Source organism: Cytobacillus oceanisediminis 2691, from assembly GCF_000294775.2.
Lineage (GTDB): Bacteria > Bacillota > Bacilli > Bacillales > Cytobacillaceae > Cytobacillus > Cytobacillus pseudoceanisediminis.
This window is the reverse complement of record NZ_CP015506.1, coordinates 4,358,106-4,819,478: the sequence shown is the minus strand read 5'-3', so window position 1 is coordinate 4,819,478 and position 461,373 is coordinate 4,358,106. Positions and strand designations below refer to the sequence as shown.

Annotated in this window: 435 protein-coding genes, 21 tRNA genes, 3 rRNA genes, 1 other RNA gene, 3 pseudogenes, 6 riboswitches and 3 other annotated features (2 of these 472 running past the window's edge); of the genes and pseudogenes, 351 read left to right on the top strand and 112 right to left on the bottom strand. The window is 41.3% G+C overall.

Annotated features, from left to right (window positions below; genetic code table 11):
- The 9 genes from secG to A361_RS24150 all read left to right on the top strand — a co-directional run.
- Window positions 1–36 carry the 3' end of a preprotein translocase subunit SecG gene (gene secG, locus A361_RS24190; protein ID WP_009331810.1) on the top strand. 198 nt of this gene lie to the left of the window's left edge, so 36 of the gene's 234 nt are visible here — the last part of the coding sequence; its start codon lies off the left edge, out of view; its stop codon occupies window positions 34–36.
- A 210-nt stretch (window positions 37–246) separates the two neighbouring features.
- Entirely contained in the window at window positions 247–993 is a 747-nt protein-coding gene (locus A361_RS24185) for an alpha/beta hydrolase (protein ID WP_009331809.1), read from the top strand.
- A 36-nt stretch (window positions 994–1,029) separates the two neighbouring features.
- Window positions 1,030–3,354 carry a ribonuclease R gene (gene rnr, locus A361_RS24180; RefSeq protein ID WP_019383294.1) on the top strand — a complete coding sequence of 775 codons (2,325 nt, stop codon included), beginning with the start codon at window positions 1,030–1,032 and terminating at the stop codon, window positions 3,352–3,354.
- A gap of 154 nt (window positions 3,355–3,508) precedes the next feature.
- On the top strand, window positions 3,509–3,976 hold the full coding sequence (gene smpB, locus A361_RS24175; protein WP_009331807.1) for an SsrA-binding protein SmpB: 468 nt from the start codon (window positions 3,509–3,511) through the stop codon (window positions 3,974–3,976).
- A 143-nt stretch (window positions 3,977–4,119) separates the two neighbouring features.
- Window positions 4,120–4,479: a transfer-messenger RNA gene (ssrA, locus tag A361_RS24170) on the top strand.
- Window positions 4,480–5,030: 551 nt separating this feature from the next.
- Complete coding sequence (locus A361_RS24165; RefSeq protein ID WP_019383293.1) at window positions 5,031–5,747, top strand: MOSC domain-containing protein; 717 nt, start codon at window positions 5,031–5,033, stop codon at window positions 5,745–5,747.
- 228 nt (window positions 5,748–5,975) lie between these two features.
- Window positions 5,976–6,036: riboswitch (Fluoride riboswitch) on the top strand.
- A 61-nt stretch (window positions 6,037–6,097) separates the two neighbouring features.
- Window positions 6,098–6,475, top strand: coding sequence for a fluoride efflux transporter FluC (locus A361_RS24160; protein WP_236887934.1), 378 nt, complete (start codon window positions 6,098–6,100; stop codon window positions 6,473–6,475).
- Window positions 6,472–6,840: a fluoride efflux transporter CrcB gene (gene crcB / locus A361_RS24155; RefSeq protein ID WP_019383291.1), complete on the top strand. Its 369-nt coding sequence runs from the start codon at window positions 6,472–6,474 to the stop codon at window positions 6,838–6,840. The genes A361_RS24160 and crcB overlap by 4 nt, the downstream gene beginning before the upstream one ends.
- A gap of 99 nt (window positions 6,841–6,939) precedes the next feature.
- Window positions 6,940–8,040, top strand: a complete 1,101-nt coding sequence (locus tag A361_RS24150) for a mechanosensitive ion channel family protein (RefSeq protein WP_019383290.1) — start codon at window positions 6,940–6,942, stop codon at window positions 8,038–8,040.
- 34 nt (window positions 8,041–8,074) lie between these two features.
- Here A361_RS24150 and A361_RS24145 read toward each other — a convergent pair whose 3' ends face one another.
- Complete coding sequence (locus A361_RS24145; protein WP_019383289.1) at window positions 8,075–8,614, bottom strand: flavodoxin family protein; 540 nt, start codon at window positions 8,612–8,614, stop codon at window positions 8,075–8,077.
- A 179-nt stretch (window positions 8,615–8,793) separates the two neighbouring features.
- On the opposite strand from A361_RS24145, the gene A361_RS24140 reads away from it, so the two are divergent.
- The 4 genes from A361_RS24140 to A361_RS24125 all read left to right on the top strand — a co-directional run bounded on the left by A361_RS24140 (window position 8,794) and on the right by A361_RS24125 (window position 14,829).
- Window positions 8,794–10,170, top strand: a complete 1,377-nt coding sequence (locus tag A361_RS24140; protein WP_019383288.1) for an alkaline phosphatase — start codon at window positions 8,794–8,796, stop codon at window positions 10,168–10,170.
- Between the two features lie 66 nt (window positions 10,171–10,236).
- The gene (locus A361_RS24135) at window positions 10,237–10,872 is read left to right on the top strand and encodes a DUF4352 domain-containing protein (protein WP_019383287.1); all 636 of its coding nucleotides are present in this window, start codon (window positions 10,237–10,239) and stop codon (window positions 10,870–10,872) included.
- A gap of 222 nt (window positions 10,873–11,094) precedes the next feature.
- A complete protein-coding gene (locus A361_RS24130) occupies window positions 11,095–11,544 on the top strand; it encodes a MarR family winged helix-turn-helix transcriptional regulator (RefSeq protein WP_019383285.1) in 450 nt (149 codons plus the stop codon).
- Between the two features lie 156 nt (window positions 11,545–11,700).
- Complete coding sequence (locus A361_RS24125) at window positions 11,701–14,829, top strand: MMPL family transporter (RefSeq protein WP_019383284.1); 3,129 nt, start codon at window positions 11,701–11,703, stop codon at window positions 14,827–14,829.
- A gap of 111 nt (window positions 14,830–14,940) precedes the next feature.
- Here the strand turns inward: A361_RS24125 and A361_RS24120 are convergent, their stop codons facing one another.
- Entirely contained in the window at window positions 14,941–15,657 is a 717-nt protein-coding gene (locus A361_RS24120) for a 3-ketoacyl-ACP reductase (protein ID WP_009331790.1), read from the bottom strand.
- Window positions 15,658–15,798: 141 nt separating this feature from the next.
- Here A361_RS24120 and A361_RS24115 point away from each other — a divergent pair, with 141 nt between their 5' ends.
- Entirely contained in the window at window positions 15,799–16,806 is a 1,008-nt protein-coding gene (locus tag A361_RS24115) for an LLM class flavin-dependent oxidoreductase (protein WP_019383283.1), read from the top strand.
- A gap of 229 nt (window positions 16,807–17,035) precedes the next feature.
- Here the strand turns inward: A361_RS24115 and A361_RS24110 are convergent, their stop codons facing one another.
- Both A361_RS24110 and A361_RS24105 read right to left on the bottom strand, forming a co-directional pair.
- Window positions 17,036–17,728, bottom strand: coding sequence for a C39 family peptidase (locus tag A361_RS24110; protein ID WP_019383282.1), 693 nt, complete (start codon window positions 17,726–17,728; stop codon window positions 17,036–17,038).
- 127 nt (window positions 17,729–17,855) lie between these two features.
- Window positions 17,856–18,710, bottom strand: a complete 855-nt coding sequence (locus A361_RS24105) for a DUF4097 family beta strand repeat-containing protein (protein ID WP_019383281.1) — start codon at window positions 18,708–18,710, stop codon at window positions 17,856–17,858.
- Window positions 18,711–18,980: 270 nt separating this feature from the next.
- On the opposite strand from A361_RS24105, the gene A361_RS24100 reads away from it, so the two are divergent.
- The 5 genes from A361_RS24100 (at window position 18,981) to A361_RS24080 (ending at window position 22,828) form a co-directional block, all read left to right on the top strand.
- Window positions 18,981–19,457, top strand: coding sequence for a GNAT family N-acetyltransferase (locus A361_RS24100; RefSeq protein WP_019383280.1), 477 nt, complete (start codon window positions 18,981–18,983; stop codon window positions 19,455–19,457).
- A 567-nt stretch (window positions 19,458–20,024) separates the two neighbouring features.
- Entirely contained in the window at window positions 20,025–21,515 is a 1,491-nt protein-coding gene (locus tag A361_RS24095) for a potassium/proton antiporter (protein WP_009331776.1), read from the top strand.
- 234 nt (window positions 21,516–21,749) lie between these two features.
- A complete protein-coding gene (locus A361_RS24090) occupies window positions 21,750–21,941 on the top strand; it encodes a helix-turn-helix transcriptional regulator (protein WP_009331775.1) in 192 nt (63 codons plus the stop codon).
- A complete protein-coding gene (gene def / locus A361_RS24085; protein WP_019383279.1) occupies window positions 21,934–22,512 on the top strand; it encodes a peptide deformylase in 579 nt (192 codons plus the stop codon). The genes A361_RS24090 and def overlap by 8 nt, the downstream gene beginning before the upstream one ends.
- 103 nt (window positions 22,513–22,615) lie before the next feature.
- A complete protein-coding gene (locus A361_RS24080; protein WP_009331773.1) occupies window positions 22,616–22,828 on the top strand; it encodes a hypothetical protein in 213 nt (70 codons plus the stop codon).
- 252 nt (window positions 22,829–23,080) lie between these two features.
- Here A361_RS24080 and A361_RS31315 read toward each other — a convergent pair whose 3' ends face one another.
- The gene (locus tag A361_RS31315; protein ID WP_019383278.1) at window positions 23,081–23,212 is read right to left on the bottom strand and encodes a hypothetical protein; all 132 of its coding nucleotides are present in this window, start codon (window positions 23,210–23,212) and stop codon (window positions 23,081–23,083) included.
- A gap of 128 nt (window positions 23,213–23,340) precedes the next feature.
- Here A361_RS31315 and A361_RS24075 point away from each other — a divergent pair, with 128 nt between their 5' ends.
- From A361_RS24075 to A361_RS24055, 5 genes are all read left to right on the top strand, one after another.
- On the top strand, window positions 23,341–24,168 hold the full coding sequence (locus A361_RS24075) for a DUF2935 domain-containing protein (protein WP_009331772.1): 828 nt from the start codon (window positions 23,341–23,343) through the stop codon (window positions 24,166–24,168).
- Between the two features lie 106 nt (window positions 24,169–24,274).
- On the top strand, window positions 24,275–25,096 hold the full coding sequence (locus tag A361_RS24070) for an amino acid ABC transporter substrate-binding protein (protein ID WP_009331771.1): 822 nt from the start codon (window positions 24,275–24,277) through the stop codon (window positions 25,094–25,096).
- On the top strand, window positions 25,083–25,784 hold the full coding sequence (locus tag A361_RS24065) for an amino acid ABC transporter permease (protein ID WP_009331770.1): 702 nt from the start codon (window positions 25,083–25,085) through the stop codon (window positions 25,782–25,784). The genes A361_RS24070 and A361_RS24065 overlap by 14 nt, the downstream gene beginning before the upstream one ends.
- An 18-nt stretch (window positions 25,785–25,802) precedes the next feature.
- Window positions 25,803–26,537: an amino acid ABC transporter ATP-binding protein gene (locus tag A361_RS24060; protein ID WP_019383276.1), complete on the top strand. Its 735-nt coding sequence runs from the start codon at window positions 25,803–25,805 to the stop codon at window positions 26,535–26,537.
- A 244-nt stretch (window positions 26,538–26,781) separates the two neighbouring features.
- Window positions 26,782–27,417 carry a histidine kinase gene (locus tag A361_RS24055; RefSeq protein WP_009331766.1) on the top strand — a complete coding sequence of 212 codons (636 nt, stop codon included), beginning with the start codon at window positions 26,782–26,784 and terminating at the stop codon, window positions 27,415–27,417.
- A 31-nt stretch (window positions 27,418–27,448) separates the two neighbouring features.
- Here A361_RS24055 and A361_RS24050 read toward each other — a convergent pair whose 3' ends face one another.
- Genes A361_RS24050 through spoIIP form a run of 3 tightly spaced genes read right to left on the bottom strand, consistent with a single transcriptional unit; the run spans window position 27,449 to window position 29,565 of the window.
- The gene (locus A361_RS24050) at window positions 27,449–28,222 is read right to left on the bottom strand and encodes a (S)-benzoin forming benzil reductase (RefSeq protein WP_236887933.1); all 774 of its coding nucleotides are present in this window, start codon (window positions 28,220–28,222) and stop codon (window positions 27,449–27,451) included.
- A gap of 40 nt (window positions 28,223–28,262) precedes the next feature.
- Window positions 28,263–28,445 carry a hypothetical protein gene (locus A361_RS24045; protein WP_019383274.1) on the bottom strand — a complete coding sequence of 61 codons (183 nt, stop codon included), beginning with the start codon at window positions 28,443–28,445 and terminating at the stop codon, window positions 28,263–28,265.
- Window positions 28,432–29,565 (bottom strand): stage II sporulation protein P, encoded by a 1,134-nt coding sequence (spoIIP, locus tag A361_RS24040; protein WP_019383273.1) that lies wholly within the window; start codon window positions 29,563–29,565, stop codon window positions 28,432–28,434. Before spoIIP ends, A361_RS24045 begins: the two co-directional genes overlap by 14 nt.
- 301 nt (window positions 29,566–29,866) lie before the next feature.
- Between spoIIP and A361_RS24035 the strand changes: the two genes are divergently transcribed.
- The 3 genes from A361_RS24035 to rodA all read left to right on the top strand — a co-directional run bounded on the left by A361_RS24035 (window position 29,867) and on the right by rodA (window position 33,561).
- Window positions 29,867–30,631 carry a FixH family protein gene (locus A361_RS24035; RefSeq protein WP_019383272.1) on the top strand — a complete coding sequence of 255 codons (765 nt, stop codon included), beginning with the start codon at window positions 29,867–29,869 and terminating at the stop codon, window positions 30,629–30,631.
- 575 nt (window positions 30,632–31,206) lie between these two features.
- Window positions 31,207–31,989, top strand: a complete 783-nt coding sequence (locus A361_RS24025; RefSeq protein WP_019383270.1) for a DUF4931 domain-containing protein — start codon at window positions 31,207–31,209, stop codon at window positions 31,987–31,989.
- Window positions 31,990–32,388: 399 nt separating this feature from the next.
- Window positions 32,389–33,561 carry a rod shape-determining protein RodA gene (gene rodA, locus A361_RS24020; protein WP_009331760.1) on the top strand — a complete coding sequence of 391 codons (1,173 nt, stop codon included), beginning with the start codon at window positions 32,389–32,391 and terminating at the stop codon, window positions 33,559–33,561.
- A 33-nt stretch (window positions 33,562–33,594) separates the two neighbouring features.
- Here the strand turns inward: rodA and A361_RS24015 are convergent, their stop codons facing one another.
- The 4 genes from A361_RS24015 to A361_RS24000 all read right to left on the bottom strand — a co-directional run bounded on the left by A361_RS24015 (window position 33,595) and on the right by A361_RS24000 (window position 38,473).
- Window positions 33,595–34,653 (bottom strand): Ger(x)C family spore germination protein, encoded by a 1,059-nt coding sequence (locus A361_RS24015; protein WP_009331759.1) that lies wholly within the window; start codon window positions 34,651–34,653, stop codon window positions 33,595–33,597.
- Window positions 34,650–35,750, bottom strand: coding sequence for a GerAB/ArcD/ProY family transporter (locus A361_RS24010; RefSeq protein ID WP_009331758.1), 1,101 nt, complete (start codon window positions 35,748–35,750; stop codon window positions 34,650–34,652). Before A361_RS24010 ends, A361_RS24015 begins: the two co-directional genes overlap by 4 nt.
- A 35-nt stretch (window positions 35,751–35,785) precedes the next feature.
- Window positions 35,786–37,279, bottom strand: a complete 1,494-nt coding sequence (locus tag A361_RS24005) for a spore germination protein (RefSeq protein ID WP_009331757.1) — start codon at window positions 37,277–37,279, stop codon at window positions 35,786–35,788.
- A 225-nt stretch (window positions 37,280–37,504) separates the two neighbouring features.
- Window positions 37,505–38,473: an ABC transporter substrate-binding protein gene (locus A361_RS24000; RefSeq protein ID WP_019383269.1), complete on the bottom strand. Its 969-nt coding sequence runs from the start codon at window positions 38,471–38,473 to the stop codon at window positions 37,505–37,507.
- Window positions 38,474–38,697: 224 nt separating this feature from the next.
- Between A361_RS24000 and A361_RS23995 the strand changes: the two genes are divergently transcribed.
- The 5 genes from A361_RS23995 to A361_RS23975 all read left to right on the top strand — a co-directional run bounded on the left by A361_RS23995 (window position 38,698) and on the right by A361_RS23975 (window position 42,708).
- Window positions 38,698–39,699, top strand: coding sequence for a FecCD family ABC transporter permease (locus A361_RS23995; RefSeq protein ID WP_019383267.1), 1,002 nt, complete (start codon window positions 38,698–38,700; stop codon window positions 39,697–39,699).
- On the top strand, window positions 39,699–40,754 hold the full coding sequence (locus A361_RS23990) for a FecCD family ABC transporter permease (protein WP_019383266.1): 1,056 nt from the start codon (window positions 39,699–39,701) through the stop codon (window positions 40,752–40,754). Before A361_RS23995 ends, A361_RS23990 begins: the two co-directional genes overlap by 1 nt.
- Window positions 40,755–40,836: 82 nt before the next feature.
- A complete protein-coding gene (locus tag A361_RS23985; protein ID WP_009331753.1) occupies window positions 40,837–41,661 on the top strand; it encodes an ABC transporter ATP-binding protein in 825 nt (274 codons plus the stop codon).
- Entirely contained in the window at window positions 41,658–42,407 is a 750-nt protein-coding gene (locus A361_RS23980) for an IucA/IucC family C-terminal-domain containing protein (protein WP_157888559.1), read from the top strand. The genes A361_RS23985 and A361_RS23980 overlap by 4 nt, the downstream gene beginning before the upstream one ends.
- A 55-nt stretch (window positions 42,408–42,462) precedes the next feature.
- Complete coding sequence (locus tag A361_RS23975; RefSeq protein ID WP_019383264.1) at window positions 42,463–42,708, top strand: DUF2573 family protein; 246 nt, start codon at window positions 42,463–42,465, stop codon at window positions 42,706–42,708.
- A 64-nt stretch (window positions 42,709–42,772) separates the two neighbouring features.
- Here the strand turns inward: A361_RS23975 and A361_RS23970 are convergent, their stop codons facing one another.
- From A361_RS23970 to A361_RS29565, 3 genes are all read right to left on the bottom strand, one after another.
- Entirely contained in the window at window positions 42,773–43,120 is a 348-nt protein-coding gene (locus tag A361_RS23970; protein WP_019383263.1) for a spore coat protein, read from the bottom strand.
- A gap of 15 nt (window positions 43,121–43,135) precedes the next feature.
- The gene (locus tag A361_RS23965) at window positions 43,136–43,408 is read right to left on the bottom strand and encodes a hypothetical protein (protein ID WP_009331749.1); all 273 of its coding nucleotides are present in this window, start codon (window positions 43,406–43,408) and stop codon (window positions 43,136–43,138) included.
- 157 nt (window positions 43,409–43,565) lie between these two features.
- On the bottom strand, window positions 43,566–43,697 hold the full coding sequence (locus A361_RS29565; RefSeq protein ID WP_019383262.1) for a YuzL family protein: 132 nt from the start codon (window positions 43,695–43,697) through the stop codon (window positions 43,566–43,568).
- Window positions 43,698–43,963: 266 nt separating this feature from the next.
- Here A361_RS29565 and A361_RS23960 point away from each other — a divergent pair, with 266 nt between their 5' ends.
- The 26 genes from A361_RS23960 to A361_RS23840 all read left to right on the top strand — a co-directional run bounded on the left by A361_RS23960 (window position 43,964) and on the right by A361_RS23840 (window position 71,282).
- Window positions 43,964–46,345 carry a 3-hydroxyacyl-CoA dehydrogenase/enoyl-CoA hydratase family protein gene (locus A361_RS23960; protein ID WP_026041836.1) on the top strand — a complete coding sequence of 794 codons (2,382 nt, stop codon included), beginning with the start codon at window positions 43,964–43,966 and terminating at the stop codon, window positions 46,343–46,345.
- A gap of 40 nt (window positions 46,346–46,385) precedes the next feature.
- Window positions 46,386–47,561 (top strand): acetyl-CoA C-acetyltransferase, encoded by a 1,176-nt coding sequence (locus tag A361_RS23955; RefSeq protein WP_009331747.1) that lies wholly within the window; start codon window positions 46,386–46,388, stop codon window positions 47,559–47,561.
- Between the two features lie 65 nt (window positions 47,562–47,626).
- The gene (locus tag A361_RS23950; protein ID WP_019383260.1) at window positions 47,627–49,411 is read left to right on the top strand and encodes an acyl-CoA dehydrogenase family protein; all 1,785 of its coding nucleotides are present in this window, start codon (window positions 47,627–47,629) and stop codon (window positions 49,409–49,411) included.
- Window positions 49,412–49,624: 213 nt separating this feature from the next.
- Window positions 49,625–49,984 (top strand): arsenate reductase family protein, encoded by a 360-nt coding sequence (locus tag A361_RS23945; RefSeq protein ID WP_026041835.1) that lies wholly within the window; start codon window positions 49,625–49,627, stop codon window positions 49,982–49,984.
- A gap of 88 nt (window positions 49,985–50,072) precedes the next feature.
- Entirely contained in the window at window positions 50,073–50,456 is a 384-nt protein-coding gene (gene gcvH / locus A361_RS23940) for a glycine cleavage system protein GcvH (RefSeq protein ID WP_009331744.1), read from the top strand.
- A gap of 556 nt (window positions 50,457–51,012) precedes the next feature.
- Window positions 51,013–51,252, top strand: a complete 240-nt coding sequence (locus A361_RS23935; protein ID WP_009331743.1) for a YusG family protein — start codon at window positions 51,013–51,015, stop codon at window positions 51,250–51,252.
- Window positions 51,253–51,770: 518 nt separating this feature from the next.
- Window positions 51,771–52,124, top strand: coding sequence for a toprim domain-containing protein (locus tag A361_RS23930; RefSeq protein WP_019382732.1), 354 nt, complete (start codon window positions 51,771–51,773; stop codon window positions 52,122–52,124).
- A 15-nt stretch (window positions 52,125–52,139) separates the two neighbouring features.
- Window positions 52,140–52,448 carry a thioredoxin family protein gene (locus A361_RS23925; RefSeq protein ID WP_009331741.1) on the top strand — a complete coding sequence of 103 codons (309 nt, stop codon included), beginning with the start codon at window positions 52,140–52,142 and terminating at the stop codon, window positions 52,446–52,448.
- 152 nt (window positions 52,449–52,600) lie between these two features.
- Window positions 52,601–53,872 carry an MFS transporter gene (locus A361_RS23920; RefSeq protein ID WP_019382731.1) on the top strand — a complete coding sequence of 424 codons (1,272 nt, stop codon included), beginning with the start codon at window positions 52,601–52,603 and terminating at the stop codon, window positions 53,870–53,872.
- A gap of 201 nt (window positions 53,873–54,073) precedes the next feature.
- Window positions 54,074–54,412, top strand: a complete 339-nt coding sequence (locus A361_RS31310; RefSeq protein ID WP_009331739.1) for an SCP2 sterol-binding domain-containing protein — start codon at window positions 54,074–54,076, stop codon at window positions 54,410–54,412.
- 51 nt (window positions 54,413–54,463) lie between these two features.
- A riboswitch (SAM riboswitch) is annotated at window positions 54,464–54,565 on the top strand.
- Window positions 54,566–54,717: 152 nt separating this feature from the next.
- Window positions 54,718–56,034: an O-acetylhomoserine aminocarboxypropyltransferase/cysteine synthase family protein gene (locus tag A361_RS23910; protein ID WP_019382730.1), complete on the top strand. Its 1,317-nt coding sequence runs from the start codon at window positions 54,718–54,720 to the stop codon at window positions 56,032–56,034.
- A 139-nt stretch (window positions 56,035–56,173) separates the two neighbouring features.
- Window positions 56,174–56,277: riboswitch (SAM riboswitch) on the top strand.
- Between the two features lie 153 nt (window positions 56,278–56,430).
- Window positions 56,431–57,456 (top strand): methionine ABC transporter ATP-binding protein, encoded by a 1,026-nt coding sequence (locus tag A361_RS23905; RefSeq protein WP_009331737.1) that lies wholly within the window; start codon window positions 56,431–56,433, stop codon window positions 57,454–57,456.
- Window positions 57,449–58,117 carry a methionine ABC transporter permease gene (locus A361_RS23900; RefSeq protein WP_009331736.1) on the top strand — a complete coding sequence of 223 codons (669 nt, stop codon included), beginning with the start codon at window positions 57,449–57,451 and terminating at the stop codon, window positions 58,115–58,117. Before A361_RS23905 ends, A361_RS23900 begins: the two co-directional genes overlap by 8 nt.
- 12 nt (window positions 58,118–58,129) lie before the next feature.
- Window positions 58,130–58,975 (top strand): MetQ/NlpA family ABC transporter substrate-binding protein, encoded by an 846-nt coding sequence (locus A361_RS23895; protein WP_009331735.1) that lies wholly within the window; start codon window positions 58,130–58,132, stop codon window positions 58,973–58,975.
- A gap of 221 nt (window positions 58,976–59,196) precedes the next feature.
- A complete protein-coding gene (locus tag A361_RS23890; RefSeq protein WP_019382729.1) occupies window positions 59,197–59,568 on the top strand; it encodes a carboxymuconolactone decarboxylase family protein in 372 nt (123 codons plus the stop codon).
- A gap of 290 nt (window positions 59,569–59,858) precedes the next feature.
- A complete protein-coding gene (locus tag A361_RS30640; protein WP_009331733.1) occupies window positions 59,859–60,011 on the top strand; it encodes a hypothetical protein in 153 nt (50 codons plus the stop codon).
- A 335-nt stretch (window positions 60,012–60,346) separates the two neighbouring features.
- The gene (sufC, locus tag A361_RS23885; RefSeq protein ID WP_009331732.1) at window positions 60,347–61,132 is read left to right on the top strand and encodes a Fe-S cluster assembly ATPase SufC; all 786 of its coding nucleotides are present in this window, start codon (window positions 60,347–60,349) and stop codon (window positions 61,130–61,132) included.
- 17 nt (window positions 61,133–61,149) lie between these two features.
- The gene (gene sufD, locus A361_RS23880) at window positions 61,150–62,460 is read left to right on the top strand and encodes a Fe-S cluster assembly protein SufD (protein ID WP_019382727.1); all 1,311 of its coding nucleotides are present in this window, start codon (window positions 61,150–61,152) and stop codon (window positions 62,458–62,460) included.
- Window positions 62,460–63,689, top strand: a complete 1,230-nt coding sequence (locus A361_RS23875; protein WP_019382726.1) for a cysteine desulfurase — start codon at window positions 62,460–62,462, stop codon at window positions 63,687–63,689. Before sufD ends, A361_RS23875 begins: the two co-directional genes overlap by 1 nt.
- Window positions 63,679–64,128 (top strand): Fe-S cluster assembly sulfur transfer protein SufU, encoded by a 450-nt coding sequence (gene sufU, locus A361_RS23870; protein ID WP_009331729.1) that lies wholly within the window; start codon window positions 63,679–63,681, stop codon window positions 64,126–64,128. The genes A361_RS23875 and sufU overlap by 11 nt, the downstream gene beginning before the upstream one ends.
- A 108-nt stretch (window positions 64,129–64,236) precedes the next feature.
- Window positions 64,237–65,634 carry a Fe-S cluster assembly protein SufB gene (gene sufB / locus A361_RS23865; RefSeq protein ID WP_009331728.1) on the top strand — a complete coding sequence of 466 codons (1,398 nt, stop codon included), beginning with the start codon at window positions 64,237–64,239 and terminating at the stop codon, window positions 65,632–65,634.
- Window positions 65,635–65,831: 197 nt separating this feature from the next.
- Window positions 65,832–66,677: a DUF72 domain-containing protein gene (locus tag A361_RS23860; RefSeq protein WP_019382725.1), complete on the top strand. Its 846-nt coding sequence runs from the start codon at window positions 65,832–65,834 to the stop codon at window positions 66,675–66,677.
- A 77-nt stretch (window positions 66,678–66,754) separates the two neighbouring features.
- Window positions 66,755–67,057, top strand: coding sequence for a YunC family protein (locus A361_RS23855; RefSeq protein WP_009331726.1), 303 nt, complete (start codon window positions 66,755–66,757; stop codon window positions 67,055–67,057).
- A 290-nt stretch (window positions 67,058–67,347) separates the two neighbouring features.
- Window positions 67,348–68,442, top strand: a complete 1,095-nt coding sequence (locus A361_RS23850) for an HD-GYP domain-containing protein (RefSeq protein ID WP_019382724.1) — start codon at window positions 67,348–67,350, stop codon at window positions 68,440–68,442.
- Between the two features lie 71 nt (window positions 68,443–68,513).
- Complete coding sequence (yunB, locus tag A361_RS23845) at window positions 68,514–69,260, top strand: sporulation protein YunB (protein WP_009331724.1); 747 nt, start codon at window positions 68,514–68,516, stop codon at window positions 69,258–69,260.
- A gap of 65 nt (window positions 69,261–69,325) precedes the next feature.
- Window positions 69,326–69,532, top strand: a riboswitch (Lysine riboswitch).
- Between the two features lie 172 nt (window positions 69,533–69,704).
- Window positions 69,705–71,282, top strand: coding sequence for a Na+/H+ antiporter NhaC family protein (locus A361_RS23840; RefSeq protein ID WP_019382722.1), 1,578 nt, complete (start codon window positions 69,705–69,707; stop codon window positions 71,280–71,282).
- 89 nt (window positions 71,283–71,371) lie between these two features.
- Here A361_RS23840 and A361_RS23835 read toward each other — a convergent pair whose 3' ends face one another.
- Window positions 71,372–72,256 carry a YsnF/AvaK domain-containing protein gene (locus tag A361_RS23835; RefSeq protein ID WP_019382721.1) on the bottom strand — a complete coding sequence of 295 codons (885 nt, stop codon included), beginning with the start codon at window positions 72,254–72,256 and terminating at the stop codon, window positions 71,372–71,374.
- Window positions 72,257–72,721: 465 nt separating this feature from the next.
- Here A361_RS23835 and A361_RS23830 point away from each other — a divergent pair, with 465 nt between their 5' ends.
- Both A361_RS23830 and A361_RS29560 read left to right on the top strand, forming a co-directional pair.
- Entirely contained in the window at window positions 72,722–74,239 is a 1,518-nt protein-coding gene (locus tag A361_RS23830) for a sodium-dependent transporter (protein WP_019382720.1), read from the top strand.
- Complete coding sequence (locus A361_RS29560; protein ID WP_019382719.1) at window positions 74,239–74,346, top strand: methionine/alanine import family NSS transporter small subunit; 108 nt, start codon at window positions 74,239–74,241, stop codon at window positions 74,344–74,346. The genes A361_RS23830 and A361_RS29560 overlap by 1 nt, the downstream gene beginning before the upstream one ends.
- Window positions 74,347–74,394: 48 nt before the next feature.
- Here A361_RS29560 and A361_RS23825 read toward each other — a convergent pair whose 3' ends face one another.
- Window positions 74,395–75,387, bottom strand: coding sequence for a M23 family metallopeptidase (locus tag A361_RS23825; protein ID WP_019382718.1), 993 nt, complete (start codon window positions 75,385–75,387; stop codon window positions 74,395–74,397).
- Between the two features lie 313 nt (window positions 75,388–75,700).
- On the opposite strand from A361_RS23825, the gene lipA reads away from it, so the two are divergent.
- Window positions 75,701–76,618, top strand: coding sequence for a lipoyl synthase (gene lipA, locus A361_RS23820; protein WP_009331718.1), 918 nt, complete (start codon window positions 75,701–75,703; stop codon window positions 76,616–76,618).
- Between the two features lie 60 nt (window positions 76,619–76,678).
- Here lipA and A361_RS23815 read toward each other — a convergent pair.
- Together A361_RS23815 and A361_RS23805 are read right to left on the bottom strand one after the other, a co-directional pair.
- Window positions 76,679–77,841 (bottom strand): IS3 family transposase gene (locus A361_RS23815; RefSeq protein ID WP_099049166.1). Its coding sequence is split into 2 segments (ribosomal slippage): window positions 76,679–77,583 and window positions 77,583–77,841, totalling 1,164 coding nucleotides; the frame shifts between segments, so codons are not numbered across the junction.
- A 123-nt stretch (window positions 77,842–77,964) separates the two neighbouring features.
- Window positions 77,965–78,651: a YhcN/YlaJ family sporulation lipoprotein gene (locus A361_RS23805; protein ID WP_009331717.1), complete on the bottom strand. Its 687-nt coding sequence runs from the start codon at window positions 78,649–78,651 to the stop codon at window positions 77,965–77,967.
- Window positions 78,652–78,818: 167 nt separating this feature from the next.
- Between A361_RS23805 and A361_RS23800 the strand changes: the two genes are divergently transcribed.
- Complete coding sequence (locus A361_RS23800; protein WP_009331716.1) at window positions 78,819–79,094, top strand: YutD family protein; 276 nt, start codon at window positions 78,819–78,821, stop codon at window positions 79,092–79,094.
- Window positions 79,095–79,159: 65 nt separating this feature from the next.
- On the opposite strand, the gene A361_RS23795 is transcribed toward A361_RS23800, so the two are convergent.
- Window positions 79,160–79,447, bottom strand: a complete 288-nt coding sequence (locus A361_RS23795) for a hypothetical protein (protein ID WP_009331715.1) — start codon at window positions 79,445–79,447, stop codon at window positions 79,160–79,162.
- A gap of 100 nt (window positions 79,448–79,547) precedes the next feature.
- Window positions 79,548–79,814 (bottom strand): DUF3055 domain-containing protein, encoded by a 267-nt coding sequence (locus tag A361_RS23790; RefSeq protein ID WP_009331714.1) that lies wholly within the window; start codon window positions 79,812–79,814, stop codon window positions 79,548–79,550.
- 234 nt (window positions 79,815–80,048) lie between these two features.
- Between A361_RS23790 and A361_RS23785 the strand changes: the two genes are divergently transcribed.
- From A361_RS23785 to A361_RS23770, 4 genes are all read left to right on the top strand, one after another.
- Window positions 80,049–81,365, top strand: a complete 1,317-nt coding sequence (locus tag A361_RS23785; protein WP_157888558.1) for an EAL domain-containing protein — start codon at window positions 80,049–80,051, stop codon at window positions 81,363–81,365.
- Between the two features lie 15 nt (window positions 81,366–81,380).
- Window positions 81,381–81,821 (top strand): DUF86 domain-containing protein, encoded by a 441-nt coding sequence (locus A361_RS23780; RefSeq protein ID WP_019380022.1) that lies wholly within the window; start codon window positions 81,381–81,383, stop codon window positions 81,819–81,821.
- Between the two features lie 365 nt (window positions 81,822–82,186).
- A complete protein-coding gene (locus A361_RS23775; protein WP_019380023.1) occupies window positions 82,187–82,813 on the top strand; it encodes a helix-turn-helix transcriptional regulator in 627 nt (208 codons plus the stop codon).
- Window positions 82,814–82,987: 174 nt separating this feature from the next.
- Window positions 82,988–83,755 carry a TIGR01457 family HAD-type hydrolase gene (locus A361_RS23770; RefSeq protein WP_019380024.1) on the top strand — a complete coding sequence of 256 codons (768 nt, stop codon included), beginning with the start codon at window positions 82,988–82,990 and terminating at the stop codon, window positions 83,753–83,755.
- A gap of 31 nt (window positions 83,756–83,786) precedes the next feature.
- Here the strand turns inward: A361_RS23770 and A361_RS23765 are convergent, their stop codons facing one another.
- Window positions 83,787–84,290 carry a phosphatidylglycerophosphatase A gene (locus tag A361_RS23765; RefSeq protein WP_009331709.1) on the bottom strand — a complete coding sequence of 168 codons (504 nt, stop codon included), beginning with the start codon at window positions 84,288–84,290 and terminating at the stop codon, window positions 83,787–83,789.
- A 256-nt stretch (window positions 84,291–84,546) separates the two neighbouring features.
- Between A361_RS23765 and yutH the strand changes: the two genes are divergently transcribed.
- The 5 genes from yutH (at window position 84,547) to thrB (ending at window position 90,084) form a co-directional block, all read left to right on the top strand.
- Window positions 84,547–85,554 (top strand): spore coat putative kinase YutH, encoded by a 1,008-nt coding sequence (gene yutH / locus A361_RS23760; RefSeq protein WP_009331708.1) that lies wholly within the window; start codon window positions 84,547–84,549, stop codon window positions 85,552–85,554.
- 72 nt (window positions 85,555–85,626) lie between these two features.
- Window positions 85,627–86,589: a 2-hydroxyacid dehydrogenase gene (locus A361_RS23755; protein ID WP_019380025.1), complete on the top strand. Its 963-nt coding sequence runs from the start codon at window positions 85,627–85,629 to the stop codon at window positions 86,587–86,589.
- Window positions 86,590–86,795: 206 nt separating this feature from the next.
- Entirely contained in the window at window positions 86,796–88,094 is a 1,299-nt protein-coding gene (locus tag A361_RS23750; protein ID WP_019380026.1) for a homoserine dehydrogenase, read from the top strand.
- Window positions 88,091–89,152: a threonine synthase gene (gene thrC / locus A361_RS23745; RefSeq protein ID WP_019380027.1), complete on the top strand. Its 1,062-nt coding sequence runs from the start codon at window positions 88,091–88,093 to the stop codon at window positions 89,150–89,152. Before A361_RS23750 ends, thrC begins: the two co-directional genes overlap by 4 nt.
- A complete protein-coding gene (gene thrB / locus A361_RS23740) occupies window positions 89,149–90,084 on the top strand; it encodes a homoserine kinase (RefSeq protein ID WP_019380028.1) in 936 nt (311 codons plus the stop codon). Before thrC ends, thrB begins: the two co-directional genes overlap by 4 nt.
- 46 nt (window positions 90,085–90,130) lie before the next feature.
- Here thrB and A361_RS23735 read toward each other — a convergent pair.
- Window positions 90,131–90,352, bottom strand: a pseudogene (locus tag A361_RS23735) (NifU family protein); the annotation flags it as partial.
- A 182-nt stretch (window positions 90,353–90,534) separates the two neighbouring features.
- On the opposite strand from A361_RS23735, the gene A361_RS23730 reads away from it, so the two are divergent.
- A complete protein-coding gene (locus A361_RS23730; RefSeq protein WP_009331693.1) occupies window positions 90,535–90,858 on the top strand; it encodes a YuzD family protein in 324 nt (107 codons plus the stop codon).
- 253 nt (window positions 90,859–91,111) lie between these two features.
- Here A361_RS23730 and A361_RS23725 read toward each other — a convergent pair whose 3' ends face one another.
- Window positions 91,112–92,179, bottom strand: coding sequence for an NAD(P)/FAD-dependent oxidoreductase (locus A361_RS23725; RefSeq protein ID WP_009331691.1), 1,068 nt, complete (start codon window positions 92,177–92,179; stop codon window positions 91,112–91,114).
- Window positions 92,180–92,455: 276 nt separating this feature from the next.
- On the opposite strand from A361_RS23725, the gene A361_RS23720 reads away from it, so the two are divergent.
- A complete protein-coding gene (locus tag A361_RS23720) occupies window positions 92,456–92,695 on the top strand; it encodes a YuzB family protein (RefSeq protein ID WP_019380029.1) in 240 nt (79 codons plus the stop codon).
- A 131-nt stretch (window positions 92,696–92,826) separates the two neighbouring features.
- Here the strand turns inward: A361_RS23720 and A361_RS23715 are convergent, their stop codons facing one another.
- Window positions 92,827–93,522 (bottom strand): DUF2225 domain-containing protein, encoded by a 696-nt coding sequence (locus A361_RS23715; RefSeq protein WP_019380030.1) that lies wholly within the window; start codon window positions 93,520–93,522, stop codon window positions 92,827–92,829.
- Window positions 93,523–93,716: 194 nt separating this feature from the next.
- On the opposite strand from A361_RS23715, the gene A361_RS23710 reads away from it, so the two are divergent.
- The gene (locus A361_RS23710; RefSeq protein ID WP_019380031.1) at window positions 93,717–94,079 is read left to right on the top strand and encodes a HesB/IscA family protein; all 363 of its coding nucleotides are present in this window, start codon (window positions 93,717–93,719) and stop codon (window positions 94,077–94,079) included.
- Between the two features lie 180 nt (window positions 94,080–94,259).
- On the opposite strand, the gene A361_RS23705 is transcribed toward A361_RS23710, so the two are convergent.
- Window positions 94,260–95,258, bottom strand: a complete 999-nt coding sequence (locus tag A361_RS23705; RefSeq protein ID WP_009331686.1) for an NAD(P)/FAD-dependent oxidoreductase — start codon at window positions 95,256–95,258, stop codon at window positions 94,260–94,262.
- A gap of 401 nt (window positions 95,259–95,659) precedes the next feature.
- Between A361_RS23705 and A361_RS23700 the strand changes: the two genes are divergently transcribed.
- From A361_RS23700 to A361_RS23685, 5 genes are all read left to right on the top strand, one after another.
- Window positions 95,660–96,877 (top strand): NAD(P)/FAD-dependent oxidoreductase, encoded by a 1,218-nt coding sequence (locus tag A361_RS23700; RefSeq protein WP_009331685.1) that lies wholly within the window; start codon window positions 95,660–95,662, stop codon window positions 96,875–96,877.
- A gap of 102 nt (window positions 96,878–96,979) precedes the next feature.
- Window positions 96,980–97,471 carry an NUDIX domain-containing protein gene (locus A361_RS23695; RefSeq protein WP_009331684.1) on the top strand — a complete coding sequence of 164 codons (492 nt, stop codon included), beginning with the start codon at window positions 96,980–96,982 and terminating at the stop codon, window positions 97,469–97,471.
- A 160-nt stretch (window positions 97,472–97,631) separates the two neighbouring features.
- On the top strand, window positions 97,632–97,757 hold the full coding sequence (locus A361_RS30060; RefSeq protein ID WP_019380032.1) for a YuiA family protein: 126 nt from the start codon (window positions 97,632–97,634) through the stop codon (window positions 97,755–97,757).
- Between the two features lie 235 nt (window positions 97,758–97,992).
- Window positions 97,993–98,316 carry a YuiB family protein gene (locus tag A361_RS23690; protein ID WP_009331683.1) on the top strand — a complete coding sequence of 108 codons (324 nt, stop codon included), beginning with the start codon at window positions 97,993–97,995 and terminating at the stop codon, window positions 98,314–98,316.
- A gap of 192 nt (window positions 98,317–98,508) precedes the next feature.
- On the top strand, window positions 98,509–99,225 hold the full coding sequence (locus A361_RS23685) for a 3D domain-containing protein (RefSeq protein WP_009331682.1): 717 nt from the start codon (window positions 98,509–98,511) through the stop codon (window positions 99,223–99,225).
- Window positions 99,226–99,276: 51 nt separating this feature from the next.
- Here A361_RS23685 and A361_RS23680 read toward each other — a convergent pair whose 3' ends face one another.
- The 3 genes from A361_RS23680 to A361_RS23670 form a co-directional block, all read right to left on the bottom strand.
- On the bottom strand, window positions 99,277–100,062 hold the full coding sequence (locus tag A361_RS23680; RefSeq protein ID WP_019380033.1) for a cobalamin-binding protein: 786 nt from the start codon (window positions 100,060–100,062) through the stop codon (window positions 99,277–99,279).
- A gap of 14 nt (window positions 100,063–100,076) precedes the next feature.
- A complete protein-coding gene (locus A361_RS23675) occupies window positions 100,077–100,553 on the bottom strand; it encodes a divergent PAP2 family protein (protein ID WP_009331680.1) in 477 nt (158 codons plus the stop codon).
- Between the two features lie 128 nt (window positions 100,554–100,681).
- Window positions 100,682–101,347: a hypothetical protein gene (locus A361_RS23670; protein WP_019380034.1), complete on the bottom strand. Its 666-nt coding sequence runs from the start codon at window positions 101,345–101,347 to the stop codon at window positions 100,682–100,684.
- A 134-nt stretch (window positions 101,348–101,481) separates the two neighbouring features.
- On the opposite strand from A361_RS23670, the gene A361_RS23665 reads away from it, so the two are divergent.
- The 4 genes from A361_RS23665 to A361_RS23650 all read left to right on the top strand — a co-directional run bounded on the left by A361_RS23665 (window position 101,482) and on the right by A361_RS23650 (window position 105,748).
- Window positions 101,482–101,859 carry a DUF309 domain-containing protein gene (locus A361_RS23665; RefSeq protein WP_009331678.1) on the top strand — a complete coding sequence of 126 codons (378 nt, stop codon included), beginning with the start codon at window positions 101,482–101,484 and terminating at the stop codon, window positions 101,857–101,859.
- Between the two features lie 91 nt (window positions 101,860–101,950).
- Window positions 101,951–103,453, top strand: a complete 1,503-nt coding sequence (locus A361_RS23660) for a leucyl aminopeptidase (RefSeq protein WP_019380035.1) — start codon at window positions 101,951–101,953, stop codon at window positions 103,451–103,453.
- A gap of 292 nt (window positions 103,454–103,745) precedes the next feature.
- Window positions 103,746–105,056, top strand: a complete 1,311-nt coding sequence (locus A361_RS23655; protein WP_019380036.1) for a Na+/H+ antiporter family protein — start codon at window positions 103,746–103,748, stop codon at window positions 105,054–105,056.
- A gap of 95 nt (window positions 105,057–105,151) precedes the next feature.
- Window positions 105,152–105,748: a sulfite oxidase-like oxidoreductase gene (locus A361_RS23650; RefSeq protein ID WP_026041571.1), complete on the top strand. Its 597-nt coding sequence runs from the start codon at window positions 105,152–105,154 to the stop codon at window positions 105,746–105,748.
- Between the two features lie 41 nt (window positions 105,749–105,789).
- On the opposite strand, the gene A361_RS23645 is transcribed toward A361_RS23650, so the two are convergent.
- The 5 genes from A361_RS23645 to A361_RS23625 form a co-directional block, all read right to left on the bottom strand.
- Window positions 105,790–106,311, bottom strand: a complete 522-nt coding sequence (locus A361_RS23645) for a MerR family transcriptional regulator (protein WP_019380038.1) — start codon at window positions 106,309–106,311, stop codon at window positions 105,790–105,792.
- A 101-nt stretch (window positions 106,312–106,412) separates the two neighbouring features.
- Entirely contained in the window at window positions 106,413–106,943 is a 531-nt protein-coding gene (locus A361_RS23640) for a phosphatase PAP2 family protein (RefSeq protein ID WP_019380039.1), read from the bottom strand.
- Between the two features lie 331 nt (window positions 106,944–107,274).
- On the bottom strand, window positions 107,275–108,300 hold the full coding sequence (locus A361_RS23635; RefSeq protein WP_019380041.1) for an alpha/beta fold hydrolase: 1,026 nt from the start codon (window positions 108,298–108,300) through the stop codon (window positions 107,275–107,277).
- Complete coding sequence (locus tag A361_RS23630) at window positions 108,301–108,702, bottom strand: hypothetical protein (protein WP_019380042.1); 402 nt, start codon at window positions 108,700–108,702, stop codon at window positions 108,301–108,303.
- Between the two features lie 39 nt (window positions 108,703–108,741).
- Window positions 108,742–109,515 (bottom strand): SDR family oxidoreductase, encoded by a 774-nt coding sequence (locus A361_RS23625; RefSeq protein WP_019380043.1) that lies wholly within the window; start codon window positions 109,513–109,515, stop codon window positions 108,742–108,744.
- 179 nt (window positions 109,516–109,694) lie between these two features.
- On the opposite strand from A361_RS23625, the gene A361_RS23620 reads away from it, so the two are divergent.
- Window positions 109,695–109,946 (top strand): hypothetical protein, encoded by a 252-nt coding sequence (locus A361_RS23620; RefSeq protein ID WP_019380044.1) that lies wholly within the window; start codon window positions 109,695–109,697, stop codon window positions 109,944–109,946.
- Window positions 109,947–110,004: 58 nt separating this feature from the next.
- Here the strand turns inward: A361_RS23620 and A361_RS23615 are convergent, their stop codons facing one another.
- The gene (locus tag A361_RS23615; protein ID WP_019380045.1) at window positions 110,005–111,414 is read right to left on the bottom strand and encodes an alanine/glycine:cation symporter family protein; all 1,410 of its coding nucleotides are present in this window, start codon (window positions 111,412–111,414) and stop codon (window positions 110,005–110,007) included.
- 279 nt (window positions 111,415–111,693) lie between these two features.
- On the opposite strand from A361_RS23615, the gene A361_RS23610 reads away from it, so the two are divergent.
- The 3 genes from A361_RS23610 (at window position 111,694) to A361_RS23595 (ending at window position 115,020) form a co-directional block, all read left to right on the top strand.
- On the top strand, window positions 111,694–112,950 hold the full coding sequence (locus A361_RS23610) for a PucR family transcriptional regulator (RefSeq protein ID WP_019380046.1): 1,257 nt from the start codon (window positions 111,694–111,696) through the stop codon (window positions 112,948–112,950).
- Window positions 112,951–113,066: 116 nt separating this feature from the next.
- Window positions 113,067–114,197: an alanine dehydrogenase gene (gene ald / locus A361_RS23605; protein ID WP_019380047.1), complete on the top strand. Its 1,131-nt coding sequence runs from the start codon at window positions 113,067–113,069 to the stop codon at window positions 114,195–114,197.
- A gap of 580 nt (window positions 114,198–114,777) precedes the next feature.
- Complete coding sequence (locus A361_RS23595; RefSeq protein WP_019380049.1) at window positions 114,778–115,020, top strand: hypothetical protein; 243 nt, start codon at window positions 114,778–114,780, stop codon at window positions 115,018–115,020.
- Between the two features lie 46 nt (window positions 115,021–115,066).
- Here the strand turns inward: A361_RS23595 and A361_RS23590 are convergent, their stop codons facing one another.
- On the bottom strand, window positions 115,067–115,522 hold the full coding sequence (locus tag A361_RS23590; RefSeq protein ID WP_236887931.1) for a hypothetical protein: 456 nt from the start codon (window positions 115,520–115,522) through the stop codon (window positions 115,067–115,069).
- A gap of 234 nt (window positions 115,523–115,756) precedes the next feature.
- Here A361_RS23590 and A361_RS23585 point away from each other — a divergent pair, with 234 nt between their 5' ends.
- The gene (locus tag A361_RS23585; RefSeq protein WP_009331662.1) at window positions 115,757–116,380 is read left to right on the top strand and encodes a DedA family protein; all 624 of its coding nucleotides are present in this window, start codon (window positions 115,757–115,759) and stop codon (window positions 116,378–116,380) included.
- 37 nt (window positions 116,381–116,417) lie between these two features.
- On the opposite strand, the gene A361_RS23580 is transcribed toward A361_RS23585, so the two are convergent.
- Complete coding sequence (locus A361_RS23580; protein WP_009331661.1) at window positions 116,418–116,600, bottom strand: hypothetical protein; 183 nt, start codon at window positions 116,598–116,600, stop codon at window positions 116,418–116,420.
- Between the two features lie 107 nt (window positions 116,601–116,707).
- On the opposite strand from A361_RS23580, the gene A361_RS23575 reads away from it, so the two are divergent.
- Window positions 116,708–117,091: a hotdog fold thioesterase gene (locus A361_RS23575; protein ID WP_019380050.1), complete on the top strand. Its 384-nt coding sequence runs from the start codon at window positions 116,708–116,710 to the stop codon at window positions 117,089–117,091.
- A gap of 41 nt (window positions 117,092–117,132) precedes the next feature.
- Here the strand turns inward: A361_RS23575 and mnhG are convergent, their stop codons facing one another.
- The 7 genes from mnhG to A361_RS23540 are packed head-to-tail and all read right to left on the bottom strand — an operon-like array spanning window position 117,133 to window position 122,883.
- Entirely contained in the window at window positions 117,133–117,501 is a 369-nt protein-coding gene (gene mnhG, locus A361_RS23570; RefSeq protein ID WP_009331659.1) for a monovalent cation/H(+) antiporter subunit G, read from the bottom strand.
- The gene (locus A361_RS23565; RefSeq protein ID WP_009331658.1) at window positions 117,485–117,769 is read right to left on the bottom strand and encodes a Na(+)/H(+) antiporter subunit F1; all 285 of its coding nucleotides are present in this window, start codon (window positions 117,767–117,769) and stop codon (window positions 117,485–117,487) included. The genes mnhG and A361_RS23565 overlap by 17 nt, the downstream gene beginning before the upstream one ends.
- The gene (locus tag A361_RS23560) at window positions 117,769–118,245 is read right to left on the bottom strand and encodes a Na+/H+ antiporter subunit E (protein WP_009331657.1); all 477 of its coding nucleotides are present in this window, start codon (window positions 118,243–118,245) and stop codon (window positions 117,769–117,771) included. Before A361_RS23560 ends, A361_RS23565 begins: the two co-directional genes overlap by 1 nt.
- Window positions 118,246–118,247: 2 nt before the next feature.
- Entirely contained in the window at window positions 118,248–119,741 is a 1,494-nt protein-coding gene (locus A361_RS23555) for a Na+/H+ antiporter subunit D (protein ID WP_019380051.1), read from the bottom strand.
- Window positions 119,734–120,072, bottom strand: a complete 339-nt coding sequence (locus A361_RS23550) for a Na(+)/H(+) antiporter subunit C (RefSeq protein ID WP_009331655.1) — start codon at window positions 120,070–120,072, stop codon at window positions 119,734–119,736. Before A361_RS23550 ends, A361_RS23555 begins: the two co-directional genes overlap by 8 nt.
- Window positions 120,072–120,494 (bottom strand): Na(+)/H(+) antiporter subunit B, encoded by a 423-nt coding sequence (locus A361_RS23545; RefSeq protein WP_009331654.1) that lies wholly within the window; start codon window positions 120,492–120,494, stop codon window positions 120,072–120,074. Before A361_RS23545 ends, A361_RS23550 begins: the two co-directional genes overlap by 1 nt.
- Window positions 120,481–122,883, bottom strand: coding sequence for a Na+/H+ antiporter subunit A (locus tag A361_RS23540; RefSeq protein WP_019380052.1), 2,403 nt, complete (start codon window positions 122,881–122,883; stop codon window positions 120,481–120,483). The genes A361_RS23545 and A361_RS23540 overlap by 14 nt, the downstream gene beginning before the upstream one ends.
- 450 nt (window positions 122,884–123,333) lie before the next feature.
- Here A361_RS23540 and A361_RS23535 point away from each other — a divergent pair, with 450 nt between their 5' ends.
- Window positions 123,334–123,555, top strand: a complete 222-nt coding sequence (locus tag A361_RS23535) for a hypothetical protein (protein WP_019380053.1) — start codon at window positions 123,334–123,336, stop codon at window positions 123,553–123,555.
- Window positions 123,556–123,701: 146 nt separating this feature from the next.
- Here A361_RS23535 and A361_RS23530 read toward each other — a convergent pair whose 3' ends face one another.
- Window positions 123,702–124,244, bottom strand: a complete 543-nt coding sequence (locus A361_RS23530; RefSeq protein WP_019380054.1) for a hypothetical protein — start codon at window positions 124,242–124,244, stop codon at window positions 123,702–123,704.
- A gap of 166 nt (window positions 124,245–124,410) precedes the next feature.
- Between A361_RS23530 and A361_RS23525 the strand changes: the two genes are divergently transcribed.
- Entirely contained in the window at window positions 124,411–124,968 is a 558-nt protein-coding gene (locus A361_RS23525; protein ID WP_009331650.1) for a DUF5366 family protein, read from the top strand.
- A gap of 48 nt (window positions 124,969–125,016) precedes the next feature.
- Here the strand turns inward: A361_RS23525 and A361_RS23520 are convergent, their stop codons facing one another.
- Window positions 125,017–126,852 (bottom strand): transglycosylase domain-containing protein, encoded by a 1,836-nt coding sequence (locus A361_RS23520; RefSeq protein WP_236887930.1) that lies wholly within the window; start codon window positions 126,850–126,852, stop codon window positions 125,017–125,019.
- Between the two features lie 216 nt (window positions 126,853–127,068).
- On the opposite strand from A361_RS23520, the gene kapD reads away from it, so the two are divergent.
- Complete coding sequence (kapD, locus tag A361_RS23515) at window positions 127,069–127,689, top strand: 3'-5' exonuclease KapD (protein WP_009331648.1); 621 nt, start codon at window positions 127,069–127,071, stop codon at window positions 127,687–127,689.
- Window positions 127,690–127,728: 39 nt separating this feature from the next.
- Here kapD and A361_RS23510 read toward each other — a convergent pair whose 3' ends face one another.
- Window positions 127,729–128,109, bottom strand: a complete 381-nt coding sequence (locus tag A361_RS23510) for a kinase-associated lipoprotein B (protein WP_009331647.1) — start codon at window positions 128,107–128,109, stop codon at window positions 127,729–127,731.
- Between the two features lie 121 nt (window positions 128,110–128,230).
- Between A361_RS23510 and A361_RS23505 the strand changes: the two genes are divergently transcribed.
- The 5 genes from A361_RS23505 (at window position 128,231) to A361_RS23485 (ending at window position 131,724) form a co-directional block, all read left to right on the top strand.
- Window positions 128,231–128,965, top strand: a complete 735-nt coding sequence (locus A361_RS23505; RefSeq protein WP_019380056.1) for a peptidylprolyl isomerase — start codon at window positions 128,231–128,233, stop codon at window positions 128,963–128,965.
- Between the two features lie 82 nt (window positions 128,966–129,047).
- Window positions 129,048–129,257 carry a hypothetical protein gene (locus A361_RS23500; RefSeq protein WP_009331645.1) on the top strand — a complete coding sequence of 70 codons (210 nt, stop codon included), beginning with the start codon at window positions 129,048–129,050 and terminating at the stop codon, window positions 129,255–129,257.
- Window positions 129,258–129,646: 389 nt separating this feature from the next.
- On the top strand, window positions 129,647–130,210 hold the full coding sequence (locus tag A361_RS23495; protein ID WP_009331644.1) for a superoxide dismutase family protein: 564 nt from the start codon (window positions 129,647–129,649) through the stop codon (window positions 130,208–130,210).
- Window positions 130,211–130,308: 98 nt separating this feature from the next.
- Entirely contained in the window at window positions 130,309–130,683 is a 375-nt protein-coding gene (locus A361_RS23490; RefSeq protein WP_009331643.1) for a PH domain-containing protein, read from the top strand.
- Window positions 130,684–130,773: 90 nt separating this feature from the next.
- Window positions 130,774–131,724 (top strand): nuclease-related domain-containing protein, encoded by a 951-nt coding sequence (locus tag A361_RS23485; protein ID WP_019380057.1) that lies wholly within the window; start codon window positions 130,774–130,776, stop codon window positions 131,722–131,724.
- Window positions 131,725–132,380: 656 nt separating this feature from the next.
- Here A361_RS23485 and A361_RS23480 read toward each other — a convergent pair.
- A complete protein-coding gene (locus A361_RS23480; RefSeq protein WP_019380058.1) occupies window positions 132,381–133,550 on the bottom strand; it encodes a MalY/PatB family protein in 1,170 nt (389 codons plus the stop codon).
- 113 nt (window positions 133,551–133,663) lie between these two features.
- Here A361_RS23480 and A361_RS23475 point away from each other — a divergent pair, with 113 nt between their 5' ends.
- Window positions 133,664–133,924, top strand: coding sequence for a DUF1871 family protein (locus tag A361_RS23475; protein ID WP_009331640.1), 261 nt, complete (start codon window positions 133,664–133,666; stop codon window positions 133,922–133,924).
- 51 nt (window positions 133,925–133,975) lie between these two features.
- On the opposite strand, the gene A361_RS23470 is transcribed toward A361_RS23475, so the two are convergent.
- Window positions 133,976–134,824: an alpha/beta fold hydrolase gene (locus A361_RS23470; RefSeq protein ID WP_009331639.1), complete on the bottom strand. Its 849-nt coding sequence runs from the start codon at window positions 134,822–134,824 to the stop codon at window positions 133,976–133,978.
- 174 nt (window positions 134,825–134,998) lie between these two features.
- Here A361_RS23470 and A361_RS23465 point away from each other — a divergent pair, with 174 nt between their 5' ends.
- Both A361_RS23465 and A361_RS23460 read left to right on the top strand, forming a co-directional pair.
- On the top strand, window positions 134,999–135,502 hold the full coding sequence (locus A361_RS23465) for an Lrp/AsnC family transcriptional regulator (RefSeq protein ID WP_019380059.1): 504 nt from the start codon (window positions 134,999–135,001) through the stop codon (window positions 135,500–135,502).
- Complete coding sequence (locus tag A361_RS23460; protein ID WP_009331637.1) at window positions 135,502–136,677, top strand: aminotransferase; 1,176 nt, start codon at window positions 135,502–135,504, stop codon at window positions 136,675–136,677. Before A361_RS23465 ends, A361_RS23460 begins: the two co-directional genes overlap by 1 nt.
- Window positions 136,678–136,780: 103 nt before the next feature.
- Here A361_RS23460 and A361_RS23455 read toward each other — a convergent pair whose 3' ends face one another.
- The gene (locus A361_RS23455) at window positions 136,781–137,149 is read right to left on the bottom strand and encodes a helix-turn-helix domain-containing protein (RefSeq protein ID WP_009331636.1); all 369 of its coding nucleotides are present in this window, start codon (window positions 137,147–137,149) and stop codon (window positions 136,781–136,783) included.
- Window positions 137,150–137,426: 277 nt separating this feature from the next.
- On the opposite strand from A361_RS23455, the gene yugI reads away from it, so the two are divergent.
- The 3 genes from yugI to A361_RS23440 all read left to right on the top strand — a co-directional run bounded on the left by yugI (window position 137,427) and on the right by A361_RS23440 (window position 139,994).
- Window positions 137,427–137,825: a S1 domain-containing post-transcriptional regulator GSP13 gene (yugI, locus tag A361_RS23450; protein ID WP_009331635.1), complete on the top strand. Its 399-nt coding sequence runs from the start codon at window positions 137,427–137,429 to the stop codon at window positions 137,823–137,825.
- A gap of 239 nt (window positions 137,826–138,064) precedes the next feature.
- On the top strand, window positions 138,065–139,489 hold the full coding sequence (gene nhaC, locus A361_RS23445) for a Na+/H+ antiporter NhaC (protein WP_009331634.1): 1,425 nt from the start codon (window positions 138,065–138,067) through the stop codon (window positions 139,487–139,489).
- A gap of 139 nt (window positions 139,490–139,628) precedes the next feature.
- Window positions 139,629–139,994, top strand: a complete 366-nt coding sequence (locus A361_RS23440) for a group I truncated hemoglobin (RefSeq protein WP_019380060.1) — start codon at window positions 139,629–139,631, stop codon at window positions 139,992–139,994.
- Window positions 139,995–140,154: 160 nt separating this feature from the next.
- On the opposite strand, the gene A361_RS23435 is transcribed toward A361_RS23440, so the two are convergent.
- Entirely contained in the window at window positions 140,155–141,579 is a 1,425-nt protein-coding gene (locus A361_RS23435; protein WP_009331632.1) for a sigma-54 interaction domain-containing protein, read from the bottom strand.
- A 218-nt stretch (window positions 141,580–141,797) separates the two neighbouring features.
- Here A361_RS23435 and pruA point away from each other — a divergent pair, with 218 nt between their 5' ends.
- The 3 genes from pruA (at window position 141,798) to A361_RS23420 (ending at window position 146,061) form a co-directional block, all read left to right on the top strand.
- Window positions 141,798–143,345, top strand: coding sequence for an L-glutamate gamma-semialdehyde dehydrogenase (gene pruA, locus A361_RS23430; protein WP_064328225.1), 1,548 nt, complete (start codon window positions 141,798–141,800; stop codon window positions 143,343–143,345).
- 121 nt (window positions 143,346–143,466) lie between these two features.
- Complete coding sequence (locus tag A361_RS23425) at window positions 143,467–144,666, top strand: ornithine--oxo-acid transaminase (RefSeq protein WP_009331629.1); 1,200 nt, start codon at window positions 143,467–143,469, stop codon at window positions 144,664–144,666.
- Window positions 144,667–144,816: 150 nt separating this feature from the next.
- Complete coding sequence (locus A361_RS23420; protein ID WP_033196627.1) at window positions 144,817–146,061, top strand: Glu/Leu/Phe/Val family dehydrogenase; 1,245 nt, start codon at window positions 144,817–144,819, stop codon at window positions 146,059–146,061.
- A gap of 65 nt (window positions 146,062–146,126) precedes the next feature.
- Here A361_RS23420 and A361_RS23415 read toward each other — a convergent pair whose 3' ends face one another.
- Complete coding sequence (locus A361_RS23415; RefSeq protein ID WP_009331627.1) at window positions 146,127–146,360, bottom strand: DUF378 domain-containing protein; 234 nt, start codon at window positions 146,358–146,360, stop codon at window positions 146,127–146,129.
- A gap of 197 nt (window positions 146,361–146,557) precedes the next feature.
- Here A361_RS23415 and A361_RS23405 point away from each other — a divergent pair, with 197 nt between their 5' ends.
- A complete protein-coding gene (locus A361_RS23405; RefSeq protein WP_019383169.1) occupies window positions 146,558–147,721 on the top strand; it encodes an iron-containing alcohol dehydrogenase in 1,164 nt (387 codons plus the stop codon).
- A gap of 214 nt (window positions 147,722–147,935) precedes the next feature.
- Window positions 147,936–149,285, top strand: coding sequence for a glucose-6-phosphate isomerase (locus A361_RS23400; protein WP_019383170.1), 1,350 nt, complete (start codon window positions 147,936–147,938; stop codon window positions 149,283–149,285).
- Window positions 149,286–149,448: 163 nt separating this feature from the next.
- Here the strand turns inward: A361_RS23400 and A361_RS23395 are convergent, their stop codons facing one another.
- On the bottom strand, window positions 149,449–150,267 hold the full coding sequence (locus tag A361_RS23395) for a nuclease-related domain-containing protein (protein WP_019383171.1): 819 nt from the start codon (window positions 150,265–150,267) through the stop codon (window positions 149,449–149,451).
- A gap of 287 nt (window positions 150,268–150,554) precedes the next feature.
- On the opposite strand from A361_RS23395, the gene A361_RS23390 reads away from it, so the two are divergent.
- Window positions 150,555–150,962 carry a YugN-like family protein gene (locus A361_RS23390; RefSeq protein ID WP_009331624.1) on the top strand — a complete coding sequence of 136 codons (408 nt, stop codon included), beginning with the start codon at window positions 150,555–150,557 and terminating at the stop codon, window positions 150,960–150,962.
- Here the strand turns inward: A361_RS23390 and A361_RS23385 are convergent.
- From A361_RS23385 to A361_RS23380, 3 genes are all read right to left on the bottom strand, one after another.
- The gene (locus A361_RS23385; RefSeq protein ID WP_019383172.1) at window positions 150,959–151,951 is read right to left on the bottom strand and encodes a potassium channel family protein; all 993 of its coding nucleotides are present in this window, start codon (window positions 151,949–151,951) and stop codon (window positions 150,959–150,961) included. The genes A361_RS23390 and A361_RS23385 overlap by 4 nt on opposite strands.
- 95 nt (window positions 151,952–152,046) lie before the next feature.
- Window positions 152,047–152,196 carry a hypothetical protein gene (locus A361_RS30635; protein WP_009331622.1) on the bottom strand — a complete coding sequence of 50 codons (150 nt, stop codon included), beginning with the start codon at window positions 152,194–152,196 and terminating at the stop codon, window positions 152,047–152,049.
- Window positions 152,197–152,450: 254 nt separating this feature from the next.
- Entirely contained in the window at window positions 152,451–153,809 is a 1,359-nt protein-coding gene (locus tag A361_RS23380; RefSeq protein ID WP_019383173.1) for a DUF4910 domain-containing protein, read from the bottom strand.
- 329 nt (window positions 153,810–154,138) lie between these two features.
- Here A361_RS23380 and A361_RS23375 point away from each other — a divergent pair, with 329 nt between their 5' ends.
- From A361_RS23375 to A361_RS23325, 12 genes are all read left to right on the top strand, one after another.
- Window positions 154,139–155,956, top strand: a complete 1,818-nt coding sequence (locus A361_RS23375; RefSeq protein ID WP_019383174.1) for a Xaa-Pro dipeptidyl-peptidase — start codon at window positions 154,139–154,141, stop codon at window positions 155,954–155,956.
- Window positions 155,957–156,090: 134 nt separating this feature from the next.
- Window positions 156,091–158,466, top strand: coding sequence for a M14 family zinc carboxypeptidase (locus A361_RS23370; protein ID WP_019383175.1), 2,376 nt, complete (start codon window positions 156,091–156,093; stop codon window positions 158,464–158,466).
- A gap of 298 nt (window positions 158,467–158,764) precedes the next feature.
- A complete protein-coding gene (locus tag A361_RS23365) occupies window positions 158,765–159,379 on the top strand; it encodes a serine/threonine protein kinase (RefSeq protein ID WP_009331618.1) in 615 nt (204 codons plus the stop codon).
- 72 nt (window positions 159,380–159,451) lie between these two features.
- Window positions 159,452–160,096, top strand: coding sequence for an SDR family oxidoreductase (locus A361_RS23360; RefSeq protein ID WP_009331617.1), 645 nt, complete (start codon window positions 159,452–159,454; stop codon window positions 160,094–160,096).
- A gap of 462 nt (window positions 160,097–160,558) precedes the next feature.
- Window positions 160,559–161,905, top strand: coding sequence for a cytochrome ubiquinol oxidase subunit I (locus tag A361_RS23355; RefSeq protein ID WP_009331616.1), 1,347 nt, complete (start codon window positions 160,559–160,561; stop codon window positions 161,903–161,905).
- Window positions 161,902–162,927 carry a cytochrome d ubiquinol oxidase subunit II gene (locus A361_RS23350; protein WP_019383177.1) on the top strand — a complete coding sequence of 342 codons (1,026 nt, stop codon included), beginning with the start codon at window positions 161,902–161,904 and terminating at the stop codon, window positions 162,925–162,927. The genes A361_RS23355 and A361_RS23350 overlap by 4 nt, the downstream gene beginning before the upstream one ends.
- A 12-nt stretch (window positions 162,928–162,939) precedes the next feature.
- Window positions 162,940–163,041, top strand: coding sequence for a cytochrome bd oxidase small subunit CydS (gene cydS, locus A361_RS31555; RefSeq protein WP_019383178.1), 102 nt, complete (start codon window positions 162,940–162,942; stop codon window positions 163,039–163,041).
- Window positions 163,042–163,449: 408 nt separating this feature from the next.
- Window positions 163,450–164,361: a GGDEF domain-containing protein gene (locus A361_RS23345; protein WP_019383179.1), complete on the top strand. Its 912-nt coding sequence runs from the start codon at window positions 163,450–163,452 to the stop codon at window positions 164,359–164,361.
- Window positions 164,351–165,256, top strand: a complete 906-nt coding sequence (locus A361_RS23340; protein ID WP_019383180.1) for a response regulator — start codon at window positions 164,351–164,353, stop codon at window positions 165,254–165,256. The genes A361_RS23345 and A361_RS23340 overlap by 11 nt, the downstream gene beginning before the upstream one ends.
- A 26-nt stretch (window positions 165,257–165,282) precedes the next feature.
- Complete coding sequence (locus tag A361_RS23335) at window positions 165,283–166,293, top strand: HEAT repeat domain-containing protein (RefSeq protein ID WP_019383181.1); 1,011 nt, start codon at window positions 165,283–165,285, stop codon at window positions 166,291–166,293.
- Window positions 166,294–166,301: 8 nt separating this feature from the next.
- The gene (locus A361_RS23330) at window positions 166,302–167,726 is read left to right on the top strand and encodes a glycosyltransferase family 2 protein (RefSeq protein WP_019383182.1); all 1,425 of its coding nucleotides are present in this window, start codon (window positions 166,302–166,304) and stop codon (window positions 167,724–167,726) included.
- A complete protein-coding gene (locus A361_RS23325; protein ID WP_019383183.1) occupies window positions 167,675–170,902 on the top strand; it encodes a hypothetical protein in 3,228 nt (1,075 codons plus the stop codon). The genes A361_RS23330 and A361_RS23325 overlap by 52 nt, the downstream gene beginning before the upstream one ends.
- Window positions 170,903–170,934: 32 nt before the next feature.
- On the opposite strand, the gene A361_RS23320 is transcribed toward A361_RS23325, so the two are convergent.
- A complete protein-coding gene (locus A361_RS23320; protein WP_019383184.1) occupies window positions 170,935–172,050 on the bottom strand; it encodes a response regulator in 1,116 nt (371 codons plus the stop codon).
- 112 nt (window positions 172,051–172,162) lie between these two features.
- On the opposite strand from A361_RS23320, the gene A361_RS23315 reads away from it, so the two are divergent.
- From A361_RS23315 to A361_RS23180, 30 genes are all read left to right on the top strand, one after another.
- Window positions 172,163–175,180: an ATP-binding protein gene (locus A361_RS23315; protein ID WP_019383185.1), complete on the top strand. Its 3,018-nt coding sequence runs from the start codon at window positions 172,163–172,165 to the stop codon at window positions 175,178–175,180.
- Window positions 175,181–175,829: 649 nt separating this feature from the next.
- Window positions 175,830–177,773 (top strand): asparagine synthase-related protein, encoded by a 1,944-nt coding sequence (locus A361_RS23310; protein ID WP_019383187.1) that lies wholly within the window; start codon window positions 175,830–175,832, stop codon window positions 177,771–177,773.
- Between the two features lie 14 nt (window positions 177,774–177,787).
- Complete coding sequence (locus tag A361_RS30055; RefSeq protein WP_019383188.1) at window positions 177,788–177,913, top strand: paeninodin family lasso peptide; 126 nt, start codon at window positions 177,788–177,790, stop codon at window positions 177,911–177,913.
- Between the two features lie 962 nt (window positions 177,914–178,875).
- Window positions 178,876–179,058, top strand: a complete 183-nt coding sequence (locus A361_RS23305; RefSeq protein WP_019383189.1) for a hypothetical protein — start codon at window positions 178,876–178,878, stop codon at window positions 179,056–179,058.
- A gap of 271 nt (window positions 179,059–179,329) precedes the next feature.
- Window positions 179,330–180,253: a hypothetical protein gene (locus A361_RS23300; protein WP_019383190.1), complete on the top strand. Its 924-nt coding sequence runs from the start codon at window positions 179,330–179,332 to the stop codon at window positions 180,251–180,253.
- Between the two features lie 7 nt (window positions 180,254–180,260).
- Window positions 180,261–180,554, top strand: a complete 294-nt coding sequence (locus A361_RS23295; protein ID WP_019383191.1) for a lasso peptide biosynthesis PqqD family chaperone — start codon at window positions 180,261–180,263, stop codon at window positions 180,552–180,554.
- A 36-nt stretch (window positions 180,555–180,590) separates the two neighbouring features.
- Window positions 180,591–181,043, top strand: coding sequence for a lasso peptide biosynthesis B2 protein (locus tag A361_RS23290; protein WP_019383192.1), 453 nt, complete (start codon window positions 180,591–180,593; stop codon window positions 181,041–181,043).
- A 13-nt stretch (window positions 181,044–181,056) separates the two neighbouring features.
- Window positions 181,057–182,235 carry a nucleotidyltransferase family protein gene (locus A361_RS23285; protein ID WP_019383193.1) on the top strand — a complete coding sequence of 393 codons (1,179 nt, stop codon included), beginning with the start codon at window positions 181,057–181,059 and terminating at the stop codon, window positions 182,233–182,235.
- Window positions 182,236–182,246: 11 nt separating this feature from the next.
- The gene (locus A361_RS23280; RefSeq protein WP_019383194.1) at window positions 182,247–184,040 is read left to right on the top strand and encodes an ABC transporter ATP-binding protein; all 1,794 of its coding nucleotides are present in this window, start codon (window positions 182,247–182,249) and stop codon (window positions 184,038–184,040) included.
- Between the two features lie 180 nt (window positions 184,041–184,220).
- Window positions 184,221–184,946, top strand: coding sequence for a YveK family protein (locus A361_RS23275; protein ID WP_019383195.1), 726 nt, complete (start codon window positions 184,221–184,223; stop codon window positions 184,944–184,946).
- Complete coding sequence (locus tag A361_RS23270; RefSeq protein ID WP_019383196.1) at window positions 184,933–185,595, top strand: CpsD/CapB family tyrosine-protein kinase; 663 nt, start codon at window positions 184,933–184,935, stop codon at window positions 185,593–185,595. Before A361_RS23275 ends, A361_RS23270 begins: the two co-directional genes overlap by 14 nt.
- A 449-nt stretch (window positions 185,596–186,044) precedes the next feature.
- Window positions 186,045–187,874, top strand: a complete 1,830-nt coding sequence (locus A361_RS23265; RefSeq protein ID WP_019383199.1) for a polysaccharide biosynthesis protein — start codon at window positions 186,045–186,047, stop codon at window positions 187,872–187,874.
- A 16-nt stretch (window positions 187,875–187,890) separates the two neighbouring features.
- Window positions 187,891–188,772: a UTP--glucose-1-phosphate uridylyltransferase GalU gene (gene galU, locus A361_RS23260; protein WP_019383200.1), complete on the top strand. Its 882-nt coding sequence runs from the start codon at window positions 187,891–187,893 to the stop codon at window positions 188,770–188,772.
- Between the two features lie 10 nt (window positions 188,773–188,782).
- Window positions 188,783–189,934 (top strand): glycosyltransferase family 4 protein, encoded by a 1,152-nt coding sequence (locus A361_RS23255; RefSeq protein ID WP_026041829.1) that lies wholly within the window; start codon window positions 188,783–188,785, stop codon window positions 189,932–189,934.
- Window positions 189,919–191,028: a glycosyltransferase family 1 protein gene (locus A361_RS23250; protein ID WP_019383202.1), complete on the top strand. Its 1,110-nt coding sequence runs from the start codon at window positions 189,919–189,921 to the stop codon at window positions 191,026–191,028. The genes A361_RS23255 and A361_RS23250 overlap by 16 nt, the downstream gene beginning before the upstream one ends.
- Before the next feature lie 5 nt (window positions 191,029–191,033).
- Window positions 191,034–191,924 carry a glycosyltransferase family 2 protein gene (locus tag A361_RS23245; protein ID WP_019383203.1) on the top strand — a complete coding sequence of 297 codons (891 nt, stop codon included), beginning with the start codon at window positions 191,034–191,036 and terminating at the stop codon, window positions 191,922–191,924.
- 43 nt (window positions 191,925–191,967) lie between these two features.
- A complete protein-coding gene (locus A361_RS23240; protein ID WP_019383204.1) occupies window positions 191,968–193,047 on the top strand; it encodes an EpsG family protein in 1,080 nt (359 codons plus the stop codon).
- Between the two features lie 19 nt (window positions 193,048–193,066).
- Complete coding sequence (locus A361_RS23235; protein WP_019383205.1) at window positions 193,067–194,233, top strand: glycosyltransferase family 1 protein; 1,167 nt, start codon at window positions 193,067–193,069, stop codon at window positions 194,231–194,233.
- Window positions 194,230–195,429, top strand: a complete 1,200-nt coding sequence (locus A361_RS23230) for a glycosyltransferase (RefSeq protein ID WP_026041830.1) — start codon at window positions 194,230–194,232, stop codon at window positions 195,427–195,429. Before A361_RS23235 ends, A361_RS23230 begins: the two co-directional genes overlap by 4 nt.
- A 17-nt stretch (window positions 195,430–195,446) precedes the next feature.
- On the top strand, window positions 195,447–196,538 hold the full coding sequence (galE, locus tag A361_RS23225; RefSeq protein ID WP_019383207.1) for a UDP-glucose 4-epimerase GalE: 1,092 nt from the start codon (window positions 195,447–195,449) through the stop codon (window positions 196,536–196,538).
- A 9-nt stretch (window positions 196,539–196,547) separates the two neighbouring features.
- Window positions 196,548–196,715 carry a hypothetical protein gene (locus A361_RS30050; RefSeq protein ID WP_019383208.1) on the top strand — a complete coding sequence of 56 codons (168 nt, stop codon included), beginning with the start codon at window positions 196,548–196,550 and terminating at the stop codon, window positions 196,713–196,715.
- Window positions 196,716–196,718: 3 nt separating this feature from the next.
- The gene (locus A361_RS23220) at window positions 196,719–197,333 is read left to right on the top strand and encodes a sugar transferase (RefSeq protein ID WP_019383209.1); all 615 of its coding nucleotides are present in this window, start codon (window positions 196,719–196,721) and stop codon (window positions 197,331–197,333) included.
- A complete protein-coding gene (locus A361_RS23215) occupies window positions 197,330–197,974 on the top strand; it encodes an acetyltransferase (RefSeq protein WP_019383210.1) in 645 nt (214 codons plus the stop codon). The genes A361_RS23220 and A361_RS23215 overlap by 4 nt, the downstream gene beginning before the upstream one ends.
- Window positions 197,975–199,138 carry a DegT/DnrJ/EryC1/StrS family aminotransferase gene (locus A361_RS23210; RefSeq protein ID WP_019383211.1) on the top strand — a complete coding sequence of 388 codons (1,164 nt, stop codon included), beginning with the start codon at window positions 197,975–197,977 and terminating at the stop codon, window positions 199,136–199,138.
- A gap of 103 nt (window positions 199,139–199,241) precedes the next feature.
- The gene (locus A361_RS23205) at window positions 199,242–199,595 is read left to right on the top strand and encodes an XRE family transcriptional regulator (RefSeq protein WP_019383212.1); all 354 of its coding nucleotides are present in this window, start codon (window positions 199,242–199,244) and stop codon (window positions 199,593–199,595) included.
- A 27-nt stretch (window positions 199,596–199,622) separates the two neighbouring features.
- A complete protein-coding gene (locus A361_RS23200; RefSeq protein ID WP_019383213.1) occupies window positions 199,623–200,687 on the top strand; it encodes a glycosyltransferase family 2 protein in 1,065 nt (354 codons plus the stop codon).
- Window positions 200,672–202,084: a hypothetical protein gene (locus tag A361_RS23195; protein ID WP_019383214.1), complete on the top strand. Its 1,413-nt coding sequence runs from the start codon at window positions 200,672–200,674 to the stop codon at window positions 202,082–202,084. Before A361_RS23200 ends, A361_RS23195 begins: the two co-directional genes overlap by 16 nt.
- Window positions 202,085–202,087: 3 nt before the next feature.
- Entirely contained in the window at window positions 202,088–203,281 is a 1,194-nt protein-coding gene (locus A361_RS23190) for a glycosyltransferase (RefSeq protein ID WP_019383215.1), read from the top strand.
- A gap of 17 nt (window positions 203,282–203,298) precedes the next feature.
- Window positions 203,299–204,477, top strand: coding sequence for a glycosyltransferase (locus A361_RS23185; protein WP_019383216.1), 1,179 nt, complete (start codon window positions 203,299–203,301; stop codon window positions 204,475–204,477).
- A gap of 694 nt (window positions 204,478–205,171) precedes the next feature.
- Window positions 205,172–206,707, top strand: a complete 1,536-nt coding sequence (locus tag A361_RS23180) for an oligosaccharide flippase family protein (RefSeq protein ID WP_019383217.1) — start codon at window positions 205,172–205,174, stop codon at window positions 206,705–206,707.
- 107 nt (window positions 206,708–206,814) lie between these two features.
- Here A361_RS23180 and A361_RS23175 read toward each other — a convergent pair whose 3' ends face one another.
- Window positions 206,815–208,872, bottom strand: a complete 2,058-nt coding sequence (locus tag A361_RS23175) for a right-handed parallel beta-helix repeat-containing protein (protein WP_019383218.1) — start codon at window positions 208,870–208,872, stop codon at window positions 206,815–206,817.
- A 666-nt stretch (window positions 208,873–209,538) separates the two neighbouring features.
- Between A361_RS23175 and A361_RS23170 the strand changes: the two genes are divergently transcribed.
- From A361_RS23170 to A361_RS23075, 22 genes and pseudogenes are all read left to right on the top strand, one after another.
- The gene (locus tag A361_RS23170) at window positions 209,539–211,701 is read left to right on the top strand and encodes a right-handed parallel beta-helix repeat-containing protein (protein ID WP_236887929.1); all 2,163 of its coding nucleotides are present in this window, start codon (window positions 209,539–209,541) and stop codon (window positions 211,699–211,701) included.
- A gap of 753 nt (window positions 211,702–212,454) precedes the next feature.
- Window positions 212,455–212,874: a VanZ family protein gene (locus A361_RS23160; protein WP_236887927.1), complete on the top strand. Its 420-nt coding sequence runs from the start codon at window positions 212,455–212,457 to the stop codon at window positions 212,872–212,874.
- A gap of 211 nt (window positions 212,875–213,085) precedes the next feature.
- Window positions 213,086–213,328 (top strand): hypothetical protein, encoded by a 243-nt coding sequence (locus A361_RS23155; RefSeq protein ID WP_019383221.1) that lies wholly within the window; start codon window positions 213,086–213,088, stop codon window positions 213,326–213,328.
- Window positions 213,329–213,392: 64 nt separating this feature from the next.
- Window positions 213,393–214,178, top strand: a complete 786-nt coding sequence (locus A361_RS23150; protein WP_019383222.1) for a hypothetical protein — start codon at window positions 213,393–213,395, stop codon at window positions 214,176–214,178.
- Window positions 214,178–214,441, top strand: a complete 264-nt coding sequence (locus tag A361_RS23145; protein ID WP_019383223.1) for a PqqD family protein — start codon at window positions 214,178–214,180, stop codon at window positions 214,439–214,441. Before A361_RS23150 ends, A361_RS23145 begins: the two co-directional genes overlap by 1 nt.
- Window positions 214,431–214,886 carry a S24/S26 family peptidase gene (locus A361_RS23140; RefSeq protein WP_019383224.1) on the top strand — a complete coding sequence of 152 codons (456 nt, stop codon included), beginning with the start codon at window positions 214,431–214,433 and terminating at the stop codon, window positions 214,884–214,886. Before A361_RS23145 ends, A361_RS23140 begins: the two co-directional genes overlap by 11 nt.
- Window positions 214,887–214,906: 20 nt before the next feature.
- The gene (locus A361_RS23135; RefSeq protein ID WP_019383225.1) at window positions 214,907–216,718 is read left to right on the top strand and encodes an ABC transporter ATP-binding protein; all 1,812 of its coding nucleotides are present in this window, start codon (window positions 214,907–214,909) and stop codon (window positions 216,716–216,718) included.
- Window positions 216,719–216,742: 24 nt separating this feature from the next.
- On the top strand, window positions 216,743–217,756 hold the full coding sequence (locus tag A361_RS23130; protein ID WP_019383226.1) for a nucleotidyltransferase family protein: 1,014 nt from the start codon (window positions 216,743–216,745) through the stop codon (window positions 217,754–217,756).
- 449 nt (window positions 217,757–218,205) lie between these two features.
- Window positions 218,206–219,414, top strand: coding sequence for an acyltransferase family protein (locus tag A361_RS23125; protein ID WP_162272018.1), 1,209 nt, complete (start codon window positions 218,206–218,208; stop codon window positions 219,412–219,414).
- A 263-nt stretch (window positions 219,415–219,677) separates the two neighbouring features.
- Window positions 219,678–219,938, top strand: coding sequence for a hypothetical protein (locus A361_RS23120; RefSeq protein WP_019383228.1), 261 nt, complete (start codon window positions 219,678–219,680; stop codon window positions 219,936–219,938).
- Window positions 219,939–220,162: 224 nt separating this feature from the next.
- Window positions 220,163–220,576: a hypothetical protein gene (locus A361_RS23115; protein ID WP_019383229.1), complete on the top strand. Its 414-nt coding sequence runs from the start codon at window positions 220,163–220,165 to the stop codon at window positions 220,574–220,576.
- A gap of 1 nt (window position 220,577) precedes the next feature.
- Window positions 220,578–220,640, top strand: a pseudogene (locus A361_RS31550) (hypothetical protein); the annotation flags it as partial.
- A 24-nt stretch (window positions 220,641–220,664) separates the two neighbouring features.
- Entirely contained in the window at window positions 220,665–220,793 is a 129-nt protein-coding gene (locus A361_RS31305) for a hypothetical protein (RefSeq protein WP_019383230.1), read from the top strand.
- A 526-nt stretch (window positions 220,794–221,319) separates the two neighbouring features.
- The gene (locus tag A361_RS23110; protein WP_019383231.1) at window positions 221,320–221,817 is read left to right on the top strand and encodes a protease inhibitor I9 family protein; all 498 of its coding nucleotides are present in this window, start codon (window positions 221,320–221,322) and stop codon (window positions 221,815–221,817) included.
- A 444-nt stretch (window positions 221,818–222,261) separates the two neighbouring features.
- Window positions 222,262–222,650: pseudogene (locus A361_RS31010) on the top strand (S8 family serine peptidase); the annotation flags it as partial.
- A gap of 218 nt (window positions 222,651–222,868) precedes the next feature.
- Window positions 222,869–223,225: a hypothetical protein gene (locus A361_RS23105; protein WP_019383232.1), complete on the top strand. Its 357-nt coding sequence runs from the start codon at window positions 222,869–222,871 to the stop codon at window positions 223,223–223,225.
- 30 nt (window positions 223,226–223,255) lie between these two features.
- On the top strand, window positions 223,256–223,654 hold the full coding sequence (locus A361_RS23100) for a DUF350 domain-containing protein (protein WP_019383233.1): 399 nt from the start codon (window positions 223,256–223,258) through the stop codon (window positions 223,652–223,654).
- Window positions 223,655–223,670: 16 nt separating this feature from the next.
- Window positions 223,671–224,129, top strand: a complete 459-nt coding sequence (locus tag A361_RS23095; protein WP_019383234.1) for a hypothetical protein — start codon at window positions 223,671–223,673, stop codon at window positions 224,127–224,129.
- Complete coding sequence (locus A361_RS23090; protein ID WP_019383235.1) at window positions 224,129–225,373, top strand: glutathionylspermidine synthase family protein; 1,245 nt, start codon at window positions 224,129–224,131, stop codon at window positions 225,371–225,373. The genes A361_RS23095 and A361_RS23090 overlap by 1 nt, the downstream gene beginning before the upstream one ends.
- A 6-nt stretch (window positions 225,374–225,379) precedes the next feature.
- Complete coding sequence (locus tag A361_RS23085) at window positions 225,380–226,408, top strand: potassium channel family protein (protein WP_019383236.1); 1,029 nt, start codon at window positions 225,380–225,382, stop codon at window positions 226,406–226,408.
- 138 nt (window positions 226,409–226,546) lie between these two features.
- Window positions 226,547–226,969 (top strand): FosM family fosfomycin resistance protein, encoded by a 423-nt coding sequence (gene fosM, locus A361_RS23080; protein WP_019383237.1) that lies wholly within the window; start codon window positions 226,547–226,549, stop codon window positions 226,967–226,969.
- Between the two features lie 157 nt (window positions 226,970–227,126).
- Window positions 227,127–227,645 (top strand): DinB family protein, encoded by a 519-nt coding sequence (locus A361_RS23075; protein ID WP_019383238.1) that lies wholly within the window; start codon window positions 227,127–227,129, stop codon window positions 227,643–227,645.
- A 473-nt stretch (window positions 227,646–228,118) separates the two neighbouring features.
- On the opposite strand, the gene A361_RS23070 is transcribed toward A361_RS23075, so the two are convergent.
- Window positions 228,119–228,191: transfer RNA gene (locus A361_RS23070), tRNA-Ala, on the bottom strand.
- A gap of 67 nt (window positions 228,192–228,258) precedes the next feature.
- The gene (locus A361_RS23065; RefSeq protein ID WP_009331578.1) at window positions 228,259–228,957 is read right to left on the bottom strand and encodes an MgtC/SapB family protein; all 699 of its coding nucleotides are present in this window, start codon (window positions 228,955–228,957) and stop codon (window positions 228,259–228,261) included.
- A gap of 146 nt (window positions 228,958–229,103) precedes the next feature.
- Here A361_RS23065 and A361_RS23060 point away from each other — a divergent pair, with 146 nt between their 5' ends.
- Entirely contained in the window at window positions 229,104–230,018 is a 915-nt protein-coding gene (locus A361_RS23060; protein ID WP_009331577.1) for a DMT family transporter, read from the top strand.
- Between the two features lie 60 nt (window positions 230,019–230,078).
- On the opposite strand, the gene A361_RS23055 is transcribed toward A361_RS23060, so the two are convergent.
- Complete coding sequence (locus A361_RS23055) at window positions 230,079–230,258, bottom strand: hypothetical protein (protein WP_009331576.1); 180 nt, start codon at window positions 230,256–230,258, stop codon at window positions 230,079–230,081.
- 757 nt (window positions 230,259–231,015) lie between these two features.
- Between A361_RS23055 and A361_RS23050 the strand changes: the two genes are divergently transcribed.
- From A361_RS23050 to A361_RS22940, 23 genes are all read left to right on the top strand, one after another.
- Window positions 231,016–232,565 (top strand): 16S ribosomal RNA (locus A361_RS23050).
- A gap of 301 nt (window positions 232,566–232,866) precedes the next feature.
- A 23S ribosomal RNA gene (locus A361_RS23045) occupies window positions 232,867–235,802 on the top strand.
- Window positions 235,803–236,054: 252 nt separating this feature from the next.
- Window positions 236,055–236,171: ribosomal RNA gene (gene rrf / locus A361_RS23040) — 5S ribosomal RNA — on the top strand.
- The 16S, 23S and 5S rRNA genes sit together here with 20 tRNA genes alongside, the layout of an rRNA operon.
- Window positions 236,172–236,180: 9 nt before the next feature.
- Window positions 236,181–236,256, top strand: a tRNA-Val gene (locus tag A361_RS23035).
- Window positions 236,257–236,276: 20 nt separating this feature from the next.
- A tRNA-Thr gene (locus A361_RS23030) sits at window positions 236,277–236,352 on the top strand.
- Window positions 236,353–236,495: 143 nt separating this feature from the next.
- Window positions 236,496–236,571 (top strand) — tRNA-Lys (locus A361_RS23025).
- Window positions 236,572–236,586: 15 nt separating this feature from the next.
- Window positions 236,587–236,671 (top strand) — tRNA-Leu (locus tag A361_RS23020).
- A gap of 8 nt (window positions 236,672–236,679) precedes the next feature.
- Window positions 236,680–236,754, top strand: a tRNA-Gly gene (locus A361_RS23015).
- Window positions 236,755–236,760: 6 nt separating this feature from the next.
- Window positions 236,761–236,849: transfer RNA gene (locus A361_RS23010), tRNA-Leu, on the top strand.
- A gap of 15 nt (window positions 236,850–236,864) precedes the next feature.
- Window positions 236,865–236,941, top strand: a tRNA-Arg gene (locus A361_RS23005).
- Window positions 236,942–236,948: 7 nt separating this feature from the next.
- A tRNA-Pro gene (locus A361_RS23000) sits at window positions 236,949–237,025 on the top strand.
- Between the two features lie 10 nt (window positions 237,026–237,035).
- Window positions 237,036–237,111 (top strand) — tRNA-Ala (locus A361_RS22995).
- Window positions 237,112–237,129: 18 nt separating this feature from the next.
- Window positions 237,130–237,206, top strand: a tRNA-Met gene (locus A361_RS22990).
- A 17-nt stretch (window positions 237,207–237,223) separates the two neighbouring features.
- Window positions 237,224–237,300: transfer RNA gene (locus tag A361_RS22985), tRNA-Ile, on the top strand.
- A 13-nt stretch (window positions 237,301–237,313) separates the two neighbouring features.
- Window positions 237,314–237,406: transfer RNA gene (locus tag A361_RS22980), tRNA-Ser, on the top strand.
- Window positions 237,407–237,424: 18 nt separating this feature from the next.
- A tRNA-Met gene (locus tag A361_RS22975) sits at window positions 237,425–237,498 on the top strand.
- Window positions 237,499–237,501: 3 nt separating this feature from the next.
- Window positions 237,502–237,578: transfer RNA gene (locus tag A361_RS22970), tRNA-Asp, on the top strand.
- A 25-nt stretch (window positions 237,579–237,603) separates the two neighbouring features.
- Window positions 237,604–237,679, top strand: a tRNA-Phe gene (locus A361_RS22965).
- 14 nt (window positions 237,680–237,693) lie between these two features.
- Window positions 237,694–237,767: transfer RNA gene (locus A361_RS22960), tRNA-Gly, on the top strand.
- Between the two features lie 4 nt (window positions 237,768–237,771).
- A tRNA-Ile gene (locus A361_RS22955) sits at window positions 237,772–237,848 on the top strand.
- 14 nt (window positions 237,849–237,862) lie between these two features.
- Window positions 237,863–237,937 (top strand) — tRNA-Asn (locus A361_RS22950).
- Window positions 237,938–237,942: 5 nt separating this feature from the next.
- A tRNA-Ser gene (locus tag A361_RS22945) sits at window positions 237,943–238,033 on the top strand.
- A gap of 4 nt (window positions 238,034–238,037) precedes the next feature.
- A tRNA-Glu gene (locus A361_RS22940) sits at window positions 238,038–238,109 on the top strand.
- An 87-nt stretch (window positions 238,110–238,196) separates the two neighbouring features.
- On the opposite strand, the gene A361_RS22935 is transcribed toward A361_RS22940, so the two are convergent.
- On the bottom strand, window positions 238,197–238,394 hold the full coding sequence (locus tag A361_RS22935; protein ID WP_019382983.1) for a hypothetical protein: 198 nt from the start codon (window positions 238,392–238,394) through the stop codon (window positions 238,197–238,199).
- Window positions 238,395–238,617: 223 nt separating this feature from the next.
- Here A361_RS22935 and glgB point away from each other — a divergent pair, with 223 nt between their 5' ends.
- Genes glgB through A361_RS22910 form a run of 5 tightly spaced genes read left to right on the top strand, consistent with a single transcriptional unit; the run spans window position 238,618 to window position 246,586 of the window.
- Window positions 238,618–240,564 carry a 1,4-alpha-glucan branching enzyme gene (gene glgB / locus A361_RS22930; RefSeq protein ID WP_019382984.1) on the top strand — a complete coding sequence of 649 codons (1,947 nt, stop codon included), beginning with the start codon at window positions 238,618–238,620 and terminating at the stop codon, window positions 240,562–240,564.
- Window positions 240,506–241,651, top strand: a complete 1,146-nt coding sequence (locus A361_RS22925; RefSeq protein ID WP_019382985.1) for a glucose-1-phosphate adenylyltransferase — start codon at window positions 240,506–240,508, stop codon at window positions 241,649–241,651. Before glgB ends, A361_RS22925 begins: the two co-directional genes overlap by 59 nt.
- A 54-nt stretch (window positions 241,652–241,705) precedes the next feature.
- Complete coding sequence (locus tag A361_RS22920) at window positions 241,706–242,734, top strand: sugar phosphate nucleotidyltransferase (protein ID WP_019382986.1); 1,029 nt, start codon at window positions 241,706–241,708, stop codon at window positions 242,732–242,734.
- Complete coding sequence (gene glgA, locus A361_RS22915; protein WP_019382987.1) at window positions 242,731–244,182, top strand: glycogen synthase GlgA; 1,452 nt, start codon at window positions 242,731–242,733, stop codon at window positions 244,180–244,182. The genes A361_RS22920 and glgA overlap by 4 nt, the downstream gene beginning before the upstream one ends.
- Window positions 244,172–246,586 (top strand): glycogen/starch/alpha-glucan phosphorylase, encoded by a 2,415-nt coding sequence (locus tag A361_RS22910; RefSeq protein WP_019382988.1) that lies wholly within the window; start codon window positions 244,172–244,174, stop codon window positions 246,584–246,586. The genes glgA and A361_RS22910 overlap by 11 nt, the downstream gene beginning before the upstream one ends.
- 369 nt (window positions 246,587–246,955) lie before the next feature.
- Here the strand turns inward: A361_RS22910 and A361_RS22905 are convergent, their stop codons facing one another.
- Window positions 246,956–247,804 (bottom strand): dimethylarginine dimethylaminohydrolase family protein, encoded by an 849-nt coding sequence (locus A361_RS22905; RefSeq protein ID WP_019382990.1) that lies wholly within the window; start codon window positions 247,802–247,804, stop codon window positions 246,956–246,958.
- Between the two features lie 154 nt (window positions 247,805–247,958).
- On the opposite strand from A361_RS22905, the gene A361_RS22900 reads away from it, so the two are divergent.
- On the top strand, window positions 247,959–248,171 hold the full coding sequence (locus tag A361_RS22900) for a hypothetical protein (protein ID WP_009333415.1): 213 nt from the start codon (window positions 247,959–247,961) through the stop codon (window positions 248,169–248,171).
- A gap of 67 nt (window positions 248,172–248,238) precedes the next feature.
- Here A361_RS22900 and A361_RS22895 read toward each other — a convergent pair whose 3' ends face one another.
- The 3 genes from A361_RS22895 to A361_RS22885 are packed head-to-tail and all read right to left on the bottom strand — an operon-like array spanning window position 248,239 to window position 250,224.
- Window positions 248,239–248,994, bottom strand: a complete 756-nt coding sequence (locus A361_RS22895) for a TraR/DksA C4-type zinc finger protein (RefSeq protein WP_009333414.1) — start codon at window positions 248,992–248,994, stop codon at window positions 248,239–248,241.
- A gap of 45 nt (window positions 248,995–249,039) precedes the next feature.
- Entirely contained in the window at window positions 249,040–249,252 is a 213-nt protein-coding gene (locus A361_RS22890; protein ID WP_019382991.1) for a hypothetical protein, read from the bottom strand.
- A gap of 39 nt (window positions 249,253–249,291) precedes the next feature.
- Complete coding sequence (locus A361_RS22885) at window positions 249,292–250,224, bottom strand: 1,4-dihydroxy-2-naphthoate polyprenyltransferase (protein ID WP_009333413.1); 933 nt, start codon at window positions 250,222–250,224, stop codon at window positions 249,292–249,294.
- Between the two features lie 410 nt (window positions 250,225–250,634).
- Between A361_RS22885 and A361_RS22880 the strand changes: the two genes are divergently transcribed.
- The 6 genes from A361_RS22880 (at window position 250,635) to menC (ending at window position 258,193) form a co-directional block, all read left to right on the top strand.
- Complete coding sequence (locus tag A361_RS22880; protein WP_019382992.1) at window positions 250,635–252,041, top strand: isochorismate synthase; 1,407 nt, start codon at window positions 250,635–250,637, stop codon at window positions 252,039–252,041.
- Window positions 252,038–253,783 carry a 2-succinyl-5-enolpyruvyl-6-hydroxy-3-cyclohexene-1-carboxylic-acid synthase gene (gene menD, locus A361_RS22875; protein ID WP_019382993.1) on the top strand — a complete coding sequence of 582 codons (1,746 nt, stop codon included), beginning with the start codon at window positions 252,038–252,040 and terminating at the stop codon, window positions 253,781–253,783. Before A361_RS22880 ends, menD begins: the two co-directional genes overlap by 4 nt.
- 6 nt (window positions 253,784–253,789) lie before the next feature.
- Complete coding sequence (menH, locus tag A361_RS22870) at window positions 253,790–254,629, top strand: 2-succinyl-6-hydroxy-2,4-cyclohexadiene-1-carboxylate synthase (protein ID WP_026041814.1); 840 nt, start codon at window positions 253,790–253,792, stop codon at window positions 254,627–254,629.
- Window positions 254,630–254,694: 65 nt separating this feature from the next.
- Window positions 254,695–255,516, top strand: coding sequence for a 1,4-dihydroxy-2-naphthoyl-CoA synthase (gene menB, locus A361_RS22865; RefSeq protein ID WP_009333409.1), 822 nt, complete (start codon window positions 254,695–254,697; stop codon window positions 255,514–255,516).
- Window positions 255,517–255,597: 81 nt separating this feature from the next.
- On the top strand, window positions 255,598–257,085 hold the full coding sequence (locus A361_RS22860) for an o-succinylbenzoate--CoA ligase (protein WP_009333408.1): 1,488 nt from the start codon (window positions 255,598–255,600) through the stop codon (window positions 257,083–257,085).
- Between the two features lies 1 nt (window position 257,086).
- Entirely contained in the window at window positions 257,087–258,193 is a 1,107-nt protein-coding gene (gene menC, locus A361_RS22855; protein WP_019382995.1) for an o-succinylbenzoate synthase, read from the top strand.
- Between the two features lie 380 nt (window positions 258,194–258,573).
- Here menC and A361_RS29175 read toward each other — a convergent pair whose 3' ends face one another.
- The 4 genes from A361_RS29175 to A361_RS22840 form a co-directional block, all read right to left on the bottom strand.
- A complete protein-coding gene (locus A361_RS29175; protein WP_009333406.1) occupies window positions 258,574–258,732 on the bottom strand; it encodes a DUF1540 domain-containing protein in 159 nt (52 codons plus the stop codon).
- A 118-nt stretch (window positions 258,733–258,850) separates the two neighbouring features.
- Complete coding sequence (locus A361_RS22850) at window positions 258,851–259,900, bottom strand: cytochrome d ubiquinol oxidase subunit II (protein ID WP_019382997.1); 1,050 nt, start codon at window positions 259,898–259,900, stop codon at window positions 258,851–258,853.
- Between the two features lie 13 nt (window positions 259,901–259,913).
- The gene (locus tag A361_RS22845) at window positions 259,914–261,275 is read right to left on the bottom strand and encodes a cytochrome ubiquinol oxidase subunit I (RefSeq protein WP_019382998.1); all 1,362 of its coding nucleotides are present in this window, start codon (window positions 261,273–261,275) and stop codon (window positions 259,914–259,916) included.
- Between the two features lie 131 nt (window positions 261,276–261,406).
- Complete coding sequence (locus A361_RS22840; RefSeq protein WP_019382999.1) at window positions 261,407–262,474, bottom strand: metal ABC transporter solute-binding protein, Zn/Mn family; 1,068 nt, start codon at window positions 262,472–262,474, stop codon at window positions 261,407–261,409.
- Window positions 262,475–262,803: 329 nt separating this feature from the next.
- Here A361_RS22840 and A361_RS22835 point away from each other — a divergent pair, with 329 nt between their 5' ends.
- Window positions 262,804–263,367: a beta-class carbonic anhydrase gene (locus A361_RS22835; RefSeq protein WP_026041815.1), complete on the top strand. Its 564-nt coding sequence runs from the start codon at window positions 262,804–262,806 to the stop codon at window positions 263,365–263,367.
- Here the strand turns inward: A361_RS22835 and yidD are convergent.
- A complete protein-coding gene (gene yidD / locus A361_RS22830; protein ID WP_019383001.1) occupies window positions 263,364–263,603 on the bottom strand; it encodes a membrane protein insertion efficiency factor YidD in 240 nt (79 codons plus the stop codon). The two genes, A361_RS22835 and yidD, sit on opposite strands and share 4 nt — an antisense overlap.
- 141 nt (window positions 263,604–263,744) lie before the next feature.
- On the opposite strand from yidD, the gene A361_RS22825 reads away from it, so the two are divergent.
- A complete protein-coding gene (locus A361_RS22825) occupies window positions 263,745–264,218 on the top strand; it encodes an S-ribosylhomocysteine lyase (RefSeq protein WP_009333400.1) in 474 nt (157 codons plus the stop codon).
- 76 nt (window positions 264,219–264,294) lie between these two features.
- Here the strand turns inward: A361_RS22825 and cls are convergent, their stop codons facing one another.
- Together cls and ytzI are read right to left on the bottom strand one after the other, a co-directional pair.
- Complete coding sequence (gene cls, locus A361_RS22820) at window positions 264,295–265,743, bottom strand: cardiolipin synthase (protein WP_019383002.1); 1,449 nt, start codon at window positions 265,741–265,743, stop codon at window positions 264,295–264,297.
- 92 nt (window positions 265,744–265,835) lie between these two features.
- The gene (gene ytzI, locus A361_RS22815; protein WP_019383003.1) at window positions 265,836–266,018 is read right to left on the bottom strand and encodes a YtzI protein; all 183 of its coding nucleotides are present in this window, start codon (window positions 266,016–266,018) and stop codon (window positions 265,836–265,838) included.
- 127 nt (window positions 266,019–266,145) lie between these two features.
- Between ytzI and A361_RS22810 the strand changes: the two genes are divergently transcribed.
- Window positions 266,146–266,583, top strand: a complete 438-nt coding sequence (locus A361_RS22810; RefSeq protein ID WP_019383004.1) for a Dps family protein — start codon at window positions 266,146–266,148, stop codon at window positions 266,581–266,583.
- Window positions 266,584–266,776: 193 nt separating this feature from the next.
- On the opposite strand, the gene A361_RS22805 is transcribed toward A361_RS22810, so the two are convergent.
- The gene (locus A361_RS22805; RefSeq protein WP_009333396.1) at window positions 266,777–267,034 is read right to left on the bottom strand and encodes a DUF6154 family protein; all 258 of its coding nucleotides are present in this window, start codon (window positions 267,032–267,034) and stop codon (window positions 266,777–266,779) included.
- Window positions 267,035–267,309: 275 nt separating this feature from the next.
- Here A361_RS22805 and A361_RS22800 point away from each other — a divergent pair, with 275 nt between their 5' ends.
- Window positions 267,310–267,639 (top strand): hypothetical protein, encoded by a 330-nt coding sequence (locus A361_RS22800; RefSeq protein WP_009333395.1) that lies wholly within the window; start codon window positions 267,310–267,312, stop codon window positions 267,637–267,639.
- Window positions 267,640–267,755: 116 nt separating this feature from the next.
- Here A361_RS22800 and A361_RS22795 read toward each other — a convergent pair whose 3' ends face one another.
- Window positions 267,756–268,634, bottom strand: a complete 879-nt coding sequence (locus A361_RS22795; RefSeq protein WP_051005574.1) for a DUF6612 family protein — start codon at window positions 268,632–268,634, stop codon at window positions 267,756–267,758.
- 155 nt (window positions 268,635–268,789) lie between these two features.
- On the opposite strand from A361_RS22795, the gene ytkD reads away from it, so the two are divergent.
- Window positions 268,790–269,257 carry an RNA deprotection pyrophosphohydrolase gene (gene ytkD, locus A361_RS22790; RefSeq protein WP_019383006.1) on the top strand — a complete coding sequence of 156 codons (468 nt, stop codon included), beginning with the start codon at window positions 268,790–268,792 and terminating at the stop codon, window positions 269,255–269,257.
- Window positions 269,258–269,284: 27 nt separating this feature from the next.
- On the opposite strand, the gene A361_RS22785 is transcribed toward ytkD, so the two are convergent.
- Genes A361_RS22785 through A361_RS22775 form a run of 3 tightly spaced genes read right to left on the bottom strand, consistent with a single transcriptional unit; the run spans window position 269,285 to window position 271,868 of the window.
- On the bottom strand, window positions 269,285–270,145 hold the full coding sequence (locus tag A361_RS22785) for an ABC transporter permease (RefSeq protein WP_372675488.1): 861 nt from the start codon (window positions 270,143–270,145) through the stop codon (window positions 269,285–269,287).
- Window positions 270,072–270,851, bottom strand: coding sequence for an ABC transporter ATP-binding protein (locus tag A361_RS22780; protein WP_009333391.1), 780 nt, complete (start codon window positions 270,849–270,851; stop codon window positions 270,072–270,074). Before A361_RS22780 ends, A361_RS22785 begins: the two co-directional genes overlap by 74 nt.
- A gap of 21 nt (window positions 270,852–270,872) precedes the next feature.
- The gene (locus A361_RS22775) at window positions 270,873–271,868 is read right to left on the bottom strand and encodes an ABC transporter substrate-binding protein (RefSeq protein ID WP_009333390.1); all 996 of its coding nucleotides are present in this window, start codon (window positions 271,866–271,868) and stop codon (window positions 270,873–270,875) included.
- Between the two features lie 165 nt (window positions 271,869–272,033).
- Here A361_RS22775 and A361_RS22770 point away from each other — a divergent pair, with 165 nt between their 5' ends.
- The gene (locus tag A361_RS22770; protein ID WP_009333389.1) at window positions 272,034–272,819 is read left to right on the top strand and encodes an alpha/beta hydrolase family protein; all 786 of its coding nucleotides are present in this window, start codon (window positions 272,034–272,036) and stop codon (window positions 272,817–272,819) included.
- Between the two features lie 79 nt (window positions 272,820–272,898).
- Complete coding sequence (locus tag A361_RS22765; RefSeq protein WP_019383007.1) at window positions 272,899–273,141, top strand: DUF2584 domain-containing protein; 243 nt, start codon at window positions 272,899–272,901, stop codon at window positions 273,139–273,141.
- Between the two features lie 331 nt (window positions 273,142–273,472).
- On the opposite strand, the gene pckA is transcribed toward A361_RS22765, so the two are convergent.
- Window positions 273,473–275,059: a phosphoenolpyruvate carboxykinase (ATP) gene (gene pckA / locus A361_RS22760; protein ID WP_009333387.1), complete on the bottom strand. Its 1,587-nt coding sequence runs from the start codon at window positions 275,057–275,059 to the stop codon at window positions 273,473–273,475.
- 219 nt (window positions 275,060–275,278) lie between these two features.
- On the opposite strand from pckA, the gene A361_RS22755 reads away from it, so the two are divergent.
- The 3 genes from A361_RS22755 (at window position 275,279) to asnB (ending at window position 279,647) form a co-directional block, all read left to right on the top strand.
- Entirely contained in the window at window positions 275,279–275,653 is a 375-nt protein-coding gene (locus A361_RS22755) for a thiol-disulfide oxidoreductase DCC family protein (protein WP_009333386.1), read from the top strand.
- Between the two features lie 105 nt (window positions 275,654–275,758).
- Window positions 275,759–275,875: riboswitch (SAM riboswitch) on the top strand.
- Window positions 275,876–276,200: 325 nt separating this feature from the next.
- Window positions 276,201–277,394, top strand: coding sequence for a methionine adenosyltransferase (metK, locus tag A361_RS22750; protein WP_009333385.1), 1,194 nt, complete (start codon window positions 276,201–276,203; stop codon window positions 277,392–277,394).
- A gap of 348 nt (window positions 277,395–277,742) precedes the next feature.
- Window positions 277,743–279,647: an asparagine synthase (glutamine-hydrolyzing) gene (gene asnB / locus A361_RS22745; RefSeq protein WP_019383008.1), complete on the top strand. Its 1,905-nt coding sequence runs from the start codon at window positions 277,743–277,745 to the stop codon at window positions 279,645–279,647.
- 332 nt (window positions 279,648–279,979) lie between these two features.
- Here the strand turns inward: asnB and A361_RS22740 are convergent, their stop codons facing one another.
- Together A361_RS22740 and A361_RS22735 are read right to left on the bottom strand one after the other, a co-directional pair.
- Window positions 279,980–280,828 carry a C39 family peptidase gene (locus A361_RS22740; RefSeq protein WP_019383009.1) on the bottom strand — a complete coding sequence of 283 codons (849 nt, stop codon included), beginning with the start codon at window positions 280,826–280,828 and terminating at the stop codon, window positions 279,980–279,982.
- Window positions 280,829–280,905: 77 nt separating this feature from the next.
- A complete protein-coding gene (locus tag A361_RS22735) occupies window positions 280,906–281,427 on the bottom strand; it encodes a gamma carbonic anhydrase family protein (RefSeq protein ID WP_009333380.1) in 522 nt (173 codons plus the stop codon).
- A 177-nt stretch (window positions 281,428–281,604) separates the two neighbouring features.
- Between A361_RS22735 and A361_RS22730 the strand changes: the two genes are divergently transcribed.
- Window positions 281,605–282,408 (top strand): alpha/beta hydrolase, encoded by an 804-nt coding sequence (locus tag A361_RS22730; RefSeq protein ID WP_009333379.1) that lies wholly within the window; start codon window positions 281,605–281,607, stop codon window positions 282,406–282,408.
- 84 nt (window positions 282,409–282,492) lie between these two features.
- Window positions 282,493–283,587 (top strand): tetraprenyl-beta-curcumene synthase family protein, encoded by a 1,095-nt coding sequence (locus A361_RS22725; RefSeq protein WP_019383010.1) that lies wholly within the window; start codon window positions 282,493–282,495, stop codon window positions 283,585–283,587.
- Window positions 283,588–283,614: 27 nt separating this feature from the next.
- On the opposite strand, the gene A361_RS22720 is transcribed toward A361_RS22725, so the two are convergent.
- Together A361_RS22720 and A361_RS22715 are read right to left on the bottom strand one after the other, a co-directional pair.
- Window positions 283,615–284,187, bottom strand: coding sequence for a class I SAM-dependent methyltransferase (locus A361_RS22720; RefSeq protein WP_019383011.1), 573 nt, complete (start codon window positions 284,185–284,187; stop codon window positions 283,615–283,617).
- Entirely contained in the window at window positions 284,184–285,152 is a 969-nt protein-coding gene (locus A361_RS22715; protein WP_009333376.1) for a TIGR01212 family radical SAM protein, read from the bottom strand. The genes A361_RS22720 and A361_RS22715 overlap by 4 nt, the downstream gene beginning before the upstream one ends.
- A 203-nt stretch (window positions 285,153–285,355) precedes the next feature.
- On the opposite strand from A361_RS22715, the gene A361_RS22710 reads away from it, so the two are divergent.
- The 3 genes from A361_RS22710 to A361_RS22695 all read left to right on the top strand — a co-directional run bounded on the left by A361_RS22710 (window position 285,356) and on the right by A361_RS22695 (window position 287,260).
- The gene (locus A361_RS22710) at window positions 285,356–285,619 is read left to right on the top strand and encodes a YtzC family protein (protein WP_009333375.1); all 264 of its coding nucleotides are present in this window, start codon (window positions 285,356–285,358) and stop codon (window positions 285,617–285,619) included.
- Window positions 285,620–285,633: 14 nt separating this feature from the next.
- On the top strand, window positions 285,634–285,816 hold the full coding sequence (locus A361_RS22705; RefSeq protein ID WP_009333374.1) for a hypothetical protein: 183 nt from the start codon (window positions 285,634–285,636) through the stop codon (window positions 285,814–285,816).
- 262 nt (window positions 285,817–286,078) lie between these two features.
- Window positions 286,079–287,260, top strand: coding sequence for an MDR family MFS transporter (locus A361_RS22695; protein WP_019383013.1), 1,182 nt, complete (start codon window positions 286,079–286,081; stop codon window positions 287,258–287,260).
- A gap of 49 nt (window positions 287,261–287,309) precedes the next feature.
- On the opposite strand, the gene A361_RS22690 is transcribed toward A361_RS22695, so the two are convergent.
- Window positions 287,310–287,660: a hypothetical protein gene (locus A361_RS22690; protein ID WP_009333372.1), complete on the bottom strand. Its 351-nt coding sequence runs from the start codon at window positions 287,658–287,660 to the stop codon at window positions 287,310–287,312.
- Window positions 287,661–287,803: 143 nt separating this feature from the next.
- On the opposite strand from A361_RS22690, the gene A361_RS22685 reads away from it, so the two are divergent.
- From A361_RS22685 to A361_RS22660, 6 genes are all read left to right on the top strand, one after another.
- Entirely contained in the window at window positions 287,804–289,165 is a 1,362-nt protein-coding gene (locus A361_RS22685; RefSeq protein WP_019383014.1) for a sigma-54 interaction domain-containing protein, read from the top strand.
- Between the two features lie 328 nt (window positions 289,166–289,493).
- On the top strand, window positions 289,494–290,813 hold the full coding sequence (locus A361_RS22680) for a GntP family permease (protein WP_019383015.1): 1,320 nt from the start codon (window positions 289,494–289,496) through the stop codon (window positions 290,811–290,813).
- Between the two features lie 57 nt (window positions 290,814–290,870).
- The gene (locus tag A361_RS22675) at window positions 290,871–291,647 is read left to right on the top strand and encodes a 3-hydroxybutyrate dehydrogenase (protein WP_009333369.1); all 777 of its coding nucleotides are present in this window, start codon (window positions 290,871–290,873) and stop codon (window positions 291,645–291,647) included.
- A 109-nt stretch (window positions 291,648–291,756) separates the two neighbouring features.
- Window positions 291,757–291,980, top strand: a binding site (T-box leader).
- A gap of 308 nt (window positions 291,981–292,288) precedes the next feature.
- On the top strand, window positions 292,289–294,706 hold the full coding sequence (gene leuS, locus A361_RS22670) for a leucine--tRNA ligase (RefSeq protein ID WP_019383016.1): 2,418 nt from the start codon (window positions 292,289–292,291) through the stop codon (window positions 294,704–294,706).
- A gap of 164 nt (window positions 294,707–294,870) precedes the next feature.
- Window positions 294,871–295,176: a rhodanese-like domain-containing protein gene (locus A361_RS22665; RefSeq protein WP_026041816.1), complete on the top strand. Its 306-nt coding sequence runs from the start codon at window positions 294,871–294,873 to the stop codon at window positions 295,174–295,176.
- A 101-nt stretch (window positions 295,177–295,277) separates the two neighbouring features.
- On the top strand, window positions 295,278–295,460 hold the full coding sequence (locus A361_RS22660; RefSeq protein WP_019383018.1) for a sporulation protein Cse60: 183 nt from the start codon (window positions 295,278–295,280) through the stop codon (window positions 295,458–295,460).
- A gap of 29 nt (window positions 295,461–295,489) precedes the next feature.
- Here A361_RS22660 and A361_RS22655 read toward each other — a convergent pair whose 3' ends face one another.
- A complete protein-coding gene (locus A361_RS22655) occupies window positions 295,490–296,758 on the bottom strand; it encodes an NAD(P)/FAD-dependent oxidoreductase (RefSeq protein WP_019383019.1) in 1,269 nt (422 codons plus the stop codon).
- A 382-nt stretch (window positions 296,759–297,140) separates the two neighbouring features.
- Between A361_RS22655 and A361_RS22650 the strand changes: the two genes are divergently transcribed.
- Both A361_RS22650 and A361_RS22640 read left to right on the top strand, forming a co-directional pair.
- Window positions 297,141–298,757 carry a putative polysaccharide biosynthesis protein gene (locus tag A361_RS22650; protein WP_019383020.1) on the top strand — a complete coding sequence of 539 codons (1,617 nt, stop codon included), beginning with the start codon at window positions 297,141–297,143 and terminating at the stop codon, window positions 298,755–298,757.
- A gap of 383 nt (window positions 298,758–299,140) precedes the next feature.
- Window positions 299,141–299,860, top strand: coding sequence for a pseudouridine synthase (locus A361_RS22640; RefSeq protein WP_019383022.1), 720 nt, complete (start codon window positions 299,141–299,143; stop codon window positions 299,858–299,860).
- A gap of 64 nt (window positions 299,861–299,924) precedes the next feature.
- On the opposite strand, the gene A361_RS22635 is transcribed toward A361_RS22640, so the two are convergent.
- Window positions 299,925–300,146: a DeoR family transcriptional regulator gene (locus tag A361_RS22635; RefSeq protein ID WP_026041817.1), complete on the bottom strand. Its 222-nt coding sequence runs from the start codon at window positions 300,144–300,146 to the stop codon at window positions 299,925–299,927.
- Between the two features lie 457 nt (window positions 300,147–300,603).
- Between A361_RS22635 and A361_RS22630 the strand changes: the two genes are divergently transcribed.
- From A361_RS22630 to dat, 5 genes are all read left to right on the top strand, one after another.
- Window positions 300,604–301,878, top strand: coding sequence for a M48 family metallopeptidase (locus A361_RS22630; RefSeq protein WP_019383023.1), 1,275 nt, complete (start codon window positions 300,604–300,606; stop codon window positions 301,876–301,878).
- A 108-nt stretch (window positions 301,879–301,986) separates the two neighbouring features.
- Window positions 301,987–302,703: an ABC transporter ATP-binding protein gene (locus A361_RS22625; RefSeq protein ID WP_019383024.1), complete on the top strand. Its 717-nt coding sequence runs from the start codon at window positions 301,987–301,989 to the stop codon at window positions 302,701–302,703.
- Window positions 302,693–303,871, top strand: a complete 1,179-nt coding sequence (locus A361_RS22620; protein ID WP_019383025.1) for an ABC transporter permease — start codon at window positions 302,693–302,695, stop codon at window positions 303,869–303,871. Before A361_RS22625 ends, A361_RS22620 begins: the two co-directional genes overlap by 11 nt.
- A gap of 104 nt (window positions 303,872–303,975) precedes the next feature.
- On the top strand, window positions 303,976–305,394 hold the full coding sequence (gene pepV / locus A361_RS22615) for a dipeptidase PepV (protein WP_019383026.1): 1,419 nt from the start codon (window positions 303,976–303,978) through the stop codon (window positions 305,392–305,394).
- An 88-nt stretch (window positions 305,395–305,482) separates the two neighbouring features.
- Window positions 305,483–306,352 carry a D-amino-acid transaminase gene (gene dat, locus A361_RS22610; RefSeq protein ID WP_019383027.1) on the top strand — a complete coding sequence of 290 codons (870 nt, stop codon included), beginning with the start codon at window positions 305,483–305,485 and terminating at the stop codon, window positions 306,350–306,352.
- A gap of 54 nt (window positions 306,353–306,406) precedes the next feature.
- On the opposite strand, the gene cysK is transcribed toward dat, so the two are convergent.
- Window positions 306,407–307,339: a cysteine synthase A gene (gene cysK / locus A361_RS22605; RefSeq protein ID WP_019383028.1), complete on the bottom strand. Its 933-nt coding sequence runs from the start codon at window positions 307,337–307,339 to the stop codon at window positions 306,407–306,409.
- Window positions 307,340–307,593: 254 nt separating this feature from the next.
- On the opposite strand from cysK, the gene thpR reads away from it, so the two are divergent.
- The 5 genes from thpR to A361_RS22580 all read left to right on the top strand — a co-directional run bounded on the left by thpR (window position 307,594) and on the right by A361_RS22580 (window position 314,044).
- A complete protein-coding gene (gene thpR, locus A361_RS22600) occupies window positions 307,594–308,172 on the top strand; it encodes an RNA 2',3'-cyclic phosphodiesterase (protein WP_019383029.1) in 579 nt (192 codons plus the stop codon).
- A 274-nt stretch (window positions 308,173–308,446) separates the two neighbouring features.
- Window positions 308,447–309,424, top strand: coding sequence for an NERD domain-containing protein (locus tag A361_RS22595; RefSeq protein ID WP_019383031.1), 978 nt, complete (start codon window positions 308,447–308,449; stop codon window positions 309,422–309,424).
- Complete coding sequence (locus A361_RS22590) at window positions 309,414–310,403, top strand: diacylglycerol/lipid kinase family protein (RefSeq protein ID WP_019383032.1); 990 nt, start codon at window positions 309,414–309,416, stop codon at window positions 310,401–310,403. Before A361_RS22595 ends, A361_RS22590 begins: the two co-directional genes overlap by 11 nt.
- 59 nt (window positions 310,404–310,462) lie before the next feature.
- Window positions 310,463–312,613, top strand: coding sequence for a type I pullulanase (gene pulA, locus A361_RS22585; protein ID WP_019383033.1), 2,151 nt, complete (start codon window positions 310,463–310,465; stop codon window positions 312,611–312,613).
- 657 nt (window positions 312,614–313,270) lie between these two features.
- Window positions 313,271–314,044: a phosphotransferase family protein gene (locus A361_RS22580; protein ID WP_019383034.1), complete on the top strand. Its 774-nt coding sequence runs from the start codon at window positions 313,271–313,273 to the stop codon at window positions 314,042–314,044.
- A 3-nt stretch (window positions 314,045–314,047) separates the two neighbouring features.
- On the opposite strand, the gene A361_RS22575 is transcribed toward A361_RS22580, so the two are convergent.
- The gene (locus A361_RS22575; protein ID WP_009333350.1) at window positions 314,048–314,326 is read right to left on the bottom strand and encodes a YtzH-like family protein; all 279 of its coding nucleotides are present in this window, start codon (window positions 314,324–314,326) and stop codon (window positions 314,048–314,050) included.
- A 234-nt stretch (window positions 314,327–314,560) separates the two neighbouring features.
- Between A361_RS22575 and trmB the strand changes: the two genes are divergently transcribed.
- Both trmB and A361_RS22565 read left to right on the top strand, forming a co-directional pair.
- The gene (trmB, locus tag A361_RS22570) at window positions 314,561–315,199 is read left to right on the top strand and encodes a tRNA (guanosine(46)-N7)-methyltransferase TrmB (RefSeq protein ID WP_019383036.1); all 639 of its coding nucleotides are present in this window, start codon (window positions 314,561–314,563) and stop codon (window positions 315,197–315,199) included.
- A gap of 166 nt (window positions 315,200–315,365) precedes the next feature.
- Window positions 315,366–316,208 (top strand): YtnP family quorum-quenching lactonase, encoded by an 843-nt coding sequence (locus A361_RS22565; protein WP_019383037.1) that lies wholly within the window; start codon window positions 315,366–315,368, stop codon window positions 316,206–316,208.
- A 290-nt stretch (window positions 316,209–316,498) separates the two neighbouring features.
- Here the strand turns inward: A361_RS22565 and A361_RS22560 are convergent, their stop codons facing one another.
- On the bottom strand, window positions 316,499–316,813 hold the full coding sequence (locus A361_RS22560; protein WP_019383038.1) for a PepSY domain-containing protein: 315 nt from the start codon (window positions 316,811–316,813) through the stop codon (window positions 316,499–316,501).
- Between the two features lie 229 nt (window positions 316,814–317,042).
- On the opposite strand from A361_RS22560, the gene A361_RS22555 reads away from it, so the two are divergent.
- Window positions 317,043–318,116 carry a M42 family metallopeptidase gene (locus A361_RS22555; RefSeq protein ID WP_019383039.1) on the top strand — a complete coding sequence of 358 codons (1,074 nt, stop codon included), beginning with the start codon at window positions 317,043–317,045 and terminating at the stop codon, window positions 318,114–318,116.
- A 54-nt stretch (window positions 318,117–318,170) separates the two neighbouring features.
- Window positions 318,171–318,683: a DUF84 family protein gene (locus tag A361_RS22550; RefSeq protein ID WP_009333345.1), complete on the top strand. Its 513-nt coding sequence runs from the start codon at window positions 318,171–318,173 to the stop codon at window positions 318,681–318,683.
- Window positions 318,684–318,703: 20 nt separating this feature from the next.
- Here the strand turns inward: A361_RS22550 and A361_RS22545 are convergent, their stop codons facing one another.
- Complete coding sequence (locus A361_RS22545) at window positions 318,704–319,150, bottom strand: YtoQ family protein (RefSeq protein ID WP_009333344.1); 447 nt, start codon at window positions 319,148–319,150, stop codon at window positions 318,704–318,706.
- A 162-nt stretch (window positions 319,151–319,312) separates the two neighbouring features.
- Between A361_RS22545 and A361_RS22540 the strand changes: the two genes are divergently transcribed.
- The 8 genes from A361_RS22540 to murC all read left to right on the top strand — a co-directional run bounded on the left by A361_RS22540 (window position 319,313) and on the right by murC (window position 329,214).
- Window positions 319,313–319,825, top strand: coding sequence for a hypothetical protein (locus A361_RS22540; RefSeq protein ID WP_009333343.1), 513 nt, complete (start codon window positions 319,313–319,315; stop codon window positions 319,823–319,825).
- A 176-nt stretch (window positions 319,826–320,001) separates the two neighbouring features.
- Window positions 320,002–321,024 carry a PTS transporter subunit IIC gene (locus A361_RS22535; protein WP_019383040.1) on the top strand — a complete coding sequence of 341 codons (1,023 nt, stop codon included), beginning with the start codon at window positions 320,002–320,004 and terminating at the stop codon, window positions 321,022–321,024.
- The gene (locus tag A361_RS22530; RefSeq protein ID WP_019383041.1) at window positions 321,021–321,338 is read left to right on the top strand and encodes a thioredoxin family protein; all 318 of its coding nucleotides are present in this window, start codon (window positions 321,021–321,023) and stop codon (window positions 321,336–321,338) included. Before A361_RS22535 ends, A361_RS22530 begins: the two co-directional genes overlap by 4 nt.
- 188 nt (window positions 321,339–321,526) lie before the next feature.
- Entirely contained in the window at window positions 321,527–322,327 is an 801-nt protein-coding gene (locus tag A361_RS22525; protein WP_019383042.1) for a DUF1444 domain-containing protein, read from the top strand.
- 348 nt (window positions 322,328–322,675) lie between these two features.
- Entirely contained in the window at window positions 322,676–325,762 is a 3,087-nt protein-coding gene (locus tag A361_RS22520) for a DNA translocase FtsK (RefSeq protein ID WP_019383043.1), read from the top strand.
- A 166-nt stretch (window positions 325,763–325,928) separates the two neighbouring features.
- Window positions 325,929–327,026 carry a nicotinate phosphoribosyltransferase gene (locus tag A361_RS22515; protein ID WP_009333337.1) on the top strand — a complete coding sequence of 366 codons (1,098 nt, stop codon included), beginning with the start codon at window positions 325,929–325,931 and terminating at the stop codon, window positions 327,024–327,026.
- A gap of 37 nt (window positions 327,027–327,063) precedes the next feature.
- A complete protein-coding gene (locus A361_RS22510) occupies window positions 327,064–327,717 on the top strand; it encodes a hypothetical protein (protein WP_019383044.1) in 654 nt (217 codons plus the stop codon).
- Window positions 327,718–327,918: 201 nt separating this feature from the next.
- Window positions 327,919–329,214 (top strand): UDP-N-acetylmuramate--L-alanine ligase, encoded by a 1,296-nt coding sequence (gene murC, locus A361_RS22505; protein WP_009333335.1) that lies wholly within the window; start codon window positions 327,919–327,921, stop codon window positions 329,212–329,214.
- A gap of 94 nt (window positions 329,215–329,308) precedes the next feature.
- Here the strand turns inward: murC and A361_RS22500 are convergent, their stop codons facing one another.
- On the bottom strand, window positions 329,309–330,424 hold the full coding sequence (locus A361_RS22500) for an aminopeptidase (RefSeq protein ID WP_019383045.1): 1,116 nt from the start codon (window positions 330,422–330,424) through the stop codon (window positions 329,309–329,311).
- Between the two features lie 227 nt (window positions 330,425–330,651).
- On the opposite strand from A361_RS22500, the gene A361_RS22495 reads away from it, so the two are divergent.
- From A361_RS22495 to ytxJ, 3 genes are all read left to right on the top strand, one after another.
- On the top strand, window positions 330,652–331,137 hold the full coding sequence (locus A361_RS22495) for a DUF948 domain-containing protein (RefSeq protein ID WP_009333331.1): 486 nt from the start codon (window positions 330,652–330,654) through the stop codon (window positions 331,135–331,137).
- A 22-nt stretch (window positions 331,138–331,159) separates the two neighbouring features.
- Complete coding sequence (locus tag A361_RS22490; RefSeq protein WP_019383046.1) at window positions 331,160–331,663, top strand: YtxH domain-containing protein; 504 nt, start codon at window positions 331,160–331,162, stop codon at window positions 331,661–331,663.
- A gap of 98 nt (window positions 331,664–331,761) precedes the next feature.
- Window positions 331,762–332,091 (top strand): bacillithiol system redox-active protein YtxJ, encoded by a 330-nt coding sequence (gene ytxJ, locus A361_RS22485; RefSeq protein ID WP_009333329.1) that lies wholly within the window; start codon window positions 331,762–331,764, stop codon window positions 332,089–332,091.
- Between the two features lie 99 nt (window positions 332,092–332,190).
- On the opposite strand, the gene pilM is transcribed toward ytxJ, so the two are convergent.
- Window positions 332,191–334,368: a cell division protein FtsA gene (gene pilM, locus A361_RS22480; RefSeq protein ID WP_019383047.1), complete on the bottom strand. Its 2,178-nt coding sequence runs from the start codon at window positions 334,366–334,368 to the stop codon at window positions 332,191–332,193.
- 277 nt (window positions 334,369–334,645) lie between these two features.
- On the opposite strand from pilM, the gene A361_RS22475 reads away from it, so the two are divergent.
- From A361_RS22475 to motS, 5 genes are all read left to right on the top strand, one after another.
- Window positions 334,646–335,722 (top strand): bifunctional 3-deoxy-7-phosphoheptulonate synthase/chorismate mutase, encoded by a 1,077-nt coding sequence (locus A361_RS22475; protein ID WP_009333327.1) that lies wholly within the window; start codon window positions 334,646–334,648, stop codon window positions 335,720–335,722.
- A 252-nt stretch (window positions 335,723–335,974) separates the two neighbouring features.
- A complete protein-coding gene (gene ccpA / locus A361_RS22470; RefSeq protein WP_009333326.1) occupies window positions 335,975–336,973 on the top strand; it encodes a catabolite control protein A in 999 nt (332 codons plus the stop codon).
- The gene (locus A361_RS30330) at window positions 336,948–337,199 is read left to right on the top strand and encodes a hypothetical protein (protein ID WP_162272016.1); all 252 of its coding nucleotides are present in this window, start codon (window positions 336,948–336,950) and stop codon (window positions 337,197–337,199) included. The genes ccpA and A361_RS30330 overlap by 26 nt, the downstream gene beginning before the upstream one ends.
- Window positions 337,200–337,246: 47 nt before the next feature.
- Window positions 337,247–338,065, top strand: a complete 819-nt coding sequence (gene motP, locus A361_RS22465; protein WP_019383048.1) for a flagellar motor protein MotP — start codon at window positions 337,247–337,249, stop codon at window positions 338,063–338,065.
- The gene (gene motS / locus A361_RS22460; RefSeq protein WP_019383049.1) at window positions 338,055–338,792 is read left to right on the top strand and encodes a flagellar motor protein MotS; all 738 of its coding nucleotides are present in this window, start codon (window positions 338,055–338,057) and stop codon (window positions 338,790–338,792) included. The genes motP and motS overlap by 11 nt, the downstream gene beginning before the upstream one ends.
- Before the next feature lie 84 nt (window positions 338,793–338,876).
- Here the strand turns inward: motS and A361_RS22455 are convergent, their stop codons facing one another.
- The 3 genes from A361_RS22455 to A361_RS22445 all read right to left on the bottom strand — a co-directional run bounded on the left by A361_RS22455 (window position 338,877) and on the right by A361_RS22445 (window position 341,422).
- Complete coding sequence (locus tag A361_RS22455) at window positions 338,877–340,049, bottom strand: acetoin utilization protein AcuC (RefSeq protein WP_019383050.1); 1,173 nt, start codon at window positions 340,047–340,049, stop codon at window positions 338,877–338,879.
- Window positions 340,046–340,693, bottom strand: a complete 648-nt coding sequence (locus tag A361_RS22450) for an acetoin utilization AcuB family protein (RefSeq protein WP_009333322.1) — start codon at window positions 340,691–340,693, stop codon at window positions 340,046–340,048. The genes A361_RS22455 and A361_RS22450 overlap by 4 nt, the downstream gene beginning before the upstream one ends.
- A gap of 96 nt (window positions 340,694–340,789) precedes the next feature.
- Entirely contained in the window at window positions 340,790–341,422 is a 633-nt protein-coding gene (locus A361_RS22445; protein ID WP_019383051.1) for a GNAT family N-acetyltransferase, read from the bottom strand.
- Window positions 341,423–341,643: 221 nt separating this feature from the next.
- On the opposite strand from A361_RS22445, the gene acsA reads away from it, so the two are divergent.
- A complete protein-coding gene (gene acsA, locus A361_RS22440) occupies window positions 341,644–343,362 on the top strand; it encodes an acetate--CoA ligase (RefSeq protein WP_009333320.1) in 1,719 nt (572 codons plus the stop codon).
- 138 nt (window positions 343,363–343,500) lie between these two features.
- On the opposite strand, the gene A361_RS22435 is transcribed toward acsA, so the two are convergent.
- Window positions 343,501–346,416, bottom strand: a complete 2,916-nt coding sequence (locus A361_RS22435; RefSeq protein ID WP_019383052.1) for a transglycosylase domain-containing protein — start codon at window positions 346,414–346,416, stop codon at window positions 343,501–343,503.
- Window positions 346,417–346,571: 155 nt separating this feature from the next.
- Window positions 346,572–346,797 (top strand) — a binding site (T-box leader).
- A gap of 78 nt (window positions 346,798–346,875) precedes the next feature.
- Here A361_RS22435 and tyrS point away from each other — a divergent pair.
- Window positions 346,876–348,135, top strand: coding sequence for a tyrosine--tRNA ligase (tyrS, locus tag A361_RS22430; RefSeq protein ID WP_019383053.1), 1,260 nt, complete (start codon window positions 346,876–346,878; stop codon window positions 348,133–348,135).
- A 96-nt stretch (window positions 348,136–348,231) separates the two neighbouring features.
- On the opposite strand, the gene rpsD is transcribed toward tyrS, so the two are convergent.
- A complete protein-coding gene (gene rpsD / locus A361_RS22425) occupies window positions 348,232–348,834 on the bottom strand; it encodes a 30S ribosomal protein S4 (RefSeq protein WP_009333317.1) in 603 nt (200 codons plus the stop codon).
- A 585-nt stretch (window positions 348,835–349,419) separates the two neighbouring features.
- On the opposite strand from rpsD, the gene A361_RS22420 reads away from it, so the two are divergent.
- Both A361_RS22420 and megL read left to right on the top strand, forming a co-directional pair.
- Window positions 349,420–351,288: a diguanylate cyclase domain-containing protein gene (locus A361_RS22420; RefSeq protein WP_019383054.1), complete on the top strand. Its 1,869-nt coding sequence runs from the start codon at window positions 349,420–349,422 to the stop codon at window positions 351,286–351,288.
- A 140-nt stretch (window positions 351,289–351,428) separates the two neighbouring features.
- Entirely contained in the window at window positions 351,429–352,616 is a 1,188-nt protein-coding gene (gene megL / locus A361_RS22415) for a methionine gamma-lyase (RefSeq protein WP_009333315.1), read from the top strand.
- A 50-nt stretch (window positions 352,617–352,666) separates the two neighbouring features.
- On the opposite strand, the gene A361_RS22410 is transcribed toward megL, so the two are convergent.
- Window positions 352,667–353,146 (bottom strand): GAF domain-containing protein, encoded by a 480-nt coding sequence (locus A361_RS22410; RefSeq protein ID WP_009333314.1) that lies wholly within the window; start codon window positions 353,144–353,146, stop codon window positions 352,667–352,669.
- Window positions 353,147–353,360: 214 nt separating this feature from the next.
- Between A361_RS22410 and refZ the strand changes: the two genes are divergently transcribed.
- Window positions 353,361–353,990 carry a forespore capture DNA-binding protein RefZ gene (gene refZ, locus A361_RS22405; RefSeq protein ID WP_019383055.1) on the top strand — a complete coding sequence of 210 codons (630 nt, stop codon included), beginning with the start codon at window positions 353,361–353,363 and terminating at the stop codon, window positions 353,988–353,990.
- 6 nt (window positions 353,991–353,996) lie between these two features.
- Here the strand turns inward: refZ and hisJ are convergent, their stop codons facing one another.
- Window positions 353,997–354,791: a histidinol-phosphatase HisJ gene (hisJ, locus tag A361_RS22400; RefSeq protein WP_019383056.1), complete on the bottom strand. Its 795-nt coding sequence runs from the start codon at window positions 354,789–354,791 to the stop codon at window positions 353,997–353,999.
- A gap of 603 nt (window positions 354,792–355,394) precedes the next feature.
- On the opposite strand from hisJ, the gene ezrA reads away from it, so the two are divergent.
- Window positions 355,395–357,083, top strand: coding sequence for a septation ring formation regulator EzrA (gene ezrA, locus A361_RS22395; protein WP_009333308.1), 1,689 nt, complete (start codon window positions 355,395–355,397; stop codon window positions 357,081–357,083).
- Window positions 357,084–357,408: 325 nt separating this feature from the next.
- On the opposite strand, the gene brnQ is transcribed toward ezrA, so the two are convergent.
- Window positions 357,409–358,752, bottom strand: coding sequence for a branched-chain amino acid transport system II carrier protein (gene brnQ / locus A361_RS22390; protein ID WP_019383057.1), 1,344 nt, complete (start codon window positions 358,750–358,752; stop codon window positions 357,409–357,411).
- 333 nt (window positions 358,753–359,085) lie between these two features.
- On the opposite strand from brnQ, the gene A361_RS22385 reads away from it, so the two are divergent.
- The 6 genes from A361_RS22385 to rarD all read left to right on the top strand — a co-directional run bounded on the left by A361_RS22385 (window position 359,086) and on the right by rarD (window position 366,740).
- Complete coding sequence (locus A361_RS22385) at window positions 359,086–360,231, top strand: cysteine desulfurase family protein (protein WP_019383058.1); 1,146 nt, start codon at window positions 359,086–359,088, stop codon at window positions 360,229–360,231.
- A complete protein-coding gene (gene thiI, locus A361_RS22380; RefSeq protein WP_175502144.1) occupies window positions 360,231–361,436 on the top strand; it encodes a tRNA uracil 4-sulfurtransferase ThiI in 1,206 nt (401 codons plus the stop codon). Before A361_RS22385 ends, thiI begins: the two co-directional genes overlap by 1 nt.
- A gap of 320 nt (window positions 361,437–361,756) precedes the next feature.
- Window positions 361,757–361,960, top strand: coding sequence for an alpha/beta-type small acid-soluble spore protein (locus A361_RS22375; RefSeq protein ID WP_009333300.1), 204 nt, complete (start codon window positions 361,757–361,759; stop codon window positions 361,958–361,960).
- Between the two features lie 174 nt (window positions 361,961–362,134).
- Entirely contained in the window at window positions 362,135–363,724 is a 1,590-nt protein-coding gene (mbcS, locus tag A361_RS22370) for an acyl-CoA synthetase MbcS (protein WP_019383059.1), read from the top strand.
- A gap of 358 nt (window positions 363,725–364,082) precedes the next feature.
- Window positions 364,083–365,678: an amidohydrolase gene (locus tag A361_RS22365; protein ID WP_009333296.1), complete on the top strand. Its 1,596-nt coding sequence runs from the start codon at window positions 364,083–364,085 to the stop codon at window positions 365,676–365,678.
- 129 nt (window positions 365,679–365,807) lie between these two features.
- On the top strand, window positions 365,808–366,740 hold the full coding sequence (gene rarD / locus A361_RS22360; protein ID WP_026041818.1) for an EamA family transporter RarD: 933 nt from the start codon (window positions 365,808–365,810) through the stop codon (window positions 366,738–366,740).
- Window positions 366,741–366,880: 140 nt separating this feature from the next.
- Here the strand turns inward: rarD and A361_RS22355 are convergent, their stop codons facing one another.
- Window positions 366,881–367,681 (bottom strand): NAD kinase, encoded by an 801-nt coding sequence (locus A361_RS22355; RefSeq protein ID WP_019383061.1) that lies wholly within the window; start codon window positions 367,679–367,681, stop codon window positions 366,881–366,883.
- Window positions 367,682–367,939: 258 nt separating this feature from the next.
- Here A361_RS22355 and sppA point away from each other — a divergent pair, with 258 nt between their 5' ends.
- The 9 genes from sppA to A361_RS22310 all read left to right on the top strand — a co-directional run bounded on the left by sppA (window position 367,940) and on the right by A361_RS22310 (window position 375,805).
- Window positions 367,940–368,950, top strand: coding sequence for a signal peptide peptidase SppA (sppA, locus tag A361_RS22350; protein ID WP_019383062.1), 1,011 nt, complete (start codon window positions 367,940–367,942; stop codon window positions 368,948–368,950).
- Window positions 368,951–368,965: 15 nt separating this feature from the next.
- Window positions 368,966–369,553: an RDD family protein gene (locus A361_RS22345; protein ID WP_019383063.1), complete on the top strand. Its 588-nt coding sequence runs from the start codon at window positions 368,966–368,968 to the stop codon at window positions 369,551–369,553.
- Between the two features lie 84 nt (window positions 369,554–369,637).
- A complete protein-coding gene (locus A361_RS22340; protein WP_009333286.1) occupies window positions 369,638–370,333 on the top strand; it encodes a DUF2953 domain-containing protein in 696 nt (231 codons plus the stop codon).
- Between the two features lie 17 nt (window positions 370,334–370,350).
- The gene (gene ytfJ, locus A361_RS22335; RefSeq protein ID WP_009333284.1) at window positions 370,351–370,815 is read left to right on the top strand and encodes a GerW family sporulation protein; all 465 of its coding nucleotides are present in this window, start codon (window positions 370,351–370,353) and stop codon (window positions 370,813–370,815) included.
- A 127-nt stretch (window positions 370,816–370,942) separates the two neighbouring features.
- Complete coding sequence (gene tpx, locus A361_RS22330) at window positions 370,943–371,443, top strand: thiol peroxidase (protein ID WP_009333282.1); 501 nt, start codon at window positions 370,943–370,945, stop codon at window positions 371,441–371,443.
- A gap of 129 nt (window positions 371,444–371,572) precedes the next feature.
- Entirely contained in the window at window positions 371,573–372,556 is a 984-nt protein-coding gene (locus A361_RS22325; RefSeq protein WP_009333280.1) for a class I SAM-dependent methyltransferase, read from the top strand.
- Window positions 372,557–373,085: 529 nt separating this feature from the next.
- Window positions 373,086–374,273, top strand: coding sequence for an acetate kinase (locus A361_RS22320; RefSeq protein ID WP_009333278.1), 1,188 nt, complete (start codon window positions 373,086–373,088; stop codon window positions 374,271–374,273).
- 138 nt (window positions 374,274–374,411) lie between these two features.
- The gene (locus A361_RS22315; RefSeq protein WP_009333276.1) at window positions 374,412–375,251 is read left to right on the top strand and encodes an EcsC family protein; all 840 of its coding nucleotides are present in this window, start codon (window positions 374,412–374,414) and stop codon (window positions 375,249–375,251) included.
- Window positions 375,252–375,292: 41 nt separating this feature from the next.
- A complete protein-coding gene (locus tag A361_RS22310) occupies window positions 375,293–375,805 on the top strand; it encodes a MogA/MoaB family molybdenum cofactor biosynthesis protein (protein ID WP_019383064.1) in 513 nt (170 codons plus the stop codon).
- A 237-nt stretch (window positions 375,806–376,042) separates the two neighbouring features.
- Here the strand turns inward: A361_RS22310 and A361_RS22305 are convergent, their stop codons facing one another.
- Window positions 376,043–376,357: a hypothetical protein gene (locus tag A361_RS22305; RefSeq protein ID WP_009333272.1), complete on the bottom strand. Its 315-nt coding sequence runs from the start codon at window positions 376,355–376,357 to the stop codon at window positions 376,043–376,045.
- 241 nt (window positions 376,358–376,598) lie between these two features.
- On the opposite strand from A361_RS22305, the gene pbp4b reads away from it, so the two are divergent.
- From pbp4b to argH, 3 genes are all read left to right on the top strand, one after another.
- A complete protein-coding gene (gene pbp4b / locus A361_RS22300; protein WP_019383065.1) occupies window positions 376,599–377,990 on the top strand; it encodes a penicillin binding protein PBP4B in 1,392 nt (463 codons plus the stop codon).
- Between the two features lie 189 nt (window positions 377,991–378,179).
- Entirely contained in the window at window positions 378,180–379,388 is a 1,209-nt protein-coding gene (locus A361_RS22295) for an argininosuccinate synthase (RefSeq protein ID WP_009333268.1), read from the top strand.
- The gene (argH, locus tag A361_RS22290) at window positions 379,385–380,779 is read left to right on the top strand and encodes an argininosuccinate lyase (protein WP_019383066.1); all 1,395 of its coding nucleotides are present in this window, start codon (window positions 379,385–379,387) and stop codon (window positions 380,777–380,779) included. The genes A361_RS22295 and argH overlap by 4 nt, the downstream gene beginning before the upstream one ends.
- A 38-nt stretch (window positions 380,780–380,817) precedes the next feature.
- Here the strand turns inward: argH and A361_RS22285 are convergent, their stop codons facing one another.
- A complete protein-coding gene (locus A361_RS22285) occupies window positions 380,818–381,273 on the bottom strand; it encodes a universal stress protein (RefSeq protein WP_009333264.1) in 456 nt (151 codons plus the stop codon).
- Window positions 381,274–381,382: 109 nt separating this feature from the next.
- On the opposite strand from A361_RS22285, the gene A361_RS30630 reads away from it, so the two are divergent.
- Entirely contained in the window at window positions 381,383–381,550 is a 168-nt protein-coding gene (locus A361_RS30630; RefSeq protein ID WP_009333262.1) for a hypothetical protein, read from the top strand.
- Window positions 381,551–381,707: 157 nt separating this feature from the next.
- Window positions 381,708–382,829, top strand: a complete 1,122-nt coding sequence (ald, locus tag A361_RS22280; protein WP_019383067.1) for an alanine dehydrogenase — start codon at window positions 381,708–381,710, stop codon at window positions 382,827–382,829.
- Window positions 382,830–382,961: 132 nt separating this feature from the next.
- On the opposite strand, the gene A361_RS22275 is transcribed toward ald (A361_RS22280), so the two are convergent.
- Window positions 382,962–384,059 carry a M24 family metallopeptidase gene (locus A361_RS22275; RefSeq protein ID WP_019383068.1) on the bottom strand — a complete coding sequence of 366 codons (1,098 nt, stop codon included), beginning with the start codon at window positions 384,057–384,059 and terminating at the stop codon, window positions 382,962–382,964.
- A gap of 161 nt (window positions 384,060–384,220) precedes the next feature.
- Between A361_RS22275 and A361_RS22270 the strand changes: the two genes are divergently transcribed.
- The 3 genes from A361_RS22270 to A361_RS22260 all read left to right on the top strand — a co-directional run bounded on the left by A361_RS22270 (window position 384,221) and on the right by A361_RS22260 (window position 387,170).
- The gene (locus A361_RS22270; RefSeq protein ID WP_009333256.1) at window positions 384,221–384,901 is read left to right on the top strand and encodes a metal-dependent hydrolase; all 681 of its coding nucleotides are present in this window, start codon (window positions 384,221–384,223) and stop codon (window positions 384,899–384,901) included.
- 387 nt (window positions 384,902–385,288) lie between these two features.
- The gene (locus A361_RS22265; protein ID WP_019383069.1) at window positions 385,289–385,537 is read left to right on the top strand and encodes a hypothetical protein; all 249 of its coding nucleotides are present in this window, start codon (window positions 385,289–385,291) and stop codon (window positions 385,535–385,537) included.
- Window positions 385,538–385,850: 313 nt separating this feature from the next.
- Window positions 385,851–387,170 carry a CBS domain-containing protein gene (locus tag A361_RS22260; RefSeq protein ID WP_009333252.1) on the top strand — a complete coding sequence of 440 codons (1,320 nt, stop codon included), beginning with the start codon at window positions 385,851–385,853 and terminating at the stop codon, window positions 387,168–387,170.
- 260 nt (window positions 387,171–387,430) lie between these two features.
- Here the strand turns inward: A361_RS22260 and A361_RS22255 are convergent, their stop codons facing one another.
- A complete protein-coding gene (locus A361_RS22255; protein ID WP_019383070.1) occupies window positions 387,431–387,736 on the bottom strand; it encodes a YtpI family protein in 306 nt (101 codons plus the stop codon).
- Between the two features lie 140 nt (window positions 387,737–387,876).
- Between A361_RS22255 and A361_RS22250 the strand changes: the two genes are divergently transcribed.
- Entirely contained in the window at window positions 387,877–388,815 is a 939-nt protein-coding gene (locus tag A361_RS22250) for a DHH family phosphoesterase (RefSeq protein WP_019383071.1), read from the top strand.
- 27 nt (window positions 388,816–388,842) lie between these two features.
- On the opposite strand, the gene ytrI is transcribed toward A361_RS22250, so the two are convergent.
- Window positions 388,843–389,343, bottom strand: a complete 501-nt coding sequence (ytrI, locus tag A361_RS22245) for a sporulation membrane protein YtrI (RefSeq protein ID WP_009333249.1) — start codon at window positions 389,341–389,343, stop codon at window positions 388,843–388,845.
- Window positions 389,340–389,735: a YtrH family sporulation protein gene (locus A361_RS22240; RefSeq protein WP_019383072.1), complete on the bottom strand. Its 396-nt coding sequence runs from the start codon at window positions 389,733–389,735 to the stop codon at window positions 389,340–389,342. Before A361_RS22240 ends, ytrI begins: the two co-directional genes overlap by 4 nt.
- A gap of 115 nt (window positions 389,736–389,850) precedes the next feature.
- On the opposite strand from A361_RS22240, the gene dnaE reads away from it, so the two are divergent.
- From dnaE to A361_RS22200, 8 genes are all read left to right on the top strand, one after another.
- Window positions 389,851–393,210, top strand: a complete 3,360-nt coding sequence (gene dnaE, locus A361_RS22235) for a DNA polymerase III subunit alpha (RefSeq protein ID WP_019383073.1) — start codon at window positions 389,851–389,853, stop codon at window positions 393,208–393,210.
- A gap of 180 nt (window positions 393,211–393,390) precedes the next feature.
- A complete protein-coding gene (locus A361_RS22230) occupies window positions 393,391–394,629 on the top strand; it encodes an NAD(P)-dependent malic enzyme (protein WP_019383074.1) in 1,239 nt (412 codons plus the stop codon).
- A gap of 68 nt (window positions 394,630–394,697) precedes the next feature.
- Window positions 394,698–395,261: a FadR/GntR family transcriptional regulator gene (locus A361_RS22225; RefSeq protein ID WP_050807810.1), complete on the top strand. Its 564-nt coding sequence runs from the start codon at window positions 394,698–394,700 to the stop codon at window positions 395,259–395,261.
- Between the two features lie 162 nt (window positions 395,262–395,423).
- Window positions 395,424–396,302: an acetyl-CoA carboxylase, carboxyltransferase subunit beta gene (accD, locus tag A361_RS22220; protein WP_019383075.1), complete on the top strand. Its 879-nt coding sequence runs from the start codon at window positions 395,424–395,426 to the stop codon at window positions 396,300–396,302.
- Entirely contained in the window at window positions 396,287–397,264 is a 978-nt protein-coding gene (gene accA / locus A361_RS22215) for an acetyl-CoA carboxylase carboxyl transferase subunit alpha (protein WP_009333242.1), read from the top strand. Before accD ends, accA begins: the two co-directional genes overlap by 16 nt.
- Before the next feature lie 391 nt (window positions 397,265–397,655).
- The gene (pfkA, locus tag A361_RS22210) at window positions 397,656–398,615 is read left to right on the top strand and encodes a 6-phosphofructokinase (RefSeq protein WP_009333241.1); all 960 of its coding nucleotides are present in this window, start codon (window positions 397,656–397,658) and stop codon (window positions 398,613–398,615) included.
- An 84-nt stretch (window positions 398,616–398,699) separates the two neighbouring features.
- Window positions 398,700–400,460: a pyruvate kinase gene (gene pyk / locus A361_RS22205; protein WP_009333240.1), complete on the top strand. Its 1,761-nt coding sequence runs from the start codon at window positions 398,700–398,702 to the stop codon at window positions 400,458–400,460.
- A 126-nt stretch (window positions 400,461–400,586) separates the two neighbouring features.
- On the top strand, window positions 400,587–400,973 hold the full coding sequence (locus A361_RS22200) for an FxsA family protein (RefSeq protein WP_009333239.1): 387 nt from the start codon (window positions 400,587–400,589) through the stop codon (window positions 400,971–400,973).
- A gap of 166 nt (window positions 400,974–401,139) precedes the next feature.
- Here A361_RS22200 and ytvI read toward each other — a convergent pair whose 3' ends face one another.
- Complete coding sequence (ytvI, locus tag A361_RS22195; protein ID WP_009333238.1) at window positions 401,140–402,261, bottom strand: sporulation integral membrane protein YtvI; 1,122 nt, start codon at window positions 402,259–402,261, stop codon at window positions 401,140–401,142.
- A gap of 226 nt (window positions 402,262–402,487) precedes the next feature.
- On the opposite strand from ytvI, the gene A361_RS22190 reads away from it, so the two are divergent.
- The 26 genes from A361_RS22190 to A361_RS22060 all read left to right on the top strand — a co-directional run bounded on the left by A361_RS22190 (window position 402,488) and on the right by A361_RS22060 (window position 430,608).
- Complete coding sequence (locus tag A361_RS22190; RefSeq protein ID WP_009333237.1) at window positions 402,488–402,949, top strand: DUF441 domain-containing protein; 462 nt, start codon at window positions 402,488–402,490, stop codon at window positions 402,947–402,949.
- Window positions 402,950–403,503: 554 nt separating this feature from the next.
- Window positions 403,504–404,625 carry a citrate synthase gene (gene citZ / locus A361_RS22180; protein ID WP_019383077.1) on the top strand — a complete coding sequence of 374 codons (1,122 nt, stop codon included), beginning with the start codon at window positions 403,504–403,506 and terminating at the stop codon, window positions 404,623–404,625.
- A gap of 205 nt (window positions 404,626–404,830) precedes the next feature.
- Window positions 404,831–406,099: an NADP-dependent isocitrate dehydrogenase gene (gene icd, locus A361_RS22175; protein WP_009333235.1), complete on the top strand. Its 1,269-nt coding sequence runs from the start codon at window positions 404,831–404,833 to the stop codon at window positions 406,097–406,099.
- A 220-nt stretch (window positions 406,100–406,319) separates the two neighbouring features.
- Window positions 406,320–407,261 carry a malate dehydrogenase gene (gene mdh, locus A361_RS22170; protein WP_019383078.1) on the top strand — a complete coding sequence of 314 codons (942 nt, stop codon included), beginning with the start codon at window positions 406,320–406,322 and terminating at the stop codon, window positions 407,259–407,261.
- A 431-nt stretch (window positions 407,262–407,692) separates the two neighbouring features.
- Entirely contained in the window at window positions 407,693–408,169 is a 477-nt protein-coding gene (locus A361_RS22165) for a MaoC/PaaZ C-terminal domain-containing protein (protein WP_009333233.1), read from the top strand.
- Between the two features lie 226 nt (window positions 408,170–408,395).
- A complete protein-coding gene (locus A361_RS22160) occupies window positions 408,396–409,112 on the top strand; it encodes a response regulator transcription factor (protein WP_019383080.1) in 717 nt (238 codons plus the stop codon).
- Window positions 409,109–410,884, top strand: a complete 1,776-nt coding sequence (gene pnpS / locus A361_RS22155) for a two-component system histidine kinase PnpS (RefSeq protein WP_019383081.1) — start codon at window positions 409,109–409,111, stop codon at window positions 410,882–410,884. The genes A361_RS22160 and pnpS overlap by 4 nt, the downstream gene beginning before the upstream one ends.
- A gap of 252 nt (window positions 410,885–411,136) precedes the next feature.
- On the top strand, window positions 411,137–412,102 hold the full coding sequence (gene hflK, locus A361_RS22150; RefSeq protein ID WP_009333230.1) for an FtsH protease activity modulator HflK: 966 nt from the start codon (window positions 411,137–411,139) through the stop codon (window positions 412,100–412,102).
- A complete protein-coding gene (hflC, locus tag A361_RS22145; protein WP_009333229.1) occupies window positions 412,095–413,027 on the top strand; it encodes a protease modulator HflC in 933 nt (310 codons plus the stop codon). The genes hflK and hflC overlap by 8 nt, the downstream gene beginning before the upstream one ends.
- Before the next feature lie 377 nt (window positions 413,028–413,404).
- Complete coding sequence (gene polA, locus A361_RS22140) at window positions 413,405–416,038, top strand: DNA polymerase I (protein ID WP_019383083.1); 2,634 nt, start codon at window positions 413,405–413,407, stop codon at window positions 416,036–416,038.
- 294 nt (window positions 416,039–416,332) lie between these two features.
- A complete protein-coding gene (gene mutM, locus A361_RS22135) occupies window positions 416,333–417,160 on the top strand; it encodes a DNA-formamidopyrimidine glycosylase (protein ID WP_009333227.1) in 828 nt (275 codons plus the stop codon).
- Between the two features lie 94 nt (window positions 417,161–417,254).
- Window positions 417,255–417,890, top strand: coding sequence for a sporulation membrane protein YtaF (gene ytaF, locus A361_RS22130; RefSeq protein ID WP_019383085.1), 636 nt, complete (start codon window positions 417,255–417,257; stop codon window positions 417,888–417,890).
- Between the two features lie 24 nt (window positions 417,891–417,914).
- Entirely contained in the window at window positions 417,915–418,514 is a 600-nt protein-coding gene (gene coaE / locus A361_RS22125; RefSeq protein WP_009333225.1) for a dephospho-CoA kinase, read from the top strand.
- A 245-nt stretch (window positions 418,515–418,759) separates the two neighbouring features.
- Complete coding sequence (locus tag A361_RS22120) at window positions 418,760–419,791, top strand: glyceraldehyde-3-phosphate dehydrogenase (RefSeq protein WP_009333224.1); 1,032 nt, start codon at window positions 418,760–418,762, stop codon at window positions 419,789–419,791.
- 324 nt (window positions 419,792–420,115) lie between these two features.
- Window positions 420,116–420,490: an adenosylmethionine decarboxylase gene (gene speD / locus A361_RS22115; RefSeq protein ID WP_009333223.1), complete on the top strand. Its 375-nt coding sequence runs from the start codon at window positions 420,116–420,118 to the stop codon at window positions 420,488–420,490.
- Between the two features lie 138 nt (window positions 420,491–420,628).
- Window positions 420,629–421,033 (top strand): hypothetical protein, encoded by a 405-nt coding sequence (locus A361_RS22110; RefSeq protein ID WP_009333222.1) that lies wholly within the window; start codon window positions 420,629–420,631, stop codon window positions 421,031–421,033.
- A gap of 114 nt (window positions 421,034–421,147) precedes the next feature.
- Entirely contained in the window at window positions 421,148–421,609 is a 462-nt protein-coding gene (gene nrdR, locus A361_RS22105) for a transcriptional regulator NrdR (RefSeq protein WP_009333221.1), read from the top strand.
- A gap of 141 nt (window positions 421,610–421,750) precedes the next feature.
- On the top strand, window positions 421,751–423,187 hold the full coding sequence (locus A361_RS22100; protein ID WP_009333220.1) for a replication initiation and membrane attachment family protein: 1,437 nt from the start codon (window positions 421,751–421,753) through the stop codon (window positions 423,185–423,187).
- A complete protein-coding gene (dnaI, locus tag A361_RS22095; RefSeq protein ID WP_019383087.1) occupies window positions 423,187–424,116 on the top strand; it encodes a primosomal protein DnaI in 930 nt (309 codons plus the stop codon). The genes A361_RS22100 and dnaI overlap by 1 nt, the downstream gene beginning before the upstream one ends.
- Window positions 424,117–424,392: 276 nt before the next feature.
- Entirely contained in the window at window positions 424,393–425,277 is an 885-nt protein-coding gene (ytxC, locus tag A361_RS22090; protein ID WP_019383088.1) for a putative sporulation protein YtxC, read from the top strand.
- A 712-nt stretch (window positions 425,278–425,989) separates the two neighbouring features.
- Window positions 425,990–427,921: a threonine--tRNA ligase gene (gene thrS, locus A361_RS22085; protein ID WP_009333217.1), complete on the top strand. Its 1,932-nt coding sequence runs from the start codon at window positions 425,990–425,992 to the stop codon at window positions 427,919–427,921.
- A gap of 250 nt (window positions 427,922–428,171) precedes the next feature.
- Window positions 428,172–428,295: a sequence feature (ribosomal protein L20 leader region), on the top strand.
- Window positions 428,296–428,472: 177 nt separating this feature from the next.
- Window positions 428,473–428,976: a translation initiation factor IF-3 gene (gene infC / locus A361_RS22080; RefSeq protein WP_009333216.1), complete on the top strand. Its 504-nt coding sequence runs from the start codon at window positions 428,473–428,475 to the stop codon at window positions 428,974–428,976.
- A 15-nt stretch (window positions 428,977–428,991) separates the two neighbouring features.
- Complete coding sequence (gene rpmI, locus A361_RS22075) at window positions 428,992–429,192, top strand: 50S ribosomal protein L35 (RefSeq protein ID WP_009333215.1); 201 nt, start codon at window positions 428,992–428,994, stop codon at window positions 429,190–429,192.
- A 26-nt stretch (window positions 429,193–429,218) separates the two neighbouring features.
- Window positions 429,219–429,578: a 50S ribosomal protein L20 gene (rplT, locus tag A361_RS22070; RefSeq protein ID WP_009333214.1), complete on the top strand. Its 360-nt coding sequence runs from the start codon at window positions 429,219–429,221 to the stop codon at window positions 429,576–429,578.
- A gap of 124 nt (window positions 429,579–429,702) precedes the next feature.
- A complete protein-coding gene (locus A361_RS22065; protein WP_019383089.1) occupies window positions 429,703–429,975 on the top strand; it encodes a DUF1294 domain-containing protein in 273 nt (90 codons plus the stop codon).
- Window positions 429,976–430,038: 63 nt separating this feature from the next.
- Window positions 430,039–430,608 carry a TVP38/TMEM64 family protein gene (locus A361_RS22060; protein WP_019383090.1) on the top strand — a complete coding sequence of 190 codons (570 nt, stop codon included), beginning with the start codon at window positions 430,039–430,041 and terminating at the stop codon, window positions 430,606–430,608.
- Window positions 430,609–430,639: 31 nt separating this feature from the next.
- On the opposite strand, the gene A361_RS22055 is transcribed toward A361_RS22060, so the two are convergent.
- Window positions 430,640–431,053: a hypothetical protein gene (locus A361_RS22055; protein WP_019383091.1), complete on the bottom strand. Its 414-nt coding sequence runs from the start codon at window positions 431,051–431,053 to the stop codon at window positions 430,640–430,642.
- A 141-nt stretch (window positions 431,054–431,194) separates the two neighbouring features.
- On the opposite strand from A361_RS22055, the gene A361_RS22050 reads away from it, so the two are divergent.
- Both A361_RS22050 and A361_RS22045 read left to right on the top strand, forming a co-directional pair.
- Window positions 431,195–431,686 (top strand): dUTP diphosphatase, encoded by a 492-nt coding sequence (locus A361_RS22050; protein ID WP_009333210.1) that lies wholly within the window; start codon window positions 431,195–431,197, stop codon window positions 431,684–431,686.
- A 108-nt stretch (window positions 431,687–431,794) separates the two neighbouring features.
- Window positions 431,795–432,880 (top strand): M42 family metallopeptidase, encoded by a 1,086-nt coding sequence (locus A361_RS22045; RefSeq protein ID WP_019383092.1) that lies wholly within the window; start codon window positions 431,795–431,797, stop codon window positions 432,878–432,880.
- Window positions 432,881–433,003: 123 nt separating this feature from the next.
- Here A361_RS22045 and sspI read toward each other — a convergent pair whose 3' ends face one another.
- On the bottom strand, window positions 433,004–433,210 hold the full coding sequence (gene sspI / locus A361_RS22040) for a small acid-soluble spore protein SspI (RefSeq protein WP_009333207.1): 207 nt from the start codon (window positions 433,208–433,210) through the stop codon (window positions 433,004–433,006).
- Between the two features lie 141 nt (window positions 433,211–433,351).
- Between sspI and A361_RS22035 the strand changes: the two genes are divergently transcribed.
- The 3 genes from A361_RS22035 to pheT all read left to right on the top strand — a co-directional run bounded on the left by A361_RS22035 (window position 433,352) and on the right by pheT (window position 438,206).
- The gene (locus A361_RS22035) at window positions 433,352–434,101 is read left to right on the top strand and encodes a TrmH family RNA methyltransferase (RefSeq protein ID WP_019383093.1); all 750 of its coding nucleotides are present in this window, start codon (window positions 433,352–433,354) and stop codon (window positions 434,099–434,101) included.
- A 508-nt stretch (window positions 434,102–434,609) separates the two neighbouring features.
- The gene (gene pheS / locus A361_RS22030) at window positions 434,610–435,647 is read left to right on the top strand and encodes a phenylalanine--tRNA ligase subunit alpha (RefSeq protein ID WP_009333205.1); all 1,038 of its coding nucleotides are present in this window, start codon (window positions 434,610–434,612) and stop codon (window positions 435,645–435,647) included.
- A gap of 144 nt (window positions 435,648–435,791) precedes the next feature.
- On the top strand, window positions 435,792–438,206 hold the full coding sequence (gene pheT, locus A361_RS22025; RefSeq protein ID WP_019383095.1) for a phenylalanine--tRNA ligase subunit beta: 2,415 nt from the start codon (window positions 435,792–435,794) through the stop codon (window positions 438,204–438,206).
- Window positions 438,207–438,375: 169 nt separating this feature from the next.
- Here pheT and rnhC read toward each other — a convergent pair whose 3' ends face one another.
- Entirely contained in the window at window positions 438,376–439,314 is a 939-nt protein-coding gene (rnhC, locus tag A361_RS22020; protein WP_009333203.1) for a ribonuclease HIII, read from the bottom strand.
- A 159-nt stretch (window positions 439,315–439,473) separates the two neighbouring features.
- Here rnhC and zapA point away from each other — a divergent pair, with 159 nt between their 5' ends.
- The 14 genes from zapA to A361_RS21950 all read left to right on the top strand — a co-directional run bounded on the left by zapA (window position 439,474) and on the right by A361_RS21950 (window position 455,738).
- A complete protein-coding gene (gene zapA, locus A361_RS22015; protein WP_009333202.1) occupies window positions 439,474–439,740 on the top strand; it encodes a cell division protein ZapA in 267 nt (88 codons plus the stop codon).
- Between the two features lie 2 nt (window positions 439,741–439,742).
- A complete protein-coding gene (locus tag A361_RS22010) occupies window positions 439,743–440,285 on the top strand; it encodes a CvpA family protein (RefSeq protein WP_009333201.1) in 543 nt (180 codons plus the stop codon).
- A 396-nt stretch (window positions 440,286–440,681) separates the two neighbouring features.
- Window positions 440,682–442,400 (top strand): DNA polymerase/3'-5' exonuclease PolX, encoded by a 1,719-nt coding sequence (gene polX / locus A361_RS22005; protein WP_019383097.1) that lies wholly within the window; start codon window positions 440,682–440,684, stop codon window positions 442,398–442,400.
- Between the two features lie 29 nt (window positions 442,401–442,429).
- Window positions 442,430–444,787 (top strand): endonuclease MutS2, encoded by a 2,358-nt coding sequence (locus A361_RS22000; RefSeq protein ID WP_019383098.1) that lies wholly within the window; start codon window positions 442,430–442,432, stop codon window positions 444,785–444,787.
- 72 nt (window positions 444,788–444,859) lie between these two features.
- Window positions 444,860–445,267 carry a DUF350 domain-containing protein gene (locus A361_RS21995; RefSeq protein ID WP_009333198.1) on the top strand — a complete coding sequence of 136 codons (408 nt, stop codon included), beginning with the start codon at window positions 444,860–444,862 and terminating at the stop codon, window positions 445,265–445,267.
- A 752-nt stretch (window positions 445,268–446,019) separates the two neighbouring features.
- Entirely contained in the window at window positions 446,020–447,723 is a 1,704-nt protein-coding gene (locus A361_RS21990; RefSeq protein WP_019383258.1) for a long-chain-fatty-acid--CoA ligase, read from the top strand.
- Between the two features lie 137 nt (window positions 447,724–447,860).
- On the top strand, window positions 447,861–448,031 hold the full coding sequence (locus A361_RS30325) for a hypothetical protein (protein WP_162272015.1): 171 nt from the start codon (window positions 447,861–447,863) through the stop codon (window positions 448,029–448,031).
- Window positions 448,012–448,596 carry a TetR/AcrR family transcriptional regulator gene (locus A361_RS21980; protein WP_009333196.1) on the top strand — a complete coding sequence of 195 codons (585 nt, stop codon included), beginning with the start codon at window positions 448,012–448,014 and terminating at the stop codon, window positions 448,594–448,596. The genes A361_RS30325 and A361_RS21980 overlap by 20 nt, the downstream gene beginning before the upstream one ends.
- A 40-nt stretch (window positions 448,597–448,636) precedes the next feature.
- Window positions 448,637–449,410 carry an enoyl-CoA hydratase gene (locus A361_RS21975; RefSeq protein WP_009333195.1) on the top strand — a complete coding sequence of 258 codons (774 nt, stop codon included), beginning with the start codon at window positions 448,637–448,639 and terminating at the stop codon, window positions 449,408–449,410.
- A 263-nt stretch (window positions 449,411–449,673) separates the two neighbouring features.
- Complete coding sequence (locus A361_RS21970; protein ID WP_009333194.1) at window positions 449,674–450,447, top strand: electron transfer flavoprotein subunit beta/FixA family protein; 774 nt, start codon at window positions 449,674–449,676, stop codon at window positions 450,445–450,447.
- A 40-nt stretch (window positions 450,448–450,487) separates the two neighbouring features.
- Entirely contained in the window at window positions 450,488–451,465 is a 978-nt protein-coding gene (locus A361_RS21965; protein WP_009333193.1) for an electron transfer flavoprotein subunit alpha/FixB family protein, read from the top strand.
- Window positions 451,466–451,643: 178 nt separating this feature from the next.
- On the top strand, window positions 451,644–451,958 hold the full coding sequence (trxA, locus tag A361_RS21960; RefSeq protein ID WP_009333192.1) for a thioredoxin: 315 nt from the start codon (window positions 451,644–451,646) through the stop codon (window positions 451,956–451,958).
- Between the two features lie 258 nt (window positions 451,959–452,216).
- Complete coding sequence (uvrC, locus tag A361_RS21955; protein ID WP_009333191.1) at window positions 452,217–454,010, top strand: excinuclease ABC subunit UvrC; 1,794 nt, start codon at window positions 452,217–452,219, stop codon at window positions 454,008–454,010.
- A gap of 128 nt (window positions 454,011–454,138) precedes the next feature.
- Window positions 454,139–454,318: riboswitch (Lysine riboswitch) on the top strand.
- A 190-nt stretch (window positions 454,319–454,508) separates the two neighbouring features.
- The gene (locus tag A361_RS21950; RefSeq protein WP_019383256.1) at window positions 454,509–455,738 is read left to right on the top strand and encodes an aspartate kinase; all 1,230 of its coding nucleotides are present in this window, start codon (window positions 454,509–454,511) and stop codon (window positions 455,736–455,738) included.
- Window positions 455,739–455,799: 61 nt separating this feature from the next.
- Here the strand turns inward: A361_RS21950 and A361_RS21945 are convergent, their stop codons facing one another.
- Window positions 455,800–456,252, bottom strand: a complete 453-nt coding sequence (locus A361_RS21945) for a YslB family protein (protein ID WP_009333189.1) — start codon at window positions 456,250–456,252, stop codon at window positions 455,800–455,802.
- A gap of 349 nt (window positions 456,253–456,601) precedes the next feature.
- On the opposite strand from A361_RS21945, the gene A361_RS21940 reads away from it, so the two are divergent.
- From A361_RS21940 to A361_RS21915, 6 genes are all read left to right on the top strand, one after another.
- Window positions 456,602–457,210, top strand: a complete 609-nt coding sequence (locus A361_RS21940) for a succinate dehydrogenase cytochrome b558 subunit (RefSeq protein ID WP_009333188.1) — start codon at window positions 456,602–456,604, stop codon at window positions 457,208–457,210.
- Window positions 457,211–457,351: 141 nt separating this feature from the next.
- Complete coding sequence (sdhA, locus tag A361_RS21935; protein ID WP_009333187.1) at window positions 457,352–459,112, top strand: succinate dehydrogenase flavoprotein subunit; 1,761 nt, start codon at window positions 457,352–457,354, stop codon at window positions 459,110–459,112.
- A 3-nt stretch (window positions 459,113–459,115) separates the two neighbouring features.
- Window positions 459,116–459,883 (top strand): succinate dehydrogenase iron-sulfur subunit, encoded by a 768-nt coding sequence (sdhB, locus tag A361_RS21930; protein ID WP_009333186.1) that lies wholly within the window; start codon window positions 459,116–459,118, stop codon window positions 459,881–459,883.
- Window positions 459,884–460,279: 396 nt separating this feature from the next.
- Window positions 460,280–460,744 (top strand): acyl-CoA thioesterase, encoded by a 465-nt coding sequence (locus tag A361_RS21925; RefSeq protein ID WP_019383255.1) that lies wholly within the window; start codon window positions 460,280–460,282, stop codon window positions 460,742–460,744.
- A 147-nt stretch (window positions 460,745–460,891) separates the two neighbouring features.
- Complete coding sequence (locus A361_RS21920) at window positions 460,892–461,116, top strand: helix-turn-helix domain-containing protein (RefSeq protein WP_009333184.1); 225 nt, start codon at window positions 460,892–460,894, stop codon at window positions 461,114–461,116.
- Between the two features lie 158 nt (window positions 461,117–461,274).
- Window positions 461,275–461,373 carry the 5' end (the start) of a MarR family winged helix-turn-helix transcriptional regulator gene (locus tag A361_RS21915; protein ID WP_009333183.1) on the top strand. The gene runs 360 nt beyond the window's last position, so the window shows 99 of its 459 coding nt (coding positions 1–99); it begins with the start codon at window positions 461,275–461,277; the stop codon falls past the right edge of the window.

Sequence of the window (461,373 nt, the reverse complement as noted above, 5' to 3'; positions counted from 1 at the left end):
ATCCTTACTGTTTTAGTTTCTTATTTCGCGATATAAATGAATGCAGCGCCTGGCCTTCAGAAGGTCAGGCTTTTATTTTTGGCTCTGTACATTTGCCTATTTTGGCTAACGTTCACATTTTTTACATAAGAAAGCTTTTTTATTGGCATGTTGCCCCGCTGTTTGCTAAAAATAAGGAATGCAGAATTAATCAAACGTTTGATTAATAAAAATATAGGAATTATAAAGGTAAAAGGAGTTTTATCAATGAGAGTTGTGGCGCCAAAACCGTTTACATTTGGAAATGGAAAAAGAGCAGTCCTGCTGCTGCATGGTTTTACCGGAAATACAGCAGATGTAAGAATGATGGCAAGATTTCTTGAAACGAAGGGATACACCTGCCATGCCCCGCAGTATAAGGGACATGGAGTTCCGCCAGAAGAGCTGGTTCATACAGGCCCGGAAGACTGGTGGAAAGATGTGGTGGAAGGGTATGAATTTCTAAAAAACAAGGGACATAAAGAAATTGCAGTGGCCGGACTTTCCCTTGGCGGCGTATTTTCCCTTAAATTGGGTTACACTGTACCTGTAAAGGGTATTGTTCCGATGTGCGCACCTATGTACATAAAAAGCGAAGAAGTCATGTATGAAGGAATTCTGAGCTACGCGAGAGAATATAAGAGACTTGAAGGTAAGCCGGAAGAACAAATTGAACAGGAAATGGAAGAGTTCCAAAAAACACCGATGAATACATTAAAGGCACTCCAGGAGCTGATCGCGGATGTGCGAAATCATGTGGATATGATTTACTCCCCAACATTTGTTGTACAGGCACGACATGACCATATGATCAACACGGACAGTGCTAATATCATTTTTAATGAAGTGGAGAATGACTTAAAGCAGCTGAAGTGGTACGAAGAATCCGGGCACGTGATTACTCTCGATAAAGAGCGTGATCAGCTGCACGAAGATGTGTATGGGTTTTTAGAAAAGCTTGATTGGGAAGAATAATACCAGAAGAAAAACTCCCCAAGGAGGGATGAAGATATGGAAAATAGTATACAACAACTGATCGACAAGCTGCTTCATTATATGAAAGATGAAGCGTATAAGCCATTGACGGTTCAGGAGCTTGAAGCTGCGTTTGGAATAGAGGATTCCACAGGCTTCAAAGATTTCGTCAAGGCACTTGTTGTCATGGAGGAAAAAGGGCTTGTCGTCAGGACGAGAAGCAATCGCTACGGCTTGCCGGAAAAAATGAATCTTATCCGCGGCAAGCTTTCCGGCCATGCAAAGGGATTTGCCTTTGTCATTCCGGAAGAGCAGGGAATGGATGATATTTTTATCCCGCCCAATGAAACGAATAATGCTTTAAATGGCGATATCGTTCTTGCGCGTGTGACGACTGAGAGTTCAGGACAGAGGCGGGAAGGTACAATTGTCCGCATATTAGAGCGCGGTGTGACACAAATTGTCGGAACTTATACGGAAAGTAAGCATTTTGGATTTGTTATCCCGGATGATAAAAAGTTTGCCAGTGATATTTTTATCCCCAAAGCAGCATCAAAAGGCGCTGTTGAAGGGCACAAGGTCGTTGTAAAACTGACCACTTATCCAGAAGGCAGAAAGAGTGCAGAAGGAGAAGTTATTGACATTCTCGGGCATAAAAATGACCCGGGTGTGGATATTCTATCTGTTATTCACAAGCATGGCCTTCCGCTTGAGTTTCCGGATGAGGTGCTTAAGCAAGCTGAAGAAACGCCGGATACGATTGATCCAAGTGAATTGGAAAACCGCCGGGATCTTAGAAACGAAGTCATCGTTACCATTGACGGTGCTGATGCGAAAGACCTTGATGACGCAGTAATGGTCCAAAAGCTTGAAAACGGACATTACAGACTTGGTGTCCATATTGCTGATGTAACGTATTATGTACGCGAAGATTCACCAATCGACCGGGAGGCTGAAGAGCGGGCAACCTCCGTGTATTTAGTGGACCGGGTGATCCCGATGATTCCGCATCGCTTATCAAACGGCATCTGCTCTTTGAATCCGAAAGTGGACCGTCTTACCCTTTCTTGCGAGATGGAAATTACACCGGACGGGGAAGTGGTGAAACACGAGATTTTCCAGAGTGTGATTAAAACAACGGAACGGATGACTTATTCAGATGTGAATAAGATTTTGGAAGAGCAGGACGAAGAACTTATCAACAGGTACCAGCCGCTTGTGCCGATGTTCGAGCTGATGAAGGAGCTTTCTTTGATCTTGCGTAATAAGAGAATGCATCGCGGAGCCATCGACTTTGATTTTAAAGAAGCGAAAGTCATTGTGGATGAAGAGGGCAATCCGACAGAGGTGGCATTGCGCGAACGCTCGATTGCGGAGCGCCTGATTGAAGAGTTTATGCTCGCAGCCAATGAAACCGTTGCTGAGCACTTCCATTGGATGGATGTACCTTTCATTTACCGTATCCATGAAGATCCGAAGGAAGATAAGCTGAGAAGATTTTTCGAGTTCATCACGAACTTTGGCTATATTGTAAAAGGAACAGCCAATTCCGTTCACCCGCGTGCTCTTCAGGAAATCATTGAAGAGGTTCAGGGAAAGCCGGAAGAAATGGTTGTATCCACAGTGATGCTCCGCTCCATGCAGCAGGCGAAATATTATGAAGAGAGCCTGGGCCATTTCGGGTTATCAACAGAGTTTTACACACACTTCACATCACCGATTCGCCGTTACCCGGACTTAATTGTCCACAGACTAATCCGCACCTATTTAATTGAAGGCAAGCTGGATCAGGCGACAAGGGAAAAGTGGAATGTACAGCTCCCGGATATTGCTGAGCATTCTTCCAATATGGAGCGCCGTGCAGTGGAAGCGGAACGCGAAACAGATGAGCTTAAGAAAGCGGAATATATGGCTGATAAAATTGGCGAAGAATATGATGGGATCATCAGTTCTGTTACGAATTTTGGAATGTTTGTCGAGCTTCCAAACACGATTGAAGGCCTTATTCATGTCAGCTATATGACGGACGATTATTACCGCTATGACGAGCGCCAGATGGCGATGATTGGCGAGCGTACGGGCAATGTGTTCCGCATAGGCGACGAGATCACTGTTCGTGTCGTCAATGTAAATAAAGACGAACGCTCGATTGATTTTGAGATCGTCGGCATGAAGGGAACCCGCAGACGGGAACCACGTGAAGCTCCAAAGGTGTTCAAGACAGGCAGCAGCGAGAAAAAGCCGCGCAGAAGTAAGACTGACCAGGGAAATGGAAACAGTTCAGGCGGCCCGAGAAAGAAAAAAGAGAAAAAGCATTACGAAAATGCGCCAAAAGCAAAGCGGAAGAAAAAGAAGAGGTAAAGAAAATTGGGAGGGCCGAAAAGGCTCTCTCTTTCCCTTCTCAGCAGGGCTACTCGTTGAGAGGGGCACGCAATTTTGCTATAATAGAGAGACCGCTATAGAACGGATGCTGCATTTCCTGATTTCAGGAAAGAGGAGCAAAGGGGGATTCAACATGCCAAAAGGAACTGGCAAAATGGTTGCGCAAAATAAAAAGGCCTATCATGACTATGCTATAGAAGAAACATACGAAGCAGGCATTGTTCTGCAGGGGACGGAAATTAAATCGATCCGTGCGGGCAAGGTGAATCTTAAGGACTCATATGCCAGAATTCAAAACAATGAAATCTATCTTTTCGGCATGCATGTCAGTCCTTATGAGCAGGGAAACCGCTACAATCACGATCCGCTAAGGACAAGAAAGCTTCTTTTGCATAGAAAAGAAATCAGCAAGCTGATTGGCGAGTCAAAGGAAGTCGGCTATTCGATCGTTCCATTAAAAATGTATCTTAAAAATGGTTATGCAAAAGTTTTAATTGGCCTGGCAAGGGGTAAAAAGAAATATGACAAGCGTGAGGATCTGAAGAAGAAAGAAGCCAAGCGTGAAGTAGAGCGTGCTTTCCGTGAAAGGCAGAAAATGTAAACCCAGAACCTTACAATTGAAAAATTAGTTCAGTGTGCTATAATAGTAATTGTCACAGCGAGTGACACAATCTTTAGCTCATCTATTCGAGCTTATCCGAACGTCAGCGTACTGAATAAGATTCGACGCAGACCTATTATAATGGGGACGCTACGGATTCGACAGGGATAGTTCGAGCTTAGGTTGCGAGTCGAGGGGATCGGCCTCGTTAAAACGTCAAAGCCAATAACTGGCAAAACTCAAAACAACTTCGCTTTAGCTGCCTAATAGGCCTTTAGCGGTTCGCCCCTCCATAGCCCATGTGGTAGGGTAGCGGACTCACTCTTAGTGGGCTACGCCGGATTCCACCGCCTGAGGATGAAGGAAGAGAACAACCAGGCTAGCTGGCCGGACGCCCGTCGATAGGCATAAGGATCAGCGAATTGCGAATATATCGACTACACTCGTAGAAGCTTAAGTGCCGATATTTCTGGACGAGGGTTCGACTCCCTCCGTCTCCACCAAATACATATTTGGTGGTTTTTTATTTGTTGTAACTTAAACTATATGATTCTTTAAAGTGTTTTTGACAATGTTATGCTTTAAATGCATTGAATAAAGTTAAGTGTAACTCTATCTTTCGAAACAAAGAGAAGTGGCTAATGCATTTCGAGAAGTCACTTTAATGATTGGGGACATTGCAATATGGTGTCCTCTTCCAATCGTAAAAATTTGAAGTTACATTCTTAAAGCCCACAGTAATATTCCGCAGACAAAATCACTGGCTGTTGTGTTTGTATAAATATTTCAACACGCTTTTTAACCCCGCATCAATTACCTGATACTGTTTTTTCCTTACTTACCTAACGGTGTTTTTCTTCAATAAGATTGGTCTTGCCTTCTTATCTCACTTTTTAATAAATATAAATAAGTTACGGTTCCCGTTGATCCAAAAAGGGTTAACGCTCTTTTTTGTCGGACTTGCTATTGATCAAGTTTAAAGGGATACGAAGTAAAATGAAGGAGAGTTAATCTTACGAACTGCAGGTTTAGGCCAAATACGGGGGGATAGACTTTGAATCAAAAGAATGAACGTATTGGAAGAGTCCAAGAAATCAATAGGTTTCCAGTGAAATCAGTTTTGGGGGAGTCTTTATCCTCTGCCCCAGTTGATAGTCGAGGTATACTGGGAGACCGTTTATGGGCAATTAAAAATGAGGATGGAAAATTTGGCAGTGGAAAGACTACACGGCGCTTTCAGCAGATGGAAGGCTTGTTTAACTTTAAAGCAAAATATGAGCAGGACACCCCCCTTATCACTATGCCCGATGGAACAGAATATCGAGGTGATCAGGAAAGGGTAAACAAGGCACTAAGTGAGCTGTTAGGGTTTCCAGTAACATTGGCAAAGGAAGAGTCAATATCACATTTTGATGAAGGGCCCATAAGTATCATCACAACCTCTGCGTTAAAAATGTTAAGTAAGGATTTAGGGGAAATAGCAGACTCGCGCCGATTTCGGGCAAACCTAGTAATCGAAACAGAAGCAACAGGGTATCTTGAGGATGAATGGGTGGATCAGCTAATTCAAGTAGGAGAAAGTGTTACCCTGAAAATTGTTGCCCCGCTTCAAAGGTGTATTATGGTAAACAATCCTCAAGAGGAACTAAAGCAGGATGCTCGTATATTGAAAACCTTGGCAACTCACCATGCTGCAATGTTTGGGGTTTGGGCAAAAGTTGAACGATGTGGTGAGATAAGAGTTGGGGATGAGGCAATATTACTTAAATAAAATGTGCTGAGTATTTGTTCTGCAAGAATAGTAATTCAATAAAAAATAGATGCCTCGGACCTTTTGCTCCAAGAAATTTAACAGGAGGACATATAAAGTGACCGAAACCAATATGAGGTGGATGACGAGACCAGGATTTTCGCCTTGATAGTGATGATGTTGTTAAAGAAGATTTTTTAAAGGTCTTTTAATCCCTGTTCATATGTTTTATAGTGTTAATGAAGATAAAAAGTAATAGGTGATGGAGTTCACCTTTAACCGCCTTTAGGCTAATGACTCCTGTCAGTTGTGAGGTAGCTGGCAGGAGTCTTTTTATATTGGACAAACTAAGAAAAAAGGGAGGGATAGGGGTGGTTTATTTATTAGTTGGGGCTGCAGGATTTCTTGGAGCCTCTTTGAGGTACTCCATTGGTATTTTCCTCTTTCATGAGAGTGTGGTTTTTCCATTTGCTACTTTGACGGTTAATCTGCTGGGAAGTTTTCTTCTCGCTTGGCTTATGACGGGGCTGCTTGTGCGTTTTTCCTTGCCAGCCCATTTAAAAACAGCTCTGGGAACTGGTTTTGTTGGCTCCTTTACGACTTTTTCAACCTTAAGTGTTGAAACGGTAACACTCTTTCTCGATGGAAAGACAGCTCTGGCAGTATTGTATGTTACAGCGAGTGTATTCGGCGGATTATGGATGAGCAGACTAGGATTCCGAGTCACGAAAGGAGAAGAAGCAGAATGAGTATGTTTCATTTTCTGATGGTGGGGATGGGCGGTTTCTTTGGAGCGATATGTCGGCTGTGGGTCAGTCAGGTTATAAATAAAAGGATTGTGTCGAGGTTCCCTGCAGCTACGCTTGTTATTAACTTAATTGGTTCCCTTCTTCTTGGAATCATGGTGGGCTCAGGAATAGAAGGCAGTCTTTTTATGCTGCTCGGCACTGGTTTTATGGGGGCTTTCACTACTTTTTCAACATTTAAGCTGGAAGCAATACAGCTCCATATGGATAAAAGGAAAAAAGAGCTCATTCTTTATAATGTATTGAGCTATGGCGGCGGAATACTCCTGGCTTTGCTGGGTATTGAACTGGGCAAGCTCTTCGGATGAAGAAAGGTTTTTCCAATGCGTTTTTTAGGGAATTTCGTATGATAACCTGTCTTATAGAATTATGTTATGATAACAAATAGCATCAAGGAGGTTATTCATATGTTCTGGGAAACTTACATGAAAGAAGATATATTGGTGGATCTGGGAATATCAATTGGGATTTTCCTGCTGTTTCTCATTTTCCGTAAGCTTTTCACCAAATATGTATTTACACTATTATTAAGGCTTAGCAGAAAAGCACCAAATGACTTTTTCTCACATATTTTTGTTTCATTTCAAAAGCCGATTCAGTGGTTATTTATCATTATAGGAATCTATGTTTCTGTCGGTTATTTTCCTCACTTAAACCAGCATAATTCCTTGTTTTTAGATATTATTAGAGCGTCTGTTATCATTATGATTACCTGGGGCTTGTACAACATGGCAGCTGCATCATCTGCCCTTTTTACCAGTCTAAAGGTTAGGTATAATCTGGAAATTGATGATATTCTCATTCCATTTATCTCAAAGTCCTTGAGAGTTGTTATTGTGGCAATCAGTATAAGCGTGGTTGCCCAGGAATTTGATTATGATGTTAATGGCTTTGTTGCTGGACTTGGATTAGGCGGAGTCGCCATTGCTTTTGCTGCCAAGGATGTACTGGGCAATTTGTTTGGCGGATTTGTCATCATTACTGAAAAGCCTTTCACGATTGGCGATTGGATTATGACGCCAAGTGTGGAGGGAACAGTTGAAGATATTTCTTTTCGAAGCACCAGGGTAAGGACATTTGCCCAGGCGCTGGTCACAGTTCCTAATGCTACTTTAGCCAATGAATCGATTACAAACTGGAGCAAGATGGGGAAAAGGCAAATCAGCTTCAGATTGCGCGTTACTCATGATACAACGAAAGATCAAATGGCGAATGTGGTAGGGCAGATTGAGTATCTGTTAAAAAATCATCCCGATATACACCCGGAAACCATTCTTGTGACCTTTGACGACTACAAAGAAAATGGACTCGATATCTTCCTTTATTTCTTTACCAAAACGACAAATTGGGGAGAATTCTTGAAAATTAAGGAAGAAATTAATTTTGAGATCATGGACATTCTTGAAAATGAGCGTGTTTATGTAGCTATGCCAAGCAGGAAATTATATTTAGACCCTGATGGGGAAAATCAGCTGAATAAAGATTCCAGGGTAAGACAGGAATCGTGATATGAAAAAAAGGCGGACCGGTGAGTCCGCCTTTTTATTTTGAAAATAATATATTCCACTGTTCGGCCTTCGCTAAAGCAAGAGTGTCCTCTTTAACTTCTCCCGGCTTTACTCCGCTTCCAATGATATAATCAGCAAACTCCATGCCTACAAACTCGAAGATATATTGAAATTGCTGAACAAGGGGGAGTCCTTTTACTTTCGCGCTGCTGCCGCCTGTAATAACAACGTAAGCTTTCTTCTTTGCCAGCTCTTCTTTCAGGTTAAAGCGTTCATCCCTTAGATACTGTGACCAGCGATCAAAGAAATCCTTCATCGGACCGCTCATCCCATACCAATACAGAGGCGTGGCAAATAGAAAAACATCATGTGACAGCATATGCTGAATTAATTGCTCATAATCGTCTTTTACCGGTGAAAAACCGCCTGCTGCATGCCTCTTATCAATAATCGGTTCAATATGCATTTCAGATAGCTGAACAAGGGTATGTTCAGTGCTTTCTACTATTTTTCTTGCCAGGAATTCGGAGTTGCCATTTTCTCTTGTGCTTCCCAGCAGGGCCAAAACTTTCATAAAAAATCGCTCCTTCAACACTTTCATTTGTTTATGGATTTTACACAAAAAATTCCAAGAAAGCAAAGACCAGGTCTTTACATAAGTGCCCTCTAATTTTTACATTCTATTAATCTTCCATTTACACACTGTCACTATACTTTTAATTGTGGTTAAAAACAACAGGGAGGATTACTAGAATGAGATTAAAGAAATTGACAAAAAAAGCACTTCCGGTTCTTGCTGCTTCTGCAGTTGCGTTTGGAGGACTAATGGGTACAGTTCAGCATACAGAAGCAAAAGGGAACGAAGATAATAGAAAAATTAAGAATGTAATTTTCCTTATCGGTGATGGAATGGGAGTATCTTATACATCTGCATACCGTTATATGAAAGACGACCCAAGCACAAAATTTGTTGAGCGTTCCGAGCTGGATAAATATTTGGTCGGCCAGCAAATGACTTATCCGGAAGATCCGGAACAAAATGTAACAGACTCCGCATCTGCAGCAACAGCAATGTCTGCAGGCATTAAAACTTATAACAATGCGATTGCCGTAGATAACGATGGATCAGAAGTGAAAACCGTTTTGGAAGCTGCAAAAGAGAAAGGAAAAGCAACAGGACTTGTGGCAACGTCTGAAATTACGCATGCGACTCCTGCATCATTCGGCTCCCATGACGAAAGCCGCAAGAATATGAATGCCATTGCGGATGATTACTATGATGACCTTATCAATGGCGATCATAAGGTAGATGTACTTCTTGGCGGAGGCACAGATTTATTTGTCCGCAATGACAGAAATCTTACAGAAGAGTTTAAGAAGGATGGATTCAGCTATGTAACAGACCGCGACCAGTTATTTGCGGATGACAATGAGCAGGTTCTTGGTTTATTTGCAGAGCGCGGTCTGCCAAAAATGATTGACCGCACAGAAGACACTCCTTCATTGGAAGAAATGACTACTTCTGCAATCCAGCGTCTGAACAAGGATAAAGACGGCTTCTTCCTGATGGTAGAAGGCAGTCAGATAGACTGGGCTGGCCATGATAATGATATAGTTGGGGCAATGAGCGAAATGGAAGACTTCGAAAAGGCATTCAAAGCAGCCATTGATTTTGCGAAAAAGGACAAGCATACCCTTGTTGTTGCAACTGCTGACCACTCAACTGGCGGCTATTCCATCGGTTCTGATGGCATCTACAATTGGTTCAGCGAGCCAATTAAAGCAGCAAAGCGTACACCTGACTTTATGGCAGCGGAAATTGTAAAAGGTGCGGATGCAGAAAAAACTTTGAACCAATATATCGACCTTGATCTAACTGGTGAAGAGATCCAATCTGTTAAAGATGCTGCCGAAACGAAGAATGTAACAGATATTGATAACGCGATTGAGGAAATCTTTAATGAGCGATCACATACTGGCTGGACAACTGGCGGCCATACCGGTGAAGACGTGCCGGTATATGCATTTGGCCCTGCAAGCGACCGCTTTGCAGGGCAAATCGAAAATACAGACCATGCTAAATTGATTTTTGAAATATTGAAGTCCAATGTAAAAGTCGAAGATAAATAATGTATCATCTCCCGCTGCTTTCAAGGAGCAGCGGGAACTTTTTACACCTATGGAAGGGGGATCATCATGAAAAAACTGATAACAATGATTGCTCTCTTATCGTTTGTTTTATTTGGATGCTCAAACGCGCCGGAACAGCCTTCTGATGCCAGTGCTGAAGCTCCGGAAGAAAGTGAAGCTGTGAAAAATTATGCCCCAAACCCTCAGGTTCCGGATGATCGGCAGTTGGAAAAAGCAGGACAGATTCACCTGGACGAAAAAGGTGAACTTACTTTGAAAAAAACAAAAAACGTTAATGGTATTTATAGCATCGGCCCCGTTGAAATGAAAGTGACAGATGCAAAAGTAATGCATTTGAAGCCAGACTACAGCTTAGTGGATTATTTTCATACCCTGACGCATGACGAGGAATTCGATTTTGTTAAAGTCTTTGTTGAAATTAAGAACACTTCTGATCAAAAAGTGAACTTTGCCCCGGCAGCCATCCTTGAAACAAGTAAAGGTGAGCAAATAACTTGGGAAAAGGATATTTACCTTGATGGGCTAACCGAAGAAATTGGGCCAAACGAAACCAAAGCTGGCAATGTTGGCTTTATAATAGAAAAATCGGATTTGACACATTTCGAAATCACCACCAGCGATGTGTTTAGTGCTGATGGGAAGAAGATTCAAGATGCAGAAAAGATTCAAATCGAATTTTAACGGACAAGGCTCCAGAGATGGGGTCTTTTTTGCTGGAAATTATATTTGCTGATCAGGGCCCTGGGTACAGTGCAGGAAATAAAAAAGGAAAACGTTATTTTATTCCTTTTGATGAAGTTTAATTGACAACCATCTTCCCCTATATTAAAGTTAACTACGTTAATAGTTAAACAGTTGAACAGTTAAACGATAGAATAATTACTTTGTGAGGTGAATATATAAGTGAATGTGCCAAATATTAAGGATTTGGTCGACCGGTATATTGCCGTTTCTTTTTCCGTTGAGAAAAAGGCCGCGTCCCTTGTGAAAAATCAGATAGGCAGCGATCTGACCAATGACCAGCATTTTACACTAAGGTACATAAATCAGGTGGGATCTTGTACTTCGTCAGAGCTTGCAGAAGTGTTTGACGTAAAAAAAAGCGCGATTACGGCGATGATCACGCGCATGTGGGAAAAAGGGCTGATTCAGCGAACACGAGATGAAAATGATCGCAGGGTTGTCTATCTGACTCTTACCGAAAAAGGGAATGATTTGTACGTCAAAGCAGAAGAAAAGATTCATAACCTTGTAGAATCGCTGATAAACAGATTTGATCAGGTCGAAATCCAGCAGTTCATTGAAACCTTTGAAAAATTGGATAAGGTATTATCGCAGTCTAACGGGCAGTAAGACTCCCGTTCTAGACTCAGGAGCAATCGAAGGAGTATGAGCGGGAGTCAAACTGCCCGTATAGGCCCGATTGGTTCAACTAACAATCAGTGGAGGGAGAGAACCCCCACTGATTGAAGTTTCACTTTATCAGAAAACAAAGCGGGGGATTAAAGAGTGTATTCAATTATTAAAAGAAAATGGCTTGTCATTGTCGTTTGGATCGCAGTGGTTGCCGGCTTGTTTATGGCAGCGCCAAACATGGCAGATCTGGTCCGTGACAAAGGGCAGATTACTGTGCCTGAAGAGTATTCATCCACACTTGCCGGGGATATCATGCAAGAAGTGCAGAAGCAGGAAGGCGGCGGGGATGAGACCCAGGTCGCACTTGTTTTTCATAATGATAAAAAGCTGACAGAAGAAGAAATCCAAGAAGCGGAGAAAGCTGTCCGAACGCTTGAAGAAAAAAGCGACGAAATGGGAATTACGGAAATTCTTACCCACTTTAATGAAGAAAGCTTGAAAGAACAGCTTGTTTCAGAGGATGGCAAGTCCATTCTGACTTCTGTCAATGTAAGCTGGAACGACCGTGAGCCAGCTGAGCTGAGTGAAGAGCTTTACTCAGCTATTGATGATGCAAAGGTAGATCATTATTATACGAGTGAATGGCTGATCAATGAAGATCTCATGAACAGTTCGCAGGAAGGACTGAAAAAGACGGAAGGAATCACAGTCGTCTTTATTCTGGTTGTTTTGCTGCTAGTATTCCGATCAGTGGTTGCGCCCATTATCCCGCTGCTGACAGTTGGATTTACCTATCTTGCCTCACAATCCATTGTGGCATTTTTAGTGGATAGACTGGATTTTCCGATTTCGAACTATACTCAGATTTTCCTTGTGGCGATTCTGTTTGGGATTGGAACAGACTATTGTATCCTGCTGCTAAGCCGCTTTAAAGAAGAACTTTCCTATAATGAAAGCACAGCGGATGCCATTGTGGCAACATACCGAAATGCGGGCCGCACAGTATTTTTCAGCGGCTTGGCTGTTATGATTGGCTTTGCTGCAATTGGCTTCTCGCAATTTATTCTTTATCAGTCAGCAGCAGCTGTGGCCATTGGTGTAGCAATATTATTAATTGCTTTATTTACCATTGTGCCATTCTTTATGGCGGTGCTGGGGCAGAAAATTTTTTGGCCTTCGAAAAAGAGTGCCGAGCATGGAGAAAGCAAGCTATGGGGTACAGTCGGGCGATTCTCTCTTGCGCGTCCATTCGTGGCATTGCTTATAGTGGCAGCCGTTTGTGTGCCGTTCCTGGTGACATATGACGGAGAACTTTCTTACAACTCCCTTGAGGAAATCGGAGGAGATGTTAATTCCATTAAAGCGTTTAATGCCATTGCTGACAGCTTTGGGCCAGGAGAATCCATGCCAACGCAAATCGTCTTGAAAAACGATGAGGAAATGGATTCCGCAGAATATGTAGGCCTGGCTGAAAAAATCAGCCGAGAGGTTGAAAAAGTAAATCTGGTGGATACAGTCCGATCTGTCACAAGACCAACTGGAGAGCCAATCGAAGACTTCTTTGTTGCCAAACAAGCTGAGACTCTTGAAGAAGGCCTTGGAGAAGGTAAGGACGGATTAAATAAAATTTCAGACGGCTTAAATGAAGCAAGCAGCGAACTGTCCAAATCAGAGCCTGAGCTGCAGAATGCCACAAAAGGCATCAACGATTTGATCTCTGGCACCAATGAAATCAAGTCCGGCCTTGGTGAAATTCAAACAAACCTTGTAAAGATTGAAGATGGTATTCGCCAGGGGTCAGTGGGTTCAGATCAAATTAAAGATGGCTTGGAAGAGTCCAAGGCTGGTGCCGAAGAGCTTCTTGCCGGATACCAGAAGCTGCTAGTTGGATATCAGTCAGCGGAACAGTTAATTCCTTCACTAATTGCAGGTTATAAAGAAATCCAGACGAATGTAAATCAGCTATCGGATGGCATCAAACAGGCGAATGATGCACTGTTTGGCTATGTTGAAACAAATGACCCAGCGTTGGCCCAAGATCCCCAGTACCAAGCTATTAAAGGTCAGGTTGCAGGCCTGCAGCAGCAGCTTCCAAAGGTTTCCGAAGGGATTAATGCTGCTAATGGTGGCTTAACAAAGCTGCAGAATGGCTTGGCCGAAGCGAATAGAAACTTTGGAACTGCCATATCGGGCCAAAAAGAATTAGCTGCAGGCCTCCAGAAGCTAATCGACGGAATCGAAGCCCAGCAGGCTGGCCTCAATCAGCTTGCTGATGGGCAGGGGCAAATCGTCGATAATTTTCCGAAGCTGACAAATGGTTTATCAGGAATCAATGGCGGACAGGAACAGCTGCTCGCAGGATTCAGCGGTCTTGGCGGACAAATCAGCCAGCTGACAGATGGTCTTGGCCAGAGTGCAGATGGGCTGGAACAGGTGTCTGAGGGTCTCGGTTCGGCACAGGATTATCTGGCTGGCCTATCAAATTCGGAAAATATGGATGGTTTCTATCTGCCGCCTGAAGTTCTGGAGGATGAAGAGTTTGCCCAGGTGTTTGATGTCTATTTGTCAGAGGACCGTAAAGTCATGACAATGGATGTAGTGCTAGAAGCAAATCCTTACTCCAACGAAGCCATTAACCAGGTGGGTGAAATCAAAGAAGCGGTGGAAAGAGCGACAAAAGGGACCAAGCTTGAAAATGCGGTTGTCGCAGTAGGCGGGATTACAAGCACAAATGCTGATTTGAGCACAATGTCAGATCAGGATTATTCCCGTACAGTTGTATTGATGCTGCTTGGTATTTCGATTATTCTTGTGTTCCTTTTCAGGTCTATTATCATGCCAATCTATTTAATTGGTTCATTGATTTTGACCTACTATACAAGTATGGCAATGAATGAAGCGATTTTTGTAAACCTGCTTGGATATTCGGGCATCAGCTGGGCAGTTCCATTCTTTGCATTCGTTATTTTGGTCGCACTTGGCGTTGATTATAGCATTTTCTTAATGGACCGCTTTAATGAATATCGTGACCTTTCAATTGCAGATGCAATGCTGTTATCCATGAAAAAGATGGGCACAGTTATTATCTCAGCTGCTGTTATCCTTGGCGGAACATTCGCGGCCATGATGCCATCCGGGATGCTGTCGCTATTGCAGATCGCGTCTATCGTTCTGGTCGGATTAATGCTTTACGCACTGGTAATGCTGCCGCTATTTATTCCGGTTATGGTCAAGAACTTCGGCCAGGCAAACTGGTGGCCGTTTAAAAGAAGCGCAAATTAATGTATGTCGAGACTGTCTTTAAGGCAGTCTCTTTTTGATGGGAGAAAGAGTTTATTTCAAAAAGAAAAATAAAGCCCCAATCATTAAGCGATAGGGGCTCCTCCAAAAATCTTACGGATTTGTCGACCACATGCCTGCTGTCTTCACAAACACCCGAGGGTTCAATTTCAGCTGTGCTACCATGAATTCTGCGAGGTCTTCCGGCTGCATAACCTTTTCCGGGTTGCCGTCTGTCAGGTTTGTTTCAATCGCAAGATCAGTGGCAACCGTGCTTGGAGTCAATGCGCTAACTCGAATATTATGCTTTCGAACCTCAAGCATCAGGGATTCTGTTAAGCCTAAAACGGCAAATTTGGATGCGCTGTATGCACTAGTGACAGGTGCGCCTTTTTGGCCGGCTGTGGATGCAATGTTGATAATGTCTCCGGACTTCTGTTCGATCATTTCAGGAAGAACGGCTCTTGTAACATTATAAACACCCATCAAGTTGACCTGGATGATGCTTTCCCACTCATCAGGAGATAGCTCCAGGAATCCTCCAAACTTGGCAATTCCGGCATTGTTGATCAGGATATCCACAGAGCCAAGGTCTGACTTAATATGCTCGACTGCATGAGTAACGGCTTCAAGGTCGGCAACATCGGCTGCAGCAGCAGATACATTCACATCGTACTGGCTAAGTTCATCCGCCATTTTTTCAAGATTTTCAATCGTGCGGCCAAGCAAACCAATATTGACGCCTTCTTTCGCAAGCGCGATAGCTGCTGCACGCCCGATCCCTCTGCCTGCTCCTGTGATTAGAGCTGTTTTGCCTTTTAATGTATGCATCGTTTTTCCTCCTTAAAAAAAATCATTCATATACTACCAGAAAGGCTGTAAATTTCCTAATAAATCGCTTGCGCAGCCGGGACATTTGAGGAAACTGCATCCCTTGTGATAAGATCATCTTCAATAAAAGGGGGAGTTCTAATGAAGCTCAGTGTTTTGGATCAATCTGTCGTGGCAAAAGGGGATACTGCAGCTGAAGCTTTTCGTAAAACAGTCAAGCTTGCCCAAGTGGCAGAAGAGCTTGGCTACACCCGTTTTTGGGTGGCTGAGCATCATAATTCGAATGGAATGGCTGGCTCCTCACCGGAAATTCTTATCTCCCATATTGCATCAAGCACCAGCCGCATTAAGGTCGGTTCAGGCGGAATCCTTCTGCCGCAATACAGCCCTTATAAAATTGCCGAAAATTTTAATGTGCTCCAAACTCTATTTCCAGGACGAATTGATCTGGGCATTGGAAGGTCTCCCGGAGGATCCGCATCCACCCGGCTTGCCCTGACAGATGGAGTAAGGAAAAGTCTGAATGAGTTTCCGAGACAGCTTAGGGATTTGCAGGGATTTTTGAACAAAGAGCTTCCAGAAGGCCATCCTTATCAGCAGGTGAAAGCTTTTCCGCAGGCTGAAGATCCTGCATTATTATGGCTTCTTGGAATCACGCATCGCGGAGCAAGACTGGCAGCAGAACATGGAGCTGCCTTTACGTATGGCCACTTTATCAATCCCGCCAATGGAAAGAGAGCAATGGATACATATTTCAGCCAATTCCAGCCTTCAGCAGCTTTGTCTGAGCCGAAAGCAAATGTGTGTATTTTTGTTGTATGCGCTGAGACACAGGAAGAGGCCGAGAAGCTGGCTTTGAGCCAGGATCTGTGGCTTCTGGCAGTTGAAAAAGGGAGAGATACGAGATTAATCCCAAGCATAGAAGCTGAAGGTATCCAGCTCACACATGTGGAAAAAGAAAAAATTACTGAAAACCGCCAACGGATGTTAGTTGGTACCCCAGCAAAAATAAAAGAGGAATTGAAGCTGCTCAGCGAAATCTACGGAACAGATGAGTTTATGGTCATTACCAATATTCATGGCTTTCAAGACAAGCTAAATTCTTACAAACTGCTGGCCGAAGCTTTCGGCTTAGTTAAAAATTTGTAATTCACAAATCATCCGCGGATTGAGGATGATTTTTATTTTAGAGCTTCCCATATTTCAAAATGTGCATAACTAATTCATTGACTTTTTCAATTTTTCAGAAGTATCCACAATATAAGGTGTTTTTTGTCCGATTCATCCACATTAAGTGGATAATCCAAGGAAATAATAGAGTTATCCACATAGGTGATCTTGATCGAGACAAAAAATTATCCCCATACATTCGCGATTTTTATTTATCCACATAAGTGATTGCCTGTCTTCCCATCTGTTCCCATCCGGCAATGAACTTGTCCTTTTGGTATTGGGTATTTTTCTCCTTAAGCGGATCGTTTGCATAGATATGATCTTCATCATAGCCTGTGACTAATACAGCATGCATTCGGTAGGTTATTTTGACCGGGCCATCTTTAGTTTCCCAGGTTTCCCATTCTGAATCAGGCAATACGTCGTAAGTGCTGGTGATGATCACCCAGACTGGTCTCCCGTCATCAAGCTGCTCGATTACTTTGTCGAACCCGCTGCCTGTCAGGTCTTCAATTTTTCCGGGCAAATGGCTTTCAGCCAGTTCTGCAACGGGTTCATGGTAGGCACCGAGTCCAGGTTCATCCAATGTCTGCATATTGCCAACAAAGCCTTTATGAATGTTTCCCCTATAGCCATCCATTTCGAAAGGAACACGGTTTATTTTTTCGGCTAATTCCATTTTACTGGTCTCTTCTCCTGCATGATTCAGGAGCATGGCAAGGCTGGTTACTTCACATCCTCTTTCAAGCTCAGGCTTTTGCGAATAATGAGGGGCATCAATTAACACTTTGCCGTCCTCCTGCTCTGCGGATTCAGTTTCACTTTCCTGGCCGGGAATCCAGGATGGTGAAGAGCAGCCTGACAGCAGAATGGATGCCAGTAAAATAACTTTCTTCAAGATTCACACTCCTTTGTGAGATTTCGCTTGTCAAAATAATGGTATAAGACTATTTCCCTATGCTGTCGAGTCTTAATCCTCATTCAGCATTAAAAAAAGCCCGGTTTCCCGGACTTCAATGCAGCAGTTAATTAATTTCAGCTTTTCCGCTGGAGACGGAGATACGGATGTCATGTTCTCCAGATCCATGTTTGCCGGAAATATCATTTTTATCGCGTTTCTCATCATCCAATTCAATATTGCTGCTGATATGGCCGCTGCTTGCTTTGCCCTTTAAGGTGAAGCCCGCATCATCAGGCAAATCAAGACGGACAAAGCCTGAACTTGCTTCCACTTTAATTGAGTCAATCAGTTTGCCGACCATTATATCCAGCTGTCCCGACGATACTCCGGCATCAAGCTTGCCCTGGTAGTTGCGGATCTTTACTTTGCCGGAACTCATATCTATTTCTCCTGCACGGGTAGTTATATGATCTGCTTCCATCATCCCTGATGACCCTTCATGCTCAAATTCATCAGTCTTAATGTTGGCAAGGCTGACTTTGCCGGAGCTCATATGAACATCCAGACTCTCAAGCTCGAAAGGCTTGCTTTTAGATTCACCGGCAAAATTCAGACGGCCTGAACCAATGTCAATTGACATGGACTTATTGAAATCTTCAGGAATGTAAATCCTCAGATTGCTTTTATTATTGAAAAACTGAAAGCCGTCCAGCCATTTTCTTTCGTATTCTACACGAACTTCGTTTCCTGACTTATTTACGGTCACTTTCCCTTTACCGTCAAGCACTGCTCTAACATCATTTCTCTTTTCAGGAATAATGACTGTATCTGAACTTGATACATCTATGCTGATATGATCTGTCCTCTTGCTGAGAGAAGCTTCGGTACTGTTTCCTCCAGAACTGAGCCAGCTGTTTACGCCGGTAAAGAGCAAATAAGAACAGATTAAAATGATAAAAATGGCGAAAATCCTTTTCACTATGAACCCCTGCTTTCCTTCATAAATTTCTTAATTATATTTTATGTTAATCCCAATTCATGCACATTGAGCCCCAGCTTTAAATTCAGCTAAGACTTGAGGCGTACGGAATAAAGTATAACGTTTTTTTGTCCGGCGGGGATGCGCAAACTGGAATGTATTCAGAGCAGCAAAAGTTCTAGAGAGAAGCTCCGCTTATTTTAACTTTCTAAAAAGAATTTTCTTTTTACTGCTAATATCTTATTATAAAAGGAAAAAACAGGAGAATCTATGAAAACCACTACTGTCAATGGAAAAACAATTAATGGCGGTATGCCTGAGGTATGCGATAAAAAACTGGCTGCTGCTGAGCTGAAAATGATTAAATCGGATTTAAAGATTGTACAGATCTCAAAAGATCACGAGACTGCTGCAAAAGAATTAATACTGAATGGATTCCAGGAACGCTTCGGATTTATTGACCATTCGTTAAATTCTGATTTGAATTACCTTACAGAAACATATAACGGTGAGGGTATCCTTTTTCTGGCTGGTTTGATTGAAAATGAACTGGTGTGTACGGGTACGATGACCAATGAAGGCAATGGGGAATGCAGGCTGCAGCGAATGTCTGTAAAAAAGGAATTCCGGGGTCAGGGCATTGCCAGTATGATGGTACGGCAACTGGAGGAACGCGCCAAAGCAGCCGGTTACAGAAAAGTTGTCCTCGAAACAAATATTGCCTGGAATAGTGCGGTACCTCTATAAACGCTGCGGATATAAGGAGTATAAACTGGAAGATGAGATGATTCATCTATCTAAAGAAATTTAGCGGATTTGCCTAATGGCAAGTCCGATTTTTATTAAAAGCATGCATATGAAGTGCAATGTTACATAATATATGTTATGATGTATTTATGTTACATTAAAAAAACGATAAAGACAGCGGAAGCGGCAAAAGATAATCTTATGCTGGAAACCAAGCTCGCGGCTCACTGTCACTTCTTTTCTAACAGCAGCTCTTCACCATGCTAAAGATCCGTCATGAACTGTTGTCATCACTTCTCCGGGCATTACACTGGCTAACATTAAATTCTGCCTTTTTCGTAAAGAACACAAGTCATTCTTCACTTTAAAAGAAATTGTTCAAAAGCAAGGAAAATTCTCCGTTGTAAAAAAGTCACTTAAGTCTGAACAAACTGAGACTTAATTTTGCATGATATTGTCTCCTTCATACAGCTTTACTGATTCATAAAAAGAATTCCTCAACAATAATAAAACATTTTTTATAACCTATATCCTTTAATTAAATCTAAATAAAGAAGGTGATTCGTATTGGCTGAATTTATTTGGCACACAGATGCACTTATCCTATTGGCTGCTATTCTGTTTATTACTGGAGTTATGACAACTAAATTTTCTGCACGGCTTGGCGTGCCTGCTCTTGTTCTCTTTATCGCGGTCGGGATGGGATTAGGGCAATTCATTTATTTTGATAATGCGAGAATTGCTCAGATGATTGGGGTTTTGGCCTTTATCATTATTTTGTTTGAAGGTGGACTGCAGACGAACTGGAAAACAGCTCGGACGGTCATTGCACCTTCCTTATCATTGGCAACCTTAGGTGTTGTGATTACCACTGGTCTTGTTGCTGTGGCTGCAAAGTTTATTCTTGGGGTGGATTGGACTGTCGCGGTGCTTTTTGGCGCGATTGTCGGATCGACTGATGCAGCTGCCGTTTTTGCTGTATTGAAAGGGCAAAATATAAAATCCAGGATTTCCGCAACATTGGAAGCCGAATCTGGCTCCAATGATCCCATGGCAGTATTCCTGACAGTTGCCATGATTGAGTTAATCATGACTCCCGGCTCCGGCATTTTCTCGCTTGTTGGTTCCTTCTTTATCCAAATGGGAGTGGGAGCAATAGCCGGTCTCCTGTTTGGCAAATTCGCAATATGGTCATTGAATAAAATTAACTTGGATTCAAGCGGGCTTTATCCTGTGTTTGCAACAGGATTTGCCATGCTGACATATGGAATAACAGCTTATCTGGGAGGCAGCGGCCTTCTTGCTGTATATGTGGCGGGTATTATGATAGGAAACGCAGACATTGCCTATCGCCACTCTGTTTTCCGTTTTACAGAAGGGTTTGCCTGGATGATGCAAATTGCGATGTTCGTTATTTTGGGTCTCCTGGTCTTCCCGAATGAGCTTTTCCAATCTGACATTTTGCTAAAAGGACTGGCTCTTTCAGCTCTTCTTATATTTGTTGCCAGACCTGCTGCTGTGTTCTTAACCACCATCAAGATGGGCTTCTCAATGAAGGAATTGATCTTCTTATCTTGGGCAGGATTAAAAGGAGCTGTGCCAATCGTGCTGGCCACTTTCCCGCTGCTATCCGGTGTGGAAGGAAGTCACGAAATTTTCAATGTTGTCTTCTTCGTTGTCCTGACAAGCGCTCTTATCCAGGGGTCAACGATTACATTGTTAGCCGAAAAGCTCGGTCTTACTGGGCCTGAGAAGGCTACTCCCATGCATTCCCTGGAATTGGTTTCCCTTGGAAAAGCAGATGCTGAAATGATTGAATTCGAAATAGAAGATGATGCATTCATTATCGGGCAAAATCTGATGGAGATCCCGTTTCCTGAAGGCGCACTCGTCAATGCAATCATTCGTAAAGATGAGTTAATTACTCCGACAGGCAACACCCAAATTGAGCAGGGAGATTTTCTTTACATCCTTACTAAGAGAAAATATAAAAGAGAGCTTAAGCTGCTGCTGAAAAAGAAAAAACCAGCTGAAACTCTGGTAGAAGCAGAGGCGTAGTCAAATAAGGAACCAGTGTGGAGAAAGATCTGCACTGGTTTTTTTGCAATTTCACGGATATTTGTGTTTTTTCGCGGATAAACCAAGTAAAATCGCGGATAAAATCAAAATATCGCGATTATCTTCTGTTTTTCGCGAAAAAATTTCATGGGCATCAACTAATGTCCAAAGTATTGGACATCCTGCCGTCTGAAATGCTACCATAATAATAGTTTCAGCCCAAAAGGTGATAGGATGAAAAATAAAATAAAGGAAATACGAAAAAAGCTGGGAATAACACAGAAAAGGCTCGCTCAAGAATGCAGTGTGGCCAGGCAGACAATCAATTGCATAGAAAATAATAAATATGATCCCACACTGGAGCTCGCTTTTAAAATTTCTAAAACATTAAAAGTAAAGGTAGATGAATTGTTTATTTATGAGTAAATTTAATGCTGATACAATCATTACTATGAAAGATATTGTGCGGGAAGGGGATCCGATCCTGCGGGAGGTAACAAAAGAAGTCACAGTGCCTTTGACTGAAGAAGATCGCGGAACGCTGATTGCGATGATGCAATATTTGAAGAACAGCCAGGACCCTGCCATTGCAAAGAAATATGGCTTACGTCCGGGCATTGGGCTATCTGCCAACCAAATCGGCCTTAACAAACGCATGTTTACCGCCTATTTTACCAATGAAAAAGCTGAGCCTCAGGAGTATTTCGTAATTAACCCGAAAATCATCAGCCACTCTGTCGGTGTCATTTTCCTGCCGGAGGGAGAGGGCTGCCTGTCAGTAGACCGTGACGTAAAAGGGTATGTGCCCCGTTATGAGCGCATTAAGGTAAAAGCCCATAATCTTGAAGGCGAAGAAGTGACACTCCGATTCAAGGGGATTCCGGCCATCATTATGCAGCATGAAATCGACCATCTGAACGGAATAATGTTTTATGATCGAATTAATAGAAATGATCCGTTCAGAGTTCCGGAAAACTCGGTTATGGAGAACTTTTAGAAGCATAGACCATGGGTTTATGCTTTTTGTTTTGTGGGAACAGGATGTGGTAAATAATTTATAACCGATTATAACAAACTATAACAAAAGGAGGATTAGGCAAATGGATGATAAAACTGCTGAAACCAATATCAAGCTTAATGAAAAGCTTGAGGATCAGACTGTTCACTTCCAAACGAACAGCAAGACAGAAACAGAGGATGCTAATCTAAAATTGCAAGAAGCTATGAATAATCGTGATGGGACACAAAACATGGCTCCAACCTATCTTTATAACAACACGCCTGCAATTAAAATTTCAGGAGATGACGAATAGAAACCGGCTTTGATAAGGAAGCCGGTTTTCTCTTAAAAGATTAAAAGTATAACTTTGAACTTCGATAACTGTCTAGCTCCAGGCGCCATAGGCTCTCGGGTCTAAGCCAATCCGTCCAAAAGGTTAAAGAACAACCTTTCAGCCGGCTTGTCTTATGCTTGAGGCCCGCAGGATGCGGGTCATGCAGACGTTGCCACAGGACGTGGCGGTTTTAGTCTGCGTTCCTAGGTAGGCGGGCGCCTTGCGCTTTTCTTAATCCAAATCAGTCTTATCCTTTTGATCTTTATTCCTCTTATTGCCCTTGCTGTTATCTCCGCTGATGGCTGATTGATTTCCTCTTGGTGAGTTTTGATTATTACTGCCTTTATTGAACTTTTTTGTCATAGCGATTCTCCTTTCTTATAAATGCTTCCTTATTTTTTCTAAAGCGCCCCTTTTTTATCCGGACCGGCCTTCATCTTTCCTTTATGAATGGCATATACATCTAAAAGGATTATAATGGGGGGATCTAAATGAATGAGATAGGATTGACACCTTGGGAGGAGCATGCCTTTTGGCTGGAGATTCTTGAAGACCATGCAATTTTTGTCAGGGACAATCTTTCTCCAACAGAAAGCAAGTATGTAAAAAGAGCGGATGAATACAGACAAGCCTTCCGTAACCTTAGAAATAGGCTTAATCAGTTATCTCCATCTTCAGAAGCAAACACACAGGGGGCAATCGCCATGGCCATGGAGATATGGCCAATTGCAAACGGCTATTTTCAATTTGAAGGAAAGCTTCAGAATCTGAGAATCAATAATTTAATCAATCTTAATCTCTCGCCAACATATTTTAACGGCACATTAAGTGAAAATGAGGAATATCTGCGCTTGCTGTCCTATTATGTAAAAGGGCTTATACCACAGCCGCAATCCCTATTTGATTTGCTGGATTTGTGGCTTGAGGATCAGCTGGGGCACATCATTCTTCTGAGAAATTCAATCGATCCCATTGAGGTATTTGTAAATGAACAGGCAGAAATTTATACCCGGATTTTTCAGGGTTTCCTGGTGCAGAACCGACATATGAAAGGATATCTCCGGTTTACGCAGCCAGGATTTCCGCGGCAGCAGGAAATGGCCAGGGATGTAGGGCTGGCTGTGATTGAAATGAATGAATACATTAAGGGGATAGTCCAGAAATACGCCGGCAAAAGGATTCTCAATAAGACAACCCTGAGGTTTCTCGAACATCATTTCCCTGAAGCCTGCTATTTAATTAAAAAGCTCAGCTACTATGCACCTGAACTGGCGGAAGAAGCTTCTAAATGTTCTTTGAAAAAACCATCTTATACTTAGTATCCTAAGCCTTCTTTTAGAAAGAGGGTTTTTTTCTTTGACCTCCTATAAACTAAGCACTTTAGGAAAAGATAAAATAAAATCATTTCTCAAACAGGAGGCAAACATGAAAAAGACTCTTTTTACTGCTGTTCTAATCTGTTTTGTTTTAATCATTTCAGGGTGCGGAACGAATAAAGCAAACCCGGACAATCAGGATCAGCCTGCGTCAGAAGAGCAGGAGCAGGACTTATGGAAAAAGGTCCAGGATGAGGGGAAGCTGCTAATTGGAACGGAAGGCACTTATCCGCCATTCACGTTCCATGACGATAAAGGCGAGCTTACCGGTTTTGATGTGGAAATCTCAAAGGAAGTGGCCAAAAGGCTTGGTTTAAAGCCGGAATTTCTGGAAACACAATGGGATGCCATGTTCGCCGGATTGGATTCAAAACGATTCGATATGATTGCAAACCAGGTGGGGATTCGACCTGATCGCCAGGAGAAATATGATTTCTCGGATCCCTACATTTCTTCTGCTGCTGTTTTGATTACTCATGAATCAAATGAATCAGTTTCAAGCTTTGAAGACATAGAGGGTTTGAAAGCCGCACAGTCCATGACAAGCAATTATGCTGATCTGGCAAAGTCTTATGGAGCAGAAATTGTAGGAGTAGACGGATTTAACCAGGCGATTGAGCTGATTAATTCAAAGCGAGCAGATGTTACACTCAACGATAATTTGTCTTTTTTGGACTTTAAAAAACATAAGCCTGATGCTCCAGTCAAAATCGCGGATGAATCCGAAGATGCTTCCCAAAGCGGCCTAATGTTCAGGAAGGGAAGCGATACATTGGTTAATGAAGTTAATAAAGCTTTGACCGAAATGGTGGAGGATGGCACTTACTTGAAAATTTCGGAAAAATGGTTTGGCGAAGATGTACTTAAGTAGTATTTTTGCCAACCCGGAAAGGGTCGAAAGACTGATAGAGATTGGGAAGAATTCATTCCAGCCATTGCTGGAGGGGGCCATTGTTTATACCATCCCTTTAACATTGATTTCATTTATATTCGGGCTGGCATTGGCAATATTTACGGCACTTGCGCGAATTTCGGGTAATAAGGCACTGGAGACGATAGCGGGAATATATGTATCAGCAATAAGGGGAACGCCGCTTCTTGTGCAGCTGTTCATCATTTTTTACGGGCTCCCGACGATTGGTGTCATTATTGATCCTTTCCCTTCGGCGATTATAGGATTTTCGCTGAATGTAGGGGCGTACTCCTCAGAAATTATCCGGGCAGCCATCCTTTCGATCCCAAAAGGACAATGGGAAGCGGGGTATTCCATTGGCATGTCTTATTCGCAGACGCTTAAGAGAATTATTCTTCCGCAGGCATCCAGGGTATCGATACCGCCGCTATCCAATTCATTCATCAGCCTTGTAAAAGATACCTCTCTGGCTTCCATGATTTTGGTTACAGAGATGTTCCGAAGAGCACAGGAAATAGCTGCAACCAATTATGAATTTTTACTTCTCTATACACAGGCTGCCTTCATATATTGGGTGATTTGCTTCATGCTCTCGATCTTGCAGGGGAGGCTTGAACGCCGTCTTGACAGATATATTTCTTCATGAAAAGAGGCAGTGCTATAGATGATTAATATAAAGGATTTGCATAAGCAATTTGATCAGCTGAAAGTACTGAAAGGAATTAATTTGGAAGTGAAAACAGGGCAAGTGGTTGTAGTGATTGGGCCATCCGGCTCCGGAAAAACAACCTTGCTGCGGTGCATAAATGTGCTGGAGCAGCCTACTTCAGGACTGCTTGCCATTGGCGATCAAGTCCTCGACTTTTCTCAGCAGGTCTCGAAAAGGCAAATTCCTCCCTTCAGGCGCCTTACAGGAATGGTTTTTCAGAACTATAACTTATTTCCGCATATGACTGCACTGGAAAATGTCATGGAAGGGCCGGTTACAGTTAAAGGCGAATCAAAGGAAACTGCAAAGGAAAAGGGGGAGCTGCTTTTAAGAAAAGTTGGTTTAGCGGATAAAGCCGGCTATTATCCTTACCAGCTTTCAGGGGGCCAGCAGCAGCGGGTTGGGATTGCTAGGGCTCTTGCTATGGAGCCAAAGGTTATGCTTTTCGATGAGCCTACTTCGGCACTGGACCCTGAACTTGTTGGAGAAGTGCTGAAGGTGATGAGGGACCTGGCCGCTGAAGGAATGACAATGGTGATCGTTACTCATGAGATGAGATTTGCCAGGGAAGCAGCGGATGAAGTCATTTTCATGGACGGCGGTATTATAAAAGAACGCGGCAAGCCTGAACAGATATTTTCCAGTCCAAAAGAAGCGCGCACCAGCCAATTCCTGAATTTAATTCAATAAAAAGACCTCTGCATACTGGCAGAGGTCAATTTTTATCAAAAAAAATGCTTCCTTAACAGGAAGCGGAAAAAAAGGGGGATTTACACTTGTAGGATTAGTATGCCCGGGCAGAGATATTCTTATTCATATTTTCTAAAAATTATTAATTGATTTTAACACATTCTCATGGAGCCCTTTTGCCGCGGGGTTTATTCCATGGTATTCGTGCTATACTGAATATAGAATCCGTGGGAGAGGTGTAAAAATGAAGGAAAATATTCTAATATGTGTAAGCAATCCCAATCATGCGGAGATACTGGCCCATAGAGGCAAAAAACTGAAGGAAGCATTTCAGGGGGATGGCTATATTCTCTACGTGGAAAACCGGAAGCAGGAAGAGCTTGACTTTAACGAGCTTCAGACAAAATATTTGTTCGAAAGTTTGGCAGAGAAATACGGGCTAAATATGCTCTCCAAGTATGCTGAGGGCAAAAAAGTCGCCAGGGTGATAGCTGATGTGGTACAGGAGCATAAAATTACCCAGATTATCCTTGGGCAGGCTGTTCAAACCAAGCTGGAGCGGATGGTAAAGCATTCGCTGATCAATGATTTATTCCAGCTGCTTGAAGGGGTGGACATACATGTCGTTGAAGTTTCAAGAAAGGTTCATGATCCCTCTGACGACTGGGATAAAGGGCTCCCGGCCCAGATAGTCAAAAAAGGCTCCGATTATCACCTGATCATTGGGGAAGATCAGGAAAATGGAATAAAGGGCATCTTCTTTAAAGAATTATCCTCCGACTTCTCGAACGGTTTTTTTGTTATACAAAAAGATAATAATCATGAAGTGCTCCGTATTCACCATGGTGTTGTAGATAGTAATATATTGGGAGATAAATAAGCCGGCTCATTTAGCCGGCTTTTGTTGCCTTTTAGATTAAGTCATTTACATAATAAACTTTTCCGCTCTCAATTTCCTTCTGGAGCAGCAAATCGACTAGTGCATTAGCCACAGTTTCCGTATCCCGCAGCATTCCTTTCTCCTTGTATGCCTGGAATTTCTCAAGATCATGAAATGCTTCCTTCGCTGAAGAACGTATGGTTCCCTGCATAGCGGTATCCATAACACCGGGACTAAAGGCAATAACCTTATGGCTGCTGCCTGCTGTCTGCAATTCCAATGCTGCTGTTTCCGTGAACATATTTATCCCGGCTTTAGTGCTGCAGTAAGCACTCCACCCCTGTATGGGCCTTTCAGCAGCACCTGAAGTAATGTTGACAATGGTCATTTCACTTGAAACCTCACGCATCAGGATGTTGGAAATCATAATAGGAGCAATCAGATTAACGTGGGCATTTTGAATTAATGCCGCATGATCAAGATTTCCGGCTGTTCCAATGGGGTCTATGACCCCTGCGTTGTTAAATACATATAGGGTTTCCGGCTGTTTTTCCTGCAATAGTGCTGTCAGTTCGCTGAAAGCAGATTCAAGCTCATCCGGTGAGGAGAGATTGCAGAAATATTGCGCAAAAAAAACTTGATTCTCTGCGGCAAGTTTTGCCAACTCAGGGTTTTCAGTCCTTGATACAGATATGATGCCAGTTCCTTCTGTTATCATTCTCTTGGCGATGGAAGCTCCTAAACCTTTGGATGCACCTGTTATGATAGCTAATTTCACTTTGATCACTCCTATTTCCTGTTTCATTATCTTCTATTAAAACAGAAAATAATCATTTTTTCTTTTATCAGCCATTATGGTCCTTTCTGAATGCCATCATTTCATCTTCTATTAAATTGATGATTGAGAGGATAATTCCTGAAAACAGGCAGGAAACCGTAATAGTGCTTATGCCAAACAGAAGGTAAAGAATAAACGTGATGAAAAAAGTAAACAGCAGACAATAATGGCAAGCTTTAATTTTCCGCATTGACTGGCTCTGCCTTCCAATAATAATCACTAAATACATCAGCAAATGCTTTTATGGAGTTATTTAGTTCATCCAGATTGTTTTCCACACCTCCGAATTCCAGCAAAAGGGCCCGCTCGGAAAGATCCTGGTTGTAAATGCCGTTGCCTTCACTTTTTCCTTTAACAAATACTCCTCTGCTTATTCCTTTATATTTTGCTTCCAGCGCTTTATGGAGCTCGGTAGCCACTTTTAAATTCTGTTCATAGTTTTTGTGCTCTTTGCCGACGACAAAAAATAGTCGCGCGTATGGTTCCTGGCCAATTACTGCGGTTGTTTTCCCTCGGGGCAGCGAATCCCTATGGATATCAATTAGGAATTTAACATCCTTATTCTCTGTCATGGCGGATTGTACAGTCTCTCTGGACATGGCATAGGAATTTTCCCAGTTCCAGCCCTTCTTTTTCAGTTCTGCGGCAATATTGGTTTTATCATGCTCAGCACCTATGCCTTTTCTCGCCAGCTCTTCACTAAGCTTTTTCCCGACAGCAATTACATTCACCTGCTCATTTGGACTAACGGCCTCATCTGTATCCGTTACATCTTTTAAAAGCGGAGCGAACGATTCCCAGCTGTGGGAATGGTAAATAAGGACCCCTTTCTTGTCCGGAATAACTGGAGGAGCCGTATTTTCTTCATTTTGACCGTCATTCATAGCAAGTTCTTTTTCTTTTAAAAGGACTTCAAGGGGAGGGGCAGATTCCACTGGCAGGTTGGTAAAGTCGGTACCCTCTCCGGCAACAGCAATACCGGTGTCAAAGATTGAAAAACCAGGCAGCTCCCGGCCAAGGAATGTTCTGATATCCTTCGGCTGTGTGTTGGTTGCCAGCTTAAAAAGGGTTCCGGATAGGGAGTAGCTTTCAGCAGGAACATCCTTGTGAAAATAATGGTTTTCAGCTTTCAAAAAGTGAATGAAGAGCTGGTCGGCTTTAATGTCCTTAAGCAGCACATTCATTTGTGATGAAGAGAAGGCAGCCGGATAAAGCGTAACAATTCCAGCGATCGCGACTACTGCACAAATACTGAAAAGCCAGCTGTTTATATAAAAGAAAATAGAATGGATTGTTAATTTAGAATTCATATAAATCCCTCCACTCTCTAAATATATGACGGATAAGCTGATTTAGAAGATGGGGGATTCCCTTAATATGAAAAGAGGCTGCAGAAGAGATCTCGAAAGAAGGGGGCAAAAAAGCGGTCCTGAATGATCTTGCGTCCATCTGGTATAAAACACATTATAAAAAGCAATCCTTTTTACTAAATCTCAAAAGGCCTGAAAAGGAGGGTCTTTTATTTTTTGAAAAAATTTCATTGTTTTATCACAATTGGCTTTTATATTGATAATATCAAAAGACAATATAGATAAAGAGAGGGACACTAAATTGAAAAAGATATTATTCAGCATAATGGCGAGCTTGCTTGTTCTTGGCGGATGCAGCCAATCAGAAGAAGAAAAGCCCGCAAAAAACGACGAAGTGCCGCAAATCATTGAAGCCGTCATCCAGGTGCCTGAAACCATTAATCCTGGAGAGGAGGCAACCCTTGCCGTCACTGTAAGACAGGGCGATGAGGCCGTAACGGATGCGGATGAGGTGAAATTTGAAATATGGCAGGAAGGACAAAAAGAAAACGGTGATATGGCAGAGGCAAAGCATGATTCAGAGGGGAAATATACCGCTGATCATATATTTGCAGAAGAAGGCCTTTACTATGTTCAGTCCCATGTAACGGCTAGAAGCCAGCATACAATGCCAATGGTTTCCGTACAAGTTGGCGAGGCAAAAGCGGAGGACTCAGGAACGGGGCATGAACAAGAAAATGAGGGACATGAAGAAGGCCACTCTCACAGTCATGGCGGAGAGGTATCCATTGAGCTGCAGGCATCTGACCAAATTCATGCAAACAAACAAACAGCTTTATCTGTCAAGGTTGATAATGAAGGGGAACCGCTGGCGGAGGCTAAAGTAAAGCTTGAAATTGCGCTTAATGGCGCAACACCTCAATGGGTGAACATGTCTGAAACAGAACCAGGCAAATACACTGCCGACCATCAGTTTACCGAACCGGGCACATACACGATCACGACCCATGTTGAAAAAGGCGACGATATTCACGAGCACACAGAAACTGAATTAACGGTACAATAAAGCATTAATCAGCGGGGTTTTTCATGCCCTGCTGATTTTTTGTTGGGTCAGACAGGAAATATTTAATTAAACAGATGAACTTTAGCTGTAGTTTTAAATAATGCGGGGTAAGGTTCGGACAGGAAAGGCAGGAAATTGCCTGTTGTTGTCCGAACCCAAGGCAAGTTCGGACAGAAAAGCGAGAAAAAGGCCCAAGTCTGTCCGAATCCAGGGCAAGTTCGGTCAGGGAAGGCAGGAAAAGTCCAGAGTTCTGTCCGAACCCGGGGCAAATTCGGACAGGAAAGGCAGAAAAAGTCCAGAGTCTGTCCGAACCTGAGGCAAGTTTGGACAGGCAAGGCAGAAAAGGGCCCGAGTCTGTCCGAACCTGAGGCAAGTTCGGACAGGGAAGGCAGGAAAAGTCCAGAGTCTGTCCGAACCCGGGGCAAATTCGGACAGGCAAGGCAGAAAAAGTCCAGAGTCTGTCCGAACCCGGGGCTTCTTCGGTCAAAATCACCCAAGAAACTGCCTGAGGTACTTCGCTGCCATTTTCATGATAAAATAAAAGGAGAGATTACAGAAAAGCAGGTGTCAAAGAGATGTCAGATACACATTTGCATTTTAATACGGGGATTGGGGTCCAAAAGCCTAATAGCATTCGGAATAAGGATATAAGCTGCCCTTTTTGTGCAAGGGAGGAGCTGACGGATATCATCGCCGTTGAGGATTCAATCATTCTGCTGAAAAATAAGTTTCCTGTTCTTGAAAGTTCCTATCAGACCGTGCTGATTGAAACGGATCAATGTGACGGAGAGCTGTCCATTTATTCAGAGGAGCATTTGGTCAGGCTGATTTCATTTGGGTTGAAGCATTGGCTTCAGATGGAAAAGAGCGGAGAATATGAATCTGTGTTATTTTTCAAAAACCACGGCCCATTATCCGGGGGGAGTATCGCCCATCCACATATGCAAATTGTCGGATTGAGAAATATTGATTACAAGGAAAAAATTCAGGCAGAGGACTTTGAAGGTCTCCTTATTCATGAGGAAAGCAATACGGTGTTCACTTTATCGACTTCTCCGAGAATCGGTTTCTATGAATTCAACGTTAAGCTTGCCGATCAGGATGATATTCCGCACTTTGCAAAATGCATCCAGACAGCTGCTCATTATATTCTGAATGCCTTTCCTTTTCCGAGCAATAGCTATAATTTGTTTTTCTACAAGCTGGGCAGGGATATTTACGCAAAAATTGTTCCACGCTATATTACCACGCCAATTTTTATTGGCTACAGCATCCCTCAGGTTCCTAATAATCTTGAATGGATGAGAGATGATATAAAAGTGAGATATTTCAGCGGGGAATTTAAAGTCAGGCCTTAATGCCTGGTATACCCGATTGATGGGTACCTTCGACGGATGCCGGATATGGACGGAAATAACCATTCTCAGTAATCGTAAAAATTTGAAATAATAACCATTCGCTTTTAGAAGTTGTGATTTATCTCTATAAAAAATATAATGAAATATTGTAGTGAGAAATTATATGAAGTACATATTTTATTTCTTGCGCTGTGCTCCGTTATGCCTTAAAAGATAAAGGCAAATGGTTTTGTTAATTGATAGAATGTATAAATTCTGAAGTTAGATAACTGTCTAGCTCCAGCGCCTACCCCCTCGAGGTCACAAGCCGAAAGGCAAAGGACGCCTTTCCGTGAGGCTCGTCTTGTGCTTGTCGGGGGTGGGCAAGGCGCTTCCGCTTTTCTTTAAAGGAGAATGATCATGACCTCAAATCGATATACACCTCCTAAGCTGGATTGGGGCTTAGTATTAATATTGATGCTTTTATTCCTGGTAAGCGCCATTTCCATTTACAGCGCACAGACAACAGGTCAATATACAGAAAACTTCCTTTTGAAGCAGGTTGTCTGGTATGCTGTTGGAACAGGAATCATAGCTGCGGTAATCACACTGGATTCCGATCAGCTGAAGAAGATATCCTGGTATGTGTATGGCCTGGGGATTGTACTGCTTGGATTCCTGATTGTGGCGCCATCAAGCATTGCCCCTGTCATTAATGGGGCAAAGGCATGGTACAAGGTTCCGGGTATGGGCTCACTTCAGCCTGCCGAGCTTGTTAAAGTGTTTATTATTCTGGTTTTGGCAAAAACAATTGACGAGCATCATCAAAAAAATGTATACAAAACCATGCAGACTGATTTATGGCTGCTCATTAAACTGGTTGGTTTAACTATGGTGCCTCTGCTGCTTGTTATGCAGCAGCCCGATTTAGGGACAAGCCTTGTATTTCTGGCAATCATGCTTGGCATGATATTCATTTCAGGAATCAGCTGGAAGCTTCTGGCGCCAATATTTGGAACAGGGGCGGCTCTGGCTGGCACTATTTTGTATTTTGTTTTATGGCATCCGGATATTCTTGAGAAGTATCTAGGGGTAAAGGAATATCAGTTTGCGCGTATTTATTCCTGGATTGATCCTTATAACTATCAAAGTTCAACCGGATTTCAGCTGACACGCTCACTCCTTGCCATTGGATCAGGGGAAACAAGCGGGAAAGGATATGGAACGAGGGAAGTCTATCTGCCTGAAAGCCATACCGACTTTATTTTCAGTATCGTAGGGGAAGAGTTTGGCTTTGTAGGCGCAAGTATTGTCGTCAGCCTTTTCTTTCTGCTGATTTACCATATTACTAAGATCGGCATGGAAACCAAAAACAACTTTTATACCTATATTTGTGTAGGTGTCATCAGCATGGTTACATTCCATGTCTTTCAAAATATCGGGATGACTATCGGCCTTTTGCCAATCACAGGCATACCGCTTCCTTTCATCAGCTATGGAGGAAGCTCGCTGATGGGGAATATGCTGGCCATGGGGCTGATTTTCTCGATTCGTTATCACTATAAAAAATATATGTTCTCGACAAATGATTAAAATTGAAAGAGCGGGCTGTGAAAGCCCGCTCTTTTACTCAATTACGCCGGTTTCCTCAATTGTTACATTGCATTTTACATCAAAACTCAGCGTTTTATAATCATCTTCCCACTTTTTAAAATCAAAATTCCGATGCTTGGATTTTTTCATTTGGCCGAGCCCAATTGGATCAATTCCGAGTTCCTGAAACTGTTTTAGTAGTCTGAGGCATTCCTTTTCGACCTTTTTCTCCAGGTTCTTTTGAACGGCGCCAACAACCTCTGATGCTAACTTATCTCCGGTATACTCACGAATAATCCCTTCAATGTTAATGGTTATGGAAGCATGATGATCAGTTATCTTAATTTTATGCTTGGACCTTAAACTCTTTACAGCAGCTAACTCGTCCTTTTTTAACTTAACATCGAAGTTTCCTTCGCTATATTTATCGACCAGCAATTTAAAAAAGAACATGTCTTTCACAGGAAGGACCTCTACTTCCCTATCCTTGCTGAAAAGGCTGATGCCGGCTATTTCCACTTTATCATCATCTAATTTTTTAAGACGCGGCAGAAATGGGTCCTTGCCTTCCTGGTAATAATCATTGGCTAGGATATGCAAGTTGGTTTTAGGAATATCCCGATGTTCAATATTATGCTGGATTAGATTGTAGATGTAGGTTGAGTTTCCTCGTGTTCCATACTCACCATTTAACATGTCTTCTGCCTTCCCTTCCGAAGTTGCAACAAATACACGTGCTCCGATACTTGCGTCTCTTTGAAAGGAATCTACAAGATCATAAATTCCTTTCTTGGAAAGCTCAGGTCCAAAGACTGCCAGTTTTAACCCTCCTGTTACGACTGGCTCTGATGATTGTTTAGTCACTTCGAGCAGAAGGTCCTGGCGCAGTTTTCCACTTCCGGAAAATGTCCGATTAATCACACTTTTATCAGGCTGAAATTCCTGAAATAATACAGTACCTCTATACTTGTCTTTTAAATCATCTGCTAAATCGTAGCCCACTCCTACTTCAATATTAATATCATCTAGTATTTCTTTATCCACACAGCCGGAAAGCAGCAAGACGAGACAGAGCAGTATTAGCTTCTTCATTTCTTCTTCCCCTTTTTTAGCTTCTTGGCGATCATTACAGCAGCGAAAAGCAAAGGAATATAAAGAAAGGTAAAAGCAAATCCCATTTTTCCAACATAGTTATTAAGCATATTAATTTTTTCTCTTGTGTCCAGAAAATGTATAACGGAAAGCACTGCTGCAACAACAAAAAACACTCCCACTTTCTGGCGGATGTTAAATACCCTTTTAATAAGTCTGGAGGCGATCCAAATGGAAATGCAAACATTAGGAAGGATGATTAAGTTCCAGTTGGCTATCCCGATATATTCAAATCGTTCAACAAAGGGCATCTCAACTATTTTCCACATCGTTAAGCTGGCCCAAATTTGTTTAGCCAGCTGGTCTTCAGAAAAATAGGCAAAAGTAATGATGGCTAGAATAGTGTAAATAAGAGTAGTTGTTAATACGGCCAGATGAGCCCATTTCTGCGATTTTTTTGGTTCTTTAATAAATGGATAGAAAAAAAGGATGATCTCAAACCCAATGAAAGTAAGGGACATATGATAAGAAGCTGTAAGCAGTTCTTTAATGGAATGATCCCAGATGGGCAACAGATTGTAAAAGTTGGAGAATTTAATCGCCCAGCCGAATGTGAGGAGGAGGTAAGCCGGCAGAACAAGCCCGAAGAAGGCTGTACCGACTACCGTTCTAAATCCTCCAAAAATAATATAAACACAAAGAATCATAAAACCGAAGGAGAACCAGAAAGTGCTTAATTCAGGGAACATCCAAACCTGTATGACTTCAATAAATGTCCTTACTACTGTTAAGGAATACAGGATAAAATAGCCAATAAAAATGAAGCAGAGTGCCTTGCCGAGAAAGTTACCCACGACGTATTTATGTGCTGTTACAATATCGCCGCCAACGGTATCGCCAATTTTATAGATCATCCAAACAATTACATGAATGCATGCGCCGGCAAATAATATGGAGATCCAGGCATCGTATCCTGCATCCATTGCGATAATCCTCTGATAGCCTAACACACCGATCCCAATTTGCATGGACATGACCAAGTAAAATACTAAAAAGGGAGATATCTGCAATCTCTCTGGTACTGGCTGTTCCTTCATCTGGTTCACCTCCACTTAAGTTGGTACATTGGGCATTACTCGTCGATATCTTTTTTCTCTTTGGCCTTTTTCCTACTGAAACGGATTGGATTTTTTGTCCGTAAAAATATCGGCCTTTTGGATTGCTTTTCAAATGGAAGCCTGATAAGGGCATCTTTCATATCCATAACCCGAGGCGGATAGAGCGGCTCAAGGAATGGCCTTCCAAGTGAGGTCAGCCTTATTAAATGAGTCAGCAGTACACAGAAACAAAACACAATCCCGAGCAGGCCCCATAGTTCTGCAAAAAACAGGAAAGGGAAGCGAAGCAGGCGGATCGTATTGCCCATCCTGTATACAGGTGTTGTAAAGGAGGCGAGAGCGGCGAGAGCTACAATAATGAGCAGGACGTTACTCGTCAAGCCTGCTTCTACAGATGCAGTCCCGATTACGATTCCTCCAACGATACCGATTGTCTGGCCGACCTTGGTCGGAAGGCGGGCTCCTGCCTCACGCAGCAGTTCAATGGTCAGCTCCAGAAATAATGCCTCCAAAATGGGAGGGAGCGGAATTTCCCGTCTTGATGTAATTAATGTGCTCAGCAAGTCTTTTGGAATAAGTTCATAATGATATGAAAGGGTTGCTACATAAATAGGTGTAATTAGAATGGAAAACGCAACCGCGAACAACCGGATCAGCCGGAAAAAAGAAGACAAAATCCAATTTAAAAAATAATCTTCAAAAGAACTGAAAAATTCAACAAGCGTGGTTGGTGTGATTAACACATGGGGTGAGCCGTCAACCACAATGGCTATTTTTCCCTCTGCCAAAATTCCCGCGACCCTATCAGGCCGCTCCGTATCAAGCAACTGAGGAAAAGGGGAATTGGAGTTATCACTAATCAGCTGTACAATATAAGAACTGTCTGTAATGGCATCAAACTTCACGTTTGTAAGTCTCTGCCTGACAGTATTTACATTATCCTCATTTGTGATATCTTCCATATAAAGCATGGCTACAGCGGTTTTTGACAGGCTTCCTAGCTTAAACTCTTCAATAATCAGTTCTTTTACCGGAAGACGTTTCCTGATTAAGTTTAAATTTTGGCCCATTGACTCTACAAAGGCTTCTTTAGGGCCGATAACCGAAAATTCAACTTCAGGCTGGCTTAACCCCCTGACGATTTCTTTTTGCGCAGCTATAAAGCCGAAATGTTTAAGTTCTGTCTCAATCGTCAGCATGACGTAGCCATTTAAAAGCTTTTGTTCGATTAGAGAAGGGTCATCACAAATCTGTACATCGGCCACAGGGACAAGCTGCTTAATATCCTCTATTTCCCGGAATTCTTCTTCCAGAAGATTAGGGAGAACACCATCCTGAATAATATTTTCATCAATTAAAGTAGCCATGAAAGTAAGTCCAAAGCGCACATTTGTTTTTTGGTTATAATAAAATATTTTTTTGAAGTCTTTGGATTTAATCAAGGATTTTTCCCAATCCTTATGCTGGATATCCTCTTTAATCCGTTTGTTTTTCAACCAGTTTCTCATAGGAAAATCACCATCATTTTCGGCATTACGCTTATTGTTGCCGGTTTTGGAAAACTTATGAATGGAAGGCAATAAAAAAAGAAGGGTTTGGATGTACGGCAGGTAAGATCGGGAAAATGTAATATGGAAAAATAAAAAAGGAACCTGGTTGGTTCAGGTTCCTTTTAATATATTTGAGCTCCTATAAAAGAGGGGGTATTATGGGAGCGCAATCACGAGTTGAGATTACTTGGAAAAATATTTTTCGATATCATCCAGAAGCAGGTTTGCAGCTATGACTCCGCCGGCAGTGTTCCAGATTGTGTCATTAACCTTGTGGACATTGCCGTCCTGGGATACCTTTAAGTTTTTGAATAGTGGATCTTCAATCCATTCTTTCTCAAGCTGGCTTGCTTCACCGTCGCCAGTTTCATATGTGAAGTAGAATAGGATATCTCCATCCATGGCAGGAATTCGCTCTTTTGTAGCATTTTTTTCTGCAAAATCATCAACATTCTGGCTTTCAGGTCTTGCAAAACCGATTTGGTCAAGGATTACACCAGAGAAGGTATCTTTATGGTAGATACGGACATCTCCAGCCATAAAGCGGACAATGGAAACTTCCTGGTTTATTTTGTCGCCAAGGCTTGTTTTGATTTCCTGGATGCGGCTGTCATAATCAGCAAGGACTTTTTTGCCTTCTTCTTCTTTATTCAGTGCTTTAGCGTAAAGCTCAAAGTTTTCCTTCCAGTCTCCGCGCAATGTTTCAGCAAAAACAGTAGGGGCAATATCATTTAATTGATCATAGATTTTTTCCTGGCGCATCTTGTTTCCGATGATAAGGTCCGGCTGCAGCGCTGCAATTGCTTCTACATTGACTTCGCTTTCTGTTCCCACAACCTGAACATCTTTCATATCTTCTGCTATATGTTCATACCATGGATCACCAGTCCAGGACTGAACGGCACCGACTGGAGTAACACCCATGGAAAGTAATGCTTCTGTACCTTCGTTTGTCAGAATTACGACCTTTTCAGGTGTTTTATCAAGCTTAGTTGTGCCCATTGCATGCTCAACTGTGTAACCTGTATTTTCTGTTTTGCTTCCTTCTTTTTCTTTGTCAGCTGTCTCATCCTGTTCATTGTTGTTCCCGCAGGCTGCCAGGAACAAGATTGTGAAAACTGAAAGAATGGCAAGTAAAGATTTGAATTTCATTATGTACTCCTCCATCGCGTTGTTAATGATAATCATTTTCATTTGACATTTTTATAGTAATGTGGCCACGGTAAAATGTCAATAGGTAATTGAAAATCATTTTCATTTAATTTTTTCAAATCATCAATGAAAATGATTTTCAAACTCATTGACAGCTAATCCTCTGTACAATAGACTGAAAATGTAACTAAACCTTATTAAATAGACGCAAGAAGGGTCTCGCTATGCTATTAAAAACAAATTCTCTGAGGTGGGCTGGGCTATTTGCAGCTATGCTCCTATTATTAGTATTAATGTCTTTCAGTATTGTATACGGGTATACCGACACAACCTGGAAGATGGCATTTGATGCCTTTACCCAATTCGATGGAACGAATGAACACATAATCATTCAATCAGTCCGTCTGCCGAGAGCATTGATTGCGGCGGCCGTAGGGGCAAGCCTTGCGATTGCAGGTGTACTGCTCCAGACATTGACAAAGAATCCCCTTGCTGCTCCTGAAATTTTTGGAATAAACGCAGGTGCTGGATTTGCAGTCGTTATTACAGTAACGCTTTTTTCAATTAGTAATCTTCAGGTCTTTACATGGGTTTCATTTCTGGGAGCTGCCGTTTCATTTATATTCGTATATATAATTGGGTCTATCGGCAGGGAAGGGCTGACCCCCATGAAATTGACCCTTGCCGGTGCAGCGATGAGTGCCATGTTTGCTTCGATGACACAAGGCTTCCTCGTTATTAATGAGACTGCCCTGGAACAGGTGCTATTTTGGCTGGCAGGATCGGTATCGGGAAGGAAGCTGGACACCCTCGCAGCTGTATTTCCATATTTATTAGCCGGCTGGATCTTTTCCCTGATCATTGCGGGGAAATTGAACGTCTTATCAATGGGCGAGGATGTCGCAAAGGGGCTGGGCTTGAAAACAGGATTGCTGAAATTGGGTGCGGGCATTGTTATTGTGCTTCTGTCAGGAGGAGCGGTAGCTGTTGCTGGTCCTATCGGCTTTTTAGGCATTGTCATTCCCCATTTAACCCGGGCGGTTGTCGGCATTGATCATCGCTGGGTCATTCCTTATGCGGGTCTATTCGGAGGGATGCTCCTTCTTGTAGCGGACATAGCATCAAGGTATATCATCATGCCGCAGGAAGTTCCTGTTGGCGTCATGACAGCTGTAATTGGAACTCCTTTCTTTGTGTATATTGCCAGAAGGGGGTTCAATCAGTAATGAAAAAATATTATAACTTGCGCCTGTTTGGCGATAGAATTTCTTTTTTAGTAAACCGGAAAGCACTTATCACTTTTTTATTATTGGCAGCAGCTGCTGCCGGAGTATTTGTCATCTGCACCGGCACGGGTGAAATGAAAATCAGCCCTCTGAAGGTAGTGCAGGTTTTCGTTGGCGGGGGTTCGGATATGGATAGACTGGTCATTCAGTCATTCAGACTTCCAAGAATTATCGTTGCCTTAATGGTAGGAATGGCGCTTGCTGCAGCCGGGGGAATCCTGCAGGGGATTATCAGAAATCCGCTTGCATCTCCTGACATAATCGGGATTACAGGAGGGGCCTCTGCAGCAGTTGTAGCATTTCTTGCTTTTTTTAGTGATAAAAATAATGCATTAACTGTAAGTATTAATTGGATGCCTCTTGCAGCTTTCGCGGGTGCTGCTATTTTGGCCTTCCTTGTTTATTTTCTCGCCTATAAGGATGGGGTATCACCAGTACGGCTTGTTTTAATCGGGATCGGGCTTGCAGCCCTAATGAAGGCACTCACCACCTTGATGATGGTCTTTGGGCCGATTTACCAGGCAAGCCAGGCAAATATTTGGATAACCGGGACTGTTTACGGTTCAAATTGGGATAATGTCACAATTTTGGTCCCTTGGACCATCGTGTTTCTGATACTTGCCTTTGTTTTAGCACGAAATGTCAATATCCAGGAACTTGGCGATGATATTGCCAAGGGTGTAGGGAGCACAGTCCAAAAATACCGGTTTCTTCTGCTCATGGTCAGCACAGCATTAATTGGCGGAGCTGTTGCATTTGGCGGCGGGATAGGCTTTGTTGGATTGATGGCTCCTCATATGGCCCGCAGGCTGGTTGGCTCTGCTTTTGGCGCTTTGCTTCCGGCTTCTGCGCTGATTGGAGGAATCCTTGTGATGGCAGCCGACCTGATAGGCAGGACTTTGTTCTCACCGCTTGAAATCCCGGCGGGTGTATTTACAGCCAGCATTGGAGCACCTTACTTTATTTACCTGCTTTTCAAGACAAGAAACGCATAATCTGGAAAAGCTTGAAACTCGTATCGTACTGGTAAATGGATAGCCTATAGATATAGATATTAAGGAAAAGGAGAGGGCAGAAATGACAGCAGGGCAAGCGATCGCAACAAAAGACTTAACCTTGTCATATGGGGAAACCATTATTATTAATGAATTGGACCTGGAAATTCCCAAGGGAGAAATCACAGTATTTATTGGTGGAAATGGCTGCGGAAAATCGACATTGCTAAGGTCCATTGCCCGGCTGCTAAAGCCGAAATCAGGTGCCGTTTTATTGGAAGGTGAGGCTATAGCCAAACTTTCAACCAAAGATGTTGCCAGAAAGATGGCGATTCTGCCCCAATCCCCTTCTGCTCCAGAAGGACTCACAGTGCTTCAGCTTGTCAAACAGGGGCGGTACCCTTATCAAACTTGGCTGAAGCAATGGTCAACTGAAGATGAAATAAAGGTCAGAAATGCATTAAAGGCTACAGGCATGGAGGAATTGAAAGATCGGACAGTGGATTCATTATCGGGCGGACAGCGCCAGCGCGCCTGGATTGCCATGACGTTGGCTCAGGATACTGATACGATTCTGCTTGATGAGCCTACTACGTATTTAGATATGACCCACCAAATTGAAATACTGGATTTATTATTTGAATTAAATGAAATTGAAGAGCGTACCATCGTCATGGTGCTGCATGATCTGAATTTAGCCTGCCGCTATGCCCATAATATTGTTGCCATAAAGGATCAGAAGGTTTTCGCTCAGGGCAAGCCTGAACATGTCATCAATTGCGGATTAGTCAAAACCGTATTTGGCATGGAATGCGAGGTTACGATAGATCCATTATTCGGCACGCCGCTTTGCATTCCTTATGGGAAGGGCAGATGTATTTTAAAAGGGCAAGGATTCCAGGAATGATTAAATTAACTGGAGAACAGGCAGAAGCTCTCGGGCAGTTCAGACTTGTCCTGGATTCAGGAGAAGGTTCTCCTTTAACAATTGAAGTGAAAAAGCTGCTGGATTCGAGTCAGACAGGTCCATACCTGGATAAAGTGAAAAATCATATAGGAGCAACTGACAAGAAAACGGCTGCTTCTATTTTAATTAAAAGATATGCCTTTCTGCCTGTAATTTACTTGTATAGCATGACATCCTGGAACATCAAATTAGATATAAGGCCTGAAAATATAACATTTGTCAGTCAGGAAAAAGATGGACTATGGCTTCCATGCTTTAGTTTTATTCACCTTCAAGGCCAAGAAATTGAGGAGGAAAGGGAAAAATGGAGAGAGGATGCTTTGCGGACTCTTTTTAATGGCCATATTTTTCCGATGCTGAATAGAATAGCAAACGAAGCAAATGTTTCTAAACTAATTCTTTGGGAGAATATAGCGATTTATCTCTTCTGGCTTTACGAGAAGATTTTGCCTTTGGAAACACATTCTGAAAGGGCTGCTGAAGATTTTGAGTTTATCCTGGAAAAGGCTTCAGGCAATTTGTTCGGCTGCGAAAAAACGAATCCCTTAAAGAAATTTGACAGTACTAAAATACTGATTGAAAGTACCGGCCAAACGGTGAGGCCAAGAAAAACATGCTGCTATTCCTATTTGACCAGCAGCGGAAAACGATGCGGGACATGTCCTCAGGCCTTCAGGATAAAATGAAACTTCGGCTTTATCCCAATGATTGATAGCTGAACTAATCAAAGGAGGAATCGCAATGAATGAGGAGTTGAAGGAACAGCTGGATGGCCTGCTTGAAAAATATACCGAACTCCTAATTGGAGAGACCTCCCCGGAGTTAAAGGAAAAGGTTGAAGCTTGGGTGCTGTACTCTTTTATTGCGAAATCGATGCCGCCTCTAGCCAAGCACTGGAATGATACATACCCTTCTGCAAAAGAGGAAATGAAGGCTCTGGTCGCTGAAATTAAAACAATGAATGAAGAGATGAGAAGCAAAAAATAGAAATTTGTAGAATCTAAAAAACCGCTGGAGATAAAAACAGCGGTTTTTTGTTTGGCACTCCTTCTTATTGCATCTGAGCATTGCCATATGGCAATTGATTTGTATAGCCCTGGAACTGCTGATAAGATTGCTGAAGCTTCTGCTGGTCAGCCGCTTCAACCTTATACCAGCCTTTTTTGAACATTAGGTTATAAAATTCTCTCTGCTGGTTTTGTGTTTCGTTAAAAGCCGCAAGAATATCCTGATACAGGCTCTGATGGCTTGCCTCATTTAGGGCGACAGAATATGCATCTGTCATATATTTTTCTGTAGATAAAATATCATTTGTAAAATCCCGATCATTCATTTGCGGAGTTTTATTTACCTGTGTCTCGGGATTTTGAATCGTATTTGGATTCTGGTTCTGGTTCATTTTCAAGACTCCTTTCTATTGCATTCCCATAAAGTTCTGCTGATTTTGCTGGTTTAAATGAGCAAGCAGCTGTTCGTAGTGACGCTGATGCATTTGGCCGCATTGCTCGAAGTGTGTTTTTAGCTCCTGGTCCTGGCATTGCTGCGCGTAAAAATGCGCTTTTTTACAGGCGAGAAGGTTCCAGGTAAGCATATCTGTTAAGTAAAGAGCATCCTTAGTGGAAATAACCGCAGGAGGCTGCTGCATAATGCCCTGCTGGTTCTGCATATTCATATTTTGCTGTTGCATTAATTGTCCCTCCAATTCTTTTAGCCTATAATAGCTTCGATTCTTTTCGAGGATATCTTTCCTCTGAAAAACGTTTGCTATTCTGCAGAAGATGAATTACCTATATACATAATGGAAACTATAAAAGGCTGACGGCAGCCAGCCTTTAAACAGCGTGTTACCGCTTATATTGATTATTTTGGCTATTCCTTTTTTTAGGCCCTTGCCTTTCAACGGTAGGACCTGCATCTCCCTGGACACTTGCAGCGCTGACTCCTGCTTTGGAAGGATCTTTTTTCATTTTTCCCATTTCTTTCACCTCCGTAACGAACAAAAAATGTTTCCTTTTTAGAGTGTCCAAAACACCTATTTACATTTCGCATAAAATATATAAATTACTTTGAGCCATGAAAAATTTCAAAACATTTTTAAATTTCCGCTTAAAATCATTGCGTAAATTTTGCAAATATTTTATAGTTATAACTAACAGAACTCATTCAGAAGAGATGCATATTTTTTTTGAGAATAAAATGAATGAGTATTCATTCAAAAAAGTTAAAGGGGGAAATAAAGTTGATCCAACAAATAAAGAAGGCGGCAGTTTTAGGCTCAGGGGTCATGGGTTCAGGGATCGCAGCCCATCTGGCCAATATCGGGATCCCGACATTATTATTGGATATCGCGCCTCGCGAATTAACGGATGCTGAAAAGGCAAAGGGGCTTACTCTTGAAGATAAAGCAGTCCGCAATCGAATCAGTGAAGGAAACCGCCAAAAATTATTAAAACAAAAACCGGCTCCATTAACTTCCAAAAATAATATTGCGTTAGTTGAGGCAGGAAACTTTGAAGATGACATGGAGCGTCTAAAGGATGTCGATTGGATTATTGAAGTTGTTGTGGAGAACCTCGCCATTAAGAAGCAGGTTTTTGAAAAGGTGGACCAATCCCGCAAGCCAGGAAGCATCGTCAGCTCCAATACGTCTGGAATATCTGTAGAAGCAATGTCAGAAGGGCGCTCGGAAGATTTCCAAAAACACTTTCTTGGAACACATTTCTTTAATCCTCCTCGTTACTTAAAACTTCTCGAGGTCATACCTACTAAAAACACTTCTTCTGAAGTGCTGTCATTTATGAAGCAATTTGGAGAAGATGTACTGGGAAAAGGAGTAGTTGAAGCTAAAGATACACCAAACTTTATCGCCAACCGAATCGGCACTTATGGCCTGCTGGTTACAGTGCAGGAGATGCTAAAGGGCGGGTACAGTATCGGTGAAGTAGATTCCATAACTGGACCGCTGATTGGCCGCCCGAAAAGTGCTACATTCAGAACACTTGATGTAGTAGGGCTTGATACATTTATACACGTGGCAAACAATGTTTATGACCAGGTAGACGGGAAAGAAAAGGAAGTATTTGAAGTTCCGGGCTTTATGAAAGTTATGCAGGAAAAAGGCTGGCTTGGAAGCAAGTCAGGGCAAGGATTTTTCTTGAAAAAGGGCAAAGAGATTCTTGAACTGAATCCTGAATCTCTGGAATACGGTAAGCGCAAAAAGCTTAAGACAGCTTCGACGGAATTGAGCAAGCAGGAAAAAGGCACTCCTGGAAAATTGAAAGCGCTTGTATACTCAGATGACCGCGCAGGCCAATTATTGTGGAACATCCTGAGTCCGGCTCTTCTTTACTCGGCGCAATTACTCGGCGAAATAGCTGATGATGTAACAGCAATAGACAAAGCGATGAAATGGGGCTTTGGCTGGGAATTGGGGCCATTTGAAACCTGGGATGCCATTGGAGTAGGGAAATCTGTCCAGAAGATGGAAGATGCAGGTGAGGAAGTGCCGGCATGGGTAAAGGATATGCTGGAAAAAGGCTTTGATTCTTTCTATAAAGAAGAAGAAGGCAAGCAATATTTCTATCACAATGGCGAGTACAGATTAATCGAGGAAAACCCTAAAGCAATCAATTTGAAACAGATTAAAAAGCAAAAAGGTGTAATTAAAAAAAATACCGGTGCAAGCCTGATTGATTTAGGCGATGGTGTTGCATTGCTTGAATTCCATTCGCAAAGCAATGCCATTGGACTGGATATTATCCAAATGATCAATTTTGCAGTGGATGAAGTGGAGAAGAACTACAAAGGACTTGTTATCGGGAATCAGGGCAAGAATTTCTGTGTAGGCGCCAACCTCGGAATGATCCTCATGGAAGCGCAGGATGACAATATTTATGAATTGGATATGGTAGTCCGTCAGTTCCAGAATGCCATGATGAAAATTAAGTACAGTGCGAAACCGGTAGTTGCTGCTCCATTTGGCATGACACTTGGCGGCGGGGCTGAGGTTTGTCTGCCGGCAGCACATATTCAGGCATCAAGCGAAACATATATGGGACTTGTTGAAGTGGGGGTAGGCCTGATTCCAGGAGGAAGCGGTAACAAAGAGCTCTACATTAAGCATCTTAAAAACATGCCAAATGGTGTGGAATTTGACCTTCAAAAGGTTGCCAATAAAGTATTTGAATCGATTGCAATGGCAAAGGTTTCAACATCAGGCGAGGAAGCTAGGGATAATAACTTTCTGAACCTGGCAGATGGCATCAGTGTGAATGGGGACCATCTCCTTTATGATGCAAAGCAGGCAGTTCTTGCTCTGCACAAAAAAGGCTATAAGCCTCCTGTAAGGAAGAAGGTGCCGGTTGTCGGCGAAACAGGATATGCAACACTCCTGCTTGGAGCGCAGGCAATGCTCTACTCAGGGTATATCTCAGAGCATGATCTAAAAATCGCGAAGAAGCTTGCTTATGTAATCGCAGGCGGAAAAGTGCCATACGGTACAGAAGTGGATGAGCAATATTTGCTTGACTTGGAGAGAGAAGCATTCCTAAGCCTTGTAGCTGAACCGAAATCACAGCAGCGGATGCAGCACATGCTCTTAAAAGGGAAACCGTTGCGTAATTAAAGTAATAGTTTGAGACATTAAGAGAAAGAGAGGGAAAATAATGAGAGAAGCGGTAATAGTTGCAGGTGCCAGGACACCGGTCGGAAAAGCCAAAAAAGGTACGCTTGCAAACGTCAGGCCGGATGACTTAGGTGCACTTGTAGTAAAGGAAACCCTTAAGCGCGCAGGAAATTATGAAGGAAACATCGATGATTTAATTATCGGCTGTTCTATGCCTGAAGCCGAACAGGGGCTGAACATGGCAAGGAATATCGGAGCTCTTGCCGGACTTTCACATGAAGTGCCGGGAATAACAATTAATCGCTATTGTTCTTCAGGCCTGCAGGCAATTGCTTATGCAGCTGAAAAAATCATGATTGGCCATGCTGATACAATCATTGCAGGCGGAGCGGAATCTATGAGCCTTGTGCCGATGATGGGGCATGTAGTCCGCCCGAATGCCAAACTTGCCGAAACAGCCCCCCAATACTATATGGGTATGGGACATACAGCTGAAGAAGTTGCAAAGAAGTATGGCATTACACGAGAAGACCAGGATGCATTTGCGGTCAGAAGTCATCAGAGAGCTGCACAGGCAATCCAGGATGGCAAATTTGAAGAAGAAATTGTGCCAGTAGACGTAACGTTTAGATCCGTTGGAAAAGACAATAAGCTTAAAGAAAAAACAATCCAGTTCCGCCAGGATGAAGGCGTCCGTTCAGATTCCACAGTTGAAACACTCGGAAAACTGCGTCCGGCATTCTCGGTAACCGGCAGTGTCACAGCTGGGAATTCATCGCAGACAAGTGATGGAGCTGCAGCAGTAATGGTAATGGACAGGGAAAAGGCGGAGTCTTCTGGGTTGAAGCCAATGGCTAAATTCAGAAGCTTTGCAGTAGGCGGTGTTCCTCCTGAAATCATGGGTGTCGGTCCAGTTGTGGCCATTCCTAAAGCATTAAAGCTTGCAGGGCTGGAGCTTTCTGATATCGGTTTATTTGAATTGAATGAAGCTTTTGCGTCCCAATCCATTCAAATTATCCGTGAGCTGGACTTAGATGAAGAGAAAGTAAATGTAAATGGAGGGGCCATTGCACTTGGACACCCGCTGGGCTGTTCCGGTGCCAAGCTCACTCTATCTCTAATTCATGAAATGAAGCGCCGCAATCAGCAATTTGGAGTTGTAACAATGTGCATCGGTGGCGGAATGGGCGCAGCCGGAGTATTTGAACTTTTATAAATTGAGCCGGAATTTGGAGAGAAGCCAAAGGCTTCACCGCAAAACAGAATGGAGGAAATAAGAAAATGTCAAACCAAACTGAAAACCTTATCAAAGGCGGAAGCTTTTTAATCGAAGATGTTTCCTGTGACCGGGTTTTTACGCCTGAAGACTATACAGATGAGCAGGTTATGATTGCTAAGACGACTGAAGATTATGTTGTAAATGAAGTTGTTCCGCAAATTGAGCATCTGGAAAACCACGAATTTGACCGTTCGGTAAAGTTATTGAAGCAAGCTGGAGACCTCGGACTATTAGGCGCAGATGTTCCAGAGGAATACGGCGGACTTGCTTTAGATAAAGTTAGCTCTGCACTTATAGCCGAGAAAATGGCGCGTGCAGGCGGCTTTTCCATCTCGCATGGTGCACATGTTGGAATTGGTTCCCTTCCAATTGTTCTTTTCGGAAATGAAGAGCAAAAGCAAAAATACCTTCCTGCATTAGCTACTGGCGAAAAACTTGCTGCTTATGCATTGACGGAGCCAAGCTCAGGTTCTGATGCTCTTGGAGCAAAGACGACTGCCAAGCTGAATGCAGAAGGTACGCACTATGTATTAAACGGGGAAAAGCAATGGATAACGAATGCAGGCTTCGCAGATGTATTCGTAGTATACGCAAAAATTGACGGTGAACACTTCTCAGCATTTATCGTTGAAAGGGAGTTCCCGGGTGTTTCTGTAGGAGCAGAAGAAAAGAAAATGGGGATTAAGAGCTCTTCTACCCGTACGTTAATTCTTGAAGATGCCCAGGTGCCAAAGGAAAACCTTCTTGGTGAATTTGGCAAGGGACATGTGATTGCATTTAATATCTTAAATATTGGCCGCTATAAGTTAGGTGTTGGAGCAGTCGGCGGTGCGAAGCGGGCATTCGAACTTGCCGTTCAATATGCCAATCAGCGCCAGCAGTTTAAGACACCAATTTCTCAGTTTAATTTGACAAAAGAGAAACTGGGAACAATGGCTTCTAAGATATATGCCGCTGAGAGTGCAGTATACCGGACTGTAGGCTTATTTGAGGACCGTATGAGCAAGCTTTCGGACGAAGAAGTGAAAGATGGAAAAGAAGTGGCGAAGTCAATCGCTGAATATGCTATAGAGTGCTCCATGAATAAATTCTTTAACACGGAAGTCCTCGACTATGTAGTAGATGAAGGTGTTCAGATCCACGGAGGCTACGGTTTCATGGCTGAATATGAGATTGAAAGAGCTTACCGTGATTCACGTATTAACCGTATTTTTGAAGGAACAAATGAAATCAATCGTCTATTGGTGCCGGGCACGTACCTCCGCAAAGCATTAAAAGGAGAGCTTCCATTATTCCAGAAAGCCCAGGCACTGCAGGAAGAGCTTATGATGTTGATGCCTGAAGAGCCTGGTGACGAGCCGCTTGCACAGGAAAAATATCTGGTGAAAAATGCAAAGAAAATCGGCTTGCTTGCAGCTGGTTTAGCAGCACAGAAGTACGGAAAAGCTCTTGAAAAAGAACAGGAAGTGCTCGTAAACATTGCGGATATTATATCAAATGCTTATGCAATGGAGTCGGTTGTTCTCCGTACGGAAAAGGCTATTGAAAAGGCAGGGCTTGAAAAGAACAAGCAAAAACTTCTTTACACTCAAATCTTCTGCCAGGAAGCATTTAACAAAATCGAGCAGGATGCAAAAGAAACACTTGTGGCAGTAGAAAACGGCGATGCTCTGCGCATGATGATGTCAGCACTTCGCAAATTTACCCGCCACACCCCAATCAACGTCATTGCAAAGAAGCGTGAAGCATCAGAAAAACTGATCGACGCGGAACGTTTTACAGTTTAATTGATCTTAGGCTCTCTTCATCATGAAGGGAGCTTTATTTTTTGCCAAAAATAACCCTTCAAAAAATTTTTTTTGCCAGAAGGATAATATAGAAATTTGTCGAATATAAATTTGGAGACCAATGTTATGCTTTGTCATCCATTTATGTTACTATTCAATTAAAAGGCAGCAATTTTGGATAAGCCTGAATTTGCTAAAATGGGTGGTGAAAAAATGGCGTTGACTTTTTATTGGTATCCTAAATGCGGGACATGCCGAAAGGCCAAGAAATGGCTTGATGAACATAATCTGTCCTATGAAGAAATACATATAACAGACAATCCGCCTTCTCGAAGCGAACTTGAAACGCTTTATAAAAAGAGCGGTTTAGAACTGAAAAAGTTCTTTAATACGAGTGGTCAAAAATACCGGGAACTCGGACTGAAGGACAAGGTGAAGACCTCTATGGAAGAAGAACTGCTTGATATTTTGGCAACAGACGGCATGCTGATTAAGCGTCCGCTGCTGACAGATGGAGAAAAGGTAACAGTGGGCTTCAAAGAAGAGGAATATGAAAAGACATGGCTTTCCTAAGCGCTGGACTTTAGCCTTTTAAGCCATATTTAACCATGAGATCGATTTACTGATCATAAATTGAAATATTAATTTGGAGGGATACATAATGAGCACACCAAAAGAATTACGTTATTCAGAAGAGCATGAGTGGGTAAAAACAGAAGATGGGAAAGTACGTATCGGGATTACGCATTTCGCGCAATCAGAACTTGGTGACATCGTATTTGTTGAGCTTCCTGAAGTTGGCGATGAGCTAAGTGCAAACGAGCCATTCGGAAGCGTAGAATCTGTAAAAACAGTTTCTGAACTTTATGCGCCATTAAGCGGTAAAGTGGTTGAAGTAAATGAAGACCTTAACGACAACCCTGAATTCGTAAACGAATCCCCATATGAAAAAGCATGGATGGTTGTGGTGGAGCCTTCAGATTTAAGCGAAGTAGAGAGTTTGATGACTGCTGAGCAATATGAAGAAATGACAAACGAAGACTAATGTATGAAAGCCGGTTCTATAAGAACCGGCTTTCATGCTGTTTATGTAACTGAGGGGCTGATCAAGGGTTCTGCTATTAGAATTTGTATCTATGTACTTCGAGACCTGTCTAGCTCCAGCGCCTACCCCCTCGAGGTCACAAGCTTGTCTTGTTTCGGCTTCTAGGGACTCGAGACATAAGCCAATCCCTTCCAGAAGGAAAGAACACCTTCTTGCAGGGCTCGTCTTATGCTTGTCGTCCCTGAGCAGTCGCCTCCACATTTCGGTTTGTCTAGTTGCGGCTCCTAGGGACTCGGAAGCATAAGCCGATTCCTTTCAGAAGGAAAAACGCCTTCTTACAGGAACCGTCTTATGCCTGTCGTCCCTGGGCAGTCGCCTCCACATTTCAGGCAATCCTCCCCAAAAGGCAAAGGACGCCTTTCTGTGAGGCTCGTCTTGTGATTGTCGGGGTGGACAAGGCGCTTGCGCTTTTCTAACTGGCTTTAATTGCTATTTTTTCTTTTGCAGAGAAAGGGCAAACTATAGATACCCAAAAGCATGAAAGGATTGGTTACCCATGACATTGAATCAGCAGAAAATCGATATTACAGATCGGGTTGTCGGCAAGCTTAAAAGTAATGGGATTGATCTTTATCTTGAGAACGAAAAAATTGGCCAAATCAGCCTTCCTGAAGGCTCTTCCTTTAACCTGGCCCATCATTTTGAGACCGACCACCAAAAAATATATCAGAATGTCTCCGTTCCAGATAAAGCGCAAGAGCGCTACACAGACTGTGACGAAGGCGGCTGGTGCTGACTACTGTAAACAGCGGAATGGATTCCGCTGTTTATTTAATAGGATAAAGCAATATTACCGGGCATACAATGAAATAGGCTGTTTAAGAGTACTACAATGATTATTTTTCTTCAAAAATATTTCCTTTATCAAGCTGTAGAATAATATGTAAAATCAGCGCAGTCCTAACCTCCAATATGGGCAGGAGATTCACACCATAACCGAGAATATTGAATATATTAAGATAAGTACCAATGTAAGACTGGTTTTTTAAATTTGGCTGTTTTGTAAACTTTGCTTACGATAAACTAAGTTTGTCAACTGAGTTGATTGGGTCGGAGGGCACTTGATCCTCGAAAAAGCTTCCGCATTTTCTTTGTACGATGCTAATTCAGGAAGCTTATTCAATATCCTGCAGGAGGCTCTCATTTCTCCCAGCGGAAATCAACGGGATTCATTTACAATCTAAGATCAATCTCATGAGTAAACAGCTAACATTAAAGCAACAGTTTCAAAATAACTCCTTTCAGGTGATGACGATGAACGAGGGAATTCCGGAAAAAGTTATTATTGTCGAGGGAAAGTCAGATAAAACGAAGGTTAAAAACATAATAAGAGAACCTGTAGAGATTATCTGCACAAATGGAACAATAAGCATTACCAAGCTGGATGAATTAATTGACACACTGTTTGATAAGGATGTATATATATTGGTGGATGCCGATTCAGCCGGTGAAAAGCTGAGAAAACAGTTTAAAAGGGAATTTCCAGAGGCAGAGCATCTATACATCGATAGAATGTACAGAGAAGTAGCGACAGCACCGGAACAACATTTGGCTACAGTGCTGCTGGGAGCTAATATTGACGTTTATACACAATATTTAGACAGATAAAGTAAGGATGATAAAATGCAGGAATGGTCGCAGCTGGAGATTGAGGAAGCGGTTAACGGGCAAGAAACTGCCCTTATCTATTTGTACACGCCTATGTGCGGAACCTGTCAGATGGCAGGAAAGATGCTGACAGTTACAGAACAATTGCTGCCTGATCAAAAGATTGGGAAAGCGGACTTAAATTATATGCCGCAATTGGCTGAACAATGGGGAGTGGAAAGCGTACCTTGTCTTCTCATCTTTAAAGAAGGAAATTTACAGGGAAAATTATATGCATTCCGATCAGTTCCCTATTTGTTGGATAGAATCAGAAGCATCTATTGAGAAAGCCAGGAGCAAAGCTTCCTGGTTTTTTGCATTTTAAAAAAATATAGAAATTCGCCTTTTCAATATTCTAAATATATTTACAAAATCCTTTTGAAAGAGTATGATACTTAGGGAATCGAAATAAACATACAGTGCAGGAAGGGATCCGGATGGCATTTTACAAGGAGTGGGCAGGCCAATTTAAAGGCTATAACCGCAATATAAAATTGGCTTTTATGGCGAATACCCTTACACAAATAGGCTTTGGGATATTCATGGTAATCTATAATTTTTACATAAGGGAGCTTGGCTACTCCGAAAGTGTGAATGGGCAAATCATATCTATGACTGCACTCGCCACAGCACTGATTCTTGTGCCGGCAGGAATCGCAAGCGACCGAATTGGAAGAAAAAGAGCGATGCTGTTCGGGGCTGTTGCAACGGGTGTCGCTATGCTTTTCAGAAGTATGGTTGAAATGCAGGAACTCCTGATTTTATTTGCCTTTTTTACAGGGCTGACTACAGCATTTCTGCAAGTATCCGGCATACCATGGCTGGCTGAGAATTCTAAGGCTGACCAACGGGTTCATTTATTCAGCATCCATTTTGCCATTATGACGGGTGCAAATGTAATCGGAAACTTAAGCGGAGGCATCTTTACGGATGTATTTTCTTTATTTGTGGACCAGCTCACCAGCATCCGGATTACACTTCTGATTGCAAGTGTTTTCTTCATAGCAGGCCTTGTTCCCATACTTCGTTTCGCAGAAGCTCCGAAAGATAAAAACGATGTAAGAGGCATAAAAGGTTTTTCGTTCAAAAACCTATCCGCTAATAATGAAGGCGTCAAAATTATCGCCATGTTTGCTTTTGCGCAGCTGCTGATAGGAATTGGAGCAGGACTGGTTATCCCTTATCTAAATCTATACTTCGCAGACCGTTTTGAAGCTTCCAATTCAGCCATTGGCATTATTATTTCATTAGGGCAGGCTGCCACAGCTTTTGCTATGATTATCGGCCCTGTTGTGGTAAGGAAGGTGGGAGAAGTCAGAGCAGTTGTAATCCTGCAGCTCATGTCACTTCCTTTTCTGCTTTTAACTGCTTATACAGAGAATCTTTGGCTGGCTGCCATCGGCTTTTTGTTCCGGCAGGCATTAATGAATGCTGGAAACCCAATACAAATGTCGCTGATGATGTCTAGGGTAAATGATTCGATGAAAGGGCTGGCAAACTCCGTTAATCAGATGGTTTTCAATCTGGGCTGGGCTGTAATGGGGCCTATTTCAACAGGAATTGTCATGAGATATGGAGATTATTGGGGATATGCACTCGTATTCTCCATTACAGCTTCTTTATATTTGATTGGCTCTCTCTATTTTTTCTTTGTTTTCAAAAACTATAAAAAGACAAAAACTGCATCACCTTCCGTAAAAACAGTATAATCTGACATATTTCTCGGGAAATGAAAGACAATGCCTAATAAACAGGTATTGTCTTTCTGGTTCTTCCAGAATTAATAAATTTGAAATGCGAGAACTGTCTGGCTCCAGCGATCTTCTGATTTTGTCGAAAGAAAATTAAAGGATTGAAGCCATTTATTACTGAATATTAAAGATGATAAACCCATTAAAAGAGGTGAGGCTGTGAAGGATTTACCTGATGTATTTATCCGGGAATTAAAGTCTAAAGGTCATCTTGGATACTTTTTAAGAAAATCAAATTTCTCTTTGCTTATTAAGGCGGGAAATATAAGCATTCCTCTGGAAATTATGAATGGGGAAATCCGGAAGGCCAGTCACACCAGTCATTTTGATGTGGAGGTCTCGGGCTCTGAAGAATCTGTGCTGTCACTGATTTCAGGCGAGTTAAAGTTAAGGGATGCTATTTTCCAAAATAAAATAAAGATGGAAACCACCTTCAGAAAAAAATTGCTCCTCGAATCCTTTTTCTGTTTAGGGAAAATTTCATATCACAATACTTGACCATTTTTTAAATAGTATGATAATATCGTTTTAATATCAATTAACTGAATATTCTTATCAAGAGAGGCGGAGGGACTGGCCCAGCGAAGCCCGGCAACCGGTAAAGTACACGGTGCTAAATCCAGCAGAGCGGGATGCTCTGGAAGATAAGAAGAGACGATACAGCCCTCTTCTTATGAAGAGGGTTTTTTCATAATATCAGACTTTTTTCTTTGAAATTTGATAACTGTCTAGCTCCAGGCACCTTGCATTTTTCTTAGTTCTTCGATAAGAAATACTAAAATTTTTATAGAGGAGAGAAAGCAATGACTGATAAACAAAAAAATTACCGTTTTGAAACAATTGGAGTGCATGGGGGACTGAAGCCAGACCCTGTAACTGGCGCAAGGGCGGTACCGATTTACCAGAACAATGCTTACCAGTTCAAGAATACAGATCACGCTGCAAATCTCTTTGCTCTTAAAGAGCCAGGATATATTTATAGCAGGATACATAATCCGACTGTAAGTGTATTTGAGGAAAGAGTGGCCTTGCTTGAAGGAGGAGTTGGTGCCCTGGCTCTTGCAAGCGGACAATCTGCCATTACGCTTGCCATTTTAAACATAGCTGAAGCAGGGGATGAAATTATTGCTGCGTCCAATTTATATGGCGGTACTTATAATTTGTTTGCAGTCACACTTCCCAAGTATGGAATTAAAGTGAAACTGGTTGATCCAAAAGAGCCGGAAAATTTCCGTAACGCGATTACAGATAAAACAAAGGCCATCTTTGCCGAAACGATAGGGAACCCAAGCTTAAAAATCCTGGATATTGAAAAGGTAGCAGCAATTGCACACGAGAATGGTGTGCCGCTGATTGTCGATAACACTTTTGCTACACCTTATCTATGCAGGCCGATCGAACATGGGGCTGACATTGTTATACACTCTGCGACTAAATGGCTGCTCGGCAATGGAACAACAATGGGAGGAATTATTGTAGACGGAGGAAAATTTGACTGGAATTCCCATAAGTTCCCGGGCTTTACAGAGCCAGATCCCAGCTACCATGATATTGTCTATAGCGAAGCAATTGGCGAGGCGGCTTATATTATCAAAGCACGCGTACAGCTTTTAAGAGACTTAGGGCCTGCTATGAGTGCGCAAAGTGCATTTCAATTCACATTGGGGCTTGAAACTTTGCATGTACGGATGAAAGAGCATGTTGCCAACACGAAAAAAGTAGTGGAGTATCTAGAGGCGCATCCAGCTGTTAATTGGGTCCTGTATCCTGGAAATGAAAGCCATCCGGATAAAAAATTGGCGGATAAATACATGCCGAAAGGAGCAGGAGCTGTGGCTGTGTTTGGAATTGCTGGCGGAAGAGAAGCAGGTGCCAAGCTAATAAACAGCCTGAAGCTTTGGGCACATGTGGCAAATGTCGGGGATGCAAAGAGCCTGATTATCCACCCTGCAAGTACAACTCACCAGCAGCTTGATGAAGAAGGTTTAAAAGCTGCGGGAGTGCCGGAGGATCTAATTCGAATTTCTATCGGAATCGAGAATGCGGAAGATTTGATTGAAGATCTGGAACAGGCGATCGAAGCAGCTGCAGGCATTACATCACTTTCTGCAAAAGCATAAAGGAAAATTTACCATTCATTTTTTTCCGAAAGTTTAAAATTTCTTCGTTGACACCTTTTTGATGGCTATGATACGATAGCAAACGTAATTAATAAACTGCTTAATTTATTAAAATATTAATTGAATATAAATCGTTACGCTCTTATCAAGAGAGGTGGAGGGAAGTGCCCTATGAAGCCCGGCAACCGTCAATTATTTGAAATGGTGCCAATTCACTCAAAGCATAGCTTTGACAGATGAGAGAAAGGACTTAATTTTTAATGCCTTTCTGCTCATGTGCAGAAAGGCATTTTTGCTTTTAGCGCATGAAAGCCTATAAGGAGTAAAAAATAGGGGAATATAAGCAGTCTAATAATTATAATCTGTATCTTTCGATTAAAGAGGTGACAATTCACGTTGATTTCTATAAAAGATGTACAGAAGATTTTCTCTTCAAAAAAAGGCCAGGTAAAAGCTGTTGACAATGTAAACCTGGAAGTAAAGGAAGGAGAAATCTTCGGAGTTATCGGATATAGCGGTGCAGGTAAAAGTACCTTGATCCGCATGCTGAATGGGCTGGAGCTTCCTACCCATGGCAGTGTGACAGTTGCAGGAAATGAGGTTTCAAAGATAAAGGGAAGCAAGCTAAGAAAAGCGCGTCAGGAAATAAGCATGATCTTCCAGCATTTCAACCTATTATGGTCGAGAACGGTAAGAGAGAATATCGCTTTTCCGCTTGAAATTGCTGGTGTTTCCCGGCAGGAAAGGCTGAAAAGGGTAGACGAGCTCATTAAACTCGTTGGCCTCGAAGGAAGAGAAGATGCCTATCCTTCCCAGCTCAGCGGCGGTCAAAAACAAAGGGTTGGAATTGCTAGAGCCCTTGCCAACAATCCAAAAGTACTGCTTTGTGATGAGGCGACATCTGCACTTGATCCGCAGACTACAGATTCCATTTTGGAGCTGCTTGTTGACATCAATGAGCGTCTGGGCTTAACGATTGTCCTAATTACTCATGAAATGCACGTTATCCGTAAAATCTGCCATCGGGTTGCAGTCATGGAAGGCGGCCGAATTGTTGAAATCGGGCCTGTATTGGATGTATTTAGGAATCCCAAAGCTGTGATTACAAAGCGGTTTGTACAGCAGGTGACAGAGCCTGAAGAAACTAAGGAAACGATTGATCATCTGGTCGATTTGTATCCAAAAGGAAAAGTAGTGCAATTAGGGTTTGTCGGCGAATCAGCTGAACAGCCGTTGATTACAAACCTGATCCGTAATTTCCAGGTAACCGTAAATATCCTTCAAGGAAAGATTTCCCAGACACAGAATGGTTCTTACGGTACTTTATTCATCCATGTTGATGGAGAAGCAGAGGAAGTTGCAAAAGCCATTGAATTTATTCATTCTCAGCAGGTTGGCGTGGAGGTGATTTCCAATGCTTAACGAATGGTTTCCAAATGTGAAATGGGATTCCATGTGGGAAGCTACAATGGAAACCCTATATATGACAGCTATTTCTGTTCTCGCAACTTTTATTTTAGGTGCAATTCTGGGATTGCTGCTCTTCCTGACTTCCAAGGGTAACATCTGGGAAAACGCGGCAATTAATAAAGTTATTTCTGCTTTCGTCAATATATTCCGCTCAATTCCGTTTATTATTCTGATCGTGTTATTGATTCCATTTACCAAGTTTCTTCTAGGAACAATGATCGGGGAAGATGCAGCACTGCCTGCATTAATTATTGGTGCCGCCCCTTTTTATGCCCGTATGGTGGAAATAGGCTTGAGGGAAATAGATAAAGGTGTAATTGAAGCGGCCAAGTCTATGGGGGCAAAAACAAGCACGATTATCTGGAAGGTTCTGCTTCCGGAATCAATGCCCGCCCTTGTTTCAGGAATTACCGTTACAGCCATCGCGCTTGTTGGCTACACGGCCATGGCCGGTGTCATCGGTGCTGGCGGACTTGGAAACCTTGCTTACCTGGAAGGATTCCAGAGGAGCCGCAGTGATGTGACGCTTATGGCGACTGTCATTATTCTAATCATCGTATTTATCATCCAGTTTATTGGAGATATCATAACAACTAAATTAGACAAACGTTAAGGAGAGATTCATATGAAAAAATGGTTATCACTTGCTCTTGCACTTGCAGTAGCACTTGTTCTTGCAGCTTGCGGAACGTCAGAAGAAGACGGCAATGCCGGTGAAGGCGGAGAAAGTAAAGAAAGCACTAAAATTACAGTAGGGGCTTCCAACGTCCCACACGCTGAAATCCTTGAAGAGGCAAAGCCATTACTTGAAGAAAAAGGCTTTGAACTTGATGTTGTACCATTCCAGGATTATGTATTGCCAAACCAGGCTCTTGAGTCTAAGGAGCTGGATGCAAACTATTTCCAGCACATTCCTTACCTTGAGTCACAGAAAGCTGAACATGGATATGATTTTACAAATGCAGGCGGAATTCATATCGAGCCAATCGGAGTATATTCTCAAAAATATAAGAGCCTTGACGAACTTCCTGAGGGTGCATCAATCATCATGAGCAACTCAGTAGCAGACCATGGCCGTATACTTTCCATGCTTGAAGCAGAGGGACTTATTACTTTAAATGAAGATGTAGAAAAAACCGAAGCAACTCTGGAAGATATTAAAGACAATCCTAAAAAGTTAAAGTTTGATACTGAATATGAAGCTTCACTTCTTCCTCAAATCTACAATAATGAAGAAGGGGATGCAGTCCTGATCAACTCCAATTATGCAATTGATGCCGGATTGAATCCTCTTAAGGATTCAATTGCAATTGAAGACAAAGATTCCCCATACGTAAATGTAATTGCTGTCCGCTCAGGCGATGAAGAAAAAGAAGGAATTAAAGCTCTTGTAGAAGTGCTTCGTTCTAAAGAAATTCAGGATTTCATTCTTGAAAAATATGAAGGTGCCGTTGTACCGGTATCTGAGTAAGAGTTAAAAAAGCAGGCGTCTATGCGCCTGTTTTTTTTATAGTATAGGTATAATTTTTGAACGTCGATAAAGGTCCAGTTCTAGCGCCTGCCTCCTCGAAGGTCGGGAGTGGGCAGGGCGCTTCCGCTTTAATTGCCATATCTCAGGCCCGCTTCCCGTATAGATTGAATAGTAATCAAACATACTAACCTTGAAACTATTTCGAAATGGAGTGGAGCCGAATGGAACATTATCATGAACCTTCAAACTCGATAGAAGCAGCCCTTCATGACTATAAAGTTGGATTGGGTGTTTTCACTGAAAAAATGCCTGATTTAGCACAGCATTATAATGCTTTTACAGAAGCCTGTTTTAAGGAAGGGGTTTTATCCCAAAAGGAGAAGCAGCTGATTGCCCTTGGAATCAGCTTATATTCTCAGGATGAATATTGCATTATTTATCATACGAAAGGATGCATCGATCAAGGTGCGTCAGAAGAAGAAATTCTAGAGGCAGTAGGAGTTACTGCAGCTTTTGGCGGCGGTGCCGCAATGAGCCAGGCGGTTACGCTTGTCCAGGAGGCTACGACAGAATTAAATCAGCAAAATCATTAATAAGCAGCTCCTGCTCAATAGCAGGAGTTTTATTTTTTTTATGATAATTTCAGAAAATTATTGAAACAACCATTAATCCAGAGGATATGGCCAGTATTTTAAGAATGCGCATTATGAAAGCGCCTCATGGGTTCTCGTTCCTTATTTTGCTAAAAAAATCAGGTTTTTTCCGCTTTGTGCGGGGTATATGGTGAGTGTTAAGATTTTAGATGTAAAACTAAATGCGAAAGCATAAAAACCGAAAGGATTGATTCATTATCAGTCAGTTACAGCTGAACTACACGAGTGAAATGGAAAAAGCTATGCAAGCTGCCCATGGAGTTGGATATGAAGTGTACAGCCGGAAACATGATATTCGAATGGAAGTTGAAAAAAAACGCGAAGAAGATTATCTTCAAAGCCAGCGCTTAGTTGCAGATCTTGAAAGAAAAATTCATTCCTAGGTTAATGGTATATATAATAATGAAGAAAATAGAAACCAGTGCCAATTATGCACTGGTTTTCTTTTTTGCAATACATGAAATTACAGTCCCGGGAAAAAATAGATAGGACATGCCAGGTTCCCGGTTATTTTCACTTTGATGCCATTAAGTTAATATGATAAAATCTATATTTACAGGCTTTCTAAACATTTTTGTTTGAAAAGTTTGTTAATGGTCTTAAAGAGTTGCTATGACATTTGATTTGTTATAAGATTGTAATGAGAATAAAATGAGAATAGAGATTTGCGGCTGCAGGCCGATTTACAAATCTTCTTTTATTGACGGAGGTATATATTATGGCAGGATCAGTACTTACAATTAAAGACCTTCATGTTGCTATTGAGGGAAAAGAAATATTAAAAGGTGTAAACCTTGAAATCAAAGGCGGAGAAATTCACGCCATTATGGGGCCGAACGGTACAGGTAAATCAACTCTATCTTCTGCAATCATGGGCCATCCTAAATATGAAGTTACACAGGGAAGCATCACATTAGATGGTGAAGATGTTCTTGAAATGGAAGTTGACGAACGCGCACGAGCGGGCCTATTTCTTGCAATGCAATATCCAAGTGAAATCAGCGGTGTAACAAATGCCGATTTTTTACGTTCTGCAATTAACAGCCGCCTTGAGGAAGGCAATGAAATTTCTCTTATGAAATTCATCCGCAAAATGGACAGCAAGATGGAATTTCTTGAAATGGATCTTGATATGGCTCAGCGTTATTTAAATGAAGGCTTCTCAGGCGGTGAAAAGAAGCGCAATGAAATTCTTCAATTAATGATGATTGAGCCTAAAATTGCGATCCTTGACGAAATTGATTCCGGTTTGGATATCGATGCATTGAAGGTTGTTTCTAAAGGAATCAATGAAATGCGCGGCGAAGAGTTTGGCTGCTTAATCATCACACACTACCAGCGCCTTCTAAACTACATCACTCCTGACCATGTTCACGTGATGATGCAGGGACGCGTTGTAAAATCTGGCGGTCCAGAGCTTGCACAGCGCTTAGAAGCTGAAGGGTATGACTGGATTAAAAAAGAACTGGGCATTGAAGACGAAACAGTTGGGCAAGAAGCGTAAGCGTTAGGGGGATCACTATGACAACGGAAATAAAATTACCATTTGATAAGGAATATGTTAGTTCCTTTTCAAAAGATATGGGCGAGCCGGCATGGCTGACAGAACTCCGTCTAAATGCGCTTGCAAACGCGGAAAACCTGCCAATGCCAAAGCCTGATAAAACCAAGATAGATAAATGGAACTTTACACAGTTTGAAAAGCACATCGTTGGAAGCGAAGATTTTTCTTCATTAAACGACCTTCCTGAGGATGTCAGAAATCTGATTGACACTGAAGCCGGCGATCAGAACCTATACATTCAGCGTAATAATAGACCAACCTATTTGGCTGTTTCTAAAGAGTTGCAGGAAAAAGGTGTTATTTTCACAGATATCTTTACGGCGGCAAGAGAACATGGCGACCTGCTTCAGAAGTATTTTATGAAGGACGGCGTCAAAACGGATGAACACCGTTTAACTGCATTGCACGCGGCACTTTTTAACGGCGGAGCGTTCTTATATATTCCGAAAAACGTGGAAGTTTCGGCGCCTATTCAGGCTGTATATATTCATGATGATAAAGAAGCGAACCTTTTCAACCACGTATTGGTTGCAGCTGATGATAACAGCTCTGTGACGTATGTAGAAAACTATGTTTCTACAGTTGAGGAAGCAAGCGGCATATTCAATATAGTTACAGAAGTAATTGCCAATGCAAATGCAAGAGTTCAGTATGGTGCTGTTGACACACTTGCTAAAGGAACAACAGCTTATGTGAACCGCCGTGGTGTTGCAGGACGTGATGCCCGCATTGAATGGGCTCTTGGCCTCATGAATGATGGCAATACAGTATCTGAAAACACAACCAATCTTATTGGAGACGGGTCTTTCGGAGACACAAAAACAGTTGTTGTAGGTCGCGGGGAACAGACTCAAAACTTTACAACGAAGGTTGTTCATTTCGGAAAGAATTCTGAAGGATACATCTTAAAGCATGGTGTTATGAAAGACTCTGCATCATCCATCTTTAATGGAATCGGCAAAATTGAGCATGGAGCTTCTAAGTCAAATGCTGAGCAGGAATCACGCGTACTGATGCTAAGCGAAAAAGCGCGCGGCGATGCAAACCCTATCCTATTAATTGATGAAGATGATGTAACAGCAGGACACGCCGCTTCAGTTGGCCGTGTGGATCCATTGCAGCTTTACTATCTAATGAGCCGCGGTATCTCGCAAAAAGAGGCAGAGCGTCTTGTTATTCACGGCTTTTTAGCGCCAGTTGTGAATGCTCTTCCTATCGAAGGGGTTAAAAAGCAGCTGACAGCCGTTATTGAAAGGAAAGTAAAATAATGAATGCCCGTGAGATTCGGCAAATGTTTCCCATTCTGGACCAGGAAGTCAATGGAAAGCCTCTTGTTTATTTAGACAGTTCCGCTACTTCCCAAAAACCTGTTCCGGTGATTGAAGCGCTTGACAAATACTACCGGGAATACAACTCGAATGTTCATAGAGGAGTCCATACCCTGGGTACTAGAGCAACTGATGGCTATGAAGGCGCCCGGGAAAAGGTGCGTAAATTCATTAACGCTAAATCGACTGAGGAAGTTATTTTTACAAGAGGAACAACAACTGCACTCAATACTGTAGCAGCAAGCTATGGGCGTGACAACCTGAACGAAGGCGATGAGATTGTTATCTCTTATATGGAGCATCACAGCAATATCATTCCCTGGCAGCAGGTAGCAAAACAAACGGGTGCCACCTTAAAATACCTTCCTCTTCAGGAAGATGGAACAATATCTCTTGATGATGTTAGGGAAACTGTGACAAGCAATACGAAAATTGTGTCTATCATGCAAGTATCGAATGTACTTGGTGTGATAAATCCAATCAAGGATATTGCGAAAATTGCCCATGAAAATGGAGCAATCATGGTTGTAGATGGTGCACAAAGTGCTCCACATTTGAAAGTTGATGTTCAGGACCTGGATTGTGATTTCCTTGCTTTTTCCGGCCATAAGATGTGCGGCCCTACAGGCATTGGTGTTCTGTATGGAAAGAAAAAGCATCTTGAAAAAATGGAGCCGATTGAGTTTGGCGGTGAAATGATTGACTTTGTAGGCCTTTATGAATCAACTTGGAAGGAGCTTCCCTGGAAATTCGAAGGCGGTACGCCAATTATTGCAGGTGCGATTGGATTAGGAGCAGCCATTGATTTCCTGGAGCAGATCGGCCTGAATGAAATTGAAGCCTATGAGCATAAACTGGCTGCATATGCCTTGGAAAAAATGTCTGCTATAGACGGAATGACCATATATGGTCCAAAAGAAGCGTCAAAGCGCGCCGGAGTAATTACTTTTAATATAAATGATGTCCATCCTCATGATGTGGCTACTGTATTGGATGCAGAAGGAATTGCAGTCCGGGCCGGCCACCATTGTGCACAGCCGCTGATGAAGTGGCTCAAGGTGTCGGCAACTGCACGTGCAAGCTTCTATCTGTACAATACGGAAGAAGATATTGATAAGCTTGTTTCAGGGCTTGTCAAAACAAAGGAGTATTTCAGCGATGTCTTCTAAAAATTTAGATACCCTTTACCGCCAGGTTATAATGGATCATTATAAAAACCCTCGTAATAAAGGGGTACTTGAAGATGACAGCCTGACGATCAATATGAATAACCCTACTTGCGGAGACCGGATTCAATTGACGCTGAAGCTTGAAGATGGCAAAGTGGCAGATGCGAAGTTTGAAGGCGAAGGATGTTCCATTTCCATGTCCTCGGCTTCCATGATGACTCAAGCCATCAAGGGCAAAAATATTGAAGAAGCATTAAAGCTTTCCAAAGTTTTCTCAGACATGATGCTGGGAAAAGAATATGATGAAGACGATCTGGATCTTGGCGATATCGAAGCTCTCCAGGGAGTTTCCCAATTCCCTGCCAGAATCAAATGCGCTACATTGGCATGGAAAGCAATGGAAAAAGGCGTTAGCACGGAGAAAGAAGAACAGGAATAAATCAATCAAACGTTTGATTAAAAATTTTTTCATCTGCCTTGTGTGCTAAAATATAATGAAATGATGGGGTGTGAAGACCCTTTCTCATACGAATGGAGGAATACGACGATGGCAAAAAAAATGCCTGAGATCGGCGATTATAAGTATGGTTTTGCCGATAAAGACGTTTCCATTTTCCGATCAAAACGCGGTTTGACAAAAGAAATTGTTGAAGAGATTTCAAAATTGAAGGAAGAGCCACAATGGATGCTTGACTTCCGTTTAAAATCATTGGAGCATTTCTATAACATGCCTATGCCGCAATGGGGCGGAGATTTAGCGTCATTAAACTTTGATGAAATTACGTATTATGTAAAGCCTTCTGAAAAAACTGAACGCTCTTGGGATGAGGTTCCAGACGAAATTAAACAGACATTTGATAAATTGGGTATTCCTGAAGCAGAGCAGAAGTATCTTGCAGGTGTTTCTGCCCAGTATGAATCAGAGGTTGTTTACCATAACATGCAGGAAGACCTTGAAGCGAAAGGAATTGTGTTCAAAGATACCGATTCCGCTCTTCGCGAAAATGAAGATATTTTCCGTGAGCATTGGGCAAAGGTTATCCCTCCAACAGATAACAAATTCGCTGCATTAAACTCAGCGGTTTGGTCTGGCGGATCGTTCATTTATGTTCCTAAAGGGATTAAGGTTGATACGCCGCTGCAGGCATATTTCCGCATTAACTCTGAGAACATGGGGCAGTTTGAGCGTACATTAATCATTGTTGATGAAGGCGCACATGTACACTATGTAGAGGGCTGTACAGCACCTGTTTACACAACAAACTCACTTCACAGTGCGGTTGTTGAAATCATCATTAAAAAAGACGCATATTGCCGTTATACAACCATCCAGAACTGGGCGAACAACGTGTTTAACCTGGTTACGAAGCGTGCTGTTTGTGAATCAAACGCAACAATGGAATGGATTGACGGAAACATCGGTTCAAAACTGACAATGAAATATCCGGCAGTTATTCTTAAAGGAGAAGGTGCACGCGGCATGACCCTTTCCATTGCATTAGCAGGTAAGGGACAGCACCAGGATGCAGGTGCGAAAATGATCCACCTTGCACCAAACACTTCTTCGACGATTGTATCGAAATCGATTTCCAAGCAGGGCGGTAAAGTAACTTACCGCGGAATCGTTCACTTCGGCCGCAAAGCGGAAGGTGCACGTGCCAACATCGAGTGTGATACATTAATCATGGATAACCAGTCAACTTCAGATACGATTCCTTACAATGAAATCCTGAACGACAACATCTCTCTTGAGCATGAAGCGAAGGTTTCAAAAGTATCAGAAGAACAGTTATTCTATCTAATGAGCCGTGGAATTTCAGAGGAAGAAGCAACAGAAATGATCGTAATGGGCTTCATCGAGCCATTTACGAAAGAACTTCCAATGGAATACGCAGTAGAGATGAACCGCCTGATCAAATTCGAAATGGAAGGTTCTATCGGTTAATAGATATTTTATGAAAACCCGTTTACCGGCCATGGTAAGCGGGTTTTTTAATGGTAAGAGGCTGAGATGGGGAGAAACTGTTTAAATTTTGGAAAATTAATGATTTAATTGCTAAAGTGAAGATATAACCCTTTGTGAAAAACGGTTTTAAATTATTATTCTTAAAATATTTATGGCAAAAAAACGGAGGTGTTTTAATGATTATTATAGGCGTAACAGGCTGGGGCGACCATGATAGCCTTTATACAGGCAATATATCGCCGAGAGATAAATTAAAGGAGTACGCCGGCCATTTTCCAACTGTCGAGGTGGACTCTGCTTTTTATGCGGTGCAGCCAAAGCGCAACTCTTCCAAATGGGTAAAAGACACACCTGAATCTTTTCAATTCATAGTAAAAACGTACCAGGGCATGACCGGCCATCAGAGAGGCGAAATCCCCTTTGAAAGCAAAGAAGAAATGTTTGCAGCTTTCAAGGACTCATTGGAGCCTTATATCCAATCCGGCAAGCTGGCTATGGTGCTGTTTCAATTTCCGCCATGGTTTGACTGCAAAAAAGCCAATGTCGACTATCTTCGCTGGTGCAAAGAGCAGATGGGGGATATCCCATGTGCCCTGGAATTCAGGCATCAATCATGGTTTCGACCGGAGTTTAAGGAAAGCACATTAAGATTTATGAGAGAAGAAGGCTGGATTCACAGCATCTGTGACGAGCCGCAAGCCGGTGAGGGTTCTGTTCCAACTGTCCTGGAATCAACCAGTCCTGATAAGGTGCTTGTTCGGTTTCATGGCCGGAATTTTCATGGCTGGCAGAAAAAGAATGGAGACAACTGGCGAGAGGTCCGCTATCTTTACCGCTATAACGAAAAAGAACTGGCTGAATGGGCAGAACATCTAAAACAGCTTGAGAAAAGTTGTAAAAATGTATTCGTCGTCTTCAATAACAACTCTGGCGGTGACGCTGCAGACAATGCTAAACAAATGATCGGGCTTCTTGATATCGAATACCAGCAGCTCGCTCCCAGACAGCTTGATTTATTTTAAGCGATGCCAGGCACTTTCACCCTTTTCCTTGTCCTCACATATTGTGTTAATGGAAAAGGAAAGGAGTGGCGGCAAGTATGATTGATTTAAAACCGATTGATATAGATGGCCATACTTTTTTGAGTGTATCGGTGCAATTGCCGAAGACCAATCTGCTGGTGGTAACGAATGATAAAGGGTATATCATGTGCGGCGCCCTTGATGTAGCTTTGCTGAATGAGAAGCTTAAGGACCGCAAAGTAATTGCCGGCAGGGCGGTCGGCGTAAAAACCATAGAGCAGCTGTTAAATGCCCCCCTTGAATCTGTCACATTTGAGGCAGAGGAATTGGGCATTGTTAAAGGGACGATAGGAAAAGAAGCACTTCTTAAAATGATCTAAAGGCATGCCTTGACAGGGCTGTCTTTTTTATTGGATCTATATTAAGAACTTACTTCGGACATAAATTTTTTTTATACGGGTTATCCGCACATAAATTTTTCTATCCGCATATAAAAAACGGCTATCCGCACACAAAAAACATAATTGAGGAAAAATTCTCCTTAAAAATCAATTTTCATAAAAAATTAGAGAGCATCGGCCAATGCCGGAATTTTGTCGTATAATGTAAATAAAACCAAATTATACCCGAAATATAAAGTAGCACTGAAAAAAGGATATGGGAGATACATATGAGATTAGCAGCAACCAATACAATTGAGACTGGCAGCGTTTTGGCCAAGGCAATATATAATGACAAGGGTCAGGTCCTCTTGCATGAAGGTGTGGAGCTGGCTGATAAATTGATACATAAATTGCAGGAAATGGGTATTACGTATGTGTATATCAGGGATTGGCGCACTGAAGATATCCAATATAAGGACCCTCTGTCTGCCAAAATGCGAACGAAGGCTATCCAAACCATAGAATCGGTTCTGAAGGAAGTAGGAGCAAATAAAGATTTATCAGGCTCTTTAGTGATTGAGAAAGCCTCTAAACGGCTATCAGGGCTAATTCGTCAGCTAATCGATGAAATAAGGGGAAATAGAGAGCTGCTTACGATCTTATCAGATGTTTATACATATGACCACTATATTTTCACACACTCCCTGAATGTAACCCTTTATTCTCTGGCAATCGGGATGAAGCTTCAGCTCCTGCCAAAGGAACTTGAAATCCTGGGGCTAGGTGCTATTCTCCATGATGTAGGAAAAATGAAGGTGCCGGCAGATATTCTTTTGAAACCGGGTAAATTGACAGTGAAAGAATTTGAATCAATAAAGAAGCACCCTGAAGATGGATTTAATATATTAAGAAAAGTAGAGACGATTCCGCTCCTTGTTGCACATTGTGCTTTTCAGCATCATGAGCGTTTGAATGGTACCGGCTACCCGCGCGGCCTTGAGGGAGACGAGATACATGATTTCGGCAAGATTATTGCGATTGCCGATGTGTTTGATGCAGTAACATCTAATCGCATTTACAGACAGGCTATGCTTCCGCATGAAGGTCTGGAGATTTTGTATGCAGGGGCAGAAAAGTTATTTGATAAGAGGATAATCGAAGTTTTTCGTCAAGCGGTCGCTGTATATCCTGTGGGTGTTACAGTCGAGCTGAATGATGGCAGGAAAGGCGTTGTCTGCCGGCAGAACGCGGGTCTGAGTGATAGGCCTGTCATCCGCATACTTGAAGAAAAGGGCAGGAATGTCGAGCCATATGAAGCAGATTTGAGGATTGAATTGAATTCTGTCATTATAGGATGCGATACGACTTTTGTACAACAATAAACTATTTTGGATTTTTGAGCCTAGTTCCCTCCTTTACAGCATACATATAGCTTGTAAAGGGGGGATTTGTTTTGGCAAAATTTCGCGGCCGGCTGCCCCGGAAAGGTCCTCTGCCATTTCGCTATGTATTTCTATTGACCTTTATATTTTTCGTCATCTCAACTGCTGCCGGCCTATGGATTATCAACGAAGGGCTTAAGCCCACACTCATGAGCTATGCCGATTCACAGACAAGGAAAATCGCATCATTGGTGATAAACAATGCGATTAATAAAAAAATTACCAATGTGATGGATTTGGAAGATATGTTTGAAGCAAGTGAAAGCGGTGTTGTCAGCATCAATGTTGAAAAGCTGAACAGGGTCAAAGCGGAAGTAACCGAATTGGTTCAGGATAATATTAAGAAAGCGGAAAAGGGCGATTTGGATGCTTTGGAGTCCTTTACAGACGTGGAAATCAACACGGAACAAATGGAGAATACAAATGGAATTGTTTATTATGTGCCGCTTGGCCAGGCAACCAATAATGCCCTTCTCGGAAACTTGGGTCCCCGGATACCGGTAAAATTTAATGCAGTGGGCTCTGTTACCTCCAATTTTATAACTGAAACAAAGGATCATGGCATTAATAATGTTGAAGTAAAGGTTCTGGTACGCCTGGATGTGCAGGTTCAAATCATTATTCCTTTTGCCACCAAAATTATCACTGTACAGGAGGATGTGCTTGCCGCTTATGGTATTTACCCTGGAAAGGTCCCGCAATTTTATAATGGCGGAGGGGGTACCTCACCATCAATAGAAATACCGGCCGGCCAATAACACTTGCAAATAGATTAGTATTTTGATAAAATTTCAATATAATTTCATAAAAACCTTATCATATCCGATGGGGTAGAGGTGCAAGATTCAAGAGTACGCTGTGTGAGGATGACAACTAAGACCGCAGCCGAAAGGGAATGTTGCCGAAGCATGATTAGTGAGTCAGAACTAATCTTGCTGGGGTTACTTCGAATAGGAGTAACACTGTCATTATGAGGGGAAAGTATGAATATACTTTGTCAAAGCCTTCATAATGGGGAGCTACAGATCGTGATGGAGAAACTAATTACTTCAAAAGAGTAATGATAGATTTTTCTCTATCGTTACTCTTTTTTTATTTTGACTCTGTCATCATCCTTGTTGTTTCCCCTGCGAAAAGCGGAAGGCGCCCGCTTATCGGCGCCTGTAGCTGGACACCAATCAAATTTCAGAGGAGGACAAGTAATGGCAAACACGATTTTCTCCCTGCTTCCGCCTTTGGTAGCAATCGCCATGGTTATCCTGACCAGGCGTGTATTGCTGTCATTGGGAGTGGGAATCGTAACAGCCGCACTATTGCTGGCTGAATTTAGCATCACAGAAACATTCAGCATCATTTGGGATGCTGTAAAGGGAATTTTTGTTTCAGACGGAGAGCTGAACACCTGGAATGTATATATTATTCTATTCTTGCTTGTATTAGGAGTTATTACTGCATTTATATCTATTTCAGGCGGAAGCCGCGCATTTGGAGAATGGGCGATGAAGCGGGTCAAGACCCGAGCAGGCGCACAGATTGTCGGAGCTGTTTTAGGTATTATCATATTCATTGACGACTATTTCAATGCTCTGGCAGTCGGACAGATTTCACGTCCGATTACTGACAGGCAGCGCGTTTCCCGTGCGAAACTTGCCTATTTGATTGATTCGACTTCAGCACCTGTTTGTGTGGTTTCACCAGTATCAAGCTGGGGAGCATACATCATTGCGCTGATTGGAACTATCCTTGCTGCCCATAATGTTAGCGAGTATTCAGCTTTCTCGGCATTTATTCAAATGATTCCAATGAATCTTTATGTATGGGCTACACTCGCTATTGTGTTTATTGTTGCAATAAGGGGGATCGAAATTGGGCCAATGAGGGTACATGAGAAGCGGGCAGTTGAAGAGGGACTTGTAATGGATCCTGAGAAGCCTGCACCTGGTGAGCTTAAAGACGACCTTCCAACAAGTTCAAAAGGATCAGTCGGAGATCTTGTGTGGCCGATTATTGCCCTTGTCATTGGTACAGTTGGTGCGATGCTTTGGACGGGGTCGCAGGCGGTTGAAGGAAATGCGACGATCCTGCAAATTTTTGAAAACACAGATGTATCGAAGTCACTTATCCTTGGCGGCCTCGTAGGTCTAGTGGTTTCAATGGGATTATTCTTCCGTCAGGCCTTTGTTTTGAAAGGTGTTAACGCAAATGTTTTTGGCAAAGGGGTATGGGAAGGCATAAAATCCATGCTTCCAGCTGTTTATATCTTGCTGTTTGCCTGGGCGATTGTTGATCTGATCGGCCGTCTGGAAACTGGAAAGTATTTGGCAGGTATTGTGGAAAGTTCCAATATGAGCACTTCATGGCTTCCGCTTTTACTTTTCCTCATCGCGGGAATTATGGCATTCAGTACTGGAACCTCATGGGGATCTTTCGGTATCCTGCTTCCGATTGCTGGAGACATTGCTGCTGCAACAGATATCGCGCTGTTATTGCCGGCTATGTCAGCTGTCCTTGCCGGAGCGGTTTTCGGGGATCATTGTTCACCTATTTCCGATACAACGATTCTTTCCTCAACTGGAGCAGGGTGTAACCATATAGACCATGTGATGACGCAGCTTCCATACGCCTTGATTTCAGCGGGTATCGCAGCTGTTGGTTATTTAATCATCGGGTTTACTGGCAGCACTGCTATCGCATTACTCACAGTGGCTGTTCTTGTTGCGGCATTTGCTTTCCTTGGCCGTGGTAAAAAAGAAGCCTGGCAGGAAAATAAGGCTAGTTAAAAACCTATAGAAAAAGGCTTTCTCTTTGAGAAAGCCTTTTGGTGTTCATCCATCATATTAAAGAGGTCCCCCGGAAGGGACCTTTTTAATTATAGGTTGTCATTATTTCTTCTATTAAGAGAACGATTTAAGTCTTCATCGTCAGTAACATATTCATGGCCGCCTTCAAGATGCACTTCTTCTTTCTTGAGGTTTTCTTTAACCTGCTGCGTTTCCTGTACTTCCCGTTTGCCTACGACAATTTCTTCGGTGACAACAGGCCTTTTGGAGACTTCTACACGCTCTTCTGTAATTGGGATCCTGATTGTTTTCTCATCTGCTGATATAGGTGAGGTGCTTGCGCCAGTTGGATCATCCACTTTTCTTCTTTCTACATACACTTCTTCGTGCTCTACCGGTACATTAATTGCTTTTTGTTCTTCCACAACATCTTTATGGATTTCAACTTCTCCGGCTTGAACACGTTCTTTTGACACATCCAGCTGTTCTTCCCGAAGTTTTAATGATTGTTCATCTTCTTCAGCGGGATTTCTCTGCTGGCTATATCCCCCATTGTAAGTGCTGTCCACATTGGCTTCAGCAGTTCCGGCATTGGTAAAGCCTGTTGCAGTATCCATTCTATCGCTGTATAAAATGATTTTTCCCTCGTTTACATAAGTTTCATACTTGCGTGCTTCATCATCTGACATGCCCAGTTCCCTGAACTTTTCACCTGCAGAGTCGCTGCTCATGCGATCATCATCAAACCATGATGCCAGACTATTTAAGAATCCCGCGCTCTCGCTGCTGTCTCTATCTTTAGTCTCGAAGGTCTCTGTATGAACACCGGTTTTATCTTCAAGAGACGTATCCAGGTGTTCTGTCTGCCCAATGATGGATAGATCCTGAACAGGGTATCCGTCATTCTGCAGTTCTTGAATGGCATTTACTACTTCCCTTTGTGAATTATAAACTCCGATAATATTGGCATCCATTTGTAAAAACCTCCTTTGCAGTGCTTTATGCTATATTTGGTAATGGTTAAGCACATTGGTTATATTCCCGGGTCTTGGAAGAGCAAACAAGGTTAATTTTGGCATCTTACCAATTTTATTTTGAATTTTCTGAATAAAAAATGAAAGTTTTTAGCTTTTAAGAATAAATTTTACTAAGGGGGTGAGGACAAAGAATATATTGATCAGCTTTGGTGGAATAACTCCTGGCCGAGTTGAATTCTAATGATAATTAAAATACGAGTATACTAATTTGGTTATGTGCTTTACTCTGGCAATGTACTAAAATAAATTATTTCGAAAAATAATACTATTAGGAAAATAATGTTTTGACAGATTATCAAAAACTAGCTATACTAGGCTTTAGTTAGATTTAATTATCTGAAAATATAAAAAGTTCCCATTGTTCTTTTTAATTGGGAATATTTACAGGGGGTAGTAATTACTATGGATAATCGTCCGCAGTGGGGATCCAGAGCTGGCTTTATATTGGCAGCGGTGGGTTCTGCAATTGGTCTAGGAAACATTTGGCGTTTCCCTGCAGTTGCATATGAAAATGGAGGGGGAGCATTCTTTTTTCCGTATTTATTTGCTCTGCTGACAGCAGGTATACCGCTTCTGATTATGGAATTTACAATTGGCCATAAGTATCGGGGTTCAGCACCACTGTCTTATGCTAGATTAAGTAAAAAATACGAATGGTTAGGCTGGTGGCAGGTAGCCATCTCATTTGTCATTTCAACATATTATGCGGTTATTATCGCATGGGCAATGTCTTTCGCAGGCTTCTCGTTTAATCTCAAATGGGGTGACGATCCAAACGGATTCCTCTTTGGAGAATATTTGAAGCTTTCTGAAACGCCAGGAGATATAGGCGGGATTGTCCCAGGAGTTTTCATTCCGTTAGTTATTGTTTGGGCAGTAACACTTGGCATCCTGTTCAAGGGAATTAAAAAAGGTATTGAAATCGCGAACAAAATCTTTATTCCTGTCCTTGTAGTTTTATTTTTAATTATTGTTGTTCGCGCATTGACACTTGATGGAGCTATCGCCGGCTTGGATGCATTCTTTAAGCCGAACTGGGAGATGATTGCAGAACCTAAAGTTTGGGTTGCGGCATATGGCCAGATCTTCTTTAGTTTATCAATTGGATTTGCCATCATGGTAACATATTCAAGCTACCTTCCTAAGAAAACGGATCTGACAAATAGTGCTTTCATTACAGGTTTTGCAAACTCTGGATTTGAACTTCTTGCAGGGATCGGAGTTTTTGCCGCATTAGGATTCATGGCTGCACAGCAGGGTGTGGGTATTAATGAAGTTGTATCATCCGGTGTAGGATTAGCATTCGTGGTATTCCCGCAAATCATTAACGAATTCCCTGCTTTAAATGGGTTATTCGGGTCTTTCTTCTTTATCTGTTTAACACTGGCGGGCTTAACTTCGCTAATTTCAATTGTTGAAACATTTGTTGCCGGAGTACAGGATAAGTTTAATGTATCACGTAATAAAGCTGTTCTTGTTGGCGGCGGTTTATCTGCTGTTATTTCCATCCTTTTTGCTACACAGGGCGGTTTATACTTCCTTGATGCAGCGGATTACTTCATTAACCAGTTTGGAGTTGCTCTGGCAGGACTTGTCCAGGTTGTAATTGTTGGATGGGTTTTAAAAGAATTGAAAAATCTTCAAAACCATGCAGATGCTGTTTCCGATATAAAACTTGGGGCATGGTGGAAAGTGTGTTTAATTGGAATTACACCAATCGTGCTTGGTTATATGATGATTCAAAACATTATTACGAATGTTAAAGATAATTATGAAGGATATCCTACAAGCTTCCTGCTCTATTCAGGATGGGGAGTAGCAATTGGAGCCATTATCTTAGGCTTTGTGTTTATGGCAATTAAAAAGAACGAAACACAGACTAAGCTTACGATCCCAAATGATAAGGAGGTATCTCAATAATGTCTGGTGGCGCAATTACAATGATGGTGGTTGGGATGCTCATTATCTGGGGCGGTCTGGCAGCAAGTATCATGAATGCCGTATCTAAAGCAAAAAAAGCTAAATAATAAATAATGAAGGACTGCCTGGTTAAATAGGCAGCCCTTTATTTATGTTTATTTTCTTCTTGCTTTTATCCGATCCTGTCTTTCCCATAATCTTAAATGAGGATATGGATCATAGGACCACTCAGTATAGCCATTGTCTTTGTATATGCCATAATGGAGATGGGGAGGGAATTTACCTGATGTACCCGGAGGCCCGTAGCCGGAGCTTCCTACCCCTCCTATCATCATCCCGGGCTCAACGATTTGCCCAACTTTAAGGTCTTTTGCAAATCCGCTTAAATGGGCAAAGTAATGATAGTTATTATTAATATCACGGATGCCGATTCTCCATCCTCCATATTTGTTCCAGCCTTTCATTTCCACTATTCCATAAGATGTAGCCCGGACGGGCACCCCGTAATCAGCGAAAATATCTGTTCCTTCATGAATCCGCCTTCCGCCCCATCCTCTGGCGTCACCCCAGGTATTTCTGTAGCTGTAATTGCTCCTCAAAGGGACAGGGAAGGTATGATCATCAAGATCAAGGCGGCCGAACTGCTTATAAATTTGGGCTTTGCCGATAATGATGCCGACAGCTTTATCGCGTTTATAATAATTCCACAATCCAATTTTTAAATTATCATGGTCTGTACCATAGGAGAGAAGGAATTTGGCAAAGGAATGAAGAACATCTTCATCACTTTTCAAGCTGGCTTTTCCGTCCCCGTCCCCGTCCATTCCTATTCCATTGAAAAATTGTATGGATGTAGGATTCTCATCGGATGGATCTGGGTTCAATATTCCCGCCCACTCTTCAGGTTTGAAATAGATGCCTGTAATGCCTTCTGCTTTGGGAATATCCCTTCTGGACTGCCGGACATTCCGTTCATACTGATCAATCCCCGCAAGGTAATACCAGGGGATGTTCGTAACAGCTTCAACTTTTTTATATAAGGTCATTCTTTGTTTATATACATCAGCTTGATTTTCTTGGGCGCTGACTGTGCATAAGGAAATCAGAAATAACAATAAGGCCGCAGCTGCGGTAAATAATATCCGCACGGAAATCCTCCCTTCTTTTATGGTCTGCTTATTTAGTTTGTGAGGAATGGATAATTTAATAAATATCAATTAATGGTAATACCAGAATCTTCGGCTTGTCCTCTTCAATTCATTATGATAAAGTGGCATCAGGTGAAGCCTAATCAGCTTAGTCGGAATTTGCTTATGACTGGCTTTTTTAATAGGCAAGAATGTATTAATTCTGAAGTCAGATAACTGTCTGGCTCCAGCGCCTACCCCCTCGAGGCCTCAAGCCAAGGGTAAGGCGCTTGCGCCTTTCTTTCCGTCTAGCTTCAGTTTAAGGAGTGGGAAAATGAGCAAAAAAGAAGAGTACTTGCGCAAGCCTGAATGGCTGAAAATAAAGTTAAACACAAATGAAAATTATACTGGCCTAAAAAAAATGATGAGGGAAAAAAATCTGCATACTGTTTGTGAAGAGGCTAAGTGCCCGAACATTCATGAATGCTGGGCAGTAAGAAGAACGGCCACGTTCATGATTCTTGGGGATGTTTGTACGCGTGCCTGCCGTTTTTGTGCTGTCAAAACGGGCCTGCCAACTGAATTGGATCTTCAGGAGCCGGAACGCGTGGCAGATTCCGTAGCGCTAATGAACTTAAAGCATGCAGTGGTAACAGCTGTAGCAAGAGATGACTTAAAGGACGGCGGTGCTGCTGTTTTCGCAGAAACGGTCCGTGCCATCAGAAGAAAAAGCCCGTTCACTACGATTGAAGTATTGCCCTCAGACATGGGCGGTGTGTATGATAACCTGAAAATGCTTATGGATGCCCGGCCTGATATTCTTAACCACAATATCGAAACAGTTGAGCGCCTGACTCCAAGAGTAAGAGCGCGTGCAAAATATAAGCGCTCTCTTGAATTTTTAAAGCGTGCAAAAGAGATGCAGCCAGATATTCCTACAAAATCCAGCTTGATGATCGGGCTTGGCGAAACAAAAGAGGAAATAATTGCGGTAATGGATGATCTGCGTGCCCATGATGTTGATATTATGACAATAGGGCAGTATCTGCAGCCATCCAAGAAACATCTTAAGGTTTTGAAATACTATTCACCTGAAGAATTCCAGGAGCTGAAGGACATTGCAATGAGCAAAGGATTCAGCCATTGTGAAGCAGGCCCGCTTGTCCGCTCTTCCTATCATGCTGATGAACAGGTAAATGCGGCATCTAAACAAAAGCAGCTTATGGGAGAAAAGGAAATCCAGGAAGCATAAGATAAAAAAAAGAGTTCAGTGCACATAACCCTGTCAAGTAGACATTGAAAAAAGAGTATACTAAGCTGCGGCCTTTTCTCGATATTCTATCGGGGAAAGGTCGTTTAATTTACTTTGAAAACGGTCTTGATTGTAAAAATGTATATAATCCTGAATTGCTACGTAAGCTTCTTCCATTGTTTTGGGACGTACTAAATAAACTTTCTCCGTCTTTAAATGAGAAAAGAAACACTCTATACAAGCATTATCATGACAGTTTCCTCTTCTTGAATGGCTGCCTATAACTTGGAGGTCCTCCTTCACTTGTTTTTCGTATGCTTTGGTTGTATATTGAAACCCCTGATCTGAGTGGATTAAAGCATTTTTTGCGAACTGCTTGCCTTCTAGCTGTTTTATAGTATCTATGACTAACTTAAGATCGTTCCTTTCAGATAACTGCCATGAAACAATTTCATTGTTATATAAGTCTAAAACAGCTGACAGATAGACAAACTCATCCCCAACTCGGATGTAAGTAATATCTGTGACGAGTTTTTCATACGGTTTTTCAGCAAAGAACTCCCGATTTAAGACATTGGGAAATAAAACGGATCCTTTTCGTCCATAGAATGGACGTTTCTTGCGAATGACAGAACGAATACCTAATTCCCTCATTAATCTTCTGACCCGTTTATGATTAGCTACAATTCCCTCCCGGGAAAGAGCCCTTGTCATTCGTTTATATCCGTAGTAAGGATGCATTTTGTGGATGGCTAAGATATGCTCTTTTACTAAAATATTCTCCTCAAGACGGATTCTTCGTATAGGATTTGTATTGCGCCACTTGTAATATCCTGCTTTTGAAACTTCCCCAATTTTCAGTAGCCACGCAAGGGGATACTTTTCCCTTAAATTATCAATAATTTGAAATCGATCTGCTTTTAGGACCATTCCTTCCCATGTAGATTTGGATTGCGCTTTTTTAAGTATTCCACCTGCGCTTTCAGATAGGCATTCTCTTCTTCCAAATTATTAAAGTTTTTCTTATTCCAATGCCCACGCTGGTCATCAAATGATTCTCCGTTTCGTACTTTTTTAACCCAATTTGCAATTTGGGCATCACTTTTAATACCAAAATGTTCTCGAAGCTGTTTATAAGACCATTTCTCCTCCAACTTCAAACGAACAACTTCTCGCTTAAACCCCTCTGTATAGGTTTTAAAGGTTTGTCCTTTTTTGGCCATAGAAAAAACCCCTCCAAGTAGACTAGTAAGAACATCATATCATGTTCTCTTTTTTTACTGTCTACCTGAAGGGGATAATAACACAGCGCCATCGCTGGACTCTTTTTTCATACTGCTGAATGATTAACGGTTACCTGCTTTCTTGACGTTTTCCCCAAGATCATCTTTATCCATATCATCGTTTCTTTCGCCTTGCATTTCACCGTTTTCATTTTCACTTTCACTCATTCTTTCTCCTTGAGGAGAATTAAGCATTTGTTTAATTAACTGGTTAATGCCATTTTCAGCATTACGTCCATCAGAATCAACTGTTGCATAGTTTTCAACATTTTTCCTTAATGAAGTATCATCACTTACATAGACATGATACCATCTTGGGACTACAGACATGGCCATCTTCTTCACCTGATCAGCTGTCTGATTGCGATTTTTTGTGTCAGTGTTATATACGATCAGGACTTCTTCATCTGTTACAAGAGTTGAAATATCGTCCACGTTCGGAACTTCAGTGCAATATTTTCCGATAATATCTGCAACCTGCTCACGGTCAATGGCAGCATAGTGATCCGCTGAAACGTTGTCTCCCATAATTGGGCTTTTTTGATGGCGCACATATCCGAAGTCTTCACCGGTATTGTTTCGGCCGTTTCGCCCGTTGCCCATATCCCTGTTGTATAAATCAGCACGCTGGTCATTTACATTTATGGTGTGACCGGTTTCTTCATAGATATCTTCTTTTGCGGCATTGTTTTGACAGGCAGTCAGTGCAGCCATGCCGCTAATGCCAAGAATGATTAGTGATTTTTTCACTATAAACACCTCCTCATCTATAGAATTGCCACTGCTGAATTTTTTTCTCTTAGTAATTGATGGGGAATCAGTTATAATTTAATTAGGACAAATATTGGTTTGTTTTCATATCCTGTGATTTCCAATATAATACTGGTACATATGCTTTTTAAGTTGAGGTGAATAAATTGGTCTGCATTAATAATATCTGCTATGAAGTGATTCAGGAAGAACGGGATGGTTTTAATGAGGAAGCATTTCGCGGGAGATACAGCGAAATTTTATCCAGGTATGACTATATTGTTGGCGACTGGGGATATGGTCAGCTTCGTCTCCGCGGCTTTTTCGATGATCAGAACCAAAAGGCTTCATTTGATACAAAAATAAGTACTCTGACCGAGTATCTTTACGAATTCTGTAATTTCGGATGTGCCTATTTTGTTGTGAAAAAAGTGAAAAGCTAAAAAGGGCAGGGGGGTAACCCTGCCCTTTTTTGATGCTGCCTAGCCCTTTGTGGGTGTACGCTTTTTTAAGTCTCTGTATATGGCGGTTCTTCATTTTTATCAGGGTCATCATGCGGCGGATGCGCCCCTGGCATTTGCCTCGGCAAGTTCTGATGGAGGGACTTGAACTCATAATTGAAGGCACTGTAATAGCGCTGGCCCTCCTGCCATGGGGTGCTTTTGTTCTCTACCGGCTCATCCGCATTTCTGGGAGAGCCATAGGCACCTTCAGGCAAGTCCTCGGGAATAAGGAAATTCCTTTGCGTTTCCACGTTTGAGAAATCGGTGTATGTGCGTCTTTCTTTATCGTCCATGCTATCACTCCTTAGGAAGTTTATATGCAGCAGGGTCTTTAAAGAAAAAGGAGAACCCACAAAAATAGGTTCTCCCTTAGTATCTGTTTATTATCGTATATTAAACGATTTCCATGAGAAATGACTTAAGCTCCTCTGCATCTTCCTCAGAAAGCTGAAAAACATGCTCAAGATAGCCTTCTTCCTTTAAATCATCTTCTCCAATAATGGCAAATCGGCTTCCCTGGATATCAAGGACCAATTGTTTGCCGTAATAGCGATCGGAACGAACAATAGCCAAATCGAATCGCTGGTTTTCTCCCATAAAGCTGACAAATCTGGTTTTTGTTTCTTCGAGATCATCATATAAGAAAAAGCGTTCTGCCAAATATAACACTCCTCAGTTGTTTTATATACCGATTATAGCATGTCCTTGTTGGGTTTATGTTCGAAGGGGATGAATCTTTTTATTCTCTTTTCACCCTTTATTGGCTAAATATATATTTTTTTCCATTAAAGGAAAAAATACTCAATTCGAAATATTGTGATACAATAGCTGGTAGGGTAGCATAGTAATAAAGGCTTATAGCCACTACAAAAATAAAGCTGGCAGCTGAGAGGAATGAAAGGTATGGTCCACCATTACATAAAAAGATTTAAGCCGGTTGGAAATTGGGGCAAACTTATGCTTCCTTTAAATAAGATAAAGTATTTCCCTCCCCAATTCATTATCCGTGACCCGATTGCAGAAGGAGTAAATCTGGCGCTGAAACAAGGGTTTGAAGTGGCCGTTGCTGTTTTTAATTTTAAAAATTGGCAAGACCTGTCCGAACAGCTGGGTGAGCTTTCTTTCAGACAGTTTATAAAAAACATTAAGATCATATTTTTGGCAGTCATTCAGCGGGAACTTGAAGATAATCAAATCATTATCGTGCATGATCATTATAGCGATGGCCTTGCCTTGATATTGAAAGTGGACCATAGCAGGGATTGTGTAACAGAAATTGATCAAACACTGAAAAAAATTGTCAAAGAAGCTGAAAAATACATACATAATGATACACCTCATATAAAGCCGGTTATTGATGCGGGATATATGTTTGTTGAAAAGAAGTATTATTCGTCTGTTCAGGAAGCAGTCTACAAAGCCCATCAGCATGCACTCGCAATGGCCGAAAAAAGGGTCAGATCCGAGTTTAATGAAATGATGTACAAAATAAATAAAATTGTAGCGAAAAAGGATATTAAAATGCTGGCGCAGCCGATTATTAATGTGGCTACAGGCGAGATAAAGGCTTGGGAAATGCTCACAAGAGGTCCGAGCGGCACTTCCCTGGAAAGCCCTCTACAGCTTTTTAGCATTGCTCGGCAGACGGGAAGCCTTTATGATCTGGAGCTAATCGTACTTGAGAAAACACTTGAACAGATAACAAAGACAGGCTGCAATCAGGATATATTTATTAACTTCACCCCGATTACAATAGGGAATGAAAGGTTTGTGAGGGATGTAAAGAAAATGCTCACCGGCTATAAAAATATTCCCCCTGAACAGATCACACTTGAAATTACTGAACGTGATCCCATTGAAGGTATTGAAAACTTTATATACAATATAAAGGTATTAAGAACATTAGGATTTCGGGTGGCTGTGGATGACACCGGTGCAGGTTATGCCAGTTTAAATTCCATAAGTGAGATTATGCCGGATATTATAAAAATCGACCGTTCCGTCATTAAAGGCATTGATACGAACAGGGTAAAAGAATCCATGCTGAAGGGTCTCCTTTTAGTGGCGAAAGAAGCGGGTTCACTGGTGGTTGCCGAGGGAATTGAAAGTGAAGGGGAGGCATCGGTTCTCTCCAGAAACAATGTCGATTTAGCTCAGGGATATTTCTACGCTCGGCCGGATACTTTAACCAAGAGCCTGAAATCTTCATAGGAGGAAGGAAGCATTATGTATTTCGTAGACAGGGAAAAGATCGAAGACACACTTAGTTATCTGGAACAGCAAATCTCCCTTTTTGAAGAAGTGAAAGAGTGGACATCCCCTATTGAAAAGGCAGCCTTGGAACGGATTGCCCAAATTATGATCGAAGCTATCCTTGATACTGGTAATACGATGATTGACGGCTTTATCATGAGGGATCCAGGCAGCTACGATGATATCGTGGATATTCTTGACGACGAAAAGGTCATCAGCAAAGAAATGAGCAATAGCTTTAAACAGTTCATTACATATCGTAAAATGCTCGTCCAAAATTACACAGACGTCAATCATGGGGGGCTAATAACAGCTATAAGCAGTCATATGTCCATGATTAAAGAGTTTCCGGGCAGGGTCAGGGAGTATCTAACCAATGAACTGGGGCCGGTTTCTGCTTTTAAACCTCAATAAAGATCGGAGAAATCCGATCTTTTTCTCTGTATGGGAAACTATGAAATGGAACTGTATGAATAACTCTGTGGAAAGGCTGTCTGCATCTAGCTCCAGCGCCTAGCCCCTCGGGTTATAAGCCAAATCACTCAAGAAATCGGGACAAGGAACGCTTCGTCAGCGATTCATCGCCCGACCGAAGCTTGCTTTGGGAGGTTTCCTGCTTGATTCGTCTTATGCCTGCCGGACTTGCACTGGATGTGCTGGCTTCAACGTTCACCACAGGACGTGGCGGTTTTTAGTTGGAGTTCATCTGATCAAGATGCTTCCGCTTTTGTTCCTAGGGAGCATATTAGGCTTGAATAAAGAGAAGGGCGGTGAATGTCATGCATGTTGGAGAAAATTCAACAAAAGAAGAGATCTTGAGGTTAATTAAAACAACCGGGAAGCTTTCCATACTGGAAATGGCCAGAGAGCTGGGAATAACAGAAATGGCCGTCAGAAAGCATATTCAGGCTCTTGAAAAAGATGGCTTTATTAGATCTGCAATCCAGAGGCAAACAAAAGGGCGCCCTTCAAAGCTTTATCAGCTAACAGCAAAGGGCGAAGATCTGTTTCCGAAAAAATACAAGCAGTTAAGTGTTGAATTATTAACAGAACTTAAAAGCATGGGGCAGGGACATTTAATTACAGAGTTGTTTTCAAGAAGGAAAAACCGCCTCGTACAGCAGTATGAGATTCAGACGGCCGGGAAATCTTTTTCAGAAAAGCTTCAAGTTCTTGAGGACCTTCTCCTGCTTGAAGGCTTTATGCCGGAAGTGCTAATAGAGGAAGGCCAAGTCCACCTCAAAGAGTTTAATTGCCCATATATTGAAACAGCAGAAGAATTTAAACAAATCTGCAGGTCTGAAAAAGAGTTTATCAAAGATTTTCTTTCTGCTGATCATGTTGATATCAAATCCTGTATGGCTGCAGGTGATGGGTGCTGTCATTATATAATAAAGCAAGATTAGGCGGGGGCCCCTGTTCAAGGAGTTTTTTTTGCGGGAATTACTTTATTATTCATCCTTGCAATCGTGAAAAATTGCACAATTCACCACGTTCCTTTAAGATAGCTTTTATGGGCGATAGCTCAGTTGAAAAATAGGGATATTAATAAAAGCATAGATCATTTAGGAGTGATGGCTGTGAAAAAATATAAAGGATACTTAATCGATTTAGATGGCACCATGTATCGCGGGACAGAGCTGATCAGTGAGGCAGCTGATTTTGTCAATAAGCTTAGGGAACTGGATCTTCCCTATTTGTTTGTGACGAATAATTCTTCCAGAACACCAGCCCAGGTAGCAGAGAAGCTTGTGAAGTTCGGCATTCCTGCCGAAGAAGGGCAGGTCTTTACAACGAGCATGGCTACTGCCAACTACATATATGAACAGCAAACCGATGCTTCAGTTTATGTGATCGGAGAAGAAGGAATACGGGAAGCGCTGGCTGAAAAGGGGCTAAGCTTTGCTGAGGAGCATGCGGACTACGTCGTAGTGGGGATTGACCGCTCCATTAACTATGAAAAGCTATCCATCGCCTGTCTGGCTGTCCGGAATGGAGCAGCATTCATTTCCACAAACGGAGACATTGCTATTCCGACAGAAAGAGGGCTGCTTCCGGGTAATGGGTCACTAACCTCTGTCATTACTGTATCGACACAAACAGAGCCGGTGTTTATCGGAAAACCGGAATCGATCATCATGGAGCAGGCTTTAAAGGTGCTGGGAACAGCTAAGGAAGAAACCCTGATGGTTGGGGATAACTATGATACGGATATTTTAGCAGGAATGAATGCCGGTATGGATACCTTGCTTGTCCATACAGGTGTAACAACGAAAGAGCTATTGAAGGGTTATGACAAAAAGCCTGACTTTGTGCTCGATTCATTAGCGGATTGGGACTTTAAATAGAAAAGGATGGAGAAAAGCTCTCCATCCTTTTTTATTCCGCATTTTCGGCACTGTGTGCCAGCCTGCTCGAAGCGGCTGCAGCGATAGCTCCGACAATATCATCGAGGAAGGTATGGCATCTTCCTGAACTCTTATCGTTCAGATCCTTCAGGATGCCAGGCTTCAATTTATCGATATATCCAAAATTGGTAAATCCAATGGAACCATATACGTTTACAATGGATAATGCCAGTACTTCATCCGCTCCATATAAACCCTCATCTGTAGCGATAATCGACTGCAGCGGCTCTAAGAGTTTCTTTTCCTCGGCCAGCATATCAAGCTGAATGCCCGTTAAAATGGCGTTTTGAACTTCTCTTTTTGATAAAACACGCTCAACATTATGAATGCAATCTTTCATTTGTAAATTGGGGTGATATTTCTCTTGGAGGAAGAACACTAAATCAGCTATATCCTGAATTTCTACCCCTCTTTCATGGAGCCATTTACGTGCTGTCTGCTCTGTAACGTTAACTGCTTTTTTTTCTTCATTCATTGGCTTCACCTTTTCTGGTTATTAAATAATTGCGGGAATGTCCAGGCCTAGCTAAGGTCCTGTGTTATGCACTTTTAGATTCTTTTCACTATGTATATACCCTTTTTTTATCAAATATGCCCGATGCCGCTGAAACGGAAAAATTTCATTTCCTGTATTATTTCCATGGTACACAGTCTTATCCAAGAAAACAACAAGTTTTAAAGTCTTCTATCATATATATTCCATAAGGATCTCTCTAAAATGAGGTGGTATAATGTTTAGAAAACTTTTGAAAGAACAATTTGGGATAGAAGCAGAGGATACGATGAGAATCGGAAAATATGATGCATGCCGAAAGCAGGGACAGCTTTATTTGCTTGTGCCTGCGGGGCATACAGATGAAGAAGAACTCGAAGAACTGGACCAAATGGCAGAACACCTTACCAATTGCGGGGATAGGAACATAAGCACTTTTATGAAAACAAAGGAAGGTAAACAATCAATTGATTGGAACGATAGCCGCTTTTGCATTCTGGTTAACCGGCATACACTGAGCAGAAAACAAAGTCAGTTTGGACGAAAGCTGGCAAAGTTCCATTACAGAGGCAGGAGCATTTCGTTTCCCGTGAAAAAAACAAGCAGAATCGGGCAGTGGAAACAGCTCTGGGAACAGCGGCTGGATCAAATGGAAAAGGTATGGAATGAGATGCTTTTCCAAAAGCCTGAAAATGATTTTGAGAGAATGTTTTTAGAGTCGTTTCCATACTATATGGGGCTTGCTGAAAATTCAATCCAATATCTTGTGGATACTGAGCTTGATGACGAACCAGAAATGGCAGACAGCGGAACCGTTTGTCATATAAGACTAACATCTGCCACCTGGGGAGACAGTTATTATATGAAAAATCCATTTGACTGGGTATTTGATCATTCATCCAGAGATTTGGCGGAATGGACGAGAGAGAAATATTTCCATAATATCAAAACGTATCAGCCGGATCTGCGCCAATTTTTATCGGAATATCAAAGTGTAGGGCCATTATCCTCCTTCTCATGGCGGCTATACTATGCTCGTCTATTATTTCCTCTCCATTATTTCGAAACAATAGAAAATTATTATGGTGCAGATTCTGAACAGCAGAAGCTTGTGCTTCAGGAGCGCCTGCAGAAGTATCTTTGGCAGTCTGACGATCATGAGCGTTTTCTGGGGGGATTTTTCGAATTTGCCGAGGTCCCCATCAAAAAACTCAGGATTCCTCTGGTGAATTGGATCAAGAGCTGAAAATAGGCAGGGAAATTCCCCTTACTTGGCGAATGGAACATAAGCTTGAGAATGTAAAGAGGGGATATTTTAATGAAACCATACGTATTTATCAGCAGGAAGCTGCCTGAAAATGTTATTGCCATTTTAAAAGAAAAGTACACAGTTGAAATGTGGGATCGGGAAGATGTGCCGGTACCTTATGATGTATTCTTACAGGAGGCGAGAAAAGCAGATGCCCTTTTAACTATGCTATCAGAGCCGGTGAATGAGGAAGTTCTGGAAGCAGGAGGGAAGCTGAGGATCATAGCCAATATGGCTGTCGGCTATGATAATGTGGATGTTGAGACAGCAAAAAGGCTCGGAATCACGGTGACCAATACACCAGAGGTATTGAATGATTCAACTGCCGACCTGACGTTTGCGCTTGTGCTCGCTGCTGCGCGCAGAATGGTGGAGGCTGCTGAGTTTGTGAAGAAAGGCAATTGGAAGAGCTGGAGTCCGCTGCTTTTAGCAGGGCAGGATGTACATCATAAAACAATCGGGATTGTAGGGATGGGGAATATCGGAAAAACAGTTGCAAAGCGTGCAGCTGGATTTGATATGGAGATTTTATATCACAATCGTTCGAGGAAGCCGGATGCGGAACAGGAACTGGGAGCTCAATATGTCAGCTTTGATGAATTGCTCGAACGCTCAGATTTCGTTGTCTGCCTGACGCCCTTGACAGAAGAAACAAGGAATTTATTTAACCGAAATGCATTCCAGAAGATGAAAGGCAAGGCTGTTTTTGTAAATGCCTCAAGAGGGCCGGTTGTAAATGAACATGATTTATATGAAGCACTGAAGGCAGGAGAGATTGCAGCGGCAGGATTGGATGTTTTTGCGGAGGAGCCAATTGGCGAAGACCATCCTCTGCTGGAGCTGAAAAATGTAGTGGCTATGCCCCATATCGGAAGTGCCAGCATAGAAACGCGCTATGCCATGATGCAGCTGTGTGTGGAAAACATTGATCTAGTCCTTTCAGGAAAGAAACCAAAAACACCAGTCGAATAGAAGTGATGAAGGCACCCCAAAGCAGGGTGCCTTTATTTATAGATAAAAAAATTTTAAAAATAAAATCGCAATAAATCAGTATGTTAAGCGCTTCCAGTCATTATTTTCGGAAAATTGCCTATTGTAAAAACGCCGCTTGACCCCTATAATGTCTACTATACAAATACAAATGTGCTTGCATAGTGAACACTAAAGGGGGAGCTAGCGTGGAATCAATCTCAATCGGTTTATTAGGATTAGGAACAGTTGGATCGGGTGTGGTGCAAATCATTGAGAAACATCAGGATAAACTCATGCACCAAGTCGGCTGTCCGGTTGTTGTAAAGAGAGTTCTTGTTAAAGATGCAGATAAAGAAAGAGCAGTTAAAGTGGACAGGAATTTGCTGACGCTAAATCCTGAAGACATTTTAAATGATGCTGATATAGATGTTGTAATTGAAGTAATGGGCGGCATAGAAGAAACAAGAAATCATTTAAAGAAAGCTTTGGATAATGGCAAGCATGTGGTGACGGCAAATAAGGACCTAATGGCTGTTTATGGACCCGAATTGCTGGCTGCTGCTACGCAAAACGGGTGTGACCTCTTTTATGAGGCAAGTGTGGCCGGCGGCATTCCCATTTTAAGAGGGCTGGTAGATGGTTTGGCTTCAGACAGAATTACAAAAATGATGGGAATTGTGAATGGGACAACAAACTTTATTTTGACAAAGATGAGCAAGAATGGGAGCGCTTATGAGGAAGTTCTGAAAGAAGCCCAGGAGCTGGGATATGCGGAAAGCGATCCGACTGCAGATGTGGAGGGCCTTGATGCAGCAAGGAAAATGGCGATCCTGTCAACACTTGGTTTTTCCATGAATATTGACCTTGATGATGTAAAGGTTAAAGGCATTACAGATATTACAGAAGAGGACCTGCAGTACGGCAAGCAGCTTGGATACACCATGAAGCTGATCGGGATTGCTCATCGGGAGGGGGAGAAGGTGGAAGTAAGCGTTCAGCCGACTTTGCTGTCCGAGTCTCACCCGCTTGCATCGGTTCAGGATGAATACAATGCTGTATATGTATACGGTGAAGCGGTAGGGGAAACGATGTTCTACGGACCTGGGGCGGGCAGTCTGCCTACAGCTACTGCAGTGGTATCGGACCTCGTGGGTGTCATGAAAAATATGCGTCTTGGGGTAAATGGTAAAAGCGCGGTAGCCCCTCAATATGATAAGAAATTAAAAGGTGCAGATGAAATTTATTCGAAGTATTTCTTAAGATTGCATGTTAAAGATGAGGTAGGGACTTTTGCCAACATCACATCCATATTCTCAGAGCACCATGTCAGCTTCGAAAAAATCCTGCAGCTTCCTTTAAAAGAAAAAGGGCTTGCTGAGATTGTACTGGTTACCCACCAGGCATCTCTTAAGGATTATGAGGATATATTAGTAAGTTTAAGAGATTTGCCGGCAGTCCAAACAATTAAAAGTTCGTATCGTGTGGAAGGGAGCGCCAGAGTATGAGATGGGAAGGCCTTTTAAAAACATATAAAGATTTACTGCCTGTTAATGAAAATACACCAATGCTTACCTTAAATGAGGGCAACACTCCCCTGATCAGGCTGGATAAACTCTCAAGAGACTGGGGCATTGACCTCTATGTGAAAACGGAAGGAGCTAATCCAACCGGGTCATTTAAAGATAGAGGCATGGTTATGGCTGTTGCAAAGGCGAAAGAAGAAGGAAGTGATGCCATTATCTGTGCTTCCACCGGCAATACCTCTGCAGCAGCTGCTGCATATGCAGCCAGAGCCGGCATGAGATGTGTGGTTGTCATCCCTGAAGGAAAGATCGCCATGGGAAAGCTGGCGCAGGCTGTTATGTATGGAGCGGAAGTTGTATCTATTGAAGGCAACTTTGACCAGGCACTGGCAATGGTTCGGAAAATAAGCGAAACAGAACCTATTACTCTCGTAAACTCGGTTAATCCATATCGTCTTGAGGGCCAGAAGACAGCGGCCTTTGAGATCTGCGACCAGCTTGGAGGCGCCCCGGATATCCTTGCCCTGCCTGTGGGCAATGCAGGCAATATTTCTGCCTATTGGAAAGGGTTTAAAGAATATAGTGAAGTACGCGGCACTGGTCTTCCAAAAATGCATGGAGTACAGGCTGAAGGTGCAGCGGCCATCGTTCATAACCGTGTGTTTGAAAATCCCGAGACGATTGCTACAGCCATCCGAATCGGAAATCCTGCGAGCTGGCACTTAGCCAATGCAGCATTGTCAGAATCAAATGGGAAGATTGATGAAGTCAGCGACGAAGAGATTCTTTGCATGTATCGTAAACTTGCTTCTTCTGAAGGGGTTTTTGCTGAGCCAGCTTCGTGTGCTTCGCTTGCGGGAGTATATAAACAGCTTCGCAATGGGGAGATTCCGCATAAAACAAAGGTTGTGGCCATCCTGACTGGAAACGGACTTAAGGATCCTAATACAGCCATTGATTGCAGCCCTGTGAAGCCAGTTTTGCTGCCTAATGATGAAAAAGCAGTAGCGGATCATATCAAGGGAGCCGTTCACACATGAGCGAAGGTGAAATGGTTGTCATCAAAGTACCGGCCAGCACTGCAAATCTCGGGCCAGGCTTCGACTCGATCGGCCTCGCATTAAATTTATATTTGACGCTTGAAGCCGAGAGGGCAGATAAGTTTGAAATGATTCCTTTATCAGAGCCGCTAAGCATCTACCCTTCAGATGAATCGAATTTTATTTTTCAAGTTGCAAAGGATACGGCAAAGAAGTATGGAAGAGAGCTTCCAGGATGCAAAGCCCGGATTTCAAGTGATATCCCCCTTACACGCGGACTTGGATCAAGCGCTGCTGCCATTGTAGCGGGAATTGAATTAGCTGACGCGCTTTGTGATCTTCAGCTGAGCCAGTATGAAAAGCTGGAGCTATCATCACGAATGGAGGGGCATCCGGATAACGCAGGAGCTTCCCTTCTCGGAGGCCTTGTCATTGGCTGCATGTCAGAGGAAGAGGTTTCTGTCCAAAGCATTAAAAATATAAGTTTTGATGTTATAGCAGTGGTGCCAAAAGAAGAGCTCCTTACAAAGGAATCCAGAGGCGTCCTGCCTGAAGCATGGTCTTTTAAAGAAGCCGTACAGGCTGGGGCAGTCGGCAATGTCATGGTTGCAGCACTGCTTAGCGGGAATTATTCCCTGGCAGGCAAGATGATGAGTGCTGACTTATTTCATCATCCTTACCGCAAGAAAATGGTTCCCCATTTGGAGGTTATTGAAAAGGAAGCACCTCGTCTAGGAGCATTTGGAGTTGCCTTAAGCGGTGCCGGACCGGCGGTTCTCTGCCTTGCAGAGCCAGAAGGTGCTCCTGCAGTGGCTGAAGGGCTTCAGCGGATTTTTCCGGAAATGGAAATCCTTTCCCTCAAAATTGATCAGGTAGGCGTCACTGTTTTAAAAAAAAGCCTAGCTGAACTGGAAATAGGCCATACAGTATAAATAAAAAAAGCGATGTCATGCCGACATCGCTTTTTGTAAGGTAAAATTAAAATACTTGTTCTACTTCGACTACACCAGGTACTTCTTCTAAAAGAGCGCGCTCAATACCGGCTTTTAACGTAATCGTTGAACTTGGGCAGCTGCCGCATGCACCAAGAAGGCGCAATTTAACGATGCCATCTTCAACATCCACCAATTCACAGTCCCCGCCATCGCGAAGAAGGAATGGGCGCAATTTATCTAATACTTCCTGAACTTGTTCAGTCATAGTCGTTTGTTCTGCCATGTGAAATCGACTCCTTTCCATATATTTATTATAATCAAATCAGTCTTAAAAATCTATTCCAAGAGCGTAATTTCCACTCATTAGGAGAATATTTTATTAGGTTTGCTCTTTGTTAATGTTGTAAAATGAAGGTAAGAACAAGTTTTGCATAGGGGGAGAGAAGATTGAAAAAAGAAATTGAAATCACTGTGTATGGTGCAGAACAGCTTTGTCCAAGCTGTGTGAATCTCCCATCATCCAAGGAGACATATGAATGGCTGGAAGCGGCAGTATCCCGCAAATTTGCCAACCAGCCTTTTAAAATTGTGTATGTTGACATTCATAATCCGCCCGAAGAAGAGAACAAAAAAGAGTTCGCCTTGAGAGTGATTGAGGAGGATATGTTTTACCCGGTTGTCCTGATTGAGGATGAAATTGTTGGTGAAGGCAATCCGAAATTAAAAACAATCTATGCGGAAATGGAAAAGTACGGATACCAGGCAGTTTAATAAAAAATGAGCATCGAAAGGGATGCTCATTTTTTTATTTGGTAAGAGTTTCAGCTGATTCTGCTGGATATTGAAGTTGAATTTTCATCTCTACAGTATTTATACCAGAATATCGGTCAGATTTTTACTTTATCGGTCACTTCCTTTCAAATTAATTTTTCAGCAAAGTAATGGCGCAAATATAAATCGATCTCTATCGTTATCCGCGCTACTTTGGTTCAAACGTAAAAAAAAGAGCCCGCAATGGGCCCTCTTATCCGTTATGGTATTTATACATCCATAAAATCCCCGATTTTAGCAGGCGGGCAACACGTCCTGTGATAGGGCGTTCTGCGACTAGACCGAATCCGTGCTTTTTGCCCAATGATCCAAGAACTCCTTTAAGTTTGATTACTGGCAATGTTTCAGGGAGTTCCTCACCTTTCCAGCGTTTCAATAGGATTTGAACGATTTGCTCTGCCTGCCCTTCAGCAAGCTGGGCACTTGGTGCATGCGGAAGGCTTGCACAATCTCCTACGACATAGACATGTTCATTTCCAGGGATATTGTGATGCTTCGTTAAAACTACCCGTCCTTGCTGATCCTTTTCCACATTCATATCGCGAACCACTTTGTTCGGCTGGATGCCGGCTGTCCATACGATGGCATCACAGTGGATTGCTTCGTCATGATTATAAAGGGTTTTTTCTTCTACTTTAGTAATATTTGATTGGTTAATAATTTCTACATTATGTTCTAGAAACCAATTTTCTACATATGTGCTTAATCTTTCAGAGAATGCAGAGAGTATATGCTTCCCTCTATCGAACAATTTGACTTTCAAATCCGGACGGCTTTCATTTAATTCTGAAGCCAGTTCTACTCCGCTTAATCCTGCACCCACAATTCCAACAACAGAGCCTGGTGATAGATTATTTAAAGCTTCATACGTTCTTCTGGATTTTTCAATTGTTTGAATGCTATATGTGTGAATGTCGGCTCCCGGAACATTATGGTACTTATCTTCACAACCAAGGCCTATTATTATATCATCATATAAAACAGGCTCCTCGCCTTGAAGATAAACCTTGTTTTCCTCTATGCTGATTTTCGTCACTTCACCGTATTTAATGGTCAATCTTTGATGTTCAGGGAATGATACACGCACATGCTGATCGGAAATGGTGCCTGCAGCAAGAGCGTAATATTCAGTTTTTAAACAATGATAAGGAACACGATCTATTAGTGTAATGGAGACATCATCAGGAAGCTGATTAGGCAAAAGGCGGGCAAGCGCCCTCATACCGCCATAACCTCCGCCAAGTATCACAAGATTTTTCATAGTATATTTCCCCTTTATGTCCGTACTGTTTACTTTCGCCGAACTCAAATAACGTTAATTAGTTATCTTAAAAAAATAAATAAATGATATTAATAACCTCAAACCCATAAAAAGTATAACGAAATTGTGTCAAAATCACAACACATATCAGCAGGAAACTTGACAATAAACGACATGAAGTGGTAAATATGTGCACTTTAAAGGAGAGAATGGAATCCATTTCTTGCAGAACTCAAGTAAAAAAGGTAGCATTAACAGGGTAGAGAGGTGAAAGATGTGATTAAGCCAATCATCGAATTTTGCATCAGCAATTTGGCCAGCGGCTCTCAAAAAGCGCTTGAAAAGCTGGAAAAGGATTATGACCTGGATGTCATAGAATATGGCTGTCTTGGGTATTGCGGCAAATGTGCAAGCACTCTTTTTGCGCTTGTGAACGGAGAAGTGGTTACTGGAGATACGCCAGATGAACTGGTTGAAAATATATATCAATATCTGGATGAAAATCCAATGTTTTAATAAAAGGAGCGATTAAATTTCGCTCCTTTTTCTTGTGTCAAAAGTAAGAAAGTAACCACTTGAATAACTGTCTGGCGCAAGCAGCCTGCCCCTTCGAGTTGCCGGGGGCGGGCAAGGTTCTTCTGCTTTCCTTAGTTGCCGGCAGTTTTTTGTTCCTGTCTCATCTCATGCCAGCGTTCTCTTGCCATTTCAATTAATTTAGGCTCAGTGGAGCGGCTTTGCAGTTCAATTACTTTTGAAAAGTATTTAACAGCCTGTTCAGACTGATGTGTCCTTCTGGATAACTCTCCGATCAGATAGAAAATCCTCGTTTCAGAAATAGATGATCCTTTAAAATCATCTGACATATAAGACTCCGAATATTCTTTTAGAGCAAGTTTCAAAAATCTCTGTTCTTGATTATCATTTTTTATACTCCGGAAGAGCCAGGCCAGCCTGATATATAAACCAGCCATAATAATATGCTTCTCCCTTTTTAAAGTACCGCAATAAATAGCCAGCTTATAGGCGTTGATTGCAACAGGGATGGTGCGGTCCTGGCAATAATCCTGGGGTATCCAGGCATCTACAACTTTAGAATTAATCATGTCCAGGGCACCAGGCGGAAAATAAGGGGAAAAGTCCTCTGATTCTGAGTAGCCGCAATGAGGGCAAGTGTTAATATAATATAAAAGAGGATTCATGCTTTCATCAGAATAAATTGGGCAAAAATCACTGTCATAATTAAATATTTTTACAAATCGGGAGCGGGTTTTTTTGGTGGTGAAACTCTCTCTGCAGACTCTGCATCCGCAATTTTTATCATAAGTAGGCTTTAATTGCTGCATAGAATGCCACCTCCGAATATAATGAGTATGACTATTGTATCATGTATTGTTTGGTTTGAGGGCATAAAGAACTATTCGTTAAACAGTGTTCTGAAAAGGCAATAAAAAGAAAAAGCCTCTTAAGTTGAGCACATACCTTTTACTGTATATACTATATATATAGAAATATCCTTACGTGTACAGGAGGGAATAACATGGAACAAGTTGTGGATATAACAGAAGCAGCAGCTTTGCATATAAAAGAAATGATGAGACAAAATGAGGAAGAAGATGCATTCTTGCGTGTAGCCGTTAAAGGAGGCGGGTGCAGCGGACTTTCCTATGGAATGGGGTTTGCCCATGAAGTCGAGGAGGATGATATCCAGTCAGAGCATTATGGTATCCAGGTTCTTGTCAGCAAGGAAGACGCCCCTATCTTAAAAGGCACAAAAATTGATTACAAACAATCGATGATGGGCGGCGGATTCACAATCGATAATCCTAATGCAATCGCAAATTGTGGTTGTGGGTCATCTTTCCGTACCGCTTCAAATACAGGTACTCCGGAAGAGTGCTAAATACTGCCTTTAACGCTTCTAGACAGTTACTGGAATAATTTCGAACTATATCTTTGTAATCTCAAAAAAGGACGGTCCCCGAAGGGCCGTCCTTTTGTATCGCAAGAAAGCTGATAACTGTCCTGCGCAAGCAGCCTGCCTCCTCGATGTATCTGGGTAAGCAAGGAGCTTCCGCATTTCTTATTTGCCAAACATGGAAGAGCTGTGCATTGGCTGGACTTTCGCTTTTGGATCGATGTAGGATTTTGCGTGGTTCACTGCAGTTGGCGCTTCACCGAAACCGCAGGCAATAAGCTTCACTTTTCCATCGTATGTGCAGATATCACCGGCAGCATATATGCCTTCGATATTTGTTTCCATTCTTGAGTTAACAACAATGGAGTTCTTTTCAATTTCAAGACCCCATTCTTTAATTGGGCCAAGGGAGGAAACGAATCCGTAGTTTACGATTACAGCATCAACATCGAATACCTCTTTTTCCTTTGAAGTAACACCTTCGAGGACAACTTGTTTGATTCCTTCGCTGTCACCGATAAGCTCAGCAGGCACATAAGGTGTTTTGATTTCGACCTTAGAGTTCTGCAGATTTTCTACACTATGCTCATGCGCGCGGAATTTATCGCGGCGGTGTACAATCGTTACTTTTTCAGCGATAGGCTCAAGCATTAAAGCCCAGTCTACTGCAGAATCCCCGCCTCCGAATACAACTGCTTTCTTGCCGGCGAATTGACTTAAATCATCAATAAAGTAATGAAGGTTCGTGCCTTCGTATTGAGCTGCGCTTTCAAGTTCTAGACGGCGAGGCTGGAACGCGCCATTGCCGGCAGTGATAATGATGGTTTTTGAGTAATGCACTTCTTTATTGGTCGTAAGCTTAAATGTTCCATCAGCTTGTTTCTCTAATTTTTCAACAGATTGTTCAAGTGATACAGTAGGCTCGAATTTAGCCATTTGTTCCTTAAGGTTATCAATTAATTCCTGGGCGCGGACTTTCGGGAAGCCGGCAACATCATATATGTATTTTTCAGGATAAAGAGCAGATAACTGTCCCCCAAGCTGCGGCAAGCTCTCAATAATCTTTACTGATGCTTGTCTCATGCCTCCGTAGAAAGCAGTGAATAAACCAGTTGGCCCCCCGCCAATGATGGTTATGTCATACACCTTTTGATCTTCTTTCATGCAATATCCCCCCGCGTATGTATTGAAATTCCACTCTTTATTCTAACATAAATCGTTTAAAACCTCATCAATCGAGGTAAATATTATGAATAAGTAAATATTATGAATAATTGGAAGATTTCAAATGGAGATCCTGAATTAAAAACACGTATATTTCTTTAATTTTTCTTAAAATTTTTAAGTTTTTCGTCTATTTTTTTAGGCTTGAAAAACTATATGAAGTAGAATAAGATGTAATGGAGGAATAATGTTAATATTTTATGACAATTTTGTTGAGTTTTTTTGAACTAGTTCGTGAATAACATCACAAAGTTTTTTTATGTTTTTTGCTATAAAAAATATAAAGCAGTGGAAGATAAGAAAACATTAGAAAATACTTAAAAAAGGTGGAAGTGATACACTTGAGAAAGCCAAAGATTGTTATCCTCGGTGCAGGCTACGGCGGTTTGATGGTTGCAACCCGTTTGCAGAAATCTGTAGGAACAAACGAAGCAGAAATCGTTTTAGTGAACAAGAATGACTACCATTATGAAACAACATGGCTGCATGAAGCATCAGCCGGAACACTTCATCACGATCGTGTACGCTATGATATAAAAGATGTTATTGACCGCAACAAAGTTGAATTCGTTCAGGGAACTGCTCTGGAAATTAAAACAGAAGAAAAGAAAGTCATTTTGGAAAGTGGCGAAATTGACTATGATTATCTAGTTGTTTCCCTAGGAGCTGAGCCGGAAACATTCGGTATTAAAGGACTTAAGGAACATGCATTTTCTATTGTCAATGTAAATGCTGCGCGTCAGATCCGCGAGCATATTGAATATCAATTTGCTACTTACAATACAGACGCCGAGAAAAAAGACGAGCGCCTGACAATTGTTGTCGGCGGAGCAGGCTTTACCGGCATTGAATTCCTTGGAGAATTGGCAAACCGTGTTCCTGAGCTTTGCAAAGAGTACGATGTGGACTACCACAAAGTGAAAATCATTTGCGTGGAAGCAGCGCCAATGGTTCTTCCTGGCTTCGATCCTGAGCTTGTTAATTACGCTGTTTCTCACTTAGAGAAAAAAGGCGTACAATTCATGATTGGAACAGCTATTAAGGAAGCTACTCCTGAAGGCATCATTGTTGGCAAGGGCGAAGATGAAGTAGAAGAAATCAAAGCTGCAACTGTTGTCTGGGCTGCAGGTGTACGCGGAAATTCTATTATTGAGAATTCCGGTATTGAAGCAATGCGCGGACGTGTAAAAGTACAGCCTGATTTGCGTGCTCCTGGCCATGATAATTTGTTTATCATCGGAGACTGCTCATTAATCATCAATGAAGAAATTAACCGTCCATACCCTCCTACTGCGCAAATCGCTATGCAGCAGGGTGAAGTGTGTGCAAGAAACATTACTGCTTTAATCCGCAATAAAACTGAACTTGAAACATTTACTCCAGATATTAAAGGTACTGTATGTTCTCTTGGTGAACACGATGCCATCGGTGTTGCATTCGGCAAGAAAATGGTTGGTACAAAAGCTTCATTCATGAAGAAGATGATCGATAACCGTGCTCTTTACATGGTTGGCGGGCCTTCACTTGTATTGAAAAAAGGTAAATTCAACGTTCTTTAATAAATCGGCTATCATATATAGTAATGGGATGGACTATTTAGTCTGTCCCTTTTTTAATGGACAAATTTTCGTGATAGAATTAGTTAAAAAGGAGGTTATCGGATGGGAGTGGAACATAAACGGGGAAAGGTCTGGCTGGCGGTTTCAGGGCTCGTTATTTCACCTGAAGGTTATTGGCTTGTCGTTAAAAAGAAATACGGAGGCCTTAAAGGCAAATGGTCTCTGCCTGCCGGATTTGTCGAGCCGGGCGAAACAGCTGATGAAGCTGCAGTTCGTGAAGTTGAAGAAGAGACAGGAATTAAATGTTCAGTGAAAGGCTTGCTTGGATTGCGTACAGGTGTTCTCAAAGGGGAGGTCAGTGATAATATGGTTTTGTTTTTGCTGGAAGCTGAGCCTGGACAATCATTAAAAGTTCAGGAAAGTGAACTTTTTGATGTGCAGTATCGCGATCCGAAAGAGCTTGCTGAAGACCCGGATGCATCAGTTCTTTTAAAATACATATTAGATCCTTCTGATTCCTCCATAAAACCTTTAATTAACGGCATTAATCCCGGAGATACTTTTGGATACACTGCATATAAACTATTTTTATAATTTTCTGAAATTTAGAGATAGAACGAGAAATATGAAGCAAACTATGCTTGTATGCGTTTCCAACGGTAGTTTTTCATGAAATATGGTGCTTTTCATTTCTTCATATCCTTGGTATATTATCAGAAAATTCAGTTACGAAATCTAAAAGGAGATGAATGAAATGACAGCTAAGAATTATGAAAATAAAGAGTGTATGTATTGTTCTGGGAAAGGGTATTTCCAATTATTGTTAGGTGGATCTGAAACCTGCAGCTGCTGCGGTGGTACAGGAAAGAAAAAGGAATAAACCAAAAACTTCGCGGAATGCGAAGTTTTTCTTTTCAAAGGATAAGAATGTATAATTTCTGAAGTTAGATAACTGTCTAACAAAAGTAGACTACCCCCTCGAGGTTTCGGGGATGGGCAAGGCGCTTCCAGTTTTCTAAATAGCGGGTGTGCTGGCCCGCCTACTTTTCTTGTTGACTCCCTAATCTACATTAAAGTACACTAAATATTGATGTGCTAAGGGAGGAAATAAGTTCATGCAAATGACGATTTTCGTTTTGCCTATTTCAATGCTTCTATTTTTTGTGCTGTTTTTTGGAATAGGTTTTATATTAAATATGCTGTTAAGAATGTCCTGGATCATGGCCATTATTTATCCAATTATCGCTATCTTTATCATCGATAAAGTTCGTTTTATTGAGTATTTTCAGGACCCGGGAGAATCGTTTTCCAGTCTTGGCGTTGAATTGTCCAGCCTCGCTCTGGCTGACATCCTCATATTAAGCAGCGGAATGGCAGGCGCCATCGTTGCCGGAATTACCATTAGGCTGCTCCGTAAAAAAGGATATCGGATGTTTTAAATTTGATTTGAAATCTCTGCTGACGGCAGGGATTTTTTATTTTTTTTGATTAGTGTGATCAAATCGCCCAAGCCTATGCTATTACTGGCTTTAGCCTGTCTAAAAACGGATGCCCGGAGGCTTCCGCTCCCATAAGTTATGAATATTTCTCTCGAAGATGGGAAATGAATAACTTTGGGAGGAGTGTAATAGATGAGCAAATTAAAAATATGGATGAAACGTTCGGTAATGTCAGCCTTATTTATAGGCGCGTTATTGACAACATTCCATTCGATTTCCGGAGTGGAAGCCCGATCAATTGTTCAGCTGCATCAAAGTGATGCTGAACAAGCTGGCGAAGATGGAAATTCAAAGTTTGACCATACATTAAAATCGGTTGGCGTAGCATTTAAGTTTTTGAAGCAGGCAGTGAGTCTGGAACCTAAGATTTCTGCGAGTGAAGCTGTAGCAATTGAGCAGCCGCCGACACTGGAAGAATCGATTGACTGGTCGCAGTATCAGAAAAAACAAGTAATAGCTACTGGATATACGGCATTTTACGAGTCGACAGGCAAAAATCCGGATCACCCGTCCTTTGGAATTACATACTCAGGGGTTAAAGTTAAAAGAGATTTATACTCTACAGTTGCAGCAGATTTAAATGTTTTTCCGATTGGAACGATCCTGTTTGTCCCGGGTTATGGGTATGGTGTTGTAGCCGATAAAGGCGGTGCTATTAAGGGGAATAAATTGGACCTCTATTATGAAACGGTAGATGATGTTTATAATAACTGGGGAAAGAAAACACTCGATGTTTACATCGTTGAAATGGGCGATGGTACCCTGACTGAAGAAGAATTAATGTTACTGAATGAAAATGAATCCATGCAGGTTTTTAGACAGCAATATATTAAATCTGAGAAAAAATAAATACGGAATGCAGGCAAATCCGCGGGAATAATCGGATTTGCCTTTTTATTTTTATATCTTAGAAAATGCCTGCGGGTGGATTTTTTTAGCTAATTTTATGGCTCCTTCAATCAGCCGAGGTGAAGGCCTGCAAAAAAATTCTTCTTCCAGAACCAGAATTCTGTTCTGCTTAACTGCTTCCATTTCACTCCAGCCTGGACGTTTCAGGACAATATCCGGATTTACCTTTTCTCTTCTGACACCGACCCAGGCGAGACAAATATAATCCGGCTGCCGATTCAGGACATCTTCCCAATCGGTCTGGACACTCGCAAGCTCAATATCCCTAAATAAATTCATTCCACCGGAAATTTCACTGATTTCCGTCAGCCAATTGACTTTGCCGGGTGTAAATACAGGCTTGGGCCACCATTCCCAATAGAGGCTCGGTTTATTTTCAATTCTGCTTGAGATGAGCTTAAGTGCCTCAATTTTTGCCGCAAACTCTTCAGCAGCCAAAATACCTCTTTCTGGCTTTCCGATTTTCTCTGCTGTCAGTATCAGGTCCTGTTCAATATCTGCCAGGCTTTGAGGATTTAAAACAATGTGGGGAATCTGCCTTTTTTCAAGCTCTGCTACATTCTTTTCCATGCCGGGTACACTAAGGGATGCCAGCACAAGATCAGGCTCTAATTTCTCCACATTGTCCATATTAATAGACAAGTCAGGGCCCAGCCGGGGCAGCCTGGATATTCGGTCCGGCCAATCCGAATAATCGTCCACCCCCGCGAGCATATCAGTAAATCCCAAGTATTCCACTAATTCCGTGTTGCTTGGGCATAAAGAAAGGATTTTCAAATTAAATCACACCCTCAGGAAAATAAATAATGAAGAGCTAAAGTCAATAGGATTCCAGTCAGGCCGCCAAATAGAACTTCTATCGGCTTATGGCCAAGCAGCTCCTTCAATTCTTTCTGTTTTTCTTGGCCTTCTTTCTTCTGCCATGTCTTTGCTTCTTCAACGAATTTATTGAAGTCGGCAACAAGCTGGTTTAGTACAATCGCCTGTTCACCAGCCTGACGCCGTACTCCGGTAGCATCAAACATTGTGATAATGGCAAAAACGGCTGAGACAGCGAAAACAGCGGATTCCATTCCGGTCTCTAGTGCAACCCCGGTTGAAAGGGCAGTTACTGCTGCTGAGTGTGAGCTGGGCATCCCTCCAGTACTTGTCAAAAGGGACCAATCCACTTTCCGGGTGGCAATGAATTGAATGGGCACTTTTACAAATTGGGCAAAGAAGATGGCTGCCAATGCAGACCATAAAGGAAAATTTGTCAATAACTCCATATGAGACCACCTCTTGAGTGTATGATACTCCCGCTGCAGCTTCGAATAGGCATTTTTTAAGGAACTGCCGAAAGCTATACTAACTAATATTCTCCAACAGATTGTTCCTTCCTGCAAGCTGATCTATTTTAAGTTTTTGTTAAACGATGCTTTTTTTGAAAATACGATGTTGCTGTCAGGGAAAACAAAAGAAGCCACTCAAAGGCATTCACTGCAGCTGCACTTTCAATTGGAATATCAATGGCGCTTCCGATAATCATCAATACAGCTCCGGCAAAAAACCAGAACCAGCCCTGTTTGCGCCAAATAACAACAGATGCCGCCAGCAGCACAGCAGATACGATCAGTACCATAACGGGAGGGCCGCCTGGTGCCTCTGTATCTGAATAGCTGAGAACACCATATTCCCGCCTTGCTTCCAGTTTAAGTCCGAATACCTCAGCAGCAAGTTCCAGAATAATTAATCCTACAGTAAGCAAATAGGCAATCCATTTAAATGTGCCTGTTTTGGCCCATTCTAGATCTGCTTGTTTTAAAGTATTCCAGGAGTAGAGTACAAGCAGTGGCGTGAAAAAGGAGTGAATCCAAAAACGGGCATAATTCAGATATTTTAAAGTATTGCCCTCCCCGATAAAACGGCCAGCAGCCAGAATTCCGTTATCGTAAATTAACCCCAGAAGTACAGGAAGCAGGAAGACAGCACTAATGAGGCCGCTGTCCTTAACAGTGCTTAGCGCCCAGAAGAACAGCAGGATATATCCTGCTGAGAAGGCGGCAAATAATAGAGGATCCATAACGTTCTCCTTTCTGTCTCTATTTTCTTTACCCAATAATTAAAGAATATACTTAAGGATTGTATATATAGGATAGTCTCTATTCTTTTTGTTAAAATGATAGTGATAGGAAGTCCTGAATATGGGGTGGTTTCATGGAAGATTATCCTCTTGAATACTACGAATTCTTTGTCAGTTTCAATGAAGGTGACTATTACACATGCCATGATCTTCTTGAGGAAATGTGGATGACGGACAAAGGCAATTTATTTCTGAAAGGTCTGCTGCAAATGAGTGTCAGCATTTATCATTATGAATACGGCAATGTCAAAGGAGCAAGGCTGATGATGCAGGCGGCGCAGGAATACTTGCAGTCTTACCGGCCTAAACACTGGGGGATTAATCTTGAGCATGTGTATGGGTTTATTGAAGAATGCCTTACTATTTTTCCGGAAAATATCGATCGGCTGCCATTTGAAATGATAGAAACTCTTCCTAAGCTGCCGCAGCTGGTCCTATATTTGGAAGATTAGCAAAAATAGAAATGCCATAAAATTAGATAGTCGAAATAATTCAGTATTTTCGATATAATAAGATGAAAAAGATATTATGGGGGTGCCAGAAATGTTTTCAGTAAAGAAAGAATTTGACTTCTCAGCCGAACAGGAATGCCTGATCGTTGGTGTCTTCGATAAACCAGCCAGGCTTGAAGGTGTACTGGCCCGTGCAGATGACCAATTTGACGGCCAGCTGACAGATTTGGTAAAAAGCGGAGATATTTCTGCCAAGAAAAAAGCCATTGCAAAAATACATACTTTTGGAAAAATTGGGGCCAAACGATTAATTACAGTAGGCCTTGGAAAAGAAAAAGAATTCAGCTTTGAAGGGTTGCGTGAAGCATTGGGCAGGGCATTTAAGGAAGTGAAATCGTCCAAGCTTCAAAATGCGGGTGTTTACCTTGATACATTTATTGGAGGAAATGTAGATGCGCTTGATGCAGCCCATGCAGCCAGCGAGGCGTTTGCGCTTTCCACCTATAAGTTTGAAGATTACAAACAGAAATCGAACGAACCCGAAAAAGATATTGAAAGTATTGCTGTTTATTGCGAAGCCGCAGATGAGGAAGATGTAAAGGCCTCCCTTACAGTAGGGTATGCACACGGAAAAGGAACGAACTCAGCCCGTACATTAGTCAACCTGCCAGGCAATATGCTGACCGCCACTGATCTGGCAAATTACTCTTCTGAACTGGCATGGAGATACGGATTTGAAGTGGAAATACTTGAAAAAGAGGATATGCTTAAGCTTGGCATGGGTGCTCTTTTGGCAGTAAATCAGGGATCAGCAGAGCCTCCTAAGATGATTGTCATTAAATATCAGGGCAAGGAAGAATGGAAGGATGTCATCGGCCTGGTGGGCAAAGGAATTACCTTTGATACAGGAGGCTACTCCATTAAACCAAAGGACGGCATTGTCGGTATGAAAACCGATATGGGCGGAGCGGCGGCTGTGCTTGGCGCAATGGAAGTCATCGGCGAACTGAAGCCTGAACAAAATGTTGTCGCTGTTATTCCTTCTACAGATAATATGGTGAGCGGAACAGCGTTTAAGCCGGATGATGTCATCACATCCATGAGCGGGAAAACCATTGAAGTTCTTAACACGGATGCAGAAGGGCGTCTGGCTCTTGCTGATGCGGTAACATATGCAAAGCATCATGGAGCGGACTACCTGGTGGATGTTGCCACTCTGACTGGCGGTGTCATTGTTGCACTGGGGGAAGAAACAACAGGTGCATTAACCAATAATGAAGAGTGGTTTGAGCAGGTGCTGGAAGCATCCTATGAAGCTGGCGAACCAATCTGGCGCCTGCCTCTCTTTGAAAAAGATAAAGAAAGAATCAGAAGCAGCAAAGTTGCGGATCTTAACAATTCGCCAGGACGTGCCGGCCATGCCATTATGGGCGGAGGATTTGTCGGTGAATTTGCCGAGAACACACCATGGGTGCATCTTGATATTGCCGGTACAGCCACAACATCAAAAAGCCATGATCTTGGACCAGACGGGGCTACAGGCGTTATGGTACGTACATTGGCACTGCTTGTTGAAAGATTTGAAGTAAAATAACGATGAAACAGACTCTGGAGAGATCCGGAGTTTTTTTATACAGTTTTTTAGCCTAAATTGACTTGGCACTGTAAAAATGAACTTTACTGGCCGGTTTACCAAAAATACGGGGCTAAAACCGTCGATTTATCGGCCAAAACAGCGTCTTGGCGTAAACTCCCATTTCTGAATCTGCCTAAAATCATTGACACGAAAAGTGGAAATATGATAGTTTAATAATTGTGTTTTAGTTCTCTACCAATTTAGCATAGTAAAGTATAATGGGACATAAGTACAGAAAGAGGGTATCATCATGAATGCAGTTATACTTGCAGTTTTAATCATGCTTGTTCTCAGCCTTCTGCGTGTCAATGTGGTTCTTGCCCTTGTGGCTGGTGCATTGGCAGGCGGGCTGGCAGGCGGTTTAAGCATAGATAAAACCATTGAAGTTTTTTCAAATGGGCTCGGCGGCAGTGCAGAGGTTGCATTAAGTTATGCGTTATTGGGCGGATTTGCTTTAGCCATTTCCGCAACCGGGCTTCCGAATCTATTAGTGGACTGGGTCCTGGCTAAGGTCGGAAAAGACGGGGAATCCAGAGGGAAAACTTTATCAAAAGCACTCATTATATTTTCCATTTTATTAATGTCTATTTTTTCTCAGAATCTGATTCCAATTCATATTGCGTTTATTCCGATATTAATTCCGCCTTTATTGAAGGTTATGAATGAGCTCCAAATGGACCGTCGGCTGATAGCATCTGTATTGACATTTGGTTTGACAGCTCCGTATATTTTGCTTCCTGCGGGATTTGGCCAAATTTTCCACGGGATACTCGCAGAAAATATGGAGAATAGCGGATTGGCAGTAGAGATGGCAGACATTCCGAAAGCCATGCTTATTCCTGTAGCCGGCATGGCTGCTGGTCTTTTAATTGCATTATTTGTTTACCGTAAAAAAAGGGATTATCGTCCATCAGAATTAATGGAGACGGAGAAAAGCAATTATTCAAAAAAGGGCATTATTTTTTCTCTCGTTGCGATTGCAGCAGCTCTCATTGTACAGCTGCAGCTGGATTCAATGATCTTTGGGGCGCTGACAGGTATTTTAGTTATTTATATCAGCGGTGCTATTAAATGGAACGAGGCAGATCAGCTTTTAACAGAGGGCATGAAGATGATGGCATTTATTGGATTTGTCATGCTGGCTGCATTTGGATTTGCAGATGTATTAAAAGAAACAGGCGATGTTGAAAGCCTGGTTGAACAGGCGGCAGGAATCATCGGCGATAATAAATCACTTGCTGCATTGCTTATGCTCCTTGTCGGCTTACTTGTTACAATGGGAATTGGATCTTCATTTTCAACCATCCCGATTATTGCAACCATATTTGTGCCTCTTGCACTAGAGGTTGGCTTCAGTCCGATGGCAACTATTGCTCTAGTAGGGACAGCCGCTGCTCTTGGAGATGCCGGTTCGCCTGCGTCAGACAGTACATTGGGGCCAACAGCGGGCTTGAATGCAGATGGACAGCACAATCACATCTGGGATACTTGTGTACCAACATTTCTTCACTACAACATTCCGCTCATCCTGTTTGGATGGCTGGCGGCAATTATCTTATAAAATCAGCAGCTTCCATAAAGGGGGCTGCTTTCTCATTGCTTTTATCAGTCCGAAAAGTAGGGTACGATAAAGGAAAAAGAACTGAGGTGGCTTCAGTGTATTTCGGGAAAATCAGAAAACAGACCTCAAGCCGGGTACCGCCAAATCAAAATGTGACGACTGCCTTTCCTGTACTTCACTATGGAAATGTTCCGCACTATAAGGATATGCAGGAATGGAGTCTGCAGATATTTGGGGAAGTGGAAAAGGAATTATCCTTTTCGCATGAGGAGGTAATGAACCTTCCTCAGACACAGTACAAAAATGATATCCACTGTGTTACGGGCTGGTCAAAGCTTGATAATGTTTGGGAGGGAGTCTCCGCCACGGAAATTGCCAGGCGGGCAGGCGTAAAAGAAATCGCCCAATTTGTAATTCTCCATGCGGAAGAAGGGTGGACAACGAACCTCCCCATTAAAGATTTTTTAAAAAGCACCAGTCTGCTTGCCCATACTCATAACGGTGAGCTCCTGACTCCTGAGCATGGATTTCCACTAAGAGCCGTGATTCCGCATCTTTATTTTTGGAAAAGTGCAAAGTGGATTAGAGGCATCGAGTTTTCTGAAACTGACAAACCTGGTTTTTGGGAGAAAAACGGCTATCACAACTATGGTGACCCCTTCCGTGAGCAGCGATTCAGCTGGGATGATTAATCAACATAAAAGCGTTACATGCCGTAACGCTTTTATGCCCATTAAAATCCAAATAGCATAGTAAAAATATTTTTCTTTTTTAATTTTTTTCTGGGCTTCTCCTGATCAAAAACCAAAAGGGTATCAGCGGGGAGGCTTCGGCTTTTTACAGCTGTCCTGGCTTCAAGAACCTCAATCCGTTTAAGCAGGCGTGCATTCTCTTTTTGCAGCTCTTCTATTTCGCTGCGGTGCTGCAGCAGCTGATAGGAGACAACATCATCCGCTTTTCCGTTCAGCCGCTGCTCAAGCTCGCTGATCTTCAAATAAATTTTCTCCATGGCTGGTTCAGCTGTTTCGCCCTGGACCGTACCTTTTCTGGTCTTTTTGCCATTTACCGTAACGTCCTGCAATATAATCCCCTGGTTAAGCTGGTCCTGCACCTGCTTTAGCAGGTTAATGTCTTCTTCGCTAAATAAGTAATGGCCTAGTTCATTCCGTTCCGTCCGGAGTCCCAGTTGTTTAACCCATCGCTGAATAGTGCTTGGCGAAACTCCTAACAACTTGGCTGCAGCACTTGTATTCATTCTGAATCCCCTCCCGTTTTCACAATGGATTCTATCCGGATAACGGGAAGTCCTTCCCAGCTGACAAAACAAGTTTTCATTCGGCAAAGAAAGTGAGGATTTTACATTTTTTTATCATCCTGATTTCCTTCTTTCAAATTCAAATGTAAACATTTTTCTGTCATCCAGCCTATTGTTCCGCCAATAAGGGCACCGCCTATTACATCGGAAGGGTAATGGTGGCCAGCCCAGATACGCGCGAAACCTGTAAGAGCTGATACCCACAGCAAAATACGACCTATAAATCGATTGCCGTAAAAAATGACGATAGAAGCAGCAAACGACACCACTGTATGTTTGCTTGGAAAACTGGAATCTCTTTTGGCTGGGATCAATATGCCAACCTTGTTTTTTATGAAGGGGCGGGGCTTAAAATAACAAATTTTAATGATCTTGTTAACCAGGATAGCGATCAGGGAAGCTGCAGCAGCTTTTTTTGCGGCTGTTTTGGAGGAACCTTTTGCCAGCCACATGCATACCAGTACGAATAAAAATAAATACCTTGCCCTATTTGATATAAGAATCATTAAAAAGTCCATGAAAGCAATACGTCCGGACATTCGGTTGATTGCCTTAAAAATCTTCATGTCCATTATTAGTCTCCTTCTATTCTTGTCATTGGGCAGATTTCTCTCTCAGGCGCTCTTTATGGAGGGGACTTCTGCCTTTTGTTCATTTTTTATTATTTGCAACCCAGAACTTAAAAACACAATTTAGTAAAGATATTAAAATTAATAAAACCATGCAGCAATTGCATGGTTTTTAAAAGCTATACATAGAATAAATCTTTAAACACATATGAAGCAAAACCCATATAGGCACTGATAGTGTGGTCGCTTATAATATAACTTGGATAATTCCATAAAATCATTAAGATACCTCCTTTAAAAGTGAATCCCCTGCAGAGACAGGGGAAATTGAATATTATATTTGTCCCGAGCGCGATGACAGCCATTTGTCCAGATAGTCAGGAACTTTTCCCTCTGAAGTCAGATTGGCATGCCCCCCTTGAAGCAGGTGGAAAATTTTGTCAGTACTTGAGGTCAGGTTCATGACCGGAAAAATCTGTTCTTTTGGTACAAGGCGGTCATGATCCGAAGCAACAGCGAGTAAATTGGCTTTGATATTACTTAGCACCGCCTTCCTTTCACCGACGGTTAAGGTCCCATTCACAAGCTTATTTTCTTTCAAAAGGTCATAATTGATTTGCTTTAGTGCTGCCCCTGCAAATGGAATATGGCCATCGGTCCAGTGGCTGAAACGTTTCCACCGGGAGGCGTATGCTTCATCGTCAGCCCTGGCCAGTAGCGACAAATAAGGGGAGTAATAAATGGGTGAAGTAAAAAGCCGCATTCCTGATTTGATGGCAAAGGGTGGTATAAGTCCCCATGCTTCAAAAATGGAGTCCAGGCTGCCTTCTCCATTCCGCAATTCTTCTGCCCATTTATCAAAGACAGGGACGATGCTGAAGTCAACCGGTGCGACAGATAATACTAAGTTTTTGACCGGCTCATCCGCAATGGCCGCATAAATGGCTGCAAAAGTGCCGCCCAGGCAAAAGCCCATAACGGTTATTTCTTCTGCTTTGGCGTGATATAAAGCTCTTTTTACCCCCTTCTGGATGTATTCAGTAATATAATCGTCCATCGTAATCTCTTTGTCCTCATAACCGGGAATCCCGAAATCCAGCAAGTAAACATCGTATCCGCTGTTGGTCAAAGCCTTAATTAAACTGTTCTGCGGACAAAGATCTAGAATAAAGGGCTGATTGACGAGCGAATATACAAGGAAAACTGGAATTTTGTATTTTTTACTGGAAGGGGCATAGTGCCAGAGAGTAGCCTTATTTCTTTTCCAAACTGCAGTCCTTGGAGTTGAATGGGTCTCCGGGGGCTGGAGAATGGTCTTAAAGAATCCATGCAGTTTTTTGGAAGCTGTATTTTGATCCATTTATTTTCCCGCGCTTTCACTGCTGCTGGAAGATTGCAATTCCTGATCCAGCGACTGCTTTAAATCAGGACTGCCAAGTGCCTTTTTTATTTCCTCTAGTGATTGAGCCAAAGCTATGACTTTTTCGTCAATCAGGTCCATTTTTTCTTCCGCCTGCACAGTTAATTTTGCTGCATTTGCCACGTCAGTCTTGGTAGGGAAATTAAGAGGGATGGATAGTGTCTCAATGGCTTCCTGGAGTTTTTTCATGCTTGCTGCGGTCACCTCGGAACGGGTGATTAGATTTTTAAATATTTCTTCTTTGTTGATAGAGTTCTGAATGGATTCATTCAGTTCTCTTTCCACTTTTGTCCCTAACTTTTTTATTGCCTGTAATAGGGCTTCAGTATGGTTAATAGACATAAACATTCTCCTTTCTATGAAGTCAACCAATCAACGGACTTAGAGGGATGCTGTCATTCCTCCATCTACGACTAAAACCTGTCCAGTCATGTAATCAGATGCTTTGGAGGATAAAAAGACAGCTGCTCCTTTTAAATCATGTTCACTTCCAAACCTTCCGGCAGGAATTTTTCCAAGAATAACTGGACTCGATTTTTCCAGGACCTTTGTTATTCTTGTAGGAAAGAATCCTGGAGCAATAGCGTTTACTTGAATGCCGGCAGGTGCCAATTTTACAGCTAAATCCTTTGTAAGTGCAATAACAGCTCCTTTACTTGTATTGTAGGCAATTGCATCAAGAAATGCGGAATGTGTACCCCTCATTCCATTTACAGAAGAAATATTAATGATTTTGCCGCTGCCCTGCTTCGTCATCACTTTTGCCGCAGCCTGTGAAAATAAAAACAGCCCCTTTAGATTCACATTCATGACTTTGTCCCATTTATCAGCAGGCAGTTCAAGAAATGGCGCAACCCAGGATGTCCCGCTATTATTAATGAGAATATCGATGCTTCCAAATGTCTCTAAGGTCTTGCTGATGACGATTTGGATGTCTTCCTCATTGGTTATGTCACATTCAATCGCCAGAGATTTAATTCCCTTTGCTTCAAGGCTTTTTCTGACATGCTCACATGCTTCAATGCTGCGTGAGCAGATGACTACATTTGCTCCTGCTTCCCCAAGTGCATTTGCCATTTGCTCGCCGAGTCCTCGGCCTCCTCCTGTTACAATTGCTGTTTTATTGCCTAAATGAAATAACTCGTTCAATTCCATCGTTATCCCTCCCTTAGTCTTTTTTAAAATCAATCCTTCTGAATAAAATAGACTTCGATATAGTATAGACAAGTTAACCCCATGTGGTGCTAAAATTGTATATTTGCCTTGTCCCAAAATGCATAAAGAAGTTAAAAACAGAAAAGGATGGATAACATACGAGAAGGGAGGCTTAAAAGGTGGAAAGGGAGCAAATAGAGGAACTTTTTGAAGAAAGCGGATATCACGCTTTAAACAGCAAACTTGCCTATAAAGTCTGGTTGACCGGGGTATGGGATGAAGAGGATGAAGACAAAATAGAAGCTTTTATAGATGCTTATTCTTTTGAAGGAGAAGGAATAGTAACTGACGATTTTCTCTATCACTATCGAATATTTGCCTATATTCACGAAAAAAATGCATGTTTGGGATTCCAGCGGGAGATATTTTAGGAACACAGCTTAAAACAAAAACAAACACAGATCCAGGACCTGTGTTTGTTTTAATATATCAGCCAGCATTCTTAAGCTGCTTATTAGCCGCTTTATAGTGGTTTTCAAAGAATTCATTAGTATCTTTAACAACCACTTTGCTTAGAAGGATTAATGCAACCAAGTTAGGAATCATCATTAATGCATTTGCCATGTCAGCGAAAGCCCAAACGGTAGTTAAGTTGGCAACCGCACCGATTCCAGTCGCAAAGATGTAGATGGCACGGTATCCCATAATTCCTTTTGTGCCAACCAGGTACTCAAAGCATTTTTCGCCGTATACATACCAGCCGACGATTGTTGAGAAACCGAAGAATATAACAGAGAATGCAACGATATATTCACCCGCTGTTCCAAGTACATGGGCAAAGGCTGCACTTGTTAATGCCCCGCCGTCAAGGCTGCCGTCATGTGCCACACCAGAGATCAATCCGCCAGTTGTGTCCCAGAAACCAGTCATGATAAGCACTAATCCAGTCATCGTACAAACAACAATTGTAACAATGAATGTACCAGTCATTGCAACAAGAGCCTGTTTTACAGGGTGGTCTGTCTTTGCGTTGCCTGCGATAAGCGCTGCTGTACCAAGACCGGCTTCATTAGAGAAAATCCCCCTTGAAACACCATTCTTGATCGCTTCAGATACAACAACACCGACAAAACCGCCAGTCGCTGCAACCGGATTGAAGGCATAGTAGAAGATAGTCTGGAAACCAGGAATGATTTGATCATAATTAACTGCCAGGATAATTAAAGCACCGCCAATATAAAGCACCGCCATGACGGGTACAAAGAATCCAGCAACTGTACTTATACGCTGAATGCCGCCAAAAATGATTAAAGCAGCCAGTACAGCAAGAATAACGCCTGTAATCCAATTATTTATTCCAAATGAAGTGTCCATAACAGCTGCAATGGTATTCGATTGAACACTGTTGCCGATTCCAAGTGCTGCAAATGCTCCGAAGATTGCAAATGCAACTGCAAGCCATTTGAACTTTTTGCCAAGACCGCGTTCTACATAATACATCGGTCCGCTGGAGTACTCTCCATTTGCGTTTTTCACTCGGTATTTCATTGCCAGTAATGCCTCAGCATATTTGGTTGCCATTCCCAGCAGACCAACAATCCACATCCAGAAGATGGCCCCTGGTCCGCCAAGTGTAATCGCAGTGGCAACACCGGCGATATTACCATTGCCAATTGTTGCTGCGAGAGCTGTCATAAGCGCCTTAAAGTTACTGACATCGCCCTCATCATTAGACCCAGCCTGACCTTCTTTGGTAAACCCTAATTTAAACGCATATATCAGCCTTCTGAATTGAAGGCCTTTCAGCATGAATGTTAAAAGAACACCAGTGCCAAAAAGCAAAATCAAACTTGGTGTGCCCCAGAGCACCCCGTTAATTTTATTAAGCGCCTCAAGCATAAATTTCATCGCCTCCCAGATGTTAACGCTTTCAATTGCTGTGAACAAACCTATTAAAATATGATTTTTTTGTGAACATGTCCTATTGTAAAATTATCTGAATATAACTTCAAGTCAAATAGGAGAAGTAAAACTATTGGGAATCTTTCAAAAAAAGTTTACAGGTACCGCCCGAATTTTGTCGAATGGCTTGAAGGCTTTGGTAGAGTACCGGGTGGGACCTGAGGTATAATATAATAGGATAGAAAAAGTGAATTGCCGTTCAAAGGAGTTTTACGATTGGGTGATGATAAAATGGAAAAAGATCCGTTTAAGAGGGCATTCAGTGATCTGGAGGAATTGGTAGATAAGATCCGCGATGTCCTGGAATGCCCTGTTACAATAGAAGATGTTAACCATCGCCTGCTGGCCTACAGTACACATGATGACCAGACAGATACTGCAAGAATCGCAACGATTATCAGCAGAAAGGTTCCTGAAAAAGTGATTAATCGTTTATGGAAGGAACGTGTGATTCCGCAGCTGATGCAAAGCGGAGAACCGCTTAGAATCCCTGAAATAAAGGAAATAGGACTTGGAAATCGGGTAGCCATTTCCATACGCAATCATAATGAAGTATTAGGCTACATATGGGCAGTTGAAGAAGAAACCCTCTTGACAGAAAGCAAGCTGAACCTGCTTAAGCTTGCTGCACAGTCTGCAAGGACGGAAATGCTTAGATTAAACGCCCAAAAGAAAAAAAGAGCTGAGGGATACCGGGATTTTTTCTGGGAGCTGTTAACCGGCCATTTCCAAAGCCATGATGAAATTGCAGAAAGGTTTGAGGAGTTAAGCATTAAACCGCCATCGCCGTTTGCTGTACTTGTCTTTAGGTTTAAAGAAGAAGTTACCTCTAAAATAGAACAAAATATCATTTATCTGATCACGACGAGCCAAAAGGTTCATATAACCTTTCATGCAGCGATGGGAAATGAATTTATTATTCTGGCAGCGCCTCCAGATCCTGCTTTTTCTGAAAGTGCTTTTATAGAATTTATCCATTTTTTCATCGATCAAATGAATACGCGGTTTAGCATTGGTCATATTAGCGGGGCAACTGGAACAACTTATCAACACTATGAAAAAGTTGAAAAAAGCTATCAGGAGGCACTGCAGGTCCTGCGCCTTAAAGAACAATTTCCCGAAGAGATTCATCATGTTTATAGCTATCAGCAGCTTGGCATTTTTCGCTATCTTGATGCCATACTCGAAAAGAAACGGCTGGAACCATATGAGCATCCGGCTATCGAAAAGCTTAAAAAATATGATCTTGAGCATCGGACCAATCTGCTGGCTACTCTGGAAGCCTTTATTGATCATGACAGCAATGTGAATGAAACAGCTAAAAAGCTGCATATCCATATGAATACATTGAATTATCGCTTAAAGAGGATAACCGATATCGGGGAAGTGGATCTGAAGAATACAAATACAAAACTTTCTTTATATCTTGAACTTAAAATCCGGAGAATCGAAAAGAAGAGCCCCCATTTGTAGATTTCCACAAATGGAGGCTCTTTTATTTTACCAATTCAACAATGACAGCGCTTTACTAAAATTATTATACTGACAATAGTAAATATCAATTTGATAGATTGAAAGGGGATTTTTCCATGATTATTGGAGTACCTAAAGAGATTAAAAATAACGAAAATCGTGTTGCTGCGACACCAGCAAGCGTTGATGCATTAGTAAAAGCCGGACATAAAGTACTTGTAGAAATTGACGCAGGTATTGGAAGCGGTTTCACAAATGAAGATTATACAGAAGTAGGAGCTGTTATCGTAGATACAGCTGCAGAGGCATGGAATGCTGAAATGGTTATGAAGGTTAAAGAGCCTCTAGCTTCTGAGTATGGTTATTTCCGTGAAGGTTTGGTTCTTTTCACATACCTTCACCTTGCAGCAGAGCCTGAGCTTGCAAAAGCATTAACTGAAAAAGGTGTTACAGCTATTGCGTATGAAACCGTAGAAGTGAACCGTACATTGCCTCTTCTTACTCCAATGAGTGAAGTAGCAGGACGCATGTCTGCTCAGATTGGAGCTCAATTCCTTCAGAAGACAAATGGCGGAATGGGTATTCTTCTGGCAGGTGTTCCAGGCGTTTCACGCGGGAAAGTTACCATCATTGGCGGCGGTGTAGTTGGAATCAACGCAGCGAAAATGGCAATCGGGCTTGGCGCGCAAGTTACGATCATCGACTTAAGCCCAGAGCGTCTGCGTCAGCTTGACGATATCTTCGGAAACAGCATCCAAACTTTAATGTCTAATCCTTTCAACATTGCACAAGCTGTTAAAGATGCTGACCTGGTAATTGGTGCGGTTCTAATCCCAGGAGCTAAAGCGCCTAAGCTTGTAACGGAAGAAATGATTAAAACAATGAAGCCTGGTTCAGTAGTTGTTGACGTGGCGATTGACCAAGGCGGTATTTTCGAAACAGTTGATCATATTACAACTCATGATAACCCAACTTACGATAAGCATGGCGTTGTTCACTATGCTGTTGCAAACATGCCTGGTGCCGTTCCAAGAACATCTACAATTGCTCTTACAAACGTTACAATCAATTACGCACTGCAGATTGCAAACAAAGGTGTTGTTAAAGCTATTGAAGACAATGCAGCACTTAAGCTTGGCGTTAACGTCGTAAACGGCAGCATCACATATCCAGCGGTTGCGAAAGATCTTGGCTATGAGTATGTTTCTGTCGAAGATGCATTTGCTAAAGTAAAAGCAGCTAACTAATAGATCAAATCCCCTTGGCCAAAAGGCTAAGGGGATTTTGTTTTACCAAGGCTCCTTCCGCTTTTCTAATGCTGTCCAGCTCCAGCGCCTACCCCCTCGAGGTCACAAGCTTGTCTAGTTTCGGCTCCTAGGGACTCGGGGTCATAAGCCGTTTCCTTTCAGAAGGAAAAAACCCCTTCTTACAGGGGCCGTCTTATGCTAGACGTCCCTGGGCAGTCGCCTCAACATTTCTTCAATCCGTCCAAAAGGTTAAAGAACAGCCTTTTAACCGGCTCGTCTTATGCTTGAGGCCCGCAGGATGCGGGTCATGCAGACGTTGCCACAGGACGTGGAGGTTTTAGTCTGCGTTCCTTTAAAAGCGGGCGCCTTCCGCTTTTCTAATGCTCTCCAGCTCCAGCGCCTACCCCCTCGAGGTCACAAGCCAATCCTCCCAAAAAGGCAAAGGACGCCTTTCCGTGAGGCCGGTCTTGTGCTTGTCGGGGGTGGGCAAGGCGCTTCCGCATTTCTAGTAGCCCACTCAAAATGCGGACATCTGCATATTAAATAGAGAAGGCATTGAAAATTAAGGAGGTTACCCTGCATGTATTATTATAGAGGCCCATATAGAAACGGGGGCGAAAGGTTCTTCTTTTTAGGAGCTCCTTTTGTCGGCGGCCTGCTCGGCGGTTTCCTGGGAGGGGGGCTGGGAGCAGCATTATTTGCTCCCCGTCCATTTTACGGCCCTCCGCCGCCATTCTATGGCCCGCCAGCTGCACCATATGCTCCTTATGGCGGAGGCGGATACCCTGGCTATGGACCATATGGAAACCCTTATTATCGCTGAACAGGTAAAAGCTCTCTTGATTGAGAGCTTTTTTATTTATGTTTTCTTACATCCATCTCAGCTTTAATGTAAGATCACAGCATTTCTGGGAATCCTCCTTATCAGACTCGAAATGGAGGCTGAGCCCGTCAGGTGTATAGGACACCGCAGGAATTTGGGAAATTCCTGTTGATTTTATCATTTTTTCGACTGCATCCTTTTTTGACTGCTGAGCGGCTGACATCAGTTCATAAGAAAACTTTTTTGACTCTGCCATATTTACAAGCAATGTACTGGCGTCCCTCATGAGGACTTCCATTTTTTTAGCGGAGCTCATGAACATTTGAGGATCGACAGCTGGAAAGGTTCTATAGAAATGGACAGGATGATAATAAGACTGATATGCATGCGGATAATTCCAGCAGTTTTGAAGCTGAGGGTTGTATCCAGGCTTTGGGTAGCGAAAATAATAATAGGGGTACATCCGGATCTGCCCCTTTCGATTAATAATTAATGCACGCATTCCCAATATATGAAACGAAGGCTTTTCCTATGAGAAAACAAAATGAAATGCTTTCTCGCAAAAATGTGGCTTGCACCCTGCATAGATAAAATGGGTTTGCATAAGGTGCATTAGAAAGGCAATTTTTATAAGGATTGATCTAATTAGAAAAGGGGTAAAAGAACCGCATGAAGAATATATTAGTGTAATGAATATAAATAAGTGAGCACTGCTTACATAGATGGGAGGCCCCGGATGGAACTGGAACTGATATTGGAAATTATTGAGAATAACGGATATTTGGGGCTGTTTCTTTGGCTTTGGGTAGGGGTCTTTATTTTTCCTGTGCCAAATGAATTGATCGTGATGACTGTTGGACTTTCTTCCTCTTTAAAAACACTTCACCCTGTGCTTGCTTTCATTGTCATTTATCTTGGCATCCTGGCTGCACTGTCAACCTGTTATACAATCGGACGTTTGATCGGCAGGCCATTGCTGAAATACTTTCAAAAAAGTAAAAGAATGTCTAAAACGATTGATGCTTCTTTAAAACTAATGGAGAAGTATCATGCCTTTTCCCTCTCCTTCAGTTATTTTGTTCCGGGTATCAGAAATTTCCTCCCTTTCTTATACGGCTTCAGTAAATTGCCATTTAAAAAATTCGCTTTGTTTGCATATAGCGGCGCCCTGTTATGGCTGTCTGTGACTTTTACGATCGGCTATGTATTTGGAGATCATATTGATGCCATCATCAAACATGAAAAAGAATTACTGCTTAGCCTGGCAGGCTTGACTTTGCTCTTCCTCATTTTTCGCTTCACCAGAAGAAAGCGCGGGAAGGAGCAAGAAAAACTGCATGATCAGGGGTTGGGACTTTAAATATAAAAAGGCAGCCTGGAAAGCTGCCTTTTTTTATTTAATACTGATTGCGGTGCTCTACCAGGTCGATGGCTCCCAGTACAATATGGGCGAGCCCGAAACCAACGATGGTATCTGATAACATGTTATTGGTTCTGCGGTTTTGTTTCATTGCATATCCAGCCGCAGTAACAGCGGTGCCGAGAACAGTTGGAATTAATCCTTCGCGAACGCGATTCATGACGGTCACCTCTTATTTTTTGATTGTCCTACAGGACATACATAGTTTGTTCTTATATAATGAAGTATAGTATGACAACATTTTACATATGGAAAGGGGATAGGGGAATGGAGTTGAAAGATACATTAATCGAAACACTCGGAATGGAAATTGTGTCACTTGAAAAGGGCCGTGTAGTTGCTACCATGCCTGTTGATGAACGCACCCGCCAGCCGTTTGGCCTGCTGCATGGAGGGGCGTCTGTCGCCCTTGCGGAAACTGTTGCAAGCATAGGAGCTTTTGAACTTTGCGATAAAGAAGCGGAATCTGTTGCAGGGCTTGAAATCAATGCCAACCATATACGTGCTAAAAAGGATGGAATTGTAACGGCTGTCGCAACAGTGCTGCATCAGGGAAGAACCACAATGGTATGGGATATCAAAATAACGGATGAAAATGACAAGCTGATATGCACATCCAGATGCACAATGGCCGTAATAAAAAGAAAATAAAAAATAACAAAACCGCAAGAGGATTTCTTGCGGTTTTCCATTTATTGTTCCTTGCTGCCTGCCTTTTTCATATGTGGTGCATCTTTTAAGTCATCCTGTACACTTTTATCCCATAGCTCTACACCGGAGTTATAAGCTGCCCGGGCAATTAAATGCCCGGCTACAGGTGAAGTCATGAAGATGAATATAATTCCGAGCAGCACTCTGGAATTGAAAAAGCCATCTTTAACATAAAAGAACAGCAGGGCTCCGAGCAGAATGGACATAACCCCCAGTGTAGCGGACTTTGATGCGGCATGGTTCCTGGTATAGATATCAGGAAGCCTGATAACACCATATGCTGCGACAAGGCTTAAAAAGGCTCCCAAAATAATCAGCACAATAATGACAATATTAGCGATCTCGTTCATTTTCGATAATAACCCCCTTCTCCAGATATTTAGAGAAGGCTACGGTCCCTATAAAGGCAAGGATCCCGATCAGAAGGATAACCTCCACAAACGCACTTGTATTAAGGGCGATAGAAATCAATGCAACAATTGCAACAAGATTTATGCCAATAGCATCAAGTGCAACCACACGGTCTGGTGTGGTCGGCCCTTTTATCACTCTGTAAATCAAACCGATGGTGGCAGCCGAAATGATAAGGATGGCACTTAGAACAATAGTATTCAGCATTACCGGCTCACCTCCAAGATTGCTTTTTCAAACGAGTTCCTGATTGAATCAATGGTTTCCTCTGCATCTTCAATATCAATTGCATGAATGTAAAGAATCTTATTATCCGGGGAAACGTCTACAACCAATGTCCCCGGAGTCAGTGTGATCAAATTCGATAGTACTGTAATTTCCCAGTCCTTTTTTAGGACAGTGGGGTAGGCAAAAATGCCTGGCCGCATATCAAGCTTGGGTCTTAACAATACTTTGAGCACCCCGATGTTCGCTAAGATAAGCTCTTTGATGAAAAGAAACAAAAGATTGATTACCGCCACAACTCTTAATAGATAAAAGCGTGAATCGAAAAATCTTCTGAAAGTAAAGATGATGAGCAGGCCAAAAAGGTATCCTTTAAGGAACGCAACCGGTTCGTATGATCCTGTTAAAAACATCCACATAAACCCAAGGAACACATTTAATAATATTTGAAATGCCATACTCAATACTCCTTTAAAACTGCTTCAATATATATTTCTGGATTTGCAAGAGTTTCAGCAGCCTGTAAGATATACGGATAAACATACTCCGAGCCGGCTCCGTAGAAAACGGCAATGACAACAAGGATAACCGGGGCAATCATCATTTTGCCGACAGGTACTTTGTCTTCCCCTTTATAGGCGCGAGGTGTACCCCAAAAGCCATTAATGAAGACTTTCATGATTGAGAACAGCACAAGAAGACTGGACATTAAAACAATCCCTGCTCCCCAGTAATGTTCTGCTTCGAAACCGCCTTTAACAATTAGAAGCTTTCCAACAAATCCGCTTAACGGCGGGATTCCCGCAAGAGCAAGCGCTGCGATGAAAAAGGTCCAGCCCAGACCAGGATAGCGCTTGATCAACCCGCTTATCTTATGCAGGTTGCTTGTACCGGCTATCGCTATAACGATGCCGGCAAGTAAAAATAGAGCCGCCTTAATAATCATATCATGAATCAAATAGAAGATGGACCCGGTAAGGGAATCAGTCGTCATCGCTGATACTCCAAACAAAATCGCCCCTACAGCAATAATGATATTGTAGATGATAATTTTCTTAATATCCCAGTAGGCAATTGCTCCAATGACTCCGGCGATGATCGACATAACCGCCAAAAAGCTCAAGAGCTGATGGGTAAAGCCAGTATCATGATAAAAGAACAACGTATAGGTTCTTGTAATGGAGTAAACTCCGACTTTTGTCAGCAGCGCTCCGAATAAAGCCAAAACAGGAGCAGGCGGCGCATAGTAAGAGCCCGGCATCCAGAAATATAAAGGAAAAATGGCTCCTTTCAATCCAAATACGATTAAAAACAGCACAGCAATCACTGTAATGATTCCAGGGGGATTCCCTTGGCTGGCTTCGCTGATGCGGACGGATATATGCGCCATATTGAGTGTTCCAACAACGGAATAAAGGTAGGCTACAGCTATAACAAACAGAGCGGAAGATATAACGTTTACAAGGATATATTTAATGGACTCCCTAAGCTGTGCCTTCTTTCCTCCCAGTACAAGCAATACATAGGAAGCCATCAGCATAACCTCAAAAAATACGAAAAGGTTGAAGATATCTCCTGTTGTAAACGCACCGTTCACGCCAACAATTAAAAAGTTGAAGGCAGCATAATAGTAAAACTTCTCTCTGGCTTCCCCAATGCTCCAAAATGAATAAATCAAGCATAGAAATGCTATTATACTGGTTGTCAGCACCAGCAGAGCTGACATCATGTCAGAAACAAGCGTGATCCCAAACGGAGCCTCCCAGCTTGAAACATCCAGCGTTTGTATCCCGTCAACTCGAACCTTCTGAACCAGCAAGGCAGAAAAAATGATTGCAATCACTGATGAAATGCCTGCAATCCACCTTTGCAGCATAATTCTCTTAGCGGCGAAGATGAGAAGGACACCCGTAACTAAAGGGATCAGGATGGGCAATATTAAAAAGTTAATCATTTCCTTCAGTTCCTCTCATTCGATCCATATTATCAGTGCCAAGCTCCTGGTAGGCACGGTATGCCAGTACAAGGAAAAACGCAGTGACCCCGAAGCTGATTACAATTGCCGTCAGGATAAGAGCCTGGGGAATCGGATCGGTATAGGGTGCTTTTTCGCCCAGCAGCGGGGCAGATCCTGTTTTTAAACCGCCCATCGTTAATATCAGCATATGTGCCCCATGACTTAAAAGACCGGTTCCGACAATAATGCGAAGCAAGCTTTTTGACAGCATGAGATAAGTAGCTGACATAAATAAAATACCAATTACGAAAGCCATTAATATTTCCATTATTCATCCTCCCCTATCGTTTGAATAATGGTCATCGTAACGCCAACAACAACCAGAAAAACACCCAGGTCAAACAGTGTAGCTGTATGGAGGGAAGTGTCCCCCAGGACTGGCAAGTCAACATGTCCAAAAGCATGGGTAAGGAAAGGGACATTAAATAGCAATGCTCCCGCCCCTGTACCAATTGCAAATAGCAGTCCAACTGCAATCATGTGAATATAATTGACAGGAAGGATTTTTGAGACAGTTTTCATGTCAAAAGCCAGCAGCAGCAGAACGATTGCCCCCGATGTCAGCAAACCGCCGACGAATCCGCCCCCCGGTGTATAATGACCGGCAAAAAAGATATGGATAGAGAAAAGAACAATGAGAAACAAAACTACTTTCGTAGCGGTCTGCAGAATAATATCATTTGTTTTCATTTTTCTTTCCTCCTTCCAGGCGAAGTTTAATCATAGCGAAAATTCCAAGGGCTGCAATTCCGAGAACCGTAATTTCAAACATGGTATCAAAGCCCCGGAAATCAACAAGTATTACGTTTACCATGTTTTTCCCGGCTGCTTCCTTATACGTATTCTCGACGTAATATTGCGCAATGGAAGGAAACATCTTATTGCTGTGGGCAGATAGGGCAATCAGCGTGACAATCGCACCCACCCCGACAGAAATAAGGGCATTCGTCATTTTAAATCTCATCCGCTCCTCATGCCGAAGCTTAGGCAGATGGTAGAAAGCAAGCAGGAATAAAGAGACAGAAATAGTCTCGATTACAAGCTGTGTTAATGCAAGGTCAGGAGCACGGAAAATAACAAAGAACAATGAAACGGTATATCCGACTGCCCCCAGCAGAATGATGGATGTCATTCTGGATTTTACAAAAAGAATGGAAACAGATGCAGCAGCGATGACTAATGCCAGCAGAACCTCCGCATAATGGATGTCGGCCACATGCTCCGTGTCAAATTTAAACGCATCTTTCAGAACCAGTGTGGTAGCCAAAGCTACAATGAAAAATGAAAAAATATACACAAGATAGGTTCTGATGAATCCGTTCATATATAATCTTGTTAAGTTGAAGGAAGCCCTCTGTGATACTTCCAGCATAGAATCGTAAAAACGATTTAGCGCCAATTTCTCAGGGAAAAGATTATACACACTTCTCCACTTCGGCAGAGTGACAAAAAGCAGAATTCCCAATGTAATAACACCCAATGTCATAAACAATTCAGGCGTAAATCCATGCCAGAAGTATATATGAGTATCATACACATACCCTTCAACAGGCATGATGGCGGCCTGTGCAGGAGAGATGAGCGTGTTTGAAATAATATTAGGGAAGAAACCGATAATGATCACTAGTGAAGCCAGGATAATGGGTGATATTAGCATACCGATTGGAGCTTCGTGCGGTTTCTTTTCTAATTGTTCAGGCTGGAACTTGCCTGTGAACGTTTTGAATACAAGAATCATGCTGTAAATGAACGTGAATACACTTGCCACCCAGGCAAGAACAGGGAACAAGAATCCCCATGTATCCAAATTTAATATATCCATTTCCAGAACACGGACCATTCCTGTGAAGAACATTTCTTTACTTAAGAACCCATTAAAAGGCGGAAGCCCGGCCATAGAAAATGTCCCGATGACCGCCAAAGTAAAAGTAATCGGCATAAAGTTCATCAGACCGCCAAGCTTGCGGATATCACGGGTGCCGGTTTCATGGTCTACGATTCCAGCTACCATAAATAGACTTCCTTTAAAAGTGGCATGGTTAATCAAATGAAAGACAGCAGCTGTAGTGGCAACCGTATAAATACTGTCTTCTACTGTTTCGAAGTGAAGTGCTGCAGCACCAATGCCGAGAAGGGACATGATCATCCCCAGCTGGCTGACCGTTGAGAAAGCCAGGATGGCTTTAAGGTCAGTCTGTTTGACAGCTGAGAAGGAACCCCAGAATAATGTTGTAATGCCAAATCCTGCAATGAGCCAGAGCCAGAGCGAGTGCTCCGCAAATACCGGACTCATACGTGCAACTAAATAAATGCCTGCTTTAACCATTGTTGCCGAATGAAGATATGCGCTGACAGGTGTTGGAGCTTCCATGGCATCCGGCAGCCAGATGTGAAATGGAAATTGTGCAGACTTGGTAAAGGCCCCAAGCAAAATGCAAAGCAAAGCAGGAACAAATAATGCATGTGAAAATATCTCATCTGATTGAGCAATAATTTCGGAAATGCTGAAAGTACCAGTCATCATATAAAGAAGTATGATGCCTCCAAGCATAGAAAGACCGCCGAAAACCGTGATGATCATCGACTTCTGTGCACCATATCTTGATTTCTCTCTGTGGTACCAGTACCCGATTAGCAGGAATGAAGAAAAGCTCGTAAATTCCCAGAAAGTATAAAGCACAATCAAGTTATCCGAAAGGACAACTCCCAGCATAGCCCCCATAAATAGAAGCAAGTAAACATAGAAGGTGTTCAGTTTTTCTTTGTTTTTATCCAAGTAATAGATGGAATACAGAACAACTAAGGCTCCTATTCCGGTGATCAGCAAAGCAAAAAGCAAACCAAGTCCGTCTACTTTTGCCGTGAAATCGATCCCAAGAGCGGGAATCCATGCAAAAGATTTTGTGACGGATTGCTGATTGGAGGTGATGGATAAATAAGAGATAAAATAACTGAATAAAAGGATTGGCAGAGGAAGTACGAACCAACCCGTATGTATCTGCCTAAACAGCTTGTACGCAATAGGCACAAGGATGGCAAGCAAAAATGGTGAAATTATTGCCAGGTGAAGCAGAGACAAAACATTACCCCCTTTTAAATTAATTGTTGTTACTCGAAAAAGTATCCTAGTATGCAGCTTGATGTAGCGGCTATATGGCTTCTAACAGTTCAGTATATTTAGAAAACTGTATTTTTCCTCCGCAGCATGTATAAAACTTTTTTCGCAATACGTAAAGCGCTTAATAAAAGTTTTTCCACCTTCCCCCATATTATCCAGCCAAGGGAGGCAAGACAGGCGTGCCATAATCATCATTACTATCCGCTCATGCACCTCAGAACAAATTATAACCTAAAAATAAAGTCTGTGCATTCTTCAAACCCTTATCAGTAAAGGATTTATCCATTCTTATTAAATAGGTAGAAACACGAATTAATCAGGAAAAATTTTTTTGAAAAAATGTCTCCCAAAACAGCATTTTTGTATAAAAAAACATTAATTTACGCACACTACTCATAGGTGGTGTTGTGTATGATTAAGCATAAAATTTCAGCAGCCATTACAATCTTTGCCCTTCTGTTTGCAGGCGCCTGGATATTGGACCACCAAACCAAAAGGGAATTCTATATTCCGGCAGACGAAGAAGAAGTGGTCGAATTATTACCGGCAAATTACGAAATGGAAGCTGAAAATAAGCAAAAGCTGAAGGTGTTTGAACCGAGAGAATATGTGAGGATACAGACAGCATCATAAGAAAAGCGGACTCCCCTCGAGGGGCAGGCGCTCCTCCCAAAAGCTGCCGCTTTTAGTAGTGCGATGATAAAGCTGGCTAAGCGTTCCTTTTGAAGCCAGACAACAAGAAGAGGATGAGAAATGGCTCATCCTCTCTTACTGCTGTTTTAAAGTTTACTTTGGCCGCGGTTATGAAAAATCATGATGAATAGAGGGACCGTAATGATGAAGGAAAGAAAGAATAAGAAGAGAAATTTGGAGAAGGGCGTAATATTTTTTTCAATATCGTCCGCATACATTTCAAAAAAATCCCTGATTGATTCATTGCCGAGCACATTGGATGCTGTCAGGAATTCATTTTTGTCATAATCATAGTAAAAGAAATCTTTTTTCTTAAAAATAAATAAGCCATCTCTTTTTTGTTCTAATTCCAAAAAAACAATGCCAATGTGAGATGAATATTCTTCAGTTTCCTCTTCATTTTCTGATGTTTGCGGGTCATCAGGTGTAACAATCTTTGTTACTTGCCCCTGCATCCCGTATGCATCAATGACTGAAAAGGAGTCTTCGCTGTAATAATGGATAGTGCTGCGAAGCTGTTCTTCAAGTATGTCCTCGAACTCTTTTTCAGCATCAGCAGCTTTTGCAGGCATAAGGTACTGAACTGACAGCAATACGGCAAACAAAAAACAGCATATTCCTTTTTTCATTTCCTTCCCCCTTTTTCTCTATTTAATGCAAGATTTACTAGAATATGGTTTATGTCTATGCTAGGAAACACTAAAATATACAGAAGGGATAAGCTGTTGTAAAAATTATGAAAATCACTGATAATAGATAGCTAGAGTAAAGAAAGACAAATATGGATGGGGAAAAATGAAAAATACATATCTGACGAGTTATTTTCCGCTTTTGGCGATTATTTTGTTTAGTACTTCTCTGGCATTAAAAACCCAGATGGAATTAGTTTATTTTCTGAAAAAGACAGGAATTTTCCAGGGGATGCTAGAGTTCTTTTCAGAAGGCGGCGTAAAGCTGTCACTGACGGTCCTCCTCCTGGTCCTTTTTTTTATGGTGTTTGCAGCCTTGAAATTGGTGGCAGATACGATCAATGGACTGTCACTTCTGTTCTTTTCTAAAGATCTGGAAGGGGAAAGTCTGACAAAGTCGAGGCAAGGTTCGGCCATCTATTTTATTGGAGGCGCTTTGTCGCTTCTGAGTTTATTCAGTTATATCGGGATTGCCATCCTTTTTGCGGCCGCTACCTTTATTTATTTCAGTTACTTTGTTTATAAAGCCAGTTCTTCATTGACTGCATCCGGCATTGCTGGTGTGATTTTTTTTCAGGTTATGGTCTGGTCTTCTCTTTTAACAGGAATACTCTATCTTTCTTTGAAAATACACAACAGCATCATGGCAAGTCTGCCGATATAGTAAAAGGAGGCCGCAGTAAAGGGCCTCCTTTAAAGTAAACATATCATTTTAATCAGACATTATATCCTTCCAAATCAGCAGCTGGGGAGAAGCCGATTCGATAGAAGCCAGATTTCCGGGCCGATCCTTTCCAACCCAGACACCTGCTGTATACTGGCCAGTCAAGCCCACAAACCAGAAATCATGATAGCCATTAGTGGTTCCTGTTTTGCCGCCGGCATATCCAATTGGCAGACGTGCTTTCCGTGCAGTGCCGGATTGAACGGTCCTGGCCATTAAATTCCTCACTTTTTCTATCGTTTTTTCGCTCCAAACCTGCGTTTTAGAATCATCCCAGCTATAAAGCAATTTTCCTTTCAGGTTAGTGATTTTACGGATGGCTCTTGCCGGCTGGTAATAACCATCATTTGCAAACACAGTATATGCTGATGTGAGTTCAAGCGGTGTCATCCCGTATGTAAAACCTCCTATAGCTGCAGAAAGGGCATGATCCTTATCTGTAACCTTTTTAAAACCAAACTTATCTAAATCACGAAAACCATTTTCAATTCCAATGTCGTCCAGCAGTCTTACTGCAGGTGTATTATACGAATAAATAAAGGCTTTTTCGAGTGTTGTCGATCCATAGCGGGCACCGCCATAATTCTGGGGGCAATACCCATTTTTGCAGAAAGGTCCTGCATTCACTTGATCATGAATGGCTGCGCTGGTGTGCTCAAAGTATGGTGCATAAACAAGCAGCGGCTTAATAGCGGAACCGGGCTGTCTGTATGCCTGGAAAGCTCGATTAAAGTTGTATTTCTTATAATTCTTTCCGCCTGCAAGCGCTGTTATTTCATGTGATCCATTATCTATCACGGCTGCTGCACCTTCCACATCCTTGTAGGACAGGCGCTTATTAAGGGAATTTGCAGCCTTTTCCTGAAGGGCAGGGTTCAGGGCAGTTTCAATGATTATGCCTTGCTCCATTATTTGGGATATTCTCTTATCAAGCTTGGCGCTCAATGATGCTTTTTCCTGCTCTCCTGCTTTTAGGAGCTTATCCTGATAGCCTTCTTTAACAGAAATTAATTCACGCAGCTCCGCTTCTACATATGAAACATAATCCGGATATAAATCTATTCTTTGTTTGACCTGAAGCTGAATCCGTTCACTTTTCATCTTCTCTGCTTCCTTAGGCGAAATCAGCTGCTCTTCCTTTAATTGATCAATCAGCCGCTCCTGCCTTTCTTTTGTATGGTTAAAGTGTTTCATAGGATCATATAAAGATGGGTTGTTTGGGATGGCAGCCAAAAAAGCTTCTTGAGCTTTGGTCAGGTCTTTGGCGCTTTTTTTAAAATAGAGCTGGGAAGCAGCCTCAATTCCGTAAGCTCCATTATGGAAATAAATTGCGTTAATATACAATTCCAGAATTTTTTCTTTGGATAATTTCCTCTCCAGTTCATATGCATATAGGAGTTCACTGAGCTTACGGTTATAGGATTGTTCATGATTCAGAAAGATATTACGAGCCAGCTGCTGGGTAATGGTGCTGGCCCCCTGTTCAATATCATCCGATTGGATGTTGATGGCCAGGGCACGTCCAATGGCAGCAACATCGAATCCGGCATGGTCATAAAAGTGCTGGTCCTCCGCTGTGATAAAAACATCCTTAAGAAAAGGGGAAATGTCACCTGACGATAGGCTGATTCTGTTTACCGGATGATCCATTTCAGAGATTACCTGGCCGTTGCCTGCTTTAATATAACTTGTCTGGGGCAGGCTGACTTCTTTTATTTCAAGCTTTTCATCCAGCAGCTCATGAAATCCCTGAACCTTTTGCGATTCAGCAGAGACAGCAAATACCAGTAAAGAAAAAATAGGAAGCAAGAGAATGATGATCATAAATCCAGACCAGGAACGCAAAGGAATCCGCCTCCGTTATTTTAAACTTCTATCCTATTTTTCGGCTTTTTTTCTGAGGAGTTAAGCTTTTTTTAAGAAGGCAGACGCTGCTGAAAAATTCCGGCTTAAATGCAATTTACTCAGAAAATTGAAATATTTCATGCTATAATATAAGAAATTATGTGCGTGAATTTCTAATGGAAAGCAGGTGAAAACATGGGGGAGGAACACCAATACCTATTTATTGATTTTGAGTTTACCATGCCTGAGAAAGGCAGTGCTTTCAGAGGGTTTTTTCCGGAAATTATCGAAGCGGGAATTGTATCAGTCATCGGCAATCAAGTTTGTGAAGAGTTCTCTTCATATGTAACTCCCGTCCGGTTTCCGAAATTGTCCGAGCGCTGCAAATCCTTTCTGCATATAACACAGGAACAGGTAGACCAGGGCATCGATTTTCTTGAACTCGTGAAAAAAATGATAGATATGAACAGAAACCGTCCATGCACGATTGTTACGTGGGGAAATATGGATATGAAGGTGCTTAGAAATAATTGTACCCACGCTGGAGTTGACTTTCCGTTCAGAGGCAGGGAAGTGGATCTTTCGATGGAATATAAGCGTTTCTTCGGGGATCAAAACCAGACAGGATTATGGAAAGCCGTTCAGGAATATGGCAAGGAAGGAACAGGAAAACATCACCGGGCTTTGGATGATGCCTTAACGACTTACAATATTTTCAGATTGGTAGAAAAAGATAAGAAATATCTGCAGAAGCCGGAACCTACTACTATTGGCGATCGGGTGGACTTCTCGAAACTGTTTAATAAATTTGCCTGACAAGCCAAATCCATCAAAATGATTTGGCTTGTTTTCATTTTACTTAAAATAATCCTTTTCCAATGAGTCAAGATTCCTTATGCTTTGTTCTGCCCAGGGAGAAGAATCTCCTTCCAGCTCCGTTCTCATTTTATCCAAAGCTATTTGCAGCGAATCCTTATAATCTGGTATTTCTTCACTAAAGGGCTTTACCATCTGCTTAGGCACATTGGTCTGCTCTCTGTATGCAAGCGCGCGGCGCTCATGGAAAAGCATCACGTCCGCCTCTTTAGGATTATGCAAGTCGCCCTGCATTGGATGCTTTAAGACCGCAAGCACTCTGACCAGGTAATGCTGTGGCCGGATGTCTGTAACTTCCCCGATATACTTGCCTGTTTTATAGATGGCTGTTACTCTATCGCCGATCTTTACTTCTGCCAATCTAACCTCTCCTTTTCATTTTTCTTTAGCCCTATTATGAAGCTTGAAAAAACAAAGTGCAAATTTTCAATAAATCAGGTAAGCTAAAAAATGATTAGTTTTTTCATAGGAGGATGAGAAAATGAAATGTCGTTTTCTAGCACCGCTTCTTTTTCTGATGCTGATCCTGGCAGCATGCGGGACAAGCACTGAAAAAGAAGAGGACAAGGCAAATGGTTCTGCTGCTGAAGAAAGCCAAACAGATAACCAGGCAAGTGAAGAAGCACCGGACAGCTTTCCGCAATTAACAGAAGAAGTTGAGGGAAATGAAAGACTGGTGGAAATGCCGACGTCAAAAGGGAATATTAAAATTAAACTTTTCCCGGATCAGGCTCCCAAAGCGGTTGAAAACTTCATTAAGCATAGTGAAGATGGCTATTACGATGGGGTGACTTTCCACCGTGTCATTCAGGAATTTATGATCCAGGGAGGCGACCCTGAGGGAACCGGCAGGGGCGGAGAAAGCATTTACGGTGAAGCGTTTGAAGATGAATTCTCCAACGAGCTCTTTCACATTCGCGGTGCGCTATCAATGGCAAATGCAGGTCCGAATACAAACGGTAGCCAATTCTTTATTGTTCAGAACACGAGACTTGATCCAAGCTTGAAAGGGCAAATGGAAAAGGCCGGTTATCCGGAAGATATTATTAAAGCTTATGAAAATGGTGGTACACCAACGCTTGACCATAAGCACACCGTTTTTGGACAGGTTGTTGAGGGAATGGATGTAGTCGACAGTATCGCAGAAGTTGAAACTGCCGAAGAGGACAAGCCAGCGGAAGATGTGGTCATTGAAAAGATAGAGGTTTTAAAATAAGTGTATAAACATTGGACTGTGTAATCATTGCTGATATAATAATTCGGGTGGACACTGCTTTTAGCAGAAAGGATTGATTAGGATGTTGCAATGGTATGTACTGTCGCTGTTTCTATATTTTCCGGAAGATAAATCAGAATATGGCCCTGCAGCTGTAACGTTTGCCATCTTTTTAGTTGCGGCCATTCTTACAATGAGATTAATTATCCGTGTGTCAAAGCGCGAAGCAGCCAAGGCGAAAGAGCTTGAAGAGCGCATCGATAGGCAAAATAGACAAGGGGGGAACAGCTGAGCAGCTGTTCTTCTTTTTTTGTTAAGAAATTATAACTTTGATAACTGTCTAGCGCAAGCAGCCTACCCCCTCGAGGTCACAACCTTGTCTAGTTTCGGCTCCTAGGGACTCGGGGTCATAAGCCGTTTCCTTTCAGAAGGAAGAACGCCTTCTTACAGGAACCGTCTTATGCCTGAGGCCCGCAGGACAGGGAAGGCTTCGTCAGCATAAACATCGCATGACCGAAAGCGACAGCTTTTGGGAGGATGCGGGTCATGCAGACGTTGCCACAGGACGAGGCGATCTTAGTCTGCGTTCCTTAGGTGAGCAAGGAGCTTGCGCTTTTCTTGTTTATTGATAAAGTGATTGGGCAACACTAAAGACAAAATGTCTTGATGGAGGATTCAATCATGAAAAAAGCGCTGATGCTTGGTTTTGTTCTTCTTCTGTCCGGTTGCGGGGAAGAGAACATTACGAATACGGAAGTTGAAATGTTTAACGCTGCAGGTGATTCATTAGGGACAATTAAGGTGCAGGAACAGGCGAGCGGAGTAAAGTTGAGCGGGGGTCTGAGCGGACTTCCTCCGGGGGAACTTGCCATCCATATCCATGAAGAAGCAAAATGCGAGCCTCCTGACTTTAAATCGGCAGGGAATCATTTCAATCCTGACAATAAGGAACATGGGCTGCTTCATCCCAAAGGATCACATGCGGGTGATCTTCCCAACCTGATTGTTGAGGATGACGGCAAGGCTAAGATTGACTTTATGGCGCCCCAAGTCACGTTAAAAGAAGACAAAAATTCTTTGTTGACAAAGGAAGGGACTTCCATTGTTATCCATGATGGACCAGATGATGGCATGACTCAGCCGGCAGGAGATTCAGGAGAACGCATTGCCTGCGGCCGTATTTCAAAAGATAAAGAAGAAGAAGGACAGAAAAAAGCACAGGACGATCAATCAACAGAAGAATAAATAATTGAAGGCTTTCCTGGCAGGGGAGACTTTATCACTGGGAATTTTTCCGAACGATCCGTATAATGGAGTTAAACCTTATAATGGAGGTTGGTTAAATGGGAATTTTCGATGGTTTTATCGGCAATGCATCTGAAGCGGACATTAATGAGGTTCAGGAGGAATTTTCAGCAGTCCTTGCCCCGAGTGAACAGGTTGAAAAAGCCTATAGGCTCGTCCGCGATTTATTCATTTTTACAAACAAGCGTCTGATTCTGGTGGATAAGCAAGGAATCACAGGGAAAAAAATCGAGTATCATTCCATCCCTTACAAAAACATCACCCATTTTAGCATTGAAACCGCAGGCAGCTTCGATCTGGAGGCCGAATTAAAAATTTGGATCTCAGGATCAGACGAACCAATTGAAAAGCATTTTAATAAAAACTTGAACATATACGAAGTGCAGAGTGTGCTTGCTGAATATGTACTATAAATCCCCTTGCTAGTATAACCAAGGGGATTTTGCTTGTAGTTCAGGTGGAATTTTCATAAAATTAAATTATCTTGATAAAGGATGTGAGTGATGATAAACAGACTCCGTTTCGAACCAAAGGAGCTGGAAATGCTCCGCTTTCTGTCCCGCCGCCTGGAACTGCCTTTGAAAAATGAAAATCAGTATCTGCATTTAGAGAAGGGCTATGCAGGCGAGCAGCATTTTGATAGGGAGCTTCAGGACTTGCCAGACTCTTGCATTATTCTAAATGATCTATTGCTGGAAAACAGCAATACCCATTTCCAAATCGATACTCTCCTTATCGCCGGCGGCACTATATTCATCTTTGAAGTAAAAAACTATGAAGGGGACTATTACATAGAAAATGAAAGATGGTATTCCCTGCTATCCAAAACAGAAATAAAAAATCCCCTCCTCCAGCTGCAAAGAAGCGAAACCCTTTTACGGGGCCTCCTTAAAGAATTCGGCTACCATCTTCCCATCAAATCACATCTGATATTCATTAATCCCGGCTTTCAGCTTTATCAAGCTCCTATCAATATTCCTGCAGTATTTCCTTCGCAGCTTAATCGATTCCTGGAGAAATTAAAAACTATTCCTAATGCGGCGAAATCGAGAAACCTGAAGCTGGCTGAACAGTTAAATGCCCGCTGCTTGAAGGAGAATCCCTATGTTCGGATTCCAGAATACACTTATGACCTTTTGAGGAAAGGGATTATATGCAGTTCGTGTACTTCGTTTTTAGCCCGCTTTACTCAAGGTTACTTAACCTGCGGGGAATGTGGATCGAAAGAAAAGGTGGATACTGCAGTACTGAGAAGTGTAAAGGAATTTGCGGTTTTGTTTCCGGATAGGAAAATTACTACAAATACAATAGTAGATTGGTGCGGTGGTATTGGTTCCGGGAAAGTGGTGCAGAGGATACTAGTGAGAAATTATGAAAAAAAGGGGAGGGGGAAGGCTTCTTATTACCAAGCATGCCAAAGGGAGGAAAAAGTGAATGGAGGTCAGATGGATTAACACCGAAAATAAGAGAGGCAAGAGGAAAATGGTAGTTAATCGGAAGAGTTAACACCGAAAACAAGAAGGGGAGGGAAAAATGGTAGTTAATCGGAGGATTAACGCCGAAAATAGGGGAGGGGAGAGAAAAATGGTAGTTAATCAGAGGGATTAACGCCGAAAATAAGGGTGTAAAAGAAAAATGGTAGTTAATCAGAGGGATTAACACCGAAAATAGGGGAGGGGAGAGAAAAATGGTAGTTAATCAGAGGGATTAACGCCGAGAATAAGAGGTGCAAAGAAAAACGGTAGTTAATCGGATGGATTAACGCCAAAAATAAGGGTGTAAAAGAAAAATGGTAGTTAATCGGAGGGATTAACGCCAAAAATAAGGGGTCCACAGAAAAACGGTAGTTAATCAGAGGGATTAACGCCGAAAATAAGAGGTACAAAGAAAAACGGTAGTTAATCGGATGGATTAACGCCAAAAATAAGGGGTGCAAAGAAAAATGGTAGTTAATCAGAGAGATTAACACCGAAAAAAGGAGAGGAGAGAGGAAAATGGTAATTAATCAGATGTATTAAGGACGAAAAAAAGAGAAACAAGAGAGTATGGACAACCGGGATATCCCAGCACACAAAAAAGCACGGCCTCAGCCGTGCCTCCACAAACGCTATCACCCAAAAGCTCTTTTCAGCCTCTCCAGCCCTTCCGCCAATACTTCATGAGGGCAGGCAATATTCATTCGAACAAATCCTTCGCCGCCCGGGCCGTATTTCGGACCTGGTTCCAGGGCTAGCTTCCCTTTTTCCAAAAGGTTTTGGCGCAGTTCGGCATCAGTTAATCCCATTCCGCGGCAATCAAGCCATAGAAGATATGTGCCGTCTGGCTCCATCAAGCGAATACCCGGAAGGTGTTGTGTAATAAATTCCGCAGCAGTCCTTTTATTTTCTTCCAGATAATCCATCAAACCATCAAGCCATTCTTCACCATGGCGGTAAGCTGCTTCCATGCCAATAATTCCAAAAGCGGACAGTGTGAAGAATCCTTGCTTGTGCTGTTCTGCCTGAAAAGCCTTCCGCAGCTTCTCATTGCTTATAATGGCAGCTGAAGCTTGAATTCCTGCAAGGTTCCAGGTTTTTGTGGGAGCTATGCAGGTGACCGTGAGTTCTGCAAATCGCGGATCCAGTGAAGCAAGGGGATAATGCTTATGGCCTTTATAAATTAAATCAGAATGAATCTCGTCAGAAAGAATAAGGCAATCATATTTAACACATAGCTCCCCTATTTTCCTCAGTTCCTCTTCTGTCCACATTCGGCCTCCCGGGTTGTGCGGATTGCAGAGAAGGAATAGTTTCACGCCCTCTTTCAATTTGTTTTCAAAATCGGCAAAATCAATTACGTACCGGCCATTCTTGAGTTTCAATTGAGAATTAACGACAGTGCGCCCATTCTGTTTAATCATCTCAAAGAATGGAGTATATACTGGAGACTGCAGCAATACTTTATCCTCTTTTTCAGTAAAAGCCTGGATGGCAGTTGCGATGGAGGGAACCACTCCCGTGCTGTATAGAATCCACTCATTTTCGATTTTCCAGCCATGCCGTTTGTTCAGCCACTGTCCGATAGATTCTGCAGTAGAATCCGGTGCATACGTATATCCATAGACCCCATGAGCAATTCTGTCTCCAATGGCTTGCTTTACTTCTTCGGGAGGCTGAAAGTCCATGTCTGCTACCCACAGGGGCAATACATCGGATCTGCCAAAAACCTCCTTGGTCCGATCCCATTTAACAGAAGCTGTATTTTCCCTGCTGATTTTTTGATGGAAATTAAAACGATTCAATCCTGTCACCGCCTTAAGAATTCTTTTATGTACCTTGACTCTATGATATGATATTGATGCTAAAAATTAAAATATTGCGGCTCGGTCGGCCGAATAATAAAAAGGTGATATACATGGAAATTCAGCAAACGAATCTCTTGCTTGTCTACACCCTGGATCAGTGGGATCCATTTGGAGTGGGGCCGGGCAATTATGATACTGAAATTGCGGATTCAGTCCAGGCAGTCCATGACTTAAATGATTTAATGAAATTGGCCAGGAAGATTCAATCCATTTATGAATTCTCGTTTGAGGAAATTATTCCTTTGGAAAAATGCAAAGAAATCTCAGGGCGTCTTCTGGAAATAAAGAATAATGGCTCCTGTGCTATTTAAGATAAAAACGGCAGCTCTCAGACCTTGGGGCTGCCATTTTTATTTACAATACTATACACTTTCCTGTACCCGAACGGTATTCATAAAACTCTTGATATGCTGAAGAACATCTTCCGGCCGTTCTTCCGGCACAAGATGCCCGGTTTCTTTTAATACCACCAGCTTGGAATGTTTTAAATCTTTATTCAGCCGTTTGCCGATATGAAGCGGGACGACTCTGTCATGTTCTCCCCAAATTAATAGACAAGGCGTTTCTATTTTCTTCAATGCAGAGGCAGGCATATCGCCTTCCCTATCGCGAATCATCCTGGTTAAAGCCCGGAAAATATCGTCTTCTAAAAATGGCGACAAATATCCGTAAAGCATTTCATCATCAATCATGGAATGATCGTAGACAACATTTTTTAAATTCTGCTTTACCCCTGAGCGCTGTAGATATAATTTAACATACAGATGAAAGAAAGGTATGTAACTTGAAAAGATGATATGCGGCTTCATTCGTTTCATATATCCGGAACTGCAAAGCAATACTGCCTGGTCTACGAGTTCAGGCTTGGAGTGTGCGACATTTAAAACAATCTGTCCCCCCATGGAATGGCCAATTAAAGTAACTTTTTCAAAGCCCATCTTTTCTGATAAGCGGATAACCGTATCCGCCAAGTTTTTGTATGAGTAGACGAACTGCTGGGATTTTCCGCTTTTGCCGAAGGGCGGCAAATCAATTGATACCACATTGAATTCCGTTTGCAGCAGAGGAATCAGCCTGCGATAGCTAAAGGTGGATGACAGAAAACCATGCAGCAGCACCAGGGTATCCCTGGAGGACTCATGTTTGTAGTATTCATAATAGACCTCTGTTCCATTAATAGGCTCTGTTCCAGAAAAAGTCGCTTGTTCCATTGGCCTTCCCCTCCTAGTCCCGGTTTTACTTTATTTTCCCCTTAAACTTAATCTTGACACATATGATTTTAAAGAAATTAATAAATAATGAAAGTGACACATTTATTTTCCGCAGTTTTTGCTATAATGTAACTATTTTATAGAGTAAATCACTAAAGGATGGGAGCGACAAAGGTGAAATTAACTGAAAAGCAAATAGAGGTTTTAGAAATTTTAGAAAACAACAGTGCGCGAATCCCTGTGGAAGACATTGCGAAAATGGCTGAATTAAGTATGGCTGAAACAGAAACTATTTTAGATAAACTCGAGGAAATGAAAGTGCTTGTGCGTTTTAGTTCCGTTATTGACTGGTCAAAAGTCGACGGTCATGAAGGGGTTACCGCAATGATTGATGTGAAGGTCGCTCCAAAGCGCGGGGTGGGATTTGATGAAGTTGCACAAAGAATTTACCGTTTCAAAGAAGTAAGGTCTGTCTATTTAATGTCCGGTGCCTATGATCTTTCTGTCATCATCGAAGGCCGTTCCATGAATGAGGTCGCCCGATTTGTATCAGAAAAGCTATCGACTCTCGATTCTGTCTTATCGACAACCACACATTTTATTCTAAAAAAATATAAGCATGACGGCACTATTTTTGAACATAATGAAGACGACAAACGAATTGTGGTGTCACCGTAATGAATGGAACTAAGTCTTATTTATCAAAAACGGTGGAAGAGCTGAAGCCTTCCGGGATCCGCCGCTTTTTTGACCTTGCTGCAGGAATGGAAGGAGTCATCTCCCTTGGGGTGGGGGAACCTGATTTCATCACACCATGGTCTGTGCGTGAGGCAGCCATCCTATCGCTTGAGCAGGGATATACATCTTATACGGCTAATGCCGGGTTAATGGAGCTTCGGGAGGAAATTGCAGGATATATGCAGAAAAGCTTCGGAGTATGTTATTCTCCCCGGAGTGAAATAATCGTGACAGTGGGAGCGAGCCAGGCGCTTGATATAGCTCTTAGGGCCATCCTCGATCCGGGCGATGAAGTAATTGTAGTCGAGCCAAGCTTTGTATCATATGTGCCATTAGTGTCTCTTGCGGGCGGTGTGCCTGTTCAGGTTCAAACTTTAAAAGAGAATGGGTTTAAGATTCTGCCTGAGCAGCTGGAAAAAGTAATAACTGACAGAACTAAAGCCATTATACTTTGTTCACCCAATAATCCGACTGGAACAATGTTAAGTGGGAGTGAACTGGAGGCCATCGCCCAAATAGCTGAAAAATACGATTTGCTGGTTCTTTCAGATGAGATTTATGCTGAGCTTGCTTATGATGGCGAGTATACAAGTTTTGCCGCAATCAGCGGGATGAAAAAAAGAACCATCCTGATCTCGGGATTTTCAAAGGGGTTTGCCATGACAGGCTGGAGATTGGGGTTTGTCTGCGCTCCTGAAGCGATATCCCAGGCGATGCTGAAAATTCACCAGTATGCGATGATGTGTGCGCCAACGATGGCCCAGTTTGCCGCTCTGGAAGCCTTGAAAACAGGCAGATCAGATGTTGAGGATATGAAAAAGAGCTATAAGCGCAGGCGGAATTATTTCGTTCAATCCCTAAATGAACTGGGATTAACATGCCATGTGCCGGGCGGAGCCTTTTATGCTTTCCCATCTATTGAAAGTACGGGACTTTCTTCTGAAGAATTTGCAGAAAAGCTGCTGCTGGAGGAAAAGGTAGCGGTGGTGCCAGGCAATATTTTTGGCGAAAGCGGGGAAGGCCATGTGCGCTGCTCTTATGCCACTTCCATGGAGTTGCTGCAGGAAGCAATTAAGAGAATTGGCCATTTCTTAAAGCGAAACCAAAAGGCATAAAAAAAGGACAATCCGCAACAGATTGTCAACTTCAAAAAGGGGGGAATACTAGAAAGCCTTACACTACAAGGCTAACCAGTATTCTCTTTTTATATACTCTCTTTTATAAAACTTTTTGATCATATTTGATCTCAAATAGCATTTGCATGACACGGAGGAAATCTTCCTCGCTGAATTCCTTTGCTTTGCGCAAGATGAGCTTAGCTTTTTTGGTGCCAATTTCACGCACAAGCTGTTCAATTTCATAATCGATTCCTGACTGGCCCTTCTGAAGTTCCTGTTCAAGCAGCTCAGAAGCTGGAATATCGAGGGCGGTTGAGATTTTTAAAACAGTCTGGGTATCAGGAATCTGGTCTCCATTTTCATATTTTGCAATCGTCCCCGTTCCAACTCTCACTTTCAAAGCAAGCTGCTGCTGGGTTATATTTGCGCGTTCTCGGCAGGCTTTAATGTTATGGCCGATTTTTGACATACCCATCACTCCCACTGTCAATTTCTTCTATCTATATTTTATCATGAGAAACGTGAGATCCTTTCTTTACTTCATGAACATTTCGTTAACAAACCAAAAAGATGTCTACATATTGTTTGCGGATTGTTTTATTATAATGAATGGCTGTCAGAATTGTTTATGGGATAAAATGTAAGTGAGTGTCATCAAAATCATTTTTGATATTTTTAAGAAGTTATGATATAATTTCTTATTGCGTATAAAGAGATAAAATTTGAATTTAAATAGGAGTGTTTTCATGTCTGAGAAAATCGAAGTAGGCAGTGTTATTACAGGAAAGGTAACAGGTATTCAGCCATATGGTGCGTTCGTGGCATTAGATGAGAATACACAGGGGTTAGTGCACATTTCCGAAGTGACTCATGGTTTCGTTAAAGATATCAATGAGCATCTTAAAGTGGGCGATGAAGTAAAGGTGAAAGTGCTGTCTGTTGACGAAGAAGCAGGTAAAATTGGTTTATCAATCCGTGCAACAGAAGAAGCTCCCCAAGCAGAAGCGAAAGCTAGAAAGCCTCGCAAGCGCCAGGCAGCTCCAATCAAAATGGAAGACGAATCTGCACAGGGATTCAACACACTTAAGGATAAGCTTCAAGAGTGGATTGACCAGTCCCAGCGCGAAGATCTTATTAAGAAGTAATAAAATGGATAAACCGGGTTTCCTGCCCGGTTTTTTATTTTCATTGGGATGCAAAAAATATTTGCTTTCTCGTGCAAAATGAGCGAGCGCTCGACAAATTCTTTTGCATGCTTAGCTACATAAAAAAGATGAAATTTATATTTTTTAAGATAAATAGTCTGAAAAATGTTGGAATTTAATATCTTGGCATTAATCTTGCAATAGTTAAACCAACTGCAACTTTAAAAGGAGGAACATACATGCAAGAAACAGGAAAGAAAATTCCCTTCTGGTTTTCAGTGCTGCCGCTGCTGGTGATGATTGCTGCCATGATTATTACAATTGTTAAGTTTGAGGGAAGCCCTCATGTGCCTTTAATTACCGGAACAATTGTATCCGCTTTCATCGCCTGGCGTTTTGGCTATAAGTGGAACGATATTGAGGAAGGCTTCTATAAAGGCATTAAGTTAGCGCTCCCGGCTATTCTGATTATTATAATGGTCGGTTTGACAATTGGCTCCTGGATTGGCGGGGGAATTGTAGCGACCATGGTCTTTTACGGATTAAAACTGATGACCCCATCCATGTTTTTAGTCTCAATTTGTATTATCTGTGCCATTGTCACTCTGGCAATCGGAAGCTCATGGTCTACAATGGGAACAATTGGCGTCGCCGGTATGGGCATTGGAATCAGTATGGGCATCCCGGCTCCAATGGTGGCGGGAGCTATCATCTCAGGCGCCTATTTCGGAGATAAAATGTCACCGCTGTCCGACACGACTAATTTGGCTGCGGGAATCACAGGCACGGATCTTTTTGCGCATATAAAGCATATGTTTTACACAACCCTTCCGGCGCTGGCCATTGCCATTATTGCTTATTGGTTTTTGGGAAGGCAATTTGGCGGGGATGATTTGAATAATGATAAAATTACTGGTGTCATGAATGTTTTATCAGAGAACTTTGTCATCTCTCCTTGGCTTTTACTGGTACCTGTAATTGTTATAGGGTTAGTGGCAAAAAAGGTGCCTGCACTGCCTTCGCTTGCGGTGGGGGTTTTCCTTGGCTGGCTTTGCCATATTTTAGTCCAGGGCGGTGCTGTGGGGGATGCGGTCAATACTCTTCAGGGCGGATTTTCGATTGAATCAGGCAACACAATGGTGGACGAGCTTTTCAATAGAGGCGGCATTGACGATATGATGTACACCGTGTCCCTAACGATTGTGGCGATGGCTTTCGGGGGAGTTATGGAGCAGACCGGCATGTTAAAAGCCATAGTTGAACAGATACTGAAATTGGCCCGTTCAGCAAGAAGTTTAGTAGCAACTACCGTACTATCTGCGTTCTTTACAAATGTGGCGGCTGCAGAGCAGTATATTTCCATTCTGCTGCCGGGAAGAATGTACACACAGGCATTTAAGGATAAAAATCTGCAATCCAAAAATCTTTCACGGGCACTTGAAGATGGCGGTACGGTCACTTCTGTTTTTGTTCCATGGAATACTTGTGCAGTGTTTATCATGTCAACACTGGCTGTTCATCCCTTTGAATATGCACCTTACGCGATTTTAAATTTCACTGTGCCGATCCTGGCTATTATCTTTGCCATGCTTGGCTACAAAATAACTTTCATGAGTGATCAGGAACGAAAAGAAATGGAAGAAAAAGATCAAATAGCATCATAGGGCTCCGATCCTTCGGAGTCTTTTGTTTTTTGAAAAAGCGATGATAGGGTAAAGTAAATGGGAGCAATTCCTGTCGTGATTTATGAATAGGTACTTTGAGTTAGTCAAAGAATACATTTTGTTAAAAGGAGAGATAGTTATGGCAGAACAGACACTTTACGAAAAAGCAGGCGGCGGAGAAGCCATTGAAAAAGTAGTTGATTATTTTTACGAGGAACTGGTATTAAAGGATCCGACCGTCAATCAGTTTTTTGAGCATACGGATATGATTAAGCAAAAACGTCATCAATCCAAGTTCATAAGCTATGCATTAGGCGGCCCTAATCAATATTCAGGCAATTCCATGGCAAAAGCGCATGAGGGTTTGAACCTGCAGCCCGAACACTTTAACGCGATTGCCAGGCATCTGCATGATGCGCTTGCCCATTTTGGGGTGAATGAGAGGGATATCGATGAAGCTTTGACTCGCGTTGCAGCTCTTAGGGACGATATTCTATACAAATAAGCTCCCCAAGGGGAGCTTTTCGTTTTTGTTACGCGGAAATTAGGATACACCAGCGGAAAATATCTTTTATCCGCCAAAGAATATAATCAAGATAATCAAGTTTTATCGCGTAAAATTCATTATATCTGCGAACAAATTATTCTTCTAACCTCAAGCGGCTTCAATCAGCTGTTTCTTTCCTTACTCCGTATTTTCTTAGCCGGTATTGCAGGTTTTGCCGGCTCATGCCAAGAGATTTTGCGGACTGGGTTATATTATTGCCATGGTGTTTAAGGACCTTCTTTAGATAGTAGGTCTCAGCTTCCTGTATATATTGTTCAAGTGGTTTAATAGGCTTGTTTTTCTGTATAAGCAAATCCTCCAAATGACCGGTTTCGTTCGGCTCCTCCTTGAATTGAGGCTTATTCCGGAAGTGAAGAGGCAAATGCACATAGCTGATCGCTTCTTCCTGGTCAATCAGATTCATGGCCCCTTCGATAATATGCTCCAGTTCCCGTACATTGCCCGGCCAATCGTATTGCTCGAATTTGCTCATTACTTCTTCATCGATTTCCGCTACATTCATCCCAAAGAGCTGATTGTATTTTTCTATGAAAAATTGTGCAAGATCCCTGATATCCTTTCTTCTCTCGCGCAGAGGCGGAACAAAGAGGGAAACAACACTTAGCCTGTAATATAAATCTTTTCTCATACGGTCTTCTGAGATAGCATCAATCGGGTCTTCGTTAATGGTTGCTATAATTCTTACATCTACTGTCCGGTCTTTCGTATCACCGACCCTTCTGACCGTTTTTTCCTGCAAAACTCTCAAAAGCTTTGCCTGCAGGGATGGATTAAGTGAATTGATTTCATCGAGCAGCAAAGTCCCGCCATTTGCCTGTTCAAACAATCCTGGCCTTTCAATGGAGCCTGTAAATGCCCCTTTCTTTGTACCAAATAAAAGACCCTCTATCAGACTGTCCGGAAGAGCAGCGCAATTTTGGGAGATAAATGGTTTTGAAGAGCGGCTGCTGCCATTATGGATGCTTTGGGCAAAAAGCTCTTTCCCTGTGCCGGTCTCCCCGATAATCAGGACAGAAGAACTTGTCCGGGTTGCTCTTTTGCTCGCTTCAATCACTTCTTGGATCTCGTCGCTGCTGCCAATAATACTATCGAAAGTATAGCGGGTGTCTCCGCGTTTATTCATATTTTCTCTGATCAGCTTTTCAAGCTTGGTGACATCACGTGCGATTTCCATAGCACCAATCTGTTCACCATCTTCCATAATTGGGAAAGTATTATTGATCGTGGTGATTTCCTGTCCCTTATTGTTAAAATAGGTTTGTTTGGCATTTTTAATTTTGCTGCCATTTTTGAGCGCCTGAAGCAAGGTGCTGTCTTCGTCCTGATTGAAAGAAAATACATCCAGCAGATTTTTATCCAGTACATCTTCATAATCCATACCCTCTATTTGGGCCATTTTTTTATTGTAGAATGTTGTTCTTCCTTCCTCATTCACTACATGGACACCAACATCAATTTCATCTAATATCCGTTGAAATAACTTGCTTTTCAATTGGAGCTGTTCAAATTCCCTGTGATTCATTGTGATCTCCTTCACTCGGCAGTTTATTCAATAGTATATACTAATTCGAATATATGCAATGAAAATTTGCACCAATAACTATTAGTGATTTAAAAAGGGCAAAAATATTTTGCTTTCAGTTTATGAAAATACTCATTTATCAGCTTTTTATATTTGGCACAGTTCTTGCATAATAAAATAGTGGATAAAAAACGAATTTATTAAAGGGGGATGGCATCATGGTACAGCCTTACAAACATGAACCTTTCACAAATTTTAAAACAGAAGAAAACCGTGAAGCATACTTACTGGGATTAAAAACAGTCGAAAGCTATTTAGGACAGGACTATGACTTATTAATAGGCGGAGAAAGAATCTCTACTGATGAAAAAATCGTATCCATCAATCCTTCTAATAAAGAAGAAGTAGTTGGCCGTGTTTCAAAGGCAAACCGCGAGCTTGCGGAAAAAGCAATGCAGGCTGCTGTTGAAGCATTCAAAACATGGAGAAAAGTGAAGCCGGAAACACGCGCAGATGTTTTATTCAAAGCTGCTGCGATTATCCGCCGCCGCAAGCATGAGTTTTCTGCCCTTTTAACAAAGGAAGCAGGGAAGCCTTGGAACGAGGCAGATGCTGATACTGCGGAAGCCATTGACTTCCTTGAGTACTATGCACGCCAAATCTTAAAAATCAAAGACGGTGTTCCAGTCAACAGCCGTCCGAACGAATATAACCGTTATGACTACATTCCATTGGGAGTGGGGATCATCATCTCTCCTTGGAACTTCCCGCTTGCAATCATGGCCGGCACTACTGTTGCCGCGATCGTGGCAGGAAATACAGTCCTATTAAAACCAGCTTCTACAACACCGGTTGTGGCTGCGAAATTTGTTGAAGTGATGGAAGAGGCAGGCCTTCCGAAGGGCGTGCTGAACTTTGTACCGGGCAGCGGTGCAGAAGTGGGCGACTATTTGGTTGACCATAAAGACACTCGCTTCATCTCCTTCACGGGTTCACGCGACGTTGGTCTTCGCATCAACGAACGTGCTTCCAAGCTAAACGAAGGCCAAATCTGGCTAAAGCGTGTTATCGCTGAAATGGGCGGTAAGGACACAATCGTTGTGGACAAAGAAGCAGACCTTGAATTGGCAGCTACTTCAATCGTTGCCTCTGCTTTCGGATTCTCCGGCCAGAAGTGCTCTGCATGTTCACGTGCGGTTGTAGTAGAAGATGTATACGATCAGGTTCTTAACCGTGTGGTGGAACTGACGAACGAATTAACGCAGGGCAATCCTGAAGACCAGAGCAATTACATGGGTCCAGTGATTGACCAGGGCGCATTTGACAAGATCATGAGCTACATCGAAATCGGCAAAGAGGAAGGCAAGCTGATGACTGGCGGAGAAGGAGACAGCTCGAAAGGCTTCTTCATCAAGCCGACAGTATTCGCAGACCTTGCCCCGGATGCACGCTTAATGCAGGAAGAGATCTTTGGACCTGTCGTTGGCTTCACAAAGGCAAAAGATTTCGATCATGCGCTTGAAATCGCCAACAACACCGAGTACGGCTTAACAGGTGCTGTGATCACACAGAACCGTGAGCACATCCAAAAAGCGCGCGAAGACTTCCATGTTGGAAACTTATACTTCAACCGCGGCTGTACAGGCGCGATTGTTGGATACCAGCCATTCGGCGGATTCAACATGTCAGGAACTGACTCCAAGGCGGGCGGCCCTGACTACATTCTTCTGCACATGCAGGCGAAGACTACTTCTGAAATGTACTAAGACTTGTAAAGCATGCACAGGATTTTTCATATCCTGTGCATGCTAAAACCCTAAATAGTTTAAAGAAGAATAGCTTAACGTTACAATATAAAGGACTATTCTGAAAAAGGAGGAATTTTAATTGACTGAAGCGACAAAATCACATTCACTAATCGAACAAACTGAAAAATACGGTGCAAACAACTATCACCCGCTTCCAATCGTTATTTCGAAAGCGGAAGGTGTCTGGGTGGAAGATCCTGAAGGCAATAAATACATGGATATGCTAAGTGCTTATTCAGCAGTAAACCAGGGGCACCGCCATCCAAAAATCATCCAGGCGCTGAAGGATCAGGCTGACCGCGTAACGCTAACTTCCCGTGCTTTCCATAACGATCAGCTGGGGCCTTGGTATGAAATGATCTGTGAACTGACAAATAAAGAAATGGCCCTTCCGATGAACACTGGTGCGGAAGCGGTTGAAACGGCAATCAAAGCTGCACGCCGCTGGGCTTATGATGTAAAAGGCGTGGCAGATAACCAGGCAGAGATCATTGCTTGTATAGGTAACTTCCATGGCCGTACAATGACAGCGGTTTCGCTTTCTTCTGAAGAAGAATATAAGCGGGGCTTCGGACCTATGCTTCCAGGCATTAAGCTGATTCCTTACGGAGATCTTGACGCTCTTAAAGAAGCAATCACTGAGAATACGGCGGCTTTCTTAATTGAGCCAATCCAAGGTGAAGCTGGAATTGTGATTCCTCCGGAAGGCTTCCTGAAAAAAGCATATGAAACTTGTAAGGAAAACAATGTATTATTCATTGCAGATGAAATTCAGGCTGGCCTTGCGCGTTCCGGAAAAATGTTTGCATGCGAATGGGAAGATGTAGATCCTGACATGTTCATTTTAGGGAAAGCGCTTGGTGGAGGAGTATTCCCGATTTCATGCGTAGTTGCGAATAAAGATGTTCTTGGGGTATTTAATCCTGGATCACATGGTTCAACATTTGGAGGAAACCCAATGGCTTGTGCCGTATCTGTTGCTTCCATGAACGTATTGGTTGAAGAAAAGCTGGCAGACCGTTCCCTTAAACTGGGCGACTATTTCATGAGCAAATTAAAAGAAATTAATAATCCGGTTATTAAAGAAGTGCGCGGCCGCGGCTTATTTATCGGTGTTGAGCTGAATGAGCCAGCTCGCAAATATTGTGAAGAGCTTAAAGAACAAGGATTGCTTTGCAAAGAAACGCATGACACGGTTATTCGTTTTGCCCCTCCTTTAGTCATTTCTGAAGAAGAGCTTGATTGGGCAATTGAAAGAATCAATAAAGTATTAAGCTAATACAATTATACGGACAGTTGGCCCTTGTGTCTGAATTTGTGATGCAGGGCCGCCGGTTATGGAGTATTGCTGTAATTTTCCTAAATATTAAAATCAAGAGGTGCCATGATGGGAGCTGCAGGAGTAGCTGGTAAAGAAACTGAACAAAAAATGGAAGAGTCTTTAAATTTATTTACTTCAACTCAAGTTGTGATCAAAGAAGCTTTGAACAAGCTCGGCTATGCAGATGAGATGTATGAGCTGCTGAAAGAGCCGCTGAGGATGCTCACGGTAAGAATCCCGATAAGGATGGATGACAGGTCGACAAAAATTTTCACCGGCTACAGATCACAGCATAATGATGCGGTAGGACCGACAAAGGGCGGTGTCCGTTTTCATCCTGAAGTAAATGAGGATGAAGTAAAAGCTTTATCCATGTGGATGAGTTTAAAGTGCGGAATTGTGGATCTTCCTTATGGAGGGGGGAAAGGCGGCATCATTTGTGATCCCCGTTCCATGTCAATGGGAGAGCTGGAACGCTTAAGCCGAGGATATGTAAGGGCAATCAGCCAGATCGTTGGCCCTACAAAAGATATACCTGCTCCGGATGTTTATACGAATTCACAGATCATGGCCTGGATGATGGATGAATACAGCCGACTCCGTGAGTATGATTCTCCCGGATTTATCACAGGCAAGCCGCTTGTTCTCGGCGGGTCGCAAGGAAGGGAAAAGGCAACTGCACAGGGTGTAGTGATCTGCATTGAGGAAGCTGCGAAAAAGCGCGGCATTTCCATTGAAGGAGCACGTGTGGCTGTTCAGGGGTTTGGAAATGCAGGAAGCTTCCTGGCAAAATTCATGCATGATGCAGGCGCTAAAGTGGTCGCCATTTCAGATGCTTATGGTGCTCTATATGATCCAAATGGCCTGGATATTGATTACCTTCTTGATAGGCGCGATAGCTTTGGAACGGTAACGACCCTTTTCGATAACACTTTGACAAACGAAGAATTGCTTGAACTGGATTGCGATATCCTGGTTCCTGCGGCTGTGTCCAATCAGATTACCGCTGCAAACGCCCATAATATTAAAGCTTCCATCATAGTAGAGGCAGCAAATGGCCCAACCACTCTTGAAGCGACAAAAATTCTTTCAGATCGGGGAATCCTGCTTGTTCCTGATGTGTTAGCCAGTTCAGGCGGTGTGACGGTATCCTATTTCGAATGGGTACAGAACAATCAGGGGTACTATTGGACTGAAGAGGAAGTTACAGAAAAGCTGAAAAAAGTGCTTGTTCAAGCTTTCGATAATGTTTATCAGACTTCACAGCAAAGAAAAGTAAATATGCGTCTTGCTGCCTACATGGTCGGCGCGAGAAAAATGTCTGAAGCATCCCGCTTCAGAGGCTGGGTGTAATTCGGTAATCGATATATAAAACAAAAAAATCCTTGCACACAATGTGCAAGGATTTTTTGCATGCATTAACGGGTTGGCCTTGCTTCAGGTTCTCTTTCCAGCTCTTCATTTGGTTTGAAGAGAAGCCCCAGATTGATTAAGCCCGCAATGCCCACAAGACCGTATATTATTCTTGAAAGGGCTGAATCCTGACCGCCAAAGATAGCTGCCACAAGATCAAATTGGAAGAATCCGATTAAACCCCAGTTAATAGCGCCAATAATTGTTAGAACCAGTGCAATACGCTGTATGCCACTCATGATGTTTCCTCCTTGTAGTATAGGTTCACTATTATGTTGCTGCACGGAAATAAAAAATATTCATCGTAATAATCGTTAAGAGCCATAATGAAAAAGATGATCTGAGAACCGGCATATATAATGTCCGCCTTTCGAATCGTACTTTTTGCATTAGCTGAAAATTTGAAAGATAATGATGTGGAAAAGGAGATGGTGATATGCAAAATTTTACCTTTTATAATCCGACTAAATTAATTTTTGGGAAAGATCAGCTCTCCCAATTGCAGACTGAAATTCCGCAGTATGGCAAGAAGGTTCTTATTGTGTATGGCGGGGGAAGCATTAAGCGCAATGGTTTATATGATAAAGTGAAGGAACAGCTTCATGAAATTGGGGCTGAAGTATTTGAACTATCAGGCGTTGAGCCTAATCCAAGAATTTCCACTGTCCGCAAAGGCGTTGAAATCTGCAAAACTGAAGGCATTGATTTCCTGCTGGCAGTTGGAGGCGGGAGTGTAATTGACTGCACAAAAGCTATCGCAGCTGGTGCCAAATATGATGGCGATGCCTGGGATTTAGTCATCAAGAAAGCATTTGCTGCAAAAGCTCTGCCGTTTGGAACCGTTCTTACACTAGCGGCAACCGGTTCTGAAATGAATGCAGGATCTGTAATTACAAACTGGGAAACAAACGAAAAATATGGCTGGGGCAGTCCTGTGACTTTCCCTAAATTTTCAATCCTTGACCCTGTTAATACGTTCACGGTGCCAAGGAATCAGACGGTATATGGAATTGTGGACATGATGTCCCATGTACTGGAGCATTACTTCCATCTTGAAGAAAATACCGATTTTCAGGATCGCATGTGTGAATCCCTGCTGATTACCATTATGGAAGCAGCTCCTAAGCTCCTTGAAGACCTTGAAAGCTACGAGCATCGTGCTTCCATCTTATATTCCGGCACAATGGCATTGAACGGTATTCTGAATATGGGCTACCGGGGAGACTGGGCTACACATAACATCGAGCATGCTGTATCTGCCGTTTATGATATTCCTCATGGCGGGGGTCTGGCCATTCTGTTCCCGAACTGGATGAAGCATAATCTGAACGTGAAGCCTGAGCGATTCAAGCAGCTGGCTATCCGTGTATTTAACGTGGATCCGGCAGGAAAAACAGATGAGGAGACTGCGCTTGAAGGCATTGAAAAGCTTCGTGAATTCTGGAACAGCATTGGTGCACCTTCACGCCTGGCTGATTATGATATTGATGACAGCAAGATCGAATTGATGGCAGACAAAGCGACTGTCAACGGAGAATTCGGCAATTTCTCGAAATTAAATCATGATGACGTGGTTTCAATCTACCGCGCTTCTTTATAAATATCAGGCTGGACTCTGCCAAAGCAGAGTCCTTTTACAATTTTCGCCGAAAAATGACAATCACCTTTTGCGCGTAAAAAATATGTCAAAATTGGACACGCTTACATTAGAGGATGATTCTTGATTAACTTTAAGGCTTTCGTTAAAGTGGTATAAGGATGACAGCCAGAATTACTGAAGGCTGTTTAAATTTGAGAAAAATTGGAGGACATTCATGACACACGTTCGTTTTGATTACGCAAAAGCACTTCCTTTTTTTGGCGAACATGAAATTACATATCTGCAGGATGCCGTGAAGGTAGCCCATCACTCCCTTCATGAACAAACTGGAGCTGGCAGTGACTTTTTAGGCTGGATCGATTTGCCTGCAAACTACGACAAAGAAGAGTTTTCCCGCATTCAAAAAGCTGCTGAGAAAATTAAAAGCGATTCCGATGTTCTTATCGTCATTGGAATTGGAGGTTCCTATCTTGGAGCGCGTGCGGCTATTGAAATGCTTCAGCACAGTTTCTATAATGCACTTCCAAAAGAAAAGCGCGGCACTCCGCAGGTATTATTTGCCGGCAACAATATTAGTTCCGCTTATATGAAGGATTTAATGGACCTTCTTGACGGCAAAGATTGGTCCATCAATGTTATCTCAAAATCAGGCACAACAACTGAGCCTGCATTGGCTTTCCGTATTTTCCGCAAAATGCTGGAAGAGAAATATGGTGTGGAAGAAGCGCGTAAACGAATCTATGCTACAACCGATAAAGCAAGAGGCGCTCTAAAGACTCTTGCGACAGAAGAAGGCTATGAGTCATTTATTATTCCGGATGACGTAGGAGGCCGCTATTCAGTCCTTACAGCAGTTGGTCTTTTGCCGATTGCTGTCAGCGGTGCAAACATTGAAGATATGATGAGCGGTGCTGCACAGGCACGCGAAGACTTCAGCAAATCTGAGCTTCAGGAGAATGCAGCATACCAGTACGCAGCGGTCCGCAATGTTCTTTATAACAAAGGCAAAACGATTGAAATGCTGATCAACTACGAACCAGGACTTCAATATTTTGCAGAGTGGTGGAAGCAGCTGTTTGGTGAAAGTGAAGGAAAAGATCAGAAAGGAATTTTCCCTTCTTCAGCAAATTTCTCCACTGACCTTCATTCATTAGGCCAGTATGTGCAGGAAGGCCGCCGGGACCTTTTCGAAACGGTTATCAAGGTGGAAGAATCACGCCATGAGCTTACCATTGAAGAAGCAGAGAATGATCTTGATGGCCTGAACTATCTTGCGGGTGAGACTGTCGACTTTGTAAATAACAAAGCCTTTGAGGGGACAATGCTTGCACACACAGACGGCGGAGTGCCAAACCTGATCGTATCCATACCAAAAATGGATGCCTACACATTTGGCTACCTGGTTTACTTCTTTGAAAAAGCCTGTGCAATGAGCGGCTACCTGCTGGGAGTGAATCCGTTCGACCAGCCTGGAGTAGAAGCATATAAAGTGAACATGTTCGCTCTGTTAGGAAAACCAGGATTTGAAGAGAAAAAAGCTGAACTTGAAAAGAGATTAAAGTAATAGTGAAAAGCGTCTGCCTGCGGGTGGGCGTTTTTTTATTGAAGAAAGTAAATTCTGCCTTTTTTTAGTGCCTGAACTGGGCATTACAGACAGAAGTCGAGATGCGGTATCTTCAGAAGCTAAATGAAGGAAGGCTCTGGCTTGCTTGTTTGATATAGCAGGACTAATCAGAAGAAAATAAAGCGGGCAGATGAGCTTTCTTATTCTTACACCCGCACTGGGGGCACAGCCAATCTCCATGGATCCGCCGCATGGGGAAAATAAGACAGCTTGGACATTGAACACCACTAATAATTTCTTGAGAAGAGATATTGTAATGGTCCAAGACATTTAAAAATCCAGGTACATGGTTTATAACCAGTGCTCTCGGAATCTTTTTAATCTGTCGAGATGTAATAACTTCTATAGGATAACTTTGTTTGAAGAACTTAATTTTTTCAATAAGGTGTTCGATGTGAATAACGCGAAATGGAACATGTGAGCTATCTGTAGAAGTTTTCAGGATAGTAGAGGGGCTGCTTATGCCAATTAGATATTCTATTGGTATATCGGCTGCTAAGTTTTGGATTAACCAGGTTTTTAATTGTGTTTTCTGGCGCTTGGCTTGTATAAGAGGATTAGGGAAGCCTTCTTCTTTTTCATTCCGAGTTCTTATGAACTGATTAAAGGTCTCATCGAAAAGGAGGGTTCCAAGGATATTTTTCACTTCAATAATTAAAGCGAAGTATGGGGAAAGAATGAGGGTGTCGATTTGAAAATAAGTGCTTCCATTAAAAAGCCTTAAATCATGCAGGATAGTAAATTCCTTATCAGGCAGGTGACTTAAATAATAATCCAGCGACTGTTCCCCTCGATAACTGACTCTTCTTTTAGCTAAATCACCTTCTATAGTTGATCTCTGTGGATGAGCAGCTGGGATTCGCCTGATTAGGGCCTCGTTCTGTCGGATTCTGATAGGTATTAAACGATTTTTTATTATCAAATAGGTTTCACTCCTTTCTAAGTAATGATAATTCCGCTTTTAAGAATGGAATTCCTTCTTTCCAAAAACGAAAATAGCACTTAACCGCAAAAACCTTAATAATTTCCGCGAGATTTTACATATATCCGCGAAAAACACAGATTTATCCGCGATTTTCTGCAGATAATCGCGAAAACTAAATTATATTCGCGAAACCTCAAATTCCTAAACATAATCTTCGGAAATCGCATTCATGATATCCCTTACATTGGAGAAACTAAGCAAAAAGCGTAAAGGGGATGGATTCAGTGATTGAGATACCTTCAAAAGCGGAAGGAAAGCATTTTGATTTATATAAGCTGGAGCAGGCTTTGAAGCCGATTGGCTATTCGATTGGCGGGAACTGGGATTATGATCACGGATCTTTTGATTACAAAATTGATGATGAGGTGGGGTACCAGTTTTTAAGGGTCCCATTTAAGGCAATTGATGGGCAGCTTGATGATCCAAGCTGTACGGTGGAAATAGGCAGGCCGTTTCTGCTTTCCCATAAGTATCAGCGCGGCCTGGATGACCACGCCTATACAGGGAATTTCAGCGCCTCCTTTGATCAATTCTCGGAGCCTGTGGATAAGGATGCCAGTTTTCCGGAAGAATTCATTGATCTCGGCAAAGCGCTTGTCGAAGAGCTGGAGTCTAAATTATTAAGAGATTAACCGAGTATAACAATCAGCTGATCCTGCTGAAGAATTCTAAAAGGCTGGGGAGGATTAACCAGAGTTTCTTCCCCTCTTTTAACACCCAAAAGCAGAATGCCTTCTTTCATAAGCTCAGCACTAAGTTCAACAAAAGTCTTATTTTCCACTTCTTCTGATGCAGGCTGAAAAGTTAATTTGCGTTTATCAAGCTGTCCCAGCAAATCAAGGAATGAAGTAACAAGCTCCTGGGAAGAGACGCTGTTGATCATGACGAAGCTAGTAAGAACATTCGTTTGAACAATTTCATCGGCTCCCGCTCTTTTGGCGTTGGCTGCCTGTTCTGAAGTTAATATTTCAACAATACATTGTACATCCCGGTTTAATCCTTTGATTGCCAATAAGGTTAATATTGAATTCATGTCAGCATGCAGTTCATCTTTGTTCTGATCAGCTGTTATAATTACTTTTTGGGCATCAAAGATATTTGCCTTCACAAGTACATCATCTCTGTTAGCGCGACCCTGAATAAAATGTACATTATTGTGGGGAACAGGGTTAGACTTTAGTGTTTCATCTATTAAGGCAATGGAATGGTTCATCCCATCGCCTCCAAGAGTATTGACGATCTCCCTTGAGCGCTCGTTCCAGCCGATCACAACAATATGGTTTTGACCCCGATATTCGATCTTTCCTTCCAGGAAGTCATTCTGTCTGGTAACTGCTGCTGTTGCAAGTGAAATAAAATAGGTAGACAGAAAGCCCGCTCCTGTAAAAATAAGCGCAATACCCACTATTCGCCCTGCAGTACTTTTGGGATAAAAATCTCCAAAACCGACAGTTGAAGCGGTTACAACCGCCCACCAGATTCCATCAAAAAATGTCGGAAAGGAGGAGGGTTCAATAATATGTATTAATCCGCCAAACAGAAAGATCACCATCAGGGCAATCAGCAGAATTCTGATTACTAAGGGCAAACGTATGAAACTGTAATAGATGTGCTGAGGCATATTACCCCTCCTAAATTTCAAAAAGGTTTCAGCAGCTGACTGCTAAAAAATGCCAGCTGCATAGAATATAAAAAAAAGCCATGCCAGCATATACTTTAATTAAGTATATCGTCTATTGCACGGCTCAGCAGTTGAATGTCCTTTGATATTTCATTTTTCACGTCGTCAATCTCGCACCTTTCATATTCATCCATGAGAAGGGAGAGTTCTCTTTGTAGTATGACAGCCTCGTGTTCAAAATCCATGATGACTCCCTCCTTTAGGGATATATAGGACTATCGGGCAGATAGTAAATGCCTTAGTATTGTTACATTTATGTTACCCGATTTCTTTTCCATTTAAACGGTAAATCCCTTAATAATTTGAACATGAAATTTAGAACGAATATAATTTACCCTCATATTTTGCTCGTAAACGCATCGTTTATACTAAATAGCCGGAAAGTAAAAAAACGAAAAAAAATACCCCGGGGAAAATCCGGGGATTCTTTAAGTCAATTCTATTTTCGAATTAAGCTGTAAACCGAAGCGCCTATTAGATCACCGGCTTCTTTCATCCGCTCGGCACTAATGTGCTCGATGGAATCAAGTGGTGTGTGGTAATACGGTTCAAGATTGGCAGTGGCAGGTTCTCGTCTGATAAAGTTGACTGCCGGGATTCCTGCATCATGAAAAGAAACATGGTCTGAAGCTCCGCGCTGATAAAGAACCAGCTCAGATGGGGTGCCAATCCGCCCGGCTGTGGCAATGGCGGCTTCTGTTGCGATATTTGCCTGGCCATCAAGGGTATTCATGTAAATCGCAGTGGCATTTTCCCATGCTGTGCCTACCATATCCATATTGAAATTTGCGATGCTTCGCTCTATTTCATTGCCGCTCAGCTGGCTCACATAATATTGAGAACCAAGAAGACCAATCTCTTCTGCACCTACAAAAGCAAAACGCAATTCTTTGTCAGCGGGATAGCTTTTCAGGACTCTGGCCAGCTCTAAGGCAACAGCGGTTCCGGATGCGTTATCGCTAGCCCCAGGAGCAAATGGTACACTATCAAAATGTGCAGAAATGTGGACAATGTCAGTTTCCCCGCCTTTATTAGGCTTAGGGTGCTTGGTGGCAATAATATTTTGCGATCTTATGTTTTTAAAGCTCTTGACAGTCAGTGTTACCGTTTTGTTATGTGCAGCAACATCTTGAAGTAGTGCTTCTCCGCTTGCCTTTGTTATGCTTCCCACCGGAATGTCATATGGGCCTCCAATTGAAGGATTCATGGGTGCTGGCTGATCCACATTGTTATAAATTAGAACTCCCGCAGCACCGGCATTCACTGCGTTTGTAACTTTTTCCGCAAAACTAATCTCTCCGCGTGAAATAAGTGCTATTTTTCCTTTGGCTTCCTCTGTAAAATCAGCTGCCCTGCCTAATCCAGCATCATATAATTCAGAAGTAATTCCTTCTTCAGGCGTTGATCCTGATCCGGAAGGAATGGTTATAAGAACCTCCTTCAGATCACTGGTGTGTAAATCTCCAGCCATTTTATCCGGTATGCTGAACTCTTGTGTTTCTACTGTGTAGCCATAGGACTCCAGGCGTTTGCGTATAAAATCAGCTGCCTGCTTTTCTGCTTCTGTTCCTGCAACCCGCGGCCCTATGGTTTCAGATAAATAGCTGACATCCTCCATCATGCGGGATGCATCGACCCTTGCAATTACCTTCTGATCAAATGCTTTGGAGCCAGGATCCAAAGCTTTACTTTGTGCTGCTTCAGCACTCTGCACAAATTGAACAGGCACTGCATACAAACTTGAAGCTGTCAGAACGGCTGCAAGCATAATTGAAGAAGCTTTCCTTCCAACTTTCATCTTTTATTCCTCCTCGACTAGTAATCCAGCTATATGTATTCGCTTACATATCTCCGCTTCCTTTAATAAAGAGTTAAAACGATTCTATTAGACTAGCAGATATTTCAGATGTGTGAGAAAAGTAAGATTCTACCTTTTCGAATTGTAAAAAATGGTAGATTTAAAGTACTAAATCTGGACAGCAGACATGTAAAATCATGACCTTTGAAGGAGACTGATAGTTTATGATCATATGCAACTAGAAAAATACAGGTCTTTCGACTATCGAAACTTACGTACTTTTGATTTATTCTGAAAATTATAACATTATTTTAAATAGGGGGATTTTTATGAAAAAAGCTGCATTAAAAGTGGTCATGGCCTCAGTTATCGTTTTCCCGCTAATTGCAGGAGGGATTTTGCCTGCAGCAGGTAAAGACAATCAAAGCAGCATGGCCTTGGCTGAATCTCGGATTAAAGTCGAAAATGGCATGACACAGCCCATTTTTTCTCTGGATGATGCCATTGTCGAAAGAGTATTTGTTGAAACAGCAACTGACAGTGATGGAGATGGAAAGCTGGATCGAATACGTGCTGATATTATCAGGCCAAAGGAAACAGAGGAAGGTTTAAAGGTTCCTGTTATTTATGAAATGAGTCCTTACCGTTCTGGAATTAAAGGTGTCCCGGTTTATGACGTGGATACAGAACTGAACTCTGTACCCAAGAAAGGGAAAAGCAAAGGTGAAAAAGGTAACCCTCAGGCAAATCTCCCAGGTTATTATGATGACTATTTTGTACCAAGAGGCTACGCGGTTGTTCTTGCAGAAAGTGTAGGGACAGGCTTGTCGGATGGATGTCCTACAACCGGCGATGAGCATGAGATCCTTGGAACTCGTGCTGTAATCGATTGGCTGAATGGCAGAACGAAAGCTTTTAATGCAGAGGGACAGGAAATACAAGCTGATTGGTCAACAGGGAATGTGGGTATGACAGGAGTATCTTATAATGGAACACTCCCTAATGCTGTGGCAGCAACAGGAGTTGAAGGCCTGAAAACGATTGTGCCAATAGCGGCCATAAGCAGCTGGTATGACTATTATCGTTCGAATGGTGCTGTGATAGCGCCAGGCGGATACCAGGGGGAAGATGCGGATAACATGGCAGAAGCCATTTTAACCAGGCAAAACCCTGAAGCTTGCAGCAATGTCATAAAAGGATTAACGGAAGGCCAGGACAGGGAAACCGGGGATTACAACGAATTCTGGAGTAAAAGGGATTATACAAAGGATGCTGATCAGGTTAAAGCAAGTGTCTTTATTGTCCATGGGTTAAATGACTGGAATGTTAAAACAAAGCATTTTTCAGATTGGTGGCAAGCGCTTGGCGATAATAATGTTCCCAGAAAAATGTGGCTTCATCAAGGCGGCCATTCCAGCCCATACAGCTTCAGACGCGATGTATGGCTACCAACTTTAAATAAATGGTTTGATTACTGGCTCTATGATATTAAAAATAATGTCATGGATGAACCAATGGTTGACATCCAGAGGGAGGATAAAACATGGCATACTGAGGCAAACTGGCCGGCTAAGGGAACCTCTGACGCAAAATTGCATTTTAAACCGGCTTCCGATGGAGGGGGCAGCTTAGAACTGAATCCTGTACCGAACAAGAATAAGGAGAATCAGCATTTTGTGGATGATGCCACAATCAAGGCTGAAGAATTGGCCCTGAATCCTGATTCTTCATTACCTCATAGGCTCGTCTATTTGACGCCTCCATTAGAAAACGACATTCGGATGAGCGGAACCCCGGAAATTCAAATTCGTGCAAGCATTGACCGGAAAACGGCCAACTTAACTGCCCTCCTTGTTAAATATGGGGAAGGAAAGCCGGAAATTGTTACTAGAGGGTGGATGGATCCGCAAAACCTTCACAGTGAAAATAGATCTTCAGGACTGACGCCGGACCGTGAATACACTTTTACATGGGATATGCAGCCGGATGATTATGTATTTAAAAAAGGTGATCGTATGGGAGTAGTAGTTCTATCAAGTGATTATAACTATACAATCAGACCTGGGGCAGGCACGAAAATAACCATCGACCCGGAGAGAAGCCATATAATGCTTCCTGTGCAAGGTGGAGTTAAAGCATTTAAGTAGAAAAATAGAAGGGATCATTTCTGGGTCCCTCTTTTCTTTTTAGGAAAATAGTTGCATTGCCACAATTGAATACATTGAATTAAAATAAAACCTATCTCATAAATATACAAAACTATTGCATCTGGAGGTACATAATGAATAAAAAGAAAGCTTTATCAGGAGTTTTGGCAGCGGGTATTTTGGCATCTGTTCCTTTAAGTGCTGCTCATGCGATCAGCCCAAAGTGGGTCAATGTTAATGTGTCAGAGGAAAAGGAAGGAAGTTTATTCAATAGCGAAAACTATGACTTTATGAAATTCTCAGTAATAGGGACAAAACTTGCAGAAATTGAAAAACAGTCTAATAGAGTGAAGGTGGAGGTAAAAGGTACTTCCGCGGATGGATACCCTCTATATGTCGTGACCATTGCAGATCCGGGTGCTCAGGGCAAGTTCGGTAAAATTCAGGCCTTAAGAAAGCAAATGTTCAAAAATCCGGAGAAAGCCCAGGATTGGATTGCTGATAACCCGGACTTTAAAGTGCCAATCATGATCAATGGGTCGATCCATGGGACAGAGTTTGTGGGAAGCGATGCTGTGATGCAGCTTATTGAACGTTTTGCCACACAGAATGACGAGGAAACAAAGGAGATTCTGGACAATAATATCCTTATTTTTAACGTGGTGCAGAACCCGGATGGCCGTGTGGATGCGACCCGTTTTAATGGCGAAGGAATTGATTTGAACCGTGATTTTATCACGCAATCACAGCCTGAAACGCAAGAAACCGTGTCTCTTATTAAAGAGTGGAATCCGATGGTCTTCCTGGATACTCACGGATATGTGAAAAATTATGCACCAAACAAACAGGGTTTGATTGAACCTTGTACACCTCCGCATAATCCTAACTATGAATATGATTTATATCAAAAATGGGCTAATCATCAGGCAGAAGCAATGGAAGCAGAAATTATGGGAGACAAGGCTCTTTACACAGGCACCCTGTATAAAGAAATGGATGGTGCATATATTCCGCAGCGGGATGATTCCGCCGGCTGGGACGATTATCCGCCAATTTTCACCCCGATGTATGCCATGTATCATGGTGCTTATGGCCATACCCTTGAAGCTCCGACAAATGACGAAGACGGCGTCCGCTGGATGTACAATGCCATTATGGGAGCACTGAAATATTCAACCGATAACAAGGAAGCAATGATTACAGACCAAATTGAAATGTTTAAGCGCGGCATTAATTTTGATCATCCTTTTCATGAAGAAGGGCATTTCCCGAAAGCATATATTCTTCCAGTGAATGAGGAAGATCCAACCGCAGTAAATAAGGCTGTTAATCATTTAATTAAGAATGATATCGAGGTTGTTCAGGCGTCAAAAGCATTTGCAGCAGACGGCAATTCCTATCCAAAGGGCACTTACATCGTTCCAATGGATCAGGCAAAGGCAGGTCTGGCAAACACCATGCTGTGGGATGGTGAGGATATAACAGATGATACACCGGCCATGTATGATATTTCTGCCTGGAGTCTTCCAGAACTATGGGGCTTTGAAGCAATCGCTGTTCAAAATGATGTAAAGGCAGCGGCAACAAAGGTGAATAATGTGAAAGAACAGGGTTCACTAAGCGGAAAAGGGCCATTTATTATTCCGAACAGCTCAGTGAAAGCAGTTCAGCTTGTGAACGAATTGCTTAAGCAGGGGGTTATGGTTAAACGCGACAGCGAAGGAAACTTCTATGCTGAAGGATCAGCAAGTGCTATTTCAGCGGCTGTTAAAGAGTCCGGCCTAGATATCATGTCAGGAAGTGTTCCTGCAGATGCAGAGACAATTAAAGAAATGAGTGTAGGCATTTTAAAAGATGGAGGGATGAACAAAGCGCAATCTCATTCAGGCACGAAACTGGCTCTTGAGAGATTAGGCTTTAGTGTAACGGAATTGACTCCAGCGGAGGTTGCAAATACTGGCCTTGCTTCCCATGATGTCTTTGTTTACAGTGGAACGGAAAATTTAATTTCTTTGAATTTGAGTAATGCCAATAAAGAATTTGGCCTTAAAAATCAGGAAGAACTGGCTGCATTTAAAGCAAATGTAGAAAAGTTCGTTTCTGAAGGAGGAAAATATATTGCTGTAGGTGCCGGTGCTTCCCGTGCAACAAAGACCCTGGGCCTGACAGATGATATTATCAATACTGGAGGATCCAATAGCAACGGAATTATTAAGGTAGATTATAAAGGCACTGGCGCAACAGCAGGCTACAGTAGAGATGATCTTGGATTCGTTTACCGTCCAGTCTGGTATACGGGCACAGAGAATGATGACGTGCTTGCAGCCATTGCTGATGAAGAAAACTTCTTCGTAGCGGGACACTGGAAAAACCGCAGTGCTGCACAGGGCCAGGCCATCATGGTGAAAGAGCAGGATAAGGATGTTACACTAATTGGCCTTGAAGCCGGCTTCCGTGATCATACTGATTACCTCTTCCGATTACTTTCAAATTCTATTTTTGAAAAGTAAAGTCCCCTTAGGGAGTACCCATTCAGTTTCGGGAGGAACGTATCATTTGACTAATGGATGATTGAATCATATAATTAAGTTAACAAAATAGTTCGGATTCTTCCTGAAGGGGAGTAGCTGTTAAGTAGAGTCGTCAATACGAGATGATAAATCTCCGGCTTTACTGGCAACACAACGTTGCTTGCGAGACCTTTACCATTAATTTGGTAAGGTCTCTTTTGTTTAAAAGGCACTGAGACCAATAAATGGTTCAGTGCCTTTTATTTTTAGGGGAGAGTCTGGAACAGGGAGGTTTAAAATGAAACCATATCAAAAGCTTGCAGAAAGTGTGAAATTTTCCAGGAGCCTTAATTGGACCAGACTTCTTGAGAAAGATGACAGCTTGGAATTTATAGGAGCAGGAAGAAGTGCATTTGCCTTTAGGATAAAAGGAACTAATCTTGTATTAAAAGTATTTTTCCCTGAGTTTAAGAAAATTGCCAGGGAAGAGGCGGAAATTTACAAGGCGCTCCCTGACCACCCATATTACCCATCTCTGTATGGGTCTGGAGATAACTATATTGTGATTGATTATGTACAGGGTTTGACTCTCTTTGAATGTCTCGCAAAGGGAGTCCCGATAGAAGAGGAGAAAATCAGGCAGATAGATGAGGCTTTAAAGCTTGCGAGGGAAAAAGGGCTGAACCCTTCGGATATCCACTTGCGCAATATTATTCTTACAGATGATGGCCATATTAAGATCATTGATGTTGCCCGATTTAAACAGACGAAGAATTGTACACAGTGGGACGACTTGAAGCATGCATTCTATAAATTTTACAGAAAAAAATATTTTCCAAAGAAGATTCCTGTATTAATCATGAATACGATTGCGGCTCTTTATAAAAAACGGATTGTCCGGATGGGTTCCTAAACAGTTCATTTGATATAGCATTTTTCTTTTGAAATAATAAATATCACAAAAACACAGAAAGGGGCGGTATCCATGAAAGTTCTAATCGTCGGAGCAAACGGACAAATCGGAAAGCAGCTGGTAAAGCTTATTAAAGAAGAAGATAAACATACAGTACGAGCGATGATCAGAAAAGAAGAGCAGGCCCGGCAGTTTGAAGATATGGGTGTTGAGACGGCAGTTGCAAGTCTTGAAGGAACGGTTGATGAATTGGCTGAAGCTGCCAAAGGCTGTGATGCAATTGTGTTTACTGCAGGTTCAGGCGGACATACAGGCTATGACAAAACTCTGCTGATTGACCTTGATGGAGCTGTAAAAACAATAGAAGCGGCGGAGAAGGCTGGTGTGGATCGGTTTGTTATGGTCAGCGCTATTCAGGCGAATAATCGTGATAATTGGAGTGAAACGATCAAGCCTTATTACGCGGCAAAGCACTATGCCGACAGAATTCTGGAAAACAGCAGCTTGAACTACACTATCGTTCGTCCAGGCGGCCTGACAGATGAAGCCGGAACCGGCAAAATCAAAGCAGCAGAAAATTTGGAGCGTGGCTTCATTCCCCGTGAGGATGTAGCCAAAACCCTGTACGCTGTCCTGGATAAAGAGAACACCTATAAACGTGCATTTGACCTGGTATCAGGTGAAGAAGATGCAGAAACTGCAGTGAATAATTTATAACTCTTGCCCGGTGTGTATGCACCGGGTTTTTTATTGGCAAAATCAAGTATATATTGTGCCGTTTAGAGAAGATTAAATTATAAAACACAGGTGTCTGCCCATAAGAAAAGGGTAAAAATTATATTGCTTATGGCTATTTATACGCCAAAACACATATAAGTTACAGGCATTGGAAATTCCAATGTCCTTTTCGTTTTAATTGCTTCTCAAAAGGGAATAGGAAGCTGTAAAAGGAATTACATAACTTTCACATTTTCCTCATATAAATGTTGTTTAAGTGTCACAGCTTTTAGTCCGGAACTGGGGAATAATGTGATGTAGTGAGCATTCTGGAGGAGTGAACGAATGAATGTATAAAAAACAGGAACGCATATTAATGTGGCTTGCTTTTACAGTGGCTATCATTATGGGGCTTTCTTTTATTGGCCGCATTTTTGCAGGATAGGAAAAGGAGAATGTTAAATGGGAAATGAAGAATCTGTCTTTTTCAGCCGTGTCTTAACTGAGCTGACATTATCCTTCCACATCATTTACGCAACCATTGGTGTTGGCATTCCGCTCATGATTATGATTGCACAATGGGTGGGGATAAAAAAACAGGATGAGCATTATATTCTGCTCGCGCGAAGATGGACGCGCGGTTTTGTCATTACGGTGGCAGTCGGTGTTGTTACGGGCACTGCCATCGGCCTGCAGCTTTCATTGCTGTGGCCAAACTTTATGGAACTCGCAGGCAATGTCATTGCACTGCCTCTTTTTATGGAGACATTTGCCTTTTTCTTTGAAGCGATTTTCCTTGGGATTTATCTGTATACGTGGGATCGGTTTGAGAATCAGAAGAAGCACATGCTTTTATTGATCCCGGTTGCAATTGGGGCTTCATTTTCAGCTATTTTCATTACAATTGTAAATGCTTTTATGAACGCACCTCAGGGTTTTGACATTGTGAATGGGCAGCTTGTAAATATTAACCCGATACTGGCGATGTTCACTCCCGCCATGCCAACGAAGGTAGCGCATGTGCTTTCAACAGCCTATATGACATCAGCGTTTGTTCTGGCATCAATAGGAGCCTTTCGCCTTCTAAAAGGATCGAATCATATCTACCATAAGAAGGCATTGCTGCTTACAATGAAAATCGGATTGATTTTTTCGATCGCTACAGCGGTAATTGGTGATTTCTCCGGAAAATATCTCGCAGAATACCAGCCGGAAAAACTGGCTGCCGCCGAGTGGCATTTTGAAACAAAAGAAGGGGCACCGTTAATGCTCTACGGGGTCCTTGAAGACGGTGAAGTGAAATATGCGATTAAGATTCCTTATGCACTCAGCATCCTTGCGCACAGCAATCCAAATGCAGAAGTTATCGGACTCGATCAATTTCCAGAAGATGAAATTCCGCCGCTTTATATCCATTACCTGTTTGACCTGATGGTGACTATCGGCATGTGGATGACGGCACTTTCACTCATCTATGTCTTAGGCACCTGGTTTAAAATGCGGTTTGTTAAGTCGAAATGGTTCCGCTGGCTGATCGTTCTGGGCGGCCCTTTATCCATCATTGCGATTGAAGCAGGCTGGTGGTTTGCGGAAGTGGGCCGGCAGCCGTGGATTCTGAGGGGTATCATGCGTACTGAAGATGCGGCAACCTCAAGCGGCCAAGTAGACTTAATGCTTCTTCTGTTTGCAGGCTTATATCTCGTGCTGGCAATCGGAAGCATCATTGTCCTCACTAGAATGTTCCGCAAAAATCCTGTCGAACAGGAATTGGCCGACCGGGAACTGGAGAAAGAAGGTGAGCTGCGATGACTCTTGAGATCATCGGAATTTCCGTCTTATGGCTATTTCTATTTGGTTACGTCATCGTTGCCTCGATTGACTTTGGAGCAGGGTTTTTCAACGCATACAGTCTATTCCGCGGTAAGCAGCATATTTTAACGAGAATCATACAGCGTTATTTATCACCGGTTTGGGAAGTTACAAATGTGTTCCTGGTGTTTTTCTTCGTAGGCATTGTCGGATTTTTTCCGAAAACAGCCTACTATTATGGAACGATCCTGCTGGTGCCGGCAAGCATTGCAGTAGTCCTTCTTGCCATCCGCGGTTCTTATTACGCCTTTACCACATACGGAGGGCTAAGACAAAAAAGGTGGACCTACCTGTATGGGCTCTCAGGTCTTTTCATCCCAGCTTCCCTGTCCATTGTCCTGACCATTTCTGAAGGCGGATTCGTTAGTGAAGGATCAGCGGGACTGGAGCTTGACTATTGGGCATTGTTTACAAGTCCTCTTACGTGGAGCATTGTTGTGCTGAGTTTGGCAGCAGTATTATATATATCAGCAGTGTTCCTGACGTGGTATGCCAATAAAGCAAACGATGAACCAGCTACTGAGCTGCTTAGAAAATATGCCCTTATATGGGCGGTGCCTGCTATCGTAACAGCGACAGGCATTATTGTCGAATTGCGGGATCACAATCCTGAGCATTTCAGCAGATTAATGGACCTATGGTGGCTGTTCGGCATTTCATTCATTCTGTTTGCAGGAACTGTTTATCTAATATGGAAGCGAGAAATGTACGGACTTGCATTCGGGCTCTTGGCAGGGCAATTCCTTGTGGCGTTCTTTGCCTACGGAATCTCGCATTATCCGTACCTGCTTTATCCATACCTGACCATTTATGACGGCTTTACAAACGAAGCTATGGCCATCGCCCTGATCATTGCCTTCATAGCAGGACTGGGATTGCTCCTGCCGTCCCTTTATCTGCTTCTCAGGCTGTTCCTTTTCAATAAAGACTATGTTCAGGGAAAGCGGGACGATCATGCATAGGAGGGAAAACTCATGGCGGAATTTGTGATGTTTTATGCGCCGTTTATTGTGATCATTGCTTCCATTGCCGCGGCTTTTTGGCTGGCGGGGAAGGATGAGCGGATAGAGGAGTAATTAGTACGATTCAGCCCTAAGCGGGCTGTTTTTTTTTGCCAATGTATACTTGAAACCTTCTCCTTTTATAACATAAACCTGTCATCATTCAGTGATTTACTAGGATTCACCTAATTGACTCTATCTAGAGCTAGTCTAAATCCTGATGACTTATATTATAGACACTGCTAATAAAAGAGATAGATGAACGGAGGAATGCTTGCAGAAGCGTTTTAACTATTGCATTCTAATCTATGTTCCGCCATTTGGAAATAAGGAAAATTAATCAAAGGCTTCGATGCATTGATAACCGTCGAAGTCTTTTTTATGCCTTTTGAAACACAAAAATATATTGTTTAAGAAATTTGTAAGAGCGGACCTTTACTATAAGTAATGCTTACATTTTTATATGATAGCGGGAGGTTTTTCATGTGTTTTGAAAGTTTACATAAAGGTAAGCTAGCATGGCTTAGTGAATTTTCACAAAGTGAAATGATGAATTGTTTACTCTCTATTTTAGACATTTATAATGTGGTTTTTATTGATACAAAGGGAAAATTTGTGAGATATAACCAGCAATTTAAAAACTTTATTCAGAGCGGCGATTATCATTTTTGCGATCAAGGTTGCATAGCGGAGATTTTTAAAGAGTTAAATGAGCAGAAGCTATTTGACTCCATACTATCCAATGTAGAAGATAACGGGATATGGTCGGGGAAAATTCTCATTAATTTCAGCGGTTTTCCCCAGGTACAGGTCCATATTTCGCGTGTAAATGGAGATCAGCTTCATGATCCAATATACATGTTTTTATTTTTCAAGGACGAAGTAAAAAGTGCAGAAGAGAAATGGAAGGAGCTTGCCTATACAGATGAACTGACAGGACTTTCGAACTGGAGGGAATTCCGGGAAAAGTTTTCCACTATCAAAAAAGAAAGAGAGTCGTTCGGGCTCTTATTTATTGATATTGACAATTTTAAAGAAATAAATGATCGGCATGGGCATATTGTAGGAGACAAAATGCTGCGGTTATGTTCCAATAGGATTAAAGAAGTTATAGGTCTAAATATGCATGCTTTCCGAAAAAGCGGAGATGAATTTCTTGTCCTCGTCGAGGAAGTAGAGAAGACAGAATATGTAGAGAAAAAAATAAAAAGAAGCTTATCTGGCGATTTTCTAATAGGGGAATCTGTGGTGAGTGTGAGTGTGAGTGTGAGTATTGGGCTAAGTACTTACCCAGCATTGGGAAAAGATGAGGAAACACTCATTCACCATGCAGATATGTCGATGTTTAAAGATAAAATGAGAAAAGTAGAAAGAGGTATAAGTTGTGGGGATTAGGCAAGAAAATAAGACGGGATTAATAATTGAAGAGATGCAGGCTGCTCCAATCTTCAATATGTTAACTGCTAATATTATAAGATCAAAAGCACCTATTACAGCAATTTTCTTAGGCGTTTACAAGGAATCAATATTGCTTGAGGGAGATTTGGAAGCAATTGAAGATGATATAACATCATACCTTAATGCTCAAATACGTCAAACAGACATGCTGATAAAGTTATCCAAGGCATTTCAATGGTGTGTTATCTTACCCCAAAGCAAGGAGGAAGAGGCAAACGCCTTTTTAAGCCGTCTTTTCCAGGGAGTTCAAAAGGCGAATGATTGGTTATTTCAGGTGCATCAGCTAGCGTTTTCAGCAGGTGTAATAGAAATAAGAAACAATGAAATTAATTATGATGAGTTAATGCTTATTGGGTACAGATCACTTGAAAGATCCATAAGGCTAGGGGATTGGAATATAGAATATATAGAAGATTTCAAAGAAACAGCCCCTGAGGAAATAAGGGTTAGCATTCTCGAAGAAGATGAAGTTTTCAGCCGCATTCTAAATATGAGTCTGGAAAATCTTCCATTGAAACGGGTGGATCTTAATATTAATACGTTTCAAGATGGCTTGGAATTCCTTGAATCAGACTGGCATTCATCGAGCCATACTCATTTAGTTATAATGAATGATATTTTGCCCAGAAAGAACGGGTTTGAGGTCCTATATAATATTCGAAGATGGCCTAACAATAAACGATTTATCATTTTTATGCTTACGAAAAGAACTACAGAAGAAGATATGATTTTTGCCTTTGAGAATGGAGCCGATGCGTATTTAGCCAAGCCGTTCAATATCCGTTTGTTTGAAGCACAGGTGAAAGGGACACTGGAAAGATTATGGAAATGATAAGGGTATCGATAGGAGTGCTGGCGGTGTTCATAATTATTATGCTGCTGGTTTTAATTTGCCTGGCATTTTATATTGCAGTTCAATATGAGAAAAAACAAGCTCTAATAACAAGGAAAAACGAATACTTAAATGAACTATCAAGTGTCTGGCATGATTATTTGGTTAAAAGTAAGGAAGCTGATCTTGCAAAATTAAAGCCCTCCAACAAAGAAGAATACGAGATTACAGAAAAAATACTTCTATGCTATGTGAAAAACTTATCTAATAGTGAGATTCTGTTGAAAATTAAGGGTTTTGCGAATGAATTTCTTACAGACTATTATGCGCTTTTATTGAGAAGCCGTAAATGGAGTCTAAGGATGAATGCTTTATACAGAACAGCTGACTTTAAATTGGAAACACTGATTGAAGAATGCCATCTGCTTGAGCAAAGGAAGTGTACACCAGAGGAAATACATCAAATCTATAAAATATACTCAATCATGGATTTTGATTCTTTAGTGGAAAAGTTACAAGCAAATAAAGACACATTCACTGAAATAGAATACAGTAGACTGCTAACCTTTATTTCTGATAAGGATTTAAATCATATGGTTACTTTATTTGAAGAGTTCCCATACAAATGTCAGTTAGCGATTGTAAATGCACTTGGTCATAGAAGACTGCAGGAATATGTTTCCTTTTTTGAAAAATTGATTTTGCATACAGATCCAGAAATGCGATTACGCTCTTTAAAAGCTATATTCGAAACAGGGTGGGTTATCGACATTGAAAAATATCTGCATTTTGTGCATTCGGATATTTGGGAGGAAAGGCTGCATGTCACAAAATTATTGGGCCGTCTTCCACTGGAAGATTCGTACTCATATCTCCAAAAATTGCTTAAGGATCAATCTTGGAAGGTACGCTCTGAAGCGGCCAATACTATCGGGAAAATTAAAGATGGGAAAAAAATGCTAATAGAGTTCGTGGACACTTCCAGTGACCGTTATGCTATTGAGATAGCGAATGAAATAATCAGGAAAGGAACGTAAGGAAGAAAATGGAGAAATTTACCGAAACAATAGGACTGTTCTTCGGGAGCGCAATCCTTATTTACATGCTAATCGTTATTTTTGCTTACACTTTTATGCTCGTAATTGCCTTTATCCATATCCGTAAGCATTATTTGCTTGATAAAGAGGAAGCGGATGAAGAAAACTTAAGCAGTATTAATATGAAGCCTATCTCCATTATTGTACCTGCTTATAATGAGGAAGCAGGAATATTGGATACAGTTCATTCCCTGCTTTCCCTTCGATTTCCTCAGACTGAGGTTATTATTGTTAATGATGGTTCCACAGATAGTACTCAGAACAAACTAATCCAGGAATTCAAATTTCTTGAAGTAGAAAAAGTCTACAGGCAGGAGCTTTCTACAAAGCCCGTTAAGCGGATTTTTCAATCAGCCGTCTATCAGGGGGTATGGCTGATTGAAAAAGAAAATGGCGGGAAGGCTGATGCTTTAAATACAGGCATAAATTTTGCAAGGTTCCCTTACTTTTGTTCGATAGACGGAGATTCCATTCTTAATGAGAAATCGCTCCTCAAGGTCATGAATCCAATTATATCATCAGATGGTGAAGTTATAGCTGCTGGCGGGAATGTCAGAATTGCAAATGGCAGTATTGTTCATTCCGGCACTGTAAGAAAAACACAATTAGCGAAAAATTCCCTTGTATTAATGCAGGTAATTGAGTATTTGAGAGCCTTTATGATGGGAAGGATTTCATTCAGCAAGTATAACCTGGTTCTAATAATCTCCGGGGCATTTAGTGTGTTCTCCAAGGAATGGACCGTCAAAGCTGGAGGTTATGCTGCAAATTCCATCGGGGAAGATATGGAATTGGTTGTAAAGCTCCATCGATATTTAAAAGAAAATAAATTAAAGAAGAGGATAGAATTTGTTCCTGATCCTGTCTGCTGGACTGAGGCTCCAGAAAAACTTTCAATACTAAGGAAACAAAGAAGAAGATGGCATCAAGGCCTAATTGAAAGTCTCTGGAAGCATAAACGTATCACTTTGAATCCAAAGTACGGCGCAATTGGAATGGTTTCCTTTCCATATTTCTGGCTTGTAGAATGCCTGGGACCGATTTTTGAGTTAGGCGGATATCTTTATATCATAGCAGCCTTTTTTCTGGGGGAGATCTATTTTGAATTTGCTGTCTTATTGGCCCTCTTATTTATACTTTATGGGAGTGTTCTTTCTATTGCTTCCCTCCTGCTGGACGCATGGAACAAAGATGTTTACCCCACAAAGAGCGACCTCTTTCGCCTTATTTTTATGTCTTTAACAGAGGTTTTCTGGTATAAGCCGCTGACACTTTTATGGCGGATGGAAGGACTTATGTTTTTCATAATTAGAAGAAAAGAATGGGGAAATATGCAGCGGATCGGACATTCTTCGAAAGGACAATCAATATGAAGCGTTTTTATATAGCTGGGGTTTTTCTGCTGATACTTTGTCTGCTGCCAATTATATGGTGGCAGCTTGAATCACATAAAAACGTTAAAATTGCAATTCTTGACAAGACGGTGCCAAGTGAATCATACCGAGAACATCAGGGATTGACCTGGGTCTTAAATTACTTGAAGTACGGAAATGATAAAGGAAAAGCTATACATGCATCTGAGGATTACTTCGGTTTCAGGCCTAAAGAAGACAAGAGGAGCTACAAGGTCAAGAATTTTCCAAGCCATTATTTGGATTATGATATTATCTATGCAGCTGATACTTATGGTGTGTATGAAGATGATCTTCCATGGCTTGATAAAAAGAGAAAGGGTGCTCGGACCGGACAAATTTATGGAGGTCTGGAAGAAAGTGAATGGAAGTCAATTTTAGAGAGACTTAATCAAAAGGAAAAAAGCTTATTTATTGCTGAGTTTAACACCTTCGCCTCACCAACTAAAAAAGCAGTAAGGGAATCTGTTACGGAATACCTTGGGCTCGATTGGGGCGGCTGGACTGGAAGGTATTTTGAAGAACTTGATCCTGACAAAAATGAAGAAATCCCCAAGTGGATATTGGATGAATATAGAGATGCATGGAAGTATAGCGGTGCAGGCTTCATTCTTGTCAATGATATCGACTATAAAGTAATCGTACTGGAAAAAGATAAACATATAAATGAAGGCGGCATAAAGTTATCTTTTACTGATAATGGAACTAAACTGTTTGGACTTAAAGATAGTCCAGAGTACAAGTATTGGTTTGACATTGTTACGCCGAAGGGCACGGCCGAAGTTCTGGCAAATTACCAGTGGAATCTTACTAACGAAGGTAAGGCCTTACTTGAAGAAAACCGGATTCCATCCCAATTCGCAGCTGTTCTGGCAAATAAATCTGGAAGTGCATTGAGTTACTATTTTGCTGGTGATTTTAATGACATCGAACGAGTGCCTTCATTTTACGGGATGAAATGGCTGGATGCTGCATATCAGTTTGGGCACAAATATTCAGATGAAGCATTCTACTGGTCAGCTTATGTTCCCATGATGAAAAATATTCTGAGCCATTTCCCCGATAGTAATGAAATTGAAAAGTCTAAACCTGATAGTCTTCAATATAATGCAAGAGTTAATAAGGATGCCTTTGAGGTGAACAAAAATGGGAAATGGATTGAAATTCCCATAAAAGGTGTCAATTTAGGAATGGGGAAGCCTGGGCATTTTCCTGGAGAAGCGGCCATTACAGAAGAGGAATACTATCGATGGTTCGAAATGATAGGAGAAATGAATGCAAATAGCATTCGAGTATATACACTTCATCCTCCTGGGTTTTATCGCGCCTTAAAACGATATAATGAAGAGCATAAAGAGAAATTATACATTTTCCATGGTGTGTGGATGAATGAAGAGAAATTAGAGGAATCAATGGATGCATATGAGGAAGATAATCTCCGCGATTTCGAGAAAGAAATGAAAAAAATTGTGGATGTCGTTCATGGCAATAAAATAGTAGATCAAGAGCCTGGTCATGCTTCAGGAGCCTATCAGGCAGATGTGTCTGAGTTTGTAATTGGATGGCTGATAGGAATTGAGTGGAATCCGTATATGGTTGAAAACACAAATAAAATTCATAAAGGAATGAGGGATTTTAAAGGAGAGTATTTCCAAACAAAAGATGCAGAGCCGTTTGAAGCATGGATTGCCCAGCAGATGGAAACGATTGTCCAATACGAGAAGGATAAATATAATTGGATTAGACCGCTTAGCTTCACAAACTGGGTTACTACCGATATTCTTGATCACCCGGCAGAACCTAATGATCAAGAAGACCTTGTCAGTGTCAATCCAAATGTCATTTATACCAAAGATGATATGAAAAAAACAGAACAGTTTGCCTCATACCACATTTATCCATATTATCCTGATTTCTTTAATTATGAAGAATCCTATCAGTCTTATAGAGATCATAGAGGGGAAAATAATAGCTATGCTGCCTATTTAAATGAACTGCATCAAGTGCATAGGCTCCCCATTCTGGTGGCGGAATTTGGTGTGCCAGCTTCGAGAGGCTTGACACATGAAAACCCTTTCGGATGGAATCAGGGATTCCTCTCTGAAAAACAGCAGGGGGAAATTGTCAGCCGTTTATATGAAGATATTATGGCCGAAGAGTTACTCGGGGGTATGATTTTTACCTGGCAGGATGAGTGGTTCAAACGGACGTGGAATACAATGGACTATGATAACCCTGACCGACGGCCGTTTTGGTCCAATGCTCAGACAAATGAACAGCAATTTGGTCTCTTGAGTTTTGACCGGAACAAGATCCGAGTAGATGGAAATACAGAAGAATGGGAGGATGAGCCTCTTTACAAAGGAAATAAAATTAAAGAGTTATACGCTGATCATGATGAAAGGTATTTCTATTTGAGAATGGAGCTCGATGCTGAAAGTAAAGGCTATCCTATGATTCTGCTCGATATCATACCTAATCAGGGAAATCACTTTATCAATGGCCGTGATCTTCCTGGCTTCTCTAATGGTGTTGATTTTATCGTGAATTTGAATGAGAACGAATCCAGAATAATGGTGGATGATTATTATAATCTCTTCAACTTCCAGTACGGTCATCAATTGGAGATGATCCAACCGAAACCTCCATTACCTGCGAAAAATAGCGGGAATTTCTCCCGGATTGAATACGTATTAAGCAGAGAGCTTTTTATCCCATCTCAAAACCGTAAAATAGACTTTAAAAGCTATGAGACTGGCAAGCTGCAAGCAGGAAATGGAAACCCCGAAGCAAAGGAATACGATTCGCTCGCAGATTATACTATTGCAGAGGATGGCACAATAGAAATGAGGATTCCTTGGCTCTTATTGCAGGCAAAAGATCCGAGCCAAAAAGAGTTCATGGCTGATGTCTATTCAGAAGGACTAGAAGGAAGCGTAAAGATCGATCAAATATATGTAGGCGGACTCTATTTTGATGAACAGCACAACTTAATAGATTCCGTGCCTGAAATAACCAATGGAAACCTGGAAAAAATGAAGGAATATAAGTGGGAGGCATGGGATATGCCTCTTTCGGAAGAAAGGCTAAAGCAGTCCTATTATTTAATAAAAACGTTATATGGGAATTACAAATAAAAGTTCAGAGGGCTTTGGCCTTCTGAACTTTCTTAATCCAGGAGCATATTGTATAAGTCTCTTACTTGGGGGGCAGGACTTAATGACATTTCTTCTTCCAGCAGCTTTTCGTAGCTCTGATAGGTTCGTATGGCTTCTGACCGCCAGCCTATTTCAGTAAAGGTTTGAATCAGATTAAGTACAGCATATTCAGAATATGGCTCGATTTTTTGGTAGATTTTTAAGTACGATAGGGCTTTTAAAGGATCTTTGTATTTTATATCCATATAGGCCTCTATCAGTAAGTGCAGTATGGTTACCTGATAAGTTTCGGAATATTCATAAACCCATTCATATGCGTTTAGCTCCAAAAATGCGCCTTTATAAATTTCGATTACTGACTGAATTGTTTTATGGTCCAACACTTTACTGTTCAATACATCATTAGCTAATTTCTTTAATTCCTCAGCATCAACATATACAGAATCAAGCAGTAAACAGTAAGATTGGTTTAAAAAGCAGATTGCATCTGAAAAGCCTAATTCAGAAAGCGTTTTTCTTAAATACGACAAACTGGTGTGTAAATAGGTTTTAGCATTTTTATAATCATGCTCTGGCCAGATCTTTTCTATTATAATGTCGCGGTGTACATATTTTCCCATATTTGCAGTCAGGAATGCAAAAAGCTCTTTTGATTTAGCCGTTTTAAATCGCAGCGGTTTCTCATCAAAGTATACATGAAGCTCACCAAAGCAATAAATATTAAGGGACGGTTTGGTTTTATTTAGTTCTGAGCCATGCTGTGACTTAATGTGTTTTTGCATACGGATTATCGTTTTCTCTAGCCTCTTGGCTGTAACAGGCTTTAGGAGATAATCGATGCTGTCAAGTTCAAATGCATTGACGGCATAGTTTGTATGTCCGGATACAAAAACAATTTGGATTGAAGGATAGGAAGTTAATATTTCCTGTGCCAGTTCAATGCCGTTTATGTCTTTCATTTCAATATCCAAAAATATTGCATCTATAGATTCGTTTTTTAAATCCTTAAAGATATTCTCGTGTGTGGTATAACTTCTGATAATTTTCACATCTGGAAAAGCACTCAGCTTTTTTTTTAGTGCAAGCAGTGAAAGCTCTTCATCATCTACAATAATGGTCCTTATCATTGTGCCCTCCTTTGTTAAAAATTTCTAAGTATTTCCTTTTCTGGTATTATACCTTACTATTATTAAAAAGCATAAAAATATGGAAAAATGTGAGTCAAGGGGAAGGACTGTCATGCAGCGTAAAATATCAATCATTGTTTCTATCTTAGTCTGCGCTTTTACACTAATAAGTATAATTAGAGAATCTGGATTAAACTGGGGAAATCATTCTACAGTAAGCAAAGGTCAAATGCACCTAACATCTTCCGAGAATCTAATGGAATTAAATGGGGAATGGGAATTTTATCCGAATAAATTAATTGACCCAGCAGATCTTGAGAAAAGTAATAGAAAGCCTATTTTTTTAAAAGTGCCGATGAAGTGGGATTCTCTATATAGCTATAAAGACCATCTAAAAATTGAGGCGGGAACATATCGGCTAACTATAACTGTCCCAGAGGGTGGAATGTATGGATTCAGAGCGGAGTCTATCAGACAATCCAGCAGAGTTTATATTAATGGAGAAAAAGCGGGTGGAATTGGCAATCCAAGTATAAATAAAAAAGAATATGAATTCCGTGAGGGCCCCTTTTTATTTTTCGGAAAAAGCAAGGATAAACAAATGGAAGTTATTATTCACGCTGCCAATCGAGCAAGTCCTAACGGTGGAATTGTAAAACCTATACTATTCGGCGAGGCAGACCAAATAGTGCTTCAAGCCGCTCAAGAGAAGCAGACCGAGGGATTTATTACAGCAGGATACCTGATTCTGTCTTTGCTTATTTTATTTCAGTATTTCCAGCAAAGACACGCAAAAAATGAACTGTATTTTGCCGCATTCTGTTTTTCACAGTGTATTTACATATCTACCCAAAAAGAAAAACTTATCTATTTATTTTACCCAGACATCTCCTCTAAGGTGCTCTTAAGCCTACAGCTGGGTTTTATTCATTTATCGGTTCTGTTTTTTCTATGGTTTGCCCATAGTACATTCAAGAAGCAGTCTTCAATAAAAATAACGAAGTGGATGTCTATTCTGCTTATTATAAAAATTGCCTATGTAAGTATAACGCCATTATTATTTTGGTTTTATTCATTGATACCTATGATATTTATGCAGGTTAGCCTAATTGGTTTACTTGGGAGTGTTTACATCTATATCCTGTTTATCCTTTTTCGAGCTTACAGGGAAAAGGTGAGCGGATGTGAATATATTCTAACTGCTGCCATATCTTTCACCTGCTATGGTGCTGCGTTAGGCATTGAATTATTGCTGCAGATTGATATAGGCAGGATACCCTTGTTTTTATTTTTAATCATGACGATAAGCCTGTCTCTCTATATAGGCTATCTAAGACAGCTTTCTTTTATTATGATTGATAATCTCTCAAAAGACTTGCTGGTCCAGGATCAGCTGAAAAATGAGTTTTTGATCAAAACATCCGATAAGTTAAAGGAGCCATTGCGTACTTTTATGTGGCATTCCCAAAAGTTAATGGAAGGTAAGGAAGGGCCGTTAAATAAAAAGCAGCTTAAATATATCCTGGAGATGCAAAGTTCAGGGAAAAAAATAGATCGTCTAGTAAACAACCTAAGGCATGCAAGTTCCAGTATAAACCATTCATTGAGATTAAGACCAGTTCCTCTAGACGTTATCTCAGAAATGGTGCTTGAGTTGCGGGATGTCCTAAAGCTTCCTAATGAAGTCAAACTGGTAGATGACATACCCAAGAAGATGCCAAGTGTAATAGCTGATAGCAATATATTGAAAGAAGTAATTTTCAATGTGCTCGATAATGCTATTCGGCATACAGCTTCAGGTGAAATTCGTATCAGGGCTTTTAGAGTGAGAGAGTGTGTGCATATCGAAATATCAGATACTGGGCAAGGGATGGATTCCTTATACCTGGAAAAAATATTTGAAACATTTTACCAGATACCTGACCATTCCAAACATGATGGGATTGGAATTGGCCTGAGCATTTCAAAGCAATTTGTCCATCTTATGAAAGGTGAGATTTGGGCAGATTCCTTAAAAGGCAGAGGGACAACCATTACCATAAAGCTCCCAGCCGGTAAAAATCTTATTTACGAAGATAAAGAATCGCTTGATGAAGTTTCTGCTGACTTGGAGTATTTAAGCGGTTCTCCTGAAAAAAATGGCAATAATAGCAAGGAAATTGTATTTGCATGTGCTGATACTGAATACAATCATCACCTAAAAGACTATTTAATTAGTTCTGGTTACTCCATTACTATTACTCATAATGGAGAATCTGCTTTGGAAAAAATTGAAGATGTGATGGCTGGTATGCTGATTATTGATTTAAATTTGGGAAATCAGTCTGGAATTGCACTTTGTCAAATGATCAGAAAAAGGTACCTCTTATCTGAACTGCCTATCCTCATGATAGGGTCAACAAATCAAATAGCGCCAATACTTGATAGTATGGAAATTGGCGCTAATGAATATATCCAAAAGCCAGTAGATAAAATGGAGCTATTTTCCAAAATCAAATCCTTATTCGCTATGAAGGATTCTGTTAGCCAGTCCATTCACAATGAATTAAGTTACTATCAAGCACAAATTACACCGCATTTTTTATATAACACTATGAACACTATCATTGGGCTGAGTTATCAAAACGCGGATAGGGCAAGGGATGCGCTTGAACATCTGGCAGTTTACTTTCGATCTAAACTAGATTATACAAAGCATCATAGCATGGTCTCGATAGAGGAAGAAATGGAACTAGTCGAATCCTACTTAGCAATTGAAAAAATCAGGTTTGGTGACCTATTATTCATTGATTGGGATATAGATGAAAGCATAGATATAATGCTTCCATCCATGACAATTCAGCCGCTAGTAGAAAATGCCGTTCAGCATGGCGTTTCCAAAAAGAAAGACGGTGGACGAATTAAGCTATCCATTCGTCAAAAAGGAAATAAGACTGAAATAGTAGTAGAGGATAACGGAATTGGAATGTCAAAGGAAAAGCAAAATCAGCTTTATAGGGGATATAACCACCGGATAGGCTTCATTAATCCATATACCAAGGTGAAATTAATAAAGCATGCAACTTTTGAATTAATAAGTGAGGAGGGGAAGGGGACAAAAGTAATCATTACAATGCCAAATGAGAGATAAGTTTTAAGCAAAAAAGCTGTCCTCTTTATTGTGGCAGCTTTTTTGATGTAGACTCATAAAGTTTCACTTAAATTCCTCAACTTTTAATTAATGCTTTTTCGTAATAGTTTTTCTAACATGAAGTATACTGGGGGTTCAGTCGATTCCAAACCCCTTTATTTATCAATCCTATCAAGTGATACATGAGGAAGTATGATAAATATTTAGTGTATAGGTGCAATTTTCCCCAATAAATTAGAATAGGGATAATTAGAACCTTTCCCAAAATAATCTATATTCGCTCATAACGGTTATCTATTTTTAATGGAGTTCTCACCTATGAGTTGGATTCAGAAATGTTTGAAGGTGAATATTGGATGCGCTCGTAACTATGCTGTGTATTTGTCAGAGGAAAGACTGGAGTTTGTATTTTTATCAGAAATTTTTCTGAAATCCGGTTGACACTGGTTTGCATAGGTGTTATTTTCATCTTAAGGATGTTCTTTATATAGAACCAAATAGACTCTTTTAGAGATATAGTGTTTTATATAAATTTTTTTCATAAAATGCAGGTTTACTGTGTAGAAATTTAAGTATATTCAAATGTTCTTTAATAAGAACACTTTTGTAATTTGTAGTGAAAATATTATAGTGTTTTCAGGAGGCAATAATGAGTGCAATCGCTGGTATCTACAACCTAAACGGAGAACCGGTTTCTATCGAGCAAAGCAGCGGAATGATGAAGGCTTTCGAAAAATTTCCTGTAGATGATATACAAACCTGGCAGAAGGAAAGCATCTTCCTAGGCTGCCACGCCCAATGGATCACACCCGAATCTATCGGCGAACAGCTGCCATTCTATGACTACCAAAGACAGCTAGCCATCACAGCAGACGCCATCATCGACAACCGTGAAGAACTCTTCGAAAGACTCCAAATAGACCGGGAAGACCGAAAGAAGATAACAGACAGCCAGCTAATTTTACTTGCCTACCACAAATGGGGAGAGGAATCTCCAAAGTTTTTGGTTGGTGACTTTGCCTTTATGATTTGGGATGAGAAAGAGCGGAAGATGTTTGGTGCGCGGGATTTTTCTGGGGCTCGGACGCTTTATTATTTTAGGGATAATCAGAGGTTTGGGTTTGGTACAACAATTCAGCCGTTGTTTTCGTTGCCTGGGGTTAAGAAGGAATTGAATGAGATGTGGCTGGCTGAGTTTTTGGCTAACCCAGGAATGTTTGACTCTGTAGACCCTTTCTCTAGTGTATATAAAGGAATTGCTCAGATTCCACCTTCCCACTCCCTTTTAATTAAGGGAGATTTAATACTCTTACACAGGTATTGTACTTTACCAGAAGAGAGTAGAAAGTTGCAATTAAAGTCTGATGAAGAATATGAAGAAGCTTTTAAAGAGGTTTTTAAAGAGGCGGTAAATAATAGACTGCGTACCTTTCGTGAAGTAGGTGCCCACCTTAGTGGAGGCTTAGATTCTGGCTCTGTAGTAAGTTTTGCTGCTAAACCCCTTTTAAGACAAAAAAAACAGCTGCATACATTCAGCTATGTGCCTGTGGATGATTTTGTGGATTGGACACATAAAAGCAGAATTGCTAATGAAAAACCCTTAATTGAATCTACTATTAAACATGTAGGAAATATATCTGCAAATTTTCATAGTTTTAGTGATAGAAACCCATACTTAGAGATAGATTATTGGCTAGAAAACTTAGAGATGCCTTATAAATTTTTTGAAAATACTTTCTGGCTAAGAGGTATCTATGAGGAAGCCCAAAATAAAGGGATAGGAGTATTGTTAAACGGGCAAAGAGGAAATTGGACTATTTCCTGGGGGCCAATTCTAGATTATTATGCACTATTGTTAAAGAAAGTAAAATGGCTGCAACTCTATAGAGAATTAAATCTTTATAGTAAAAACTTAGGTGGAGTAAGGAAGCAAAGGATATTGTCAGCAGTTAATAAAAAAGTCATGCCACTTTTATATAAGTTGCAACAATCCAAAGAATCTCCATTTCCACTCTTTATTAATAAAGAGTTTTCCAGGAAAACAAGAGTCTTTGAAAAATTGGCGGAATATGATGTTGATATAACTGGACTAAAAATTCCGAGTGCCTATGCAGTAAGAAAGAAACAATTTAATAATCTATATTACTGGAATACTACTGGAACATATGGAACAAAGTTATCTTTAAATTCTGGGGTAATCGAAAGAGATCCAACAAATGACTTAAGAGTCATCCGGTATTGTTTAGCAGTTCCCGAAGAGCAATATGTAAAAAACGGGCTGGATAGAGCATTAATACGAAGAGCAACAAAGGAACACTTACCAGAAGATATTAGACTGAATTTAAAAATCAGAGGTGTTCAGGGAGCTGATGGAGTTCATAGGATGAGGGACAAATGGGATCATTTTATATGTGAAGCTGATCATTTAAAACAAGACCCAATTGTAAAAGAATATTTGGATAATAGTATCATTGAGAAATGTATAAGTCTTATCAAAAAAAACGGTCCAAAGCCAGAACTTGCATTTGAATTTGAATTTAAGGTCCTTATGAGAAGTATGATCTTTTATCGTTTTATTAAAACAATGAATTGAAAGGAGGTGGTAACATGAAAAAGCAATGGCAGAAACCTGAGTTAGAGGTACTTAATATTAATATGACTATGGCAGGACCTGGAATTAAAACACCTGATGCTGTACAGCCAGATCAAGATGAAACGGTACATTATAGTTAAAAATTTATTAAAGAGAAGATTTCTTTATTTATCTGCCCTTATATGAATTATGTGTATGAGGGCTTTAATTTTATTCTTTTCTAATATCCTAAATGAAAATTACAAAGATCCCTCCTAGTTTCTGTTTTGCAAACTTTATAATCTTATGTTCAGGGATACATGGGAAAAAGAATAAATGAAGAATGGCTTGCGGAGTTTCTTGCAAATCCTACAATGGTTGAAAGTATGGGCAAACACAATACCGTCTGCAAGAATATTAATCGGTTGCTGCGTCACATACGATAATAATAGCTAAAAATAAAATTTCACTTGAGCGTTATTGAAATTTAGGTTCCTGTAAACACCTTAAAGTTAATGTCAGACAGCAAATATGAAGAAGCTTTTCGAGATGTATTTAATCTTGCTGTATCTGAAAAGCTGCAAACTCATGGTAAAGTTGGATCAATTTAAGCGGAGGGCTTGATTCAGGAATAGTCGTCAGTTTTGCATCTAAGGCTTTAAAAAATGAAAATAACAATTATATATTTACAGATATATACCAGGAGATAACTTCACAGATTGGACGCCAAATTATTATTTGGCAGATGAGAGGGCTTTTTAAAAGAAACCATCAACCAGGTAGGAAATATCAAAGACCATTATTTTAATTTTCAAGGAATGAATCCTTTACTGGAAGTAGAAGTAGATAACTTTCTGTTGTTAATGGAGATGCCATATAAATTTTTTAAAAATTGCCTTCTTGATTAAAGGCATTAACGAAAAAGATCACGGTCAAGGTGTAAAAATATTGTTAAATGGTTCAAGAGATAATCACTCAATCTCATGGGGGGCGTGGAGGTTAACGATTAATTATTATGCATCCCTCTTAAATTAATGAAGATTTTGAGGTGAAAACTAATGTTTATGATAGTCTGCAGCAGAGAGGGACATATAATCAGGTGGGTTAAAGGGGATCTTAACCAATGCAGAAAAGAACATTAAGACCAGCTTTATTACTGGATAAAAGCGGAACTGCAACAACTAAATTGTCCCTAACATACTCAATATGGGACCGGTATCCGACAAACGATTTGCGTGTGATAAATTTTTGGTTGTCATTACCAGAAGAACAGTATGTGAAAATGGAATGGAACGATCATTTTTAAGAAGAGCCACAAAAAATTTCTTCCTGAAAAAGTAAGCTTTAATCATAATATTCGTGGGATTCAAGGTGCAGATACAATACATAGGATGAGTTCTAAATGGTCATGTTTTGTAGATAACTTATCCACATAAAAGAGATTCAATGATGTCTGAAATTTTTAATCTAGAAGTAGTTAATAAAGCAATTGAAAATATATAAGGTCAACCTGACCTTAATCATGTAGTATGGGGAAGCTTGAAATTAAAATTTCCAAATGGGACTTTGGAGGATTTATGTTAAATACTTTAAACAAGGTTGCTTATAAAGCATTCGGTTTAAATATAGTAAGTGATATTTGTCTACCTGAATTACCTATAATTTCGGACGAAAAGACTAAAATTGACATCTTTATAAAGTTAGGCAATTTAAAAGAAAAATGGATGCGTTTATCTGAATCTAACCGTTATTTAATAGTGGAAAATAATGAGGTTTATTTTCAGGTACCTAATACAGCTATTTTTCTTATCAAAGACGGAAATACCATAGTAGTTGATCGAATGGAAGGTTCTGATTTAGATCACGTTCGCCTTTACTTACTTGGCACTTGCATGGGTGGACTTTTAATGCAGAGAAAGAAACTACCTTTGCACGGTAGTGCTGTAGCTATTAACGGGAAAGCATATGCGATAGTAGGAGATTCAGGTGCTGGTAAATCAACACTTGCTTCGGCTTTTCTAAGGAAAGGTTACCAACTTCTAAGTGATGATGTTATTCCTGTTCACTTTTCCAGTGATAATATCCCAATTGTTACACCTGCTTATCCGCAGCAAAAGCTTTGGCAGGAAAGCTTGGATGCGTTTGGAATGAAGACAAATTTCTTTAGGCCAATTTTTGATAGAGAAACAAAGTTCGCTATACCAGTCAATTCTCAATTTTCTTCATCCTCATTGCCCTTAGCAGGAGTGTTTGAGCTGAAAAAAACAAATATTAATGAAATTTCTATTAGCCTAATTTCAGGATTGGGACGCTTGCACACTTTGTTTTACCATACTTATAGAAACTTTTTAATTTCAAGGCTTGGTCTTATGGACTGGCATTTTCAACTGACAGCACAAATAGCGAATCAAATCAAACTTTTTCAAATTCAGAGACCAGTTGAGCGGTTTACTGCAAATGATTTAACCTCTTTGATCTTAGAACAAATAAATAAGGAGTGAGGAATACATGATTACAAATCAAAAAATCTCTTTAAGTAATATAGTGTCCCAAGGGGAAGGCATTATAGTTAGCGATATGGGTGGAGAGAAAGTAATGTTAAGCATTACGAAAGGGAAGTACTTCAATTTGGGTGAAATGGGCGGAGAAATTTGGGATTTAATGAAGGGGACAATTGAAGTAAAACAAATAATTTCGGTTTTAGAATCCATTTACCAGGTTGACCAGGAGGAATGTGAAGAGCAAGTTCTGACCTTTCTAAGTCAGTTGTATGATCACGAATTGATTAAAATTAATTACTAGTATTCTAATTGTATTGGAGAAAGGATTAAAAGATTTATGCATAAATTAATAACATTTTTATCAATGGAAAGACAATATAAATTTCTATTGATGGAAGCATTTCTATTGTTAGCATGGGCACGTATTCTTAAAATATTTCCTTTTTCTAAAGTGGCTCCTTCATTAGGCAAGCATATGTCAGAGACTTCTAAAGATTATACTGACTCTACTAGAGAGCAAATAAAGAAAGTCTCAAATGCTATACATATAATGAGCAGGTATACCTTCTGGGAGAGCCAATGCCTTGTCAAGGCTATTGCAGGTATGAAGATGCTTGAAAAAAGAGGGGTTGATAGTACCCTTTATCTGGGAACTGCAAGAGATGAAGCAGGCAAACTGATTGCACATGCATGGCTGAGAAGTGGTCCTTTTTATATATCAGGTTCAGAAGAGATGGAAAGGTTTACTGTAGTAAGTATGTTTGCTAAACGTGCCAAAGTAATCCGGTAGAAGGGATAAAGATATGTGTAGAAAAATTGAGATTAATTTTAAAAAAGTCCCCCCAGAATTAATGCTAATACTCGAGATTATAAAAAGGGAAAAGATTGATGAGATTACCACAGATTATCTGCATGAGATAAACTGGGATTCATTTCTCCAGCTAGCTCTTCACCATCGCCTCTATCCGGTATTATATACAAAGATTCTTAAAAACGAAAAAAAGTTATTTCCTGAATGGATACTTCAGAGTCTGAAACAGCACTTTAGGAAAAATACGTTCAAGATGCTTCACTTATGCGGAGAAATGGAGCAGGTCAGTAAAGTATTTACAGAGCATAAAATACGTTCCCTTTTTCTAAAAGGCCCCATTCTTGCTGTAGATTTATATGGAGACATTTCACAACGAACATGTGGTGATTTAGATATTCTTATACCAATAGAAGACTTGGATAAAGCTAATCATTTGCTTGAAAGAATCGGATATAAAAAAGATGAATACATTAAGTCTCTATTAAATGACTGGAAGTGGAGACATCATCACTTTACTTATTATCACCCCATAAAGAATACTAAAATTGAAATCCATTGGAGACTTAATCCAGCTCCTGGGAAAGAACCGGGATTTAATGAATTGTGGGAAAGAAAAAGAAAAACAACGATTACTGGATTCCCCTCCTATTATCTTGGTAATGAAGATTTATTCTTCTTTCTTGTTACACATGGTGCACGCCATGGATGGTCAAGGCTACGCTGGCTGATGGATATTCATCAAATGTTAAAAACTGAATTGAAATGGGAAAACTTAATCGAATTATTCAAAAAGTATCAAAGTGTTCATATTGGAGGGCAATCTCTAGTCCTTTCAGCAAACCTTATGGATTCTCACTTAAACAAAAAGATGGAATCGCTAATAAAAGGACAGCGCTCAATAAAGCTAGCAAAGGACTCAGTATTTTATCTTGAAAGAATGGTCAATTTGCATACTGACCCGGTACAAAAGGAAATTTCAGAATTCCATGCAAAGTACTTGTTTTCATTAATGAGCATTCAGCAAAAAGTAGTATATTTATTAAGTTTGCTTCACCCGTATTATACAGATGCAGAAACCCTGCCTTTACCAAACAGACTTCACCTTTTATATTATCCGCTCCGGCCGTTTCTATGGATTTTGAGAAAAACAAGGAAACATGCGTTACCTTAGGAGGATTTAAGATGAAACCAGTTTTATATTTTTTTAGGCAACTTTACTGTTATTCAGGAAAAAAACTATATCTTAACCTTTTGGGCATGGTTTTAATTAGTTTCCTTGATGGAGTCGGACTCTTACTTCTTATACCGGTTATTAATTATAGCGGGATGGCAAGTTTTGAAGGAGAAAATGTCTGGTTTGCTAGTATAATTGCTTTATTGAATACAATTCCAGCAATGGTTGGGCTCTCAGTTATCCTTGGATCTTTTTTATTCGTTAACCTTTTTCAAAATCTTCTCCAGCGTTATATAACAATACAAAATGTGAAAATTCAGCATGGATTTGCCCGATATTTAAGGTTAGAAATTTATAGAGACTTACTTCAAGCTAACTGGGGATTTTATATTAAAAGAAGAAAAACAGACTTGATCAACACTATTACAGCAGAATTAGCCCGTGTAAGTGCGGGAACAAATACCTTCTTGCAATTTATTACCTCAATTATTTTTACCATTATACAAATCGGTATTGCCTTCATGTTGTCGCCATCCATTACTATGTTTGTATTAGTAAGTGGGTTTATTTTAGCTTTATTCTCCAGAGGATTTATTAAGAGATCACGCATGCTTGGCAGCAGAACTTCTGAAAACGGCAAGATTTTTTTAGCAGGTATAACTGATAATTTTAACGGAATTAAGGATATTAAAAGTAATGCTTTGGAACAGTCCAGAATGGATTGGTTTAAGTCTATCTCACAAAGAATGTATGTGGAACAAATGGAATATATCAGGTTAAAAACCGTTTCACAGTTTTATTACAAAGTAGCATCTTCAGCACTAATTTCTATTTTCATTTTTTTATCCGTAAACTTATATAATGCCAAATCAGCTCAACTAATGCTAATTGTTATTATTTTTACGAGGTTATGGCCAAGAGTGACTGGAATACAGTCGGGGCTGGAGCAGATCGCAACAACCATTCCAGCATTAAAAGCTGTTATTAACTTAAAAAATGATTCACGCGCAGCCAGAGAGATAGTTCAATTGGAATCTAAAAGTATAATGCCATTAACGATAAATAAGGGAATTGAGTGCAGAGATGTCATGTTCAGATATAATCTGAATGAAAATATCTATGCCTTAAAGAATGTTAATGCATTCTTTCCTTCAAACCAAACGACTGCCGTTGTTGGCAAGTCAGGAGCCGGTAAAAGCACCTTAATTGATTTAATAATGGGTCTTAATCAACCGGAAGCAGGAATGCTAATTATTGATGGGGAACCTTTAACAAAAGATAACTTATTAGCATTAAGAAATTCTATAAGCTATGTTCCTCAGGAGCCGTTTTTATTTAATACAACCATTAGAGAGAATCTGTTATTTATTAAACCTGATGCTACAGAGAAAGAGATATGGGAAGCGTTGAAGTTTGCTGCAGCAGATTTTGTAAGCAAACTACCTGAAGGTCTGGATACACTTATAGGTGACAGAGGGATTAGACTATCCGGCGGAGAAAGACAGCGCCTTGTGTTGGCTAGGGCAATATTGAGAAAACCAGCTATCCTAGTGTTAGATGAGGCAACTAGTGCCTTGGATACTGAAAACGAAACAAAAATCCAAGAAGCACTAGAGAGGTTAAATGGTGAAATGACGATTATTGTTATAGCGCACCGATTATCAACCATAAGAAATGCAGATCAGGTAATTGTTCTCGATAAAGGGGAAATCATTCAGAAGGGTGAGTTCGTCCAGTTGGCTAGGGATCATAATGGTGTGTTTAGCAGCCTTCTTGGGAAACAAATAGAAACCGCATTATAATTTTTCAGAAATATCGCATATTGGTATTGACTTGTTCTTTATAGAGAACTAAAATAGGGCTATGATGGAAATTTCCTATTAATTCAGGTGTAAAACCAATAAAAGTTGTTATCTAGAATTTTTTTTGATCTAATAGTTCTTTATTCAGAACGATTATATTTTACCAATAAGGTGGTTTTTATGGATTATTTTCAAGATCAAAGAGTAGCTAAAGAGATTAATTTGAAAGATATGTTTATGGTAATTAAAAAACGTTTTTGGATTGTAATGATTTTTTCTGTTATTGCAACAGCAGCAGGGTGGTTCTATAGCAATGATAACAAGACAGTCCTTCTGTATGAGACTTCTACAAACATTATTATAAACGCTGAATCTGGTTATCGAAATACTCTGCAGGTAATCATTAAAGACACTATAGTATTGGATAAAGTAATTAGGAAGCTGGAACTTGAGAGGTCCCCGGATTCCCTTGCTGGCAGTATTAATGTCGACAGTATTGATGATACCCAAGTAGTAAAAATCACTGTCACTGATACCAATCCTGAAAGAGCAGCGGATATTGCCAATACAACTGCCAAAGTATTTATTGAAGAAATCCCAAACATAATGGGATTCGAAGATGTGAGAGTTTTGTCAGAAGCAAAAATAAACCCGATACCGATTAATGAAGATAATCAAAATAAAATTATAATTGCAGCTTTCATCTTTGGGATAATTGCAGGGGTCGGTTTAATCTTCTTAATTGACTCTCTTGATGATTCGATTAAATCTGAAAAGGATATTGAATCTGTACTCGGCATCCAGGTATTGGGAAGCGTTTCAAAAATAAATAAAAAGAATGTAAACAAAAGAAAGAACAGACAAACAAAATTAGAGTTCAGAGGTGAAACGATTGGTTTTAAATAAGAGAAAGTCAGAATCTGCCGTTAGGAAACGGAACTTGATTGCCTATACGAACCCTGAATCGATCATTTCTGAGCAATATCGGACTATACGAACAAATCTCTATTTTATTAACGGAGAGAGAAAAAGCAATACTTTGCTGATAACATCACCAGGAAAATGGGAAGGGAAATCTACGACAGCTTCCAACATTGCCGTTTCAATGGCCCAGCAAAAAGAAAAGGTTCTCCTTATTGATGGGAGTTTAAGAAACCCAAGTGTGCATCATATTTTTAAGACAGCGAATAATACCGGTTTAACAGATATTCTGACAGGAAAGGTTAGTTTTGAAGAAACCGTTATATCTTCTGAAATTGGCAGTCTTGATATTCTAACAAGCGGTACAATCCCTTTTAACCCTGCTGAATTACTTGCATCCGAAATGATGAAACAGCTGCTGCAAAAAGTAAGCTCCCTTTATGATATCATTTTAATCGACTCTCCTCCGGTGCTTGAAGTAACTGATACAAAAATCCTCGCCAATTTAAGTAATGGTGTTGTTCTAGTTGTTAGGAAGGACAAAACAAAAATGGAAAGTGCTATCGAGTCAAGAAAAGTCTTAGAGTATGCAAGATCAAGTATTGTAGGAGTTATTTTAAATGAGAAAAACTAGTAAAAAAGTAGTATGTTCAGCTGGAAACTGACATATATTTTTTTAAGCGCTTGTTCGTTATTTAGAATAAATCGTTCTTTGATGTGGTGATGTCTCCTTGCCGTTATCTATGGAGGCACTCGGTCATGCTGTGGGTTGAGAGACCTTAGACGCCAGTCGTCAAGAGTGTGATGTGAGGAGGGGTTGAATGCCCCCATTATTAATAAAAATCTTCATAATAAGGTTTGGTCTAAACCCTATTATGAAGATTTTTATTATTTATCAAAGGAGATGCAGGAATTAAAGTGATTGATAAATTTCCAAAGTCAACTAAGGAGGCTATCAGATACATAAAACAAGATGTAATTAGAGAACAGTTGGAAGAGATCAGGAAGCTGGTTATACGCTATCAGCGAAGAAATATAACGCTTGAATAAATGCAATCGAAAATGATGTAAAGGAGGGAAAATATGTCGTATCGACAAAGGCTGTCACTCTTTATTTTGGCTGATTCTCTTATTGTTCTATCTGCCATTTTCTTGGGACGGTTTTTAGTAGATGCCAGCATTTATGTGATTACCTTACCTGTTTTAATTAGCTCCATCGGCATTATATTAAGTCATCATTTATTTTCATTTAAATTTAAAATCTATCATAAAGCATGGGAGTATGCCAGTATCGGTGAATTAATCATCATTTTTAAAGTTGTTAGCTTATCAATCCTGACAGCAGCCTTGATCCAGCAACTATTGCTGCAGGAAATCTACTATAGGCTTCTGGCTGTAACCTGGCTGCTGCAAATGCTTCTTATTGGAGGGTCAAGATTTTGCTGGCGAATTTATCGCGATAATTACTTAATCAAAAATAGTAATAAGAAAAGGACCCTAATAATAGGTGCAGGTTCAGCCGGCACAATGGTTGCGAGGCAGTTATTGAAAAATAATGAAGCTGAATTGCATCCAATTGCTTTTATTGATGATGACCGCAGAAAGGATCAATTGCATATTCTAGGGTTACCTGTTGTCGGCGATATAACGAAAATACCTGATACAGTGGAGAAATTGGGTATTGAAAACATCATCATCGCCATTCCATCACTAAGCAGAAAAGAGTTAAGTTTGATTTTTCAGGAATGTGCTAAAACGAAAGCCAAAACCCAGATCCTGCCGATGCTGGAGGATCTGGTGACAGGAAAAATATCTGTCAGTGCTTTCAGGGATGTTAAGGTTGAAGACCTTTTGGGAAGGAGTCCTGTTGATTTGGATATAGAATCTATATCTGACTATGTAACGGGCAAAACAGTTTTGGTGACAGGGGCTGGTGGCTCTATAGGATCTGAAATCTGCCGTCAAATAGCACAATTTAAACCGCAAAGGCTTGTGCTATTGGGGCATGGCGAAAATAGCATCTATTCCATTGAGCTTGAGTTAAAAGAGAGATTCAGCCATCTGCCAATCGAGTTCTTGACGGAAATAGCCGATTTGCAGGACGCAAAAAAAATGATGTATGTAATGAGTACGTACCAGCCTGATGTGGTATATCATGCTGCCGCCCACAAGCATGTGCCTCTTATGGAGAGAAATCCTGAAGAAGCGGTTAAGAACAATATTATTGGCACTAGAAATGTCGCTGAAGCGGCCAGCTGGCATGGAGTGAAAACCTTTGTCATGGTCTCTACGGATAAAGCTGTTAATCCAACAAGTGTTATGGGAGCTTCGAAGCGGCTGGCTGAAATGGTAGTTCAAAATATGGATCAAACCAGTGCGACAAAATTTGTTGCTGTCCGTTTTGGCAATGTCCTGGGATCACGAGGCAGTGTCATTCCCTTATTTAAAAAGCAAATCGAAAAAGGTGGACCAGTAACTGTTACACATCCTGATATGGTTCGCTATTTTATGACCATTCCTGAGGCGTCAAGATTAGTCATACAAGCAGGTGCTTTAGCTAAGGGAGGGGAAATATTTGTGCTGGATATGGGAGATCCAGTAAAAATAGTAGATCTCGCAAGAAACTTAATCAAATTATCGGGTCATTCTATAGAAGAAATAGGGATAAAGTTTACTGGCATAAGGCCTGGAGAAAAGCTTTTCGAGGAATTGCTTAAAGCCGAGGAAGTACATGATCAGCAAATATATCCAAACATTTATATTGGAAAAACGGCAAATCTTTATCTTGAGGATATAGATGAAATCATACAAACCTATCATACCCTTGATAAGGGGGCTTTAAGAGAAACACTTATTAATCTGGCAAACAACAAAGCAGCAATGCCTGAGCCGGTTATATCAATCTCAAGTTAAGAAAGGTGAATTATATATGAAGAAAGTAAGAAAAGCTATAATACCTGCAGCAGGTTTAGGAACGAGATTCTTGCCTGCTACGAAAGCCATGCCAAAGGAAATGCTGCCAATCGTTGATAAGCCAACGATTCAATACATAATAGAGGAAGCCATTGAAGCAGGAATTGAAGATATTATCATTGTAACCGGAAAAGGAAAAAGGGCCATTGAAGATCACTTTGATCATTCCTTTGAACTAGAGCAAAACCTTCTGGAAAAGGGAAAACTAGAGTTATTGAATGAAGTGCAGAAGTCATCACAGATGGCCGATATCCACTACATACGCCAAAAGGAGCCAAAAGGTTTGGGCCATGCCATTTGGTGTGCACGCAAATTCATTGGAAATGAGCCTTTTGCCGTTTTGTTAGGTGATGATATCGTGCAAGCGGAAAAGCCATGTCTTAAGCAAATGATTGAGCAATACGAAAGATATAATGCATCGATTCTTGGAGTCCAGACGATTGCAAATGAAGAAGTGTCCAGATATGGCATTGTGGATGGAAACGAAATTGGGAATCGCTTCTACAGTGTTAATAACCTGGTGGAAAAGCCAAGGCAGGAAGAAGCCCCTTCAAACCTGGCAATTATGGGAAGATATATTCTAAACCCAAGAATTTTCGAAATTTTAAGTGAGCAAAAACCTGGGGCAGGCGGAGAGATCCAATTAACAGATGCCATTGCCGGTTTAAATGTTCATGAAGCGGTTTACGCGTATGATTTTGAAGGTGTCAGATATGATGTGGGTGAAAAAATGGGCTTTATCCAAACCACCATTGAATTTGCCTTGAAGCGTGGAGAGTTAAGAAAAGATCTATTAGATTATCTATCATCTGTTCTTGATAGACAATTAATCAAATAGGCAGGTGCTTATGAGAAAACGAGTGTTATTTTGTGCAACGGTTGATTACCACTTTAGTGCTTTTCACTTGCCTTATCTAAAATGGTTCAAGGAACAAGGCTGGGAGGTGCATGTCGCAGCTGCGGGGAAATTAGAACTTCCTTATACTGATAAAAAATACAATTTATCTATTCAAAGGTCTCCTTTCAATAAGAAAAATATTGGAGCATATAAGCAATTAAAGGCAATTATGGATGAAAACCAGTATAAAATTATCCATTGCCATACCCCGATGGGGGGGGTTCTTGCCAGGCTGGCTGCCAGATCAACAAGAATGCGCGGTACAAAGGTCATTTATACGGCACATGGATTCCATTTTTGCAAAGGTGCACCTCTATTAAGTTGGCTAATCTATTATCCTATTGAAAGGTCGCTGTCACATGTGACTGATTGTCTTATTACGATTAATAAAGAGGATTATCAACTTGCTGTAAAACATGGATTTAAGGCAAAACAGATAGAGCATGTTCATGGTGTTGGAGTGGATACAGAAAGATTCTCCCGAATAGAAGGATTTCACAAATCTGTCTTAAGAGCAGAGCATCATTATGGTCATGATGTTTTTTTGCTGTTTTATGCGGCTGAATTTAATCGAAATAAGAATCAGCAGTTGCTCATTAAGGCAATGGGATTAATAAAAGAACAAGTTCCCAGTGCTAAACTGCTTTTAGCGGGTGAAGGGGTTTTATTGGAAGACTGCAGACAGCTTGCGAAGAAACTTGGAGTAGAAGATATGGTTCACTTCTTAGGTTATAGGAAAGATGTGGAACAGCTATTAAAAATGAGTGATTTGGCTGTTGCTTCAAGTTTGCGTGAAGGACTTCCCGTTAACATAATGGAAGCGATGGCTTGCGGCTTGCCTATTGTGGCTGTCGATAACAGAGGACATAGAGAATTAGTGCAAAATGACAAAAATGGGTGGCTAGTTGGCAGAAGTGATATAGAGCTGGCAGGTAGAATTATGACCCTTGCCAATAGCAATAACCTAAGGAAGCAGTTAGGCTTACAAAGCCGAAAAATTATTTTAGAAAAATACAGTTTGAATAAAACTCTAAATGAACAAAAAGTATTGTATGCAAAACTCATGGATGAGATGGGGGACGTTCAGTGGGCAGTCCATTAAGGGTATTACATGTTGTGGTAAATATGAATCGGGGCGGTGCTGAGACCCTGATTATGAATTTATACCGCAATATCGACCGTTCCAAGGTACAATTTGATTTCCTGACATGTAAACCAGGTGTCTTTGATGATGAAATCATAAAAATGGGCGGGACGATTCATAGAATTTCTTATGTATCGGAAGTCGGACATTTTAAATATATCCAGGAATTGGATCAATTCTTCTCTGGACATCAAAATTATAAGATTGTTCATTCACATATGGACAAGATGAGCGGAATCGTCTTAAGATCAGCAAAGAAAGCAGGAATACCTATTCGAATTTCTCATAGCCACAATACACAAAGTGAGGGAGGATTGCCTGCAAGGACCTATAAATGGATGGCAGGGAAACTCATTATTCCGAACTCAACAAGTTTTTTTGCATGTTCTAATTATGCTGCTAAATGGTTATTCAATAAGAAATCCGGACTTACCAGGATTTTGAAAAATGGAATAGAATTTGATAAATTCTCTTATTCTTCTGAAATGAGGAAACAGGTACGGGAAGAGTTAAAGCTGAATCAAAATAATTTTGTTTTAGGTCATGTTGGCAGGTTTGCTTATCAAAAAAACCATTCGTTTCTTATTGATGTATTTGCAGATTTTTGCAAGGTTAATGAAAATGCAGTTTTGCTGCTGGTTGGAGATGGGCCATTGCGTAAAGAAATTGAAAATAAAGTTAGAGACTTACAACTAGATAATAAGGTTAAGTTTTTGGGAGTACGAAGTGATATTAACCGGATTCTTCAAGGGGTGGATTTATTTGTTTTTCCATCTTTACATGAGGGTTTGCCGGTTTCGCTAATTGAAGCACAAGGTGCCGGATTACCTTGTCTTATTTCAGATCAGATTTCACCAGAGGTTGATCTGGGGATGAACTTAGTTGAATTCGTTTCCTTAAGCGACAAGTCTCTATGGGCAGGTAAGCTGGACAGAATGGCTTTATCCGATACTTCAAGAAGAAGTTTCCGAGAGCCTTTTAAAACTCAGGGATATGATATAACCGCAACTGCACTTGAAATTGAAGCCTTTTATCTATCGGTAGCGGGGTGAATAGAATGAAGAAAAAGTTAACTGTATTTACACCTACTTATAACCGTGCCTATTGCCTTGATAAATGCTATCAAAGTCTAATCCGCCAAACGAGTAAGGACTTTATCTGGCTTATTATTGATGATGGGTCTACAGATCATACGCAGCAATTAGTAAATGGATGGATAAAGGAAAATGAAATTGAAATCAAATATGTTTGGCAGGAAAACCAGGGAATGCATGGAGCCCATAATACTGCTTATGAGCTTATTGATACTGAACTTAATGTCTGCATAGACTCTGATGATTATATGCCAGATGATGCTGTTGAAAAGATTAATTCATTTTGGAAACAATATGGAAGTGAAAAAGTAAGCGGGATGATTGGCTTGGATACAAATACAGATTTTGAAGTCATTGGCACCAGAATGCCTGATCATATAAAGACTTCTACATTGTTTGATCTTTATAATAAGCACGGTGTTAAAGGAGATAAAAAGCTGGTGTACCGTACGGCTTTAACAAAACAATTCCCCTACCCTATTTTCCAGAATGAAAAATATGTAGGGCTGGCTTACAAATATTATATGCTTGATAAAAAATATGAAATGCTGCTTATGAATGAAGTACTATGCTGTGTAGAATATCTTCCCGATGGTTCATCTTTAAATATGTTAAACCAATATCGGAGAAATCCAAAAGGTTTCGCCTTTTATCGGAAAGAGTTAATGAAGCTCCCATTTGCCAGTCTTTCGTTCAAGTTTAGGCAGGCCATTCATTATGTGTCCAGCAGCTTATTAATAAATAATAAGAGGTTTATAGCTGAAGCTCCGAATAAAATCTTTACTTTTTTAGCCATTCCTTTTGGTATGCTGCTTTATTTCTATATCAAATCAAAAACAGAAGCTATAACCTAACACACTAATGAATGGGTATATCTTTCTGGAGAGGATAAGTGAAATGACTTTTTTGTGGATCAATCTTTCTATCGTTTTTATTTGTTCTTTCTTAGCAAGATATTTCTCTAAACCAGTGTTAGCAGCAGGAATCATTGCTCCATTAAAACTAAACAAAGCTTTGCTTTTTGGAGTTTTGTGTTCACTAATCGTTGTCTCAGGTCTTAGATCAAACATAGGTGATACTTATTTTTATAAACATATTTATGAAATAAATGATTTTACTTGGGACTATATAGCTTCCCAAAAGGATATCGGTTTCGGAATACTACAGATGTGTTTGAAAATGTACACCGGTGACCCACAAATTATGATTCTAACAACTGCATTTATTACAAATGTCCTTATTATTACTGTTCTCTCAAAGTATTCGAGGTTATTCGAACTCAGCACCTATGTATATATTACAGGCGGATTATTTCTTATATCCATGAATGGAATACGGCAAGTGCTGGCTGCAGCGATAATTTTCACAGGTACGAAGTATTTAATTAATGGAAATTGGATTATGTATTTTTTAATTGTACTGCTGGCTTCAACTTTTCATCAAAGTGCATTAGTTCTAATACCCATATACTTTTTAGTGAGATATAAAGCCTGGTCCAAAGCCACGTATATTCTCCTGTTTTTTTCGATTGTAATCGTCATTGGTTTTGATCAATTTTCATCCATTTTATTTTCAGTAATAGAAGAAACACAATATGGCCATTATTCTAATTTTCAGGAAGGCGGTGCCAATATCATAAGGGTTGCAGTAGATGCTGTACCTCTTTTGATAGCATACCTGGGAAGAGATAAGCTTAGGGAAATATTCCCAAGTGGAGATTATATAGTAAATATGGCTTTAATCGGTTTTGTTTTTATGATTATTTCAACACAAAATTGGATTTTTGCCAGGTTTTCAATCTATTTCAGTTTGTATCAATTAATTCTCATTTCGTGGATTGTAAAACTTTTTAGTAAGAAAGAACAGAGGTTTGTATATTATGCTTTATTAATTTGTTATTTTTTATATTTCTATTATGAAAATGTTGTCAGTTTAAACATTATATATAAAAGTGATTTTCTTGATAAATTACTTTAAAGGAGAAAGGAGGCATGAAATGCATAGGTTAAAAAATCCAGTAAGAGTTTTACATATTGTTAGTTCAATGGGTCGCGGGGGAGCAGAAAGCCTTATCATGAATATTTATCGAATGACTGACCGTTCTGAAATTCAATTTGATTTTATTACGCATAGCGAGGGGGAAGAAGACTATGACAAAGAAATTAAATTGATGGGCGGGAGAATATATCGGATCGCCAGTCTGGGGACAGCTGGACCAATCAATTATATGAAAAGTTTGGTTAAAGTCATGTCGGCAAACAATTATGCTGCAATCCACGCCCACACAGATTATCAAAGCGGGTTTCCGGCATTAGCAGCAAAGATATGTGGAATAAGCACAAGGATTTGCCATTCGCATAGTAATAACTGGTCAAAAAATAACAGCTTTAAAGCAATGTTAGTCTTGAGAGTCCTGCAAACAATGATTAAGTTTTCAGCTACTAAATATTGCAGCTGCAGTGAAGAAGCGGCCAAATTTTTATTTGGAGAGAAAAATGTATCAGTAGTTCAAATCCTGAAAAATGGGATCAATGTAAATGAGTATACCAATATCGATAATAGTTCTCGAATTCAGGTTCTAGAGGAATTACAATTACCGGAGGATGCTAAAGTAATAGGGCATGTCGGCAGATTCTCAGAATCCAAGAATCACATTTTTATATTAAAAGTCTTAAAAAAACTGCTGGAGACAGACCCTAGTTTTATAGCCATATTGATAGGTGATGGACCTCTAAGGAAAGTGATTGAAGAGAAAGCAGAAAAGATGGGGCTAAGCGAGAATATCAAATTCTTGGGAGTGCGGACTGATATACCAAGACTAATGAAATCATTTGATATTTTCTTTTTTCCTTCACTTTTTGAGGGATTTGGCATTGTGATGCTTGAAGCACAGAGCACTGGCATTCCTTGCATAGCCTCTTCTTCTGTTCCAAAAAGTACTGATATGGGATTGGGGTTAGTGCAATACCTTGATTTAGATGGAAATTTGGATAGCTGGGTAAATGCGGTTAAAGACAAAGTTAATTCAATAAGGCCAAGCAAGCAGGCAATTATAAATAACTTTACTAAGCTTGGGTTTAATATCCATGAGAGCTTAAATGATTGGCTGGGCTTGTATGGATTGAAAGGATATGTCTTAAAAAATGGGCGGGGTTTTACATAATGAAGAAAAAAATATTAATTTCTTCTTTTGATTTGGCAATTGGCGGTGTAGAAAGAAGTTTGATAGGTTTACTCAATCATATTGATTACAGCAGATATGAAGTAGATCTTATGCTGTTCAAGCAGGAAGGAGAGTTTCTTCCCCTTCTTCCTTCAGGCCCCAACTTGCTGCCTGAAGTTCCGCAGTATACTACATTCAGAAAGTCGATAAGTCAAATTGTGAAAGAAGGGAATTATTCGATTGGTTTTTCCCGACTATTAGCAAAAATGCTTAGCTCCTTACATGGAAAAGCAAAGAGAGTAGATGAACCAGGATATTTAACTATTCAGTATGGCTGGGAACTAACAAATCCTTTTTTGCCAAAATTAAATAAAGAATATGATGCGGCCATAGGATTCCTGTGGCCGCATCACTTTATAGGACAAAAAGTTAAGGCGAAGAAACGGATTGGATGGATTCATACAGATTATTCCAATATTTATCTAGATCCCAAAATAGAAAAACGCATGTGGGAAAAGGTAGATGATATCGTAGCGGTTTCGGAGGAGTGTTCAAAAACATTTTTAAATCTTTTTCCGGATTGCACAAAGAAAGCAACCGTCATAGAGAACATCCTTTCGTCCCAATTTGTGAGGCAGCAAGCTGCTGAGGATGTACCAGGAGAAATAAAGACAACTGGAAGAACCATTCTTCTGACAGTAGGGCGTCTTTCACATGCAAAAGGATTGGATAATGCCATAAAAGCCTGCAGGAAATTGATTAATGATGGTTATGATATTGAATGGCATGTGGTTGGGTATGGCCCTCTTGAAACTGAGTTAAAAAACTTAATCAACGAATTAGATCTTCACAATCGATTTTTCTTATTAGGTAAAAAGGTTAATCCATATCCTTACATCAAAGCATGCGATATTTATGTTCAGCCATCCAGATATGAAGGGAAGGCAGTCACAATACGTGAAGCACAGATTTTGGGGAAACCTGTAGTTTTAACCAACTTTCCAACGGCAAAAAGCCAGGCCCAAGATGGTGTTGATGCGTTGATCACTCCACTAAATATTGAGGGAATAGTAAATGGGATTAAAGGATTAATAGATAACAAAGTACTGAGAGAAACACTAATCTCAAATACTGGAGAAAAAGATTATGGAAATGAAAAAGAAGTAGAGAAATTATATAGACTAATTGAGGCTTAGGGTGGGGAGGTTGTAAAATGACTATTCTAGTCACTGGCGGTGCCGGCTATATCGGCAGTCATACTTGTGTAGAACTATTAAAAGCAGGTTATGATGTTGCAGTGGTTGATAACTTTGTTAACAGTAAGCCGGAAGCATTGAAGAGAGTTCAGGATATAACGGGGAAGACTTTTAAGATTTTTAACATTGATTTGCTTGATGAAAAAAAGCTTGAAACAATATTCATAAATAATAATATTGAAGCAGTTATCCATTTTGCTGGCTTAAAAGCTGTAGGTGAATCAGTTCACTTACCGCTTAAATATTTTCACAATAACATCACAAGTACAGTAACTCTTTGTAAGGTAATGCAAAAGTACGGAGTGAAAAATCTGGTCTTTAGTTCGTCTGCAACAGTCTACGGGATGACAGAAAAGGTACCGATTATTGAGGATTCACCTTTGTTTGCGACCAATCCATATGGCCGAACAAAATTAATGATAGAAGAAATGCTCAGGGATTTATATGGAGCCGATAATAGTTGGAAAATTGCCATTTTAAGATATTTTAATCCAATTGGTGCCCATGAGAGTGGATTGATTGGAGAAGATCCTAACGGAATTCCCAATAATTTAATGCCTTATATTACCCAGGTAGCAGTTGGGAAACTAAAGGAATTGAGTGTCTATGGGAGCGGCTATCAGACTAAAGATGGAACTGGAATAAGAGATTATATTCATGTGGTTGATCTTGCAAAGGGGCATTTAAAGGCGCTTGAAAAAGTGGCAGCTTCAACTGGAATTGAGGCCTATAATCTTGGAACTGGAAATGGCTATAGTGTGTTGGAAATGGTTAGAGCTTTTGAAGAGGCTTCTGGTGTCAATATATCTTATAAAATTACTGACCCACGACCTGGTGATGTCGCCATTTGTTATGCAGACCCTGCTAAAGCTTATCATGAACTAGGATGGAGGGCAGAAAAGGGAATTGAAGAGATGTGTAAGGATTCCTGGAGATGGCAATTCTGTAATCCTAATGGATACGAAACAAAAAATAAAATGGAATTGGGAGAAAATCCTCGCTTAATTACTAAAAGCGAGGATTTTTCTATAGAAAGATTAGTAAAGTGAGGAGTAGTAATGAGCTTATCCAGAAAAATTTCGCAGGAGCAGCTAAAGGAATTACTGGAAGATGTTTATAAAAAGGTAAATCAATCAGAGTACATCAAAACGGAAGAAGTTTTGGATGAAATACAAGATAGAATTCGCATCTTTATTGGAACACCAGAAAACACTTGGGAGTTGTAGACTTTGAAAAGGATGTTTGATCTTTCTGCATCTACTCTGCTGCTTATAATTTTTTTTCCAGTAATTTTAGCATGTGGATTATTAATAAAAATGAAATTAGGCAGTCCAATCCTGTTCAAACAAGAAAGACCGGGGTTAAACGGCAAACCTTTTTATTTATATAAATTCCGAAGTATGACAGAGGAAAGAAATGACAAGGGTCATTTGCTCCCCGATCACATCAGGCTGACCTCATTTGGGGAATTTTTAAGAAGATACAGCCTGGATGAGCTGCCTCAGCTTATAAACGTTATCAAAGGAGATCTTAGTTTGGTCGGTCCCCGTCCACTATTAATGGAATATCTGCCATTATACACATCAGAGCAAGCGAAGCGTCACATTGTCAGGCCTGGTATAACCGGCTGGGCTCAAGTGAACGGACGCAACGCATTAAGCTGGGAGGAAAAGTTTGAGCATGATGTGTGGTATGTAAACAACCGAAACCTGCTGCTGGATCTAAAGATATTGATATTAACCATTAAAAAAGTCATCAATTCTGAAGGGGTTAATCAGCCAGGAAATGCGACTATGGAAAGTTTTAAAGGTTCAAAGTCTTCTTTGAAAGAGGGAAATGGATGAAATTAGCCATAATTGGCCAAGGCGGACATAGCAAAGTTATTGAGGACCTTATTTCGTTAAATCACAACCATAAAATTGTTGCCTATCTGGATGATAAATATGAAGAATTACACATGAAACAGGAAATTTTTTATGGCCCCATTTTATCTGCCATTACACTAATAGATCTCTTCGGAGAATTGAAATTCGTAATAGCAATTGGAAATAACAAGGTTCGAAGTTTAATTTCTGAAAGTCTCCATCTTTCTAAAGAGAAATATGCAACACTTATCCATCCCGCTGCTATCATTAGCCAACGAGCAAAAATAGAGCACGGTACAGTTATAATGGCTGGTTCGGTCATTAATGCTGGTGCCCATATTGGTGCCCATACCATTATTAACACCGGTGCTATTGTAGAACATGACAATAGGCTGGGAGATTTTGTTCATATTTCTCCAAAAGCAACATTAACTGGGACTGTTCATATCGAGGATGGCGTACATGTTGGTGCTGGAGCAACCATTATTCCAGGGATGGCAATTGGAGAATGGTCAGTTATTGGGGCAGGAGCAACTGTTATCAGTAATATCCCTTCCCATTCTACCGCTGTAGGAGTTCCAGCTATAGTGAAAACAAAACAAGTGATTGAAGGTGTATAAATGATCCATACATCAAATAAAAGCCGAATTTACCTTTCGCCGCCTCATTTATCCGGCAATGAGATTAAGTATATCCAGGAAGCGATCGACACTAATTGGATCGCGCCGCTTGGACCTAATGTAGATGCTTTTGAAAAAGAAATAGCTCAGTATACAGGAGCCAATGAAGCAGTAGCTGTAAGTTCAGGAACAGCCGCTATTCATTTGGCTCTTTCTTTATTAGATGTAAAAAAAGGTGATACTGTCTTTTGTTCTTCACTTACATTTGTAGCGAGTGCCAATCCGATTTTATATCAAGGAGCAGAGCCTGTCTTTATTGACTCGGAGCCGGAAACCTGGAACATGTCCCCGGAAGCGCTTGAAAGAGCATTTGTCGAGGCAGTCAGAGAAAGAAGGCTGCCAAAAGCAGTGATTGTTGTCAATTTATACGGGCAGAGCGCGAAGATGGATGAGATTCTAGCTATCTGTCATAGTTACGATGTCCCCATAATTGAAGATGCTGCTGAATCCCTTGGTTCGAGCTATAAAGGAAAGCTTAGTGGAACTTTTGGGAAATACGGGATTTTTTCATTTAACGGGAATAAAATTATCACTACATCAGGTGGAGGAATGCTCATTTCAAATGATGCAGAGTCTTTGAAAAAAGCACGTTTCCTAGCTACTCAGTCAAGAGATCCAGCGCCTCATTATCAGCATAGTGAAATTGGCTACAATTATAGGATGAGCAATATTCTAGCGGGAATTGGCCGTGGCCAGATGGGGGTTTTAGATGAAAGAGTAATTGCCCGAAGATCAATATTCTCCCAATATTATAAAGAGCTTTCTCATCTGCCGGGTCTTCATTTTATGCCGGAGCTGAAAAATACATTCTCAAATCGCTGGCTCACCGCATTAACAATAGATGAGCAGGCAGCTGGTGTCTCATCAAGTACACTCTTGGAAGCTTTAACTGATGAAAATATTGAAGCCAGGCCAGTTTGGAAACCACTGCATCTGCAGCCGTTATTTAAAGATGTGCAATATTACTCTCATAAAATAGATCAAAGTGTGTCAGATGAATTATTTCTGTCGGGCATATGCCTGCCTTCAGGATCGAATTTATCTGAAGAAGAACTGTTACGGGTAACTGAATGTATTAAAAGTACAATGAAAGTAAAGGTGTAGACCTAAACCAAACCAAACCAAACCAAACCAAACCAAACCAAACCAAACCAAACCAAACCAAACCAAACCAAACCAAACCCTAGGGATAAAAGAGGTATCAAGAATGATAGGAAAAAATATATATGAAATTCGCAGAAGAAGAGGTCTAACCTTAACAGAGCTTGCAGACCGGGCAGGAATAGCAAAGTCTTATTTGAGCAATATTGAAAGAAATCTGAATAAAAATCCTTCTGTAAATGTAATGGAAAAGCTGGCTTTGGTTTTGGATGTTGAGCTTAAGGAATTATTAAACACAGAGAAACCGAACGAGTCCCAAACTGACCAACTTGACAAGGAATGGGTGGAATTTGTGAATGAGTTAAAGCATTCAGGAATTGATAAAGGTCAAATTCAAGAATATAAAACACTGCTTGAATTTATCAAATGGCAAAATAAACAGGATATAGGAAACAAATGATTTTCCAAAAAAAGTAGGCGGTCCAATATGTCAGAGAAAGTAAGTGTTGTGGTTCCAGTATATAAGGTAGAAAAATATCTTAATAGATGTGTGAACAGTATACTAAACCAAACTTATACCAACTTAGAAATTATATTAGTGAATGATGGCTCTCCAGATTATTGTGGAGAAATGATCGATTCTTATGCAGCCAAAGACAGCAGGATCATCACCGTTCACAAGGAAAACGGAGGGTTATCAGACGCAAGAAATGCCGGAATGGAACATGTAACAGGTAACTATACTATGTTCGTTGATAGTGATGATTGGCTAGAAGTTGCGATGATTGAAAAGTTAATGAATGCAATTACAAAGTATCAAGCTGATGTTGTACAATCAGCTTTTTATTATGCCTATGAAGAATATTTGCTATACGACAACCGTTATTATTCAATTAAAGATTCGCCTGTTATCTTGAACAATAAGAGTCTTATGTTCGAGTTGGTTAAAAATGAAAAAGTAAAAAACTTTGCCTGGGGGAAGCTTTATAAAACGGAGCTGATCAAAGATCTGCCTTTTAAAAAAGGAGTATTGTTTGAAGATGTGTTTTGGGCGCATATAGTGATGCAGCGGGTAAATACGTATGTTATATTGCATCAGCCGCTATACTACTATTTACAGCGAAAGGATAGTATTGTTGCGATGTACACTTCAAGGAATTTGGATATTTTAAGAGGGTTAAAGGTGAGACACAAATTTATAGAGCAGTATTACCCCGAATTAATTAATGAATCTCTTAAAACGATCTTAAGAACAAGTATTATTCATTACAACTTTCTACTTTTGAATTGGAAAAAAGATAAATTAGGGTTACATAAAAATGAAATTTATTCTTATATAAAAAACAATTACATTCAATTTACTATGGCAGTGAAAGGTGATAAACAGGTGGAGAAGCAATTAAAACTTTTTATTTTCCATCCATATTTAAATATTTCTTATTTAATATTCAAAAGGGTCTTAAGAAGGCTAAATATCCTTCCACGACCACTAGGGATGAAAAGAGTCCAACCCTTAAATACCAGTGGGGTGCCAAAATGGAGGAAATCATAGATTTATCAAAAAACAAGCTTATAACTCACAAATTAAATAAAAACAGAGTAAATTTATCAGGCCAGAATAGCCTGGAAGTATTAGAAATGGATCCATGGAAGTTAATTGATCATAGAAGGTTTGATATAGTAGCGAAATATATTTATGCATGGTTTAAAGAAAAGGACTTGAAAAGTACCTGGGGGAAAGAAATTTATGATAACCATTTGTGGGTTTTTAATCAGTACGATGAAGATGACGGGTCCGGGAAAAAAGGGATCAACGCTTTCATAAAGTCTTTCGATGTTACATTAGAATCAGTTAAAGAAAATGGATATAACGACAGTATATCTTTAATACCTATTAGTAAGAATAATTCTCCACTAGATGGTGCCCACCGTTTAACAGCTGCTTTACTTTATAACCAAAAGGTGAAAGTTGTAAGACTAGAGCAAGGTGATGTTAATTATAATTACGAATTCTTTAAGAGCAGAGGGCTTCTTCCAAAATGGTGTGACGCTATTGCATATGAATATTGCAAGTTAAAAAGGAATACTTTCATTGTGACAGTATTTCCGAATTCAACTTATGTTAAAGAAGAGGTAAAAGAATTATTGCGAAAATATGGGAATGTTTTCTATGAGAAAGAAGTTGATCTAAATAAAAAAGGAATAAGTAATCTACTAAGTCAATATTGGAAAGAAAAGGAATTAGGGGTATATCCCCAAGAAGAGTATAGGGAAAGTAATTTACTTCATGTTTTTATTTTTGAAACTAATGATGATATAGGTTATAGGAGACTAATGGAAGTGATTCAAAGTGAAGTAGGTATGAGTTTAAGTAATTCTCAAGAAGAAACTATTAGGCTTGCTCAAGTTTTTCTAAACAGAAATACTATTCATTTTTTAAATAATGCTTGTCCCATTAGGAATCAATTGTTTGAAGATGCTTTTGAACAATACAAAAATATTCTTAATGGACAAAAAAAAAGTGATAATTTCTGTTTAGTCTCAGATGCAGTTAAGACCACTTACGGAGTAAATGATTCTATTAAATTAGTTTATATCTATAGTGAAACTCATAACTGTGACGCAATTCACAATTTACTGAAAAGGGGCTTTCATAAAAGTTTAAATTCAGCTTATGAAGAAAGCATTGATGATATTATTTATAATCCAGAGAATCATTTTTATTATCAGGGGATGAAAGTTGCAACTCTAAAAATTGCAAAGAAAATTAAAAAAGATAGCAATAATTATGTAGATTGGTTCGCTGTTCTTCTAGAAAGTATTGGTAAATCACTATATAGCTTTGATAAAGAGATGATAAAATACAACCTAATAAAAAAGAGCAAAATACTTCGTTTAAAATTTGGTGCTTTTCGAATGAAATCTTTACAAGTAATAAAGAGGTGGTGAAAAATGATGAAAAAAAAGTTATTGTTTGTTATTGATTCTTTGGATTGTGCAGGTGCAGAAAAAAGCCTTGTTACATTACTATCATTACTAGATTACTCCAAATATTCCGTAGATCTAATGCTTTTTGGGCATGGCGGAATTCTCGAAAATCTAGTTCCTAAAGAAGTCACCATATTAGATCCATTAAAATACACTACCTTCACCTCTCTTAGTTTTCCGAAAGCAATAATACATTCTGCCAAGAGCTTAGACTCAAAAATGATTTCTGCAAGATTTAAATACTCACTGCGAATCCGTAAAAGACAATATAGAAATTCTCAAAAGGCACGAATTTTTTGGGAGAGTGTATCGAGGGTTATAGAGACTAACCCTATAGAATATGACATTGCTATCAGTTATGCACAGGGGGTTCCAACTTTTTATGTGGCTGAAAAAGTGAAGGCTAAGAAAAAATTTGCCTGGGTAAATGTCAGCTATCATTTAGATGAAAAAGAGAGGAAGTTTCAAAAACAGTATTATGATAATTATGACAAGGTAGTTGCGGTCTCTGAATCAACAAAAGCAGTATTTATTAAAACTTTCCCAGAATATGATAGCAAAATTGAAGTAGTCTATGATATTAATAACCCCGATTTAATTTTAGATATGTCTGAAATGGATTCAGGTTTTATGGATGAATATGATGGAATCAGAATTCTTACAATTGGAAGATTTGACAAGCAAAAAGGTTATGATATTGCCCTTGAAGCTTGTAAAAAATTAAAGGAAAAAGGTATTAAATTCAAGTGGTATGCTTTAGGAAAAGGTCCCTTAAAAAATGAAATTGCAGCTAAAATAAATGAGTACAAACTAACTGACACCTTTTTATTATTAGGAGTTAAAGCTAATCCATATCCTTATATCAAAGCCTCCGATATTTATGTACAAACTTCTAGGTTTGAAGGATTTGGTCTTGCAATTGCGGAAGCACGAATCCTTAATGTACCAGTGGTAACAACAAGGTTTGATGCTGTATATAATCAAATGGTGGATGGTAAAAATGGTTTAGTTGTTGAAATGGAACCCGCCGCCGTATGTGAGGGGATCTTAAAATTATTAAATGATAGGGCCTTAAATAATGAAATTACTAATTATCTAAGGAATGAGAAAAAGGGAAATATTGAGGAAATTAATAAGTTTTATCGTTTAATAGGATAAGCAAGAGAGGTTAGGTAATGAAGAAAAGTGTACTGTTTATGCTTATAAATATGAATGTGGGTGGAACTGAAAAAGCGTTACTAAATATGATATCAGAAATGCCTAGGGAGAAATTTGAAATAACTTTGTTAATGCTAGAAAAGTATGGTGGTTTTCTCGATTCTATTCCTAGTTATGTAAAGGTTGAATATTTAAAGGGTTATGACAAAATAAAGCAACATATTAAACAACCTATGCATATAACCGCTCTTGAATTTTTAAAGAAAGGAAAGTTCTTAAAAGGATTTATAATAATTTTTTTGTTAATAATATCAAAGATAACTAAAGAAAAAAGTTTATATTATAGATATATTTTACATGGTTATCCAGTATTAAAAAATCAATATGATACTGCAGTAGCTTATGCGGGCCCTATGGATCTCATAAGCTATTTCATTGCTTATAAAATTAGATCGAAGAGGAAGATACAATGGATTCATTTTGATGTTAATAAAATTGGTTTTAATACTAAGTTTGCTTCTAAAATATACGTGAAATTCGACAAAATCTTTGTAGTATCTAAAGAAGCAAGAAAAAAATTAATTAATAAAGTTCCGGATCTTCAAGACAAAAGTGAAGTCTTTAACAATATAATCTCTCCTGGCATGATTTTTGATGAAGCTAAAAAAGGTAAAGGATTTACAGATCATTTTGATGGTTTACGAATATTAACTGTGGGAAGATTATCTACTGAAAAAGGTCAAGATGTAGCGATAAAGGTGTTATCAAGGTTAATAACTCATGGATTTAAGGTGAAATGGTATTGCTTGGGGGAAGGGAGTTCTCGGGAAGCATATGAGAATTTAATAGAAGAGTACAACTTAAAAGATCATTTTATTTTATTAGGTGCAGATCCCAATCCATATCCCTATATAAAACATTGTGATATTTATGTTCAACCCTCCCGACACGAAGGTTATTGTATAACACTTGCTGAAGCTAGGTTTCTAAAAAAGCCTATAGTCACTACTGATTTTGTAGGAGCGACAGAGCAAATTAGGGATGGAAAGACTGGGTTAATTGTAAGATTTGATGAAAATGAAATCTTTAATGGGGTTATCAACTTAATTAATAATAAAGATTTATGTACAGAATTCTCCAATAACCTTTCAAGGGACGACTTTGTACATGCAACTGAAATAAAAAAGTTATTATAGTCTTTTTTAAAACGTTATAAGAAACATAAGGTTACAGTAGAGATAGGGAAGAATGAAGAAGGTTATGATTGTAACTAGAAGAATGATATTGGGGATGGTATAGAAAAGGCATTGATTTCCATGCTTGGACAGATATCCAAAGATAAATGATGAACTGTTTTGGTTATTGGCGTTGGTGGAGAGTTAGTTGGAAGACGAGATTCCATTACATGTAAAGTTAAAGTGTTTAAATGGTGATGGAAAATCTACTGTATAAAAAATTCAGAAAAAGGTGAAAGTTCGTAATGTTATTGATGCGTTGGAGCTAGGTTGGTATACATTTCCATCTAAAAAGGTTATTTAATCAAGAAATTACCACTTAGTATTTATTGTCTACCAGGTTCCAGCATCATTCCCAGTATTGTATGTAATTAATAAAATAAAAGCAAAATCAAAATCAAAGGTTACACGGATCCATAATGACGTTTCTCATTATGAAACAGCATTGTGCCGTTATAAAGAGTACTATGCAAAAAAATATGACAAAACATAAATTTGATGACTATGAAATCTATAATGATGAAGGAAATTGATAAAAGATAAAGCCATATTTAATAAGTTTATTAATAACTTAAAAAATGAAAATTAACACTGTTGAAGAGATGAAAGAATAATTTGATTGTATTGGATAAATAAATGGTTAGAAGGTTATAGAATGAAAAGCCAACTTAAAGCGGGTGCCATATTATCATATTTAGCATTGTTTATTAATAGCGTAATCTCAATTCTATATACCCCTATTATGTTAAGTCTTCTTGGTCAATCTGAGTATGGATTATATAGTTTGGCTAGCGCTGCTGCAGGATATGTAGGTGTTCTGAATTTTGGATTAGGCAATGCATTAATCCGATATACGGCAAAATATAAGGCCCTAAATGATGAAAAAGGGTGCTCTACTTTGTATGGTTTGTTCTTTATCATGTATGGTATCTTAGGTGTTTTAGCCTTAGTAGTGGGGATTATGCTGACAATAAATGCAGATTTAATATTTTCTAACTCATTAAGTATTAAGGAACTTAACAAACTTAAAATAATTTTGGGAATAATGGTTGCAAACATATCTATAGGTATTGGTTTTGGGATGTTTAGTGTTATTATCTTAGCACATGAAAAGTTTATTTTTCAAAAAATGACTGTAATAATTAGTTCTCTAATAAATCCTATTATAGTGTTACCACTGTTATTAATGGGATATGGCTCAATAACAATGGCTTTGGTAACTACATTAATAAATTGTTTAACGGTTATGATAAATATGTACTTTTGCTTTAAAAAAATAAAAATCAGAATAGTTTTTGAAAAAATCGAAAAGGGATTATTTAAAGATATTATAATATTTTCATCTTATATTTTTTTAAATCTAGTTATTGGACAACTGTATTGGTCAACTGATCAGGTGATTCTTGGAATTTACAGCGGTACGGTTGCAGTTTCAGTTTATGCGATAGGTGCATCTTTCACTGGGTATTTTTCGGGCTTTTCTTCAGCTATCTCTAATGTATTTCTCACCAAGGTATCAACAATGGTAACCAAAGATGCGACAGATAACGAATTATCAGACTTATTTATTAGAGTGGGAAGAGTTCAGTATATTATCATTTCGTTTGCGTTAAGTGGTTTTATTGTATTTGGACAGGAGTTTATTCTCTTATGGGTAGGTAATGATTATAATCAATCATATACAATAGCCATTATAATTCTTATTCCTATGTTAGTATCATTAATCCAAGGGATGGGCGGAATTATCCTCCAAGCAAAAAATATGCAGGGATTTAAATCAGTAGTTAATTTCTCTGTAGCAATCGTTAATGTAATTTTAAGTATCATTTTTGTTCAAAAGTGGGGGGCTATTGGTTGCGCTATTGCAACGGCGATTTCTTTTACTTTAGGAAATATAATTATTATGAATGTATATTATTGGAAAAAAATCCAATTAGATATTCTTAAATATTGGATCAATATTTTGTCTATGAGTACACCTGCTGCAATTAGTATTTTGTATTGTATTACACTTAATAATCTAATTATTGCTAGCAATTGGATTGTATTGTTTATAAAAATTTTGATCTTTTCTATGACGTATATTTTTGTAATGTGGTTTACTAGCTTGAACAAATACGAAAAAGATTTATTAATTGTTCCTGTTAAAAGGGTAACACAAAGGCTAAAGGTCAAAGACAGTATTTTGTGAAATCTTAAGATTATGAAGAAATAATTGTAAAATCAATTCATAATTAATAAAGTAAAATGTAAACAAATTGACTATCGACATTGTGCAGATAGTCAATTAATTAATTCTTAATTAAGATTATGAACAGAATCAATAATATTATCGAGCTTGATATGATTGTCATGCAATTGAATTTTTGCTTTTTTTAGGATATTGTCCTTGAAAACTAGAGGAATAGTAGGGGAACTATCAGCTTTAACAGCTATCATGTTGTTTTTTGAGATAAAAGTATTATCAGTAAAAACAATTGAATCTGCTGATGTAGTATTACGAATGTCTATCATAGAATTACTGCTTCCATTTGGATAATAGAATGTATTATCTGAAAGGTGGAAAGTTCCCCAACTTCCATTTAAGAAGAAGACATTATCAGAATTTGAAAGGTTCAAAAAGAAACAATTGCATATCATAAAGAATTCAAGTTTTGCTGCTGGGCCCATATAAAACAAGGGATATGAATTCCACTCAAAATAGCAATTATTAAATTTATAATTTGTAAGATCTTCACTAGATAATTCTCCTAGCCTTCCGCTATTAATGAACTTACAGTTTGAATACACACCCGGTGGTAATCGTGTAATACGATTTTCCCTATGCTTTATGTTTATAAAAGAAACATTATTTAAAATCCAATCATGAGTCCCTACAGGTACTACTGTAAAAGCTTCTACCCCACTGCCTTCAAAAACTGAATCTGAGATGCTTTGGGGCTCTGTACTAAATATTAGCGGTGCGCCAGGGTTGGTTGATGCAGCATAAAAATCATCATCGTATAAAAATTTACTATTGTTTACTTGGGCTACATAGGCTTTTTGTTTACTGAAGTTTAGTGGACTATTATGAAAGAGGCAATTATTAATGGCAGCTTCTGCGCGGCCAAGAAGTAGTGTTCTGCAGCCGTATAGATGGTTATTTGAGAACAGTGTATCTCCTTCAAGACGAGGACCACAATTATGAAAATAATTTTTCTCAACAATTGCTTTGTTTACTCCAGAATTAATTGTGAATATTCCAGATTGAATCCTATTATTAGTAATGTTAATATGCTTTCCTGATACAGCAATAATATTATAACTGTTGTTGTCGTATATATTATTTCCATCAATAAAAATATATTGGTTTAGATCATATCCATCTTCTATATCAATTGCTCCAGCAGGTGCAGTGCCGCTGATATGATGTATTTCACATCCGCTTATATAACAATGTTTCATTCCAGTAATAGCTATTCCTAATCTGCGACAATGATGAAGGTTGCATTTTTCAATATAAATATGTTTCGGGAACTCTGGAGTTCGAATTAGTATTGTAGTTCCAGAAGCTGAAGGGACGGTGGATTGATGTAATGTGACCTTGGCATAGCTTGCTGCTGTTGGAACCTCTATTTCATCAAAGAAATGAAGGTCGGTCGTTGAGGATAAAAAGCTATCATCGCTCTTATAAAAGACTACATCATAAGTGTTAGTTGTAATTTCACTCCCTATACCTCCGAAGCTGTCACCGTATAGCCCGAAGTAACCGAGATTTCTTATTTGAGGTATCATTGGTATATTTACTTTTGAACGGATTCGATTTGGATTGGTTGTCAAAGAGCCATTTGACGTATTAATTCCGCCAGATTCCATATTCCCGGCAAGTTTAGGAAAGCTGCCGCCGATAGCTCCGAACGAGGTAATGCCCAAAATTGCATCTCCAGTAGTATTAAAGATTTCTAAGTTATCAATAGTAATATATTGAACTCCGTGTCTTAGTTCAACACCTACACCAAATTCATGAGTACCTCCACCTGCATAATTATGGGTATAACGGTCACCTTCAACTTTTCCGTTAGTTATTCTAGAGTATTGTTGTTTATTATGAAAAAGGATTATTGCATATTTTGGCAAGCTATTGTCTCTTATTCTTAAAGTAGCGCCACCTAAGTTTATAGTCATGAAGCTTAAAGGTTTGATGGGATTATTCTCATCAATCAAATAGATACCATTCGGTAAAACAACTTCTGAATAATTTTGCTGGGATGCCCATACAATAGCATCATTTATTCCTTTAGAAGTATTAACAGCATCAGTTCCGTCGTTTTTTACATTCCAACGATCCAATTCAACCAAATAAGTGCCTACAGACATAAATGATCACATATTGTTAATTGACCTTTAATTTTAGCCTTATTCATTATATACATAACACACTTCCTCTTCTTCATGATATTAACCCCATTAAAATTTTTAAAAATAGGTAGATGATTTATATAGATTACTTCTTAATAAAATATTATTCAAAATAATAGAAAAAGTAAGGGCTAATTGAGTACATTAAATTTATTATTTTTCTGTAGGGTCTTCAATAAGTGCAATAAGCATTTTCTTCTTTAAGATAATAAAATAACGCTTAATGATAAGAAATGTCACAAGGAATACTCCGAAGCACCTGTAATCTTAGATATCTTATTTATTCCCAATCCATTCTTGCAAGGAAGGGGAATAATATAAGAACAGATTTATTTTTTTCAAATGTCATTGGATTTACACTGCAATCCAGGAAATTCCCTCTTCCGGCATCCTGCTTTATTGCCGGTTTTCAATTCAAAAACCTTCAAACCTTTTAATAATGACTTTAATCTAAATAGAAAATATATAACCTTTTTATACTCTTTTGTTAAGAACAATTAAAAGTGTGACTAGAATTATAATAAAGAGGGTAATCTCGTTAAAAAAATTTAAAATTTGGCTATTTTGTGATGAGTGTCGATTAAATATTACTCCAATTAGAAATGATGGGAGCGAAGGAGTGATATGATGACCAAGTGGATAATTTTAACTGTTGGAGCATTGATTTTAATGACAGGATCTATTGTGACGGCAGATATAGGTAACAAGCAGATAATCAAAACTCAAAATAACTATTCAATGAACAGACCGGTTTATGAATTAGAACTTAGTCGATGGGGTGTTTATAACGATGGAACTCATCCACTAGAAACTACAAATGGAATCAACGCAGCTCTAAAATGGGCAAAGAAAAATAATTATAAAACCTTCAAAATTCCTGATGGAACCTACCTCATTGCAAAAGGAACAAAACAAGATGACCCGGATGCAAGGATTAATTTGGTTAGTGATATGGATTTTTTATTAAGTAAAAATACGGTACTACAAAAAGAAACAAACCAATTTGAGATCTATTCCGTTCTGTATCTTGGGCCAAATGTTCAAAGTGTTACTGTCAAAGGTGGTACATACCGTGGTGACAGGGATACACATGATTTTTCAAAAAAAGGTCCGGATACTGGTGGAACTCATGAATGGGGTTATGGGATTCAGGTAGCTGGCGCAGAAAATATTGTGATAGATGACGTGAAGCTTGAGAAATTTACAGGGGATGGCATTATTGTAACAGCTACCACTGTGACAGGGTCGACTATTTCTGAAGAATCTTTAGAAATAGGTGGAATTAATGATGAGGGTACACCTGTAGAGGCCGAAGGGAAAATCCGTACCAATAATCGAGCGGTTACTCATTTTGAAAACGCTTCTTATGAAAAATGTCGAAATATTTATTTTTGGCTGCCGGAAGGAATTAACTCAGGTAGCAAAGCAGACGTCTATTATTACAGGAAAGACGGAAGCTTTATTAGGGCAGATAAACAAATTCGATTTTACTCAGGAGAGTCGGTTATTCCAAAAGATGCTGATTATTTTCGTGCAGTCTTTGAAGCACCATCTATTAAGAAAGTAAAAATAAGCAGGATGACTGTCGATATCTCTAAAAACGTTACTATTAAAAATTCTGATATCGGTTATAACAGAAGGCAGGGTATCAGTCTGGTTGGATCAGACGGAGTGAAGATTTATAACAATCATATACACCATACAGGCGGAACAGCTCCTCAAAGCGGACTTGATATAGAGCCTGGATTTTTTCCTGGCAGGGATACCATTATTAAAGATAATCACTTTACAGACAATAAAATTCAAATCGTGCTTGCATATGGAGAAAATGCAGTGATTGAAGGTAACCACTTTGAACAATCATTGGAAGGGGCAGTAGGTGTTCATGTACATAAAGGATTTAGAGGAGATGTGATTGTAAAGGAAAATACTTTTAATGGATCAGGGCTTACAGTAAATTCAGAGAATGCAATAGTTGATCAAAATAAGTTTACAAAAAGTGAAGTTAAACTGCTTGGTAAAAATATTTCATTTAGTAATGCGACTATGGCTAATGCTATGCTGAATATTGGCTATAAAGAAGGTCAAAAGATAGAAAATATTGAGATGAAGCAAAGTGGTGCCAATTTGGGAGCGCTATTTATCTGGGATGCTCCTGTTAATATGAAAGATGTAACTATACATGCAAATTCGAAGAATAAGGGCATTATTCAGGGGGCTGGAAACAATAAAAGTGTCTATGACGATTTAGTTGTGAAAGGTGAGAAGTATAATGATACGATACTTCCCGCTGGAGAGTATAACAGATGCACCTTTGAAGCAGGTACGCTTGAAATTAATCGAGAAGGGAAATATGTTTTGAATGAATGCACAGTTAAAAATCCAAGCAGCCTTTTTAATGTGAACAATTTATATGGTAATCCAGAAGTGACTATTAAAGATTCCTTATTAGAAGTTACAGAAAACATCGGATATGGTGCTGCTATTTATGTTCAAGGAGCAGGGAAGTTTGAACTCTTTAATAATGAGATCATGGCGAAAAATAACACAGAGAATACACCATTAATTAAGTTAGGACCATATGGATCTTCAAAGCCGACTAAAATATTTAATGCGTTGATAAAAGGCAATGAGATCCATACGAAAACCGCTATTTCAGGTGTACACACATTAAATGCAGGGACAGATGCCCCAGCATATGGAGTGACGGATAATAAATTATTTAATGCAACTTTGGAACTAACTTCAAAGGAAATTAATGAGGAAAATAAATTAATCACAAAGTAAGATCCGTAGGGCAGTTTTAGCACAAAGTTCTTGTTCTCGGGGAATATGTTTTCGAGGACCCGAGCCAAAAAAGGCATTGGGCTTAGTAAGATCATTAGAATGTGACGTAATTAAAGGAAATGCGGACGAATTGGTGGCCGCGGGGTGAGGGAGGGAGAAGTTCTTAGTCAAGTTTTGGGGATGATGAACAAAGAACGAGATTGGACATGTTCTAAATTAGGTGGTGTTGATATCGAATATCTCAAAAATCTGCCCTCAGAATTAAAGTTAGAATTTGATGGGAAGAATTCATGCTTTCCATGCTACTCCCGAAATGATACCTCAATCATCAAGTGATGAAGCAATAAATGAATAGTTGATGGTTAAAGAAGCTGATATCTATCCTCATATCAAATAAGCCTTATATCAGATATATTAATGGCAAGTGCATAATTGATATTGGAAGCGTAGGATTACCCTTCGACGGTCTTAGTAAAGCATCTTATTGTATTGGGGAAATAAATAATGGAAGGTATCAGACTTCAATTGTAAGAGTTGATTTTAATGTAAATAAAAGTTATTGAACAGTATAAAGAAAATAATTATCCAAATGCCGAAATGATGTCAGGTATTATTCTTAGTAGTAAAGTATAATATTTTTTCACAAAATACTTATTGGATTTTTTTAAATTCCCTTAAGACTTAACCTATTATAATAGCAGGTGAAGCATGGTGATTATAAGGTGTTTTCTTTTAATTCTACCCTTTTTGTATATGGGTATTATTTGGCTGCAGTCGAGCCATTTTAACCCTGAGTCTGTTTTTGCATTATCAAGCCTTTTGGATGTGAACGTTATTTTGTTATTAGGAATATTATTTGAGCTAGCCCACTTTTTTGAATTCGGTTTGCTTTATTTGTTGCTCATAATGTCTTTACTAACTTTTGGGAAACTGAACAGTACAAAGGAAATTCTGGCTGCCAGTTTAGCCCTATCTTATGGGTTAATAGATGAGATTCATCAGATGTATGTTCCATTTAGATCTTTTTCTTATTTTGATTTGATTAAAAACTGTATTGGCGTATGGGTGGTTTCATATATTGTTCATAGGTGTTATTTTATTAGAAAAAACTCTCGATCTGGAGCTGTCCTAAGGAAAATCACAAAACAAGATAAAAATAATACGGCCGTATAAACTATCAGTAGTAGTCAGACAATGGATCAATTATTTTTAAAACTTCTAATCGTAGCATGCTGAGTATTAATGAGTAATTTGTCGAAAAAATGTTCTTTAAAAAGAACGGATAGTACTTTATAATTAACCATTATTAATATTTTTTAATTCTTGTTTAAAGAACGCTAAGAAGCAATCGATTTTCTGAAAAAAAAATACTGGAGTTGATTAAATGAAAACACTGGATTGCCATGAAAAAAAAGAAAATACTCGCCCAATGGTTTTAAGCCATCAACCAATTCGTTTTGAAACAGCCCATAGCTGGAATAAAGGGGTTGGGAACAAGAATCCTAATGGAAATGGCAATGGAGGAATTAATTATCCTAATGACCCTAGGCCTCAAAAACCTGGAACAGGACCCGGTTCAGGTAATGGTGGGGGTAACGGAAATGGAAAAGGTAGAGGAAATAATTAATTATTTTAAATAAGAGGTGAGTCTAGTTTATCGCCTCTTTATTTATATGTAAGGAGTTTCGTAAATGATGGATTTACTTTATACGAAAGTCGGTGCCCATGAGGTTGAGATATCAACAGAATCAAAGGATTTTAAGAATTTCATTCAAAGGAACTTCAGTATTTTCAAGGGGAAAACAAGTGATCCAGACATAAAAATAACTATAAAGAAGGGGTTTGGAAAACCATTTGTTAACTACCATGTTGAAGTTTCCAAGCATGAAGAAAAGATACTTTTCCGGCGTGCTGACTATCTAATTGAGACAGTATCGGACTACAGATATTCTGTTATTTATGCTCATAATGAATTTGCGTTAAAGCACGCGATAACAAATTTATACAGCTCCTTCATCGTCTACCACAACTGGGGTCTCTTAATCCATTCTTCCTGTGCCATTGAAAATGGTAAAGCTCATATTTTTTCTGGCCAATCAGGCGCAGGAAAGTCAACGGCAGCAAAATTGTCTGCGCCAAGAGAACTGCTTTCTGATGAGGCAACTATTTTAAAGGTTGATGATGGAAAAGTAACTGTCTTTGACTCGCCCTTTAGAAGTGAGTTGCAGGCAACCGGAACCAATAAAACAGTTCCACTAGCAAGCATACAGCTTTTACACCAGTCTTTACATAATAATAGAACGAACCTTAAAAAGTCTGATTCGCTAATTCAATTATTAGATAAAGTATTCTACTGGGCACATAGCCCAGAAGAAACTAAGCAAGTGATCAAGCTGCTAAATAAATTAGTAGAAACTGTTCCAGTATATGACCTTCATTTTCAAAAAAACAATCGCTTTTGGGAGTTGATTTCTTGATGGCTAGACATGTACAAAAAAGCAGCTATGAGTCAACACATCTGGATAATGAGTGGATTATATTGAATACGGATGACTATACGGTTACTAAGTTAAATGATATAGGAGGATTTTGCTGGTCTTTGCTTGAGGCGGAACAAACATTAGAGTCACTAACACAAGCAGTTGGCCGGGAATACCTTGAAACAAAAGTTAGTGAAAGGGAAATTCAAGAGTTCCTATCTCAGTTAATGGAATGCGGGCTGGTCAAGTATGCTGTTTGACGAGGAATTGATTGACTTATTAAAGAGGACCATTCAAAAAGAAGGGTGTATTGACCTTCCTTCTGAAGGAGATAGTATGTACCCGTTAATCCAAAAAGGGGAGATTTGCCGGTTTATCCCTTGTGAACCTTTCTTATTAACTAAGGGGGATATTACTTTATTTTGGGCAGAATCTGGTCAAATAGTTGTCCATCGATTTTACCATGAAGAAATGATTCAAGGCTTCCCTCATTATGTGTTTAAAGGGGATACCAATCTTGGATTTGACCTGCCTGTAAGTAAGGACAGGATTGTCGGGAAGCTGCTTTATGTTCAGAAAGCAAGCCGGAAAGTAAACGTGGAGGACCTGCATGCCTATGCCTGGGGAAAGTTAATTTTGGCGATGCCTGTTTTATCAGGCTTATTAAGGAAGTACTTAAATAAAAGAAAAAGACCACAATTTTAGCTTTAATTTGGAGTGTACATATGAATACTACTAGAAGGCAGCGGCTGATCAGGCTTATGAAGGAATATTTTACAATGAAGGATATTTTAAAGACGTTCGCATTACTTAAGCCTTTTATTGTAAAGCATAGGATTGCTTACTTTGTTTTATTTGTACTATTGGCTGTGGATATTTTCTTGACGATTGCCTTCGCTGCATTTTTCGGAAAAATTGCGGATGCAGCCGTCCAAGCTGACTTTAACCAAATCAAAGAGTTAGTACTAATCGGAATCTGCCTTGTGCTGGCCAGCATTGTTACATCTTTTATGGATATTTACTTTGAAACTGTGGCAACCAACGGTGTTAAAAAGGATCTTAAAAACCATTTATTTAGCCACATTTTACGTCTGCCTTCAAGTAAAGTATCAAATATGAGGTCAGGAGAAGTCATTTCTCATTTTACGAATGATGTACATAGTCTTGATGGAGTGATTGGATATAGTCTAATCAATTTGGTAAGGCTGCCCCTTATTTTTATTGCGGTATTTATTTTTCTTATCCAAATCAACGTTACACTTTCACTTCTTAGTTTGTTAATCACCCCTATTGCTCTTGTGGCTGGGCTGGTGTTTGGCTTGCTGCTTCGCCGGAATAGCAGATTGATACACAGTCTATTCGGAAAAATAAATACTCATATAAACGAGACATTTAATGGCATAGGGGTCATCCGCTCCTTTACCTTAGAAAAAGCATCCTTTGAAAAGTTTGAAAGTAAAAATGAGGAGTTATTCAAACTTGAGAAAGAAAACGCCATACTACAGGGCTGGTTTTATTCAGGGGGGAGTTTAATCAGTTCTGTCACTTTTTATGTTAGCCTTCTCCTTGGTGCCTATTATGTTTCCCAAAACATAATGACTGTCGGAGCACTATTAACTTTTGTAAATCTTGTGAACCATTTGGTTTATCCGCTAACTGGTTTGGCTGGACAGTGGGCAGGGTTTCAGCGTTCGGTTACGGCAGTAGAGAGAATCCTGGATGTACTGGAGGAACCTGCAGATTCAGAGGAGTTGCCATCTTATTCTGTTACAAAACCATTGATGCGTTTAATAGAATTTCACGACATCACTTTTAGCTATGATGAAAGCCATAAAGTGTTTGAGGGTTTAAATTTGACCATTCCTGCCGGGAAGGTAATTGCAATGGTCGGACCAAGCGGCGCTGGAAAAAGTACATTATTTAATCTTCTGCAGAGCTTTTATAAGCCGCAATCAGGTGAAATATACATTGATCAAGTAAGCGTGGAAGATATTACTTTATCGAACTTAAGGAGCATGATTTCACATGTTCCTCAGGAAACCTTTCTATTTGGGGGGACTTTTCGTGAAAATTTAATGATTGCTAAGCCCGGAATCAGTGAAACGGAAATGATTTCAGCGGCGAAAGATGCCTATATACATGATTTTATCATGTCGCTCCCTGAAGGTTATGATACTGAAATTGGGGAAAGAGGCATTAAATTATCCGGAGGGCAAAAGCAGCGTTTAGCAATTGCAAGGGCAATATTAAAAAATGCATCTATTTTATTACTGGATGAAGCTACATCTGCCCTGGATAGTGAAACGGAATTCCATGTAAAAGAAGCATTGGGTGACTTAATGAAGGGCCGGACGACACTTATAATTGCACATCGGTTATCAACTGTTGAAAATGCAGATATCATTATTGTCATGAATCAGGGGAAAATTGTCCAAATGGGATCACATCAGGAATTAATTACTCAGCCAGGGCTTTATCGGAAGCTTCATAAAACAAAATTCCAAAGTAAACAGGCTTCTGCCTTATCGCTTGCTTAACTGTTTTTGAAAGGATGTATATTTATGAGCATGAGATGGATTCAGGCATTATACGACCCAGGCTTTCCACTGCCGGAAGATCCAAGCTTTTTTAAGAAGACATTAAAAGATATTAGTCATTTCGGTGTCTCCTCACAAGTTTATTATCTATTAAAAGAACAGGGAAAGTTAAACCAAACGCCAGTATATTTTCAGGAGCGGTTGAAGGAGAAGTATGATGAGGCTTTGTATCTAAATCTTTTTATTAAAAGTGAATTAGGAAAAATTCTAAATAGGTTTGAAAAGTTGGAAGTGGAGGCCATTCCTTTAAAAGGAGTTATCTTTGCTGAGAAATATTTTGGCCACATTGGAGCAAGGGGAACGTCTGATATCGACTTATTAATTAGGCCTGATCAACTTGAAAAAGTAATTGAGTGCATCATCTCTTTAGGCTTTACTGTTAAAGAAGAACAGATTCCATCTCATTTCCACTGTAGCCTCAGCAAAAAACTCCCAGGGTCGCAAATACCTTTAACAGTTGAATTGCATTGGGATCTGCTGAAGGTGAATTCTTCTTCTCTTAATATTAATGAATTCTGGGAAAAAGCCACTCCTATGCAGCCTTATAGATATATTAAGGAATTCAGTGATGATCATACTTTTTATATGATTTGTCTTCATGGTTGGCGGCACAATATGGATTCGCTCAAATACTTTTTGGATATTATTCAGATGATTTATTTATTAAAGGATCGATTGGATTATGAAATCTTATTGAGTGATGCACGTAATCATAAAACTTTAAAAAGAATGGTTAGGACATTAACGATTGTTTATGAAGAAAATCCATATTTGCAGGATGTAAGGAAACTTCCGGTTAGGCGATTAAGTCTTTGGGAATATAATGCTTTTAAAGAAAGCAGTCAAAAGTCTCTTAAAAACTACCTGGACTTTTTCGACTATCAGTTTTTTAGCTATGATACAGTAAAACATAACCTAAGGGAAATTGTAAGCTGGTTAAAGTTCATTAATATCTATCATTCAAAAAAGGTAAAATAAATAACAAAAAGCTGCAAATCCTATTTAGGTTTTGCAGCTTTTTGTTTTTGGAAGTATATGCTCAAGCCAATGTATGCAGAGGGGGGCAACCCGTCTTAATAGTATTAATGCTACTGAGTGCTTCAATTTTTTTGTATAAGTTAGAGTTCTTTTTTTATAAAAGTTAAAGCTTAATAAAGAAATGAATATTTTCTTTATTAAGAACATGATAAAATTAAATAAAGAACAAAAAGTTGGTCAGATCAAATCCCCTAAAAAGTCCCTAATAAGGTGAATTAGATTGGAAAACTCTACGCAAACTTTTCTATAGCATTAGAAGAAAGGCATCAATTTATCTAGACTTTATTCGTGAAATATCGGCTATTTTAGTTGAATGGAACATTTAAGTTCAAGATTGTTTGGTAGTTATGGAAATTTGAAAACCTTCGTTTATTAAAACGTACAAAAGTGTGGATTTTGTTGAAATGAGTATCAGGGTTGAAACCGGAAAAGCGAGGATAAAATATAATAGTAAGGAGAAATTTATGAGAAAACATTACTTTGATAACGGTAAAGCAATTGCTAGTTTTTTGGGAATTGTGTATCATTCAGCATTAGTTTTTACTGGTACAGCATGGTTAATAAATGTAGATGGACAACAAACTTTGCCCATTTTACAGATCTATACTGACTACATCAACTTATTTAGAATGCCTCTATTTCTGTTTATTGCTGGTTACTTTGCTGCTCATTCTGTAAGGAAATATAATCTAAGGGATTTTACCTTTAATAAATTGACTCGATTAGGTATACCATTAATTTCAACACTTCTAACCTTTAATATATTAGAGAAACTATACACTTTTAAATTTATTCATGGGAACTACTCTTTAAATGAAATATTAGGTACCTTGGTACCTTGGGGTAGTAATTTTCAGATATCTCACTTATGGTTTTTATATTATGTTATTATTTTCTCATTTTTAATTTATTTCAGCTCATTCTTGAAAATTTATCATATCAATAGCTTTATTAAACGAATATTAAAGAAGTATTCGGATGTTATTCTAATAGCTTGTAATATAGGGATTTTGGGGATATTTGGAGTACTATTTGTTATCACAGGGTTTTTCCATGAACTATTTTCCTTCCTCACGATAGGTGCTAATTTACCTTACTTTCTTATAGGTGTTCTTACGTGCCAAAATTGGGAATATTTTAAAAAACAATTCTTTGATCTCTCCAGGACAAGGGTTGTTATAATTTCCATTTTGTTAATTATAAGTTATATACTTGCTGGATTAATAAGTGACATAATTCCAAATTCAAATACAATTTTAAATACTTTTCCACGTTATTTCTCATTAATTCTTGTATTAGGATTGCTATATAAATATATGAACAAGTCAAATCGATTTTTAAAGTATATTTCTGAATCATCTTATTCAGTATATCTTATTCATCAACCAGTTATTGTCGTTGTTAGCTATTATTATATAAAATATATTAATGATTCAAATCCAGTCTTAGGATTTTTCACAGTCTTTTTGCTTTCTACTATTGTTATATATGCTCTTGACTATTTTTTGATTAGAAATACAAGGGTCGGTACATTCTTATTTACAGGAAAAAGAAATATAGAACAGAAAAGCAAAGTAAAAGATAAAATTAGTGCATGAAACGGTGTATCCTTATAAGTTTTGCACGGAGGGAAAGAAATATCTTAAACATATTAATATATGTAAGAGTAACTAGGTGATGCAAAACACATAAATTTTTTGCAGGTTTTTAAATTAATAGATATTTTAGAATATGTGGCAATAAATGTGGACAGACTCAATCATCAATAAAAAATATTAGAAAGCAAAAATGCCTTGCATATGGTGAAAGTGACATTATGCGAGTTGTATTCAATTAAAAATATACAAGGAGAGATAGATAAATGGCAGACACAGATCAATTAATAAATTCTTTTGAAGAGATCAATTTCAATCAATATCAAATGCCGATTATTTGCATATTCTCAAATCCAAAAGACTATCGCGGAATGTTTGTTGCGCGAATTTTCGATACGGATAAGCCGACAGAATATATAATCATGAGAGTCAGTTTAGATGCAATAAGAAAGGAGATACCGGATGGTTTTACTTTAATGCCTAAATCTGCTGATGATGATTCTGCGTTAGTAGAAACCTGGATTTGATAGAGAAAGGTTTTTGCCCAAATACAACAGGAAAATAGTTGTGTATCCTTTTGTCTATATATATATCTTAATGTTCCTAAATTAGTGGTTTTTCTGCTTTTCGTTCGTTGAAATGGTCCTATTTAACCATCAATTATCCATGTTTACTTTATTGAATTAACCCCAATGACAAACTAACTGTCAGAAAATATAATTAGAGTCAGTAAAGTAGAGGGATTGAATCAATGAGTAAAAGTAAATATTCAAAAGTGGCATTAAGCCTTGGACTGCTTATAGGTGGTGTCGGACCAATAGGATATGAATCTATTGGACATGCAGAAACTCAATCAGATGCCATGAACATCTTAGCCAGTCTAACGAAAGAGCAGCACGAATCTTTGCAAAAGCTAGAAGCCAACCGGTCTTTGCAGGGACTCCAATTATCTAGGGATATTGATTTGGAGAGCACAGAAGAAGTGAATGTTATCGTGGAATTTAAACAGCTTCCAGCAAAGGTAGAAAAAGTTCAAAAATCGTTGAAGGGGGAAGAGGTTTCTCTTGAAGCGGCCAAGAAAAAGGTAGAGGAGTCACACAAAAAGTTTGCGAAAGACCTGCAGGACAAAATAGGGAAAAAGGCTAACGGGAAATGCAAAGTATGAGATCAAACATACATATAAATATGCTTTAAATGGAGCCGCTGTAACACTTCCGGCGAACGAAATCCAGAATCTTCTGGAATCGGAAGTCGTGAAAGCAGTTTACAGTGAGTTAGAAGTAAAGCTTGCCCCGCCTAAATCCAATGAGGAAGAGGGCTCAGCTACAAAAGTAGACAGTATTCCTTTTCTAATCTATTTTTCTATGGATGCACTGGATTAGACTGTTAAAGCATTGATGTCAGCGGAATAATTCCCCCCATTGCCGCTTTAATGAGCATTATATAAAATTTCAACTAGGGTACCCAGCCGTTTTTAAATTAATCAAGTTGCTGGTTAGTTGAATTTATTAATCAAGTGGTCAGGGGAGAAAGTATCTTGATATCTTTGTATATCGCATTATCTCCTCTTCAATATTAATTCCGAGCAGTTTAGAAAACAGCAAGGTGATTTCTGGAGAATAATCTGTCATCCCCCTTTCAATTTTACTGACATGTCACCAAGCTGCTGTTGTTAATTTAGCCTTCTCACGATAAAATTTAATAATTTTTCCCTCATACATGCAAAATTCCCCCATAGCTGAAAGCAGATTTTTTAAAGAAATAAATCCTAATATCTAGAAATCCTATTTTGGTCATCAACACTTGCTGAGTTCTCTATTTATTCTTCATATCAAATTATGATTCATTATAATGAAATTTGATGGAATGATATTTATGAAGAATTCTAACAAATAGGAAGGAGTTAACATGCTTAGAAAGAAGTGTTACATTATAGTTCCTTTAGTAATCATTTTTATTGGTGGATGTCAGGCCAATAAAGGAAAGAATGATTCTCAAAAAGATGACAAGGTGGTGGGAAAAAAGATGCATTCGTCAGCCAAGGTAGATCCATCCATTGACCTTTCAAACAATCAGCTCGTTTCCATTATCATTGAATTCAAAACGAAACCTGCAAAAATAGCTGTTTTAGAAGCGAAAGCGAAAGGACTCACCCTGACATTAGAGGAAGCTAAAAGGCAAGTTGAACAAAGTCATCAATCGTTCCGGAAACTTCTCTCATTATTAGATGATAATAAAGTGCCGTATCGGATTAAACACACTTATAAGGCTGCTTTAAACGGAGTTTCAATGGAAATGCCAGCAAATGAAATAAATCGATTATTGGGTTCTTCCGTTATTTCTAAAATCTATCCAGATAAACAAATTCAGCTTGACCCGCCCATATATCCTTCAGACCAGATGTAAAAGAGAACGGTCAGTTAGTCTAACTTAATATTTTTCCCTTTAGACAGTCAGATAAATAGTTGGATCAAAAAAATTAAGAACCCCAGCTCTTCAGATGAAGACAGCTGGGGTTTGTATATGTGAAACAACACTTAATATATAAGAAAATGTTCGGTCAAAGTGACATGGGTTGCCAGACAGTGTTTTATCATAAAAATCAACTTGATGAAATTTGCGGGAAATAAAATTATATCAAATATCAATATAATAAAATCCTAACTTAACCATTATGAGGACGAACTTATACCGGCTTCAGCAAATGGTCGCTATAAAGGTTAGTGAGAAAAATACTATAGTACTCCATTACACACAGAAAAATAGCAGGTGAGAGAATGAATACAATTTTATTCCAGAAGATAATCAGGATATGCGGAATTCAATCCATTGACCGGCGCTACTTATTAAACTCAACATGGAACCCATGTTTCCGCCAGTATTGCGGGCCAAGGTGAAAATATAACCGATTATGCGATGACAGGAGTTGGGCCGGATGTGGATATTTTTGCGTATCGTGTATTAGGACAATATGGTTCCGGTACAACAGAAGAATTTTAGCTGCAATCGATCGGGCTGTAGCAGATGGAATGGATGTCGTCAACCCTTCTCTGGGAATGTCCTATAATATTCCTTTCTATATCACAAGTATGGCATAAAATAATGCGGTGCTGGCGGGTGTAACGTCGGTTGTTGCTGCTGGAAACTGCGGTGACAGGATGTATACACTAGGGTCTCCAGGTACAGCTGCCTTAGCGATTACAGTAGGGGCGAGCGATACATCAGAAACCATTGCAACGTCCAAAGGTATCTTAGAAGGTGTTTCCTCAGATTTAAAGCTGCTGGCCGAGGGGACATGTGTATTGTCCCGATTGATCACTTTTCTTGGGTCATAAATCTTCCGCCTTGTCCTTCACATAATGTTCGAAAAAGAGAAATCCGCTGTTTCAAAAAATAAATGTTTTCGAATCTTTTGTGGTTTATATTCGTAAATTAAAAAGTGTGAGGAAGCGGGGTGATGATATTGACAAAAACGAGAAAAATGATGACGGGCATTACATCAACGGCACTTATGCTTGGTCTTTCCGGCTGTGGTTCAGAATCTCAGGAAATTCCTCCTCCGCCTGAGGATTCGAGCTGCAGTGATTGGGAGTGGGATGAAGATGACGGGGTATGGGAATGTGATGACAGCCGTTCCAGTTATTATAGACATTATTATTATGGGGGCCAATATTTTAAAAACAAAACAGCTTTGTACAAAAGCAAGGATTTTCTAAACTATAAAAATAGCACGTCTTTTAAAGGGGGAAGTAATTCTGAATTGGGACAGAAAAGCTCTGGATTTGGAAGTGGCAAAAAGAGCTACGGAGGATAAGGTAAAGAATTGATGAAAGGGAGTATGTTTATGAACTTATATGTAAATTTTGCTTCGTATTTAGGAGTAGCGCTGCTTCTTTTGGCTGCCGGAATTGTTCTGTTTATGATTAGTACACCAAAATTGAAGGAAATTAGCTTAATTGCCGAAAAGAATGTTTCGGCAGCATTGGTGCTTGGAGGAAAGATTATTGGTCTTGCCATTGTTTTGGGGGCTGCAGCTGAATACTCCATCTCACTTTTTGACATGGTCACATGGGGTATAATCGGCATCGTTTCGCAGGTGATTGTATTTATTTTGGCAGAAGTTATCACCATTCGTTTCAGTATCCATAAGGCAATCGAAGATGATAACCGTGCTGTAGGTGTCATGCTGTTTTCCTTATCATTGGCAATCGGCTGGATCGTGGCAAAGTGCCTATCTTACTAAGAAAGCTGGTTAATAGATGAAAAAGCTGACGTATTATATCGACAAAGGGAAAGGCGAATACGAACCTTTTTATGAGTATTCTGCTCAATCTGTGGGAATTGATGAATTATATGCCAGGCAGCTATGCACTTATTTTATCATGAGAGGCCAGCAGTACGAGCTTATTTGCAACGAGATGGATGGAGAAGAGGAGATTCTCGTCATTAAAGACATAGGAAGAAATCCACACGTGCTGGACGAAAAAGTTTTCCGCGGAAAAGGGCTGAATATCGAGGTTCGCAGGTACCGTGAAATGGAGAATTATAAACTGCTTTCCATTATCCCTTGTCAAACGCATTTTGATATCATTCGCTATCTTTTAAAAGATATTGTTGATATCCCCGGAATTGGGCAAAAGCAAGTGACTTCTACTGAAATCGACGAGGACAGGGGCGTATATGTTCTATATATCAAGGACATAGGAGAGAAGGAATAGTGGATAAAAAAGCCTACCATGATAAAAGAAAAAGGTTTTACCGCAAAATAAATCATTTCTGGGCCGATCTATATGGGGAAGAATATGCACTATATGATATTGCCTATATCGATAGAACTGAACGTGAACGTATCCGAACTGTCAGTGAAAGAATTGGCAAAATATTTTTTAAGGTGTGCAGCCTGCTTCGAGAAGTGCCAGATCGGACACTTATTGAAATGGGATTTCCGAAAGAAACGCTTTCGTTCATCAGACTGAAAAGCATTGCCTCAGAAAGCGTTATTGCCCGGCTTGATCTAATCCCATACGGAGCTGGCTATAAATGCATTGAAATCAATGCTGATACCCCAACATTTATTAAAGAGCTTTTCCATGTCAATAGTGAGGTGTGCAAAGAATTTGCAGCAGAAGACCCAAATGAAGGAATGGAACGTCTACTGAGTAAAGAAGTTTGTGGAAGCATTGAACAATATGCACGGAAATTGAAATTGAAAACACCTAATGTTGTCTTTACTGCCCATGAAGACAACCTCGAAGACCGGGAAACAGTCCGATATATTCAAAAGCTTTCCGGTGTGGCTTCTAATTTTATCCCTCTTCATAAACTGGAGATTCAAAGAGGAATTGGGCTTTTTGATGAAAAGGGATCCAGAATTGATATATTGTACCGTCAAACTTTCCCGATTGAGAACTTAATTTCCGATGAGGATGCAGATGGAAACAGGATTGGTTTATGGCTCCTGGAACTGGTCGAGGCAGAAAAGCTTGCGATTATTAATCCCCCATCCGCATTTATGCTGCAAAACAAAGCGGTACAGGCGGTTATTTGGGGATTGCACATGGAGGAACATCCATTTTTTACAAAGGAAGAGCATGTATGGATTGAAGAATCCTTCCTTCCAACCTATCTTGAGCCTGATATTTTTATTATGTCGGGGCTGCCATTTGTTAAAAAGCCTGTTTTTGGAAGAGAAGGAGATACGGTCGAAATATATAATCATGAAGGCTTCCTCACCCATGCTGACGCCCAGCAATCATATACTGAATATCTGCCAGTTTATCAGCAATATGTAGAGCACCCTGCTGTTGATTTCAATAGTGAAAAGGGAAAACAGAAGGGCAGACTTTTATTGGGAAGCTTCCTTCTTAACGGCAAACCGTCGGCTGCAGGATATAGAATAGGAGGAGCGATTACAAATAATCTCTCCTATTATTTGCCGTTCGGGATTAAAAAAGGGGGGTGAAAAAAAATGTGGATTCTACATAAAGTTTTTTTAAAAATGACGAAAATAAGTATATTGCAAGCATCGGCTCTTGCACTATTTCTCATTGTCTTCAGCAGCATTACGATGAGGGCAGCCGAGCCGGAAACATTTCCGCGCTTTATTGATGCTCTGTGGTGGACGATGACAACACTTGTCACAGTAGGCTATGGCGACTATTTTCCTGAAAGTGATTTTGGTCGAATCTTCACCATGCTGCTGCTTTACACATTTGGCATTGGCGCAATGGGTATCATCATAGGGAAAGTCTTTGAAAGCTTCAGCATGTACCGGAAATGGAAGGAGGAAGGACGATTGACTTATTCGGGAAAAGGACATTACATACTAATTGGTGCATCAAAAGAAAAATTGGAAAATGTGGTAGAGGAGATCCTTCACAGCAAGCAAAAATGTGATGTTGTCATTGTTGACCATTCTGAAAGAACACCCATGGAGCATGAGAGGGTCCATTTTGTCAGCGGAAATCCTGCTGAAGAGGAAGTGTTAATGAAAGCCAATATCCTTGAAGCAAAATCAGTTGCCATTTTTTCGGATGACCGAAATGACCATGCTGAATACTCCGATGGAAAAACTCTTCTCATCGCTTCCAGGGTGGAACATATCTCAAAGAAATATGAGAAAAGCATCTACACCATTGTTGAAATAAAAAAAGATAAGCACGTTTCCTTGTTTGAACACGCAAACGTTGATGAATTGATCCTTTCAAATGATTCTATCTCCCGCCTCATGGCTCATGCGGCCATCAACCACGGTTCAAGCAAGCTTTTTAATCAGATGCTGAGCAGCTCTGAAGGGGAAAACCTCTATGAAATTAAGGCTAAACCGCATTGGAGCACATACAGGGATGCAGCGATGGAACTTTTTGAAATAGGAGCGACCTTAATTTCAGATGGAAGTTCTCTTGATTTAGCCCGCCGTCATCATGAATTAATTCCCGATTCAGCGAAACTATTTGTCATTTGCGATGAGACTACATATCAAAAAATTATTTCATAAAGTTTTTATTGTACTAGTCCTATTTAAAGCTGAAGATAATACGAATCTTCAAGCTTTTTACTTGTAAAAGGATGGGGATCATAAATCTTTATACAGGTGCAATAATGAATATAAAAAAACTTAGTTTGGGGTGATTTGGTGTCAATAAAAGGCATTAATCATTTTTTATTTTCAGTTTCCAATTTAGAAGCTTCTATTGAGTTTTATAAAAATGTGTTTGGTGCAAAGTTATTAGTTAAGGGAAGTAGTACTGCCTATTTTGACTTAAACGGTATATGGCTTGCCCTCAATGAAGAAAAGGATATTCCACGTACTGAAATTTCCCAATCATATACACATATAGCTTTTTCAATAGAAGAAGCGGAATTTGATAATATGTACCGTAAGCTAAAAGAATTGAAGGTAAACATTCTGTCAGGGCGTCCAAGAGACGAAAAAGATAAAAAGTCTATTTACTTTACTGATCCAGATGGGCACAAGTTTGAATTTCATACAGGTACTTTACAAGACAGACTAAATTATTACAAAAAGGAAAAAACACATATGGAGTTTTACAATTAAATGATTTTGTACAAACTTAGTTGGTTAGAAGAGTTTGTGAAGGTTTGTACTTAAAGAAATTGGTGCTTTTGCTCTCTTCAACAAACGGGCAGGGTTTTTTACAGTGAGGACCGAATTATTTAGTTAGGGAAAATTAACTAAAAGGGAGGAATCCTTGATGAGAAAACAACATGCATTAGAATTGTATGATTATCATGTTTGGGCAAACAAAAAGTTTTTCGAGCGATTGAAAGAATTACCCAAGGACATTTATGATCAGGAAATACAAAGTGTTTTTTCCTCGATTTCGAAGGCACTTGTTCATATTTATATGACAGATACAGTATGGCTTGGTGTAATGCAGGAGAATAGTATGGAAGAGATTCAAGCTTCTATCGCCATTGCTCAAGACAAGACAAAGGATAAGAGTCTTGAAGAAATGGAAAAGCTATTTCAAAGTTTATCAGAGGAATATCAAAAGCTTCTTAATAATATTAGCGATTTGGATAAAGAGATTTCCCCGGTACATCCTAAATTTGGGCGTCTGGATACTTACTTCTCAGAATTGGTTCAGCATGTTGTTAACCATGGCACATATCACCGCGGAAATCTTACGGCAATGATACGACAACAGGGTTATTCAAGTGTATCTAATGATTATGTTTTCTATCTTTACGATATCAGCAAGTCAAATTAGTTTTTTTGCTTCTGATTATTGCAATTGGATTCTTCTCGAGTAACACGTTTTTTGTGGATAGGAACCAGTTAATATCTGCAAATTTTTCAACCTATTAAGACTAAGACCAGTAGGCTGATAAGACACAATGTCAGACTTAGAATGGGCAATGAATTCACAGGATAGTAAAATTAGTGTTGGAGTTTCACGCGGACAAGCCTTCGAAAATCGCGAGTAAATAAACGGAGCTAATACTACTGTTGGTAGTGAAGTAGAATAGTTAGTACTCTCTAATTGAGTTGGGGCGATAATGCATTTCTTTTTATATACAAAGATTGTGACGAATGTTACATAAAGAAAAGGGTGCGTTAGTATTAACAAATACCTCAAAATGTATAAAGACTCCAAAAATAAATTTCGTGACAGTCCAGCGACAATAACGAACATTCTGAATCGAAAATAAAAAAAGCCTTGATATACAAGGCTTTTTTCTATGGAGAATAGGGGGCTCGAACCCCTGACCTCAACGCTGCCAGCGTTGCGCTCTCCCAGCTGAGCTAATCCCCCGAGTAGTGGTACAAGAAAAATTATAACCACATCGGAGTTATCTTGCAAGAGGAATTATTAAAAAATTTTACTGCATACTATCAATTTCCATGCACTGCACTCCAGGGATGCTTGAAACGCTGTAATAAACATCCGTTGTTCTTCTTTTGTAGTCGACGGCAACTATCAGCTGTACAAGATGCAGATGTTCATCTTCTAGGTCTTTAATACGAATATGTTTTATAGATATATCAAGGTCTTTTACCGCTGGGATGATATCAGCAATATTTTCTTTATCCCTTACTTTCAGCTGCAGGTTGATTTCTTTTTCTCTTAAGCGTTTGGGACCAATTAAGCCCATGATAAAAGGAATTACCTCCACTGAAATAATCAGCAGCGCCACTCCGGCCATTGCTTCAATATAAAAGCCTGCTCCTACAGCAATTCCGATTCCTGCTGCCCCCCAAATTAATGCGGCTGTTGTAAGGCCAGAAATACTGTCATTTCCCCGCCTTAAAATAACGCCTGCACCCAAAAAGCCGATGCCTGAGACAATTTGGGCAGCTAAACGGAGAGGATCCATCGTTATGTTGATGTCATCATTACCAGGAAACATATAAGCCGATTCTATAGACACAATAGTCAGCAGGCAGCTTACTATGGAAATAACTAAACTTGTCTTTAAGCCGACCGGCTTTCTTTTTAATTCTCTCTCCAGGCCGATAACAAGACCAAGCACTGCTGAAATCCCCAGTTTCATTAATATTTCTATCTCTAAACTGCTCATAATATCTCCCGCTTTTTTAAGTATTATATATCCAAAATATGATCTTTAAAATCCTGCTATAATAAAACCGTAGTAAAAGTTTGAATATACGTTGTAAAATGAAATATACCCTAATTATTAGGAAACAGAAACAAGGAGTATTAAAAATGTCAGATAAAAAAATAAATCCCTATGTTGCCCTGGCAATTGGTGTCATTTCTGTCTCAACCTCAGCCATATTGGTGAAGGTATCCAGCGCTCCATCGGGAGTCATTGCGTTTTACAGGTTATTATTTTCTGTCCTATTCATGCTGCCTGTATTTCTTATAAAGTATGTTCCGGAACTTCGTCTTATTACACGGCGGGATTGGATCTATTCCATCATTGCCGGTGTGTTTCTCGCCTTTCATTTTATTCTTTGGTTTGAGTCACTGAACTACACCTCTGTAGCCAGTTCTACAGTCCTTGTAACACTGCAGCCCTTATTTGCATTTGCAGGCACGTATTTCTTTTTTAAAGAAAAGTTTACCTGGAAAGCAATATTAAGCGGGCTTCTCGCAATTGTGGGCAGTATTATTATCAGCTGGGGAGATTTTCAAATCAGCGGGACTGCTTTGTTCGGGGATATACTTGCAATCATTGCCTGCGCCCTGGTAACAGCCTACTTAATGTTTGGGCAAACAGTCAGAAAAAGGATGTCACTCGTTACCTATACTTTTGTTGTCTACAGTATAAGTACTGTTACATTGTTATTCTACGTGTTAATGGTTAATGAACCTTTAATCCCATATGGAACCAGTGACTGGGTATATTTTATATTGCTGGCTCTAATTCCAACCCTGCTTGGACACACATTATTTAATTGGTCACTTAAATGGCTAAGCACCTCAACTATTTCTATGGCCATCTTATTTGAGCCGGTAGGTGCTGCAATTCTAGCTTATTATTTGCTTCATGAGTCGATTATATGGACACAAGTTCTTGGTGGAACAGTGGTAATTGGAGGAATAACTATCTTCTTATTAGATGAGAGAAGGATTCGGATGAAAGAATTGAAGAAAAAAACAACGATTTCCGGATAAGTAGATAATCTATCTATAGTTATATAAGAGAAAAATCTCCCTGGGAATGGGGAGATTTTTTTATTTGAATACATAGGTCAGAGCAGAAAAAATAAATGCGGCTGTAACTGAAAAGATGAAGGTGCCACCATAAACCTCTTCATCTGAATTTGCAATTTTAATGCCCTCTGCATAGGCATAAGCAAATAAAAATATGGCCATGATTACTGATAGATATAGTGCTGCGGTTTCCAGTGTCATTCACACCTTCCGTATAGAGTAGAGTTAATAGATTTTATGAAAAATAACCAAAACTATTACTATTTCTTTGTATTGATATTTTGTTAAAACTTGATTTCTCATCCTTTTGACGGCTAATCAGTAAAATATGTATTAATTTAATTATTGTTATAAGAAGCTTATAAAAGTGTGGAAAAGTGAACAAGATTATCCACATGCTGTGAGTAACTTTGTTGACAACTGTATTAATAAGTGTTTTGCAGTGGATAAGTTTGTGGGTATTTGAGATGGAGGTTTCGAGAATTATGTTACTGATATAATGAATTTTCAAAAGATCAGGTGAAATGCGTATAAATCTGATGTTAAGAAAATGCACACTTTATAAGATCTGGCTGCAGAACAATTAAAATAAAATCAGTTTCGTAAAGGTACCGTCTTTTAATTTGATCCCAAAAAGGCAATCGATAGAGAAGAGATATATAATTAATATGCACTGAAAATATAAAGATAAACATTTTTAAAAATTATATTGCAAACATTTAATAAGTCGTGGTATATTAATTCTTGTCCTCAACAAGGCAAGTTAAACTGCGAAAAAACATTTTAAAAAGCTGTTGACTTGTTGATGGATAACATGTTATATTGATAAAGTCGCTTCCGGGCGACGAGGTAAAATATAGCAAAGAGAAATTGATCTTTGAAAACTGAACGAACAAAAACGTCAACGTTAATTCTTTAGTCTTTTTTGAAAAGACAACTTATGAGCTTAATCAACTCTTATATGGAGAGTTTGATCCTGGCTCAGGACGAACGCTGGCGGCGTGCCTAATACATGCAAGTCGAGCGGACAGATGGGAGCTTGCTCCCTGAAGTTAGCGGCGGACGGGTGAGTAACACGTGGGCAACCTGCCTGTAAGACTGGGATAACTCCGGGAAACCGGGGCTAATACCGGATAATTCTTTCCCTCACATGAGGGAAAGCTGAAAGATGGTTTCGGCTATCACTTGCAGATGGGCCCGCGGCGCATTAGCTAGTTGGTGAGGTAACGGCTCACCAAGGCAACGATGCGTAGCCGACCTGAGAGGGTGATCGGCCACACTGGGACTGAGACACGGCCCAGACTCCTACGGGAGGCAGCAGTAGGGAATCTTCCGCAATGGACGAAAGTCTGACGGAGCAACGCCGCGTGAGTGATGAAGGTTTTCGGATCGTAAAACTCTGTTGTTAGGGAAGAACAAGTACCGGAGTAACTGCCGGTACCTTGACGGTACCTAACCAGAAAGCCACGGCTAACTACGTGCCAGCAGCCGCGGTAATACGTAGGTGGCAAGCGTTGTCCGGAATTATTGGGCGTAAAGCGCGCGCAGGCGGTTCCTTAAGTCTGATGTGAAAGCCCCCGGCTCAACCGGGGAGGGTCATTGGAAACTGGGGAACTTGAGTGCAGAAGAGAAGAGTGGAATTCCACGTGTAGCGGTGAAATGCGTAGAGATGTGGAGGAACACCAGTGGCGAAGGCGACTCTTTGGTCTGTAACTGACGCTGAGGCGCGAAAGCGTGGGGAGCAAACAGGATTAGATACCCTGGTAGTCCACGCCGTAAACGATGAGTGCTAAGTGTTAGAGGGTTTCCGCCCTTTAGTGCTGCAGCAAACGCATTAAGCACTCCGCCTGGGGAGTACGGCCGCAAGGCTGAAACTCAAAGGAATTGACGGGGGCCCGCACAAGCGGTGGAGCATGTGGTTTAATTCGAAGCAACGCGAAGAACCTTACCAGGTCTTGACATCTCCTGACAACCCTAGAGATAGGGCGTTCCCCTTCGGGGGACAGGATGACAGGTGGTGCATGGTTGTCGTCAGCTCGTGTCGTGAGATGTTGGGTTAAGTCCCGCAACGAGCGCAACCCTTGATCTTAGTTGCCAGCATTCAGTTGGGCACTCTAAGGTGACTGCCGGTGACAAACCGGAGGAAGGTGGGGATGACGTCAAATCATCATGCCCCTTATGACCTGGGCTACACACGTGCTACAATGGATGGTACAAAGGGCTGCGAGACCGCGAGGTTAAGCGAATCCCATAAAACCATTCTCAGTTCGGATTGCAGGCTGCAACTCGCCTGCATGAAGCCGGAATCGCTAGTAATCGCGGATCAGCATGCCGCGGTGAATACGTTCCCGGGCCTTGTACACACCGCCCGTCACACCACGAGAGTTTGTAACACCCGAAGTCGGTGGGGTAACCTTTTGGAGCCAGCCGCCTAAGGTGGGACAGATGATTGGGGTGAAGTCGTAACAAGGTAGCCGTATCGGAAGGTGCGGCTGGATCACCTCCTTTCTAAGGATATTTACATGAAACGTGACGTGTTTTGTTCGTTCAGTTTTGAGAGTTCAATCTCTCAATGAAAGATTCGTTCTTTGAAAACTAGATAATGTTAATGAAGAAGCAATAACCGAGTAATCGCCATCTTAGTTTTTTTCTCTTATTTTGAAAATAAGTAAGAGCACAAACCATGAGGACGATGAGCGGCAAGGAGATCAAGGAAGCGACCGAGTGAGCACCGGAGCGTACTTCAGTACGTGAGGAGCGGAGCGAGAGAGCTGACGCAGAGATCCGCAGTCGATCAGCGGCCGAAGTAGGTTAAGTTAGAAAGGGCGCACGGTGAATGCCTTGGCACTAGGAGCCGATGAAGGACGGTACTAACACCGATATGCTTCGGGGAGCTGTAAGTAAGCTTTGATCCGGAGATTTCCGAATGGGGAAACCCCCTATCCGTAATGGGATAGGATCTTTACCTGAATACATAGGGTATAGAAGGCAGACCCGGGGAACTGAAACATCTAAGTACCCGGAGGAAGAGAAAGCAAACGCGATTCCCTAAGTAGCGGCGAGCGAAACGGGATTAGCCCAAACCAAGAGGCTTGCCTCTTGGGGTTGTAGGACACTCTACACGGAGTTACAAAGGAACGAGGTAAATGAACAGGTCTGGAAAGGCCGGCCAGAGAAGGTAAAAGCCCTGTAGTTGAAACTTCGTTCCCTCCAGAGTGGATCCTGAGTACGGCGGGACACGAGAAATCCCGTCGGAAGCAGGGAGGACCATCTCCCAAGGCTAAATACTCCCTAGTGACCGATAGTGAACCAGTACCGTGAGGGAAAGGTGAAAAGCACCCCGGAAGGGGAGTGAAAGAGATCCTGAAACCGTGTGCCTACAAGTAGTTAGAGCCCGTTAATGGGTGATAGCGTGCCTTTTGTAGAATGAACCGGCGAGTTACGATTACATGCGAGGTTAAGTTGATGAGACGGAGCCGCAGCGAAAGCGAGTCTGAATAGGGCGAATGAGTATGTGGTCGTAGACCCGAAACCAGGTGATCTACCCATGTCCAGGGTGAAGTCCAGGTAACACTGGATGGAGGCCCGAACCCACGCACGTTGAAAAGTGCGGGGATGAGGTGTGGGTAGCGGAGAAATTCCAATCGAACTTGGAGATAGCTGGTTCTCTCCGAAATAGCTTTAGGGCTAGCCTCATGTAGTAAGAGTCTTGGAGGTAGAGCACTGTTTGGACTAGGGGCCCCCATCGGGTTACCGAATTCAGACAAACTCCGAATGCCAAAGACTTATCCATGGGAGTCAGACTGCGAGTGATAAGATCCGTAGTCAAGAGGGAAACAGCCCAGACCACCAGCTAAGGTCCCAAAGTATACGTTAAGTGGAAAAGGATGTGGAGTTGCTTAGACAACCAGGATGTTGGCTTAGAAGCAGCCACCATTTAAAGAGTGCGTAATAGCTCACTGGTCGAGTGACTCCGCGCCGAAAATGTACCGGGGCTAAACGTATCACCGAAGCTGTGGATTGACATCTTACGATGTCAGTGGTAGGAGAGCGTTCTAAGGGCGTTGAAGCGGGATCGCAAGGACCCGTGGAGCGCTTAGAAGTGAGAATGCCGGTATGAGTAGCGAAAGATGGGTGAGAATCCCATCCACCGAATGCCTAAGGTTTCCTGAGGAAGGCTCGTCCGCTCAGGGTTAGTCGGGACCTAAGCCGAGGCTGAAAAGCGTAGGCGATGGACAACAGGTTGATATTCCTGTACCACCTCTTTACCGTTTGAGCAATGGGGGGACGCAGGAGGATAGGGTAAGCACGCTGCTGGATTAGCGTGTCCAAGCAGTTAGGCCGGTAACGAGGCAAATCCCGTTACCACATAGGCTGAGCTGTGACGGCGAGGGAAATTTAGTACCGAAGTTCCTGATTCCACACTGCCAAGAAAAGCCTCTAGCGAGGGAAAAGGTGCCCGTACCGCAAACCGACACAGGTAGGCGAGGAGAGAATCCTAAGGTGAGCGAGAGAACTCTCGTTAAGGAACTCGGCAAAATGACCCCGTAACTTCGGGAGAAGGGGTGCTCATTAGGGTGAATAGCCCTGATGAGCCGCAGTGAATAGGCCCAGGCGACTGTTTAGCAAAAACACAGGTCTCTGCGAAGCCGCAAGGCGAAGTATAGGGGCTGACGCCTGCCCGGTGCTGGAAGGTTAAGAGGAGAGGTTAGCGCAAGCGAAGCTTTGAATCGAAGCCCCAGTAAACGGCGGCCGTAACTATAACGGTCCTAAGGTAGCGAAATTCCTTGTCGGGTAAGTTCCGACCCGCACGAAAGGCGTAACGATCTGGGCACTGTCTCAACGAGAGACTCGGTGAAATTATAGTACCTGTGAAGATGCAGGTTACCCGCGACAGGACGGAAAGACCCCGTGGAGCTTTACTGTAGCCTGATATTGAATTTTGGTACAGCTTGTACAGGATAGGTAGGAGCCTGAGAAGCCGGAGCGCCAGCTTCGGTGGAGGCGTCGGTGGGATACTACCCTGGCTGTATTGAAATTCTAACCCGCGCCCCTTATCGGGGCGGGAGACAGTGTCAGGTGGGCAGTTTGACTGGGGCGGTCGCCTCCTAAAAAGTAACGGAGGCGCCCAAAGGTTCCCTCAGAATGGTTGGAAATCATTCGCAGAGTGTAAAGGCACAAGGGAGCTTGACTGCGAGACCTACAAGTCGAGCAGGGACGAAAGTCGGGCTTAGTGATCCGGTGGTTCCGCATGGAAGGGCCATCGCTCAACGGATAAAAGCTACCCCGGGGATAACAGGCTTATCTCCCCCAAGAGTCCACATCGACGGGGAGGTTTGGCACCTCGATGTCGGCTCATCGCATCCTGGGGCTGTAGTCGGTCCCAAGGGTTGGGCTGTTCGCCCATTAAAGCGGTACGCGAGCTGGGTTCAGAACGTCGTGAGACAGTTCGGTCCCTATCCGTCGTGGGCGCAGGAAATTTGAGAGGAGCTGTCCTTAGTACGAGAGGACCGGGATGGACGCACCGCTGGTGTACCAGTTGTCTTGCCAAAGGCATCGCTGGGTAGCTATGTGCGGAAGGGATAAGTGCTGAAAGCATCTAAGCATGAAGCCCCCCTCGAGATGAGATTTCCCATAGCGTCAAGCTAGTAAGATCCCTGAAAGATGATCAGGTTGATAGGTCAGAGGTGGAAGCGTGGCGACATGTGGAGCTGACTGATACTAATCGATCGAGGACTTAACCAAAACGAAAAGTGGAGGCGACTGTTCAACTTCGAGAGACGTTGGAGAGCCGGCCATTCAAATCCTGTTTTTGGGATTTGGAGGGACGGATCGAAACGGCCGAGAAGTTAGGAGCCGAAGCTAGACAAGTCATTGGTGAATACTCGGCAAATGCTTCTTCATGCATTATCTAGTTTTGAGAGAATGAAAAATATGAAATTTTCTCTTGAAAAATCCTAAAAAGACGGTATAATAAAACTTGTCTTTGGAAAATAGTCTGGTGGCGATAGCGAGAAGGTCACACCCGTTCCCATACCGAACACGGAAGTTAAGCTTCTCAGCGCCGATGGTAGTTAGGGGCTGTCCCCTTGTGAGAGTAGGACGTTGCCGGGCGTTAATAATGGAGGATTAGCTCAGCTGGGAGAGCATCTGCCTTACAAGCAGAGGGTCGGCGGTTCGATCCCGTCATCCTCCACCATTAATTTAAATGTACAAGCTGCCGGTGTAGCTCAATTGGTAGAGCAACTGACTTGTAATCAGTAGGTTGGGGGTTCAAGTCCTCTCGCCGGCACCATTTCAACGAGCCATTAGCTCAGTCGGTAGAGCAGATTGCAGCATCAGTGAATTTCTACATCCGAATAGCAATCTGTGACAAAGCGTTTAGCTTTGGAACATCTGACTGCACATAACAGGCTTTAGGTAGTCTCATAAAATTATGAGCCATTAGCTCAGTCGGTAGAGCATCTGACTTTTAATCAGAGGGTCGAAGGTTCGAGTCCTTCATGGCTCACCATTTTAATTTCATATTGCGGGTGTGGCGGAATTGGCAGACGCACCAGACTTAGGATCTGGCGCCGCAAGGCGTGGGGGTTCGACTCCCTTCACCCGCACCATTCTTTATGCGGAAGTAGTTCAGTGGTAGAACATCACCTTGCCAAGGTGGGGGTCGCGGGTTCGAATCCCGTCTTCCGCTCCATTTATTGCCGGGGTGGCGGAACTGGCAGACGCACAGGACTTAAAATCCTGCGGTAGGTGACTACCGTACCGGTTCGATTCCGGTCCTCGGCACCAGTAGAATTTAACATTGCGCCCGTAGCTCAATTGGATAGAGCGTTTGACTACGGATCAAAAGGTTAGGGGTTCGACTCCTCTCGGGCGCGCCATTATATACGGGGAGTAGCTCAGCTTGGTAGAGCACTTGGTTTGGGACCAAGGGGTCGCAGGTTCGAATCCTGTCTTCCCGACCATTTAATTATTGGGGCCTTAGCTCAGCTGGGAGAGCGCCTGCTTTGCACGCAGGAGGTCAGCGGTTCGATCCCGCTAGGCTCCACCATAAATATTTTAACACTTCGGCGGTGTAGCTCAGCTGGCTAGAGCGTACGGTTCATACCCGTGAGGTCGGGGGTTCGATCCCCTCCGCCGCTACCATTTAATTCATCGATGCTGGACCTTTAGCTCAGCTGGTTAGAGCAGACGGCTCATAACCGTCCGGTCGTAGGTTCGAGTCCTACAAGGTCCACCATTTTCATTTATACGGAGGAATACCCAAGTCCGGCTGAAGGGATCGGTCTTGAAAACCGACAGGCGGGTCAAACCGCGCAGGGGTTCGAATCCCCTTTCCTCCTCCATATATTTAATAATATTATCGCGGGGTGGAGCAGTCCGGTAGCTCGTCGGGCTCATAACCCGAAGGTCGCAGGTTCAAATCCTGCCCCCGCAATCTGGTCCGGTAGTTCAGTTGGTTAGAATGCCTGCCTGTCACGCAGGAGGTCGCGGGTTCGAGTCCCGTCCGGACCGCCATTTTTACAAAAAATAAATAATATGTGGCTCAGTAGCTCAGTCGGTAGAGCAAAGGACTGAAAATCCTTGTGTCGGCGGTTCGATTCCGTCCTGAGCCACCATTTTAGAACCTTATGCGGGTGTAGTTTAGTGGTAAAACCTCAGCCTTCCAAGCTGATGATGAGGGTTCGATTCCCTTCACCCGCTCCAAAATGGGCCTATAGCTCAGCTGGTTAGAGCGCACGCCTGATAAGCGTGAGGTCGATGGTTCGAGTCCATTTAGGCCCACCATTTTATATTATTGTTCCGCAGTAGCTCAGTGGTAGAGCATTCGGCTGTTAACCGAACGGTCGTAGGTTCGAATCCTACCTGCGGAGCCATATATGGGGAAGTACTCAAGTGGCTGAAGAGGCGCCCCTGCTAAGGGTGTAGGTCGGGTAACCGGCGCGAGGGTTCAAATCCCTCCTTCTCCGCCATATTGGCCCCTTGGTCAAGCGGTTAAGACACCGCCCTTTCACGGCGGTAACACGGGTTCGAATCCCGTAGGGGTCATACAAAAAAGCTGTCAACAATTTGTTGGCAGCTTTTTTGTTGTCTTTTCTGTTCCAGCCTGCCCTCGGTTAGTTGCTTCTCTGTTTTTTAATCAAACCTCTCTTCTGCCTTGCTTAATTTATTGCCTGGATTATTCAAATCGATTTCAGAAGATATTCCCGTATAGGGGCCTCTAAACATATCCCCGGTGGCCATAATCTTTCCATCCGGTGCTTCAAATATCGGAATTCTTATTTCATCTTTTGATGCCTCGTTTAATAAAAATTCCTCTTCTTTATTGCTCAAAATATTATTCTCCTTTCATTTTTTGCTTGCATACTTTGTTTTATTTTGTCTAAGTTTACCGGAGATTATGTCGAAGACTGTTAGATTGGGCAGAATGCTATCGGTTTTTAACGGGATTTGAATGTTGTTGTCATAAAATTAAAAAAACTTTTACAAGGATTTTTCTCACGTCTCACGAATATAACAGGAAAGTCAAAAGAAACGACACTGGGTGGGGAGAAGGATGGTAGTGGATACTTTGGTTCCAACCGATTACCAGCTGCATTTGTTCCATGAAGGGACATATTATGAGAGTCACCAGTTATTTGGTGCACATGTAGTTTCAAATGGCGGAGAAGTGATTACCCGTTTTTGCGTATGGGCACCGAACGCTGAAATTATCAGATTAGTCGGTGATTTTAATGATTGGAATGGAGAAGGCTATACCTTACATAGAGTGAATAATGAAGGTGTCTGGTTTATTCAGCTGGATGGAAACATGGAAGGTGCCTTGTATAAGTATGAAATTGAAACAAAGAAAGGGGAAGTGGTATTAAAGGCTGATCCTTATAGCTTTTTTTCAGAAGTAAGGCCCAATACAGCATCTATAGTATATTCGCTTGACGGATATCAGTGGAATGACAGCAAATGGATGCAAAAAAAAGAAATGAAGCCTATTTATACGGAGCCTGCAGTCATTTATGAAGTTCATCTGGGTTCGTGGAAGCAAAAAGAGTCTGGAAGTCTGTTTACATACAGGGAGCTTGCAGATGAACTCATTCCTTATGTGGTGGAGCATGGGTTTACGCATATAGAATTGCTTCCTCTAATTGAGCATCCGCTCGACGCTTCCTGGGGCTATCAGGGAACAGGTTATTACTCTGTTACAAGCCGTTACGGCAGCCCGCATGATTTTATGTATTTTGTTGATCAGTGCCATCAGCAGGGTGTTGGGGTCATTCTGGACTGGGTACCGGGACACTTCTGCAAAGATGCCCACGGCCTTTACCAGTTTGATGGATCGTATTTGTATGAGTATGAAACAGAAGGCGACAGAGAGAACCGAGTATGGGGGACAGCTAATTTTGACCTGAGCAAAAATGAAGTTCAAAGCTTTCTTATTTCCAACGCTGTTTTTTGGATGGAAAAATATCATATTGATGGCTTTCGGGTTGATGCGGTGGCTAATATTATCTATTGGCCTAACCGGGATGGAAAGACAGAAAATCCATTCGGCACCCGTTTTCTGCAAAACTTAAATAAAGTTGTTTCGCAATATGATTCTTCCTTTCTCATGATGGCAGAGGATTCAACAGACTGGCCGCAAGTGACTGCACCAGTCCATTATGGAGGGCTGGGTTTTCATTACAAGTGGAATATGGGCTGGATGAATGACGTTCTTACATATATGGAAACAGCACCTGAGAGGCGATCTGATGTTCATGGAAAGATGACTTTTTCGCTTTTGTATGCTTTTACGGAAAACTTCATACTGCCTTTTTCACATGATGAAGTTGTCCATGGAAAGAAATCGCTGCTTGATAAAATGCCCGGAGATTACTGGCAAAAATTTGCGCAATTCAGGCTCCTGCTTGGCTACATGATTGCCCACCCCGGCAAGAAGCTTCTTTTCATGGGGAGCGAACTTGGGCAGTTTTCCGAATGGAAAGACAAAGAACAGCTTGATTGGCATCTGCTTGATTACGAGATGCATAAAAAGGCAAATGATTATGTGAAAGAATTAATAAAGGTTTATAAACGTTCAAAGGCTCTTTTTGAGCTTGATCACCTTCAGGATGGCTTTGAATGGATTGATTGTCATAATGCAGACCAATCCATCTTTTCCTTTATCAGAAAAGGCTCAAAAGTGGATGATTTTCTTGTGATTGTCTGCAATTTCACACCTGCTTTCTACCCTAATTATCGTATTGGAATTCCAAAGGCGGGGTCTTATAGGGAAATACTCAACAGTGATAGTGATAGCTTTGGAGGATCAAATAGCACCAACAAGAGGGTCCTTAAGACTGAGGAAAAAGAGTTTCACGGCAAGCCGTTCAGTTTGGAAATGTCTATTCCGCCATTTGGCATTTCAATCTTACGCCCTGTAAAACATCGGAAGGAGAGGAAGGGAAATGGGAAAGAAAAAGTGCGTCGCAATGTTATTAGCAGGAGGGAAAGGGAGCAGGCTTAGTTCTCTAACAAAAAGTCTTGCGAAACCTGCAGTGCCATTTGGAGGGAAATACCGGATTATTGATTTTACATTGAGCAATTGCACCAATTCCGGAATTGATACAGTCGGTGTTCTTACCCAATACCAGCCGCTGGTTCTGAATTCGTATATTGGCATAGGCAGCGCATGGGATCTTGATAGAAAGAACGGCGGTGTGACAGTGCTGCCCCCTTACAGTGAATCATCGGAAGTCAAGTGGTATACGGGAACAGCAAGTGCTATTTATCAGAACCTCAATTATCTAAAGCAATATGATCCGGAATATGTCCTGATTTTATCCGGTGATCATATTTATAAAATGAATTATGAGCTGATGCTGAATTATCATATTGAAAAAGGCGCGGATGCGACTATTTCTGTAATTGAAGTACCTTGGCCGGAGGCAAGCAGGTTCGGAATCATGAATACGGATGAGGAGATGCGGGTCGCAGAATTTGAGGAAAAACCAGCATATCCAAAAAATAATCTGGCCTCCATGGGAATATATATTTTTAATTGGTCTGTTTTAAAAGAATATCTGGAAATGGATGACCGCAATCCGGAGTCCACTCATGACTTTGGAAAGGACATCATTCCATTAATGCTTGACGAAAATAAAAAGCTGTTCGCATACCCGTTCAATGGCTATTGGAAGGATGTCGGTACAGTCAAGAGCCTGTGGGAGGCAAATATGGATTTATTGGATGATGAATGCGAGCTGAATCTTTTTGATCATGATTGGCGGATCTATTCGGTGAATCCGAATCATCCTCCACAGTATATTTCAACTCAAGCTGAGGTTGCAGAGTCTTTGATAAATGAAGGCTGTACAATTGAAGGGGAAGTTGAAAAGTCAGTGCTTTTTCAAGGGGTGCTGGTTGGGAAGAATACTGTGATCCGTGAATCGGTCATCATGCCTGATGCTGTAATTGGTGAAAATGTCTATATTGAAAAGGCGATAGTGCCAAGCGGACTGAACATACCCGATGGCGTTGTGATTAGTGCTTCCGAAGAAGATGATGAAATTATTCTGATAACACCGGAAATGATACAGGGAATTTGTTCTTAATTCACAGCCTGGATGCCAAAACGGCCCCTGGCCAATAAAACGGGAGGGAATGTCATGAAGAAGAGAATGCTTGGTGTGATAGACGCAACAACCTACCATGAAGATTTAGAGGAATTGACAGTACACAGGTCGCTCGCAGCTGTTCCGTTTGCAGGCCGCTATAGGCTAATCGATTTTGTTCTCTCCAATATGGTCAACTCGGATATTGAAAGTGTTGCCATATTTCCAAAGTATCAATATCGCTCTTTAATGGATCATCTTGGTTCGGGAAAAAACTGGGACCTAAACAGAAAAAGGGATGGGCTATTCTTTTTCCCATCTCCTTTGCTGGATAGTCCAAGTAAAGGAATTGGATCTTTCAATCACTTTGCTGCTAATTTGGATTATTTTTATCGCAGCAAACAGGAATATGCATTGATCTCAAACTGTTTTACCGTTTTTAATATGGATTTCAGGCCTGTTCTAGATAGACATATTATGACGGGGTGTGATATTACAGTTGTTCGGCAGGATGGGCGCTCCCTTGAAATGTACCTTGTAAAAACTTCGCTGCTCGTTAGCTTAATAGAAAATAGAAACGAAACTGGATACACATGCATGAGTGATGTCGTTACAGACATCCATCATTCCTATACGATATGCAATTATGAATATGCCGGTTTGGCCGTCATGATTGATTCCATTGAAAATTACTTTGCTGCCAGCATGGGCCTATTGGAACCGGAGGCATGGAAAAATATTTTCCTGCGCAGCCAGCCAATTTATACAAAAGTAAAAGATGAACCGCCAACCCGTTATATGAAAGGTGCAAGCGCAAAGAATTCGATGATTGCGAATGGATGCATGATTGAAGGGACAGTTGAGAACAGCATTATCTCCCGCGGGGTAAAAATTGGCAAGGGCTCAGTCGTGAAAAACTGCATAATTATGCAAAAAACCCAAATTGGAGAAAACTGTGTTTTAGACTCCGTTATTTTAGATAAAGATGTTAAGGTAGAATCCGGTGCCAGGATTGAGGGAAGACATGAAATGCCTCTTGTTATTCGCAAAGGTACCGTACAAGGAGCGCTGATGAACTCGTGAAAGTATTGTTTGCTGTTTCTGAATGTGTTCCATTCGTTAAATCCGGAGGTCTTGCTGATGTAGCCGGTTCTCTCCCGAAAGAACTTGCAAAGCAGGGGACTGACGTACGGGTTATTCTTCCTAAGTATGGTTCCATATCAGATGATTTAAAAAAGAAAATGTCTAAAAAGTGCGAGTTTACAGTTCAGGTAGGATGGAGAAACCAGTTTTGTGGAATTGAAGAACTTGAGCATCAGGGAATCGTATTCTATTTTGTTGATAATGAATACTACTTCAACCGTGAAAAATTATACGGGTATTACGATGATGGAGAGAGGTTTGCCTATTTTAACCGGGCCGTTCTGGATGCTCTTCAGCATATTGATTTCTATCCGGATGTTATTCACAGCCATGATTGGCATACTGGGATGATTCCTTTTCTGCTGAGGGTTGAGTATCGTGCGAAAAAGGGGTATGAGTTCATTCGGACAGTCTTCACCATTCATAATCTTCAGTTTCAGGGAATCATGCCGGGGAGTGCTTTAGGAGATTTATTAGGGCTTGACTATAGCCATTTTCATCCAGATAAGCTTGAATTCTTCGGAAATATCAATTTTATGAAGGGCGGACTTGTCGCTGCTGATAAAATTACAACAGTCAGCCCTACTTATAAAGATGAAATTCAAACGAAATATTACGGAGAGAAACTGCATGATTTGCTGAAGCGCAGAGCTTATGATTTGGAAGGAATCCTAAATGGGATTGATGATGAGTTTTATAATCCTGAGAAGGATCCATTTATAAAAGAAAATTATGCCTTTGAAAAGCTTCAGATTAAAAAAGACAATAAGATGCATCTTCAGAAAAAATTCAGCCTGCCGGTAAAGGAAGAGGTTCCTCTGATAGCCATGGTTACGAGACTGACAAAACAAAAGGGCCTGGACCTTGTTAAATGTGTGTTCCATGAGCTAATGCAGGATGATATACAAGTTCTAGTTTTAGGAACTGGGGATCCTGAGTTTGAGCAATTTTTCAGGGAGATGGAAGCGGGGTACCCCGATAAGTGCAAAGCATTTATTGGGTTTGATGAGGGGCTTGCACATGAATTCTATGCAGGGTCCGATTTATTCTTAATGCCTTCACAATTTGAGCCATGCGGTTTAGGACAGATGATTGCCATGAGGTATGGATCCATTCCCATCGTCAGGGAAACAGGCGGATTAAATGATACTGTTCATTCTTATAATGAATACACAGGAGAAGGCAACGGTTTTTCCTTCAGCCATTTTAATGCCCATGATATGCTGTACACTATTAGAAGAGCAGTAAGCTTTTTCGGTGACAGCAAAATATGGGAGCAAATTATGAAAAATGCAATGGGAATGGATAATAGCTGGGCGCAATCCGCTTTCAAATACAATCAGCTATATGCAGGCCTTGTTTCAAGGAGTGAAAGCCATGTTTTCTGATCGCGATGAGTTCAAAGAGGAATTCCTGAAGAAACTGGAGATGACATGCGGTAAAAGCTTTGGTGAAAGCACAGAAAGAGATCATTACTTCACACTCGGAAATATGATCAGGGAACATGTGAGCACAGAGTGGATTAATACAAATGAGCGGTACCGCATCGACCGTGAAAAGCAGGTGTATTACTTATCCATCGAGTTTTTATTGGGACGCCTGCTTCATCATAATCTGATCAATCTGGGAATTGAGCAGGTTGTTAAAGAGGGCCTCGCAGATCTGGGAATTGACTTGAACCGTCTTGAAGAAATCGAGGCAGATGCAGGGCTTGGAAACGGCGGGCTGGGACGTCTGGCAGCTTGCTTTATGGATTCACTTGCATCCTTGAATCTTCCCGGCCATGGCTGCGGAATTCGCTATAAGCATGGACTATTTGAGCAGAAAATTGTGGATGGCTATCAGGTGGAGCTTCCGGAGCAGTGGCTGCGGAACGGTCATGTCTGGGAAGTAAGAAAAGCAGACCTGGCGATTGAAGTTCCTTTTTGGGGCAAAGTCGAAATCGCAGAGGACAACGGCAGGCTTGTTTTCCGCCATGTGAATGCTGAGACAATTTCGGCTGTTCCTTACGATATGCCTGTCGCTGGATATAAAACAGATACAATTAACACTCTCAGGCTTTGGAATGCTGAACCCTCTCCTTATCCTGTAAATCATGATATTTTAAAATATAAACGGGAAACCGAATCTGTTTCAGAGTTTCTTTATCCTGATGATACCCATGATGAAGGGAAGATTTTAAGGCTGAAGCAGCAATACTTTCTTGTTTCGGCCAGTATCCGTTCCATTGTGCGTTCCTATCGAAAGCAGCATAATAGTTTAAGAGATTTCCATGATTTTGTGAGCATTCATATTAATGATACACATCCGGTCCTTGCCATTCCTGAACTTATGAGAATCCTGCTGGATGAAGAGGGAATGGGCTGGGAGGAAGCCTGGGACATTACTGTCCGGACGATTGCCTATACGAATCATACTACTCTTTCAGAGGCTTTGGAGAAATGGCCTATCCGTATTTTCCAGCCTTTGCTTCCGCGGATTTACATGATAGTGAATGAAATTAATGAGCGCTTTTGCAGCGAACTTTGGAACAGATACCCGGGTGACTGGAAGCGGATTGAGGATATGGCGATCATCGCACATGACCAGGTTAAGATGGCACACCTTGCCCTTGTCGGCAGCTCCAGCGTAAATGGTGTAGCTGCACTTCATACAGAAATCTTAAAGAAGCGGGAAATGAATCAGTTTTATGACATTTTTCCTGAGAAATTTAATAATAAAACCAATGGGATCACACATAGAAGATGGCTCCTGAAAGCCAATCCGCTTTTGTCCGATCTTATTAATGAGGGCATTGGGGCTGGCTGGATTCGGGAACCGGAAAAGCTTCACGAACTGGCAGATTTTAAGAATGATAGAGTTTTCCTTGATCAGCTGCATCAGGTTAAGCAATTGAACAAGGAAAGATTGGCGAAGCGCATCCAGGAGCAGCAGGGCATTGTGGTTGATACGTCTTCCATTTTTGACATTCAGGTTAAGCGTCTGCATGCTTATAAGCGCCAGCTGTTAAATATTCTTCATGTTATGCATTTATATAATAGGCTGAAGGAAGACTCCAATTTCCGCATGCACCCGCGGACATTTATTTTCGGGGCAAAAGCTTCGCCGGGCTATTACTATGCAAAGAAAATCATTAAATTAATTAATACCGTTGCTGTAAAGGTGAACAATGACCCGCAGACAAGAGATATTCTAAAGGTTATCTTCATGGAAAATTACCGGGTTTCGCTGGCGGAGGAAATTTTTCCGGCTGCGGATATCAGCGAGCAAATTTCAACGGCAAGCAAGGAAGCTTCCGGTACAGGCAATATGAAATTCATGATGAATGGTGCTTTGACAGTGGGCACGCTGGATGGAGCCAATATTGAGATAAAAGAAAAAGCAGGGGATGACAATATTTTCATCTTTGGCTTAACGGCAGATGAGGTTCTCAGTTATCACCAGAATGGCGGATATAATTCCAGAGAGTATTATCATCATGATAAACGAATCCGCCAGGTTGCCGACCAGCTCGTGAATGGATTTTTCCCGGACGCCGATGATGAGTTCGAGCCCATTTTTGACTCACTGCTGATGGAAAATGACCAATACTTTGTGTTGAGGGATTTTGCTTCCTATGTCAATATCCAGAAAGAAGCCGGGAAAGCATATGAGGGTCGGGAACATTGGCTTAAAATGAGCTTAATGAACATTGCCGGTTCAGGATACTTTTCCAGCGACCGCACAATCAGCGAATATGCACGGGATATCTGGAAAATCAAGCCCGCTGGCGTTGAAATGATGAATAAGTAAAAAGGAGAACAGCCTTTCCGGTGAGAAGAGGCTGTTTTTTGTTGATTAGTGGGAATTATCCCCAGAATGAAGGTGGTCAAGAGAAAATGGGAGTTAATCAGGGGGAATTACGCCCAAAATGAAAGTGCTCAAGAGAAAATGGGAGTTAATCAATGTGAATAACGCCCAAAATGAAGGTGGTCAAGAGAAAATGGGAGTTAATAAAGGGGAATTACGCCCAAAAAGAAGGTACTCAAGAGAAACTGGGAGTTAATCACGAGGATTAACTCCCAAACTGTAGATGTCTAAGAGAAAACAGCGGTTAAATCACAAAAAGGCGGTTTCCAAGAGAGTCTATAATCATTATTCCGTTTCATTGAGGCAGGAGATCTACCCTTTACTGCGCCTAACAGGCATCGTGCAGCAGCGGAAGGCACCTCCGGATTTAATGATTTCAGTAATGTCTACCTCAATGACTTCATAGCCCCTGGACCTGAGCTCTTTATTGACATTCTTATTAATCGGTAGACTGAAGATTTTTTTATTGCCGATAGAGAGGACGTTGGTTCCGAGTGTGAATTGCTCCTCTTCCGATACTTTTATTAAATCATAGCGTGATTCCAGCATTTTGACTTTTTCCCCATGGATCTCTCCCGGAAAGATAAGAGCTTCCTCCGGTGAAATAATATTGAATACACAATCAAGATGCAGATATGTATCAGTGAAAGGGATGGATACAACATCATAATCGGGCATAAGGCTGCGAAGATGCTCGATCGCTTCTTCGTGGGTACGGCTGCTCACTCCTGCAAATATCGTTTGGCCATCGATCAGGACGTCTCCTCCCTCTATGCGGTCTCCCGTAAGATTGTAAAAAGGAACCTGGTTTACTTCCAGCCATTGCTTCAGAACATTTTCTTCTCCTTGCCGAATGTCTGCCGCCATTTCTGCAACATATACCTTTTCTCCAAGTGTAAATCCGATATCACGGGTAAAAACCTGTTCAGGATATTTTTCAAGCGAGGGCAGCAAAACCACATTGATTCCCTGATCCTTTAATGCACTGACAAAATGTCTGTGCTGTTTCATGGCTGTATCTATATTAATTCCTTCTTTTTCATAATGCTTTTGTGTTTCATTAATTGTATCTACAATCGTCATGTACTTCGGTTCACATAACACCACTTGTTCAAGTTTGTCATATTCTGAAAAGCATGCAGCTTTTATTTGTCCAGACATTGTGATCCTCCCAGCGATATATTCTTAAGATAATATTGCCTATGAAAAGCGGTTTTACTCCGTAAAGTGCAAATATTAACAAAAATTCCCACTACAAAAAAGGTTTAAAAACCCTGATAATGAAATCATTAGATATAAAGGGGGTAGCTGTTAAATGTACCAAATCGAGAAAGGATCAATGGAAGAAGTTTTGCTGCATCTTCAAAATATTGGACTGCAACTAAATGAATTCGAGAAATCAAATGATTCTATTCCGGTGAAAAATTATAAAGAACTGCTGGAATTCAGCATCTCCATTGCCCGCCGCACAAACGATGTTTCTGATACGATTGATGAGATTATCCAGGATATCGAATCCAAATTATAAATATATATAAGGGTATCTTATTTTGCCATTTGACATAAAAAAGCGATGCATCTGCATCGCTTTTACTTTAATCCTTATCTTCATCCACATAGCCGTCAGTCTGATGATACGGCACATCACCGAAAGGTGCTTCGATATCATTTTCATCCAGCATCGCTTCATACTCTTCCTGTTTCTTGGAAGGATAGACTTTTCTCCCCTTGCCTTCAAGGTCATTGCCGATAAACGTCTCATAATCTTCTGTAAACCCTTCATCATCATGCCCTTCATTATAAAGGGAGTTATAATCTTCATAGTCGCCTCTTAAGTCAGAGGGTGTCTCAGAAGTGCCAAAACGGGCAACTTCCTGGAAGCTGTCTTCGTTATCCACGACTTCTCTGAATTGATGATGCTGAAAGGTATTCCCATGCGCAGGTTCAAGCACATCTTCTTCAACAGGACGGTCCCCGGGCACGTTTTGCTCTGGACTATGTTCCTTGCAGTAAAGGGTTGCTGGAATCACTTCAAGCCGATCATATGGAATTTCGGAACCGCACTCTTTGCATTTGCCGTATGAACCATCTTCCATTGCCTGCAGTGCTGCATTTACTTTATTCAGTTCAGAGTCATGATGTTCTTCTAAAGCAAAATCCTTTTCACGCTCATAAAGTTCAGAACCCATATCGGCTGGATGGTTGTCATAAAGGGATAGCTCTCCTACTGTGTCTCTGGCACTCGCACCTTCCAGACTTCCTTCTTTATTGCCTTGAAGCTGGGATTCCAGTGATTTTTTTTCATCATTCAATTCTTTTTTTAAATGGCTGATTTGTTCATTGGTCAACATATTATGTCACATCCTTGGATTTGATAAATTTTATACAAGGCCTGCTCATGCCAGAGTCAAGCCCAAAATAAAGCCGAGCTTTGCCGCTCTTGCTCTGCTGAGTATTAAAAATCTTAGTCCATATGGGTTTAGTATGGACGTAGTTGGCAAAATCATAACGGAAGAAAAAATTTTAGGGTCAAGCATCTTCCTTAAATAAAAAATACCCGTTAAAAATGGGATGAAACCAAGAGGGTGCTTTCTGCTGTTTTTTTCCAAACAAAAAACCCCTGCTATAAAAGCAGAGGTTCCATTTAATTATAAAAGATATCCGATAAACAAGCCTACTGATAAAAGAAAGCCAAAGATTGTATTTGTCTGGGCAGTGGCTTTCATCGCAGGCATCATTTGCATAGGCAGTGTTTTTCCGATGAAGCCTTTCGTTGCTTTAATGGCCTTGGGCGCACTTAGAACAACAATTGCAAGCCATGGTGTTATGATGTTCATGGCAATCAATATGAAAACCCATGCATACGAAACGATGAACATTGCGGCAAGCAGCTTAATTGCTCCTTTTTTCCCTAAAAGAATTGCCAATGTTTTGCGGCCGAATTCCTTGTCGCCGTCCAGGTCTCTGATATTATTGGCCAGCAGAATGGCGCCAACAAGAATCAAAATAGGGAAGGAAACTAAAACACTTGTTGCAGTTACGGTTCCTGCCTGAATGTAAAAAGAAATTAGGATGATCAGCATGCCCATGAAAAAACCTGCAAATAATTCACCAAATGGTGTGTACGCTATCGGAAGCGGACCGCCTGTATATAAATATCCTACTGCCATGGAGGCCAGTCCAATTGCTGCAATCCACCAGCTTGTGTTCATGCAAATATAGAATCCAAGCAATATCGAAATCCCATACAGGCCAAAAGCAAGGTTCAGAACCGTTTTTGGTTTGATTCCTTCCCGTACAATAGCCCCGCCAATTCCGACAGAGTCTTCCGTATCAAGCCCTCTTTTGAAGTCGTAGTATTCGTTAAACATATTAGTGGCAGCCTGAATCAGCAAGCTTGCTGCCAGCATAGCAAAAAACAGGCCAAAATTTATTTCAGTAAGTTCCATAGCAAGAGCTGTTCCAAGCAGAACCGGCACAAAGGCAGCGGTAAGAGTATGTGGCCTGGTCAGCTGCCACCAGACCCTCCAGTTCTTTGAGTTGGAAGCAGGCGGAAAATTGGTCTGTGCTTGTGGTTGCATGATAACTCTCCCCTTATTTATCTATTCTGTAATGATATCATTAATTGGATCATTCAAACTTGTTTATTTTAACCGATTAACAGGGTATTGTCAAAGTAAACCGCTATATTACCAAACACCTTAAGTTTAGGTAAATAATGCAAGAGTGTCAACGTATTATTGCCGTAAATAGAACCGGTATTTTCCATAAATAAGGAAACCGTAAAGCAGCACATTCCGATGTTAACAGTGCTAATGGCTGAATTGAGTTCAATTCATATTATAGATGCCTAAAGTAAGCTATAATATAATAAGGATGCAAAATGGAATGGCGTGATTGACATCATTGACATTCCCTGAATCACAGGTGTATCTTAGAATAAGTTTAAAGTAGGATAACGGCAATTTAAGCTGTTATTGGAGGGATTTTTTTGGTTACGATACAAGATACGGAACTAAAAGAAGGGATCCAAGAGGCAATTGAGAGGGCCAAATCCTTGTCAAAGCCTGTTTTAGTGAGCGAAGTTCAAAAAATAAATCATATAGACCCCCTTTCTTTTTATGCGGCAGGAAAGAGCCGTTTTTTTGGTGAACGCTTTTTCTGGAAGGATCCTTCTGGTGAAACTTATATAATCGGGCTTGGGATTTGCAAGCAAATTCAGTCAGATCAAAGTACCGGCAGATTTAATCATGTTGAAAAGGAATGGAAGCGTTTTATTAATAACAGCATTATTTTTAACCCTTATGATAAAAATGCTACAGGGCCCGTGATGTTTGGCGGTTTTTCTTTCGATCCTCTAAAGAGGAAAACAAAGCTTTGGTCGAAGTATTCTGATTCCCTTTTTCATGTGCCGACTTATATGTATAGTGAAATGAATGGACAGGCCTTTTTGACAACAAATGTTGTCTGCACTCAGCATGACGGTGATTCTCTTTTTGAAAAGATAGTGGCCGAACGAGGCATGATAATGGCTTCAATCAGCGATTATCATCCTGAGAATGCAAACACTCTTCAGGAAGAAGCAGATATAAATCCGGAAAAATGGATGGAGACAGTAGATGCGGTTGTGGATGAACTTAAATCAGGATCTTTAAAAAAGGTTGTGCTTGCCCGGGAGTCCAGGCTCATCTATGATAAGCCGATCGAGATTGAAAGAGTTCTCTGGAATCTTATGGAGATGCAAAGGGAAAGCTTTATTTTTGCTTTTGAATCGAACGGTGACTGCTTTATTGGAGCCTCTCCTGAACGGCTTATAAAGAAATATGGAGAAAATGTTTTTACAACCTGTCTGGCAGGTTCCATCCCAAGAGGGAAAACAGCAGAAGATGATCATATCCTTGGCGATGCTTTATTGCATGATCAGAAAAATTTAACCGAACATCAATATGTGGTTGATATGATTAAGGAAGCAATGGAGGAATCCTGCTCAGAAGTTGAACTGCCGGATGAGCCGCAGCTGATGAAGATGAGAGATATACAGCACCTTTATACTCCTGTAATAGGTAAAACCAAGGGAGATGCTTCCCTTCTTGCTTTAGTTGACCGTCTGCATCCGACTCCTGCTCTTGGAGGCCTGCCTAAGAGAGAAGCAGTGGAAAAAATAAGAGAAGTAGAAGAACTGGATCGGGGCTTTTATGCTGCTCCATTAGGATGGATGGACTTCAGGGGAAATGGCGAATATGCTGTTACAATCAGATCTGGTCTTATTCAGGGAAATGAAGCATCCTTATTCGCAGGCTGCGGAGTGGTGCAGGATTCAAATGCCGAAAGCGAGTATCAGGAAACAAAAATTAAATTCCGGCCAATGCTTACGGCTCTTGGGGGTTATGAAAAGTGAATCATCAGGAAGCTTTAACTTCATATATAGCCGCATTTGTGGCTGAATTAGTAAAAAGCGGGGTAGAGGATGTCGTGGTCAGTCCCGGCTCCCGTTCTACCCCAATGGCTATGGTAATGGCAGAGCATCCGGAGCTTCGTGTACATATCCATGTGGACGAGCGATCGGCTGCCTTTTTTGCGTTGGGGATTGCTAAGGCATCCCAAAGACCAGCAGCTCTGCTGTGTACATCTGGAACGGCTGCAGCCAATTACTATCCTGCCATTGTGGAAGCCCAGTATTCCAGAGTACCGCTAATCGTGCTTACTGCGGACCGGCCTCATGAACTAAGGGATGTTGGCGCTCCTCAGGCGATCGATCAGATTCATTTGTATGGAAAAAATGTAAAATGGTTTGTTGAGATGGCTCCTCCTGAGAATACAGCAGAAATGCTTCGTTATGCCCGCACAGTTTGCGCAAGGGCAGCATCTGCTGCCCAGACCTCACCAGCAGGGCCGGTTCATCTTAACTTTCCTTTCCGTGAGCCTTTAGTGCCGCAGCTTGACCGCAATGATTTATTTGAGCTGAGTGAGCGCACCGAAGGTTATGTAAATATCCATAGTGGCCAGTTTGGTTTGCCTAATGAAGAGTACAAGGAAATGGCACAGATATTTAACTCTGCACAAAAAGGAATTATTGTCTGCGGTCCTCTGGAAAAAGCTGACTTCTCTGCAGCCGTGATTAAGCTGGCGGAAAAGCTCAACTATCCGATCATTGCTGATCCATTATCCCAGCTAAGAAGCGGACTTCACGAAGGAAGCTTCATTATTGATGCCTATGATAGCTTTTTGAAAAACGATGATGCGAAGAAGGCACTCAAGCCGGATGTCATTATACGCTTCGGTGCTATGCCTGTATCGAAGCCATTGACTATTTTCATGAAAGAAAACAGCACTGCCCGCCAGATTATTGTCGATGGAGGCAGGGGATGGCGGGATCCTGCACTGCTCTCAACCGAAATGATTCATTGCGATGAGATTCTATTCTGCGAGTCTGTCACCTCATTTTTAAACACTTCAGAGAATGATGAATTTATTGCTTTATGGAAAAAAATCAATGATCTTACCAGATCAAAGCTTGCGGATATTAATGCAGTGGACGAACTGAGCGAGGGGAAATTATTTTTCCAGCTGGCGGAATTACTGCCGGAAGGCTCTACCCTATTTGTAGGAAATAGTATGCCTATAAGGGATCTGGATACATTCTTCCATTATAATCAAAAGAGCATTAGAGTAATGGCCAACAGGGGAGCAAATGGCATTGATGGCACCGTTTCAACTGCTCTTGGTGCTGGAATGGCATCACAGCCGCTGTATCTAGTGCTTGGTGATTTAACCTTTTTCCATGACTTAAATGGCTTAATTGCCTCTAAGCAGTATGGAATAGATATCAATATATTGCTGATTAATAATAATGGAGGCGGAATCTTCTCATTCCTGCCGCAGGCAAATCACCCCAGAAATTTTGAAAAATTGTTTGGGACACCTCTTGATCTGGATTTTAGCCATGCCATTAAGATGTTTGGCGGCCAATATGATTTAATCTCAGATTGGGAACATTTTATTTCCGCCTTCCAACAGAACATGGACAGATCAGGCATAAAGGTAATGGAAATTACGACAAATCGGGACAGGAATTTAACCGAGCATCGAGAATTGTGGGAATCTGTTTCCCGGGAAATAAGTCGATTGCTGGGAGGGTGAATGCCGATGAAATATGTCATTAATGGAGTCCGATATCATGTCGATACATGGGGAACTGGATTTCCACTTCTGCTTCTCCATGGCTTCACAGGAAATAGTGAAGGGTGGAAAGAGTTCGCTCCCTTCTGGAAGGATCATTCGAAGACAATAGCTTTGGATATCATCGGCCATGGAAAGTCTGGATCACCACCTGATATTGGTCAATATCAAATAGAAGAGTCTGCCGCAGTGATTAACAGTCTATTAGAAAAGATGGGAATCGGGAAGATTGATGTTCTTGGATATTCTATGGGAGGGCGCCTTGCGCTAACTTTTACGATCAATTATCCTGAAAAGGTCCGCAAGCTGATTTTGGAAAGTGCATCTCCAGGTCTTAGGACGGAAGCGGAAAGGCATGAAAGAAGGATTCAGGATAAAAAATTGTCTGAAAAGATTCGGCAGGAAGGCATTAAGAATTTTATTGACTATTGGGAGAACATCCCTTTATTTCAAAGCCAAAAAAGTCTTCCGGAAAAAATTCGAACCAGAATAAGATGCCAGCGTTTGGCCAATTCCATTGATGGCCTGGCAAACAGCCTGAACGGCATGGGCACTGGGGTGCAGCCATCCTGGTGGGATGAGCTTGCTCATCTCGAAATGCCAGTCCTTCTAATTACCGGAAACCTGGATCAAAAATTCTGCAGAATTGCGGAAGAAATGTCAAAAATTTTGCCAAATGTCAAGTGGAAGACCGCTGAAGATGCAGGACATGCAATTCATGTGGAGAAACCTGAATTATTTGGTACAATAGTAAGTGGGTTTTTGTCGCAGACAGGGGAGAATAATACAAATGGCAGTAAAGATTGAGGAATGATGTCATTTGATGTAGCGGCAATTAACGCTTTCTAATACATGTTAAGGAGGATTTATGTATGTCAGCTGTTGAATGGATTGCAGGAAAACAGTACGAAGAAATTATTTATGAAACATACAATGGAATTGCGAAAATTACGATTAACAGACCGCAAGTCCACAATGCCTTTACTCCAAGAACGGTAATGGAATTAATTGATGCTTTTGCGTACGCACGTGATGATGAAAATGTAGGTGTTATTGTCCTGACGGGTGCCGGAGATAAAGCATTTTGTTCAGGCGGGGATCAATCTGTCAGAGGACATGGCGGATATGTAGGTGACGACCAGATCCCTCGTTTAAATGTACTGGATCTGCAGCGCCTGATCCGTGTTATTCCTAAGCCGGTTATTGCAATGGTAAAAGGCTATGCGATTGGGGGAGGACATGTCCTTCATATCGTATGTGATTTAACGATTGCAGCAGATAACGCTGTATTCGGACAAACAGGCCCTAAAGTAGGCAGCTTTGATGCAGGTTATGGTTCAGGATATCTTGCTAGAATCGTCGGCCATAAGAAAGCACGCGAAATTTGGTATCTGTGCCGCCAGTACGGCGCTCAGGAAGCTTTGGATATGGGGCTTGTCAATACTGTGGTGCCGCTTGAGAAAGTGGAAGAAGAAACAATTAAGTGGTGTGAAGAAATACTGGAGAAGAGCCCGACGGCTATCCGCTTCTTGAAGGCTGCCTTCAATGCCGATACTGATGGGCTTGCAGGAATCCAGCAATTCGCCGGAGATGCAACACTTCTATACTATACAACAGATGAAGCGAAAGAAGGCCGTGACGCATTTAAAGAAAAGCGCAAGCCAGACTTCGGCCAATTCCCGCGTTTCCCTTGATTGAATATTAATTTTTTCAGCTTGATGGCTTGCCATCAGGCTGTTTTTATATGAAAAATCGCATGAAATGAGGAGTATATGATGGAAGCGCAAATAGTACCGAATTTTCTTCAACAGCGAACTTTTTTAACCCCCGATCGCCCTGCCCTTTCCTTTTTGGGGAAAACCTATACATTTTCTGAAGTATACGAGCGTACATACACAATAGCAGGGCAGCTCCAGGCAGCTGGATGCATGAGAGGACAGTTTGCAGGTGTCCTTCTCCGAAATCATGAGGACACTGTTTTTATTCTTTTGGCCCTGCAGCTGCTCGATGTAAAAGCCGTCATATTAAATAACAGGCTGACTGCTGAGGAATTGATTTGGCAAATGAATGATTCGAAGTCCGCTTTCCTTTTAACTGAGAATACTTTTAATGAAGTTAGCCAAAAGGTTGTAAACTCCTTAGGAGAAATTTCGGCAATCTATAAAGAAGATTTATTCAGGAGAGATCCTGATGAGCCGTCAGTAGTAGAAGAAATAAGTCTTGATGAGGTTTGTACCATCATGTATACATCCGGTACAACCGGCAATCCAAAAGGTGTACTGCAAACCTACGGAAATCATTGGTGGAGTGCAGTGGGGTCTGCATTGAATTTAGGGTTGAATGAAAACGACAGCTGGCTGTGTGCTGTCCCGATTTTTCATATTAGCGGCTATTCCATTTTAATGCGGAGCATTATCTACGGCATGAAAATGGTTCTTTTTGAATCTTTCCATGAAGAGAAAGCCATTGAGGCCATTTCCATCGAAAAAGTGACAATCATGTCTGTTGTAAGTACGATGCTGACCAGGGTAGCAGATGCACTTAAAGGTGAAAAGCTGCCGGAGTATTTCAGATGTATGTTATTAGGGGGAGGACCCGCAGCAAAATCTCTTCTTGAAGATTGCAGAGAGAAGGGAATTCCTGTATACCAGACTTACGGAATGACAGAAACTTCGTCCCAGATCGTGACACTGGCTCCGGAATACAGTCTCAGCAAATTGGGTTCGGCCGGTAAACCTTTATTCCCTTCCCAGCTGAAAGTTGCTGATCCAAATGGGAAGCATGCTGATCCCGGAGAAGCGGGCGAAATTCTTGTAAAAGGTCCAAATGTGACAAAAGGGTATTTAAACCGAAAAGAGGAAACAGCAGAAAAACTAAAGGGTGGCTGGCTTTCAACTGGAGATATTGGATATGTGGATAAAGAAGGATTCTTATATGTGCTTGATCGGCGGTCAGATTTAATCATTTCAGGCGGTGAAAATATCTATCCGGCTGAAGTCGAGGGTGTGCTTGTTTCACACGCCCAAATATCGGATGCAGGGGTTATCGGCATGAAGGACGATGTTTGGGGTGAGGTGCCTGTAGCCTTTATCGCTGGAGACGAGAATCTGGATGAAAAAGAAGTGATGAAGTACTGCTTTGAGAAGCTGGCAAAGTATAAAGCACCTAAAAAACTCATCATCATTAATGAAATCCCTAGGAACGCTTCAAAAAAGATATTAAGAAGAAAGCTTCGGGAACTGCTTGAGGAAAGCGGGAATTAGCATGGATATCAAGACAATTACTTTATATAAAATCAAGATGCCTTTGAAAACACCTTTTTCCACGCATTTAGGGACAGTGAAGGATAGAGAGGGAATTATTATTGAGGTAATCGATCAAGAAGGACGGAAAGGCTACGGTGAAGGAGTCGCTTTTTCTTCACCCTGGTATACGGAGGAAACGGTTGAAACGAGCTATCATATGCTAAAAGAATTCCTTATCCCAATAATGCGTAATGCGGATATAAAGCATCCTTCAGAAGCGGGCCGCGTTTTTGACGCTTTCAGAAGGAATCAAATGGCGAAAGCGGCACTTGAAACGGCTTTATGGGACTTGGCAGCCAAAAAAGAAGATATTTCTCTATCAAAATATATAGGAGGCCAGCGGGAATTGATTCCATCCGGCGTGGTTGTTGGCGCTAAAACAAAGGAAGAAGTAAGAAGGCAAATTGAATACTATCTGGAGAGCGGCTATCAAAGGGTAAAAGTAAAGATCAGCCCGGCGAACGATTATGAATTTATTTCAGAGATCCGCCGCTTTTACCCTGATCTGCCAATCATGGCAGATGCAAATTCAGCTTACTCATTGGACGATATAGAACATTTAAAAAGGCTTGATGATTTTGGGCTGCTGATGATTGAACAGCCGCTGGAATATGATGATATTGTTGATCATGCAAAGCTTCAGAAAGAACTGAAAACACCAATTTGCCTGGATGAGAGTATTGTCACCTTTAATGATGCCAGGAGAGCTGTCGAGCTGGGAAGCTGTAAAGTCATCAATATTAAGATTGGCCGGGTTGGAGGTCTGGGAACAGCAAAGAAGATTCATGATTATTGTCTGGATAAAGGGATCCAAGTCTGGTGTGGAGGCATGCTGGAGTTTGGAATCTCCCGTGCACATAATATTGCTCTTGCCTCCATGGAGGGCTTTTCCATTCCTGGAGATATCTCAGCCTCGGGCAGGTATTGGGAAGAAGACATCATTCTGCCCGAAGTCACCGTGGAAAACGGGATGATAAAAGTTCCTGATAAACCGGGAATCGGTTATGAAATTAATGAAAAAAGGCTGAATGAAGTTTCCACCTCTAAAGATAGCATTGCTTTATAAGTAAAAAACCGCAGTTCTGCTTTTGGCAGATTTGCGGTTTTCGTTATATTGCAAAAAAATAGACGCATTATCAGCGCCCTTTATTTATAAATTATTGCGTAATTTCGTCTTTAATAAATGAATCCTCTTTAATGGCAAAGGAGCTTAATCCAGCAGCAGCGGCAAAAGCAGCTCCAAGCAAAATAATGGTTGATAACATATGTATCACTCCTATAAGTTGTTGTTACTCTATACATTCCCGGTAGGAATCTTAATAAACTTGTTTTTATAAAAAACACAAAAGCGATGCATAAAATGCACCGCTTTTGCAGCATTTCGCCTAACCATCCAATGAAATGCGTACCAGCAATCCGATAGCACCCGGAAGGTGCTGTCACCCATTAAAGGTCATGAGGCTCAAACGTTTTGCAGTCTGTTTCTTTGCTGTTGTCTGCGGTTTCTCCAGTATGGCTGACTACGTATATTTGGTCTGCACTGCATCGGTTCCCATTTTTCCAGAAAGCGCAGTTGTTAACTTCACATAAAACGTCTTTTGCCATTTTCAAACACCTCTTATCAGAAAATTGTGACCACATTAAAATTGACAAATTTGCGGAGCATGTCACTTCTTTATTTTCTGCAGTGCTTTACTGTTCAGTCATGGCATTTGCAGGAATATCATGCCGGATCTTTAGTTTGTTTTTGCCGCAAATATCGTTTGTCGTTCATGAAAAGGCTCCAAAAGTATATGAACCCAGGGAAAAGGATTAGGAATCCTGCGATATAGGTGGCAAATATGGCCCGGAATGAGCTCGGATCTGTAAACGCAGAAGCAATAGTCACTTCAGGGTATACAATATAGGGCAGATGAGCTTTTCCATATACATAGCTGGCAGCAAGGTATTGGAGGGTTATGGAAATAACCGCCAATCTGGGAATTCCCCTAACTCCTTTTTTGTTTACGGACGGAAGGAACAGTGCCAGTCCTCCTATTAGAAACAATCCAAGAGACAGCAAAAGCAAAGGCAAATCATCGATTATCTTTTCATAAATCCAAAATGCTTCCCTTTTTAAAGTAAACATAATAAGAAATGCCATTATGATTGAAACCGGTCCAAGCATGATTGCATCCCTGCGGTACACTGAGTAAGCTTCCATCTCTTCCGAGGCTTTTGAGTAGTCAGCGAGTAGAAGGGAAGACAAAAACAGTGTGCTGCTGATGGCAAAACCAATAAAAGCATATTCATTCGGGCTAGTAAAAAGATGCGCAAGGTCCAGAGATTGCCTGCCATCAGTAAATTCAACAAAATCTCCATGGGTGATGGGCAAAACGCTAATCAGCAATCCGGGGATAAGGATTCCGGATAGGCCTGAAATATAGGTGAGCGGCTTCCTGTATTCTTCCGCAATGTTGGAAAACACGAGGAATGCACTTCGGATCGCAAGTAATAGCAATATGATGCTGCCTGGTATTAGAAGTACAGTTCCCAGTGTATAGGCTGCAGTTGGAAAAAGGCTATAGACTGCCACTACAATTGCGACGATAAAGGTGTTTGTCACTTCCCAGGTAGGAGACAAATAACGATTCGCCACATTTGCCGCCTTTATTTTGGGCCGATTGAAGTAAATCATGGACCAGAAGCCTGCGCCGAAATCCATTGTTGCCATTACCGCATATATGAAGACGAATCCCCATAACACTGTGATGGCAAGTAATTCTTCAGCCATTGGATTCACTCCTTCATGTATTTGATCCGTATAGAGGAACGTTTTTCTGTTCGGCTCTATTTATATCATCTATTACGGTATTCTTTTTGAAGTAATATAGCATAACAAACACAACTGCCACCCCAAGCACTACATATACCAGGGCAAAGAGAATAAATAATATCCCCAGATTTTCAGCGGTCGTAACAGAATCAGCAGTGGACAGCACCCGGTAGATGGTCCAAGGCTGACGTCCGGTACAGGCAAATACCCAGCCAAATTCTATTCCAAGAACTGCTAGCGGCCCTGAAGCAACAAATGCCCACATGAGGACCCGCGGAAAATGATTTTTTTTCAGAAACTTATTCCATACGAAAGCGATTAAGGATAAAAATATCAGCAATGAACCAATTCCGACCATGGCATTAAAGAGAGTATGAACAAAAAGTGGAGGCCATTCTTCTTCCGGAAAGTCATTCAGACCCACTACAACGGTGTCAAAGCTGTTGCCCGCCAAAAAGCTTAGTGCCCAAGGAATTTCGATTCCCCACTTAACCCCCTGTGTTTCACGGTCTGTAAATCCGCCGATTGCAAGGGGCGCATAGGATCGTGTTTCGAACAGCCCCTCTGCTGCTGCAAGTTTTTCCGGCTGATACTCATGCAGATATTGAGCCGATTCATGGCCGTTTAAAGCTGTTAAAAATGAAAAAATTCCGCCGACAATCAGACTCAGCATAAGTGCTTTCTTATGAAAGTTATATACTCGTGTTCCGAATGGAGTTCTCAGCATTTTGAAAGCAGCAACTGACGCTACAACAAATGCGCCTGTTGTATAAGCTGATAGTGCCACATGGCCAGCTGTAACGATAAAGCTTGGGTTAAAAAACGCAGCCCATGGATCCACATCGACAATTTCCCCATCGACAATCCTGAAGCCCTGTGGTGTTCCTTCAAATGCGTGAACATTGGTTATCAGAACAGCAGAGGCGAAAGCGCCAAGAGCAACCAGCACAAGGCTTGATATACGCATCCATGGAGGAATTCTTTCGGCAGCATACACATAAATTGACATAAATAAAGCTTCAATAAAAAAAGCGTAAATTTCAATCTGGAATGGCAAAGCCATCACCTTGCCGATAACCTCCATAAAACCAGGCCAGAGAAGGGAAAGCTGCGTTCCTGCTATGGTTCCTGTCGGAATTCCTACTCCAAGAAGCACTGCAAATGCCTTGGTCCACCGTTTTGCCATAATGACGTAATCATGATCCTTCGTTTTCTGGTAAAGAAGTTCCGCTGTCAGCATCATCAGTGGCAAGCCAACTCCAATCGTTGCAAAAATAATATGAAAGCCCATTGTAGTCCCAAATAAAGACCTTGCAATCAATAAATCACTCATTGCATTTTCATCCCTTCAATTTCTTCAATGGAAATAGTTTCTTCAAAAACCAGCCAACTATGTAAACTTTTCCTGTATTAGCTATATTAAGGAAACGAAAAAACCTCCCAATGTGGGAGGTTAGTGAGAACTTATTCGTTCAGCGCTTTTTTCAATGAATCCAGATTATCTTCCATAAGTGTAAAATAAGTTTGATTTTCTGATATATTTTCTTCTGTAAGGACCGATAAATTATGAAGCATTAAAGGTTCTGCACCGATTTCTTTTTGCAGAATTTCAGTCAGTCTTGAGCTGACATTCTGTTCAAAAAAGACATATTTCAAGTCATGTTCTTTGGCTTCCGCAATGATTTTCTGCAGTTCTTTCTGAGTAGGCTCGCTGGAAGAATTTAAACCCGATACACTGATTTGATCTAAACCATATCGTTCTTCCCAATATCCATATGCTGCGTGTGAAACAATGAATTCCTTATGCTCAGCATTTTGAACTGTCTGCTCAAAGTCATTATGGAGAAGATCCAGCTCCTGGGCAAGCTCCAGATAATTCTGTTCAAACTGCTCTTTCTGTTGAGGCATCTGCTCAACTAAAGCATCTTTAATTGATTCAGCCAATTCCTTGGAGTATAAAGGATCCAGCCAAACATGGGGGTCGATATCTCCATGGCTATGATCATGACCTTCTTCAGATTCTCCTTCATGATCATGACCTTCTTCAGATTCTCCTTCATGTTCATGGCCATCTTCAGATTCAGCTCCGTGCTCATCAGCATGTTCTTCTTCATGTTCAGCTTCATCAGCATGTTCTTCGGCTTCATGCGCAGGATCATGATTTTCATCTGAGTGAACAAACTCAATATTTTCTCCTGCGGCCACCATTTTAACTTTCTCATTTTTCAATGTTTCTTTTGCTTTTTCCACAAAGCCTTCAAGACCGAGTCCTATAAAAATAAAAAGATCTGAATCAGCCAGCTTCATCATATCTTTTTGTGATGGTTCAAAAGTATGTTCATCCGACCCGGGAGGATAGATGGTTTCAACTTCTAACGCATCCCCTCCGATTCGTTCAGTAAAATATTGAAGCGGATATACCGTTGTATAAACCGTAGTTTTATTGCTGCTGTTTTCTTCTGGCTTATCGTCTGAGCAGCCTGATAGAACTAAGATTAGGCCTAAAATAAATACTAAAAATTTCTTTGTCATTTTCTCTTTCTCCTCCTTTAGTAAAACGTAGTTATTACGATTTAAAGCACGGACTATATTTTTAAATAATGTTTATTAGGGCCGTTAATTGCAGCAGTCAGCGTCCAAGTGATTAATAATACGTAATCATTACGATTTCCCTTAGTTATCTTACATAATTTCCAGCCAAAAAGCAAGAATAAAAATTTGTTTGAAGCTCCAGCTTTATGTATCATAAATATAGAGGCCTGTTAAAGGTCATCATTAGTATTGACATCTTTTTGTCAAGTATTGCAGCATTTATGCCTGCTCAAAGCAAAATAATACATAAAAGTCAGGGAGTGGAACAATTGAAACTTTTAGAAGAAATCTTAAACCATAACCAGCAGTTTGTTGAAGAAAAAAAGTATGAAGAGTTTGAAACAACGAAATTCCCTAATAAGAAAATGGTTATCTTGACTTGCATGGACACTCGTTTAGTGGAGCTTTTGCCAAAAGCGCTCAATGTAAGAAATGGTGATGTGAAAATTATCAAAAATGCGGGAGCTTTAGTAACACATCCGTTTGGAAGTATTATGAGAAGCATTTTAGTAGCTGTTTACCAGCTGCAGGCAAAAGAAGTGTTTGTTATTGGCCATCATGACTGTGGCATGAGCGGAATGAAAGCAGATGCGGTTGTCAGCAGCATGAAGGAGAGAGGCATTACTGAGGATGCATTGGATACGATGACATACTCAGGAATAGCTGCAGAAGACTGGCTAAGAGGCTTTGAAAATGTAGAGGATAGTGTGTCCCATAGCGTCCATATGGTGAAAAAGCATCCATTGATGCCGGCAGATGTGCCTGTGCATGGGCTTGTTATTCATCCTGGCACAGGCAAGCTTGACCTGGTAGTGGACGGATACGAGGGTTAATTCTTTTTCTTTTTGGGCCATTCCTCCGGAACAAGGTCAACACCGCCTGGATGAAAGGGATGACATTTAAGGATCCGTTTTATAGTCAGCCAGCCGCCCTTTAAGGCGCCAAATCGCTTAACAGACTCCAGCCCATAATGGGAACATGTCGGATAAAAACGGCATGTTGGAGGCTTTAGCGGTGAAATCGCAATTTGATAGAAACGAAATATCGAAATCATTATTTTTTTTAACATGGCATTACCTTTCCTGGTTAAATCATATTTTCTTTTAAAATAACATATAATCGTGAAAACGTCATAATTTTCATATTAATTTGATGAATTTAGTCGGATATTGCGTTATAATAAAAGGAAAACTTTAGGGGAGTGTTTTGAATGCCTTCAGTAGAAAGTTTCGAGTTGGATCACAATGCTGTTAAAGCTCCATACGTGAGGCACTGCGGTGTCCATAAAGTGGGAAGTGACGGTTTAGTTAACAAGTTTGATATCCGTTTCTGTCAGCCAAATAAGCAGGCGATGAAGCCGGATGTCATTCATACACTTGAGCATCTGCTCGCTTTTAATATCCGTACGCATGCAGAGAATTATGATCATTTTGATATTATTGATATTTCCCCGATGGGATGCCAGACAGGCTATTATTTAGTCGTTAGCGGAGAGCCGTCAGTTGAAGAAATAATCGATCTGCTTGAAGCTACAATGCAAGATGCGGTTGAAATAACCGAGATTCCTGCTGCAAATGAGAAGCAATGCGGACAGGCAAAGCTTCATGACCTTGAAGGCGCAAAACGTCTTATGAGATTCTGGCTGGATCAATCGAAGGATGAATTGAAACAGGTTTTTGCATAATGAAAACGGGCTGACTGGTCAGCCCGTTTTTATAATAAGATAAGAATAAAATTTTGTAAGCCGATAACTGCATGACTTATAAAATCGGAGATAAAAGTCTTGAAATGGATTCTTTCAATTTGATTTTTAAGGCTCTATTTCTGTAATCTTCTGCAGTAAGGTTAGTTGATAGCTGGACATCTTCCTGAAAGCTCTCAGTCAGTTCTTTCGAAACGTCCTCATCATATATAAAGGCATTTACCTCAAAATTCAGCCTGAAGCTTCTAACATCTATATTCGCGGTTCCAACCGACGAAACTTTCTCGTCAACAATCAAGGTTTTTGCATGGATAAAGCCATTCTCATAAATATAGATGTTCGCATTAGCTTTTAACATTTCCCCTATATAGGAGTAGGTTGCCCAATAAACAAACATATGGTCAGGCTTGTTCGGTACCATAATGTTCACTTCCACCCCTGATAATGCAGCTATTTTCAATGCATCCAGTAGACTAGCGTCCGGAATGAAATAGGGAGTTTGGATATAAATAGATTTACGGGCCGATGAAATCATTTTTATATACCCATTTTTAATCTGTTCCCATTCCGAATCAGGACCGCTGGTAACAATTTGCATCCCTACGCTATCTCGAGACTCGGTCAGCGGAAAATACTTAGGAGCATAGTAAATATCATGGCGGTGCGAAGCCTGGTTCCAGTCCAGGATAAAGCGGGTCTGCAGGGAATGGACAGCACTCCCTCTAATTCTTAAATGAGTATCACGCCAATACCCAAACTTTGGATTTAGCCCGAGATATTCATCCCCGACATTAAACCCGCCAACATATCCAATTCGGCCGTCAATAATGGCAATCTTGCGATGGTTCCGGTAATTAATTCTCAAGTTGATAAAGTGCAGCCGGGAAGGGAAAAAGGCTTCAATTTCCCCTCCTGCCGCAATCAGCTCTTTAAACGCCCTTTTATGCAGGCTTCTTGAACCCAGTTCATCATAGAGAAGCCTTACTTTTACGCCTTCCTTTGCCTTTTCCGTCAAAAGATTGATTAAGCTTTTCCCCAGATTATCTCTCTTGAAGATATAATATTGCAGATGGATGTGATCGACTGCATTTTTGATGTCATCCACAAGCGAATTGAACTTCTCTTTCCCATCTGTAAAAATCCTGACCTCGTTGTCCTGGGTTAATACCGAATCATTATTGACAAGATGCATATATATAAGGTCCTTGGAGTTTTTAATTATGTCATTTCGAAAATGGAAATCCTTTTCCTTGATTCCTCTGATTTGATTGTTCAGCAGTTCATCAATTCCAATCTTTTTGCGGTCTTCCCATTGAAACATCTTTCTTCTGGTTAAATTCTGCCCAAAGAAGAGATACATGAAAAAACCAAGAAGAGGAAGAAAGAACAAAACCATGAGCCAGGCCCATGTGGCACCTGCATCCCTTCGCTCCAGAAAGATAACAAATGCTGCCAGGATAATATTTAATACTAGAAATACTGTAAGCATCATGGAGTATATATCCATCTCAATGTCCTCTCATTACATGTATATTATTTCCGTCCATTTAAAAGGAAAACCTCCGGCTATACGGAGGCTGTATATATAATAGCGTATGCTTATGAACGGTTTTGGTTATCTTCTTGATCTTCTTTAGCCTCTTTTTGTTCCTGCTCGCTGTCAGGAAGCGGATCAACTGGGTCTACCGTATGTTTGAATTGGTAAGCTTTTGAAGTGGTAATGACGCTTAAAAGCAGTACCACGATCACAATGATAATCGATATGACTAATACCGTATACATGTTTCTCCCCCTTTTCTCTCAATATTTTACCATGAAAGCAGCTCTTTCATGAAAGATTTCGCAATCACCAAGGTACAGGTTTGATTTTTGTTAATGTGGGTAATCTATTGTTGGGAGGATGATTTATATGAGTATAGAATTGGTAAAGGCTGTTAACCAGCAAGTAGCAAACTGGACTGTTCTGTATGTAAAGCTTCACAATTACCATTGGTATATTAAAGGGAAAAACTTTTTTACCCTTCATGCAAAATTTGAAGAACTTTATAATGAAGCCAACGTACATGTTGATGAACTGGCTGAGAGAATCCTGGCTCTTGAAGCCAAGCCGGTTGCGACTATGAAGGAAGTTCTTGAGACCAGTTCTCTCGAAGAAGCGACAGGAAAAGAAAATGAAGAAGAGATGGTCCAATCTGTCGTTGATGACTTCGAAAAAATGGTGGACGAGCTTCAGGAAGCCATTGAGCTAGCAGAAGAAGCCAAAGATGAAGGAACAGGCGACATGCTGATTGCTGTAAAGCAAAGCTTAAAGAAACATATTTGGATGCTAAAAGCATACCTTGGCTAATAAACAAAGACTGGCTGGAAAGCTGGTCTTTTTGTATGCAAAAAAAAAGAGAGAGTGCCTTCGGAACAAATCTAAACCGGGTGCCTTTCCTTTGTGCTTACCTTACTCCCGGCGTGTATGTACAATAAAACAAAAAGCGGCTTATCGCCGCCTTAAATAATATGGATAGTTAATAATTCCGGATATGTATAGTTTAGTGTATGTTACGGTGATGAATGATTGGGCTTCTGCGCTGGCCGTAATTCTCACTGGCAAATTTCCCTTTTAAGCTCTCAATCAGATAAAGCCCCATTAAATCATATAATTCCTGATTTTCGAGATCCTTGATGATATTCAGCAGGTCTTCTCTGTCCATTTCTTCTAAGAAAGCAAAAGCGAGCATATCGATATCCTCTTCATCACCTGTCAGCTTATTCCTGTAAAGTTCATATAGCTCATCAATCAGTTTCATGATAACACCTCCTTAATAATGCGCCTGTTTTATTTAGTATACTTAATTTAATACCCCTGATGCAGGAAAATATTCACCCGGATAAATTGAGAAGCCGTTTCCCATTTATTTAACTTAGTATATGTAAGCTTATGAAGAATGATCGTAATTTCGTATAATTTTATCATAAATGTGGGATACGATAACTATAGAAATGAAAAAGTAATGATATTTAAGATAAAGCAACCGGTGTTGAAGCTGTGTCACAGGAATGAACAAAAAAGGGGCTGACATGATTGGAAGGGAATAAAAAGACGTATTATATAACGCTTGGTTCTGGGGAGATTTCCCAAAGTGCCACTGGCTCAACATGGAATTTTAAAATAGAGGCAACAGATGATGAAATCATTGCCTTAAGAGAATATTTTGACCAGAACTATTCAACTGAGTGGCAGAATTTTTACAGGGCCCATGTTCCTTATGTTCAATACCATTATGACCGTGAAAATGATGCTTATGATGATACAATGAAGAAAATTTATGGAATGATTTATGATCTTGGAGATGATGAAGCAAGAAAGCATATTGAAAGCATGGGGATCCTCACCGAAGAGGAACATAAATAAGAAAAACGGAAGCGCCTCGCCCACCCCCTGCACCTGAATGGGGCAGGCTGGAAAGCTCTCGAAGTGCCAAGTAATATTTAGTAGCATAAAAAGCTGAGGCGAATGCCTCAGCTTTTCTACATTTCCATTTCTACAGCTGTATCAAGAACTTCCTGCGGAACAGCTATAGCCTCTACCTTATTATAGTTTGAGTATTGGCCGTTCATGTTCTGCTTCATGGAGATGGTCTGGCCTTCAGCCGTGATTTCCATTTCCATAATCATATTCAGCACACTTGGATAAAAAGTTTCTTTATCAATCACGATTTCGTATTCAACGCCGTTAATTTTCATGTTATCAAGCATTTCTCCGTTCGCGGCCAGTTCAGGCGGGAGCGTTTCTGCTGCTGTTTCCTTCACAAAATCATTGAATTTTTCTCCATCGGCTTTCAGCTTTAGGATGTAGTTTTCTGCGTCCTGTTCAAACGTAAAGTCGTCCACGAACTCCTGCAATTTTTTTAGTTCTTCACCAGGATTCGTCTGCTGACTGGACATTTGAAGCAAATCATCCGACATTTCTTTAGGGAACTTCATCCACTGCTTACCGGCGGCGTCATAAAGGAACATGCCTTCTTCAGTAAAATAGCTTTCGATATCATATGACTCTTCTGTGCCGTCCATCGACATAGTCATCTTTTGATAGAAGGCCATTGGATCTGTTGTAACATCCATGTCAATGACAGAATCGATATTCATATTTTCCCCTTCAGTGCCTGAGCTCATTTCCTGGCTCATATCCATATTTACGGAGAAGCTTTTAAGCTCTTCTGAAGCCTCGGTTGATTTCGTTAAAACTTCCTCCAGTGTCAATTCTGAAGCTTCTTCTGCTTTGGTTTCTTCCTTGTCTGTGCCACCATCAGATTCATTTACAGGTTTTGCTGTCTCACTGCATGCAGCCAGCATTAGAATCATTAAGAAGCCAATAAGAATTGCAAGGGACTTTTTCAAGGTATACACTCCTCTATTTTGGTTAGTCAGCTAATTTTACGGTAAAAAAAGGAAAAAAGTTTCAAAAATATGTAATTTGATACTTTAGGCCCAGAAGTTTTTAAATAAATAATAAACATATATAATGATAACAACAGAAATTTATTTTCGAGTGAGGGAAAAGTATGGAAACCTTTTTGGATGCGAACGGCGGGGAAGTGAGATTTTCTTTTAATAAAAGAGCTTTTGGAACAGAGCCAAGACATGTTCTGGTCATTTGCCGCTATGGCGATCAATGGCTGCTGACGAATCATAAAAAGCGGGGGTGGGAATTTCCGGGCGGCAAGAGAGAACAGGGGGAGTCACTTGATGAGGCAGCCAGAAGAGAGGTATATGAAGAAACAGGAGCGGACTTAAAGGATTTACACTTTATTGGTGAATATGAAGTAAACTTTGGAACCGAACGTTTTGTCAAAGCCATTTTTTTCGCAGAGGTGGAGAGCCTTAACAAAAAGGAGCAATATTTTGAAACTGACGGTCCCATCCTGACAGAGGGAAACATGCTGGAAGACAGATGGAACAGTCAATACAGTTTTATCATGAAGGATAAAGTAATTGAAAACTGCCTCGAAAAAATCATGAAGGAAAAGTAAAAAACGGCAATACACTGTGCCGTTTTTTTAAGATCCATTTTTAATCAGTTTTCGCTCGAGAAGTTCGACAAGCTGATACATCACTGTTGCAAAAACAGCAATTACCAGCAATGACAGCATGACAAGGGTGAAGTTGAATACTTGGAAGCCGTAAATAATCATGTATCCGAGACCTTTTGAAGATACAAGGAATTCGCCGACAATGACTCCGACCCATGATAGCCCGACATTCACCTTTAAAGTGGAAATGATAGTCGGGAATGAAGCAGGCAAAATGGCTTCCCTGAAGATTTGAAATCGATTCGCCCCAAAGGTCTGAAGCACTTTAATATAATTGGGGTCTACTTCTTTGAAAGATGTATAGACGACAATGGTTGTGATGATGATGGAAATAATCGCTCCCATGGCTACAATTGAAGTAAAACTGGGGCCTAATGCGACGATTAATATCGGGCCAAGGGCAACCTTTGGCATTGAATTCAGGACAACCAAATAGGGATCCGCTATTTTCGATAGCATCGGTGACCACCAGAGAATGGCTGCAAGCAATGTGCCTAAAAAAGTACCCAAAATGAATCCAAAAACGGTTTCTGACAAAGTATAGCCTAAATCCACCATCAAGGTACCATCCTGGATTTTGGTTAAAAATAACCCCCATACTTTAGAAGGCGAACTGAAAATCAGCGGATCTATCCATTGCTTTTGGCTTGCCAGCTCCCACCCTGAAAAAAACACGATAAAGATGACAGCCTGATAGAAGCGGACCCATTTTTTTTCACGGTTCAACGACTGGATATATTTCTGGTGGAGGAATTTAACGTTCTCCTGCGGGCTCAAGGGACTCCAGCTCCTTCCATATAGTTTGAAAAATTGCTGGATATGCTTCATGATTTCTTGCGTTAAAAGGAGTTTCATCTCTTAATTCTTTCGGAATGACAAACGTTTTATGAAGCTGTCCGGGCCTTGCGGAAAAGAGAAAAACGCGATCACTCATGCTGATTGCCTCACCAATATCATGGGTAACCAGTATGGCTGTTTTACCAAAAGATTTAAGCGTGTTAGAGACCAAATCCTCAAGCTTCAGCTTGGTTTGATAATCTAATGCGGAAAAGGGTTCATCAAGCATGAGCAGCTTTGGTTCTGTTGCAAGTGTTCTTACAAGGGCAACACGCTGGCGCATTCCGCCTGAAAGCTGCTTCGGAAACTGTGATTCTACACCTTTTAATCCCATCTCCTTAAGGAGCTGCAGAGCATAAGCTTTTTTGTCTGGAGTAAGGCTGTTCCCGATTTTCAGCCCCAGCAGGATATTTTCTTCAATCGTTTTCCAGGGAAAAAGATAATCCTGCTGCAGCATATAGCCAATTTCATTTTCTGCCGTTTCAACCCGCTTTCCTTCAAGTGTTACAGTGCCTTCTGTGGGTTCAAACAGGCCTGCTATGATGGAAAGCAAAGTTGTCTTGCCGCATCCGCTTGGGCCGAGGAAGGAAACAAATTCGCCTTCCTCCACTTCAAGCGAAATATCGGAGAGGGCCGTTACAGCAGAGGTTTTCGTAAAATAAGTGTGGTGGACAGCATCTACCTTTAAAAAATTCATGTCGGCCTCCTCTTTCGTTTATTACTTCATTACACCTTCAGCGATTTCTGTGTTGACAAGTGTGTCATGCTCTATGCGCTTAGGGAGCTCTCCTGCTTCGTCCATGATGTTCTGCAGATTTTCCCATTCTTCAGTGTCCAGGATAGGATCTGTTGCAAAGGATCCCTGGCTCTTATAGCGGTCTACTACCATCTCAATGATATCAAGCTCGGTATTGTCGAAATATCCTTGAATGGTTTCTGCCGTTTCTTTCGCACTGTGTGTCTCAACCCATTGCTGTGCTTTATAAATCGCTCTTGTGAATTTTTCGACCGTTTCTTTATTTTCATCAATATAGCTTTGTTTTGTCATGAATGTGGTATATGGTACATGACCGGACTCTGTTCCGAAAGAAGCTACGATATAGCCTTTGCCTTCTTTTTCAAAAACACTGGCAGTCGGCTCGAACAGCTGAACAAACTCGCCTGTTCCTGAAGCGAAGGCCGGAGCGATATTGGCATAATCAATATTTTGAATCAAGTCCATATCTGCGTGAGGATCAATTCCATGCTTTTTCAAAACAAACTCACCAGCCATTTGCGGCATACCGCCTTTGCGCTGGCCAAGGAATGTTTTGCCTTTCAGCATATCCCAGGAAAAATTGTCGATTTTATTGCGGGAAACTAAAAATGTTCCGTCTGTCTGGGTTAGCTGTGCAAAGTTGATAACCGGGTCATTGGAGCCCTGTGCGGATACGTAAATCGATGTTTCAGAGCCAACAAGCGCCACATCAGCGCTGTCTGAAAGCAAGGCTGTCATCGTTTTATCTCCGCCTGCTGTAGTCGTAAGCTCTACTTTAAGACCTTCTTCTTCAAAGAAACCCTTCTCAAGGGCTACATATTGCGGAGCATAGAAGATGGAACGTGTCACTTCGGCAATACGGACGTTTTGCATTTCATCCTTTCCGCAAGCGGCCAAAGGAACAATAAGTATCGCCGTAAGCAAAAGAAGCATGCTTACTTTCATCCATTTTTTCATAAGCCATAAGACCTCCCTTATGCTAAAAAAGTCAGATTTAAAAGCCTAGGATATCGTATGAAAATCGAAAAAATGTGTGAATGCCCATGGAAACATTTTTAGGCGGAGGTCATAAAGCTCATACTATTAGTCGTATTCAGTTACTTCAAGAGGGGGAATGAGGACATGGAATTCCAAAATGGCCAAATCATAAATAAACAGAGATTTCCTTCGCCAAATCCGGCAATCGAATTATCAGTTGTCACATATCATGCAAACGGATTACATATAAAAGGCCTGCTGGCAGAACCAAAGGGGGAGGAGCTATATGATGGATTCCTATACCTGAGAGGAGGCATAAAAAATGTCGGGAAAGTAAGGCCTTCACGGATTGTCCAGTTTGCCTGTGAAGGCTTCATTGTATTCGCCCCTTTTTACAGAGGCAACCAAGGGGGAGATGGCAACGAAGATTTTGCAGGGGAGGACAGACAGGACGCGTTTGCCGCTTTCACTCTTCTTCAGGAGCATGCACGGGTAAAAAGAGTCCATATATTTGGCTTTTCCCGCGGTGGCGTAATGGCATTGCTTACTGCAATCGAGTTTCCGGAAGCCGCGTCCATTGTAACATGGGGAGGGGTCAGTGATATGTTTCTCACTTATGTGGAGCGCAAGGATCTCCGGAGAATGATGAAACGTGTAATAGGCGGAACCCCGACGAAGTTTCCGGAAAGGTATAAATATCGCACTCCGCTTTTTCGGCTGGAACAGCTGGAGGCGCCTGTCTTAATCATCCATGGAGAACAGGATCATAATGTTTCGGTGGAGCATTCCTATCGCCTGGAAAAAAGGCTCAAGGCTCTTAAAAAAGAAGTAGGCAGCTGGTATTTCCCTGAATATACCCACTACTTTCCGCCAGCCGTGAACCGGAAGACAGTAGAGGATTTAAGTGCGTGGATGAAAAGCAATGGGTAGATAAAATTAAAGACTTTCAGAGCGGAAAAAGGTGCGGTAAAATAGAGGTAAGGATATTAAGAATGAAGGAGAGATACCAATGGGTATGCCTTTAGAGCTGAACACAATGATCGTGACAAAGGGAAGGGAAAAAAGACTTGATGAAAATTTCTTTTCGCTTGTCAAAGACGGATACCGATTATATCCGCTCGATATCCCTGTCGAGGTAAAAAGAACAATTGACGGAGACCTGAACGGAATGGGTGTTATTAGAAAAGTAGAATGGGAAAACAGCCAGACACTCATTACTTACCAGCTTGTTTCTCTAAACTCAACAAACTAAAGAGCGCCTGGACTTAGTCCGGCGTTTTTTTGTTCAAAAGATTTCTGCAAATCGCAAGTGAGAATAGTGCTTTTTTAATCAGGGAATGAGAAAGAATGATTAGTTGGAATAGTGCCGCTGAGCGAGGAAAAGGAGTTGCGAAAGGACTTAAACAGAAGGAATAGTGCTACTGAGAAATAGAAAAAGAGTGCGAACTGGAACTAATCGAAGCGCACAGTGCCGATCAACGACTATTAGTCTGCATGTAAGAAACTTATTCGTTCGAGCTTGAAGACTTATAAAATGAAATATAAAAAAGGAATTGCTGCTAAGCTGCAATTCCTTTTCTATATTATGCGATTGGTCCGCCTTTTTCTTCGATTTCAGAAGAAACGCTTGTGAACTTCTTGAAGTTCTCACGGAATTTTGCAGCGAGTTCTTTTGCCTTTGCTTCATAAGCAGCCTGATCTGCCCATGTTTTGTTTGGCTGAAGAACTTCGTCAGGCACACCCGTAACGTGCTGCGGAATTTCCAATCCGAAAATTTCGTCTTTGACTGTTTCTACGTTGTTTAGTTCGCCTTCAAGTGCAGCTTCCACCATAGCACGAGTGTAAGCAAGTTTCATGCGTTCACCGACTCCGTACTCTCCGCCAGTCCATCCTGTGTTTACCAGGAAGACTTTTGCATTATGCTCATCGATCTTCTCGCCAAGCATTTCAGCATAACGGTTTGCAGGAAGCGGAAGGAAAGGTGATCCAAAGCAAGTTGAGAACGTTGCCTGCGGTGAAGTGATGCCGCGCTCAGTTCCTGCCAGCTTGGAAGTATATCCGCTTAAGAAATGGTACATTGCCTGCTCTTTTGACAGTTTAGAGATTGGAGGCAATACGCCAAATGCGTCAGCTGTTAAAAATACGATTGTATTAGGATGTCCGGCAATGCTTGGGTCAACAATATTATCGATGGCCTGAAGCTGGTAAGCCGCACGTGTATTTTCAGTTAAAGTGCTGTCATCATAATCAGCAACCCGAGTTTCGCTGTTTACCACCACATTTTCCAATACAGCCCCAAATCGGATAGCATCAAAAATTTGCGGTTCTTTCTCACGGGATAAGTTAATGCATTTCGCATAGCAGCCGCCTTCAATATTGAAGACGCCATTTGCTGACCAGCCATGCTCGTCATCCCCAATCAGCTTGCGGTTAGGGTCTGCAGATAAGGTTGTTTTCCCTGTTCCGGATAAGCCGAAGAATAAAGCAACATCTCCTTCACGACCAACGTTCGCGGAACAGTGCATAGGAAGGATCCCGTTTTCTGGAAGCATATAGTTCATAACAGAGAAAATGGACTTTTTCATTTCGCCTGCATATTCAGTACCGCCGATTAAAACAGTACGGCGCTCGAATGAAATGATGATAAATGTTTCGGACTTTGTGCCGTCAACTGCAGGGTCTGCTTTGAAATTAGGAGCAGAAATGACTGTGAACTCTGCTTGATGATCCAATAGCTCGTCTTCTGCCGGACGAATGAATAACTGATGTGCGAAAAGATTGTGCCAGGCATATTCATTAATTACCTGGATTGGCATGCGGTGCTTTTTATCTGCGCCTGCGAAGCCTTTGAAAACAAATACTTCTTCTTTTTCTTTTAAGTAGTTGATTACTTTATTATAAAGATTAGAGAATGCTTCTTCAGAGATAGGCTGGTTTACGCTGCCCCAATCCATTTTATCTTTATTTGATGCTTCTTCAACAATGTATTTATCTTTAGGAGAACGTCCTGTATACTTTCCTGTAGTAGCGCGTACGGCGCCAGTAGAGGTAAGGGACCCTTCATTGCGGTTTAAAACTTTTTCCACAAGCTGAGGAACGGATAATTGCACTTGAATGTTGCTGCCATTTAATAATTCGCTCAATTCGTTTGATATGCTTACAGAGTTCATCTGATGAATACCTTCCTTTTTCCCAATTTTTTTATGAAAGTGATTACATCTCGAAATTAGTATAACACATTAAAACGATTAGTCTATACTATTACGAAACTTTTTTATTCATGTTATAAAAATGTCATAATTGGACATGCAATTCCACTTTAATCACCTTATAACTGATATATGTTAATATAGAAGAAAGTGTTAATTTTAACATGGGACTGATCTAAAATGAAGACAATTGCCCTCTATGATGAAACTTGTTCTTTATGCAAGGAAACAAAGAAGATATTTAAAAAACTTGATTGGCTGAATAAAGTGGTATGGATTTCTCTGCAGGAGTATGAAAAAATCCCGGATTCTCTCTCGTTTTCCAAGCATGACCTGCGCAGAGAGCTTCATATTATTACTCCATCGGGCGGTGTGAAAAAGGGTTATTCTGCAGTAAGGAGACTGCTGTTCCTCTTTCCTGCCTCCTTTTTAATCAGCCTCCTTTTATATCTCCCATTGACGCCAATACTGGGCGATCCGATCTACAAATGGATTGCTAAAAACAGGCATAAATTTCTAAAGAAAAAATGTGATGATGGAAGCTGTTCGCTGTAAGCATGGAGCATAATTTTCAATGCTGAAATTTTACTGTTAAAAATAATGAAAACTTGTTGACATGATTCGATAAAATACGGTATGATTCAACCTTGAACGGATACTCTCTTATCCCGAGCTGGTGGAGGGACAGGCCCTATGAAACCCAGCAACCTGCTAAAAGGCATTTATCAGCAAAGGTGCTAACCTGACGCAAGGACGTAATTCCTTGAACGATAAGAGTGAAAGGCGCGAATCGATTTGCTTTCAACCTTTTCACTATTGAGAAGGTTTTTTATTTTGCACAGGCAATGGGATGAACGGCTTTTGGAATGTACTATTTATGTGAGTTTTTAGCAGCTTGCAGAGAGGCATAAGAAAAGATGGATGCCTGGCTTTCTGGCCAGCGATGCCTATTTTTCTAATAAAAACTCCATGTTTATTTCATACTACTAAGGGAATGAGTTCCGTATCAAACAGAGATCCATGAAATGACAGGGAAAAGTTCTTTTCCGCTTCCCCATTTCTTAATTCTCGCTCAATTTTCTATTTATAAGGAGGAAGCCAGATGTCAACAAAGCGTCGTTTGTTTACTTCTGAATCAGTTACTGAAGGTCATCCGGATAAAATCTGTGACCAAATTTCTGATGCAATCTTAGATGCGATTTTAGCTAAAGATGCGAATGCCCGTGTTGCTGCAGAGACTTCTGTAACAACTGGACTTGTATTAGTTGCAGGTGAAATCACAACATCTACATACGTAGATATTCCAAAAATCGTTCGTGAAACGGTAAAAGAAATCGGTTATACCCGTGCTAAATATGGTTTCGATTCCGAAACATGTGCAGTTTTAACTTCCATTGATGAGCAGTCGGCAGATATTGCAATGGGTGTTGACCAGGCTCTTGAAGCAAGGGAAGGACAAATGAGTGATCAGGAAATCGAAGCAATCGGTGCAGGGGACCAGGGTTTAATGTTCGGTTTTGCATGCAACGAAACGAAAGAGCTAATGCCTCTTCCGATTTCTTTAGCACATAAACTTTCCCGCCGTCTGACTGAAGTTCGTAAAGAAGAAATCCTTCCTTACCTTCGTCCGGACGGAAAAACTCAGGTAACGGTTGAGTATGATGAAAATGACAAGCCAGTCCGCATTGACACAATCGTTATTTCTACCCAGCACCACCCTGAGATCAGCCTGGAGCAAATCCAGCGCAATCTTAAGGAGCATGTTATTAACCCGGTTGTTCCCAAAGAACTAATCGATGAGAATACAAAGTATTTCATCAACCCAACAGGACGTTTTGTAATCGGCGGACCTCAAGGGGATGCAGGCCTGACTGGACGCAAAATCATTGTTGATACTTACGGCGGATATGCCCGTCATGGCGGAGGCGCGTTCTCCGGTAAGGATCCTACAAAGGTTGACCGCTCTGCTGCTTATGCTGCTCGTTATGTAGCGAAGAACCTTGTGGCAGCAGGTTTAGCTGAGAAAGTGGAAGTTCAGCTTGCTTATGCGATTGGTGTAGCACAGCCAGTGTCGATTTCTGTTGATACATTCGGAACAGGCAAAGTCGATGAAGATGTACTAGTTGATCTAGTTAGAAAGCACTTTGATCTTCGCCCTGCAGGAATTATTAACATGCTTGGCCTTCGCCGCCCAATTTACAAGCAGACAGCTGCTTACGGACACTTCGGGCGTACAGATGTTGATCTTCCTTGGGAGCGTACGGACAAAGCTGAAATCCTTCGCTCTGAAGCTTAATAGAAAAGCGGAAGCTCTTTGGCCATCCCCGATACTTTAAGGGGGAGACAAAAATATAAAAAGCGGGAGTTGCATTAATCAATGTAACTCCCGCTTTCTTTTTTGCGTCATTATACATAAAGGGTGTTTATTCACTTTTCGGTCTTTATGCTCTTTAGTCGTTTATAATTATATGTTATCGTATAAACTTCGGATAATGGCTTAATTTTCCGTGCATATTTTTTTTATATTCCACGTGCTAATTATAAATGATTAGTGGTAGTATTATAGGGTATGTTTTCTAAGAAAAAGGAGCCGTTAAGGCTGTATCTAAATATTGAGAAAAGAATGGAGTAGGTGACGTACATAATGTGTGGTTTTATTGGTTGTGTACATGAAAAAGCACAAAATTACCGTGACGCAGATAAAGAACAGTTCCAAAATATGAATGATATCATTACCCATCGGGGTCCCGATGATTCAGGATACTATTTTGATGACCATATTCAATTCGGCTTCCGCCGGCTGAGCATTATCGATATCGAAAGCGGACACCAGCCGCTGACATACGAGAATGAGCGTTATTGGATTATCTTTAATGGTGAAATCTATAACTATGTGGAACTTCGTGAAGAACTTCTCAAAGCTGGATTAAGCTTTGAAACAAGCTCCGATACAGAAGTCATAATTGCCCTTTACAGCCATATGAAAGAAAAGGCTGTTGAAAAATTGCGCGGTATGTTTGCGTTTGTCATTTGGGATAAACAGGAACAGTCTCTATATGGAGCCAGAGATCCATTTGGGATTAAGCCTTTCTTTTATTACGATAAGGGAGACCGCACGTTCTTTGGATCAGAGAAGAAGAGCATTCTTTTGGCTCTTCAAAATGATGTATTAAACTATGACTCCCTCCAGCATTATCTGACCTATCAGTTTGTGCCTGAGCCAAACACGATGTCAGAGGGAATCCATAAGCTTGAGCCTGGCCATTATTTTACTAAAAAAATTGGTGCTCAAATGGATATTAAGCGATATTGGAAAGCTGCTTTCCATCCAGTGCAGAAGTCAGAAGCTGATTTCACGAAAGAAATTAGAGATGTTTTGTTCGACTCAGTGAAAATGCATATGCGTGCCGATGTTCCGGTAGGTTCATTTCTTTCAGGCGGAATCGATTCTTCCATCATTGCTTCCATTGCGAAAGAATTCCATCCTGCTATTAAAACATTCTCCGTCGGGTTTGAACGCAATGGCTTCAGCGAGGTGGATGTAGCGAAAGAAACAGCGGAAAAGCTGGGTGTAGAAAACATCAGCTACATCATAACTCCTGAGGAATACATGAATGAGATTCCGAGAATCATGTGGCATATGGACGATCCGCTTGCTGACCCGGCTTGTGTGCCCCTTTATTTTGTAGCAAGAGAAGCACGCAAGCATGTAACGGTTGTACTTTCAGGTGAGGGCGCTGATGAGCTATTTGGCGGCTATAATATTTACCGTGAACCACAATCCCTGGAAGTCTTCAATAAAATTCCTGCCATCGGCAAAAAGCTTCTACGCATGATTGCAAACATGATGCCAGAGGGAATGAAGGGGAAAAGCTTTATCGAACGCGGTGTAACACCAATGGAAGAGCGCTACATTGGAAATGCAAAAATGTTTACAGAGCAAGAGAAGCGCAGCCTGCTTCATGTATATAAAGACAGCTTAAATTATACGGATATCACTAAACCGCTATATGAAGAAAGCCGGGGCTATGATCCGGTTGACCGCATGCAGTATATCGATATTCATACGTGGATGCGCGGAGACATTCTATTGAAAGCGGACAAAATGACGATGGCTCATTCTCTCGAGCTTCGTGTTCCGTTCCTTGATAAAGAAGTGTTTGAAGTGGCTTCCAAAATTCCGACCAGCCTGAAAACGGCCAATGGAACTACGAAGTATATTCTTCGCAAAGCTGCTGAAGGAGTCGTTCCAGACCATGTGCTGAACCGCAAGAAGCTTGGATTCCCTGTGCCAATCCGCCACTGGCTGAAAGACGAGATGAATGAATGGGCGAAAAATATCATTCGTGAAAGCAGCACAGATCATCTAATTAATAAAGATTACGTACTGCAGCTGCTAGAAGACCATTGTCAGGATAAAGCGGACAATAGCCGCAAAATCTGGACAGTTCTTATGTTCATGGTTTGGCATCAGGTATATGTGGAGAAAAAGTATTCTTTCGAGAAAGAGTATTTGTTAAATAAAGACTTGCAGCCGCTTAAAGGCTAAAAATAAAAACGTCCATCAGGTGAAAACCTGGTGGACGTTTTTATTAATTATAAGAATGTATAAATTTTTTAAGTCAGATAATTGTCTGGCGCAAGCAGCCTCCCACCTCGAGATCACAAGCTTGTCTAGCTGAGGCTCCTAGGGACGAAAGATAAGACACTCCCTCACAAAAGGCAAAGGACGTCTTTCCGGAATGCTCGTCTTGTGCTTGAGGCCGCAGGATAAGGAATGCTTCGTTAGCATAAAAATCGCACGACCGAAAACGTTAGGTTTTGGGAGGTCGCGGCGATCTTAGTCTGCGTTCTTTCGTGGGCAAGGCGCTTCCGCTTTTCTTATGGGAGATAGGTAATAGCCTGTTTGCCCATCTGCACCCATGCTTTTTCAAAATCGTTTTTGGGTGCTTTTTTATTTTTCTCTCCTGTGAGCGGATCGTTGAAATACATGTATTCCTGATCATACCCTGTGAGCAGGACTGAATGCTCTTTATAGGTAATCTGTATTTTTCCGCTTGGCGTATGCCAGGTCTGGAAAAAGTCATCAGAAAGCTGTTTATAGGCTGTGTTGATAATAACCCAGACAGGCCTGCCGTCTGACAAATGGATCTTTAAGTCTTCAAAATCGGATCCGGTAAGGTCTTCAATGGAGCCAGGCATGTACTTTTCCGCAAGCTCTTTTACCGGTTTATGATAAACGCCAAGACCTGGATTATCAAAGGAATACATATCGCCTATGAATCCGTCATTCGGGTGCCCGAAATAGATTTTTCCGTTTTCTATGTGATAAGGCTCAGGATTTTTCTTTATTTCTTTAGCGAGTGTCATTTTATCAGCCTGTATTCCTGCATGCTGAAGGAGCATGGATAAGCTCGTCACCTCGCATCCTCTGGGGAGCTCAGGAAACTGATTGACTGCGGGTGCATCTATAATTGTTTCTTCCTTGATCTTTATTACGACAGTGTTGTTTCCAAGGAAAGAGCTGGCTTTCTCAGCAGGTTCAGACAACCATGATTTAATTTGGTTTACGGCTGAAGCAGGCTGGCTGCCTGAAAGGTTGTCATAAACAATTGCACCAGAAATCAGGATGAAGACAAGTAAAAACATTGGTGCCGTTTTTAACATTGTTTTTCTGAATATCACTATTAAAAATAAGAATAGAACAATTGCCGCAATATAAATCTTCAATTTCTTCACCCGCCCATTGGTATTGCCTTATGTTTATTATCGGCTGTTTTCCCATTCTATAATAGGGGGCAGGTGAGTTATTCAGGCTTTTTCTGCAAAGACTTATAGTACTGCCCTTTTTCGGCGTACTCCCTGCTGATCCGTTCCATATCTTTGATATCTTCTGGTGTCAGCTCGCGGATCACTTTTGCGGGCCTTCCGAATGCAAGTGTATTGGGAGGAATTTTCTTTCCCTGTGGAACAAGGCTCCCTGCACCAATGAATGCTCCCTCTCCGATTTCAGCCTGATCTAATACAATTGAGCCCATTCCTATTAAAGCCTTTTTGCGGACAATGCAGCTATGAAGGATTACCTGATGGCCAACTGTCACTTCATCTTCCAATATCAGCGGGTTATTCGGGCTTTGATGCAGGACGGAATTGTCCTGGATATTGACTTTTTTGCCGATGATTGTTGGTGCTACATCTCCGCGTATAACGGAGTTGAACCAAACGCTGGAATCCTCGCCAATTTCAACATCGCCGGTAATGGTAGTAAAATCTGCAATAAATGCGGATTCTGCAATTTTAGGTTCTTTATCTTTATATGGATAGATCATGTGAAACACTCCTATATGAAGTTTGATTATTTTGATTTTATCATAAGAGGCATGATAAACGTTATTTTGGCAAAAAGAATTCCAATTTTACAAAGGGTTGATTCATGAACAATTTCAGCATCTAGGCTATAATATATATACAAAAGACAGTACGTAAAAAGGCTGGGAGGATTGACTATGTGGAAATGGGAAACTGAAGGAGATGCAAAGGGCGTTATTGTCATGGTGCATGGGGCAATGGAGCATCACCGCCGTTATGGCTGGCTGATTGAAATGTGGCGCTTGGCCGGTTTCCATGTCATTATGGGAGATCTTCCTGGCCAGGGGATGACTTCAAGATCCAGAAGAGGCCATATTGACTCCTTTGATGAATATATACTTGAAGTTCAGGATTGGGTACATGCTGCCTATGAATTTGAATTGCCGGTCTTTCTTTTAGGGCACAGCATGGGCGGTCTGATTGCCATTCGCCTGCTGCAGGAGGAAAGGATGAATCTCGCTGGGGTAATTCTGTCCTCCCCATGCTTAGGCTTGGTTCAACAGCCTTCAAAATTTCTGAACTTCTTATCGCTTGGACTCAATTCTGTGATGCCTGGCCTGAAAATGGATGCCGGATTATCCGTTGACATGGCGACGCGGAATCAGGACGTCCTTGATGCTGATTTAAATGATTCTCTTTATGTGACAAAAGTTTCGGTCAGATGGTACAGGGAACTTGTTTCTGCAATAAAGCTTGCCTTTGAGAATCTTGATAAGATCCAGGATGTGCCCCTCCTCGTATTACAGGGCGGCGATGATAAGATCGTAAATAAAACAACTGTCAGAGAATGGTTTAACCTTGCGCCCTTCTCAGAGAAAAGGTTCAAGGAATGGCCTAAATGCTACCATGAAGTCTTTAATGAACCTGAGCGCGAAGAAGTCTTTGAATACGCGAAGGATTTCGTTAACAGCCAATTAAAAGCGCTTGGTTATGTGGTTTAAGGACGGTGTTTTAATTATGGAAGGGTGCAGCTTAATATAAGAAACTGTTCACCTATCCCTAAGCAAAAGGAGGTTTATCATGTCATGAGTGTCCCTTCCATGCCAATTAGCTTAATGTCACATGTCTACAGGAAGGTTCTTCCTGCGGTACATAAGGAACTAGCATACTGGAAAAGCAGAGCGGAAGCCATTCCTGATCAGGAGTTAAGAAAGCAGGCTCTTGCCAGCATTGAGCATAAAACCTTCCACTGTGAAGGCGGAGCTATTATGTCATTAATGGCCAAGGAAAAATATGAACAAGCGGTTAAGTTCATCGTCGCATATCAGACAATCAGTGATTATTTGGACAATCTCTGCGATCGGAGCACTTCACTTGATCCCCGGGACTTTGCGGCACTGCACGAGTCAATGGAGGATGCCCTCGATACCGATGCAGCAGAAAAAAATTATTATCGGCTGAGAAATGAACAGGATGATGGAAACTATCTTGCAGATTTGGCAGGAGTCTGCAGGGAAGTGCTGTCCAGTCTGAGTCATTACAGACATATAAAAAGCCATCTGCTTGAATTATGCCGATACTATTGTGATCTGCAAATACATAAGCATGTTGTGGTGGAAGAACGAGTTCCCCGTCTGCAGAACTGGTTTGACCAATATCGGTCTGATATTCCTGAGATGGAATGGTATGAGTTCTCTGCTTGCTCGGGATCTACTTTGGGGATTTTTTGCCTTGTTTCCTACGCACTGAGAGATGATTTTGAAGCGGAGCATGCGGTAAATATACGAAATGGTTATTTTCCATACATCCAGGGTCTCCACATTCTTCTTGATTATCTGATTGATCAGGAAGAGGACAAAGCCGGTGGAGACTTGAATTTTTGCTTTTACTATGAGAACGAAGAAAAACTGTTTTCGAGATTGAAGCATTTTGTTGCCGAAGCAGATAAGCATACTGAAAAGCTGCCTCATAAACATTTCCATAAACTGATTAATCGCGGCTTGCTCGGGGTTTATCTATCCGATGAGAAGGTCCGGAAGCAGCGGAATGTCAGAAGATTAGCCAAAAGCATGATCAGAACAGGCGGCATGGTAAGCTTTTTCTTTTATGTGAACGGCAGAGCTTACCGTACTTTGCAGAAGATGATGCCTGCGGGTTTTTCAGGAGCGATTGAAAAATAATAAAAAGCCTGCATTTTTTGCAGGCTTTTACCGTTTTTCAATAGCTACAATAAACGGCGGGTTATTTTTTTGATTAATAAACTGGTATTGCAATACATGGACGAGGCTTTGATCCAGCTGCCTTACATATCTGAGCAGATAATCACGCTCAACAGCTCCCTCAATATGGCCGTGATAAATCACTAAAAGAATAATCCCCTCCGGAGCCATCAGTTCCAAAAGCTGATCGATGGCAGAAATGGTTGTCTGCGGACGGGTGACAATATCTTTATCACCGCCGGGCAGGTAACCTAAATTAAAAATGGCTGCAGTTATTTTTCCATGATGCACAGGCGGCACATTCTCAAGAATGAATTCATGTCCTGTATGGAAAAGGGTAGCCCTGTCTGACAGGTCATGATCAGCCAGGCGCGTTTTTGTATTCTGGACAGCTTCTTCCTGAATATCGAAACCGTAAACTCTTCCATTATGTCCTACCAGATCCGCCAGAAATACTGTATCATGTCCGTTGCCCAAAGTGGCATCAATAACGATATCTCCAGGTGATACTGCTTTCTCAAGCAGCTGTCTTGCATAAGGTAAGATTCTTTCAAGCTTCATGACAATGCCTCCATTTGGCTTGGATTGTAAAGTTTGCCTTGCCAGCTGTTTCTGCGCTTTAATTCCGCATCAATGCTATTTAGCACTTCCCACTTATTTACGCTCCACATTGGCCCGATCATCAAGTCGATTGGCCCATCTCCTGTTATTCGGTGTACAATCATTTCCGGAGGTAAAATCTCCAGCTGGTCACATACTAAGTTTACATATTCATTAAGTGACAGAAACTCAAGCATGCCTTTTTCAAATTGTTTAACCATCGGGGTTCCTTTTAATAAATGAAGGAGATGAATTTTTATCCCCTGCACATCCAGTTTTGCAACTTCCCGTGCGGTTTCCATCATCATATCCGGTGTTTCAAGCGGAAGGCCATTAATGATGTGGGAACAGATGCGGATGCCATGTTTGCGGAGCTTCTTTACTCCCTCTGCATAGCATTGATAATCATGAGCGCGGTTAATTAAAAGGGCAGTCCGTTCATGCACAGTTTGTAAGCCCAGTTCTACCCAGAGATAAGTTCGCTGATTAAGCTCTGCCAGATATTCGACTACATCATCAGGCAGACAGTCAGGGCGGGTCGCAATAGACAGTCCGACAACTCCGTCCTGCTCAAGCACTCTCTCATACATATCACGAAGCACTTCCACAGGGGCATGAGTATTCGTAAAGGCCTGAAAATAAGCCATGTATTTTCCATCTTTCCATTTATGATGCATTTTTGTTTTTATTGCATTAAATTGTGTTTCCAAATCATCAGCACGGTTCCCGGCAAAGTCTCCCGAACCGGATGCACTGCAGAATGTACATCCCCCATGTGCGACTGTGCCATCACGGTTGGGGCAATCAAAGCCGCCATCGAGTGCCACCTTGAAAACCTTATGGCCAAATTCATTACGCAAATGATAATTCCATGTATGGTACCGTTTATTATCGGATGCATATGGAAAAGGATTTACTTTATCCACAATTATCCCTCCTTTTTCAAAGAGTAATCTATAAGGTAAAAATGAATATGAAGGATTTCATAAAATTAATCTTATCATGACCCAAAACCTTATCCAAGGGGAATTGGCAGGAAATAGAGTGGTAAGAATTACAGAAAAATGAACAAACTAATTATTGAAGCATGCAAGCTTCTAGACCCATTCTTTAAGGAGGGGAACAGATAATGGCAACCCGTGAATCGATGGATACACTCCTGCAGCAGTGTGAGGATGCAATCCGTTTTGCCCAGGAGCAGTTTGAATCAGGCAGGACACAGGAGCATTATAATGATAACGAATACTCCAATGCTCTTCAATCTTTGGAAGCTGCTTATAATGATATAACCCAGATGGCCCATAGCGCCAACTCCCAGCAGCGGGAACAGCTTCACCGAATGAGACTCCAGCTGCAGCAGCTCCAAAATCAGATGATAATACTTCCTCATTAAGGAGTGGTCCACAGATGGTAAAAAAGCGCTCAAAACAAAACAATCCGGAACAAAAGACCCGCAATGGCGCCAATAGCCAGGACGTTGAACTTGGCCGGGATTTTGATGCGGTAAAGCAGTCGAAAAAGAATTATGAGAAGTCAGGCGGCCAGCCTGTAAAATCAAAATTTCACCCTGAGCCGGAACAATCATCATAAATAGAATATGGAAAGCCCCGATTTTTCAAAATCGGGGCTTTATTTTTGTGCCGTTTAACGAACTATTCTCAATAGGTGCATTCCTTAAATATCCACATTCAGTTTCAATTATAAAAGAAGAAGTATTCTGTCTATTAAAATCGAATGAAAACCTATTGCAAGGACAGGAAAAACCAACTAAAATTATTTTGGATTTCGAAATAGTGCCGGGTGGTAATATGCCGGCTGACATAAAAAAATTTTAAAAAAGGGGCGTAATTTTATGCCGCGGACCTTATGGCTTTTAATAATTGGGATGGCAGTGAATGTAACCGGATCTTCTTTTTTGTGGCCACTTAATACAATCTACATTCATGACCACTTAGGCAAGTCCTTATCGGTTGCCGGCCTGGTTTTGATGGTGAACGCAGCTGCAAGCGTCGCAGGAAATTTAATAGGGGGAAGCCTATATGATAAAATAGGCGGCTATCGTTCGATTCTTCTTGGAATTATCATCACGGTAATGGCGCTTCTCGGTTTGACCTTTTGGCACGGCTGGCCTGCATACGTGGTGTTTCTCACTATTGTCGGATTTGGGTCTGGCATTGTTTTTCCATCTATGTTTGCGATGGCTGGATCTGTGTGGAAGGAAGGCGGCCGCAAAGCTTTCAATGCCATCTATGTGGCTCAGAATGCCGGTGTTGCCATTGGTGCTGCTCTCGGCGGCCTTGTGGCTTCGTACTCTTTTCAGTTGATTTTTCTGGCCAATACTGTCATGTATATCGTTTTTTTACTGATCGCTGTTTTTGGATACAGGGGAATAAATACTGCTTCGGGTCAGCAGACCTCCATCCTTCAGGAAAATCGCATGGTTAAAAATCATACCAAGCTTTATGCACTGCTCATATTATGTGCAGGCTATTTATTGTGCTGGGTCGGATATGTGCAATGGCAATCAACTATTGCTGCTTACACACAGGAATTGAATATTTCGTTAAAGCAATACAGCTTGCTGTGGACTATTAATGGAGCCCTGATTGTATTGGGACAGCCGTTTATCAGTGCTTTGGTAAAATGGTTTAAAACACTTAAGGTTCAGATGGTCGCCGGCATGGTCATATTTATAGGTTCATTTGCTGCTGCAGCAAGTGCCGAGAAATTCTCAGCTTTTATCACAGCCATGGTTATACTGACGATTGGCGAAATGCTAATATGGCCAGCGGTTCCGACCATTGCTAACCAGCTTGCCCCTAAAGGGCGGGAAGGTTTTTACCAGGGAATCGTAAACAGTACTGCTACAGGCGGAAGGATGATCGGGCCTTTACTGGGGGGGATTCTCGTTGACCTTTACGGAATCTCCATGCTGTTTGCTGTATTAATAGTTCTATTTGTTTTTGCCATTCTGACAACTCTTGTGTATGACCGGAAATTGAAGGAGCCTAAAAAATTGGCGCATGTATCATAAGAAAGAAACCTGCAGTTTTGAGCTGCAGGTTTTTTTGAAATTTTAGTTCTTAACCGGCGCCTTCGAAGTAATTTTCTTTTTGCTTAGCGGCAAATACAACTTCATTGAAGAAGCTTTTCAAAATCAGCCATCTCGCTGGATAAGAACTGATAAAATCCTCGAGAACCTCTTCTGAATAAAGAAGCAGGACATCCAGATCTGCCTTCTTTTGCTTCAAATCATACAAAAGGGCATGCGGAATGGTGTAATAGTCATTCAGCTGCCATTGATTTAGTTTCACAGTTAAAATATTATGGTCATCAATATAGGTTTGCAGCGCCTGTTTTTGCGCCTGAGTGCATTCCTGTTTTGATTTGTTTCCAGATTGCCAATTCGGATTAATCAGATAGATGCCTTTCATCTGAAACACCTCCCATGTCTGCTAGTACTAATGTTATGGGCAGTAAAAGCCATAAGAATACCCATTGAAGTGAATTTGTTTTCAGAAAAATATTATAAAATAGTATTCATAAATAGTAGATTGACCTAAATGAGGGGATTCAAATGAAAAGTGCATTCTTCGATCTGCCTGTGAAGGTTGTCGAAACCATTGTTGAGAACGCCTTTGGATGGCTTGTAGTTGTGAATAAAGAAGGAACAATTATTTACATTAATAAAAATTATTGTAATTTTCTGGAAATAGAAAGGGAAAAGGCTCTTGGGAAGCATGTGTCCGAGGTGATTGAAAATTCACGTATGCATATAGTGGCAGAATCAGGAAAGGAAGAAATTGCAGATCTGCAATATATAAGAGGCAACTATATGATAGCAAATCGCATCCCCATTTTTTCTGATGGCGAAGTAATTGGCGCTTTCGGGACAGTCTTTTTTAGGGATACAAAGGAATGGATGCAGATGAACAGCCATGTAAAGAGCATGCTGACAAAAATCCAGAGCTTTATCCAGGAAATTGATCCAAGTGTTAAATACAGCCTTGATGATATCCTGGGAAACTCGAGCCAGATTCATAGCCTTAAAGAAAAGGTGAAAATGGTGGCAGCCAGTGATATTTCCGTTTTAATCCGCGGGGAAAGCGGGACTGGAAAAGAACTATTTGCGCACAGCATACATCAGCTCAGCAACAGGAGCCATCAGCCATTTGTGAAAATTAACTGCGGAGCCATTCCGGAACATCTGCTGGAGTCTGAACTGTTTGGCTACGAAGAAGGTGCGTTTACAGGTGCGAAAAAGGGAGGTAAAAAGGGGAAATTCCAGCTTGCTGATGGAGGGACTTTATTTTTGGATGAAATTGGAGATATGCCGCTTAATATGCAGGTGAAGTTATTGCGTGCTCTGCAGGAAGGCGAGATTGAAAGCGTGGGTTCGACTTCTCCGGTTAAAGTAGATGTCCGGATTATCGCTGCAACTAACAGACCGCTCGAAAAAATGATGGAGGAAAAGCGCTTTAGGGAGGATCTATTCTATCGGATTAATGTGGTGCCGTTCATGATTCCTTCTTTGCGCGACAGGATGGAAGATTTATCACTCCTGATCGATAGCTTTATCAAGAAAATAACGAAAAAATCGGGAAAGAGAATAAGTGCAATTGAAGACGAGGTAATAGAAAAGTTTCATCAATATAGCTGGCCCGGCAATATTAGAGAGCTTGAAAATGTAATAGAGGCATCCATTCATTTAACAAGCAATGAAAGTATTACTACAGAATCTTTGCCGGATTACATGAAAGAATCTGCCGTTTATCCCGTTGGAAAAAAGAACTTGAAGGACATTCTGGAAGAAACAGAAAAGCGGATATTGACTCAAAGCTTGAGCAAATATAACCATGATCGATTAGAAGCGGCAAAAGCTCTAGGCATCAGTAAATCTTCTATGTATGAAAAACTAAAGAAATATGGAATTGAATAAAGATAAACAGTCCAGAAATCCGGAATATGTTCCAGAATTCTGGACTGTTTTCATTCTAGTAATTTTATGTACACTTAGTCCTACCCTTAGACGGAATTATCAGAAACTAGTCTATTATATCTGTGGACTTGTTTCCTTTGCATTCCAGAATTCTGGAAAAATGATTCATTAATTGTTCACGAGTCCCTTTACCTACAAGCCTTTCATGTTGGCACGACTCTTGCATTATCATTTCTCAGCAAGTTATTTTTCAGTTATTTTTTGCAAGCGTTTTCAGGAAGAGGATGAAAAGTTCTTTTCTTATTTTTAAAACAAAGGGGGAAATGAAATGCTAAGTATGATTGGATTAATAGGCGGGCTTGCCCTGCTGATTTACCTGACTATGCGGGGAATGAACCTGCTGGTTGTCGGACCGCTATCTGCCTTGTTTGTAGCTCTTTTTAGCGGCATGCCATTATTTCCGCAGCTGGCAGGTGAAGGGGAGGCCAATTTGGTCGGGAACTATATGTCCGGCTTTTCAGGGTTTGTAACATCATGGTACCTAATGTTCCTATTGGGTGCAATTTTTGGGAAGGTAATGGAAGACAGCGGCGCGGCCGACAGTGTATCCAAAATGGTAGTGGATAAGTTCGGAATGAAATATGCCGTTCTTGCCATTGTCGCTTCCTGTGCTATTTTAACTTATGGCGGAGTCAGTTTATTCGTAGTTGCTTTCTCTGTATATCCAATGGCATTAAGTTTATTTAAACAGGCAAATCTTCCAAGAAGGTTCATCCCTGCAGCACTTGCCTTTGGATCTGTAACTTTTACGATGACTTCTGCGGGTTCACCGGAAATTCAAAACTGGATCCCGATTGAATTTCTTGGAACGACTCCATATGCAGGCTGGGAAGTCAGCTTAATTGTCGCTGTGTTCATGATGATTTTTGGCTACTGGTGGCTGAAGCGGATGATCACAAAGGCTGTAAACAAAGGAGAAACCTTTGAATCCCGAAAGCAGGATCCTGTAACTGAGAATAAGGAATTACCGCACCCTTTTATGGGGGTTCTCCCATTGGCTGTTGTTTTAATTATCTCATTCGTATTCCATGATTCTCTTGCACAATCTGCACTTATTCTTGCATTACTGGGCGGAGTTATTGCCACATATCTATTGAACAGAAAGTATTTCACAAATTTCTGGAATGCTGTGTCTGATGGTACATTAGGCGCATTAATAGCGATTGGGAATACAGCTGCTGTTGTCGGGTTCGGCGGAGTGGCAAAGGCAGTTCCTGCATTTGCCACAGCAGTAGATTGGATGACAAGCATTCCTGGGAGCCCGCTGATAGGCGGTGCCATAGCAGTAAGTGTTATCGCCGGCATGACCGGTTCAGCTTCAGGCGGGCAGGCCATCGCATTGCCGATTCTGGCCCCGCATTATATGGACATGGGCGTCAATGCAGAAGCCCTGCACAGAACAGTAGCCATTTCATCCGGTGCTCTGGATTCCTTGCCGCATAATGGCTATGTCGTTACCACTGTACGGGCTATCTGCGGGGAATCTCACCAGGCTGCATATGGAGCGGTAGCGGCTGTTACAGTAATCGTTCCGCTGATTGGTTTAGCACTTGCGATTGTATTATTCTCACTCGGTCTAGGAATCTAATTTCGGCAGGGGCTCATAAAATAGAGCCCCGGCTTTGTTTTTGAAAGGAGCTTATTCATGGTACAAAATAAAGTAGTTTTTATAACCGGTGCAGCGCAGGGAATTGGCTATGAAATAGGCAAGAGATTTGCTGAACACGGCTCGAAAATCGTTCTGACAGATATTCAGGAAGAGGCTGTGAAAAAAGCTGCAGAAAATTTGCAGAATGAAGGTTTTGAAGCAATCGGGCTTAAATGTGATGTGACCTTGGAGTCTGATATACAATCGGCCATCAATGAAACTGTCAGTCAATTCGGTGCCTTGGATGTGCTCATTAACAATGCAGGGCTGCAGCATGTTTCCTTTATTGAAGACTTTCCTACTGAAAAATTCGAGTTTCTTATCAAAGTAATGCTGACTGCACCGTTCATGGCAATTAAACATGTCATGCCCGTCATGAAAAAACAAAAGTCCGGCCGTATCCTGAACATGGCATCCATTAACGGTCTTGTTGGATTCGCGGGGAAAGCAGCTTATAACAGTGCCAAGCATGGCGTTATAGGCCTTACTAAAGTCGCAGCATTGGAAGCTGCTGAAGATGGCATTACGGTCAATGCCATATGCCCGGGCTATGTGGATACACCACTCGTAAGAAATCAGCTGAATGACCTTGCTAAAACAAGAAATGTACCTATTGAAAAAGCGCTGGAAGAAGTCATTTATCCCTTAGTGCCGCAAAAGAGGCTGCTGAAGGTAGAAGAGATTGCAGATTATGCTATTTTTTTGGCTGGTGACGGAGCTAAAGGCATTACAGGACAGGCGGCAGTTATCGATGGAGGATATACTGTTCAGTAAATCAGGCACATTTTCTGAAAGATTGCATATTCTAGTTATTAAATTCCTGTCAGGATAAGCCTACTTGCATCCTGGCGGGAAATTTATTACAATAGTCATATTCCTATACTAAAATGCTTAGATAAGGAGCAGTAGTGGTGCAATAGCCCGTTATAGAGAGTTGACGGAAGGTGCAAGTCAGCCGGGCACATCATGAACTCGCCTTGGAGCAGCAAGTGTGAAGTACCAGTAATGCTTGCCGTTTTCCGCGTTAAGGATGAATGAAGCGAGTGACATGTTCACTAATGTGGGTGGTACCGCGGGAGATTTATACATAATCCTCTCGTCCCTTTTTTGGGATGAGAGGTTTTTTATTATATTTTTTAGGCTGTTTCGTAAAGTTGATTGCAGCGGAGGGCACTTGATCCTCGAAAATGCTGACGCATTTTCTTCGTGCGGTGCTCATTCATGGAGGGTTATTCAATGTCCTGCGGGTAGTGAGGAAAGTGAGAGACCCCGCAGGCGAAGCCGGGGAGGCTCTCATCTCTCCCGCGGGTTCGCTAAGTGCCTCGTGCTGAAATCAACGGGCAATATTCATAAGCCCAAAAACGGTTTATAAGAAAAGAGCCTGATTTTATTTTCATTAATAGGAGGAAACAAAAATGAGTTTCAATCATCAGGAGATTGAAAAAAAGTGGCAAGGCTACTGGGAAGAAAATAAAACTTTTAAAACAACTGAAGATAAAGGCAAGCGCAAGTTTTATGCGCTTGATATGTTCCCTTATCCTTCAGGCGCAGGACTTCATGTCGGTCACCCGGAAGGATATACGGCAACAGACATCCTTTCCCGCATGAAGCGCATGCAAGGCTATAATGTTCTTCACCCAATGGGCTGGGATGCATTTGGTTTGCCTGCCGAGCAATATGCCCTTGATACAGGAAACGATCCTGCTGAATTCACAGAAAAGAATATCAACACCTTCCGACGCCAGATTAAGGCTTTAGGTTTTTCATATGACTGGGATCGTGAAGTAAACACAACAGACCCTGAATATTATAAATGGACTCAGTGGATTTTCTTAAAGCTTTATGAAAAAGGGCTTGCATATATCGATGAAGTAGCTGTTAACTGGTGTCCCGCACTTGGAACAGTACTTGCAAATGAAGAGGTCATCGACGGAAAAAGTGAACGAGGAGGCCATCCGGTAGAACGCCGTCCAATGAGACAGTGGATGCTAAAAATTACGGCTTATGCTGATCGCCTGCTTGAAGATCTTGATTTATTGGATTGGCCAGAGAGCCTTAAAGATATGCAGCGAAACTGGATCGGCCGTTCTGAAGGAGCAGAAGTAACGTTCAATATTGAAGGCCATGATGGAACGTTCACTGTTTTCACAACACGACCTGACACATTATATGGTGCAACATATGCTGTTCTTGCTCCAGAACATGCGCTTGTTGAAAAAATCACAGCAGATGGGCAGCGCGAGGCAGTTCAGGCTTACATTGACAAAGTAAAGAGCAAGAGCGATCTCGAGCGGACAGATCTTGCTAAAGAAAAAACAGGTGTCTTCACTGGTGCTTATGCGATTAACCCGGTCAATGGCGAAAAAATGCCAATCTGGATTGCAGATTATGTTTTAGCCAGCTATGGAACTGGGGCCATCATGGCGGTTCCAGCCCATGACGAGCGCGACTATGAGTTCGCCAAGCAATTTGATCTGCCTATTAAAGAAGTCGTTGCCGGCGGAGAAGTTGGAAAAGAAGCATACACTGGCGATGGCGAGCATGTTAACTCAGGTTTCCTTGATGGATTAAACAAAGAGGAAGCGATTGAGAAAATGATCGCATGGCTTGAAGAGAAAGGCATTGGCACTAAGAAGGTTACTTATCGTCTTCGTGACTGGCTATTCAGCCGCCAGCGTTATTGGGGCGAGCCGATTCCAGTGATCCACTGGGAAGATGGCACAATGACTGCCGTGCCGGAAGATCAGCTGCCATTAGTGCTTCCAAAAACAACGGAAATCAAACCATCCGGCACTGGAGAGTCACCATTAGCCAACATCGATGAGTGGGTTAATGTCGTGGATCCTGAAACAGGCAAGAAGGGCCGCAGGGAAACGAACACAATGCCACAATGGGCAGGCAGCTGCTGGTACTATCTTCGCTATATTGATCCGAAAAACAGTGAAGCTCTTGCAGATCCTGAGAAATTAAAAGAATGGCTTCCGGTTGATATTTATATCGGCGGAGCTGAACATGCGGTTCTTCATCTCCTATATGCCCGCTTCTGGCACAAGGTCCTTTATGATGTGGGAATTGTCCATACGAAGGAACCGTTCCAAAAGTTATTTAACCAAGGTATGATTCTTGGGGAAAATAATGAAAAAATGAGTAAATCAAAAGGCAATGTCGTTAATCCGGATGAAATTGTAGCAAGCCATGGTGCTGATACTCTTCGTCTATACGAAATGTTCATGGGGCCTCTTGAAGCTTCCATCGCATGGTCTACAAATGGATTGGATGGTTCAAGAAGATTCCTTGACCGCATCTGGCGTTTGTTTGTGGAAGAGACTGGCGAATTAAGCCAGGGAATTCAGGACATTGAAGAAGGCAGCAGCCTTGAAAAGGTTTACCACCAAACAGTGAAAAAAGTAACTGAGGACTACGAAGGGCTGCGTTTCAACACAGCTATTTCTCAAATGATGGTATTCATCAATGAAGCATATAAAGCAGATGTGCTTCCAAAGATCTTTGCAGAAGGCTTTGTTAAAATGCTTTCACCTATTGCTCCACACATGTCCGAAGAGCTTTGGTCTAAATTAGGCCATGGTGAATCCATTGCTTATGAAGCTTGGCCTGCATATGATGAAGCCAAAATGATAGATGATGAAGTCGAAATCGTTATCCAAATCAACGGTAAAGTTAAAGCAAAGCTTATGGTTCCTGCCGATGCCAAAAAAGACCTATTGGAGCAAATCGCAATGGGCGATGACAAAGTAAAAGAACAAATTGACGGAAAAACCGTCCGTAAAGTCATCGCGGTGCCAGGTAAACTTGTGAATATCGTTGCGAATTAAGTTATATCAGATGAAACCACCTCTATTTGTCAGAGGTGGTTTTTGTATTTGTGTTTTAGAAACGTCCCGTTTATATTTTTCGTCCCATATAGGGTATTATAGAATTGGCAGCATTATTTAATGTTAAGTGCTATTTAAAAGGCTTTCCAGAAAGGGTGTTAGGATTGGACCGTATTGAAGAGATAACAACAGAAGAATTGCAAAAAAAGCTTGAAGAAGGGGAGAAACTTGAGCTTGTCGATGTAAGGGAAGATGAAGAGGTTGCATCCGGCATGATTCCAGGGGCGAGACATATCCGTATGGGCACGATACCTGAGAATCTTGATAAATTTGATAAAGATACGGAGTACATCATTATTTGCCGTTCTGGCAATCGCAGCGGAAACGTATGCCACTATTTGCAGGACCAGGGATATAAAGTCCGCAATATGACCGGGGGCATGCTGAACTGGCAGGGTGAAACAAAATAGAGAAGAGCGGAGCCGCAGCAGGCTTCGTTTTTTTTATGTTTCGGTTTTAAAAATTCAGAAAATTGTACAAACTGATAAAAAACTAAGAAAGGAAGTTTCCTGTGATTAAGGTAAAGCTATTTGATCATGAACATGAAAAAGACCTGGAAAAGGATATGAATCATTTTCTGGAGAAGATGGAAGAAAAAAAGCTGCTGGATATTAAATATAATGTTGCCGCAGTGCAAGAGGACGAAGATGAACAAATTTATTGTTTCTCTGCCATGGTTATATATAGAGCCTGATGTCTGAGGAGCATCAGGCTCTATCTTTATTATACAATCCTAGCTGAGACTGCTGCGTTTAATCCGGCTAACCTGCCTGTTACAAGTGCGGATGTAATATTATATCCGCCTGTGTAGCCATGGATGTCCAGGATTTCTCCGCAGAAGAAAAGTCCTTCCATCAATTTTGAAGCCATTGTTTGCGGTTCAATTTCTTTGACGGAAACCCCTCCGCCGGTAACAAAGGCTTTATCGAGAGGCAATGTCCCATTTACTTTAAACTGAAAAGATTTGCAGGCTTTAACAAAGCTTCTGATCTTTTCGTTTGAAATCGCAGCTCCCTGTGAGGACGGATCAATTCCGTTCTGCTCAAGAAGAAACAAAAGATATCTTTCAGGAAGCATCCCTTTTAAGAGATTCTTCATACTTTTCTTTGGATCTTCTTTGATCTTTTTGGACACTTCCTGAAAAAGAGGCTCTTCTTTTGTATCCGGGATTGCGTCCAAATTCATGACCACTTCTTTTAAATTCCACTTCTTCATCGCTCTCACCGCATATTGGCTGCAGCGCAAGACGGCCGGGCCGCTAATGCCAATATGGGTAAAAATCATATCCATCCGATGGGTTATAAGCGCTTTTCCTTTAGGGTTTAAAACACTAAGCGCCACATTCCGGAGCGACAATCCCTGCAGTATTTTTTCTTTAATAAAGTTCTCAGAAGATGTCAGCGGAACCTCGGTTGGGAAAAGCTCTGTAATCGTATGGCCTGCTTTTTCCGCCCAAGCATAGCCGTCGCCGGTTGAGCCGGTATGAGGGACTGATTTCCCTCCTACGGCAACCACAACTGAATCTGCTTCATATACATCGCCTGTTTTTAATTCTACCGATTTCACCCTCCCATTTTCATAGTGAACATCCTGGATAGGGCTATTCGTCTTGATATCGACTTTCAGCTCCTTCAGCCTTGAAATCAAGGCATCAACAACAGATTGCGCTTTGTCGGTAACAGGAAACATCCGTCCGTGATCTTCTTCTTTCAGCTTAATTCCTAAATTCTCAAAGAAGCGGATAATATCTTCATTGCTGAAAATGGAGAATGCACTGTACAAAAACCGGCCATTGCCAGGAATATGCTTAATGATCTCGTCCACTGGAAGCCTGTTTGTGACATTGCACCTGCCCCCTCCGGAAATGGCAAGCTTCCTTCCAAGCTTGGTTCCTTTGTCAATCAGCAGTACTTTTGCCTTCTGTTCCGCAGCACCGATTGCTGCCATCAATCCCGAAGGACCCCCGCCTATAACTATTACATCATATTTCATATTTTCACCAACTTATCTTGATTCGCTAAAAAAGCAATAGCTCCATTATAAATCAAATATCCTATTTCTAAAAATAATGCCCCATAATACGGTATTGCAAGTGGAATTTCCTCTGCAAGAAGAGTACACTACAAATAGTGTGTCTAAAAAGATAGAAAATTGACGAACTTACTGCGAATTGTTTTGGCAATCACAGGCTGTAAAAGCTGCATGCTGCAGGTTTTTAAATAAGAGAGAAAGCTTTGAAAGTCGATAACTGTCTGGCTCCACAAGGAACGCTTCGATAGCTTTATCATCGCACGGCTAAAAGCGCTGGCTTTTAGGAGGAGCGCCTACCGGGGGTGGGCAAAGCGCTTCCGCATTTCATAAAGGAAGGGATTATATGTCATCTAAGCTCTTAAAGGGAACCTTCATCCTTACGCTTGGCACAATTATCTCGAAGGTTCTTGGTTTGTTTTATGTTATTCCTTTTTACCAAATTGTCGGGAAGGAAGGGACAGCCCTTTATTCCTTTTCGTATACACCTTATACAATCTTTATTAGTGTTGCAACAGCTGGGGTTCCGCTTGCTGTTTCAAAATTTATCTCTAAATATAATGCAATAGAGGAATATGCAGTCGGAAGAAAGCTGTTCAAATCAGGCCTGGCGGTCATGACGGCAAGCGGAATCATTTCATTCCTGATCCTATTCTTCCTTGCTCCGGCAGTTGCCGAAATGACCTTGGCAGGAAAAGACGTTGAAGTTAGTGTTAAAGATGTAACAACTGTAATTAGAGCGGTATCATTTGCCCTGATTATTATTCCGTTCATGAGTTTGATAAGAGGGTTCTTTCAGGGACATCAGTCAATGGGTCCTACTGCTGTTTCACAGGTTGTGGAGCAGATTGTCCGCATCCTGTTCGTTCTTGCAGGTGCATATGTCGTTTTAAATGTAATGAAAGGTTCACTGACTGCCGCGATCAGTGTCGCCACCTTTGCTGCCTTTATTGGCGGACTCGGAAGCCTCGGGGTATTATTCTGGTATTGGTATAAACGTAAGCCGCATTTGGATAAAATGCTTGAAGAAGATAAAGGAACCGTTGACATTTCCCTAAAGGAAATTTATAAAGAAATCATTCTTTATGCCGCACCATTTGTATTTGTGGGTCTCGCGAATCCTCTCTTTCAGTTTATCGATCAGATAACATTTACCAGGGCGATGGATGCCATCGGTGAATCGAAAAATGCAGTTGCAGCCTTTTCTGTCCTGAACTTTGAGACGCATAAGCTGGTCATCATTCCTGTCTCGCTTGCCACAGCTTTCTCGCTGACGCTTGTGCCAAGTGTGACGAAAGCATTTATGGAAGAAGATAGGTCAGATTTAAACCGCCAGCTTAACCAGACTTTCCAGGTGCTTCTCTTTCTGACTCTTCCTGCCGTAGCAGGATTGTCCCTGCTTGCCGAGCCGGTTTTCACCCTGTTTTATGAGCATAAGGATTTGGGTACTGAAGTGCTAAGAACTTATGCCCCAGTGGCGATTCTCTTTGCTTATTTTTCGGTAACTGCAGCCATTCTGCAGGGAATCAATGAACAGCGTTTTACAATTTTAAGTTTGCTGACAGGCCTGCTTGTAAAGCTGTCATTGAATATTCCGCTCATAAAACTGTTCGAAACACAGGGAGCCGTATTTGCAACCGCTCTTGGCTATATCGTAGCTATTTTAATTAACCTTTTCGTAATTAAAACATTTGCAAAATATCCTTTCAAGCTTGTCTTAAGACGAGGAATGCTGATTGTATTATTTACTGCATGCATGTACATTGCTGCAGGCGTGGTTTATAAAATCACAACTGCCTTCTTATCGCCGGCATCCAATTTTCAGGCTATCATCATTGTCATCACCTGCGCAGCAGCTGGAGCGGGAGTCTATTTCTACCTAAGCTTCAGAACTAAATTAATCTATCTCCTGTTTGGATCAAGAGTCGATAGAATGCTTAAGAAGTTAAGATTGAAGGCTTAAAAATAGAAGGTCTCCGTGATGGGGGCCTTTTTTAAAAAATGTTTAGGATTTGGTTTTAGATAACAATATACAAAGCACTGAGTTGATTGGAGCGGAGGGTACTTGATCCTCGAAAAATTCTGGCGCATTTTCTTCGTGCGGTGTTCAGTCGAGGAAGTTTATTCAACGTCCTGCGGGAGCAGTGGGACAGGTGAGACCCCGCAGGCGCAAAGCGACGAGGAGGCTCACCGCCCGCTCCGCGGAAAGCAAGTGCCCCGTGCTGAAATCAGCGGACAGAATATTTACTTATAACAAGGATAAGAGAACCTTTTTAAAAGGTAAATCTTTAATAACGCGATTTTAATAAAAATCAGATTAATTAGGATTAAAAGGGAGGGGCAGCCATGAGAATTGACAAAATGCTGGCCAATCTGGGCTACGGAAGCCGTAAGGATGTTAAAAAGCTATTAAAGGATGGAGCTGTAACCGTTAATGATGAAAAAGTAAAGGATCCCAAGCACCAGGTCGATCCTGAACAGGATGCTGTCATCATTAATGGCGAAAAGGTTGAATATAAGGAATTCATTTATTTGATGATGAACAAACCGCCAGGCGTCATTTCCGCAACAGAAGACTCTCAATTTGAAACCGTGGTCGACCTGCTCGAAATGGAAGACCTTGTTTTTTCTCCTTTTCCAGTGGGACGCCTGGATAAGGATACAGAAGGGCTTTTGCTGCTGACTAATGACGGCCAGCTGGCACATCGGCTGCTTTCTCCAAAAAAGCATGTTCCTAAAACCTATTTTGCAGTCATAGACAGGGAAGTAACAGCTGATGATGTTGCTGCGTTTAAAAAAGGGGTTATACTAGATGACGGCTATGAAACCAAGCCTGGGGAGCTGGAAATCCTTAAATCCGGCATAACATCCGATATTGAGTTAACCATTACGGAGGGAAAGTTTCATCAGGTGAAAAGAATGTTTGAGGCAGTGGGAAAAAGAGTCATCTATTTAAAGAGAATCTCAATGGGCCCGCTTGAGCTGGATAAAACATTGGAATTGGGTGAATATCGGGAATTGACTGATGAAGAGCTTGATAAGCTGATGAATTATGAAGTGAGATGAGACGGAAAAATCGCCCTGACAGCAGGGCGATTTTTTATTTGTTAGGTTGGTTATGCTTTGAGTGTTAAGATGACATCTTTACTTTCTTTTGAGTTATGGTCCATTTGCCTCTGCTCGGACTCTTAACCAAGTCATTGTAGGCGAGGACATTTAAATCTCTTTGAATGGTGCGAGGAGTAATACCAAATTCCTCTACAAGCTCCTGAGTTGTTACAGTTCCGCGCTTACTTATAAACATGTAGACGGATTTTACACGGTTTAACATCCGGTTAGTTGAAGGTTTCAAAAAACCACTCCCTATCCTTTTTTCAAACCCCATGGCAATTTCCTGCAACCGACAGCTACATTGAAGGATTTTCCTTCAATCGTATGTAGTTTTCTTTTCCCCAGACAACCCCTTTGCATTCTGGTTATTTAGTCAAGATGTCATACCTCTGACTATATTGTAACGCTATTATCTGATTATTTCTACTTTAAGGATACAATTTTACAAAATATTTATAATGCTGCTTGTGTTTTAGTCTTTACGTTCCCCTCCTTTTTAATGTATGTTCAATTCCCTAATTATTTGCGATTAAACCTCAATGGGAAAAGGGACTATTACTATACCTTATGGCAGATGGGGCTTGAATTATGTACAGAATATTCAAATAATCTTTCAGGAAAGTTTCTATATCCTAAAATTTGTTTTTTGATTATAATCAATTGGTATATTTAAAAGAGATTGAAAGGAAGAAAGTGTAATGGAAGCTTACTCGCTGAGAGATCGCCTGGTATACCCGAAGGAAAATATTTATTTTGCATTCGTTGCTTTATTTAGTATTTTGTCTTATATTTTTCTCGCATTCTCTATTATTGGGATTGTGATTATTTTAGCATTAATACTTGTATCTCTTCTGTTCCATGGGATTATGATGGGCGGCATCAGAAGAAACGGAGTAAGAATAAGTGAGAAACAATTTCCTGAAATTTATGAAAAAGCAGTACTAACTGCAAAGGAAATGGGTCTGCAAGATTTGCCGGATATATACGTGATTGAGTCTGAAGGTGTCTTAAATGCCTTTGCAACCAGGTTTTTCAGAAGAAATATGGTTGTCTTATATTCTGGTATTTTTGAATTGACTGCTCGTGGAGCTGAAAAGGAAGTGCTGTTTGTCCTGGCCCATGAGTTTGCTCATTTAAAAAGAAAGCATGTTATCATAAGCCTTCTTCTGCTCCCTGCTATGTGGGTTCCATTCCTGGGGAATGCGTACTTAAGAGCATGCGAGTATACATGTGATCGTTATGCTGCCTATTATATAAAGTCGTTTGAAGCATCTAGAGATGCCTTAACTATGCTTGCGATTGGAAAAGAACTTTATCCTAAGGTCAATAAGCATGCATACATGGAGCAGCTCCAAACGGAAACTGGATTTTTTGTATGGCTGAATGAGAAACTTTCCACCCATCCTCACCTGCCGAAAAGAATTTATGCTTTATCAAAAGTTTTTGATGAAGAATCTGCAGTTGAGTTAAAAGAACCAAAGGGCAGGATATGGCTAGGGATAGCAGGAGCGGTCTTAACGCTGACTATTCTTTCCGGCGGACTCTGGGTTGGGTATAAATCACTTAAAAAAATGGATTTGTGGACTGAAACGGTTATGGGCATTGAAGGAGCTACCGCTCTAATGAATGCAGCGAGTGAAAATGATACTGAAATGATCCACATTTTATTGGCTGATGGGGCGGATATTGAGGAAATGGATGCAGATGGCACTACTGCCTTACACTGGGCTGTTTCTTATGGCCAGTATGACAGCGCTGCCCTTCTGCTGGAAAATGGCGCAGAGCCTAATACGGCAGATAACTATCAAACCACTCCTTTAATGAGTGCAGTATTTAATGAGGATACTGAAATGGCCATGCTTCTCCTGGAGTATGGTGCAGATCCCGCTGTGAAAGATGCGGATGGCTACACAGCCTATGATTACGCTGCAGACTTTGAAAATACAGAATTAATGGATATCCTCCAGCCATAATGAAACTGCCCCTTTCGGAGGGGCAGTTTTATTATGGTTTTAAAGAATATATGAAAAAGAGCAAACCTTTTCCAATTATATCCGTATGTATAGTCAGGAGGAGAGTAAATGAACTTATTAAACGTCGATATTGCATCAGCAGGCTATGAAAATGGAAAACCGATCATACATAATATTAATTTTGATGTAATGGCGGGGGAATTGATCGGCCTTATAGGTCCTAACGGGGCAGGAAAAAGCACAACGATTAAAACAATCCTGGGATTATTGGAACATAAAAAGGGGACAGTGAAATTTAAGCAGGGAGTTAAGTATTCCTATATACCTGAACGCCCCATCTTTTATGATGAGCTGACATTGTGGGAACACTTGGATTTTACAGCTGCCGTAGAGGGACTGTCGGAAATACAGTATAAGAAGAGGGCATCAGAGCTCTTGAGGGAGTATAATCTGTCTGAACACGCTCATAAATTTCCCGGCACATATTCAAAGGGGATGCAGCAAAAGGCGATGCTGATTCTTGCGATGATTGCCAAGCCGGATGTCTATATTATTGATGAACCGTTTATTGGACTTGATCCTAATGCTATGAAACTGTTTCTGGAATCAATTGAAAGAGAGAGGCAAAGGGGCGCAGGCATTCTTATGTCCACTCATGTACTGGATACGGCAGAGAAAGTGTGCAGCAGCTTTCTAATTGTGCATGATGGCCAGTTGAAGGCTTCCGGCTCATTAGACGATATCAGGCAGCAATGCGGTCTTTTGGCTGGTTCGCTTTATGATTGCTTTCATCAGATTGCAGAGGGAAATGACAATGAAAAGTAGTTCGCTCTTTTTTGGAAGGTTAATCAATAGCTGGAAGTATCAATTTGGTATTTTCCGTTCCGTTGCAGATTGGACCATCATGGTTTATCTCATTGTTCCCGGTGCAATCATTTTTGGAATGATATATCGCTCCTGGTGGTTGGAAACGCCTGAATGGATTGCAAACTTGCCAATGTTTCTCCTTTTCTTCCTGCTTTATATTTATTCATGGCTGGGTAACTTTCGCCCATTTATACAAGAGGCTGACAAGGTGTTTCTGGTGAAAAATAAGATCCTCTATTTGGGAATGAGAAAATGGGGAGTTGGCTATTCACTTTTCTTTCAGGCAGTCAGTACAGGCGCGATAATCGCTCTTCTTCTTCCCTTTCTAAAGAACAGTTATTTTTTGCAATGGAGTCAAATCATTGCCCTGCTGACTTTTTTCATTACTCTGAAATGGACGCTTATGACAGTTTCCTATTCTCTGAAAAGGATTGAAGGGAAGTTTAGAAAATATGTAATTGGCTTTCTGCTGTTTGTATTATTGAGCTGGTTCAGCCAGCTCGTTTATTCTCTGTGGAATTTCGGTGCAGACTTTCCGGTTTACATGATTTCGGCAGTGCTGCTTTCCGGCACTTTAACGAGAGTCTCCCAGATGCTGAAAGGGATATCGGCCGTAGACTTTGAAATTTTGCTTGAGCAGGAGGAAAAAACAAAGTATATCAAATGGATATTTATGATGGCTCCTGAAATAGAAAAGCCTGCTATTTCAATGAGGACAAAACCTCTATTATTCAGAAACTCCAGAAGAATCTTTAAGAAGAGAACACCCATTACGGGACTGATAGAATTATTCATAAAGATTTTCATACGGAATCCCTCCTTTATTTTCAGTTATTTTCAAATCATTTCTGTAAGCGCAGCGGGGATTATTGCCATTCCGCCACTATGGATAAAAGTAATTGTGTCGGGTGTCTTTCTTTTCTTGATGTATACATGGCTTTCTATTACTTGGGATAAATCCATCATGTCCCATCCCTTCACAAAAAAATATAGTGAAAAAGATTTCTATTTCACTGCAAAGAATAGAACGGTCATAGCCTTATTCTTCCTCGCCATTTTGATCTTAGGACTGATTGTAAGCGCCTTGACAATCATCTTGGCAAGGTTCGGCATTCTTGGTGCATAATAAAGGTATGCTTTTATTAAACAGTCCCATAAGCAAATTTAAGGCAAAATCGGTTATAATGGGGAAATCATAAATGTTCAAATCAGGATAAGGAGGTAACTTTTATGAACGTATTGGATTGGCAAAAAGAGGTTAATAACAGAAAAGACGCTTTAATTGAAGATACCCAAAAACTTTTAAGAATTAAAAGCCTGCTGGATGAAGAGAATGCAGCAGATGATGCCCCCCTTGGTGAAGGTGTGAAGGAAGCACTCGATTTCATGCTTGAACTTGGAGAAAAGGATGGATTCACTGTCAAAAATGTCGGCAGCCTGGCTGGTCATCTGGAATTTGGCGAGGGTGAAGAAATTGTTGGTGTACTTTGTCATGTCGACGTAGTTCCTGAAGGAGATGGATGGACTAGCGACCCATTTGGTGCAGAAATTCGCGATGGAAAGATTTTTGCCAGAGGGGCGATCGACGACAAAGGCCCAACAATGGCTGCATATTATGCTATGAAAATTGTAAAGGAATTGGAGCTGCCTTTAAGCAAAAGGGTCCGAATGATTATTGGAACAGATGAAGAAAGTGATTGGCGCTGTGTAGAGCATTATTTTAAACACGAAGAAATGCCGGCAATGGGATTTGCCCCTGATGCCGATTTCCCAATCATCTATGCAGAAAAGGGCATCTCTGATTTTGATCTTGTCCAAATCGGCCATACCGAAGAAACAGACAGGGAAGTACTGGCAGAGGTCGTGCATTTCCAGTCAGGAAGAAGATATAACATGGTTCCTGATTTTGCAAAAGCTAGTCTTGTAGTCCATCTTGAACACACTGAAGTGGTGCAAAGGTATATTGATTTCCTCAAAAAGACTGAGCTTGAAGGAAAGTATTACATAGATAACGGCGAACTGATTCTGGAGCTTCAGGGGGTATCGGCTCATGGGATGGAGCCTGATAATGGGAAAAATGCAGGTATTCTGATGGCGTCATTCCTGGCATCCCTTCAGCTGGATGAGAAGGCATGCCATTATTTTCAGTTTGTATCACGATACTTATGTGATGATTCCAGAGGAAGAAAGCTTGGCATCGCCTGTGCGGATGAGATTACCGGTGATTTAACCGTTAATGTAGGAAAACTATCATATACAAAAGAAAATGGCGGCCGCTTAGGCTTTAATGTACGTTATCCCGTCACTAACAATATGGATGATACGAAAAATAGGCTTCAGTCATTGATCGAAGACGAACATTTCAGATTAGAGAATTTCACTGATTCCAAGCCGCATCATGTGGAAGAAGATGACTTTCTTATCCAAACCCTGAAAAAAGTGTATGAACAGCAGACTGGCGAAAAGGCAGAGCTTTTAGCAATTGGCGGGGGCACATATGCACGTTCCTTGAAGTCTGGTGTAGCGTTTGGCCCGCTTTTCCCAGGCAGGGAAGACGTGGCACATCAAAAAGATGAATATGTGTTTATTGAGGATTTAATTAAAGCTGCAGCTATTTATGCACAGGCGATTTATGAACTTGCGAAATAGCTCTAAAACCTGATATGATGGCTGAAAGATTTTACATTAACAGCTAATAGATTAGACAAACAAACCATTTACAGGGAGTGTCAGAGAAATGGAATATGTCATTTTGAACGGTGATTTGATCGAACGCTCTGAAGCGAAAGTAGATATTGAGGACCGGGGCTATCAATTTGGTGATGGCGTCTATGAAGTAATCCGCGTCTATAACGGAAAAATGTTTACGGCAGATGAGCACCTTGAAAGGCTGCTTGAGAGCGGAAGGAAAATAGAGCTCGATATCCCTTATTCTATAGGGCAGCTTAAACAGATGCTTGCAGAGATGATCGAAAGGAATAATCTTGAACTTGGAATAGTATATATGCAATTTTCCAGGGGGACTTCTCCAAGAAATCATGCTTATCCTGGTGCAGACGTTGCACCGGTGCTTACAGCCTATACCCGTGAAACCTCAAGACCTGTTGAGAGCATGAGAAATGGTGTTAAGGCTAGTTTGATTGAAGATATACGCTGGCTGCGCTGTGACATAAAGAGTCTGAACTTGCTTGGCAATATCATGGCAAAGCAAAAAGCAGCACAATCGGGCTGCTTTGAAGCAATTCAGCATCGCGGGGATACGGTGACTGAGGGAAGTTCTTCCAATATAGCGATTGTAAAAGATGGGACACTATATACGCACCCTGCAACAAATCTGATCCTAAATGGCATTACCCGCCGTAAAATCAACGAGATCTGCAGGGGAAATGGAGTAGCACTTGAAGAATCTGCTTTTACAAAGGATGATCTGCTGGACGCGGATGAAGTCTTTATGTCCAGTACATCAGCTGAAATTACTCCGATTATAGAGATTGAAGGAAAGCCGGTTGGTAATGGAAGTCCTGGTCCCATCACAAATAAATTACAGAACCTTTTTGAAGAGGCAATTGAAAAAGAGTGCGGCAGTTTGACGGTTAAAATTAGATAGTTCTAAAACGAAAGACCCCAGGAGTAATCCCTGGGGTCTTGTCTTTTAACTTACTTATTCAAACTGAAAAAGATCGCTTGAAAGGTATCTTTCTCCAGTATCGCAAACGATGAATACGACAACATCGTCCGGCTTTAGCCTTTTTGCAACCTGGATGGCAGCATAGCAGGCTGCTCCTGAGGATGGACCGACTAATATACCTTCTTCTCTTGCCATTCTGCGCGTTGTATCATATGCTTCTTCATCTTTGATTTGATGGATTTCATCATAAACATCCGTATTGAGAATTACCGGAACAAATCCGGGACTTGTGCCGACAAGCTTGTGTCTGCCAGGCTTTCCGCCTGATAGGACAGGTGAGCCCTTGGGTTCCACAACATGTACTTCCAATCCAGTATAATGCTCTTTCAAAACTTCTCCTGTGCCGGTAATCGTGCCGCCAGTGCCTGCCGTGGCAACAAAGGCAGAGAGTGGTTTGCCGATTTCCTTCATGCCCTCAATAATTTCGACTGCTGTTGAATAGCGGTGTGCATCAGGGTTAGCGCTATTTTCAAATTGCATCGGCACAAAGCTGTTTGGAATTTCCTCAGCCAGCTCATTTGCTTTTTGTATAGCACCGGGCATTTTGTCATCTCCAGGAGTCAGGACAACTTCTGCTCCATATGCTTTCAAAAGGTTGATGCGCTCTGCCGTCATGGTATCAGGCATAACCAGAATGGCCTTATAGCCACGTGCTGCTGCATTCATTGCAAGCCCGATGCCGGTGTTTCCGCTGGTTGGTTCAATAATAGTTGAACCTGGTTTCAATTGGCCTGCTTTCTCAGCTTCGACAATCATATTATAAGCCGCGCGGTCTTTTACACTGCGGCTTGGATTGTAGAATTCAAGCTTTGCATAGATGCTTGCTCCATTTTCAGGGGCGAGCTTATTTAATTTAACAAGTGGAGTATCTCCAATTAAGTCCGCGAGATTGTTAACAACTTTCATCTGACTCTCCCTTTCAAATAAGACTGTAATAACAAGGAAGTTTAATACTTTGTTATTTTATGTCGATTTGTTTAATTTCATCCTAACAAAGGAAATCTATAACTATTCATATTATGTCCATCATACTAAAACAGACTATTCCAATCAAATCAAAAGGAATTGGAAGAATACTTAAAATGAGAGGTCAAACAGAAAGTATCTGCCAATTTTAACTGATGTTTGTTAAAATAAGTGAAAATATGGAGGAATCTCAAGTGTACAAACAATTGAATGCTCATTTTTTCTTTGCGATGAAATTACCGGTTGAAACAAAGAAAAAGTTGAAAGAATACTGTGGGAGTTTAAGTCCAAAACTGCCTTTTAGCCGCTGGGTCCATCAAGAGGATTATCATATTACCCTAGCATTTCTAGGGTCTGCACCCCAGGAAAAACTGCAGAAAGCAGCCAAGCTTGCCGCTGACTCAATCAGACACGAAAAAAGATTTCCTCTGCATATCTGCAAACTTGGCGTATTTGGAAAACAAGACGCACCAAGAATTTTCTGGTGTGGAACACAGCAGGACAAACATCTCCAAGATTTAAGATCGAAAGTATATACAGCATGCCAGGAAGCGGGCTTTGAATTGGAGACAAGACCATTTAAACCTCATATCACTATGGCAAGAAAATGGGCCGGCACTTTTCCGTTTCAGGAAAACATGCTGGACGCTTACAGTCCATTCAAGGAGAAGCCCCTTGAATTTGAGGCTTCAGAAGTCGTTCTATATCAGACCCATCTGGACAAAACACCGAAATATGAAAGCATTGCCATCTTTCCGCTCGTGGGGGAATAAAATAAATACATACTATTAATGAAAAACAGCTTAGGTGAAATTGCTGCTTTTGAGAGAATATAAAATATTTATCACTGAGTTGATAGGAGCGGAAGGTGGGGGACTCCAACGGGAGTAGCGCACCAGGGGAGACCCCGCAGACGCATCGCGTTGAGGAGGATCCCGACAGTCCCGTGGAAGGCGAGTGCCTGCAGCGGAAATCAACGGGCAAAATAAAAAAACTTAAATGAATAATTAGAGATAGAAAGTTATATACGAAAGCAGGGCTAGGAGAATGGGACAGTTAATTAAATTGCAGGATTATGTTTCACGTTACCAGCAAGACATTTTTGTATATCCTTCCCGATTTGTCAGACTAAAAAAACAGCAGTGGGATAAATGGCATAAAGCATGGGAATCAAATGATTCATTCAATCCTCAATCCGGGCAGCAATATACAGCCGGCACAGCGGAGTGGCTTGAGGAAGAAAAAGAACCGCTCATGGAAAAGCTAAAGGGGTTGTTAAAGCGGGGAAAAAATGAAGAATTAGAGGAATACGGGGCTTCCGGGGATGAATTGAAAAAGGAGGAAGAGGTGCTTGAATTTGAAGCCTCCTTTGCTGTGCGTCCAGAAACAATTGAGAATTTAAAACACCAGTTTCTAGACCAGCTTTTCCGATTCCAGATGAAATGGGCAACCTCCACATTAACGGAAAAATCATTTCCCGATAAGCATTACTATTATGATGAAAAGCTAAAGTATTTTCTGCAAAGATATCCGGATACGTATCTTGTCATGTTCAATCCGATCTTTCTGCTGAAAAAGGCTCCGGTGGAAACAGAAACTATTGTTATAAGTCCGACAGAGGTATGGTGCATCAGCTTTTTGGAGGAAGAAGATTCAGCAGTATTCTCAGGTTCGAAGGATAGATTCTGGACAAAAAAGGGAAAAGGGGAGGAAAAGAAGGTCCTGAATCCGCTGCTTGCATTAAATAGGACTGAAAAAATTGTCCGAAAAATATTTGAAATTCATTCTATTGAATTGCCGATTAAAAAGGCTTTACTTACCCGAAATGGATATATTGATTATCCGGCAGCTCCTATTGATGTTCAGTTAATCGATAAAAGGACCTATGATCAATGGTTTCAGACAATGAGAAGCCAGCGTTCGCCTCTCAAGCATGTTCAATTAAAAGGAGCGCAGGTACTGCTTCAATATTGCCAGACTGCATCAGTCAAAAGGCTGGAGTGGGAGAATCGGGATGAATCATGAAGATTTCCTCGAGGATAAAGCTCATAGCAGGGAAGAGCTTAAGTTCATTATTAACCCGCAGGCGAAAAATGGCTTCTGCCTGAAAGTCTGGAAAAAAGTTGAGCAGATGCTGAAAGAGGAAAATATCCCTTTCTCTGCAGCCAGGACAGAATATCAGGGCCATGCCAGGGAATTGGCAAAGATCTATGCAGAACAGGCGGGCGGGCAAAGATTATATCTTGTTGCTGTGGGCGGAGACGGGACGGTTCATGAGGTTATGAATGGTGCTGTGAGTCATCGGAATGTGACAGTCGGATTTATTCCGGGAGGATCTGGGAATGATTTCTCGCGGGGCTTTAGAATTCCTAAAGACCCGGCAGAATCTTTAAAAGCAATTCTTAAGGGGATCAGTCATTCTTCTGTAAAAGCTGATATCGGAATGATTAGACACATAGATGGGAAAAAAACATATTTTATTAATAATATGGGTGCTGGTTTTGATGCACTGATTTCCCGGAAAGTAAACAGTTCAAAGATGAAAGGAATCTTGAATCAGTTATCTCTGGGGAAATTTGTATACGCTCTCTTTCTTGTAAAAGAGCTGTTTACTTATAAATGCTCTGATCTTGAAATCGTCATTGATGGAAAAAAATTCGATTTCGATTCAGCCTGGTTTATTACTATTTCCAATCAGCCATTCTATGGAGGCGGTATGATGATTTCTCCGGATGCAAATCCTTTTGATGGAATTCTAAATGTTACGGTCGTCCACAATATATCAAGAATAAAAATTTTGTTTGTATTTGCCTCTGTCTTCAAGGGGCGTCATATAGCATTTAAAGAAGTCACAGTTCTTCAGGGCCAGAATGTCAGCATTAGATCTTCACACCCCATTCCTGCTCACGCAGATGGAGAGGCTTTAGGCAGCTCCCCGATTTCGGCCTCTGTTTACCCCGAAGCCATTCCTGTAATTATTGGCAATGGAAAAGATGGGTGTTGATTTTAGGAGAGAGCTGCTCTTAAATTACCGTCCGACTAAGTAAAGGAGATGAATTCGGAATGATAACGATTGAACGGACTTTTAATGCATACTTAGACGAAATGCACATCATTACGATCATACTTCCTTTCAGCTATCATCAGGGGCGTTCTTCCGGGTTCTCTCTCCTTACTGACTGGGAAGAAGAGTTTCCTGTTGAAATATTGAAAAGCATGCCGATTGAGGATGCCGTTAAATATACATGCAGAATAGAACATGAAGCGGAATTTGGGAAACAATATTGGATAGTGGACGAATATGGGGGAAAAACAGATCTGCAAATTGGCGCCGTTATTCGTACAAGTGATTTTGATGAGAAATTCTATTATGACGGTCCGCTGGGGTTCTCGTACAGCAAAGAAAAGACACATTTCAGGCTCTGGGCTCCGACAGCCGCAAAGGTAAAGCTGAAGCTTAAAGGAGCACTGGAGCAGGAAGCTGAGCTTATTCCGATGGGAAGAGAAGAGAGAGGAGTCTGGAGCTGTGAAGTAAAAGGCGACCTGGATCGTTTTCTTTATTCTTTCCTTGTATGCATTAACCTTGAGTGGAAAGAAGCTGTTGATCCATACGCAGTCTCTTCGGCTATAAATGGGGAATATGGTGCGGTAGTCAATATGGAAAATACAAAAGTAAAGAAGCCGGAGCTTCCGCCGCTTCCGCAGCCCACAGATGCCATCATATATGAAACGCATATTAGGGATTTTACCATTCATCCCGCGAGCGGGGCAGCACAGAAAGGCCTTTATTTAGGAGCGGGAGAGACTAATACCGTCGGCAGAGACGGGGAGCCTACATGCCTGTCCTATGTGAAGCAGCTTGGTATTACTCATATTGAGTTTCTGCCTGTCCATGACTTCGAAGGTGTGGATGAAAAAAGTCCAAAAGAAGAATATAACTGGGGTTATAACCCCCTCCATTTTAATGTTCCGGAAGGAAGTTATTCTACAAATCCTTTAGATCCCTACTCGCGGATCAGAGAATTGAAAGCCTTAATTTATGCTGTTCATTCCCAGGGAATTCGGGTCATTTTGGACGTAGTCTATAATCATGTTTATATTCGCGAGCATTCTTCTTTTGAAAAAATCGTACCGGGTTATTTCTTCCGGCATGATGAATATGGAATGCCGTCAAATGGCACCGGAGTTGGAAATGACTTTGCTTCGGAACGCCTGATGGCCCGGAAGTTTATTGTTGATTCCGTATCATACTGGATAAAGGAATATCAAATTGATGGGTTCAGGTTTGATTTGATGGGTATACTCGATATTGAAACGATGAATGAGGTTCGCCAGAATGCAGAATTGATTGACCCGTCTGTCATTATTATTGGTGAGGGCTGGGATTTGAATACCCCTATACCGGATGACCAAAAAGCAAGCATCCGCAATCAGGAAAAGCTTCCTGGAATCGGCCAATTCAATGACTGGTTCAGAGATTCCATCAAAGGCAGTACGTTTAATTTATATGATAAAGGTTATGCATTGGGAAATGAGCATTATTATGATGCGGCAAAGCAGGTATTGGCTGGAAGCATTGGCCTCGAAAAAAAGGAAAAAGGCATTTTCCTTTCCCCGTCCCAATCTGTAAATTATGTGGAATCACATGATAATCATACCTTATGGGATAAAATACAGGTTTGTTCTGAAAATGCGGATCCTCTTGTGCAGCAGCAAAAGCACCGCTTAGCAACAGCAATGGTCCTTCTTTCCCAAGGAATTCCATTTTTGCATAGCGGACAGGAATTTTTTCGGACCAAAGAAGGAAATGGAAACAGCTACCGTGCTCCAGATTCCATCAATAATCTGGACTGGGAAAGGAAATCCCGTTACTTAAATAATGTTGAATATATTAAAGGGCTGATCAGCATAAGAAGGTCAATTCCTCTTTTCAGACTCGCCAATGCAGAAATGATCCGGAATTCCATGCGGTTTCTGGATATTAAAAAACCTCTATTGGGTTATGTGTTAACAAGCAGTGATCAAAATGCCGAGTGCAGCCATGCAGCCGTGATTATCAATCCTTTAATGACGGAAGAAGAAATTTTTCTCCCGGCTGGGGATTGGGACCTTATTGCGGATGAACGTGAGGCCGGGATTTCCACTATCCGTAAGATTAACACCAGATTTGAAATGCCGCCATTAAGTTCATATGTATTGGTTTGCAGAAGATAGAAGAAGTCTGAGAAGCATACCACTGTTCAGTTCTATTATTTCAAAAATTATCCTTAATAAGAAAATAATGATGAATTGACCAGAAAAATCTTCATTTTTTTAGATGATATTCCGTAAACCTAAATAGATGCACTTGACGAAAAAAGCCAGTAAGAATAAAATTTATAAAGATGGCTATTGTGAGGGACTAACATCAATAGCTTTTTTTTTATTTTATATTCCCAAAACATTGCTGGTTTGTATTTGCTGATTACTTTGTGCTTTATAGGAGCTTTATTTAATTAACCTGATAAACAGCTATATTTGCGAAAATGCAATATAGTCGAATAGAACAAAACATTATTAAGCAACGGCCCTTTTATTGGCCATGGCAAAATAAGTCTTGCTGCAAAAAACAGGGCTTATTTTTCAACTTTTTATTATTTGAACTCGAGAATTGTCTAGCGCAAGCAGCCTACCCCTCGAGGTCACAAGCCGATTCCCCCAAAAAGGCAAAGGCGCCTTTTTGGGAGGCACGTCTTGTGCTTGAGGCCCACAGGGTGTGGGTCATGCAGACTTTGCCACAGGACGTGGCGATCTTAGTCTGCGTTCCTTAGGTGGGCAAGGCGTTTGCGCTATTCTACAACCAATGGCTTACTAAATTGCAGGTGAACAATTTTGGAACATTTATTTGGACATGACTGGGAGATTGTTCCCGCCGGAGGGGCGACAGGGGAAGCCTTCTATGCAAAGCACGAAGAGCAGAGGCTTTTTCTTAAAAGAAACTCCTCTCCTTTCCTGGCGGTTCTGTCTGCGGAAGGAATCGTCCCGAAACTTATCTGGACAAAAAGAATGGAAAATGGGGATGTTATAACTGCCCAGCAATGGCTTAATGGAAGAGAGCTAAAAGCTTCTGACATGAACCAGGAAAGCGTAGCAAAGCTTTTGAGAAAAATTCATTCTTCAAAGCCGCTGCTTGGTATGCTGACAAGAATGGGGAAGTCTCCGCTGCAGCCCGAAACCCTTTTGCGTTTGATTGAGGAAGAACTGGATTGTGATCTGAAGGAGCAGGCTGCTGTTATTCAGTCAGTCGATTTCCTGAAGAAAGAGGTTTCGCATATCCACTGTGAGGAAAATACGGTGTGCCATTGCGATGTGAATCATAACAACTGGCTGCTTTCGGAGAACAACCAGCTGTACTTGATTGATTGGGATGGAGCCATGATAGCAGATCCGGCCATTGATCTGGGGATGCTATTGTATTGGTATATTTCTAAAGAAGAATGGCCAAATTGGCTTGAGCGGTACGGCATTCAGTTGACAGATAATTTGCTGCTCCGCATGAAATGGTATGTGATTGCACAGACTTTGACATCTATCCAATGGCATAAAAATAAATTCAGGTACCAGGAAATGGAAAAGTGGCTTTCCTATCTGGATGAGCTCCTTTAAGATTTACGAAAATTGATCTATATCCTGTACCCATTGTGATAATTCATTCTGGTGGGATTCAATGTGAGTATCCAATTGTGAAGAATTGATCCCGTGCTGACTGTATTCATAAATTTCTTCTAATACTGTTTTTACGTTTTGATTAATATTTCCGTTGATCATTAATGATTTAACCAAACGTTCCAATTGTTCACATTCTGAAATAGAGCCACAGCAATCTGTCTGATGATTGCTTAAAATATCTTTTAATAAATTTAATTGATCCTGGTGTCCAAGCGGCATGAAAAGCACCCTTTCTATTGAAGCTGAAAATAAAAACAAAAGGAATTCACTTTTAGGTTGTGGATTCTTTTTTTTATTTATTCATTGGCGGATTGTAATTTAGGTGTTTGAGTGCCATTGGGTTAAACTACAAACAAGGGATGAACCACTATAGTAATCCCTCTAAAAATAAAGTTGCATCACTGCGACAGGCATGATATTGTTTGAACGATATTAATTTTTAGGAGTGTCAAAATGCGACAGCGAAATAAACCTTGGGCGAAAGATAAATTAGCCGAATATCCACAATACGTAATTTCAGAACCTGAAAAATATAAAGGAAAGTGGAAGGAAGCCTTCGATAAAGATCAGCCCCTTCATATAGAAATTGGGACAGGAAAAGGCCGCTTCATAACTGGTATGGCGAAAGCAAACCCGGAAAACAACTACATTGGAATTGAGCTCGCTGACAGCGTCATCGTCACTGCTCTGGATCGTATCATCGAGGATGAACTTCCAAATGTAAAGCTTCTGAATGTGAATGCCAATGATCTTCGGGATTACTTTGAAAAAGGCGAAGTCGATCGTGTCTACCTTAACTTTTCAGATCCATGGCCAAAGAAACGCCATGCAAAACGCAGGCTGACTTATAAAAGCTTCCTGGAGATTTATGAAAATATCCTTGGGGATAAAGGAGAAATACACTTTAAGACTGATAACCAGGGATTATTTGAATCATCTCTTATGAGTTTCTCCGAGTACGGCATGCTTCTGACATTTGTCAGCCTGGACCTTCACAATAGCGATTATGAAGGAAACATCATGACCGAATATGAAGAGAAGTTTTCTTCACGGGGAAGCCGTATATTCCGGTGTGAAGTTCAATACAGATAAACTAGTCTATCCGGATGGATAGGCTTTTTTTGGATATTGCTATATTTGACTGTTTGCATTCGCGTGAAATAATTTAAATATTTCTACAAGTAAGCGCTTAAATGTTAATATGAGATAAGGGGAATGCGAGCGCTTGCTCAGAAAAAATCAAATGGAGGAGATAATGATGGAAGCATTGGAGTTAAAGAACGTAAAGCTGTACTGGCTTCGCGGCGGTGTCACACATCTTGATGGCGGAGCCATGTTTGGGGTAGTTCCTAAGCCTTTATGGTCTAAAAGATATCCCTGCAATGAAAATAATCAGATCGAACTGAGAACAGATCCCATCCTTATTCAGTTTGACGGTAAAAATATTCTAGTCGAATCGGGTCTTGGAAACGGGAAGCTGAGTGATAAACAGAAGAGGAATTTCGGAGCGCTTGAAGAGTCTTTTGTTGAACAGGATTTAGCCAAGCACGGCCTGTCACCAAAGGACATCGATTATATTCTTATGACGCATCTTCATTTTGATCATGCCTGCGGACTGACAAAACCGGAAGAAGGTAAATTTTTTTCTGTATTTCCAAATGCCAGAATCATTGCATCACAAGTGGAATGGGAAGAAATGAGAAATCCTAATATCCGTTCAAGGAATACATATTGGAAAGAAAACTGGGAGTCCATTCAGGATCAGGTGGATGTCTTTGCAGGAGAGTGGACGCTCGGCCCTATTAAAATGGTGCATACAGGCGGCCATAGTGATGGCCATTCTATACTTGTTATAGAAGATGAGGATGAGACCGTCATTCATATGGCTGATATCATGCCAACTCATGCCCATGCGAATGTACTTTGGGTTCTCGCTTACGATGACTATCCGATGGATTCCATTAGTGCCAAGGAAAAATGGATGGAATACGGGCTGAAAAGAAATGCATGGTTTACTTTTTATCATGATGCTTTTTACCGGGCAGTCAAATGGGATGAATCAGGAAATATTGCTGAGAAGGTGGAAAAGAAGCAAAGTTAAAAAATCCCCATCCGGGGATTTTTTAATACTCTTTAAACGTCTATAACTGGCCTGCCCCCTCGAGGTCACAAGCTTGTCTAGTTACGGCTCCTAGGGACTCGGGGACATAAGCTGTTTCCTTTCAGAAGGAGAAAACCACCTTCTTTCAGGAAATGTCTTATGCCTGAGGCCCGCAGGACAAGGAAGGCTTCGACAGCATAAACATCGCACGACAGAGCGGTAGGTAGCTTTTGGGAGGACGTGGCGTTCTTAGTCTGCATTCCTTCTTGGGCAAGGCATTTGTGCTTTTCTCAATGCGGTGGAAAAACGTCCAAAATGGTTCCAGTCTCTGCGTCGGCAATGAATTCATACTGCTCGGCTTCTTCACCCGAAAACCTCGAAATGCCGCCCTTATAAACCTGATATTTTAAATGACCTTTTTCATAAGGTTCAGCTTTCATATGAATCCATGATCCGCTTATCGGCCCTTCCTGTTTAAATGCATCCTTTGCATTTGCCAAAGCTTTCTTAGGGGAAACAGCAGTTTTCTGCGACAGCAATTCCCTAGCTGCGTACCCGCTCGCCAAACCAACCCCAACACCTAACATAAATGACTTCCAATTCATAATTGCACCTCCCAGGCTGATGATATAAGCAGTTCATTTTTACAAATTTTTCTGTTTTCCAATTCTATCTTATCAAAAATAGGCATGAACTAAAATAAATAATACACAGCTTAAATTTCGCCAACCGAAGTTTCCTGCCTGAAATGGTGGAAAGACGTATGAAAGTTCTGTAAAATGAAATTATACATATCTGCATAGCCAATTCGCAAAGTGATAAAGGAGAATAATAATGAACGAAAAAACATTGCAGCTTTTTAAAACATTGACAGAGTTGCCAGGGGCGCCTGGAAACGAGCATTTAGTACGGAAATTCATGCGCGAACAGATCAGCCAGTATACAGAAGAAGTCGTTCAGGATAAGCTTGGAGGCATCTTCGGCGTGAAAAGAGGCGATCAAAGCGGCCCGACTGTCATGGTGGCAGGCCATATGGATGAAGTTGGATTCATGGTCACTTCCATAACAGATAATGGAATGATCCGTTTTCAGACACTGGGAGGCTGGTGGAGCCAGGTTTTGCTTGCACAAAGAGTCCAAATTATTACAGATAATGGACCGGTGACAGGAGTTATCGGTTCAATTCCTCCGCATCTTTTAGACGAAGCAAAGCGCAGCAAGCCGATGGAAATAAAGAATATGCTGATTGACATTGGTGCAGATGACCGTGAAGATGCGAAAAGAATAGGCATTAAGCCAGGACAGCAAATTCTCCCGATTTGTCCATTTACACCAATGGCAAATGCAAAGAAAATCCTGGCGAAAGCATGGGATAACCGTTATGGCTGCGGTTTGGCGGTGGAACTTTTAGAAGAAGTCCAGAGTGAAGCACTTCCCAATATTCTCTATTCCGGAGCAACAGTTCAGGAAGAAGTTGGCTTAAGAGGTGCACAGACAGCAGCGAATATGATCAATCCTGACATTTTCTTTGCGTTGGATGCAAGCCCTGCCAACGATATGACCGGGAATAAAAACGAGTTCGGCCATTTAGGAAAAGGAGCTCTTCTGCGCATACTGGACCGTTCAATGGTAACGCACCGCGGCATGAGGGAGTTTGTTCTGGATACAGCTGAAACGAACAACATTCCATATCAGTATTTCGTCTCGCAAGGCGGAACAGATGCAGGTAAAGTTCACATATCCAATGAAGGTGTTCCAAGTGCAGTAATCGGCATTTGCTCCCGTTATATTCACACACATGCATCCATTGTGCATGTCGATGATTATGCAGCGGCAAAAGAATTGCTTGTTAAATTAGTAAAAGCTTGTGACCGTTCAACAGTAGAAACCATCCGTCAAAACAGTTAAGCAGATGAGACAGCAGGTGCTGTCTCTTTTTCCTGTAATATGAAAGGAGTACACATGAAAGTCATCATTGGTTCAAAAAATCCCGCAAAGATTTTGGCAGTAAAAACTGCTTTTAGCCATTATGAAGCTGTTATTATGTCCGAAGATGTGCCCTCAGGAGTGAACGACCAGCCATTCTCGGATGAAGAAACCATAAAAGGGGCCATCAATAGAGCATATGGAGCACTCCAAGCATCCGGCGGACAAATTGGCATTGGCCTCGAGGGCGGTGTGCAGAAAACAGAGCACGGGCTATTTCTCTGTAATTGGGGGGCTCTTGCGGAAAAAGGGCAGCCTCCGATTATTGCTGGCGGAGCCAGGATTCCCCTTCCAGATGGGGTTGCAGTCCGGCTTTTGGCTGGCGAAGAACTTGGCCCTGTAATGGATGATTACGCAAAAAAAGAAAATATCCGCAAAAATGAAGGAGCTGTTGGGATTTTTACAAATGGGCAGATTAATCGTGCTGACATGTTCTCGCATGTCATGAAGCTTCTTCTTGGGCAATATGAATATAGAAAAAAGGGCTAGCTTGGTGCTAACCCCTTTTTCTATTCGGTTTCGAAGATGTACGACAAAACTTTCAAGGCCTGGTTGACCGTTTCAACAGTAACATTGGCTTTACTTGAAAGCTCCTTTAAAGGGTGATGCAGCTCATTGGGACGGATGAGGATCAGCGGTTTTCCAAGTGCCGCAGCAGCACTTGCGTCCATTGCTGTGTTCCATTGCTTATATTTTTCACCAAACAAAGCAATCACGAGATCCGATTTTTGCATAAGAAGCTGTGTTCTTAAGTTATTGATGCTTGAAGCGGCTTCATCACGGAAGATTGCATCCGGCTGCTTCCCGAGAATTTCCTCTCCGATCATGTCAGAACGGTCATGGTTTTCCATAGGACCTGTAAAATGAACAGGCAGCTGAAGTGATTTAGCTTTCTCCTTTAATTCATTGCGCCAATTGGAATGTATTTCACCTGCTAAGTAGACGGTTATTTCCATTCTTTTTCCTCCTTTATGCAATATTCTTATATTTTAACATTTCTTCTAAGAAGTAACGCAGTGAAAAGGCCCTCAATCCTTATATGAAGGGTTGTCAGACTATTAAGAAGAAATGTATGATAGGGAAGGATATGAGATTCCATGCAAGGAGGGGACTTTAGAATGCATAAAAGATTCACCGCAGCCTTGCTCTTATTTATTTCATTTATACTGGTCAGTGCCTGTTCAGCATCGTTGGAAGAAGAGCAAACTGCCGCAAAGAATGCTGCAGAGGAAGCATTCAACCTATCACCTGAAAAGACAAATCATGAGTTTGAAGATATAGAATATTATTTGCCTTTCGGCTACGAAGTAGAAGAGGAAAGTCCAAATAACATCATTTTAAAAAATGGCTCCAAAAGGTATATCCTTTTTTACAACCAGCATGAAGGCCCGGACAGCAAGGTTGTTTATGATGCTACCCTAAAGCAAAAAGATAAATATGAAGTTAAAGAGACGTTTACAAAAGATGGACATAATGGCTTCCTGTTAATCAACAGAGGGAAAAAAGACGAACACGAATTGGTAGTCGGGATTGGCGGAGTAAAATTATCTACGCAGGCTGCGACCAGAAATTTATCCTCTGAGGCCGCTGCAATGATGGAGATAGCTAATTCTGTCCAGGTGAAGAATTAAAGCGAAGGGCGATGTCCTTCGTTTTTGTTTTGCTTTTTTTTAAGAATTTATTTTTAATAAATTATGATAGTAAACCCCTATTATAAAGAACAATAAGAATACAAAAGATTTTATATTACAAGTGTCTTTACATGTGTTATCTTATAGTTGCAGAACTTTTAAATAGGGGGAAAATAATGAGAGCCTTTCTGAATAGAAAAGGGGTAACCCTTTCACCTAAAGTATATTTTATAGATGCACTGAGCAGCATGGCGCTTGGATTGTTCGCTTCGCTGATCATTGGGCTTATTATTAAGACAGTCGGCGAACAGACTGATTTCAAATACCTGGAGGATATGGGCACTCTGGCTATGGGTCTGATGGGGCCTGCAATAGGTGTTGCAGTTGCATACGGACTTAATGCTCCACCGCTTGTTATCTTTTCAGCCATTGCCAGCGGGGCTGCCGGCGCGGCTCTTGGCGGTCCAGCAGGGAGCTTCGCTGCAGCTCTTATTTCCACAGAGCTTGGAAAACTTGTCAGTAAGGAAACAAAGGTTGATATCATTGTAACACCGCTTGTTACCATTGTGGCTGGTTATATGGTTTCAACATTAATTGGCCCCGGGATCGATTATGGAATGAAGAGCTTTGGCAGCCTGATCATGTGGGGAACAGAGCAAAGGCCAATCATCATGGGCATCATTGTGGCGGTATTAATGGGTCTTGCCTTGACGGCACCCATTTCTTCAGCCGCCATTGCGCTTATGCTTGATCTGCACGGAGTTGCAGCAGGAGCTGCCACTATTGGCTGTGCAGCACAAATGGTCGGCTTCGCAGTGAGCAGCTTCAGGGAAAATAAAATGGGCGGTTTAGTAGCGATTGGAATAGGAACATCCATGCTGCAGGTAGCCAACATTATTAAAAATCCGCGTATTCTTATTCCACCTACCCTTGCAGGTGCGTTCCTGGCACCCTTTGGCACGACCGTCTGGCTAATGGAGAACAATGCTGCAGGAGCAGGCATGGGAACAAGCGGGCTGGTTGGACAGATAATGACTTTTACAACGATGGGCTTTGGTTCAGAAATTTGGATGAAGGTCATTATATTGCATTTTATTGGACCGGCTCTTATCAGCCTGTTATTATCTGAGTATATGAGGAAGAAAGGCTGGATCCAATATGGAGACATGCATATCAGCACAGGGGGCGAAAAAAAATGAAAAAACTGGAATCGGCAGAACAATTTAACGAGATGCGCAGCAATGGGAAGCATATTTTCATGTTTTCAGCTGACTGGTGTCCGGATTGCCGGGTTATTGAACCGATATTGCCTAAAATAGAAGCAAAATATAGTGAATACACTTTTATTTATGTAGATCGCGATCAATTCATTGATCTTTGCATTGAGCTTGATGTCTTTGGGATCCCAAGCTTCATCGGATACAGGGATGGCCAGGAACTTGGCCGCTTTGTCAGCAAAGACCGCAAAACCCAGGAAGAAATTGAAAACTTTATTCAAACTCTTGAACAATAAGCCTGTGTACATTTAGTGTTCAAATTTTACTTTGATAAATGTCTAGCGCAAGCAGCCTGCCCTCTCGAGGCGTCGGGGGCTGGCAAGGCGCTTCCGTTTTTAGGCCCTCCTGCATCACTTTTGAGCAGGAGGGTTTATTAGTGTAGAATGATAGTCGGAAATCAATCCCCATAAGGAGGGGCTTATATATGAAAATGGATAGTAAAAAGATGAAAAATGAATTGGAGCAGCGCTTAGCAAAAGAGAACCGGACTTTCTCTTTTGACAGGGAAAAAGATCAGCTCAGAATCGAAAATAAGGACACTGGAAAAGGAATTACCATCTCTCTTCCGGGCATTATTGCTAAATGGCAGGAGCAAAAGGAAAAAGCGATTGACGAAGTCGTTTATTATGTGGAAGAAGGCCTGGAGGCAATGGTGGAGGATGCCCATTTGTCGGGACATGAAAAAAATATTTTTCCAGTCATCCGATCAACTTCTTTTCCAGGCGAGTCACAGGAAGGTATTCCTTTTTTGACAGATGAACATACGGCTGAAACACGAATTTACTATGCGCTCGATCTTGGAAATACGTATCGCCTCATTGATGCAAAGCTAATGGAAAAAGAGAGCTGGGATCCCGAAAGAATTAGAGAAACGGCTCTTTTCAACGTAAGATCCCTGTCGACAGATATGAAATCGGATACTGTTGCAGGCAACACTTTCTATTTCTTAAACAAAAATGATGGATATGATGCAAGCAGAATCCTGAATGATTCCTTTATTAAAGAAATGGGCAGGAAAGTAGAAGGATCCATGGCCGTTGCCGTTCCGCATCAGGACGTATTGATTATTGCTGATATAAAAAATGAAACAGGCTATGACGTTCTCGCCCAGATGACTATGAGTTTCTTTGCGAGCGGCAGAGTGCCCATTACTTCCCTGTCATTCCTATATGAGAATGGAGAGTTTGAACCAATATTTATTTTGGGTAAGAATAAAAAGAAGTAGGTTTTTAGGGTCACAGCAATGTGGTCCTTTTTTTGTTTAAAACTGATTCTTCCTGAAAACAAGGCGATAAACCCCCAGGTGAGATGAACCATTACCGAATGATATATAGATCCGTTATTTTAAATGAAAGTTAAGCAGTTCCGGGTAAAAAGACAGATATCACTACTTATGAACCTTTAATCACCCGCCTGAGTCGAAAGTATGCCTGCAGCCTTTAGTTTGTTTGTAAATTTACCCATTCTGTCTTTATAAGGACTCATTCTCGGATTTCTTATTCAAAATCTGTGAATAACTGCTAAAATAATATAGAAAGTCTAACAAAGTTTTTAATAGAAAGAGTTGATATAAATGAGCTGGATTAAAAAGCTATTCCATATGTTTAAAAGTGATGAGGAAGAATATGAGGAAATGGAAGAACATGCAGATGAGCATAACTATGAGAAGCAGCCGCCTGCAAAAAAAACAAAAGAAAGTTCAAGAGACATAGATGCTAAAGTAGTCTATCAATACCCCAAAGGCCAATTCCGTTTTCCGGTCATACCTGACCATGAAGCAGAACGGGAGAATAAGAGGCAGCAAAGACAGGATCATAATCGTGGGAAGCCTGTAAATAAAACTGAAAAACGGAAGTCAAGGGCAGGAGAAACGGAATGGCAGAAAAAGCCGGCGGATACTCAAATCCATGAAAAAAGGATGCCTCTTTCCGCAGATAGGGAGCGGCAAAGAAAGTCTGCGCCACCACCTGCCAGTGAAGAAAAAATTCTGACCCGTAATGAAAGAGAGGCTGCCAGCAAGAAAAGACCTTTCCAGCCAACAGAAATTCCATCGCCGATATATGGATTTAAAAGGCCACGGCCAAATGCCCAGCAAGATAAATCAGATAACGGGGAACAGGAAAACCGCAGGGAACTTACATACGATGAGGTTATGCGCAAAATTCAGCAGACTCCTCTTAATCGGCCGAATGTAACCGAAGCTGTTTCGGATAAAGAAAAAGAAACTGTCATTTCCGATAAACTGAAAGCTTTACAGGCACAGGCTTCTGCATTGGAAACAGAGGAACCAGCAGCCAAAAGATACAAAATAGGTGAAGCGTCTGAATTAATGTTTGAAGTACCTGAAGATAACCAAGAAACATTACGGCATGAAGAAATACATACTGCCTGGCAAGATCATAAGGAACCTGCCAGGCAGCTTGGATCTTCCAAGCCTGACGGTGAATCTCCAAATAGTGAGGATCGCATCGGTCTTAAAAAAAAATCGGAAATCAGCAGATCGCTCGCAAACTTGATTGAAGAGGCTCTGCACGAGGAAGAAAAAGAAGAATACACAGCAGAACTTTCAGAGCAGAGCGAATTAAGATCTCATGATATCCTTGAGATTGAAGCTGAAGAGGATGCAGAAAAGAATGAATTTCATCGCGATTTAGGGATTGTTGATAAAAGTGACTCGGAAGAGTCTATCCATATAAACTTAAAAGAGGGAAACTCACAAGCAGAAGGAATGGGGATGTCTAATAAAGCTGAATTAAGTTCTGATCATGAAGATAGCGGGGAATTAACAGGCTCGTTCTCTACTCAGGCTGAACTGATTTCTGATATAAACAGGGCTGAGAATGCAGAGCAAAATGAGACTGCAGATGCAAATGAATACTTAGAAACAAAAACAGAGTCTGCTGCGTCAACCCCACAGCAGGAAGAAGATGCCCAGGAAGGGAAGAAGCCTTCATCAAGAGGGTCAATTCCATTTAATGTCATCATGCTGAATAATGACAGAAAAAAACTGAATCAGCAGGATAAGATGGCAGGACCGTCAGGTGAAAAAAAAAATAATATCGCTATGTTTCCGTCAGAAAATATCCAGCAGTCTGCTGCTGCTGCAGGAAAGATCGAGAATCATCCACCGGTGAACCATTTGCCTATGGAAGAACATGCAGAGCAGTCTCCGCATGCATCGGAAATGGACCGATTTGAGGATGAACAGACATATCAGGGGGACGAAGAAATTTTTTATTACCAATTTCCTTCCCAGACATTGCTGACACCGCCAGTAATCATGGAGGAAGCTTCCGATTGGCTTTACGAACAGGAACAGATGTTAAATTCTACACTGCAAAATTTCAATGTCAGGGCGAGGGTGGTTAATGTTACGCAAGGACCTTCTGTAACAAGGTTTGAAGTACAGCCCGAACCAGGTGTCAAGGTGAATAAAATCACGAACCTCTCAGATGATATAAAGCTGAGTCTGGCAGCAAGGGATATTCGGATCGAAGCGCCGATACCAGGAAAGCATACAATCGGCATTGAGGTTCCGAACCAGAGCAGCCGTCCGGTACTTATCAGTGAGATCATCAGCACCCCGGAGTTCCAGACTGGCCAATCTCCATTAACGGCTGTGCTGGGGCTTGATATCTCTGGGAAGCCGATTGTGACGGATTTACGGAAAATGCCTCATGGTTTGATTGCCGGTGCAACTGGATCAGGGAAGAGCGTCTGTATTAACACGATCCTGGTAAGCCTGCTGTATAAGGCGAGTCCCGATGAATTGAAGCTTCTTCTGATCGACCCAAAAATGGTCGAACTTGCACCATATAATCGAATTCCACATTTGGTCAGCCCGGTTATTACCGATGTAAAAGCGGCAACGGCAGCCTTGAAGTGGGCTGTCGAGGAGATGGAACGCAGATATGAATTGTTTGCCCATGCAGGTGTGAGGGATATAAACCGTTTTAATGAGCTGGCAGAGGAGCATCAGCAATATTCAGAGAAGCTGCCATTTATGGTCATTGTGATTGATGAGCTGGCAGACTTAATGATGATGTCGCCAGCCGATGTGGAAGAAGCCATTTGCCGGATTGCACAAAAAGCCCGTGCATGCGGAATTCATCTGATTATTGCAACCCAGCGTCCTTCCGTGGATGTTATTACCGGCTTAATCAAGGCGAATGTGCCTACAAGAATTGCATTCTCTGTGTCATCTCAAATCGATTCAAGAACAATCATTGATATAAGCGGAGCTGAAAAACTGCTTGGACGGGGAGATATGCTTTTCCTTGAAAACGGATCCTCAAAGCCAGTGAGGCTGCAGGGTACATTTGTTTCAGATAAAGAAATTGATGATGTGGTAGCCCATGTACGGAGGGAACGCGATCCTGACTACTTATTTGAGCAGGAAGAACTTCTGAAAAAAGCTCATGCAATAGAAGAAGAGGATGAATTGTTTTTTGAAGCATGCGAGTTTGTTGTTGATCAGGGAGCGGCTTCCACTTCAAGCCTGCAAAGAAGATTTAAAATAGGATATAATAGGGCAGCCAGGCTGATTGATATGATGGAAAAACAAGGGTTCATTTCTGAAAATAGAGGCAGCAAGCCAAGGGATGTCCTCATTACAGAAGCTGATCTTGAATCCATACAAGAGACTAGTACATTAAATTAATCCATGGTATTCTTTACTTGCATGTTTAAAATAATATGAATAAACAACTACGATAAACGAAGAAAGCATTCTAAAGCTGGCGGGCTGCCGGCATAGAGGCCTGCTCCTTGCAAACCAAGTCAGCAGGCGCTTCTGCTTTCTTTAATGTTTCTAAGGAGCTTTAGGGATGAAGGAAATTGAAATGAAGGTTAAAGGAGAAATCAAACGTCTGACAAACCAGACTTTTAAATTCGATGAACGTGTAAGAGATGGCTGGTTTTCAGCGGTTTACTTCCTTAAAACAAGAGAAATTGTTAAGAAATATCACGAAGATAAAATCGTAACCATGCAGTTTTTCCAAAAGAATCATGCCGTTCTATGCGGTACGGATGAAGTCATTGCGCTGCTAAAAACATTTGCAGACCGCCCGGATGATCTGGAAATTTATTCATTAAAAGACGGTGATAAGATTTCACCCTTTGAAACAGTTTTAACCATTACAGGAAGATATCAGGATTTCGGATATCTTGAAGGAATAATTGACGGCATATTGGCCAGAAGAACTTCAGTTGCCACGAATGTCTATAATGTGGTAAAAGCAGCAGGTGTTTCTGGTGTTCAAAAGCAGGTCATCTTCATGGGGGACCGGGATGATCATTATATCACCCAGGCAGGAGATGGCTATGCAGCCTTTATTGGGGGGGCAACAGCCCAGGCCACGCATGCGATGAATGAATGGTGGGGCAAAAAAGGAATGGGAACAATGCCGCATGCTTTGATCCAAATGTTCGAGGGAGATATCGTTGCATCTACTAAGGCTTATCAGGAGACGTTTCCTGAAGACGATTTAGTTGCTCTGGTAGACTACAACAATGATGCCATAACCGATTCCCTGAAAGTGGCAAGAGCCTTTGGCAAAGAGCTTAAAGGTGTCCGGGTTGATACATCAAGAACAATGATTGATCAATATTTCTTAAGAAATCAGCATTTGCTGGGAACGTTTGACCCGCGCGGAGTCAATGCAGAACTGATTTTCGCTTTAAGAAAAGCGCTGGATGATGAAGGTTTCCAACATGTGAAGATTGTGGTGAGCGGCGGTTTTACTGAATCCCGAATCCGTGAATTTGAAGAACAGGGTGTTCCGGTTGATACCTATGGAATTGGAAGCAGCCTGCTGAAGATCACCACAGGGTTCACTGGAGACAATGTAATGATTGACGGTAAGCATGCAGCTAAGGCAGGACGCCGTTATCGTCCAAACCCCCGCCTTGAAAAGGTTGAATAACTGAACGCTATTTACAAGAAAGTAAGGAGCATCCTAAATGGATATGGACAGCTCAATTCTGGATTTACAATCTTTCCGTAAAGCTAAACAGCTCCAGGGAGAGAATAATGCTCTGCGTTTATACACATTAAGCAAGGATTATACAGAACGAACGGCTAATATCAGAGAGAAAGTCCGGGCAAAGCATTTATTTCGGAAAACGCTCGGTCTTGCTTCTGAGACGGCTTTTTCGCCTATTCAGCAGGAAGTTTTTCAGGATTGGTTTCTCTTTGATTATAAAACCATTCAAGGCTCTACTATGTTCAGTCTGTTCTTAAAGAACAATGCCAGGCAGCTTTCAGAGTCAGATCTCATTCAGGGGGCTCTCTTTTTAACATCAGTCATGGAACCCATCCGGATTTTAGATGTAAGTCAAAAGAAAATCTCCGCCTCAGGTGTGGAAGATAGCACTTCTTTTCTCTTAAGTCAGCACGGGGTGTTTCGGCCGGAACTGTCAATAGGGTGGTATTTTATTAGAAGAATACCAATCCAGATGTATGATCTTCCTATTGGACCATTTATCTCTATTCAAAAGGATGAAGGAGTTCACCGTTTAACGAAGGCATTTTCGAAGGCAAAATTAAAGGTTCCTGACCTTACATGGAGAGCTTTCCTGAAATCTAATGTTTTATTTTTTATTTCTGGGGTATAAATAGCTGGCAATACGTTACATAGTTTTTAGAATCGATTAATGATATAATGATTCAATACATTAAAGTGTAAGTAAATAAAAATGACAGCGGAAAAGCTTAGCAGCACAGTCATGGAAGCATGTCTTCTAAGGGGATATGCGCAAAACTAGATATATGTCATATACTGTTTTACAGATATACGATGGTTGGAGGTTCTTTATATGACTATTTACCATTTCGTAGGTATTAAGGGGTCTGGAATGAGTGCATTGGCACAAGTTCTGCATGATATGAATTATCAGGTTCAAGGCTCCGATTTTGAGAAACACTTTTTTACTCAGGTGGCACTTGAGAAATCCGGAATAAAGATCCTTCCCTTTCAAAAGGAAAACATACAGCCGGGCATGACGGTAATCGCCGGGAATGCATATCCGGACACGCATGAAGAGATTGAGGAAGCAATGAAGCTTGGCTTGCCTGTTGTGCGTTATCATCGATTTTTAGGTGATTTCATGAAGAATTTTACGAGCATCGCTGTGACGGGAGCTCATGGGAAAACATCCACTACAGGCTTGCTTGCGCACGTAATGCGAGGCGCAAAACCAACTTCATTCCTTATTGGAGACGGTACGGGCAAAGGGGACAAGGAAGCTGAATATTTTGTTTTCGAAGCTTGTGAATACAGAAGGCACTTCCTTTCTTACTATCCTGATTATGCAATAATGACGAATATTGATTTTGACCACCCTGATTACTTTGCCAACATTGAAGATGTGTTTTCTGCTTTTCAGGAAATGTCATGGCAAGTGAATAAGGGGATTTTCGCATGCGGTGATGACGAGCAGCTGCAAAAAATCCAGGCAAAAGTGCCCGTGGTATTCTATGGTTTTGGAGAAGATAATGATTTTCAGGCACGCAATGTAGTTAAAACTACAGAAGGAACAACATTTGATGTATTTGTCCGGAACACCTTCTTTGAGACTTTCTCTATTCCAGCGTATGGAGATCATAACGTCTTGAACTCCTTAGCTGTTATCGCTCTATGTCATTATGAAGAGATCGATGCAAAGATTGTCCAGGAACAGCTTCTTTCCTTTGAAGGAGTGAAAAGAAGATTTTCCGAGAAGAAAGTGGGCTCTCAGGTAATTATTGATGACTATGCCCACCATCCGACAGAAATTAAGGCGACTGTAGAAGCTGCCAGACAAAAGTATCCTGAAAAGGATGTGGTTGCAGTTTTCCAGCCGCATACATTTACGAGGACTCAGGCCTTTCTTGATGATTTTGCATCAAGCCTTAATTTGGCTGACAAAGTATATCTTTGCGAAATCTTTGGCTCTGCCCGTGAAAACCATGGAAAACTCACGATTGATGACTTAAAGGCCAAAATTCCCAATGCACAAATTCTAAATGAAGAAGAAACGGCTGTACTAAGGAATCATGAAGATAGCGTAATTATGTTTATGGGTGCCGGGGATATCCAAAAATTCCAGCAGGCATACGAAAACCAAATATAAATCATAAGAAGGATGCTTCGCTAAGGAAGCATCTTTTTCTTTATGACTTTAAATGTTGATAACTTTTTAGCTCCAGGCGCCTGGAGCTTTTTTATTACTTTAAATTTTCCGGATTTAATGCTTCAAGTTCACTAATGACAAATCGCCCGTCTTTACGGATTAATACCTCATCAAAGTAGATTTCACCGCCGCCATAGTCAGGGCGCTGGATGTTGACCATATCCCAATGAATATTGGATTTATTGCCATTATAAGCTTCGTCATAGCACTGTCCAGGTGTGAAGTGGAAGCTTCCGTCAATTTTTTCATCGAACAGAATATCCTGCATTGGATGAAGAATGTATGGGTTAACCCCGATAGCGAATTCACCAATATAGCGCGCACCCTCATCAGTATCAAAGATTTTATTGATGCGTTCGCTATCATTGGCTTCCGCTTCAACAATTTTCCCGTCTTTAAATGTCAGTTTTACATTTTCAAATGTAAAACCATGGTATGGAGATGGAGTGTTATAGGTGATGACGCCGTTGACAGACTCACGTACAGGGGCAGTATAGACCTCTCCATCAGGGATATTCATTTGACCTGAGCATTTTATTGCCGGAATATCCTTAATCGAGAAGGATAGATCTGTTCCAGGGCCAGTTATTCTGACTTTATCGGTTTTATTCATTAATTCCACAAGGCTGTCCATTGCTTTGTCCATTTTGCCGTAATCCAAATTGCAGACATCAAAATAGAAATCTTCAAATGCTTCTGTACTCATTTTAGCCAGCTGGGCCATGGAAGCATTAGGGTAACGCAAAACCACCCATTTCGTTTTTGGCACGCGGATTTCTCTATGCACTCTTTGTCCGATGGTTGATCCATGGATTTTCATTTTATCATCCGGCACATCAGCCTGCTCGTTGATGTTGTCTCCGGAGCGCAGTCCTATGTATGCATCCATTTTGCTCATAACATTTGCTTCAAACTCAGCCATCAAATTGAATTGCTCTTCCTGTGCCCCTAAAAGCAGGGAGCGATCAACCTGATGATCCTTTAAGGAAACAAAAGGGTATCCTCCAGCTGCATATGCTTCCTTAACCAGCGCGGTCACTAATTCCTTCTGCAGTCCGAAATTTTCAATAAGGACCTTCTCTCCTTTCTGGAGTCTGACTGAATAGTTAATCAAATTTTTTGCCAGTTTTGCAATACGGGGATCTTTCATGGATAAATACCTCCAGTAAATTTATTTTTCCGACAACTATTATTGTACCCGAAATGATAGGTTTTGTTTAACCTTTTCCAGTTGTGCTAAAATTTACTTTAACTGATGAAAATACCTGTTAGAGAAGGAATTTCGACTTCACAAGTGGAATCTATTAATGTACTCCTGGTTTAGAGGCAGTGCATCTGGGTAAAAAGATATTATACAGACAACCGGAGGTGTAAGAATTGGAAATTATTTTATACTTAAGTGTAGCAGTAATTGCTATAGCATTTCTTGTTTTGGTCATATATCTGGCGAAAACGTTAAAATCCTTACAAGGGACATTAGATAACGTATCAAACACATTGGCAGGCCTTGAAAGGCAACTAGATGGTGTCACGAAGGAAACCACTGTCCTGCTGCATAAAACCAATTCACTGGCTACAGATATTCAGCAGAAATCTGAAAACCTGAACAGTGTCGTGACTGCGGTAAAAGAAGTTGGTGACTCTGTCCGCAAATTTAATGGATCCATTCAGAAAATCACATCTTCTGTAAACACACAGCTTGAACAGAATAAAGATAAAATCTCACAGGTGGTACAGTGGAGCAATGTTCTCCTTGAAATCAAGGATAAATGGAAAATGAGAAAAGAAGACCCTTATCAGTACAACGTCAGCGAGAAACAGATGCTTCCGCCTGAACGCCAGAGAGAAAGAGCAAGATACTAGATTTAAAGGAGGAAAAAGGAGAATGAATAGTCAAGACCGCACTCAATTTGATTCAAATCAGGCGAAAACAGATGAAAATATCAATACGAAAGATTTCATGATTGGTGCCTTAATCGGAGGCATGGTTGGCGCAGCAACCGCTCTGTTCCTGGCTCCTAAATCAGGCAAAGAGCTTCAGAGTGATTTAAGCGAAAAGGCTGCCCTATTAAAAGAGAAGTCAGGACAGTACCGTGAAACAGCTATGACAAAAGGTACCGAACTGGCTAATGCTGCAAAAGAAAAAACAAATGTGCTGACTCAAACGGTGACAAAGCAATCCAATGAACTCGTTAATAAAGTAAAAAGCTTGAAAGAAGCTCAAAATGGACAAGCTGGTGCAAACGGGACATCCGAAGAAAATGGAGAGGCCATCAATAACGAGACATTCCAGGCAGAAGGGAACGCTCCAGTAAATGATGCAGAAATCCAAATGAAGCTGGAAGAGACGAAAAAAGCTTTTGACGAAACCGAGCAAAAGTATAATTAATTTTATTTGTTTAAGCAACGGTGAAGTGGTACGATTACTTCACCGTTATTTAATTTAAAGAGCGAGGCTTTGCCTGGCTTAGTTGGGGAGGCAAGAAAATGAAAAAATTTGATAGCCATGAATCATTTGATCAAGCAGTAGAATCAGGAGAGCAGCTGCTGGTTTTAAAACACAGTTCCACTTGTCCGGTGAGCGGCGCAGCGTTTGAAGAATATGAAAGCTTTGTAAAAGAGCATCAAGATGTAAATGCTTATTACTTAGTTGTTCAGGATGATCGTCCCTTGTCAAATCACATTGCAGAAGCTTTTCATATCAAACATGAGTCTCCTCAGGCCATTCTATTTAATAATGGAGATGTTGCCTGGCATGCATCACATTGGAAGATTACATATGATTCCCTGGTGAATGCTGTGAAGGAAAACAGATAAAACCCATCCAATCGGATGGGTTTTTGCTATCAAACAAGAAAATATATATTTATTAAACGTCGATAACTGTCTAACACTAGCAGCCTGCCCCCGCTTTTCTTATATATACTTCACATTTGAATTTTTATTATTTATGGCAGGCCACACGATTTTGAGATGATCACCAGGCTCTATAGGTTCATGAAAAGATGCCTTTTCCCCATTTTTCAAGAGAACGAAGCTTCCGGAAGATGCTGCAGGCATATCTACACTAACATGGCTGAAGATATCCTGAAAAATAAAAGGAGACATTGGTTTTTTCACGAGTGTTATCGCATCTCCAGCATGAATCGCATCATCTTCATTGAGGACAGCTCCTTCCCTCTGAAATTCAAGTATCCCTCTTGAAAGCTCTAATTTCTTACCGTTAAACATGACCGGGATCCTCTGCTGTAGTACCAGCTGCTTTATATCTGCTAATTCCTTTACTGATAGTGTGCCTCTTTTTTCAATTCGGAGATTGTCACCATCGTCTACTATGCTATGATAATTCGCCTCAAGGCCGTTTTTAAAAAGCTTTCCGGTATGGCGGGGGAGGAATGTCTCTTTTTCATTAATGCTGATTCTAAAAGGCGTAAGCTCGCTTAATAAATCGTTTAGGTTCAAGTTTCCTAAGACTTCTTCAAATGTTTCCGGAATTCTGCACTCTACCTTATCCCGATCAGCAATGATCTGTTCAAGCGAGGCAGCTTTTTCATTACAGGTAATAACAGGGTGGATTGTGTACTGCTTTTCGTTAATAGTAATAGACTTTTCAGGAACTTCATCAATCAAATCTTTTATGCGGACTTCAGCAGGCAATCCGTCACGTCCTCTTGAAACAGTGATGATATCCCCTGATTTGATTTCTTCATCCAAAGCACTTGTAAGGCTGTTGCGTATGATGACAGGAGCTTCTCCATGACTTCCTGGAATCGTAACGCTTTGCCCGTTTAGTTTGACTATCATGGCGAGTCCGGGCTTACCGTAAAGCTTATTCATTTTAATGCCTGCTGCCAGGAGACAATCCCCAACTGTCAGGTTCTTGACCTCGAATAGCCTGACAGGCTGATCGTTGACGTAAACTGTACAATATTGGACTGGGGCTTTTTTAGCAGCGATGGCTATTCCTATTGGGGTGACAAGTTCAGGGCCTTTGTATGTAAAATCCGGTAAATTCAGCCCGCTTATTGCGTCAATTCCCCTTATTGCGACTCTATTCGCTGGAAGGCCCAGTCTTTGCGCTATTCTTTCAGGAAGTCCAGGTGTTAAGCTCCCGCCCCCTACCAGCATGACGGCTTTGGGCGGCCTATTATTCAGCTGCAGAATTTCATCGCAGATGGAATTTGTCAATCGTTCTAGCGCAGGAGAAATTTTTTCAATTGTCTCTTCCCTGCTGACTTCTGTCTGGAAGCCGAGAATATCCGTGACAGTAATTGTATCCGATACATGCAAATCTCTCTTTGCCTTTTCGGCTAAAGGAAAGTCCAGGAGAAACTGGTCACTGATTGCTTCAGTTATCTCATCTCCTGCTACAGGCACCATTCCGTAAGCTGTAACTGTGCCCATATCTGTAATGGCAATATCGGACGTTCCGGCACCGATATCAACAAGAGCAACATTCAGCCTTCTCATCGAAGGAGGAATCAGCACATTAATAGCTGCGATTGGCTCAAGTGTCAAAGCTTCCATTTCCAGGCCAGCCCTTTGTAGAGCTGAGATTAGTGACTCCACTACAACCTTGGGCAGGAACGTAGCAATGATTTCAACGGATGCTTCATCCCCCTGCTGATCAATTAGACTGCCGATTTCTTCTTTATCAAGACGATAGTATAAAACGGAATATCCAACACAATAGTAATAATAGCTTTTCTCAGTTTCATGTTTTTCTGCAACCATTGCCTGTGCCTGCTGAACTGCACTTAATTCAAGGTGAAGTATATCCTGCTTTTGCATCATCGGTTTTCCTTTAATACAGATAACTGTTTCAGATCTTTCTGTTTTTAAAGCCCTGCCTGCCGCTGCAACGCACACCTTTTTTAATGGGCCGTGTTTTGCTTCTAGTTCATCCCTGATTTCTGCTATAATTTTTGATACAGCCAGTACATCATGGATCTGTCCGTCGAGCATGGCCCTTTCTGCATGCTCCTTAATCACGATGTCTTTCACATGATATTGCCCGCCGTTTTCTTCGAGAATAATTCCGACCACCGTGCGGGTGCCGATATCCAGTGCAAAAAGCTTTTTTTGTTCGTCCAAAGCAGTACACCTTCTTTGTAAATGTCATAAAATGCATAAATAAAGCCCTGAAGCCGCTTTATCACTTAAAAGCGTTTAATTAATAAAGAAATATTTCGTGACATGTCTGAATAATTCATATATAATAACCCTAATTATAAAAAATGTATCACATATCCAGAGGCCGTAAAAGAGAAAGATGGAAATGTTTAACGCTGTGCACATTTAGATGCACGTTTTGTGCATTATCCTGAAACCAACACGGCTTAAATTCAGATTTGAAAGGAAGGGACAGGAAATGAGCAATAAAGAGCTAGATAAACTTCGTGATCGAGTGGATGAGCTGAATCTCCAGCTTTTATCTTTGATCAATGAAAGAGCAGAACTTGTTCAGGAAATCGGAAGAGTAAAGGAAACACAAGGGGTTTATCGTTATGATCCTGTCCGGGAACGCAAGATGCTGGACTTGATAAAAGAGCATAATGACGGTCCTTTTGAAAATTCAACAATTGAGCATATGTTCAAGGAAATTTTTAAAGCAGGTCTTGAACTTCAAAAAGATGATCATAGAAAGGCGCTTCTTGTTTCACGCAAAAAGAAGCCTGAAAATACGATTGTAGACTTAAAGGGTGAAAAAGTAGGGGATGGCAATCCTCATCTTGTTTTTGGCCCTTGCGCAGTTGAATCTTATGAGCAGGTGGCAACTGTTGCTGAAGCTGTAAAAGCAAAAGGACTTAAGCTCCTTCGCGGAGGCGCATATAAACCAAGAACATCACCGTATGATTTCCAGGGGCTTGGCCTTGAAGGTTTAAAAATCTTAAAAAGAGTGGCAGATGAATACGATCTGGCTGTTATTTCTGAAATCGTAAGCCCTAATGATATTGAAACGGCTGTAAATTATATTGATGTCATTCAAATCGGGGCAAGAAACATGCAAAACTTCGAGCTATTAAAAGCAGCGGGGGCTGTAAACAAACCAGTTCTTTTAAAGCGCGGGATTGCAGCTACAATTGAAGAATTCATCAATGCAGCGGAATATATCATGTCCCAGGGGAATGGACAGATTATTCTATGTGAGCGCGGAATCCGCACATACGAACGTGCTACACGCAATACATTGGACATTTCGGCTGTGCCTATTCTTAAGCAGGAAACACATTTGCCAGTACTGGTTGACGTTACGCATTCAACAGGCCGCAGAGATTTGCTTCTTCCAGCAGCAAAAGCTGCGCTGGCAATCGGCGCAGATGGTGTAATGGCAGAAGTTCATCCAGACCCGGCCGTTGCCCTATCAGATTCAGCGCAGCAAATGGACTTGAATCAATTTGATCAATTTATGGCTGAACTTCAATCTTCAGCATTGCTGAAAGTGTAGCCATCTAAATATGGAGAGCCTTCTGCTGGTAGCAGGAGGCTCTTTTTTTTGCATTTAAAGTGGAAATTTAAGTTTTTTTCAAAAATACAAGCCTTGACATTGCGGCAATTCCTGGACTGTCGTATGATTAAATACATAATTGTACATGTGTAACCACTCACAAATTAGGATAAAAAATGAGTAGGTTACGTCGTGTTGCTGTAAAATATAAAGTAATTGAAGCGACCGCTATTTAAAGAAGGAGTGTAAGTAATGAATGTAACAATATACGATGTAGCAAGAGAAGCGAATGTATCAATGGCAACGGTTTCTCGTGTTGTAAATGGCAACCCGAATGTTAAGCCTGCAACAAGAAAAAAAGTAATGGAAGTAATTGACCGGCTTGGGTACCGCCCCAACGCGGTTGCAAGAGGATTGGCAAGCAAAAAAACGACGACAGTCGGTGTAATCATTCCCGATATCTCCAGCACCTTTTTTGCAGAACTGGCAAGGGGCATAGAGGATATTGCGACAATGTATAAATACAATATCATTCTCAGCAACTCCGACCAAAATATTGAAAAAGAACTGCACTTGCTCAATACTATGCTCGGGAAACAGGTGGATGGAATAGTCTTCATGGGCGGCAATATTACCTCCGAGCATGTTGAAGAGTTTGAAAAGTCACCGGTTCCGATCGTACTGGCTGGCTCTATTGAAGAAACAGGCAAAATCCCATCTGTAAATATTAATTATGAACAGGCAGCATTTGATGTGACTAAGTCATTTATTGAAAAAGGCCATAAAGATGCAGCTATCGTGGTGGGACCTCTCCGCGAGCCGATTAATCAGGAAAAAAAGCTTGCAGGCTATAAGCGGGCTTTGGAAGAAGCTGAGGTGGCCTTCCGCGATGAATTGGTGGTTGAAGGAGATTATACTTACGATTCAGGTATAGAAGCCTTTGAAAAGCTGCTTGAGGCAGATCCGCGTCCAACAGCTATTTTTGCAGGATCTGATGAAATGGCATTGGGAATTGTCCACGGGGCGGAGGATAAAGGGTATAATATCCCGAAAGACTTTGAGGTCATCAGCTCTGACAATACAAGATTGGCATTAATGGTCCGTCCTCAGCTGACATCAGTCGTTCAGCCATTGTATGATATTGGTGCAGTTGCCATGAGATTGCTTACGAAACTTATGAATAAAGAATCAGTCGATGAGCAAATTGTTGTACTCCCTCACCGAATTGAAGAACGAAGCTCAACAAAGTAATGAATTTGCCGATATAACAGAAAAGCGGAAGCTCCTCGACCAGCCCCGACCAGCGCTGGAGGTCCAGAAGTTGAAGTCGTTCTTTGACTTCAGCATCTGGACCGAAGTGACTAGGGGGCTAGGCGCTGCAGCTGGACAAAAGAGAAGAAAGAGAAGCGCCTTAATTAAAAGGCGTTTCTTTCTGCCAATTTTAAGCTATCGTACCTGTTTTAGAGCACATAAATAATAAACCATTAGACAAAGGCAATTCGCAATGGATCAGGGAGAGAGAGTATGAGAAAGGTTGATATGTTAACACCGGCTGGATTAATGGTGGGGCTTGCTATGCTGATTTTTGGAATCATGTGGAATGGAGGAGCTGATGGTTTTTTATCCTTTGTTGACCCTTCTTCAATTCTTATTGTTCTGGGCGGTTTAATAGCCGGGCTGCTTGTAAGTTTTCCTTTAAAAGATATCAGGCATATGGCCACCGTTTTTAAGCAGGTTTTTTCCAGTGAAGAGCAAAGCGTTGGCGAGCTGATTGGAATTTTTGTCAAACTCTCTGAGCGTGCCCGGCGTGAAGGGCTGTTATCGCTTGAGGCTGAAATCGGGAAGGTGGAAGATCCATTCATTCAGAAAGGCGTATACCTGGCTGTGGATGGTATAGAGCCAGATGTCATTACTGACATTATGAATGCCGAAATTATGGCGATGGAAGAGAGGCACAGAAAAGGAAGAAGCATTCTCGAAAGAGCCGGGGAATACGCTCCGGCATGGGGAATGATAGGGACCCTGATCGGACTGGTTCTGATGCTGAAAAATTTGAATGATCCTTCCACACTTGGGCCCAATATGGCTCTTGCCTTACTGACTACTTTATATGGATCCCTGCTGGCCAATCTGATTTTTCTGCCGATGGCAGCGAAGCTGGCTTTAAAGACAGAGAAGGAAGTTTTTTTGAAGCAGATTATTATTGAAGGGGTTATCGGTGTTCAATCCGGGCAGAATCCGAGAATATTGGAAGAAAAGCTGAGCGCCTTTTTATCCTCAGAAGAACGGAGAGATTTGGATAAAGCTGTAAATGAGGGGGAGGCACTGGATAATGAAGCCTAGGAGAAGATCTCCGGAGCCTCCAAAAGGCTCCCCAAGATGGATGGTGACTTTCTCCGATCTCGTCACACTGATATTGGTATTTTTTATTCTGCTGTTTTCGATGTCCCAGATTGATTTAATGAAGTTTCAGGCATTATCCGATTCTTTCCGGGACAGACAGGTGCTGGATTTTCAGCCGTCTATCATTCCTGCAGAGAACCCGGAACAAAATGAAGAAATAAAGGAAAATGAGGACAGCGGGCAATCAGATTCGCTTGATGAGCTTCTGATGGAGATCCAGTCGTTTTTGGATGAGAATGGCTTAGAAAAAGTGATTGTGGCGAACAGGACGGAACGGGGGGTCGTTCTCGTTCTGCAGGAACAGGTTTTATTTGAATCCGGAGATGCCAGTCTGATAGACAGTTCATACTCTTTCCTGGATAAAGTAGGAACCCTTTTAGCAAACATGCCAAACCTTGTGAAGGTGGAGGGACATACTGATGACCGGCCCATAACTACTTACAGATATCCGTCCAATTGGGAGTTATCTGCTGCCAGGGCTAGTACTGTAATCAGATATCTAACAGAAAAGCATAATCTTGAAAGTCATAGGTTTATGGCTGTGGGCTATGGGGAAACCCGTCCTATCGTCCCTAATTCCGGACCGGAGAATTGGGAGAAAAACAGGCGTGTTGAAATCATTATTTCTGATCCGAAATTTAATGAAGATAACAATATTCATAATTGATAACAGATCTGGCAATAGTCAGACCTGTTTATTTACATATGCAGAAATGAACAGCGGCCGGTAAAATGTTCCCGGCCGCTGTTCTTATAAAGATTCTGTCATTGTTCTGTTTCGGATCGGATAAAGAACTTTGTCCACTGTCCGGGCATTTTTTTCAGTTATTTCGCTCTTACGGGGGATAGGCTCATATAAATCAGCAGGATCATCCCATTCCAGGGGAAGAGGCACAGGTGCGTGTTCTTTCCACTTGTTTATCCATTCCGCCGGTATATTGCCGTAACAATTAGAGTTTTCAGTCATTTCGAGCCATATCATGGCCCATGCCCGGGGAACAACCCTCCAAATATCATAACCTCCGCCGCCGACGGCAATCCATTTCCCGTCACAATATTCATGGGCAATTTCATGGGCCAGTTTCGGAATTTCCCTATAAATCTTTATAGTAGATGACAAATGGGTAAGAGGATCAAGATAATGGGCATCAGCACCATTTTGCGTCAGGATCACATCCGGTTTGAAAAATTCTGCAACCTCCCGAAAAGCTGTACGGTATGCGTGAAGCCAGGAATCGTCTTCAGTAAATGCATCCACGGGAATATTAAAAGAGAATCCATATCCTTTCCCTTGTCCTCGTTCATTTACATTTCCGGTTCCGGGGAAAAGGTATCTGCCAGTTTCATGAATAGATAAGGTGCATACATCCGGGTCATCATAAAATGACCATTGGACACCATCACCATGATGGGCATCTGTATCCACATACAGAATACGGGCTTTATACTTTTCCTGTATATATTTTATGGCTACGGAGCTATCGTTGTAGATGCAAAATCCAGAAGCTTTTCCCCGAAACCCGTGATGAAGGCCGCCGCCAAGGTGAAGTGCGTGCTTAGCAAGTCCGCTCATGACTGCATCAACGGCTGCCAGAGTGCCTCCTACTAAAAGGGAGCTTGCTTCGTGCATGTTTTGAAAAATAGGTGTGTCCTCTGTTCCAAGACCATAGTTTTCGCAGATATCCTCAGGCAGGTTTCCCTGGCCGGCGAGCTTGACAGCATTCACATAACTAGGATCATGAATCAAGTGAAGCTCTTCATCGGAAGCCTTGCGCGGAGGAATAATATGACATTCTTCAATGGCATTGATGTTTTTGAGCAAATCGAGTGTCAGTTTCAGCCTTATCTGATTAAAAGGATGATTTTTGCTGAATTTGTAGTTCAGCAGGTCTTCCGAAAAAACAAATAATGAATCATGTGTCATAGTGAAATCCCCGGCAGGCTGGGCCATAAAACATGATGGCCTGCTTTTTTCAAATCTTCTACTACAAGCGTAGGGTTCATTGTCTGTACCCTTATCACCAGTATTTTGTATTTATCATCCGTTTTGTCAGGGTAAACAAGGACACTCTGTATATTTGCTTTTCTTTTGCAGATGACTTCAGCGATTTCAAACAGCATGCCTGCCCTGTTTGGCACCTTTACTTCAATCTGCGAACCTGGCTGATGGGCTCCCGTCAATTGAACTAACGTATGAAGCAAATCGGTTTCTGTGACAATTCCGACCAGCTTATCATCGTTTAATATTGGCAGGCAGCCAATTCGCTGTTCATAAAAAACCGCAGCAATTTCTTCAGCAAAATCAAGAGGGTGTCCGGTGATGATATCTGTCTTCATAATCATTTTTAATGGTCTCTGCAGATCTTCCTTAAATAGTTCTGTATGAAAAATAGATGGAGTCGCATCACGGATGTCCCTATCTGTTACAAGTCCCTGCAATCTGCCCGCTTCATCTGTAATAGGCAAATGCCGAATTCTTTTTTCGTTCATAATTTTTATGGCGTCGGCAATGGTGTCTTCTTTTGACAAGGCCGTGACATCCGTTTTCATAATTTCTTCAACAATCACTTTAAATGCCTCCTTATAAATATATGGAGATACATTCATGCCGAAAAAATAGTGTGAATACAGGCATGAATTATGTATTGACGCTATTATTAAGATTTAATACATAAAGCGATTCATAAAGCGCAAGCGGTCAAATTGCTGCACTGAATCCTGATCCACTCTTTTTCCAATGCGGGCCATTAGGCAATTTGCGGGATGAGAACTGATTTCAGGGTCATCTGTGGCATACCATTCAAGACCACCGGCATTCATCATTTTTTCCATAATTTTCCTGTATTCCCATACGTTCAGGCCAGTTCCTTTTAGATCCCAATGCCAATAATATTCAGTCGTTATAACAATATAGTCTTCCATTGCGTCATCCATCATGGATACTTTCAGCAGGTTCTTTCCTGTTCCTGAACCTCTGAAAGCAGGGATCACTTCTATTGCACCCAATTCTATTAAATTATCCATTTTTCCTTCCGACCAGCGCTCGAGAGGGTCTGGATACAAGTAAGTAACATAGCCGACAATGGTATGCCTGTCACGGGCCACTATAATTCTTCCCTCCGGCAATCCCGCAATTTCAACCAGGGCTTTATGCTGCTGAGCCGGAGGCCTGAAAGTAACAAGATCCTTGTGAAACTCGTAATCTGCCAATTTTTCAGGTGAAATTGGCCCCTCAATGATTAATTTACCCTTGGCTGTTTTTAATTCTTTTGCATTAAAAATTTTTTTATGTTCCATTTATTCACCGCCATAGACATGATCAATGTAACTTCTATTATACATAAAAACACGGGGGATAAAGCGCTTTCACATAATTTTCTGTGTAATTTAAATAAGTTTGTGGCAATTTACCAGTTGGTTCATAAGTAATCTTTTCCCTGCTCCAAAATTTTAAAAATTGAGAAAATATAATGTTTATACTATAATAATATCAAATCTTAAATAAGGGGGATAATTATATGAAAGTGGAAGCGCTGCCAGTAACACAAGGGGACTTCAATTTAAAAAGCTATGATGAGCTTTATGAAAATTTTAACTGGGCTGATGCCGAAAAAGAATTTTCCTGGAAAGAAACCGGCCGCATGAATATGGCCTATGAGGCCATTGACCGACATGCGGAATCTTTCAGAAAAAATAAAGTTGCCCTTTATTATCGCGATGGACAGAGAAATGAGAAATATACATTCAAGGAAATGAAGGAACTATCCAATAAAGCCGGAAATGCATTAAAAGCATATGGCGATGTTGAAAAAGGAGACCGAGTTTTCATTTTTATGCCGCGTTCTCCTGAACTCTATTTTGCCGTATTGGGAGCAATTAAACTGGGAGCCATTGTAGGTCCTCTTTTTGAAGCATTTATGGAAGGGGCAGTCCGTGACAGGCTTGATGACAGTGAAGCAAAAGTTCTGATTACAACCCCTGAGCTTTTGGAACGTGTGCCTGTTGATCAGCTGCCTGCCTTAAAGCATGTTTTCCTTGTTGGGGAAAATATTGAGGAAACAGGCCCGTATGTGGACTTTAATAAAAGAATGGCTGAATCAAGCAGAAAGCTTCCAATTGAATGGGTTGACGGAAAAGATGGCCTTATTTTGCATTACACTTCCGGCTCTACAGGCAAGCCAAAGGGAGTTCTGCATGTACATAATGCAATGATTCAGCATTATCAGACCGCTAAATGGGTGCTGGACTTAAAAGAAGAAGATGTATATTGGTGCACTGCTGACCCTGGCTGGGTAACCGGTACTTCATATGGCATTTTCGGCCCGTGGCTGACAGGGACTTCAAACCTTATTGTCGGGGGCAGATTTAATCCGGAGACTTGGTATAAAATGATTGAGGAGTATGGCGTTTCGGTTTGGTATAGTGCTCCGACCGCTTTCCGTATGCTGATGGGGGCAGGTGATGAGGTTGTGAAAAAGTTTGATTTAAGCTCCCTTCGTCATGTCCTCAGTGTCGGTGAACCGCTAAATCCTGAAGTAGTCAGATGGGGAATGAAAGTATTCAATATGCGCATCCATGATACGTGGTGGATGACAGAAACAGGTGCACAGCTCATCTGCAACTATCCTTGCCTGGAGATTAAGCCGGGCTCCATGGGTAAGCCGATTCCTGGTGTTAAAGCTGCCATTGTCGATGACCAGGGAAATGAGCTGCCGCCAAACCGCATGGGGAACCTTGCAATTAAAAAAGGCTGGCCTTCCATGATGAATGCCATCTGGAATAACGAGCAAAAATATGAATCTTATTTTATGCCAGGTGACTGGTATGTTTCTGGAGATTCAGCATATATGGATGAAGATGGATATTTCTGGTTCCAGGGTCGTGTAGATGATGTGATCATGACATCTGGTGAACGCGTTGGGCCGTTTGAAGTGGAGAGCAAGCTCATCGAACACCCGGCTGTTGCAGAAGCTGGAGTTATCGGCAAGCCTGATCCTGTCCGAGGTGAAATAATAAAGGCATTTGTTGCTTTACGGGACGGACATGAACCTTCTGAAGAACTGGTGGAAGATATCCGTCAATTCGTTAAGAAAGGCCTTGCTGCCCACGCAGCCCCGCGTGAAATTGAATTCCGCGACAAACTTCCAAAAACACGGAGCGGCAAAATTATGCGCCGGGTGCTTAAAGCCTGGGAACTGGATCTGCCAACTGGCGATTTGTCTACAATGGAAGATTAATAGAGGAGACCGCTGCATAAATGAGCAGCGGTTTTTTGTTTAGCAAAGTATCCAGAATATATTTTGGGCGATTGTTATTTCTATAAAGAAAAAGCAGAATCCCAAGCCCTTTTTGGGCAAATGGGATTCTGCTTTTCTTTAATTAGTTTCTTCACCTTCATCAGGTTCTGATGGTTTATCAGCATCAGGCTTTTCCTCGGCTGGAGGAGGATCTTTAGGTTTCTCTTCTTTAGGTTTCTCTTCTTTCGGCTTCTCTTCTTTCGGCTTCTCTTCTTTTGGCTTCTCTTCCTTCGGCTTTTCTTCTTTCGGTTTTTCTTCTTCCGTCTTTTGGCCGATTTTTACTACATTGGAAGAAGCAGACTCTTTGCCGGCAATGTCAACGGCTGTTACATGGATCGAGCCGCTTCCAGCCTTGTAGTTTAAGGAAGAGCCGGCTTTTATTGTAGCAACTTTTTTACCTCCGCTGTAAACGCGATAGCCAATGACATCTTTTTCAGGATGTGCTCCCCAAGTAATGGTTTGGCCAGAAGCTTTTATGCTTGGGGCCGCAGGTGCTTTGCCATTGTCTTTGAGCTGATCTGCACTTGTCAGAATACTCTTCCAGCGTTCTTTATTCGGAATAAGAGTACTTAGATTTGCTTTAATGCCGAATAGTTTTTGAATATAATCCGGATTCACTACCATTCCAGGTTCAGTAAACTCTTCTGGTGTTGAATCAAGTGCCATATATTTTTTATCGCCAATTCGTACAAGTTTTCCATTGCCAAGGCTATCGTCAACTTTTGTAGGAACAAATTTGGCATTGAATAAATCAGTCTCGACTAAGCCAGCTTTAGAGCATGCTTCTGAAGGAAGAAGGCCTGAAATGGCACAGAATGAACGTCTTACGATTCCGCCCGGCATTTTAAAGCTTTCACTCGGGTCAACAAGATCAGGTGCGACGTCATATGCTGCATTCATCAAATCTGCCCAGAGATAGTTATTGCGCAAACTATAGCTTAGCGGTCCAGGGGCTTTTAATGATTTAGGCGTATCATATCCTGACCATATGCCGAAAGTGACATTCGGATTGGATGCCACGAACCATGCATCTATGAATTCAGTACCAGTACCAGTTTTCCCTGCCCAGTCAGAACTGAACTTCAATCTGTTCTTAATCGATGTGGCAGTTCCGCTGTTAATAACGTCTCTCATCATATCGATTGTAAGGTACGCTGTCTGCGGACTGAATACATCTACAGGCTCAGATTTATTCTGGAATATAATGTTCCCGTCTTTATCTGTGATTTTCTCGATCATATAGGCGTCAATAAACTTTCCGCCGTTGGCAAATGTAGTAAAGGCATTCGTATTTTCTTCAACAGTTACCCCATATTCCAAAGAACCAATGGATGTAGACAAGTTTGTATAGTCAGGACCGATCAGAGAGGTAAAGCCCATTTTTTCCAGATAAGAGGCAGGCCGCTGTCCGACTATATCCTTATAAAGCTTTACAGCTGGGACATTGTATGAATGCTTAAGTGCTTGTCTGGCTGAAACGAGCCCGCTATAGGTATTCGTATAGTTCTTTGGCCAAGGCCTATTTAATCCTGGACTTAGATATAGCGGCACATCAGGCAGAATGGTGCCAGGTGCTGCTTTTCCAAGTTCCATTGCAGGAGCATAGACTAATAGCGGCTTCATGGTTGAACCATTTTGTCTTAGAGCGCTTGTAGCATGATTCAGCTGCTCGCGTTTGTGATCGCGTCCGCCGACAAAGCTGATGATTTTACCGGTTTTATTTTCAATTAAAATGGCTCCAACCTCTACGGGCTCCATGATTTGTTTATTTTCACCGGTTTCTGGGTCCTTAATCGTCTCAGGTTTGTCTGGCCCATAATAAGGGTAGTTATTTTTTACCTGCTGCATTTTATCATAAATATCTTTGTTGATCGTCGTATGGATCTGGAAGCCATTCTGGCGGATCGTCCGGTCTGCCAGAGTCCTGTATTCCTCTCGGAGCTCGTCATCTTCTTTTAAGTCCTGCTCTTCGTATCCATCATTTTTTGCGAGAATCTTAGTCATGATGTTTACTGCACGTTCTTCAATTTCATACGTCAAATATGGGTACTTTTCCAAAGGGCTTTCTGAAGGCGTAGTGAAATCCTTGGTCAGGTCGTAAGCCAAAGCTTCCTCATATTGATTCTGGTCAATCTTTCCGTCGTCATACATTCTTTTCAGAACAGTTTTCATCCTGGAGAAACCTGGTTCCAGATTTTCTTTGACCGTTCCCTCCCTTGTAAAAGGAGTGTAGCCGAATGGACTCTGCGGCAGCCCTGCTATGAATGCAGCCTGGGGCAAGGTTAATTCTTTTGCACTCACCCCAAAAATGCCTTTGGCAGCTGCTTCAACTCCGGCAATATTACGTCCGGATGCATTTCTTCCAAAGGTAGATACATTCAGATATGCTTCCAATATCTCTTTTTTATCAAAGAATTTCTCCAATCGCAAAGCAAGCAGAATCTCTTTTGCTTTCCGCTCGAAAGAAACTTCATTCGTTAAGATTTGGTTCTTTATCAGCTGCTGTGTAAGTGTACTTCCGCCGGATTGAACAGATGAATTTGTTACTTCCTGGAACAGTGCGCGCATAATCGCTTTTGGCACCACTCCGTCATGCTCGTAGAAATATTCATCTTCAGTAGCTACAACTGCGTTAATTAAGTGTTCCGAAACATCATCAAGCTTAACTTCCTCACGTTCCAGGTCAGTCCGGAGCTTCCCTAAATAAACATTATCGGCAAAATAAATTTCCGATGTTTCTGCATAGTCATAAATATCTTTTTTCATGCTGGCATAAGATCGGATTGGCTCATCCTTTACCAGCGACGCGAAGTAACCTGCTCCAAGCCCCCCCGCAAATGAACCGCCAATGACAGCTAAAATGAGAAACAGCAAAGTAAGGTTCCAGACAACCTGGTAAGTAATGCTCGCACCTTTAGCTGCTTTTTTATTCCCGAAAAGGCCCGGAGTTTGCCTCAATTTATTAAATAACATCTGAAACTTTTCTTTCATCATATCAATCCCCCTAAAATCACATCTATTATAGCATATTGCGACATAGTAATATGACAAGGTTCGCCATTTATCTGAAATTTCCTTTTTTCGCACAGGCATTTGACATTTGGCTGATTTATATGATAAAAATGTTTTATCTTAGACGTTTAAATATTTTATAGGCATTGATGGGAACCCAGTAATGCTTCTATCCCTGTTTCAGAAAGCCGGCGTTCGCTGCGAGCCGGTACAAATAGAAGTATGAATTACCTCCCTGAGCTTTCACTGTCAACCTGCCCAGCAGTTATAGCAGTGGACGGATTATCCGTTATTCTGAAAGAGTGGAGGACAGCTGTCCTCAATTTGGGTGGTACCGCGCAAAAACGATCATGCGTCCCTGCATATTTGCAGGGGCGTTTTTTTGTATGGGTGATTCCCTGTTAATGCCTTGAAAATAGCCGTTAAATAGGAGGAGTTAAGATGAGTTTACTTGAAGATTTGCAATGGAGAGGGATTATTTATCAGCAGACAGATGAAGAGGGCATTGAGAACACTCTCGGTAAAGAAGCAATCTCTTTATACTGTGGTGTAGACCCAACAGCTGACAGCATGCACATTGGGCATCTGTTGCCGTTTTTGACATTAAGGCGCTTTCAAAAGGAAGGCCATCGTCCAATCGTTCTAGTAGGCGGGGCCACTGGCCTGATTGGAGATCCAAGCGGTAAAAGCGAAGAGCGGAAGCTGCAGACGCTGGAAACTGTACAGCATAATGTGAACTGCATAAAGAACCAGCTAAAAAGAATTTTTGATTTTGAAGGTGAAAATGGTGCAATCATGGTTAACAACTATGATTGGGCAGGGTCCATGGATATTGTTACATTCCTGCGTGATTACGGGAAACATGTCGGAGTCAATTACATGCTCGCTAAAGACACCATTTCTTCCAGACTGGAAACGGGAATTTCCTTTACAGAATTCACATACACCATCCTGCAGGCCATGGATTTCCTTCATTTATATGAGAATCATAACTGCAAAATGCAGATTGGCGGAAGCGACCAATGGGGGAATATCACAACCGGCCTTGAGCTCATCCGCAAAATGGCGCCTGAAGGGTCAAAGGCATACGGCCTGACCATACCTTTGGTTACGAAAGCGGATGGAACAAAATTCGGCAAAACGGAAAGCGGAGCAATCTGGCTTGATTCGGAGAAAACATCTCCTTATGAGTTTTACCAGTTCTGGATTAATACAGCAGATGCGGATGTAATCAAATACCTTAAGTTCTTTACATTCTTATCCCGTGAAGAAATTGAAGGCCTTGAAAAAGCTGTTCAAGATGAACCGCATCTCCGCAAAGCCCAAAAAGCACTTGCTGAAGAAATGACACGCATGATTCATGGAGATGAAGCATTGGAACAGGCTATAAAGATTACAGCAGCGTTATTCAGCGGAGAAATTAAAAACCTTTCGGCTTCAGAGATAAAACAAGGCTTTAAGGATGTTCCATCTTATGAGCATTCTGAAGGAGGAGAATTGGGGATCGTTGATTTGCTTGTTGCTGCCAAAATCTCCCCATCCAAACGCCAGGCACGTGAAGATGTGACGAATGGCGCTGTTTCAGTAAATGGCGAACGCATAACGGAGCTTGACTACACTCTTTCTGATAAGGATAAGATTGAAGGCCAATTTACTGTCATTCGCCGCGGAAAGAAGAAATATTTCTTAATTAAATACTAATCTAAAAGCCCTCCTTTGACGGAGGGCTTTTAGATTATCTCAGAGTTTTCCGGACAACAAAAAAACTGCCGAAATGTATCGGCAGTTTTAAAATTATTAACGAGAGTAGAATTCAACGATTAGAGATTCGTTGATTTCAGCTGGAAGTTCAGAACGCTCAGGCATGCGAGTGAAAGTTCCTTCTAGCTTGTCTGCATCGAAAGATACGAAGTCAGGTACGAAGTTGTTAACTTCAATTGCTTCTTTAACGATGTCAAGGCTGCGAGATTTTTCGCGAAGTGTAATTGTTTGACCAGGTGCTACGCGGTATGATGGAATATCAACGCGAGATCCATCAACCATGATATGACCATGGTTAACTAGCTGGCGAGCTTGACGGCGAGTGCGTGCAAGACCTAAACGGTAAACCACGTTGTCAAGGCGTGATTCAAGAAGAATCATGAAGTTTTCACCGTGCTTACCAGGCATTTTGCCAGCTTTATCGAATAAATTGCGGAATTGACGCTCATTTACTCCGTACATATGACGAAGCTTTTGCTTCTCCTGCAATTGTAATCCGTATTCAGATAATTTTTTGCGCTGGTTTGGACCATGTTGTCCAGGAGCGTAAGGACGCTTTTCTAATTCTTTACCAGTTCCGCTTAGAGAGATTCCAAGACGACGGGATAATTTCCAGCTTGGACCAGTATAACGAGCCATTTAAGACTCCTCCTTTTGTGTTTTTATTTGGGTAAAATAAAAACAGAAACAGATGCGCACAACAATCATGTCCATTTTGTTTTCATGTACCTTCGCCCTAGCAGCAGAGGGTTACACAGTACCCCATCCCCAGAAAACTCTGGTTGAGGAACAAAATGAGTGCATCAAGGTGCTCACATAGGCTGCAATATTTTACACAAGGAATATTATATAATTTTTAGAGGATAAAAGTCAAGTTGATTTTATTTTTACTCCTTCATTTTTTAAGGATGTTTAAATTATAAGCGAAGATTTTGTCCTGTGCCATAATTCACTTGAATTAGAAAACTTAATAACGAGTCCATTAGCAAGATATGATATAATAAAGAAAAAATTGGAATTGTTTAATTAATAGGAATGCGGCTTCGCTTTTTTTATTTTAATGTGTATTTTATGCTGCGATTACTTTTCTTAAAAATATGAATATAGGAAAGTTGAAACGAAATAGCCACATGTATGCTCAAAATATTAATTTCTAGTCCGTTATAATATACCTTATTGGTTTAAAGATTCATGATCTGAGACATTTGATAGGTGATAATAAAGATGGATACACTTGAACACCAAATCATACTTAGTTTAAAAAGCCGCTTTTTTGACATTATCGATACGGAGAACGGTTTCTTTCACTATGAAAAATTACTGAATGAAATGCTCTCTTCCATTAAAGCCCTTACCGGAGCGGATGAAATAACTCTGTACGTCTTTAATGAATGGAAACAGGAGTTTTTTGCAGAAGCTGCCACGAACCCGGATGCTTTGCTTTCACCTGCTTTTTCAGGTGATTTAAAAAGATGGGCTAACAAAAACAGAGGGTTGCAGAGTTTAAGGACCGAGATTAAGGAAGAACAAATCATGATTCCTCTTGTAAAGAGAGGCAAGCTGCTGGGATGCATGATTTTATCAGGTGAATCAGGCTGTTTTCATTCCTATACAGAAAAAGTATTTCAGGAGCTTAGCGAAGAATGCGGGCAATTTCTTGATAAAGCTCAGGGGCTGGCCAAAATTGCATCTGAAGAAAAACGTTATAAACAGCTGTATCGAGTTACGGAGAAATTCCATTCCTCAATGGATATGGATATGGTGCTTGGGGAAATTATTTATACTTTGCAGGAAATGTACCCCACTTTTACCTATTATCTTCTGCTGTCCCAGGATAACAATAATCATGGGGATCTGCCCATTAGAGACCTTGAATATGACAGCGAAAACATCACGGCCATGCAGGCATATGTCACAGGGGCAGTTCAATTTGAAGATTCCCTGCAGGAAATGCGCTCTGTCTTATATGCCCCATTAAAAGGGAAGCAGGGGGTTTATGGAGTACTTCAGGTCATTGCGCCTAATACCATGATATTCCCTAAAAATGAAATTGAGTTTATCACACTTCTGGCTAATACTGCAGGAAGTGCACTGGAAAATGCGCAGCTTTATCAGCAATCCAAGCGATTGATAGCGGACCTTCAATTAATTAACGAAACTTCCCACCGCTTGAATTCGAATTTGCGGCTGACAGAAACCATGAACTACATGGCAGATCAGATTCTGCATTCCTTTGATGCTGAAGAAGCGGGTTTCATCTTGATAAATTCTGAAAATGCCGATGTGAATGTAATCCAGGGCAGTACTGAATTTTTTCAAACCAAAGAGGCAGAAGACTATATTCACTATATAAGGAAAAAGATCATCAAGGAGAAAGAGTCTCTTTTTATTGGGGATTTTTCTTTACAGTTCGAGGGTGCGGCAAGTTTATATAAATCCATCATGGCTGTTCCAATGGCCCAATCTGGAGTATTAAAGGGATTTGCCCTTGTCATGCATAGCTCTCCTTATCATTTTTCATTTGAAACATTCAAGCTGCTTCAGTCTTTGATTCATCATTCCACGCTTGCCTTTACCAATTCAATGCTTAGAGAAGAGCTTGAAAAGATGGTTGTAACAGATCACTTAACCAAACTATATTCCCGAAGCTATCTGGATGATCGGATTCATCAGTCCATGAATGAAGATCATGAAGGAACATTTATGCTTGTGGATATAGATGATTTTAAATTGGTAAATGATACATACGGACATCAGGTTGGCGATGAAATCATTATTCAAGTTGCCAATTTAATTAACAGCAATATCCGCAGCACTGATATAGGCGCACGATGGGGCGGAGAGGAGCTGGCTCTTTATCTTCCGGGTGTTTCATTGTCGGCGGGAGTACTTATTGCTGAACGGATTGTCAGAAAGGTATGTCAAATCACAGATCCCCAAGTAACCATTTCATGCGGTATTTCGTATTGGAGCAGGGGGAAAAAAGATTCATATGCAGCGCTTTTTAAAAGGGCTGACAGGGCATTATATACCGCCAAAAACACAGGGAAAAATAAAGTGATCATTGAGTCGGCTGCAGATTCATTTATCTAGGACTGCCTTATGGAAAGGCAGTCTTTATTGATATTTTTCCAAAACAAAATACTTTCAAAAAATATACTATTATCATATGCTGAAAGAGAAGTTTATTATAGATAATAATGTAAGCGCTTGCAATGAAAAGGAGAGGTAAAATGGATAGGAAACATCGGTTTAACTTCGAGACGCAGGTCATCCATGAAGGATACGATGCTGAAAGGTTCAAAGGGAGCCTCGCACCGCCAATATTCCAGACGTCAACTTTTACATTTGAGACAGCACAGCAGGGTGAAAAACGTTTTTCCGGTGAAGAAGAAGGGTATATCTATTCCCGTCTGGGCAATCCAACAGTTAAGATGCTTGAAGAAAGAATGGCCGTACTGGAAAAGGGAGAAGCAGCCCTTGCTTTTGGGTCTGGTATGGCTGCAGTTTCAGCTGTCCTGTTTGCTTTAACCAAAACAGGTGATCATATTTTATGTTCTCAGGGAGTTTATGGATGTACATTTGGACTCCTGGAGATGATGGAGGAAAAATTTCAAATCAGCCATGATTTTTCAGCTATGGAATCAAAGCAGCAGCTGCTTGATGAAATTAAACCGGAGACTGCCTGTATTTATGTTGAAACTCCAATAAATCCAACAATGAAATTAGTGGATCTGAGTATGGTTGCAGAAGCAGCGAAAGAGAAAGGAATTCCAGTTGTAGTGGATAATACTTTCTGTTCACCATATTTGCAGAATCCGATCGAACTGGGCTGTGATATTGTCATTCATAGTGCGACAAAATACATCGGAGGTCATGGTGACGTAGTTGCCGGGCTTGTAATAGGCTCTAAAGAATTTTTGGATAAAGTCTCCATGACGACTCAAAAAGACATTGGAGGCATTATTTCACCTTTTGATGCCTGGCTGCTTCTGCGCGGACTGAAAACACTTGCAGTCAGACTCGACAGGCATTGTGACAATGCGGAACGGCTCGCATCATATTTGCTGGCACATCCAAAAGTAGAAAAAGTTTATTTTCCTGGAGACAGCAATAATGCAGATTTTGAAATTGGGCAAAAACAAATGAGGAGGCCCGGCGGGATGATTTCTTTTACTCTAAAGGGGGATAAAGAGACTGCCCAGGAATTTATGAACCGGCTGAATCTTATTAAAATTGCCGTGAGCCTTGGTGATGCTGAGACATTAATTCAGCACCCTGCTACTATGACTCATGCAGTGGTTCCAAAGGGATCACGTGAAAAAATGGGCATTGAAGATACGCTGCTGAGGCTTTCAGTTGGGCTTGAGTCAGTTGAAGATATCAGGGATGATCTGTCCCAGGCACTCGAAGGAGTTTAATAGTAAAAGGAGATGGTCGCAGATACGGTCATCTCCTTTTTGCTATTCCGTTAAAGGAATGATACAAGTACTTCCGAGAAATCTTCCAGGAATTTTTGGTCAAGTTCATCAAACCGGTTTTTTTCAGGAGAATCAATATCCAATACACCAAGAAGATTGCCCTCTTTGACAAGCGGAATGACGATTTCAGACTGTGAGGCTGCATCACAGGCGATATGTCCAGGAAATTGATGGACATCTTCAACACGGACTGTTTCCATTTGCTTGGCAGCAGTCCCGCAAACACCCTTACCAAGGGGGATTCTTACGCATGCCGGCAGACCTTGAAATGGCCCAAGAACAAGCTCCCCTTCTTCCATCAGGTAAAATCCTACCCAGTTGGTGCGGTCCAGGAATTGATTAAGAAGTGCTGATGCATTGCTTAGATTGGCAATGCTGTTCGTTTCCCCTTCAAGAAGAGCAGCGAGCTGTTTAATCAATAATTGATAATTTTCTTCACGGGTTCCCTTGTATGATTCGACACTAAACATCACAATTCACCTTACTTTCTAAAAGATATATGAATTTCCTGGCAGATGAACAGGAAAATAGATAGACATTGTCGAGAACTTTAAAAAGGATAAGACGATTTTAGCAAGAATGTTTAATTATCACAACAAATCCGTTTTTGAATAAACCCATAATTTATTATTCGCTCATATGTACATGAACAGAGACTTTACAAAAGAAAGCGAGGCGGGAAAGATGAAAAAAAATTCAAAAGAGGCAATTGTATCGGCCGCTATATCCTTATTTAATACGAAAGGTTTCTCCGGGACTTCCATCCGTGATATTGCAGGGAAAGCGCAGACGAATCCAGCGAATATTGCATATTATTTCGATAACAAACACGGGCTGCTTGAATATTGCTTTACAGCATTTTTTGAAGGGTATATTGAGGAAATAGAGAAGGGATTTTCAATTCTTGAGCAGGGGGCGGCTCTGAGCCTGAAAAAAATTGCGCAAAATATCATGGTTTATCAATTTGAGCATAGCCATCTAACAAGATTGATACTCCGGGAAATTTCTATAGATTCCCAAGTGGTAAGGGAAATTATGTCCACTTATTTAGCAAAGGAAAAGTTTTATTTTGGCAAGGTGCTGGAAAGGGGAATGAAAACAAAGGAGTTTCGTAACCATTCAGCCAATTATATGATTGTTCAGCTGAAAGGACTCCTGTCAATGCCATTTTTGAACACACATTATATGGCTGAAGTTCTGCATGTATTTCCTCATGAAAAATATTTCGCAGACAAATACACGAAGGAGATCTTCAATTGGGTTGATGGAGTCCTGTGCAATCATGCTGGAAAACCTTATGCTGCTGTACTCTAAAAGCATTTAAAGGTGTTTCATTCTATCAAGGCCCTGACCCATTTCCTTTGCCTGATGAGAATCGGACCCATAAACCAGTGAAATGCCTTTTTGGGCAGCTGCTTCTGCAGCCCAATCGGGAGGATAGGACTCCTTGCATAACGGCTTGGCGAAACCGGCTCCGTTATAGTCGAGTTCATAGCCTTTATTTTGCACCTCATCAAGTATTTGGTTTATTTCCTCTCTAAATTCCCGATCAGCGGGATATTTTTTTTGGAATTTTTTCACCAGGGTGATATGCCCAATCCTTCCAGGTTTAAACGGCCCTAAATCTGCTTTTATAGATAAAAGCAGGGTGCGGAAATAATTCAAATAAACTGCTTCAATAGAACCGTATTCTTTGATCATCTTTGCAAAAACATCGGGACTGTAGTCCAGGCATTCGTAGCGGCTTCCATGCTTTAGAAAGTGTACAGATAAAATGGAGTCATCTATATATCTCCCGTTCATATCAAGAAATTTGCGGATCTCCTGTTCAAAGCCTTCAATATAATCCACTTCAAGCCCCGCATTAATCCTGATTTTTCCTTGATAGGCAGCTTTCACCCTTGATATATCAGTGAAGTATTTCTCAAGATGCTCCTTGCGCATCGCACTGTCGCGAGCAGGTGCGGGATCCTCAAAGCCCTCAGGGAGCGGAGCATGTTCAGTAAATGAAATTTCTTTAAAACCCAGATTTATTGCTTTTTCAACATAATCTTCAAATGCGTCCTTTGTCCCGTGCGGACAATAGGGAGTGTGGATGTGTCCGTCTTTTAGCATATGGAGAACTTCCTTTCTGCATAGGTTTTTCGCAGTCTAACGGGCAGAAAAGCTCCCTCTTTAAGAGCCTAGGTATTTTAGAAGGAATAGAGAGAGTCAAACTGCCCGTAAAGGCCCGAAAGAAGAACAAAGCCTAAGAAAACCGCGTCCTACCAGAAGCTTCCGCTTTCGGTCGTGCGATCTATCGCTGCCGTAGCCTTCCTTGTCCTGTGGGCCTCAACTAAAAAACAGTGGGGAAGAAATCCCGCTGTTTGAAGTTTCACTTTAAAAATACAGTACTCAAGTCACTTTTTAACTTATCTCTTAAATAAAGAAGGAAATCTTTTATAAAAAGCGAATTGTTTGTATTTGAACAGTTCATATAGTTCAATAAAAAATACGGATGTTCCAGTTATTTTCCGAAAATAGCAATTTAGACAAGATATAAAAGAAGAAATTCATAAAAATATGAAATAAATAGTCAAAAAATGTCGTTTACATGGTATCATAAAAGCATTGAAAATAACATGTGAAAATGAAGAAACGCCTGCGGGCATTTGTTATTTCTTAAATAAAAACTTTACATATACATATTGGCTCGGGAACAGAACAGGGGGCTTTAAAATGGAATACATAATTGGAGTTATAGTCATTCTTTTATGCCTATATCTCACGGGTTATTTTTTAAAGAAAAAACATTATAAGGAAATTGACAGGCTGGAAACATGGAAGATGGACATAACGGATCGCCCAGTTCTAGATGAGATGTCAAGAGTGAAAAAGCTTAATATGACGGGCCAGACAGAAGAATTATTTGAGCGATGGAGAAATGAATGGGATGAAATCGTAACTTCACAGCTTCCTGATGTGGAGGAATTGTTATTTGATGCTGAAGAGAGCATCGATAAATACCGCTTTAAGAATTCCCAGGAAGTTCAGCAGAGAATAGAGAAGAGATTAACTGAGATTGAAGAAAGCATAAAAAATCTGCTGAGTGAATTGAATGAGCTGGTAGGCAGTGAAGAAAAAAATAGAGCGGAAATTGAAGAACTGAAAGAAATGTATCGCCAATGCAAAAAGTCTCTGCTTGCGCATCGCCATACATTCGGTAAATCAGAAAAAATTCTTGAAGAACAGCTGGATGAAGCATTGGCCAAATTTGAAGAATTCGATGAGAAAACCGAGAAGGGCAATTACCTTGAAGCTCGTGAAACCCTTCTAGTGATCAAAGCGCTGCTTGAGGATTCTCAGGCTAAAATGGAAGCTATTCCAAACCTGATGGTTGAGTGTCAATCCAAGATCCCTTCCCAGCTGGAAGAGTTAAGGGAAGGGTACAAGGAAATGCTGGATCAGGGGTATCTGCTTGATCACCTTCAACTAGATAAAGAAATTGAGAGGCTTGAAGAACAAGTAACAGGATATGCCGGCTCCATTGATCAGGCGCAAATCGAGGAAGTTCAAAAAGGGGTCGAAGAGATTAAAGATAATATTGAACTTCTGTATGATCTGCTCGAAAAGGAAGTACATGCCAGACATTACTTAAGCCAGCAGGATGATGCAACAAGAAACATGCTTTATAATAATAAAGATATGAATAATCAGCTTAAGACAGAGATAACGGCTATCCGTCATAGCTATCATGTTCCAGATAAGGATCTGGAAATTCAAATCCACCTGGAGAAAAAAATAACTCAGCTCTTCAAAAAATTCGAAGTGCTGGAGCATAAGATTAATAACGGGAGTACTCCCCATACTGTCTTGAGAGAAGAACTTGCTGAAATCAAGGAACACATTGAGGAAATTTCAGATGAGCAGACAGCCTTTGCGGAAATGCTCCAGGCCTTAAGAAAAGACGAGATGTCTGCCAGGGAAAAAGTCAAAGAGTTAAGCAAGAAAGTGGCAGAAACGATAAGGCTTATCTCCAAAAACAATGTGCCCGGTGTTTCCCAGGAATATAAATATTTGATCCAGGATGCGAAAGAAAGCATAGATAATGTGCTGGCTAAACTCGATGAGAAACCATTGAATATTCCTGCGGTTCAGCAATATCTTGAAGTTGCTGTGCTTACTGTTGATAAGGCTGCTGATTCAGTGGGTGATATGATTGAGACGATTCTTTTAGCAGAGAAAGTCATTCAATATGGAAATCGGTACAGAAGCAGATATCCATCTATTGATAAAGGGTTAAAGGAAGCAGAAGCTTCATTCAGAAGCTATGAATATAAAACAGCACTGGAGCAGGCTGCAGCTTCGATCGAAGAGGTCGAGCCGGGTGCGATCAAGAGAATAGAAGAAATAATAACTGAGCACTAAAAAACCAGATCCGATTGGATCTGGTTTTTTGTTGTCTGGTAATTTATAAAATATATCGTTGTAAATAACTTTAATGAAAAATTATCTGCATTTAGCTCCAGCGCCTAGCTCCCGGGTCATAAGCCAAATCACTCCAGAAATGAGGACAAGGAACCGCTTCGTCAGCGATACATCGCCCGGCCAAAGCGAGCTTTAGGAGGTTTCCTGTGTGATTCGGTCTTATGCCTGCGGGACTTGCACAGGATAAGCCGGCTTTAACGTTCGCCACCGGACGTGGCGGTTTTTAGTTGAAGTTCATCCATCAAGGCGCTTCCGCCTTTGGTCTTTAGTCATTTACTGCAATTGGCTTTTTAGCTTCTCCGAAAGCCATTGCCAGGAAGTAACCTATAACAGCTCCTGCAATGGCAGGTACAATCCAGCCGATTCCCTCAGCAAAGAATGGCAGGAATTGCAATGAGTCTGTGATGACGGATACATCCATTCCAGCAGTTTTTAACCCATCCACAATGCTAATTAAGCCTGTGGGAATTAAAGCCCCTATATATACCGCCGAGTATCCATTAAACGCATTGTGCATAAAAGAAAGCAGAATCAGCACGATGGCCAGAGGATAAATTATGATTAAGATTGGCAATGAAAGTTGAATCAGCTGAGTTAAACCAATGTTTGCAACCACCATGCTGAACAGCGAAAGAATGATGACAATGGTTTTATAAGGTACTTTTGGGAGCAGTTTATGAAAGTACTGCGCACAAGCGGAAACGAGTCCGACAGACGTTGTAAGGCATGCTACCGTAATGGCCAGCCCAAGGATCAATGCTCCAGCAGGTCCAAATAGGTACTGAGAAGCAGAGGATAGGATAGCGCCGCCATTATCAAGTTGACCTATAGCTTCCATACTTGATGCCCCAATATACGCAAGGGACAAGTATACTGCCGCAAGACCAGCAGCTGCTATAAGTCCGGCTGTAATGCATATTTTCATAAGTGAATGTTTATTTGTCACACCCATGCCCTGTATTGAACCAATAACAATAATACCGAATACCAAAGCTGCAATTGTATCCATAGTCAGGTAGCCTTCAATGAAGCCTTTAAAGAACGGCCCCTCTGCATATGCTCCCATTGGCGCTTTTAATTCGCCCATTGGAGTAATGATGCTTTTAATAACCAGAACAGCAAGGATTATGAGGAGTGCAGGCGTGAAAATATTCCCGATTCTATCCACTAACTTCGATGGATTCAAAGAAAGCCATGCTGTTATGCAAAAGAAGACAATGGTATAAGCCAATAAAGAGTAAGTGCTATTGAAAGCGGTTTCAGACAAGAACGGAGTAATCCCTATTTCATAAGCAACGGTTCCGGTACGCGGAATTCCGAAAAATGGTCCTATGGCTAAGTACATAATAATCGTGAAAATAATTCCATATAAAGGGTGTACCCGGCTCGCAATCGTTTGTAAATCTCCATTTTTGGCAATGGCAATAATGCCTAATAGCGGCAATCCGACCCCTGTTATTAAAAAACCGATAATAGCAGTCCATACATTCGTGCCGGCAGATTGTCCCAGGAATGGAGGGAAAATCATATTCCCTGCCCCAAAGAATAGAGCAAATAACATGAGTCCGACGGCGAGAATTTGTTTTGGTGCCAATGTTTTATTCTCCATATATATCCTCCTGAAAATGGTTCCATATCTTAATGTTTAGAACATTTTCATATTAGCACAGGTGCTAAAAAAAATGTCGAAAAAATACGAAGTCTTAATATTAAGTATTTTATGATAATAAACTGGAGCTGTCCTTTACTCACAGTGCAATATTATCAGCTTTCCACGGGGGCAGCAATTCATTCATTTGGTTAAACTGCACAAACTTGAATAACTTAATAGTAAAGAAATGAATATTTAAAAACAAAAGCTTTAATTACATTTCCAATCTTACGTGGTTATGATATGATTTACAGTTGGCTAAAGGGTTTTCGGAACGGAAAGGAGAAGTCCGTGATTTATTTTGATAACAGTGCAACGACAAAACCATATAAAGAAGTGCTTGAATCTTTTATAAAGGTTTCTTCAGAATACTTTGGGAATCCCTCTTCCCTGCATGAATTCGGCGGAAAAGCAGAGAGGCTGCTGATGCAGGCACGTGAGCAAATTGCTCATCTGCTGAATGTTAAGCATAATGAGGTGTATTTTACATCCGGAGGGACAGAGAGCAATAATCTTGCAATAAAAGGAACGGCTCTAATGCATAGGAAAAGAGGCCGCCATATTATCACAACTGGATTGGAACATGCTTCAGTGAAGGAAGCGATGGATCAGCTGATGGAATTGGGCTTCAGCATCTCCATCATTGCACCGGATAAAAACGGTATTGTCCATGCTGAAGACATTGAAAAGGAAATTACACAGGAAACTATTTTAGTCTCTGTCATGCATGTAAACAATGAAATTGGTTCCATTCAGCCAATAAAGAAAATTGGAGAGATGCTGAAGAAGCATTCGCGAGTGTTATTTCATGTAGATAATGTCCAGGGAATCGGCAAGGTTCCTCTTGATCTTTATCAAGCAAGTGTGGATCTGTGTACGATTTCGGCTCATAAATTCCATGGTTTGAAGGGGAATGGGGTTTTGTTCATTCGTGATGGTCTTCGTCTTTCACCGTTATTATCCGGGGGCAATCAGGAATGGAAAATGAGAAGCGGCACAGAAAATGTAGCTGGCATTGTAGCAATGGCAAAGGCACTAAGGCTGACAATAAATAATATGGAAAGGCGTTTAAGCCAGATTATATCTATTAAAAGGTATATTTCTGAAGAAATGAATAAAATCGAGGGTATTACTGTCCATACCCCCGAAAAAAACTCTGCTCCTCATATTGTGAATTTTTCCATAGAAGGATTCAAAGCAGAGGTGTTTGTCCATGCTTTAGGAGAGCGCGGGATATATATATCAACTACAAGTGCCTGCTCTTCAAAGAAAGCTGCTGCCAGCAGCACCTTGATTGCTATGGGAATTCCTGAAAAAAATGCGAAAAGTGCAGTCAGGATCAGCTTATCTTATGATAATACAATGGAAGAGGCAGAGGTTTTTGTTGAGGCAGTAAAAGAGACCGTTATAAGGCTAAGAGAGGTTATGAAATCATGATAAATTATGATCGTATACTTATACGATATGGAGAAATCTCCACAAAAGGCAGAAACCGGAATAAGTTCGTGGATAAATTAAGAAAAAGCATATTCGATGTGCTCAATGAATTTCCCGGGATCAAGATAGAATCTACAAGAGACCGAATGTACGTTGTTTTGAATGGGGCAGATGGCAGAGAGGTTTCTGATCGACTTAGGGGCATCTTTGGCATTCAGTCTTTCAGTCCTGCTGTTAAAACCTCTAAAGATATCGAAGAAATGAAGGCAGCAGCATTGGCGTTATTTTTAAAACATTTTGAAGAAGGAAAGACTTTCAAAATTACGGCTAAGAGAGCGGATAAAAGCTTCCCTTTAAATACGGATGAACTGAATCATGAATTTGGCGGACACCTCCTGCAGAATGTGGCGGGTCTAAAAGTGAACGTAAAAAAACCGGATATAAATCTGCAAATTGAGGTTCGCGAAGAAGCGGCTTATTTATCATGCGAAACCATTCAGGGGGCTGGCGGACTTCCTGCAGGTTCCAGCGGAAAGGCCATGCTTATGCTCTCTGGAGGAATTGACAGTCCGGTAGCAGGTTATTTGTCCATGAAGAGAGGATTGGAAATTGAAGCTGTCCATTTTCACAGCCCGCCTTTCACGAGTGAGCGTGCAAAGCAAAAAGTAATTGATTTAACTGAAAAACTTGCTAATATTGCTGGAACCGTTGTACTCCATATAATCCCATTTACAGAGATTCAGCAGCTGATCCATCAGCAGGTTCCATCGAATTATACGATGACAGCTACAAGGCGATTGATGCTCCGGATCACTGATGAAATCCGCAATAAAAATGATGGTCTAGCCATCATCACTGGGGAAAGCCTTGGACAGGTAGCCAGCCAGACTCTCGAGAGCATGTTTGCCATTAATGATGTGACAACAACACCTATCCTTCGGCCTCTTATCACAATGGATAAATCAGAAATCATCGAGATTGCCCAAAGCATTGATACCCACGATATATCCATCAGGCCATTTGAAGATTGCTGTACCGTTTTTGTCCCATCATCACCAAAAACAAAACCAAAACGCGACAAAGTCCGCCGCTTCGAAAGCTTTGTTGACTTCGAACCGCTCATCGCAAAAGCAGTTGAGGATACCGAAAAGATGGTTATTAAGCCTCAATCGCGTAATGCAGAGTCTTTTGGGGAGTTATTTTAATCTAAATTCAGGTTAATTGTTAAATACAAGTTTTATTACGGGAGCCTACCGCAGGACATTGAATACACTTACCCGAATGAACACCGTACGAAGAAAATGCGTCAGCATTTTTCGAGGAGCAAGCCCCCTCCGCTACAATCAACTCAGCGCCTTCCCGCTGAAAGCAAGTGACCCGTGCTGAAATCAACGCAATTCATCTATATGCCAAAACAGTAAATGTTAAATTTAACTTCGAAAAATAATACAACAATTACCAATTAATTAGTGTATATGGCCATGTGATTCTACACATTCTATACTCACAAGGAGGTGAAAATCACATGGCAAACAACAACAACTCAAACCAACTTCTAGTTCCTGGAGTACAACAAGCTCTTGACCAAATGAAGTACGAAATCGCTACTGAATTCGGTGTAAACCTTGGTGCTGAAACTACTTCTCGCGCTAACGGTTCTGTAGGTGGAGAAATCACTAAGCGTTTAGTTCAAATGGCTGAACAGCAATTAGGCGGTTTCCAAAGATAATTAAATAATATGGCTACAAGGAGCAGGAATTATTCCTGCTCCTTATTTTTGCGCAAAAATTATTTTTCAAAAAATAAATAATTTAAAATTTTATAATAATTTAGTATAATAATTTCTATAGACTACGCATCCGAGTTAAGACACCAGTATTTGAAATTGTCAGGGGGAGATTTAATGAAACGGGAAGACTTAATTGCACCGGAGAAATACAATCTCGTATCAGAAATGGAGCGGTTTGCCGGAGATAAGGACAAACTTGCAATAAAGTGGGAAAATGAGCTGGGAGAAAAGAAAGAGATTACATACAGTGAACTGATCCTTAATGCAAATAGAATTGGAAACGTTTTCTTGGAAAATGGTCTGAATAAAGGGGATGTTATTCTGATCATTGTTCCAAGACTGATTGAAGCGTATCAGGTTTACGTTGCATCACTAAAAGCCGGAATTGTCGTCATACCAAGTTCAGAAATGCTTCGCTCGAAAGATCTGCAATACCGGATTAATCATGGGGATGTAAAAGGTATTGTAAGTTATTATCCATATGTTGACCAATTTGAAGATATTAAGGAAGCTGCAGACCTGCCGAAGTTTGTGATAGGCGGAAACGCAGATGGCTGGACCCAGCTGGATGAGGAAATGAAAAAGGCATCCGATGAACTTTCTTTGGCTGACACCTCCCGGGATGACATGGCGTTCCTTTCATATACATCAGGAACAACAGGAAATCCTAAAGGTGTAGTACATACACATGGCTGGGCATTTGCTCACCTTAAAACAGCAGCACCGAACTGGCTATGCATTAATGAAGGCGATACAGTATGGGCAACGGCAGGCCCTGGCTGGCAAAAGTGGATCTGGAGCCCTTTCCTTTCTGTTCTGGGTTCTGGTGCTACCGGAATTGTCTACAATGGAAAGTTCGAGCCGAAGAAATATTTGCAGCTGTTAGAGGATTACCAGGTAAACGTACTTTGCTGTACGCCTACTGAATACAGGCTGATGGCAAAGGCAGAAAATATTCATGAATACAGGCTGCCGGCGCTTCATAGTGCTGTTTCAGCAGGAGAACCGCTAAACCGCGAAGTGATTGATACATTCAAAAAGCATTTTAACGTAAATGTCCGTGATGGGTATGGCCAAACAGAAAATACCCTGCTGGTCGGCATTACGAAGGATATGGAGTTAAAAGCAGGTTCAATGGGCAAACCGACCCCAGGCAACAGAGTTGACATTATCAATGAAGAAGGTGATGTATGTGCTGTTGGTGAGGTAGGAGATATCGCTGTCCATGTCGAAACTCCTGCGCTCTTCAAAAATTATTATAAAGATCCGGAAAGAACAGCTATGCAATTCCGCGGTGATTACTATATTACCGGAGATAAAGCAAAGAAAGATGAAGATGGCTATTTCTGGTTTGAAGGACGCGGTGATGATATTATTATCAGTTCAGGCTATACGATTGGACCTTTCGAGGTGGAAGATGCGCTTGTAAAGCACCCGTATGTAGCTGAATGTGCAGTTGTGGGGAGTCCGGATGAAGTGCGCGGATTAATCGTTAAAGCATTCGTTGTATTAAGAGAAGGTGTGGACCAAAGCGATCCTAATCTTGTTTCCCAGCTGCAGGAACATGTAAAAGAACTGACAGCTCCTTATAAATACCCTCGGAAAATTGAATTTCTGTCAGAGCTTCCTAAGACCACTTCAGGAAAAATCATGCGTGTGGAATTACGGAAAAAAGAAGCGGAAACTGCTTCCGCACAAAACTGAATGTGTAAAAATGCAGGCGGGAATTCCGCCTGTATTTTTGTTATACTATGGTAAATGTGAACTTTTAGTTTATCGCAGGCTTAAGGGCAGTAAGACCCCTACTTTAACACTCAGAGTGATCAATGGAGGATTGGTTGGGGGCAGACTGCCCGTAAAGGCCCGATAGAAGAACAAAGACTAAGAATGCCACGTCCTCCCAAAAGCTACCGCTTTCGGTTGTGCGATGTATCGCTGCAGCAGCTTTCCTTGTCCTGTGGCAACGTCTTTGTGACCCGCTTCCTGTGGGCCTCAACTAACAATCAGTGGAAAAAAGATCCCCGCTGATTGAAGTTTCACTCTATTAAAGGAGAAAAGATTTATGGGAACGCTTTGGCATGGGGGCTCGATTTATACCCTTCAGCAGGAAGGTCATCAGATAGAGGCCGTTTTTACAGAAGGAAGCCAAATTATTGAAATTGGCGCGTTGAGAGATTTAAAAAGCAAATATAAAGAAGAGATTCAAAATGAGATAGATCTGCAGGGAAGCACCATGCTGCCGGGATTTGTGGATAGCCATATGCATCTAATCGGGCATGGTGAAAGGTTAATAAGGCTCGACTTATCTAAGCACACATCAAAGCATGAAGTTCTTATGGCTGTAAAGGAATTTTCAGAGACCATAGAAGAGGGAGAGTGGGTCATTGGGGAAGGCTGGAATGAAAATTTATGGGATCAGCCGGAACCTATTTATGCCTCAGAACTTGATCAATTTGTTCCAAAGCATCCTGTCATGCTGAAACGTGTGTGCAGACATGCCCTTGCAGTGAACTCCCTTGGATTAGAAAAAGCAAACATTACTGCAGATACAGAATGTCCTCCAGGAGGAGTAATCGATAAAGATGAATCTGGGAAACTAAATGGACTTTTGAAAGACCAGGCCCAGGAGCTTTTATTTAATGTGATGCCGGCTGTATCAGAAAGCTATTTAAAGAAGGCGCTTCATGCTGCCATTAAAGATGCCTATAGGCTTGGGCTGACAGGAGGACATACTGAGGATCTCAATTATTACGGAGGATTCAGCCAAACTTATCAGGCTTTCAAGCAGGTAATAGAGGCGGATGGTCTATCTTTCCGTGCACATCTGCTTGTTCATCATGGAGTTGCGGATGAAATGAAGGAATCTGGCGGAGGCTATTTAGAGGGAAGTAACCATATAGAGTTTGGAGCTATGAAGATATTCGCCGATGGAGCCCTGGGCGGAAGAACAGCTTTATTAAGTCATCCGTATGCAGATGACCCATCCACTTCGGGAGTTGCCATTTATTCACAGGAGCAGCTTGATGAATTAGTGGAGAAAGCCCGCAAGCATGAATTGCCGGTTGCCGTCCATACGATTGGGGATTTGGCATTTGAAATGGCATTAAATGCGATAGAAAAGCATCCACTGGAAGGTTTGGGGCGAGACAGGCTGATTCATGCACAAATTTTGCGCAAAGAACTTATAGACAGGGCTAAAAAACTGCCTTTAATTATTGATATCCAGCCAAGATTTACAGCTTCTGATTTTCCATGGGTGATTGACCGGATTGGTGAAGAACATATGGAGTACTGTTATGCATGGAAGACACTTCTGAAAGAAGGGATACATTGTGCAGGAGGTTCTGATGCACCGATTGAACCGGCCAATCCGTTCCTTGGAATTCATGCGGCTGTTACAAGAACAAATATAGATGATCCGCATAATACAGTCTATTATCCAAGTGAAGCGTTAACTGTTTATGAAGCAGTAAGCTTATTCACAAAAGGCAGTGCATATGCTGCATCCCATGAAAATGATAGAGGTATTATAAAAGAAGGATATCTGGCAGATTTCACAATATTAAATGAAGATATCTTTAAAATGCCAATAGGGCAAATTGCTGCCATTTCAGTTAACAAAACCGTTATTGACGGAATAATAGTATACGAAGCATAAGTGAAAGTGCCAGGCACCTATTCAGCAGGTGCCTGGCACTCGTTTTAGCAGAAAAAATGATTGCAAACATTTTTATCGCAGATTTATAATATAAATATTTCGATACTAGAAAGAATTGAGGAAATGGCAATGAAAAATAATGAAGTGCAAACGGGAGCTCTATACGCAGGGTTTGCTTACTTTTTATGGGGTATTCTCCCGGTTTATTGGAAGTTTTTAGATCACGTCCAAGCAGATGAGATTTTGGCAAACAGGATTTTTTGGTCATTTTTCTTTATGCTGATGATTTTGCTGGCATCAAAGAAATGGAATGATTTTGCTGCAACAATGAAAGGATTTAAAACAAATAGAAAGCAGCTCTACGCCCTTATAATTGCCTCCATTCTGATCAGCACCAACTGGTTTTTATATATTTGGGCGGTCAATAACGATCAGATGATTGAGGCTAGTCTTGGCTATTATATTAACCCGCTCGTAAGTGTGATTCTGGGAATGGTGGTTTTTAAAGAGAAATTATCAACTGCGCAATATTTATCTTTTGGATTTGCGTTTGCAGGGGTTTTGATTTTGACTGTCAGCTATGGGCGGTTTCCCTGGATAGCCATTGTCCTTGCTTTATCCTTTGGTCTTTATGGGCTTGCCAAAAAGCTTATAAAGGTGGATTCAGCAGTTGGGTTAACGCTTGAAACACTTGTAGTGACCCCGATAGCATTTATTTATATGATTATTCTTTTCATGGATGGCAAACAGGCATTCCTGCATGTTTCGCTAAGCTCCGACTTGCTCCTTATAGGAGCAGGCGCAGCCACAGCAGTACCGCTATTGTACTTTGCCAAAGGGGCACAAAAGATACCGATGTCCATGCTTGGGTTTCTGCAGTATATTGCGCCGACAATTACATTGATTCTGGGGATCTTCGTTTATCATGAACACTTTACAAAGCTTCACTTGCTTTCCTTTATGTTTATTTGGCTGGCCTTAACGATTTACTCTGTTTCAAGAACAAAACTCTTTGCCCATTGGGAAACAAAACTAAAACGCGGAAAAGGTATTGGCATATAGAAAAAGAGTTTCGCACCATCTTGCGAAACTCTTTTTTTATAAAAATTAGAAAGTATAAAGTTTTGAACGCCAGGCTGTCTAGCGCAAGCAGCCTACCCCCCCTCGAGGTGCCTGGGGTGGGAAAGGCCCTTCCGCTTTTCTTATAAAAATGTCCTCTTAACCTTTTCCCAAAAGGAATTGTCTTTCAGTTTTACGGTTTTAATGATTTTGTCGCTAAGTTTAATATCAATCTTTTCTACATGCTGAATGCTGAGGGCTTCGTTGTCCATTCCCATTGTAGGGTGGTCGTTGCCATCTTGAACCACCTTTAGGGTCAGCTTTCTGTTTCCGCTCAGGATAAAGGAAGATCCGAGCGTGCGATAGCGATTATTATTCAGTGAAGCGAGTTCGCTCACCTGCATGCAGGGAAGCAGCGGGTCAACAACAGCTCCATTTACAGATTTATTATAAGCCGTGCTTCCAGTTGGGGTGGCAACAATCATTCCGTCCCCGCGGAACGTTTCAAAATGAAAACCATCGATAAAGACATCGATTACAAAAGTTTTAATGATGGCAGAACGGATGCTGAATTCATTTAAGCACTGAAACGATGTCTGGTCATCAACCGTAACATCTATAGTGGGATAGCGTCTTACTTCTACTTGTTCATTTGTCATTGCCTCTACCATTTTCGCGGTATCATCGAGATGGAAATCACAGTACAGGCTCAGGCTGCCAGTCGTTGAAATCCCGGCATACAAACAATCATCCCTATAGCCAGTTTTACGAACTGCCTGCAAAAACGTTCCGTCTCCCCCGATGCTTACAATGATATTGGCTTGTTTGAAGTCATTAACGATGGTAAAGGCATGCTCTTCAGCCAGGCTATAAAGCGGTGCTACTTTCTCCATCGTTGCTTCATCTTTTTTGTGATAAAAGTATATATTGCGTCTTTCAGGCATATTCATTCCTCCAAACAGTAATAAAGGTTGTGGAATTCCAGGGGGAAATGTCCTTGGGGATTTTCTTTCCCAAATAATTCATATTTTGCTATGATTATGGTTGCCTGAGTTCAGTTTACCTTTTTTTGAAACATTTTAAAAGTTTATACGTATGAAGAATATGTGACGAATAGGTTTTCTGGGAATCATAATCGGTCAAACAAGGTACAAGGCGGCTGGTTATGTAAGGAGAAAGCATATTAAAAGGAGGATTTCACAATGAATGGAAAACGTTGGGCTGCACTGGGAATAGCAGCAGGTCTGTTTGTTTTTTCTGTTGTGCTGAACTTTGTAACTGCATTTGCATTTACAGATTTTGAAAGCTCGGTAAATGAACTGTTTGCAGGAAGCAATGAAGCGTTTTTGGAAGAAGTCATTGAAGAGGGAAATGCACAGAAAAAGATAGCCGTGCTTGATGTAAATGGAGTGATTCAGGATACTGGAGATGCAGCTTCTTTATTTGCAAGCCCGGGATATAATCACAAAGGATTCATGGATAATCTTGAATATGTGAAAGAAGACGGCACAGTAAAGGCGATTGTCATTAAGGTTAATTCTCCAGGCGGAGGAGTAGTGGAAAGCGCCGAAATACATGATAAGATTATTGAAATTCAAAAAGAAACAAAGAAGCCAGTATACATATCAATGGGGTCCATGGCTGCATCCGGAGGCTATTATATATCCGCTCCGGCTGACAAGATATTTGCGAGCCCTGAGACAATGACCGGTTCGCTGGGTGTTATCATGCAGGGCTATAATTATGCAGGGCTTGCTGAAAAATATGGTGTCGAGTTTGTAACGATTAAGAGCGGGCCGTATAAAGATATTATGAGCCCTACCAGAGATATGACAGATGAGGAAAGAAAAATCCTTCAATCCATGATTGATAATTCATATGCAGGGTTTGTTAAAGTCATCTCGGAAGGACGCGGACTAACTGAGGCACAGGTGAAGGAAATTGCTGATGGCCGTATTTATGACGGACGGCAGGCGAAAGAACTAAATCTAATCGACGGTTTTGGCTATGCCGATGATGTAATCGAACAATTAAAGAAAGACCATAAATTAGATGGTGCCCAGGTTGTTAAGTACACTGAGAATTTTGGGTTCGGCTCCATGTTCAGCATGGGGGCGCGAAAAATCATGGGGGATGACCTGGAAATGGCAGGGATGATGAAATTGTTATCTCAGCCAAACTCACCGCGTTTAATGTATCTTTATGCTGAATAGGGAGGGGGAGAGAAAATGACTTCAAATGAACAGAATGAAAGAGAGCTTGCCCGTCCTGTATCATTGCAGGGTGAAGGCAGGAATGAGTCATCCTCTGATGAAGCAGCTCCTGCTGTTAACGAAACGATTACACAAGCAGAAACCCTCCCCATTCAGAAAACTGGGGAACCAATCAGGTTTGCCGGGTTTTGGATGAGATTTTGGGCTTATCTTTTAGATTTAATTGTGGTTGGCAGTGTTGACCGGATATTGATTAATCCAATTTTTAGGGCGCTGGATATTCCTCTGCATGAAAGCAATTTGTTTGCTCCGATTTCGATAGCTACTGCCATTACGTTTTATGCCTATTTTGTGCTGATGACAAAGTTTTTTGGCCAGACACTCGGTAAAATGGTATTTGGTTTAAAGGTAGTAAATCTTAAAGGAGAGAAACTGACATGGAGCACAATTTTGTTCCGTGAATGGATCGGCCGCTTTATATCAGCGACCATTTTTGTCGGGTATGTGATTGTAGCATTCCTGCCGAAGAAACAGGGGCTGCATGACCTTTTTGCAGAAACCTCTGTAGTTCATGAAAGGCAAAAAGAACAAGTCTATAATTGAAAAAAAGGAAGCCTGTCACCGCTTGGTGGCAGGTTTATTTTTTTTCAGTTGGGCATAATACAATGCTGAAAGGGTGTGAAAAAAGTGAAGTGGCTTCTGATTGCCGTAATTGCCCTCATACTTCTTTTAATTCTAATCATGGCAACAAAACTAAAGATATATATTCATTTTTACCATGGTAATGATAATGACCATTTAAAAATCCAATTTAAAGCCTGGTTCGGCCTAATCAGATACAAAATAGAAGTCCCTCTAATAAAACTTGATGATAACTCGCCAACTCTTGTTGTTAATGAAAAGACAGCTGCTGGACCACAGGAGGATGCTCCTAAACAGGATACAAAGCAATTCTCCGCAAAAGATCTTATTAATAGTTTGCATGATACGAAATCAATAATAAATCATATCGTGTCTATTCACAAAATAATACGGAAATTTCTAAAGCGTGTGACTATCCGGAATCTTGAATGGCATACATTTGCTGGCCTTGGGGATGCAGCCCATACGGGAATGCTAACTGGAGCTCTCTGGGCGATAAAAGGGAGCATTCTTGGATTAATAAGTCATTATATGAAGCTGAAAACGCCTCCCAGCATCACTGTAACTCCCCATTTCCAATTTTCCGTTTCACAAACAGCCATTTCATGTATGATTCATTTTCGTGTCGGGCATGCTATGTTAGCAGGAATTAAACTGATCAAATATTGGAAAGGCGGACGGCCCGACTTCAGGACAAAGCCGCTTTCTGCCTTATCTGATGATGGTACTAAAACTGTCTAAAAAAGGAGGAGCAATGAATGTCTGACCATCCTATTCAAGGTCTTATGACTACTGCCATGGAAAACCTGAAAGAGATGATTGATGTTAACACCATAATTGGGGATCCAGTAGAAACCCCTGATGGAAGTGTAATTTTAACCGTTTCAAAGGTCGGCTTTGGTTTTGCCGCAGGAGGAAGCGAATTCATGCTTGATGGACAATCAGGCGAGGAAAAGGGCCACCCGTTTGGCGGCGGAAGCGGCGGCGGTGTCTCCATCACTCCAATCGCCTTTTTGATTGTCAATTCTCAAGGGGTGAAAATGGTTCATCTGGATGAAAGCACTCATTTATATGAGAAAATTCTTGACCTTGCTCCACAGGCCGTCGATAAAATTCAGCAAATGTTCAACAAGAAAGACGGAGGAACCGGCAATCAGCAAAGCCAGCCTCAGAGTCAAAACAATGATGAGTACAGCGGCAAGAAACAAGACCTTGATATTTAAGAGAAGGAAGTTAACTTTCCCAGGGAGAGTTAACTTTTTTCTTGGAATGTATCCTTAATAATTGCAAAAAAGATTCTGAAAAGATATGATTTACACTGTACATAAGTGATTAAGGAGGACGATTTAAATGGCATCTATTACGTTCAAAGGAAATCCTGTAACATTGCTGGGCAATGAAGTAAAAGTTGGAGATAAAGCTCCTGAATTCAAGGTGCTGGCAAATGATCTTTCTGAAGTAACACTTGCTGATTCAAAAGGGCAGGTGCGTCTAATCAGCGTAGTTCCTTCTATTGACACGGGAGTTTGTGATGCACAGACACGCCGTTTTAACGAAGAAGCTTCCAAGCTTGACAATGTTAAGATTCTTACTGTAAGTGTGGATCTTCCATTTGCTCAAAAACGCTGGTGTGCAGCAGCAGGCATTGAAAATGTTCAAACCGTTTCTGATCACCGTGACCTTTCTTTCGGAGAAGCTTATGGGGTTGCCATCCAGGAACTTCGCCTATTGGCTCGTGCCGTTTTTGTTGTCGATTCAAATGACACAGTTACATATGCGGAATATGTAAGTGAAGCAACAGATCATCCAAACTATGAAGCGGCCGTGGAAGCTGCTAAGCAGGCGAAATAATCATAGAATATTGAAAGCTCCGGATTTGGTCCGGGGCTTTATTTTTTTACTTCCCTTCAGCACCAAACTTGTGAATGAAACAAAAGCCCGTTAAAATAGGAAAAAGAATAAGGACGGGAGGAATAAGCTGTGAAAATAACTCCGGTTGAGGATTTATTTACCATTTTAAATGAAACGGCTACGATTATGCAGGAAGAACTGCATTCTACATACCTTGAAGCTCTTGCAGAAACAGGAGAGAATTTATTCCATGAAAGCATTCTTCAGGATGAGCTAAGCGAATTAACAGTAAAAAGGCTTAGGAAGAGTTATGAATCAATTAACTTAAGCAGCTACTCAAAAGAAGAGATTAGAAAATCCTTTCAGCTTGCCATATTAAAAGGCATGAAAGAAAATGTACAGCCTAATCATCAAATGACTCCTGATGCAGTGGGCATGCTAATGGGGTATCTAGTCGAAAAATTCATTCAGGAAAAAAGTTTCCGCCTGCTGGATCCTGCAGTAGGAACAGGAAATTTATTGACAACTGTAATGAATCACCAAAAGGATAAAACGGTTGAGGCAACTGGGATTGAGATTGACGACTTATTAATTAAGCTTGCTTATATAAATGCCAATTTACAGGAGCATCCCATTCAATTTTTTAACCAGGATAGCCTTGAGCCCCTGTTTATAGAAGCTGCTGATGCTGTAGTGAGTGATCTGCCTATTGGCTATTATCCGAATGATGTCCGTTCAGCTGAGTATAAGTTAAAAGCAGATGAGGGACATTCCTATTCCCATCACTTATTTATTGAGCAGAGCATGAATCATGTGAAATCTGGAGGTTATTTATTTTTCATCATTCCAAATGGGCTGTTTGAAAGTGAACAGGCACCAAAGCTGCATGAATTCATTAAGGAAACTGCCTATATTCAAGGTTTGGTCCAGCTGCCGCTTACCATGTTCAAAAATGAAAAAGCTGCCAAAAGCATATTTATCCTTCAGAAAAAAGGGGATGGAGTCACTCCACCTAAGCAGGCTCTGCTGGTCAACTTGCCCAGCTTGTCCAAAACAGCAGAAGCTGAAAAAATTCTCAAGAAAATTGATGTCTGGTTTAAAGAAAGCAAATAAGGATAAACGAAAAGAAGCCGTGCATTTGCCGGCTTCTTTTTAAATGTATGGAAAGTATAATTTTTACACATTGATAACTGTCTAGCGCAAGCAGCCTACCCCTCGAGGTCACAAGCCGTTTCCTTTCAGAAGGAAGAGCGCCTTTCTTACAGCAACCGTCATATGCCTATCGTCCCTGGGCAGTTTCCTCCACATTTCGGGGGAATCCTCACAAAAAGGCAAAGGACGCCTTTCCGAGAGGCACGTCTTGTGCATGTCCGGGGTGGGCAAGGCGCTGCCGCTTTTCTTTAAATATAGGGAAGTATCAGAAAATATTTAATTTATCATGAAAACGATACCATTGCAAGGTGCTTCTTGAAATGTATTGCTTACAGTGTTTAAATGGGAAATTGAGAGATATTAATTGTGGCCGATGCACAGAATAAAGTTGTATTACTTTTAGTGTCGTATCACACATTGTTATATAAAAGTATGGGTTTGGAGAGACAATGAAGTCCCTTTGAACATCTTCTAAAGGAGCGGTAGCTTTATGGCAAAAATCATAGCAATCAATGCCGGCAGTTCTTCGTTAAAATTTCAATTATTTGACATGCCGAGTGAAGAGGTTATTACCAAAGGATTAATCGAGCGTATTGGGCTGGATAATGCAGTCTTCAATATCTCTGTAAATGGAGAAAAAATCAAGGAAGTAACGGATATACCTGATCATGCAGTTGCGGTTAAAATCCTGCTTGATAAATTAACAAATCTTGGGATTATTAAATCTCTTGATGAGATCGAAGGAATTGGCCATCGTGTAGTACACGGCGGTGAGGCATTCAACGATTCTGTAGTCATTACGGATGAAGTGCTTGCGAAAATAGATGAACTTTCTGAACTTGCACCCCTTCATAACCCGGCTAATATTACGGGAATTAAGGCATTCCAGCAGGTTCTTCCAAATGTGCCTGCAGTGGCGGTATTTGATACAGCATTTCATCAGACGATGCCTGAAAGCTCATTCCTATATAGTCTGCCATATGAGTATTATGAAAAGTATGGCATCCGCAAGTATGGATTCCATGGCACTTCACATAAATATGTATCAGAGCGTGCTGCAGAAATGCTTGGCCGACCGCTTGAACAGCTTCGCCTCATCTCCTGCCATTTAGGGAATGGAGCGAGTATTACAGCTATTGAAGGCGGAAAGTCAATCGATACCTCCATGGGGTTCACTCCGTTAGCGGGTGTTACAATGGGTACGCGCTCAGGTAACATTGACCCTGCACTTATTCCATTCATTATGGAAAAGACGGGTAAGAATGCAGATGAAGTTCTTGACGTTCTAAATAAAAAGAGCGGTATGCTGGGTGTTTCCGGATTCTCCAGTGATCTTCGCGATATTGAAGTTCAAGCTGTTGAAGGAAATGAAAGAGCAGAATTGGCTCTTGAAGTATTCGCAAACAGAATCCATAAATATATCGGATCCTATGCATCCCGCATGTATGGCGTAGATGCGATCATCTTCACAGCCGGAATCGGTGAGAATAGTGATGTCATCCGTGATCGTGTTCTTCAGGGGCTGGAATTCATGGGCGTATACTGGGATCCTGCATTAAATAAAGTACGCGGTGAAGAAGCATTCATTAACTACCCTCATTCACCAGTTAAAGTCATGATTATCCCGACAAATGAGGAAGTCATGATTGCACGTGATGTTTTGAGATTGTCTAAATAACATTCATAACAAGGCAAGGGCTAACGCTCTTGTCTTTTTGTTTTTATCGAGATTTAGTCCCCGCCAGGCGGAAGGAGAATTCATCATCTGCTTATGCTATACTGAGTCCAAGAAAAAAATGTTTTGGGAGGAATTGCGATGCCATTGAACGAACGGGAAGAAAGTGTTTTGACCGGTATTCAGGAGTGGGAGAACAAGCTGTTAAATTATGAGCCCAATGATTTGGAAATGGTTTATGATAAATCATTGGAAAGGTCTTTCTCACTACTGCCTGAAGAAGTTCAGCAGCAATTTTTTTCAGCAATGGATAGCTGGCTGTTTCATCTTCATGCGCTTATTCAAGGCTCACAGCTTCAAATGGATGCGAAAGAGCGCATTTTGACAGCAGGCCGTGTTTTTCATTCTGATATTGAAACGATTGAAGACCTTAAGCAATTGACTATCGACCAGCTTCAATACATAGCTCAGCAGCAGATTGCCCGGCATCGTCTTTATTCTTTTGCGCAAGGCGGCATTGCAGGTTCAGGCAGCTCACTCATGCTGGGTACAGATATTCCTGCTATGGCGGTTATTAATCTTCGTGCCGTCCAGCTGATTGCCATGACCTATGGTTTTGAAGTCAATACTCCATTCGAAATGATGAGCTCTCTTAAGGTTTTTCACGCAGCCACACTGCCGCCGCGCATGCAGGGCAGTGCTTGGGAAGAATTAAAGAACGAGCTGAAGAATCAGGAAGAATTCTATTTTTATGAGGGAAAAGAAGAATTGACTGATATAACCTGGGTTGAGCAGCCAATGAAGCAGCTTTTTAAAGCGATGGCTATTTACTTTTTTCGGAGAAAATCCGTTCAAGGAATTCCTTTCATCAGCATGGCCATTGGAGCCGGGACCAATTATCAGCTGACAAGAAAAGTAACAGATTTCGCTCATAAATATTATCAAATGAGATATTTGCATAGAAAAAACAATCAGCAGTAAACTCCCGGATAACTATGATTTATAAGCAAAGGTGATGCCAAATGAGTACATTCGAGCATAAAAAAGAAGCGCCAAAAGAAGTTAGATGCAAAGTGGTCACCGTGAGTGATACGAGAGATAAAGAAACTGATAAAAGCGGAAAGCTGATGATCCGCCTGCTGGAAGAGGCAGGACATGTCATATCTGACTATGAAATCGTCAAGGATGAAGGAAGTCTCATTCGCCAGGCCGTATTAAAAGGTTGTGAAAACCCCGGCATTGATGCTGTACTTACAAATGGAGGCACTGGAATTGCGTTAAGGGACGTGACTATTGAGACAGTAAGACAATTATTTGATAAAGAAATGGACGGATTCGGCGAATTGTTCAGAATGCTAAGCTATACGGAAGATATCGGGTCTGCGGCCATTCTTTCACGAGCTGCTGCAGGCACAGTTCAAAATAAAGCAGTTTTCTCAACACCAGGATCATCAGGGGCAGTTCGCCTTGCGATGAATAAGCTGATTTTGCCTGAACTCGGGCATATCGTCAGGGAACTAAGGAAAGATTTATAAAGGGCAAAAAAACCTTTCCTCCGCGGAAAGGTTTTTTTGAAAAGAGAAGGAAGTATCATTTTGAACTTTGAGAACCGTCTAGCGTAAGCAGCCCTCCCCCCTCGAGTTGACGCAGGACAAGGAAGGCTTCGAAAGGCTTCGGCAGCAAAAACATCGCGACCGAAAGCGGCGGCTTTTGAGAGGACGTGGCGTTCTTAGTCTGCATTTCTTCCTGGGCAAGGCGCTTCCGCTTTTCTATTATGAATGCATTTTCCCTGTAATATCCTGATTCGTTCGATACCATAGCCACAGATCATTTATGACTGATGCCAGTTCTGAAATTTCACTGTTAAGTCTGCATGATCTTTCGAAATTGCCCTCATCTGATAGCTCAGCCTGTTTCCTGTTGATATCCGCTTCAAGCTCTGCGATGCGGTCAGGAATCCTGCCTCTTATTTTTTCCCACTGAAACAGGATCATCTGCTGTGTTTTTGGTGAATATTCATCCCAATCCCGGTCAAAGGCCGGTATAGGAATGCCAAGACGACGATTATGTGAAAAATGCTCTTCCATTATGAATCCCCCAAACGATAATCTTGTTTTTATTTTACTATAAAGGTGTTTATGGTGCATGGATGTTTTAGTATTCAATCTTTTTTGCAGATACTATTATGGGACTAATGTGAAAATAAATGAACTTGGTTCACAAGTACTGATTTAATAGAAAGGCTATGGGATTGGTTTGCAGATTTAATAGAAATCGAATAGTATATTTATTATTAAGAATATTTAATTATTTTAAAGGGGGGAGAATATGAAAAGGTTTATAACACGCTTAACAGTTTTAGGCCTGGTGTTGAGTTTGCTTTTGCCTTATCCCATTGCAGCCTTAGGAGTGGAATTGGGCACAACAGATAGCAGCAGTTCAGAAGAGCAAGTCTTTAAACATAAAAAACCATTAGAATATCCAACCTTGTCAAAAGCAAAGCGCCCCGAGGATGCAGGCTTTTCTTCCAAAAGGCTCAAAGAGGTTGATAAGCTGATCGAGGGAGAAATAGAAAATGGTTTTCCAGGAGCAGCTTTAGTCGTAATTAAAGATGGAAAGATTGTTAAAAACTCCGCATATGGTTCAGCCAAAATATTTGATAAAACTGATCCATTAACTCACCCGCAGAAAATGAAGACAAAAACCATGTTTGACTTAGCATCAAACACGAAAATGTATGCCGTTAACTTTTCACTGCAGCATCTTGTCACTGAAGGTAAGATCAATCTTGAAGAAAAAATTCAGCATTATTTTCCTGCATTTAAAGATTCAGCGGACGATGAAATAAAAGGGAAAGGTGAACTCCGGATAATCGACTTGCTTCATCATACTGCCGGATTTCCTTCAAGCATCCATTATCATAATCCTGAAAGGGCGGGAGAATTGTATTCCCAGGAACGCAGTAAAACGCTTTCCATGATTTTAAAAACTCCCCTTCAGTATGAACCTGGCACCAAACAGGTTTACAGTGACATTGACTATATGCTGCTGGGATTTATTATTGAAAAAATAACGGGAATGCAGCTGGACCATTATACTGAGAATCATATCTATAAGCCCTTAGGGTTAAAGCATACTTTATTTAATCCGCTCCGCAAGGGTTTCAAAGAAAAGGATTTCGCTGCAACTGAATTACACGGCAACACCAGGGATGGGGTCATTTCCTTCCCTAATATCCGGATCTATACTCTCCAGGGAGAGGTTCATGATGAGAAGTCTTTTTATTCAATGGATGGAATATCCGGGCATGCTGGCCTCTTTTCCACAACTTCAGATCTTGCTGTCCTGATGCAGGTGATGCTTAATGATGGAGGCTATGGAAATGTAAAGTTATTTGATAAACGCACAATTGATGAGTTTGTAGAACCATATGATATGAACCCTACATATGGGTTAGGATGGCGTTTGAACGGAGATTCAAGTATGGAGTGGATGTTCAGCCAGTATGCCGGGAAAAAAGTTTTTGGACATACTGGCTGGACAGGAACGGTAACGGTGATAGACAGGGAAAATAATTTAGCTATCGCTCTCCTGACAAATAAAAAACATTCTCCAGTCATCGATCCATTAAAAGATCCGCATAAGTTTCAAGGTGACACATACAGCATCAGTCAATATGGAAGTGTAATTTCAGCGGTTTATGAAGCATTAAATGACTAAACTATTACAGGGCAAAAGCCAAAACGGGGCTTTTGCCTTTTTTGTTGGGAAAATTTTATTTATTTTTATACATTTTTTAGAATAAGTATTGATTTTTAAAGAAAAGGTTGTTAAAGTAAGAGAATAATAAATGAATAAAAACATAATTTAGTTGTATATTTATACGAGCAATCTAAGGAGGAAATATAAATGTCACAAAATAAAGTTGTTCTTGCATACTCAGGCGGATTGGATACATCAGTTGCGGTTAAATGGCTGCAGGATCAAGGTTATGCTGTTGTTGCTTGCTGCCTAGACGTTGGTGAAGGGAAAGATCTGAACTTTATCCAGAAAAAAGCTTTAACTGTGGGAGCTGTCCAATCTTATGTGATTGATGCAAAAGAGGAATTTGCTAATGAATATGCATTAATAGCGCTGCAGGCACATGCCTTATATGAAAATAAGTATCCATTAGTCTCTGCACTTTCACGCCCGCTGATCGCCAAAAAGCTTGTTGAAGTAGCAGAAAAAGAAGGTGCAGTAGCAGTCGCGCATGGATGTACCGGCAAAGGAAATGACCAGGTTCGTTTTGAAGTGGCAATTCAGGCCCTTAACCCTGATCTTCAAGTGCTGGCTCCGGTTCGTGAGTGGAGCTGGTCACGTGAGGAAGAAATTGAATATGCAAAACAAAACAATATCCCCATCCCAATTAATCTGGATTCTCCGTACAGCATTGATCAAAACTTATGGGGCAGAAGCAATGAGTGCGGAGTCTTGGAAGATCCATGGGCAGCTCCTCCGGAAGATGCATACGATCTTACTGTTTCTCTTGAAAAAGCACCTGATACACCTGATACGGTTGAAATCGGTTTTGAAAAGGGTGTTCCAGTCAGCTTGAATGGCAAAAGTATGAAGCTTTCCGAGCTTATTGCCGAACTGAATGAGGTTGCAGGCAAGCATGGAGTTGGGCGTATCGATCATGTGGAAAATCGTCTTGTCGGAATCAAATCCCGTGAAGTTTACGAGTGTCCGGGAGCAATGACACTCCTTAAAGCACATAAAGAGCTTGAGGATTTAACGATGGTAAAAGAATTGGCCCACTTTAAACCGGTTATTGAGAAAAAAGTGGCTGAGCTTATATACGAGGGATTGTGGTTCTCGCAGCTTAACAATGCTTTAACGGCTTTCCTGAAAGAGACACAAACCTTTGTTACAGGAACAGTGAGAGTGAAGCTGTTTAAAGGCCATGCGATTGTTGAAGGAAGAAAATCTCCTTATTCCCTATACGATGAAAAGTTAGCAACTTATACTTCTGATGATGAATTTGACCATAATGCGGCAGTAGGCTTTATTAAGCTTTGGGGATTGCCGACAAAGGTGCAGAGCATTGTTCAAAACAGCAAGAAGGTGACAGTGTGAAAAAGTTATGGGGAGGCAGATTCACAAAATCTGCTGAAGAATGGGTAGATGAGTTCGGAGCGTCAATTTCATTTGACCAGGAATTGGTTATGGAAGATATCGAAGGGAGCATGGCCCATGTTGCCATGCTTTCTAAAACAGGAATCATCACAGAGGACGAAGCTCAAAAAATCAAAACAGGCCTTCAGCAGCTTAAAGAGAAAGCTGCTAAGGGTGAACTGGCTTACTCAGTAAAGCTTGAAGATATCCATTTAAATCTTGAGAGTCATTTGACCGAACTGTCTGGGCCTGTCGGAGGTAAACTTCATACCGCAAGAAGCCGAAATGACCAGGTGGCAACAGATATGCATTTATACTTGCGAAAGCAGGTGGAGCAGATTGTTGAATTGATTCAGGAAATGCAGGAAGAGTTAATCATCCAGGCTGAAAATAATGTGGAAACTATCATGCCGGGCTATACTCATCTGCAGCGGGCACAGCCGATCTCCTTCGGCCACCATTTAATGGCCTATTTCTGGATGCTTGAGAGGGACAAAGAGCGTTTTTCTGAAAGCTTAAAGAGAATAAACTTATCTCCTCTTGGAGCAGGGGCTCTGGCTGGCACCACTTTCCCGATTGACCGTGAGTATACAGCTGAACTTCTGGGCTTTGAAGGCATCTATGAGAACAGCCTGGATGCGGTCAGTGACAGAGACTTTATTCTTGAGTTTTTATCCTCAAGCTCAATCCTGATGATGCATCTGTCTCGTTTAAGTGAAGAATTCATCCTTTGGTCAAGCCAGGAGTTTCAATTCATTGAACTGGACGACAGCTTTGCAACTGGCAGCAGCATTATGCCGCAGAAGAAGAATCCGGATATGGCGGAACTCATCCGCGGTAAAACCGGACGTGTATACGGTAACCTTATGGGGCTGCTGACAGTACTGAAGGGCCTGCCGCTAGCCTATAATAAAGATATGCAGGAAGATAAGGAAGGGATGTTTGACACTGTAAAGACAGTCACAGGTTCACTGAAAATCTTTGCAGGGATGATCCGCACCATGAAGGTTAAAACAGAGCAAATGGAAAAAGCGACTAAAAATGATTTTTCCAACGCTACTGAATTGGCGGATTATCTATCTGATAAAGGCATTCCATTCAGAGAATCACATGAGATTGTCGGGAAACTTGTTCTTGTCTGTGTACAAAAGGGATGCTTCCTTGGGGATTTGCCGCTTGATGATTTCAAGAAAGCCCATTCATTGTTCGAAGAAGATATTTATGAAGTACTGAATCCTTATACAGCTGTCAAAAGAAGAAATAGTGCAGGCGGAACAGGATTCAAACAAGTAAGCATCGCAATTGATAAAGCGAAGGAATCTCTCGGCATTAAAGAGTTTGTCAATAAATAATGAAAAAATGGCGCTGCGGAAGGCAGCGCCATTTTTTTCTATTCTTCATCTTCTTTATCCGTTCTGACAACGAGGACATCACAGCGGGCATAGCGGGTAATATGTTCAGATACACTGCCGATGATGAAACGTTCAACTGCGTTCATTCCTGTTGCACCGCAAATGATCAGGTCGACGCTGTGCTTTCTGGCAATATCCTTTGGAATTTTCACTTTTGGGGAACCATAATCGACTTCATATGTTACATTATCGATGCCTGCATCCATTGCTGTTCTTTTGTATTTTTCCATTAATTCAGTTGCGAAAAGGTCAGCCCTTTCAGCTATTGTGCGGTCATAGGCTTCAACAGTAGCAAAAGTGCGGGTATCAATGATATGTGCCAAGACAAGAGAAGCATTATTGCGCTTCGCAATTTCAATTGCTTTTTTAAAAGCCCATTCTGCTTCCGTTGAACCATCTACAGCGACTAATATGTTTTTATACTTCATGCCCATTTGTATCTCCTCCTTTACCTATATTATACAGCTGTAAAATCTGAATATCTGTAACAAAAAATCGAACAATAGTAAGGCTGATAAAAATATATTAAAGGAGCAGATGAGGATGGAAAAGCGAGAACCACAAGCAGGATCCGCATATTTTTTTGATGAGCAGGGTACAAATGAAGTTAGCGAACAAATTATGAATGCCTATAACAGCGGTGTTATTGATCAGCCGAATGCCGAGTTTGACATGAAAGCTCACGAACGGAATGAAGGCCATCTCCGATAAGAAAAAGAAGCAAAGCTCTCATTAATCATGAGAGCTTTTTAGCTGAGAATTAAGAATGCCGGAAAAAGTAAAAATGGGCAAAGGTTTTGTATACTTTTCCGTCAAATAGCCATATAAAGTTAATAGGTATTTCACTTAAATTACGGAGGTATGCAGCATGCGTATCGGAGTTCCAAAGGAAGTAAAAAACAATGAAAACAGGGTTGCGATGACCCCTGCTGGGGTTATGAATCTCATTCAATTTGGACATGAAGTCTATATCGAAGCGGATGCCGGGACAGGTTCCGGTTTTTCGGATAACGACTATATAGGTGCTGGTGCACATATTGTTCAAACTGCAGAAGAGGCATGGTCAATGGATATGGTCATGAAGGTAAAAGAGCCGATACAAGGCGAATATGTATATTTTCGGGAAGGGTTAATTCTCTTTACATATCTGCATTTGGCTGCTGAACCTGATTTGACAAGTGCTTTAATTGATAAGAAAGTAGCTGGCATTGCTTATGAAACAGTCCAGCTTCCCAACCGGACTTTGCCTCTATTGACTCCAATGAGTGAAGTTGCCGGAAGAATGGCAGCTCAGGTAGGAGCCCAATTTTTAGGAAAAATACATGGAGGGAAAGGAATCCTGCTATCGGGGGTACCAGGTGTACAGCGTGGAAATGTTACCATAATCGGCGGCGGGGTTGCTGGAACCAATGCGGCAAAAATGGCAATAGGCCTTGGGGCAAAGGTAACAATGATTGACTTGAATCCCGACCGCCTTCGGCAGCTGGATGATATCTTCGGAAAAGAAGTAACAACGCTGATCTCTAACCCTTACAATATCGCTGAAGCTGTTAAGGATTCAGATCTCGTAATTGGAGCCGTACTTATTCCGGGAGCAAAAGCACCGAAGCTTGTCACAGAGGATATGATTAAAACGATGAACCCGGGCTCTGTAATTGTGGACATTGCGATCGATCAGGGTGGAATATTCGAAACAACTGATCGAATTACGACCCATGATAATCCCACATATGAAAAGCATGGCGTAGTTCATTATGCGGTAGCTAATATGCCTGGAGCAGTTCCCAGAACATCCACTCTTGCATTGACCAACGTGACGGTGCCTTATGCAGTTCAAATTGCGAATAAAGGCTACAAGCAGGCATGTCTGGATAATGAGGCTTTATTAAAGGGAGTTAATACGTTAAATGGCTATGTGACTTACAAAGCGGTAGCAGAGGCCCATAGCCTTGACTATTCAGATACGAGTACGCAATTGGAACAGCAATAGGAAAAGCTCCAGGTATCCGCTTATCGGCGCCTGGAGCTTGACACTTATCTCAATTCAGAATTTAAACCCTTATTTCAAAAAAAATCCGGAGCTGAATAGCTCCGGATTTTTTTGTGGAATTTTTTCTAATGTCTATTTAATAACCTGAAGCTCTTTCGGGAACTTGGTTAAAATTTCAACTCCGTCTGCTGTTACAGCAAGGTCATCTTCAATCCGCACTCCGGCAACGCCTGGGACATAGATTCCCGGCTCGATGGTGAAAACCATACCTTCTTCAAGCAAAAGTGAGTTTGTTTCTGTTAGTGAAGGATATTCATGAACGCTCACACCTAATCCGTGGCCCAATCGATGCGGGAAATATTCGCCGTAGCCGGCTTCTGCTATCAGGTTTCTAGCTGTCAGGTCAATATCTGCGCAAGTGACTCCCGGCTTGCTCGCTTCAACAGCTGCAAGCTGAGCTTTTAAGACGGTATCATAAATTTCTTTTTGTTTATCATTAATATCACCGTAAGCTACAGTTCTAGTAATATCTGAGCAGTAGCCATTCCAGACAACTCCGAGGTCAAATAGGACTAAATCCCCTTTTTGAATCTTCGTCATTCCTGGTGTGCCATGAGGAGAAGCCCCGTTAGCCCCCGCCAGGACCATGGTAGAGAAAGACATTTCGTTAACGCCTTTTTTCTTTAACGCATATTCTACAGCAGCTAGAACATCCAGTTCAGTTTTTCCTTCCTGGATCTCGGCACAGCCTGTTTCAATCGCAAAATCGGCCAGTGCACATGCTTCGCGAATGATTTCCAATTCTTTTTCATCTTTAACCATCCGAAGCTGGCGAAGCTTTTCTTCTGCCGAAGCGAATGAAGCGCCGCTGAACAGAGCAGAGATGGCTTCATACCGCTCTACATTCATATGCTCTTTTTCGATTGCTGCTTTATTTACCTTCCCAATTCTCTTATGTATGGATGTCTGGATGAATTCCCAAGGGTTCTGAATATCGCTGTAGCCAATAAGTTCATGGCTCCAGCCTGCTTTCTTGGCATCTTCTTTTTCCATGGCCGGACATACGAGGAAAGGCTCTTCTTCCTGGAAAACAGCCAGCCCAAGCAAGCGTTCATGTGGGTCGCTTAAAAAGCCGCTTAAATAAAAAACATTATCCGGTGATGTTACAAAGGTGACCTGGATATCATTTTCCTTCATCCACTGAGATAGTTTCTGCAATCTATTATTCATAGTGAACCTCCTTATTTACTTATACTTTGAGAGTAGCAACTAAATAAGAAAATGTAAACTTTTTAAAGATTGCCAATCGGGTATATATTAAAAGAAAGCAGGAATAACTTGTTTTTCGTTGAAGTAACTTACATAACCTAAAATTAGAGAGGAGCATAAAATTGAAAGTATCATTTCATGGCCATGCCATAGTGAAGATCGAATCACAGGGAAAAACCATCTTAATAGATCCTTTTATTACCGGGAATGATTTGACAGACTTAAAAGCGGAGGACCAGAAGCCAGACGTCATCATTGTCACCCATGGACATGGTGACCATCTTGGGGACACGATTGAACTGGCAAAGCGCAATGACTCTCTTGTCATTGCCAACTTTGAGCTTGCCACCTATCTGGGCTGGCAGGGAGTTAACGCGCATGGAATGTCGATCGGAGGCGGATATGATTTTGACTTCGGAAGAGTGAAGCTGACACAAGCCTTTCATGGAACTGGCCTCGAGACAGAGAATCAGGAAATCATCTATTTGGGAATGCCAGCCGGTGTTCTCATCACTTTAGAAGGAAAAACGATTTACCATGCAGGGGATACAGGGCTTTTCTCTGACATGAAGTTAATTGGCGACCGGCATCCGATAGATTTGGCATTTCTGCCGATCGGGGACAATTTCACTATGGGTCCGGATGATGCAGCATACGCAGCAGAACTTCTTGGCGCCAAAAAGGTGGTTCCGATTCACTTCAACACGTTCCCGCCAATCAGGCAGGATCCGCATAAATTCATCAGCATGCTGGAAACAGGAGTCGGGCAAGTGCTGGAAGCAGGAGAATCAATCGAATTATAATATGAAAACGCAGCTTCTGATGGAGGCTGCGTTTGTTAATGAGGAATGTATAAATCCTGAAGTTAGATAACTGTCTAGCGCAAGCAGCCTATCCCCTCGAGGTCACAAGCCTGTCTAGTTGCGACTCCTGGGGACAAAAGACTAGTCAATCCCTTCCAGAAGGAAAGAACCCCTTCTTGCAGGGCTCGTCTTGTGCTTGTCGTCTCTGGGCAGTCGCCTCCACATTTCGGACAAGCCTCACAAAAAGGCAAAGAACGCCTTTCAGAGAGGCTCGTCTTATGCTTGTCGGGGGTGGGCAAGGCGCTTACGCTTTTCTTTAAAAACCAATCATTTTCCCAGCCTGTCCGCATACATTTTAGGGAGGATAGGATAAAGGAGGAAGCTAAATTGAATAAAAATCGATATTTGCTATGTTTGCTGCTGTGCGGATTGCTGCTTTATTATGCCGCTCCTAGAATGGGTGTGTTTAATGGAGGGACTGAAGGGATCTTTGCCATCAGCTGGCTGGCCCTTGCCCTTTTTGTCATTGCCGGAAACCTGACTGCATTGTTGTTTGCCCCGAAAAAAGCGGCTGCTTCGGGGAAGCGGGTGCGCAAAATGGCAGAAAGGAAGCGGGTGCGTTCCTTCGGCAGATAAAGTGAAACTTCAATCAGTGTCCCTCATTGTTGTTAGTTGAGGCCCACAGGACAAGGAGGCATCGTCAGCATGAGCATCGCACGACCGAAAGCGGCAGCTTTTGGGAGGACGTGGCGTTCTTAGTCTTTGTTCTTCTATCGGGCCTTTATGGGCAGTTTGACCCCTACCTATCTTCTTGATTGCTCTGAGTCTTGAAGTGGGGGTTATACTGCCCGTTAGCCTGCGATAATTTAAGATTGCCGAAGTCAATTGTATCAAGGCCTCTTTACCCTTATAATGAAAAATAAGGAATAATTTGTAGAGGGTGAAAGTCTTGGCTACTAAGCATGAGCAAATATTACATTACATTGATGAACTGCCAATTGGAGAAAAAATATCGGTCAGACAGATCGCCAAGGCGCTCGCTGTGAGTGAAGGGACTGCTTACAGAGCAATTAAGGATGCTGAAAATAAGGGATATGTCAGTACAATAGAACGTGTTGGGACAATAAGAATCGAGCGGAAAAAGAAAGAAAATATTGAGAAGCTTACTTTTGCCGAAGTTGTTAATATCGTTGACGGCCAGGTACTCGGAGGAAGAGCCGGTCTTCATAAAACACTGAACAAGTTTGTTATTGGAGCGATGAAGCTTGAAGCGATGATGAGATACACGGATGCCGGAAACCTGCTGATTGTCGGAAACCGGACCCAGGCACACGAATTGGCATTGAAGGCTGGGGCTGCTGTGTTAATTACTGGGGGCTTTGATACAGAAGACCATGTCAAAAAACTTGCTGACGATCTGCAGCTTCCTGTGATCTCAAGCAGCTATGACACCTTCACAGTTGCAACTATGATCAATCGGGCTATCTATGACCAGCTTATCAAAAAGGAGATTGTACTTGTTGAAGATATCCTGACTCCTCTGAAAGAAGCGATTTTCCTGAAAACAACCGATACAATTGCAGATTGGCTAACGTACAATCGTGAAACCGGCCATAGCCGATTCCCGGTTGTCGACAGTAATCTAAAAGTGCAGGGAGTTGTCACTTCCAAGGATATTATGGGACATGATAAAGAAACGCTTATTGAAAAAATTATGACCAAAAACCCTATGACGGTTGGCGGAAAAACGAGCGTTGCCTCTTCCTCGCATATGATGGTATGGGAAGGGATTGAATTGCTTCCTGTGGTAGATGAAGCCAATAAACTTGAAGGGATTGTTAGCCGTCAGGATGTGCTGAAGGCGCTGCAGATGATCCAAAGGCAGCCGCAGGTAGGTGAAACAATTGACGATATAGTCACCAACCAGCTGGTTATGACTAGGGGAAAAACCAAAGGGGATGACGTTTATCGCTGTGAGGTTACTCCGCAGATGACCAACCACCTTGGAACGATATCCTATGGGGTCTTTACAACCATTGTTTCGGAAGCTGCAAACAGAGTGTTAAGAAGCTATAAAAAAGGTGATCTCGTAGTTGAAAATATGACGGTCTACTTTATTAAGCCTGTTCAAATCGACAGTATGCTTGAAATCTATCCAAAAGTATTGGAAGTAGGACGGAAGTTCGGAAAAGTGGATGTGGAAGTTTTTAACGAAGGCGTCCTTGTAGGCAAGGCAATGATGATGTGCCAGCTAATTGACAGACATTAATACAAGAAAAGCAGAAGCACCTTGCCCACAAAGGAACGCAGACCAAGAACGCCACGTCCTCCCAAAAGCTGCCGCTTTCGGTCGTGCGATGTTTATGATGACGAAGACTCCCTTGTCCTGAGGGCCTCATCTCGAGGGGGCCGGCTGTTTGCGTTAGACAGTAATAAGTGTTAAAGGATATATTTTCCATCTGATGAAGAAAAAGCCGCTCACATTTTGAACGGCTTTTTTTGCAGGCACTTACGGAAATCCGGTTAAATTTAACTCTTCCTTGCTTCCTCAGCTTCTTTTGCAGCGTGAGGCATGTAAAACTTATATGCTTTCATGCCGCCCCATATGCTTAATACCCCAACAAGGATAAACACAATTCCCACAATAAGAGCTGTTGTTGTATTGTATAAAAACAGCTGATTAAGGCCAAATATGGCGACGAATGATCCAAGCGCAATCCTGGACTTGGCTGATATCCATTGTCTTTCAGCCGGCTGTCTGCTTCTGAAGAATTTCACTTTGTAGAAAATATAGAAAGAAAAAGAGAGAATAATCAGGATAACAAAGATAGGCATTTCATAACCTCCAAGTTTCGACAATCTCTTATTATTTTACCTTCATTAATAAAAAATTGCCATAAGCGTGCTGTGTTTTCTTTTTCTTTTCACGATGATATGGTAAAAATAAAGTAGTATTCAGAAAAAAGGAGCGCGCCATGAAACAAAAGATACTTGATGAAATTAAAAAATATGAAACAATCATTATTCATAGGCATGTCCGTCCTGATCCGGATGCATATGGTTCACAGGGAGGCCTTGCTGAAATCCTGAAGGCTTCATTCCCTGAAAAATCAATCTTCACTGTCGGGAAGGAAGAAGAAACACTTCATTATATGAGAAGGCTGGATGAAGTATCTGATGATGCATATAATGGGGCGCTGGTCATTGTTTGTGATACAGCAAATGCGGAACGGATATGTGATGATAGATATGGAACGGGTAATAAACTGATCAAAATTGACCATCACCCGAATATGGATCCATATGGAGATATGATGTGGGTTGATACGGATGCAAGCTCTACCAGTGAAATGATTTATGAGTTTTATCTTTTCGGCAAAGATCAGGGTCTGAAAATGTCTGATGAAGCTGCTAGATTGTTATTTGCCGGAATAGTAGGGGACACCGGCCGTTTCCTCTATCCAAGCACGACAGAAAAGACGTTTGCATATGCAGGTGAACTGATTCACTATAATTTTTCGCGGCCGGAACTGTTTGATAAGATGTATGAGCTGGACGCAAATATTGTTAAATTGAAAGGCTATGTACTGCAAAATTTTGAAATGAGAGGCAGCGGTGCAGCTGTCATGATCCTGAAAAAAGAACTGCTCGAAGAATTTCAGGCAGTACCTTCTAAAGCTTCCCTGCTTGTAAGTGTTCTAGGCGATGTGAAGGGAATAAAAGCTTGGGTTTTCTTTATCGAGGAGAGCGATCAAATCCGTGTGCGGTTCCGTTCGAAGGGTCCAATTATTAATGAAGTTGCAAGAAAGTATAATGGCGGAGGACATCCTCTTGCTGCCGGAGCTTCCATTTATTCATGGGAAGAGATGGAATCGGTTGTAAGAGATTTGGAGGATGTCTGCAAAGCTAACTAAAATATAATGCCCGGCAAAAGCCGGGCATTAATCCAGCATGATATTTAATTCAATTGAGACGGTTGTATAGATGACCAGTTCTTTAACTTCGACCCGGTATCTCTTTTCATTTACCCGATGTGTTTTATTTTCTATTATTTTCTTGATCAGTTCGCTGCTTTTGTAAACAGTATCGATGTCTTTGGCAACCATCATGCTAATATCCTCTTTTATTTCATCTTCCAGCTGAAAAACACTGAAGGAATCCAATTTATATTTTTCGCTGTTGACAATTTTAATGGATATATCCTGGACAGTCAGTTTTTTCTGGTTTTCTTTATTTAGTTTTTTGAATTCCTCCTGCCAGATTTCCTTATCTTTTTCCAATTCAAAAATAGCATCCTTTTGAAGCTTGATTTCTTTGCTGTATCTCTCCTGCCATTGCCCAAAAACAAATAAAAAAATAAACCAGCTGATGATGCCCCCTAGGGCCATTCCTGCTAAAAAGCGCTGCCAGGATGGCAATCGGTAGTAAGGCGGTATCCTCATGCTGAAATGTTCTCCTGAGTCAGCCAGTTAATAAGCATGGCGCCTGTCTGGGCCCCTCCGAGAGCAGAAAGAATCAGCATGAATTGCTTAAATATATCCTTTGTCTGTCCGTCCATGACACCTCTTTCAAAGCTGTAAACTGTATCAAAGGTTCCCCCGATTGCTGCAATGATAGCCCAGATGCGTATCATATTTGAAATCTGGAAGATTTGATTTAAAGGAGGCTTTCCTGTCAGAAAAGCAGCCATACCTCCAATGATTGAACCTCCTATCAAAACACCGAAAGCAATAAAATAACTATCAATTAAAGTGGAAAAAAAGGGCTGGGTATTCATATCATCCATCCTCGCTGCAGGAATGGCCCTGCCAGAATTATCTTGATACTTCATCATATGGACAAACTTAGAAAAATATGTTTTTTAGCTGCCGTTAAAAAGAGAACATATTTTCTTTTTGGAAACGGGCGTTCTATAATGAAAATACAGAGAAATTAAGGGTGTGAGAAACGTGTCATTTATTCACCTTCATGTATATAGCGCTTATAGCCTGCTATCGAGCACGGCAAGAATAGAACAGCTAGTGTCAGGCGCCAGGGAAAACAGGTTTCCTGCCCTGGCTTTAACGGACCGGAATGTCATGTACGGAGCTGTTGCCTTTTATAAAGAATGTCTTAAGCAGTCCATAAAGCCAATCCTGGGCCTCTCTGTGGATGTATTAAGCGAGATTTCCGAAGGGGAAGCTTATCCGATGGTCCTTTTGGCTAAAGACAGGCAGGGTTTTCAGAATCTATTAAAAATCACAAGCACAGTCCAGACAAAATCGCCTGAAGGCATCCCTGTTAAATGGCTTAAGCACTATGCAGGAGGATTGTTTGCTTTAACTCCCGGCCTTGACGGGGAAATAGAACACTATCTTGAGGCGGGTGAATACGGCCAGGCAAAAAGAATAGCTGAACTTTTCAGCAGTCTTTTCGAGCCGCATTCATTCTTTTTCACTATACAGGATCATGGGCTGCGTGAAGAGAAAAAAAACCATGAACTTCTGGTTCAGCTTTCCGGGGAAACCGGGATTGGCCTGGCGGCTTCAAATGGTGTTTGTTACATAAAAAAAGAAGATGCTTTTGCCCATGAGTGCCTGCTGGCCATTAAAAATGGAGAAAAGCTTCAGGATGAAGCGAGAGAGCGGCTGAAGAGCGATGAGTATTATTTAAAGTCATCCGGGGAAATGGCAGAATTGTTATCGGGTTATCCGGATGCTTTGGAGAATACGATTAAGATAGCAGAGCAATGCAATGTTATGCTTGAGCTGGATAAACAGAACCTCCCTAAATACCCTGCTGTAAAAGGGATGAGTGCCGATGAGCTATTGGCAGAAGTTTGCTGGAAGGGTTTTGCTGACAGATATCCGGATGCAGATGGTGAGCATAGGGAGCGTTTGCAGTATGAGCTGAATATAATTAAGAATATGAAATTCAGCGATTATTTTCTAATCGTTTGGGATTTTATGAAGTTTTCGAGAGAAAATGGAATTTTAACCGGTCCGGGGCGGGGATCTGCTGCCGGTTCAATGGTTGCTTATGTCTTATATATTACAGATGTGGATCCAATTGAGCATCAGCTATTATTTGAGCGGTTCCTTAATCCAGAAAGAATTTCCATGCCTGATATTGATATCGATTTCCCGGATCACAGAAGGGATGAGGTGATTCGGTATGTGTCCAGGAAATATGGAGAGTTGCATGTTGCTCAAATTCTTACGTTTGGAACATTGGCAGCTAAGGCGGCACTACGGGATGTCGGCAGGGCATTTGGGCTTAATCCGAAAGAGCTGGACATGCTTTCAAGAAAAGTACCTTCCAAATTGGGCATCAGTCTCAAAGAGGCTTACAAAGAATCAGAGCCTTTAAGAAGATTCACCGAGGAATCCGATTTAAATCGCAGACTTTTTGAAACGGCTATCAAACTGGAAGGTCTCCCAAGGCACACATCAACTCATGCTGCCGGCGTTGTAATCAGCGAGCACCCGCTGGTTGAGGCCATTCCCATTCAAAAGGGACATGAGAATGTTTATTTGACCCAATACTCGATGGAGCATCTTGAGGATGTCGGCCTATTAAAAATGGATTTTCTCGGTCTTAGGAACCTGACACTAATCGAGAATATCTTAAGCTCTATACAGAGAAAGACAGGCACACAGATTGATATAAAAAACATTCCCCTGGATGATGAGGCAGTATACAGTCTTTTGGGAAGAGGAGATACTACAGGCATTTTCCAGCTTGAGTCTGAGGGGATGCGAAGTGTGCTGACAAGGCTCCAGCCAACGCGCTTTGAAGATATTGTGGCTGTCAATGCCCTTTACCGCCCCGGCCCTATGGAAAATATCCCGCTGTTTATTGACAGAAAGCACGGAAGGAAGCCGATTATATTTCCGCATCCTGATTTGAAGCCTATTCTTGAAAATACGTATGGTGTCATCGTGTATCAGGAACAAATTATGCAAATCGCTGCAAAAATGGCAGGATTTTCACTGGGTGAAGCCGATTTGCTTCGGAGAGCGGTCAGCAAGAAGCAAAAAGAAGTGCTTGACCGTGAGCGTGTCCATTTTGTAGGAGGAGCAGTAAAGAAAGGCTATAATGAACAAGCTGCTCATGATATATATGATCTAATTGTCCGGTTTGCAAACTATGGATTTAACCGGAGCCATGCGGTTGCATACAGTTTCATAGCTTATCAGCTGGCATATTTAAAAACTCATTACCCGCTTCACTTCATGGCTTCACTGCTGACTTCAGCAGTAGGCAATGAAGGCAGGATTGCCCAGTATATCGGAGAACTGAGACAGATGGGTTTGGCGCTCAGCCCGCCATCCATAAATAAAAGCGGCTATTCATTTCTGGTAGAGAAAGATTCAATCAGGTATAGTCTTGCAGCCTTAAAAGGCGTAGGTGCTGCCGCTTTAAGGGATATTTTTCAGGCTAGGAAAAATAAGCGCTTTGAAGATCTGTTTGATTTTTGCATAAGGGTTTCAACAAAAGCTGTTAATCGCAAGGTCCTCGAGTCCCTGGTTCATTCAGGAAGCTTTGATGAATTTGGGGAAGATAGAGCTGTTCTGCTTGCCAGCCTGGATGTGGCTGCGGAACATGCCCAGCTTGTTATGCCGGAAGACGATCAAGCTGATTTCTTTGAGGATGATGAATTTTTTCCTAAGCCTAAATATACCGAAGTAGATCCGATCCGTTCCGAGGACAAGCTGAGATTTGAAAAAGATGTGCTGGGCCTGTATTTATCAGATCATCCGGTTTCAATCTACGAATCATCTTTTCACCTGCTGGATGCCAGTCCGCTGATTGAACTCGAAAGAAATGCAAATAAGGCAAAAACAGTTGCATATTTATCCGAAGTGAAAAAGATCCGTACGAAAAAAGGAGAGCCAATGGCATTTCTATCCTTGAGCGATCAGACAGGGGATATGGAGGCAGTTGTTTTTCCAAAGGTGTTTAACCGATTTTCAATGCTGTGCTCCCAGGGAAGCATCGTCTTTGCGGAAGGAAGGATTGAGGAACGGGACGGAAAGAAGCAGCTGATTGTCCAGCATCTGGATGATGTGAAGGAAGCAATTGAAAAAATGCAAAACAAAGATCCAGTTTTATATTTAAGGATTACCGAGGATCGGGAAACATCCGAAAATCTTCGTTTGCTTAAAGAGTTATTTAAGAAAAATGAAGGCCGGGTTCAGGTGGTTTTATATTATGAAAGCTCCCGAAAAACCATTCGCCTGGGTGAAGAAGACCTGATCTCGCCATCAGAAGATTTCCTTCAATTGCTTATGAAAGTGCTTGGGCAGAATAACGTCATTTTAAAGTAATTACCCTTTACAACAATAACAATTATGGTATATTTGTAAGAAGAAAAATAAACTGGTCTGACCACTGAAGCGAAGGATAAGCCCTGCGCCATCTGATAATCAAGCAGAAAGGCAGCAGGTATTTCTTCGTCGATCTATGTTTATATATAAATCCTATCCGGAATATGAGGAGTGAAAATTTTGACCTTACGCGAAGAAGCACTGCATATGCATAGAGCTAATAAAGGGAAATTGGAATCTAAATCAAAAGTACAGGTGCGAAATGCCAAAGACTTAAGCCTTGCTTATTCCCCAGGGGTTGCTGAGCCCTGCAAGGAGATTTATGATAAGCCGGAAACTGTCTATGAATATACGATGAAAGGTAATATGGTTGCGGTTGTTTCCGATGGAACAGCTGTGCTGGGATTAGGAAATATCGGGCCGGAAGCCGCCCTGCCTGTAATGGAAGGTAAAGCTGTACTATTCAAAAGTTTTGCAGGAGTGGATGCATTTCCGATTTGCCTCAATACGACCGATGTTGATAAAATTGTTGAGACTGTAAAACTTCTTGAACCTACATTTGGAGGCGTAAACCTTGAAGATATTGCTGCTCCAAATTGCTTTTATGTAGAAGAGCGACTAAAAAAGGAAACAAATATTCCTGTTTTCCATGATGACCAGCATGGCACTGCCATTGTGACTGTTGCAGGTCTTGTGAATGCCTTGAAGCTTTCAGGAAAGAAAATGAATGAAATTAAGGTTGTGGCAAACGGTGCCGGTGCGGCCGGAATTGCCATCATTAAACTTCTATACAGCTATGGTGTTCGCGATATTATTATGTGTGACACCAAGGGTGCCATCTATGAAGGCCGCCCACAGGGAATGAATGAGATAAAAAATGAAGTAGCGAAGTATACGAATCGTGAAAATGCCAAGGGAAGCCTAGCTGATGTTATTAAAGGTGCAGATGTATTCATCGGGGTTTCTGCGGCTGGAGCGTTAACGGCAGAGATGATTGGTGCCATGAATCAGGACCCGATTATTTTCGCTATGGCTAATCCAACTCCTGAAATTATGCCTGAAGAAGCGAAAGCAGCTGGAGCGATGGTAGTTGGGACAGGAAGATCCGATTTTCCAAACCAGGTCAATAATGTGCTGGCTTTCCCTGGAATTTTCAGAGGGGCTCTGGATGTCCGTGCAACTCATATCAATGAGAAAATGAAAGTAGCTGCTGTAGAAGCCATTGCCAATTTGGTTCATCAGGATGAGCTGAATGCGGATTATGTCATCCCTGGGCCATTCGATCCCCGTGTCGCACCTGCAGTTGCGGCTGAAGTGGCAAAGGCAGCAATGGAAACCGGTGTTGCCCGCATTAAAGTGGATCCTGAAGAAGTAAAGGAAAAAACGAAGCAACTTGCTGTCATTGGAAAAGGTGAGTGACTCCATACGTGAATCCACCTCAAAATAACACGAAGGTTTATATCGGCATTGTCAAACAGCTTAGGTCCATGATTGAACATGACGGACTTAAGCCTGGAGATCGATTGCCTTCCGAAAGAGAGCTGTCAGAGCGCCTGGGTGTCGGGCGCTCTTCCGTTCGGGAAGCATTAAGAGCCCTTGAACTTCTTGGCTTAATAGAGACAAGGAGGGGCGAGGGGACTTTTATGAGGGATTTTAGAGGTCATCAGCTCGTACAGCTGCTTAGCACGTTTATTCTTCAGGATAAGAAATCCATCAGAGATGTTAAAGAAACCAAGTTCTTGATCGAACTTGATTGTTTATGGCTAATCATTCAAAAGGCTGGAGAAGATCAGCTTCTTAGGTTCAAAAAGTGGTCTCTTGAAGCAGACTATTCAGATGATGACTTTTTTCTGGAAATCGTCACACTTGCAGATAATCATCTATTCCTCCGCATCTGGATTATCCTTAAAGATTATTATAATTCTTTGGATCTGGAGACAATGATGGTAACCAAGGAACAATATGCAAAGCTGATTGAGACATTGATTTCCAGAAATGAATCCGAAGTTATTCGTGTATATAGAAATCTGAGAAAATTGTCGAAAGGCTAACGACAATTTTTTGCAAATTTTATAGCTGATATCCTCTATATTTAAATAATCAGACAAGCATTAATGGAGCCTAGGAGAGTTAGGCATTCATTTTTAAATCGGTGGTCTGACCACTGTTGAAATTAATGGAATTGATTCAGCGATTATCAGGGAGGTTTCATCTTGCTTAAAGATATTTTCACTAAGACGAAGAAGAAGAAATATGCAACCATTCCATCGGAAACGGCAAAGCAGGATGTGCCGGAAGGAATCATGACAAAGTGTCCGAACTGCAAGAAGATCATGTATACAAAAGAATTGGTTAAGAACCTTAAAGTGTGTTTCCACTGTCAATACCACCACACCATGAATTCAAAAGAGCGTTTGGAAAGCTTTTTGGATGCCAATAGCTTTGAGGAAATTAACGCAAACATGATATCTGAAAATCCTCTTAATTTCCCGGATTATATTGAAAAGCTAGAAAAGGATCGGGAAAAAACAAAGATTAATGAAGCGGTAGTGACTGGGACAGGCACTGTAAATGGCCAAAAAATAGCAGTGGCCGTTATGGATTCCACATTCAGAATGGGAAGCATGGGCTCAGTAGTCGGAGAAAAAATTACCCGTGCCATTGAAAAAGCTGATGAACTTGGAGTTCCTTTTATTATATTTACCGCATCAGGCGGAGCAAGAATGCAGGAAGGCGTATTAAGCCTGATGCAAATGGCTAAGACAAGTGTAGCCTTAAAAAGATTCAGTGATAATGGAGGCCTGATTATCTCCATCATGACTCACCCGACAACAGGCGGTGTGTCTGCAAGCTTTGCTTCACTGGGAGATTACAATTTGGCGGAACCAGGTGCATTGATTGGCTTTGCGGGGCGCAGAATCATAGAACAAACGATCCGTGAAGAACTGCCGGAAGACTTCCAGACAGCAGAATTCTTATTAAAACACGGTCAATTGGATGCAGTCATCCCCAGAACAGAGTTAAAGGACAAGATATCAGCCATTTTATCAATACATCAACCAGGAGGTGACTTCCAATGGCAGGAGAATTAGAATTTGAACGTCCGGTTATGGAGCTGAAAAAAAAGATTGCTGAATTAAAAGAGTTCACAAAAACAGCCGATGTAGACCTATCCTCTGAGATAGAGAAGCTGGAAGCGCGCTTGGAGAAATTAGAAGCCGATATATATGAAAATATGAAACCGTGGGATCGTGTGCAGATTGCAAGACATCCCGCAAGGCCTACCACTCAGGACTATATTTCCTTTCTTTTTGAGGATTTTTTCGAGTGTCATGGAGATCGTGCTTTTGGGGATGACGAAGCCATTGTTGGAGGCATTGCAAAGTTTAGGGGCCTTCCGGTTACCGTCATCGGGCATCAGCGCGGAAAAGACACAAAAGAGAATATCCGCAGAAATTTTGGAATGCCGCATCCCGAAGGTTACCGAAAAGCATTAAGACTAATGAAGCAAGCAGATAAATTCCGAAGGCCGATTATTTGTTTCATTGATACAAAGGGCGCCTATCCTGGGAAAGCCGCAGAGGAACGCGGACAGAGTGAGGCGATCGCAAAAAACCTGTTTGAAATGGCCAGCCTTAGGGTGCCTGTTATCTGTATCGTCATCGGTGAAGGCGGAAGCGGCGGAGCGCTGGCTCTCGGTGTGGGAAACCATATTCATATGCTTGAGAACTCCACTTATTCGGTTATTTCTCCAGAAGGAGCTGCTGCTATTCTCTGGAAAGATGCCACGCAGGCCAAAAAGGCTGCAGAATCCATGAGAATTACTGCTCCGGATTTAAAAGAATTAGGTGTTGTGGATGAGATTATCGAAGAGGTAAAGGGCGGAGCCCACAAAGATGTAAAGGTACAGGCTGCAGAAATCGGAGAGGTCCTTTATCGATCATTGAAGGATTTGTTGGATCTTTCTGAAGATCAGCTGATCGATCACCGGTACAACAAGTTCAAATCCATTGGTGAATATTCGTTTTTAAAGGAATTTATTGGGGTAAAATAAAAGCGTGCTTTCGGGCACGCTTTTATTTTTTGCCTATTTCAGTGCACAAGCCATCTACGTCAGCGGGAGGCTTATACAAATACCACTTTCAAAGTAAAAATGCAGGTTTTTCTATTTAAACCGCTTTCAGTTACCCGACAATTCTGTATTTCCTTGAATTTGCCTGATAAAGTTGAGATGCTCCCTTCTTCATGGTATTTTAGAAATATTCAATAGCGTTTTGTTAAATAATAAGATAAGCAGACTATGCTCTGCTTTACATAAAGAAGAGCCTATATTACATACAAAATTCCTGGGCAGGCGGTGTCCATGATTTATAGGCTGTGAATAAACAGCTCAGCAGACAACACGCTTTCTTATTTTATATAAATATACATTCGGGGTGATTATTGTGAAGAAAATAGGAGTATTAACAAGCGGCGGCGATTCTCCTGGCATGAATGCAGCTGTACGTGCAGTTGTCCGTAAAGCGATTTATCATAATATTGAAGTGTATGGTGTTTATGGCGGATATTCCGGCTTAATGTCAGGGAATATTAAGAAGCTTGACCTTGGTTCGGTTGGTGATATCATCCATCGCGGCGGCACAGTCCTGCATTCGGCAAGAAGCGAAGAGTTCAAAACAAAAGAAGGCCAGCAAAAAGGCATTGAACAGATGAATAAGCACGGTATTGAAGGTCTTGTGGTAATTGGCGGGGACGGTTCATACCGTGGAGCAAAAGCTTTGACAGAGCAGGGATTTCCTTGTGTGGGCGTACCTGGCACCATCGATAATGATATTCCGGGAACCCAATATACTATTGGCTTTGACACAGCTTTAAATACGGTTATTGATGCAATTGATAAAATCCGTGATACGGCTACTTCCCATGAAAGAACATTTATCATTGAAGTAATGGGAAGAGATGCAGGAGACATCGCTTTATGTGCAGGATTAGCAGGCGGTGCGGAAACAATCCTCATTCCTGAAGCAGGCTATAGTATGGATGAAATTGCAGAGAGACTTAAAAAGGGACATGAACGGGGCAAGAAACATAGTATCATTGTGGTTGCAGAAGGAGTCTGCAGCGGAGTGGAATTTGCCAAGCAGATTAAGGATACAACAAACTTTGATACGCGGGTTTCTGTACTTGGCCATATGCAGAGGGGCGGATCCCCAACTGCATTCGACCGGGTGCTGGCAAGCCGCCTTGGAGCACATGCAGTAGAACTTCTCCTTGAAGGCAAAGGCGGACGTGCAGTAGGAATTCAAAATAATAAACTTGTTGACCATGATATAATAGAAATATTGGATAGAGAGCATACACTTGACCTGGACCTATACAAACTTTCGAAAGAGCTGTCTATTTAATCTAATCAGATATAAGCCGGCACAAGCGGCATAAAGCTGTCAGTGCTGGTATTCAAGCTGCATCAAATCAGGAGGTAAATTAAAATGCGTAAAACGAAAATCGTTTGTACTATTGGACCTGCCAGTGAAAGTGTTGAAAAGTTAACACAGCTTATTGAAGCAGGAATGAATGTTGCCCGGTTAAATTTTTCCCATGGTGATTTCCAGGAGCATGGACAGCGAATTCAGAACATCCGTGAAGCTGCGGAAAAGACAGGAAAGACAGTAGCAATCCTCTTAGACACAAAAGGGCCGGAGATCCGCACAAACAATATGCTGGAAGGTGCGATTGAACTGAGAGCTGGGGAAAACATTATTATCTCCATGAACGAGGTTGAAGGAACAGCAGAAAAGTTTTCTGTTACATACGCAGGGCTAATTGAAGATGTACACACAGGAAGCAAAATTCTGCTTGATGACGGTTTAATTGGACTTGAAGTAACAAAAATCGATAAAGCCAACAGTGAAATTCACACAAAGATCTTAAATAGCGGAACACTTAAAAATAAAAAAGGCGTCAACGTTCCGGGTGTATCTGTGAATCTTCCTGGCATAACGGAGAAAGATGCTCAGGACATCATCTTCGGAATCGAACAGGGCGTAGATTTCATTGCCGCTTCTTTTGTCCGCAGAGCGTCGGATGTTTTGGAAATCAGACAGCTGCTTGAGGAGCACAATGCCTCTTATATCAACATCATTCCTAAGATTGAAAATCAGGAAGGTGTAGATAACATTGATGAAATTCTTGAAATTTCCGACGGTCTTATGGTAGCGCGCGGAGACCTTGGTGTCGAAATTCCGGCAGAAGAAGTTCCGCTTGTGCAAAAGAAATTAATTAAAGAGTGCAATGCACAGGGTAAACCTGTTATTACTGCAACACAAATGCTGGATTCCATGCAGCGCAACCCCCGTCCAACACGCGCAGAAGCGAGTGATGTAGCAAATGCCATTTTTGATGGTACTGACGCTATCATGTTATCCGGTGAAACGGCTGCGGGCTCTTATCCTGTCGAGGCTGTGCAGACGATGCACAACATCGCATCAAGAGCAGAATCTGCTTTGGATCATAAAGAAATTCTATCAAACCGAAGCAAAGATAATGAACATAACATTACAGATGCCATTGGACAATCAGTGGCACATACAGCTCTAAACCTGGATGTTAACGCCATTATTACACCGACTGAAAGCGGCCATACAGCAAGGATGATTTCAAAGTACCGTCCGAAAGCTCCTATTGTTGCTGTTACTTCAAACGACTATGTATCACGGCGCTTATCTTTAACATGGGGTGTTTATCCTCAAATTGGCCAAAAAGCGTCTACTACAGACGATATGCTTGATATTGCAGTTGAGGAAAGTGTGAACAGCGGAATTGTCGCATCAGGAGATTTAGTGGTTATTACAGCTGGTGTGCCTGTTGGTGAAGCTGGTACCACCAATTTAATGAAAATTCATGTAGTGGGGGATATCCTGGCTAAGGCACAAGGAATCGGGCGCAAATCAGCCTTTGGAAAAGTCGTTGTGGCAAGAAATGCAGAGGAAGCATTGGCAAAAGTAACAGAAGGCTCTATTCTGGTTACTATCGGTTCTGACCGTGAAATGGTCCCTGCCATTGAAAAATGCAGTGCACTTATTACAGAAGAAGGCGGACTTACAAGCCATGCGGCTGTCGTGGGCCTTAATATTGGCATACCTGTCATTGTAGGGGTTGAAAAAGCAACAACCCTTCTCAAAGATGGGCAGGAAGTAACAGTCGATTCTCAGCGAGGCGTAATTTATAACGGCCACGCAAGCGTGCTGTAGTTAGGATTAAAAAAGGAAGGGGTCGCCCTTCTTTTTTTTGGATTCCTGGGACAGACAAATTGTTATATTCTCAGTTTCATGTTTGGTATAATAAAGGTAAGTCTTATACAAAATAGAGGTGGCTTGATGCGCTACATTCTCTTGCTGATGATAATCGTTCCTGCTGCTGAAATTGGTGTTTTACTGCTATCAGGGAACACAATTGGTCTATGGCCTACTCTTGCGGTTATCTTGTTTACAGGCGTTCTCGGTGCTTATCTGGCCAAAAAACAGGGTCTTGAAACAATCAGAAAAATACAGGATCAGCTGCGCTGCGGGCAAATGCCTGGAGATGCCATTCTTGATGGGGCCTGCATCCTTATTGGAGGCACCCTGCTTCTTGCACCGGGATTCATTACAGATGCATTAGGATTTACATTGCTTCTTCCTTCTGCAAGAAAAGTACTTAAAAACATCCTGTATATAGGTCTGAAAAAATGGATGAACAAGGGAACAATCACGATAATCAGGTGAAAAAAGCTATATATAAAGCCGCTCCTTTAAATTGGAGCGGCTTGTTTATTTTATTGGCCATTTTATTTTCGGACGCATTCACACTTTTGATTATGCAAGTGCCAAATAGGCAATCCATTACATAGCCTGATTAAGATTAAGGGATGCCCACATTCAGATCATCATCTTAATCTGCTTCCTCATTGCCTTTTATAAACAACCAGATATCCCTGAATACTCCAGCTTTATGAAGAGTTGTGATGAGTACAAGAGTAACCGGCCCGGCGATTAAGCCCAGAAATCCAATCAGTTTAAAACCGACAAATAAAGCAATCAGGGTAGCTAAAGGATCAAGTCCAATACTTGATGAAAGGATCTTTGGCTCCATAATCTGCCGTTGTACCAATACGATGATATAAAGAATGCCAAGTCCGATTGCCCTGCTCATTTCTCCGCCGATTGCTTCATAGATGATCCATGGCACAAAAACCAGCCCTGTTCCGAGATAGGGTATTATATCGACAAGGCCAGTCACCAGTGCAATTGTAATAGCATAATCGACACGCAAAATCAGCAGTCCGGCAAGTATGATAACAGTCGTGATAGATACTAAGGTAGCCTGTGCTTTGACAAAGCCAAACAAGGCCTTCTGCAGATCAGCAAATACAGTTCTGCCGCTCTTTTTTGCACGGCTGGGCAGTATGCGGCTGAAGAGGCCTGAAAGCCTATGCCAATCCTTGCTGATGAAAAAAGTGGCCAGCAGCGAGAATATCAGGACAGTTGCTGCATTGGGAAACCAGGAAAGGATATTTGGAATTTTCTCGAAGAATGCCTGGATAAAATCTCCCAGAGTGGAGCCAAATTGCTTCCCGACATTTTCTATGTTCGTCATTATGGTATCCTGCTGGCCTGTGCCAAGATTATTAAATAAACTGGCAAGCTGGTTATAAAGAGGAATGATTTGCCCAGCAAAGAACTGCTCAATGAAGTCAATTAAAGTATCGAGGTGCTGCGGTACTACTTTTGCCAAATAATCTGCACCTGATACGATCTCTGCCACCAGCAATGTGATTAATCCAGCAAAAATGGCAAAGATAAGAATCAAAGCAATGAGGACTGCAAGAGCCCTTGGTATTTTCCATTTAACTTCCATCATGTTGACAAAGGGATTAATTAGAAAGGCAATGGCCAGTCCAATAATGAAAGGGTAAGTCACTTTGGATAAATATAAGAAAGCATAGAGACTTAAGATCACTACTCCAATGACAAAGAAAAATCTTACGGTCCGATAGATATATGCCGGGTTCAAGTAATAGCCTCCTTATTTAATTAGAACAGACTAAGTCATTGCAGCTGCCGTTTTTATGTAATGTTAATAGTCATATCATACATCAATTTTGATGAAGCTAAAAATAATTAGCTATTGTCTAGTAATACTTATTCTATTTATTAAAATCCGGTAAAGAACTCAGAAATTATTAAAATGAATTAAATTATGTTACGATAATATAGAAAGCTGGCAGGTGAATTAGCAAATGTTTTCCCAATCGCTCATTTTTTTGATTCTATTGCTGGGTATTGGTGTAATAGCAAAAAATCAATCATTGATCATTGCTGTCTTTGTATTGATTGTCCTTAAAGCAGCCGGCCTCGATTCAAAAGCCTTTTCATTCCTGCAGTCCAAAGGGATTAACTGGGGCGTAACCATAATTACAATCGCTGTCCTGGCACCTATAGCAAGCGGTGAAATCGGCTTCCGGGATTTAGGCGGAGCGTTCAAGTCCCCTTATGCATGGGTTGCCCTTGTCTCAGGGATTGCAGTTGCGCTTTTGGCAAAAGGCGGCATCGTTCTGCTGGCTGAAGACCCTCATATAACAACTGCTCTTGTTCTTGGGACCATACTTGCTGTTTCCCTTTTTAAAGGTGTTGCCGTCGGTCCTCTGATAGGGGCAGGAATTGCGTATATGGCAATGAAAATCTTTGAACTCTTTAAATGAAGGATTCAAAAGGTTTTTCATTGCCCTTGGGCATTATTGTAAATAAACTTTTTTTGGAAAATAATATTTTTTAACATTTTAAGTGCTTTTCATTCACAAAAGTCAGATAATTGTTTATAATAGGACTTGTAAGCGTAACCTATTTCACGGTACCTATTATATTCAGTTAAGCTCTATTAAAATGTTATTAATATATTTTATTTTTTCTATTCAGAAAAAAATGTAAGCATTTTCTTTTTTTTAAAGAGTACCGAGCAACCGCTCGATGGAATGCATGCCAAAAGAAAGTTTATTTCTTCCGTATATCGTGGAGTGCCCTTTCACTAAATGGAAGTTTCACCTTTCATGGTTTTGGTCTGTAGATCGGCTAATACGGCCGACTTTGCAACGGCTCCAGCAGCCTCTAAAAGTGTTCATAGTAAAGATAAAACAGAATGTGGACATGACAAGGAAGCTTTTCTGAAAAATGAAAAATCAGGTTCGGCTTACTTATGTTTAATGTACAGACAAAAATGGGTATGGGGAAATTTTATTATGTAAAGGAGAGATTCGGTATGACAGTAACACGCGGTCTTGAAGGGGTAGTAGCTACTACTTCGTCTATCAGCTCCATCATAGACGATACATTAACCTATGCAGGCTACAATATTGATGATTTGGCTGAAAATGCAAGCTTTGAAGAGGTTATTTATCTTTTATGGCACAGAAAGCTTCCTGCTCAATCCCAGCTGAATGAGTTGAAGAGTCAGCTTGCAGCAAACTACTCTCTTCCAGAGGAAGTTCTGAACCATTTTAAAACATATCCAATTGACAAAGTGCATCCAATGGCTGCTCTGCGTTCTGCAGTGTCTCTATTGGGACTTTATGATGAAGAAGCAGACCAGATGGGTGAAGAAGCAAATTATAAAAAAGCAATTCGCCTTCAAGCTAAAATGCCTGCTATCGTAACGGCATTTGCTAGAGTAAGAAAAGGCCTTGAGCCAATTGCTCCTAGAACAGATCTTGGATTTGCAGCCAACTTCCTATACATGCTTACAGGCAAAGAGCCTGAACCAATCGCAATTGAAGCATTTAATAAAGCGCTGGTTCTTCATGCAGACCATGAACTAAATGCTTCCACTTTTACTGCACGTGTATGTGTAGCCACATTGTCAGATATCTATTCCGGAGTTACAGCTGCAATTGGCGCTTTAAAAGGGCCTTTGCATGGCGGTGCCAATGAGGCGGTAATGAAAATGCTTACTGATATCAGCACTCTTGAAAATGTGGAGCCATATATCCGTGAAAAGCTTGAAAAGAAAGAGAAAATCATGGGATTTGGACATCGTGTATACCGTCAGGGCGACCCTCGTGCCAAGCACTTAAGAGAAATGTCCAAAAAGCTTACAGAACTTACAGGGGAACCACACTGGTACGAAATGTCCACGCAAATTGAAGCGATTGTTACCGGAGAGAAAAAACTTCCGCCAAATGTCGACTTCTATTCTGCATCTGTATACCACAGCCTGGGAATCGACCATGATCTGTTCACGCCGATTTTCGCTGTAAGCCGCGTATCCGGCTGGCTGGCCCATATTCTCGAACAATATGAAAATAATCGTCTGATCCGCCCGCGTGCTGACTATACAGGCCCGGGAATGCAAAAATTCGTTCCAGTAGAGCAAAGAGGTCTTTAAAAAGCAGAAAAAGCAGATTAATAGAACTAATTACTACTCAGCATTTTACTTTTTATCAAAAAATTGCTGTAATAGAGAGAGCAGGGAAAAGGTTAGGGGCAAATGCCTTCTAACCTTTGATTCTGATATACTGATGCAGCATCGTGCCGAAACTATATAAAAATAAAGGCTGATGCTCGCACTTTTCAAAATGGAGGGTATAACAATGCAAGGTGAAAAAATCACAGTTACTAATGGTGTATTAAATGTACCAAACAATCCAATCGTTCCTTTTATTGAAGGAGACGGAACAGGTCCTGATATTTGGGCAGCAGCTTCCCGTGTATTGGATGCATCAGTTGAAAAAGCCTATAATGGTGAGCGCAAGCTTGTCTGGAAAGAAGTATTAGCAGGAGAAAAAGCTTTCAATCAGACTGGTGAGTGGCTTCCTTCTGAAACACTTGATGTGATTAATGAATATCTAATTGCGATTAAAGGACCATTAACAACGCCAATCGGCGGCGGCATCCGTTCCCTGAATGTTGCGCTTCGCCAGGAGCTTGACCTATTTGTGTGCCTGCGTCCGGTTCGCTGGTTTGAAGGTGTTCCTTCTCCAGTTAAGCGCCCTCAGGATACTGACATGGTTATTTTCCGTGAAAATACTGAAGATATTTATGCCGGCATTGAGTATGCAAAAGGCTCTGATGAGGTTAAAAAGCTAATTTCATTCCTTCAGGATGAAATGGGCGTTAATAAGATCCGCTTCCCAGAAACTTCAGGCATCGGCATTAAGCCTGTTTCAGAAGAAGGAACTAGCCGTCTTGTACGCGCTGCCATCGAGTATGCAATTAAAGAAGGCCGCAAATCTCTAACACTTGTACATAAAGGCAATATCATGAAATTTACTGAGGGTGCCTTTAAAAACTGGGGTTATGAGCTTGCTGAAAGGGAGTACGGAGAAAAAGTATTCACTTGGGCTCAATATGACCGCATTAAAGATGAGCAGGGTGTTGAAGCAGCGAACAAAGCACAGGCAGATGCAGAAGCTGCTGGCAAAATTATCGTTAAAGATGCGATTGCTGATATTTTCCTTCAGCAGATCCTTACCCGTCCAAAAGAGTTTGATGTTGTTGCGACAATGAACTTGAACGGCGATTATATTTCTGACGCACTTGCTGCACAGGTTGGCGGCATTGGTATTGCTCCAGGAGCAAACATTAACTATGAAACTGGACATGCGATCTTCGAAGCAACTCATGGTACAGCTCCAAAGTATGCTGGCCTTGATAAGGTTAACCCTTCTTCTGTTATTCTTTCAGGTGTATTAATGCTTGAACACCTTGGATGGAACGAAGCTGCAAACATGATCGTTAAATCTATGGAAAAATCTATCGCTTCAAAAGTCGTAACATATGATTTTGCCCGTCTAATGGATGGAGCAACTGAAGTGAAATGCTCAGAGTTTGCAGACGAATTAATTAAAAATATGGAGTAAAAAACAAAAGCGCCTTTAATAAAAGGCGCTTTTGGCTAATATACTATTTCTGCAGTGTTATTTGGATTGCTTCTTGGGGAAACTTCTGCAGCTGGGCAGCTGGCGATTTTTGTAAGTGATGAATGTGTAAAGCTAATAGGATGGCTGTTTTAATAAAACAGCCTCTTACATAAGGAATGCAAATTCCTGATACTTTCATTTCCTAAAGGAGGAACTGCTCATGTCATTGAAACGCAAAAAGATTTCTGTAATCGGTGGGGGATTTACTGGAGCGACAACCGCATTTTTGCTTGCCCAAAAGGAACTTGGAGACGTTGTGCTGGTCGATATTCCGCAAATGGAAAACCCGACAAAGGGTAAAGCTCTTGATATGCTTGAAGCAAGTCCTGTTCAAGGATTCGATGCGAACATCACGGGTACTTCCAGCTATGAAGATACAAAGGACTCTGACATTGTCGTTATTACAGCAGGCATAGCCAGGAAGCCAGGCTTGAGCCGGGACGACCTTGTTCAAACGAACCAGAAGATTATGAAAAGCGTAGCTCAGGAGATTGTAAAACATTCCCCAAATAGCTATATTGTTGTCCTGACTAATCCAGTTGATGCGATGACCTATACAGTCTTCAAAGAATCAGGCTTCCCCAAAAACCGTGTAATTGGTCAATCGGGTGTTCTTGATACAGCCCGCTTCCGCACATTTGTGGCCCAGGAACTGAATTTGTCTGTTAAAGACATTACAGGATTCGTACTTGGCGGACACGGTGATGATATGGTTCCGCTAGTCCGCTATTCATATGCAGGCGGCATTCCTTTAGAAACATTAATTTCAAAAGATCGTCTTGATGCCATAGTTGAGCGCACGCGTAAAGGCGGCGGAGAAATCGTCAACTTATTAGGCAACGGAAGTGCATACTATGCTCCGGCTGCTTCCCTTGTGGAAATGTGTGAAGCTATCCTTAAAGATCAGCGACGTGTATTGCCTTCCATTGCTTACCTTGAAGGAGAATATGGCTACGAAGGAATCTATCTGGGTGTGCCTGCAATCCTTGGTGCAAACGGTATTGAAAAAATAATAGAACTTGAACTGACAAGCGAGGAAAAAGCTGCCCTCGATAAATCGGCAGATTCAGTTCGCAAGGTAATGGAAGTTTTAGCGTACTAAGGAAAGATGGCTAGTGTTTTCACTGCAGCAGTCTCAGTTTAATCGCTGATTTGATTGGAGCGGAGGTCACTTGAACCTCGAAAATGCTATTGCATTTCCTTTGTACGGTGTTGATTCAAGGGAGATTATTCAATGTCCTGGTGAGACTCCACAGGCGCAGGAGCGGCGAGGCGGCGCACCGCCCGCCCCCAGAAAGCAAGTGACCCGTGCTGAAATCAACGTGCAGAATTCTTAAGCTAATCAATAACTTTGAAAAATAAATAGTAAAAAAATTCGGGGTCGGCTCTCCGAATTTTTTTACTGGAAGCTCTTTTGGGAAATAGTATAAAATGATATCATATAAAAAATAGACTGAATAATTTAAAATATTTTACAGTCTATTTTTTTACAGCAATTATGTAAACGGTTACAATACTTGGAGGTGCTAAGATATGCTGCTTGGAAAGAAAAGAAAACTGGGAAGAACCATTGATGAAATTTCTGTTGGTGAAAAACTGACGCTTACAGAAAAAATAGAAGATAAGGACCTATTGCTGTACCTGGGCTTAACGAACGATGCAAACCCTTTATATATCCAGCATGACTATGCCTCACAAACACCTTATAAAAAGCCGATTGTGCCAAGTGTTATGCTGAATGGCATCATTAACTCTGCCATATCAAAATATTTGCCGGGGCCAGGAAGCCATGTTTTAAAGCAGGAGATCGAGTATGTGAAGCCTGTCTATCATTATGGCACCGTTCAATTTTTATTCGAGGTAACAGAAGTGAACACGTCAAGTCACACCGTACAAATTAAGGTACAGGGAACAAATGAAGAGGATCAGACGGTTATTAACGGACAGCTCCTTATATGCCCGCCATACAAGCCTCAGCCAATGGATGGGAATGCTCTGGATAATTTCTGATAGTAAAAAGATGTGCAGAAGACGCACATCTTTTTTTATGAATCCAGTCTTATCCAACAATTGATCCGAAAAAAAATCATGAAATATATTATAATAAAGGTATATGGCAAATAGGGGTTTGATAGGCAGGAGGGATACCTGCTTTTATAAAGATCGCTGACACTCCAATGGTGCTGTTTCAGCTGAGGTTTCAAAACAGGGGTAATTCATTCACTCGGAGGATCGTATGGATAAGAAAATTCTAGTTGTAGATGACGAACAATCTATCGTAACTTTACTTCAATATAACCTGCAGCAGGCGGGCTATGAAGTGATCACAGCCATGGATGGCCAGGAGGGAAAAGATTTGGCCATTTCTGAAAAGCCGGATCTAATTGTACTTGATCTTATGCTTCCAAAGCTTGATGGAATTGAAGTATGCAAACAGCTTAGACAGCAGAAAATTGCGACACCTATTTTAATGCTGACTGCCAAGGATGATGAATTTGATAAGGTCCTTGGCCTTGAACTGGGTGCGGATGATTACATGACAAAGCCTTTCAGCCCCCGGGAAGTGGTTGCCAGAGTTAAAGCCATCTTAAGGAGAACTCAATTTGTTCCTGAGGCTGCTGAGGAGAAAACAGAAGATGGCGATTCTTTGCGGATTGGCAACCTGAAGATATTTCCGCAGCATTATGAAGCTTATTTTGAAGATGAACTCCTTGAATTAACTCCGAAGGAATTTGAATTGCTATTATATCTTGCCAAGAATAAGAGCCGTGTTCTTACAAGGGATCAGCTTCTTAGCGCAGTTTGGAATTATGATTTTGCGGGAGACACAAGAATCGTTGATGTACATATTAGCCATTTAAGAGAGAAGATTGAAACCAACACTAAAAAACCTGTATATATAAAGACCATTCGCGGACTGGGCTACAAATTGGAGGAGCCTAAAGGAGAATGAACACGTTTCGCACCCGCCTGCTATTCGCATTGCTCACTTTAATTCTGGTTGTTTTAATTGCGTTGGGCCTTCTTTTAGGCCAGCTTTTTAAAAGCTATTATTTACAAACATTTGATGCACGTCTGCAAAAAGAGTCTGAACTGGTATCGAGCTATGTTGAGGGCAACGGGGGCATTGGATCCCTAAGTATTGACAAAATCAATGAGTTCGGGGACATTCTTGATTTGCGTGTAACAGTTACGGATGGCCAGGGCAGAATACTATTGGACAGCAGCGTTAAAAGTGAGACAACACAAAGCAGGCATCAGGAAATTATATTAGAAGTACTAAAAAAGGAATCTGCAAATGAATCAGGATTGGAAGTGGCCGGAGGGTTTAACCTGCACTATTATTGGCAGCCTGTCATAATAAATGGCGAGAAGGACGGCTATATCTTCTTAAGCACAAAGATGGCTGAATTCCAAAAGGCTTACCAGCAGATTTGGTGGATTTTGACTATCAGCCTGGGGCTTTCTTTATTTGTGATTATTCTGCTTGGATCAAGAATTACCGCACGGTATACAAAACCTATCGAGTCAGCTACAAAGGTTGCAATTGAACTTACAAAGGGAAACTACCGTGCAAGAACATATGAAGACCAGGAAGACGAAACAGGTATGCTTAGTAAGTCTATCAATGTATTGGCGAGGAATCTTCAGGAAATGGTGAAGTCCCAGGAAATGCAGCAGGACCGGCTTGGGGCTCTCATTGAAAACATGGGAAGCGGCCTGATTCTTATTGACAGCAGAGGCTATATTAATTTAATGAACCGGCCATATAAAGAGGTTTTCAATGTAAATCCTTCCGAATATCTTTATAAACTCTATTATGAAGTGATTGAGCACAAAGGTATTACCGAAATGGTCGAAGAAATTTTCATGACTGAGCAGAAAGTAAAAAAACAGCTTATTATTCCCGTCAATATCGAAAGACGTTACTTTGAAGTATATGGAGTCCCGATTATTGGCACGAATGATGAATGGAAAGGGATTTTACTTGTTTTTCATGATATTACAGAACTGAAAAAGCTTGAGCAGATGAGGAAGGATTTTGTAGCAAACGTTTCCCATGAATTGAAAACACCTATAACTTCGATAAAGGGTTTTTCGGAAACTCTTTTGGATGGTGCGATGGAAGACAAACAGGCTTTAAATGATTTCCTCAGTATCATTTTGAAGGAGAGTGACCGGCTTCAATCTCTTATTCAGGATTTGCTGGATCTATCGAAAATCGAAAAGCAAGGATTCAGCCTTTCCATTCAGCAGCTGGACCTGACTGATGTACTCGAAGATGTGATGGCCATTATGAAAGGGAAAGCAGCAGAAAAGGAAATTGTTTTTAAATATCAGAGAGATGAAAAGCCGGTATATATCCAAGGTGATATTCACCGGCTTAAGCAGGTGTTTATAAATATCATATCCAATGCAATTTCTTATACGCCGAATCAGGGAGTCATCTATATTTCAGCAGCAAAGACCGGCAGCACAGTTTTGACTGAAATAAGGGATACGGGGATTGGAATTGAAGCCAGTGAAATTCCTCGTATTTTTGAACGTTTTTATCGGGTGGATAAAGCTAGAAGCAGGAATTCAGGCGGTACAGGACTGGGCCTTGCCATCGTTAAGCATCTGGTTGAAGCACATAAAGGATCCATCTCAGTAAAAAGTGAGGTCGGCAAAGGTACCTCCTTTATAATTGAACTTCCCAAAATGAATAATGAAAAAAATGGGTGAAGTGGCAGGTTTATCTTTACATTATTTTTACAGCAGATTTATGTCCCCTTTACATTCAGCTGATAAAATCATAATTGTTAAACCCCTTCATCCAAGGAGCCATAGAAAAAGGTGAAAGCTGACCCCGCTTTCGCCTTTTTCATTTTTGCTGATTTTCCTTCTTTCTTGAACTTTTGTCATATTTATGAAACCTTTACGTAAATAAATCGTATGAAAAGTTATAGAAAGAGTGCTAGGGAAGGGGAGAGAGAAATGGTCAGCTTAAAGCGGATTTATACAATCGCAGGGCTAATTCTGGCAATTGTTATTTTAAGTATAGTTGCCTTTACAACATGGTACACCGTCGATGAATCGGATCAGGCAGTCATTTTAACATTTGGGAAAGTGGAGGAAGGCATTACGGAGCCGGGACTTCATTTCAAACTGCCATGGCCTGTCCAAACCGTGGAGAAGCTTTCAAAGGAAACCTTTTCGCTCCAGTTTGGATATGAAGAAAAGGATGGAGAAATAAAGGATTTTCCTGATGAGACAAAGATGATAACCGGTGATGAAAATATCGTTCTGGCAGATCTGGTGGTACAGTGGAAAATTACGGATCCGGAAAAATATCTTTATAATGCTGAAGATCCAGAAGAAATCCTATATGATGCTACTTCCTCATCCTTAAGAAGTATTATAGGGGGATCTAAAATTGATGATGCACTAACTTCAGGAAAAGCAGAAATTGAAGCGGATGTCAGAGAGCTCCTAACCTCTTTAATTGGCAAATATGATATTGGCATATCCGTTCTTGCAGTCAAACTGCAGGATGTGGAACTGCCGAATGATGATGTCAGAAAAGCCTTTACGGATGTAACGGATGCGAGGGAAACCGCCAATACCAAAAAAAATGAAGCAGAAAAATATAAGAACCAGAGAATGAATGAAGCAGAAGGTGAGAAGGAGGCTCTTGCCTCCAAAGCGGAAGGTGAAAAAGCGGCCCGTCTGGAAAGAGCACGTGGAGATGTGGCAGTATTTAATAAATTGTATGGAGAATATAAGAATAATCCTGATATCACAAGAGAGCGGCTTGTCATTGAAACGCTGGAGCAAGTCCTTCCAGGTGCTGAAATTTACATTATGAATGACGATGGAAATACAATGAAATATTTCCCGATCAGGCCGCTTGAGAAAGAACAGGCCAAACCAAAAGAGGAAGCTGGTGAGGATAATGAGTGATCAAAATGTGGTAAATATCAATGAACGGGGCGGGAACTTCCAGTGGAAAAGTTATACCAAACTTGGACTCATCCTTGTGCTTGTCATTGCCGCACTCGTAATTCTTTTCAGCAACCTTTTTATTGTAAAGGAAGGGGAGTACAGGGTCATCCGTCAATTTGGAGAGGTAGTCCGGATTGAGAGCGAGCCTGGATTAACATACAAAATACCATTTATCCAAAGTGTTACCACGCTCCCTAAATACCAAATGACTTATGACGTGTCCGAAGCTGAAATCAATACAAAGGACAAAAAGGTTATGATTATTGATAATTATGCAGTATGGAAAATTGATGACCCGAAGAAAATGATCTCAAATGCCAGAACATTGGAGGGAGCGGAGGCCAGAATGGAAGAATTCATCTACTCTGTGACCCGCTCCGAATTGGGCCGGCTGAATTATGATGAAATAATTAATGATGAAAAGTCATCAAGGGGATCATTGAATGATCAAATTACTACTAAAGTGAATGAATTGCTTTCTAATGATAACTATGGAATCACAGTAACAGATGTACGAATTAAACGAACAGATTTACCTTCTGAAAACGAACAGTCCGTGTACACCAGAATGATTTCAGAGCGCCAGTCAACAGCCCAGGAATACTTGTCCAAGGGTGATGCCCAGAAGAATATCATCATTGCTGAAACGGACAGGAATGTCAGGGAAATGCTGGCCAAAGCCCAGGCGGATGCTGAAACGATCCGGGCGGAAGGAGAAGCGGGAGCTGCGAAAGTCTACAACGAAGCCTTCTCAAAGGATCCTGAATTTTATTCCTTGTACCGTACGCTAGAATCATATAAAAAGACCATTAATGGTGAGACTGTAATTGTTCTCCCTTCGGACTCACCATATGCCCGACTGCTGATGGGGTATACGGATTAATAATTTTTAACCCAAAAGCCGTTATTTTTCTTTCTCTATCTGCTCATGATAGAATAAAGGAAAATATCGGCTTTTTTATTGTGGGCAAGGCGCTTGCGCTTTTCTAGTTAGATAACTGTCTAGCTTCAGGCGCCATCAGCTCTAGGGTCTATGCCAATCCGTCTAAAAGGTTAAAGAACACCCTTTCAGCCGGCTTGTCATATGCTTGAGGCCCACATGACATGGAAGGCTTCGTCAGCATAAACATCGCACGACCGAAAGCGATAGCTTTTGGGAGGATGTGGGTCATGCAGACGTTCCACAGGACGTGGCATTTTTAGTCTGCGTGCCTTTATTAAGCGGGCGCCTTCCGCTTTTCTGATAGGAGGAGATATTAGTTGGATAAAAAAAAGCTTGTTCTGATTGATGGCAACAGCATAGCTTATCGGGCATTTTTTGCTCTGCCGCTTTTAAACAATGATAAAGGAATACATACAAATGCTGTCTACGGATTTACCATGATGCTGCAAAGGATTCTCGAGGATGAAAAACCAACTCATCTTCTTGTGGCGTTCGATGCCGGAAAAACAACCTTCCGCCATAAAACCTTCAGCGAGTATAAAGGCGGAAGGCAGAAAACACCGCCTGAGCTATCAGAGCAGTTCCCCTATATCAGAGAACTTCTTGATGCTTACGGGATTTCCAGATATGAACTGGAAAACTATGAAGCGGATGATATTATTGGAACACTGTCCCTGCATGCCGAAAAAGATGGCTATGAAGTTAAAGTTATATCTGGGGATAAGGATTTAACACAGTTAAGTTCTGATGCTGTAACAGTCAGCATTACCCGCAAAGGCATTACTGACATTGAAGAATACACACCAGCTCATATAGAAGAGAAATACGGAATCACAGCTGACAGGATTATTGATATGAAAGGCCTAATGGGAGATAGTTCCGATAATATCCCAGGAGTTCCGGGAGTTGGGGAAAAAACAGCCCTTAAATTGCTGAAAGAGTTTGGAACCCTAGAAGAGCTCTTGGATTCTGTTGATAAGGTGAGCGGGAAAAAACTGAAAGAAAAGCTGGAAGAATTCAGGGATCAAGCTTTAATGAGCAAAGAACTTGCCACTATCACCAGAGAAGCCCCTGTTGAAATTAAAATTGAAGATGTTGAATATGAAGGTTTTGAAAAAGAAAAAGTTATAAACATCTTTAAAGAATTAGGCTTTAACTCTTTACTGGAAAAGCTGGGCGGTGACACAGAAGCGGTCGAAGAGAATCTTGAAGAAATTGAATTTATCATTGCGGATGAAATTAAGGAAGAGATGTTTACCGATGAAAATGCATTTTATGTTGAGCTTCTAGAAGATAATTACCATTATGCAGACATCATTGGTTTTTCCGTTGCGAATGATAAGGGGAATTTTTTCTTCTCCAAAGAAACGGCTTTAAAGTCAGATGTTTTTAAAACGTGGGCTGAAGATGAAACGAAAAAGAAGACAGTCTATGATGCCAAAAGATCGGAAGTCTCACTCCGGCATCATGGAGTTCATCTAAAAGGTGCCGATTTTGACCTTTATATTGCTTCTTATCTTATTAACCCATCTCAGACTATTGAAGATATGGCCTCTATAGCAAAAAATCATGGCTATAATGCGATTCAATCTGATGAAGCTTTTTACGGAAAAGGAGCAAAAAGGCGGATTCCGGAAGAAAAGGAACTCGCCGGGCATTTGGCAAGGAAAGCAGCGGCCTTGATGACATTGAAGGAAAAATTGGATAGTGAATTGAAGGAAAACCAGCAATCCGAGCTATTTTATGACCTGGAAATGCCGCTGTCTCTGATTTTGGCTGATATGGAATCAACCGGTATTAAAGTGGATCTTGAGCGCCTGAAAACAATGGGACAAGACCTGCTCTCCAAATTGGATGAAATCGAAAAGCGCATACATGAGCTTGCCGGAGAAGCGTTTAATATCAATTCTCCAAAACAGCTCGGTGTGATCCTTTTTGAAAAATTAGGGCTGCCTGCCATTAAAAAAACAAAAACAGGGTATTCCACATCTGCTGATGTTCTGGAGAAACTAGAGAACAGCCATGAAATTATCCGGGACATTCTGCATTACCGCCAGCTTGGCAAACTTCAATCCACTTATATTGAAGGCCTGCTTAAGGTGGTTAACTATGAAACAGGCAAAGTCCACACCAGATTTAATCAGGCTCTTACACAGACAGGAAGGTTAAGCTCAACAGATCCGAACCTGCAGAATATTCCGATCCGTCTGGAGGAAGGGAGAAAAATCAGGCAGGCATTTGTCCCTTCAGAACCTGGCTGGGCCATCTTTGCAGCAGACTACTCGCAGATTGAACTGAGAGTACTGGCTCATATTGCGAATGATGAAAAGCTGATTGAAGCATTTAATGAAGATATGGATATTCACACGAAAACGGCAATGGAAGTATTCCACGTTAATGCCGATGAAGTTACATCCAATATGCGGCGCCATGCAAAGGCCGTAAACTTTGGAATTGTCTACGGAATCAGTGATTATGGCCTGTCCCAAAGCCTGGGTATCACACGGAAAGAAGCGGGTAAATTTATTGACCGCTATCTGGAAAGTTATCCTGGCGTTAAGCAGTATATGGATGATATTATCCATGATGCTAAACAAAAGGGATATGTCTCGACCCTTCTTCACAGAAGAAGGTATCTGCCTGAAATCACAAGCCGAAACTTCAACCTGCGAAGCTTTGCAGAACGAACCGCCATGAATACACCAATCCAGGGAAGCGCGGCCGATATAATAAAAAAAGCCATGATTGACATGGCTGACCGCCTAAGAAAAGAAGAACTCAAAGCACGCCTTCTGCTGCAGGTTCACGATGAACTGATCTTTGAGGTGCCAGAGGATGAAATAGAAACGCTCAAAAAAATCGTACCGGACGTTATGGAAAATGCAGTAGAATTGAAAGTTCCGCTAAAAGTGGATTATTCCTTTGGGCCAACGTGGTTTGATGCGAAATAAAAGTTGGTCTTGAGGAAATTACTTTGCAAGTAATTCACCTAAAATGATTTTTCTTGTTGTGATATGCTAAGTGCTATTAAAGATCGTGTTAATTGGAGTGGAAGGTGCGGGACTCCTGCGGGAGTGGCGAACCCAGGGAGACCCCACAGGTGCATAGCGCCGAGGAGGCTCCCGGAAGCCCCGCGGAAAGCGAGTGCCTGCAGCGGAAATTAACACCCCGGCAAACAGGATTCAATATACATCATAAAGCAAAGTCCAAAGCATTTTTAACTGATTTACAAAGGAGGGAGGACCATGCCTGAACTTCCTGAAGTTGAAACGGTCAGAAGAACATTGCAGGAATTGGTCATCGGCAAAACCATTGCACATGTTTCGGTTTTCTGGCCCAAAATGGTTAAGCATCCGGAAGAGCTTGTTCAATTCAAGGATGCTTTAGCAGGCCAAATTTTTCAGGACATTGGCAGGAGAGGAAAGTTTCTAATACTCTATACCATTGATTATGCCCTTGTGTCCCATCTGAGAATGGAAGGCAGGTACGGACTTTTTTTAAAAGAAGAGCCTGTTGATAAACATACTCATGTGATTTTTCATTTTACAGATGGCACAGAGCTCAGATATAAGGATGTCCGTAAATTTGGAACGATGCACTTATATGCAAAGGGTGAAGAATTTAAGACTCTTCCGCTGGCACACCTGGGACCGGAACCATTTGGAGAAGAGTTTACGGCAGAAGATCTTGCTGCAAGACTTGCACGGACCACCCGCAATATCAAAACTGCACTTCTCGATCAGAAAACGATCGTAGGGTTAGGAAATATTTATGTCGATGAAGCATTATTCCGTTCACGAATACATCCTGAAAGAGCGGCAAATAGTTTAACAAAAAGCGAATTGGAGACACTTCACAAAGAGATTGCAGATACCCTGAGGGAAGCGGTTGATAAGGGAGGGAGCACCATTCGCTCCTATGTTAATTCCCAGGGGCAAATTGGCATGTTTCAGCTTGAACTTTATGTGTATGGGCGAAAAGGGGAAGATTGCAAAGTCTGCGGAAGCACGCTTGAGCGGATCGTGACAGGAGGCAGAGGGACAGTCTATTGTCCAGCATGCCAGAAAAAATAATAATGCAGAATAGAGCTGAAATGCGTTTCGAATAACATTGGATGGGCTTCTTCCATATACTATCGTAGCGATTGACAGGAAGGAGCTCTATTCTATGGCGCATACATTCTCTCTTTTGATACTTGCTTTTGCTGTCAGTCTTGACAGTTTTAGTGTCGGTTTAACCTATGGCTTAAGGAAAATGAGCATACCATTTAAATCGATCAGTATAATCGCTTGCTGTTCAGCTTTAACATTAATGGCTGCCATGACTATTGGCCATTTTATAGAAGCCTTTTTATCTCCGGCTTTAGCTGAAAGTTTTGGGGGAGTCATACTTATTTTTCTTGGTGCCTGGGTACTTTATCAATTTTTCAGGCAGGAAAAGATTAAGGATGTCCTGCCGCATGAAAAAACGATTGTGAACCTGGAAATCAAATCTCTTGGGCTTGTCATTAATATCCTGAAAAAGCCGATGTCCGCTGATTTTGACAAATCCGGAACCATCACAGGAATTGAAGCACTGATGCTCGGGCTCGCTTTATCCCTTGATGCTTTCGGAGCTGGGATCGGTGCAGCTATGCTTGGGTACTCGCCTTTCTACCTGGCAATGACAGTCGCCGTTATGAGTTCTCTGTTTGTGTTTATGGGAATGCAAGTAGGATCCCTCTTCTCCAAAAGCGGGTGGGTCCATAAGTTCTCATTCATCCCTGGAATTATTTTAATCGTAATCGGGATATTAAAAATCTAGCATTTTATATGAAAGGAACACACTATGTCACTGACTGTAGGTTTGACAGGCGGGATTGCAAGCGGGAAAAGCACCGTTTCATCTCTCCTCATCGAAAAAGGATACACTGTAATCGACGCGGATATAGAAGCCAGATTAGCTGTTGAAAAAGGAGAAGAAGCTTATCAGGAAATTGTCCGTCATTTTGGGGAAAGGGTTCTGCTCAAAGACGGTTCAATTGATCGTGCGGAACTGGGCTCCATTATTTTTCATGATGAAAAAGAGCGGAAAGCCTTAAATAGCATTGTACATCCTGCTGTCCGCAAAAGAATGACAGCCAAAAAGGAACAAGCAATCAGCCGTAATGAACAGATGATTATTTTAGATATACCGCTTTTATTTGAAAGTAAATTACAATACATGTGCGACAAAACATTATTAGTTTATGCAGATGAAGGTATACAGCTGCAGAGGCTGATGCAAAGAAATCAGCTTTCCGAGAAAGAAGCAATGGCAAGAATTCATTCCCAAATGCCTTTAAGAGAAAAGAAGGCATTGGCCGATGCTGTAATCGATAATAATGGCAGGATTGAAGAAACAGAGAAACAATTGTGGGATATTTTAAGAAAATGGAATGCTATCTAAGGGCCTGTCACAGGCTCTTTTTTGTTGCATTTAATACCCAATTAGTATGACAAAAATAAACTATATGTTTCTGATTTTTAGACCATTACCCCATAAAACATGGTGAAAGTAAAGGGTTTATATTTCTGAATTGTTAAACATTAAAAAATCCGCATTTAATTCATCACAAATGATTTTATATATGTTATACTAATTACATCTTAGGGTAACAAAAAGTATAACACTAATGCGGAAGGGGCCGTAACATGAAGGCGAGAATAGCGATTAACGGTTTTGGAAGAATTGGACGTATGGTTTTTAGAAAAGCCATCCTTGATGAAAATCTTGAAGTGGTTGCCATAAATGCAAGTTATCCAGCTGAAACTTTGGCACACTTAATTAAATATGATACAAACCACGGACCATTCGAAGGAAGTGTTGTTCCTGAAGACAATGCTATTGTGGTGAACGGAAAAAGTGTTAAGCTTGTCAGCAGCCGAAATCCTGAAGAGCTTCCGTGGAAAGAATTGAACATCGATATCGTCATTGAAGCAACAGGAAAGTTTAATTCACGTGATAAAGCAGCTCTTCACCTTGAAGCCGGAGCTAAAAAAGTAATTCTGACTGCTCCTGGAAAAAATGAAGATGTGACTATTGTTATGGGCGTAAATGAAAGCGCATTAAAAATTGAAGAACATGATATTATTTCTAATGCTTCATGTACAACAAACTGTCTTGCACCTGTTGCAAAAGTCCTTGATGAACAATTTGGCATTGAAAACGGACTTATGACAACAGTTCATGCATATACAAACGACCAAAAAAATATTGATAACCCGCATAAGGATTTACGCCGGGCGCGTGCTTGCGGACAGTCCATAATCCCGACTTCCACTGGTGCCGCTAAAGCTTTGTCGCTGGTATTGCCTCACTTAAAGGGCAAATTGCATGGAATGGCACTCCGTGTCCCAACGCCTAACGTTTCATTAGTTGACCTCGTAGTGGACTTAAAGCGCGACGTTACATTAGAAGAAGTGAATGCGGCATTTGCAACTGCTTCACAGGGATCGCTGCACGGTATCCTTGATATTACTGACGAACCATTGGTTTCAATTGATTTCAACACAAATGAACACTCTGCCATCATCGATGGATTATCTACAATGGTAATCGGCACCAGCAAAGTAAAAGTACTTGCATGGTACGATAATGAGTGGGGTTATTCCTGCCGTGTTGTAGACTTAACAAAATTTGTTGCACAGGAACTTTTCCAGGCATCTGCAGTAAAAATTGGATAATCGCCAATTTCTCTTAATATAAAACTACCCATACCCTTAAAGCCTGCCATTCCCCGGCAGGCTCCTTTTATTGGACAGAATTAAATCCTGAGAAGGACAAAGCCTTCAGAAATTTTGCCAAAAAAAATGTAAAACAATGTGTTGCAAAAAGAAATTAAACAAAGTATACTAATCCTCGTGAACTTCTCCGAGGTTTTGGTATGGTAGCTACTTAAAGGGTTAGGACCTCTCTGGACTAACTTTCCCCCGTGGTAGTTATGGACCAGTTTAAATCTGGAATTTCATTAATTAATAGCTTAAAAGTTTAAAGGGGGAAATTTGAATATGGAAACTATGGGTCGTCACGTAATCTCAGAACTTTGGGGATGCGATTTTGAAAAGTTAAATGATATGGATTTTATTGAGCAGACATTCGTAAATGCTGCATTAAAATCTGGTGCTGAAATTCGCGAGGTTGCATTTCATAAATTTGCACCACAGGGTGTAAGCGGAGTGGTTATCATCTCTGAATCTCATTTAACTATTCACAGCTTCCCGGAGCATGGCTATGCCAGCATTGATGTGTATACGTGTGGAGATCTTGACCCTAACATCGCTGCAGACTTTATTGCAGAATCGTTAGGAGCTCAAACGCGTGAGAATATCGAAATTCCTCGCGGTATGGGTCCAGTTCAAGTTAAACAAGCTCAAGTACTTTAATAACAGAATGATCTTAGGCAATCCAGAGGTGTATTCAATACACCTCTTTTTATTTTGTTTAATACTCTGCCACTACCTTTAGTATCTTCCTCAAAAATAGTACAATAAGGATACATAATAAATATCGGAGGAAAGAGGATGTCTATTTTCAGGCAGCTTGCCAGCCGCTATAAAAAGCAGTGTGAAACAAATGAAAACCACTCTGATCCTGAGCTCACTACAAGATATTATAGAACCAATACAGCTCAAATGATGCAAACGATTGAAGATTTATTTAAAGCAGACCAGAATGTGAACATTCTCAGCATTTCCAGAGAACGCGGCGAGATAGCAGCAGAAATTAAGAAAAATAAAGCTTGTTTTGCCATTGTCACAGTCGTGACTGTCAGGCCTTTCGAAACGGCTGTAGATATCAATATCTCAACTGAGCAATCCTCCCCGGCAGGTGTCCACCCAATCCTTAAGGGAGAAGTTCTTTCCATTTATGAAAAGGTGAATAAACGGCATGATTTTCTCGGTTCTGCAAGAAACGCAGATAAATAGTTGTACTTGTACTGACAACTCCTTTTTTATAAGATAAGAGTATCAAATAAAATTCGGTAATTGATCTAACGCCAGCAAAATAACTTACTTATAAAAGAATTCGGAGCTGATTGTATGAGATGCCCTTCATGCCAAAACAATAATACCCGTGTTCTCGATTCCCGTCCTGTTGATGACAGCAGATCCATTCGGCGCAGAAGGGAATGCGAGAAATGCGGGTACCGGTTTACGACTTTTGAAAAAGTGGAAGAAATTCCTTTAATTGTTGTGAAAAAAGAAGGCACCAGAGAGGAATTCAGCCGGGAAAAAATACTTAGAGGCCTTATTAAGGCATGTGAAAAGAGGCCGGTTGCCCTAAAGGACCTGGAGGACATTACTTTTGAAGTGGAAAAAGAGCTCCGCAGCAACGGTGTCTCTGAAATAAAAAGTGATGAAATTGGCGAAATGGTCATGGACAGGCTCGCAAATGTGGATGATGTGGCATATGTTCGTTTCGCATCGGTTTACAGGCAATTTAAAGATATCAATGTTTTTATTGATGAACTCAAAGAATTAATCAAAAAAGAACACTCTTAAATCAGGTCAGTTGCCGCTGTCCCTGATTTCGAATGAAATAGTTTGATGGGCTGAAGGATTTCTTTGGCTCTTTTTTTACGGTATATGTTTTTGATATTAATCAATGTGATAAATATTCTTAATAGAAAAAGGTGAAATACCATGGCCCAGCATTGGCAGGAGATGCTCCCCATTGATCGATATACAGTAGCAGCCAGCGGGCTTTTGCATGATTATGACCGAAAAGTGCTGACGCTGTTATACCAGCCGCTCATTGGCTCTGTGTGCTTCAGTTTATATATGACATTATGGGCGGAACTTGAAGAAAATCGGCTATGGTCATCTTCTAATTCACACCATAGTTTAATGAATTTCATGGACATGGGGCTTAAGGATATATATGAAGCCCGCCTTAAGCTTGAAGGGATAGGACTTTTAAAGGTATACGTAAACAAAGATGAAGAGACAAGGTCATTTATTTATGAACTGCTTCCCCCGCTGACACCTGAACAATTTTTCCTTGATGGCATGCTTAATATTTATCTTTATAAGAAATTGGGCAGAAACCAATTTATGAGGCTTAAACGCTTCTTCTCAGAACAGAAGGTGAAGACAGCTACAGGGTATGAGGAAGTAACCAAGGCTTTTCAGGATGTATTTCAATCAGGACACCCTGGTTCTTTTGAGATTGACGATGAAGTGGTGCAGCTGATGAATGAATCAGAGGTGGAAGGGTATATTGGAAGGCAGGAGCAGGAAGGTATTCAAATCGGGAATGAAGATTTTAATTTTGAACTGCTTCAGGCAGGGCTGAATGAATCACTAGTACCGAAAAAGGCCATTACAGTTAAAGTAAAGGAATCTATCAGCAATCTTGCCTTTTTGTACGGAATCGACCCCATTCAAATGAAAAATATCGTCATCAGCGCAGTAAATGAAGATAATGAGATAAACATTGATGAGTTGAGAAAATCTGCACGGGACTGGTATCAATTCCAAAACCAGGACCAGCTGCCATCCCTGATTGACAGGGTTCAGCCTGCCATCCATCAGACTCATAAAAAACAGCCTGAAACGCAGGAAGAAGAGTTGATCCGTTATTTGGAAATCACCTCACCAAGGCAGCTATTAAAAGATATATCAGGAGGGGCAGAGCCATCAAAAGGCGATATGCAGATCATTGAAGATGTCATGTTTCAGCAAAAGCTTTTGCCAGGGGTAATTAATGTACTGATTCAATATGTTATGCTCAAAACAGATATGAAATTGACCAAAGGCTACGTAGAAAAAATAGCTGGCCACTGGGCTAGAAAGAAAATAAAAACACCCCAGGAAGCTATTGCTTTAGCTAAGAAAGAACACCGGCAATACCTGGATTGGGCGGAAGGAAAGAAAACTGCCAGCACAACCGGTAACAAAAAGAAGCCAATCAGGACAGAGATGCTTCCGGACTGGTTTGATGAAAAAAGCAGTTCATCAGCCAAAAAGAAAGAGCCCCAGCAGCAAATAAGCGAAAAGGATCAGTATGAGCTGGAAATGAAGAAAAAGGAGCTTCATGAAAAATTAAAAAAACTGCGTTCACAGGAGGTGACTGATTGATGGAGAAAATTAATGAAACATTAAGGCGCCTTGCGGGCAATGAAGGTTTTCAAAAAAGGTATGAAATGATGAGAAACCAAACGCTTAATCACCCTGAAGTAAAGGCTTTTATCCAAACTCATCAAGATGAATTGACATCTGAGATGGTTGAAAAGAGCCTTAGCAAACTCTTTGAGTATACACAGCAGAGCAAGGAGTGCAATAAATGTCCGAGCCTGGAGGGCTGTGTGAACTTTATGCAGGGCTATCATCCGGAACTTGTGATTCAAAGAGGATCGGTCGATCTGAAATATGATAAGTGCCCGCGCAAGGTCATGCACGATGAGAAGCGGAGAAATGAAAAATTAATTCAGAGCTTATATGTACCATCTGATATCCTTCATGCCACTTTTGATTCCATATATGATGATGACGATCGTATTGAGGCCGTTGATAAGGCGGCATCTTTTGTTATGGACTACCAGCCGGGATCCAAGGGAAAAGGAATTTATTTTTATGGGAAATTCGGTGTAGGAAAATCTTATTTGCTTGGTGCTATCGCCAATAAGCTTGCAAGCCAGAAAGTATCCTCCATGATTGTCTACGTTCCTGAACTTTTCAGGGAATTGAAAAATTCAATTGGAGATCAAACTCTTAACAGCAAAATTGAAACCATTAAAAAAGCACCGGTTTTAATGTTTGATGACATTGGTGCAGAAACCATGTCCAGCTGGACAAGGGATGAGATTTTAGGGCCGATTCTGCAGTTCCGCATGCAGGAAAGCCTGCCAACTTTCTTTACTTCCAATTTCGACCTGCAGGGTCTTGAACATCATCTCTCCTACAGCCAGCGCGGAGAGGAAGAGAAAATGAAGGCAAGGAGAATCATGGAGCGCATTAAATACCTTGCTGAACCAGTGCTTGTAGAAGGACCGAACAGAAGAGTATAATCTGAAAGCTGCCGATAAAGTGTCCGGCAGCTTTTGTTATAAAGTAAGAAATCATTCCTTTGAACTTTGATGCTATCTAGCTTCGGCAGCGTATACATCGCACGACCGAAAGCATTAGCTTTTGGGAGGACGTGGCGTTTTTAGTCTGCGTTCCTTCATGGGCAAGGCGCTTCCGCTTTTCTTATAGTTTAATGCACTAAAAGGCTAATCCCACTTCTAACTTGGCCAAGTCCGCCATATACATAGAACAGAGATTTGTATAAAGGGGGGATTTGGTTGATCGAAATCATTTTCCAAAGCAGCACGGATGCGAGGAATTTTTATGAGCATCTTTATGTGCAGCTGCAGTCTTTTTGTCAATGTGATAATAATATTCTTCATTTTGAAGATCGACATATAGTCAGAGTCTCTGCTGGAAATAACGGCAATGTCCTGAATATTGTTAAGGAAGTATTTTTTCAATTTATAGTGAACCAGAAGCAGGATGATTGGTTTAAACGGATACTGATGGAGCATTATTATTATGAGGATGAAGGTGAACAGCAGCAGATTCTTGAAATCATTCACTCTATTTTGGAAGGAAGCAGGGAGGATCTTGCTGCGTTTGTCAGTGGCCTGGATGTAAAAGAAAGCTTGAGGAGCGCAATTGATCAGCTGTTTCAGAATAACATTTCCTTTTCTTTTGATTCTTTTGTAAAATTCCGAATGCGGCCGCTTATGAATGAAATGACCAAATACGTTGAAGTTTCCATCGATGAATATAAAATGGAGCAGGAATATCAGATGTTTATTCATACATTGAGGGACTTCCTGTCAGGAAAGCAGCCAAAGATTAATACGATCCATGTCGTGATGGATGAAGGTGTTTATTTTTATGATGAGCACTTGTGCGAAATTAAACGCGGAGAGCTATTAAGAATGATTGACCGCAAGCTATTATCCAATCATCCTGTATACGTGGATTCTGTTACGATTGCGCCGCTGCTCTCAATCGCACCTTCAGCCATTTATCTGTATTCAGATGATTTCGAGCAGCCGCTGGTCAGAACAATCCGCAATATTTTTGAAGAAAGACTTGAATTAAGCTCTATTGAAGCCTTTTATAATTATCAAAACGCCCATTCTTATGCCGATGATGAAAAATGTAAAAGATACCCTTGATTTTCCGGAAATAACAAACTATAATAACGTACATATTATAAAAATCGAGCAAAAGTTGCGATGAGGATATGGGTATTCTGATACGGTTTAAAGAGAGGGAAGGCAGGGCTGAAACCTTCCTAACACGATTCGAATGCTTACCGCCTCTGAACTCCAGCCAGGAAATGGGCTGGCGGGAAAAGACCGTTATCTTACTACAGAGTCGTTTTTCTTCTAAGAGAACGAGAAGTAGGGTGGAACCGCGTGTTAAATACAACTCGTCCCTTTTTTAGGGACGGGTTTTTTTATTTTTTCAAGTGTATAACCCGTTTTAGGAGCAAAATCTGAATCCAGCTCCAGCGCCTAGCCCCTCGAGGTCACAAGTTTGTCTAGTTGCGGCTCCAGGGGACGAAAGACTAACCCATCCCTTTCAGAAGGAGAAAACGCCTTCTTGCAGGGCTTGTCTTCGTCCCTGGGCAGTCGCCTCGACATTTCGGGAATCCTTCAAAAAAGGAAAGAACGCCTTTTTATGAGGCCCGCCTTGTGCTTGTCGGGGCTGATCAAGGCGCTTGCGCTTTATCGCAGTCTAACGGACAGTATATCCCCATGCAAGTTGGTTACACTCGATAAGTATGTATGGATAACTGCCCGTAATGCCCGATAAGTTCAACTAACAATCAGGAGAAAATGACTCCTGATTGGAGTTTCACTTTATAAATAAGGAGGAAATATCATGTCAGAAGTTGTTAAAGTTTCGTTTCCAGATGGAGCTGTAAAGGAGTACCCAAAGGGAACGACAACAGAAGATATTGCAGCTTCGATCAGCCCGGGCCTGAAGAAAAAGGCAATTGCCGGCAAGCTGGATGGAGAAATGTATGATCTTCGCCGTCCAATCGAAAAGGATGGAGCTATTGAAATTGTAACACCGGACTCAAACGATGCGCTGGAGGTTCTTCGCCACAGTACTGCCCATCTAATGGCGCAGGCAATCAAGCGTTTGTATAAAAATGTAAAGCTTGGGGTAGGTCCTGTCATTGAAGGCGGATTTTATTATGACATCGACCTCGAAGAATCACTTTCACCAGAAGACCTTCCTGTGATAGAAAAAGAAATGAAGAAAATCATTAATGAAAACCTTGACGTTGTCCGCAAGGAAGTCAGCCGTAATGAGGCGGTTCAGATGTACAAGGAAATTGGTGATGAATACAAGCTTGAACTGATTGAAGCCATTCCTGAAGATGAAACAGTGACAATCTATGAGCAGGGCGAATTCTTTGATCTCTGCCGCGGAGTCCACGTTCCATCGACCGGCAAACTAAAAGAGTTTAAATTATTAAGTATTGCTGGCGCCTACTGGAGAGGCGACAGTGACAATAAGATGCTTCAGCGCATTTATGGTACAGCTTTCTTTAAGAAAGAAGACCTGGCCGAGCATTTGCGTCTCCTTGAGGAAGCGAAAGAGCGTGATCATCGTAAAATCGGCAAAGAGCTTAACTTGTTTATGAATTCGCAAAAAGTCGGACAGGGCTTGCCTATGTGGCTTCCAAAAGGGGCAACAATCCGCCGCAATATCGAGCGCTATATCGTTGATAAGGAAGAAAGACTGGGCTATGACCATGTATATACTCCGATCATGGGAAGTGTAGATCTTTATAAAACATCCGGGCACTGGGATCATTATCAGGAAGATATGTTCCCTGTAATGGAAATGGATAACGAACAGCTTGTTCTTCGTCCAATGAATTGCCCGCATCATATGATGATCTATAAGAATGGCATCCACAGCTACCGTGAACTGCCAATCCGTATTGCTGAGCTTGGAACAATGCACCGCTATGAAATGTCAGGAGCACTATCCGGCCTTCAGCGTGTACGCGGCATGACTCTGAACGATGCTCATATTTTTGTCCGCCCTGACCAGATTAAGGAAGAGTTTAAGCGCGTAGTACACCTGATTCTTGAAGTATATAAAGACTTCGATATCAATGACTACTCATTCCGTCTTTCCTACAGAGATCCACAGGATACTGAGAAGTACTTTGATGACGATGAAATGTGGGAAAAAGCACAGGCAATGCTTAAAGAAGCCATGGATGAAATCGGCCTTGATTATTTTGAGGCAGAAGGTGAAGCAGCTTTCTACGGTCCGAAGTTGGATGTTCAAGTTAAAACTGCTCTTGGCAAGGATGAGACATTATCTACTGTCCAGCTGGACTTCTTGCTTCCTGAACGCTTTGACCTGACTTATGTAGCCGAAGATGGAAAGCCTCATCGTCCGGTCGTTATCCACCGCGGTGTCGTTTCCACTATGGAGCGTTTTGTGGCATTCCTGATTGAAGAGTATAAGGGAGCATTTCCAACATGGCTTGCCCCGGTTCAAGTTCAGGTAATTCCGGTTTCTCCTGATATTCACTTTGATTATGCAAAACAAGTCCGGGAGCAGCTTCAGGCAGAGGGCTTCCGCGTAGAGCTGGATGACCGCAATGAAAAAATCGGCTATAAGATCCGTGAAGCGCAAATGCAAAAGACTCCATACATGCTTGTTGTGGGGGACAATGAAGTAGCTGAAAAAGCTGTCAATGTCCGTAAATATGGAGAGCAAAAATCAGAAACAGTTTCATTTGAAGACTTCATCTCAGCATTAAAAGCAGAAGTTAAACGATAATTATGAAAAAGGGCTGCACGAGCTGCAGCCCTTTTTTGTGAAGTTTTTGTGACAGCCGCAGAATCTGTAATACCCAAGTCAGCTGTGCAAACCAGAAAGTTGGCATTAAATTCATTTTGAAAAAATGTTGAAATCATATTGCCAAAAGCGATTAATTTTGTTATGCTTTTCTTCGTTGTGATAAAAGTTATTCGTTTGACACGAAATCATACTTTGTGATATAGTAGCTAAGGTAAATTGAATACAGTTTGAGGAAAAGAAGAAGCACCCGCTTCTCACCTGATTGACGCAAAGTGCAGTTGGCAGGTTTTACGTGAACATTTTCTGTTTATATACGTAAGTGTGGGTGTTTTCATCCGCACTTTTTTATTTGGTTAAAAACAGCTCTGCTTCCGCTCCGGAAGAGAAATGTTGCATAACTTGCGATTCAGCTTTGGTCCGGTGCAGCTGGCAGCTTAAAAGTTGTCTGCTCCAGCAGGCGCTTGCGCTTTTCTTGACCCAAACGTTGTGTTCGCATTAAACCTTGGAGGTGTCTAGCTATTAGCAAAGATATGTTGTTAAACGAGGGCATTCGCGCCCGCGAAGTCCGTCTTATTGACCAAAACGGCGAGCAGTTAGGTATTAAATCAAAATTCGACGCACTTGAAATTGCTTCTCGTGCCAATCTGGATCTTGTTCTGGTTGCACCGAATGCGAAACCTCCGGTAGCCCGTATCATGGACTACGGAAAGTTCAAATTCGAGCAGCAGAAGAAAGATAAAGAAGCTCGCAAAAACCAGAAGATTATTAGTATTAAAGAAGTTCGTCTTAGCCCGACTATTGAAGAGCATGACTTTAATACAAAGCTTCGCAATGCTATTAAATTCCTTGAAAAAGGCGATAAAGTAAAAGCATCGATCCGATTTAAAGGTCGTGCCATTACGCATAAGGAAATTGGCCAGCGTGTTTTAATCCGGTTTGCACAAGCATGCAATGAAGTTGCAGTAGTGGAATCGCATCCAAAAATGGATGGCCGAAGCATGTTTATGGTCTTAGCACCGAAAAACGACAAGTAAGAGGAGGAATTCCCAATGCCAAAAATGAAAACTCACCGCGGCGCTGCTAAGCGTTTCAAAAGAACAGGTTCTGGTAAACTGAAGCGTTCTCATGCTTACAGAAGCCATATGTTCGCTAACAAATCTCAAAAGCAAAAGCGTAAGCTTCGCAAAGGAACTCTTGTTTCTTCAGGCGATTACAAGCGCATCCGTAACTTACTAGTAAATCTTAAGTAATATCTCGAAATTAGGAGGGAAATAATATGCCACGTGTAAAAGGCGGTACAGTTACTCGCAAACGTCGTAAAAAAGTCATCAAATTAGCTAAAGGTTATTTCGGTTCAAAACATACATTATACAAAGTTGCTAACCAGCAGGTTATGAAATCCCTAATGTATGCATACCGCGACCGTCGCCAGAAAAAGCGCGACTTCCGCAAACTTTGGGTTACTCGCATCAACGCAGCAGCTCGCATGAACGGTCTTTCTTACAGCCGTTTAATGCATGGTTTAAAGCTTGCTGGCATCGAAGTTAACCGCAAAATGCTTGCTGAATTAGCAATCGCTGACGAAAAAGCATTTGCTGAATTAGCATCAGTTGCAAAGCAGCAGCTTAGCAAGTAATAATTATTCATAAAATAGCCATTCCCTTAAATGTGGGAATGGTTTTTATTTTGCTTTAAATGGACAGAAGCTTTTGTTTCATTTAAGCTCAATACAGACTTAATACATATAAAGGAGAAAGCTCATGGTCAAGACAATTGCTCTTATCTATCTGATTATGAATGTGGCTGGTTTTTATCTGATGAAGCTTGATAAGGAGAAGGCGAAACGGAATCAGTATCGAATCAGCGAAAAAAATCTCTGGATCACAGCCATTTTGAGCGGGGCTGCGGGAATGACTCTTGGAATGAAGGCTTTCAGGCATAAAACAAAGCATGTGCAGTTTAAATGGGGACTGCCTATTCTGGCGATGCTTGAAGCAGGCTTACTTGTGTACCTGATTATTCTCTTGTCATAAACAATCAGGGCTATCCATAAGCTTTAGGGAACAGCAGGAATGACATCGGGGAGAGGTGAAGGCATGAATGATCAATTGACTCTATTGTTTGCCATGGCAGAGACTGCTGGAATTCTTGCTCCCATTGCTTTTATCTTTTTTCATATCATCAGGCAGTTTCTATTCATTCCGGTACCGCTTGTCTGCATAACTGGAGGAGTTCTGTTTGGAAGTTTTTTTGGTTCTGTTTTCTCCATTGCAGGACTGATGATCAGCAGCATTCTTTTTTATTTCTTGATCACAAAAATGCCGAGGACACATGAAAAGCTTTCATTACTAAGAAAGCGGTGGTTCGGGGAATACCGGAATTTGACTGTCGGTCAGGTTGCGGTTTTAAGGCTCATCCCTTTTATTCATTACCATTTATTGAACTTTTGTCTTATGGAGAGGAATAAGGGTTTTGATCAATATTTGAAAAATTCTTGGATCACCAATTTGCCGCTGGCTGTTTTTTATACCGTTTTCGGAGAATTCATCAGCCGATTCACTCCTTCAATGGTTATTCTGATTTTGCTTTCCCTTTCTGTTTTAGTATTTGTGCTGAGGGAAAAGGTGACTGTCATTAAATGGAAGGAATTCTTTAAAGCAGCATAAAAAAAACGTTCGGGGCTGCCGAACGTTTTTTTTATAAATGGTTTTTAATTTCATCTCCTGGTGAAGCTGTTTTATGCATAAATTCCTTCACAGGGCTTTTCCAGTCAATTTTTGCAGTGGGATAGGCCTCGGTTATCTTTCTTTCTATAAAAAGAAAATCCTCCCTTACCATCCCTTTAAGGGCCGATGTATTGTGCGGCCAGATGAAAATGGAGACCACATCAAAGGCATTGTCCGTGGTTCCCAGATATTTTTCGCCCTCAAATAAAACCCCTTTATACGTAATCAGGAAGTTCTTCCTGACATTTTCCTGGTCATCCCAAAAATAATATCGTTTCTGTTCGTGGGCAAGCTCGAGCTTTCTCTTAGAATTCAGCAGATATTTTAACGCGGTGTATATAAGAAAAAGAATCAGAGCAAACAATAGCATACGCAGGAGCCACATATTAACCAGCCCTCCATTATTATTTTCCTTACTTTACGGATGAGATTAAAAAAAGTTTCAACCTTTTTGCGATTTGTTATAATTTTTTTGATAGGCAATGTTTTGTATGTTAATCATTTATTTCTTATAGGATGGTGGAAAATGAATTATCAGCTATTATTTCAAATGCAAAAAGGGCTGGACAGCCATATAGAATCAAATCATGGTTTAGAGGAAGAAGATTTATTTGAACGTAAGGTGCTTGCGCTGCTGGTTGAATTGGGAGAGCTTGCAAATGAGACAAGATGCTTCAAGTTTTGGAGCCTTAAGCCATCCTCCCCTCAGGAAACAGTATTGGAAGAGTTTGTAGACGGTATACATTTCATTTTATCACTTGGAATTGAATGCGGATTTGATGCTGAAAAGGAATATGCTGTTCCTTTGGAAAAGGCAGAGTCAGTGAATGGCCAGTTTTTGTCTGTATATGATGAAATCGGACAGTTTCGGACTAGCCGTTCCCTAGCCGATTATAAAGAGCTTATTGCTGCCTATTTGCAGCTAGGGGAAATGCTTGGTTTTAACTCTTCAGATATAGAAAAAGCATATATAGATAAAAATGAAGTAAATTATAAAAGGCAGGCTGAAGGATACTAATCCTGCAGGTCCGCCTGCAGCCGGAGTAAATATCCGTCTGATAATTCTTTATATTAAATCGCATGTTCGGTATAATAGGGTTGAATAAATATTAAGGGAGTCGAAATGATGGCTAAATTAGATGAAACGTTAACCATGCTTAAAGACTTAACGGATGCGAAAGGAATTCCGGGAAATGAGCGCGAACCGCGCGAGGTTATGAAAAAATACATAGCAGCATATGCTGATGAAGTGACAACAGATGGACTGGGAAGCCTGATTGCTAAAAAAACCGGCAAAGAAGGCGGCCCTAAGATCATGGTGGCTGGCCACTTAGATGAAGTTGGATTTATGGTAACAAACATTGATGATAAAGGTTTCATCCGCTTCCAGACAGTTGGGGGCTGGTGGTCACAGGTTATGCTTGCACAGCGTGTGACGATTGTAACGTCCAAGGGAGATATCACCGGGGTAATTGGTTCTAAGCCTCCGCATATCTTGTCCCCGGATGCGCGCAAAAAGCCTGTTGAAATTAAAGACATGTTCATTGATATTGGTGCTTCAAGCCGTGAAGAAGCGAAAGAATGGGGAGTAAAACCTGGTGACATGGTGGTTCCATATTTTGAGTTTACGGTTATGAATAATGAAAAGATGCTATTGGCAAAGGCTTGGGATAACCGCATCGGCTGTGCAATTGCCATTGATGTGCTTAAGCAATTGAAAGATGCTGATCATCCAAATGAAGTATATGGTGTAGGAACGGTTCAGGAAGAGGTTGGACTTCGCGGAGCCCGCACTTCGGCTCAAAAAATCGAGCCGGATATCGCATTTGGTGTAGATGTGGGAATCGCAGGTGACACGCCAGGGATTTCTGAAAAAGAAGCCATGAGCAAAATGGGCAAAGGGCCGCAAATCATCCTTTATGATGCATCAATGGTCTCGCACAAAGGTCTTCGTGATCTAGTAACAGACACTGCGGATGAATTGAATATCCCATATCAATTTGATGCCATCGCTGGCGGCGGAACAGATTCAGGAGCCATTCATGTTACTCATAATGGAGTTCCATCACTTTCCATCACCATTGCAACTCGCTATATCCATTCCCATGCAGCAATGCTTCACCGCGATGACTATGAAAATGCCGTTAAGCTTATTGCTGAAGTGATTAAGAAGCTTGACCAGGAAACAGTGGATAGGATTACTTTTGAATAAGAAAAGCTGAAGGCCCGCTGCTTTGACCCGAGAGCTGATGGCGCTGGACAGTTATCTAAGTTTTACCCTTTGTTATTTAGCAGAATTAAAAAAACTCCGGAGCTATACCGGAGTTTTTTCATTTTATTTAAGGCCGCTCTCCAATGTTTGAAGCATTTCCAGCTTGTCTTCCTCTGAAGAATTTTTCCAAATTACTTCAAACAAAACACCTAATCCAGGCAGCATTTTCTCTTCCCCATTTTGAATGGCATCTACGATCGTATCTTTAAGTTCGTCTTGAGAGTTGCCTGAAACATTGTGTAAAATGGCATTGCGCAGGTTTAAATTCACCTTGATGCACTCCTTCCAGATTTAATTCGTTATTATCTTCTCTAATTTCGCTTTTATTATGTATTTCAAATAGGCTATAATGAAAAAACTGTATAAAGAAATTCCGGTTGTGCGGGATTTTCTATAAAAGGAGAGACCGTGTTGAAGCATATACAATCTGCAAAAAATCCAAAAATTAAAGAATGGAAGAAACTTTTGACCAAAAAAGAGCGGGACAAAACAGAAACCTTTTTGGTTGAAGGCTTTCATTTAGTGGAAGAAGCACTGAAAGCCAATCAAATAGCTGAAATAATCATTAGTGAAAATAAAGACATGCCTCCCGGATGGGATTATGGCGACATCCCTGTAACAATGGTTACAGAAGAAATCATCGGGCAGCTGGCGGATACGGAAACGCCGCAGGGAATCTTTGCTGTCTGCAGTCAGGAACCATCTTCCGAGGAAGTAAAAGGAAAACGGTTTTTATTAATTGATGCCGTCCAGGATCCCGGCAATCTGGGTACGATGATCAGGACGGCAGATGCTGCTGGTATCGATGCCGTTATTGTGGGTGAAGGAAGCGTTGACGCATATAACCCAAAGGTGCTCCGCTCTGCACAGGGCAGTCACTTCCATTTGCCGGTTTTAAGAGGGAATCTGTCTGACTGGATTGGCAGACTGAAAGAAAGTAAAGTTCCTGTATATGGAACTGCTTTGGAAAATGCCCGGGAATACACAAAGTATGAGTCCTCTGATTCCTTCGCGCTGCTCGTTGGAAATGAAGGAAATGGGGTGAATAAAGAGCTTCTGGCTAATACAGCAGCAAACCTTTATATACCGATATTCGGGAAAAGCGAATCACTTAATGTGGCGGTGGCTGCCGGAATTCTTCTTTATCACTTAAGAAAATAGAAAATGGGCGGCCATTTTTTGAAAACCGTTTGAAACAGCCTCAAGAATGTAATATAATTAACAGCAAAATTATAATAACAAAACGATGACGGAGACCAATACCTTGCAGTCAGCCTTTTCAGGGAGAAAATGCCTAAGACTGAAAGCATTTTTACAGGAAATGCAAGGGAACATTCACCTCCTGAGTTGGCATCGGGACCATTGAAAAGTAAGCGAGAAAGAATAGATAACTGTCTAGCTCCGGCTCCTAGGGGCTAGAGGTCATAAGCCAATCTGTCATGAAGGTAAAGTTCAACCTTCATGCCATCTTGTCTTATGCTTGTCGCCTCCGCTTTTCGATGTAAAGATGTACCGGCATAAGCCGTTATCCCAATGAAGTGAACACGTGCATGAAGTACATATATGTGTTAAAAAGGGTGGTACCGCGAAACCTCGTCCCTTTATGGGGATAGAGGTTTTTTATTTTGGCCAAAAAAGTAAAAGTATTAATTTCAAGGAGGATATTTAGATGCAAGAACGTTTAAAGGAACTGCAAACTGAAGCGTTGGAAAAAATCAGCACTGCTGCTGATTTAAAAGAATTAAATGACATCCGTGTTTCTTACCTGGGCAAAAAGGGTCCAATAACTGAAGTTCTAAAAGGAATGGGGAAACTGTCTGCGGAAGAGCGCCCTAAAATGGGGGCACTTGCTAACGAAGTAAGAGACAGTATTGCTGCAGGAATTGAAGAAAAGCAGAAGCATCTTGAGGAAGCGGCAGTACAGGAAAAGCTGTCTGCTGAAAAGATAGATGTTACTCTTCCTGGACGTCCTGTCAAATCAGGAAACCATCATCCGCTGACACGCATTATTGAAGAAATTGAAGATTTGTTTATTGGAATGGGCTATACAGTAGCTGAAGGCCCTGAAGTTGAAAAAGATTATTATAATTTTGAAGCCTTGAACCTCCCTAAAGGCCACCCTGCCCGCGATATGCAGGATTCCTTCTATATTACAGAAGAGATTCTTCTTCGTACCCATACTTCGCCGGTACAGGCAAGAACAATGGAGAAGCATGAAGGCAAAGGGCCGGTTAAAATCATCTGTCCGGGAAAAGTGTATCGCCGTGACAATGATGATGCTACACACTCCCACCAGTTCATGCAAATAGAAGGACTTGTTGTAGATGAAAACATCCGAATGACCGATTTGAAAGGAACACTGGAAGTGTTTGCGAAGAAAATGTTCGGAGATGACAGGGAAATCCGTCTTCGCCCAAGTTTCTTCCCATTTACAGAACCATCTGTGGAAATGGATATTTCCTGTAAAATCTGCGGCGGAAAAGGCTGCAGCGTATGTAAAGGCACTGGCTGGATTGAAATTCTTGGCGCCGGAATGGTTCATCCCAATGTTCTTGAGATGGCAGGCTTCGACTCTAAGAAATACACAGGCTTTGCATTCGGAATGGGACCTGAGCGAATTGCCATGCTGAAGTATGGTGTGGATGATATTCGCCACTTCTATACAAATGATGTTCGTTTCTTAAAGCAATTTTCAATTCATGAGTAATTAGAAAAGCGGAGGCGACTGTTCAACCCCGACATGCATAAGGCAAGCTGCCATGAAGGTTGTTCTTTAACCTTCATGGCAGAATGACTTATAACCTCGAGGGGGCAGAAGCAGGAGCTGGACAATAAAAGAGGAGGATCATAAATGTTCGTTTCATATAAATGGCTGCAGGAATATGTTGATTTATCAGGCGTTACACCTGCAGAGCTTGCAGAAAAGATTACAAAAAGCGGTATCGAAGTTGAAGGTGTAGAAGTTTTGAATGAAGGCATCAAAGGTGTTGTAGTAGGGCATGTCCTTGAAAGAGAACAGCACCCAAATGCTGATAAGCTGAATAAATGCTTAGTTGATACAGGAGCTGGTGAGCCTGTACAAATCATATGCGGTGCCCCAAATGTGGATAAAGGGCAGAAAGTGGCTGTGGCTACCGTTGGAGCTGTGCTTCCAGGCAATTTCAAAATTAAGCGCGCGAAGCTGCGAGGCGAAGAATCAAATGGAATGATCTGTTCACTTCAAGAGCTGGGCATTGAAAGCAAGCTGATTGCAAAGGAATATGCTGAAGGCATTTATGTTTTCCCTAATGATACAGAAGTTGGCCAGGATGCTCTTGAGCAGCTTAATCGTGACGACCAGATTCTTGAGCTTGGGCTGACTCCGAACCGTTCTGACTGCTTAAGCATGCTGGGTGTTGCTTATGAAGTAGCTGCTATTTTAGGAAGAGGAGTAAAGCTTCCTGAGCCGCAGGCTGAGACTTCATCTGAAAAGGCTTCTGATTATATTGAAGTTCAGGTGGAAGCAAAAGAAGATAATCCTCTTTACGTTGCGAAGGTTGTAAAAAATGCAAAAATAGGTCCATCTCCTGTATGGATGCAGGCTCGTTTAATGGCGGCGGGCATTCGCCCTCACAATAACGTGGTGGACATCACAAACTACATTCTGCTTGAATACGGCCAGCCGCTTCATGCTTTTGATTATGACCGGCTGGGATCAAAGCAAATCCTTGTCCGCAAAGCAAGAGATGGTGAAGTGATTGTTACTCTTGATGATGCCAAGCGTGAGTTAACCTCAGATCACCTTTTAATAACAAATGGGTCTGAACCCATTGCACTTGCCGGCGTCATGGGCGGGGCAAATTCTGAAGTACAGTCGGACACTAAAAATGTACTTATCGAATCAGCTTATTTTAAAGGGGCAACGGTTAGAAAAGCTTCAAAAGATCATGGCTTAAGAAGCGAAGCAAGTGCCCGTTTTGAAAAAGGTGTGGATCCAAACAGAGTTAGAGCTGCTGCAGAAAGAGCTGTTCAATTGCTTGCACAATATGCGGGCGGGGAAGTGCTTGAAGGTTCCGTGGAAGCAGATGCACTGCAAGTGGAACCCGCTGTGGTGTCTGTAACGCTTGAAAAAATCAATCATGTGCTTGGCACGGAACTATCCATGAAAGAAGTAGAGGATATATTTGCCCGTCTTCAATTTGAAACAAATACTGATAACGATACGATTACTGTTACAGTTCCAACACGCAGAGGCGACATTACGATTGAAGAAGACCTTATTGAAGAAGTTGGCCGCTTATTTGGCTACGACAATCTGGCATCCACTTTGCCTGTTGGGTCCTCTACACCAGGGCATCTATCTGAATACCAGAACAAACGCAGAATGGTCCGCCGTTACCTTGAAGGTGCAGGACTTTACCAGGCAGTAACCTATTCATTAACAAATGAAGCAAAAGCGTCTCAATATGCACTGGAAGAGCGCAAACCTGTGCAGCTGGCAATGCCTATGAGTGAAGATCGCAGCCTGCTCCGATTAAGTATTGTTCCGCAGCTTCTAGAAGTATTAAAATATAACTCTGCACGCCAGAACGACAGCCTGGCTGTTTATGAAACAGGAGCGGTCTTCCTCTCCAATGGAGAAGAGGATCTGCCTGAAGAGCGTGAGCACCTTGCTGGAGCGGTTACTGGCTTATGGCACAGCCACCCATGGCAGGGAGAAAAGAAGCCGGTTGATTTTTACGCTGTAAAAGGAGTTCTTGAGGGCTTATTTGATAAGCTGGGACTATCCGATAAGGCTGAATTCCGTCAGGCACAAAAGGATGGGATGCACCCTGGAAGAACAGCAGAAGTATTGCTTTCCGGGAAATCAGTGGGATTTGTCGGCCAAATCCATCCTACTGTGGAAAAAGAGCTTGATTTGAAAGAAACATATGCGTTTGAGCTTTCCTTAAAAGCGATCCTGGATGAAGAAGTTTCACCTTTGCAGTATGAAGCTATCCCGCGTTTCCCTTCCATCACAAGGGATATTGCCCTTGTGGCAGATAAGGGAACAGCAGCGGGCGAGCTTGAAGGAATCATTAAAGAAGCCGGCGGCAAGCTATTAAAAGACGTTCATGTTTTTGACCTGTACGAAGGCGAACGGATGGAGCCAGGCAAAAAATCAATTGCTTTCTCCCTTAAATACTTCGACCCTGAACGTACACTAACGGATGAAGATGTAACAAAAGCGCATGATAAAGTATTGGATGCTGTGAAGGAAAAAGCCGGAGCAGTATTGAGAGGATAAAATAATGAGGAAGGCAGCCCGAAGGCTGCCTTTTCTTTATTTGGCCGTTAAAACAGCTCATTTGGCCGATAAACCTCTGCTTTTGGCCGATAAATATATATTCCAAAGAGTTATGGTCCTCTTAAACAGGAAAAAAGCAGCCAATCTCCTTAAATTGGCTGCTTCATTATCAATTATACTTCCTGCTGTAAAGCTTCATCGCTTTTTCAGTATTCGCAAAGTGCAGTTTTACAAAAGAAGGCAATGCCTCACGCCCTTTATCTCTGATCAGCCGGGCTGCTGCTTCATCAACCTTCGGACCGGCGCCTTTAGTGAGCCGGAAACCGGCCTTTGTGCTAAGATTTTCAAAGTGGCGCACAAACGCATAGCGGGCCAGGATGGATGCTGCTGCAACTGCGAGGTGGATTCCTTCCGCTTTTGTGCTGAAAAAGACTCGTTCCCTTTGAATGGTCTGCTGGTTTTTCAAATAGTTGAAGTAAACCTCTTCCTTTGCAAACTGGTCAATCAAAATGGCTTCAGGCTTTTCAGGAGCAATTTTCCCTAAAACATGCCCGATTGCCTGATTGTGCAGCAATGCTTTGATTTTCCCCTGTGACATCCCTGATTGCTGAAGCTTATTGTATTTTTCATTATGCAGGGTTAACAGGCTGTAGGGAACGATATCTTTTATCTGTTTTGCGATTTCAATGATTTTTTCATCTCCCAGATTCTTGGAGTCCTTTACTCCAAGCTCCTTCAGCAAAGGGATTTGATCTTTTTTTACGTAAGCTGCAACAACCGTGATGGGGCCAAAATAATCACCGGTACCCACTTCGTCTGATCCTATGACAGAAAGGGAACTGATATTTTCCGGCAAGTTGGCCGCTGCAGGGCTGGTTTTTTTGCTCGGCTGTGCACTGCGTGCGGTATCTCCCCATTTTTTTGCCTCTGTTTCACTTCCGCTGCCCTGAAAGAGTACTTTCCCCGATTTATAGGCAGTGATCGAACACCCTGGCACCTTTGCAGCAAATACGCTTCCGGGAGGCAGCTTGTCATTTAGCCTGCCTGAATAATAGGCCTTCATTTCTGAGATTTCATTTGCTTTTTTTAAAAGTACTACCTGGCTCATATTAATTCTCCTCATCTTTGTTAACTGTTTGAATCTGCTGCCTCTATTTGGAAAAAGATTTACATGAACTGAGCTCTTTTGACATGCTTTGACTTCCCACCAATATACGTTCATGTTATGATATTGATTAGGATTCTTTAAAAAAGGAGGGCATGGGCGTTGTCAGAGATACAAAGAAATCGCACAAGTGTAGATATTTATGGACAGCAATATGTAATAGTAGGCTCAGAGAGCTCCAGCCATGTTCGCCTTGTCGCTTCGCTGGTTGACGATAAAATGCGTGAGATCAGTTCGAAGAATCCTTCACTCGACATTAGTAAGTTAGCCGTGCTAACCGCAGTCAATGCTGTTAATGATTATATAAAGCTAACAGACCGTCTGGAACGGCTGGAAAACGAATTAAATAGAGTAAAGGACGGAAAGTAGTCATGCTGGATCTTGCAATTATCATTATTTTGGTTTTTGGCTTTTTTATAGGCTTGAAAAGAGGATTTATCCTTCAATTAATTCATTTGACTGGATTCATTATTGCTTTCATTGTAGCCCGTATGTATTACGGCGAGCTAGCACCTAAGCTGACTTTATGGGTGCCATATCCCAGCTTTAGCAGTGACTCGGCGATTCAGACGTTATTTGAGAATGCAGATCTTGAAGATGCTTACTATCGCGCCATTGCATTTGTCGTGATTTTTTTTGCGGTAAGAATATTACTGCAGATTATTGGAAGCATGCTTGATTTTGTTGCCCATCTTCCTATTCTAAAACAGCTGAATGTTTGGGCTGGCGGCATTCTCGGATTTATCGAAGTCTATCTTATCATGTTTATTCTATTATACATAGCCGCACTGATTCCAATAGAAGTGCTGCAGGGGCCGATCAATAATTCCTTTATGGCAGAATTAATGGTTAAGAATACGCCTGTTCTCTCTAACCAGCTCAAAGAAATGTGGGTTGAATATATGGCTGCGTAACTTCTCTTTTTCTAGAGAAGTTTTCTTTTTGAAAGGCTGTTAATATAAGTTTTGTGGATTTAAATCTACAATCTAGCTAAATCCCCTGAGTTGGTTGGAGCGGAGGACGCTTGATCCTCGAAAATGCGTTCGCATTTTCTTCGTGCGGTGTTGCTCAGGGAGGTTATTCAATGTCCTGCGGGAGGAGAGGGAGCGGGAGACCCCACAGGCGAAGCCGAGGAGGCTCCCGTGCCTCCCCGCGGAAAGCAAGTGTCCGCAGTGGAAACCAACGGCAATATTAAAAGGTAATACCTCACTTATTAAGTAAGAGGCTTTAGAGGATAGCCATGATTTGAAGTTCAAACACAAAATAAGAGATAATACGAATACGAATACAGTTACAGGCAGGTGGTTTTCGTGAGTATAAATAAAAAAGATGTTGTGAGGCTTTTAGAAACAATTGCTGTTTATATGGAATTAAAAGGAGAAAATCCTTTCAAAACAGCTGCGTTCCGAAAAGCGGCACTGGCACTTGAATCAAATGATGAAAGCTTGACTGAAATAAAAGACTTTACAAAGCTATCCGGCATCGGGAAAGGAACCGCTGCTGTTATTGAGGAGTACATAAAAGAAGGAAAGTCTTCTGTTCTGGATGAATTAAAAGAAGAATTGCCTTCAGGATTAATTCCTCTTCTTCAGCTCCCTGGACTGGGCGGCAAGAAAATTGCCAAGCTATATAAAGAGCTGGGCGTCGAAAATGCCGCAGATCTTGAGGATGCCTGCCGCAATAAGAAGGTCCGCGGACTTGCAGGCTTTGGGGAAAAATCGGAAGAAAAGATACTCGCTGCCCTTGAAAATGCAGGAACCAGACCGGAACGGCTGCCGCTTGCATATATGCTGCCAGTAGCGGTAGGCATAGAAGCCGCCCTGGAGGAAATGAAGGATATCGAAAAATACTCAAGGGCAGGAAGCTTAAGGAGAATGAGGGAAACAATCAAAGACCTCGACTTTATTATAGCTACAGACAATCCTGCTTCAGTCAAAGAGCAGTTATTAAGTTTATCCGGGATTAAAGAAGTGATTGCCGCAGGAGATACAAAGGTTTCCGTTGTTTTTGAACATTCCTATGATATATCGGCTGATTTCCGTATAGTTCTGCCGCATGAATTTGCCACTACACTCCATCATTTTACTGGATCGAAGGATCATAATGTCAGAATGCGCCAGCTTGCAAAAGAGCGCGGGGAAAAAATCAGTGAATACGGAGTTGAAAACAATGAAACAGGTGAAATCCTTACCTTTAAAGATGAAGAGGAATTTTACGCCCATTTCGGACTTCCATTCTTTCCTCCTGAAATCAGAGAAGATGGGAAAGAAGTGGATGAATATACGCAAGACATGGAATTAATATCTCTTGAAGATATTAAGGGTGACCTTCATATGCACTCAACCTGGAGTGATGGCGCCTATTCCATTGAGGAAATGATTGAAGCATGCCGGGCCCGCGGCTATAAATATATGGCAATAACAGACCATTCTCAGTACTTGAAAGTGGCGAACGGTTTGACTGCTGAAAGACTTCGCAGTCAAAAAGAAGAAATAAAGCGGCTTAATGAGCAATTCGATGATTTCACGATTCTGTCAGGAGTGGAAATGGATATTCTGCCCGATGGATCGCTTGATTATGATGATGAACTTCTAGAGGAATTGGACATTGTCATTGCTTCTATTCATTCTTCTTTCTCACAGCCGAAGGAGAAAATCATGGCTCGCTTGAAAACGGCGCTGCAGAATGCCCATGTCGACATTATTGCCCACCCTACGGGAAGATTGATCGGCCGCAGGGAAGGCTATGAAGTAGACATGGAAATGCTCATCGAGCTTGCAAAAGAAACAAATACAGCCCTTGAGCTGAATGCAAATCCGAACAGGCTGGACCTTGCTTCCGAGCATATCAGACAAGCTCAGGAAGCTGGTGTGAAAATAGTGATTAATACTGATGCACATAAAATAGACACTTTAAATCACATGGAAATCGGAGTTTCTGCGGCAAAGAAGGGATGGATCAAGAAGGAATCCGTTTTAAATGCCATGGAAACAGAAGATTTGCTCAAATTTCTGAAAGAACGCCAGTAGGAAATTGGGCATGAAAGGGGAAAATCCTCATGCAAGAAAGAGTCTTGAAGATACTTGAGTTCAATAAAGTGAAGGAACAGCTGCTTGAGCACGTTTCTTCATCCTTGGGAAGAAAAAAGACCATAAATATTCGTCCTTCCACTGACTATGAAGAAGTTATCCGCAGGCAGGAAGAGACAGATGAAGCCGTGACAGTACTTAGAATTAAGGGAAATGTACCGCTTGGAGGCATTTTTGATATTCGTCCTCATGTGAAGAGAGCGGTCATTGGAGGGATGCTTAGTCCCCAGGAACTTAACCAGATATCCAGCACGATTCATGCAAGCAGGCAGATGAAGAGGTTCATCGAGGAATTTGCCGAGGAAGAAAGCAGCCTGCCGATCCTGCTGGGATATACAGATAAAATTATTGTACTGGCTGACCTGGAAACGTCTATCCGCAATGCGGTTGACGACAATGGAGAAGTGCTTGACAGTGCAAGCGAGACTCTCCGTTCTCTTCGAAATCAGCTGCGCACGAAAGAATCACGTGTAAGAGAGCGTCTGGAGAGCATGATTCGCTCCACCAGTGCCCAAAAGATGCTTTCTGATGCGATTATTACAATCCGCAATGACCGTTTTGTCATACCTGTAAAGCAGGAGTACCGGGGACATTACGGCGGTATTATCCATGACCAAAGCTCCTCTGGCCAGACATTATTTATTGAGCCCGCGTCCATTGTCCAGCTGAACAATGAATTGCAGGGCATCAGGGTAAAAGAACAGCAGGAGATTGAACGGATTCTCATCGCACTGTCAGTACAGGCCGCTGAAAACAGCAGTGAACTGGAAACCATTGTAGAGGTGCTTGGGGAAATCGATTTTATGTTTGCTAAAGCCAGGTACAGTAAACGCATAAAGGCCTCCAAGCCGAAAATTAATAATGAAGGGATAATTTCATTATTCAAAGCCCGTCATCCGCTTATTCCTATTGATGAGGTAGTGGCAAATGATATTAAGCTCGGAGCTGAATATTCGACCATTGTCATTACGGGACCAAATACCGGCGGTAAAACAGTTACATTAAAAACAGTAGGGCTTTGTACATTGATGGCTCAGGCCGGTCTGCAGATCCCAGCGCTTGATGGTTCTGAAACGGCTGTTTTCGGAAATGTTTATGCTGATATCGGGGATGAACAGTCAATTGAACAAAGCTTGAGTACTTTCTCTTCGCATATGGTTAATATCGTGGATATTCTTGACCAGGTTGATTTCAATAGTCTGGTATTATTCGATGAGCTTGGTGCAGGTACAGATCCGCAGGAAGGTGCTGCCCTGGCGATTTCTATTCTTGACGAAGTATACAAGCGGGGGGCAAGAGTTATCGCCACAACTCATTATCCTGAACTGAAAGCCTATGGCTATAATAGAGAAGGAGTTATCAACGCCAGTGTTGAATTTGATATTGAAACGCTTAGTCCAACCTATAAGCTGCTGATTGGGGTTCCGGGCCGAAGCAATGCTTTTGAAATATCAAAACGGCTTGGGCTCAAGGATCAAGTGATTGAGACCGCAAGATCCTATATAGGAGCAGATACAAATCAGGTTGAAAATATGATTGCATCCCTTGAAGAAAGCCGCAGACAAGCAGAGGCTGACATGGAAGAAGCCAATGACTTTTTGAAAAGTGCAGAAAAACTTCATAAAGATCTGCAAAAGCAAATGGCTGAATTTTATGAGGAAAAAGATGCAATGCATGAGAAAGCAGCAGAAAGAGCCGAGGATATCGTTGAGAAAGCCAAGGCAGAAGCAGAAGAAATTATCCGCGATTTAAGAAAAATGCGCATGGAGAAACATGCTGAAGTGAAGGAACATGAGCTGATAGAAGCAAAGAAACGCCTGTCCGAAGCTGCACCGCAGATGAGCTCAGCAAAGAATAAATTAAAGCCAAAGAATAATAAACATGTGTTTGAAGCAGGCGATGAGGTAAAAGTTCTGAGTTTTGGACAAAAAGGGCATTTGCTTGAAAAGGTGTCTGACAATGAATGGCAGGTTCAAATCGGCATCTTAAAAATGAAAGTAGCCGAAAGGGATTTAGAATATGTCAAGAGTCCAAAACCTGTTGAAACAAAACCAGTAGCAACAGTAAAAGGCAAAGATTTTCATGTGAGCCTTGAACTTGATTTACGGGGCGAACGATATGAAAACGCACTTTTAAGAGTGGAGAAATATATAGATGATGCCCTTTTAGCTGGATATCCCCGTGTCTCCATCATTCATGGTAAAGGGACTGGTGCTTTGAGGCAGGGTGTTCAGGAATATCTGAAAAATCACAGGTCAGTTAAAAAAATTCGATTTGGTGAAGCAGGAGAAGGCGGCACAGGGGTTACAGTCGTTGAATTTAAATAAGCTTTGCCACCCGCTCTCCTTTTGTTTTTTATTAGGGGGGAGGGTACTTAAATTCCAGCGGGGAGAATGGAAATGAAAGAATTTTGGGAAAATGAATTTATTCAGACAGCTGCTTATTATAGTGTAGTCATTTTATGTATGATTGTTTTTTTAGCTGTTTTTGAATTAGTTACCAAGTATCGCAATTGGGAAGAAATCAAAAATGGAAATGTCGCTGTAGCGATGGCGACCGGCGGAAAAATTTTTGGGATTGCCAATATCTTCAGACATTCCATCATGCATAATGATACCTTGCTGACAATGATTACCTGGGGAATTTTTGGATTTTTTCTTTTGTTGATCGGCTATTTCATTTTTGAATTTTTAACACCTAAGTTTAGAATTGACGAAGAAATTGAAAATAATAACAAAGCAGTCGGTTTTATTTCCATGGTGCTGTCAATCGGATTGTCTTATGTCATTGGTGCAGGTTTATCATAAGGAGAGAATTAACATTGGAAAAGTTAGCAAAGGTTCTGCTGGTTCTTAGCGGAGTGTTTCTTCTTATAGGGGCCATTTATATATTTTTCATAACATAATATTTTTGTGAAATAAGGATATGGGAAAATCGCTATTATATATGGCGATTTTTTTTATGTCCATTAAAAAGAATATCCCCGATAGGCTGGACAGCCCTCTGAAAAAAATATCTTCCTGATTGTAAGGTCGTATTCTAATTGTCATAGAACCAGCATTATATTATAATAAGGTCGAACAGTTAGAATGTTCTAAAAGTTCAGAAGGTGTCCATCGCTTTTCTAAAAGTTTAGCAAGTGAAACTTTGAACTTCAATAACTGTCTAGCGCAAGTAGCCTACCCCCTCGAGGTCACAAGCTTGTCTTGTTTCGGCTTCTAGGGACTCGAGACATAAGCCAATCCCTTCCAGAAGGAAAGAACACCTTCTTGCAGGGCTCGTCTTATGCTTGTCGTCCCTGAGCAGTCGCCTCCACATTTCGGTTTGTCTAGTTGCGGCTCATAGGGACTCGGGGTCATAAGCCGTTTCCTTTCAGAAGGAAAAACGCCTTCTTACAGGAACTGTCTTATGCCTGTCGTCCCTGGGCAGTCGCCTTCACATTTCGGGCAATCCTCCCAAAAGGCAAAGAACGCCTTTCCGTGAGGCTCGTCTTGTGCTTGTCGGGGGTGGGTAAGGCGCTTGCGCTTTTCTGATGGGCATGAAGCAAAGGAGGGACAAAATGGCAGAAGCAAAACCATGGCTTAAGCAATATCCGGCAGAAATCCCCTCAACCTTGTCATATCCCAAACAGCCGGTACAAGATTATTTAAAGAATGCTGCAGAAGAATTTCCGGAGAAAATAGCCATCCACTTTATGGGAAAGGAATTCACATATAAATATATATATGAATCTTCCCTGAAGCTTGCCGCCTATTTACAGAAACTTGGAATTGAAAAGGGAGACCGCGTCGCGATTATGCTTCCGAATACTCCTCAGTCCGTTATCAGCTATTATGGAATTCTGATGGCTGGCGGGGTTGTTGTCCAGACAAATCCGCTGTATATGGAACGGGAATTGGAATACCAAATGAAAGATTCAGGAGCAAAAGCAATTATTACAATGGATATCTTATTTCCGAAAGTGAGCAAAGTGGTGCCGCAGACAGAATTGAAGCATATAGTTGTAACCGCTGTCAAAGATGCTCTTCCATTCCCTAAAAATCTAATATATCCTTTTATCCAGAAAAAACAGTATGGCATTGTCGTAAATGTAAAACATGAAGGGCATAACCATTTGCTGACGGAGATTTTAAAGAGGCCGGCTGAACCGATGAAAATCCATGACTTCGATTTTGAAGAAGACTTGGCATTACTGCAATATACAGGCGGCACAACCGGTTTTCCAAAGGGTGTCATGCTTACGCACAGCAATCTGGTATCCAATACAGCCATGTGTAAAGCCTGGCTCTATAAGTGCAGACGCGGTGAGGAAACAGTGCTGGGCATACTTCCGTTCTTTCACGTGTATGGAATGACAACCGTTATGATCTTATCTGTTATGGATGCTCAAAAAATGGTCCTCCTTCCGAAATTTGATCCGGAAACGACCCTGAAAACTATTCATAAAGAGAGGCCGACCTTATTCCCTGGTGCCCCAACGATTTACATTGGGTTATTGAACCATCCGGATATAAAAAAATATGATTTATCTTCCATAGACTCTTGCATCAGCGGATCTGCTGCCCTGCCCGTTGAAGTCCAGCAGAAATTTGAAGAAATAACAGGAGGAAAGCTTGTAGAGGGCTATGGTTTGACGGAATCTTCACCTGTTACACATGCTAATTTCTTATGGGATCGCCCCCGTGTCAAAGGCAGTATAGGTGTCCCTTGGCCTGATACAGATGCAGCGATTTTTTCACTGGAAACGGGAGAAGCGCTTCCGGCAGGAGAAGTGGGCGAAATTGCAGTTAAAGGTCCTCAGGTAATGAAAGGCTATTGGAACCGCCCGGAAGAAACAGCACAGACTTTAAGAGATGGCTGGCTGCTTACAGGTGACCTGGGCTATATGGATGAGAATGGATACTTCTATGTAGTGGACCGGAAGAAAGATATGATTATTGCAGGGGGATTCAATATTTATCCCCGTGAAATAGAGGAAGTGCTATACGAGCATCCAGCCGTGCAGGAAGTGATTGCTGCAGGTATACCTGACCCATATCGCGGAGAAACAGTAAAAGCATATATTGTGCTGAAAGAGGGCAAAGAAGCAACGGAAGAAGAGCTGAATGAGTTTGCAAGAAAGCATCTTGCAGCATATAAGGTTCCAAGGCAATATGAATTCCGCAAGGAGCTTCCTAAGACAGCTGTTGGAAAAATACTGAGAAGGGCATTAGTAGATGAAGAAAAAAAGAAATTTAAAGAAGAAGAGGAAAAGCGGGCTTAACTTCAGAGACCGATTTTCGATCGGCTCTTTATTTTTGCGCCATTAAGCTTGTCCAGACATAAAAGAAATGTAATAATAAAATATATTTCTAGGGATAATTTCTTGACACGAATGAATTGTCCTACTATTATAAAAATATGAATGATGATTCATTCATTTTAGATCATTTTTTAAATTCAAAAATAAACGAAGCTGATTGGCCAATCCCGGCAGCAGGTATGGAATTACTCCAGCCCTGCTGCTCCTTAAAAATCTATGCACCTGTTTATTCTGAAAGGAGGGAACCTATTGAAAAAAACAAAGCCTAAATACCGGCAAATTATTGATGCGGCTGTAGTCGTGATCGCTGAAAATGGATATCACCAGGCCCAGGTATCAAAAATTGCCAAACAGGCTGGTGTCGCTGATGGCACCATATACTTATATTTCAAAAACAAAGAAGATATATTAATATCCCTCTTTCAGGATAAAATGGGCTACTTTGTTGAGAAAATTGAAGAAAAAATTGCAGGAAAAGAAAAAGCTGCAGAGAAACTATTAATGATGGTAGAATCACACTTTAGAATGCTCTCGGAAGACAGGCACCTGGCAATTGTAACCCAGCTCGAATTGAGGCAGTCCAATAAAGACCTTCGCCATAAAATTAATGAGGTGCTCAAAGGATACCTTGCTTTAGTGGAAAGGATTCTTGCTGATGGCAGGGAGAGCGGTGAGTTTCCAGCTGATCTGGACATTAGGCTGGCGCGCCAGATGATTTTTGGCACCATGGATGAAACAGTGACCACATGGGTAATGAATGAGCAAAAATATGATCTTACTGCATTGGCAGAGCCTGTTCATAAACTTTTGATCGGCGGGTGCGGAAAACTTTGAGGCAGATAAAGTGCTCTATAATATAGTCAGGAGGGATAAGATGGAATATCTAAAATGGTCCCATCAGGACTTTGTGGCGACGATTACTATTGAACGTCCGCCTGCGAATGCTCTTTCATCAGGTCTATTGAAAGAGCTTTCAGCTGTCCTGGATGAAGTTGAAAATAATGAGGAAATTAGGGTAATCCTTATTCATGGGGAGGGCAGATTCTTCTCAGCAGGCGCTGATATTAAAGAATTTACAACCATTGAAAGCGGTGAAGATTTTTCAAGCTTGGCGACTTATGGACAGGATCTCTTTGAGAGAATGGAAAAATTCCCTAAGCCAATTATTGCAGCGATTCATGGAGCGGCATTGGGCGGCGGTTTGGAGCTTGCCATGGGCTGTCATTTCCGTCTCGTAGCTGAAAACGCAAAGCTGGGTCTTCCAGAGCTTCAGCTTGGATTAATTCCTGGTTTTGCCGGAACTCAGAGGCTTCCCCGATATGTAGGTGCAGCGCGTGCAGCAGAAATGCTTTTCACTAGTGACCCAATTACCGGGCTTGAGGCAGTGCAATATGGTCTGGCTAACCATGCCTATCCTGAGGAGCAGCTGTTGGACAATGCTTATAGTATGGCGAAGAAAATTGCCAAGAAGAGCCCTGGTTCGATCAAGGCGGCCATTGAGCTCTTAAACTACGGAAAGACGGGGCAATTCTACGAAGGTGTTAAAAAAGAAGCAGAATTGTTTGGGGAGGTATTTGTTTCTGAAGATGGCAAGGAAGGCATATCTGCGTTTATTGAAAAGCGTGAACCAAGCTTTACCGGAAAATAGTGTTTTAAAAGATTTGTGCTGAAAGATTACATTCATCCTCATAATCTATTATAATAGACTTGTATGCGGATGATCTAATCTTCAGAAGATTCAATGGTTATATTATGGTCTGTGAGCGAGCGCCCGCTCAATTCTAAAAGCGGGCAGTTCCAAGCAGATAAGCCTTTCTGTATGCGTTAAATATTTTCAATCTTTCGAAGTGAAGAAATGTTTTAATTAATGGCTTTGTTTTATGACAATGCTTAATTACTAGGAGGGAAATCATGAACATCTACGTATTAATGAAGAGAACATTTGATACCGAGGAAAAAATTACCATCTCCGGCGGCAAAATCAATGAAGATGGCGCTGAATTTATCATTAATCCATATGATGAATATGCAATTGAAGAAGCAATCCAGGTTCGGGATGCGAATGGCGGAGAAGTGACGGTTGTTTCCGTAGGAACAGAAGAAGCTGAAAAGCAGCTCCGTACCGCTCTTGCGATGGGTGCCGATAAAGCTGTATTAATAAATACAGAAGATGATCTTGAAGGTGGAGATCAATACACGACTGCAAAAATCTTATCCGAATACTTGAAAGACAAAGATGCTGACTTAATCATTGCAGGAAATGTAGCAATTGATGGGGGTTCGGGACAGGTTGGACCTCGTGTAGCAGAAATTTTGGGCATTTCTTATGTAACAACTATTACAAAGCTTGATATCAATGGCAGCTCTGCGACAGTAGTGCGCGATGTTGAAGGGGATTCAGAAGTAATTGAGACATCACTTCCATTATTGGTCACAGCTCAGCAGGGGTTAAATGAGCCGCGCTATCCATCTTTGCCGGGAATTATGAAGGCAAAAAAGAAGCCACTTGATGAGCTTGAGCTTGATGATCTTGATCTTGATGAGGACGATGTTGAAGCCAAAACAAAAACAATTGAAATCTATTTGCCTCCTAAGAAGGAAGCAGGAAAAGTTCTTGAAGGTGAGCTGGAAGATCAAGTTAAGGAACTTGTGAAACTTCTTCATACTGAAGCCAAAGTTGTCTGATCATCAATAACTGATAATAATAACGCAGGGGGTAAAACATATGGCTAGAAAAGTATTAGTGTTAGGTGAAGTCCGTGACGGTTCATTGCGTAATGTATCCTTCGAAGCTGTTGCAGCTGGTAAGACTGCGTCAGAAGGCGGAGAGGTTGTAGGTGTTTTAATTGGTGATTCTGTAAGCGCTTTAGCTAATGAAATGATTCACTATGGTGCTGACCGTGTTGTAACTGTTGAAGATGAAAAGCTGAAGCAGTATACTCCTGACGGCTTTTCACAGGCTTTAATGGCTGTGATTGATTCCGAAAGTCCGGAAGGCCTGATTTTTGGACATACAGCATTAGGGAAAGATCTCGCTCCTAAAATTGCTGCCAAGCTGGAGTCAGGTTTAATCTCTGACGTAACGAGCCTTGAAGAGGCAGGCGGCAACCTGGTGTTCACACGCCCGATTTATTCAGGTAAAGCTTTTGAAAAGAAAATTGTTACAGATGGCCTCCTCTTTGCAACAATTCGTCCAAACAACATAGCTCCATTGGAGAAAGATGAATCAAGATCAGGAGATATTGCTTCTGTTGCAGCAGAAATCAAAGATCTTCGCACGATCATTAAGGAAGTTGTCCGCAAAGCAAGTGAAGGCGTTGATTTATCCGAAGCTAAGGTTATCATTGCCGGCGGCCGCGGCGTTAAGAGCGAGGAAGGCTTTGAGCCATTAAAAGAACTTGCTTCGGTTCTAAATGGAGCAGTGGGTGCATCACGCGGAGCTTGTGATGCTGATTATTGTGACTACTCGCTGCAAATTGGCCAAACCGGTAAGGTTGTAACACCAGATCTATATATTGCTTGCGGCATCTCCGGTGCTATTCAGCATTTAGCTGGGATGTCCAACTCAAAAGTAATCGTAGCCATTAACAAAGATCCGGAAGCCAATATCTTTAAAGTAGCTGATTATGGTATTGTTGGAGATCTGTTTGAGGTTGTTCCACTGTTAACTGAAGAATTCAAAAAGCTTAAAGTAAATGCATAAGATAGTATATCGAATGGGCGGCTGATGGCCGCCCATTATACATAGTGCCAATAGGGAAAGAAAGAGAATAATCTGTTCCAAATAGGGTAAATTACGATCGAGCAGATTGTTCGCAACATATAATAAACGATGGTATACTTTCGTTAGTATTTGAGTTAAATTTTAGGAGGCATATCAAATGGCTATTTCACATGCAACTGACCAAAACTTCACTGCTGAGACTGGTTCGGGATTAGTATTGGCAGATTTCTGGGCTCCTTGGTGCGGCCCTTGTAAAATGATCGCTCCTGTTTTAGAAGAGCTTGATTCTGAAATGGGCGATAAAGTAAAAATTGTAAAAATCGATGTTGACGAAAACCAGGAAACTGCTGGAAAGTTTGGCGTAATGAGCATTCCGACATTAATCGTTCTAAAAGACGGTGAAGTTGTAGATAAAGTGGTTGGTTTCCAGCCGAAAGAGGCTCTCGCTGAATTACTTTCAAAACATGCGTAATTTATAAGGAATTTTCCCGGTGTCCCATAAGGACATCGGGATTTTTTTGTCATATGGGTTTTGTTGTTATGCTGCAGGTTTCCAGGCTGATATAATAAGATGGTAATAATGTGCCATCTGCATATTAGCGGCTAAATAATATTGGTTTGCTGCCAGCGCAAACAAAGTATTATACTAGCTTTCACCCCAAAATGATTATGCCAAACAATGAATAAATTGAACTTCAATAAAAAGTTTTAACCGGGGAGGTGTAGTGCCATGAATGATACGATAAAAAATAAACTGATGCTGCTTCCTGCCCAGCCGGGATGTTATTTGATGAAAGACAGGCAGGGTACCATCATATACGTGGGGAAGGCAAAAATCCTGAAAAACCGTGTAAGATCCTATTTCACAGGCTCACATGACGGAAAAACATTAAGACTTGTTAATGAGATCGTAGATTTTGAGTACATTGTCACTTCTTCAGATATGGAAGCACTGATCCTTGAGATGAATCTGATCAAGAAATATGATCCGAAATATAATGTAATGCTGAAGGACGATAAAAGTTACCCTTTTATCAAATTGACGGCCGAACGCCATCCCCGTCTAATTACAACCAGAAAAGTAAAAAAAGACAGGGGAAAATACTTCGGACCATATCCCAATGTGCAGGCTGCCAATGAAACAAAAAAGCTGCTCGACCGAATTTATCCTCTCCGCAAATGTTCAACTCTTCCGGACAGAGTTTGCCTTTATTATCATTTAGGCCAATGTCTTGCGCCATGCGTGAAGGCCGTAGGTGAAGACCAATATAAGCAAATGACAGACGAGATTGCAAAATTCTTGAATGGCGGATACAAAGAGATTAAAAAAGACCTGACTGCAAAAATGACAGCAGCTGCTGAAGAATTGGACTTTGAAAGGGCAAAGGAGCTTAGGGATAAAATTGCCCATATAGATGCAACAATGGAAAAGCAAAAAATGACAATGACAGACTTTACCGACCGGGATGTATTTGGATATGCGGTTGATAAAGGATGGATGTGTGTTCAGGTATTCTTCATCAGACAGGGTAAACTCATTGAAAGAGATGTATCAATGTTCCCTATTTATAATGAGCCGGAAGAAGAAATCTTAACTTTCCTCGGCCAGTTTTATACAAAAGCAAACCACTTTAAACCGCGAGAAATATTGGCACCGGATTCGGTTGATGCTGAAATGGCAGAACAGCTTCTGGATGTTAAGGTGCTAAAACCGCAGCGAGGGCAAAAAAAGGACCTGGTGAAGCTTGCTTATAAAAATGCAAAAATTGCTCTCCAGGAGAAGTTTTCTTTAATTGAGCGTGATGAAGAACGGACAATTAAGGCTGTAGAAAATCTGGGGGATCAGCTTGGAATATATACGCCTCACCGGATAGAAGCATTTGATAATTCAAATATCCAGGGAACGGACCCTGTTTCAGCCATGATCGTCTTTATTGATGGCAAACCAGAGAAAAGAGAATACCGTAAATATAAGATTAAGTCTGTTAAAGGCCCTGATGACTATGAATCCATGAGAGAAGTAGTCCGGCGCAGATATACAAGGGTACTGAAAGAAGAGCTGCCGCTTCCGGACTTAATCATGATTGATGGGGGAAAAGGGCATGTTGAAGCTGTACGGGATGTGCTTGAAAATGAGCTCGGTCTGGATATTCCGATTTCTGGCCTGGTGAAGGATGAAAAGCACAGGACTTCTCAGCTCTTATATGGTAATCCGCTTCAAATTATTCCACTTGCAAGGAACAGCCAGGAATTTTATCTGCTTCAGAGAATTCAGGACGAGGTTCATCGTTTTGCGATTACTTTTCATCGCCAGCTTCGCGGGAAAAATGCCTTTCAGTCTATTCTTGATGATATTCCCGGCATAGGAGAAAAACGAAAGAAACAGCTGCTGAAAGCCTTTGGATCTGTAAAGAAAATGAAAGAAGCACCAATAGAGGAGTATAGGAAAATAGGCATTCCTGAGAATGTTGCCGAGGAATTGAAGTTGAGGCTCGAGGAACAAAATGGAAATCCTAAGTCATAAATGGATATAGACAGAAAATTTCAGATATGTTATACTAATTCAAACTTTATATCAATATCACTTTATAGCGATAAAGCGTATGTTCATTTAGTTCAAACAAAGTTTTGGGACTATGAACCGAATCGTTAAGTGAAGGTAGAGGTGCGAACTTCATCAGTAAAAGCTTGGAGAAGAATGAGCTTCCATGAAAAGCTTTGAAAGGGTACGTTCGCCGAAGTGGAGAAAATCTCATCATTTTTTCTGCTGGTTCTGCATTGAATAAATGCAGGATTGTCAGGACAATGCCGTCCTGGAGAGCTATCTCACTGTGTTTGCTCATTTTTATACTTTGGCTGCACAGCAATGGGATAGTAAACTATTCCATTGCTTTTTTTATTGCCCAAAAGGGTATTTTAGAGTTAAGGCCATTGTCAAATACAGCAGAGTGAACTGATATGCTTCACTTACATAGGACGGCAAATCACAAAATTACTATTTCTTTAGAAAGAAGGGAAAGCTGTGGGAATCATTGTGCAGAAATTCGGGGGCACCTCCGTGGGGACTGTAGACAGAATTCAAAATGTTGCCAATCGGGTAATTGAAGAAAAAAATCGGGGAAATGATGTTGTTGTAGTTGTTTCGGCAATGGGCAAAACAACTGATCAGCTGGTTGGCATGGCAAGGGAGATTTCCCCCTCACCTGATAAAAGGGAAATGGACATGCTGCTTACAACCGGCGAACAGGTGACCATCTCTTTATTGGCAATGGCTTTAAATGCGAAAGGGCATCCCGCCGTTTCTTTTACAGGGTGGCAGGCAGGCATTAAAACAGAAGCAGTCCATGGCAATGCGAGGATAGTGAATATTGATCCAGGTACCATTCAGGGTGAATTAAACCAGGGGAAAATTGTAATTGTGGCAGGCTTCCAGGGGATGACTGAAGATGGTTCCATCACCACACTTGGCCGGGGCGGATCTGATACAACGGCTGTTGCACTGGCTGCAGCACTTAAAGCTGATAAATGTGATATTTATACTGATGTAACCGGGGTATTTACATCAGATCCCCGCTTTATAAAGAATGCCAGAAAATTATGTTCTGTTTCCTATGATGAAATGCTTGAACTGGCCAATTTGGGGGCAGGTGTGCTCCATCCAAGAGCAGTCGAATTTGCGAAAAATTATGGACTTCCCCTTGAAGTGCGTTCAAGCCTTGAGAAGGAAGCCGGAACAATCATTGAGGAGGAAGTAAAAATGGAACAAAACTTAGTCGTGCGCGGTGTGGCATTTGAGGATGATATAACAAGGGTGACGATTCTTGGTCTTCCTAATTCAATGACTGGATTGTCTACTATTTTCTCGGCGCTTGCCAAAAATCGCATTAACGTTGATATCATTATCCAGAGCATGACAGAGGCTCAGACGACAAACCTTTCATTTTCAATAAAGAATGAAGATCTCACAGATACAGTAAAAGTGCTGGAAAAGCATAGAGAACAATTAAATTATGACAGAATTGAATGGGAATCGGGCCTTGCTAAGGTTTCGATTGTTGGCTCAGGCATGATTTCCAATCCGGGTGTGGCTGCAGAAATGTTCGAAGTGCTTTCCGCGAATAAAATAACGGTGAAAATGGTAAGCACATCAGAAATTAAAGTATCGGCGGTTGTTGAAAACAGCAAAATGATTGATGCAGTTGATGCTTTGCATGATGCATTCAATCTGTCGGTTTCTCCGGTTAAGGCTTAATTCCAGGAATATCAAACAATAAGCTATCAAAATTGATAGCTTATTGTTTGTACATATGATATTACTCAGCAGGATCCTTTTTATCCCACTTCACTGTAATAAGGATTTTGCCAGTTTTTTTGCGGGGATGTTCGAATGCCTCACAAATGACTTCTTTTTGAAGTTCAATCTGCTGGGCTATAAATCCGGCCTCAAGCTGAAAGGTGCAGTTATGATTTTTTTTGCAGCGGTCTGTAATCAGCTGGCTGGATAATTCCATTTCAATTTCATTTTTCGATTCGTTTGCGATGGAAAGATTTCCCCAGCCGGCGTTTATAAAAAACTCGGCAATCTGGCCGGCTGTTTCCAGAGGATACATGCGTGCGATCCTTTTGCCTGCCCAATATAAAATTTCCGGTGCTTCATTTCCCAAAAGGTCATGCAGCAGCACTTCCCGGATTAGTTCATAGCCAAAAACCGGAACTGACTGTATGTGATCTTCATTAGTGGATTTCGCAGATGCTAATTCGCTCAATAGTCTCCCCTCTTTCTATGATTCTATTATATACAATATGCTGAGAGAGTTAATATCAATTCGGGAAAAAATAGAACGATTTGCATAGAAATAATTACTATTCCAGTATACTGGAGAGCAGCAACTGGGTCATATTGAACCGCAGAATAATATATGTTTTTTAGCCGCTAATATTTTTTAAAAATTTTATTAATATGGAACATTTTATGTATCCGTTTTCTTGACGCTCTATTATCTTGGGAGTAAAATGGACATGTCACATAATTGTAAGAAAATGAATAACATTTTCGAGATGATGTCCTGAGCGGGGGCTCAGCATCATTTTTTTAAAATCAGGGGGGGAAAGTTTATGGCAGGTAATCGTGAGTTTTTTAATCGCAGATTGCATTCATTACTTGGGGTTATACCGGTTGGTTTGTTTTTGGTGCAGCACCTTGTAGTGAACCATTTTGCAACAGGGGGAGAGGAATCTTTTAATAATGCAGCGCATTTCATGGAAAGTCTTCCATTCAGAATATTCCTTGAAACGTTTGTAATCTATCTACCTTTGCTGTTCCACGCAATCTATGGACTTTATATTGCTTTTACTGCAAAAAATAACGCAAGCAGGTATGGATACTTCCGAAACTGGATGTTTATGCTGCAGCGTGTTTCAGGTGTCATTACACTGGTTTTTGTTGCATGGCATGTTTGGGAAACACGTGTACAGGCTGCCTTTGGAGCAGATGTTAACTTTCAGATGATGGAGAACATCCTATCTAATCCATTTATGTTCTGGTTCTATATTATTGGAGTCATTTCTGCAATTTTCCACTTTGCTAATGGGCTTTGGTCATTCCTTGTCAGCTGGGGAATTACAGTATCTCCTCGTTCACAGGTTATTTCCACGTATGTAACGATCGGAATATTCATTGCACTATCTATTGTTGGTGTACGTGCTCTAACAGCATTCATTTAAAAGACAATAAAAGACTATTAGACTTCGGATTTATAACGTGCCAATAATATTGCAGCTTTGAGAAGCAGTCTGGCTTTAAGCGCGATAGGCAGGCGCTCTGCGCTTTTCTAAGTTGTACTAGTAATTAGGGAGTGAGTCACTATGGGTAAAGGAAAGGTTATAGTTGTCGGCGGCGGATTAGCCGGTTTAATGGCGACAATTAAAGTTGCAGAATCAGGGACTCCGGTTGAATTATTTTCTTTAGTGCCGGTTAAACGTTCTCACTCTGTTTGTGCCCAGGGCGGCATCAACGGAGCAGTAAATACAAAAGGGGAAGGCGATTCTCCTTGGATTCATTTTGACGATACAATTTATGGCGGAGACTTCCTGGCAAACCAGCCGCCTGTTAAAGCGATGGCAGAGGCAGCACCAGGAATTATTCACTTATTTGACCGTATGGGTGTTATGTTCAACCGTACCCCTGAAGGGCTGCTTGACTTCCGCCGCTTTGGCGGTACACAGCATCACCGTACAGCATTCGCTGGTGCTACGACAGGTCAGCAGCTTCTTTACGCGATGGACGAGCAGGTCCGCCGCCATGAAGTTGCAGGCTTAGTAACAAAGTACGAAGGCTGGGAATTCCTAGGGGTAGTAATCGACGATGATGGAGCTTGTAAGGGTGTCGTTGCCCAGAACCTGACTTCTATGGAGATCAAGTCTTTTGCTGCTGACGCCGTTATTATGGCATCCGGCGGACCTGGAATTATCTTCGGGAAATCCACTAACTCTGTTATTAACACAGGCTCAGCTGCCTCGATTGTTTATCAGCAGGGTGCTTATTATGCAAATGGAGAATTTATTCAAATTCATCCAACCGCTATTCCGGGAGACGATAAGCTTCGTCTAATGAGTGAATCTGCGCGTGGTGAAGGCGGACGAGTTTGGACATATAAAGATGGCAAACCATGGTATTTCCTTGAAGAGAAATATCCTGCTTATGGAAACCTGGTGCCTCGTGATATTGCAACCCGTGAAATTTTTGACGTGTGTGTTAACCAGAAGCTTGGCATTAATGGGGAAAACATGGTCTATCTTGATCTTTCCCATAAAGATCCTAAAGAGCTTGATATTAAGCTTGGCGGAATTATTGAAATCTATGAAAAATTCCAGGGTGAAGACCCGCGTAAAGTGCCAATGAAAATCTTCCCTGCTGTCCACTATTCAATGGGCGGACTATGGGTGGACTATGATCAGATGACGAATATTCCTGGCCTATTTGCTGCAGGTGAATGTGATTATTCACAGCATGGTGCCAACCGTCTGGGTGCAAACTCCCTTCTATCAGCCATTTACGGCGGTATGGTAGCAGGTCCGAATGCTGTCAAATATATCAGCGGCCTTGATAAGAGTGCTGAAGATCTGCCATCATCATTATTTGACCGCCACGTAAAACAGGAAGAAGAAAAATGGAATAATATTATGTCTCTTGATGGCACAGAGAATGCATATGTCCTTCATAAAGAGCTTGGTGAATGGATGACAGATAATGTAACGGTTGTACGCCACAATGACAGGCTTTTGAAAACAGATGAAAAAATTGTTGAACTTATGGAGCGCTATAAAAACATCAATATTAATGACACTGCGAAGTGGAGCAATCAGGGTGCAAGCTTTACCCGCCAATTGCAGAATATGCTTCAATTGGCTCGTGTTATTACAATTGGTGCATACAACCGTAATGAAAGCCGCGGTGCACACTATAAGCCGGATTTCCCAGAGCGTAACGATGAGGAATTCATGAAAACAACAATGGCGAAGTTTGTTGATGCAAATTCCGCTCCTGCATTCCATTACGAAGACATTGATGTAAGCTTAATAAAACCGCGTAAGCGTGACTATTCTAAAAAGAAAGGGGAGAATTAATCCATGCAAGAAACAAAAACTAAAACAGTCCGTTTTGTAATCAGCCGCCAGGATACTCCTGATTCAGCCCCTTATCAGGAAGAGTTTGAAATAGATTACCGTCCAAATATGAATGTTATTTCTGCCCTTATGGAAATTCGCCGTAATCCGGTCAACGTGAAGGGTGAACATACTACTCCAATCGCATGGGATATGAACTGTCTTGAAGAAGTCTGCGGTGCATGTTCAATGATTATTAATGGAAAGCCCCGCCAGTCCTGCACGGCTCTTGTAGATCAGCTGGAACAGCCGATCCGTCTTGAGCCGATGCGCACGTTCCCTGTAGTCCGTGACCTGCAGGTAGACAGAAGCCGTATGTTTGACTCCTTGAAAAAGGTTAAAGCGTGGATTCCGATCGATGGTACTTATGATTTGGGACCAGGACCGCGTATGCCTGAGAGAAAGCGCCAATGGGCATATGAATTGTCAAAGTGCATGACATGCGGTGTTTGTCTGGAAGCATGCCCGAATGTAAACAGCAAATCTGACTTTATTGGGCCAGCTCCTTTATCACAGGTTCGTTTGTTCAATGCTCACCCAACTGGTGAAATGAATAAAGCAGAACGCCTGGAGCAAATTATGGGTGATGGCGGACTAGCCAACTGCGGAAACTCTCAAAACTGCGTACAGTCCTGCCCGAAAGGCATTCCTTTAACAACATCCATTGCGGCACTTAACCGCGATACAACATTCCAGTCTTTCAAAAACTTCTTTGGAAGCGATCAGATCTAAACATCTTAAAACCCCTTTCCTTTTTGGAGAGGGGTTTTTTTAGGTTTCTTTGAGCAGCTAATTAAATTTAACCACTGAGCTGAGTGGAGTGGAAGGCGCGAGATCCTCGAAAATGCATGGCATTTTCTTCATGCGGTGTGGATTCAAGGAAGTTTATTCAACGTCCTTCGCAAGTAGCGTACCATGGGAGGGCCGCAGACGCGAAGCGTCGGCAGCCCCGTGGGAAAGCTTGATTACCAGCAACGGAAAATCAACGGGCAGAATTAATTTTCCATAAATTTAATTAGAGGCACAATATTTTAACACATGCTGAAAGGTTTTCAAATAATTCCAAAAATACTATAATGAAATATAACAGAGTGAGCGCTCATTCATTAATAGCCGGGAGGAACTGCCATGAAAAAATTGAGCTATATTGACGATTTTAAAAAATGGGAAGAAGAATTCATTTTCTTCCATCCAGTAAAAGTCAGATTTTCTGAAACAGATATGTTTGGACATTTGAACAATACCGTTCCATTCACATATTATGAAGAAGCACGGATAGAATTTTTCAAAAGCAAAGGCTTTATGCAGGACTGGGTAAAACTTAATAATGAAACCATACCAGTCGTAGCAGACCTCCAATGCGATTTTATCTGCCAGGTTTTCTTTGATGAAGAGATACAAATTTATGTAAAAGCTGCTTCGATAGGTAATTCTTCTGTTGATCTTCATTATATGGGCAAGAAATCAGACGGTTCAGTTTGCTTCACCGGCAGGGGCACGATGGTGCAGATATCAAAGGTGACAGGCAAGGGTGTGCCTTGGACCGCAGAGATGAAAGAAATGCTGAAAAGCGGGGTTAAAGTACGAGCCTAGCGGCACAAATGGCACATTTTTGAAAATAACTTTCTCCTTTCACTAAATATAGTCACTTCGGCTGTTTTGCTGACATATGATATGGTGACTAAATATATACCCATCCCGCGGTTCATAGCTGGCGAAAGGCAAGGAGGGTTACAATACTTGAAGGAGAATGAATATACTCACAAGCCGTTACTCACCAAACGAGAAAGAGAAGTATTCGAATTGTTAGTACAAGATAAAACAACAAGGGAAATCGCTGGTGAATTGTTTATAAGTGAAAAAACGGTTCGGAACCACATTTCCAATGCCATGCAAAAGCTTGGTGTAAAGGGGCGATCACAAGCTGTTGTAGAGCTCCTTCGAATGGGAGAGCTAGAACTTTAATTTAGACCGGCTATCCTTCTGGGAAGCCGGTTATCACATTTATAAAGGGGTTTTTCATTATTGGTTTTATTTCTATCTTGAAATTTATACGGAAAAAGGTGAAAATAAATGCACAAGGGCAGAAAACGTCGTATAAGCTTAAATGGGAGTGTTTAAGAATGAAGCTTGAAGATCCTAAAACAAATGAAATAAATGATGTTGTAGCTGAAATTGAGAAAGACTTAAGATACATATCCGGCATTATCAAGCAGAAGGGA

Bases quoted from the DNA above. Each gene is read 5' to 3' on its own strand.
- A361_RS22000 (WP_019383098.1), top strand. From the start codon at position 442,430: ATGCAAGAAAGAGTCTTGAAGATACTTGAGTTCAATAAAGTGAAGGAA.
- A361_RS23400 (WP_019383170.1), top strand. From the start codon at position 147,936: ATGACACACGTTCGTTTTGATTACGCAAAAGCACTTCCTTTTTTTGGC.
- A361_RS24145 (WP_019383289.1), bottom strand. From the start codon at position 8,614: ATGAAAGTTTTGGCCCTGCTGGGAAGCACAAGAGAAAATGGCAACTCC.
- A361_RS23315 (WP_019383185.1), top strand. From the start codon at position 172,163: ATGCAGCGTAAAATATCAATCATTGTTTCTATCTTAGTCTGCGCTTTT.
- A361_RS23350 (WP_019383177.1), top strand. From the start codon at position 161,902: ATGACTCTTGAGATCATCGGAATTTCCGTCTTATGGCTATTTCTATTT.
- yutH (WP_009331708.1), top strand. From the start codon at position 84,547: ATGTTTAGAAAACTTTTGAAAGAACAATTTGGGATAGAAGCAGAGGAT.
- ytxJ (WP_009333329.1), top strand. From the start codon at position 331,762: ATGAAAAAATTTGATAGCCATGAATCATTTGATCAAGCAGTAGAATCA.
- A361_RS22515 (WP_009333337.1), top strand. From the start codon at position 325,929: ATGAAGGAAATTGAAATGAAGGTTAAAGGAGAAATCAAACGTCTGACA.
- A361_RS23695 (WP_009331684.1), top strand. From the start codon at position 96,980: ATGGGAGTGGAACATAAACGGGGAAAGGTCTGGCTGGCGGTTTCAGGG.
- A361_RS23485 (WP_019380057.1), top strand. From the start codon at position 130,774: ATGATAAACAGACTCCGTTTCGAACCAAAGGAGCTGGAAATGCTCCGC.
- uvrC (WP_009333191.1), top strand. From the start codon at position 452,217: ATGAATGATACGATAAAAAATAAACTGATGCTGCTTCCTGCCCAGCCG.
- A361_RS23155 (WP_019383221.1), top strand. From the start codon at position 213,086: ATGAAAACACTGGATTGCCATGAAAAAAAAGAAAATACTCGCCCAATG.
- A361_RS22165 (WP_009333233.1), top strand. From the start codon at position 407,693: ATGCTGCTTGGAAAGAAAAGAAAACTGGGAAGAACCATTGATGAAATT.
- A361_RS22770 (WP_009333389.1), top strand. From the start codon at position 272,034: ATGGAATTCCAAAATGGCCAAATCATAAATAAACAGAGATTTCCTTCG.
- A361_RS24080 (WP_009331773.1), top strand. From the start codon at position 22,616: ATGGATGATAAAACTGCTGAAACCAATATCAAGCTTAATGAAAAGCTT.
- A361_RS22650 (WP_019383020.1), top strand. From the start codon at position 297,141: ATGTCATCTAAGCTCTTAAAGGGAACCTTCATCCTTACGCTTGGCACA.
- A361_RS22690 (WP_009333372.1), bottom strand. From the start codon at position 287,660: ATGAAAGGCATCTATCTGATTAATCCGAATTGGCAATCTGGAAACAAA.
- A361_RS29560 (WP_019382719.1), top strand. From the start codon at position 74,239: ATGTCTGGTGGCGCAATTACAATGATGGTGGTTGGGATGCTCATTATC.
- A361_RS22575 (WP_009333350.1), bottom strand. From the start codon at position 314,326: ATGCCGCTTGGACACCAGGATCAATTAAATTTATTAAAAGATATTTTA.
- A361_RS23310 (WP_019383187.1), top strand. From the start codon at position 175,830: ATGAGTGCAATCGCTGGTATCTACAACCTAAACGGAGAACCGGTTTCT.
- A361_RS23505 (WP_019380056.1), top strand. From the start codon at position 128,231: ATGAAATGTCGTTTTCTAGCACCGCTTCTTTTTCTGATGCTGATCCTG.
- A361_RS23590 (WP_236887931.1), bottom strand. From the start codon at position 115,522: ATGCGTGCATTAATTATTAATCGAAAGGGGCAGATCCGGATGTACCCC.
- A361_RS22320 (WP_009333278.1), top strand. From the start codon at position 373,086: ATGGCAAAAATCATAGCAATCAATGCCGGCAGTTCTTCGTTAAAATTT.
- A361_RS24075 (WP_009331772.1), top strand. From the start codon at position 23,341: ATGAATGAGATAGGATTGACACCTTGGGAGGAGCATGCCTTTTGGCTG.
- megL (WP_009333315.1), top strand. From the start codon at position 351,429: ATGGATAGGAAACATCGGTTTAACTTCGAGACGCAGGTCATCCATGAA.
- murC (WP_009333335.1), top strand. From the start codon at position 327,919: ATGACTATTTACCATTTCGTAGGTATTAAGGGGTCTGGAATGAGTGCA.
- A361_RS23975 (WP_019383264.1), top strand. From the start codon at position 42,463: ATGAATGAGGAGTTGAAGGAACAGCTGGATGGCCTGCTTGAAAAATAT.
- ezrA (WP_009333308.1), top strand. From the start codon at position 355,395: ATGGAATACATAATTGGAGTTATAGTCATTCTTTTATGCCTATATCTC.
- A361_RS23920 (WP_019382731.1), top strand. From the start codon at position 52,601: ATGGCATTTTACAAGGAGTGGGCAGGCCAATTTAAAGGCTATAACCGC.
- ytfJ (WP_009333284.1), top strand. From the start codon at position 370,351: ATGTCTGACCATCCTATTCAAGGTCTTATGACTACTGCCATGGAAAAC.
- ytkD (WP_019383006.1), top strand. From the start codon at position 268,790: ATGGAAACCTTTTTGGATGCGAACGGCGGGGAAGTGAGATTTTCTTTT.
- A361_RS23980 (WP_157888559.1), top strand. From the start codon at position 41,658: ATGATTAAATTAACTGGAGAACAGGCAGAAGCTCTCGGGCAGTTCAGA.
- A361_RS23595 (WP_019380049.1), top strand. From the start codon at position 114,778: ATGTATTATTATAGAGGCCCATATAGAAACGGGGGCGAAAGGTTCTTC.
- menB (WP_009333409.1), top strand. From the start codon at position 254,695: ATGTCAGCTGTTGAATGGATTGCAGGAAAACAGTACGAAGAAATTATT.
- sdhB (WP_009333186.1), top strand. From the start codon at position 459,116: ATGCAAGAAACAAAAACTAAAACAGTCCGTTTTGTAATCAGCCGCCAG.
- refZ (WP_019383055.1), top strand. From the start codon at position 353,361: ATGAAAAAAAATTCAAAAGAGGCAATTGTATCGGCCGCTATATCCTTA.
- A361_RS23200 (WP_019383213.1), top strand. From the start codon at position 199,623: ATGTCAGAGAAAGTAAGTGTTGTGGTTCCAGTATATAAGGTAGAAAAA.
- A361_RS23875 (WP_019382726.1), top strand. From the start codon at position 62,460: ATGAATGCCCGTGAGATTCGGCAAATGTTTCCCATTCTGGACCAGGAA.
- menC (WP_019382995.1), top strand. From the start codon at position 257,087: ATGGATATCAAGACAATTACTTTATATAAAATCAAGATGCCTTTGAAA.
- pheT (WP_019383095.1), top strand. From the start codon at position 435,792: ATGTTCGTTTCATATAAATGGCTGCAGGAATATGTTGATTTATCAGGC.
- A361_RS23160 (WP_236887927.1), top strand. From the start codon at position 212,455: ATGGGTATTATTTGGCTGCAGTCGAGCCATTTTAACCCTGAGTCTGTT.
- A361_RS23860 (WP_019382725.1), top strand. From the start codon at position 65,832: ATGATTATTATAGGCGTAACAGGCTGGGGCGACCATGATAGCCTTTAT.
- A361_RS22315 (WP_009333276.1), top strand. From the start codon at position 374,412: ATGCCATTGAACGAACGGGAAGAAAGTGTTTTGACCGGTATTCAGGAG.
- A361_RS23105 (WP_019383232.1), top strand. From the start codon at position 222,869: ATGATATTGACAAAAACGAGAAAAATGATGACGGGCATTACATCAACG.
- A361_RS23675 (WP_009331680.1), bottom strand. From the start codon at position 100,553: ATGGAGTTATTGACAAATTTTCCTTTATGGTCTGCATTGGCAGCCATC.
- A361_RS22045 (WP_019383092.1), top strand. From the start codon at position 431,795: ATGGCTAAATTAGATGAAACGTTAACCATGCTTAAAGACTTAACGGAT.
- A361_RS23780 (WP_019380022.1), top strand. From the start codon at position 81,381: ATGTATTTCGTAGACAGGGAAAAGATCGAAGACACACTTAGTTATCTG.
- A361_RS22285 (WP_009333264.1), bottom strand. From the start codon at position 381,273: ATGGGCATGAAGTATAAAAACATATTAGTCGCTGTAGATGGTTCAACG.
- A361_RS22840 (WP_019382999.1), bottom strand. From the start codon at position 262,474: ATGACAAAGAAATTTTTAGTATTTATTTTAGGCCTAATCTTAGTTCTA.
- A361_RS22565 (WP_019383037.1), top strand. From the start codon at position 315,366: ATGGAAGCATTGGAGTTAAAGAACGTAAAGCTGTACTGGCTTCGCGGC.
- sufC (WP_009331732.1), top strand. From the start codon at position 60,347: ATGGCAGGATCAGTACTTACAATTAAAGACCTTCATGTTGCTATTGAG.
- thrS (WP_009333217.1), top strand. From the start codon at position 425,990: ATGTCAGAAGTTGTTAAAGTTTCGTTTCCAGATGGAGCTGTAAAGGAG.
- rpsD (WP_009333317.1), bottom strand. From the start codon at position 348,834: ATGGCTCGTTATACTGGTCCAAGCTGGAAATTATCCCGTCGTCTTGGA.
- A361_RS24050 (WP_236887933.1), bottom strand. From the start codon at position 28,222: ATGAAACAGGAAATAGGAGTGATCAAAGTGAAATTAGCTATCATAACA.
- A361_RS22655 (WP_019383019.1), bottom strand. From the start codon at position 296,758: ATGAAATATGATGTAATAGTTATAGGCGGGGGTCCTTCGGGATTGATG.
- A361_RS24055 (WP_009331766.1), top strand. From the start codon at position 26,782: ATGAAGGAAAATATTCTAATATGTGTAAGCAATCCCAATCATGCGGAG.
- A361_RS22630 (WP_019383023.1), top strand. From the start codon at position 300,604: ATGGAAGCTTACTCGCTGAGAGATCGCCTGGTATACCCGAAGGAAAAT.
- A361_RS24000 (WP_019383269.1), bottom strand. From the start codon at position 38,473: ATGAAATTCAAATCTTTACTTGCCATTCTTTCAGTTTTCACAATCTTG.
- A361_RS22685 (WP_019383014.1), top strand. From the start codon at position 287,804: ATGAAAAGTGCATTCTTCGATCTGCCTGTGAAGGTTGTCGAAACCATT.
- A361_RS30050 (WP_019383208.1), top strand. From the start codon at position 196,548: ATGAGCTTATCCAGAAAAATTTCGCAGGAGCAGCTAAAGGAATTACTG.
- A361_RS23175 (WP_019383218.1), bottom strand. From the start codon at position 208,872: ATGTCTGTAGGCACTTATTTGGTTGAATTGGATCGTTGGAATGTAAAA.
- A361_RS23140 (WP_019383224.1), top strand. From the start codon at position 214,431: ATGCTGTTTGACGAGGAATTGATTGACTTATTAAAGAGGACCATTCAA.
- A361_RS23475 (WP_009331640.1), top strand. From the start codon at position 133,664: ATGGAAATTCAGCAAACGAATCTCTTGCTTGTCTACACCCTGGATCAG.
- A361_RS23415 (WP_009331627.1), bottom strand. From the start codon at position 146,360: ATGAGTGGCATACAGCGTATTGCACTGGTTCTAACAATTATTGGCGCT.
- A361_RS23855 (WP_009331726.1), top strand. From the start codon at position 66,755: ATGATTGATTTAAAACCGATTGATATAGATGGCCATACTTTTTTGAGT.
- A361_RS23325 (WP_019383183.1), top strand. From the start codon at position 167,675: ATGGGGAAATATGCAGCGGATCGGACATTCTTCGAAAGGACAATCAAT.
- A361_RS23830 (WP_019382720.1), top strand. From the start codon at position 72,722: ATGGATAATCGTCCGCAGTGGGGATCCAGAGCTGGCTTTATATTGGCA.
- mnhG (WP_009331659.1), bottom strand. From the start codon at position 117,501: ATGAACGAGATCGCTAATATTGTCATTATTGTGCTGATTATTTTGGGA.
- A361_RS22860 (WP_009333408.1), top strand. From the start codon at position 255,598: ATGGAAGCGCAAATAGTACCGAATTTTCTTCAACAGCGAACTTTTTTA.
- A361_RS24070 (WP_009331771.1), top strand. From the start codon at position 24,275: ATGAAAAAGACTCTTTTTACTGCTGTTCTAATCTGTTTTGTTTTAATC.
- A361_RS23460 (WP_009331637.1), top strand. From the start codon at position 135,502: ATGAATGGAACTAAGTCTTATTTATCAAAAACGGTGGAAGAGCTGAAG.
- A361_RS22725 (WP_019383010.1), top strand. From the start codon at position 282,493: ATGAGTGTCCCTTCCATGCCAATTAGCTTAATGTCACATGTCTACAGG.
- nhaC (WP_009331634.1), top strand. From the start codon at position 138,065: ATGCAAGAAACAGGAAAGAAAATTCCCTTCTGGTTTTCAGTGCTGCCG.
- A361_RS22900 (WP_009333415.1), top strand. From the start codon at position 247,959: ATGTACCAAATCGAGAAAGGATCAATGGAAGAAGTTTTGCTGCATCTT.
- A361_RS22345 (WP_019383063.1), top strand. From the start codon at position 368,966: ATGACTTCAAATGAACAGAATGAAAGAGAGCTTGCCCGTCCTGTATCA.
- A361_RS23840 (WP_019382722.1), top strand. From the start codon at position 69,705: ATGGCAAACACGATTTTCTCCCTGCTTCCGCCTTTGGTAGCAATCGCC.
- speD (WP_009333223.1), top strand. From the start codon at position 420,116: ATGGAAACTATGGGTCGTCACGTAATCTCAGAACTTTGGGGATGCGAT.
- A361_RS22675 (WP_009333369.1), top strand. From the start codon at position 290,871: ATGGTACAAAATAAAGTAGTTTTTATAACCGGTGCAGCGCAGGGAATT.
- mutM (WP_009333227.1), top strand. From the start codon at position 416,333: ATGCCTGAACTTCCTGAAGTTGAAACGGTCAGAAGAACATTGCAGGAA.
- pulA (WP_019383033.1), top strand. From the start codon at position 310,463: ATGATAACGATTGAACGGACTTTTAATGCATACTTAGACGAAATGCAC.
- A361_RS23190 (WP_019383215.1), top strand. From the start codon at position 202,088: ATGATGAAAAAAAAGTTATTGTTTGTTATTGATTCTTTGGATTGTGCA.
- A361_RS22065 (WP_019383089.1), top strand. From the start codon at position 429,703: ATGGTCAAGACAATTGCTCTTATCTATCTGATTATGAATGTGGCTGGT.
- A361_RS23900 (WP_009331736.1), top strand. From the start codon at position 57,449: ATGCTTAACGAATGGTTTCCAAATGTGAAATGGGATTCCATGTGGGAA.
- A361_RS23925 (WP_009331741.1), top strand. From the start codon at position 52,140: ATGCAGGAATGGTCGCAGCTGGAGATTGAGGAAGCGGTTAACGGGCAA.
- rodA (WP_009331760.1), top strand. From the start codon at position 32,389: ATGACCTCAAATCGATATACACCTCCTAAGCTGGATTGGGGCTTAGTA.
- A361_RS24090 (WP_009331775.1), top strand. From the start codon at position 21,750: ATGAAAAATAAAATAAAGGAAATACGAAAAAAGCTGGGAATAACACAG.
- A361_RS23085 (WP_019383236.1), top strand. From the start codon at position 225,380: ATGTGGATTCTACATAAAGTTTTTTTAAAAATGACGAAAATAAGTATA.
- A361_RS21975 (WP_009333195.1), top strand. From the start codon at position 448,637: ATGGAATATCTAAAATGGTCCCATCAGGACTTTGTGGCGACGATTACT.
- menH (WP_026041814.1), top strand. From the start codon at position 253,790: ATGAAATATGTCATTAATGGAGTCCGATATCATGTCGATACATGGGGA.
- A361_RS23535 (WP_019380053.1), top strand. From the start codon at position 123,334: ATGATTAAGCATAAAATTTCAGCAGCCATTACAATCTTTGCCCTTCTG.
- A361_RS23060 (WP_009331577.1), top strand. From the start codon at position 229,104: ATGTCAGATAAAAAAATAAATCCCTATGTTGCCCTGGCAATTGGTGTC.
- A361_RS23985 (WP_009331753.1), top strand. From the start codon at position 40,837: ATGACAGCAGGGCAAGCGATCGCAACAAAAGACTTAACCTTGTCATAT.
- spoIIP (WP_019383273.1), bottom strand. From the start codon at position 29,565: ATGAATTCTAAATTAACAATCCATTCTATTTTCTTTTATATAAACAGC.
- A361_RS22620 (WP_019383025.1), top strand. From the start codon at position 302,693: ATGAAAAGTAGTTCGCTCTTTTTTGGAAGGTTAATCAATAGCTGGAAG.
- A361_RS23345 (WP_019383179.1), top strand. From the start codon at position 163,450: ATGTGTTTTGAAAGTTTACATAAAGGTAAGCTAGCATGGCTTAGTGAA.
- pepV (WP_019383026.1), top strand. From the start codon at position 303,976: ATGAACGTATTGGATTGGCAAAAAGAGGTTAATAACAGAAAAGACGCT.
- ytrI (WP_009333249.1), bottom strand. From the start codon at position 389,343: ATGAGGATACCGCCTTACTACCGATTGCCATCCTGGCAGCGCTTTTTA.
- A361_RS22825 (WP_009333400.1), top strand. From the start codon at position 263,745: ATGCCTTCAGTAGAAAGTTTCGAGTTGGATCACAATGCTGTTAAAGCT.
- A361_RS22110 (WP_009333222.1), top strand. From the start codon at position 420,629: ATGTCTATTTTCAGGCAGCTTGCCAGCCGCTATAAAAAGCAGTGTGAA.
- A361_RS22010 (WP_009333201.1), top strand. From the start codon at position 439,743: ATGCTGGATCTTGCAATTATCATTATTTTGGTTTTTGGCTTTTTTATA.
- A361_RS21990 (WP_019383258.1), top strand. From the start codon at position 446,020: ATGGCAGAAGCAAAACCATGGCTTAAGCAATATCCGGCAGAAATCCCC.
- A361_RS23110 (WP_019383231.1), top strand. From the start codon at position 221,320: ATGCTTAGAAAGAAGTGTTACATTATAGTTCCTTTAGTAATCATTTTT.
- A361_RS22850 (WP_019382997.1), bottom strand. From the start codon at position 259,900: ATGGCTGAAGAATTACTTGCCATCACAGTGTTATGGGGATTCGTCTTC.
- A361_RS23440 (WP_019380060.1), top strand. From the start codon at position 139,629: ATGGCAGAACAGACACTTTACGAAAAAGCAGGCGGCGGAGAAGCCATT.
- A361_RS24010 (WP_009331758.1), bottom strand. From the start codon at position 35,750: ATGAAGGAACAGCCAGTACCAGAGAGATTGCAGATATCTCCCTTTTTA.
- A361_RS22435 (WP_019383052.1), bottom strand. From the start codon at position 346,416: ATGATGAAAGAAAAGTTTCAGATGTTATTTAATAAATTGAGGCAAACT.
- A361_RS22275 (WP_019383068.1), bottom strand. From the start codon at position 384,059: ATGAATAATAGATTGCAGAAACTATCTCAGTGGATGAAGGAAAATGAT.
- A361_RS23285 (WP_019383193.1), top strand. From the start codon at position 181,057: ATGTGTAGAAAAATTGAGATTAATTTTAAAAAAGTCCCCCCAGAATTA.
- A361_RS22775 (WP_009333390.1), bottom strand. From the start codon at position 271,868: ATGAAAAAATGGATGAAAGTAAGCATGCTTCTTTTGCTTACGGCGATA.
- A361_RS23755 (WP_019380025.1), top strand. From the start codon at position 85,627: ATGAAACCATACGTATTTATCAGCAGGAAGCTGCCTGAAAATGTTATT.
- A361_RS22755 (WP_009333386.1), top strand. From the start codon at position 275,279: ATGAAGACAATTGCCCTCTATGATGAAACTTGTTCTTTATGCAAGGAA.
- sufB (WP_009331728.1), top strand. From the start codon at position 64,237: ATGGCAAAAAAAATGCCTGAGATCGGCGATTATAAGTATGGTTTTGCC.
- A361_RS23965 (WP_009331749.1), bottom strand. From the start codon at position 43,408: ATGCAACAGCAAAATATGAATATGCAGAACCAGCAGGGCATTATGCAG.
- A361_RS21965 (WP_009333193.1), top strand. From the start codon at position 450,488: ATGGCTAGAAAAGTATTAGTGTTAGGTGAAGTCCGTGACGGTTCATTG.
- A361_RS23115 (WP_019383229.1), top strand. From the start codon at position 220,163: ATGAGTAAAAGTAAATATTCAAAAGTGGCATTAAGCCTTGGACTGCTT.
- A361_RS23295 (WP_019383191.1), top strand. From the start codon at position 180,261: ATGATTACAAATCAAAAAATCTCTTTAAGTAATATAGTGTCCCAAGGG.
- A361_RS23715 (WP_019380030.1), bottom strand. From the start codon at position 93,522: ATGCAGCAATTAAAGCCTACTTATGATAAAAATTGCGGATGCAGAGTC.
- thrC (WP_019380027.1), top strand. From the start codon at position 88,091: ATGAGATGGGAAGGCCTTTTAAAAACATATAAAGATTTACTGCCTGTT.
- A361_RS23455 (WP_009331636.1), bottom strand. From the start codon at position 137,149: ATGTCAAAAATCGGCCATAACATTAAAGCCTGCCGAGAACGCGCAAAT.
- cydS (WP_019383178.1), top strand. From the start codon at position 162,940: ATGGCGGAATTTGTGATGTTTTATGCGCCGTTTATTGTGATCATTGCT.
- A361_RS23635 (WP_019380041.1), bottom strand. From the start codon at position 108,300: ATGGATCAAAATACAGCTTCCAAAAAACTGCATGGATTCTTTAAGACC.
- A361_RS22355 (WP_019383061.1), bottom strand. From the start codon at position 367,681: ATGCCTGAAAGACGCAATATATACTTTTATCACAAAAAAGATGAAGCA.
- motS (WP_019383049.1), top strand. From the start codon at position 338,055: ATGAAGCCTAGGAGAAGATCTCCGGAGCCTCCAAAAGGCTCCCCAAGA.
- A361_RS22190 (WP_009333237.1), top strand. From the start codon at position 402,488: ATGTTTTCCCAATCGCTCATTTTTTTGATTCTATTGCTGGGTATTGGT.
- A361_RS23630 (WP_019380042.1), bottom strand. From the start codon at position 108,702: ATGTCTATTAACCATACTGAAGCCCTATTACAGGCAATAAAAAAGTTA.
- A361_RS30640 (WP_009331733.1), top strand. From the start codon at position 59,859: ATGGAAAAAGCTATGCAAGCTGCCCATGGAGTTGGATATGAAGTGTAC.
- pnpS (WP_019383081.1), top strand. From the start codon at position 409,109: ATGAACACGTTTCGCACCCGCCTGCTATTCGCATTGCTCACTTTAATT.
- A361_RS22910 (WP_019382988.1), top strand. From the start codon at position 244,172: ATGTTTTCTGATCGCGATGAGTTCAAAGAGGAATTCCTGAAGAAACTG.
- A361_RS23210 (WP_019383211.1), top strand. From the start codon at position 197,975: ATGATCCATACATCAAATAAAAGCCGAATTTACCTTTCGCCGCCTCAT.
- A361_RS23195 (WP_019383214.1), top strand. From the start codon at position 200,672: ATGGAGGAAATCATAGATTTATCAAAAAACAAGCTTATAACTCACAAA.
- A361_RS22535 (WP_019383040.1), top strand. From the start codon at position 320,002: ATGAGAGCCTTTCTGAATAGAAAAGGGGTAACCCTTTCACCTAAAGTA.
- ccpA (WP_009333326.1), top strand. From the start codon at position 335,975: ATGAATGTAACAATATACGATGTAGCAAGAGAAGCGAATGTATCAATG.
- A361_RS23725 (WP_009331691.1), bottom strand. From the start codon at position 92,179: ATGAAAAATCTTGTGATACTTGGCGGAGGTTATGGCGGTATGAGGGCG.
- A361_RS23685 (WP_009331682.1), top strand. From the start codon at position 98,509: ATGAGCAAATTAAAAATATGGATGAAACGTTCGGTAATGTCAGCCTTA.
- A361_RS23850 (WP_019382724.1), top strand. From the start codon at position 67,348: ATGAGATTAGCAGCAACCAATACAATTGAGACTGGCAGCGTTTTGGCC.
- A361_RS22530 (WP_019383041.1), top strand. From the start codon at position 321,021: ATGAAAAAACTGGAATCGGCAGAACAATTTAACGAGATGCGCAGCAAT.
- A361_RS24045 (WP_019383274.1), bottom strand. From the start codon at position 28,445: ATGCGGAAAATTAAAGCTTGCCATTATTGTCTGCTGTTTACTTTTTTC.
- def (WP_019383279.1), top strand. From the start codon at position 21,934: ATGAGTAAATTTAATGCTGATACAATCATTACTATGAAAGATATTGTG.
- dat (WP_019383027.1), top strand. From the start codon at position 305,483: ATGGAATATGTCATTTTGAACGGTGATTTGATCGAACGCTCTGAAGCG.
- A361_RS22735 (WP_009333380.1), bottom strand. From the start codon at position 281,427: ATGATCTATCCATATAAAGATAAAGAACCTAAAATTGCAGAATCCGCA.
- hisJ (WP_019383056.1), bottom strand. From the start codon at position 354,791: ATGCTAAAAGACGGACACATCCACACTCCCTATTGTCCGCACGGGACA.
- ytaF (WP_019383085.1), top strand. From the start codon at position 417,255: ATGGCGCATACATTCTCTCTTTTGATACTTGCTTTTGCTGTCAGTCTT.
- A361_RS23970 (WP_019383263.1), bottom strand. From the start codon at position 43,120: ATGAACCAGAACCAGAATCCAAATACGATTCAAAATCCCGAGACACAG.
- A361_RS22885 (WP_009333413.1), bottom strand. From the start codon at position 250,224: ATGCAACCACAAGCACAGACCAATTTTCCGCCTGCTTCCAACTCAAAG.
- trmB (WP_019383036.1), top strand. From the start codon at position 314,561: ATGCGACAGCGAAATAAACCTTGGGCGAAAGATAAATTAGCCGAATAT.
- A361_RS23930 (WP_019382732.1), top strand. From the start codon at position 51,771: ATGAACGAGGGAATTCCGGAAAAAGTTATTATTGTCGAGGGAAAGTCA.
- A361_RS23640 (WP_019380039.1), bottom strand. From the start codon at position 106,943: ATGGACATGAAGATTTTTAAGGCAATCAACCGAATGTCCGGACGTATT.
- citZ (WP_019383077.1), top strand. From the start codon at position 403,504: ATGACAGTAACACGCGGTCTTGAAGGGGTAGTAGCTACTACTTCGTCT.
- tyrS (WP_019383053.1), top strand. From the start codon at position 346,876: ATGAGTTTACTTGAAGATTTGCAATGGAGAGGGATTATTTATCAGCAG.
- A361_RS23120 (WP_019383228.1), top strand. From the start codon at position 219,678: ATGGCAGACACAGATCAATTAATAAATTCTTTTGAAGAGATCAATTTC.
- A361_RS21940 (WP_009333188.1), top strand. From the start codon at position 456,602: ATGGCAGGTAATCGTGAGTTTTTTAATCGCAGATTGCATTCATTACTT.
- A361_RS23420 (WP_033196627.1), top strand. From the start codon at position 144,817: ATGGAAGAGTCTTTAAATTTATTTACTTCAACTCAAGTTGTGATCAAA.
- A361_RS22520 (WP_019383043.1), top strand. From the start codon at position 322,676: ATGAGCTGGATTAAAAAGCTATTCCATATGTTTAAAAGTGATGAGGAA.
- A361_RS23255 (WP_026041829.1), top strand. From the start codon at position 188,783: ATGAGAAAACGAGTGTTATTTTGTGCAACGGTTGATTACCACTTTAGT.
- A361_RS21970 (WP_009333194.1), top strand. From the start codon at position 449,674: ATGAACATCTACGTATTAATGAAGAGAACATTTGATACCGAGGAAAAA.
- motP (WP_019383048.1), top strand. From the start codon at position 337,247: ATGAGAAAGGTTGATATGTTAACACCGGCTGGATTAATGGTGGGGCTT.
- A361_RS23355 (WP_009331616.1), top strand. From the start codon at position 160,559: ATGGGAAATGAAGAATCTGTCTTTTTCAGCCGTGTCTTAACTGAGCTG.
- ald (WP_019383067.1), top strand. From the start codon at position 381,708: ATGCGTATCGGAGTTCCAAAGGAAGTAAAAAACAATGAAAACAGGGTT.
- A361_RS22810 (WP_019383004.1), top strand. From the start codon at position 266,146: ATGAGTATAGAATTGGTAAAGGCTGTTAACCAGCAAGTAGCAAACTGG.
- nrdR (WP_009333221.1), top strand. From the start codon at position 421,148: ATGAGATGCCCTTCATGCCAAAACAATAATACCCGTGTTCTCGATTCC.
- A361_RS22255 (WP_019383070.1), bottom strand. From the start codon at position 387,736: ATGCCTATCTTTGTTATCCTGATTATTCTCTCTTTTTCTTTCTATATT.
- A361_RS22695 (WP_019383013.1), top strand. From the start codon at position 286,079: ATGCCGCGGACCTTATGGCTTTTAATAATTGGGATGGCAGTGAATGTA.
- dnaI (WP_019383087.1), top strand. From the start codon at position 423,187: ATGGAGAAAATTAATGAAACATTAAGGCGCCTTGCGGGCAATGAAGGT.
- tpx (WP_009333282.1), top strand. From the start codon at position 370,943: ATGGCATCTATTACGTTCAAAGGAAATCCTGTAACATTGCTGGGCAAT.
- A361_RS24150 (WP_019383290.1), top strand. From the start codon at position 6,940: ATGTTCTGGGAAACTTACATGAAAGAAGATATATTGGTGGATCTGGGA.
- A361_RS22785 (WP_372675488.1), bottom strand. From the start codon at position 270,145: ATGAAGCATATCCAGCAATTTTTCAAACTATATGGAAGGAGCTGGAGT.
- accA (WP_009333242.1), top strand. From the start codon at position 396,287: ATGGCAGGAGAATTAGAATTTGAACGTCCGGTTATGGAGCTGAAAAAA.
- A361_RS23775 (WP_019380023.1), top strand. From the start codon at position 82,187: ATGCATGTTGGAGAAAATTCAACAAAAGAAGAGATCTTGAGGTTAATT.
- glgB (WP_019382984.1), top strand. From the start codon at position 238,618: ATGGTAGTGGATACTTTGGTTCCAACCGATTACCAGCTGCATTTGTTC.
- A361_RS23550 (WP_009331655.1), bottom strand. From the start codon at position 120,072: ATGGAAATATTAATGGCTTTCGTAATTGGTATTTTATTTATGTCAGCT.
- A361_RS23625 (WP_019380043.1), bottom strand. From the start codon at position 109,515: ATGGAATTGAACGAGTTATTTCATTTAGGCAATAAAACAGCAATTGTA.
- A361_RS23910 (WP_019382730.1), top strand. From the start codon at position 54,718: ATGACTGATAAACAAAAAAATTACCGTTTTGAAACAATTGGAGTGCAT.
- A361_RS23305 (WP_019383189.1), top strand. From the start codon at position 178,876: ATGCAGAAAAGAACATTAAGACCAGCTTTATTACTGGATAAAAGCGGA.
- A361_RS23245 (WP_019383203.1), top strand. From the start codon at position 191,034: ATGAAGAAAAAGTTAACTGTATTTACACCTACTTATAACCGTGCCTAT.
- gcvH (WP_009331744.1), top strand. From the start codon at position 50,073: ATGAGCACACCAAAAGAATTACGTTATTCAGAAGAGCATGAGTGGGTA.
- A361_RS23555 (WP_019380051.1), bottom strand. From the start codon at position 119,741: ATGATTAACTTTTTAATATTGCCCATCCTGATCCCTTTAGTTACGGGT.
- ytzI (WP_019383003.1), bottom strand. From the start codon at position 266,018: ATGTATACGGTATTAGTCATATCGATTATCATTGTGATCGTGGTACTG.
- A361_RS23705 (WP_009331686.1), bottom strand. From the start codon at position 95,258: ATGAAAGAAGATCAAAAGGTGTATGACATAACCATCATTGGCGGGGGG.
- A361_RS23530 (WP_019380054.1), bottom strand. From the start codon at position 124,244: ATGAAAAAAGGAATATGCTGTTTTTTGTTTGCCGTATTGCTGTCAGTT.
- A361_RS23995 (WP_019383267.1), top strand. From the start codon at position 38,698: ATGCTATTAAAAACAAATTCTCTGAGGTGGGCTGGGCTATTTGCAGCT.
- thrB (WP_019380028.1), top strand. From the start codon at position 89,149: ATGAGCGAAGGTGAAATGGTTGTCATCAAAGTACCGGCCAGCACTGCA.
- A361_RS23670 (WP_019380034.1), bottom strand. From the start codon at position 101,347: ATGGATCCTCTATTATTTGCCGCCTTCTCAGCAGGATATATCCTGCTG.
- sdhA (WP_009333187.1), top strand. From the start codon at position 457,352: ATGGGTAAAGGAAAGGTTATAGTTGTCGGCGGCGGATTAGCCGGTTTA.
- sppA (WP_019383062.1), top strand. From the start codon at position 367,940: ATGAATGGAAAACGTTGGGCTGCACTGGGAATAGCAGCAGGTCTGTTT.
- infC (WP_009333216.1), top strand. From the start codon at position 428,473: ATGTTGTTAAACGAGGGCATTCGCGCCCGCGAAGTCCGTCTTATTGAC.
- A361_RS24115 (WP_019383283.1), top strand. From the start codon at position 15,799: ATGAAGCTCAGTGTTTTGGATCAATCTGTCGTGGCAAAAGGGGATACT.
- A361_RS22595 (WP_019383031.1), top strand. From the start codon at position 308,447: ATGGGACAGTTAATTAAATTGCAGGATTATGTTTCACGTTACCAGCAA.
- A361_RS23935 (WP_009331743.1), top strand. From the start codon at position 51,013: ATGACATTGAATCAGCAGAAAATCGATATTACAGATCGGGTTGTCGGC.
- A361_RS23580 (WP_009331661.1), bottom strand. From the start codon at position 116,600: ATGAATCGCGTTCGCGAAGGATTAATTCCAACTGTTCTCGGCACCGCT.
- A361_RS23435 (WP_009331632.1), bottom strand. From the start codon at position 141,579: ATGAATCACAGGGAATTTGAACAGCTCCAATTGAAAAGCAAGTTATTT.
- A361_RS23380 (WP_019383173.1), bottom strand. From the start codon at position 153,809: ATGAAAGTTGGAAGGAAAGCTTCTTCAATTATGCTTGCAGCCGTTCTG.
- A361_RS22720 (WP_019383011.1), bottom strand. From the start codon at position 284,187: ATGAAGCTTGAAAGAATCTTACCTTATGCAAGACAGCTGCTTGAGAAA.
- A361_RS23710 (WP_019380031.1), top strand. From the start codon at position 93,717: ATGGAACAAGTTGTGGATATAACAGAAGCAGCAGCTTTGCATATAAAA.
- acsA (WP_009333320.1), top strand. From the start codon at position 341,644: ATGAAAGTGGAAGCGCTGCCAGTAACACAAGGGGACTTCAATTTAAAA.
- metK (WP_009333385.1), top strand. From the start codon at position 276,201: ATGTCAACAAAGCGTCGTTTGTTTACTTCTGAATCAGTTACTGAAGGT.
- rnhC (WP_009333203.1), bottom strand. From the start codon at position 439,314: ATGAGCCAGGTAGTACTTTTAAAAAAAGCAAATGAAATCTCAGAAATG.
- A361_RS24025 (WP_019383270.1), top strand. From the start codon at position 31,207: ATGTCAGATACACATTTGCATTTTAATACGGGGATTGGGGTCCAAAAG.
- A361_RS22550 (WP_009333345.1), top strand. From the start codon at position 318,171: ATGAAAGTCATCATTGGTTCAAAAAATCCCGCAAAGATTTTGGCAGTA.
- rnr (WP_019383294.1), top strand. From the start codon at position 1,030: ATGGAAAATAGTATACAACAACTGATCGACAAGCTGCTTCATTATATG.
- sufU (WP_009331729.1), top strand. From the start codon at position 63,679: ATGTCTTCTAAAAATTTAGATACCCTTTACCGCCAGGTTATAATGGAT.
- A361_RS23585 (WP_009331662.1), top strand. From the start codon at position 115,757: ATGGAACTGGAACTGATATTGGAAATTATTGAGAATAACGGATATTTG.
- smpB (WP_009331807.1), top strand. From the start codon at position 3,509: ATGCCAAAAGGAACTGGCAAAATGGTTGCGCAAAATAAAAAGGCCTAT.
- A361_RS22305 (WP_009333272.1), bottom strand. From the start codon at position 376,357: ATGGAAGAGCATTTTTCACATAATCGTCGTCTTGGCATTCCTATACCG.
- A361_RS22240 (WP_019383072.1), bottom strand. From the start codon at position 389,735: ATGATGAAGTATCAAGATAATTCTGGCAGGGCCATTCCTGCAGCGAGG.
- A361_RS23065 (WP_009331578.1), bottom strand. From the start codon at position 228,957: ATGAGCAGTTTAGAGATAGAAATATTAATGAAACTGGGGATTTCAGCA.
- A361_RS22925 (WP_019382985.1), top strand. From the start codon at position 240,506: ATGGGAAAGAAAAAGTGCGTCGCAATGTTATTAGCAGGAGGGAAAGGG.
- A361_RS23560 (WP_009331657.1), bottom strand. From the start codon at position 118,245: ATGGCATTTCAAATATTATTAAATGTGTTCCTTGGGTTTATGTGGATG.
- leuS (WP_019383016.1), top strand. From the start codon at position 292,289: ATGAGTTTCAATCATCAGGAGATTGAAAAAAAGTGGCAAGGCTACTGG.
- rplT (WP_009333214.1), top strand. From the start codon at position 429,219: ATGCCACGTGTAAAAGGCGGTACAGTTACTCGCAAACGTCGTAAAAAA.
- A361_RS22310 (WP_019383064.1), top strand. From the start codon at position 375,293: ATGAGTACATTCGAGCATAAAAAAGAAGCGCCAAAAGAAGTTAGATGC.
- A361_RS23520 (WP_236887930.1), bottom strand. From the start codon at position 126,852: ATGATCATCATTCTCTTGCTTCCTATTTTTTCTTTACTGGTATTTGCT.
- icd (WP_009333235.1), top strand. From the start codon at position 404,831: ATGCAAGGTGAAAAAATCACAGTTACTAATGGTGTATTAAATGTACCA.
- yidD (WP_019383001.1), bottom strand. From the start codon at position 263,603: ATGTTAAAAAAAATAATGATTTCGATATTTCGTTTCTATCAAATTGCG.
- hflC (WP_009333229.1), top strand. From the start codon at position 412,095: ATGAGTGATCAAAATGTGGTAAATATCAATGAACGGGGCGGGAACTTC.
- A361_RS23655 (WP_019380036.1), top strand. From the start codon at position 103,746: ATGAATGCAGTTATACTTGCAGTTTTAATCATGCTTGTTCTCAGCCTT.
- A361_RS22805 (WP_009333396.1), bottom strand. From the start codon at position 267,034: ATGAAACTGATTGATGAGCTATATGAACTTTACAGGAATAAGCTGACA.
- A361_RS22705 (WP_009333374.1), top strand. From the start codon at position 285,634: ATGGTAAAAAAGCGCTCAAAACAAAACAATCCGGAACAAAAGACCCGC.
- hflK (WP_009333230.1), top strand. From the start codon at position 411,137: ATGGTCAGCTTAAAGCGGATTTATACAATCGCAGGGCTAATTCTGGCA.
- A361_RS23545 (WP_009331654.1), bottom strand. From the start codon at position 120,494: ATGAAAACAAATGATATTATTCTGCAGACCGCTACGAAAGTAGTTTTG.
- A361_RS23405 (WP_019383169.1), top strand. From the start codon at position 146,558: ATGCAAAATTTTACCTTTTATAATCCGACTAAATTAATTTTTGGGAAA.
- A361_RS29175 (WP_009333406.1), bottom strand. From the start codon at position 258,732: ATGGCAAAAGACGTTTTATGTGAAGTTAACAACTGCGCTTTCTGGAAA.
- A361_RS23235 (WP_019383205.1), top strand. From the start codon at position 193,067: ATGCATAGGTTAAAAAATCCAGTAAGAGTTTTACATATTGTTAGTTCA.
- A361_RS23565 (WP_009331658.1), bottom strand. From the start codon at position 117,769: ATGCTGAATACTATTGTTCTAAGTGCCATCCTTATCATTTCGGCTGCC.
- A361_RS24015 (WP_009331759.1), bottom strand. From the start codon at position 34,653: ATGAAGAAGCTAATACTGCTCTGTCTCGTCTTGCTGCTTTCCGGCTGT.
- rpmI (WP_009333215.1), top strand. From the start codon at position 428,992: ATGCCAAAAATGAAAACTCACCGCGGCGCTGCTAAGCGTTTCAAAAGA.
- A361_RS21925 (WP_019383255.1), top strand. From the start codon at position 460,280: ATGAAAAAATTGAGCTATATTGACGATTTTAAAAAATGGGAAGAAGAA.
- asnB (WP_019383008.1), top strand. From the start codon at position 277,743: ATGTGTGGTTTTATTGGTTGTGTACATGAAAAAGCACAAAATTACCGT.
- crcB (WP_019383291.1), top strand. From the start codon at position 6,472: ATGAGTATGTTTCATTTTCTGATGGTGGGGATGGGCGGTTTCTTTGGA.
- A361_RS24135 (WP_019383287.1), top strand. From the start codon at position 10,237: ATGAAAAAACTGATAACAATGATTGCTCTCTTATCGTTTGTTTTATTT.
- A361_RS22295 (WP_009333268.1), top strand. From the start codon at position 378,180: ATGTCACAAAATAAAGTTGTTCTTGCATACTCAGGCGGATTGGATACA.
- cls (WP_019383002.1), bottom strand. From the start codon at position 265,743: ATGGATATATACTCCATGATGCTTACAGTATTTCTAGTATTAAATATT.
- yugI (WP_009331635.1), top strand. From the start codon at position 137,427: ATGTCTGAGAAAATCGAAGTAGGCAGTGTTATTACAGGAAAGGTAACA.
- A361_RS23945 (WP_026041835.1), top strand. From the start codon at position 49,625: ATGGCGTTGACTTTTTATTGGTATCCTAAATGCGGGACATGCCGAAAG.
- A361_RS23095 (WP_019383234.1), top strand. From the start codon at position 223,671: ATGAAAAAGCTGACGTATTATATCGACAAAGGGAAAGGCGAATACGAA.
- A361_RS22765 (WP_019383007.1), top strand. From the start codon at position 272,899: ATGGGTATGCCTTTAGAGCTGAACACAATGATCGTGACAAAGGGAAGG.
- A361_RS22490 (WP_019383046.1), top strand. From the start codon at position 331,160: ATGAATAGTCAAGACCGCACTCAATTTGATTCAAATCAGGCGAAAACA.
- A361_RS22420 (WP_019383054.1), top strand. From the start codon at position 349,420: ATGGATACACTTGAACACCAAATCATACTTAGTTTAAAAAGCCGCTTT.
- kapD (WP_009331648.1), top strand. From the start codon at position 127,069: ATGGGGGAGGAACACCAATACCTATTTATTGATTTTGAGTTTACCATG.
- A361_RS22200 (WP_009333239.1), top strand. From the start codon at position 400,587: ATGCGCTACATTCTCTTGCTGATGATAATCGTTCCTGCTGCTGAAATT.
- A361_RS22545 (WP_009333344.1), bottom strand. From the start codon at position 319,150: ATGGAAATAACCGTCTACTTAGCAGGTGAAATACATTCCAATTGGCGC.
- A361_RS23615 (WP_019380045.1), bottom strand. From the start codon at position 111,414: ATGCTTGAGGCGCTTAATAAAATTAACGGGGTGCTCTGGGGCACACCA.
- A361_RS23100 (WP_019383233.1), top strand. From the start codon at position 223,256: ATGAACTTATATGTAAATTTTGCTTCGTATTTAGGAGTAGCGCTGCTT.
- A361_RS24060 (WP_019383276.1), top strand. From the start codon at position 25,803: ATGATTAATATAAAGGATTTGCATAAGCAATTTGATCAGCTGAAAGTA.
- A361_RS24120 (WP_009331790.1), bottom strand. From the start codon at position 15,657: ATGCATACATTAAAAGGCAAAACAGCTCTAATCACAGGAGCAGGCAGA.
- A361_RS23950 (WP_019383260.1), top strand. From the start codon at position 47,627: ATGTCAAACCAAACTGAAAACCTTATCAAAGGCGGAAGCTTTTTAATC.
- A361_RS22055 (WP_019383091.1), bottom strand. From the start codon at position 431,053: ATGTGGCTCCTGCGTATGCTATTGTTTGCTCTGATTCTTTTTCTTATA.
- A361_RS22445 (WP_019383051.1), bottom strand. From the start codon at position 341,422: ATGGAACATAAAAAAATTTTTAATGCAAAAGAATTAAAAACAGCCAAG.
- A361_RS23890 (WP_019382729.1), top strand. From the start codon at position 59,197: ATGGAACATTATCATGAACCTTCAAACTCGATAGAAGCAGCCCTTCAT.
- brnQ (WP_019383057.1), bottom strand. From the start codon at position 358,752: ATGGAGAATAAAACATTGGCACCAAAACAAATTCTCGCCGTCGGACTC.
- A361_RS23290 (WP_019383192.1), top strand. From the start codon at position 180,591: ATGCATAAATTAATAACATTTTTATCAATGGAAAGACAATATAAATTT.
- A361_RS22640 (WP_019383022.1), top strand. From the start codon at position 299,141: ATGAGAATTGACAAAATGCTGGCCAATCTGGGCTACGGAAGCCGTAAG.
- pyk (WP_009333240.1), top strand. From the start codon at position 398,700: ATGCGTAAAACGAAAATCGTTTGTACTATTGGACCTGCCAGTGAAAGT.
- A361_RS24100 (WP_019383280.1), top strand. From the start codon at position 18,981: ATGAAAACCACTACTGTCAATGGAAAAACAATTAATGGCGGTATGCCT.
- A361_RS23180 (WP_019383217.1), top strand. From the start codon at position 205,172: ATGAAAAGCCAACTTAAAGCGGGTGCCATATTATCATATTTAGCATTG.
- A361_RS22250 (WP_019383071.1), top strand. From the start codon at position 387,877: ATGAAACAAAAGATACTTGATGAAATTAAAAAATATGAAACAATCATT.
- A361_RS23645 (WP_019380038.1), bottom strand. From the start codon at position 106,311: ATGAATACAAGTGCTGCAGCCAAGTTGTTAGGAGTTTCGCCAAGCACT.
- A361_RS22365 (WP_009333296.1), top strand. From the start codon at position 364,083: ATGGGAACGCTTTGGCATGGGGGCTCGATTTATACCCTTCAGCAGGAA.
- A361_RS23785 (WP_157888558.1), top strand. From the start codon at position 80,049: ATGAAAGGTATGGTCCACCATTACATAAAAAGATTTAAGCCGGTTGGA.
- A361_RS22500 (WP_019383045.1), bottom strand. From the start codon at position 330,424: ATGAAAGATCCCCGTATTGCAAAACTGGCAAAAAATTTGATTAACTAT.
- A361_RS22625 (WP_019383024.1), top strand. From the start codon at position 301,987: ATGAACTTATTAAACGTCGATATTGCATCAGCAGGCTATGAAAATGGA.
- A361_RS23690 (WP_009331683.1), top strand. From the start codon at position 97,993: ATGCAAATGACGATTTTCGTTTTGCCTATTTCAATGCTTCTATTTTTT.
- A361_RS23895 (WP_009331735.1), top strand. From the start codon at position 58,130: ATGAAAAAATGGTTATCACTTGCTCTTGCACTTGCAGTAGCACTTGTT.
- A361_RS23265 (WP_019383199.1), top strand. From the start codon at position 186,045: ATGTCGTATCGACAAAGGCTGTCACTCTTTATTTTGGCTGATTCTCTT.
- A361_RS23215 (WP_019383210.1), top strand. From the start codon at position 197,330: ATGAAATTAGCCATAATTGGCCAAGGCGGACATAGCAAAGTTATTGAG.
- A361_RS23055 (WP_009331576.1), bottom strand. From the start codon at position 230,258: ATGACACTGGAAACCGCAGCACTATATCTATCAGTAATCATGGCCATA.
- A361_RS22160 (WP_019383080.1), top strand. From the start codon at position 408,396: ATGGATAAGAAAATTCTAGTTGTAGATGACGAACAATCTATCGTAACT.
- A361_RS22455 (WP_019383050.1), bottom strand. From the start codon at position 340,049: ATGACACATGATTCATTATTTGTTTTTTCGGAAGACCTGCTGAACTAC.
- A361_RS23280 (WP_019383194.1), top strand. From the start codon at position 182,247: ATGAAACCAGTTTTATATTTTTTTAGGCAACTTTACTGTTATTCAGGA.
- mbcS (WP_019383059.1), top strand. From the start codon at position 362,135: ATGAAACGGGAAGACTTAATTGCACCGGAGAAATACAATCTCGTATCA.
- A361_RS22375 (WP_009333300.1), top strand. From the start codon at position 361,757: ATGGCAAACAACAACAACTCAAACCAACTTCTAGTTCCTGGAGTACAA.
- A361_RS23320 (WP_019383184.1), bottom strand. From the start codon at position 172,050: ATGATAAGGACCATTATTGTAGATGATGAAGAGCTTTCACTGCTTGCA.
- A361_RS22100 (WP_009333220.1), top strand. From the start codon at position 421,751: ATGGCCCAGCATTGGCAGGAGATGCTCCCCATTGATCGATATACAGTA.
- A361_RS22905 (WP_019382990.1), bottom strand. From the start codon at position 247,804: ATGTCTGGACAAATAAAAGCTGCATGCTTTTCAGAATATGACAAACTT.
- sufD (WP_019382727.1), top strand. From the start codon at position 61,150: ATGACAACGGAAATAAAATTACCATTTGATAAGGAATATGTTAGTTCC.
- A361_RS22845 (WP_019382998.1), bottom strand. From the start codon at position 261,275: ATGAGTGATTTATTGATTGCAAGGTCTTTATTTGGGACTACAATGGGC.
- A361_RS22475 (WP_009333327.1), top strand. From the start codon at position 334,646: ATGAGCAATAAAGAGCTAGATAAACTTCGTGATCGAGTGGATGAGCTG.
- A361_RS23075 (WP_019383238.1), top strand. From the start codon at position 227,127: ATGAGAAAACAACATGCATTAGAATTGTATGATTATCATGTTTGGGCA.
- A361_RS23835 (WP_019382721.1), bottom strand. From the start codon at position 72,256: ATGGATGCCAATATTATCGGAGTTTATAATTCACAAAGGGAAGTAGTA.
- ald (WP_019380047.1), top strand. From the start codon at position 113,067: ATGATTATTGGAGTACCTAAAGAGATTAAAAATAACGAAAATCGTGTT.
- A361_RS23525 (WP_009331650.1), top strand. From the start codon at position 124,411: ATGAAAAATACATATCTGACGAGTTATTTTCCGCTTTTGGCGATTATT.
- A361_RS30055 (WP_019383188.1), top strand. From the start codon at position 177,788: ATGAAAAAGCAATGGCAGAAACCTGAGTTAGAGGTACTTAATATTAAT.
- A361_RS23370 (WP_019383175.1), top strand. From the start codon at position 156,091: ATGAATAAAAAGAAAGCTTTATCAGGAGTTTTGGCAGCGGGTATTTTG.
- A361_RS22555 (WP_019383039.1), top strand. From the start codon at position 317,043: ATGAACGAAAAAACATTGCAGCTTTTTAAAACATTGACAGAGTTGCCA.
- A361_RS23955 (WP_009331747.1), top strand. From the start codon at position 46,386: ATGAGAGAAGCGGTAATAGTTGCAGGTGCCAGGACACCGGTCGGAAAA.
- coaE (WP_009333225.1), top strand. From the start codon at position 417,915: ATGTCACTGACTGTAGGTTTGACAGGCGGGATTGCAAGCGGGAAAAGC.
- A361_RS24140 (WP_019383288.1), top strand. From the start codon at position 8,794: ATGAGATTAAAGAAATTGACAAAAAAAGCACTTCCGGTTCTTGCTGCT.
- A361_RS22895 (WP_009333414.1), bottom strand. From the start codon at position 248,994: ATGTTGACCAATGAACAAATCAGCCATTTAAAAAAAGAATTGAATGAT.
- A361_RS24185 (WP_009331809.1), top strand. From the start codon at position 247: ATGAGAGTTGTGGCGCCAAAACCGTTTACATTTGGAAATGGAAAAAGA.
- cysK (WP_019383028.1), bottom strand. From the start codon at position 307,339: ATGAAAGTTGTTAACAATCTCGCGGACTTAATTGGAGATACTCCACTT.
- A361_RS30630 (WP_009333262.1), top strand. From the start codon at position 381,383: ATGGAAAAGCGAGAACCACAAGCAGGATCCGCATATTTTTTTGATGAG.
- pckA (WP_009333387.1), bottom strand. From the start codon at position 275,059: ATGAACTCTGTAAGCATATCAAACGAATTGAGCGAATTATTAAATGGC.
- A361_RS22510 (WP_019383044.1), top strand. From the start codon at position 327,064: ATGGATATGGACAGCTCAATTCTGGATTTACAATCTTTCCGTAAAGCT.
- A361_RS30635 (WP_009331622.1), bottom strand. From the start codon at position 152,196: ATGGATTTTGAACACGAGGCTGTCATACTACAAAGAGAACTCTCCCTT.
- A361_RS22780 (WP_009333391.1), bottom strand. From the start codon at position 270,851: ATGAATTTTTTAAAGGTAGATGCTGTCCACCACACTTATTTTACGAAA.
- A361_RS22120 (WP_009333224.1), top strand. From the start codon at position 418,760: ATGAAGGCGAGAATAGCGATTAACGGTTTTGGAAGAATTGGACGTATG.
- A361_RS22710 (WP_009333375.1), top strand. From the start codon at position 285,356: ATGGCAACCCGTGAATCGATGGATACACTCCTGCAGCAGTGTGAGGAT.
- A361_RS23300 (WP_019383190.1), top strand. From the start codon at position 179,330: ATGTTAAATACTTTAAACAAGGTTGCTTATAAAGCATTCGGTTTAAAT.
- A361_RS22560 (WP_019383038.1), bottom strand. From the start codon at position 316,813: ATGAATTGGAAGTCATTTATGTTAGGTGTTGGGGTTGGTTTGGCGAGC.
- A361_RS23360 (WP_009331617.1), top strand. From the start codon at position 159,452: ATGAAAGTTCTAATCGTCGGAGCAAACGGACAAATCGGAAAGCAGCTG.
- A361_RS22540 (WP_009333343.1), top strand. From the start codon at position 319,313: ATGCATAAAAGATTCACCGCAGCCTTGCTCTTATTTATTTCATTTATA.
- A361_RS23385 (WP_019383172.1), bottom strand. From the start codon at position 151,951: ATGCCTCAGCACATCTATTACAGTTTCATACGTTTGCCCTTAGTAATC.
- A361_RS23145 (WP_019383223.1), top strand. From the start codon at position 214,178: ATGGCTAGACATGTACAAAAAAGCAGCTATGAGTCAACACATCTGGAT.
- A361_RS23275 (WP_019383195.1), top strand. From the start codon at position 184,221: ATGGATTATTTTCAAGATCAAAGAGTAGCTAAAGAGATTAATTTGAAA.
- A361_RS23470 (WP_009331639.1), bottom strand. From the start codon at position 134,824: ATGGAACAAGCGACTTTTTCTGGAACAGAGCCTATTAATGGAACAGAG.
- lipA (WP_009331718.1), top strand. From the start codon at position 75,701: ATGAGCAAAAAAGAAGAGTACTTGCGCAAGCCTGAATGGCTGAAAATA.
- A361_RS23330 (WP_019383182.1), top strand. From the start codon at position 166,302: ATGGAGAAATTTACCGAAACAATAGGACTGTTCTTCGGGAGCGCAATC.
- pbp4b (WP_019383065.1), top strand. From the start codon at position 376,599: ATGAAAAGGTTTATAACACGCTTAACAGTTTTAGGCCTGGTGTTGAGT.
- A361_RS22060 (WP_019383090.1), top strand. From the start codon at position 430,039: ATGAATGATCAATTGACTCTATTGTTTGCCATGGCAGAGACTGCTGGA.
- A361_RS23135 (WP_019383225.1), top strand. From the start codon at position 214,907: ATGAATACTACTAGAAGGCAGCGGCTGATCAGGCTTATGAAGGAATAT.
- A361_RS22590 (WP_019383032.1), top strand. From the start codon at position 309,414: ATGAATCATGAAGATTTCCTCGAGGATAAAGCTCATAGCAGGGAAGAG.
- A361_RS30060 (WP_019380032.1), top strand. From the start codon at position 97,632: ATGACAGCTAAGAATTATGAAAATAAAGAGTGTATGTATTGTTCTGGG.
- A361_RS22410 (WP_009333314.1), bottom strand. From the start codon at position 353,146: ATGTTTAGTGTCGAATCATACAAGGGAACCCGTGAAGAAAATTATCAA.
- A361_RS23575 (WP_019380050.1), top strand. From the start codon at position 116,708: ATGGAGTTGAAAGATACATTAATCGAAACACTCGGAATGGAAATTGTG.
- A361_RS24005 (WP_009331757.1), bottom strand. From the start codon at position 37,279: ATGAGAAACTGGTTGAAAAACAAACGGATTAAAGAGGATATCCAGCAT.
- A361_RS23990 (WP_019383266.1), top strand. From the start codon at position 39,699: ATGAAAAAATATTATAACTTGCGCCTGTTTGGCGATAGAATTTCTTTT.
- A361_RS23150 (WP_019383222.1), top strand. From the start codon at position 213,393: ATGATGGATTTACTTTATACGAAAGTCGGTGCCCATGAGGTTGAGATA.
- A361_RS24065 (WP_009331770.1), top strand. From the start codon at position 25,083: ATGTACTTAAGTAGTATTTTTGCCAACCCGGAAAGGGTCGAAAGACTG.
- galE (WP_019383207.1), top strand. From the start codon at position 195,447: ATGACTATTCTAGTCACTGGCGGTGCCGGCTATATCGGCAGTCATACT.
- A361_RS22730 (WP_009333379.1), top strand. From the start codon at position 281,605: ATGTGGAAATGGGAAACTGAAGGAGATGCAAAGGGCGTTATTGTCATG.
- A361_RS23185 (WP_019383216.1), top strand. From the start codon at position 203,299: ATGAAGAAAAGTGTACTGTTTATGCTTATAAATATGAATGTGGGTGGA.
- A361_RS22680 (WP_019383015.1), top strand. From the start codon at position 289,494: ATGCTAAGTATGATTGGATTAATAGGCGGGCTTGCCCTGCTGATTTAC.
- pheS (WP_009333205.1), top strand. From the start codon at position 434,610: ATGCAAGAACGTTTAAAGGAACTGCAAACTGAAGCGTTGGAAAAAATC.
- A361_RS23500 (WP_009331645.1), top strand. From the start codon at position 129,048: ATGTTGCAATGGTATGTACTGTCGCTGTTTCTATATTTTCCGGAAGAT.
- A361_RS23795 (WP_009331715.1), bottom strand. From the start codon at position 79,447: ATGGACGATAAAGAAAGACGCACATACACCGATTTCTCAAACGTGGAA.
- A361_RS23665 (WP_009331678.1), top strand. From the start codon at position 101,482: ATGGAAGATTATCCTCTTGAATACTACGAATTCTTTGTCAGTTTCAAT.
- trxA (WP_009333192.1), top strand. From the start codon at position 451,644: ATGGCTATTTCACATGCAACTGACCAAAACTTCACTGCTGAGACTGGT.
- A361_RS23365 (WP_009331618.1), top strand. From the start codon at position 158,765: ATGAAACCATATCAAAAGCTTGCAGAAAGTGTGAAATTTTCCAGGAGC.
- A361_RS23375 (WP_019383174.1), top strand. From the start codon at position 154,139: ATGAAAAAAGCTGCATTAAAAGTGGTCATGGCCTCAGTTATCGTTTTC.
- A361_RS31315 (WP_019383278.1), bottom strand. From the start codon at position 23,212: ATGACAAAAAAGTTCAATAAAGGCAGTAATAATCAAAACTCACCAAGA.
- A361_RS23205 (WP_019383212.1), top strand. From the start codon at position 199,242: ATGATAGGAAAAAATATATATGAAATTCGCAGAAGAAGAGGTCTAACC.
- A361_RS21995 (WP_009333198.1), top strand. From the start codon at position 444,860: ATGAAAGAATTTTGGGAAAATGAATTTATTCAGACAGCTGCTTATTAT.
- A361_RS23765 (WP_009331709.1), bottom strand. From the start codon at position 84,290: ATGAATGAAGAAAAAAAAGCAGTTAACGTTACAGAGCAGACAGCACGT.
- A361_RS23495 (WP_009331644.1), top strand. From the start codon at position 129,647: ATGAAAAAAGCGCTGATGCTTGGTTTTGTTCTTCTTCTGTCCGGTTGC.
- mdh (WP_019383078.1), top strand. From the start codon at position 406,320: ATGTCATTGAAACGCAAAAAGATTTCTGTAATCGGTGGGGGATTTACT.
- A361_RS22920 (WP_019382986.1), top strand. From the start codon at position 241,706: ATGAAGAAGAGAATGCTTGGTGTGATAGACGCAACAACCTACCATGAA.
- A361_RS22225 (WP_050807810.1), top strand. From the start codon at position 394,698: ATGATTGAACATGACGGACTTAAGCCTGGAGATCGATTGCCTTCCGAA.
- galU (WP_019383200.1), top strand. From the start codon at position 187,891: ATGAAGAAAGTAAGAAAAGCTATAATACCTGCAGCAGGTTTAGGAACG.
- A361_RS22050 (WP_009333210.1), top strand. From the start codon at position 431,195: ATGAATTATCAGCTATTATTTCAAATGCAAAAAGGGCTGGACAGCCAT.
- A361_RS22525 (WP_019383042.1), top strand. From the start codon at position 321,527: ATGAAAATGGATAGTAAAAAGATGAAAAATGAATTGGAGCAGCGCTTA.
- A361_RS29565 (WP_019383262.1), bottom strand. From the start codon at position 43,697: ATGGGAAAAATGAAAAAAGATCCTTCCAAAGCAGGAGTCAGCGCTGCA.
- A361_RS23130 (WP_019383226.1), top strand. From the start codon at position 216,743: ATGAGCATGAGATGGATTCAGGCATTATACGACCCAGGCTTTCCACTG.
- A361_RS30325 (WP_162272015.1), top strand. From the start codon at position 447,861: ATGAATGATGATTCATTCATTTTAGATCATTTTTTAAATTCAAAAATA.
- rarD (WP_026041818.1), top strand. From the start codon at position 365,808: ATGAAAAATAATGAAGTGCAAACGGGAGCTCTATACGCAGGGTTTGCT.
- A361_RS23490 (WP_009331643.1), top strand. From the start codon at position 130,309: ATGGGAATTTTCGATGGTTTTATCGGCAATGCATCTGAAGCGGACATT.
- pruA (WP_064328225.1), top strand. From the start codon at position 141,798: ATGGTACAGCCTTACAAACATGAACCTTTCACAAATTTTAAAACAGAA.
- A361_RS23170 (WP_236887929.1), top strand. From the start codon at position 209,539: ATGATGACCAAGTGGATAATTTTAACTGTTGGAGCATTGATTTTAATG.
- A361_RS23660 (WP_019380035.1), top strand. From the start codon at position 101,951: ATGTTTTCAGTAAAGAAAGAATTTGACTTCTCAGCCGAACAGGAATGC.
- A361_RS23240 (WP_019383204.1), top strand. From the start codon at position 191,968: ATGACTTTTTTGTGGATCAATCTTTCTATCGTTTTTATTTGTTCTTTC.